We start from the raw sequence: 439281 nt of genomic DNA, 5'->3' as shown, positions 1-439281 counted from the left end.
AGTCGGCGATCCCGACAAGCCCAAGCTCGCCTTCTTCTTCGACGAGGCGCATCTGCTGTTCGACGATGCGCCTAAGGCACTGCTCGACAAGATCGAGCAGGTCGTCCGCCTGATCCGTTCCAAGGGCGTCGGCGTCTATTTCATCACCCAGAACCCGATCGACGTGCCCGATACGATCGCCGGCCAGCTGGGCAACCGCGTCCAGCACGCGCTGCGCGCCTTCACCCCGCGCGACCAGCAGGCAGTGAAGGCGGCGGCCACCACCTTCCGCGCCAATCCCGGTATCGACGTCACCACCGCGATCACCGAGCTCAAGGTGGGGGAGGCGCTGGTCTCGCTGCTGCAGGAGGACGGCGCGCCGAGCCCGGTCGAGCGCACGCTGATCCGCCCGCCGGCCTCGCGCGTCGGCCCGGTCACGCCGGAGGAACGCAAGGTACTGATCCAGACCGACGCGATCGGCACCCGGTACGACACCGTGGTCAACCGCGAATCCGCCGAGGAGCTGCTCGCCGCCAAATCGGCCGAGGCCGCGGCGGCCGCCGCCGAGGCCCAGGCCAAGGACGCGGCGGAGAAGGCCGCCGCCGCCCAGGCCAAGGAAGATGCGCGGGTCGCCAAGGAAACCGAGCGCCAGCGCCTCGCCGATCAGCGCGACGCCGATCGCCAGGCCCGGCTCGACGCCCAGGCCCAGCGCCAGGCCGAGCGCGAGGCGGCGAACAACCCCTGGAACCGCGCGATCAACTCGGCCACGCGCTCCGCGTCCTCGGCGGCGGGCCGGGCAGTGGCGAACGAAGTCTCCAAGGCGATCTTCGGCGGCTCGCGCGGCACGGGCGGCGGGATCGTCGGCGGCCTGGTGCGCGGCGTGCTCGGCGGGCTGTTCAAGGGCCGGTGAGAACGGAGCCCCTCTCCTTCCAGGAGCGGGCCCCGAAGGTCACTCCCCCGCCCCGTTGGCCAGAAACTCCCGCCACAGCATCACCAGCACCGCCATCACGGCGGGGCCGATGAACAGACCGAGCAGGCCGAGCGTCTCGACGCCGCCCAATATGCCGATCAGCACCCAGAGGAACGGCAGCTGGGTCGCGCCGCCGATCATCGCCGGGCGGATGAAATGATCGGCGACGAAGATGATCGCGGTGCCGATCGCCACCACGGCGATCGCGCCGCCCACCGAGCCCTGGAGCAGCAGGAGCAACGCCGCGACGGCGAACATCGCCGGCGCGCCGAACGGAATCATCGCGGCGATCGCCGTGGCGCCGCCGAGCAGCAGCGGGTGCGGCACCCCGGCGACCAGATAGACGATCGCCATCAGCGCGCCCACGCCCAGCCCCACCAGCACCAACCCGTCGATCGTGCCGCGCACCGAGCGGATCGCCTGCGCTCCCACGCGCTCGCCGGTGGGGCCGAAGAACCTGAGCACCGCGCGCCGGCCCTGGGCCAGCAGCGCATCGCGGTCGCGCAGCACGAAGAACAGGGTCAACAGCGTGAACCCGAACACCACCGCGCGATGGGCGACATTGGCGCCGATCATGCGCGAATGGATCAGCCACTCCCCGCCGCGGATCGCGCGGAGCTGCTGCGTGGCATCCTCGGGCCGGGCGAGATGCGTCTGCCACCAGTCGCGCACCGCTTCGCCGCCGATCGGCAAGCGCGCCACCCAGTCGGGCACCGGCACGCCCTGCGCCTGGGCCTGGGCGATCCAGCTCGAAATGTCGTGCGCCTCGCGCAGCGCCTGGGCGATGCCGAAGGCGAGCGGCACCAGCACCACCAGGGCCGCCAGCGCGGTGATGATGAGCGGAATGACGATGCGGTGGGTACCCTTCATCCAGACGCGCAGCTTCAGATGCAGCGGATCGACCGCGATGGTGAGCACCACCGCCCAGAGCAGGGCCGGCACGAAGCCGTGCGCGATCCAGAGGCCGATGAGGAGCAGCGCGCCGACAAGCGCGAGGCGGGCCGCACGCTGGGCGGTTTCGGTTCCGGCGTTCATGGGGGGAGCGTAGCAGGACGCGGGCGCACCTCAACTCCCCCTCTCTGGTCCCGTTCTCGTCATCCCCGTGCAGGCGGGGACCCAGGGGTGCGGAACGGCGCCCTTCGTGACTCCGGATCCCCGCTTGCGCGGGGATGACGGATATCGGGAGACCTCACGCCAGCCCCGCGGCCACCCCTTCCAGCCGATCGAGGAACATGCCCCAGCCATAGCGCGCGCCACCATAATTGGCGGCATTGGCGAAACCGGTCTGCTCCATGCGCAGCCGCGTGCCGCCCGCCACCGGCTCGATCGTCAGCGTCACTACCGATTCGAAGCGCGGCATCGCTTCCCCCTCGCCGCCGGTATCCCAGCTATAGCTGAGCCGCCGCCCCGGCTCGATCTCGCGCACCGCACAGTCGATCCGCCCGCTCCAGCCCGGCGCGCCCGGGCTCTGCAGCGTGAAGCGATGGCCGTCCTCCAGCGCGAAATCGTTGGGCAGCAGCCATTCCGCGATCAGGTGCGGCTGCGTGAGCGCGCGCCACAGCCGCTCGGGCGGATGGGGAAATTCGCGCTCCATCACCAGCGTGCGCGCCTCGGTCATTGGTCCATCCTCTTCAGCAGATCGTCGAGCCGGTCGAAGCTGCCGGCCCATAGCGTTTCGTGCAGCCGCATCCAGTCGAGCAGCGGCGCCAGCCCCTTGGGATCGGCCCGGTAATGCGTCTCGCGGCCCTGCGGCCGGTCGAGCACCAGCCCCGCGCCCTTCAGTATCGCGAGATGCTTGGAGACCGCCGGCTGCGAGATCCCCGCCCCGTCGGTCAACGCACGTACGGTCAGCTCGGACCGCGCGAGCCGCTCGAACAGCGCGCGGCGCGTGGGATCGCCCAATGCGCGGAACAGCGTATCGAAGGCACTCGGCTCCATGCGTTAATTCATAACCACTTGGTTATCACAATCAACCTCCGCGCAAAAAACGCTGTCCTACCGGGCGCGCAGATGCCACGCTCCGCCGATGACCAACGCATTCCTTATCAATCCGGCCGCCCCGTGCGCCTTGCCGCGGGGAAAGACCCCCGCGTGCGATGATGTCGCGACCTTTGCGACTTTCCGCGCGGAGATCTGACCCGATGGCCACCCAATCGCCTCGCCCGATGGCCGAGCTCACGCTGCGCGGCATCGTCCTCGGCGCGCTGATCACCATCCTGTTCACCGCCGCCAACGTCTATGCCGGCCTCAAGGTCGGCCTCACCTTCGCCACGTCGATCCCCGCCGCGGTCGTCTCGATGGCCATATTGAAGGCGTTCAAGAGCGGCACGATCCTCGAGAACAACATCGTCCAGACGATCGCGTCCGCCGCGGGCACCCTTGCGGCCATCGTGTTCGTGTTGCCCGGCCTGATCATGGTCGGCTGGTGGTCGGGCTTCCCCTATTGGACCACGGTGGCGGTGTGCATCACCGGCGGCGTGCTCGGCGTGATGTTCTCGGTGCCGCTGCGCCGCGCGCTCGTGACGGGCACCGACCTGCCCTATCCCGAGGGCGTCGCGGCCGCCGAAGTGCTCAAGGTCGGCTCGGCCTCGGGCGCCGGCGACCGGGAGAACGCCGCGGGCCTGCGCACGCTGATCGCCGGCACGATCTTCTCCGGGCTGTTCGCGCTGCTCGCCAAAATGAAGCTGGTGGCCGAGGAGGCGGGCAAGAATTTCGCGGTGGGCGGCACCGCCACCGGCTGGTCGACCAGCTGGTCGATGCTGCTGATCGGCGTCGGCCATCTCGTCGGCATCTCGGTCGGCGCGGCGATGTTCTTCGGCATGCTGATCTCCTGGACGGTGCTGGTGCCCTGGTTCGCCCATGGCGGCGATCTGGGAGCGGTCGACGCGCTGGTGAGTTCCACGTTCCGCGGCCAGGTCCGCTTCATCGGCGCGGGCACGATCGGCGTCGCGGCGATCTGGTCGCTGCTCAAGATCATCGGGCCGATCGTGGCGGGCCTGCGCTCCGCCCTCGCCGCCTCGCGCGCGCGCCAGGGCGGCCAGGTGCTCGACATCACCGAGCGCGACATGCCGATCGGCGTGGTGGCGCTGATCACGCTCGCGACGCTCCTTCCCATCGCCTGGCTGCTCTGGACCTTCTCGGCCGGCGGCCCGGTCCATGACCATCCGTTCGCGGTGATCGGCGGCTCGCTCGCCTATGTGCTGGTCGTCGGCGTGCTGATCGCGGCGATCTGCGGCTATATGGCCGGGCTGATCGGCGCGTCGAACTCGCCGGTCTCCGGCGTCGGCATCCTCGCGGTGCTCGGCGCCTCGCTGCTGCTGGTCGCGGTCTTCGGGCACGAGGCCGATCCGGCGCGCACCAACGCGCTGATCGCCTATGCGCTGTTCACCACCGCGATCATCTTCTCGATCGCAACCATCTCGAACGACAATCTCCAGGACCTCAAGACCGGCCAGCTCGTCGGCGCGACGCCGTGGAAGCAGCAGCTCGCGCTGATCCTGGGCGTGGTGTTCGGCAGCCTGGCGATCCCGCTGGTCCTCGACCTGCTCAAGAACACGCTCGGCTTTGTCGGCATGCCCGGCGCCGGGCCCAATGCGCTTTCGGCGCCCCAGGCCGCGCTGATCTCCTCGATCGCCAAGGGCGTGCTGGGCGGCGATATCGACTGGAACCTGATCGGGCTGGGCGCGCTGATCGGCGTCGGCGTGATCATCGTCGACGAAGTGCTGGGCAGGGCCGGCAGGATGCGCCTGCCGCCGCTGGCCGTCGGCATGGGCATCTATCTGCCGATGGGTCTCACCTTGCTGATCCCGGTCGGCGCAGTGATCGGGCATTTCTACGATCGCTGGGCCAAGCGCCAGGCCAATCCCGAGTTCGCCGAGCGGATGGGCGTGCTTGCCGCCACCGGCCTGATCGTGGGCGAGAGCCTGTTCGGCGTCGCATTCGCCGGCATTCTCGCCTGGGCGAACCGCAACGCGCCGATCCCGCCCAACGATGCGCCGCTGGCGGTGATGGGGGAAAGCTTCGAGAGCGTGGCGATGTGGATCGCGCCCTTGCTGTTCTTCGGGCTGATCGCCATCGCCTATGCGATGACGCGCAAGCTGGTGCGCGGCACGCCCGCCGGCGCCGGCCCGGAAAGCCCGGCAAAGGACGAGGCGAACTATCGGTGATGGGGGAAGGCGGCGGGGATCGCCCTGCCGCCGTTCACTTCATCTGATCAAGGATCGAGCGGATCGGCACGAAGGCGAAGGCGACCGAGCTGTCGGCCACGCCATAGGGGATGAACAGCTTGTCGCCATGCCTGATGGCGCCGCAGGTATAGACGACATTGGGCACATATCCCTCGCGGTCCTGGTCCGCCGCGGCGAGCAGCGGCTCGCTCGAGCGGGCGAGGACCCTGGACGGATCGTGCTTGTCGAGCAAAGCCGCGCCGATCGAATATTTGCGCATCGCGCCGACGCCGTGGGTGAGGATCAGCCAGCCCTGGTCGAGCTCGATCGGCGGGCCGCAATTGCCCATCTGGACGAGCTCCCAGGGGAATTTCGGCTTGATCAGCAGCTCGCCGCCGTCCCAGTTGGTGATGTCGTCCGAGGCGTGGAGGAAGATGTTCTCGCCGTCCTGCCGGCCCAGCATCATGTAGCGGCCGTTCACCGTGCGCGGGAACAGCGCCATGCCCTTGTTGCGGCTCGCGCTGCCCGACATCGGCACCAGGTCGAAGCTGCGCCAGTCGCGCGTCCGCAGCAGCTCGGACTGGATCACCGACCCGTTATAGGCGGTGTAGGTGCCGATCCATTCCTCCTGCCCGTCCTCATGGCGGAAATGGGTGATGCGCAGGTCTTCGAGGCCGTTGGACTGGGCTTTGGTGATCGGGAAGATCACCGTGCCCGAAAGCGTCGAATCGCGGTGGCGATAGACCGTCACCGGCCCTTCGGGGATATGCTCCTCGTCCTCCTCGCGGGCATCGGCGGCAGTGGCGAAGGGCGGTTCCGGCGCGAGTGTCAGGTCGTTCCGATCGGTGATGATGCCTTCGCGAAAGGCAACCGAGGAGATGTGCCCCTCGCCCACGGCGCGCAGGCTCATCAGGATGCGCAGCGATCCCGGCGGCATGCCGGTCTGATCGTAATGCGGCACGGCGCTGGGGTTCATCAGCGCAGCGGCGGCATAGCTGTATTCGTGGCAGAAATAGGCGCCGATCAGCTGGCGCTTCTCGTCGCCGATCTGGCTGCCGTCGAGCCCGAGCATCGCCTCGATCTCGTCATAGCGCGTCATGAACACGCGGCGCGTCTGCCAGTGGCGCGCCTCGAAATCCTTGAGCACGATCTCCAGCTGGCTGCGCGCCTCGCCGGGCGACATCGCCAGCACTTCGCTCACCAGCCGTTCGGTGCGGCTCGGCGCCGATCCGTTCGACGCCCAGGCAATGTGGAAGGGCCGCACCACGACGCGCGAAGGATCCGCACGCAGGCGCAGCGCATGATTGAAAAGTTCGAGCATTCGGCTCCCAGCCATTGTCCCCGCACCGATGCCCAGGCTGACGCTAGGCGACCGCGGCTCGCACCGGTGTTGCCACGTTTCCGGCTGCCTTTGAAAGAGCCGAAATCGCGCAATTGGCGAGCTGGAGCGCCAAAATGGACTCGGCGCCCTGGTTGCGGTTGAGCCCATGCGGCATCAATCCGTCGAAACATCCCCCGTCCTGGGCGCTGGCGAGCGGCAGCTCGAGGTCGTTCGCGCCAAGGTACCAGCGATAGGCACGCATCGCCTCCTCCACCCAGCGCTTGTCGCCCGTCGCCTCATGGGCGGCGACGCAGGCCTCCACCGTCGCCTGCGCCTCGAGCGGCTGCTGGTCGAACTGGAGCGGCGCGGCATAGGCGCGCCCGAAGCTCTCCGTGCCGACGGCGCGGAAGCGGCCCTCGGGCGAGGTCTGCCGGCCGACGATCCATTCGAGCGTCTCGAGCCCGACGCCGGTGAAGTCGCGCCGGCCCAGCGCCATGCCGGCGCGCAGCAGCGCTTCGGGCAGGCGGGCATTGTCATAGGCGAGCACGATCTCGAACCATTGCCATTCGGGGCGACGATTGCGGTCGAGCAGCGCGATCAGCTCTTCGCCGAACCGGGTGAGGATCTCGCGGCCGAGCGCATGGCCGGGATGCGCGCCGAGCATCGCGGCGCCCCCCAGCATCGCGAAGGCGCGCGCCCGCGGGCTGCCCAGCTCGAGCGCGATCGGAGCGGTGGCGTCGAACAGGGCCGAGGCCCAGTCGCGATGCTTCTGCGCCCGGGCGTCGCGCGCCGTAACGCCCAGCGCCCAGAGCGCGCGGCCGTTCGAATCCTCGGAGCCGGCATCCTCGCACCAGGTCCGGTCGAAATTCATGAAGTTGCGGAAGCGGCGCAGGTCCGGATTCCAGGCATATTGAACGAAGGCGGCATAGACGCTGGTCCATTTGTCGCGCAGGCCCTCGTCCATCGCCTCCACCCTGCTCATCAGGATGAGCGCTCGGGCATTGTCGTCGATGCAATAGCCATGGCGGCGATCGGGCACCGAATAGATCGAGTGCTGCAACATGCCGGTCGCGTCGCTCATCCGCTCGACCGCGGCGAGGTCGGGCTCGAGGGGCACCAGCGCCTTGGCCGGCCGGGCGAAGCGGCGCGGCCGGGCGGCGACGATGGCTGCCAGGGCATCCATCGCGGCTTCGGCGAGGCGCGGCCACAACATGGTGCGACCACGGGCATAGGCGCGCGCGGCCAGCGCCATCCGCGCCGGTTCGTCGGCGAGCAGGCGGACGATCTCGCGGGCAAGGGCGGCACTGTCCTGGAAGGGCACCAGCACGCCGTGACCGTCCGCCAGTATCTCGGCCGCGTGGATATAGGGGGTCGAGACCACCGGCTTGCCCACCGCCACCGCATAGGAAAGCGTGCCCGACGTGATCTGCGCGGGATTGGGATAGGGCGTCGCATAGACGTCCGCCGCCTGGAGATAGTCGAGCAGCGCGCCCTGCTCGACGAACCCGTCGACAAAGGCGACGTGCCCGGCCACGCCGAGATCGGCGGCCTGCGCCTTCAGCCGGTCGCGATAGGCTTCGCCCTCGCGCACGACGAGGTTCGGATGCGTCGCGCCCAGGATCACATAGAGCGCGTCGGGCCGTGCCGCGGCGATCGCCGGCATCGCCTCGATCATCGCCTCGATGCCCTTGCTCGGCGCCAGCAGGCCGAAGGTGAGGATCACTTCGCGCCCCTGCCAGCCGAAGCGCGGCTTGAAGTCCCGCGGATCGGCGAAGGGGCGATCGGGCACGCCATGCGGAATCGTCGCGATCTTCCTGTCGTCGGCGCCGTGCACGCGCTTGAGGATGTCGCGGCCCTTGTCCGCCATCACGATCACGCGCGCGGCGCGGCGCAGCAGCGCCTCCATCACGCGCCGCTGATCGGGGTCGGGATTCTCCAGCACCGTGTGCAGCGTCGCGATCACCGGGATCGACAGCCGGTCGAGCAGCGCGATCAGATAGTCGCCGGCGGGACCGCCATAGATGCCATATTCATGCTGGACCCACAGCGCCTGCGCGCCCGAAGCCTCGATCGCCCGGGCGGCACCGAGATAGGCGGCGCGGTCCTGCTCGGGGATCGCGGCAGTCACCGCATCGGGATAGTCATACCGCCCCGGATGATCGTCCATCGCATAGACGTCGACCTTCAGGTCCGGGAAACGCTGCTTGAGCGCGGCATGGGTGTCGGTCGTGTAGGTGGCGAGCCCGCATTTGCGCGGCAGGAAGTTACCGATCAGTGCGAGGTGCTGGATATTCGGGGCTTTCATGCGCCGATCTTTCCCTTCGCTATCGCAAACTCAATTGCGCGTAAGCCCCACGCTCGCCCTTCCAAACCAACTGTTTTCAATAAGGTTTCATCTTGCTGCGACGCAGCATGCTACGACCGTCCGGTCGCCTTGTAAATCTGGCGTTCAGCCGCGGCCGCGATAGCCGGAAACCCCCTGATCCGGTATCCAGACACCCTCCGGCGGCGCACCCGACTGCCAGAAGACGTCGATCGGTATGCCGCCGCGCGGGTACCAATAGCCGCCGATCCTGAGCCATTCCGGCTGCATCTCGTCGAACAGCCGCTGGCCGATGCCGACGGTGCAATCCTCGTGAAAGGCGCCATGGTTGCGGAAGGATCCGAGGAACAGCTTGAGCGACTTGGATTCGACGATCATGTCGCCCGGCACATAGTCGAGCACCAGATGCGCGAAATCCGGCTGGCCGGTGATCGGGCAGAGCGAAGTGAACTCGGGCGCCGCGAAGCGGATGAGATAGCGCGTGCCCTTGCGCGGATTGGGCACATAGTCGAGCTCGGCCTCCTCCGGCGTGGCGGGAAGGATCGAGGTTTTTCCGAGATGCTTGGCGTCCATCCCGGCCATGTAGGCGTTTGCGGAGCGCTTTGCATCCTTCTAGGACGCTTTCCATGGACGGGCTCGTTACGACCGAATGGCTGGCCGGCACCGATGGCGTGCTGGTGCTCGATGCAACCTATAGCTCGACGATCCCCGGATCGCCGCCGCGCGATCCCCGCGCCGAGTTCGAGGCCGAGCATATTGCCGGCGCGCGCTTCCTCGATCTCGACACGCTGGTGGACGAGACCAGCCCGCTCCCCTCGACCGTGCCGACCGTCGCCAGGATCGCCGAGCGGCTGCGCGCACTGGGAGCGGACACCGAAACGCCGATCATCCTCTACGACAATGGCCCGCACCATACTTCGTGCCGTGCCTGGTGGGTGCTGCGGCTCGCCGGCGTCGACGTGGCGCTGCTCGACGGCGGCATGGCCAAGTGGAAGGCGGAAGGCCGTGCCGTGGCGAGCGGCCCGCATCGGGCCCAGCCCGGCAATTTCCAGCCCCGGCCGCCCCGGGCCCAGATGCGCACGCTCGAGCAGATGAAGGCCGAGACCGGGCAGATCGCCGATGCCCGCTCGGCCGCGCGCTTCACCGGCGCGGAAGCCGATCCGCGCACCGAAGTCGCCGCGGGCCATATCCCGGGATCACGCAACGTCCCCTATCCGAAATTCTTCAACCCCGACGGCACCTGGAAGGCGCCCGATCATATCCGCGCGGTGTTCGAGGAGCACGGCATCGACCTCGCCCGCCCGCTGGTCACCACCTGCGGCTCGGGCATCACCGCCGCGATCCTGGCGTTCGGCGCGCACCTGCTCGACAACGAGGCCGCACTGTACGACGGCAGCTGGACGGAATGGGGTAGCCGGCCCGAGACCGCCAAGGCATTGGGACCGGCATGAGCGAGAAGCAGGACAAGACCAAGGTTGTCGCCGCCGGCCGGCGCAAGGAATGGACCCAGGGCATCGTCAACCCGCCGGTGTGGCGCGCCTCGACGATCCTCTATGACGATGTGGCGCATCTGCGCGCCAGCGGCGCCAGCGATACCCATCATCGCCTGTTCTACGGCCGGCGCGGCACGCCGACACAATGGTCGCTCGCCGATGCGCTGACCGAGCTCGAGCCGGGCGCCGAGGCGACTTTGCTCTACCCATCCGGCGTCGCCGCCATCGCCTCGACCCTGCTTGCCCTGCTCTCCCCCGGCGACCATCTGCTGCTTCCCGACAGCAGCTACGACCCGACGCGCAACTTCGCCAACGGCCTGCTGCGGCGGATGGGAGTCGAGACCAGCTATTATGATCCGCTGATCGGCGAAGGCATCGCGGCGCTGTGCCGCGCGAATACGAGGGTGATCTTCCTGGAGAGCCCCGGCAGCCTGACCTTCGAGGTGCAGGACGTGCCGGCGATCGTCGCGGCGGCCAGGGACCGCGGCATCGCGACGGTGCTCGACAATACCTGGGCGACTCCCCTGCTCTTCCCCGCGATCGCGCGCGGGATCGACTATACGATCCTCGCCGCGACCAAATATGTCGTCGGCCATTCCGACGTGATGCTGGGCTCGGTCACCGCGGCCCAGGGCAGATATGCGGCGCTGCGCGACGCCAGCTACCAGCTCGGCCAGACGGCCAGCCCCGACGACGCCTGGCTGGGCGCGCGCGGCCTGCGCACCATGGCGATCCGGCTGGAACAGCATGGCCGCGCGGCGCTGCGGATCGCCGAATGGCTGAAGACTCGCCCCGAAGTGGCGCGCGTGCTCCACCCGGCGCTGCCCGATTGCCCGGGGCACGCGCTCTTCCAGCGCGACTTCAAGGGCGCCTCGGGCCTGTTCTCCTTCGTCCTCGCCGGCGGCGGCGAGAAGGCGCGCGCCGCGCTGATCGACGGCCTCGAGCATTTCGGCATCGGCTATAGCTGGGGCGGCTATGAGAGCCTGGCGCTGCCGGTCGATCCCCAGCGCTTCCGCACCGCGACCGAGTGGAAGGCCGAGGGACCGGTCGTCCGCCTCCAGATCGGGCTCGAGGATCCGGACGACCTGATCGCCGATCTCGCGCAAGGGCTCGCGCGCTTCGCCGGGATGCGGGGATGATGCAGCGGTTCGGCGACTGGCTGGCGGGACACGACCTCCCTTCGCCGCCCGAACTGTCCGAAGCGGGCATCGCCGCCGCGCTCGCCATCGTCGCCCTGGCGCTGGGCTGGTTCGCCGGCCGCAGGATCGGCGGGCGCATCGCCGAATATTGGTCGCGCGACGCCGATCACGGCCCGCTGTTCAGCGGGCGCATCTGCGACGTGATCCGTCACGGCGTGGCCACGCTGCTGCTCGGCGTCATCCTCTCCGCCTGGCCCTGGCACCCGCTCGCCGCGCTGGGGCTGGGCTTCGCCACCGGGGCCGCCGCCGCCATGTTCACCGTCGCGGTGCTGCGGGGGCTCAACCTGCCGCGCTGGATCGCCTGGAGCGTGGCCGCCATCGCCTTCGCCACCATATTGAGCCACGCGATCGGCGGGTTCGCGGCGACGCAGGACACGCTCGACCGGGTCGGCGTGCAGATCGGCCAGCGGCGGCTCACCTTGCTCTCGCTGCTCAGCATCGCCGTCACCGTGCTGCTGCTCTTCGCGGGCGTGCGCCTGTTCAACCGGATGCTGACGCGGTGGATCGGCGGCGCGCGCGGCTTCGATCCCACCCAGAAGCTGCTCTTCCAGAAGCTGGCCGCGATCGCCGCGGTGATCGTCGCCTTCTTCGTCGGCATCGACTTGCTCGAGATCGACCTGACTGCCTTCACCGTCTTCTCGGGCGCGTTCGGGCTCGCCATCGGCTTCGGCCTGCAGAAGACGATCGGCAACCTGATCGCCGGGATCATCCTGCTGATGGATCGCTCGATCAAGCCGGGCGACGTGATCGTCGTGGGCGACAGCTTCGGCTGGGTGAACAAGATCGGCGTACGCGCGGTCAGCGTCGTCACCCGCGACGGCAAGGAGCATCTGATCCCGAACGAGATATTGATGACGCAGGAAGTCGAGAACTGGTCGTACACCGATCGCAACGTCCGCGTCCGCATCCCGGTGACCGTCGCCTATGACTGCGACCTCAAGCTCGCCCAGGCGCTGATGCTGCGCGCCGCGAAGGAGAGCCCGCGCGCGCTCGACGATCCGCCCACCAATGTGCGCCTCGCGGCGTTCGGCGAAAGCGGCGTGGAGCACGAGATCCTCACCTGGATAAGCGACCCCGAGAGCGGCGTCGGCAATGTGAAGAGCGACGTGCTCAACCGGCTCTGGGTGATGTTCAAGGAACATGGCATCGCACTGGCGCTGCCGCAGCGCGAGGTGCGGATCACGCGGGACGAGACCAGGCCGGGCTAGGACCAATCGACATCTACGAGACTGGCGGTCCCCGGCGGCTCCCCGGCGAAGGCCGGGGCCCAGTATCGGGATGCTATCGAGATGCGCGAACCCCTCGAACGATGTCGCAACTGGGCCCCGGCCTTCGCCGGGGAGCAAGAAGGACTGTCCGGCTCTCATCGCACGCCCAAATGTCGATCGGCCCTAGGCCATTGCCCTTTGCGGGGCGCGATCCCTATCTGGGCCCCGTGCCCGCCGCTTCCGTAACCGCCCGTATCGCCGATGGAGTCGGCTCGATCCTGCCGGGCGACTGGGACGCGTGCGCGGGAACGGGCAACCCGTTCGTCAGCCATGCCTTTCTTTCGATCCTCGAACGCTCGGGATCGGTGAGCCCGCGTGCCGGCTGGCAATCGCTGCCGATCGTGATCGAGGACGCGCAGGGCATCCCCGCGGCGATCGCCCCGGCCTATGCCAAGGGCCACAGCCAGGGCGAATATGTGTTCGACCATGCCTGGGCCGATGCCTGGGAGCAGGCGGGCGGGCAATATTATCCCAAGCTCCAGGTCGCCGTGCCCTTCACGCCCGTACCGGGGCCCCGGCTGCTGCTGCGCGACCACGCGCTGGCGCCTGGCCTGATCGCCGGGATCGAGGCGGTGACCGACCGGAACCGGCTCTCCTCGGCGCACGTCACCTTTCTCGAGCCGGACCAGCTGCCCCTGTTCGAGCAGGCCGGCTGGCTGATCCGCGCCGGCACCCAGTTCCACTGGGCGAACGAAGGCTATCGGAGCTTCGACGAGTTCCTGGGCGCCCTTGCCAGCCGCAAGCGCAAGGCCATCCGAAAGGAGCGCGCGGCGGCAGTGGCGGGCCTGACCATCCGCCATCTGTGCGGCGCCGAGATCACCGAGGCGCATTGGGACGCCTTCTGGGCCTTCTACCAGGACACGGGCAGCCGCAAATGGGGCCGCCCCTATCTCACGCGCGACTTCTTCTCGCTGCTCGGCGCCGAGATGGCGGACAAGGTGCTGCTGATCTTCGCCGAGCGGGATGGGCAGCCGATCGCCGGCGCGCTCAACCTGGTCGGCGCCGACGCGCTCTATGGCCGCTATTGGGGAGCGCTCGAGGAAGTGCCCTTCCTGCATTTCGAGCTCTGCTACTATCAGGCGATCGACGCCGCGATCGCACGCGGCCTGAACCGGGTGGAGGCCGGCGCGCAGGGCGAACACAAGCTTGCGCGCGGCTATGCGCCGGTGACCACCTGGTCGGCGCATTACCTCCCGGACCCGGGCTTCCGCCGCGCCGTCGCCGACTATCTCGAGCGCGAGCGCGAAGCGGTGGCGCAGGAGCAGGAATATCTCGGCGAGCTCACGCCCTTCCGCCGCGGCTGCTAGGCGCGGCGCGGATCTGGAATGGGGCGGCGGCCCATTTGCCGGCGGCCCGGGTGACGCGGCAGTCGCAGGCTAGTGCTTCGCCTTCCCGTGCCTCGCCTTGTGCGCCGGGCTGGGCGAAGGGGACGGCGTGGGCGTCGGCGCCGGAGATTCCTCCGGCTCCGGCACCGGGCTGGCCTCCGGATCCGGCAGGCTGCTGCCACCCTGATGCCCTTCGCGCAGGATGATGTCCCGCTCCCAGCGCGGCACCGGCAGCTCGCCCGGCTCGATCACCGGCGCGGGCACCGAATGGTCGATCTTGAACAGCGCGCTCGACCCGTCGCGCCAGAGCGGGATCAGCCCCTGTTCGAAGCGCGGGTTATAGGCGGGCGTCTCGATCATCCAGACATAGTCGAACGCGTCGCGCGGGAAGCGCGCCAGCGCCCAGGCCACCGGGCGCCAATATTCGCGCGGGCATTGCACGTCGGTGACGATCTGCGACGGATCATGGGCGAAGCGCCTGGCGGCGGCATAGCGCACGGTGAGCAGCTGCCCGCCCGCCATCGACCATTGGTCGTTGGTATAGGCGAGCTTGCGCTCGAGCGCGAGCGCGGGGACGTGCTGGAGGCGCGTCTGCTTCCATTCGTAGCGGCAGGTCTCGCCGACGAAGCTGATCAGCCGGGCGCCCTGGGGCAGATGCTCGAGCGCCTTGAGCTCGCGGTCATAGGTGCCGCTGTAGAGCAGGAAGCTCCAGGTCGTGGCGGCGATGCGCACGCAGAAGAAGCTCATGCCGAGCACCGCCACGGTGGCGGCACCGCGGATCGACAGGCCCGGCTTGGGCCGGATCGCAAGGATGCCGATCGCCAGCAGGAAGGGCACCAGCCGCATGTCGGCATAGGCCGATCCGAACACGACGCGCGGCAGGAAGACATAGACCAGCGTCAGGAAGATGCCCGACAGCGCCAGGTTGCGCGAATATTGGATGTTCGGATCGCGCACCGCCTTGAACAGCAGCAGGAACAGCACGCCCACCGAGGCCAGGTCGAACAGCTGCCAGCGATCGCGGAAGACCTGGGTGATCCACAGCATCTTCGCGCGCCAGTTGAACATGTCGAACGTCTGGCCGGTGACGTGCCCGCCCGAACGCCACAGCACCATCAGCAGCGCGGGCGGCGCCAGCACGATGCACTGGAGCCCGGCATGGAACCAGGGCAGGATCCAGCCGCCGACCAGGTCCTTGTGCCACGGCACGTGCGGGTTGCGGCGCAGATCGTGCTGGCGGATCAGCTCGGCCGAGAAGGCGAGGATGCCGAGCAGGCCCCAGCCATAAGTGTGACAGACCCAGATCAGCACCGAGATCGGCAGGAACACCATCGAGCGGAAGACGAACTTGCCCAGCCGCGCCAGCCGCAGCCACCAGCCGAACGCCAGCAGGGCGAACGCCATCGACAGCGCGAAATTGACGAAGCCGAAATGGAAGGGAAAGGCATAGGCGAGCGGCAGCGCGAACAGCGCGGTCGCCGGGATGCGGCCATGCACCTCGCGCGCGATCCACAACATGCCCGCGACGGTCATCGCCGGGATCGCGATGACGATCAGCTTCACCGCCAGTTCGAGCCCGAAGACATGGTGCAGCGGGATGACCAGCAGGTCGACGCCCAGATTGCCCATCAGGCTCCAGCGGAAGTCGTACCATTCCTTGAGGAAAGGATATTGGTCATAGGTGAACTGGACGCGGTAGCGCCCCATATGGCCGGGCAGATCGACCAGCGGCGGGATCTGGGGCCAGAGCAGCGGAATGATGGCTATTAAGGTGCAGAGCGCCACGAACCATCGTGTCTGCCACCATTGCAACGCGTCGCCCCTGTCCATCCGCGCCTTCTAGTGCGCAGGGGCGCCGCCCGACAAGCGGTTCCTGTCGATCTCGTACAGCCCGCTGGCGCCGTCCCGCCAGACGGGCGTCGTGCCGGCGAGCAGCCGCGCATCGAAGGGCGGCGGTGCGATCAGCCAGACATAGTCGAACGCGTCGCGCGGGAAGCCGCGCAGCGCCTGGTCGATGGTCATGCGGTCCTGCTTGTCCCTGCAGGGGCTGGCGAGGACGACTTCGGACGGATCGATCGCGAAAGTGCCCATCGCGGGCGCGTCGATGGTGAGCAGCGCCGAGCCGGCGAGCTCCCACTGGTCGTTGGAGAAGGCGGCACGGCGCGCCATCGCCAGGCCGGAGAGGTGATCGAGCCGGCCGAGCGCCCAGGGATCGACGCAATTGTCGCCGACGAACGCAACGATCCGCGCCCCGCGCGGCACATGGTCGAGCGCGGCGAGCTGCCGGTCATATTCGCGGCCATATTGCCAGAAGCTGATCGTGGTTCCCGCCGTCCGCGCCAGGAAGAACGCCAGGCCGGCCACCGCCAGCCAGCGCAGCTCGCGCGCGCCGATGCCCTTGTCGACGCGAATCGCGAGCAGCGCGAACAGGACGATGAACGGCGCCAGCCGCATATCGGCATAGGCGGAGCCGAACAGCTTGTAGGGGATCAGCACGAAGGCGCAGGCCAGCATCAGGCACGCGCCCACCAATGCCGCCGAATGGCCGAAGCGCGGGTTGCGCGCGCTTCGGTAGATCAATCCCCAGAGCAGCAGCACCGAGCAGAAGTCGAACGGCCACCAGCGGTCGCGCAGGAAGATCGCCAGCCACGAGACCTTGCGCAGGCTGAAGAAGCGCTCGGTGATCCCGCCGCCGCCGTCGGGCCGCCAGAGCAGCAGCGGCAGCAGCGGGGATGCGAGCGGCAGGCAGGCGATGGCGGCGCGCATCGCCGCATCGATCCATCCGCCGCCATCCCGACGCCGCAACCCGAGCTCGGCACCGAAGACCATCAGCCCCAGCATGCCCCAGCCCATGACGTGCGCGACCCAGATGCCGCATGCCAGCGGCAGGAACAGCGCCGCGCGCAGCCCGGTCCGGCCCAGCCGCCCGAGCCGCAGCCACAGGGCGAAGCCGTTGAGCGCGAGCGCCGCCGCCAGCGCGAAGTTCAGGAAGCCGAAATGGAAGGCGTAGTTGTAGACGAGCGGCAGCGCGAACAGCGCGAAGGGCGTGACCCGGCCATGGATCTCCCGCGCGATCCACAGGATGCCGGCAGCGGAAAGCGCGACCGTCGCGATCGTGACCAGCTTCACCGCCGGCTCGAGCCCGGTCAGCGGGGCAAGACCGGCGACCAGCAGATCGGCGCCGAGATTGCCGATCAGCCGCCATTGGAAATGATACCATCGGCCCAGCATGTCCGCATCGGTGCCCAGCATCACCCGGAACCGGCCGATATGCCCCGGCAGATCGGTGAGCGGCGGCACATCCGGCGCGAGCAGCGGCACGCACGACGCCAGGATCGCGGCGAACGCGAACCAGCGCGTCTCCCACCAGCGGGCCGCCGGCGGTTCCATCAGTGGCGCGACGCCAGCCTGTAGGTGCGCGGCGCATCCCCGCCATCGATCGGCACCAGCCAGTCGGGGACCGATCCGGCGCGCAGGCCGGCGGCCAAGCTGCGCGGATCCCGCGCTTCCCTGGCGAAGCGGTCGAGATCGTCGGGGCAGAAGGCGACATAGTCGATGCCCCATGCCCGCGCGATCGCTTCGGATTGCGCGGGCAGGCTCAGGAAGAAGTCGTACATGGCACGGTTTCCCCGATTGTTTCGGTGATAGGGCGCGGCGAGCACCGCGTGCGGCGTGGCGGCGAGCGCATAGGCGCCGAGGTCGAGTGGCGCGAGCAGGTGTCCGGGCGGCAACGCCGCGAGCCGGGCGAGGCTCTCCGGCGTGGTGCAGCTAGGCCCGGCGGCGGCGCGCGACGGAAAGATCGCGGTGGCGGCGATCGGGTAGAGGATGCCGGTCGCGGCGATCCAGGCGGCGACAAGCGCGAACGGGCCACGTGCCCGCGCGGTGCCGATCGTCACCGCCAGTGCCGGCGCGGCGAGCATCGCCCCGGCATAGGCCCCGCGCAACTGGAACAGCGTGATCGCCAGCGCAGTGAACTGGAGCGCGGCCACCACCCACCAGCCGGCCTCGCGCCGCCGCCGCGCGATCGCGAGGGACGCGATCAGCCCGGCCAGTGCGAGCCCGGCATAGGCGATGGCGTTGGCGGGCGGCGCGCCGAACAGCGGCTGCGCCTCGCCGACTTCGGCGAGCCAGAGGCGCGCGAGCAGCGGATCGACTTCGCCATAGGGATCGAGGCATTGCGGCGCGAGCAGCAGCACCGCCCCCGCCGCCGCCACGCCGGCGATCCCGGCGGCGCCCGCCCGCGCACGCGCGGTCCGCGGCCCCGCGACCGCGAACAGGGCCAGGCCCATCGGCGCGATCGCGGCACATTGCACCGCCCGCCACAGCAGCCCGGTGAAACCGTCACAGGCCGGCACGCTCCAGCCGCTCGTGCGGAACAGGATGCCCGCTCCGGCGAGCGCGATCGGCAGGACGAAGCCGAAACCGAGCAGCCGGTCGCGGCTGCCCGGCCTGTCCGCCACCCACAGCAGCACCAGCGCCGCACCGGCGACGCCCAGCAGCGGCAAGGTCTCGAGGCCGATGACGAGCGACGCCGTCACGGCGAGCGCCGCGACCGCGCCGGCCCGGAAGCTGCCCGTGCCGAGCAGTACGCGCACCAGCAACAGGATCAGGACGAGCTGCAATCCGTGATGGTCGATCCGCCCCGGCAGGAACAGGCTGGTCGCCGGATAGGCGAGCGCGGCGAGCAGGATCGCCGTCGCCGGCGGCGCGCCCAGGCGGCGCGCGACCGCGCCGGTCAACGCCAGCGCGGCGCAGAACAGCGAAGCCGGCCACAGGATCACCGCGGCCAGCGCCGCGCCATGGCCGCCGAGCCAGGGCGTGAGCGCCACGATCCATGCCGCGGGCACGAGGTCGGCCAGTCGCGACCAGTGCATCTCCAGCCCGGGCACCGGCCCGAGCCGATGCTGGGCAAGGTCGCCGAAGGACTGGCCGGCCAGCCAGTCGCGGATCTGCTGGAGCCGCACCATGTCGTCGGTATCGGGGAGCCGCAGCGCGGCCAGATCGTGCCAGTCGCGCAGCGTCCAGGCGCCGCACAGCACCACGGTCAGCAGCAGCGCGACGCCAGGGTCACGCCATGCATACCGGGGCCGGCTCGTCTCCATGCCACCGCAGCTAGGCCAGTTTGGTTAATTGCGCGTTAGGCGCCTGCCGCCGACGGATGCGTGCGGCACCCGCCGGATACCCGGCCGATCAGAGGCGATCGCGGCGCCCGAGCAAGCGGAGCCGCAGCGCGTTGAGCTTGATGAAGCCCGCGGCATCGCGCTGGTCGTATGCGCCCTGATCGTCCTCGAAGGTCACCACCTTCTCCGAATAGAGGCTGTACGGCGACTTGCGGCCGGTGACGATCACGCTGCCCTTGTAGAGCTTGAGGCGGACGGTACCGGTCACCTTCTCCTGGCTGTGATCGATCGCGGCCTGGAGCATCTCGCGCTCCGGCGCGAACCAGAAGCCGTTATAGATCAGCTCCGCATAGCGTGGCGCCAGCTCGTCCTTCAGGTGCGCCGCGCCGCGATCGAGCGTGATCTGCTCGATGCCGCGATGGGCGAGATGATAGATGGTGCCGCCCGGCGTCTCGTACATGCCGCGGCTCTTCATGCCGACGAAGCGGTTCTCGACCAGGTCGAGGCGGCCGATGCCGTGCTTGCGGCCCAGCTCGTTGAGCGCGGTGAGCAGCGTCGCCGGCGACATCGCCTGGCCGTTCAGCGCCACGCCGTCGCCCCGCTCGAAATCGATCGTGATCGTCTCGGGCGCGTCCGGCGCGTCTTCGGGGTTCACCGTGCGCGAATAGACATAGTCGGGCACTTCCTCCCACGGATCCTCGAGCACCTTGCCCTCGCTCGACGTGTGCAGAAGGTTCGCGTCGGTCGAGAAGGGCGATTCGCCGCGCTTGTCCTTGGCGACCGGGATCTGGTGCTTCTCGGCGAACTCGATCAGCCTGGTGCGGCTGGTCAGGTCCCATTCGCGCCAGGGGGCGATCACCTTGATGTCCGGGTTGAGCGCGTAATAGCCCAGTTCGAAGCGCACCTGGTCATTGCCCTTGCCGGTGGCACCATGGCTCACCGCGTCGGCATTCACCATCTTGGCGATCTCGATCTGGCGCTTGGCGATCAGCGGGCGCGCGATCGAGGTGCCAAGCAGATACAGGCCCTCATAGAGCGCGTTCGCGCGCATCATCGGGAAGACGAAGTCCTTGACGAACTCCTCGCGCAGATCGTCGATGAAGATGTGCTCGGGCTTCACGCCGGCCATCTCGGCCTTCTTGCGCGCCGGCTCGAGCTCCTCGCCCTGGCCGAGGTCGGCGGTGAAGGTGACCACCTCGCACTGATATTCCTGCTGGAGCCATTTCAGGATCACGCTCGTGTCCAGGCCGCCCGAATAGGCGAGCACGACGCGGTTGATCTTGTCCGACATGGGGCGACTCCAAAGGATGTGCGGGGAAACGGCGTGCGCCTTACGGGCGCGGGACCGCTTCCGCAAGTTCTGTAGCTGGGGCATGCTCCCCCGGCATCGACTCGGGAGGGGCAGATGGCCGAGCTCAAGACCAGGGCAACGGAGATTCAGGTCGCCGACTTCATCGCTGCGGTGCCCGATGCCACGCGCCGCGCGGATGCCGGGGCGGTCTGCACGATGATGACACGGCTGACCGGCGAGCCGCCGAAGATGTGGGGGCCATCGATCATCGGCTTCGGGCGCTATGCCTATCGCTATGACAGCGGCCGCACCGGCGAGATGTGCCGGATCGGCTTCAGCCCGCGCAAGGCCGAGCTGGTGCTCTACGTGCTCGACGGCAATGCCGATCAGAGCGAGGTCCTGGGCCGGCTGGGCAGGCACCGGACCGGCAAGGGCTGCCTGTACATCAAGCGGCTGGCCGATGTGGACGCGGACGTGCTCGAGGAGATCGTCCGCGCCAAGATCGCGCGGATGGACGCCGCCTACCCGGCCTGACCGGCCTGGCGCAGCGTCACCTTGTGCGGCTCGCGCAGGGTTCGCTCCTCCTCGACCATATAGTCGCGGGTGAGCGGCAATGCGTCGCGCGAGCGCGAGAACTGGAGCTGGTAGTTGACCAGCCCGCCATATTTGAAGCTCACATGGCACCCCGCCAGGTAGAAGCACCACATGCGGTAGAAGCGCTCGTCGTACAAGGCGACGATCGCGTCGCGCGCCGCGACGGTGCGCTCGTACCAGTGCCGGAGCGTCTCGGCATAATGGAGGCGCAGCACCTCCACGTCCGTCATGAAATAGCGCAGCCCCTCATAGCCCTTCGCGATCTCCGAGAGCGCCGGGATATAGCCGCCGGGGAAGATGTACTTCAGCGTGAAGGCATCGGTGACGCCCGGCCCGCCTGCCCTGCCGATGGTATGGAGCAGCATCACGCCCTCGGGCGTCAGCAGCTCGCGCACCTTGCGGAAGAAGGTGCGGTAGTGCGGCGTGCCGACATGCTCGAACATGCCGACCGAGACGATCCGGTCGAACTGGCCGGCGACGTGGCGATAGTCGATCAGCTCGAACTTCACCTTGTCCGCCACGCCGGCATCCGCCGCCCGTTGCCGCGCGACCTTGAGCTGCTCCTCCGACAGGGTGACGCCCAGCACCTCGGCGCCGGTCTTCTGGTGGATGTAGAGCGCCATGCCCCCCCAGCCGCAGCCGATGTCGAGCACCTTCATCCCCGGCTTCAGCGCCAGCTTGGCGACGATGTGCGCCTTCTTGTCGAGCTGGGCCTGTTCGAGGCCGATGCCCGGCGCGCTGAAATAGGCGCAGCTATATTGCCGGTCGGTATCGAGGAAGAGATCGTAGAGCTTGCCCGACAGGTCGTAGTGATGCGCGACGTTCCGCTTCGAACGGCGCTCCATGTTGATCCGGCCGAGCCGGAACATCACGGCGTCGACCGCCTTCTTGAACGCGCTGGGGAAGAGCACCGAATCATTGTCTTCCCAGCGATTGTTCGATGCGAACAGGATCAGCAGGTCGAGGATCTCGCCCTGCTCGACCTGAATGTCGCCGTCCATGAAGGCCTCGGCCGCGCCCAGCGAGGGATCGCGCAGGATGCGGCGCGTCGCGCCTGCTCCGAAACGGATCGTTACCGGCTTGAGCGCCGGATCGGCTTCGCCGAAGCTCTGCCGGGTGCCATCCGCGTGGATGACGGTGAGTTGTCCGCGCTTTATTGCGCGTGCGAAAAAACGATCGATCAACGCCATTAAGCCGTCACCACCACCCGATGTAACAGCCCCCCGGCAACCACATTAGGGAAGCGCGCGATTTCCGCAATATTTCCGCAGCTGCGAAATCAGATTCCGCCGTACCATTCATAGCCGGCGATATCCTCCCAGAAGCCGCCCTTGCCGCGGCCGATCCCGGCCAGGCTCGCCACCGCCTCGATCCGCATCACATATTTCGCGTGCTTGTAGCCAAGCTGGCGCTCGACCCGGAGGCGCAGCGGCGCGCCGTGCCCGATGCCGAGCGGCGCGTCGTTCATCGCCCAGGCCAGGATCGTCTGGGGGTGGAAGGCGTCCACCAGGTCGATCGATTCGTAATAGGGGATCCGCCGCTGACCGAACGCGTCGGCGCAGTGGAAGACGATATAGCGCGCGCCGTCGCGCAGGCCGGCGAGCCGGAGGATCGTCTCCAGCCGCGGCCCCTGCCATTTGCCGATCGCGCTCCAGCCCTCGACGCAATCGTGCCGGGTGATCTGCGCCCGCTGGGGAAGCGAACGCAGCTGGGCGAGACTGAGCGAGAGCGGCCGCGCGACGAGCCCGCCGACCTGCAATCGCCAGTCGGCGAAGCGATTGGCGGCAAGCGCGTTATATTCGGGCGTATTGGGATTGGCAGTGCCGTTGGTGCGGAAGCGCGGGCTGCGCTGCTCCGGGCGGAACTCGCGGGCGAGCGCGGCGCGGCCGTTGATCGATCGCTGGAGATAGCGGTGCGCTTCCTCGGCGCTCAGCAGCACCGGGCTGCCGCTCCACGCATCGCAGCCGGCGAGCAGGGTCGCCCCACCGGTGACGATCAGGCCGCGCCGGGTGATCATTCCCCCGGCTCCGCTTCGGGCGATCGCCACCAGCCGGTGATCATCGAGCGCACTTCGTTCACCGGGCCGGCCAGGATCACCAGGGTCAGGTGCACCAAGACGAAGCCGGTCAGCAGCGCCATCGCGATGAAATGGAGCGAGCGCGCCGATTGCCGCCCGCCGAACAGGTCCGCCAGCCAGGGCCACATGCCCGGCGCCAGCGCCAGGCCGGTGAAGATCAGCAGCGGCAGCAGCACGAACAGGACCAGGGCATAGCTCGCCTTCTGGAAGAGATTGTACGCGCGCGGGTCCTCCGGATCGTGGAAGCGCATCTCCCAATGCGCCCGGAGGTCCCCGGCGAGGTGCGCGGCGCTGAGCTCATCGCGGCGGAAGCGCAGGTCGCGCTGGAGGTGCCGGTTGGCCAGGCTCCAGAGCAGGTAGATCAGCAGCGAGAATGCCAGCACCAGCGCGAAGAACAGATGCCAGTGCCGGGCGCCGGCCAGGTCGTAGGTGGACGGCAGGGTCAGCCAGCCCGGCCAGCGCGGCAGGCTGAGCCAGGCATGGTCGAAATTCGCGCCGTAATTGCCCCAGTAGAGCCGCGGATGCGCATTGAAGATCATCAGCCCGCTCGGAATCATCACCAGCACGGCGAGCGCATTGACCCAATGCCAGATGCGCGTGATCAGCCGGTGGCGATAGACCTGCATGGCCCTATCCTAGCCGATCATCCATAGGCGCGCACGAAGAAGACGAGGGTGGTGCCGCCGGTGACGAGCAGGGTCCAGGCGCGCACCATCCGGTGCGAGAGCCGCTTGCCGATCCGCGCGCCCAGCCAGCCGCCCAGGATCCCGCCGGCGAGCATCGGCAGGCAGGCCCACCAGCGCACCATGCCGATCGCGATGAACACCAGCGCCGCCGCGAAATTGGCGACCGCGAGCATCAGCGTGCGGATCGAGAAGAGCGAGCGCGGGTCGGCACCGGCGAGCAGGCCATAGACCGCGGTGGTGATCAGCCCCACCCCGCCGCCGAAATAGCCGCCATAGATGCCGAGCAGGCTCTGCGCGGCGACGAGCGTGCGCCGCCCGATGGTCACCCGCGCATGCAGCCAGTCCGAGGCGCGGCGGCCGAACGCCATCACCACGAAGGCGAAGAGCAGCAGCCAGGGGATGATCATGTCGAATGCCCGGGTCGGGGTGAGCACGAGCAGCATGCTGCCGACCAGCCCGCCGGCAAAGGTGATCCCGGCAAGCGCCCGCACCGACAGGCCGCCCACCGGCGCCAGTTCGTCGCGATACTCCCATGCGCTCGCGCCTGCGCCCGGCAGCAGGGCGACGTTGGACGTGGCATTGGCGATGTTCGAGGGCAGGCCGAGCGCGATCAGCGCCGGCAGCGTCGCGAAGGTGCCCCCGCCCGCCAGCGCGTTCATCGCGCCCCCGAGCATGCCGGCGGCAGCGGGAAGGATCAGGGCGGCGGGATCGATCACTCCGCCTTCCTTCCGCGCCCGCCCCGCCTTGTCGAGGGCAATCTCGCGCGCGCCGGTCCGCGAGGGCAAGCTACCGGAACGGCGCGACCGCGATACCGGGCCTTAGCCCAGCGCCGCCAGCTTCTCCTCGGCCTCGCGGTCCATCTGGGCGCGGCTCTTCTTCTCGGCGGCAGTCTTGAGCTGGCCGCAGGCGGCGTCGATGTCGCGACCGCGCGGCGTGCGCACCGGGGCCGAGATGCCCGCTTCGAACACGATGTTGCTGAACGCCCGGATCCGCTCCGGCGTCGAGCATTCGTACGGCGCGCCCGGCCAGGGGTTGAACGGGATCAGGTTCACCTTGGCGGGCAGCTTGTACTTCTTGAGCAGGCGGACCAGTTCGCGGGCATCGGCGTCGCTGTCGTTCTTGTCCTTCAGCATCACATATTCGAAGGTGATGCGCCGGGCATTGTTGGCGCCCGGATAGTCGGCACAGGCCTGGAGCAGCTCCTCGATCCCGTACTTGCGGTTCAGGGGCACGATCTCGTCGCGCACGTCCTTGGTGATCGCGTGGAGCGATACCGCAAGATTCACTCCGATTTCCTCGCCCGCGCGCGCCATCATCGGCACCACGCCGCTGGTCGACAGGGTGATGCGGCGCTTGGAGAGCGCGAGCCCGTCGCCGTCCATCACGATCGCCAGCCCGTCGCGGACATTGTCGAAATTGTAGAGCGGCTCGCCCATGCCCATCATCACGATGTTGGTGAGCATGCGGCCCTCGGGCTGGCTCGGCCATTCGCCCAGCGCATCGCGGGCCAGCATCACCTGGCTGACGATCTCGCCCGCCGTAAGGTTGCGCACCAGCCGCATCGTGCCCGTGTGGCAGAAGCGGCAGTTGAGCGTGCAGCCCACCTGGCTGGATACGCAGAGCGTGCCGCGGTCCGCATCGGGGATGAAGACCATCTCATAGTCCTGGCCGTCCGCCGAGCGGAGCAGCCATTTGCGCGTGCCGTCGGTCGAGACCTGCGCCTCCACTATCTCGGGGCGGCCGATCACGAAGCGCTCGGCGAGCCAGGGATGCTGGGCCTTGGCGATGTCGGTCATCGCCGCGAAGTCGGTCGCGCCGCGATTGTAGATCCAGTGCCAGATCTGCTTGGCGCGCAGCTTGGCCTGTTTCGGCTCCAGCCCGGCATCGGCGAGCACCGCGCGAAGCTGTTCGCGCGAGAGGCCGATCAGGTCGACGCGGCCGTCCTCGCGCGCCACCGCGGGTCGGGGCACCGGCACGGGGTCGATATGCCCGGGAATGGGCATAGGCTCGATGTGCCCGTGAACGGGCGGGGGCGCGGCCGAGACTGTCTGCATGGCCGCGCACATAGTCGATCTCGCGCGATTATTCCAGTGACCCCAGCGCGTTGAGCGAGGCCCGCAGCGATTCGACCAGCCCGGTGTGCGGCTCCTCCCCCAGAAAGGCCACCAGCTCGCGATTGTCGAGACGCACGGGATGGTTCCAGAAGGGGCGCATCTCGATCAGCTCGCGCAGGGTGGAATTGAACGGTGCGGCGAGCGGCAGCAGCGCCCAGGGCAGGCGGGCATGCTTCACCTTGCCGCCCGCCGCCGCCGCGATCGCCGCGGGGAAGCTGCTGCCGTCCGGGTCCCAGTGACCGGCGAAATGGAAGCGGGCGAAGCGCGGCAGCTCCGCCTCGCGATCGAGCAGCCGGGCGAAGGCCTCGCCGACATCGGGCAGATAGGCCCAGGCATGCCCCACCCCGCGCCGCCCCGGATTGGTCACGCGCGTCACCGGCTTGCCCGGAGCGATCATCCCTTGCGAGAGCCAGCTGTTGCCCGGCCGCGGCCCATAATAGTCGCCGGCGCGCAGGATCAGCGCGCGCACCCCCGATTCGGCGATCCGCGCCTCCATCGCCCTGCGGATCGCGCCCTTGCGCGTGCCGGGCTCCTGCGGCGAATCGGGCCGGGCGACCGGGGTTCCGGCGGGGTCGTAATTGTAGATCGTGCCGGGCAGCGCGAGGCGGGCGTCATTGGCCCAGGCCGCCTCGATGCTGTTCTCCAGCATCGGCAGCACCCGCTTGTCCCATTCGCGATACCCCGGCGGATTCACCGCATGGACCAGCGCCGCCGCACCCTGGGCCGCGGCCAGCACGTCGCTGCGCACCATCGCGTCGCCCTCGCGCCAGTCGATCCGGGAATCCAGCCCGGGGCGGAGCCGGCGGACCAGCCCGCGCACCTGCCAGCCCCTCGCGAGCAGCGCCCGCGCCGTCTCGCCGCCTACGCCGCCCGTCGCCCCGAGCACCAATGCGATCCTGTCCATTCCAGCCTCCGTTGCTATCGATGTTCACGGGGTTGGACCAATCGAGCCTATAAGAAAATTGTCGAACCTTTTCATATCGTGTATAAGAATTTGATGAACTCCATCGACTGGGAGCAGCAGCGCGCCTTTCTGGCGGTGCTCGAGACCGGCAGCCTGTCGGGCGCGGCGCGGCGGCTCAACCTTGCGCAACCGACGGTCCGGACGCGGATCGAGGCGCTGGAGGCGGCGCTGGGCACGCCGCTGTTCACGCGTTCCCCCGGCGGCCTCACGCCCACGGAGAGGGGATCGGCGCTGCACGAGCATGCCCGCGCGATGGCGCTCGCTTCGGAGGCGTTCGTCCGCACCGCCTCGGCGGCGCCGGACGAGATCGCCGGCACGGTGCGCGTCACCGCCAGCGAAGTGATCGCGGTGGAGGCGTTGCCGCCGGTCCTCACCGCCCTTGCCCGCCGATATCCGCGCCTGGTGATCGAGCTGAGCCCGAGCAACCGCAACGAGGACGTGCTGCGCCGCGAGGCCGATGTCGCCGTCCGGATGGCGCCGCCCCGCCAGGAAGCGCTGGTCGCGCGGCGGATCGGCACGGTGCCGCTCGGCGTGCACGCGCATCCGGACTATCTTGCCGGCCGCCCGCATCCCGTCCACTTCGCCGATCTCGCCGGCCACCGGCTGATCGGGCCCCAGAGCGATTCGCCGACGCTGCGCGCGGTGCAGGCGGCGGGCTTCCCCGTGAAGCTTGGCGAACTGGGCTTCCGCAGCGACAGCGACCATGCCCAGCTCGCCGCCATCCGCGCGGGGCTGGGCATCGGCATCTGCCAGCTGCCGATCGGCACGCGCGACGGGCTGGTCAGGCTGCTGCCCGACTTCCGGCTCGACCTCGAGACCTGGGTGGTCTGCCACGAAGACCTGCGCGGCCTGGCCCGCGTGCGCACGGTGTTCGACGCGCTGGTTGCCGGGCTCCAGGCCTATCTCGGTTAGCCCCGGGAGAGCCACGACGCACCGCGTTCGGGTTGTCCTGTTGCATCCGCGCACCGCAGCGTTGCGTTCAAGGGGGTGAGTTGGTTGCTTTTTGGAGTGCAGTAATGAAGCTTATCGGAACGATCCTCGCCGGCGCGACGCTAGCCATCGCCCCGGCCGCGCTGGCCCAGACCGCGCCGCAGACCGCCGATCCGGCCGCCCCCGCGCAGACCGCGCCGGCACCAGCCGCGCCGCAGGCCGCCGGGCCGGTGACCGAGGCCGAAGTCGGCCAGTTCGCCACCGCGGCGATCGAGATCGACAAGATCCGCAAGGACACCGCCACGCCCGAGGCCGACAAGGGTGCCAAGATGGCGGCCGCCGCCACCGCCGCCGGCCTGACTGCCGAGCGCTTCAACGCCATCGGCCAGGCCATGCAGACGGACACGGCGCTCAACAAGCGCATCCAGGCAGCGGCCAGCGCCAAGCTCGCCGCCTCGGGCGGCGCGCCGGCGGCGAAGCAGCCGTAGGGATTGGCCGTCAGGACAAGGACGGAAGGCCGGGGTTCCACGCCCCGGCCTTTTCATTCTTCACCGGCATCTCCGCGTTTTCCAACGTTACCCCCGCCTGCGCGGGGATGACGGCGAGAAATGGGAATGGCGGAAATGGTGTCCGAGACCCGGAGCCCGCTCTATCGCCCCGCGCAGCCCAGCGCGGCGGCGTCGATCGCGGTCGCCGCACCCCGGAGGGCATAGCCGTCGGCGAAGGGGGCGCCGTTCGCGCCCATCGTCTCCACGCTCATGCTCCGTCCCGCGCGCATCGCCGCGACGATCGCGGCATCGGTGCGCGCATCCGGCGCCCAGGCATCCGCATCCCCCGCCTGCAGCTCGAAGCGCCGCTCGCCGATCGACAGCGTCACGCGCGCATCGGGCGCGCGCGCGCGGCTCAATCTTATGTGCAGCTGGTTGCGCACCCCGTCGCGCGGCCAGGTCGCCACGCTGGCAAAGGGTTGCGCATTGGCATGCTTCTCCACCGGCCGGGCGATCGCGAAGCAGCGCAGCGGCGAGGGATCGCGGAACGCCCCCCAGCCATCGAACGTGCCAAGCGGCGCGCGCGCCTGAAGCAGCAGCAGGAGCGCCAGCCCGCTCATGCCGGCGCCGCGCCGCGCCCGGTGCCGATGTGCACCACCGTCTCCACGCCATGCTCGATCCGCACGATCGAACCCTGGGGCAGGTCGGGCGCCACCGGCGCGGCGAACCTTGGCTGCACCGGCAACCCGGTCATCACGCCGCGCAGGACGCGGCTCGACATGCCGTGCATGATCACCAGCCGATCGCCCGGATCGTCGTCGGTGTCGGCGAGCCAGGACGAGACGCGCGCGGCGATGCCGTCATACCATTCGCCGCCCGGCGGCGGGCGCGTGTAGAGCCCATGTTCCAGATCGAGGAAGCCCGGCACCTCGGCCATCAGATCGGCATAATAGCGCCCGCTCCACTCGCCCATGCCGATCTCGACCAGCCGGTCGTCGCGGCGCGCCTGGTGCCAGTCGAGCTCGAGATGCTCGGCGATGACCGCCAGCGTCTGCAGCGCACGCCCCGCGCTCGACGACCAGAGGGTGAGCTTCGGCCGGGGCCCCAATATCTCGCGCAGCGCCGCGCCCATCGCATCCGCCTGGGCGAAGCCGGCCCGGGTCAGCGGGGTGTGCGGATGATCGCCCTGCATGCGCCGGGCAAGGTTGAACACGGTCTCGCCGTGGCGGGCGATGAAATCGCGGCCTTTGCGCTGGTTCGTCATCGGCCCCGCACAAGCATTGGCGGCAAGAGAAAGGCAAGTGCCCAATTTGCGCCCCCTTTCGTTCAGCGGGGAATCAGGTGCGCTATTCCAATAGGACACCAGCCCGCTCGCGGGCAGACGATAAGAGGGAGTGACCATTGCGGGGACATTGTCGCCGTTAAGGGCCAGGCGTGGCCGGCAATCGCAACTGTTGCGGATAAGCCACGCTTTTTTCTGTTTATCGGGGGTTCATGAAACGGCGTCCCTCGCGCCGGGTTGATCTCCCCGCCCGCACTGCGAAGCGCGGGTGCGTACCCAAGGAGTTCAGTTATGCGTACCAAGTTCATCGCCGCCGCCGCAGCGCTTCTCGCCGGCTCGGCCTTCGCCGCTCCCGCCTTCGCGCAGAGCACCGATTCGGGCTTTACCGGCCCGCGCGCCGAGGCCGTGGTCGGCTGGGATCACGTCAAGCCCTCGGGCAGCGGCGTCAAGGGCGCCGACGGCGTGCTCTATGGCGGCCAGATCGGCTATGACTTCCAGGCCGGCAACGCCGTGTTCGGCGTCGAAGGCGAAGCCACCGGCTCCACCGCCAAGCGCACGGACACCAGCGTGCTCGTCGCCGGCGACCGTGCGCGCATCAGCACCGGCCGCGACCTCTATGTCGGCGCCCGCGTCGGCTTCACCGTGGGCGGCAATGCGCTGATCTATGCCAAGGGCGGCTACACCAACGCCAAGTTCGACAGCCGCTACGTGTCGGGCACGACCAACATCCGCACCTCGGACAATGCCGATGGCTGGCGCCTGGGCGCGGGCGCCGAGGTGAAGCTGAACGACAAGGTCTATCTGAAGGGCGAGTATCGCTACTCGAAGTACAATAACGACGACGCGGGCATCGATGCCAAGCGCCACCAGGTGCTCGCCGGCGTCGGCGTGCGCTTCTAATACCCTTAACCGCGTATTTAAGGTGTGAACTATAGGGCCGGGGCGCTTGCTCCGGCCCTTTTTGCCGTTAAGGGTAAAGGTCGGAAAAGTCCCGGTACCGGGTTAGATTCGGGCGACACATGCCCCGGGGGTTCTTGATGAAGGCGACGATCGAACGCGCAACTCTGTTGAGGGGCTTGAGCCACGTCCAGTCCGTGGTCGAGCGGCGCAACACGATCCCCATCCTGTCCAACGTGCTGATCGAGGCACAGGGCAGCGGCGCGCTGCGCCTGATGGCGACCGACCTCGACCTGCAGATCGACGAGACGATCGCGGCCGCGGTGGACCAGCCCGGCGCGATCACCGTGCCGGCGCACACTTTGTTCGACATCGTCCGCAAGCTGCCCGAGGGCGCGCAGGTGGAACTGTCCGCGGCCGAGGGGCGGATCACCGTCAATGCCGGCCGCGCGCGCTTCACCCTGTCGACGCTGCCGCGCGACGATTTCCCGATGATCGCCGAGGGCGAGCTGCCGACGGTGTTCGAGCTGCCGGCCGAGACGCTGAAGCAGATCATCGACAAGACGCGCTTCGCGATCTCGACGGAAGAGACGCGCTATTATCTCAACGGCATCTATCTGCACGTCGTCGACGAAGCGACGCCGGTGCTGCGCGCCGCCGCGACCGACGGCCACCGCCTCGCCCGCGTCACCGTGGCGCGGCCGGACGGCGCCGATTCGATGCCGGGCGTGATCGTGCCGCGCAAATGCGTGGGCGAGCTGCGCAAGCTGCTCGACGAAGTGGACGGTTCGATCGGCGTGTCGCTCTCGGCATCGAAGATCCGCTTCGACCTGGGCCAGGCGATCCTCACTTCGAAGCTGATCGACGGCACCTTCCCCGATTACACTCGCGTCATCCCGACCGCGAACGACAAGCTGCTCAAGCTCGATCCGAGAAGCTTCATGGAAGGCGTCGACCGCGTCTCGACCATCGCGACCGAGAAGACCCGCGCAGTGAAGATGGCGCTGGAGCGCGACAAGGTGATCCTGTCGGTCACCAGCCCCGAAAATGGCGCGGCGGCCGAGGAAGTGCCGGGCGACTATGCCGCCCAGGGCTTCGAGATCGGCTTCAACAGCCGCTACCTGATGGACATCCTCAACCAGATCGAAGGCGATTCGGTGGAAGTCCATCTGGCCGACGCCGCGGCGCCGACGCTGATCCGCGAGAACGACAAGTCGCCGGCGCTCTATGTGCTGATGCCGATGCGCGTCTGATCGCGCAGCGGACACAAGGCAGGAATGCCGGCGCGGAACGGCTCTGCGCCGGCATTTTCGTATCGGGGGCGGACTGCTCCCCGGCGAAAGCCGGGGCCCTGTTGCAATGTCGTTCGAAAGGCTGATGCGCCTAGCCAACTTCGCCGGGGAACAGCATCCGGCGAACCCCGCGTCAGGCGAACATGCCCCGGCGCAGCGCCACGACGATCGACACGGCCAGATAGATCGCTCCCGAGATCGTCATCAGCGTCCACAGGCTGACATTGGCGACGAGGCCGAGCCTGGCGAGCGCGGCCCAGCCGAACAGCCCGAACTGGAGCAGCCAGAAGCTGGCGATCGACGCCTCGGCGAGTGCGGCGCGATTGAGCTCGTCACTGCCGCGCCGGATCCGGGCGCTCAGCCAGGTCTGGAGCGCGAGCAGCGCCGCGATGCCGATCGCGACGGGAATCGCCGCATCGCCGGTGAAACCGAAACGGACGGCGAGCGGCGGCACAAGCAGCAGCGCGGCGCCCAGGAGCAGGGCCGCACCGTTCATGCGCAGATAGCGCAGCACGCCGGCGTCGAGCGGGTCGCCCTCCTGATAGTTTTCGGCCATGCGGCGATAGAGCGCGCTGCTCGACGCGGCGATCAGGGCGAACAGGCCGAGGGACAGCAGCAGGACGGCGAGCGCGGTGGAGGCCATGTCCTCGACCGGCATCTCCGCCAGCCAGGCGATCAGGCCGCTCCGCCCGGCGGCAAGGGCGATGACGAATCCGATTGCGGCACCATAGGCGGCGTGGACCAGCCGGCGCCGAGGCTTGCGATCAGCCATGGGGGAGCTCGGGCGGGGTCCAGTCGTCGAGGAAAATGGCATCGATGGGCACTCCAAAGATCTTCGAAAGCCGCATCGCCAGCGGCAGGCTCGGGTCGTATTTGTCGGTCTCGACCGCATTGATCGTCTGGCGCGACACGCCGAGCAGCCCGGCCAGGTCGCCCTGGCTGAGATTCGCCTCCGCTCGCAGCACACGCAGTCGGTTCTTCATGCGGCTTGTCCAGAACTCTGTACCATATGACAAGAGCTCTTGTCATTCCGAGTCAGGATTGTCAAGAACTCTTGTCATGTATGGCCATATGGCTGCAGGTTGATTTTGCGATCCGACTCCTATATTGACACTATTGTCAGTAAGGGATTCGCTTCCATGGCCACGCAACCCGCGCCGCAGATCTTCAACCCCGGCATCCCGATGAAGCGGGAATGGGGCACCGCGTTCCGTGCACTCGGGCGGCTGCTCGCCAATGGCGACGATACCGAGCAGGTCTTCCGCATCATGCGCGCGCTGAACGGCGATGCGACGCAGAAGAGCTATCGCAAGCTGCTGACCATGCCCAATGGCGGGCGCATCGCCTTCCAGCATGTCGAGATGGCCGAGAAGCTGTCGGATCGTGCCTGGATCGATGGCTTCGCCGAAGGCACCGTCGGCGCCGCCTATCGCAACTTTCTCGACCGCACCGGCTATTCGGCCGACGGGCTCGTGGCCGTCAGCATGGCCGAGGGGGCGTTCCAGAATGCCGACATCCAGCATCCCTATGCCTGGATGGGCCGGCGCGAACGCGACATCCATGACCTGTGGCACGTTATCACCGGCTACCAGGCGGACGAGCATCTGGGCGAGGCCTGTCTGGTCGCCTTCTCCTATGCGCAGACCGGCGGGCTCGGCTGGGGCTTCATCGGACTGGGCGCGGCGCTGAAGAGCATCCGCATCACCCGCAGGCTCGATTTCTTCCGCGCGGTGGTCGAGGGCTATCGCCACGGCAAACGGGCCGAATGGCTGCACGGCGAGGATTACGAGACGCTGCTCGCCGAACCGCTCGACCAGGTCCGCCGCCGCCTGGGCATCGGCGACCCGGTCCGGTACCGGGCCGCGCAGGCCAGCCTCGAAGCGGCCGGCCTGAAGGGCATCTGATCCCCGCCTGCCCGCTCAGGGCAGGTTCTCGATCTTGCCGCCGCCGCCCGGCGGCGCCAGCCCATCCATCGCCCCGAAGACTTCCTCGGCCGAAGCGACCGGACCGGGCAGCTCGAAATGCTTCGGGTCGATCGCCGCGGTGTCGACCGAGCGGAGTTCGAACACGATCTTGCCCGGCACACCGGAATCGACCGGCTGGATACGGAGCAGCGTGCCCTTGGCGAGGAGCCCCCGCGCGGTGGTGCCGAACTGCGTCGATTCGGGGATGAAGCCGGCCATGAAATCGAGCGCGAGATCGGCGGCGCGGGCGACGATCCGTCCGATCGGCGCCAGTTGCGGATCGGCGCTCGTCACGATCTCGATATGGCGCTTGCGGTCCTTCCCCGGCCCCGCGAGCATGCGCATCAGCCAGACCGAGCCGGTGCGCCCGGCCACGGTGGCGGAGGCGGGCCCCGCCTCCAGGCCGAACTCGACCTTCTCCTTCGCCGCCTCCGCGGCCTTGGGCAGCATGGCCTTGAACAGCGCTGCCATCGCCTGGAGTTCGAACACCTTGGGGCCGGTCTTCCCGTACAGCACGACATAATCGGCGCCGTCGCGGCGGACGATCGCGAACTTGCCGGCCAGCTCGACGCGGGAATTCCCGCCTTCGTCCGCTTCGACGACCAGTTCCTTGCCGTCGACGCCGTAGCGCGCGGTCATATCGGCCAGCGCGGGCAAGGGCGCGAGCGCGAGCGGCACGGCCAGGAACAACATGGTGCGGAGCATCGTGCCTTCTTTCCCCGAGGATGTGGACGGGCGCGATCATCGGGCAAGTCCCGGCGCGCCGCAAGCCGGGCGCATGCGGGCAGGTGATCCCCGCCGCGCGATCGGCTATCGGCGGGAAATGGCCGCAACCCGCCTCGTCCTCACCGATTTCCGCAACCATGAAGATGCCGTGCTGGCGCCCGGCCCCGGCTTCGTGGTGCTGAGCGGCGAGAATGGCGCGGGCAAGACCAACGTGCTCGAGGCGCTGTCGCTGCTCGCCCCCGGCCGCGGCCTCAGGCGCGCGCCGCTCGCCGAAATGGCGCGCCAGGGCGGCAGCGGCGGCTTCGGCGTCGCCGCGCGGCTGGGCGAGACCGACATCGGCACCGGCACCCAGGCCGGTGCGCCCGAGCGGCGGCTGGTGCGGATCAACGGCGCCACCGCCGCGGCCACTTCGCTCGCCGAATGGGTGAGCGTGCTGTGGCTGACCCCGGCGATGGACCGGCTGTTCGTCGATGCCGCGGGCGAGCGGCGGCGCTTCCTCGACCGGCTGACCCTCGCCCTCGCCTCGGGCCATGCCCATCATGCGACGCGCTACGATGCGGCGATGCGCGAGCGCAACCGCCTGCTCGCCGACGATGCCGCGCCCGATGCCGACTGGCTCGCCGCGCTCGAGGCGCGCATGGCCGAACATGGCGCCGCCATCGACGCCGCCCGGCGCGAGGCCGTATCGGCGCTCGCGGAGCGGCTGGCGGCACAGCCCGAGGGGCCGTTCGCCCGCGCCGGCCTGGCGCTGGAAGGCTGGCGGGGCGATGCCGACACACTGGCCCGCGAACTCGCCGCCGGCCGCCGGCGGGATGCCGGTGCGGGACGCACGCTCGCCGGCCCGCACCGGGCGGACCTGCTCGTCACCCATCTCGGCAAGCGGCAGCCCGCGCATCTCTGCTCCACCGGCGAGCAGAAGGCGCTCCTTCTCGGCCTGGTCCTCGCCCATGCCGAACTGGTCGCCGAGCGTGCCGGGCGCGCGCCGATCCTGCTGCTCGACGAAGTCGCCGCCCATCTCGACCCCGGCCGCCGCGCCGCGCTGTTCGCCCGACTCGAAGGCCGCGGACAGGTGTGGATGACCGGCACCGAGCCGGGCCTGTTCGAAGCGGTGCCCGGCGGCGCCACGCGCTACCACGTCGCCGACGGAACGGTGCTCGCAGAATAGGACTGGACGCCGCGGCGATTCCTACGCACCCTTCCGCACGCAACGGGAGGGGGAAGAGATCATGCCCGCTTTGTTCATGCTCGGTGCCGTCGCGGCGGTACTCGCGCCCGCGCCGGGCGCATCCGGCGAGAAGCTGCGCGCCTGGCCGGCGATGCGCCACGAAGGCGCCACCTATGCCGTGGCGACCGACCGCAGGAACCGGATCATTTCCTGCCTGCCGCTCGATCCCGCCACCGACGCGGCCAGGACGAAGGCGGCCTGCGCCGCCATCGCGGCCCGGGGCGTGCCGGCGGCGATCACGCCGGCGCTGGCCAAGGGCCCGACCGACGAGTGGTTCCCGTCTTCCGACTATCCCGCCATGTCGATCCCGGAGCACAGCTCGGGCAGCGTGACCATCGTCTACGAGATCGACGAGCGCGGCGCGGCGACGCACTGCATGGTCCAGCACAGCAGCGGCATCGCCAGGCTCGATCTCGCCGCCTGCGCCGCGGTGCTGAAGCGCGCGCGCTTCACCCCGGCCAGCTACCAGGGCAAGCCGATGCACGCGGCCGCGATCGCCACCTTCGAATATGACAGCGAATAAGCGCGCCCAGGGGGGCCGCCGCGCCCCCTATTTTGCTTCCGTTTCGTGACGCCAATTCCTATATGCTGGGCATGGCAATCGACGACACCACTCCCGAAAATACCCCGAACCAGAACAGCTACGGCGCAGACTCGATCAAGGTCCTCAAGGGACTGGACGCAGTGCGCAAGCGCCCCGGCATGTATATCGGCGATACCGACGACGGCTCGGGCCTCCACCATATGGTGTTCGAGGTCTCGGACAATGCGATCGACGAGGCGCTGGCCGGGCATTGCGACAAGATCATCATCCAGCTGAACCCGGACGGCTCGGTCTCGGTCGAGGACAATGGCCGCGGCATTCCCACCGGCATCCACAGCGAGGAGGGCGTCTCGGCGGCCGAGGTCATCATGACCCAGCTCCATGCCGGCGGCAAGTTCGAGAACACCAGCGACGACAATGCCTATAAGGTGTCGGGCGGCCTGCACGGCGTGGGCGTCTCGGTGGTGAACGCGCTTTCCGAATGGCTCGACCTCAACATCTGGCGCGACGGCGAGGAGCATTACATGCGCTTCGCCTATGGCGACGCGACGGCGCCGCTGAAGGTGATCGGCACGGCGCCCGAGGGCAAGAAGGGCACGCGCGTGACCTTCCTCGCCTCCACCGAGAAGACTCCCGGCGACGGCGGCACTTTCAAGAACCAGATCGAGTATGACTTCGAGAAGCTCGAGCATCGCTATCGCGAGCTGGCGTTCCTGAACTCCGGCGTGCGCCTGTTCCTGCGCGATGCGCGGCACGAGGACGTGAAGGAAGTCGAACTCTATTACGAGGGCGGCATCGCGGCCTTTGTGAAGTGGCTCGATCGCAACAAGCAGCCGCTGATGCCCGATCCCGTGGCGATCGCCGGCACCCGCGACGACGTGACCATCGATGTCGCGCTGGAGTGGAACGACTCCTATTACGAGAACGTCCTCTGCTTCACCAACAACATCCCGCAGCGGGACGGCGGCACCCATCTGGCGGCGTTCCGCGCCGCGCTGACCCGAACCATCAACAACTATGCGGACAAATCGGGCGCGCTGAAGAAGGAGAAGGTGACGCTCACCGGCGACGACATGCGCGAGGGGCTCACCGCGATCGTCTCGGTCAAGCTGCCGGATCCGAAGTTCAGTTCGCAGACCAAGGACAAGCTGGTCTCGTCCGAAGTGCGCCAGCCGCTCGAGAGCCTGATGGCCGACAAGCTGGCCGAATATCTGGAGGAGAATCCCGCCAATGCCCGCATGATCATCCAGAAGGTGATCGACGCGGCGGCGGCGCGCGAGGCCGCCAAGAAGGCGCGCGAGCTGACCCGGCGCAAGGGCGTGATGGACATCGCCAGCCTGCCCGGCAAGCTGGCGGACTGCCAGGAGCGCGATCCGGCCAAGTCCGAGCTGTTCCTGGTCGAGGGTGACTCGGCCGGCGGCTCGGCCAAGCAGGGCCGCGACCGGCATTTCCAGGCGATCCTGCCGCTGCGCGGCAAGATCCTGAACGTCGAGCGTGCGCGCTTCGACCGGATGCTGTCGAGCCGCGAGATCGGCACGCTGATCCAGGCGATGGGCACCGGCATCGGCCGCGACGACTTCAACCTGGAGAAGCTGCGCTACCACAAGATCGTCATCATGACCGACGCGGACGTGGACGGCGCGCACATCCGCACGCTGCTGCTCACTTTCTTCTACCGGCAGATGCCCGAGATCATCCAGGCGGGGCATCTCTACATCGCCCAGCCGCCGCTCTACAAGGCGACCAAGGGCCGCTCCGAAGTGTATCTCAAGGATGATGCCGCGCTCGACCAGTATCTGGTCGAGGCCGGAGTCGGTGCGACGCGGCTGGAAACCAATGAAGGGCCGATCTTCGGCGACGAGCTGATCAAGCTGGTCGACCATGCCCGGCGCATGCGCACCCTGATGCGCTATGTGCCCCGGCGCTACGCGCCCGACATCGTCGAGGCGCTGGCGCTGGCCGGCGCCTTCGATCCCGAGGCGAGCCGCGAGCAGCGCGCCGAGCGGCTGGGCGCGGTGACCCGCCGACTCGACCAGACCGACGAGGATGCGCGCTGGTCGGCCCGCGTCACCGACGAGGGCGGCTTCCATTTCGAGCGGCTGTGGCGCGGCGTGACCGATCACCACATCATCGAGGCGGCGTTCCTCACTTCGGCCGAGGGGCGCAAGCTCCACGCGCTCGCTGCCGAGCAGGCGGCCAGCTATGGCGCGCTCGCCAAGCTGGTGCCGGCCAAGACCGCCATGACCGAAGAGGCCGCGCCGGCTTCCGAGGAAGGCGATGGCGAGGAACTGGTCGCCGCCGCCAAGGGCGAAACGCTGGTGGCGCGCCCGAGCGAGCTGCTCGATGCGATCCTGGCCTCGGGCCGCAAGGGCCTGTCGATCCAGCGCTACAAGGGCCTTGGCGAGATGAACGCCGAGCAGCTCTGGGAGACCACGCTCGATCCGGCCAATCGCTCGATGCTCGTCGTCCAGGTCGATCAGGCCGATGTGGCGGACGAGATCTTCACGCGCCTGATGGGCGACGTGGTCGAGCCGCGCCGCGAGTTCATCCAGGAGAACGCCCTGAGCGTCGCCAATCTCGACGTGTAGGTTGGGCCCCGATCGGCAAACACCGTCATCCCCGCCTGCGCGGGGATGACGAAGAAAAGCGGGGATGACGAAGAACAAGGGCCTGCCGGAGCAAATCGAAACGCGCCGGGCTCTTGCCCCAGCCGCGCATCGCCGACCGTAATGGACCCGAACGCGGGAAATCGCTCTTTACAAAAGCGGCATGATCGCGATCATTCGCGCGTGGCGTGACGGGAGTTCTGTCGATGCGCATCCTGGCGTTGTCGCTGCTATCTACGCTTTCCTGTGCATCGCCCGTCTTCGCGCAAACTTCCGAGCCGCTGGGGCTGGACTATCGCGCGGCGCAGGACAGGCTGCTCCAGCGCTCCGACGCGATCGAGGCCGCCGCCGCCAATCTGCGCGGCAAGGAAGCGCAGGAAGGCGCGACGCGCACGCTCGGCCGGCCGGACGTGGACGTCGAGGCACAGCTGCTCGAATATCAGAAGACGCTCTATCTGCCGCTCGGATCGCTGGCGCCGGTGGCGGAATTCTTCGGCATCCGCGATCCGCTGAAGTTCCGCCAGGAACGGACGAGCACCCGGCCGATCGTCACCGCCACCCTGCCCTTCTACACCGGCGGCCAGATCTCCGGGACCCGGGCCGGCGCCAGCGCGCAGGTGGCCCAAGCCAAGGCCGATCGCGACATCGCGGTGGACAATGCCCTCGTCCAGCTGGTGCAGGCCTATTACGGGCAGCAGCTCGCCGAGCGGGCGCTGGGCATCCGCCGCGACGTGCTCGACGGGCTCAACCGCCATGTCGCCGACGCGACGAAGCTCGAACAGGCGCGCTTCATCAGCCGCGCGCAGCGCCTGCAGGCGGAAGTGGCGCGCGACGATGCCGCCCGCGAATATGAGAAGGCGATATCGGACCTGGGCACCGCCAATGCCGCGCTCGCCGGCATGCTGCGCGCGCCGGCCGGCGTGCATCCGCTCAGCCCGCTCGGCGTCGATTCGCAGCCGCTGGAGCCGCTCGAGAACTTCAAGGCCGCCGCGCTCTATGCTCATCCCCAGCTGGCCCGGATGCAGGCGCTGGAGGACCAGGCGCGCGCCGGCGTGACGATCCAGCAGTCCAAGCTGCGGCCGACCATCTACGGCTTCGGCCAGTATAATTTCGACAGGCGCGACTCGCTGCTCACCGACCCCGACTGGTCGGTGGGCGTCGGCCTGAAATACAAGCTCATGTCGGGTGCCGGCCGCCGGCAGCAAGTGGATGCCGCGCGCGAGACGGTGGCGCAGGCCGAGGCCGGATTGCGCGAGGCGCGCACCCAGCTCGAAATCGGCGTGACCAAGGCCTGGGGCGAGACGGAGGCGGCGCGCAGGCGCTTCCTGCTGCTGGACAGCGCGCTCGCCTCGGCCACCGAGAATCTGCGGCTGCAGACGCTCTCCTTCCGCGAACAGCAGGTCACGTCGCTCGACGTGATCGACGCACAGCTCGGGCTGGGCCGCGCCCGCGTCCAGCGGGCTCAGGCCGCCAACGACTATGTCCAGGCGCTCGCCCAGCTGCTCAGCCTGAGCGGCCAGATGGCCCGGATGCCCGAGTATCTCGCCCGGGCCGACAAGGTGATCCCATGACCGATACCGTGATCGAGGACGAAGCCCCCGCACCCGCCCCCGCCCGGCGGCGACCGGTCGCGCTGATCGCGGGGCTGGTGGTGGCGGTGCTGCTCGCGCTCGGCCTGTGGCTGGCCTATCGCCCCGCGCCGGACCAGATCCAGGGCATGGTCGATGCGCGCGAGATGCGCATCACCAGCAAGGTCACCGCCCGCATCGCCGCCTTTCATGTCGAGGAGGGGCAGCCGGTCAAGGCCGGGCAATTGCTCTACACGCTCGACAGCCCGGAAGTCGCCGCCAAGTCCGAGCAGGCGGGCGGCGCGCTGGCGGCGGCGCAGGCGGTGGAGAGCAAGGCGGACGAAGGCGCCCGGCCGGAGGACATCCGCGCCGCCGAGGCGCAGTGGCGCCGGGCACAGGCGGCCGCCGAACTGGCCCGGACCACCTCCGCGCGTACGCAGCGGCTCTACGAGCAGGGCGTGATCGCCGGGCAGAAGGCGGACGAGGCGCGGACCAACGCAGTCGCTTCCGCCGAGCAGGCCAAGGCGGCGCGGGCGCAATATGATCTCGCGCTCGCGGGCGCGCGGCGGCAGGACAAGGCGGCGGCGACCGGCCAGGTGCAGCAGGCGCGCGGCGCCGTGGCGGAAGTGCAGGCGGCGGCCGACGAGACGCGCGTCACCGCGCCCGCCGATGGCGAGGTCGGCAAGCGGCTGGCCCAGCCCGGCGAGCTGGTGCCGCAGGGCTTCCCGGTGTTCGTGCTGACCGACACCGCGCATCCCTGGGTGACGCTCAACGTCCGCGAGGACCAGCTGCGCGGGCTGGCGCGGGGCAAGGAGATCGGCGGCACGATTCCCGCCCTCGCCAACCGGCGCGCGCGCTTCCGCGTGATCTACACCGCCCCGGCCGGCGACTTCGCGACCTGGCGCGCGACGCGGCAATCGACCGGGTTCGACATCAAGAGCTTCGAGGTGCGGGTGGTGCCGGTCGCACCGGTCGAGGGGCTGCGGCCGGGCATGACCGTGCTGTTCGACTGGCCGGCCTGACCGGCATGGCAAGCGCCTTCGGCAGCGCGCTGCGGCGGGAGGTGCGGTTCCTGGCCACCAGCTTCTGGGATCTCGCGCTGGTGTCGTGGGTGCCGCTGCTGCTGATGGCGGTGGTGGCGATCCAGCTTTCCGCCGGGGTGATGCGCGACTTGCCGATCGCCGTGGTCGACCAGGACGACAGCGCCGTCTCGCGCGAGCTGACGCGGCGGCTGGAGGCCGCGCCGGGGCTGCGCGTCGCGGCGCGGCCGGGGGACATGCGCGAAGCGGAACGGCTGGTGCGATCGAACCGCGCCTATGCCGTGGTGCTGATCCCGGCCGACAGCGAGCGCGCGGTGCTGCGCGGCGCCACTGCCAGCGTCACCACTTTCTACAATGCCAGCTATTCGACGGCATCGGGCGCCGCGCTGCGCGAAGTGGGCAATGTCGTGCAGGGCTATGCGGCAACGCTTGCCGCCACCCAGGCCGCCGCCGTCCTCGGCCCCGGCAGGGTCCGCCGCCCGCCGATCGCGGTGCAGAGCGCGGTGCTGTTCAACCCCCAGGGCAGCTACGAACTGCAGCTGGTCGCGCTGATCCATCCCGCGCTGCTCCACCTGGTCTTCATGGTCGCGATTGCCGGCGCGCTCGGCCGCGAGCTGCGCGACGGGACGATCGGCGCCTGGATCGGCGGCGAGCCCCCCTTGCGCGCCGCCGCCGCCGTGGCGGGCAAGCTCGCGCCCTATCTCGCGATCTTCACCGGCTGGGGGCTGCTGGCGATCGGCTATGTCGCCGGGCTGCGCGGCTGGCCGGTGGCGGGAAGCGCGGCGATGCTGCTCGCCGGCTATGTCGCCATGTACCTCGCCTATGTCGGCGTGACGCTGCTGGTCGTCGGGCTGACGCTGACGATGGGCAAGGCGCTGTCGGTCGCCGGGCTCTATGCTGGCGCGTCCTTCGCCTTTACCGGCGCGATCTTCCCGATCGAATCCGCCTCCGGCTTCGCACGGCTGTGGAGCGCGCTGCTGCCCTATTCGGCCTTCGCCAAGCTGCTGGCCGAGCAATGGATCATGGGCGCGCCCGCCGCCCAGTCGCTATGGCAGGTGCTGGCGATGCTCGCCTTCCTGCTGGTCGGCGGCGGCATCGGGCTGCCGCGCTACCTGGCGGCGGCGCGGCGCCCGGAATGCTGGGGCCGGCGATGATCGGCCGCGCCTTCCTCGCCACCTTCCGCGCGATCTTCGCCGACAGCTCGGCGCTGATGCTGCTGATCGGATCCTGCATCCTCTATGCCTTCTTCTATCCTTCCGCCTATTCGGGCGAAGTGCCGGTGCGAATGCCGATCGCGGTGGTCGACCTGGACCATAGCGGCACCAGCCGCGCGCTGGAGAACCGGCTCGGCGCGGTGCAGCAGGCGGAACTGGTCTCGCGCCCGCCCTCGCCCGCCGCCGCGCTGCGCCAGCTCCAGGAGCGGCGAGTGAGCGCCATCGTCGTGATCCCCGCAGGCTTCGAGCGGCGCATCCTCTCCGGCGGCCAGGGCGTGGTCGCGCTCTATGGCAATGGCGCCTATCTCCTGCGCACCTCGACTGCGCTCGCCGGCGTCGGCGCGGCGCTGGGCGCGGCAGGGCGCGACGCCGCGCTCGACCAGGCGATGGCGCAGGGCGCACCCGCCCCGCCCCCGCTCGCGATGATCCAGCGTCCGCTGTTCAATACCCGCGAAGGCTATGGCAGCACGATCTTCCCGGGCGTCGCCTTCCTGATCATCCAGCAGACCCTGCTTATCGGCCTTGCCATGCTCGCCGCGACGATGCGCGAGCAGCAGGGCAGGCAGGGCATTGCCCCGGCCGGCCTGCTCGGCATCGCGCTGGCCTTCTTCGTCATCGGTTGCGCGAACATCGCCTGGTTCACCGGCTTCGTCTTCTGGTTCCAGGACTATCCGCGCGCCCGGGCCGATCCGGCCGCGCTGCTCGTCTCCGCCGCGTTGTTCGTGGCGGCCACGGTGGCGGGGGCGCTGGCGCTCGGCAGCTTCTTCCGCACGCGCGAGCGGCCGATCCAGCTCTGGATCGTCACGTCCGTCCCGATATTCTTCCTTTCCGGCCTGTCCTGGCCGGCCGAGGCGACGCCGCATTGGCTGACACTCCTCGCGCGCCTGCTGCCGACGACGCCAGGCATCCGCCTGATGGTGGGCATCAACCAGATGGGCGCGACACTGGGCGAGCAATGGGCCGAACTCCTGAACCTTGCCCTGCTCACGCTGCTCTATGGCGGCATCGCGGCCTGGCGCTACCGCATCCGCAAGCCTGCCCGAATATCTGCTATTGAAAGTTAATCGCAATAATATTAGCGCAAGCCCGCGACATTCGAACGGGGGCCGTCATGCGATTTGCCAAACTCACGCTGCTGGGCGCGCTCGGCGCACTGGTGCTGGGCACTGCGGCCCAGGCGCACATGCCCTATCTGCTTCCCACCCTGTTCGACATCGGCAAGGGCGATCACGTCACCGTCACCGCGTCGTTCGGCGAGGACGCCTTCGTGCCGGAGATCGGCATGAAGGACGCGCCGTTCCATTTCATCCGGCCCGACGGCACGCGCGGCGAGGTCGGCACGCCGACCTATCTGCGCGACCTCACCATCTTCGAGGCCGACCTCTCCGCCGAGGGCACCTATCGCCTCACCACCGGCCAGCGCCTCGGCCGCAAGGGCAGGATGTACCAGGCGGGCGGCAAGTGGATCATCGCCGGCGAGGACGGCGCCCCGCCCGCCGGCGCACGCACCGTCGATGTGCAGAGCACCACCCTCGCCGAAGCCTATGTCACGCGCGGCGCGGCCAGTGCCGGCGCGTTGCGGCCGATCGGCACCGCGCTGGAGATCCAGCCGCGCACCCATCCGGCCGAGATCGCCGCGGGCAGCGACGCCAGGTTCCGGCTGTTGTTCGACGGCAAGCCGCTCGCCGATATCGAAGTCACGCTGTTCCGCGCCGCGGGCAATTACGACGGCAGGAAAATCGCCGCGACGGTCCGGTCGGACGCGCGGGGCGACTTCACGCTGCGCCCCGGCGAGGCCGGCATCTACCTGATCCTGGTCCGCCACCGCACGGCGGCGCCGGCCGGATCGGAAACGCCCTATCGCAGCTATACCTACACGCTGGCCTTCGACGCGGCCTGAGCGGCTCGTCGCCGCCCAACCACCATATGGCGCAGTATCGGCCCATCGGTGTGGATTTGTTCGGCGATCGGCGGCAGGCCCGCTCCCGGGCGACACGAGGGGCGTGCAATGGGGGCAAGGTCTGAGCGGGGAATGGCATTTGCCGTTGCGGCGATGCTGCTTTCGCCCTGCGCGATCTCCCATGCGAACGCCCCCGGCCTGGCGCCCGCCGCCGCGATCGCCACGGGCGAGGCCAGCTATTATGCCGACCGTTTCGCCGGCAAGCGCACCGCGAGCGGCGAAGCCTATGACCCCAGCGACTTCACCGCCGCGCACCGTAGCCTGCCCTTCGGCACGCGCGTACGCGTCACCAATGCCGCAAGCGGGCGCAGCGTGGTCGTGCGGATCAACGACCGCGGCCCCTGGGACAAGAGCCGGCTGATCGACATTTCCCGCGCGGCCGCAAGCGAGATCGGCCTTGTCCGGCGGGGGCGGGGCACCGTTTCGCTCGCCCTGGCGGAAGAAGAAGAAGCCGAAGCCGGCCAGGATTAACGGAATGCCCAGCGCAGCGTGCCGGCGATGCCACGCGTGCCCATGCGCAGCGCCGGCGTCGCCAGCCCGGCGCCGGAGAGCCCGTGCATCGTCCGCGCCCAGCCGGGCAGCAGGTCCACCGCCGCGCCGAAGGTGAGCGCCTGCACCGGCGCCACCGCCAGATTGGGCGCCGGCTGGTCGAGCACCATGCGCGCCACTTCCCGGGTGCGCGCATCGACGGCCAGTTCAGGCCGCATCGCGGCGATCAGCGCATTCGCCTCGGCCCGACTGCGCGGGATCGGATCGCCGCCCAGCGCCTCGGCGATGCGCGCGAAATCGGCGAAATAGCGGTCCTGATCGGCCAGGCCCATGCCCGGCTCGGCATAGCGGATCCAGGCATCGAGAAAGCTCACCGCCTCGGTCACGTGCACCCAGGCGAGCAGGCGCGGATCGTCGGCGGCATAGGGCGTGCCGTCGGGCAGCACGCCCTTCACGCGGGTGTGCACCTCGCGCACCTTGTCGATCGCCGCTTCGGCTTCTTCCGCCGAGCCATAGGTGGTCACCGCGATGAACCGCGCGGTACGCCGCAGCCGCCCCAGCATGTCGCCCCGGAAGCTCGAATGGTCCCATACCCCCGCCAGCACCGCCGGATGGAGCATCTGGAGCAGCAGCGCCGTCACCCCGCCCACCATCATCGTGGTAACGTCGCCGTGCACGCGCCACACCACCGATCGGGGGCCGAACAGGCTCTCCTCCGGCTTGCGCTGGACCGGCTTCTCGCCCCGGGCCTGGTCGTTGAACACCGCGCGCACCTGGCCGATCAGCGCGCCGCGCAGCCTGTTCGCAATGCCATCGGCGGGATTCATGGCCCCAAGCTAGGGACTAACCGTTTTCCCGCAACCGCCCGTTTTCGCCGGAGCGCCACGCTGATAGGATGTCATGACGTCATCGCATGGGTGAGTCTTGCTCCGATCGAAGCGCATCAAAACACTGTCCCTTGCCGCCGCAACGGGCCTGCTCGCCACCGCGGGTGCGGCCCAGATGCAGCCGATCCACGGCGGCACCGTGATGGCATCGGTCGAGCGGCTCAGGCCCGGCCAATATATCTGGGTGCCCGAGATCGCCCCGGCGGGCCCGATGCTGGTGGTGGTCAACATCGCCACCCAGCGGGTGGTCGCCTATCGCAACGGCGTGCCGATCGCCGTCTCCACCATCTCGACGGGCAAGGCCGGCCATCGTACGCCCACCGGCGTCTTCACCATCCTGCAAAAGGCGAAATGGCACCGTTCGAGCAAATATTCGAACGCGCCGATGCCCTTCATGCAGCGCCTCACCTGGTACGGCATCGCCCTCCATGCCGGGAACCTGCCCGGCTATCCGGCCTCGCATGGCTGCATCCGCCTGCCCCATGAATTCGCCCGGCTGCTGTTCGAGGAGACCGATCTCGGCATGACGGTGATCGTCACCAACCAGGCTCCGGCGCTGCGCATCGGCGCCGATCCGGTGGCGCCCGCGCTCCCCGCCGGCCCGGCGGTATGGCGGCCCGAGCTTTCGCGCGCCGGCCCGGTCTCGATCGTGGTGAGCGGTGCGGACCGGCGGATGGTGGTGCTGCGCGGCGGCGTCGAGATCGGCTCGGCCCCGGTGGCGTTCGACGGCGTGATCGACCGGGTCCAGGCCTATGTGCTGCAGGACGTGGTTGCCGGCGACTATCGGTGGCAAAGGCTGGCGCTGCCGGGCGAGGGCCGTGCCGCCGCCGGTCTCGCCGCGCCGGATACCGGCCGCTTCCAGGGCAGCGATCCCTTCCGCCGCGCGCTCGCCGGCGTGGTGGGGCCCGGCACCACCCTGGTGGTGATCCCCGATTCGCTCGGCCTGGGCAGCGATCTCGCGCGGCCCGCCGCCATCGCGCCGGAAGCGCTGATCGAGAATGATCCCGGCGTTGCCGGATGGCTGGAAGACGACGAAGTCACCACGCGCTGAGCCGGAAAGCGAAACTAAACGCGCGCCCAAGCGCTTTCGCATTGACCCCGTAACATTTCGCAGTGCAGCAACGCGCCCCATGGCTAGCCTCGCGATCGCAAACAATGAGGACGTTCGCTTCCTCGGTCGGCTCCTCGGCAACGTAATCCGTGCCTATGGCGGCGAGGAACTGTTCAAGCGCATCGAGTATATCCGCTCCACCTCGGTGGATCGCGCACGCGGCGTCGCGGGGGCGGGTGCGGTGGACCGCGGGCTCGACCGGCTGACGCTGGACGAGACGCTCGATTTCACCCGCGGCTTCATGCTCTTCTCGATGCTCGCCAACCTGGCCGAGGATCGCCAGGGCGTGGAGACCGAAAGCGATGCCGACATCGCCTCGGCGCTCCGGCGGCTGGAGGGCGAAGGCATCGGCCGCGACGCGGTGATGGCGCTGCTCGACCAGGCGCTGGTGGCTCCTGTGCTCACCGCGCACCCCACCGAAGTGCGCCGCAAGTCGATGATCGACCACAAGAACCGGATCGCCGAGCTGATGCTGCTGCGCGACCGCGGCGTGGCCGAGACCGAGGATGGCGACAAGGTCGAGGAAGCGATCCTCCGCCAGATCGCGCTGCTCTGGCAGACCCGGGTGCTGCGCCGCGAGAAGCTGGGCGTCGCCGACGAAGTGGAGACTGCGCTCTCCTATCTGCGCGACATCTTCCTGCCCGTCCTCCCCGCGCTCTATGCCCGGTGGGACCGGGCGCTGGGCGGCCGGGCGCCGTCCTTCCTGCGCCCGGGCAGCTGGATCGGCGGGGATCGCGACGGCAATCCGTTCGTGACCGCCGATTCGATGCAGTTCGCGCTCGCCCGCGCCGCCGAGGCGGTGCTCGGCTATTATCTCGACGCGGTCCATGCGCTGGGCGCCGAGCTTTCGATCTCGACCGAGCATGTCCAGGTCGGCGAAGCGCTGCTCAAGCTCGCCGAGGCCAGCCATGACGAGGCGAGGAGCCGCGCCGACGAGCCCTATCGCCGGGCGATCACCGGCATCTATGCCCGGCTCGCCGCCACCCATCAGAAGCTCACCGGCAAGGCCCCGCCTCGCCCCGCCGCGATCGCCGCCGAACCCTATGCCAATCCCGGCGCGTTCCGCGAGGAGCTGGTGACGATCGCCCATGCCCTGGCCGACGAGGGCAATGGACCCTTGGCGACGGGCGGCGCGCTCGGCCGGCTGATCCGCGCGGTGGAGACGTTCGGCTTCCACCTGGCCACGCTCGACATGCGCCAGAACAGCGCGGTGCACGAGCGCGTGGTCGCCGAGCTGCTCAGGGCGGGCGGCGTGGCCGAGGATTACGCGTCGCTTCCCGAAGAGAAGCGGGTCGAGATCCTCCGCAGGGAACTGGCCAGCGCCCGGCCGCTCACCAGCCCCTATGCCGAATATTCGGAGGAGACGGCGTCCGAGCTCGCCATCGTCCGCGCCGCGGCCCAGGCCCATGCCAGATACGGGCGCCAGTGCATCACCCATTACATCGTCTCGATGGCGCAATCGGTGTCGGATCTGCTCGAGGTGCACATCCTGCTCAAGGAAGCCGGGCTCTACCTCCCCGGGGACGAGCCGCAGGCGCACGTCATGGCGATCCCGCTGTTCGAGACGATCGGCGACCTAGAGGGCGCGCCGGCGATCATGGACGCCTGGCTGGGCCTGCCCGAAGTCGCGGCGATCGCGGCGAAGCGCGGGCATCAGGAAGTGATGATCGGCTATTCCGATTCCAACAAGGACGGCGGCTATCTCACCTCGACCTGGCAGCTCTCGCGCGGATCGACCGCGCTGAAGCCGGTGTTCGAGAAGGCAGGCCTGGGCATGCAGCTGTTCCATGGCCGCGGCGGCGCGGTGGGGCGCGGCGGCGGCTCGAGCTTCGCGGCCATCCTCGCCCAGCCCAAGGGCACCGTGCAGGGCCGCATCCGGGTGACCGAGCAGGGCGAGATCATCGCCGCGAAATACGGCACGCGCGAGAGCGCGCGCACCAATCTGGAGGCGATGGCCTCCGCCACGCTGCTCGCCAGCCTCGAGCCCGAGAAGCTGGGCAAGGCCGATGCGACACGCTTCGCCGCGGCGATGGACCAGCTCTCGGACAGCGCGTTCAGGGCCTATCGCGGGCTGGTCTACGAGACCCAGGGCTTTCGCACCTTTTTCCGACAGGCGACGCCGATCGCCGAGATCGCCGGCCTGAAGATCGGCTCGCGCCCGGCGAGCCGGAAACAGTCGGACGCGATCGAGGACCTGCGCGCCATCCCCTGGGTGTTCAGCTGGGCGCAGGCGCGGATCATGCTGCCGGGCTGGTACGGCGTCGGCCAGGCAATGGAGGCGTTCGCGGACAAGGGCCTGCTGCGCGAGATGGCGACGGCCTGGCCGCTCTTCGCCTCGACCCTGGCGAACATGGAGCAGGTGCTGGCCAAGTCCGACATGGAGATCGCCGCCCACTATGCCGCGCTCGTCGAGGACGCGGGCCTGCGCGATGCGATCTTCGGCCGGATCCGCGAGGGGTGGCAGAAGACGCATGACGGATTGCTCCAGGCGACGCGCCAGACGCGGCTGCTGGAGAAGCATCCTGGACTGGAGACGTCGATCCGCCTGCGCCTGCCCTATATCGAACCGCTCAACCTGCTGCAGATCGAGCTGCTCAAGCGCCACCGCGCCGGCGAGGACGATCCCCGGATCGGCGAGGGCATCCTGCTCTCGATCAACGCGATCGCGACGGCGCTGCGCAACAGCGGGTGATGCTTCAATCCTCCTCCAGGCAAGCTGGGGGAGGAATCAAGAGAGAAACGGCGCCGCCACTTCCGCCGGTACGCGGATGAGCCGCCCGCTCGCCCGGTCGAGGATCGCCCAGGTCGTCTTCGCCTCGACGCGGACCTTCCCGTCCGCGCCGGTGAACTTCATGTGCCGGTCGAACCGCGCGCCGCGCGGCGGCTCGGGAACCCAGGTGAGTGCCGTCACCGTCTCGCCCTCGGCCACATTGCCGCGATAATCGATCTCGTGCCGGGTCACGACCCAGATATAGGCTTGCGCGTGCTCGGGCGCGGCGACCGCATGCCAGTGCGCCACCGCCACGTCCTGGATCCACTTCACCCAGACCGCATTGTTGACATGGCCGAGCTCGTCAATGTCCCCGGGGCCGGCGGTGATGGTCGCGCTATAGGAAGCCATACCGCCCTTCTAGCTTAACCAGTTTCGGAAGCGCAGCCTTCATCGCTTGCGGATATTCCGGCGCGATGATCCCGCGCCGCCCCTCCCGGATCTTCCGCAGCCGCTGGGCCGCCCTGTTCTGGGCCGCGGGCGTGATCTTCACGGCCGTCACCTTCATCGGCTTCGGCGACAAGGAAAGCCATCAGGCCGCCGCCATGCTCGAAGACGCGACCGGCACGAACGTCAGCAACAGCGACCTGGCGGTGCTCGAGAATTTCGTCAACGGATGACCGTACAGGCGATCGGCGGCTGGCCCGGCGCCTCGAACGACATGGCGTCGCCCTTGCCTTCGAAGGTCGTGCTCCCGTCCGAATAGCGGATGCCGGAGGCCATGCGCTGCTGCGGCAACACGAACGTCCGCCCGTCGCGGGTTACGGTTGCGATGTCCTTGTCCGTATCGAAGCGGGCGGCGATGCGCACCCCGTCCATGCAGCGAAAGCGCACGGCCGAGCCGGCATCACCGGCGATCGGCGCCTTGTCCACCGGCGCGGGCGAGGCGTCGTCGGTGATGTTGGTGGTTTCCGCCTGCACGACGTTGCGGTCGACGGCGGGCTGCGGGCTGGAGCAGGCGCCGAGCACGAGCAGGGCGGTCAGGGTCAGGCGCATCGGGATTCCTCTTTCGTCCGGGAACGTAACGAATAGCCCGATGCGCCCGTTCCGCCAGCCTAGTCTTCGAGCGGCCGATTGCCGACGAAGCCGAGCCTGGTGATGCCTGCGCGCTTCACCGTGGCGAGAATCCCGTCGAACCGCTCGTAGCGCGCCTCCGGATCGGTCTGGAGGTGAAGGACCGCGCCCGATTTCTGCAGCGCCGCCAGCCGCTCGGGCAGCGCCGCGTCGGCGAGCGCCGCGCCGTTCCAGTGGAGCGCGCCCTGCCGGTCGATCGCCAGCACCGCGGGCGGCAGCGGCACCGGCGTCCCCCGCCCGGCGGGAAGATCGACCGGCACTTTGTGCGAGGCGATCGGAATGGCGATGATGATCACGACGAGCAGCACCAGCATCACGTCGATCAGCGGCGTGATGTTGATCGCACCGATCGGAGCGGTATCGGGAATGCGGCGAGCGCGGACGGCACGGGTCATGGCACCTCTCCTCGTTATGATGATGTAACATCACATAGCCGGGAGAGGATGGCAACGCGTTTCTCCCGCTCCCCGCCGACGGAGAGAGGGAAGTCGGCCGTCCCTCAGCAATTCTCGTATTTCCAGTTCCGCCGCTTCCCCTCGCGCATCCAGGCGACTGCCTCCGCGACGCGCTTGGCCTTGGTCTCCGGCCGCTTGGCCTCGGCGATCCATTCGCAATATTCGCGCCGGCAGCTCGGCGGGAAGGCGTTGAAGGCAGCGGCGGCCGCATCGTCATCCGCCAGCGCCTCGGCCAGTTCGGGGGGCACTTCCGCTTCGTCCTTGGGCGCGGCGCGCGGGCGGGCGGGCTTCGCTTGCGCCATCAGCGCCGCCGCCTCGCGGATCAGCCGCTCGACTTCCGCCGCCCCGGGCAAGTCATCCAGCGACTCGATGCGGCCGAACTGGCCCATCGCCTCGCCTTCCTTGCCGGTCTCATTGTCCTGCCGGTTCCAGAAGCCGAAGCTCGCATGCGCCTTGAACGCGGCCATGTTGGCGAAGGGCTTGCCGCCGAGCGTGAAGAAGGGATGCGACCATTTGATCGTCTCCTCCACTTTTGGCACGGCGGCATGGAAGCGCGCGCGGATCCAGTGCAGGATCGGCCGCGCGAACGCGGCCCGGCTCTCGATATAGGCGTCTATCCGGGGATCGCTGGCCATGGGGCGGCATGTTCCGCCGCCCCCGGCCGGACGTCAATAGCGGCGCTCAGGGCTCGAGCGCATCCCCGTCGGCATCGTCCAGGTCCTCGTCGCTCGCTAGGTCGTCCTCGTCGAACCCGTCCTGGATCTCGTCCTCGGAAATGGCGCGCGCCTTCTGGCCGCCCTCCTCGTCCTCCTCGCCGATCTCGTCGTCGACCATGCGCAGGTCGTCCGCGTCGCCATCGTCATCCGCGCCGAAATCGGGTGCCATGTCGGTCAGGACATTGCCGTCGCTCGGGCCGTCGTTGGTCGCCTCGAGGATCTCGGCACGCTGGCTCTCGTCATAGCCTTCCTCGTCGAACCCGTCATCGCCTGGGCCGCGCCCCGGAACCTGATAGCCACCCATCATCCGTCCTCGCATCACGCGCCCGCCACGGCGGCGGACCTTCGAAGTGCGAACGGCGATCGTGCCCGAGCGTTCCCTAGCTGGGGCGGAACATGCGTCCGCGCTCGGTCACCGCCACTACCACGAAAGCGATGAGGCCCATAAGCAGGAATCCGGTATAGAGCGGCACGGTGGTGCCGTCGAACGCCTGGCCGATCGCGGCGCCGATCAGCGCCGAGCCGAGCGTGGTGACGAAGCCCTGCAGGCTCGAGGCGGTGCCGGCGATCTCGCCCATCCGCTCCATCGCCATCGCCGAGAAATTGGACGTGGACAGGCCCACGCATCCCATCATCAGCGCCTGAAGCAGGGTGAAGCTCCAGATCGATTCGAATCCGCTCCACGCCACGGCGAGATGGATCGCGGCGAAGACGATCATGCCGGCGAGCGCCGTATGCGAGATGCGGCGCATGCCCATCTTCATCACCAGCCGCGAGTTGAGGAACGAGCCCAGCGCCATGGTCGAGGCGACGCAGGGGAAGACGACCGCCAACAGCCCGGGCGCGTGGAACACGTCCTCCATCACCTGCTGCACCGATCCGATGAAGCCGAACATGCCGCCCGACAGCAGCATGATGCCGATCGTATAGCCCACCGCCTGGCGATCGCGCAGCATCAGGCCGTAATCGGCGAACACGCGCGCCGGGTTGAGCGACAGCCGCCCCTCCTGCCCCAGCGTCTCGGGCATGCGCAGCCAGAACCACAGCACCACCAGGCACGCCAGCGCGGCGACGGCCCAGAAGATCAGCCGCCACGATCCGGCATAGAGGATCAGCTGCCCCAGGGTCGGCGCGACGATCGGCGCGGCCATGAAGACGATGAAAGCCAGGCTCATCACCCGCGCCATCGCCCGGCCGGCGAAACAGTCGCGCACCAGCGCCACCGAGACGACGCGCGCGCCCGCCGCCGACGCGCCCATCGCCGCGCGGGCGACCAGCAACAAGGTGAAGCTGCCCGAAAGCGCCGCCACCGCGCTGGTCACCACATAGGAAGTCAGCGCGATCGCCAGCACCGGCCGCCGCCCGTACCGGTCCGAGAGCGGGCCATAGGCGAGCTGCGCGAAGGCAAAGCCGATCAGGAAGGCAGTGACGACATATTGGCGATGATTGGGCGCGTCGACACCCAGGCTCGCGCCGATCGCGGGCAGCGCGGGCAGCATCGAATCGATGCCGAGCGCGGTGAGCGCCATCATCGCCGCGACGAGGCTGACGAACTCGCCGAACGCGAGCGGCGCCTTGTTCTGCGCTTCCGTTGTGAGGTGCGGCTCTTCCATGCCGGCGCAAATGGCGCATCGGGCGGCGCGCGTCACCCCCCCAAAGCCAATGCCATTGTTGCGCCGGCCATGCGCTTCGGCTAGTGTATTGTGTTTATGATACACCAATGGAGAGCGCCGATGCGTCGTCTGCCCCTTCTGCTGCTTCCCCTCGCGCTGGCCGCCTGCAACGGCGGCACGGGAACGCCGGTGACGATCGACGTGAAGTCGGACGATGGCGACAATGGCAGCTTCAGGATGGAAAACGGCACCGTCTCGATCAAGGGCGACGGCTTCCAGGGCAATTTCCGGGTGCCGCAGATCAAGATGAAGGCCGACGACGTCGATCTCGACGGCGTGAAGCTCTACCCGAAGTCCGAGATCGCCGGCTTCCACATCACCGGCGGCGACAAGCCCGGCAACGGCAAGGATGGGGGCAAGGATGGGAGCAAGGACGACGGCAAGGTGCGGATCGACTTCACCAGCCCCGCATCGCTCGCCGCCGTCCAGAACTGGTTCCGCGACGGCTTCACGAAGAAAGGCTTCACGTTCGCGCCCCGGGGCGACGGCTTTGCCGGCACCACTTCGGACGGCGGCACCTTCACGCTCGACCTGAGCGCGGACGGCGGCCAGAAGGTCAAGGGCCGCATGGAGATGACGGGCAGCTAGCCGCGTTCGAGACGCCACGCGATCCGCGCGCGCCCGGGCCCGGGCCATGCCGGCACACCCCTTGTCGCGTCGGCACCGGCGGGTCTAACTGGGCCCAAGGAGACTCATAGATGGCTACTGTTCTCGACGAGGTGCCCCTCGTCTCGATGGCCGAACAGGCGAACGATCCCGATGGATTCGCGCAGAAGTTCGGCCAGTCCTTCCGGCGCTTCGGCTTCGCGATGGTCGCCGATCACGGCGTGCCGCAGGATCTGATCGATCGCGCCTGGTCGATGACCAAGGCCTTTTTCGACCTGCCCGAGCAGGAAAAGCGCGCCTATTTCGTCGAAGGCGGCGGCGGCGCGCGCGGCTATACGCCGTTCAAGACGGAGATCGCCAAGGGCGCGCAGCATGTCGACCTGAAGGAATTCTGGCATGTCGGCCGCGAACTGGCCAAGGGCCATCGCTTCGAGAAGGACATGGCCGCGAACATCTGGCCGGACCGCCCCGAGGGCTTCAAGGAGACGTTCCTCGAGCTGTTCCAGGCGTTCGACGATGCCGGCGACCGGCTGCTCTCGGCGATCGCGCGCTATCTCGGCCTCCAGCCCGACTGGTTCGATCGTGCGGTGCGCGACGGCAATTCCGTCCTGCGCCTGCTCCACTATCCGCCCGTCGCCGCCGATGCGCCCGAAGTCCGCGCCGGCGCGCATGAGGACATCAACCTGATCACCCTGCTGCTCGGCGCCGAGGAAGCCGGGCTCGAGCTGCTCGACCGCGATGGCCGCTGGCTGCCGGTCAAGCCGCCCGAGGGCGCGATGGTGGTGAATGTCGGCGACATGCTGCAGCGCCTGACCAATCATTACCTGCCCTCGACCACCCATCGGGTGGTCAACCCGCCGGTCGAGCGCCGCGGCACCCCGCGCTACTCGATGCCCTTCTTCCTGCATCCGGCGCCGGACTTCCTGATCGAGACGCTGCCGTCGACGATCACCGAGGCGAATCCCAATCGCTATCCGGAGCCGATCACCGCGCACGACTATCTGTTCGAGCGCCTGGTCGAGATCGGGCTGATCAAGAAATAGGGCGGCGCAAAGAAATCCTCCGTCACCCCGAACTTGTTTCGGGGTCCAAGGTGCCGCTAGGGCCGAACGCGCGGCTCCGGCCGCGGGTTGGATGCTGAAGCGAGTTCAGCATGACGGAGGATTGAGCCGAATGACCGAACCGCTTCGTATCGCACTTGCAGGCCTGGGCACCGTCGGCGCGGGCGTGATCCGCCTGATCGACGCGAATGCGGAGCTGATCGCCCGCCGCGCCGGCCGGCCGATCGAAGTGGTCGCAGTCTCCGCGCGCGATCGCGCCAAGGATCGCGGCGTCGACATCACGCGCTTCGACTGGGTCGACGACACCGCCGAGCTGGCGCGCCATCCCAGGGCGGATGTGGTGGTCGAGCTGGTCGGCGGCTCCGATGGTCCCGCCCTCGCCCTCGCCCGCGCGGCGCTGAACGGCGGCAAGAGCTTCGTCACCGCCAACAAGGCAATGATCGCGCATCATGGGCTGGAACTCGCCGGTGCCGCGGAAGATGCCGGCCTGGCGCTCAAGTTCGAAGCCGCGGTGGCGGGCGGCGTGCCGGTGATCAAGGGGCTGCGCGAAGGCGCCGCCGCCAACGAGATCGCCCGCGTCTATGGCATCCTCAACGGCACCTGCAATTTCATCCTGTCCAAGATGGAGGCCGAGGGCCGCGACTTCGCCGAGATCCTCGCCGAGGCGCAGCGCCTCGGCTATGCCGAAGCGGACCCGAGCTTCGATATCGACGGCGTCGATGCCGCGCACAAGCTTTCGATCCTCGCCAGCCTCGCCTTCGGCACGCAGCCGGCGTTCGACCGGGTGGCGATCACCGGCGTGCGCCACATCCTTGCCGCGGACATCGCCGAAGCCGCCTCGCTCGGCTACCGCGTCCGCCTGCTCGGCATCGCCGATGCCGGTCCCGGCGGACTGTTCCAGCGCGTGCACCCGCATCTCGTGCCGCTCAGCCACCCGCTCGCCCATGTCACCGGCTCCACCAACGCCGTGGTCGCGGAAGGGAATTTCGTCGGCCGGCTGCTGTTCCAGGGCGCTGGCGCCGGCGACGGCCCGACGGCATCCGCCGTGGTCGCCGACCTGATCGACATCGCCCGCGGCGAATTCGGCCACCCCTATGCGATGCCCGCCGCCGCACTTGCCCGGCAGGGGGCCGCCGATGCCGGCGAGCGCACCAGCCGCGCCTATGTGCGCTTCACCGTGGCGGACAAGGTGGGCGTGCTCGCCGAGATCGCCGCGGCGATGCGCGACGCCGGCGTCTCGATCGAAAGCCTGATGCAGCGCGGCGCCAACCCCGATGGCAGCGTGCTCGTCGCCATCGTCACGCATGAAGGGCCGGAACGCGCGGTGTCCCAGGCGCTCGACCAGCTGCGCGGCTCGGCCAGCCTGATGGGCGAGCCGATGTGGATGCACATCCTGGCCGGCTAGAACCGACCAGGGTCCGTACTCAGTCGATGCTGCTCTTCAGCAGCTGCGTTCCCTTGTGCGGACATACCGGCGCGCCGGTGGTGCCGCACGCCATGCCCGTGCTGCGCACGGCATCGCGCTTGGCATCCGTCACTTCGCTGCTGGGGAGCGGCAGGCGGTAGCGCTTGTCCGGATCGGCCGGCACCGTGACGGCCAGGTTGCGCGGCCGCGGCGCGGCGCGGGCGGGGATATTGGTGACGCGCGTCACGCGCGCCCTGGCCTTGCGGCGATGCTGCGGCGGCTCGGCAGCGGGCAGGGCATTGGCGAGGGCGAAGGCGAGCAGCAGCATCCGGGTCTCCGAAGGAAAGGCACCGCGCTCAACGCGCGGCGCGCCGCCGGTTTCCCTCGGCCGGCATCCTTCAGGGCGCCAGTTCGCGGCGCACGGTGCGCACGCCGCGCGCGCTGACGCTCATCGTCACCCCGGCGAAGCCGCAGCGCACCAGGAACGCGCCCTCGCCGCATGGCGGGCGCCCGTCCGCTCCGTCGAACAGCCGGTTGAGCCGCCCCTGGTCGGTATCGGGTCCGTTATATGTCGTCGTCAGCGGGACCCGATATTTGTCCGCTTCCCGCCGCGAGCAGACCACGATCTCGCTCTCGTCGCGCGCCCGCCGGCATGCGGGGTTGGCCGACCAGCGCTGGCGGTGCGCCTCCATCACCTGGACCGGCGACGGGTCGTTGTTCTGGGCAAGCAGAAGCAAGGCGAGCATAAGCATTTGCACATCCTCCGCCCCCGGGGATTCGTCCGGTAGCGTAATGATGTGACCGAATTGCGGATACCTTGCGCTGACAACGTTAGCGGAATCGACAAGCGCCACCGCCCTGCCTAATCGCGCCTCCAAGTCCAATCACCGGGGTATCCCATTCCCATGCAGCAGACCGCCAGCCACGCCCTCGATCGCGTCCTCGTCCTCGAAATGGTGCGGGTGACCGAAGCGGCGGCGATCGCCGCCTCCACCCTGGTCGGCCGCGGCGACGAGAAGGCGGCCGACGCCGCTGCGGTCGAGGCGATGCGCGACGCGCTCAACAAGCTCTATCTCGACGGCACGGTGGTGATCGGCGAGGGCGAGCGCGACGAGGCGCCGATGCTCTATATCGGCGAGAAGGTGGGCGCGGCGCAGGGCAAGGGCCCGGCGATCGACATCGCGCTCGATCCGCTCGAGGGCACGACCATCTGCGCCAAGGCCGGCCCCAATGCGCTGGCGGTGCTCGCGGTGGCCGAGAAGGGCGGCCTGCTCAACGCGCCCGACGTCTATATGGACAAGATCGCGGTCGGCCCCGGCTATCCCGAGGGCGTTATCGACCTGAACAAGTCGCCGACCGAGAATGTGCATGCGATCGCCGCCGCCAAGGGCGTGCAGCCGCACGAGATCATCGCCTGCGTGCTCGATCGCCCGCGCCACGAGAAGCTGATCGCGGAGCTGCGCGACGTCGGCTGCGGCGTGGTGCTGATCGGCGATGGCGACGTGGCCGGCGTGATCGCCACCACCGATCCCGAGACGACGATCGACGTGTATATGGGCCAGGGCGGCGCCCCGGAGGGCGTGCTCGCCTGCGCGGCGCTGCGCTGCGTCGGCGGCCAGTTCAAGGGCCGGCTGATCTTCCGCAACGACGACGAGCGCCAGCGCGCGCGGAAATGGGGGATCGAGGATCTCGACAAGATCTACGACCTCACCGAGCTCGCCAAGGGCGACTGCATCTTCGCGGCGACGGGCGTGACCGACGGTTCGCTGCTCGAGGGCGTGAAGCGCTTCGCCACCAAGATGACCACCGAGAGCGTGGTGATGCGCGCCCATTCGGGCACGGTCCGCTGGGTGAAGGGCGAGCACCGGCTGTAATCCTCGTTCGCTTCGCAAGCGAGGATTTCGAGAGTTCACCCCGGCGCCGCCAGCCCGTGCGCCGTCGCGAAGGGCAGCCAGAGCGAGATGCGCGCGTCGTCCGGCAGCGGCACCGCGCGCGCCGGATCGTCCGGAAGCACGGCCAGCCAGTCATATTGCCAGGGTTCGAGCGGCAGGCAGGCGATCCGATACTGCGCGCGGACGACCGCGAGCAGCATCGGCTCCGGACGCGGGGGGATCGGCTCGCCCGTGGCCAGCATCTCGCCGAAGTCGAAGGGCAGCGCCAGCAGCCGGGCGCTGTCCGGCCGATACCAGCGCCGAGTCGCGGCCAGCGCGAGCAACTCGGCCAGCACCGGATCCATGCCCGGCCAGGCCGGGGCGTCGCGTTCGATTCCACGGGCGCGATGGACTTCGGCCTTGGTCCGCTCGATGCGCGCCAATGCGGCGGGAATGGCGCCGACATCCTGCGCTCCGCCCGCCGGCCGCGACGCCTCGAGCCACGCCGGGAAGCCGGCGCCGAAATCGTAGAGCGTATAGCTGCGCGAGGGCCGCGCGGCGACATAGCCCTGGGCGAACAGGCCGAAGACAGTCGGCCCGGCCAGCGCGGCGAGCAGGGGATATTCGCGCTCCAGGCACTCGATCAGCCGCTGGCGATAGCCGCGCGCATAGATCTGGACCCGCTCCTCGGCAGTCAGCCGGTTATCGCCATGGACATGCGCGCGCGCGCCGCGATCCGAGGCGGCGAGGATCGCCTCCTGCATCCAGTCCTGCAGCGCGGCGAGCTCAGGCGGCAAGCGACAGCCCCTCGCGCACCCGCCGCGCCTTGGCGAGCTCGGCGGCGACCACGTCGAATTCGGGGATGCCGGCATCCCATTCGACCATCGTGGCGACCGGCCCGCAGCGCTCCCAGACCCAGGCATAGAGCGGCCACACCGCATCGGGCACCGGCGCGTCGTGCGTGTCGATCAGGTGCGTGCCATGGTCGCTCGGCCCGGCGAGATGGACCTGCACGACATGCGCCGCCGGGATCCCCTCGAGATAGGCGATCGGATCCTGCGCATGGTTGAAGCTCGATACATGGACGTTGTTGACGTCGAGCAGCAGCCCGCAGCCGGTCGCCTCGCACAATCGGGCGAGGAACTCCGCCTCGGGCATCTGGCTGGCGCGGAACTCGAGATAGGTGCTGGGATTCTCGACGATCAGCGGCCGGCCCAGGAAATCCTGCACCTGGTGAACCCGGTCCGCGACATGCGCCAGCGCCGCTTCGGTGAGCGGCATCGGCAGCAGGTCGTGGCTGTTCACGCCCTGCACCCCGGTCCAGCACAGATGGTCCGAGATCCAGAGCGGCCGGAAGCGCTCGGCCAGCGCGCGCAGCTTGCCGAGATAGGCCATGTCGAGCGGCGCGGTGCTGCCGATCGAGAGCGACACGCCGTGGAGCACCACCGGCCGGTGCGCCGCGACATGCTCGAACACGCGCATGCCATAGCCGGCATTGTCGAGCAGATTCTCGGTGATCGCCTCGAACCAGTCGACGCCCCAGGATTCCGGGGGCGTCGACATCAGGTGCGGGAAATGCTCCTCGCGCAGACCCAGCCCGTCGCCGGGATTGGGCAGGCCGAGCCGGGGCAGCGTCATTGCCATCCTTCTCCTAGGTCGAAGGCGGATAGGCCAGGCGCAGATCGTTCGGCGCCTGCTGGACCAGGCCCGGCACCGGTTTGTCGGGATCGCCATTGACCTTGTAGGCGACGACCTTGGCAAAGGCCTGGAAGGCGATGTCCTCCACCTTGTCGCCTTCCTTGAAGTCGATCGTGGCGATCTTCTTCGAGGAAGGCGCGCCGCAGCCCGAGGGGGTAGGCGACGGCGAAGGCGACGGGGTGCCACACAGATTCTTGTCCGCCTTGGCCTGCGGGGCCCCGCAGCCCGAGGGCGACGGCGTCGGCTTGGGCGTGCCGCAGAGCACCGGCTTGGAGCTGCCGACCAGCGCCCAGACCTCCATCGTGCCCGCCTTGGGATAGAGCTGGAGCGCGGAGATCGGCACTGCGCAGCCGCCGAAGCCGCCGCAGATATTGTCGCTCGGCGCAGTGTACATCGGGCCGCTCGGCGTGGGTGTGGGAGAAGGCGTGGGCGTGCCGCACAGCCCGCCATAGGCACGCATGGTCACCGCCGAGCAGCCGCCGCCCTTCACCGTGGTGGGCGTGCCGCAGCCGCCCCCCGCGACCGGGTTGGCCTTGGGTGCGTTCGAGGTCTTGGAGGCGGCGGCGCCGCAGCCGCTGCTCGCCCCGCCGCAGCTGCCGCTGCCGCTGGTGAGCTGGACGAAGCCGCAGCCGCCCTGGCCCTTGCACAGGTTCGAGCCGCGGCAGGTGTGATAGATCGAAGTCTGGGCGCAGGCGTTGGTGCCCCATTTGCCCCCGACTTCCGCCACGTCGAGCCCCTGGCAGGCATGGTTGACGATGCGCGAATCCGGCTCGCCGACGCCGACCGAGAGGTCCGGCGTCCTCCCGAATACCGCCCAGGCGGTCGACATGCGGTCGCCCGATCCCGCCATCGACGGGAAGGGGAAGGACACGGTGGCGCCGGCCGGGTTCCAATAGCTGTCGAGCACGGTGGTGACGCCCTTGATCGCACCGCACACCGCCTGGCTCATCTTCTGGAAGCTGGCCACGCTGCCCGCGCCGTTCTTCAGGCTGTTGAGCGCATGGGCGATCTGCTCCGGCGTGGCCAGGCCGTAGGGATTGTCCTTCGGGTCATAGCCTTCGGTGGTCAGGTCCGCCGCGGTCCATTTGCCGATCCTGGGCGACTGATCCCAGGTCTCGAGCCCGCCGCTGCCGCGAATGTCCTCGATCTGGCGGAAACGGGTGTAATGGTCGATGCCGTCATTGTCGGCGCGCGCCGCGGCGTCGGACGAGGGGATCAGCTTGCCGGTCTGCGAATAGCTCGGATAGTCCGAGGCGAGCGCGTCGCGGTCCGGGCAGTAATGCGGGCTGACCGCGCCCTGGACGAGCTTGGCGGCATCGTCCTTCAGCCGCTGGCCCTTGTCGTCATAGCGCGCGCCCAGCGTGGCGCCTTCGCCCTGGTCGGTGATCGCGTTCATCATGTTCAGCGCCTGGCGGAGCGCGATCTCGGGATCGGTGAGCGCGATCGTGGTCTCGAAGCCCATGAACTCGCGCATCGGGTGGCCGGGGAAGCTGAAATTGTTGAACAGGTCGTTCTGCTGGCCCGAGGCGTCCATCACATGATCCCAGAGCCGCGACCCGTCCTCATAGGTGATCAGCAGATAGTCGCGATAGCATTGGTACATATAGCCGATCGAGCCGAACATGATGTGCGCGTCGAGCTCCGCCACGGTCGCGTACTTGAACGGGACCTTGGGGAAATATCGGTCCTGGTTGCGGACGATGTCCTTCTCGGCCGTCTCCTGCGGCTGCTCGATGGCGAGGAACAGCTTGATCCGCTCCTCGTCGAGCGGGCCGACATTGACCTTCACGTCCTTGAACCGGTTGGTGTCGGTCAGGTCGACGACGCCGGGGATCCTGGTCAGCTTCGGGCCGTAGCAGGTCCAGCCATGATCGCCGCTCTGCAGCGCGGTGGCGGTGAAGCTCGGCACGGCGCCGATCGACGTGGCGAGATTGGCCGCCATCTGGAGATGCAGCATCTCCTGGATGAACACCGAGAAGACGATGTTGAACGCCTTCTTGTTGCCCCAGCCCTTCTTGCCGGGCTTGTGCTCGAAGGTCGCGCTCGTCTTGGCGCCCGGCCATTGCCGCCCCTTGTAGAAGCTGTTCCCCTGGCTCGTGATGGGGTGCATGCCAGTGATCGAATAGAGCGAGGTCATGTAGAGCGGGATGGTGAACAGCTCGACATTGACCGCCGCCTGCGCGATCCAGCGCACCACCAGCGTGTCGGTCTCCAGGAATTTGAGAGGGCGCGCCGACAGCTCGCCGGCCTTGTGCGTCAGATGCATGGCAATTTCCCCCAAGCTTCGCACATATCTGCGATGACATTGGGTTCCACCAACGCAATTGGGACGTCAATCGACGAAAGAACCAATATAGTTGCATGCGATATTTGTCGTGGCTGACGGTCAATTTACGCTTTTCTTGAACCGCCTCCTCACCCTTGCCTCGCGCCGTGCCGCCGCTATTCCGCTGGACGGTCACAAGGGGGGCAGGACATGCATGCGCTCGTTGCGCCGGCGCTGTTGATCGCATCGCTGGCCGCGCTCGCCCGGTTCCAGCGCAGCGACGTCCGCAGCTTCCGGCGTTTCCGCGCGATCGAGGACACGCAGCGGCGCCAGCGCACCTTCCTGCGCTGGGCCCGCAACGCCTGCGCCATGTATCTGGGCGTGCCGCTGCTCGGGCTGGCGCTGCTCGGGCGGGTGGAGGCGCTGTGGCGCTTCCCCGGCGAGTTCGCCCCGCTGACCCCGGCAATGCCCGACTTTCGCATCGACAGCCCGCTGGTCCTCGGGCTCATGGTCGGGGCATTGCTCGGCGGGGGAGCGTTGGGCGCGCTGCTGCAGCGCCGGCGGCGCGAACCCGTCAAGCCCGTGCCCGGGCTGGACATCACCGCGATGCTGCCGCGCAACCGGGCCGAGTTGCTCCGCGTCGTGCCGCTGACCATCAATGCCGGGATCAGCGAGGAGATATTCTTCCGCCTCTATTTGCCGCTCCTGATCGTCCTGAGCGGCGGCGCCCCGGCATTCGCCTTCATCGCCTCGACGCTGATCTTCGGACTGCTCCACCGCTATCAGGGGTGGCTGGGCATGGCGGTGACGGCGCTGCTCGCCGCATTCTTCGCCGCGCTCTATCTGGGCACCGGCGGACTGGCGGCGCCGATCTTCGTGCACTTGCTGATCGACTTCAACGCGCTGGTTCTGCGCCCCGCCATCGCCCTCCGGTTTCGCCGCAGCGCCGATTGACACCGGCAACACACCGGTTACGCCCTCTCAATTCCGGTTCCGATGGAGGTGTGCATGCGGTTGGTCAGTCTCTTCGCCCTGGCGGTCGCCGCCGCGCCGGTCGCCGCGCTGCCCGCGCGCCAGGCCGCCCCGGCCGCCCCTGCCCAGGCCGAGGGTTCGCCCTTCGTGATGGAGGAGGCGATGATCCCGATGCGCGACGGAGTGAAGCTCCACACGGTGATCCTGCGGCCCCGCGACCAGAAGGGCCCGCTGCCGATCCTGTTCGGCCGCACGCCCTATGGCGCCTCGGCGCGTGCCCCGCAGAACGTGCCGGCCAACTGGGCGGCGCTGGCGCGCGACGGCTATATCTTCGTCTCGCAGGACATGCGCGGCCGCTTCCAGTCCGAAGGCGGCCCCTTCACCCTCTCCACCGAGATCAAGACCGGCAAGAACGCCGTCGACGAATCCACCGACGCCTATGATTCGGTCGACTGGCTGGTGAAGAACGTGAAGCCGAACAACGGCAAGGTCGGCATGTGGGGGGTCTCCTATCCCGGCTTCACCGCCGCGGTCGCGCTCGCCCGTCCGCATCCGGCGCTCAAGGCGGTGAGCCCGCAGGCCGCCTGGACCGACTATTGGAAGAATGACGACCTGCACCGCTGGGGCGCGATGCGGCTCACCTATGCCAGCGACTGGGTGAACAGCCTCCAGGCCGACAAGACCAATGCCGGCATCGACCTGTACGATCGCTACGACACCTATGAATGGTTCCTCAAGGCCGGCTCGCCGGCGGACATCGAGGAGAAGTATTTCAAGGGCCGGGTGCCGCGCTACCGCGAGATGATCGAGCATCCCGACTATGACGAATTCTGGAAGAAGCAAGTCTGGTCGGACACGCTGAAGCGCACCACCGTGCCGACGCTCAACGTCGCCGGCTATTGGGACCAGGAGGATCCCTGGGGCAGCTGGCAGATCTTCTACAAGCAGCGCGAGAACGATCCGGACAAGCTCTCGCTGATGGTCGCCGGTCCGTGGAACCATGGCAGCTGGCGCTCGCCGGGCAATGCGCTAGGCCGTATCCCCTTCGGCGTCGACAGCGGCACCCAGTTCATGGAGCAGGTCGAGGCGCCCTTCTTCGCCTATTGGCTGCACGGCAAGGGCACCAAGCCCGACTTTGCGCTGAAGAGCTTCCAGTCGGGCAGCTGGCAATGGAAGACCTATGCCCAATGGCCGCTCGCCAATGCGGCACGCCGGAGCCTGTTCCTCCATGCCGATGGCAGCGTCTCGTTCCAGGCACCGGCCGCAGGCGAAGGGTGCCGCGAATATATCTCCGATCCGGCCAATCCGGTGCCCTTCCGCCCGCGCCCGATGTCGGCCACCTATGCGACGCCGGACTGGCGCTGGTGGGAGACCGAGGATCAGCGCTTCGTCGAATATCGGCCGGACGTGCTGAGCTATGTCAGCGCCCCGCTCGACGGCGACCTGACGGTGACCGGCGCGATCACCGCCAGCCTGATGGCCGCGACCAGCGGGACCGACAGCGACTTCGTGGTCAAGCTGATCGACGTCTTCCCCGAGGACTATGAGAAGCCGCCGACGGCGCTCGGCGCCTATGCCAAGGGGCTGAGCGGCTATCAGCTGCCGATCGCGATGGAAGTCCGCCGCGGCCGCTATCTCCAGTCGTTCGAGAAGGCGACGCCGCTGGTCCCCAACCAGGTGACCGACTGGTCGATCCCGCTGCGCGACCACGACCATGTCTTCAAGAAGGGCCACCGGATCATGGTGCAGGTCCAGTCGAGCTGGTTCCCCATGATCGACCGCAACCCGCAGACCTTCGTGCCGAACATCTACAAGGCCAGGCCGGGCGATTACCAGAAGGCGACGCAGAAGGTGTGCGCCGGCTCGGCGATCATGCTGCCGGTGGTGGGGAGCTAGGCCCTCCGATCGATCCGGCCCGCTCCCCGGCAAGGGCCGGGGAGCGGCAAGAAGAGGGCAGCTATCCCTGCCCCTTCGCCGCCAGAATCTGCACCCATGGGTTCGGCCGCGCCTCGCCCACCCGGTGCAGCGTGTTGCGGTCGTGATGGTCGAAGCTGCCCTGGCCCTTCACCGCGAGCGTGGTGTGGATGTCGTAGCGCCAGCCGCCATCGTCATCGAAGACGATGTCGATCGTATAGGCATCGGTGCGGAAGGCATATTCGAGGAAGTCGGTCGAGCAGATGCCGTAATTGGTCTGCCCGCGCGTCGCCTCCACCCGGATCGCCTTGTCGCCGGGCGCGCCCTTGCCGGCGGCGAGCAGCACCTGGCCGCGCGGGATCGCCAGCGTCTGCAGGATCAGCCCGGTCGCCGGCTCCCACAGCCAATAGCCCACCTGGTCGTGGAAGGTGATGTCCTCTTCCGCGGTGGTGATGTGGATGTGGTAGCGCAGGCCGTAGAAGAGCTGCGGCCCGTTCGCCTGGGGGTCGATCGGCACGAACTCGATCCGCTCGATGAATTCGCGCTGCTCGGGCCCGTCGGCCTTGGGGTTGATGTCGATGCCCTTCCTGCCCTCCCAGCGGCCGGCCAGGCGCGCCAGGGGGCCGAGATTGGCCAGCGTGTGCGGATCGACGTCCTCGGGCTCGGTGAAGATATCGAGCGGGAAGGGATTCATCAGTTCTTGAGCCTGTAGCCGGTGCGGAAGATCGTCACGATAAGGCCAAGGCACAGCGCGAGGAAAGCCGCGACGAAGCCCAGGCTCCAGCGCACGTCGATATCGCCGACATCGCCGAAAAAGGCCCAGCGGAAGCCGCTGATCAGATAGGCGACCGGATTGAACAGGCTCACCGTGCGCCACGGCTCGGGCAGGAAGCTCAGCGGATAGAAGCTGCCGCCGAGGAAAGTGAGCGGCGTCAGGATCAGCGCGGGCACCAGGTTGAGCTGCTCGAAGCCCTTGGCCCAGATGCCGATGATGAAGCCGAACATGCTGAAGCTGATCGAGGTGAGCAGCAGGAAGGCCAGCATCGCCAGCGGATGATCGACCCGCAGCGGCACGAACAGGCCCGAGGTCAGCAGGATGATCAGCCCGATCACCACCGATTTGGTCGCCGCCGCGCCGACGAAGCCGATCACCAGCTCCACTGCCGAGATCGGCGCCGAGAGCAACTCGAACACCGTGCCGGTGAACTTGGGAAAATAGATGCCGATCGAGGCATTGGCGACGCTCTGGGTAAGCAGCGACAGCATGATCAGCCCCGGCACGATGAAGCTGCCATAGGGCACGCCTTCGATCGACGGGATCCGGCTCCCCATGCCGCTGCCGAACACGATGAAATAGAGCGAAGTGGTGATCACCGGCGTCGCGATCGACTGCCAGAGCGTGCGCAGCGTGCGCGCCATCTCGAACTTGTAGATCGCCCAGATGCCGTGGAAGTTTACGAAGTTCACGCCACACCCCCCTCGTTCGACGCTTCCCGATGCTCGACCAGCCCGACGAAAATGTCCTCAAGGCTCGACTTGGACGTGTCGAGATCCTTGAACGCGATGCCCATCTCGCCGAGCTTGCGCAGCAGCGAGGGGATGCCGGTGCGCTCCGCCTGGGCATCGAAGGTGTAGCGCAGGCGATGGCCCTCGTCCTCGAGGCTGAGGTGCCATTCCTCGAGCCCCGCCGGGATCGCGGCCATCGGCTCCACCAGCGACAGGTCGAGCTCGCGCTTGCCGAGCTTCTTCATCAGCGCGGCCTTGTCCTCGACCAGCAGCAGCCTGCCCTTGTCGATCACGCCCACCCGGTCGGCCATCTCCTCGGCCTCCTCGATATAGTGGGTGGTGAGGATGATCGTGGTGCCGCGCTCGCGCAGCTTGCCGATCATCTTCCACATGTCGCGCCGGAGCGACACGTCGACGCCCGCGGTGGGCTCGTCGAGGAACAGGATGTCGGGCTCGTGGGAAAGCGCCTTGGCGATCATCACCCGGCGCTTCATGCCGCCCGACAGCTCCATGATCTTGGCACCCCGCTTGTCCCAGAGCGACAGGTCCTTGAGCACCTGGTCGCAATAGGCCTGGTCCGGCGCCTTGCCGAACAGGCCGCGCGAGAAGCGCAGCGCCGATCCGACGGTGGAGAACATGTCGACCGCGATCTCCTGCGGGACCAGCCCGATCCTCGAGCGGGCGGCGCGCGGCTCATGGACCGCGTCGTGCCCGTCGACCAGGATGGTGCCGGTGCTCGGCGTCACGATGCCGCAGATGATGGAGATGAGCGTGGTCTTGCCCGCTCCATTGGGCCCGAGCAGCGCGAAGATCTCGCCGCGCCTGATCTCGAGATCGACATGATCGAGCGCCCTGTGGCCCGAGCCATAGGTCTTGCTCACGCCATTTATGGAAAGAATGGAAGTCATCGTGCCCCCGGCCGGGAAAGGACCCGCTAAGTAGGCGCGGCAACGCGGCGCGGCAACCGGTCGGTACAAAAATCGGGAAACTTGAGTCCTCCCCCAGCTTGCCGGGGGAGGATCTGGATCGTCACTTCTTCCGCGCCTCGGCCACGGCGGCGGCGAGCCCGTCATAGTCGCGCATGCCGTAGAGCAGCTTGCCGCCGATCACCCAGCTCGGCGTGCCGGTCATCGCCAGCTTCCGGCCGAACTTGTGGTTGGCGATGATCTCGTCCTCCACTGCCTTCGAGGCTATCGCCTGCTTCGCCTGCGCCAGGTCGAGCCCGGCTTTCTGCGCCGCAGCTTCGATGTTGCCCGCGCTCGGCCCGTCGGTCGCGAACAGCGCATCGTGGAAGGCGCGGAACCTGTCCTGCTCGGCCGCCGCCAGCGCCCAGCGCGCCGCGACGAGGCTGTCCGGCCCCAGCACCGGATATTCGCGATAGACGACCCGCACGTTCGGATCGCGCTTCAGCAGCTCCGCGATCGCGGGCAGGCTCGCGCGGCAATAGCCGCAGGCATAGTCCATGAACGCGACCAGGGTGACGTCGCCCTTCGGATTGCCCGCCCAGGCGCCGGCATAGGGCGACTGCAATCTGGGCAGCTCGCCCGGCAGCGCCTTGCTGGCCACGGCCTCCGCTTCGGCCTGGACCTTCTCGGCCCTGGCGCTCTGCTTCTGGTTGTAGCGCTCGACCGATTCGAGCAGCACTTCGGGATGGGCGAGCAGATAGTCGTGCACCACCCGCTCCACCGCGCCGCGCTGGCCCATGCCGGGGACCAGCGCCTGGATGCCCGCGAAGATGCCCGCGCCGAGCAGCGCGCACAGCATGAATGCGCCGGCCAGCGCCAGCGGCGACCGCAGAAGCCGTTCGATCATTGCCCCTATCGGTCCTTCTTCTTTTTCCTGATTTCGTCCCAGGCGGTCTGCGAGACCATGTTGATGTCCTGTGCGCGCACCCAGTCGGGCGAGCCTTGCGGGAGCCCGGCCATGGCGGCGCGCGAACTCATCAGCGCGGTACCGACATCCCCCATCAGATGCGCCCGCTCGGCCGTGGCGAGCGCGGTGCGCGGCTCGTCGCCCTTGCGGTCGTAGACGGTGCCCAGGTTCATCCAGGCAAAGGGATTGTCGTTGTCGCGCGCGACCGCCTGCTTGAGCACGCGCTCGGCCTCGGCAAGGTTCGCCTTGTCCTCGGTCGCGAGCAGCGCATGGCCGAACGTGCTGGCGATCAGCGGCTGGTTGCCGGAGAGCGCAGTCGCCTCGCGCAGCGGCTCCAGCGCTTCGGTCGGCTTGCCCGATTCGAGCAGGATCTGCCCTTCGAGCTCCAGGAAATAGGGGTCCTTGGGCGCCACCTTCACCAACGCCGTCGTCTCCGCCGCCGCCTGCTCGGGATAGCCCGATTTGTGATAGGCATAGGCGCGCGCATAATGCGCATAGACCGACTGGTCCCTCGGCGGATATTTGGCGAGCGTGTCCTTGGCCTCGTTGACATAGCCGCGCAGCTTGGCCTGGACGCGCTTGAAGCGAGTCTCGAGATCCCGGTCGAGCGGCTTCTGCCAGCTCGGCGCGTTCATCAGGTCCGCCTTGAGCGTCTCGACGCGATCCTGCGACATCGGGTGGGTCTGGGCGAACGGATCGACTTCGGGATTGGTGGTGTAATAGCCGTAGCGGTGCATCTGGGCCGTGAGCTTGTCGAAGAAGCTCAGCATGCCGCGGCCACTGATCCCGGCGCTGTTGAGGAACTTGGCGCCGGCCGCATCGGCCGAGCTTTCCTGGATGCGGCTGAAGGAAAGATATTTGCCGATCGCCGCACGCTGGCCGGCGGCGAGGACGCCCATCCCCGCCTCGCCGCTGCCCGCCGCCATCGCCGCCACGCCGAGCAGCAGGCTGAGGATCGAGATGCTGGTATAGCCGCCATCGCGCTGGAACACCGCATGGCCGCCGACGATATGGCCGATCTCGTGCGCGATCACGCCCTGCACTTCATTGGCGGTGTCGGCGGCGTCGAGCAGGCCCGAATGGACATAGACGATCTGCCCCCCCGCGACGAAGGCGTTGATCGAACTGTCGTTGATCAGCACCACCTTGGCATTGGCGGGCGAGAGGCCGGCCGCGACGAACAGCGGCCTGGCCATGTCGTTGAGCAGCGCCTCGGTCTCGGCATCGCGCAGGATCGACTGGGCGGCGGCGGGCTGGATCCAGAGCAGCAAGGCAGCCGAGAACAGGGCGAGGATGCGCTTCATGGCCGTCCGTATCCTCCGATTTCCGACTGCGATCAATGGCATTGGCCGTGCGTGCGCACCGATGAACCGCGCGTGAAGCCACGAAAAAGGGGCGCCGGCCCATCGGACCGGCGCCCCCTTTCCCTCGCGTCCTGGAATCAGGCGCCGAAGGTGCGCTGCCACCAGCCGCGACGCGGGGTGCCGTCCTCGTTGTCGCCTTCTTCGCCTTCACCGGCTTCGACCGGGGCGGTGTCCTGCGCGACCGGAACTTCGATCGCGGGCGCGGTTTCGACCTCGACCGCTTCCGCCTTCTTCCGGCGGGTGCGCTTCGGCTTGGCCGGCGCCTCTTCCGCCACCGGCTCGGGCGTCGGCGCGACCGGAGCTTCGACTGCAGGCGCGGCTTCGGCCTCGACCGCTTCCGCCTTCTTCCGGCGGGTGTGCTTCGGCTTGGCCGGGGCTTCCTCCGCTACCGGCTCGGGCGTCGGCGCGACCGGAGCTTCGACTGCAGGCGCGCCTTCGGCCTCGACCGCTTCCGCCTTCTTCCGGCGGGTGCGCTTCGGCTTGGCCGGAGCTTCCTCCGCAGCCGGTTCCGGCGCCGCCTCGGCCACTTCCGCGACGTCGCTCACCGGTGCCTCGGCCGCATCGTCACCGGCTTCCTCGCCATTCTCGACCCGATCGCCGCGGCGCCCGCCACGACGGCCGCGACGACGGCGCTTGCGGCCGTCGTGGCGCGCCTCGCCCTCGGCGACGGGCGCTTCCTCGCCGTCTTCGCCTTCGCCGGCGTCGCCAGCCTCGGCTTCGCCCTCGCCTTCGGTTTCACCCTCGGCGCCCTCGCCTTGCTCCTCGCGACGGCCACGGCCACGGCCACGGCGCCGGCGCCGGCGCTTGCCGCGCCCTTCGCCTTCGTCGCGCTCGCCGCGACGGTCGCCCTCGGCCTCCGCTTCGAGCTCTTCCTCTTCCTCGTCGAGCTCCTCGACGTAATCCTCGTCCTCCGGCTCCTCGACCAGCTTCTCGAACCTCGGGGCATGCGCCGGCGGCGGGCCCGAGGCCTCGACCGACATGCGCGCACCCTCGAGCTCGCCGTCCGACAGGATCTCGACGGTCACGCCGTAGCGATCCTCGATCTCGGCGATGTCGGCGCGCTTCTTGTTGAGCACGTAGAAGGCGGCTTCCTGGCTCGCGCGCAGCGTGATCAGCGAGCCGCGGCCGCGCGCGGCCTCGTCCTCGATCAGGCGCAGCGCGGACAAGCCCGCCGACGAAGCGGTGCGGACCAGGCCGGTGCCCTCGCAATGCGGGCACTGCACGGTCGACGCCTCGAGCACGCCGGTGCGCAGGCGCTGGCGGCTCATCTCCATCAGGCCGAACGCCGAGATGCGGCCGACCTGGATGCGGGCGCGATCGTTCTTCAGCGCCTCCTTCATCGCCTTCTCGACCTTGCGGACGTTCGACGAGTGATCCATGTCGATGAAGTCGATCACGACCAGGCCGGCCATGTCGCGCAGGCGCAGCTGGCGAGCGATCTCGTGCGCGGCCTCGAGGTTGGTCGCGGTCGCGGTCTGCTCGATATTGTGCTCGCGGGTGGAGCGGCCCGAGTTGATGTCGATCGAGACCAGCGCCTCGGTCGGGTTGATCACCAGATAGCCGCCGCTCTTCAGCTGGACGACGGGATTGTACATCGCCGAAAGCTGGTCCTCGACGCCGGCGCGCTGGAACAGCGGCACCGCATCGGCATATTGCTTCACCTTCTTGGCGTGGCTCGGCATCAGGAGCTTCATGAAGTCCTTGGCCTGGCGATAGCCGTCCTCGCCCTCGACGATCACTTCGTCGATGTCGCGATTATAGATGTCGCGGATCGCGCGCTTGAGCAGATCCGAATCGCCATAGACCAGCGCCGGCGCGGTCGACTTGAGCGTATTCTCGCGGATCCCGTCCCACAGCCGGGCGAGATAGTCGAAGTCGCGCTTGATCTCGACCTTGGTGCGCTGGAGGCCCGCGGTGCGGACGATGCAGCCCATGGTCGGCGGCAGCTTGAGGTCCGCCATGATGCCCTTGAGGCGCTTGCGGTCCGCCGCCGACGAGATCTTGCGCGAGATGCCGCCGCCATGCGCGGTGTTCGGCATCAGCACGCAGTAGCGGCCGGCGAGCGACAGATAGGTGGTGAGGGCAGCGCCCTTGTTGCCGCGCTCTTCCTTGACGACCTGGACCAGCAGCACCTGGCGGCGGCGGATCACGTCCTGGATCTTGTAGCGGCGGCGCAGGTTCATGCGGCGCTGGCGCAGCGCCTCCGCCGGGCTGTCCTCGCCGCCGCCCTTGCCGCGGCGCTTGCGCGAACGGCCGCCCTCGCGGGCTTCCTCGCCCGCCTCGGCATCGGCCTCGTCCTCGCCTTCCTCGTCGTCGTGCGGACGCTCGAGCACTTCCACGCCACCTTCGTCATGGTCGTGGTCGTGATCCTCGTCGCCATCCTCCTCGGCGCGCAGCGCGGCTTCCTCGGCGGCGTGCTCGGCCTCTTCGCGGAGCAGCGCTTCGCGATCCTCCTTGGGGATCTGGTAATAGTCGGGATGGATTTCGCTGAAGGCCAGGAAGCCGTGGCGATTGCCGCCATAGTCGACGAACGCCGCCTGGAGCGACGGTTCGACGCGTGTCACCTTGGCCAGATAGATATTGCCCTTGAGCTGCTTGCGCTCGGCGGACTCGAAATCAAACTCCTCGATTCGGCTTCCCTTGACGACCGCCACGCGGGTTTCCTCCCGGTGGCGTGCGTCGATCAGCATACGCATGGTCATTTATTGTTCTCCGGGCGCGCCGGCCCCAGCCCTCTGGATTGGTGTTGCGGAGGGCTCGCGCAGGCGCGCGATATGCAAAGCGGCCCTGGCCGGCGGATTCGCCGGCTGCGGTCTCGCGGGTTTCGAAAACTGCTGCTGCTCGAAGGGCACGCGCGAACCGGTGGTCCGCCGACTCCGCCGCCAACCCGCGGCCGGCCATCGGGGCCGGTCGGTGCGAGCGTTGCGGAAATTGCCTCATGCGAGCGTCAACCTGAACTGTCGCGGCAAGATGTGGCCGCGGGAAAGGGCCGGCGCAAGGGCCGGCCTGGGGTTGCCTAGCATTACCGCGGCGGCGCGGCAACCTTGGCGCCAACCGGCAAGCCCTTGCCGCCTTGCCGGCAATAATATGCCGAATCGCAAATTAACCGCATCGTTTCACGGCGATTTGAGACGCGCCGCCTAGTCCGGACTCGTCAGGGCAGACGCGTAGTCAGAGTATCTAATCATGGTTTTGGGCTGGACCCCCGGAGCCCGGGCGCGGCATAGCGTCAGGGTGCTGTTCCTGCTCGCCTTGCTCTCCGGCTGGTTGACCGGAGTTCCAAGCTGGGCGGGCGTCGTGCAGGAAGTGCGAGTCAAAGGTGACCGGGTGATCGTCAGGTTCGACGAGCCCGTCTCGCAGGCGAGCGCCTTCATGCTGGCCGGACCGCAGCGGATCGTTCTCGACGCCAGGGGCGCCGAGCCGGGCAATCGCGCCTATGCCGACGGGCCGGTGGCGGGCATCCGCCAGGGCTCGCAAGGCGCCGAGGGCGCGCGGATCGTGCTCGACCTCGCGCGACCGGCGATCGTGACCGAAGGCAGCTTCGGGCGCGACGGGCGCACGCTCACGCTGCAGCTGCGCACCGTGGACGACGCGCAGTTCGCCCGCGCCGCGGCCGAGCGCCGGATGCGCTTCCTGCCGCCCTTCTCCTATGTGCAGCCCGCCGGGCACAGCCGCTATAGCGAGACGATCGCCCTGCCCCGGCGCGCGCCGCCGGCCGCGCTGCCGCACGTCTATGGCGCGTCCGACCGCCCGCTGGTGGTGATCGACGCCGGCCATGGCGGGCACGATCCCGGCGCGATCGGCGCGAATGGCCTGCGCGAGAAGGACCTTACGCTCAAGACCGCGCTGGCGATCCGGGACGCGCTGATCGCCTCGGGCCGGGTGCGCGTGGCGCTCACCCGCGAGGACGATCGCTTCCTGGTGCTCCAGGAGCGCTACGGCCTGGCACGCAAGCTGAACGCGGACCTGTTCATCTCGGTGCACTGCGACAGCGCGGGCAATGCCGAAGCCTCGGGCGCGACGGTCTACACGCTCTCCGAGGTCGCCTCCGACAAGGAAGCGGCACGGCTGGCGGCACGCGAGAACAAGGCCGACATCATCGCCGGCGTCGACCTCGGCACGCAGAATCCGGACATCTCCTCGATCCTCATCGACCTCACCCAGCGCGAGACGATGAACGCTTCGGCGAGCTTCGCCCGGCTGCTCGGCCGCGAGGCCCAGCCGCTGATCCCGATCAAGGCCAACTACCACCGCATGGCCTCGCTCATGGTGCTCAAGGCGCCGGACATGCCCTCGGTGCTGTTCGAGACGGGCTATATCTCGAACGAGGGCGATGCCGCCTTCCTCGCATCGGACGAAGGGCGCAGGAAAGTGGCGCAGAGCGTGCGCAAGGCCGTGGAGATCCATTTCGCGACCCGCATGGCGTCGCGGACACTGGCCTCCCGTTGAACGCATCCCCTTCTTCTTCCTCCCCTCGGGGTTCATTATAGAGGGTGCGCGGGGAAGTGGTTCCGAAGGCGGCATAAAAGGGTTTCGGCGCGATTCACCCTTGCCGCCATCCCCGCCTGCACGGAGAGACCGGAGGACGGTGCGAAGCCGGCCGCCAGACTCCCCGCTTCCTTCCGCTCCCAATCCTGCTAAACCGCGAGCCGCATGTCCGACGGTTCCACCACTTCCAGCGTTAAGATGCGCATCAAGCGCGAGATCGGGGGCTTCAAGGGGCTGTTCGGCCGCGTGCGCCATCGCTGGTGGTTCCGAATCCTGGCGGTGCTCGCGCTGCTGGCCGGCCTGTTCGTGTTCCTCGTCTGGCTGTTCATCGCGCGCAACCTGCCCTCGGTCGACACGCTCAAGAACTACGAGCCGCCGCTCCCGACGAATGTCCGCTCGGTCGAGGGGCTGCCGATCCACAGCTATGCGCGCGAGCGCCGCGTGCAGCTGAGCTTCGCCGAATATCCCAAGCTCCTCGTCGAGGCGTATATGTCCGCCGAGGACAAGACCTTCTTCGAGCATCACGGCGTCGATTTCCCCGGCCTCGCCCGCGCCGCCTTCCAGGGGCTGATCAGCGGCTCCACGCCGCGCGGCACCTCCACGATCACCCAGCAGGTCGCCAAGAACCTGCTGGTCGGCAACGAGACGAGCTATCTGCGCAAGGCCAAGGAGGGCATCCTCGCCTGGCGCATGGAGGACACGCTCACCAAGCAGCAGATCATGGAGCTGTACCTCAACTCGATCGAGCTGGGGCGCAACGCCGGCGGCGTCGAGGCGGCGAGCCAGGCCTATTTCGGCAAGGAACTCGACAAGCTCACCTTGCCGCAGATGGCCTATCTGGCGATCCTGCCCAAGGGCCCGTCCAACTATGATCCCGAACGCCACACGCAGCGCGCGCTCGATCGCCGCAACTGGGTGCTCGGGCAGATGCTCGACAACGGCTTCATCGATCAGGCCCAGCACGACGCGGCGGTCGCGGCGCCGCTCGGCACCGTGCCGCGCCAGACGCCCCGGTTCGAGCGCCTCGGCGGCTATTTCGTCGAGGAAGTGCGCCGCCAGCTGATCGACAAGTTCGGCGAGACCGACGAGAGCGGGCCCTACAGCGTCTATTCGGGCGGCCTGTGGGTGCGCACCTCGCTCGATCCCAAGCTCCAGCAATATGCGCAGAAGGCGCTGCGCGACGGCCTGCTGCGCTATGATCGCGGCCGTGGCTGGTCGGGCCCGATCGGCCGTGCCGATGTCGGCAAGAGCTGGCTCCAGTCGTTCCTCAACACCAATATCGGCGTCGACTATGAGGATTGGCGCGCCGGCGTGCTGATCGATCGCACGGGCGACGTCTGGCAGATCGGCTTCGACGACGGCACCACCGGCACCTTGCCCAGATGGGCGGCGACCATGCCGGTGCGCGGGCAGGGCGGCCAGGCGTTCGATGCGCTCAAGCCCGGCGACATCGTCGCGGTGGCGCCGGAATCGGGCAGCCAATGGTCGCTCCGCTCGATCCCCAAGGTCTCGGGCGGCATGGTGGTCGAGGATCCGCGCACCGGCCGCATCCTCGCCATGCAGGGCGGCTTCGATTCGCGGCTCCAGGCATTCAATCGCGCCACCCAGGCCCAGCGCCAGCCGGGCTCGACGATCAAGCCGATCGTCTATGCCGCCGCGCTCGAACAGGGCATGACCCCGACCTCGATCGTGGTCGACGGCCCGTTCTGCGTCTGGCAGGGCGCCAATCTCGGCCAGAAATGCTTCCGCAACTTCGGCAATGCCCGCGGCGCCGGCCCCAAGACGCTGCGCTGGGGCATCGAGCAGTCGCGCAACCTGATGACGGTGCAGATCGCCAACCAGACCGGCATGGACCATGTCGTCGACCTGATGCAGCGCATCGGCGTCTCGCGGCAGAAATTCCCGCCCTATCTCAGCTATGCGCTGGGCGCGGGCGAGACGACCGTGCTGCGCATGGTCAATGCCTATTCGATCCTGGTGAACCATGGCCGCGCGCTCAATCCGTCGCTGATCGACTTCGTCCAGAACCGCAAGGGCGCGGTGGTATGGCCCGAGAACTGGCGCCCGTGCGAGGGCTGCAACGCGCCCGACTGGAAGGGCGGGGCGATGCCGCGCCCGGTGAACCGCGCCAAGCAGGTGATCGACGCGCTCTCCGCCTATCAGATGGTCCATATCGCCGAGGGCGTGGTCCAGCGCGGCACCGCCACCGTGCTGCGCGACCTGAACCGGCCGATGATGGGCAAGACCGGCACCACCTCGGGCCCGACCGACGTGTGGTTCGTCGGCGGCACCCCGCAGATGATCGGCGGCCTCTATATCGGCTATGACACGCCGACCAATCTGGGCGGCTATGCCCAGGGCGGCTCGATCGCGGCGCCGATCTTCAAGGAATTCGCCATCCCCGCCTTCGAAGGCATGGAGAAGGTTCCCTTCACTGCGCCGCAGGGCATCCGCATGGTCCGCATCGACCGCGCCTCGGGCAAGCCGGTGACCGGCGCCTGGCCGTCGAGCGACCCGCTCTCGGGCGTGATCTGGGAAGCCTTCAAGCCCGATACCGAGCAGCGCCGCGGCCGGCGCGGGCAGGACGAGACGCAGGAAACCAAGGCCGTCGAGAAGAAGGTCGCGCCGAAGAAGCAGGAAGGCGACAGCGACTTCTTGCAACGCGAGGGCGGAATCTACTAGCGCGCATTCTCATATAGGTCGTCATCCCCGCAACGGCGGGGATCCAGAGCCAAAAGCGACGCCGCTTGTTACCCTGGATCCCCGCCGTTGCGGGGGTGACAAAGTAGTTAGTTCGAAAGGTAAAACCCATGCGCGCCGAAGCGCAGGCTCATGTCGACAACATCAAGGAGTCGCTCGCGCTGCTCCGCCGCTTCCTCGATTGGGATCGCGCGCTGCGCCGCCTCGACGAGCTGAACGCGCGCGTGGAGGATCCGACTCTCTGGAACGACGCGAAAAAGGCCCAGGACGTGATGCGCGAGCGCCGCCGCCTCGACGAGGCGATCAGCGCCACGCGCGCGATCGAGACCGAGCTCAACGACACCGCCGAGCTGATCGAGATGGCCGAGGCCGAGGGCGACGAGGAAATGGCGAGCGAAGGCACCACCAGCCTCGCCGCGCTGGCCGAGCGCGCAGAGAAGGACAAGGTGATGGCCCTGCTCTCGGGCGAGGCCGATGCCAACGATACCTATATCGAGATCAACGCGGGCGCCGGCGGCACCGAGAGCAACGACTGGGCCGGCATGCTCCAGCGCATGTACACGCGCTGGGCCGATCGCCACGGCCTCAAGGTCGAGCTGATCGACTTCCACGCCGGCGAGCAGGCCGGCATCAAGTCCGCCACGCTGCTGGTCAAGGGCGAGAACGCCTATGGCTATGCCAAGACCGAGAGCGGCGTGCACCGCCTCGTCCGCATCAGCCCCTATGACAGCGCGGCGCGGCGCCACACCAGCTTCTCGAGCGTGTGGGTCTATCCGGTGATCGACGACAATATCGAAGTCGAGATCAACGAGAGCGAGCTGCGCATCGACACCTATCGCGCATCGGGCGCCGGCGGCCAGCACATCAACACCACCGATTCGGCGGTGCGCATCACGCACCTGCCGACGGGCATCGTGGTGCAGTGCCAGAACCAGCGCTCGCAGCACAAGAACAAGGCCGAGGCCTATAACCAGCTGCGCGCCCGCCTCTACGAGCGCGAACTGGCCGAGCGCGAGGCGGCGGCCAACGCGACCAACGCCACCAAGACCGATATCGGCTGGGGCCACCAGATCCGCAGCTACGTCCTCCAGCCCTATCAGCTGGTGAAGGACCTGCGCACCGGCGTGACGTCCACCGCGCCGTCGGACGTGCTCGACGGAGACCTCGACGCCTTCATGGCGGCTGCGCTATCGCAGCGCGTGACCGGCGAGACGGTCGAAGTGGAGGATGTCGATTGAGATCGGGCCTTGCCCTGCTCCTGGGATCGGCGCTGGCCGCGTGCAGCGGCGGGCCGGCGCTCGACAATCGAGAAGAGGGCGCGCCCGCGATCAACAGCGGCTTCCCCGCCGCCGACCGTCCGGTCGCCACCATCCTATCCCCGCGCTGGTCGACCGAGGAAGCGCGCGACCGGCTGAACGAAGCGGCGCAGGTGATGGACCTGGCCGGGATCAAGCGCGACATGACCGTGGCCGATATCGGCGCGGGCGAGGGCTATTACACCGTCCGCCTGGGCACGCGCGTCGGCAAGAAGGGCCGGGTCGTCGCGGAGGACATCGTGCCCGACACGATCCAGAAGCTCGCCGGCCGCGTGATCCGCGAGCGGCTCGACAATGTCAGCGTGCGCCTCGGCCTGCCCGCCGATCCGCGCCTGCCCGAGAACAGCTTCGACCGCGTCCTCATGGTCCATATGTACCATGAGATCGAGAGCCCCTATGAGTTCCTGTGGCGGCTGCGCCCCGCGCTCGCGCCCGACGGCCAGGTGGTGGTGGTCGACGCCAATCGCCCGACCCAGGATCACGGCACGCCGCCGGCACTGCTCAAATGCGAGTTCGCCGCGGTGGGCTACACGCTCGTCTCGATCCGGCCGATGCCCTCGGCCGGCGGCTATATCGCGATCTTCGAGGCGCAGGGCGACCGGCCCGAGCCGAGCGCGATCCGCGCCTGCAAAAGCGGCAAGACCGCGACGCCGGCCAGCATGTCCAGGGAATCAAAGGAACCCTAGGCTGCGGAAGCTGGTGGTGCCGCGGGCCGCGACCACCAGATGATCGAGCAACCGCACGCCCAGCGTGTCGAGCGCCCGGGCGAGCCGGTCCGTCGCCGCGCGATCGGCCGGGCTGGGCGTCGGATCGCCGCTCGGATGATTGTGCGCCATCACCACGGCAAAGGCATGGAAGGCGATCGCATCCGCCGCCACGTCGCGGATCGGCAGGTCGAGCCGGTCGCGATGCGCCGAGCGGACATGGCGCATGCCCAGCACCTGCTGGTGCCGGTCGAGATAGGCGAAGGCCAGCACCTCCACCGTCTCGTGCGCGAGCGGTGCGAACAGCGCGCCCGCGGCCCGGGCATCGGCCAGGCGCAGGGGCGGGTTCTCGGCACCGGACAGCATCGCGCGGCGCTGCCACTCGCCATCGGCGCGCCGAAGCGCGAGCCGGTCCGTTCCGGACGGGCGCCCCGGCCCGCCGAGGGGCGCGCTTCTCCACAATGGAGATATCTCGCCCGCTTGGCGCCGGCCCGGCGCGGCACTAGGTTGCGGATATGCAGCAATATCTCGACCTGATGGCGCGCGCGCTGAACGACGGCACCGAGCAGATGGACCGGACCGGAACGGGCACGCGCAGCGTGTTCGGCCATCAGATGCGCTTCGACCTGTCCCAGGGCTTCCCGCTGCTCACCACCAAGAAGCTGCACCTGCGCTCGATCCTCATCGAGCTGCTCTGGTTCCTGCGCGGCGACACCAATGTGAAGTGGCTGCAGGAGCGCAAGGTCAGCATCTGGGACGAATGGGCCGACGAAGCGGGCGAACTGGGCCCGGTCTACGGCAAGCAGTGGCGCGACTGGGAAGCGGCGGACGGCCGCCATATCGACCAGATCGCCGAACTGATCGAGACGCTGAAGACCAATCCCCATTCGCGCCGGATGGTCGTCTCCGCCTGGAACCCGGGCGAGCTCCATGCCATGGCGCTGGCGCCCTGCCACTGCCTGTTCCAGTGCCATGTCGCGAACGGCAGGCTGAGCCTCCAGCTCTACCAGCGCTCGGCCGACATCTTCCTCGGCGTGCCGTTCAACATCGCCAGCTACGCGCTGCTCACGCACCTGCTCGCCCAGCAGGCGGGGCTGGAAGTGGGCGACTTCGTCTGGACCGGGGGCGACTGCCACCTCTATTCGAACCATCTCGACCAGGCCCGCGAGCAGCTCTCGCGCACGCCGGGCGCGATCCCCCGGCTGGAAATCCTCCGCAAGGCACCGTCGATCGACGCCTATGAATATGAGGATTTCGCGATCCACGGCTACGCGGCCCAGCCGCACATCAAGGCGCCGGTGGCGGTGTGATCCGGCTCGCCGCCCTCGCCCTGCTGGCGATGGCGCCGGCGGCGGACCCGGTGACCGGCTATCAGGTCGCTCCCTCCCGGGCCGACCCCGCGGTCAAGGCGTTCGACGATCCGAGCTACGTCTTCGCCGCGGAGGGGCTGCCGGCCGATGCGCCGCTCGCAGTGTTCCTGCCCGGCACCAACGGCAAGCCTGCCTACAACGCCAACCTGATGCGCTTCGTCGCCGGGCTGGGCTATCGGGCGATCGCGCTCGGCTACGACAATGATCCGGCCGTGGTGCAGGTCTGCACCGCCGACCCAGATCCCGACTGCGCCAGCGACTTTCGCGAGATGCGGATCTTCGGCACCGGCAAGTCCAGGACGGTGTCCAATCCCCGGGCCGAGGCCATCGTGCCGCGCCTGGTCGCGCTGCTCCGCCTGCTCGACAAGGAGCAGCCGGCCAGGGGCTGGGGCCATTATCTCGACGGCGACAGCCCGAACTGGGAAGCGATCCTCCTCTCCGGCCAGTCGCAGGGCGCGGGCATGGCGGCGTGGATCGCCAAGCGCCACAAGGTCCGCCGCGTCGTGCTCTTCTCCAGCCCCTGGGAGACCAGCGGCCGCGAGCGCCGGCCCGCGCCCTGGATCTCCGGGGCCAGCGCCACGCCGATCGCGCGCTGGCAGGCGGCGTACAACAGCCGCGAGAACACCGTGCCGCTGATCCGGGCGGCCTATGCGGCGCTCGGCCTGCCGGCGGCGCAGGTGCATGTGCTGACGCTCGACCTGCCGCCGGGCTTCGGCGCGAACAGCCCCAACCCCTATCACGGCGCCGGCATCCGCGACCCGCGCTATGCCGAGGTCTGGCGCGCGATGTTCGGCAGGGGCAGCGACGCACCCGAGTGACGCCGCGACATCCCGGGCCCCGGCGAGGCCGCATCGGCGAAGGGTTCCCATAAGGGGCCGCATCTGCTTGTGTCGGCGGATGATCCCTGCCTCGCGTCCGTCCCCGACCCGTTCCGACCGCGCCGCGCCGGCCCCGCGATGCCGCTGATCTCCTTCCATCTCGCCCGGGCCGACAATGGCGTGATCGGCGTCGACGGCAGGCTGCCCTGGCATCTGCCGGCCGATCTCCGGCGCTTCAAGGCGCAGACCATGGGCAAGCCGATGATCATGGGGCGCAAGACCTTCGAAAGCTTCCCCGCGCCGCTGCCCGGCCGCCGCCACATCGTGCTCACGCGCGACGCCGCCTGGCGGGCCGAGGGCGCGGAGGTGGCGCACTCCCCGGCAGAGGCGCTGGCGCTGGCCGGGCCGGGCGAAGTCGCGGTGATCGGCGGCGCCGAGATATTCGCGCTGTTCGCGCCCGACCGGATCGAGCTCACGGAAATCCATGCCGCGCCGCCGGGGGACGCGATCGTCCCCGCTTTCGGGGTTGAATGGCGCGAAGTTGCGCGCGAGGATTTCGCCGAGGAAGCGGGGCGCCCTGCCTATAGCTTCGTGACGCTGGAGCGGGTGCGATGAAGAAGAAGATCCTCTGGGGCGTACTGATCCTGCTCCTGCTGGCCGTGGTCGGCTTTTTCGGCTTCGCGCCGGGCATCGTCGAAGGCAGCATGAACAAGGTGGTGCCGGTCAAGCTCGCCAAGCCGAGCGACGCGGTGAAGCAGCTCCACGCCTCGCTCCAGATCGCCGACATGCATGCCGACACGCTGATGTGGCGCCGCAGTCTGCTCGAGCGCTCGAACACCGGCCAGGTCGACTTGCCCCGGCTGATCGAGGGCAATGTCGCGCTCCAGGTCTTCTCCTCGGTCACCAAGACGCCCAAGCACCAGAATTACGACGCGAATTCGGGCGATACCGACAACATCACCCTGCTCACCATCGCCCAGCTCCAGCCGCCCAAGACCTGGACCTCGCTGCTCGAGCGCTCGCTCTTCCATGCCCGCAAGCTCGATCGGGCAGCGGCCGGCTCGAACGGCAAGCTGCGCGTGATCCATACGCCCGCGGAGCTCGACCAGCTGCTCGCCGATCGCGCCGCGGGCCGGAAGGTGGTGGGCGGCATGCTCTCGATCGAGGGGCTGCAGGACCTGGAGGGGCAGCTCGCCAATCTCGACAAGCTCCATGCCGCGGGCTTCCGCATGGCGGGCCTCGCGCATTTCTTCGACAACGACATCGCCGGATCGATGCACGGCGTCCACAAGGGCGGGCTCACGCCGCTCGGCCGCCAGGTGGTGGCGCGGATGGAGCAGCTCGGCATGATCGTCGACATCGCCCATTCGAGCCACGAATCGGTCGCCGAGATCCTGGCGATGGCGAAGCGCCCGGTCGTCTCCAGCCATGGCGGCGTCCAGGCGACCTGCAAGGTCAACCGCAACCTGACCGATGCGGAGATCCAGGGCGTGGCGCGCACCGGCGGCGTGGTCGGCATCGGCTATTGGGACGCGGCGGTGTGCGGCACCGAGCCGGCCAATGTCGTCCGCGCGATCCTGCACGTGCGCGACCTGGTGGGGATCGACCATGTCGGCCTCGGCTCGGATTTCGACGGCGCGGTGACCACCGGCTGGGATTCGTCCCAGCTGATCGCGATCACCGGGGCGCTGGTCGATGCCGGGCTCTCGCCCGAGGACATCCGCAAGGTGATGGGCGGCAACGTCCTGCGCGTGATCCGCGCGGGGATCGTGCCGGGACAGTAAGGCCTGAACGCGTTGACCGGCCTGTTCCCCGGCAAAGGCCGGGGCCCAGTCTCGGCACATGCAGTTAGGTCGCCGAGCCTCTCGAGCGATATGGCGACTGGGCCCCGGCCTTCGCCGGGGAACAGCTGAGCATGTTGGCAGACCAAGCCTCCCCCCCTATAGGCCGCCCGATGGAGCGGCTGGACGGCGGCTCGGCGGTGCCGCCCGGCTATCGGGGGGCGATCGTCGCGCTGGGCAATTTCGACGGGTTTCACCTGGGGCATCAGGCCGTGGTCGGCCGCGCGGTCGCGCGCGCGCGGGCCGAGGGGCGGCCGGCGCTCGTCGGCACCTTCGATCCCCATCCCCAGCGCTATTTCCGGCCGGACAGCCCCTGGTTCCGCCTCACCACCATGGACCAGCGCCAGCGCCTGCTCGCCGAAGCCGGGATCGACGCGATGCTGGTCTTCCCGTTCAACGCCGCGCTGGCGGCGCTCAGCGCGCGCGGCTTTGCCGAGGAGCGGCTGGTCGGGTTCATCGGCGCGGGCGGCGTGGTGACCGGCGGCGACTTCACCTTCGGCAAGGGGCGCGAAGGCGATGTGGCGACGCTCGCCGCGCTCGGCGCCGAGCTGGGCTTCTCCGCCGAAACGGTGGCGCCGGTCCGCCTCGACGGCGAGATCGTCTCCTCGAGCCGCATCCGCGCGCATCTGCGCGAGGGCCGGCCGGGCGACGCCGCGCGGCTGCTCACCCGCCCCTTCGCGATCGAGGGCACGGTCCAGCATGGCGACCAGGTCGGCCGTACGCTGGGCTTTCCTACCGCCAATCTCAGTCTCGCCAACTATCTGCGCCCGGCCTATGGCATCTATGCGGTGCGCGGGCGCCTGGCCGACGGGCGCGTGCTGGACGGCGTCGCCAGCCTGGGCATCCGCCCCAGTTTCGAGCCGCCGGTCGAACTGCTCGAGCCCTTCTTCTTCGATTTCTCGGGCGACCTTTATGGCCAGACGATCGAAGTGCAGCTGATCGACTATCTGCGCCCCGAGGCGAAGTTCGATTCGCTCGACGCGCTCAAGCGGCAGATGGCCGCCGATGCGGCCCGCGCGCGGGAGCTGCTGGCCCGATAGCCCTCCGATACCTCTCCCGAAACCGTTCGTCCGGCGCGGCATCAGAACATCTGCTTTGCATGCCGCGCGGCTTCCTCTAATTCCCGCGCACCCATGAGCGACCAAAAAGACTATCGCGAAACCGTCTTCCTGCCGAAGACCGAGTTCCCCATGAAGGCCGGACTGGCCCAGAAGGAGCCGGCCATCCTCGCGCATTGGGAGAAGATCGGCCTCTACCAGAAGCTGCGCGCCCAGCGTGCCGGCCGCACCCGCTTCATCCTGCACGACGGCCCGCCCTATGCGAATGGCGACATTCACATGGGCCATGCGATGAACAAGGTCCTGAAGGACATCGTCGTCCGCTCGCAGAGCCTGATGGGCAAGGACGCGCCCTATATCCCGGGCTGGGACTGCCACGGCCTGCCGATCGAGTGGAAGGTCGAGGAAGCGTACCGCGCCAAGAAGCTCAACAAGGACGAAGTCGACCCCGTCGCCTTCCGCGCCGAATGCCGCGCCTATGCCGAGAAATGGGTGGCCGTGCAGCGCGGCCAGTTCGAGCGGCTGGGCGTGATGGGCGACTGGGCCAACCCGTATCTCACGATGAACTATGAGAGCGAGGCGATCATCGCCGGCGAGCTGCTCAAGTTCGCCGAGAGCGGCCAGCTCTATCGCGGCGCCAAGCCGGTGATGTGGTCCCCGGTCGAGAAGACCGCGCTGGCCGAGGCCGAGATCGAATATGAGGACATCGTCTCGACGCAGATCGACGTGGCGTTCGAGATCGTCGAGGCGCCGAACGCGCCCGAGCTGGTCGGCGCGCATGCAGTGATCTGGACGACCACGCCGTGGACGATCCCCGTGAACCAGGCTTTGGCCTATGGGCCGGAGATTGAGTACGAGCTGATCGAGTGGAACGATCGGCGTTTCGTCATCGCTCTCGACCTGCAAGCAGTGACCATGAAGCGCTGGGGCTATGATCCGACTTCGGGTGAAGCCAAGTCGCTCGGCACTTTCCAGGGCAAGCAACTCGCCGGCGCCGTCGCCCGGCACCCGATGCACAAGCTCGGCGGCTTCTTCGCCAGGCCGCGTCCGTTCCTGCCCGGCGACTTCGTCACCACCGATGCCGGTACCGGCCTCGTCCATATGGCGCCCGATCACGGCGAGGACGATTTCCTGCTCTGCAAGGCGCATGGCATCGATCCGGTGTTCGCGGTCGATGCGGCGGGCATGTACCGGGCCGACTGGCTGTGGCTCGGCGGCCAGGGCAGCGTGATCAACAAGAAGTTCGTCGCCAGCGACGGCCCGATCTGCACCGATCTGCGCGAGGCCGGCGCGCTGCTCGCCGCCTCGGACGATTTCGCGCACAGCTATCCGCACAGCTGGCGCTCCAAGGCCAAGGTGATCTTCCGCTGCACCCCGCAATGGTTCATCCCGATGGACCGCCCCAGCACCGCCACGCACGACACCAGCTGGGACGAGGAATCGCGCGACGCCAGCGCCTCGAACGGCGCCACGCTGCGCGGCGTCGCGCTCGATGCGATCGCGAACACCCGCTGGGTGCCCGAGCGTGCGATCAACCGCATCCGCGCGATGGTGGAAGGGCGGCCGGACTGGGTGATCAGCCGCCAGCGCGCCTGGGGCGTGCCGATCGCGCTCTATGTCCATCGCCAGACCGGCGAGTATCTGCGCGATCCGGACGTGAACGCCCGCATCCTCGAGGCGTTCACCACCGGCGGGGCCGATGCCTGGTTCCAGGCGGACCACCAGGCGCTGCTCGGCCCGCGCTACGACCTCGCCCATTACGAGGTGATCACCGACATCCTCGACGTGTGGTTCGATTCGGGCTCGACGCACAGCTTCGTGATCGAGGCGCGCTACGGCGCCGGCACCCGCGCCAACCTCTATGTCGAGGGCTCGGACCAGCATCGCGGCTGGTTCCAGTCGTCGCTGCTCGAAAGCGCGGGCACGCGCGGCCGGGCGCCCTATGACGCGGTGCTGACCCATGGCTTCGCGCTCGACGGCCAGGGCAAGAAGATGTCCAAGAGCCTGGGCAACGTCGTCGATCCGCTCAAGATCATCGGCGAGAGCGGCGCCGACATCCTGCGCCTCTGGGTCGCCCAGACCGATTATTTCGAGGATGTCCGCATCGGCAAGGAAGTGCTGGCGGGCACCGGCGACACCTATCGCAAGGTCCGCAACACCTTCCGCTATCTGCTCGGCGCGCTCGACGGGTTCGGCGAAGGCGAGCGGATCGCGGTGGCCGAGATGCCCGAGCTGGAGCGCTACATCCTTGCGAAGCTCGCCGAGCTCGATGCCGAGCTGCGCAGTGCGGCCGACGCATTCGAGTTCAACCGCTACAGCCGCGCGCTCACGGATTTCATGAACGAGGACCTGTCGGCCTTCTTCTTCGATATCCGCAAGGACTGCCTCTATTGCGATGCGGAGGACTCGGCCAAGCGCCGCGCCTATCGCACCGTGCTCGACGTGCTGTTCCACGCGCTGGTCCGCTATGCCGCGCCGATCCTCGCCTTCACGGCCGAGGAAGTGTGGCAGGCGCGCTTCCCGGGCGAGGACGAATCGGTCCACCTGCTCGAATGGCCCGTGCTGCCCCAGGGCGCGACGGTACGGAGCGACTGGAACGCGATCCGGGCGCTGCGCCAGCAGGTGACCGAGGCGATCGAGCCCTATCGCCGCGAAAAGCAGGTCCGCTCCAGCCTGGAGGCGGAAGTGACGGTGCCCGATCTGCCGGCTTCGGCCGAGGATCTCGCCGAATTGTTCATCGTCTCGGCGGTGACGCAGGGCGAAACGGTCACGGTCGTGCCCACCCAGCGCCATAAATGCGGCCGGTGCTGGCGGCATCTCCCGGAAGTTGCGCAGGACGGCGCCTTGTGCGACCGCTGTGCCGGGGTGGTGGAATGAACGTGACTCGTGGAATCGGCTTCGCGGTGGCGGCCCTGGTTTTCGTCATCGATCAGGTGACGAAGCTGCTCGTCGTGCGCGCGCTGGGCGTCGACCTCAAGTTCGTCCAGACGCTGATCGGCCAGAAGCTGGGGCTCGACGGGCTCAACCATGTCCAGGAAGTGCTGCCGATCTTCGACCTGCGCTTCGTCGCCAATATCGGCGTGTCGCTCGGCCTGTTCGCCGCCAACAGCGATGCGACTCGCTGGCTGCTGGTCGCGCTCACCGGCGCGATCGCCGCGGGCGTGGTCTGGTGGATGTTCCGCGAGAGGAAACTGCCGGACATCTGCGCGCTCGGCATGGTGCTGGGCGGGGCGCTCGGCAACATCCTCGATCGCGCGCGCCTCGGCTTCGTCGTCGATTTCGCCGACCTGCATTTCGGGGCGTGGCGCCCGTTTTTGGTCTTCAACGTCGCCGATGCGGCGATTACCATCGGCGTGCTGATCCTGTTGATCCGCGCCCTTCTAGTGCGCGATAAGGCCGCAGGCGAGAGCCCGGCCGCTGTGGAGAATGAAGTCAATGCGTAAGACCGTTACCATCGTGAGCGCCATTGCGCTCGCGGCATCGCTCTCCGCCTGCGGCAAGCGCGGCTATGACCGTTCGCGCCCCGACGAGTTCGCCGTGGCCCGCCAGGCGCCGCTGGTGATCCCGCCCGATTTCTCGCTGGTGCCGCCGCAGCCGGGCGCCCCGCGTCCGCAGGAAGGCAACCCGGCCAACCAGGCGCTCGACGCGATGTTCGGCGGCTCGGCCGCGCGCAGCCCCGGCGAGCAGGCGATCATGGACCAGTCGGGCAGCACCAGCGCCGATCAGAGCGCGCGCTCGACTGCTGGCAGCCCCGGCACCACGGTGGTCGACAAGGGTTCGACCACGCGCGACATCGTCGCGGCGCCGGAGGGCGACGGCAAGGACGCCAAGGCCAGCACGCCGAAATAAGGCGTCCCGCCTTTCCCGAACGAAGAAAGCGCCGGCCCGCATCCCCATGCAGGCCGGCGCTTTCGCATGGCGGGGAGCAGCGTGCCGCTCCCCCTCCCCCCAATCTAGAAGGCGACGCTCACCGAGCCGAGGATACCGCCCTTGGCGGCGTCCTTGCCGCTCGGCGTGATGAAGTTGGTGTCGGTATCGACATAGGAGACGCCGAAGGTCAGCGACTTCCAGGTCGCCGTCGCTCCCAGCGACCAGTCGGTATATTCGTTGGTCGGGCCCGACAGCCAGCTCGGCCCCCAGGTGTGGCCGAGATGGGCGGTGAGGCCGATCGGCGTCTTGGGGATCGCGACCGACAGATCGCCGGCCAGGTAGAAATTGTCCTGCTTCCGGAGCAGGCCGCTCTGGCCCTGGTCGATCGCCAGCGCCTTCTGCTTCGGCGCATAATTGCCGGTGATCTTCGCGGTGGCCGGCCCGATCGCATAGCTGACCGAGGCATAGGGCTCCAGGAAGTCCGACGAGCTCCGGTCGCCCGCAAAGCCGGGGCGCGTGCCCGGATAGACATAATAGAGCGCGCCGACATCGACGGTGACGCCGCCGTCGAACGCGTGCTTGTAGCCGGCGATCAGGTCGAGCTCCTGATGCGCGGTGCCGTGGACGGTGACATAGTCGTCGATCGAGGAGCCCCAGACCGAGACGTAGAAGCCCGATTGATGGGCAACGGTGATGCCGCCCTGCACGGCGAAATTGCCGTCGGTCTGCGAGATGCCGCGGAACTTATAGTCGCTGACCACGCCGACGCTGCCGCTGATCGTCACGGCGGGCGGCGGATCGGTCTGGTCCTGGGCCCTTGCAGGGGCAGTTGCGGCCGCAGCCGCGAGCGCGACGAAGCTGATCATGGTGTAGCGCATGGAATACCCTTCCCGTTGTTCAAAAAAGGGTTCCCGCCTGCTGCTCCGGTACGGCGTCGACTTGAGGCTCGTCGGCCTGCGCTGCTTGCGAAGCACGACTTCCTTGCCGCACCACGCTGCACCGCACAACATTAATTGCTGTTCCGTCACGGGATCGTGACAAACTGTTGCTGGGTGGCAACAGCGCGATCCCCGCATACGAAAACGGCCCGCTCCCCGATGGGAACGAGCCGGAATCGAAGGCCCGGGAAAGCCGGATCAGCGGATCTGGACGACCGCGTCCACTTCCACGGCCACGCCCAGCGGCAGGGCGGGCACGCCCACGGCGCTGCGGGCATGGCGGCCGGCATCGCCGAACAGCGCCTGCATCAGTTCCGAGGCGCCGTTGGCAACCTTGGGCTGGTCGGTGAAGTCCGCGGCGGAATTGACGAACACGCCGAGCTTCACGATCCGCTCGACGCGCGACAGGTCGCCATCGAGATATTTCTTGATCTGCGCGACCAGCATCAGCGCACAGCGCTGCGCCGCCTCGGTCCCGAACGCCAGGTCGCGGTCCTCGCCCAGCCGGCCGGTCATCAGCACGCCGTCCTTGAAGGGAATCTGGCCCGAGACGTGGAGCAGGCCGTTCGCCTCCACCACGGGGACATAGGCGGCGACGGGCGCCGCGGCTTCGGGAAGGGCGAGGCCGAGCTCTTCGAGCTTGCGATCGACATGGGTGGTCATGGCCTTGCTCAACCACTCGCCGCGTCGGCGGTCAAGCCCGCGTCGAAGCGCGCCTCGATCCAGCCCAGCGCCTCGCGCCAGTCGTCGATCCGGGCATGGGCATGCGGCGCCTTCGCCACGCTCGGCGCCAGGCTGGGTTCGGCGACCATATGGAGGCGGAACACGCCCGGCGCATGCTTGGCCACCGATTCGTGGTGCACCGCCAGATCGTCGACGAACACGGTGACGCTCGGCCGATATTCCTCGATCAGCCGCACCACCGGCGAGCCCTTGCCGCCCTGGTTGCACTCCACCCGATGTTCGATCCCGTGATTCGTCAGCTGGGCGATCCGGTGCGCGCGGCAATGATCCTGCAGGTTGGTCAGCACGACGATGTCGGCGCGCGCGGCAAGCGCGGCCAGCGCCTCGCGGGCATGGGGCACCAGCGTCTGGCGATCCATCTCGGCGGGAAAGAAGCCATCGAGCAGGCCCCACATCTCCTCGCGCTCCACCACGGCCGAATCGGCGCGACGGCGCATCGAATTGGCGAAATCGCCGCCATTGGGGGTGAACTCGATATCGTGCGTCTCGCCCAGCCACACGCCGAAATGGCGCACCATGTGGAGCAGGACCTCGTCGCAATCGGTGATCAGCAGGGGCTTCATGATCTTTCCAGCGTCGCGCGGGCGGCGACCAGTTGTTCGGGGCTTATGTCGAGTGCCGCCGCGCAGGCGACAAGATCGGGCTCGTATGATTCGAGGAACGACAGAGTCGCGGCGAGCAGCATTGCCTCGCCGGCCCGCGCGCGCAGCTCGGCGGGATCGAGGCCGGTGAGGTCGAGCAGGCGCCGCGCCCGCGATTCCTCGCCCAGCGTCCAGACAAGTGCCTGCAGCGCCAGCGCTTCCGCATTTGTTTCCGCGCCTGCCATACCCTACATCACCCGAGAGTCGATCCGGGGGTAGCGCGTGGCAAAAAGGGTGCTCGTTGTCGAGGACAACGAACTCAATCTGAAGCTGTTCTGCGACCTGCTGCGCGCGCACCAGTTCGAAGCCGAGCCGGTGCGCGACGGGCGCGAGGCGGTGGGGCGCGCGCGCGACTTCGATCCGCAGCTGGTGGTGATGGACATCCAGATGCCGCACGTCACCGGGCTCGAGCTGATCCAGCACATGAAGCTGGACCCCAGGCTGCGGACCATCCCGATCATGGCGGTGACCGCCTATGCGGGCCGCGACGACGAGGAGCGGATCCGCGCGGCCGGGGCCAATGCCTATGTCTCCAAGCCGATCAGCCTGGTGCGCTTCATGGAGGAAGTGCGCGCGCTGATGCCGGCCGAATCGCCGGCTGCACCGCTCGAAGCCCCGGACACCGGCACAGAAGAAGCCCCGCAGCCTTGACGGCCCGGGGCTTTCTTGAAGATCGGCCCCGCATGCGCGGGGGCAGGGCAAGCCGGGCTCGCGCCCGCCTTACTTGATCTTGGCTTCCTTGAACTCGACGTGCTTGCGCACGACGGGATCGTACTTGCGGAACGAGAACTTCTCGGTCTGGGTACGCGGATTCTTCTTGGTGACGTAGAAGAAACCCGTGTCCGCCGTGCTGACGAGCTTGATCTTGACAGTGGTCGGCTTGGCCATGACCCAACAACCCTTGAAACTGCGAAAAGAAAAGAGCGGCACGCCAGAGCGCGCCGCTACCAGACGCGGGCAACTGTGCGATTCTCGGCCAAAAGTCAAGGCTGGGCGTGGCAGGGCGCGCATTCCCTTCCCGTCCTCTCCGCGCAGGCGGGGAGGACGATGGGATATGTCCTTCACGCAGGCTTAACCGAAGCGCCGCATGATGCCGGCCGAAAGGGAGGCGCATGGAAGCTCTGGTCCCGGCCTTCCTGCTGGCCGCCCTCACCCAGCTTTGCGACAAGCCGGCCATGCTGACCGCGATCCTCGCCGATCGCTATGGCCGGCCGCTCACCGTGGCGATCACGGCGGGCATCGCCCATGCCACCCTCAACCTCGCGGCCGCCCTTGGCGGATCGCTGATCGGGCCGATGATGACGCCCAATGCGCGCGCGCTGCTGCTCGCCATGGCGCTGATCTTCGGCGCGCTGGGAGCGGCCGGGTCGAATCGCGTGAAGGACCGGCTCGATGGCTGGAAGCTCGGCGCCTTCTTCACCCCTCTCCTTGGCGTGCTGATTCTTGCCTTCGGCGAAAGCACGCCCTTCTTCACGCTTGCGCTCTCCACCGGCGGCCAGCCCTGGTTCGCGGCGGCCGGCGCTTCGATCGGCACGTTCGGCGTGGCATTCGTCGCCGCGCTGCTCGGCGAGCGGACCTGGGCGGCCATGCCCTGGCGCTGGCTGCGCATCCTGAGCGGCATCGGCTTCCTGATCGCCGGCTGCTGGATCGGCGTGAACGCGCTGCGCCTCACCTGATCGATCTCTGAGATCGGAAGAATGCGCATGCGCCGGGCGGAGCCGATCCCATATCCCGTTCGTTGACCCTGCGAACCGAATCCCGGGAGGACGAACATGGCTGATACGAATGCGGCGCTCCGCACCCCTACCGATCTCAACCGCAACGACGCAAAGAGCGTGGCGGACGCGCTGAATTCCGCGCTGGCGGATTGCTTCGCGCTCTATCTCAAGACCAAGAACTTCCACTGGCACGTCTCGGGCCCGCATTTCCGCGACTATCACCTGCTGCTCGACGATCAGGCGGCGCAGATCTACGGCATCACCGATGCGATCGCGGAACGGGTGCGCAAGACCGGCAACGTCACGCTGCGCTCGATCGGCGACATCGCCCGCCGCCAGACGCTGACCGACAATGACGCCGACTATGTCGCGCCCGGCGACATGCTCGCCGAACTGCGCGAGGACAATCTCAAGCTGATCGAGAGCTTCCGTACGGTGAAGCAGGCGGCCGAGGATGCCGGCGACAATGCGACCAGCGGCATCGTCGACGAATGGACCGATCAGGCCGAGGAGCGCGCCTGGTTCCTGTTCGAGGCGTCGCGCAAGGGCTGAACCCGCGTCCGCGCGAATCGGATGAAGGGGGCCGGACGGCGAGTCCGGCCCCCTTCCACGTCACTTGACCTTGGCGAGGTCCGCGTCGAGCTTGGCCAGCATCTCGTCGGTGAGCTTGCCCTCCGAGAAGGGCTGGATCGCGCGGAAGCTCATCGCCTTGAACTGCTCATAGGCGGGATGCTTGTCGATATCGCCCAGGCCGTCGGCGACGAGCACGGCCTTGGCGCCTTCATTGGCGAACAGCGTTTCGATCGGCGTGTCCGCGCTGAACTTCGCCGCTGGGGCGGGCGCGGCGGCCGGCGCCGGAGCCGCGGCAGGCGCAGGCGCGTTCTGGGCAAGGGCGGCAACGGGTGCGCAGGCGAGCAGGGCGGCAGTGAGAACGAGCTTCATTGTCGGGAGACCCCTCCGGTGGTGGAGCGGCGAACCTAACCCGCTTTTCATGTCCGCACCATTGCCGGCGGCACAAGCGTGACCAACCAGATATCGGGTCGCGCGCCCAGGCGGAACGGCACGCCGCTGGTGCCGAGCCCGGCGGTGACGATCACCGTCCGCGCGCCTTCGCGCACCAGCCCGCAGCGATAGCGGGCGCCGTAGCGGCTGACCGCGGGCGCGATATTGCGGCCGAAGATCAGCACCTGCCCGCAATGGGTGTGCCCGGCGAGCAGGAGATGCGCGTCGGGGGGCAGATCGGGCGCGACGTCGGGCGAATGCGTGACCAGCACGATCGGCCGCCCCAGGGCCCGTGCCGCGCGCAGCGTCGCCGGGACATCCGCATGGTGGGAGAAATCGTCGCTGATGCCGCCCAGCGCGATCGGCCCGCGCAACGCGGCCTGGTTCTCCAGCACCGTCAAGCCGGCCTGGCGCAGCTGGTCGCGCACCGCCTGCGGACCGGTCCAATAATCGTGATTGCCGAGCACCGCCGCCACGCCGAGCGGCGCGCGCAGCTGTCGCAGCGGCCCCACCATCGGCGGCCCCAGCTTCGCCGCGCCCTGGGGGTCATGCCCGAAGATGAAGTCGCCCGCGATCACCACCAGGTCCGGCCGGAGTGCATTGACCTGCGCGACGATTCGCCCGAGCCGCGCCGGCCCCATCGCCGCGGTGCCGATATGGATGTCGCTCAGCAGCGCGATTCGCACCGGGCGCTCCAGCCCCGGCATCGCCACGTCGGCGCGACGGACCACCGGGTCGCTCGTCGCCTCGCGGAAACACCAGCCGAGAAGGGCGGCGAGCGGCAAGGCCAGGCCGGCGAGGATGAGGAGGAGCTTGCGCATGCGAACATCGTAACGGGAGCGCATCGGCCGCGCTATGCGTTGCGCCATCATGCGTGCCTTTGCCGACTTGCTCGATGGCCTGATCTACACGCGCTCGCGCAACGCGAAGCTCAAGCTGATCGGCGACTATCTGCGCGCCGCGCCCGATCCGGACCGCGGCTGGGCGATGGCGGCACTCACCGGCACGCTCGACCTGCCCGCGGTGAAGCCCGCCCTGATCCGTGCGATGGTGGAGGAACGCGTCGATCCGGTGCTCTATGCGATGAGTCGCGACTTCGTCGGCGATTCGGCCGAGACGATCGCGCTGCTCTGGCCCGAACCCGCGGCAGCGCCCGAGACCATGGCCCCGCTCACCGTCTCGCAGGTGGTCGCGACGCTCGGCGGCATCTCTCGGTCCGATGCGCCCGCGGCGCTCGCGGCGATGCTCGATCGCCTCGACGCCGATGCGCGCTTCGCCTTGCTCAAGCTCGCCACCGGTGCGCTGCGCGTCGGCATCTCGGCCCGGCTCGCCAAGACCGCCCTGGCCCGGGCCTTCGGGCTCGATGTCGAGGCGGTGGAGGAAGTGTGGCATGGCCTCGCCCCGCCCTATGCGCCGCTGTTCGACTGGGCCGAGGGCCGCGCCGCGCAGCCCAGCGCGCGCGACCTGCCGGTCTTCCGCCCCTTCATGCTCGCGCACCCGCTCGAGCAGGAGAGCGTCGATCTCGCGGATTATGCCGCCGAGTGGAAATGGGACGGGATCCGCGTCCAGCTCGTCCATGTCGCGGGCGAGACCCGGCTCTACAGCCGCGCGGGCGACGACATCACCCACAGCTTTCCCGAAGTCGCAGGGGCCTTCGCCACGCCCGGCGTGCTCGATGGCGAACTGCTGGTGAAGGGCGCGTTCCAGGGCGGCGAGGCGGCGAGCTTCAACACGCTCCAGCAGCGCCTCGGCCGCAAGCTGGTCAGTGCGAAAACCCTGGCCGACTATCCCGCATTCGTCCGCCTCTACGACATCCTCTTCGACGGCGCGGAGGATTTGCGCGACTTGCCCTGGTCGGCGCGCCGCGCCCGGCTCGAGCGCTTCGCCGCGCGGCTCGATCCCGAGCGGTTCGACCTCTCGGCGGTCATCGCGGCCGCGGACTTCGCCGCGCTGGAGGAGCTTCGCGCCGGCGCCCGCGACGCGTCGATCGAAGGCGTGATGCTCAAGCGGCGCAGCTCGCCCTATGTCGCCGGGCGCCGGGCGGGGCTCTGGTACAAGTGGAAGCGCGATCCGCTGGTCGCCGATTGCGTGCTGATGTACGCCCAGCGCGGCTCGGGCAAGCGCAGCAGCTTCTATTCCGACTATACGTTCGGCGCCTGGACGGCGGAGGGCGCGCTGCTGCCCGTGGGCAAGGCCTATTTCGGCTTCACCGACGAAGAGCTGAAATGGCTCGACCACCATGTCCGTACCCATACGGTGAATCGCTTCGGGCCGGTGCGCGAGACCGACAAGAGCCTCGTCCTCGAAGTCGCCTTCGATTCGATCCACGAATCGCGGCGCCACAAATCGGGCCTGGCGATGCGCTTCCCGCGAATCAGCCGCATCCGCACCGACAAGCCCGCCCGGGAAGCCGACACGATCGAGACGTTGCGCAAGCACCTCACCTGAGCCAAGATTCGCCCCATGGGGCCAGAGGATCGCGTACCGGCGCTGCCGCTCGTCGCCTGCGTGCTCGCAGGCCCGGTTCCCGCATCGCTGCTCGCTGCCTTTGCCGGCAGCGGCGGTGCCGATTCGCTGCTGCGGGTCTGGGCCACGCTGGCGCTGTTCGGCCTTTGCTATGCGCTGGTCGTCGGCACCCCTATCGCATTGCTTTTCCTGCGCGATCCCGCGTTGCCCTGGCGGCGCTGGATCGGCGCCGCCCTGCTCGCCGGGCTGATCACCACCGCGATCGTCCTGGGCTGGACGGCGCTGAGCAGCGCCCGGCATCTCGTCGCCGGGCAATGGGGCGCCTTCCAGGTGCTGATGCTCTGGCTGGTCGTTCCGCTGATAGTCTTTTCCGGAATCGTCTCGCGCATCCTGCTCGCGTTCTGGCTCCGGCACGTCCGCGACACCGCCTGGTGAAGCCCGAGCTGCTCGCCCCGGCGATGATGATCGCCTCGGGCTCGATCCATGCCGTGGTCAACGCGATCCTGAAGGGCGGCCGCGACAAGATGGCCGGCCGCGCGATCATCGACGGATCGAGCGCGCTGATCCTGCTGCCGGCGACGCTGCTCGTGCCGCTGCCGGCCGCCGCCTGGCCGTGGATCGCCGGCACCGCGCTGGTCCATTGCCTCTATCTCTATTCGCTGGTCCGCACGTTCGAGACGAGCGACTATTCGGCCGCCTATCCGATCCTGCGCGGCACCGCGCCGCTGGTCACCGCCGCGCTCTCGATCGGGCTGCTCGGCGAGCCGGCCGGAGCGCGCGAGCTGGCCGGCATCGCGCTGATCGGCGGGGCCATGTTCGTGATGGTGCTGGGCCGGCACATCGGCCGGGCCGGCCTGGGCTGGGCGCTGCTGACCGGGCTCACCATCGCCGGCTATACGGTGATCGACGCGCATGGCGTGCGTGCCGCGCCGACGCCGCACAGCTACATCGTCTGGATGTTCGTGCTGATGGGGATGAGCACGGTCACGATGTTCGCCCTGCTCTCCCGGGGCGCGATCTTCGCTGCGGCGGCGCGGCAATGGCGCCCGGGCGTGGCGGCGGGCGCGCTCTCGATCGTCACCTATGGCCTGGCGCTCTCGGCACTGGCGATCGGCCCCACCGCGCCGCTCGCCGCCCTGCGCGAAACCGGCATGGTCACCGCGCTGGTCATCGCCACCCTCTTCCTGGGCGAGAAGGTGACGGCCGGCCGGGCGCTGGGCGTCGCCGGAATCCTCGCCGGCGCGGTGCTGATCCTGCTCTAGCGCCGACCCGAAGCAGCGCCGGCGGGGGCCGCGACTATCCCCTGGGCACCGGATTGCCCGAGCCGTCCGCGCGCTCGATGATCACGCCGGTCACCGCGCCTTCGCCGGTGAAGCGCACCCGGGTGGCCGGGTCGAATTCGAACGCGAACAGGTCGCCGCCCAGCGGCACCATCGCCGATTTGACGCCGCCGTCGCGCTGCCAGGTGAGCGCGCCATTCTCCACGGCCACCGTGCGCGCGCCATAGCGCCCGGCATAGGCCGCGAGCGCCCGGGCGGGCGCCACCGGCGTCGCGCGCGCCGCATAGAGCGCGGCGGTCCATTCCAGCTCGGTCCTTTGCGGCCCCTGCGCCTTCTCGGCGAGCTTCTGCGCCGCATCCTGCTGGGCGCGGTCGAGCGCCCGGTCCGCCGGCACCGCGATCTTCGGCGGCACGCCCTTGCCTTCCCAGTTGCCGCCGCCCGGCAGCTCGGGATAGCCGATCGACACGCTCATCACGAAGCCGCCGGGCACCGCGAAATGCTCGTTGCGATAGGCCGCGCCCGCCGTCGTCTCGCCCACCAGCGTTCCGAAGCCGAGCCGCGCGACGTGCGAGACGAACTCTTCCGCGGCCGACGCCGCGCGATTGCTGGTCAGCACATAGAGCGGCAGGCGGAGCTGCCCGCCGGGCACCGCCTCGCTCGTCGAGCTGGTCGGCGCCGCGCTGCGCAGATGGAAGGTCACCAGCGGCGTGCCGGCCGGCACGAAATAGCTGGCGATGCGCTTCACCGCCTCGGGGCTTCCGCCGCCATTGCCGCGCAGGTCGAGGATCGCCGCGTCGCCTTCGCGCAGGAACGCCATCGCCGCATCGATCGCCGCCTTGCTCTCCGCCCCGGTCCAGCCGAATCCGTCATAGCGGATATAGCGGACATTGCCGGGCAGCAGCTTCATCTCGGTGATGCCATAGTTGCGCTGGCGCATCATCGTCTTGAAGAAGGGGGTGTCCTCGATCTCGTCATTCTGGCTGCCGCGGCCGGCGATCTCTGCCGACAGGCGCGGATCGAAGAACAGCGAGAGATGCTTGTCCTGCGCCACCGCGTAGAGATCCTCGTTCAGCCGGCGCGTGAATTCGCCCGGATCCGCGACGTCGTAGCGCCCGGCCTTCAGGCCCTTGGCAAGCGCGGCGTCGAGTGCGGCCCGCTTGCCCGCGACCACATAGTTCCCGGCGATCGCCTTGCGGATGCCCGTGACGATCTCTGCCTTGCTCGCCGCCGGTGCGGCCATCGGCGCGGGGCCTGGCATGGGGCCCGGCCCCTGCTGCGCCTGCGCGGCGGCGGCGAGGCCGGCGGAAAGCGCCAGCGCGGCAAGTGCGATCTTCATGAGTCTCTCCCCAACTGTGTTATCTGCATAACACTGCATGACCTGAAGCGCGGGCGCGTGGCGCGCAATTTCGGCTGTGTGCTTGCCAGAATCTGGCATAGTCGCCGGATGACCAACGACGCCATCGACCTGCGCATTCTCGCGCTGCTGCAGCAGGACGCGCTGATGACCGCCGACCTGCTGGCCGAGCGGCTGCCGCTCTCGCCCAGCGCGATCGCCCGGCGAATCCGCCGGATGCGCGCGGACGGCACGATCGCGGCCGATGTCGCCATCGTCTCGGAGGAAGTGGGGCCATTCCTGTCGGCACTGGTCCATGTCCAGTTCGACCGGCACTCGCTCGACGCGCTCCAGGCCTTTCAGCGCCGGGTCCTCGCCAGCCCGCACGTCCAGCTGATGCTCGAAGTGACCGGCAATTTCGATCTCGTCCTGCTCGTCTCGGCGCGCGACATGGATTCGTTCAACATGCTGGTCGATTCGCTGCTCGGCGGCGATCCGGTGGTGCGACGCTACGAGACGAGCTTCGTGAAGCGCCGGCGCAAGTTCACGCCGGCGCTACCGCTCCACGAACTGCTGGAGGGATAAGCCGATTCGCGATTCGCTTCGCGAAGGCGCGGAGATTGGTTCGCGCTGAGGACGCTCAGGCTGTCCCGCACTGCGCCGAGGGCGCTCCAGCCATCGTCATTGCCGATGCCGACACGGTGCATGCGCTTCCCGCACCTGCTCCCCTGCGTTCCCGGCACCCGTTGCGCGGACAAATTCTCCTTCTTCTCCGCGCGAATCAGAAAGCAAAAGGGCCGGACGTTTCCGCCCGGCCCCTTCGATCTGCTGGCCCGAAGGCGCGCCTCAGCTCGACGGCGTGAGGTTCACCGCGGCATATTTGCCGCGACGATCGACTTCGAGTTCGAACTCGAGTCGGTCGCCTTCATTGAGCGTCGGCATGCCCGCACGCTCGACGGCCGAGATGTGCACGAACGCGTCCGGCTGGCCGTCATCGCGCTGGATGAAGCCGAAGCCCTTCATCGCGTTGAAGAACTTGACCGTGCCGGTCGCCTTCTCGCCCGTCAGCTGGCGCTGCGGGCCACCGCGCTCGCCGCCGCCAAAGCCGCCACGATCGCCGCGATCCTCGCGGGGTGCGCGCTCTTCGACCGGCATCGGCTCGCCATCGATCTTCAGCTCGGTGGCCGAGATGCGGCCGCCGCGATCGACGAGCGTGAAGCCGAGCGGCTGGCCTTCGGCCAGGCCGGTGAGGCCCGCCTGCTCGACCGCCGAGATGTGCACGAAGACGTCTTCGCCGCCATCGTCACGGACGATGAAGCCGAAGCCCTTCTGGCCGTTGAAGAACTTAACGACGCCGGTGCCTTCGCCGATGACCTGCGGGGGCATGCGGTTGCCGCCGCCGAAGCCGCCGCCACCACCACCGAAGCCGCCACCGCCGCCGCCGCCGCGGAAACCACCGCCGCCACCGCCGCCGCCGAAGCCGCCACCGCCGCCGCGATAGCCACCGCCACCGCCGCCGCCGAATCGGTCACCGCCGCCGAAACCGCCACGATCCTCGAAACCGCCGCCGAAGCCGCCGCCACCAAAATCATCGCCGCCGAAGCCATCACGCTTGTCGCGGCCACGTCCGCCGCGATCCCCACGGCGCCCTCTATCGAAACTCATGCCCTGTTCGTCTTCCCGGTTCGCCCATAAATCAAATCAAAAGCCAAGCGCCGGACGAAAAACGCAGGTCTTCCAGCGCAAAATCTTGCGCCATGGAATCGGCATAGCCCAAAATCGGACAGCGAGCGAACGAAATTCGACTTGATCGGGGCGAACAATCGTTAACCGCGGCGCTTGCGCCACAATCGGGGGCACGGCAGAGGTAGGCGCATGGACGCGATCGCCGAATTGCTCGCCAGTCCGGCCGCCTGGGCCGCACTCCTCACGCTCATCGTGATGGAGGTGGTGCTCGGTATCGACAACCTCATCTTCATCTCGATTCTCTCGAACAAGCTGCCCGAGGCGCAGCGCCGGCGCGCCCGCCGAGTCGGCATCAGCCTGGCGCTGGCGATGCGGCTCGCGCTCCTGACCGCGATCAGCTGGATCATCAGCCTGAAGACCACGGTGTTCAGCCTCGGCATCCAGGGGCCGCCCGATGCGAACGGCATTCCCACCTTCGAGACCGATTTCTCGTGGAAGGACCTGATCCTGCTGGCCGGCGGCCTGTTCCTGATGTGGAAGGCGACGACCGAGATCCACCATTCGGTCGATGCCGACGCGCCGGGCGAGGGCGACCAGCTGCTCGACAAGAAGAAGGTCGCCTCGATCACCTTCACGGCCGCGATCGTCCAGATCCTGCTGCTAGACGTCGTCTTCTCGGTCGATTCGATCCTGACCGCCGTCGGCATGACCGAGCATGTGCAGATCATGTACGTCGCGGTGATCGTGGCCGTGGCCGTGATGCTGGCCGCCGCCGATCCGCTCGCCAATTTCATCAATCGCAACCCCAGCGTCGTCATGCTCGCCCTGGGCTTCCTGCTGATGATCGGCATGGTGCTGATCGGCGAGGCGTTCGGCGCCCATATCCCCAAGGGCTATATCTATACCGCCATGGCCTTTTCGGCCGCCGTCGAGGGGCTCAACATCTGGGCGCGGACCACGCGCGCGCGCAAGCGGGCGGCCGCGTCGGAAGCGCCGGCCATTGAGCCCGGCGGCGATCGGGTCTAGGCGGCGGCCATGACTGTGCATTTTCATGAAGAAGACATTCCCGAGGACCTGTTCGCACCGGGCGCCTCGATCGCCGTCGACACGGAGACGATGGGGCTGATCACGCCGCGCGACCGGCTGTGCGTCGTCCAGCTCTCCGACGGTTCGGGCGACGAGCATCTCGTCCGCTTCGGCTCGCGCTCGGCCTATGATTCGCCGAACCTGCGCATGCTGCTCGCCGATCCGGAGCGGCTGAAGCTCTATCATTACGCGCGCTTCGACCTCGCGGCGATCCGCTTCTATCTGGGCGTCATCGCCGGCCCGGTCTATTGCACCAAGACCGCCTCGCGCCTGGTCCGCACCTATACCGATCGCCACGGCCTCAAGGACCTGGCCCGCGAGCTGGTCGGCGTCGAGATCTCGAAGCAGCAGCAATCCTCCGATTGGGGCGGCCCCGAACTTTCCGAGGCGCAGCGGGAATACGCGGCGTCCGACGTGCGTTACCTGCACGCCATGAAGGAAGAACTCGACAAGCGCCTCGAGCGCGAAGGCCGCACCGACCTCGCCCAGGCATGTTTCGACTTCCTGCCCTGGCGCGCGGAGCTCGACCTGGCCGGCTGGCCCGAAACCGACATCTTCGCGCACATCTAGATGTCGGAAGTCGCCACCCGCCTCCAGTCGCAGAAGCGCAGCTGGGCGCATCCCGGCAGCGCGCACGATCGGCTGATCCGGCTCTCGCTGATCTTCCTGCCGGTGGGCATCGGCGTGCTCTCGGCCTTTCTCGTGCTCGCGCCGCTCCTCACCAAGGGCGATGTCAGCTTCGTGCTCGACAAGAACAAGGTCGACATGGCCACCGAGCGGCTCCGCCTCGAATCGGCGGTGTATCGCGGCGAGGACAGCAAGGGGCAGCCCTTCCAGCTCAACGCGGGCTCGGCGATCCAGAAGAGCTCGGCCGAGCCGATCGTGCAGCTGCGCGACCTCGCCGCCGAGATCCGGCTCCCCGAGGGGCCGGCCACGCTCAAGGCGGATCGCGGCCATTACGATCTCAACAAGGAACAGGTCTCGGTCGACGGCCCGGTCAAGTTCCAGACCGCCGACGGCTATGTCCTCGACACCGAGAATGCGACCGTCGACCTCAAGACCCGCAAGATGGAAAGCGGCGGCGCCGTGACCGGCAAGACGCCCACGGGCGTGTTCAGCGCGAACAAGATGACCGCCGACTTGGAAAACCGCACCATCTCCCTAGATGGCAATGCACGCTTGCGGATCGTCCCCAAGCGCGCGAATAGGCGCTAGACATGATCCGTGCGACCGCCCTGCTTCCGATCGGCTTCTCGCTGGCGCTCGCCGTGTCCGCTGCCCCCGCGGCCGCGCAGCAGCGCCACGACAGCAACGCGCCGATCGACTTCAATGCCCAGCACATGGAGCTGCAGGACAAGGCCAATCGCGTGCTGTTCAGCGGCAGCGTGCAGATCCGGCAGGCCGAGATGATGCTCGAGGCGGCACGCGTCACCGTCGCCTATACCGGCCAGATCACCGACGGCTCGCCCGAAGTCTCGCGGCTCGACGCGGCCGGCGGCGTCACCGTCACTCGGCCCGATCAGCGCGCGACCGGCCAGTTCGCGGTGTACGACGTCAACAAGCGGATCATCACCATGGTCGGCGGCGTCACGCTCAAGCAGGGGGCCAACACCGTCTCGGGCGGCCGCCTGGTGATCAACCTCGACACCGGCCGCGCGACGATCGACGGTTCGGGCGTAGGCGGCTCGACCGCCGTGCCGGGCACGCCCGGGGTGCAGAGCCGCGGTGGCCGCGTAACCGGCCGCTTCTCGGTGCCCAAGCGCGCGAACGCGCCGGCAGCCACGCCGACGCCGGCCCCGGCGCCCGCGGCAACGCCGGCTCCGAAACCGTAATCGCCCTTTTTCCACGGCACGCCGCGCGGCCCCTTCCCTTCCCGGCCCAGTTCATGCAGGAATCCTGCCAAACTGCCGGGGAATAACCCGCCAGTAACGCGAGCCCGTCCATGCAGGGACCGAGTATGACCGAAGTCGCCACTCTCGAAACCCCCGTCGCGGACCCAGCGCCGCTGCCCGACAAGGGGCTCGCGGTCGTCTCGATCGCCAAGTCCTACGACAAGCGCGTGGTGCTGACCGACGTATCGGTTTCGGTCGGCCGCGGCGAAGTGGTCGGCCTGCTCGGGCCCAATGGCGCGGGCAAGACCACCTGCTTCTATTCGGTGATGGGGCTGGTGAAGCCCGACAGCGGCCGCATCATGCTGGACGGCGAGGACATCACGCGCCTGCCCATGTATCGCCGCGCGATCCTGGGCCTGGGCTATCTCCCCCAGGAGACTTCGATCTTCCGCGGACTGACGGTGGAGGGCAACATCCTCGCCGTGCTTGAGCTGTCCGAGCCCGACAAGGACGCGCGCAAGCGCCGGCTCGACGAGCTGCTCGACGAATTCGGCCTCACGCGCCTGCGCGCCGCGCCGGCCATGGCGCTGTCGGGCGGCGAGCGCCGCCGCGCCGAGATCGCCCGCGCCCTGGCGGCGGACCCGACGATCATCCTGCTCGACGAGCCGTTCGCCGGCATCGACCCGATCTCGATCTCCGACATCCGCGACCTGATCATCCAGCTCAAGCAGCGCGGCATCGGCGTGCTGATCACCGATCACAATGTCCGCGAGACGCTCGACATCGTCGATCGCGGCTACATCATCTATGACGGCCGCGTGCTGTTCGCCGGGGCGCCCGCCGATCTCGTCAAGGACGAGAATGTCCGCCGCCTCTATCTCGGCGAGAGCTTCGAGCTGTGACCTGGCCTTCGGTCCCGGCCCGCTCCCCATGAGCCTCGCGCCCCGCCTCGATCTGCGCCAGTCGCAATCGCTGGTGATGACGCCGCAGCTCCAGCAGGCGATCAAGCTGCTGGCGCTCTCCAATCTCGAGATCGAGACCTTCATCGCCGAGGAGCTGGAGAAGAACCCGCTGCTCGAGAATGGCGGCACCGGCGGCGACGAGGAGCGCGGCGCGTCCGAACCGGCCGACGCCCCGGAGCCCGATTTCGAGTTCGAGGAGCGCGACGGCCCGGCGGACGCCAGCGAGCTGATCGCCGGCGGCGGCGAGGCTGCGGGCGAAGCCGCGCTCGACGTGGATTTCGCCGCCGAGACCTTCCACCACGACAGCGGCAGCGACACGATCGGCGCGGGCGGCGGGCTCGACGGCAGCCTGGGCCTGACCGGTGCCGGCAGCGGCGCCGCGCCCGAGGATGGGCCGGATTTCGACAATCTCGGCAGCGCCGACCTCAGCCTCGCCGATCACCTGACGGCACAGGCCGGCGCCAGCGTGGCCGGCCACGACCTGTTCATCGCCGCGCACCTGATCGATCAGATCGACGAGGCCGGCTATCTCACCGCGGCGCTGCTCGACATCGCCAACCGGCTGAACGTGCCGCTCGCCCGGGTGGAAGCGGTGCTCGCGACGATCCAGACCTTCGATCCCACCGGCGTGGGCGCGCGCAACCTTGCCGAGTGCCTCGCGCTGCAGGCGAAGGAGGCCGATCGCTACGATCCCTGCATGGCGCGGCTGATCGACAATCTCGATCTGGTCGCACGCGGCGACCTCGCGCGGCTCAGGCGCATCTGCGCCGTCGACGACGAGGACCTGGCGGACATGATCCGCGAGCTGCGGGGCTATGATCCCAAGCCCGGCTGCCGCTATGGCGGGGAGCCGACGCTCGCCGTGACGCCAGACATCTTCGTCGCCCGCCGCGGCGCCGGCTGGGCCGTGGAGATCAACGCCGCCACGCTGCCCAGGCTGCTCGTCAACCGCGCTTATTATGCCGAAGTCTCGGCGGGCCCGCAGGACAGGACCAGCAAGGCCTGGCTTTCGGACATGCTGGCCAGCGCCAACTGGCTGGTGAAGGCGCTCGACCAGCGCCAGCGCACGATCATCAAGGTCGCCAGCGAGATCGTGAAGCAGCAGGAAGCCTTCTTCCTGAAGGGCGTCGCGCATCTGAAGCCGATGACGCTGCGCCAGGTCGCCGAGGCGATCGAGATGCACGAATCGACCGTGAGCCGCGTCACTTCGAACAAATATCTCAGCTGCGCGCGCGGGCTGTTCGAGCTCAAATATTTCTTCACCTCGGCGATCCAGTCGGCGGACGGCGGCGACGCGGTCTCGGCCGAGGCGGTTAAGAACGCGATCCGCACGCTGATCCAGGCCGAGGACCCCCGCAAGATCCTGTCGGACGACACGCTGGTCGAGCTGCTCAACGCCAAGGGCTTCGACATCGCCCGGCGCACCGTCGCCAAATATCGCGAGGCGATGGGGATCGGCAGCTCGGTGCAGCGCCGCCGGCAAAAGGCGCTGGAGGGCGTGGGTTGATCCGTTTTCTCGCATTGCTGCTGGCCCTGCTCGCCCCGGCGATGGCGCAGGCCCGGGACGGCCTCGTGGTGATGAGCTTCAACGTGCGCCTGCCCTCGCCTTCGGACGGGGCGAATATCTGGGAGAATCGCCGCGATCTCTTCGTCGAGACGATCGCCGCCGCCGATCCCGACGTGATCGGCACGCAGGAGCTGTTCCGGATCCAGGGCGATTATCTCGTCGCCAAGCTGCCGCAGTACAGCTGGTTCGGGATCGACCGGCGCGGCGGCCATGCCGACGAGCATATGGGCGTCTTCTATCGCCGCGACCGGCTCAAGCTGATCGAGCAGGGCGATTTCTGGCTGTCGGACACGCCGGAGCAGGTCGCCAGCATCAGCTGGGGCAATCTCTATCCGCGCATGGTCACCTGGGGCCTGTTCGAGACGCGCTCGGGCAAGCGCTTCTACCTGCTCAACACCCATTTCCCCTATCGGGCGGAAGATGCCTCCGCACGAGAGAAATGCGCCGCGCTGCTCCGCAAGCGCATCGCCGCCCTGCCCCGGGGCGTGCCGGTGGTGCTGACCGGCGATTTCAATACCGGCCCCGATTCGGCGCCGCATGCCCTGCTGGGCGAAATCCTGGCCGATGCCCGGGACGCCGTGGCGAAGCCGCTGGGCCCGGAGGCGACCTTTCACGGCTTCAAGGGCGTGCCCGACCATCGGATCGACTGGATCCTGACGCGCGGCTTCAAGGCTCGCGGCTATCGGACGATCGATGCCCATCGCGGCGCGCTCTATCCGTCGGATCATTTTCCCGTGGTCGCGACGCTCGCCTGGCCGGGCGTCGAACGTCCTTAGGATTTTGGTAGGCCAGTGCGGGCTATCGCCCTTTCCATGTCTGCCGATTTCACTATCGACGTCGACCCCGCGCGCGATCTCGTCCGCATCCGAATGGGTGGCTTCTTCACTTCCGCGGACATCGACGCCTTTCTCGCGGAGCGCGCCATGGCGCATGCCCAGCTCACCTGCGGCCCCAACCGGCACCTTACGCTCAACGACCTGCGCGACATGAAGATCCAGGCGCAGGAAAGCGTCGAGATGTTCCGCGCGATGCTCGCCGATCCCGCCCATCGCTCGCGCCGGCTCGCCTTCGTGATCGGCCGGACGCTGGCGCGCACCCAGCTCCAGCGCGCGCTCGACCGGCGGATCGCGCGCTGCTTCGACGATCCCTGGGCGGCCGAGGCGTGGCTGTTCGCCGGCTCGGACCGCGCCGCCGCCTGAGCGGCCTGCGACACAGGATTTCGCCTGCCGTGCGCGCGCCCGCGCAAGCATGGTGCGCGATCGCCGGCGCCCCGCTGGCGCGACTCGCATGACCTTTCGCGGCGATTGCCCCGAGGAACGGACTAGGGAGCCAGTTTTCCGCCGCGATTCGGCCTCACGCGGCAGGATCAATCATCCTCATCCTCGAACCCGGCGAGATCGAGCGCGCGCGCCTTGATCTGGTGGAGGCGGCACCAGTGGACGAGCGCGTCCTCGCGGCCATGGGTCACCCACACTTCGCGCGGTTCCAGTTCCGCGATGGTGCGGGTCAGCTCGTCCCAGTCGGCATGGTCGGAGAGGATCAGCGGCAGCTCGACGTTGCGCTGCCGGGCGCGCTGGCGGATGCGCATCCAGCCCGATGCCATTGCAGTGATCGGATCGGGCAGGCGGCGCGACCAGCGATCGTTGAGCGCGCCCGGCGGGCACAGGACGACCCGCCCCCGCAGCTCGGCCTTCGGCACCCCGGTGGCGGGGCGCAGCTCGCCCAGGTCGATGCCCTGCTCGACATAGAGATCGCAGAGCCGCTGGAGCGCGCCGTGGAGATAGACCGGATCCTCGAACCCCATCACCCGCAGCTCGCGGATCACGCGCTGCGCCTTGCCCAGCGCATAGGCGCCGACCAGCACGCAGCGGTCCGGATTGGTGCGCAACGCCGCGAGCAGCTTGTCGAGCTCGTCATGCGTCTCGGGATGGCGGAACACGGGCAGGCCGAACGTGGCTTCGGTGACGAACACGTCGCAGGGCACCGGCTCGAAGGGCGCGCAGGTCGGATCCTCGCGGCGCTTATAGTCGCCCGAGACGACGATCCGTTCGCCGCGATGCTCGAGCACGATCTGGGCGGAGCCGAGGACATGGCCGGCGGGCACGAAGCGGATATCGATGCCGTGCAGCGTGATCCGCTCGCCATAATCCACGGGCCGGCCGTTCTGCGGCCCGTAGCGCGCTTCCATGATCGCCAGCGTCTGCGGCGTCGCCCACACCGCCTCGTGCCCGCCCCGGGCATGATCGGCATGGCCGTGCGTCACCAGCGCGCGCGCCACCGGCTGCGACGGATCGATCCACGCCTCCGCCGCCGGAATATAGATGCCCGCGGGATGCGGCTCGATCCAGCTGCCCAATGCCATCGTCCCCATATATGACTGGGCGGCGCGCAGGTTCCAATCGGACCGGAATCGGCCATCCTTCGCTTTGCACCGGGAAAGGAACGGGAAATGGATACCGCAGCACGCATTGCCCGGCTCGAGACGCAGCTTCGCCGCCAGCGCATCGCGCTGTTCGCCATGGCCGGGATCGGGGCCACCGGCCTCGTCATCGCCGCCACCGCGCCGGCCGGGGTGATCGAGGCGCGGGCAATCCGGGTGGTCGACGCCGCCGGCAAGCCGCGCATCCTGATCGGCGCGCCGCCGCCGGCCGAGGGGCGCGAACGCACCGACGGGCAGACCGCCTCGATCGTCGTGCTCGGCCCCGACGGCCGCGACCGGGTGATCCTCGGCGAGGAGCCCGACCCCCGCCTGGCGGGCAGGAGCTATCCGCGCGTGGCGGGCGCCTATGGCCTCGTCCTGCACGACGCCACCGGATCGGAACGGGGCGCGATGAGCTGGCTCGACAATGGCCGCGGCGTGATCGCGCTCGACCGGTCGGGCGGCGACGCAGTGGCGATGATCGTGAACGAGCAGAGCGGCTTTGCCGGCTTCACGGTCAACTACGCCAATCCGCTCGGCAAATATGCCGAGGGCGTGCGGCTGGGCACGCGCGGCGACACCGCATGGCTCGCGCTCGAGGATCGCGACGGCGGCCAGCGCGCGAAGCTGGCGGTGGCGGGAGACGCGCCGCCCGCGCTGGTCGTCCGGTCCAGGGGCGCGCCGCCGGCGCCCTGACCCGCCATCGCATGGACGCCTCCCTCCCCTCGATCCTGTCGGACTGGTTCGCCGCGCGCGGCTGGGCGCCGCGTCGGCACCAGCTGGAGATGCTCGCCGCCGGCCGCCGGGGCGAGCATGCGCTGCTCGTCGCGCCCACCGGCGCGGGCAAGACGCTGGCGGGCTTCCTTCCCAGCCTGGCCGAGCTGATCGAAGCGCCAGTCGATGGGCTGCACACGCTCTACATCTCGCCCCTGAAAGCGCTGGCGGTGGACGTGCAGCGCAACCTGCTCACGCCGATCGAGGAGATGGGCCTACCCATCCGGGTAGAGACGCGCACGGGCGACACGCCCTGGGATCGCAAGGTCCGCCAGCGCGCCCGGCCGCCCCAGATCCTGCTCACCACGCCCGAATCGCTCAGCCTGCTGCTTTCCTATGAGGACAGCCTGACGATGTTCTCCGGGCTGAAGACGATAGTCATCGACGAGGTCCATGCCTTTGCCACCGGCAAGCGCGGCGACCTCCTCGCCCTCGCCCTTGCCCGGCTCCAGCGCTTCGCCCCGGAGCTGCGCCGCGTCGCGCTCTCGGCAACCGTCGCGGATCCGGACGGCTATCGCGCCTGGCTCGCCCCGCATGGCGATATCGGCGGCGTCACGCTGGTCGAGGGCGAGAAGGGCGCCGAGCCGAACATCGCCATCCTCCTCCCCGAGGACAAGGTTCCCTGGGCGGGCCATTCGGGTGTCTATGCGATCCCGCAGGTGATGGCCGAGATCGAGACGCACCGGACGACCATCGTCTTCTGCAACACCCGGGGCCTTGCCGAGCTGGTCTTCCAGCAACTGTGGAAGGTGAACGAGCTGAAGCTGCCGATCGGCGTCCACCATGGCAGCCTCAGCCTCGAGGCGCGGCGGCGGGCCGAGCAGGCGATGGCCGACGGCAAGCTGCGCGCCCTGGTCGCCACCGCCAGCCTCGACCTGGGCGTCGACTGGGGCGATGTCGACTGCGTGATCCAGATGGGCGCGCCCAAGGGATCCTCGCGCCTGCTCCAGCGCATCGGCCGCGCCAATCACCGGCTGGACGAGCCGAGCGAAGCGGTGCTCGTCCCCGGCAATCGCTTCGAGTATCTGGAGGCCCGCGCGGCGCTGGACGCCGTCGAACAGGGCGCGCTCGACCCCGACGTCTTCCGCCCCGGCGCGCTCGACGTGCTGGCGCAGCACGTCATGGCCTGTGCCTGCGCGGCACCGTTCGATGCGCGTGAATTGCTGCAGGAGATCCGTGCAGCATTGCCCTATTCCGCCCTGCCCGACGAGACGTTCGGCAAGATACTGGGTTTCATCGCCGATGGCGGCTATGCGCTGCGCGCCTATGACAAGTTCAAGCGGCTGACACTCGGCAGGGACGGCCTCTGGCGCGTCACCACCCCGGCCTTTGTTGCGCAGCACCGGCTCAACGCCGGGATCATCGTCGAGGCGCCGATGCTCGAGGTGCGCTTCCGCAACGGCCGCCGCCTCGGCAAGGTCGAGGAGAATTTCGCCGCCGCCCTCTCTCCGGGCGACACGTTCTTCTTCGCCGGCCTGGCGCTGGAAGTCGAGCGAGTCGACACCACCGACCTGGTCGTCCGAGCCACTTCGAAGACCGCGCGCATCCCCTCGTACATGGGCGCCCGCCTCGCCATCACCGCGAACCTTGCCGATCGTGTCCGCCGCTTCCTCCACGATCGGGACCAGTGGCCGCGCTTTCCCGTCGACGTCCGCGAATGGCTGGAGATGCAGGCGCGCCGCTCCGCGATCCCGGCGCCCGGCCAGCTGCTCGTCGAGACCTTTCCGCATGAGGGCCGGCACCACATGGTGATCTACAGCTTCGAGGGCTGGAACGCGCACCAGTCGCTCGGCATGCTGGTCACGCGGCGGATGGAGGCACTGGGGCTGAAGCCGCTGGGCTTCGTCGCCAACGACTATGCGCTCGCGGTCTACGGCCTGGAGCGGATCGAGGACCCGCGCGCCCTTTTCTCGCCGGACATTCTCGAGCACGAGTTCGTCGAATGGGTGCAGGGTTCCGCGCTGCTCAAGCGCGCCTTTCGCGAAGTGGCGATCATCGGCGGGCTGGTCGAGCGCCAGCATCCCGGCAAGAAGAAGACCGGCCGCCAGGTCACCTTCTCGACCGACCTGATCTACGACGTGCTGCGCAGATATGAGCCCGACCATCTGCTGCTGCGCGCCGCCTGGGCCGATGCGCGTGCCCGCATGACCGATGTCGGTCGCCTCGGCCATCTCCTCGATACCGCCGCCGACACGATGCTGCACATCGACCTGCCCCGCGTCTCGCCCCTGGCCGTGCCGGTGCTCATCATGATCGGCCGCGAGAACGTCGCCCAGGGCGTCACCGAGGACGCGCTGCTGATGGAGGCGGAGGATATCGCGGCAGAGGCGATGCGCCTCGACTAGAGTCGTCTTCGGCAGGGCGGCACCGGCCCGCTCCCGATTCGGCGAAGCCGAGAACGACGCCAGACACAATGCGGACAGATTGCTGCGCAGCATGCGAAGGTGTATCTTCGTATCCATGAACAGGCTCGCCGCGCTTCTCCTGCTCCCGCTGGCCGCAACCGCCGGAGCGCATGACCGCCAGAATCCCCGCGAGGGCACGCCGCCCCCGCCCCAGGATCCCGCGCTGACCATGCCCACGCCCGAGAATGTCGAGGCGACGCTCCTGGCGCTGGGAGAGATCGACAAGCGGCTCACCGTTCCCGTCGCGGTGGGCAATAGCGGGCCCTACAACTTCATCATCGACACCGGGGCCGAGCGCACCGTCGTGTCGCGCGAGCTCGCCGGATCGCTGCGGCTGGGGGCCTCGGCGCCGGTGGTCATCACCTCGATGACCGGGCGCGACCGGGTCAACACCGTCGTCGTGCCTGGTCTCTCGATCAAGTCGATCGGCGAGCAGCATACGATCATCGCCCCCGCGCTCGAGGCCCGCAACCTCGGCGCGCTCGGCCTGCTCGGCATCGATACGCTGCGCAACCATCAGGTGACGATCGACTTCGAGAAGGGCATCATGGCCGTGCGCCCGAGCGTCAAGCGCAAGACCTTCGCGAAGCGCGATCCCGACGAGATCGTGGTCACCGCCAAGAACGTGTTCGGCCAGTTGATCGTGACCGACGCCTATTACGACAATACCCGGATCCAGGTGGTGCTCGACACCGGCAGCCAGGTGACGATGGGCAACAACGCGCTGCGCAAGCGCGTCGGCCGCGACGCGCCCAAGGCCCAGCCGATCACGCTCACCAGCGTCATCGGCAACCGCACCACCGCCGACTATACCGAAGTGCCCAACATCACGGTGGGCAAGGTGCGCTTCGGAGCCATGCCCGTGGCCTTCGCCGAGGTGGCGCCCTTCGAGCGCTTCGGCCTCACCCGGCGCCCGGCGCTGCTGCTGGGCATGGACGCGCTGCGCAGCTTCCGCCGCGTCGACATCGACTTTCCCAACCGCCAGGTCCGCTTCCTGATGCCGGTGGACCGCAGCCCCAAGGAACGCACCACCGGCTCGATGATTCCCGGCGTGAGCGGCAGCTCGCCCCTCACGCGCTATTGACGCCGCGCCGCTGACTCGGGCCCATTGACTTTGGCGGTGCGGGCGGGTTGGTCGCGCCGCATGACCAGCCTCTCGCGCGCCGCGCTCGCCTCGCTTCCCCCCGCTATCGCCCGGCCGGGGCACGACCCCGCCGCGATCCGGACCGGCGTGGTCCATTTCGGCCCCGGCGCCTTCCACCGCGCGCACCAGGCGGACGTGTTCGACCGAGTGCTCGACACCGATCCGCGCTGGGGCATCGCCGCGGTCTCGCTGCGCAGCGCGGGCACCGTCGACGCGCTCAAGATGCAGGACGGGCTCTACACGCTGGCGGTGATCGATCGCGAGCCGGGCACGCGCATCATCGCCGCGCATTCGGATGCGATCGGCCCGGGCGAAGGCGCGCGGCTGCGCACCCTGCTCGCCGATCCCGCAGTGCGGCTCGCCACCAGCACGGTGACGGAGAAGGGCTATTGCCTGGCCACCGACGGCAGCCTCGACTTCGCCCATCCCGACATCGTCCACGACCGTGCCCGCCCCGCCGAGCCGGCGAGCGTGATCGGCTGGATCGTGTCGGGCCTCGCCGATCGCCGCGCGGCGGGCGCGCCGCCCTTCGCGATGCTCTGCTGCGACAACATGACCGGCAATGGCGCGAAGCTGCGCGCGGCCTGTGTCGCGCTGGCCCGCGAATGGGATGCCGGGCTGGCCGACTGGATGGCGGGCGAAGTCGCCTTTCCCGATTCGATGGTCGATTCGATCACTCCGGCGAGCGACGCCGCCTTCCTCGCCAGGATCGCGGCCGAACTCGGTGTCGACGACCGGGCGGCGGTGCAGCGCGAGCGCTTCACCCAATGGGTGCTGCAGCGTTTCGACCTGGCCGACGGGCCGGACCTTGCCGCCGCGGGCGTGACGCTGACCAATGACGTACGCGGTTATGAGCAGGCCAAGCTGCGCATCCTCAACGGCGCGCATTCGAGCCTGGCCTATATCGGCCTGGCGCTCGGGCACGAGACCGTGTTCGAGGCCGTGCGCGATCCCGCGCTGGGCGGCTTTGCCAGCCGGCTGATGCACGAGGACATTGCGGGCGCGCTGAAGCCGGTCGAGGGGCTCGACGTGCCGGACTATGCCGACGCGGTACTGGCCCGCTTCCGCAACCCGGCGATCCGCCATTTGCTCAGCCAGATCGCCTGGGACGGTTCGCAGAAGCTGCCCTATCGGTTGCTCGACACGGTCCGCGACCGGCTGGCGGCAGGGCATGACGTGGCACGGCTGGCGGTGCCGGTGGCGGCGTGGATCGCCTTTCTGCGCCGCAAGGCCCAGGCGGGCGAGACGATCACCGATCCGCTGGCGGAAATGCTCGCCGGCGCCGCTTCGGGCGCCAACCCGGCGGCCGCGGTGCTGGCGCTGCGCCAGGTGTTCCCGGCACAGCTTGCCGAGGATGCACGCTTCCGCGATGCGGTGACGGCAGCGGTCGCGGCGTTCCTGGACGGGCGGGCGGCGGAGCTGCTCGCGCGCTAGTTCGCCGCAAGCCCGGCCTGGATCGTCTGCGGCGCCCCGTCGCGCAGGACATGGGTGCAGAGCTGGGCCTCGGGCGTGTCGTCCGCTTCGAGCGCGGCAACCGTCACCCAGCCCTCTTCGCGCAGCTTGGCGCCGATGCCGGCGGGCGTGCCGAAGGGAAGGAACAGCCGGCGTCGCGCACCCGCGCCGATGCCGGCGTCGAGAATGGGATCGGCATAGAGCGAGAAGCCAACGGCCGCTTCCTCCCGGCCATTGCCGTGCAGGATGGTGTAGGTGCCGCCCCGGCCGATCTCGCCGCGCACGCCCTTTGCGAACAGCGAGAAGCCGAGCCAGCTTTGATATTCGAAGCCGTGGCGTTCCGTGGGATCGAGGGTGAGCGCAGCCTGGCCCCGGATGCTCGCGGCGATCTCGGCAAGGCCGTCGAGCCGGGTGGCGAGCGCCTTGCCCGCATCGCTCGCGCGCAGGCGCTCGATCGCGGCATCGAAGGGCCCGGCGGCTTCGATCAGGGGCAGGTAGCGCGGCGCGATCGCTGCGACGCCGGCGGCGTCCTTGGCGTCGAGCCGGTCGCGCAGGGTTGCGAGCTGGGCAGGGGTGAGGCTGTCGCCCGCCAGGCAATCGACCAGATCGGGCAGCGTGAAATCGAGCGCGATGCCCTCGACGCCGGTCGCCCGGAGCGCTTCGATCGCGACGCGCACCACTTCGGTGGCGGCGGCAACGGTGTCGAGGCCGATCAGTTCGGCGCCGATCTGCCGGGTCGCGCGCAGCGGGTCGAGCTCCGAGGCGGCAAGCTTCATCACCGGGCCGGCATAGGAAAGGCGCACCGGGCGGGGATGGTGCCCCATCCGCGTCGCGGCGATGCGGCCGATCTGGGCGGTCAGGTCGGGCCGGATCGCCAGCGTTCGCTGCGAGACCGGATCGACGAAGCGCACCGCGTCGCGCAATCCGCCCGCGGCCTTGAGGCGCGCGCTCAGCTCGTCGGCGAACTCGGCGAGCGGCGGATCGACCTGTTCGTACCCATAGCCGCGGGCAACGCCGAGCACATGGGATTCGAGCCGCGTCGCCGCATCCGCCGCGGGGGGGAGGCGATCGTGAAAGCCTTCGGGTAACAGTCCGCTCATCCCGCTCCCCTAGACCAAAGCGCCATCCCGGCGAAAGCCGGGATGGCGCACCGTGCGCGTCAGAACGTCAGCGCCATCGCCGTCTTCACGCCGGGGAGCGCCCGGACCGTGGCCAGGAGCGCCTCGCCCACCACATCGTCGACCGAGAGCAGCAGCACCGCCTCGCCGCCCGCTTCCCGGCGGCCCAGGTGGAAGGTGCCGATATTGACTCCCGCCGCGCCCAGCGTGGTGCCGAGCCGGCCGATAAAGCCCGGCGCGTCCTCGTTGACGATGTAGAGCATGTTGCCGGCCAGATCGGCCTCGACCTTGATGCCGAACAGCTCGACCAGGCGCGGCGCGGCATTGCCGAACAGCGTGCCCGCTACCGAGCGATCGCCCTGCGCCGTGCCCACGGTGACGCGGACCAGCGTGTGATAATCGCCCTCACGGTCGTGCCGCACCTCGCGCACGTCGAGCCCGCGCTCCTTGGCCAGGAACGGCGCATTGACCATGTTCACCGTATCCGAATGGACACGCATCAGGCCGGCGAGCACGGCGCCGACGATCGGCTTCTGGTTGAGCTCGGCCGCCGCGCCTTCGCTCTCGATCGCGATGTTGCGCAGCTCGCCATGCGCAAGCTGGCCGACCAGCGAGCCGAGCTTCTCGGCCAGCGCCATATAGGGCTTGAGGCGCGGCGCCTCCTCGGCCGAGAGGCTGGGCATGTTGAGCGCGTTGGTAACTCCGCCCGAGACGAGGAAATCGGCCATCTGCTCGGCGACCTGGATCGCCACGTTCACCTGCGCCTCGGTGGTCGAGGCGCCGAGATGCGGCGTCGAGACGAAGTTGGGCGTGCCGAACAGCGGATGCTCCTTGGCCGGCTCCACCTGGAACACGTCGAGCGCCGCACCGGCGACATGGCCGCTCTCCAGCCCCTGCTTCAGCGCCGCCTCGTCGATCAGGCCGCCGCGCGCGCAATTGATGATGCGCACGCCGCGCTTGGTCTTGGCGAGATTCTCGGCCGAGAGGATGCCGCGCGTCTGATCGGTCAGCGGCGTGTGCAGCGTGATGAAGTCGGCGCGAAGCAGCAGGTCGTCGAGGCCCACCTTCTCCACGCCCATCTCGATCGCGCGGTCGGGCGTGAGGAAGGGATCGAAGGCGACGACCTTCATCTTCAGGCCCTGGGCGCGGTCGGCGACGATCGAGCCGATATTGCCCGCACCGATCAGGCCGAGCGTCTTGCCGGTGAGTTCGACCCCCATGAAGCGGTTCTTCTCCCACTTGCCGGCCTGGGTGGAGGCATCGGCCTCGGGCAGCTGGCGGGCGAGCGCGAACATCAGCGCGATGGCATGTTCGGCGGTTGTGATCGAATTGCCGAAGGGCGTGTTCATCACCACCACGCCGCGCGCCGAAGCGGCGGGGATGTCGACATTGTCGACGCCGATGCCGGCGCGGCCGACGACCTTGAGGTTGGCCGCGGCATCCAGGATCTCCGCGGTCACCTTGGTCGAGCTGCGGATGGCGAGGCCGTCATACTGGCCGATGATGGCCTTGAGCTCCTCGGGGGTCTTGCCGGTGATTTCGTCGACTTCGACGCCGCGCTCGCGGAAGATCTGCGCGGCCTTGGGGTCCATCTTGTCGCTGATCAGGACTTTGGGCATTTCGGTTCTCCACCCCCGTCCTCCCCGCACAGGCGGGGATCCGGGGTTATTGCGTGATTCGCTTGTGACTCTGGATCCCCGCCTTCGCGGGGGGATGGCGCCTAGGCGCTGCGTGCCTCGGCATAGGCCCAGTCGAGCCAGGGCCCGAGCGCGACGATGTCGGCAGTGTCGACGGTGGCGCCGCACCAGATGCGCAGGCCCGGCGGGGCGTCGCGATAGCCGGCGACGTCGTACGCCGCGCCTTCCTTCTCGAGCAGGCCGGCGAACTTCTTGATGAAGTCGGCATCGGCGCCCTCGACGGTGAGGCACACGCTGGTCTTCGAGCGGATGCCGGGCTCGGCCGCGAGATGGCCAAGCCAGCCCCGCTCCGCCACGATCGCGTCGAGCGCCGCGGCATTGGCGTCCGACCGGGCGATCAGCCCCTCGGCGCCGCCCAGGCCCTTGGCCCATTCGAGCGCGAAGATCGCATCCTCGACGGCGAGCATCGACGGCGTGTTGATCGTCTCGCCCTTGAATACGCCCTCGGCGAGCGCGCCCTTGGAAACGAGGCGGAAGACCTTGGGCAGCGGCCAGGCCGGCGTGTGGCTCTCGAGCCGCTCGACTGCACGGGGGCCGAGGATCAGCACGCCGTGCGCACCCTCGCCGCCCAGCACCTTCTGCCAGGAGAAGGTAGCGACGTCGATCCTGTCCCAGGGCAGGTCATAGGCGAACACGGCCGAGGTGGCGTCGGCGAAGCTCAGCCCTTCGCGGTCCGCGGCGATCCATTCGCCGTCCGGCACGCGCACGCCGGAAGTGGTGCCGTTCCAGGTGAACAGCACGTCGTCCGCCCAGTTCACCGCGCCAAGGTCCGGCAACCGGCCGTAATCGGCGCGGACGATCGTCGGCTCGAGCTTCAGCTGCTTGACCGCATCGGTGACCCAACCTTCACCGAAGCTTTCCCAGGCGAGCGTGGTGACTCCGCGCGCGCCGAGCATCGTCCACATCGCCATTTCGAAGGCGCCCGTGTCCGAGCCGGGGACGATGCCGATGCGGTGCGTCTCGGGCAGGCGGAGCAACTCGCGCATCAGGTCGATGCAATATTGCAGGCGGCTCTTGCCCAGCTTGGAGCGGTGCGAGCGGCCGAGCGACGCGGTTGCGAGCTTCTCGGGCGACCAGCCGGGAGGCTTGGCGCAGGGACCGGAGGAGAAATGGGGGCGTGCCGGCTTGGCGGCGGGCTTGGCAATGGACGCAATTCCGGCGTCGGCGGCAGTCGTATCAGTCATATAGACTCTCCTTGCAGAGAGCACGCGCGGCGTTGGGACCGCGTGGCCCGCCGACGGCCCTAGCGGCGCGCCCGCGAAAGTCAATTGCGCGAAAGGGCGGGCCCGCGAACATTTGTGGCGTTGACCATGACGCGTGCCGATGATGCTATGCGCGCATCATGCGCGTTTTTGCCCTGTTCCTGCCCCTGCTGCTTTCCGGCTGCCTGTTCGGCGGCGGCGGCGATCGGCCCGCTCCCGCACCGATTCGCGAGCGCCCCGGCGGCCCGGTCACGCTGAACGGTCCCACGCCGCGCGAGACGCAGCAATGTTTCGCCGACCTTTCGCGCGAGCAGGTGCGCTATTCCGCCCTGCCCGACCGCGACTTCGGCGGCGGCTGCATCGTCACCGGCGCGGTGCAGCTGCTCGACATCGGCGTGCCGGTGACCGGGCTCAAGTCGATGAAATGCGGGCTGGCGCGCAGCTTCACTGCCTGGGTGCGCTTCGCCGTCGCCCCGGCGGCGCGGCAGATACTGGGCAGCGACCTGGTCCGGGTCGAGACCTATGGCACCTATTCGTGCCGCGGCATCATCGGCAACGGCGCCGCATCGGCGCAGCGCATGTCCGAGCACGGGCTGGCCAACGCCGTCGATGTCTCGGGCTTCGTCCTGGCGGACGGGCGGCGCGTGACGATCGAGCGCGACTGGCGCAGCGGCGACCAGCAGGTCCGCGCCTTTCTCGAGACGATCCACGGATCGGCCTGCAAGCGCTTCGCCACGGTGCTGAGCCCCGACTATAATGCGGCGCATTACAACCATCTCCATCTCGACATGGGGCGGGGCCCGTTCTGCCGCTGATTGCAGCGCGCCCGCATTGGGCCTAAGCCGGGCGAAATGAGCGATACGAGAGTTCCGAGCCGCGTTTTCCGCCCTGCCCAGCAGGAAGTGCAGAACGCCAACACCGCCACCGGCACACCGCAGACCGAGCACCCCGCCTACCGCCTCGCCTTCCAGGACATGGACTTCCTGCTGCGCGAGGACCTGCGGCCGGTGCGCTTCCAGCTCGAATTGCTGAAGCCGCAGCTGCTGCTCGACGAGGCGCACATCAAGTCCACCTTCGTCGTCTACGGATCGGCCCGCATCCCCGAGCCGAGCAAGGCGAGCGCATTGCTCGCGCTGGCCGAGACCGAGCAGCAGAAGAAGATCGCCGAGCGGCTGGTCGAGAAGTCGAAATATTACGAGGTCGCGCGCGCGCTTGCCCAGCTCGCCTCCAACTTCCCGCTCGACGAGGCGGGGAACCGCCACTTCGTCGTCACCTCGGGCGGCGGCCCGTCGATCATGGAAGCGGCGAACCGCGGCGCGCGCGACGTGGGGGCGGACACGATCGGCCTCAACATCCTGCTGCCCCATGAGCAGGCCCCGAACCCCTATGTCACGCCGGGCCTGTCGATGCAGTTCCACTATTTCGCGCTCAGGAAGATGCACTTCCTGCTGCACGCGCGCGCGGTGGCGGTGTTCCCCGGCGGCTTCGGCACGTTCGACGAATCGTTCGAGCTGCTGACGCTGATCCAGACCGGCAAGATCGCGCCGATCCCGGTGCTGTTCTACGGCAAGGACTTCTGGAACCGCGTCGTCGATTTCGAGGCGCTGGTCGAGGAAGGGGTGATCTCGCCCAAGGATCTCGACCTGTTCCATTTCTGCGAGACCGCGGAGGAGGGCTGGCAGATCGTCCAGGACTTCTGGAAGGGCAAGGACCACACGGTGATCGCCCGCCCGCGGCCGGGAATCGACAAGCCGGAGTGATCGCTCCGCCCGCTCAGGGCGCGCTGAGGAGGATCACCACGCGGCGATTCTCCTGCCGCCCCTCGGCGGTGCGATTGTCCTCGATCGGATAGCGGTCGCCCAGCCCCTCGGTGCGGATGTTGCCGCGATCGAAGCCCGCGCCGACGAACACGCTGGCGACGGCCCGGGCGCGCTGGCCCGACAGGATCAGGTTGTGGCGGCGCGTGCCGGTGATGTCGGCATGGCCCTCGATCGTGGCGTGGCGGATATCGACCGCCTGCAGGTTGCTCGCGATGCGCGCGATCGCCACGGCCTGCTTCTCGTCGACGCGGCTCTCGTCGGAAGCGAAGAGCAGCCGATCGGCGACGCTGAGCTCCCAGCCGCGATCGGTCTGCACGAAGCCGGCGGCCCGCATCACTTCGAGCTGGGGAGCGGTCCACAGCGGCTTGGGGTGCATCGACGCCTGGCAACCGGCCAGCAACAGGGCCAACAGCGCGAGCGCGGGGCGATACGCAGCGAACTTCATTTCCTGCCTTCCTTTCGATGTTGGGGCCGCCCCTGCTTGGCAGTGAGCATCTCCAGGTCCGCATGATGGACCAGGGCGGCCAGGTCCTCGCCGTCGCGCGGATAGACGGCGGCACCCAGGGTCAGTCCCACCACGACCTGTTCGCCGCCGGGAAGCGCGATCGGCGCGGCCATCTGGAGCGCAATCCCCTCGCTGGCGCGCGCCACGGCCTCGGCTCCGCTCGGCGCGGCGAGCAGGATGGCGAACTCGTCGCCGCCGAGCCGCGCCGCGACGTCGCTGGCCCGCAGGCCCTTGCGCAGCCGGCGCCCGATCGCGACCAGCACCGCGTCTCCCGCCGCATGGCCATATTCGTCGTTGATCGCCTTGAAGCCGTCGCCATCGGCATAGAGCAGCGCGAAGCTGGTGCCCTCGCGCCGGGCGCGCTCCAGCACGGCCGAAAGCTCCTGTTCCAGCAATGCCCGGTTGGGCAGCCCGGTGAGCGGGTCGTGCGTCGCCTGGTGGCTGAGCGCGGCATTCTCGTCGCGCATGCGATGATGCCATTCCTCCAGCTCGGCGAGCAGGGCGTTGAAATCGTCGCGCAGCGTATCGATCTCGCGGATGCTCGCCCTGGGCGCACGGCGATCGAAGGCGCGCCCCACGCGCACCGCATGCGCGACGGCGGCCATGGCCTGGAGCGGCACCGCGATCTCCTCCTGCAGCCGCCGCGCGAGCAGCGACGTCGCGATCGCAGTGAGAAGGAGGCAGGCCAGGCCGCCGAGCAGCCCGGCACGGATATAGCCGGCGACGATCGCGGCATCCCCCTCGACGCGAACCTCCCCGATCACCCGGCCGCCCTGCGTGACCGGCGCGGCGACCGGCCGGGGAAAGAACAGCGACTTCGCCACCCATCCGATCGACGAACCGGCGGCCGGGGTCGACTTGATACGCGCGGCAAAGGGGCGCGCGGACGGGCCGAATACCGCGATCCCGGCCACGCCCGGGCTCTCCGCCAGCGGCTCGATGGCGAGCCTGGCCGCGTCGGGATCTTCGAACACCAGCGCCGGCGCGACGCTGTAGCTCGCCGTCTGGGCGATCAGCTCGAGATTCTGCCGGGCGTAGATGCCGAGCGCCGCGAAGCCGGTGAGCATCACCGTGAGACCGGCGATCGCCACGGCGACCAGAGTGACGCGGAAATGCACCCTCGAGAGCACCTGGCGCACGCTCGGCAATTGCGTAGGACCCGCCATCAGTTTCCCCCTCCCGCCAGGGTTGCCACGCGCTGCACGCGCGGATCGACGCGCAGGGTGCTGCGCGAGATCGCATCGATGTTGATCCGGAAGCTGAGCGACGCGGCGCTCACCGCGAGGCAGAACATCGCGCCGCCGCGGCACGCCGGATCCGATTCGGCGATCGACAATATCGCGCGGCCATGCGTCGCGCGGATCATGCCCAGGCTCTCGGCGGGCCGCATCGGCCCAAGATAGAGGAGGTCGCAGCCGTTCGGCGCCGCGCCGATGCCCAGGCGGCGCACCGTCGCCGGCCGCCCCGCCGTGCGCGCGGCCTCGCTCAGCCGGTCGGCATGGCGCGCCGCGCCGGAGACGCAGATGCGCAGCGTCGCCATCGGCTCGGGCCAGCGCGTGTAGCTCGCGATTCCGCCGACGGTACGGGCGACGGCCGAGTCCTCGGTGCCCGGCGCGAAACGCGTGTCGGACGCGGGGATCGGTGCCTCAGGAGATCCTGGAACTATCGCCGACAGGGCGAGAGCAAGCAACAAAACGACCCGATCCTTCCGGCCTTTACGGCGCAATAACCATAACGGTACCGAAAGCGTTCGCGGCAAGTCACGCGGAATCTGCGGAACGGGAGAGGGTTTTTACGAAAACCCATGCTTCGCACCCGGTTACCGCGCGTTACATCTGCCGCACCGCACCATTCAGGCAAGCGTGAGGTAGAGCTCGGCCTCGATCAGCCAGTCCTCGCCGGATCGACGCCATTTGGCGGTATAGGCGCCCGCCGCCTCGACCGCGCCGTTCCGCAACGACACGCCCTGCCAGTCCCCGTGCTCGAACGCGATCGGCGCCACCGGGGAAAGCGTGATCGCCTCCGGCGTGCGGGCATAGACCGTGCGATCCGGTGCGGCGAATTCCCGCTTCCAGGCGAGCAGCTGTGCCTTGCGGCCCGCGATCACTGCCGAATCGGTGCCCGCCACCAGCACGACGTCGGGCGCGAGGAGCGGCCCGATCGCGGCGAGATCGGCCTCCGCCAGCGCCCGGTTGAACGCGGCGCGGCGCATGCGGATGGCGAGTTCGGGCGCAAGGTGCGAAGCCATCGCCTTCCCTAGCCGGGCCGGGCCGAACGCGTCCAGCACCGGCGCCGAAACCCCGCACGCGATCCGGCCGGGAAAGAAAAAGGCGCCGCGGAATAATCCGCGACGCCCGTGCATTCGATCCTCGTGGCGCGCGCTCAGGCGCCCTTCTTCTCCGCCGGCGCCTTGGCGGGCGCACCCGCCGCCGGGGCCGGGGCCGCTTCGTTCGAGATGTTGCCGCCCGCGGCGTGATCGTCGGTCGCATTGCCCTCGGCCGGGGCGGCGCCGGCGGCCGGAGCGGCCGGCAGCGGCAGGTTCGAGCCCTGGGCGTTGAGATAGGCGATCACATTGGCGCGCTCCTGGCCGTCCGCGATGCCTGCGAAGGTCATCTTGGTGCCCGAGGCGAACTTGCGCGGATTGGAAAGCCACGCGTCCATCTTGTCGAAGTCCCAGCTGCCGCCCACCGCCTTGAGCGCATCGGAGAAGGCGAAGCCCGCCTTGCCCTGGGCAATGCCCTCGCCCATCGTGCCGTAGAGATTCGGGCCGATGCCATTGGCGCCACCCTGGTTGATCGTGTGGCAGGCCATGCACTTCTTGAACGAGGCCTCGCCCTTGGCGGCATCGGCTTTGCCCAGGCGCACCGCGATCGGCTCGACCACCGCCGCGCCGCTATCGCCGGCTTCCTCGACGCCCTCGATCACATAACCCATATGCTCGGGGCGCTCGCCATGGAACAGCATTCCCCCAGCGATCGAAAGCCCGAGCGCGGCAATGCCGCCCGCAAGTGCCCAGCCCGCGATCGTATTGAAGCGATTGTCCATGAAATGCCCCTGCGGAAAAATTGCGTTCCTTTAAAACCGGCACCGCAACTAAAGCAAGCGGGGCTTGCGAGTGCGAGGTTCGGCGGCTAGCGCCCGGCCGTTATGGAGAATTTCGCGAGCCCGGCGAGAAAGCTCGTCGCGGAGATGACCGAGGCAGCCGCCAAGACCCCCGTGCGGGCCGTCGCCTTTCAGGGCGCGCCCGGCGCCAATTCGCACATCGCGGTGCGCGAATGCTTCCCCGACGGGCTGCCGCTCCCCTGCTTCTCGTTCGAGGACGCGATCGACGCAGTGAAGGAGGGCCGCGCCGGCTGCGCGATGATCCCGATCGAGAATTCGCTGCACGGCCGCGTCGCCGACATCCATTTCCTGCTGCCCGAATCGGGCCTGTCGATCATCGGCGAGCATTTCCTGCCGATCCGCTATGCCCTGATGGGACTGGGCCCGGTCGAGGGCGTGCGCCAGGCAATGAGCCATCCCCAGGCGCTCGGCCAGTGCCGCCACTGGCTGAAGGCCCAGGGCATCCAGCCGCTCGCCTATCCCGACACCGCCGGTGCCGCCGCGATGGTGGCGGAGGCCGGCGATCCGGCGGTCGCCGCGCTGGCCCCTCCGGGCGCGGCCGCGCTCTACGACCTGCAGACGCTGGGTGCCGACATCGCCGATGCCGAGCACAACATGACGCGCTTCGTCATCCTTGCCCGCGAGCCGCTGGCTGCCGAAGGGGCCGGGGAAGCGGGGGCCCCGTTCATGACCACCTTCGTCTTCGAGGTGAAGAACGTCCCCGCCGCGCTCTACAAGGCGCTGGGCGGCTTCGCGACCAACGGCGTCAACATGACCAAGCTGGAAAGCTACCAGCGCGGCGGCAGCTTCGCGGCGACCGAATTCTATGCCGATATCGTCGGCAGGCCCGACGAGGCGCCGGTCGCCCGCGCGCTGGAGGAGCTGAAGTTCCACACCAAGTGGATGCGCCTGCTCGGCACCTATGCCCAGGCGCGCGAACGCGCCTAGCGAACACCGACGGCCACTGGATCGCCACCGGAACGCGTCTTGCGGCGCCATGGCGCGCGCTTGACTCATGAGATGATTTGTTGTGTATAGACAACATATCATCATCCGAGTCGCCAAATTGCCGCAGATCCACAACCGTATTGCCCTGTTCCGTGCCGAACGCGGTATGAGCCGGCGCGCGCTTGCCGAAGCCGTGGGGGTGAACCCCCAGACCATCGGCTATCTCGAGCGCGGCGATTACAGCCCCAGCCTCGAGCTCGGCATGAAGCTCGCCGCGGTGTTCGACGCGCCGGTCGAGCTGCTCTTCTCCTTCACTCCTTTCGAATCGGTCGCGTCGGCGCTGCGCCGCGCGGCCGAATGATCCCGGAGGCCGACATGTCCCGTTTCAACCAGCGCCTGTTCTCCCGGCTCGACGCCGCCGCCGACCGCACCGGCATCCCCGCGCTCGCCAGGGCCGAGGTGCGCCGGCGCCACCTGCGCTGGATACCGATCCTCGCGCTTGCCCTGGCCCTGGGCGGCTGGGCCTGGGGGCTGGCGCAGCCCGGCGGGACCTATCCGGGCTATGCCCTGATCTCGGCGGGGTTCGTGCTGGGCACCTTCCTGCCGATCTTCGGGCCGATCAAGCCCTGGGGCGGCCCCAGGCTGGTCGACGAGTTCGACCGGCAGGTACGCCAGCGCGCCTTCCTCGCCGGCTTCGCGACGGTGAGCTTCGCGACGTTCCTCGGCATCTGGCTGATGCTCGGCCTGACGCTGCTCGACCATTGGAGCCGCGAGGTGCTGATCGCGCAGCTCGCCAACTTCACCTATATGCTGTTCGTGCTCTACCTCACCGTGCCGACCCTGCATGCGAGCTGGGCGACGCGGCCGGTGGAGGAGGAGTAGGACGGGGCCTAGCCCCCGCCCTCCACCCAGGCCGTCAGCAGCGTATGGGCGATCGCATAGGGCGGCGGGCCCAGGAAGGGCGCGGCGGGATCGCGGGCGAGCGCCTGGCAAACCTCCTCCCGCGTGAACCAGCGTGCGTCCTCCAGCTCGTTGGCATCGACGCGGATATCGTCGTTCAGCGCCTCGCCGATACAGGCGACCATCAGCGATGCCGGGAAGGGCCAGGGCTGGCTGGCGACATAGCGGACTGCGCCCAGCCGGATTCCGGCTTCCTCGAACGTCTCGCGGCGCACCGCCTCCTCGATCGCCTCGCCCACTTCCAGGAAGCCGGCCAGCGCCGAATAGCGGCCCGGCGGCCAGCTCGGCTGGCGGCCGAGCAGCGCGCGGTCGCCCTGCTCGGCAAGCATGATCACCACCGGCTCGACGCGCGGGAAATGCTCGGCGCCGCACTCGGGGCAGTGCCGCGCCCACCCGGCATGGGTGATGCGGGTGGGCGCGCCGCAATTGGCGCAGAAGCGGTTGCGACCATGCCAGAAGACGAGTCCGCGCGCCGATGCATAGTTCGCGGCATCGGGCGCGGCGAAGCGATCGAGCAGCGCGAACATCGCCGGCGAGCGGCCCAGCGGCACCGGCATGCCGTCGGGCAGCGCCGAGACGAAGCGGGGCACGCCCTGGTCATGGCCGAGGAACAGCAGCTCGCCCTGCGCCTCCGCCAAGCCGGTCCAGGTCAGCCGGCCGTCCGCGTCGAGCACCGGATCGAGCGAATCCAGCACCAGCAGGCGCGCGCGCGGATCCGCCAGCGCGGCGGCGAGCAATTCCGGCTCATGGCGAACCCGGTCGGCACGATCGAGCGTGCCGCCGGTGAAGCCGGGCGCGCGCGTCACTTGGCGATGTCGGCGTAGATCGCCTTGGAGACTTCGCGCTTCAGCGGCGTGTCGCCGAACAGGTTGATCATCCCCACGCCGCGCACCTTGTGGACGGGATCGACCCAGGCGATCGTGCCGGCGGCACCGCCCCAGCCGAACGTGCCCTTGCCCGGGCCACCCGGGACGTCGCCGAGATAGACCGAGCCGCCGGCGCCGAAGCCCATCTGGGCGCCGGTGTCCTTTGCGGTCTCGTTGAGGATCGACGTGTCGGCGCCCGCCGGAAGCAGGTTCGACATCGCGACGGCCACCGTCTCGGGCTTGAGGATGCGGACGCCGTCCAGCTCGCCGCGGTTCAGCAGCATGTGGAGGAACCGGTCATAGTCGCGCGCGGACATGACCAGGCCGGCGCCGCCATAGGGGAATTCGGGCTTCTTCAGATAGATCGAGCTGGCGGCCGGGTCGGCGGGCACGCGGGTGGTGCCCATGAAGACATAGTTGCTGGCGAAATTGCCGACCTTGTCCGCCGGCACGGTCCAATAGCTCTGCTCCATCTTGAGCGGCTTGAAGATGCGCGTGTTGACAAACTGGTCGAACGGCATGCCGCTGGCGACCTCGATCACCCGGCCGAGGATGTCGAGGCTGATCGAATAGCTCCACTTGGCGCCGGGCTCGGCGATCAGCGGCAGCGAGGCGGTGCGGTTGGCGAACTCCTCGAGGCTGCCCGGGCGGAGCGCCGCCATCTGGACTTCCATCTGCTCGTTCACCTGGGCCGGGTTGATGCCGAGCCTGTTGTACTCGTCGAGCAAGGGCCCCTTGGTGATGATGTTGTAGCCCAGGCCCGCGGTGTGGGTGAGCAGGTTGCGCACCGTGATCGGCCTGGTCGCCGGGCGGGTGGTCAGGTCCTTGGCCGGATCGACCAGCACCTTCATGGTCTTGAACGCCGGGATGAAGTCGCCGATCGGCTGGTCCAGCTTGAGCTTGCCTTCCTCGATCAGGATCATCGCGGCGATGCCGGTGATCGGCTTGGTCATCGAATAGACCCGCCACAGGCTGTCGCGATCCGCCTTATGTGCGGTGGCCTCGTCGGCGACGCGGCCTTCGCTGACCACGGTGACGGAGCCGTCCGGACGGCCGGCGAGGATGACGATGCCGGGCACCTTGCCTTCGGCGACATAGCGCTTGGCGAGCGCAGTCTCGGCCGCGACATCCGGCGCGGCGGGCGGCTTGGGCGCGGTCTGCGCCAAGGCCGGCGACGCCAGCACTGCCAAGCCAAAGCCGAAACCGATCAATCCGCGCATAGCCGCCTCCTGAATGTCCGTGCCGCCTTGGCGAAGACGGTGGGCAATCCGGCCGATTCCAGATCGGCGATCGGCCACCATTCGCCGGCGACGGCGGCGCCTGCATGCGACGGGATCGTTGCAGCCGCAAGTCCGACGTCGAGGTTGAAATGGGTGAAGCCATGGCCGACCTGCTCGTCGAGCATGTGCCATTCGGCCGGGGCCGGCGCGCCGGCCAGCCCCGGCGGCGAATCGACCCAGGGCCCGGTGGGCAAGGCGCGCATGCCGCCGAGCAGCCCCTTGTCCGGACGGCGGACGAGCAGCACCTGCCCCTCCCGCTCGAGCCAGAACATCGTGCCGTGTCGGCGGGGCTTGGCGGGCTTGGCGGCCTTGACCGGGAAACGTTCGGGCGCGCCGCCCGCGAATCCGGCGCAATCCTCGCGCAGCGGACAGAGCAGGCAGCGCGGAGCGCGCGCGGTGCAGGTCCCGCTGCCCAGGTCCATCATCGCCTGGGCGAAATCGCCCGAGCGCAGATCGGGAGTGATCGAATCGGTGAGGGCGTAGATCCTGCCCCTGGCGCCGGGCAGCGCCTCCTCCACCGCGAACAGCCGCGCCACGACGCGCTCGACATTGGCGTCGACCACCACCGCGCGCCGGCCGAACGCGATCGCCGCGATCGCCGCAGCGGTGTAGCCGCCCACGCCGGGCAGTTCGCGCAGGCCCGATTCGCTGTCGGGAAAGCCGCCCCGCCGCGCCACTTCGCGGGCGCAGGCGAGCAGATTGCGGGCGCGCGCATAATAGCCGAGCCCGGCCCAGGCGGCCATCAGATCGGCATCCTCGGCCGCCGCCAGCGCCGCGACGCTCGGCCAGCGCGTGGTGAATTTGTCAAAATAGGGGATGACGCTGGCGACCTGGGTCTGCTGGAGCATCACTTCCGAGAGCCAGACGCGATAGGGATCGGGTGCATTGGCGCCGGGCCGCGCGCGCCAGGGCAGGTCGCGGGCGTTGCGGTCGTACCAGTGGAGCAGCGCGGAGGCGATTGCGCGAGGGGCGTTGTCGGGCACATGCCCCTATGGCATGGGTTGGCGGAAATGACGAAGCCCCCTCGCGCCACCACCCGCCAGCCGGCCCCCGCGCCGCAGCGCGCGCTCCGCGCCCGCCCGGTATCCGAGCTGCTCCCCGATGTCGGCCGCGCGACCTTCCGCAAGTTCGGCTTCGTCCAGCATTCGATCGTCAGCCGCTGGGTGGAGATCGTCGGCGAGCGCTATGCGCGCGTCTCGATGCCCGAATCGATCCGCTTCCCCCAGGGCAAGCGCGAACAGGGCGTGCTCCACCTCGTCGTCGCGGGTGCGCATGCCCCGACGATGCAGCACATCGCGCCCGAGATCGTCGAGCGGGTGAACCGCTTCTTCGGCTATGCGGCGGTGGCCCGGCTCGCGATTCGCCATGGCGAAGTGAAGCGGCCCGAAAAGGCGGCGCCGCCGCCCAGCCTCAAGCCGCTCAGCGAAGCGATGGGCGAGAGCCTGCGGGGCATCGGCGATCCCGAGCTGAAGGCCGTGCTCGAGGCGCTGGCCGCGGGCGTGGCGGCGAGCGACGACCGCCCCAAGATCGGCCGGATCGACTGATGCGGAACCGGTACCTGGTCGCCGGCGCGCTGGCGCTGGCGCTGGCGGGCGGCGCATCGGCGCAGCAGGCCCGGAAACCCGCGGCAAAGCCGGCCGCGGCGCCGGACTGGGTCGCCACCGTCGCCATCACCCCGCAGGGCGGCTTTCGCCAGGGCAATCCCGATGCGCCGGTGAAGCTGGTCGAATATGGCTCGCGCGGCTGCCCCACCTGCGGGCGATTCGCCGCCGAGGGCGTGCCGCCGCTGCGCCGTGACTTCATCGCGAGCGGCAAGGTCAGCTACGAATATCGCGACTTCCTGATCCATGGCGCGCCCGACCTCGCCATGGCGCTGCTCAACCAGTGCGTCGCGCCCGCGCGCTTCTTTCCGGTGCTCGATGCGATCTACGCCAATCAGCGCCAGTTCGAGGACAAGCTGGCCGCGCTGCTCAAGAGCCAGCCCCAGCAGGTGGCGGCCTGGCAGAAGCTGCCGCCGCCCCAGATGGCGACGCGCCTCGCCGAGGCGCTGGGCCTGATCGCCTTCATGAAGACCCAGGGCCTGCCCGAAGCCAGGGCCCGCCAGTGCCTCGCCGATCCCAAGCGGATCGAACGCATCGCCAAGACCAATGCCGACGCGGTGAATGTCCACCAGGTGCGGGCCACGCCCACTTTCATCGTCAACGGGCGCAAGGTAAGTGCCTATAGCTGGGAACGATTGCTGCCCGAGCTGTGGGCGAACGGCGCCTGACATCGCGATTTCTGGAGAAAGCAGACCTATGCGTATCAAATTGGCCCTGGCCCTGATCCCCGCGCTGTTCGCGCTCGCTTCCTGCGGCGGCGGTGGCACGGGCAACAGCTCGGCACCGGTGACTTCCTCGACGCCGATCGCCGCCGTCACCGCACCCGCCGGCAAGGCCTGGGTCGACACGATCGGCAAGACCAAGGACGGCGGCTATATCCAGGGCAACCCCAACGCGCCGATCAAGCTGGTCGAATATGGCTCGCGCAACTGCCCCTATTGCGGGCTGTTCGGCCGCACCGCGCCCGAGCCGCTGCGCAAGAACTACATCTCGACCGGCAAGGTCAGCTGGGAGTTCCGCGACTTCCTGATCCACGGCGCGCCCGACCTCGCCGCCGCGCTGCTCAACCAGTGCGTGCCCGACGAGAGCTTCTTCAGCATGCTCGACCAGTTCTTCGAGAATCAGGAGAGCTTCCTCACCCGCACCGAACAGCTGGTGAAGAACAACCCGCAGCTCGCCCAGCAGCTCCAGCAGCTGCCGCCGCCCCAGGCCGCGGTGGGCTTTGCCGAGCAGCTCGGCATGATCGACTTCATGAAGCAGCGCGGCGTGCCCGAGGCCAAGGCGCGCCAGTGCCTGGGCGACCAGAAGAAGATCGACGAGATCGCCAAGGTGAACGCCGATGCCGCCACCGTGCACGGCGTGAACGGCACGCCGAGCTTCTTCATCAACGGCAAGAAGGTCGATGCCGGCTCGTGGGAACAGCTCGAGCCGCTGCTCAAGGCGGCCGGGGCGCGCTGATCCCCATGACGCTGCGGGGGTAGGCGAGCGTGCAGATCAAGCGGCTGCGGCTGACGGGCTTCAAGAGCTTCGTCGACCCGGCTGACCTCCGCATCGAGCCGGGGCTGACGGGGATCGTCGGCCCCAATGGCTGCGGCAAGTCGAACCTGCTCGAAGCGCTGCGCTGGGTGATGGGCGAGACCAGCGCCAAGTCGATGCGCGGCGCCGGCATGGAGGACGTGATCTTCGCCGGCACCGCGACTCGCCCGTCGCGCGACTTCGCCGAAGTCTCGATCCTCGCCGACCAGGTAGGCGAGGACGACGAGATGGAAGTCGTCCGCCGCATCGAGCGCGGCGCCGGTTCCGCCTATCGGATCAACGGCCGCGACGTCCGCGCCAAGGACGTCGCCCTGCTCTTCGCCGATTCGGCGACGGGCGCGCATTCGCCCGCGCTGGTCAGCCAGGGCCGGATCGGCGCGATCATCCAGGCCAAGCCCGGCGAGCGCCGCGCGATGCTGGAAGAGGCGGCGGGCATCGCCGGCCTGCACGTCCGCCGCAAGGATGCCGAGCAGCGCCTGCGCGCGACCGAGGCCAATCTCGCCCGGCTCGACGAAGTGATCGGCGATCAGGAGACCCGCGCCGCCCAGCTCAAGCGCCAGGCGCGCCAGGCCGAGCGCTATCGCGAGCTTTCCGACCGGATCCGCGTCGCCGAGGCGCGGATGATCTTCGCGCGCTGGCGCGATGCGGCGGCGGCGGCGGATGCGGCCAAGCGGGAAGCGGCGGCGGCCGAGGCGCTGGTCGCCGAGCGGACCGGGGCGCATGATTCGGCGGTGGCGGTGCAGCAGGCGGCGGCCGAGAAGCTCGCCACGCTGCGCGCCGAGGCGCTGGCGCTGCGCGACCGGGCGAGCGAGGCCATGCACGGTCTCGCGACGCTGCGTGCGGACAGGGCCGCGGTCGAACGGCGGATTGCCGAGGTGCAGGATTCGGTGCGCCGGCTGGACGAGGATCGCGGCCGCGAAGGCGCGCTCGCCCGCGATGCGGCCGAGGCGCTGGCCCGGCTGGAGGAAGAGGGGAAGGCGCTCGACACGCGCATCGCCGAGACGACCGCGCGCATGCCCAATCTCGATGCCGCGCTGGCCGAGGCGGAACGGGCCGCGCGCGATGCCGAGGTGGCACTGGCCCAGGCGCTCGCCGCGCAGGCGAGCGAAGCCGCCGAGGCTCGCGTCGCCGAGGCCGCGCTGGCGGCGGCACGCACCCGGGCGGAACGCGCCGAACGCGATCGGGCGCGGATCGACGCCGAGCTGCGGGCGCTGCCCGACCCCGAGCCGCTGCAGGCGGAGAAGGCCCGCGCCGCCGAGGCCCGGGCACAGGCGCTCCGCCAGGCCGAAGGCGCACGCACCGGCCTGGCCCGCGCCGATGCCGAGGAACGCGCCGCGATCGAGGCGCGCAACCATGCCCAGGCGGCGCGCGCCACTGCCCATGCGGAGCTCGCCCAGCTCGACAGCGAAGCGGCCGCGCTGGCCAAGGCGACCCGGCCTTCGGACAAGGACCGGCTGCTCGACAAGCTGAAGGTCGACGCCGGCTATGAGCGCGCGCTCGCCGCGGCGCTGGGGGACGATCTCGAGGCCGGGCTCGATACCGGAGCCGAGCGCTATTGGGCCGGTGCCGCGCCGCAGCCCGGCGATCCGGCCGCGCCGCCGGGCACGGCGCCGCTGGGCGCGCACGTCCAGGCGCCGGCCGGGCTGTCGCGCCGCCTCGCCCAGGTGCTGGTGGCGGAAGCGGATGACGGCCAGCCGCTCGCGGTCGGCCAGCGGCTGGTGACGCTGGGCGGCATCCTGCGCCGCTGGGACGGCTATGTCGCCAGGTCCGGCGGGGCGGCGGCGGCCGAGCGGCTGGTGCGGGTCAACCGGCTCGCCGCCATCGAACGGGCGCGGCCGGCGGCGGTGCGCGCAGTCGAGGGCGCCGATGCCGAGCTGCGCCGGATCGAGGAGAATATCGCCGAGGCGCGCCGCGCCGCCGCCGACTGCCGCCGCGTGCTCGACCATGCGGAAAATGCCGGGCGCGAGGCCGGCCGGGCCGAGGACCGCGCCACCGCCCAACTCGAACGGCTCGATTCGCAACGCGCCGATCTCGACGCCCGCATCCGCCGCATCGCCGCCGAACAGGACGAAGCGGCGGCCGAGCTGACCCGTGCCGAGGCCGCCAAGGCCGCCCTGCCCGACGGCACCGAGACACGCGCCCGCGTCGCCGCGCTCTCCGCCGACGCCGAGGGCAAGCGCGCCGCCGCCGCTTCGGCCCGCGCCGAGCGCGGCACGCTGGAGCGCGAGATCGGCAGCGCGCGCGAACGCCACGCCGCCGCCGGTGCCGAAGCCAAGGGCTGGAAATCGCGTGCGGGCGAGGCCGCGCGGCGTGCCGCCGAAATGGACAAGCGGGCCGCCCAGCTCGCCGAGGAGAGCGCGGCGCTTGACGGACGGCCCGCCCAGCTCGACGCCCAGCTCGCCGAGGCCGAGGCCGCGGCCGGAAAGGCGCGCATCGAAAGCGCCGCAGCCCAGGCCGCCGAGCGCGAGGCGGAACTGGCGGTGCGCGAGACCGAAGGCGCGGTGCGCGGCGCCAACGAGATCCTCGCCCAAGCGCGCGAGGAACGCGCCGGCGCCGCGGCACGCGCCGAGAATCAGGAGGCGCGCCGCATCGAGATGGGCCGCATCTCCGGCGAACGCTTCGAATGCCCGCCGCCGCTGCTGCCCCAGAAGGCCGGGTTCGACGAAGCCATGGTGCGCACGCCCGAGGACGAATCGGCCGCGCACGAGCGCCTGAATGCCGAACGCGAGCGGATCGGCCCGGTCAACCTGGTCGCCGAGACCGAGCTGGCCGAACTGGAAGCCGCCTTCACCACCAACGCCGCCGAGCGCGACGAGCTGGCCCAGGCTGTGCACCGCCTGCGCGGTTCGATCGGCACGCTCAACCGCGAGGGGCGCCAGCGGCTGCTTTCGGCCTTCGAAGCGGTCGACCAGCATTTCCGCCGGCTGTTCACCACGCTGTTCAACGGCGGCCAGGCGCATCTGGAGCTGATCGATTCGGACGATCCGCTCGAAGCCGGCCTGGAGATCATGGCGCAGCCCCCGGGCAAGAAGCTCCAGTCGCTCACGCTGCTTTCGGGCGGCGAGCAGGCGCTGACCGCCGTCGCGCTGATCTTCGCCCTGTTCCTCACCAATCCCGCGCCGATCTGCGTGCTCGACGAAGTCGACGCGCCGCTCGACGATGCCAATATCGATCGCTTCTGCGACCTGCTCGAGAAAATGACCGAGGAGACCGCGACGCGCTATCTCATCGTCACCCATAATGCCGCGACCATGAGCCGCATGCATCGGCTGTTCGGCGTCACCATGGTGGAACGCGGCGTGAGCCGGCTGGTCTCGGTCGATCTCGGCGGGGCCGAGAGCCTGTTGGCGGCGGAATGAGCTTCCTGATCGAGACCGTGATCCAGGAATGCCTGGAGGCGACGGCTCGGCTCATTGCGAAGCGCTATGGAATGGCCGGCTGCCTGGTGGCGATCGTCGGCATCGCACTGCTCGTCGCCCTTCTCTGGTGGAACCTGTGATCGATACGCGCGTCGAACGGTTCGACGGGGCGGCCAACAGGAGGAAATGCATGCGATCGAGCCTTTGGATCGGCCTGGCCGTGGCGGCGCTCGCCGCCGGCCCCGCCTTCGCCCAGGACAAGCAGCAATCGACGGGCGATCGCGCCGGCGAGATCGCCGAGCAGCCCGCCAAGGATGTCGGCGTGGTCAAGACCAAGATCCCACCGGTGCTCCAGCGCGCCGCCGCCGCGCCCTACAGCCTGTCCGGCCTGTCCAAATGCACGCGCATCGCAGCCGCGTTCGACGAGCTCGGCGAAGCGCTGGGCCCCGATTTCGTCGGCGGGGTCGATCGCAAGAAGAGCCGCAAGGTCAAGGTCACGGGCGACACCGTGGCCGGGCTGATCGTGCCGTTCCGCGGCATCGTCCGCGAAGTCAGCGGCGCGGCATCGGCGCAGCGCGAGCTCAATTCCGCGGTCGACGCCGGCTTCGCGCGCCGCGGCTTCCTGCGCGGCGTCTATCAGACGCGCGGCTGCAAGCCGGCGCTGTAGCTTCCGTCATGCCAGCGAAGGCGGGCGGCCGCGAGCAAGGACCGCGGCACGCGCCTTGTCATCTCCGGCAACCATGCGCCCGGTTGCTTCCCCATCCCGAATTGCTCTGGATCACGGCCTTCGCGGGAATGACGATGACGCGTATGAAAGCTCAACCCAATTCCCTGGTGGTATCTTCGATGAACCTCGACGCCTTCCCCCGCATCCCCCTGTTCGACGCGCCGACTCCCATCCAGCGGCTGGAACGGATCGAGGCGGCGCTGGGGCTGCGGGGCGTGCGCCTGTTCGTGAAGCGCGACGACCTGATGGGCCTGGGCGGCGGCGGCAACAAGCTGCGCAAGCTCGAATTCCTGCTCGGCGCGGCGATCGACCAGGGCTGCGACACCTTCGTCACCACCGGCGCGCGGCAATCCAACCATGCGCGGCTGAGCGCGGCGGCGGCGGCGCGGATGGGCCTCGCCGCCGAGCTAATGCTGACGGACACCGTGCCGCGCGAGGACGACAGCTATCGCCACAACGGCAACCAGCTGCTCGACGGCCTGTTCGGCGCGAGGGTGCATCACCTGCCGCGCGGCGCCGATGCGCTGGCGGCGGCGCATGCCCGGGAGGCGGCGCTGCGGGCCGAGGGGCGCAAGGCCTATGTCGTCGGCGCGGGCGGGTCCTCGCCGGTCGGTGCGCTCGGCTATGCCTCCTGCGCAGAGGAGATCCGGGCGCAGGAAGTCGCGCTGGGGCTTTCGTTCGGGACGATCATCGTCGCCAATGGCAGCCATGGCACGCATGCCGGGCTCGCGGCGGGAATGGACGATCCGCGGCGCGTGCTTTCCTTCACCGTGCTCGCCGAGCCGGCGGAAGCCGAGCGGGGCACGCTGGCGCTGGCCAACGCGACGCGCAGCCTGCTGGCGCGCCCCATGCTGAACGCCGAGGATATCCGGATCGACGGCTCCCAGCGCGGCGAGGCCTATGGCATCCCGACCGAGGCGATGCTGGCCGCCGTCCGGCTGATGGCGCGGACGGAAGGGTTGCTGATCGACCCGGTCTATAGCGGCAAGGCGTTCGCGGGCGCGCTGGCGGGGCTGGCCGAGGGGCGCCTCACCGGCGACCTGCTGTTCGTGATGACCGGAGGCACGCCGGGGCTCTACGCGTATCAGCCGGCGTTCGCTTAGGGCAGGGACTCAAGTTCCTTCAACCGCCCTCCCCGCCTTCGCGCGGACGACGGGCGCACTTGACCCACTGGGCAGGCCCGGGCGCCGGGCGACGGCTATTGGCCCAATATCCGCCGGTACAGTTCGATGTAGCGATCCGCCATCGCCTCAACCGAGAAATGCGCCGCCACCCGCGCGCGGCAGGCGGCGCGGTTGATCGCCTCCACTTGCCCGAGCGCGGTGATGGCGGCGCCCACCGAATCGACCAGCACGCCGGTTTCGCCGTCGACGATCAGCTCGGCCATGCTCCCGCGATCGATCGCGATCACCGGGGTGCCGCAGGCCATGGCCTCGACCACCGACAGGCCGAAGGGTTCGTCGAAATTGATCAGGTGGAGCAGCACCTGGGCCTTGCCCAGCGCGCGCAGCCGCTCCGGCCCGCCGACCGGCCCGTGATAGACGATATGCCCGTCGAGAAAGGGCGCCACCTCGCGGTCGAAATAGCCCTGGTCCTGGATGATGCCGTAGAGGTTGAGCCGCCGCCCGGTGGCGCGCGCCACATGGATCGCCTCGGCCGCGCCCTTGTCGGGATGCATGCGGCCGAAGAACAGCAGGTCCTCGCCGCCATCCGCCTCGAACGGGAACTCGTCCAGGCGGATGCCGTGATGGATCGTCGCGGCATAGCGGAGCGCCGGATGCCGGTCGGCTTCGCTGATCGCGACATAGTGCACCCGATCCTCGAACGGCTTGTACATCGGCAGGATGCGCGGGCTGGAGAAGCCGTGGATCGTCGTCACCATCGGCGTGGCGACCAGTCGGGAAAAGGCATGGGCCGGGAAATCGGCCTGGTTGTGGATCAGGTCGAACCGGTCCGCCCGTTCGAACAGATGCGCGAGATGGGCATATTCCCATATCTTCGCATCGATCCCGGGATCCTCCTCGTAACCGGCGGGCACCACGCCATCGAGCCTGGCGGCGGTGATCGAATCCCGCGTGGCGAAGAGCGTCACGTCGATCCCGCGTGCCACCAGCGCCTCGGTGAGCAGGCTCGTCACCAGCTCCCATGGCCCATAATGCCGCGGCGGGGTGCGCCAGGCGATCGGGGCGAGCATCGCGACCTTCATCCCAGCACATAGCCTTCATTGGGGGAAAGCAGCGCGGGATCCGTGCCCCCGCGCGCCGCTGCGAGCACGGCGAACCCCTCCGCCCATTCGGGAATGGCGAAGCCCTGGGGCCGGTCGCCGAGATTGAGCACCACCAGCAGCCGGTCGTGCCCGAGCCGGCGTTCCCAGGCGAGCAGATCGCCCTTCGCCTCCACGGGACGATAGTCGCCGAGCGCCAGCGCGGGATGGGCATGGCGCAGGGCCAGCAGCTTCCGGGTCAGCCGCCACATCGATGCCGGATCGCTGCGCTGCGCGGCGACGTTGCGCACGCGCCAGTCGGGGTGGAGCGGCAGCCAGGGCGCGGCGGCGCTGAACCCGGCGTTCGGCGAATCGTCCCAGGCCATGGGCGTGCGCACCGGATCGCGGCCCAGGCCGATGCCGGGATCGTTCAGTTCGCGCGGGTCCCGGATCAGGTCGGGCGGGATCGCCACGTCCTCCATGCCGATCTCGTCGCCATAATAGAGCGTCGGCGTGCCGCGCAGCGTGAGGAGCAGCATCATCGCGACGCGCGCCTGCGCCGGGCCCACCCGGGTGGCGATGCGCGGGCGATCGTGATTGCCCAGCACCCAATTGGGCCATCCGCCCGCCGGCAGCGCGCCTTCATAGGCATCGATGATCGCCGCCAGGCCGCGCGCATTCCATTCCGCGCCGATCAGCTGGAAATTGAAGGGCAGGTGCACGCCCGGCCGTTCCGCGGTTCCGTAATAGCCCATGAGCCTGGGCACCGGCAGGTAGATCTCGCCGATCAGCACGCGGGCGCCATATTCGTCCGCGATCGCACGCATCTCGGCGGCGATGTCATGCACTTCGGGCTGATCGGCGGAATGGAGCTGGTGGACCCGGGTATAGTCGGGCTCGCCCGGCCGCCATGCGGCGTTCACCGGATTGTCGGGCAGGTCGGCGTGCTTGACCATGTGCCACAGCACGTCGATCCGGAACCCGTCGATCCCGCGCGCGAACCAGAAGCGCAGCACTTCCATCATCGCCGCGCGCACCGCCGGGTTGCGCCAGTTGAGGTCCGGCTGCTCCTTCAGGAAGGCGTGGTAGTAATATTGGCCGGTCGCCGCGTCCCATTCCCAGGCCGGGCCGCCGAAATCGCTGATCCAGTTGTTGGGCGGCGCGCCGCCGGGCCCGGGATCGCGCCAGATGTACCAGTCGCGCTTCGGATTGTCGCGGGAGGCGCGGCTCTCCTCGAACCAGGGATGCGCGCTGGAGCTGTGGTTGGGCACCAGGTCGAGCAGCACGCGGATGCCGCGTTCATGGGCCGCCGCCAGCAGCGCGTCGAAATCGTCGAGCGTGCCGAAACGCGGATCGACGTCGCGATAATCGGCGACGTCATAGCCGAAATCGGCCATCGGCGAGGGGAAGATCGGCGAGATCCAGATCGCATCGATGCCGAGCGCCTGCAGGTCGTCGAGCCGGCGCTCGATGCCCTTCAGGTCGCCGATCCCGTCGCCGTTCGAATCCTGGAAGGAACGCGGATAGACCTGATAGATGACGGCCGATTTCCACCATTCGCTCAACGGAAGCGCTCCTTTGCGATGCGGGTGATGCGGCAGGCGAGATCGGCCTCGCCGCTGGCCACGACATAATGGTCGCCGGCATCGGCGATGCCGGTGGTGAACACCACCGGGCTGGGCAGATAGCGCTGGTGGGCGATCGGATCGGTGAGCGCCGGATTCGCCTCGAGCAGCGGCGTCTCGTCTTCCAGCCGCAGGATCCGCGAGGGATCGTCCCGGTCGAGCAGCGCCCAGAAGCTGCGATAGACGCCGACCGCGCCGCGCTTCTCGACGCCGTGATAGATCAACATCCAGCCTGCCGGCGTGAGCACCGGCTGGCTGCCGCCGCCGATCCGCTGGGTGGCGCTGGTGCCCTTGCGCGCACGGATGCCGGGCGTGTCGAGCGGCTTCCAGTGCAGCCCGTCGGGCGACTGGGCCAGGTTGATCGACGGGCCGCCCAGCCAGGGGCTGTCCTCGGGATAGGCGAAATAGACTTCGCCGAGCGGGCGGGTGAGCGCCATGTACTTCCCGCCCGGCTTGCCCTCGAACAGGACCATGTCCTTGTTCTGGTGGTCGAGCACCACGCCGAGCAGCTTGTAGTCGAGCCCGTTCACCGAATGGTACATCGCGGTGCAGTGACGCTCGGCGGAGACGCCGCACACGGTCATCCACCAGCGGCCGCCGACCAGGCTGATCCGGGCGTCCTCCACCCCATAGTCCAGGAAGCTCGCGGAAGGCTGGATCGCCTTGTCGTAATGGACCTTCACGACCCGGGCGGCGTCTGGGCTCAGCTCGACGGGAAGCAGCCAGGAGAGCGAAGTGAGGCCGAGCAGGCGCGGGCTGCGGCCCTTCAAGGCGAACTGGCGCGGATCGTCCATGTCGATGCCGGCGAGCGGATGGCGATCGAGGACATAGCCGTCCGGCGTCCAGCGGATCGCCCGGGCATGGTCCCCGTCCACGGGATCGCGCAGCGCCTCGGCCACGCGGACCATCAGCAGGATATTGCCCCCGGGCAGCCGCGCGAAGCCGGGGTTGAAGGCACCGAGCACATGCGTCGCCTCGCCCACGCCGCGCCGCAAGGGCGAGCGGGTCAGGTCGACATCGTCGGGGCGGAAGATCAGGAAATCATCGTCCGCCACCACGTTCGTCCCCTCAACAGGTCGGTATCCGGCTTTCCCCGCCTTCGCGCTCGTACTTGCCGCCACGCCAGACGTATCGCTCGATGAAGGATCGGGTTCCCTCGAACTTCACGGTGAAGCCCTGGCCCTTGCGGATATCGGCGATCCTGCCCCGGATCGACTGGGGCTTGTCCTCCACCGCGCCGCCATCGTCATAGAGCGACGGGAAGGACGCGATCTCCGCCGGTCCTTCGGGGCGCAGCTCGACCAGGGTGGTGACGCTGCAGGTATAGCCCTGCCAGGTGCCGCCGCCCTCGACCTGGATCACCGGCCGGTCGAGGAACTTGTCGCTGACCGACCATTCGGCAAGGTCGCCGAAGCTGCCGCTCTCGGCCGCCTTGGGGAAGCTCTTGCGCAGCGTGAAGCCCGCGCCGTCGGCATCGAGATAATGGACGGCGATCGTGCCGGCATCGGCATGCGCGGCATCGCGGACATGGCCGTGGCTGACCAGCACCGGGCCGAAGCCGGTGTCGACCAGCTTGCTGTCGTCGAAGGTGACCGGCCCCTGCTTCACGCCGTCGGGCCAGGCCGCCTTCACCGCGGCGGCAAGGCGTGCGGCGGGATCCACCACAGGTTCCGGGCGCGTGCTGGGCGTCGGCGTGGGCGCAGCGGCGGGCTTCCGCGCCTCGTTGCCGCCGCATCCCGCCAGCACCAGCGCCGGCAGCAGCAGGGCGGCGGCCCGCCTCATTTCTCGTCCCGCAGCTGCTCGTGGTGGCGGATCACCTCGTCGATGATGAAGCGCAGGAACTTCTCCGAGAATTCCGGATCGAGGTCCGCGGTCTTGGCCAGTTCGCGCAGCCGGGCGATCTGGCGATCCTCGCGGCCCGGATCGGCCGGCGGCAGGCCGGACTCCGCCTTGTAGCGCCCCACCGCCTGCGTCACCTTGAAGCGCTCGGCGAGCAGGAACACGAGCGCGGCATCGATATTGTCGATGCTCTGGCGATAGCGATTGAGAGTCTCGTCGGCCATGGCCGGCCTTTTGCGCATAGCCGTAAGGTCACGCAAGCCTTGCCTTTGCCCGCCGCACCCGCCAGAGGCTTTGCCCATGAGCGCCACGATCCATCGCCTCGGCGGCGGCCCCGCCCCTTCGCTCGATCCGATGATGGCGCTGGTCGCCCCGGACATGAACCTCGTCAACGCAGTGATCCTCGATCGCATGCAGTCCGAGATTCCGCTGATCCCGGAGCTCGCCGGCCATCTGATCGCCGGCGGCGGCAAGCGGATGCGCCCGATGCTCACGCTGGCGAGCGCCAGGCTGCTCGGCTATTCGGGCACGCGGCACCACCGGCTCGCCGCCGCGGTGGAGTTCATCCACACCGCGACGCTGCTCCACGACGACGTGGTCGACGGTTCCGACCTGCGCCGCGGCCGCCGCACCGCCAACATCATCTGGGGCAATCCGGCGAGCGTGCTGGTCGGCGACTTCCTCTTCTCGCGCTCGTTCGAGCTGATGGTCGAGGACGGCAGCCTCAAGGTGCTCAAGATCCTCAGCAACGCCTCGGCCGTGATCGCCGAGGGCGAAGTCAACCAGCTCACCGCCGTGCGCCGGATCGACCTGGCCGAGGAACGCTATCTCGACATCATCGGTGCCAAGACCGCCGCCCTGTTCGCCGCCGCCTGCAAGATCGCCGCGGTGGTGGCCGAGCGTTCGGAAGCCGAGGAAGCGGCGCTCGACGCCTATGGCCGCAATCTCGGCATCGCCTTCCAGCTGGTGGACGACGCGATCGACTATGTCTCGGACGCGGGCACCATGGGCAAGGACGCGGGCGACGATTTCCGCGAAGGCAAGATGACCCTGCCGGTCATCCTCGCCTATGCCCGCGGCGACGCGGCGGCCCGCGCCTTCTGGAAGGACGCGATCGCCGGCCATCGCACGTCGGACGAGGATTTCGCCGAGGCGATCCGGCTGGTCCAGGCGAGCCGCTCGGTCGACGACACGCTGGCCCGCGCCCGGCACTACGGCCAGCGCGCGATCGACGCGCTGGGCGGGTTCGCGGCGGGCGCGGCCAGGGATGCGATGATCGAGGCAGTGGAGTTCGCGGTCGCCCGGGCCTATTGAGGCTCAATCGTCCTCGGGCTCCGCATCGTCGTCGTCATCGCCGGCAAGCGCGTCTTCCTCGTCGCCTTCGATCACGTCCTCGATCGCTTCCACGATCAGGTCGAGCTGCTCGAAGCTGGCGGTGAACTCCAGCGTTTCGCCGTCGTCGTCCTCCAGGTGCAGCGTATAGTCGCCGTCGCTGTCGGGGGTGATGCTGAACTGTGCCAGGGTCCTCGCCATGTCTTCGCTCCTCACGCTTCGCTTGCGCCAAACCCGCCTTCGGGGAATTGGTTGCGCGTGATGCGTGAGACATTGCCGATCCATTCCGTCCTGCCGGCCCTGCTCGGCGCCCTGCGCGCGGGCAGCAACGCCGTGCTGGTCGCCCCGCCGGGCGCGGGCAAGACGACGGCGGTGGCGCCGACGCTGCTCGGCGAGGGCTGGTGCACCGGCGAGGTGCTGCTGCTCTCCCCGCGCAGGCTGGCCGCGCGCGCAGCGGGCGAGCGGATGGCGGCGCTGGCGGGCGAGAGCGTCGGCCACACCTTCGGCTATGCCACGCGGATGGACAGCAGGCGTTCGGCGGCAACGCGCGTGACCGTGGTGACGGAAGGCATCTTCGTCAATCGCATCCAGGCCGACCCCGAGCTGGCGGGCGTTTCCGCCATATTGTTCGACGAAGTGCATGAGCGCAGCCTCGACAGCGATTTCGGGCTGGCACTGGCGCTCGATGCGCAGGCGGCGCTGCGGCCGGACCTGCGACTGGTCGCGATGTCGGCGACGCTCGACGGCGCGCGTTTCTCGAGCCTGATGGGCGATGCGCCCGTGGTGGAGAGCGAGGGCCGCAGCTGGCCGCTGGAACTGCGCCACCTGGGCCGCGCCGCCGATGCACGGATCGAGGAATCGGTGTCGGCCGCGATCCGCACGGCGCTGCGCGAAACCGATGGCGGCGTACTCGCCTTCCTGCCCGGCGTCGCCGAGATCGAGCGAACGGCGGATCGGATCGGCGACGTGCCCGGCGCCGTGGTCCACAAGCTGCACGGTTCGCTCGAGCCCGGCGCCCAGCGCGCCGCGATCGCGCCGGACCCCGAAGGCCGGCGCAAGATCGTGCTGGCCACCTCGATCGCCGAGACTTCGCTCACCCTCGACGGCATCCGCGTGGTGGTCGATTCGGGCCTTGCCCGGCGGCCGCGCTATGATCGCGCCGCCGGCATGACCCGGCTGGTCACGGAGCGTGCCAGCCAGGCCGCCGTCACCCAGCGGGCCGGCCGCGCCGCGCGCCAGGGCCCGGGCACCGCCTATCGGCTGTGGAAGGAAGCGGCGACCGCGGGCCTGCCGCGCTTCGATCCGCCCGAGATATTGGAAGCCGATCTCTCGGCGCTGGTGCTCGACTGCGCGCTCTGGGGCGTGCGCGATCCGCGCGACCTCAACTGGCTCGATCCGCCGCCCGAAGCCGCGGTGTCCGAAGCGCGCAAGCGGCTGGGGACGCTGGAAGCGCTCGACGAGGACGGTCGCCCGACGGCGCATGGCAAGGCGATCGCCGGGCTGCCGCTGCCGCCCCGGCTCGGCCATATGCTGGTTCGCGCCGCCGAGCGCGGCATGGCGCGCACCGCCGCCGAAATCGCGGTGCTGCTCGGCGAGCGCGGGCTGGGGGGCAATGATCCGGACCTCGACCTTCGCCTCCGCCGCTGGCGAAGCGAACGCGGCCCGCGCGCGGAGAATGGCCGGCGGCTGGCGCAGCGCTGGGCGAGGCTGGTCGGCGATGACGGCGCCGGCGACCCCGCCGCCTGCGTCGCGCTCGCCTTCCCCGATCGCATCGCCAGGCGCCGGGACGCCGGCGGCGAGACCTGGGCCTCGGCCGGCGGGCGCGGATTCAGGCTCGACCCGGCATCCTCGCTCGCCCGCACCGAATGGCTGGCGGTCGCCGAGACGCAGGGCATGGCCGCGGGCGCCCGCATCCTTTCCGCCGCGCCGATCGATCCGGCCGAAGTGGAAGCGCTGTTCGCCGATCGCATCGAAACCCGGCGCAGCGTGCGCTTCGACCCCGCCACCGGTCGGATCGAGGCGCTTCGCGAACGCCGGCTCGGCGCGATCCGCCTGTCCAGCGGGCCCGACACGGCCGCCGATACCGCCGAGATCGAGAAGGCGCTGCTCGAAGGCGTGCGCGAGCACGGCCTTGCGCTGCTGCCCTGGTCCGATACCGCCCGGGCGCTGCGCACCCGCGCCGCCTATGCCGGGAACGATTCGCTCTCCGACGCGCGCCTGCTTGCCGATCTCGACACCTGGCTGCCCGGCCTGCTCGCCGGCAAGCGCCGGCTCGACACGGTCGAGGGGCTCACCACCGCGCTGAACAACCTGCTCGGCTGGAACGGCCAGAAGGCGCTCGACCGGCTTGCCCCGGCACGCTTCGAAACGCCCGAGGGTTCGACCTATGCGATCGACTATGCGGCCGAGGGCGGCCCGACGGTCGAGGTACGGGTCCAGGCGCTCTACGGCCTCGACAGCCATCCGACACTGGGCGACGGCACGCCGCTCGTGCTCAGCCTCACGTCGCCCGCAGGCCGGCCGATCCAGACGACGCGCGACTTGCCCGGCTTCTGGAAGGGCAGCTGGGCGGCCGTGGCCAAGGAGATGCGCGGGCGCTACCCACGGCATCCCTGGCCCGAGGATCCCGCCGCCGCCTCCGCCACGTTGCGCACGAAAAAGGCAGATGCAAGGGCCGCCGGCCCGCGCTAAGGGGTGTGGCCATGACCAAGATCGCCCGCATCTACCAGAAGCCCAAGAACGCCATGCAGTCGGGTCGTGCGCGCACGACGATCTGGATCCTCGAGTTCGAGCCGGTCCGCCAGCAACAGGCCGATCCCCTCACCGGCTGGGCCGGCGGCGACGCCACCGCCACGCAGCTGCGCATGAGCTTCCCGACGCTGGAAGCCGCCACCGCCTATGCCGAGCGCGAAGGCCTTGCCTTCCATGTGGTCGCCGCGCCCGAGCGCAAGCTGAAGCTCCAGGCCTATGCGGACAATTTCCGCTGACGAAATAGCGGCGGCCCAGGTCGGCGCCGGGGCGACCGGCCTGGCCTAATCCCCCAGCAGCGCGCCCGACAGCAGCAGCAACAGCTTCACGTCGATCGCCAGCCCCTCGGCGCGCTTGGCGGCGACGAAGGCGGCGATCTCCGCGCGCGGCACCCGGTGGACGAGGATGTCCTCGTCCGCCAGCCCGCCGCCTTCACCGACCCTGGTCAGGCCCGTGGCGCGTACCAGCGTGAAGCTTTCGCTGACCAGGCCCGGCGAGGAATGATATTCGCCCAGATCCTCTATCGCGGCGCAGTCATAGCCGGTTTCCTCGATCAGCTCGCGGCGCGCGGCATCGAAGGGCGAATCGTCCTCGTGTCCGGCCTCGTCGCCGATCAGCCCGGCCGGCAGTTCGAGACAGCGCTTGCCGAGCGGCACGCGATACTGGTCGACGAGCAGGACATGGCCGTCCGCGTCGATCGCCACGATCGCCGCGGCGCGGATGCCCCGCGCGCGCGCGACATATTCCCACTTCCCCCGTCGCTTGGCCGTGATCCACTTGCCCTGCCACGCGACTTCCTCGGGCGCATCGCTCACAGTTCGATCACCCGGTCGGGGAGCTCGTTCACATCGTCCGCGCTGCGCGGGAAATGCTCGGCCAGGACCAGGCCGATCTGGCGCACCGCCTCGGCCATGCCCTCGCCCGCGCGATCCGCCTTGAGACCGCCGACCAGCGCCGCCATCGCCGCGCCCCAGACATCGGCGGTCACCTTCGAATGGATTCCCTCATCGGCCAGGATCACGGCGCGATGCTCGGCCAGGCTCAGATAGACGAGCACGCCGGTCGATCCGCGGGTGCGCTTCTCGGCCGCGGCGCGGAACAGCTCCAGTGCGCGGCGGTGGACGCGGCGGGTCTTGGTCGCGCCAGGGGTGAGGAACAGCCGCAGTGCATCGAACGCGAGCGCAACCCGCGCGACGAGGAACGTTGCCGCCATCAGCACCAGCGCGATGGTGAGATACCAGCGCGCGGGCACCACCTGCGCCCAGCTGTCGACGAAGCGGGTGTGCAGCCACTCCGCCGGCCAGGGCTGCCAGGCGAGCAGCGCGAGGACGAGGAGCATCGCCAGCACCGCCCAGTGCAGCGCCACGTCATGATAGGCATCGGAGCGCCCGGCGACGACCGTGACGATCTCGCCATTGGTGGTCAGCTCGGCCGTCGTGACGGCCGCGGTAACGGCCTCGCGGTCCTGATCGGTCAGTCGCATCTCACCAGCTCCCCGAGGCGCCGCCGCCCCCGAACGATCCGCCGCCGCCCGAGAAACCGCCGCCCCCGCCGCCGCCTCCCCAGCCGTCGCCGCCGCCACCGCCCCAGCCGCTGCCGCCGCGGCTCGCTTCGCGGCCGATCTCGCTGGCGATCGACCAGAGGATGATCGGCAGTGCGCCGCCGTCGCCGCGATAGGGCCGGTCCCAGGGCCCGCGCCGCCGGCGCCGGCCGAAGATGCCGAGCATGGGCAGGATCACGAAGACCAGGATGATGCCCCAGAAGACCAGGCCGACGGGAAAGCCGCCGCCGCCATGGCTCTTCTGGCGCGTCTGGGTGACCTGGGCCTGTTGCTGCTGCGCGCGCTGCTCGGCGGCTTCGAGCGGCAGCTTCATCTGCGCGCCGATCGCCTGTGCTCCCGCCACGATGCCGCCGGCCATGTCGCCGGCCTTGAACCTGGGGATGATCGTCTCGTTGATGATCTGGCTGGACAGGCCGTCGGTCATGATCGGCTCGAGCCCATAGCCGACTTCGATCCGCACCTTGCGCTCGTTCGGCGCGACGAGGAGGACGATGCCGTTGCTCACGCCCTTCTGCCCGATCCCCCAGGCGCGGCCGAGCTGATAGCCGTAGCTCTCGATGTCATAGCCCTGGAGATCGGGGACGGTCGCGACGACGAACTGGCGCGACGAGGCCTTCTCCACATCGTCCGAAAGCTGGGTGAGCTGGGCGACCTGCTCGGGCGAGAGCAGGTGCGCGTCGTCGACCACGCGGCCGGTCAGCTTGGGGAAATTGGGCTGCGCCTGGGCCGAGAGCGGCACCAGGACCAGCAGGAAGGCGAGCAGGCTACGCAACAATGTCATCGGGTGATCTCGCGAATGATGGCCTCGCTGCCGGCGGCGATGCCTTCGGGGTATTTGCCTTCCTTGAAGCGCGGCAGGATCTCGTTGCGGATGATCTCGCCCGCTTCCTCGTCGCGCAGCGCCTTTTCGAGACCATAGCCCACTTCGATCCGGACCTTGCGCTCGTTGGGTGCCACGATCAGCAGCACGCCGTCGTTGAAGCATTTGCGGCCGATGCCCCAGCTACGCCCGAGATTCAGGCCGTAATCGGCGATGTCATGGCCGCCCAGGCTCTTCACCGTCACCACCACGAACTGGTGCTTCGACTGTTTCTCGACGTCGACCAGCCGGTTCGAGAGCCTGCGCCGCTCGCTGACGGACAACAGGCCCGCCGCATCGACCACCCGGCCGCTGAGCACCGGGAAATCATATCCCTTCGGCGCCGTGCGCGACTGGGGCGGACCGGGCTTGCAGGCCTCTTCCGCGCGCGCCGCCGCCGCCGGAGCACCGGGTCCGGCGGCATTGGACTGCGCATCGAGCGCCGCGGGCTTGCAGGCCGCGAGCGCTCCGCAGAGGAGGAGCGCCCGCAGGATCAGTTGCTGTTCCCGAAGCTGACCTCGGGCATCTTCTCCGCACCTGCCTGCGCCTGGAACGGGACGATCGGCTTGGCACCGTAGAAGATCTTGGCGCCGATCGCGTCGGGGAAGGTGCGGATGCGGGTGTTATAGGCCTGCACCGCCGCGTTATAGTCGCGTACCGAGACGGTGATGCGATTGTTGCTGCCCTCGATCTGATCCATCAGCGTCTTGAACGTCTGCTGGCTCTGGAGCTGCGGATAGGCCTCGACGCTGGCGATCAGGCGGCCAAGCGAGCCGCTCAGCTGCTGCTGCGCCGCCTGGAAGGCCTGGACCTTGGCCGGATCGGTGAGATCGTTCGCCGAGACCTGTACCGAAGTCGCCTTGGCGCGCGCCTCGACCACGTCGGTCAGGATCTTGCCCTCGGACGCGGCGGCACCCTTCACCGTGTTGACCAGTGCGGGAATGGTATCGGCGCGGCGCTGATAGGCGGCCTGCACATCGGCCCATTTCGCCTTCGCATTCTCTTCCGCGGTGGGCACGCTGTTGAGCCCGCAGGCCGAGAGCAGGGCGGCGCCGGCAAGGGCGAGAACGGCACGAAACTTCATCACGTCATGATCCTCCGGATCTGGTTCGGAGTGTCTTATACCGTGGCCACACCGGGGTTCGAAAGCGAAATCGGACAGTCGGCATTTGCGAACGGTCCGCATCCGTGCATCATGCCATGGATGCCGCACCTCGGCGGCAGGAGACGGGAGCCGAAGGGATGTTCAAGGAATTCAAGGCGTTCGTTTCGCGCGGCAACGTGATCGACCTTGCGGTGGCGGTCATCATCGGCGCCGCCTTCAGCAAGATCGTCAGCTCGCTCACCGACGATCTGCTGATGCCGCTGATCGGCAAGATCTTTGGCGGGCTCGATTTCTCCAGCTATTTCATCGCGCTGGGCCCGATCCCCGCCAACCTGGCCGGATCGACCGACTATGCCGCGCTGAAAAAGGCCGGCGTGCCGCTGTTCGGCTATGGCGCGTTCGTCACCGCCGCGGTCAATTTCCTGATCGTCGCCTTCATCATCTTCCTGCTGGTGCGCGCGGTGAACCGCATGCTTCCCAAGCCGGAGGAAGCCGCGGCCGCCGAACCGGCCGACGTGACGCTGCTGCGCGAGATTCGCGACGAGCTGAAGAAGAAGAACGCGGCCTAGAGTCGCTTTCAGCTTCGCTGGGTCAGTGCCGCCTGCCCAAGACGACTTTAGGCGGCGGCAAGGTCTTCCGCGACGGCATCGGCCAGGCTGGTGCCGTCGAGGATACGCGCAGTCTCGTCGCGCACGCGCGCCATGGCGTGGCGGATCGCGCAGCTCGCCTCGTCCTTGCAGTCGTTGCACGGGCGATAGGCGGTGCGGCTGACGCAGGGCACCAGCGCCAGCGGCCCCTCGATCACCCGGATGATCTCGCCCAGCGAGATGAGGTGCGTCGGCCGCGCCAGGCGATAGCCGCCGGCCTTGCCGCGCGTGGAGCTGAGGAAGCCCGCCTCGCGCAGATCGGCGAGGATCAGCTCGAGGAACTTGCGCGGCACGTTCGCTTCGGCGGCGATGCGGTTCATCGGCGTAGGCGCGCCGGCAGCGGGCCGTCCGGCAAGGAAAAGCATCGCGCGCAGCGCATAGCGGGAACGCTGGGTCAACATGATGCAGCCTCCATGCCAATTGTTTGCGGCACTGTGAAGGCCTTAGGGAATGCAGCCTGACCTTTTCATTAATCGCCGAGCCCCTATATAGGGGCTGCCGGCTTCGGCCGGCTATGGGGATAAACGACGGCGTGCAATAGGCGCAGCGGACCCGGGGGCGGTACCCGGCGGCTCCACCACCAGCTACCTGCCAAGGCAGTTGATGACGGGGCCGAACTAGGATCGACGTGTGTTGAAAAGCGCTGACTATCTCTCGGCATGGGCCACCGCGACGGTCCGTTACACAAGTGCCAACGATAACGAAGCACTCGCTATTGCGGCGTAACCCCACGGCCTAACGGCCCAAGGTTACTCTAAAATGCGCGGTTGGACCGCACCGGGCAACAGAAGCGGAATCCAGCGGCCACCAGGGGGGCCGGGCAACAGAACCCCCTGGACCTTGCAAGAGGCCCGGAGCACCGCGCAGCGGAAGCTTCCATTGCATTGCCGCGGCAAGATATCGGCGCATTGCAAGAAATGCAGCCCCCGCCGCTTACAAATTCGCCGGACAGCACTATCGTTATCCCAAGGGACGGGGGATGACGATGACCATTTATTGCCAGGAATATACCGATGCGCTGCATCGGCTGCGCAGCCAGTACAACAATAACTATCCCATCATGGCGACCATTGCTCGCTTCGTCGTGGAGGAGATGCGGGCAATGCTCGCCGGCTATCATCGCCCATTGATGTTCGAGAGCCGGGTCAAGGAGCTTGACAGCCTGCGCGGCAAGTTCACTTCGATCTACGACAAGCGGTTTGCGACGCTGAAGGAGAAGCGCGGCAACCAGATGGAGGCCGACCTCGCGGCGGAGCGCCTGCACCGGCTGTTGGAACATCCCTTCCATCACATTCCCGACGCGATCGGTTGCCGGCTGATCTCGAGCTACAGCGCCGAAATTCACCTTGCCGGGGCAATCACCGAACGCCTGCGCATGGCGTTCCGATCGGCGACGAACGACTTGCGGGGCGCGGACGGCCAGGAAGTCAACTATGCCGGCCCCTCCGGCGGATGGACCGGGGTGCATCTGCGCGGACGGCTGACTTCGGATCAGGCGCAGCGACTGGCAAACGCGTATCACGAACTCGAACTCCGGGTCGAAGACCTGATGCGGTTCCCGTTCGAGATCCAGCTCCGCACCGTGACGGTGCATGCCTGGACGGTGATCAGTCACGAGCGGCTGTATCAAGTGGAAGGCCGCGAGGGCGCTACGGAGGAAATGGGCCGCCTGATCGGCGAGATCCTGCAAATCCAGAATGATTTCGATCGGCTGGCCGGGCATGCCGACCTGTGGCTCGACGACCTGATGGACAGGCTCTCCATCGACAACAGCGAGGGAGCGCCCCTTGCCCAGCACGAGATCGATCGCCTCTTCGGGATGCGATGCACGGACCAGGAGGCCCTGTCCGCCTATGCCATGTACCGATTCTTCGATCGAAACGCCTATGGCCCGACAAATGCCGTCAGCCCGCTGTGGATCCGGCACATCGTGCGCTGCCTCAGGATGAGCGACCATGCACTGATCGGCGACGTCGATCGCGCGCTATGTAGTTCGGACGCGATCGGCAAGGTTCGCGCCTATCGCAAGGAATGCGATGCCCTGGGCAAGACCAACATGTTCAAGGACGCGACCGACTGGCTCTCCAAATGCCTGATCTTTTCCAATCGGACATTCCAGGAGCATTACCCGTTCGGCAGTGAAACGCGGAAGAAGCTCGGCGAATTGGGCATTCGGCTTCCCGACGGCATCTCGCTCGACGCGCTGAAGCGGCTCTGACCCGGGCGGCCGGCGGCGGCGCCGCGCCGGAGGGACTCCGGCGCGGCCGATGCCCTCACGCCCCCTTCAGCGAAGCCATGTCGATGACGAAGCGATACTTCACGTCGCTCTTCGTCATGCGCGCATAGGCCGTCTCGATATCCTGCATCCGGATCCTCTCGATATCGGCGGTGATGCCGCGCTCGGCGCAGAAATCGAGCATCTCCTGGGTCTCGACCATGCCGCCGATCGGCGAGCCGGCGATCGCGCGGCGATTGAGCAGCAGGTTGAAGATGTCGGGGGAGGGATGCGGGTGCTCGGGCGCGCCGACCAGCGTCATCGTGCCGTCGCGGCGGAGCAGCACCAGGAACGCGTTGAGGTCGTGCGCCACGGCGACGGTGTTGAGGATGAAGTCGAAGCTGTTGGCGTGCGCCGCCATCGCCTCGGGATCGCGCGAGACCACGACTTCGTGCGCGCCCAGCTTCTTCGCATCCTCGATCTTGTCGGGCGAAGTGGTGAAGGCGACGACGTGCGCGCCCATCGCCGCGGCGAGCTTGATGCCCATATGGCCGAGGCCGCCGATGCCGACCACGCCGACCTTCTTGCCCGGCCCCGCATTCCAGTGCCGGAGCGGCGAATAGGTGGTGATGCCGGCGCACAGCAGCGGCGCGACTGCGGCCAGGTCCTTCTCGTCGTGGCGGATGCGCGCGACGAAGACGTCCTTGACGACGATATGGTCCGAATAGCCGCCGAACGTGTGGCCACCCAGCACCTTGTCCTCGCCATTATAGGTGCCGACAAAGCCGGTGGTCTCGCAGAACTGCTCCTCGCCGGCATGGCAGGACGGGCAATGGCCGCAACTGTCGACCATACAGCCCACGCCGACGAGATCGCCGACCGCGAAGCGAGTGACGTCGCCGCCGACCGCGGTCACCCGGCCGACGATCTCATGGCCGGGGACGGAGGGATAGAGCGTGCCGCCCCATTCGCCGCGCACGGTGTGGAGGTCCGAATGGCAGACGCCGCAATAGAGGATGTCGATCGAGACGTCGTCGGGCAGCAGGTCGCGGCGCGCGAAGCTGAAGGGCGCGAGCGGCGCGGTCGCCGACTGGGCGGCATAGGCCTTGGCTGGGCTGGGCATGATGGTCCTTGCTTGGTCTTGGGGGAAGGAAATGGGGTCAGAGCGTGTAGCCCGGCGGCTTGAACAGCAGCGCGGGCCGGGCGGCGATCTCGCGCCCATAGAATTGCGGCCATTCGTCCATCGGCACGTCCTCGATCGCGACGGAGATGCTCTCCGCCGGCGATCCGATCGCAGCCGTCACGGCATCGGCCAGCGCATCGGCCAGGCGCCGCTTCTCCGCATCGGAGCGCCCGGCGGCGAGGTGGAGCATGACGTGCGGCATCAGCGCTCCCTGGCCGGGCCGGCGAGATATTCGGCGTCGGCCACATGCTCCATCCATTCGACCATCTTGCCGTCCAGCGCTTCCTGGATGGCGATGTGCGTCATGGCGGTGGTGGGGCTGGCGCCGTGCCAGTGGCGATGGCCGGGCGGGCACCAGATCACGTCGCCGGGGCGGATCTCGACGATCGCTTCGCCCTCGCACTGTGTCCAGCCCAGCCCCGCAGTGACGATCAGCGTCTGGCCGAGCGGATGCATGTGCCAGGCGGTGCGCGCGCCGGGCTCGAAAGTGACGCTCGCCACCCCGTAGCGCGGCTCCGGCGCGATGGTGAGCGGGTCGATGCGCACCGACCCGGTGAACCATTCGGCGGGGCCCTTCTGCGAAGGCCGGGAGCCGCTGCGATTGAGCTTCATGATGCGCTTCTCCTGCGAAAGGGACTGGGCGCCCGCCGGCCCGGCCATGAGGGCGAGCGCGGCAAGCGCCAGTGCCGGCTTCACCGGCCGACGACTTGCATCAGCGGGGCCGGATAGCGCTCGCCCTCGATATCGATCTCGGCGAGCGCGGCGGCGATGCCGGCAAGATCCTCGGGCGTGAGCGTCACGGCGGCGGCGCCGAGATTCTCCTCGAGCCGGTGCAGCTTGGTGGTGCCCGGGATCGGCACGATCCAGGGCTTCTGGGCGAGGATCCAGGCAAGCGCGACCTGGGCGGGCGTCGCGCCCTTGCCCTCGGCGATGCGCTGGAGCAGGTCGACCAGTGCCTGGTTCTTCGCCATCGCCTCGGGCGTGAAGCGCGGCAGCTTGCTGCGGAAATCGCCTTCGCCGAACGCGGTGCCTGCGTGCATCGCACCGGTAAGGAAGCCGCGGCCGAGCGGGCTATAGGGCACCAGGCCGATGCCCAGTTCCTCGCAGACCGCGAAGATGCCGTTGGTCTCCACGCCGCGCGTCCACAGCGAATATTCGTTCTGGATCGCAGTGACGGGCTGCACGGCATGCGCACGGCGCACCGTTTCGGCGCCCGGCTCGGACAGGCCGAAATGCTTGACCTTCCCTTCCGCGATCAGGTCCTTCACTGCGCCGGCGACGTCCTCGATCGCCACATCGGGATCGACGCGGTGCTGGTAGAACAGGTCGATCCGCTCGATGCCGAGCCGCTGGAGCGAGGCATCGGCAACCGCGCGGATATGCTCGGGCCGGCTGTTCAGGCCCGCCCGCTGCACGCCGTCCACGATGTCGAAGCCGAACTTGGTGGCGATCGCCACCTGGTCGCGCACCGGGCGCAGCGCCTCGCCGACCAGCCCTTCGTTGGTGAAGGGGCCATAGACTTCGGCGGTATCGAAGAAAGTGACGCCGAGATCGACCGCGGCACGGAGCAGCGCGCTGCTTTCCGCCGCGCTCAGCTTGCTGCCATAGGCGAAGTCCAGCCCCATGCAGCCATAGCCGATCGCCGAGACTTCGAGGCCGTTGCCGAGAATGCGCTTCTGCATGTCCTGTCTTCCTGAGATGGGGTGGCCCCGTGCCCGACAGAGATAGGGCGGATCGCCCCGCCGATTAGGGGCTGCAATCTGAACGGGTTTATGAGAAATTCTCAGCAATGAACCGTCAGGACCTCGCCGATCTCGCTGCCTTTGTTGCGGTGGCGCGCGAGCGCAGCTTCACGCGCGCGGCGGCGCAGCTGGGGGTGACGCCATCGGCGCTCAGCCACTGCATGCGCGGGCTCGAGGAGCGGCTGGGCGTGCGGCTGCTCAACCGCACCACCCGCAGCGTCACCGCCACCGAGGCCGGCGAGCGGATGCTGCGCTCGGTCGCCTTCCATCTCGACGAGATCGAGACCCATGTCGCGGCGCTCAACGACCTGCGCGAGCGGCCCGCGGGCAATATCCGCATCACCGCCGACGAATTCTCGCTCCAGACCGTGCTCTGGCCCCGGCTGCGCGGCGTGCTCGCCCGCTATCCGGACATCCGGCTGGAGATCGAGACCGACTATCGGCTGGTCGACATCGTCGCCGAGAAGTTCGACGCGGGCGTGCGGCTGGGCGACATCATCGACAAGGACATGATCGCGGTGCCCATCAGCCCGGAGATGCGGATGCTGGTGGTGGCGACGCCCGGCTATTTCGCAAGGGCCGGCCGCCCGCGCACGCCGCAGGAACTGGCCGGCCATTGCTGCATCAACCTGCGCCTGCCCACGCTGCGCGGCCTCTATGCCTGGGAATTCGAACGGGGCGGGCGCGCCCAGCGCGTGCGGGTGGACGGGCAGCTGACCTTCAACAGCATCTTCCATATCCGCGAGGCGGCGCTGGACGGGTTCGGGCTTGCCTATCTGATGGAGAACCTCGTCCGCGAACATCTCGACAGCGGCGCGCTGGAGGCAGTGCTCGAAGACTGGTCGCCGCCCTTTTCCGGCTATCATCTCTATTATCCGAGCCGGCGCCAGCCGACCCCGGCCTTCGCCGCGATCGTCGAGGCGCTGCGCTACCGCGCCTAGCCCGGGGCCAGTGGATTTTCGGTGCAGTGGCATTGAAATGAAACAGGGGCCCGGTTTCCCGAGCCCCTGTTCAATTTTCGCCGGTCTGGCGGACGATCAGTCGTCGCCGCCGGTGAGGAACGCCGGCAGGCCGATATTCTCGCCGCCCTCGTCCTTCGATTCCGAGCGCTCGCGGCGCGGGCCACGATCGCCACGATCGCCGCGCGGACCGCGATCGCGGTCGCCGCCTTCGCGACGCGGACCACGATCGCCGCCGCGGCCGCCGTCACGACGGCGGTCGCCACGATCGCCGCGATCGCCACGCGGTTCGCGCGGCTCGCGGGCCGGACGCGTGTCCTCCAGCTCTTCGCCGGTCTCCTGGTCGACGACGCGCATCGACAGGCGGACCTTGCCGCGCGGATCGATCTCGAGGACCTTGACCTTGACTTCCTGGCCTTCGCTCAGTGCATCCGAGACCTTCTCGACGCGCTCGTTCTTGATCTCCGAGACGTGGACGAGGCCGTCCTTGCCGCCCATGAAGTTCACGAACGCGCCGAAATCGACGAGGTTGACCACCTTGCCGGTGTAGATCTTGCCGACCTCCGCTTCCTCGACGATGCCGAGGATCCAGTTCTTGGCGGCCTCGATCTGCGTCAGGTCCGACGACGAGATCTTGATCACGCCTTCGTCGTCGATGTCGACCTTGGCGCCGGTGGTGGCGACGATCTCGCGGATCACCTTGCCGCCCGTGCCGATGACGTCGCGGATCTTGGTCTTGTCGATCGTGATCGTCTCGATGCGCGGCGCGTGCGCCGACAGCTCCGAGCGAGTCTCGCCCAGCGCCTTGTTCATCTCGCCCAGGATATGGGCGCGGCCTTCCTTGGCCTGGTTGAGCGCAGCCTCGAAGATCTCCTTGGTGATGCCGGCGATCTTGATGTCCATCTGCATCGTGGTGATGCCTTCGGACGTGCCCGCCACCTTGAAGTCCATGTCGCCCAGGTGATCCTCGTCACCCAGGATGTCGCTCAGGATCGCATAGTCCTTGCCCTCGAGGATCAGGCCCATCGCGATGCCCGACACCGGGCGCTTGATCGGCACGCCGGCGTCCATCATCGCGAGGCTGCCGCCGCACACCGACGCCATCGACGACGAGCCGTTCGACTCGGTGATGTCGCTGGTCAGGCGGATCGTGTAGGGGAACTCGTCCTTCGACGGCAGCACCGGGTGCAGCGCGCGCCACGCCAGCTTGCCATGGCCGACTTCGCGGCGGCCCGGCGCGCCGAAGCGGCCCACTTCGCCGACCGAATAGGGCGGGAAGTTATAGTGCAGCATGAAATGCTGGTACGACAGGCCGTTGAGGCCGTCGATCATCTGCTCCGCATCCTTGGTGCCCAGGGTGGCGGTGGCGATGGTCTGGGTCTCGCCGCGGGTGAACAGCGCCGAGCCGTGCGCGCGCGGCAGGAAGTGCGTCTCCGCCACGATCGGGCGGATCTGCGTGGTGGTGCGGCCGTCGATGCGCTTGCCGTCCTTCAGGATGGCGGTGCGGACGATCTCCGCTTCCAGCTTCTTGGTCAGCTTGATGCCGGCCATGACTTCCTGGGGCGAAAGGCCGTCCTCGGTGAACTGCGCCTTGGCCTTGGCACGCGCCTCGTTCAGCGCGTTCGAGCGGGCCGACTTGTCGGTCAGCTTGTAGGCGGCGGCGATGTCCTTGCCGATCAGCTTCTTGATCTTGTCCTTGAGCTTGGCGTTGTCGTCCTGCGACGCCATTTCCCAGGGATCCTTGGCCGACTGCTCGGCGAGCTTGACGATCGCCTTGATCACTTCGCGGCAGGCGTCGTGCGCGAACAGCACGGCGCCGAGCATGATCTCTTCGGAAAGCTCCTTGGCTTCCGATTCGACCATCATCACCGCGTCATACGTGGCGGCGACGACCAGATCGAGCTCGCCGGCGGCAACCTGCTCGTCGGTCGGGTTCAGGATGTACGCGCCATCGACATAGCCGACGCGGGCGGCGCCGATCGGGCCCATGAACGGCACGCCCGAGATGGTGAGCGCGGCGGACGCGGCGACCATCGACAGGATGTCCGGCTCGTTCTCGCCGTCATAGCTCAGCACCTGAGCGATGGCGTTGATCTCGTTGTAGAAGCCTTCCGGGAACAGCGGGCGGATCGGGCGGTCGATGAGACGCGAGACCAGGGTCTCCTTCTCGGTGGCGCCGCGCTCGCGCTTGAAGAAGCCGCCCGGAATGCGCCCGGCGGCCGAGAATTTTTCCTGATAATGGACGGTGAGCGGGAAGAAGTCCTGGCCTTCCTTCACGCTCTTCGCGGCCGTGACGGCGCAGAGCACCACCGTCTCGCCGAGAGTCGCCATCACGGCGCCGTCGGCCTGGCGGGCAACCTTGCCCGTTTCGAGGGTCAGCGTCTTGCCGCCCCACTCGATCGATACAGTCTTCTTGTCGAACATTGGATTTCCTTCACTCCCGCTACCCGATGCAGCGGGGGCCTATGAGGTGAGCCATACGTGGCTCCAGGATCGGCCGGATTGCCGATCCCCGTCGTGCCTCCGATACGGAGGCGGTTCGGCACGGTAGCGTGCCCGAATGACAAAAAGGCGACCCGGGGGCCGCCTTTTCGGTTACTTGCGAAGCCCGAGCTTCGCGATGAGGTCGGTGTAGCGGCTCTCGTCCTTCTTCTTCAGATAGTCGAGCAGGCTACGGCGCTTGTTGACCAGCATGAGCAGGCCGCGGCGCGAGTGGTTGTCCTTGGCGTGCGTCTTGAAGTGCTCGGTCAGGTTCGAGATGCGCTCCGAGAGGATCGCGATCTGCACTTCGGGGCTGCCGGTGTCGGTGCCGCCGCGGGCGTGTTCCTTGATGAGCGCTTCCTTGCGCTCGGCAGTGATCGACATGGTGTTTCCTTCGACATCGCTTACAGATTGAAACCGCGGACCACCCGGACCTGGCCGGATAGAGCCTCCACCAGCGCGATCGGAATATCCTCCAGACACGCGAAATATTGGCCGTCTTCCTTGGCGATCCCGATCAGAACCTGCCCCTGTCGGAGCAGCCCTGCCTGATCGGGGGTGAGGGATAGAGCCGGGATGTCGTCCAGCCCCGCCCTCAGCGGCAGGAGGATTTGTTCAAGGGTGCGGCCCTTAGCGGCTTCGTCCAGTTTGTCCAGCGAAATCGCTTGATCCAGGGTGAAGGGCCCGGCCTTCACCCGGCGCAGCATCGTGACATGGCCGACGGTGCCGAGCGCATGCGCGATGTCGCGGGCGAGGCTGCGGATATAGGTGCCCTTCGAGACATGGGCGCGCAGGGTGATTTGATCCTCCCCGGAACGGGGAGGGGAACCAGCCGCAGGCTGGTGGAGGGGGAGCTCCACGAACGGGGTCCTTGATGGAACGCCCCCTCCCCCACCGGCTTCGCCGGCGGTCTTCCTCCCCGTTCCGGGGAGGATCTGAAGGGCATGGATCGTCACGTCCCGGCTCGCCAGCTTCACTTCCTCCCCCGCCCGGGCGAGATCATAGGCACGCTCGCCATCGACCTTAAGCGCCGAATAGGCGGGCGGCACCTGCTCGATCGGGCCGGTGAAGCGCGCCAGCACCGCTTCGACCTGCCCGCGCGTGGGGCGCACCTCCGACGTGGCGACGGGCTTGCCTTCGCGATCGAGCGTGTCGGTCTCGACGCCGAAGGTGACTTCGAAGTCGTACACCTTGTCGCTGTCGAGCATCCGCCCCGCCAGCTTGGTCGCCTCGCCCAGCGCGATCGGCAGCACGCCGGTCGCCAGCGGGTCGAGGGTGCCGCCATGGCCGACCTTGAACTTGCCGTACTTGCCGTCGCGCAGCGCGCGCTTGACCGCGCTCACGCCCTGGGTCGAGCCGAGGCCAAGCGGTTTGTCGAGGATGATCCAGCCATGCATCGGCAGCCCCTAGCCGAGGCAGGCCGCCGGAGCCAGCGTCAGGCGCCCTTGGCCTTCTTCGCCTTCGCGGGCGGCGGACCGCTATGGACGATGTCGGCGATCCTGCACCGCTCGCGCCCGGCGATGATCGTGTCGCCGCGATCGATCTGAAAGCCGCCGGCAAAGGTCTTGAAGCCCACGCCGATCGCCCAGGGCAGCTCGTTGCAGCGGCCGAAGAAGGTCACGTAATACCAGTTGCGCCGGACATCCTGGATATAGACGCCGTCGCCATCATCGGTGGAGTCGAACGTGCGGATGTCGTTGCGGGTCATGAACGGGATCGTCGCCGGCTCGCCCGACTTCGGCCCCGGCGTGGGGCCGGCCTGCTGCGCCGCTGCAGCCGAGGTGACGAACAGCGCCGGCAGCGCCAGCGCGAGGACGGTCTTGCGGAACATGGCGCGTCTCCTTTCGAAGGCCATGTGAAACACTCCTGCCCCCGCCATTAGCACAGTCAGGCTGTACGCTGCATGAAGTGGCGGCGGCACAGCGCGACATAGCGCTCGTTGCCGCCTACTTCGCGCTGCTCGCCCTGTCGCACGGCATTGCCTGCGCCATCGACGCGCAGATTCATCGTCGCCTTGCGCCCGCATTCGCACACCGACTTGATCTCGACGAGCGAGTCCGCGAGCGCGAGCAGCTCGGCCGAGCCGGGAAAGAGCCGGCCCTGGAAATCGGTGCGCAAGCCGTAGCAGAGCACCGGGATGCCCACTTCGTCGGCGAGATGGGCGAGCTGGCGGACCTGGGCGGGCGAGAGGAACTGCGCCTCGTCGACCAGGATGCAAGCGAGCGGCGATTCGTAATGCGCGTCCTCGGCGATGCGGCGCAGGTCGGTCGCTTCCTCGAACGGCGTGGCGACGGCGCGGATGCCGAGCCGCGAATCGATCACGCCCTTGCCGCCGCGATCATGGATGCCGGCCGTGAACAGCAAGGTGCGCATGCCGCGCTCGCGATAGTTGAAATCGGCCTGGAGCAGCGTGGTCGATTTTCCCGCATTCATCGAGGCATAGTAGAAATAGAGCTTGGCCATCCGGCTTCTTCGGAGCCTCAGGGCCGCGAGTAAAGCCCCCCACGCGGCTCGCGAAGCCCGCGCGCGTCGCGGTTCGGCTGGATCGACCGCGCTTCCACCCGCCCGGTCCGGGCATCGCCGATCATCCAGAGCGGCTGCCAGCTGCCCGGCCTGCTGGTATAGTCGGCGCTACAGGCATCGGGACGGCTGATCGTCACCAGCACGATGCTGTGGCCGCCGCGCGCCCAGCGCAAGCCATTGGGCAGGATCATGTCGCGCCTCAGGCAGGGATAGCGCAACGACGCGATCTTCGCCGCCGCGCGCCCCAGCGCCGGGCGCTCGATCACCTTGCCGCCCGCGATCTCGAAGACCCGCAGCACGTCCATGAACGAGCCGACATGGTGGTTGACGAAGAACCAGCGCGAATTGGGCGCCCAATGGACGCTGAACGGCATGTCGTCACTGATGCTGGAGAGCCGGGCGACCACGCGCCCCCGGGCATCCTGCACCTCGATCGGCGGCTGCTTGTCCCGATAGGCGCGCTGGACCACCGCGAAATGCCCGTCGGGCGACCTCGCCCGCCCGGCGCAGGTTGCGACAAACTGGTATCCGCTCGGGCCGCCGCCGCCCAGCTTGCAGTCGGTCTGGAGCGCGCCGACCTGCGCGCGGGCGGGCACCGTCCAGGCCGAGCAGAAGAGGAAGAAGAGCAGCAGCGCGCGCATCGCACGATACTGCACCGCGCGCGGGCGGAATCAATCCCCGCCGGGATGCGGCGCCGTGCGCCCGGCTCAGCCCTTGGCGGGGTCGTCGCCCAGGTCGCGCGCCACTTCGGGCGAGCGGAGCAGCTGGTCGATATGGCTGCCCTCGTCGAAGCTCTCGTCCGCCAGGAACTTGAGCCTGGCCGCGTATTTCATCTTCACCCGGTGCGCGACTTCGCGCTGGAGATAGGCGGTGTTGGTGCGGAGCGCCTTGATCACCACTTCCTCGTCCTTGCCGAGCAGCGGCTTCACGAACACCGTGGCATGGCGCAGATCGGGGGACATGCGGACTTCGGTGATCGAAACCATGTGGCTGGCCAGCGTGTCGTCATGCACGTCGCCGCGCTGCAGGATCTCGCTCAGCACGTGGCGCACCTGCTCGCCGACGCGCAGCAGGCGGACGGAACGTTCCTCGGTGGTGGTCTGCGTCTTCATTTCTCACCCCGGCGCGCCATCGCGCCTTCCATCGCACGGCCCGTGAAGGTGCCGCGGGCGACCATGTTGCCGCCTTCGTCGAACAACTCGGCCTCGGTGACCGCGATCGTCTTGCCCAGGCTCACCACCCTGCCCCTGCCGGTGAAGCGCCCGGGCCGCGCGGGCTTCAGGCACACCACATGGAAATCGATCGTCGGCGCATAGACCCGCCCGTCGCTCGCCGCGAACAGGCAGGGGCCCTGCGTGTCGTCGAGCATCGCCGCCAGGAATCCGCCCTGCACCGTTCCCGCCGGATTGAGGAACCGGTCGTCGATCGTGAAGCCGATCTCGATCGTCCTGGCTTCCGCGTCGAAGGCCCGCATCTCCCAGCCGAGCAGCCGTGCCGAGGAAGGCGACGGGAAATCGTCGAAGATCGAAGCCATATCTCCCTCTCCCCTTCAGCGGAGAGGGCGGGGAGAGGGGCAAGTGCGACGCACCCTCGACAACCCCCTCTCCCGGCCCTCTCCCCGCAAGCGGAGAGAGGGAGAGACTTACAGCGTGCGCTCGCGCATCTCGACTTCGAAGGTCTCGAGATAGTCGCCGGCCTTGATGTCGGTGAAGTTCTGGCTGAACGTCACGCCGCACTCCAGGCCCGCGCGCACTTCGGCGACATCGTCCTTGAAGCGACGCAGCGACGCGATCTCGCCCTGGTAGATGATGACGTCGTCCCGGGTGATACGCGCCTTGAGCGCCTTGCGGATCGCGCCCTCGGTAACCAGCAGACCGGCGGCCTTGCCGTGCTTGCCGGCCGAGAAGACTTCCTTGATCTCCGCGCGGCCGACGACGGTCTCGAACGCTTCCGGACCGAGCTGCCCGGCCATGCCCGCGCGGACTTCGTCGGTCAGGTCATAGATCACGTCATAATATTTGAACGCCACCTTGTTCCGCTCGGCGATCTCGCGCGCCTTGGCATTCGGGCGGACGTTGAAGCCGATGATCGGCGCCCCGGCAGCGGCCGCGAGCGTCACGTCGCTCTCGGTGATGCCGCCCACGCCCGAATGGAGCACGCGCGCCTTGATGTCGTCGGTGCTGATCTTGTTGATCGCCGCGACGATCGCCTCGACCGTGCCCTGGGTATCCGCCTTGACGACCAGCGGATATTCCATCGCCTGCTTTTCCTTGAGCGCCGAGAACATGCTCTCGAGGCTGGCCGGCGCCTGGGTGGTGCGCTTCTGCAGCGCGACGCCCGAGCGATATTCGGCGACTTCGCGGGCACGCGCCTCGTTCTCGACGACCTGGAGCGGATCGCCCGCCATCGGGACGCCGGAGAGGCCGAGCACTTCGACCGGAACGGCCGGACCGGCTTCCTTGACCTGCTGGCCCTTGTCGTTGATCAGCGCGCGGACCTTGCCGCTCTCGGCGCCGACGACGAACACGTCGCCCACCTTGAGCGTGCCACGGTTGACGAGGATCGTCGCGACCGGGCCGCGGCCCTTGTCGAGCTTCGCCTCGATCACCGTGCCTTCGGCCTCGCGGTCCGGGTTGGCCTTGAGGTCGAGCAGTTCGGCCTGGAGCTGGATCTTCTCGATCAGCGCGTCGAGGCCGATCTTCTTGAGCGCGGAGACTTCGACGTCCTGCGTCTCGCCGCCCATCTCTTCCACGATGACCTCATGCTCGAGCAGACGCTCGCGCACGCGCTGCGGGTTGGCGCTGTCGAGGTCGACCTTGTTGATCGCCACGATCATCGGCACCCCGGCCGCCTTGGTGTGGTTGATCGCCTCGATCGTCTGCGGCATCAGGCCGTCATTCGCCGCCACCACCAGCACGACGATGTCGGTGATGTCCGCACCGCGGGCACGCATCTGGGTGAACGCCTCGTGGCCCGGCGTGTCGAGGAAGGTGATCTTCGACTTGTCCTTCAGCGTGACCTGATAGGCGCCGATATGCTGGGTGATGCCGCCGGCCTCGCCCTTCACCACGTCGGTGCCGCGCAGGGCATCGAGTAGCGAGGTCTTGCCGTGATCGACGTGACCCATGATCGTCACCACCGGCGCGCGCGGCTGCAGCGTGTCCTCGGCATCGGCCTCGGCCACGTCCAGATCGACGTCGCTCTCGCTGACGCGCTGCAGGTTGTGGCCGAATTCGGTGACGAGCAGTTCGGCGGTATCCTGGTCGATCGTCTGGTTGACGGTGACCGGCATGCCCATCTTGAACAGCGCCTTCACCAGGTCGGCGCCCTTCTCGGCCATGCGGTTGGCGAGCTCCTGCACGGTGATCGCCTCGGGGACGACCACGTCGCGGACCTGCTTCTCGCGCGGCGCCGACGAACCCCCGTACGAGCGGCGATGCTCCTTCTCGCGGGCGCGCTTCAGCGCGGCGAGCGAGCGGGCACGCGCGCCATCCTCGCCGCCCAGGGCGCGATTGACGGTGAGCTTGCCCGACTGGCGGCGATCGTCGCCCTTGCGGTCACGCTGCTGCGGACGCGCAGGCTCGGGGCCGCGCCGCACCGGCGCGCCGCCCGTGGGCGCGGGACGCGATGCAGGCGCACCGCCACCGGCCGGACGCGCGGCCTGGGCCGGCGCCGGAGCGGCAGCCTCGGGCTTCGGCTCGGGCTTGGGCTGCGGCTTGGGGATCTCGGGGCGCTGCACCGGCGTGAACAGGCGCGGGGCCGGGCGGCTCGGATCGAGCTGCAGCGCGACCGGGGCCGGGGGCGGCGCGGGCGTCGGTGCGGGCTTGGGAGCCGGGGCCGGCGTCGGCGCAGCGACGGGCGCCGGAGCGGCCTCGGCGGCCTTCTCGACCGCGGGCTCGGGCTCGGCCGCCGGCGGCGCCTTGGCGGCTTCCGCCTCGACACGGGCCTTCTCTTCGATACGGCGGGCTTCCGCTTCGGCCGCTTCGGCGCGCTCGCGCTCCTCGCGGCGACGCGCTTCCTCGTTCGCCTGCATGCGCTGGTCTTCCGCCTCGCGCAGCAATCGGGCCTGGCGCTCCTGCGCCGTCTCGTTCGACGGGCGCGGCGCGGGCGCGACGGGGCGCGGCGGCGCGGGCGGCGCCGGCGGCTGGGCAGGCGCGGCGACGGGCTCGGGCGCGGCCTGCGCCTCGTCCTGCGGAGTGCCATGCGGCCCCAGGACCCGGCGGCGCTTCACTTCCACGACCACGGTGTTCGAGCGGCCATGGCTGAAGCTCTGCTTCACCTTGCCCGTCTCGACCGTGCGCTTCAGCCCCAGCGGTGCGCGCATGCCCAGTTTCGGCTTATCGTTATCGGTGTCGCTCATGCGCCTGCCTAAAGTCCTTCAGTCTGTCGTTCGTCTTCGGACGCTTCCGACGGAAGCGCCGATGCGCCTTGCGAAGCGGTTTCGCAAGGGCGAGGGGTGGAATCGAATCCGATAAAGCGCAGCCACCGATCGAGCGCTTCGCTCGTCCGCGCAGCCGCTTTGGCGTCGGTCAGGCCGGCATGTACCACATTTTCGCGGCCAAGCGCCAAGGACAATATGGTGCGCGGGATCGGCAATGTTAAGCCCTTGAGCCCGCTGCCTTCGCGATCGCTGCCCACGCGCCAGGCCTGGGCGAGCTTGCGCGCGCCGTCCTCGCCCGCGTCGCTCGCATGGAGCAGCAGGTGGAGCCGGCCGCCGCGCGCGGCTTCCTGGATGCGGTCGCCGCCGATCGCGACATGCCCGGCCTTGAACTCGAGGCCGAGGCGATCGAGCGCGTTGCGCTGCAGCTGCTCCTCGATCCGCGCGCCGATATCCTCGGGAATGCGCAGCTCGGCGCCCTTGAAGGCACGGGCGAGCGCGCCCTTGAGCTTCTTGCCCGAAGCGTCGAGCTCGGCGCGGGTCACGCCGATCCAGGCGCCGCGGCCCGGCGCCTTGGCGCGGACATCGGGCAGCACCTCGCCATCCGGCGAGAGCGCGAGTCGGATCAGCCCGTCGCGCGGAGCCTCCTCGCGGCTCAGCACGCAGGTGCGCATGGGATCATGCCCCTCCCGCGCGGCGGAAGGGGGGGTCGCCTTGGGCTTTAGCCGTGCCGTGTCATTGTGAGGGTTCCGCATGCGCGTCTCCCTTCACCGGCGCGTCGCGGTCCGCGATCAGCTGACCGCCCGCGCCGTAATTCTCCAAGCTGAGCTCGGTGATGTTGACCTGCACGGCACCCGCCGGCTTGCCCAGGCGCGCGACCATGGAGGCCGTGACATCGGCGACGATGCCGGCCTTTTGCGCGCGGGTGGCCGGGCCGGCCAGACGGATGTCGATGAATGGCATCAGGCCTCGCCCTCCGCCGGCGCGACTTCGGCCGCGTCCTCGTCGGCGAACCAGTGCGCACGCGCCGCCATGATGATCTCGTTGCCCTGCTCGTCGCTGAGCCCGTACTCGGCCAGGATCCCGCCCTTGTCCTGCTCGCGCTTCGGCGCGTCCTCGTTGCGGCGGCGCGGCTCGGCGCGCTTCTTCTGCACCAGCTCGTCGGTGGCGAGGTCCGCCAGGTCGTCGAGCGTCTTGATGCCCGCCTTGCCGAGCGTGACCAGCATCGCCTCGGTCATATAGGGCATGGTGGCGAGATCGTCCTCGACGCCCAGCGCTCGGCGCTCGGCGCGATTGGCTTCCTCGCGGCGCTCCAGCGCTTCCTGGGCGCGGCTCTGCAGCTCCTGGCCGAGCTCCTCGTCAAAGCCCTCGATCGACGCGATCTCGTCGAGCTCGACATAGGCGACTTCCTCGAGGCTCGAGAAACCTTCGGCGACCAGCAGCTGGGCCAGCGTCTCGTCGACGTCGAGCTCGTTCTGGAACATCTCGCTGTTCGCGACGAACTCGGCCTGGCGCTTCTCGCTGGCGTCGGTCTCGGTGAGGATGTCGATCGCCTTGGCGGTCAGCTGCGAGGCAAGGCGCACATTCTGGCCGCGGCGGCCGATGGCGAGGCTGAGCTGATCGTCGGGAACGACGACTTCGATACGGTCCTCTTCCTCGTCGATCACGACGCGGCTGACATTGGCCGGCTGCAGCGCGTTGACGACGAAGGTCGCGGTGTCGGGCGACCAGGGGATGATGTCGATCTTCTCGCCCTGCATCTCCTGCACGACGGCCTGGACGCGCGAGCCCTTCATACCGACGCAGGCGCCGACCGGGTCGATGCTCGAATCATGCGAGATCACGCCGATCTTGGCGCGCGAGCCCGGATCGCGGGCGGCGGCCTTGATCTCGATGATGCCGTCGTAGATCTCGGGCACTTCCTGCGCGAACAGCTTCTTCATGAACTCGGGGTGGGCCCGGCTCAGGAAGATCTGCGGGCCGCGGTTCTCGCGGCGGACGTTGAGGATGATCGAGCGGACGCGGTCGCCGACGCGGACCACTTCGCGCGGGATCTGCTGGTCGCGGCGGATCACGCCCTCGGCCCGGCCCAGGTCGACCACGACATGGCCGAACTCGACGCGCTTCACCACGCCGGTGATGATCTCGTTCTGGCGGTCCTTGAACTCTTCATACTGGCGCTCGCGCTCGGCGTCGCGGACCTTCTGGAAGATGATCTGCTTCGAGGCCTGGGCCTGGATGCGGCCGAACTCGATCGGGGGCAGCGGATCGACGATATAGTCGCCCACGGCCGCGCCCTTCTGGAGCTTCTGCGCCTGGTTGACGTCGACCTGCTTGAAATAGTCGTCGACCGCCTCGACCACTTCGACGACGCGCCACAGGCGCAGGTCGCCGGTGTTCGGGTCGAGCTTGGCGCGAATGTCGTTCTCCACGCCGTAGCGGTTCTTCGCGGCGCGCTGGATCGCGTCCTCCATCGCCTCGATGACGATGGCCTTGTCGATCAGCTTCTCCTTCGCGACCGAATCGGCAATGGCGAGCAGCTCGGCCTTGTTGGCGGAAATGGCGGTGGCCATCAGTCGTTTTCCTCTGCTTCGTATTCGTCTGCGCCTTCGGTGGAGAGCGGCGCGGTTGCGTTGATCAGTCGGTCGGTCATCAGCAGCTTGGCGTCGGCGATGCTGCCGAACGGAACGCTGACCACCTTGTACTTGCGGACGTCGATCGAGACGAGGTCGCCCTCGATGCCGATCAGGTCGCCCGTCAATTGCTTGCGACCGTCCTCGAGCGGCTCGGCCAGGTTCAGCCGCGCCTCGTGCGTCTTCCAGTCCGCATAGTCCTGGAGCCGGGTGAGCGGCCGGTCGATCCCCGGCGAGCTGACCTCGAGCCGATAGGCATGGTCGAACGGGTCCTTGCCCGCTTCCTCCAGCGCATCGAACACATCGGAGATGCGGCGCGACAGGTCGGCGCAATCGTCGATGGTGAGCTGGCGGGTGTCGGGACGCTCGGCCATCACCTGCAGCGTCGGATCGCTGGTGCCGCCGAACATCTTGACGCGCACCAGCGCGAGCCCGAGCGCCTTGGCTTCGGGTTCGATCAGCTTGGTGAGGTCGACAATATTCGCCACGCGGCACTCCGATGATGGTCAAGCAGCTTCGGCGCCGGAGCCCTGCGGGCCCCGACCTCGGCATGTTTGACGATGTCGAGAAAGCAGGTGCGATATACGCACTCGGCGCCGCGGCGGCAAGAGCAATCGGATTCGGGCCGGAGCGGGATCTTTCCGCGCCGCGGGCGAAGGGCCTTGCGCATCGCCAATGGCGACACGCCCCGGTCCCGCGAAAGCGCTTGCCCCCGGTTCCCGCCTTCCGCCTTCCGCCTTCCGCCTTCCGCCTTCCGCCTTCCGCCTTCCGCCTTCCTCACTTGGCAGGCGCCCGGGATACAAGCAGAATTGGCACCGGGAACGGCGCCCGGGGCCGCAGCGGACTCCGGCGCGTCGACGCCGCGACAACGGAAGAGAGGGATCGACCCGATGCAGAAAAGTCTCCGCCTGGCCTTGCCCGCGCTGGCATTGCTCGCCGCCTGCAATGCGGGCTCGGGGCTCTCGGCGCGACAGGCAAGCCGCTCGTCCGCGGACGACGGACCACCCTTCACCCTGACCCAGGTCACTGCGTTCGACGCGCCCTGGGCGATGGCCTTCCTGCCCGACGGACGGATGCTGGTGACGGAGAAGGCGGGCAGGATCCTGCTCGTCTCGGCGGACGGCAGGCAGCGGCAGGTGATCGCCAATGTCGACGTGGTCTTTCAGGGCCAGGGCGGGCTGCTCGACGTGATTCCCGCCCCCGATTTCGCGAAGAGCCACCGGGTCTACTACACCTATGCCGAGCCGCGGCCCCAGGGATCCAGCCTGGCGATGGCCCGCGCGACCCTTGTCGACGGCCCGGCGCCCACGCTCGTCGACCCGCAGGTGCTGTGGCGCGCAGGGTCGGACGGCAAGGGCGGCCAGTTCGGCGCGGTCATCGCCTTCGCGCCCGATGGCAAGTCGCTGTTCCTGACCTCGGGCGAGCGCCAGCGCTTCACCCCGGCACAGGATCCGAACCAGGCGCTCGGCAAGATCCTGCACCTGACGCTCGACGGCAAGCCGGCGCCCGGCAATCCCTGGGCCGGCAAGACCGGTACGGCGACGGTGGCCGTCACCGATCCGCCCCGGAACACCGAGCTCGCCAAGACCGCGCCGGCCCGCACCCAGGCAGTGGACGGCCCCAATCTGGTCCCCGCCGAGACCTGGACCCTCGGCCATCGCAATCCCTATGGGCTGGTGTTCGATGCGAGCGGCCGGCTCTGGGAGAACGAGATGGGCCCCAAGGGCGGCGACGAGGTCAACCTGATCCGCAAGGGCAGGAACTATGGCTGGCCCCTGGTTTCCGACGGCGACAATTACGACGGCACGCCGATACCCCGTCATGCGCCCGGCGACGGCTTCGAGGCGCCGGCGGCATATTGGAACCCGTCCATCTCGCCCGGCGGGATGATCTATTATTCGGGCGGCATGTTCCCGAAATGGAAGGGCTCGCTGCTGATCGGCGCGCTTTCGGGCCGCGGGCTGATCCGCGTCGCGCTCGACGGCGACAAGGCGAGCAAGGCCGACCGATGGGACCTGAACATGCGCATCCGCGACGTGGCGCAGGGCCCCGACGGCGCGGTATGGCTGCTCGAGGACGCCGGCAAGGCCAATGGGCGGCTGTTCAGGCTGACGCCCAAAGGATCCTAGCGCACGATCAGATAATTCATCCGCGCCGCGGCGATCGGCCGGTCCGGCTCGTCCTGCCAGGCGATCGCCTCGACATTGGCGACGCGCGTGCCCAGCCGGGTCACCGCGCCGCGGGCCCGGGTCGGCTTGTCGCGGCCGCCGCGCATATAGTCCACGGTCAGGTTGATCGGCTTGACCTGGGTCTGGTCGGAGCCGAGCGCTTGCCAGAGCGCACCCACCGCCGCCATTTCGAGCAGCCCGCCGATCGCGCCGCCGTGCAGGAAGCCGGGGCGGCCGAGCACGCCGTCGCCAAAGGGCATCACCAGCACCGGCGCTCGCTCGCCGGGTTCGACCGTGAGGCCGAGCAGTTCGGCATAGGGAGGCAGGATCACCGGTAGCGCTCCGTCGCCATGAACGTGCCGGCGACATGGGCGATCGGATCGTCCGGATCGCCGTCATGCGCCTGGCCGCGCACAAAGGCGATCGAACGCGTCAGCCGATAGCATTCGCCGCGGCCGACCACCGTGCGGCCCGGCGTCGCCGGGCGCAGATAGTCGATCCTGAGATCGAGCGTCGCCTGCGGCACGAAGGCGCCGGCCCGCAGCCAGACCGAAACCGCGGTCGCCATGTCCATCAGCGCCAGGATGGGCCCCGAAGCGAGCACGCCCGAGGCCGGATCGCCGATCATGTCCTCGCGATAGGGCAGCTCGAGCTCGGCCCAATCGGGGCCATGGGTGCGATAGCCGATGCCCAGCCGCGTGCCGTGGCTGGCATAGCGCAGCTCGAAGAAGCGCAACGGGTCGAAGGCGGAAGGGGCCGGTTGGCGCATGGCCGCCCCCTAGCGCGGCCGCGGAAAGCACGCAAATGGCGGCAATTACATCGTTGTAAGATGCACCATTCCCGTCCCGCCCTAGCGTGGCCCCATCGGGGAACCTTCGGAAGGGAGGGAGGCATGGGATTGCTGAAGATCGATCTGGGAGAGATCCCGGAGCTGGGCACCAGCGTGGCGCTGCATGGAACGCTGCGCACGGCCCTGAACGATGTCGACGATCTGTTCGAGCTGATCGTCGGCATCGCGATCCTGATCTACGAGATCGCGCCCGATTTCGCATGAACGGGATGGATGCCGGAACGCGCGCGGCGCTCGTCGCCGCGCGGGAGGCTGGGCGGGGTACGATCCGGAAATGGCGGCATGGCGATGCGCATCGCATGCTCGAAACGGTCTTCGCCGATTGCGCCGCGGAGGATGCCGAGGCGCTGACGCACCGCGCGACGCGGCTGTTCGGCGACGGCGGCTGGGCCGGGGCACTGCTCCAGCCGCTGATCGATGCGATCGCCGCCGACCCTTTGTTCGAGCCGCCGTTCAAGGCGAACCGCGACGGCCTCCGCATCGGCGCGGTCCTGTTCGATTGCCCCGCGGTGGCGATCTCCGCCTGCGTGACCAGCGCGGCGGCGATGCGCCGGCGGCCACCGCCGACCGCCTGCACCTTTTCCGGCCGGATCACCGTGACGCGCTTCGTCCGGGCGGGAGGCGCGACGTTGCGGCGCTGGCGGACCGCGCCTGCCGGGCCGGACTTCCGCGCCGCCGAAGCGCCCCCGTGCGAAGAGCGGGAATCGCTGCGGCTCGCCGATGGCGAGGTCCACGCGATCGACGGACGCTGCGAGGCACAGCTGCTTGCCGATGCCGGCAACGACGTGGTCACGCTGGTGGCGACGATCCGGGCCGGCGCCGCGCCGTTGATGCGCGAGCATGCGATCGGCGACGGCAAGCTGCTCCGGGTCGCGAGCGGCGACGACCAGGCCTCGCGCGCCGAGATGCTGCTCGCCTTTCTCCGCCTCGCCGGGCGGGCGGATGCGGGCCCGCAATTCGACGCGGCGACGCGCGATCCGGCCTTCCATCTGCGCTGGGCGGCGATGCGCGAATGGCTGGCGCTCGATGCGCACGCCGCCCTGCCCCGGCTCGAAGCGATGGCGGCAGGCGATCCGCATATCGAGATACGCGAGGCCGCCGAACGGACACTCGCAGCAGTGCGCCCGCGGCTGAGCACGGCATGCCGCGCCTGATCGATCCCGGCCAGGGCGGCGCGATCGAGCTGGTCGAGCTGGTCGAAACGCTCGACGCCTATCCCGTCGACGCGCGCGACGAGGATGCGTTCGCGAGCTGGGGGCCGCTGCTCGCGCGGCTGGGGCGCAACTCGGATTTCCTCGCCGACCTCGCGATCGCCGAGCTCAAGACACGCTGCGCCGCCCAGCATGCCGGCAATGGCTATGGCGCGCAGGTCTTCCTGCTTCGCCCGCCCAATGGCCGCTATGTGCTGCGCGCCAATTTCTGGCCGGCGCGTGCGGATTCGGCCACCCGCCGCAGCGGGCCGGCGGCCTTCTTCTACGACTTGCCGCACGACCATAATTTCCATTTCCTTACCTATGGCTATCTCGGCCCGGGCTATTGGAGCGACTATTACGAATATGATGCTGCGCCGCTCACGGGCCTGCCCGGCGAGCATGCAGGGCTTCGCTTCGTCGAGCGCGCGCGGCTCGAACCCGGCAGGCTGATGCTCTACCGGATGCGGCGCGACGTGCATGTCCAGCTGCCGCCGGACAGCATGTCGGTCTCGCTCAACATCCTCGCTGCCGATCCCGCCCAGCCCTGGCTCGACCAGTATCGCTTCGATATCGGGCGCGGCACCATCGCCGAGGGCCTGACGGTGACCGCCGCGGAGGCCCTGGTCGCCATCGCGGTGCATGTCGGCAACGGGCTGGACCTGGCCGAGCGCTTCGCCCTGCGCCATCCCTGCGCAAGGATGCGGGTGACTGCGCTCGACGCGCTCGTCTCGGCGCTGCCTGGCGAAGCGCCGATGCTGCTCTCCCGCGCGACGGACGATCCCGACCGCTTCGTCGCCGGCCATGCCCGGGCGAGACTAGCTCCGTAACGGACATGGTTGCCGCCGAAACGGTGTCATCGCCGCTAGCTTCGGTGCCGTGACCCTGCGTGTCGCCTGTACCGTCGAACTCCCTGACCTTGCCCGAGCCACTGCGGCGCGCGGACTGGGGCTCGTCCCCTATGCACCGGGGGTGGAGGCGGCGGCGGGCCTGTTCGCAGGCACGGGCGAGAGCGTGGCGCGGATCCGGGCACTGGGTTGGCAGGAGCCGCTCCTCCTGCTCCTGCCGATCGAGGGCAGCGTGGCGCAGGCGCTCGATGCCGGTGCCGACGATGCGATGCCCGCTTCCGCCACTGCCGAGGAAGTGGCGGCCCGCCTTGCCGCGCGGATCCGGCGGCGGCCCGAAATCGTGCTCGGCGAGCTTCGCATCGATCCCGTCGAGCGCCGGGTGACGCGCGCCGGCCGGCCGATATCGCTGCTGCCCCGCGAATATGCGCTGCTGCTTCACCTGGTCCGCCAGGGCGATCGACCGGCGGGGCGCTCCGAATTGCTGGCGGCGGTCTGGGGCCTCGACTTCGATCCCGGCACCAATGTCGTCGAGGTGCATGTCTCGCGGCTGCGCGCCAAGCTCGACCGGGGGTTCGCCATGCCGATGCTGCGCACCGACAAGGGACGCGGCTACCGGCTTTGCGTGGGCTGATTGCACGCTATTCTGTTCGCAAGGCAAAGGAGAGAAGGCATGGAAGAGCGCGTCAGGATCGAGATCGAGGACGGCGTCGCGGACATGCGGCTGGCCCGGCCCGACAAGCTCAACGCGCTCGATCCGGCGATGTTCGCCGGGATCATCGCCGCGATCGCCCGGCTGGAGGGCGAGGCCGGCATCCGCGCCGTCGTGCTCTCGGGCGAGGGGCGCGGCTTCTGCGCAGGCCTGGACATGGCCAGCATGGCGGCGGGGGGATCGGGAATCGATCTCGCCCGGCGCAGCCATGGCCTGGCCAATGATTTCCAACAGGTCGCCTGGGGCTGGCGCGCCCTGCCGGTGCCGGTGATCGCCGCCGTGCATGGCGTCGCTTTCGGCGGCGGCCTCCAGATCGCCAGCGGCGCCGACGTGCGGATCGCCGCGCCGGGCACGCGGCTTTCGGTGATGGAGATGAAATGGGGCATCGTGCCCGACATGGCCGGCTATGCGCTCTGGCGCGGCAATGTCCGCGACGACGTGCTGCGCGAACTCGCCTATACCGCCCGCGAATTCGACGCGGAGGAAGCAGTGGCGCTCGGCTTCGTCACGCGCATCGCCGAGGAGCCGCATGCAGAAGCGATGGCGCTCGCCCGGGCCATCGCCGGGCGCAACCCGCATGCGATCCGCGCCGCCAAGCGGCTCGCCAATCTCGAGGCCGGAGCCGCCGACATTCTGCTCGCCGAAAGCCGGGAACAGGCCGCATTGCTGCGCACGCCCAACCAGATCGAAGCAGTGATGGCCAATATGCAGAAGCGCCCGCCGGCGTTCAGCGATTGACTTCGATCGCCTCCACCCGGTCCGGATAAAAGGCCAGATGGTCGCGGATTTCGGCGACCGCCGCATGGGGCGCCTCATAGCTCCACACCGCATTCCCGGCCCCGCCGCGGATCGAGAAATAGCTGGCCTCGCCCTTGTACGGGCAATAGCTCGCATGGTCGGTCCGCTGGAGCGAAGCCATGTCGGCATCCGCGCGCGGGATGTAGAGGACCGGCGGGTAGTTCGCCTCACGGAGCTCCAGCGCGCGGCGGGTGTCGGCGATCACCCTGCCGGCGGCCCGCACCACCACATGCGCGTCCGACCGTGCGATCGCGATCGGATGATCGGGCCCGGGAATCCGTGTCGGCCTGCTCGCCATGGCGCACCTCCGCCGACGGATATGGGACGGCGCGGAGCCATTGCAATCGCGGCGAGGCAAGGCCATACCGCATCTTCGAAAACAGGAGGGTGCCGCAATGCGTGAAGCTGTGATCGTCTCGACCGCGCGAACGGGGATCGGCAAGGCGGGTCGCGGCTATTTCAACGACACCGAGGCGCCGGTGCTCGCCGCCCATGTGATGAACGCGGCGGTGGAACGCGCCGGCATCGATCCGGCGCGGATCGACGACGTCTTCTACGGCATGGGCAACCAATGGGGAACGCAGGGCGCGAACATGGCGCGGATGGCGCTGTTCGCCGCCGGACTGCCGCACAGCGTGCCCGCCTTCAGCCTCGACCGCAAATGCGGATCGGGCCTCACCGCCATTGCCCTGGCCGCGCGCTCGATCATGACCGACGAGATCGACGTCGCGCTGGCCGGCGGCATGGAATCGATCAGCCTGACGATGCGCGACGCGCCGCGCTATCCGAACAAGTCCGTCACCGACCGGGTGGCCGCCGCCTATATCCCGATGATCGAGACCGCCGAGATCGTCGCCGAGCGCTACGGCATCAGCCGCGCGGCGCAGGATGCCTTCGCCGCGGCGAGCCAGCAGCGCGCGGCGGCCGGTCTTGCAAGCGGCGCCTTTGCCGAGGAGATCGCGCCGATCACCGTGGCGAAGGCGCTCTTCGACAAGGAAGGCAACCGCACCGGCAGCGAGACCGTCACCGTTACCCAGGACGAAGGCATCCGTGCCGGCACCACCGCCGAAGTGCTCGCCACGCTGAAGCCGGTCTGGAAGGACGGCCGGTTCGTCGCGCAGGGCCGGCACGTCACCGCCGGCAATGCCAGCCAGCTTTCCGACGGCGCCGCCGCGCAGATCCTGATGGACCGCCAGACCGCCGAGGCCGAGGGCAAGGAGATATTGGGCATCTATCGCGGTTTCCAGGTCGCCGGCTGCGAGCCCGACGAGATGGGAATCGGCCCGGTCTTCGCAGTGCCCAAACTGCTCAAGCGCGCCGGCCTGCGGGTCGAGGATATCGGCCTGTGGGAAATCAACGAGGCATTCGCCAGCCAATGCCTCTATTGCCGCGACACGCTGGGGATCGATCCCGACCGGCTCAACGTCAATGGCGGCGCCATCGCGATCGGCCATCCGTTCGGGATGAGCGGATCGCGCCTCGTCGGCCATGCGCTGATCGAAGGGCGCAAGCGCGGCGTGCGCCATGTCGTCGTCTCGATGTGCACGGCCGGGGGCATGGGCGCGGCGGGGCTGTTCGAGCTGCCCTAGGTCGGGGCTCACATTTCTCCATTTCCGTTCGTCATGCCCGCACAGGCGGGGATGACGGTTATGGCACCACCCTTGTCTCAAGGGGATAGTCGCCCACGCACGGTTTGCGATCCCGGCTTCTCGCGCGGCGACATGCCCGGATCGGGGAGTTCCCCGCATTCTACCCGTCGAGCAAGCGCGGCCGGGCGGGCGGCCCGGCCGCACGAGCCAAGCAGGCGGAACCCATATCGCAAGGCCGGATGGCCGCGCCCTGCCTCAGCCGAGCCCCACCGCTTCCGCCGCCCGCTTCTCCGCCTCGGTATGCAGGTCCCAGAAACTGGCGACATGCGCGCCCGCCAGGCGCTTCTGCAGCACCGCAAGATGCGCGGCCCAGCCGCCGCCGAAGCTGCGCGCATCCTCGGGCCCGCGCAGGCGGTTGTGCGTGAGGACGAGGCGGGTGCGATCGGAAGCGAAGGCAAACAGCTCGATCGTCACCTCCCCTGCCTCGCCATTGTCCCAGGTGAAGGCGAGGAGATGCGGCGGCTCGATCTTGAGGATGGTCTCCGACCAGGCCTTGCCCTCATATTCGGCGTAGCGCTCGGGATTGGGCACATCGTCGTCGGACAGGTCCTGATGGTTGAAGGTCAGGCCAAGCTTGCCGCCCACCTGCGGTTCGGTGGGTCCGCCCATGAACCAGCGGGCGCGCAGCTCCGGATCGACCAGATATTGCCACACCGTCTCGATCGGCGCGGCCAGGTCGCGCTCGAAGCGGAGCATCTGCGGGGTGATCGTGTCGGCAGTCAGCGTGTCAGCCATTTTCCGTCTCCGTGATACGGCCCAGGCTTTCGAGGATCATCGTCCAGCCCTTGCGGGTCTGTTCCTCATAGCTTGCCCAGGCAGGGTCCATTTCATGGGTGAGCGTCAATGTGCAGCCCATCGGCGTGGGCGCGATGTCGATCGCGACGCGCGTCCACTCCCCCTCCTCCGCCGGATCGGCCGAGAAGAGGAAGACGAGGCGGCGCGGGCGGTCGATCGCCTCGAACCGGAGGCGGTGATGGGCATCGCCTCCGGCGCGCCGTTCGACGATCAGCCCCCGGCCGCCGATCCGGGCATCGATCTCGCAGCGGACCATCTCGCCCTCGGGCGTGGCGAAGAGGAAGCGCGCCGCCTGCCCGGGATCGAGCCAGGCGTCGAACACCCGCTCCGGGCTCGCGGCGAACGTGCGGGTGACGGTGAGGATCACCGGCGCGCTCATGCCAGATTGACCTGCCAGGAGACGCCGAACCGGTCGTTCGCCCAGCCGAACCGGCTGCTCCAGCCATAATCATCGGGCGGCATCAGCACGCCGCCCTCCGCGGACAAGGCCGCGAACAGCCGGTCGAACGCCGCGCGATCCTCCACGTCGAGGAAGAAGGACCAGGACGGCGTGAAATCGAAGCCATGGGCGATGAAGCTGTCATGGACCATCACCTTCTGCCCCGCGATCACCGCATGGGCGCGCAGGATCGTGCCTTCGGGCCCCGGCCCGTCGGGGCCGAAACGCTCGACCGATTCGATCCGGCTGCCGGGCACGGTCTCGAGATAGAAATCGAGCGCCGCCTGGCCCTTGCCGCCCTGGAACATCAGAAAGGGCGTGGCATGCGTCATTCGGGCTTCTCCCGCTGGTCCGCGGCGATGATCGCTTCGAGCGCATCGAGGCGGACGGTCCAGAACTTCTCCCATTGCTTCAGCCATTTATCGGCCTCGGCGAGCGGATCGGGCTTCAAGGCACACATATAGCTGCGTCCCACCTTGCGGCGGGCGACGAGGCCCGCCCCTTCGAGCACCTTCACATGCTTGGCCGCCCCGGCGAACGTCATCGAAAAAGGCTCGGCCAGCTCGCCGATCGATTTCTCGCCGAGCGAGAGATGCGCGAGCATGCCGCGCCGCGTGGGATCGGCAAGGGCGTGAAAGGTGGCGTCGAGTCGATATTCAACCATGTGGTTTAATATCTCATCGGCAGCAGGAATAGTCAACCGATCGGTTGAATATTTTCGACAGAGCTGCACCGCTTCCGCGGCGACACGGGCTTCGGGCGCGACAAGGGGCCCGGCGGTGTCGCGCATGCGCGGACCCCGTCAGCGACAATCCCGGATTTGAAGCGGAGTCTAGGCGTCTGTCGGCATGGGCGCGCGGGCAGCGCGGAGGCTGTCCCAGGCATAGAGTGCGCAACCCGCCCAGATCAGCGCGAAAGTGATCAGGTGGACGGTGCGCAGCGGCTCGCCCAGCGCGATCGCGACGAAGAACTGGATGGTCGGCGCGATATATTGGAGCAGCCCCAGCCTCGAGAGCGGCATCAGCCGCGCGGCGGCGGCGAACATCAGCAGCGGCGTCGCGGTGATCACGCCCGCGGCCAGGAGCAGCGCGTTCTGCCCGGCCGACACGCCGAAGCCGCTCGTCCCCTGTCCCGCGGTGTAGACCAGCCATGCGGCGGCGAAGGGGACCAGCAGGACCGTCTCGACGGTGAGCCCGCCCAGCGAATCGATCGCCACCACCTTGCGGACCAGCCCGTACAGGCCGAAGCTGAAGGCGAGCGCAAGCGAGATCAGGATCGCCCCGCCGCCGTCGAGCGCCATCACCAGCACGCCGGCACCGGCCACCGCGATCGCCGCCCCCTGCCAGCGCCGCAGCCGCTCGCCGAGCACGAGCATGCCGAGCGCGACATTGACCAGCGGATTGATGAAATAGCCCAGGCTCGCCTCCAGCACATGGCCGGTCTCGACCGACCAGATATAGACGAACCAGTTGATCGCGATCAGCGTGGCGCTGGCGCAGAGCAGCAACAGGGTGCGCCCGCGCGCCGCGCGCCAGATCGGGCCCGCCCGGCCGAGCGCGAAGACCAGCACGCCGAGGAACAGCACCGACCAGACGATGCGGTGCGCCAGGATCTGCAGCGCCGGCACGCTGGCCAGGGCGTGGAAATAGAGCGGCAGGAAGCCCCAGATGCCATAGGCGCCGATGGCGAGGGCGAGGCCCTTGTGCCCGGATGCGCGTCCGGTAGCGGTGGTGCTGGTCATGTGGGCTCCTTGCGCGGGCGGGCGCCGCGGCGCAAGCAAGGCCGGCTTGGGACCGCCAAAGCGATTGCACGGAAACGCTTCCCCGCTAGGCTGTCGTCGGGAACTGGGGGAAATCATGTCGGACAATTGGGATGAGGAAGGCCCGTACGGCCATCCGCTGATCGCGACTCTGGCCGGGGGCGCCGTGCTGGTGCTCGCGGCGTTGCTGGGGCCGCGCTTCGGCTCGCCGTTGCCGTTGCCGGCGCTGCTGATCGGCGGCGCTGCGGCGGGGCTGGTGCTATGGCTGATCGGCTTTCTGGCGACGACGCGCCACGCGAATCTGGGATGGAAGCTCGGCTCGCTGGCCTTGCTGATCGGCGCCGGCGCCGGCGCGGCGGCGATCGCGCACGGCCAGTTCCAGACCCAGTCGCGCGCCGATGCAAGCAGCTTCGCCGAGATCGAGCTGGCAGCGGACGGCACCCCGCTCCTGCCCGCCGGCGCCGCCGGCCGCGGGCCCGTCTCGCAGCTCTATGCCGATGCGCTGCAGGCCGATGTCGTCGCGCAGCGCGCCTTTGCCGATGCCTTGGCCAAGTTCGGCGCGGGCGCGCTCAACAGCCCCTATCTGCTTCAGCAGAACCCGCATGCGATCGGCGACTGCAAGGCGATCGAGCCGATCCGTGCGCTTGCCGGCGAGCAGAGCCTGGCGCGCATCGCGCGGCGCAAGGCGCTGGCCGAAGCGATCGGTAGCGCGAGCCTGCCCCGGGCGGCCAAGCTGGGCATCGCCAGGATCGCCGGCGACGCGGCGACGGATCCGCTGCTCGCCAACCAGCAGGCGATGCTCGACGCCACTGCCGAGCTCTGCGCGCTGCTCGCCCGCAGGAGCTGGTACAACGCCAATGGCTATTTCGGCTTCCGCAACGGCGCCGATGCCGCGGCCTTTGCCGCGCTGGGCGCCAGGCGCCGGGCGGTGGCGGAGGAAGCGGGCGCGATCGACCGGGATGCCCGCGCGCGCATCACCGCCGGCCGCGACCAGGTGCGCGACGCGCTCAGCCGCTCGATCTACGCCAGGGAATAGCGGGGTTCAGGCGGCGGGCCGCACCGGGTTCGCCGCCTCGCGCCCGACCACCGTGTTCCAGGGCAGCACGTCCCAGCCCGTCACCAGTCCGTTCGCGACATAGGGATCGGCCCGGGCAAAGGCCCGCGCGGCTGCCTCGCTGGAAAAGAGCAGCAGGGCGCTCTCGGGTGGATCGCCGACCGCGCCGCCCAGGATCAGCGCGCCCGTATCGGCGCTTTCCCAGGCCAGGGCCAGATGCGCGTCGCGGAAGCCGGCGCGGCGTTCGAGATAGTCGGGCGCGATGGCGTAGCGCAGGATCCAGTGCATCTCAGCCTCCGATGCGGAGCCACAGGGCCGTGGCGTCGTCCGATGCCTTGAACCGCGGAAAGCGCGCGCAGGCGGCATCCGCGCGCTCGATCGCCCGCAGTTCCTCCGCGATGGCGGCGAGGCCGCGGGCGCGGATCGCCTCCACCAGCGCGGTATCGTCATAGGCGGCATAGCTGTCGATCAACGCGGCATAGCCGTCGCTCATCAGGAAGACCTCGTCGCCGGGGGCGCAGGCGATGCCGGCGGTATCGACTTGCGCCATGTGCTCGGGATCCACGCTGAGCACGCGCATGCCGGGCCGGCCGCGCGTCGCGCGGAGATTGGCGAGGATCGGCGCCGAGCGCTTGGGGCTGCCCAGGCCATGCTCGGCCAGGCTGGCGGCACGCTCCGCCTCGGAATTGCGGATCTCCCGCTCGGGGCCGAGCCGCACGACCCCGCCGCCCGAGCGGAGAAAGCCGACGCAATCGCCCAGCCAGCCGATCTCGAGCCCCTCCGCGCCGAGCCGGACGGCGAGCGCCGAGGCAAGGGGATATTCCCAGCGATCCTCGGGATCGCGCGTGCGATCGCGTTCCCAGGCGGCCAGGATATGCGCGGCGACATCGGCATAGAGCGTGCCGATCGTCGCAGCGCCGGACCCGGTGAACGCCGCCTGCGCCACGCTCGCCAGCCAGGCCGCGCCGCCCTGGGCGCCGACCAGCCCCGGCGGACCGAGATCGGTGGCGCCGTCGATCACCCAGGCATGGGCGCGCGCGAAGCCCGCACGGTCGTCATTGGGAACGGAGACATCGCCGGCGAGGCTGATCGACTGGAGCAGATCGAAGTGCATGGCCCCGGTCTACACCGGCTTTGGGACGCTCCGCACCATGTAACGCGCATGCGGGCCATAACTGGAAAGCTTGGCCTGGAGGGCCGGGCTGCCCATCGGCGCGAAGCCCTGCGCCTGCCAGAAGGCGGCGGATTCGTTCACCGACACCAGCGCGATCGGCGCGTCGATCCCGGCGAACAGCAGGTCGAGCCCCGCCCGCGCATTGCCGCCGCCGCGCGCTTCGGGAAGCAGCGCCAGGTCGTGGAGATACCAGCTGTCCCGATTCGACGGCAGCGCCCCCAGCAGCGTGTCGAGCGGCGGGATCGCCTCCAGCGGCCAGGGATAGGCGATCAGATAGCCGGCCACCCGCCCCTCGCCCGCCAGCACGAAACAGGTGTCGGGCGCAAGCGCGAGCCGCTCGACGAAACAGGCGCGGCCTTCGGGATGGTCGGGAAAGGCGACACGGGCCACCGCGACGACACCGTCGAGATCGCCCGCCGTCATCGGCCGCCACTGAAGCAAGTTCTGCATTGCCATATCCTAGCGGCGGAGCACCCGGAAGAGCCAGAGCTCGATCAACGCGAAGGGGCCGAGCAGCGCCGCCACGCCGGCCCAGCCGGCCAGATCGAACCCGAATCGGCCGACGCCCCAGAGCAGCACGACCATCCCGAGGAACATCGAATAGACGCCGAGCCCGCGCCACAGCGGATGGATGTGATAGCCGACCCACCATGCCCAGCGCCCGAGAGTCCAGACGATCGCGGTGGCGGCGATGAGACGCAGGTCGGGCTCGTAACGGGCGAGCAGGAACAGGCCCGGCAGCAGCACCGCCAGCTGCTCGAGCGTGTTCTGGATATAGCGCTGGTTGACGACCAACCGCGGCGAATCGGCGCCGGCCAGCGGATCGATCGAGCGGTGGAACAGCCGCTCATGCGCGACCGCCTCGATGCCGGGCACGAGCGCGAGCAGCACCACCGCGCCCGAGCATTGGAGTGCGAACAGCATCGGCTGGGCCGCAATCGGCGGCAGGCCGTGGCGCAGCGCCAGCCACAAGCCGATCGCGACGGGGAGCGAGGCGGCGACGGCACCGGCGATGGTGGCCCGCCCCGCCATGCTCAGTCGGCGAACAGGAGGACAGGGGTTTCGAGCAGCTTCCGCACTGCCTGGACGAAGCTCGCCGCATCCCAGCCATCGACGACGCGGTGGTCGCAGCTGATCGACAGGTTCATCAGCTTGGCGCGGACGATCTCGTCGCCCTGGAAGATGGGACGCTCGACGATCTTGTTCGGCCCGATGATCGCCACTTCGGGCCGGTTGATCACCGGCGTGGTGGCGATGCCGCCGAGCGGGCCGAGCGACGTGACGGTGAGGGTGGAGCCCGACAGCTCCTCCGACTTGGCCTTGCCGGTGCGCGCCGCATCGGCCAGGCGGCCGATCTCGGCGGCGAGCTGCCAGACATTCTTGTCCTGCGCGTCGCGGATCACCGGCACCATCAGCCCGGCATCGGTCTGCGCCGCCATGCCGAGATGCACCCGGCCGTGGCGCGTGACCACGCCGGCCTCGTCGTCATAGCGCGCATTGATCATCGGGAAATCGGGCAGCGCCCGGCAGATCGCGACGATCAGGAACGGCAACATGGTCAGCTTGGGGCGCGCCCCGCGATTGTCGTTGAGGTCGCCGCGCATCGCCTCGAGCGCCGTGACGTCGATCTCGTCGACATAAGTGAAGTGCGGGATGGCGCGCTTCGAGGCGGCCATGTTCTCGGCGATGCGGCGGCGCATGCCGATGACCTTGATCGGCTGGTCGTCGCGGGCCCGCGACGCGTGCGGAGCGTGATAGCCCTGGGCGCTGCCATAGCGCAGATAGGCGTCGAGATCGGCGTGGCGGATGTGGTTGCCGTCCGCCTTCACCACGGCGAGATCGATGCCGAGATCCTTGGCGCGGGCACGGACCGCGGGCGAGGCGAGGACCTGCCTGTGGGCGGCGGGCTCGGGTGCCGCGACCGGTACGGGTTCCGGAGCGGACGCGGGCACGCGTGCCGGAGCGGCCTCCACGACCTCTTCCACGCGGGGCGCCTCTGCCTCGGCCTGCCGCTCGACCGGAGCTTCGGTAGCCACCGGCGCGGTCTCGGCGGCGTCGCCCTCGACTTCGATCACCATCAGCGCCGAGCCGATCGCCACCATCTCGCCGACTTCGCCGGCCAGCTCGACCACCACGCCGGAGACGGGCGATTCCATCTCGACCGTGGCCTTGTCGGTCATCATGTCGGCGACCTGCTGGTCCTCCGACACCTTGTCGCCGATCTTGACGTGCCAGGCGACGATCTCGGCCTCGGCAATGCCTTCGCCGATATCGGGCAGGCGGAAGGTGAAGCGTGCCATGCGGGTCAGTCCTTCAGGATCTTCTTGAGGGCAGTGCCGATGCGCACCGGCCCGGGGAAATAGGCCCATTCCAGGCTGTGCGGATAGGGCGTGTCGAAGCCGGTCACGCGTTCGATCGGGGCTTCGAGATGGTAGAAGCAGCGCTCCTGCACCTGGGCCGAAAGCTCGGCGCCGAAGCCCGAGGTGCGCGTCGCCTCGTGCACGATCAGGCAGCGGCCGGTCTTCTTCACCGATTCCTCGATCGTGTCGATGTCGAGCGGCACCAGCGTGCGCAGGTCGACGATCTCGGCATCGATGCCGAGTTCCTCGACCGTGTTGGCGACGACGTGCACCATCGTGCCGTAGCAGAGGATCGTCACTGCCTCGCCCGGGCGGACCACCGCGGCCTTGCCCAGCTCGACGCGATAATGGCCCTCGGGCACCTGGGCACCGGGATGATCGGCCCAGGTCTTGGCCGGACGATCATAATGGCCGTGGAACGGGCCGTTGTAGATGCGCTTGGGCTCGAGGAAGAGGACGGGATCATTGTCCTCGATCGCCGCGATCAGCAGACCCTTGGCGTCGTACGGCGTCGAGGGGATCACCGTCTTCATGCCCGAGACATGGGTGAAGATGCCCTCCGGCGACTGCGAATGGGTCTGGCCGCCGAAGATGCCGCCGCCATAGGGCGAGCGGATCGTGATCGGCGCAGTGAAGTCCGCCGCCGAGCGATAGCGCAGCCGCGCCGCTTCGGAGACGAGCTGGTCGAGCGCCGGATAGATGTAATCGGCGAACTGGATCTCGGGGACCGGGCGCAGGCCATAGGCGCCCATGCCGATCGCCACGCCCATGATGCCGATCTCGGTGATCGGCGTGTCGAAGGCGCGCGCCTTGCCATATTTGGCCTGGAGGCCGGCAGTGGCGCGGAAGACGCCGCCGAAATAGCCGACATCCTCGCCCATCACGATCACGTTCGGATCGCGCGCCATCATCACGTCCATGGCGGAGTTGATCGCCTGGATCATGTTCATCTGCGTCACGTCGCCCACGATCTCGTCGCTCACAGGCCGGCCGCCTTCTGCTCGTCCAGCATCTGCTGCTGCTGTTCCTTCAGGTGCCAGGGAATGGTCTCGAACACGCCTTCGAACATCGATTCGAAGGGCTGGTGCATGCCATGGCCGAGGATGCCGTTCTTCTCGGCTTCCTTCTGCGAGGCCTTGACCAGCTCGGCAAGCTCCAGGTCCTGCGCGGCGTGGCGCGCCTCGTCCCATTCGCCGATGGCGATGAGATGTTCCTTCAGCCGGCGGATCGGATCGCCGAGCGGCCAGGCATTGGGCTCGCCGGCCGAGCGATAGGCGGTGGGATCGTCGGAGGTCGAATGGCCCTCGGCGCGATACGTGAAATGCTCGATCAGCGTCGGGCCCTGGTTGGTCCGCGCGCGCTCGGCGGCCCATTCGGTGGCCGCGTACACCGCCAGCGCGTCATTGCCGTCGACGCGCAGGCCGGCAATGCCATAGCCGATCGCGCGCGCGGCGAAGGTGGTCGCCTCGGCCCCGGCGAAACCGGAGAAGCTCGATATCGCCCATTGGTTGTTGACGACGTTGAAGATAACCGGCGCCTTGTAGACCGTCGCGAAGGTCAGCGCCGAGTGGAAGTCGCCCTCCGCCGTCGAGCCTTCGCCGCACCAGGTGGCGGAGATGCGCGTATCGCCCTTGGCCGCGCTCGCCATCGCCCAGCCGACCGCCTGGGGATATTGGGTGGCGAGATTGCCCGAGATCGAGAAGAAGCCGAACTCCTTCGAGGAATACATGATCGGCAGCTGGCGCCCTTCGAGCGGATCGGCCCTGTTCGAATAGATCTGGTTCATCATCTGCACGATCGGATAGCCGCGCGTGATGAGGATCCCCTGCTGGCGATAGGAGGGGAAGCACATGTCGTCGCCGGCCAGCGCCATCGCCGCGCCGATCGAGACGGCCTCCTCGCCGGTGGACTTCATGTAGAAGCTGGTCTTGCCCTGGCGCTGGGCACGGAACATGCGCTCGTCGAAGGCGCGGGTGAGCGCCATCGAGCGGAGCATGCGGCGCTTGGCATCGGCATCGAGCCGCGGATCCCAGGGGCCGACCGCATTGCCCTCGTCATCGAGGACGCGGACCAGGCCGTACGCCAGCTCATGGAAACTGGAAGCCGCATCGGCGGTGTCGGGGCGGCGGGTGACGCCGGCGGGCGGCACCACGATGTCGCTGAAGTCCGCTTCGTCCCCCGGGCGGAATCGCGGCTCGGGCACGTGCAGCGCAAGCGGGGGCAGATTGGCGCGATCGCGCTCGCTCGACATGGGCTCTCCGGACATAGGCTCCCGTCGCCAAACGCGCGGGAATCACGTTTCGCGCCATTGTTATAAAATTTCAAAGCCCGGCGCAAGTAGGTCAGGGGTGCTGACCTGAAATGCCGCCCGAAATGCTGGGAATTCGCGTCGAAGCGAGGGTCAGGGCATCGGGTCGCCGCGCTTCCCATCGGGTACGATATCCGCCGCATTCAGCATGGCCGCCACCAACGCGCGAGTCTGTACGTCGAGGGTGCATTCGTGGCGGGTGACGACATGATCGCCGGCGGCGTCGAGCAGCTCGAATACCAGTTGGGTGCCGTCCATGCAGATCGCCATCCCCTCGTCGCGCGGGGCGTCGGCGAACTCCTGGCCGCCCCCATTGTCGGGCAGGCGCGCGGTGAAGCGAGCGGCGGCGAGCGCATCCGTCACCCGCGCGAAGCGATCGGCATCGAGCGCGCGCGTCTTGCGGCGGATGGCCACGCCCGGGCCATAGCCGCCCCTGCCGTTGGTAAGCGTGTAGTGGATCAGCGCCCGGCCATCGGCCCGCTGATCAATACGGATCACATAGGGCTGGGAGAAACTGGGCAGCACCAGCATGCGGAAGCGGCTGCGATAACCGTCCAGTGCATGCGGCGCCCACAGCACCGGCTCTCCCATCGAGGCGAGATGCTTGCCGAACCAGCCTTCGAGGAACCCGTCTTTGTTCGGCGCGAAATCCGGCGGAAGATAGTGGGTTTTGGGCACTGGCGCGTCCTGCGCCCAGGCAATACCGGGCGCGAGGAGCATCAGGGCGATGGCGAGCGCAGCCTTCATGCGACCGGGAACCCGCGCCGCCTGAACAGCGCCGACACGTCCGGATCCCTTCCCCGGAACGCGCGATAGGCGAGCTTGCGGTCGGTCTCGTTGCCGGTGGAAAGCAAAGTCGCGCGGAAACGGTCGGCCGTGGCCTTGTCCCAGACATTGCCCGCCTCCTGGAACGCCGCCCAGGTGTCCGCGTCCATCGTCTCGGACCAGAGATAGGAATAATAGCCGGCCGAATAGGCGTCGGACGAGAAGAGGTGGCCGAACTGCGGCATGCGGTGGCGCAGCACGATCTCCTTCGGCATGCCGAGTGCCGCCAGCGCTTCCTTCTCGAACGCGGCGATGTCGGTCACCGGCACTTCGCGGTCGTGCAGCTGCATGTCGAGGATCGCGCAGGCGAGATATTCGACCGTGTCGAAGCCCTGGTTGAAAGTCGACGACTTCTCGATCTTGTCGACCAGCGCCTGCGGCATCGGCGCGCCGGTCTTGTAGTGCTTCGCGTATTTATCCAGCACGTCGCGGGTGAGCAGCCAGTTCTCGTTCACCTGGCTGGGATATTCGACGAAGTCGCGCGGCGTGCCGGCCAGCCCCGGATAGGTGACGTTCTGGAGCAGGCTGTGGATCGCATGGCCGAATTCGTGGAACAGCGTCGTCGCATCGTCGAGGCTGATCAGCGTCGGCTCGCCGGCGCCGCCCTTGACGAAATTATTGTTGTTCGAAGCCAGCGTGTTGCGCACGCCGCCGAACTTCTGCTGGCCGCGATAGCGCGTCGCCCAGGCGCCCGAGCGCTTGCCCGACCGGGCATAGCCGTCGAAATAGAAGATGCCGATGTTCTTGCCAGTGCGCGTATCGGTCACTTCGAAGGTCCGCACGGCGGGATCGAAGACCGGCACGTCCTTCACTTCCCGGAAGCCGAGATCGTAGAGCCGGCCGGCAGCGTAGAAGGCGCCCTGGAGGATGTTGCCGAGCTCGAGATACGGCTTCACCTCGCTCTCATCCAGGTCGTACTTCGCCTTGCGGACCTTCTCGGCATAGAAGCGATAGTCCCAGGGCTCGATGGCGATCTTCGCCCCTTCCCGATCGGCGAGCGCCTGCATGTCGGCGACTTCCTGCGTGACGCGGGCGCGGGCGGCGGGCCATACCGCCATCATCAGCTTCATCGCATTGGCCGGGGTCTCGGCCATGGTGTCGTCCATGCGGTAATAGGCATGGTTCCTGAAACCGAGCAGCCTGGCGCGCTGCTGGCGGAGCTTCAGTATCTCGGCGATGCCCGCCTTGTTGTCGTTCGCATTGCCATTGTCGCCGCGCGAGACGAAGGCGCGCCACACCTTCTCGCGCAGCCCCCGGTCGGTCGAATAGGTGAGGAAGGGCGCGACCGAGGAGCGGGTGTTGACCACCGCCCATTTGCCGGCCAGCCCGCGATCGGCGGCGGCGCTGGCGAGCGAGGCCTTGAAGCTGTCCGGCAGCCCGGCGAGCTGGGCTTCGGAATCGAGGACGATCCAGGTCTCCTCGTCCGCCAGCAGATGGCGGCTGAAATCGGAAAAGGCCGAGGCGAGCGCCTGGTTGAGCCGGCTGACCTCGGCGCGATCGGCATCGGAAAGGGCGGCGCCGCGGCGGACGAAGCCGCGATAGCTGCGCTCGAGCAGGCGCAGCTGCTGCGCATCGAGCTTCTGGCCGGCGCGCGTCTCGTACGCGCCCTTTACCCGCGCGAAGAGCAAAGGATCGAGGAACAGCTCGTCATTCGCCCTGGTGAGCCTGGGGCTCCATTCGCGATCGATCGCCTGGACCTGCTTGTCGGCCAGGTTGCTCTCATAGACGCCCCAGGCCGATTCGACACGGTCCATCGTGTCGCCCGCCTTCTGCATCGGCTCGATCACGCTGTGGAAGGTGGGGGCGGTGCGCGCGTCGCGGATCGCATGAATCTCCCGGCGCTGTTCGGCGATCGCCGCTTCGAAGGCGGCAGGAAACATCTCCACCTTGAACTTGTCCCAGGGAGGCACGCCGCCATAGCCGCCCGGCCAGGGCTTGAGCAGAGGCGCGGCGTCCACGATGTCGGCGGCTTTGGCCATCAGGCTCCCCATGAAAGGCGTTGCGAGCAAGGCGCTGGTGCCGAGAAGCGCCTGGCGGCGGCTGAGGTTGCGGATCAAGTTCCGAAGGCTCCCTGGAATCGGTGAATCGAACCGAGCTTAGGGAGGTGCCGCGGAATGGCAATTGACTCGTCGGCAATAAGGAACAGAATAGGAACATCCTGTTCTCCGAGTCGTGCGCCCTATGGCCGATCCTGCCGTCCTGAAGCAATTGCGCGACACGCTGCGCGGTCTCGAGACCGGTGGATTCCGCCGGCGGCCTTCGCTGCCCTTCGGCATCGAGGCAATCGATTCGCGCCTCGCCGATGGCGGCTTCAGGCTCGACGCCCTGCACGAAGTGGCGGCGGGCACGAGCGACATGGCCGATGATTGCGCGGCCACCCTGTTCCTCGCCGGAATCGCGGCGCGCGCCTGGGGCCCGGTGCTCTGGGTGGTGCGGCGGCGCGACCTGTTCGCGCCCGGCCTCGCCCAGTCGGGGCTCGATCCCAAGCGCCTGATCTATGCCGAGGCGAAGGACGATGCCGAACTGCTGGCGATCATGGAGGAAGGGCTGCGCCACCGCGGACTGGGCGCGGTGATCGGCGAGGCCAGGCGCGCGGACATGACCGCGACGCGCCGGCTCCAGCTGGCGGCCGAAGGCGGGCGGACGATCGCGCTGCTGCTGAAGCGCGCCGCGCGCGAGGGGAGCGACCCGATCGGCATGCCTTCGGCGGCGGTGACGCGCTGGCGCGTGACCTGCGCCCCTTCGGCGCCGCTGCCGGTGGCGGGCGTCGGGCGGCCGCGCTGGCGGCTGGAGCTGGCGCGGCAAAAGGGGGGCGAGGGTTTCGAGACGATAGTGGAGGCATGCGATGCAACGGGTCGCTGCGCTCTTCCTTCCCCTGTGGCCGATCGAAAGGCTGTGGCGGGCGGAACGGCGCGCCGGCGCGCGGCCTGACGCGCGCGCGCTCCCCGCTCCGCAAGCCCCGCTCCGCAAGCCCGCGCAGCACGAGGGGCATTGGCGGCCGGGCGCCAGATGGGCGCAGGTGGATGAACCTCAACTCCTCCCCGGAACGGGGAGGGGAACCACCGCCTCAGGCGGTGGTGGAGGGGGTTCTCCTCAAATGCTGTCGCCGGTGGAAGCCCCCCTCCACCAAGCCGCTTCGCGCCTTGGTCCCCCTCCCCGTTCCGGGGAGGAATTAAAGCCCCTCGTCACTTCCCTCCGCAACGGCAGCCGTATCGAGATCGCCGCCGCCTGCCCCGCCGCCCAGGCGCTGGGGCTGAGGCCCGGCATGGCAGTCACCCAGGCACGTGCGCAGGTGCCGGGGCTCGACATCCGCCCGGCCGATCCGGAGGGCGATCTCGCATCGCTCGGGAGCCTGGCGATCCTTGCCGCGCGGCGCTGGTCGCCGGTGGTGGCGGTGTCCGGAACGGAGGGACTGATGCTCGACCTTTCCGGCACCGCGCATCTGTTCGGCGGCGAGGAAGGGATGGCGCGGCGCATCGTGACGCTGCTCGCGCGCGCCGGCTTCGCCGCCCGCATCGCCATCGCCGACACCCCCGGCGCCGCCTGGGCGCTCGCGCGGTTCCAGGGCAACTGCATCTGCCCGCCCGGCGAGCAGGCCCGCGCGCTCGACGACCTCCCCACCCCGGCGCTGCGCATCGACGCGGCGGCAGTGGAACTGCTCAGGCGCCTGGGCGTCGACCGGATCGGCCAGCTCGCCGCCCTGCCCCGCGCGCCGCTCGTCCGCCGCTTCGGCGCCGCTACGGTGCTGCGGCTCGACCAGGCGCTGGGCCGCGTCGCCGAACCGCTCGCCCCAGTGATCCCGCCCGAGGCGATCGCCGTCCGCCAGCGCTTCGCCGAGCCGATCGCCACCGCCGAGGCGATCGAGCATTGGCTGGGCGTGCTCACGCCGCGCCTCGCCGCCGCGCTCGAGGCCGAGGGGCTGGGCGTGCAGGCGCTCGAGTGCATCGCCGAACGCGTCGACGGCGTGCCGCAGCGCATCCGCATCGGCCTTGCCCGCCCCAATCGCAACGGCGCCCATCTGCTCCGCCTGCTCAAGCGCCGAATCCAGGATGTCGAGCCGGGTTACGGCATCGATGCGATTACCCTCCATGTCCGCCGCGCCGCCATGCTCGGGCCCGAGCCGGCGATCGAGCGGCTGGACGAGGAAGCCGCGCCCGACCTCGCCACGCTGGTGGACACGCTGGCGACGCGGATCGGCCCGGCGGCCATGTGGCGGATGCGGCCGGTGGAAAGCGACGTGCCCGAGCGATCCCTAATGCGCGCGCCGGTGCTCGATCCGCCCGCGCGCGGAGCGCTGCGCGCGAAGCTCGACGATGTCCGCCAGCTCGATCGCAACCCGCCCTTGCCGCCCTGGCACCCGGGCTGGCCGCGCCCGGCGCGGCTGCTCGCCCGGCCCGAGCGACTCGATCACGTCATGGCCGAGCTGCCCGACCATGCCCCGCGCCGCTTCACCTGGCGCGGGCGCGCCCATCAGGTGATCCATGCCGACGGGCCCGAGCGCATCCAGGGCGAATGGTGGAAGCGCGATGCCGAGCGGATGAGCGTGCGCGACTATTTCCGCGTCGAGGACGAGACGGGCCGCCGCTACTGGCTGTTCCGCTCGGGCGATGGCGAGCGCGCGGTGACCGGCAATCTCAGCTGGTATCTCCACGGGGTGTTCGGATGACCTATTCCGAACTCCAGGTGACCACGCATTTCTCGTTCCTGCGCGGCGCCTCCTCGCCCGAGGACCTGTTCCGCACGGGCGCGCTGCTCGGCCTGCCCGCGCTCGGCATCGTCGATCGCAATTCGGTGGGCGGGGTGGTGCGGTCGCTGGTCGCGGCAGAGCAGTTCAGCGATCTCGGCGTGCCGATCCGGATGATCGCCGGCTGCCGGCTCGACCTGGCCGATGGCAGTTCGGTGCTGGTCTGGCCCGAAGACAGTGCCGCCTGGTCGCGGCTCACCCGGCTGCTCACCCTCGGCAAGTCGCGGGCGGACGCGCAGAAGGGCGAGAAGGGGCAATGCTTCCTCCATTGGGAGGACCTGGCCGAGGCGGCGCAGGGGATGGTCGGCGCGCTGGTGCCCGGCCTCGCCGATCGCGGCGACCCCCAGGCCCTCCGATGGATTGCGGACCTGTTCGGGGAGCGCGGCCATGTCTGCCTCACGCAGCATCGCCGCCCGGGCGACGCGATGCGGCTGCACGAACTGAACCTCGCCGCCCGCCGCTTCGGCCTCACGCCGCTCGCCACCGGCGACGTGCTCTACGACACGCCCGACCGGCGCATGCTGCAGGACGTGGTCACGGCGATCCGCGAGAAATGCACGATCGACGAACTCGGCTTCCGCCGCGAACGCAGCGCCGACCGGCACTTGAAGTCGCCGGAGGAAATGGCGCGCCGCTTCCGCGACTATCCGCAGGCGCTCGCCGCCTCCGAGGCGATCGCCGAGCGCTGCACCTTCACCCTTCGCGACCTCAGGCACCAATATCCCGAGGAAGAGGTCATCCATGGCCGTAGCGCGCAGGAGGCGCTCGCCGCGCTCGCCTGGAGCGGGCTCAGGCAGAAATTCGCCGGCAAGCCCTCGCAGGCGCACCGGGACCTGCTCGCCCATGAACTCGGCCTGGTCGAGCAGATGGGCTACGCGCCCTATTTCCTCACGGTCAATTCGATCGTCCAGTTCGCGCTGAGCCAGCAGATCCTCTGCCAGGGGCGGGGAAGCGCTGCCAATTCGGTGATCTGCTTCGCGCTGGGCATCACGTCGATCGATCCGATCGAACACCAGCTGCTGTTCGAACGCTTCATCTCGACCGAGCGCAAGGAGCCGCCCGACATCGACGTCGATTTCGAGCATGAGCGGCGCGAGGAAGTGATCCAGTGGATCTACGACACCTATGGCCGCGATCATGCCGCGCTCACCGCGGTGGTGATCCGCTTCCGCGCGCGCAGCGCCTTGCGCGAGGTCGGCAAGGCGATGGGCCTGCCCGAGGACATGACCGCGGCGCTCTCCTCCCAGGTCTGGGGCTGGTCGAACGACGTCGACGACCGCCATGCCGATACGCTCAACCTCGACCGCAACGATCCGCGGCTGGCGCTGACCCTGGAGCTCGCGCGCCAGCTGGTCGACACGCCGCGCCACCTCTCCCAGCATCCCGGCGGCTTCGTGCTCACCCGCGACCGGCTGCACGACCTGATCCCGGTGGAACCCGCCGCGATGATCGATCGCCATGTCGTCGAATGGGAGAAGCTCGATATCGAGGAACTGGGCTTCATGAAGGTCGACATCCTCGGCCTCGGCATGCTCGGCTGCATGCGCCGCGCCTTCGACCTGCTGGCCGCGCACAAGCGCATCCATCTCACCCTCGCCGCGCCGCTGATGCAGGGCGAGGACGCGCCGACCTTCGAGATGATCCGGCAGGCGGATACGCTGGGCGTGTTCCAGATCGAGAGCCGCGCGCAGATGTCGATGCTGCCGCGGATGAAGCCCGTGAATTTCTACGACATCGCGATCCAGGTCGCGATCGTCCGGCCCGGGCCGATCCAGGGCAACATGGTCCACCCCTATCTGAAGCGCCGGCAGAATCCGGAGCTGGTCGACTATCCCTCGCCCAGGCTGAAGGCGGTGCTGAAGAAGACGCTGGGCGTGCCGCTGTTCCAGGAACAGGCGATGCAGGTGGCGATCGTCGGCGCCGGCTTCACCGCCAGCGAGGCGGACCGGCTGCGCCGCGCGATGGCGACGTTCAAGTCGAGCGGCGATATCGGCGAGTTCGGCCCCAAGCTGATCGAGGGCATGCGCAGGAACGGGATCAGCGAGACCTTCGCCGCGCAGATGGTCGAGCAGATCAAGGGCTTCAGCAATTACGGCTTTCCCGAGAGCCACGCCGCCAGCTTCGCCAAGATCGCCTATGCCTCGAGCTGGATGAAATGCCATCACCCGGACGTGTTCTGCACGGCATTGCTCAACGCGCAGCCGATGGGCTTCTATGCGCCCGCCCAGCTGATCCGCGATGCGCGCACGCATGGGGTGGAAGCGCGCGCCGTCTGTATCAACGACAGCGACTGGGACACGCGGATGGTGCCCGAGGGATCGAACCCGCGTGCACGGGATTCGCGCTTCTGCGGCACCGAAGCGGACTGGGCGGGCCTGCAGCCGATCCGGCTCGGCATGCGGATCGTGCAGGGGCTGTCCCAGGAAGACGCCGAGGCCATATTGAAGGCGCGCGCACAGGCCCCCTTCGCTTCGATCGAGGACGTCTGGCGCCGTGCCCGCGTGAAACCCGCCGCGCTCGAACGGCTGGCGCGCGCCGATGCCTTCCGGGCGCTCGGCCTGGACCGGCGCCAGGCGCTCTGGGCGATCCGGGGATTGGGACAGGCGCCGCTCGACCTGTTCGCCGCCGCCGATGCCCGCATGGATGCGAGCATGGCCGAGATCATCGAGCCGCAGGTGGCGCTGCTGCCGCTCACCGAGGGGCGCGAAGTGGTGGAGGATTATCGCGCCACCCAGCTGTCGCTGCGCGCCCACCCCCTCTCCTTCCTGCGCGCGCGGCTCGCGGCCCGGCGGATCGCACGCTGCGCGGACCTGCTGGACATGAAGGACGGGCAGCGGGTGGAGGTCGCCGGCCTGATCCTCGTCCGCCAGCGGCCGGGCAGCGCCAAGGGCGTGGTGTTCGTCACGCTGGAGGACGAGACCGGCATCGCCAATGCCGTGCTCTGGGCAGACCGGTTCGAAGCCGATCGCCGCACCGTGATGTCGGCGACGATGCTGGCGATCGCCGGCCGGGTGCAGCGCGAAGGCATCGTCATCCATCTCGTCGCCGAACGGATCACCGACCTCACGCCATGGCTGCGCGAAGTCGGCGAACTCGACCTGCCTCGCGCGACCATGCCCGGCGACGGGGCGACGCATGGCGGCGAGATCGACCCGCGCGACCGGCCCGCGCCCCGCCAGCGCCCCGCCGACAGCGGGCCGCCGCGCCGCAGCCTCAAGGCGCCGGACCTGATTCCAGTGCGCTCGCGGGACTTTCACTGATGCCGATCCACGGACACCGCCTGTTCTACGCGCTGCGCCCGGCACCGCTGGCCCGCAACCTGATCGGCGTCCAGCGCGACCGGCTCGGGCTGGCCGATGCCCTGGTAGGGAATGACCGGCTGCACATGACCCTCGGCATCACCGAGGATTTCGACCACCGCCCCTATGCCGAGGCCAAGCAGCTGATCGCGATCGGCGCGCAGGTCGCGGCGGCGCCGGTGCCGGTCATGCTCGACCGCGTCTCGGCGGGCGGCGACTCGATCGCATTGCGGCCCGCCCGCAAGATCGACGCGCTCGCCGAGCTGGGCCGCCAGCTGCAGCGCGGCCTGGCCGCCGCCACGCTGCTCCGCCGGGGCTGGGAGTTCCACCCGCACGTCACCTTGCTCTATCGCAAGGGCCGCCCCTTCACGCAGCGGATCGAGCCGATCGGCTGGGATGCGACCGATTTCGTGCTGATCCACTCGATCCTGGGCGCGCACCAGCATATCGAGCTGGGCCGCTGGCCGCTGATCGACCGGCAGGGATCGTTCGGCTTCTAGAAGCCCAGGCCCAGCTGCGGCATGTCGCGGGTGACGATGCCGTCCTGCACCTCGACGCCCTCGAGGGCGAGCATGTGCGCCTTGGACAGCGACCCGCCAGGCGCGGAGAAGCCGCCGATGCGCCCGTTCGCGGCCGTCACGCGGTGGCAGGGAATGATCAACGGCACCGGATTGGCCGCCATTGCCTGGCCGACGTCGCGCGCGAATTCCGGCCCCGCGTCGAGCGCCCTGGCGATCGCGCCATAGGTCGCCGTCTCGCCCCAGCCGAGCTGGCGCACATGGGCATAGACGCGGTCGAAAAAGGGCTCCTGCCGCCCGAGATCGACGGCCACGCCCGCAAAGTCGACGCGCTCCCCGGCGAAATAGCGCCGCGCATCATCGATCACAGCCTGCACCTGCGGCGGCGGCGGCACTGCCTTCGCATCCGGCAGGCGGCGCAGCAGCGAACGCTCCGCCTCCCGCGCCGTGCCCGGGGGCAGTCGGAAGCTGCGGATGCCCCTGGCGTTCCAGCCGATCGCGGCGAAACCCGCGGCGGTCTCGAACACCGAATAGCCGTTCTCCATCGTCATGACACGGAGATCGGGAGGCCGGGCCGGGTTCGCAACCTATCCCCCGACGGTCTGCTCGATCACGCCGAAGATCGGGTGGTGCCGGTCGTCCTCGGCCCAGATGCGCACCGTGTCGCCGGCCTTGAGGAAGGGCGTGACCGGTGCGCCGCCGCGGATCGTCTCGATCGTCCGGATCTCGGCGATGCACGAATAGCCGACGCCGCCTTCGCCCACCGGCGTGCCGGGCCCGCCATCCGCGCCGCGGTTCGAAACCGTGCCCGAGCCGATGATCGTGCCGGCGCCGAGCTTGCGCGTCTTCGCGGCATGGGCGACCAGGGTGCCGAAGTCGAAGGTCATGTCCACCCCGGCCTCGGCCCGGCCGAAGGGCTTGCCGTTCACATCGACCATCAGCCTGCGATGGAGCTTGCCGTCCTGCCACCAGTCCCCCAGCGAATCGGGCGTGGCGAAGACCGGCGAGAAGGCGCTGGCCGGCTTGGACTGGAAGAAGCCGAAGCCCTTGGCGAGCTCGCCGGGGATCAGGTTGCGCAGCGAAACGTCATTGGTGAGGCCGACCAGCCGGATCGCGGCGAGCGCCTCTTCGCGGCTCGCGCCCAGCGGCACGTCGCCGGTGACGACCACCACTTCGCCTTCCAGGTCGCAGCCCCAGGCTTCGTCGGCGAGCGGGATCGGGTCGCGCGGGCCGAGGAACCCGTCGCTGCCGCCCTGATACATCAGCGGATCGTGCCAGAAGCTCTCGGGCATCTCCGCCCCGCGCGCCTGCCGCACCAGCGCGACATGGTTCACATAGGCCGAGCCATCGGCCCATTGATAGGCGCGCGGCAGCGGCGCGGCGGCAAGCCGTTCGTGGAAACGCTCGCGCGGGATCACTTCATGGTCGAGATCGGTGGCGAGGTTCCGCAGATCGGCCTCGACCCGGTCCCAATTGTCGAGCGCCGCCTGCAGCGTCGGCGCAATCATGTCGGCACTGGCATACCAGGCCAGGTCGTTCGATACGACTACCAGCTTGCCGTCACGGCCGTTCTTCAGGCTTGCGAGCTTCATCGGTCTCTCCTTTGCTCCATCCATAGCCGCCCGCGCGGGCAAGTCGAGTTGACTCGGTCGGTTGACTCGCGCGCCGGGCCCCCGCATCGGTTGGGGCCATGGACGCCGCCCCGCGCTTTCTGGATCACGAAGGCGAGATGGCGGAACGAATCCGCACGTTCGACTGGGCGAACCACCCGCTCGGGCCGCCCGAAACCTGGCCCGACGCGCTCGGCTTCGCCCTCGACCTGGCACTCGCCTCGACCTTTCCCACCGCCATCTACTGGGGCGAGGATCTCCACCTCCTCTACAATGATGCCTGGGCGCCGATCCCGGCGGAGCGCCATCCCGGCGCGCTGGGCCGCCCGGCGCGCGAAGTGTGGCGCGACATCTGGGACGTGGTGGGCCCGCAGATGGCAAGCGTGACTGCCACGGGGCGGGGCTTCGCGATCTACGACCAGTTCCTGGCGATGGAACGCGCCGGCCGCAGCCAGGAGACCTGGTGGAACTACAGCTTCACGCCGATTCGCGACGGCGCGGGCCGGGTATGCGGGCTGATCAACCAGGGCAACGAGACGACGCGCTCCGTGCTGGCCGAGCGGGCGCGCCTGGCGGAAGCGGCGCGTCTGCGCGACCTGTTCGAGCAGGCGCCCGGCGCGATTGCGCTGCTCCACGGCCCGGAGCATCGCTTCGAATTCGCCAATTCGGAATATCTCGTGCTGGTCGGCGGGCGTCCGGTGCTCGGCAGGACGGTGGCCGAGGCGCTGCCCGAGCTGGTCGACCAGGGTTTCGTCGCCCTGCTCGACACCGTCCATGCCAGCGGCGAGCCCTTCCGCGCGGACGGCGTGCCGGTGCAGCTCCAGCGCAGCGCCGATGCGCCGCCCGAGACGCGCTTCCTCGATTTCGTCTATCAGCCGGTCAAGGACGAGCGCGGCAACACCACCGATATCTTCGTCGCCGCCAACGACGTGAGCGAGCGCGCGGCGGCGGAAGAGGCGCTGCGCCGGAGCGAGGAGCAGCTGCAACTCGCCCTCAACGCCTCGCTCGGCGTCGGCACCTGGGTATGGGACGTGCCTGCCGACCTGGTCGCGGCGGATGCCCGCTTCCTGCGCCTCTACGGCGTCGACGAGGGGCTGGCCGGCACGGGCACGCCGATCGCGCAGTTCTTCGTCAACGTGCATCCCGGCGACCGCGCCCGGCTGGAGGCGGGCATCGCCCGCACGCTTGGCGAGCGCGTGCCGTTCAACGAGGAATATCGGCTGATCCAGCCCGACGGCACGCTGCGCTGGGTGAGCGCCCAGGGCCGCGCGACCTTCGACGACGAAGGCCGCCCGCTACGCTTCCCCGGCGTCGCCTTCGACATCACCGAGCGCAAGCTGGCCGAGGAAGCCGCGCGCGACGCCGCAGAGGAATTGCGCGAGGCGAACGAAGCCCAGGCGTTTCTCGGCGCGCTGGCCGATCATCAGCGGGCGCTCGATTCGGCCGACGCGGTGATGCGTTTCACTGCGGCGGCGCTGGGCGAGCAGCTGGGGCTCGACCGGGTGGGTTTCCACCGCGTGCAGGGCGACGAAGTGCGCTTCGGCCCGCATTGGAGCAATGACGTGCTGGCTCCCCTGGAAGACACGCTGGCGATCGACGCGCTGGGAGACAATGCCCGCGCCTATCGCATCGGGCGCACCGTGGTGCTCCACGACGTCGCGCGCGAGGCGCCGGGGCTGGCGCACATCGCCGGCGCGGGCGTGGGCGTGCCGCTGCTGCGCGGCGGGCAATGGGTGGCGGTGATGTCGATCAACACCGCCGCCCCGCGCCGCTGGTCGGCCGAGGAAGTCGCCTTTGTCGAAGCGGTGGCGGAAACGGCCTGGGACGCGGTGGAACGCATCGAGGCAGTGGCGGCGCTGCGGGAAAGCGAAACCAAGTTCCGCGCCATCGCCAATTCGATCGACCAGATGGTCTGGTCGTCGCTGCCCGACGGCTATCACGATTATTACAACGACCGCTGGTACGAATATACCGGCGTGCCCCCGGGCAGCACCGATGGCGAGGCGTGGAAGAACATGTTCCACCCCGACGACCGCGAACGCACCTGGGCCGAGTGGCACCACAGCCTGGAAACGGGCGAGCGCTATCGGATCGAATATCGGCTGCGCCATCGCTCGGGCCGGTATCGCTGGGTGTTGGGCAGCGCCCAGCCGGTACGGGACGAGCGGGGCCGGATCACCCGCTGGTTCGGCACCTGCACCGATATCCAGGACATCGTCGATGCGCGCGAAGTGCTCGCCCGTTCGCGCGAGGCGCTCGAGGCGGCCGTGCGCGAGCGCACCGAGCAGCTGATGGCGGCAGAGGCGCGGCTGCGCCAGGCCCAGAAGATGGAAGCGGTCGGCCAGCTCACCGGCGGCATCGCGCACGACTTCAACAACATGCTCGCCGTGGTGATCGGCGCGCTCGACCTGCTCGAGCGGCGGCTGAAGCAGGGCAATCGCGACATCGGCAAATACATCACCGCCGCGCGCGACGGCGCCACTCGCGCCGCCGGCCTCACCCAGCGGCTGCTCGCCTTTTCGCGCCAGCAGCCGCTCGCTCCGGTGGCGATCGACACCAATGCGATGGTGGAGAGCATGATCGAACTGCTCGTCCGCACCCTGGGCGACGACGTGACGGTGGAGACCGTGCTACCCCCCGGCATCGCGCCGCTGCTGGCCGATCCCAACCAGCTCGAGAATGTGATCCTCAATCTCTCGGTCAATGCGCGCGACGCGATGCCGGGCGGCGGCAGGCTGGTGCTCACCACCGCCAATGCGCGGTTCGACGCGGCCGAGGCGGCGGGGCTGGAGCTGCAGCCGGGCAGCTATGTCGAGATCGCCGTGGCCGACAGCGGCACCGGCATGACGCCCGAAGTCGCCGCGCGCGCCTTTGACCCCTTCTTCACCACCAAGGGCGTCGGCAAGGGTACCGGCCTCGGGCTCAGCCAGGTGTTCGGCTTCGTCCGCCAGTCGGGTGGCGCGGTGCGGATCGAGACCGCGCCGGGCCGGGGCACCACCGTGCATCTCTATCTGCCCGTCCACCAGGGCGAAGCACCGGCGGCGCGGTCCGAGCGGTCCGCGTCGGTGCCCGCCGGCGGGCGGCCCGGTGAAGTGGTGCTCGTCGTCGAGGACGAGGAACGGGTGCGCAACTATTCGATCGAGGCGCTGCGCGAGCTCGGCTATCAGGTGCTCGGCGCGCGCGACGGCCCCGAGGCGCTGCGGCTGATCGACCGGGTGCCGCACGTCTCGCTGCTGTTCAGCGACGTGGTGATGCCCGAGCTGACCGGCCATGAGCTGGCCGCCCGCGCCCGCACGAAGCTGCCCGGGCTCCGGGTGCTGCTGACCAGCGGCTATGCCCCGGAAACGGCGCGCGTGGCGGGCGAGACGATCCTCGCCAAGCCCTTCGATCTCGATCGCCTCGCCACCGCCGTTCGCGCCGCGCTGGACGCATAGGGTCTTGACCGAATCGCCGGCGCGGGCCATGCGCGCCGCGGCTCCGGCGCCCCGCGCCCCGGCCTCCGTACCGCCCAGCCGCCGAGTCCTGTCGAAGGGCGGCTTCGGGCCCGCCCCGGCAGGCGGAGACGTGTATCCATGGCAAATGTAGCGGTTATCGGCGCCCAATGGGGCGACGAAGGCAAGGGCAAGATCGTCGACTGGCTCGCCGAGCGCGCCGACATGGTCGTGCGCTTCCAGGGCGGCCACAATGCCGGCCACACGCTGGTGGTCGGCGAGAATGTCTACAAGCTCTCGCTGCTCCCCTCGGGCATCGTGCGCGGCACCCCTTCGGTGATCGGCAACGGCGTGGTGCTCGATCCCTGGGCGCTGCGCGACGAAGTGGAGCGGATCCGCGCCCAGGGCGTGGACGTGACGCCGGACACGCTGATGGTCGCCGACAATTGCCCGCTGATCCTGCCCTTCCACCGCGACCTGGACGGGCTGCGCGAGGATGCGAGCGGCGCGGGCAAGATCGGCACCACCCGGCGCGGCATCGGTCCCGCCTATGAGGACAAGGTCGGCCGCCGCGCCATCCGCGTCTGCGACCTCGCCCATCTCGACGATCTCGGCCCCCAGCTCGATCGCCTGACCGCGCATCACGACGCACTCCGCGCCGGCTTCGGCGAGCCGCCGATCGACCGCGCGGCGCTGGTCGAGCAGTTGCGCGAGATCGCCGGCTTCGTCCTGCCCTTTGCCCAGCCGGTATGGCGCGCGCTCAATGCCGCCCGCGAGCGCGGCCGCCGCATCCTGTTCGAAGGCGCGCAGGGCGTGCTGCTCGACATCGATCACGGCACCTATCCGTTCGTCACGTCGTCGAACACGGTGGCGGGCACCGCCGCTTCGGGCTCGGGCATGGGCCCGGGCGCGGTCGGCTTCGTGCTGGGGATCGCCAAGGCCTATACCACCCGCGTCGGCTCGGGCCCCTTCCCCGCCGAGCAGGACAATGACGTGGGCGAGCGGCTGGGCACGCGCGGCCGCGAGTTCGGCACCGTCACCGGACGCAAGCGCCGCTGCGGCTGGCTCGACGCGGTGCTGCTGCGCCAGTCGGCCGCCGTCTCCGGCATCACCGGCATCGCGCTGACCAAGCTCGACGTGCTCGACGGCTTCGACGAGATCAAGGTCTGTGTCGGCTATCGGCTGCGCGGCGAGGCGATCGACTATTATCCCTCGAACGCCGCCGATCAGGCCGCGGTCGAGCCGGTGTGGGAGACGATGCCGGGCTGGCAGGAAACCACCGCGGGCGCGCGCAGCTGGGCCGAACTGCCGGCGGCCGCGATCAAATATATCCGCCGCGTGGAGGAGCTGATCCGCTGCCCGGTGGCCCTGGTCTCGACCAGCCCCGAGCGCGAGGACACCATCCTGGTCCGCGATCCCTTCGCGGACTGATCCGGCCGGGCCCGCGATCGACGCGCGGACCGCCGAGGCAATGCGCTACCCGTCCGGCCAGAGCGGGTAGCGCATCCCCTGCGTCAGGAGCCCTTAATGGGGCTTCTTCTTGTCCTTCTTGCCGCGCTTGTCCGAATCTTCGGACATCGCCGGATCCTGGCTGGGGGAAGCCGGATCGGGCGCGGGCGTGGCCGTGGCGGCATCCGGCGCGGGCGCCGGGGGATTGGCGCTCGGATCGGGTGCCGGCGCAGGAGCGGGGTGCTCCGTCGGCGAGGTCGCGGACGGATCGGTGGGGGAAGTGGTCTGGGCGAAGGCCGCGGGGGCAGCCAGCAGCGCCGCGGCGCCGATCAGGGTCTTGAGCAACATAACGGGGCAATCCTCCTTCGGTTTTTGCCGAAGACCCTTCGAGCCGCCGCGCATGTCCGGATTGTTTCCCGATGTTACGGCCAGCCCCGGCCCGCGCACGGCTGGGCAGCGAGCCGAGCCGGACGAGGGACGGGCCGAAGACGCGAGGATTGCCGGGAGGGGAGGATCGCGCCCCGCCCCGGGCTGCGGAGCGCTCAGCCCGTCTGCGCGCGGTGGAGCAGCTTCTGGTCCGCGAGGACGAGTGCGACCATCGCCTCGACCACCGGCACGCCGCGGATGCCGACACAGGGATCGTGGCGCCCCTTGGTCATGATCTCGGTCGCCTCGCCTTCGCGCGTCACGGTCTCGACCGGCGTCAGGATCGAGCTGGTCGGCTTGAACGCCACGCGCACGCGCACCGGCTGGCCGGTCGAGATGCCGCCCGCGATGCCGCCTGCATGGTTGGCGAGGAAGACGGGCCTGCCGTCATTGCCCGGGCGCATCGCATCGGCATTCCGTTCGCCGGTGAGCGCGGCGGCCGCGAAGCCGTCGCCGATCTCGACGCCCTTCACGGCGTTGATCGACATGCAGGCGGCGGCCAGCTCGCTGTCGAGCTTGGCGTAGAGCGGCGCCCCCCAGCCGGCGGGCACGCCGCTCGCCTCGCAGGCGATCACCGCGCCGAGCGAGGAGCCTGCCTTGCGCGCGCCGTCGACCAGCGCCTCCCAGCGCTTGGCGGCTTCGGCGTCGGGGCAGAAGAACGGGTTGTTGCCGATCTCGGCCGCATCGAAATTGGCGGGGTCGATCGCGTCGCCGCCGATCGCCTCGACCCAGGCGAGGATCGTGACTTCGGGAATCACCAGCCGCGCCACCGCGCCCGCCGCCACCCGGGCCGCCGTCTCGCGCGCCGAGCTGCGCCCGCCGCCGCGATAGTCGCGAAAGCCGTATTTGGCGTCATAGGCATAATCGGCATGGCCGGGGCGATAGGCCTTGGCGACTTCCGAATAGTCCTTGGAGCGCTGGTCGACATTGTCGATGTGGAGCGCGATCGGCGTGCCGGTCGTGCGCCCCTCGAACACGCCCGAGAGGATGCGGGCCTGGTCCGGCTCCTGGCGCTGGGTGGTGAAGCGCGACTGGCCGGGGCGGCGCTTGTCGAGGAAAGGCTGGATATCACCCTCGGACAGGGCCAGCCCCGGCGGGCAGCCGTCCACGACCGCGCCCAGCGCCGGGCCGTGGCTCTCGCCCCAGGTGGTGAAGCGGAAGACGCGTCCGAAGGTGTTGAAGCTCACTATTCCCCGCCCAGCTGTGCGAACGCCGGTGCGTGCGTCGCGGCGCCGCGCACCCCGCACGGCATGGCGCCGCCCTGCAGCGGCAGCGCCATCAGATAGTCGCCGGCATAGGGCGAGGCAAATCCGCGCGCCCATTCCGCCGCGAAGCCGAATCGGCCATAATATGCCGGATCGCCGAGCACGAAGGCGAGCATCGCGCCCGCATCGGCAAGCTGGGCGATCCCGGCCTGCACCAGCGCCTCGCCCACGCCCTGCCTGCGCCAGGCCGCCCCGACGGCCAGCGGCGCGAGCGCCACCGCCGCGATCGGCTTGCCGGCGATGGCAACGTCCATCCGGCTGAACGCGATCATGCCGGCCAGCGCGCCGGTCTCCTCGTCGTCCGCCACCAGGGTCAGCACCATGTCGCCGTCGATGCACAGCCGCTGGACCAGCCTGGCCTCGTCCTCCGCCGGAAAGGCCCGGCGGAGCAGGGCGTCGATCGCGGCGACGTCCCCGCCCGTCGCAGGGCGAATGGCGATGCTCACGAAAGCGCGATGTCCGGTGCGTCCTCGGCCTTCATGCCGATCACGTTATAGCCCGCATCGACATGGTGGATCTCGCCGGTGACGCCGGCCGCCAGGTCCGAGAGCATGTAGAGCCCGGCGCCGCCGACATCCTCGATCGTCACGGTGCGGCGGAGCGGCGAGTTCAGCTCGTTCCACTTCAGGATATAGTTGAAGTCGCCGATCCCGCGCGCAGCGAGGGTCTGGATCGGGCCGGCCGAGATCGCGTTCACGCGGATATTCTCCGGCCCCATGTCGACCGCGAGATATTTCACGCTGGTCTCCAGCGCGGCCTTGGCGACGCCCATCACGTTATAGTGCGGGATCACCTTCTCAGCACCGTAATAGGTGAGCGTGAGGATCGAGCCGCCGTCCGGCATCATCTCGCGCGCGCGCTTGGCCACCGCGACCAGCGAATAGGCCGAGATGTTCATCGTCATCAGGAAATTGTCGAGCGTGGTGTCGTAGAACTTCCCGCGCAGCTGCGACTTGTCCGAGAAGCCGATCGCGTGGACGACGAAGTCGATCGTCGGCCATTTCGCTTTGAGCGTGGCGAACGCCGTGTCGAGCGCGTCCATGTCCGACACGTCGCAATCGATCAGCGTATCCGAGCCCAGCTGCTCGGCCAGCGGCTTCACGCGCTTCAGCAGCGCATCGCCCTGATAGCTGAACGCCAGCTCGGCACCCTGTTCGCTGAGCTTCTTCGCGATGCCCCAGGCGAGGCTCTTGTCATTGGCGAGGCCCATGATCAGCCCGCGCTTGCCCTGCATCAATCCGGTCACGACGGCGTATTCTCCCTTTCTCTGGGTTCCTCTAGACCGTTCTCGGGCGTTTCCGCCAGAGCCGCGTTCAACTCCGCGCCGACGACGAGCCCCAGTCCGACGAGAAAGAAGAAGATCAGCGCGATCATCACGCCGGCCAGGCTGCCATAGGTGAGGTCGTAATTGCCGAGCGTGCCGAGGATCTTCGGCAGCAGGGCAGTGACCAGCAGCCACCAGGCCGCGGTGAACAGCGCGCCCGGCCATTTGGGGCATCTGCTCTTCCGGTAGCGGCCGGGGGTGAGCGAGTAGAACAGGATGTAGAGCGCACCGAACAGCGCGATGGCGGGCGCGATCTTGCTCAGCGAGACGATGCGCTGCGCCTCGGATGCCCAGGGGAAGATGGTGTAGAGGAACTGCTCGACGGCGGTCAGGATCACCTGGAAGCTGAACGCCGCCATGGTGATGATCACCGAGGCGATGATCATCCCGATCGCCCCCAGCCGATATTGCCAGAAGGGCGTGCCCGAGCGGACGCCATAGGCCTGGCGCAAGATGCCGCGGATGGTCTCGATGAAGCCGGCCACGGTCCACAGGCCGACGATCGCGCCGAACCAGAGCAGGTTGCCGGTCCGCGCCATCAGCACGTCGGACACCGGCTTGCGCAGCAGCTCGGCCACATCGGGCGGCACGGTGCGCAGGAACGCATCGAGCGTGTGGATGCCCTCGGAGCTGCGGCCGATCAGCTGCGCGATCGCGGCGGCGACGATGAAGAAGGGGAAGAGCGTGACCAGGCTGAGATAGGCCAGGTTGCCGGCATAGGTGAATCCGTCCTGGAACGTGCCGACCAGCACCCGCTTGACCACATGCCAGAATCGGGGGCCCAGTCCGATGCGGGCGAGCAAGGCGAGGATGCGGGATCCAAGCCCCGGCCCCGCTTTCGCGTCACCCGAATCTTCCCCTGTTGTCACAAGGTGTTAGACGCCCATGCGGCCACGCGGGTTCCCCTTGTCGTGCCAGCCCCTGGCAAACTCGATCAGCGCATCGTCGTCCACCGGCAGCTCGACCATCAGCGTGACGAGCAGGTCGCCCCGCCCGCCAGCGGACCCTGCGGCCTTCTTGTGGAAGCCGCGGCCCTTGAGGCGCAGCGTCTTGCCCGAGGAGGAGCCCTTGGGCACCTTGAGCATCACCGCGCCATCGGGCGTCGGCACGCGCACCTCGGCGCCGAGCACGGCCTCGGACAGGGTCACCGGCAGGTCGAGCCGGATATCGTCGCCGTCGCGCTGGAAGAAGCGGTGCGGCTGGATCTCGATCGTCACGATCGCGTCGCCCGCACCGCCCGGCCCTTCCTCGCCCTTGCCGGCAAGGCGCATCTGGGTGCCGGATTCGAGCCCGGCGGGAAGCTTCAGGTCGATCGTCTTGCCGTCGCGCAGCGTGATGCGCTGTGCCGCCAGCCTGGCCGCATCCTCGAAGCTCACCGCCAGGCGATAGGCGATGTTCGCGCCCTTGGGCGCGGCGCGGCGGCCGAAATCGCCAAAGCCCCCGGAGAAGCCGCCGCCGCCACGCCGCGCCCCCATCCCGCCGAACAGCCCCTCGAAGATATCGCCGAAGCCGCCCGCCTCGCCGCCGCCGCCGAAATCCGCGCGGAAGCCGCCCTGGCCGCCGCTGCCCATGCCCGAGCCGAAGCCGCCGAACGGATTAACGGGATTGCCGTCGCCATCGATCTCGCCGCGATCGAAGCGGGCGCGCTTGTCCTTGTCGGTCAGCAGGTCATAGGCCTGGGTGACCTGGCTGAACTTCTCCGCCGCCTTGGGATTGTCCTTGTTGCGGTCCGGATGCAGCTCCTTGGCGAGCTTGCGATAGGCCTTCTTGATATCGGCCTCGCTCGCGCCACGCGCCACGTTCAGGACGGAATACGGATCAGCTGCCATCAAAACCCCTTCGAACGCGCCGTATTTCGGCGTGTCCGCCCGCTAACGCAAGGGCCGGGGAACAAACTCCCCTCCCGGAATACAGGCTATGCCGCCGTCTCCTCCAGCGGCTCGACATCGACCGAGACGTGCATGTCCTGCGCGCCCGATCCCAGGACGATGCCGTCGATCGGCGCGATCTCGGCATAGTCGCGGCCGATCGCGACCACGACATGGTCCTCGGCCATCCAGATGCCGTTGGTGGGATCGACGCCGACCCAGCCCAGCTCGGGCCCGGCCCAGACCAGCACCCAGGCATGCGTCGCATCCGCGCCCACCAGCCGCGGCCGGCCGGGCGGCGGCAGGGTGCGGAGATATCCGGAGACATAGGCGGCGGGCAGGCCGGCGGCACGCAGGCCAGAGATCATGATCTGCGCGAAATCCTGGCAGACGCCCCGCCGCTTGTCGAAGGCGGCGCGCGGCGGCGTGTCGACCAGCGTGGCGCTGGGATCGAAGTCGAAACTGCGCTGGATCCGCACGGCAAGCGCATGGGCGGCATCGAGCACGCCGCGATCGGGCGCCAGATCGGGTGCGCACCATTCCGCGATCGCCGCGTCGAGCGGGATCTGCGGCGAGGGGAAGAGATAGGCGGCCGGGCCCGCCGGCGAAACGTCGCGACTGGCCCGCGCCAGCCCGGCGATATCGGCGAGCGTGCGGTCGCCCGGCGACGGCACCGGGATCGGCCGGTCGACCCGGATGCGCGCGCTGCTCTCGATCGTCAGCCTGTTGGTGGGCGCCTCGAGCACCAGCCGCACGACATTGGCGAGCCCCGCCTCGGCCCGCGCCGGGAAGATGCGCCCGCCCGGCTCGACCGACAGGGCATGGTCGAGCACGTGCTGGCCGGACCACAGGATCGGCTTCAATCGCAGGTTGCAGCGCGCGAACGCCGCCGGCTGGGCATAGTCGAACCGCGTCACATGGCGGATGCGATAGAGCATCAGGCTAGGACCAGCCCGGCCGCGCGCAGCGGCTCCGCCCCCTGCAGGAAATAGCGCCGCGCGACTGCATCGGAGAGATGGGCGAGGCGCAGCTCCAGCCCCGCGAGCATCGCATCGTCGATCCGCGTGGCATGGGCGGTCACCAGGATCGCCGCCAGTTCGCGCGCCTGCTCCTGCTGCGGCTCGGCCAGCCCGTCGTCGGAGAGCACCGGCAGCGCGTCCAGATGGCCCGAGATCGCCGCCACCTGATGGGCGATGCCGCGCGGGTTGCCCGGATCGAGCGCGACCAGGTCCAGCACCGGCACGCGGGCGATGCCGGTCAGATAGCGCTGGCGATAGCTGATCTGGCTGTCCGCCAGATCGAGGAGCGTGCCGAGATCGTCGCCGGTCGCGCCCGCCCGGCCGAACGCCCGCAGGAAGCGGAGCGTCGCCAGCGCCCGCTCGATCCGCCGGCCCATGTCGTGGAACCGCCAGGCATCGGTGCGCGCCGGAAAGGGCGCGTCGAGCAGCCGCACCATGTCCGCCGCCAGCCGGTCGCGCGAGACGCCGCCGATCATGCGTGCCTGCGCGTTGATCGCGGCGACGCTGTACCATCCCTCGCCATCCTCGAGCGCGGCGCGGGCAAGCTCGGTCAGGTCGGCGCGGCGGAGCGCCTTGGGCGCCGGCGCGGCATTGCCGGCGACCAGGATGTCGGCGAGCCGGCGCACGGTGTCTGCCGCAAGTGCGGCGCCGGTGTCCGCGCTGATCGAATTGCCGAGCAGCACCCGGATCACGCCCAGCTGCGCCTCGCCGCGTTCCAGATAGCGGCCGAGCCAGAACATGTTGTCGGCGACGCGGCTGGGCAGCGTGCCCGGGTTGCGCCGCAGCCGGGTGGAATCGCCCGCGGGCAGCAGCGAGACCGGCTCGACCGGATCCGCGCCATGGACGCAGACGTCCGCCGACCACATGCCCTCGCCCATCACCGCGGCACGGGCATCGGCATGTTCCCCGATCCGCGCGAATCCGCCGGGGAGCACCGTCCAGGCGCCGTCCGCTCCACGCGCCGCGAACACCCGCAGCGTGAAGGGGCGCGCGGCGAGCCGGCCCTCCGCCACCACCGGCATGGTCGAGAGGTGGGCGACTTCCTGGCCGACATAATCCTGCGGCCGGCGCGCCATGTCGGCGCGCAGGGCAGCGCGCGCCTCGCCCTGGAGCGCCGAGCCGAGCACCGGCCTGCCTTCGGGCAGGCCGAGCGGCGCGACGCCGAAGGCCGGCGCGACGAGCAGGGTGTCGAGCGCCGCCTCGACATGGTCGCGCGCCGCATCCTGGCCGCACCACCAGGTGGCGATGCCGGGCAGCTTCAGCGCCTCGCCGGTCAGCAACTCGGCAAGTTGCGGGAGGAAGGCGGCAAAGGCGGGCGCCTCGAGCAGGCCCGCGCCGGGCGCATTGGCGATCACGACATTGCCCGCGGCCATCGCGTCGACCAGCCCGGGCACGCCGACGGTCGAATGGCTATCGAGCGCCAGCGGATCGAGCAGCCGCGGATCGAGCCGGCGCCACAGCGCATCGACGCGCTTCAGCCCGGCGATGGTGCGGACATAGAGCCGGTCGTCGAGCACCGCGAGATCGCCGCCCTCGACCAGCAGCCAGCCGAGATAGCGGGCGAGATGCGCCTGCTCGGCATAGCTCGGGTCGAGCCGGCCGGGGGTGAGCAGCGCGATGCGCGGCTCGGCGCGCCGGCAGCGCATGGCCAGCCCGTCGCGAAAGGCGGCGAAGAAGGGCGCGTGCCGGGCGATGTTCAGCCGGAGCTGGAGCCCGTCCAGCACCTGCGCCATCGCCAGCCGGTTCTCGAGCGCATAGCCGGCGCCGGCCGGCGCGCGCAGATGGTCGGCGAGCACGCGCCATGCGCCGTCCGGGCCGCGACCCAGGTCGATCGCCACTGCCTGGAGGTGGCAGCCGCCCGGCGGCACGAGACGCGCGAGCGGGCGCAGGAAGAACGGGCTGCCGGTGACGAGCGCGGCGGGCACATGCCCGTCGGCGACCAGCCGGGCCTCGCCATAGAGATCGGCGAGCACGCGCTCCATCACTTCGGCGCGCTGGACGACGCCCGCGGCGATGCCCCGCCATTCGGCCTCGGGGATCAGCAGCGGGACGGGAGAGAGCGGCCAGGGGCGCTCCTCACCTTCGCCGGCGACGCGGAAGCCGGTGCCGATGTCCTCGGCATGGCGGCGCGCCCGCTCGCGCGCGCCTTCCAGATTGTCGCCCGAGAGCCCGGCCAGCTCCTCGAACGCGGCGCGCCAGGCGGCATCGTCGCGGGCATGGGCGCAGAGCATGTCGTCCGCCGTGCCAGAGGCGCAATAGTCCGCGATCCATCGATCGGCGATCCTTCGCGCGTCGAACAGAGGTGCGGCGCTGCTCGCCAAGCTTCGTCCCCAGCTATCCCGGGGGACCTAGTGCGGGAATCCCCGCTGCGTGGCAACATGGGATGCGCCGCGCGGAGCCCCGCCCCGACGCGCGCACCCCCTGCCCCCTCTCAGCGCACGAAAGTGAGCGTCGAGATGTGCATCACGCTCGCCACGTCCTGCCCGCCCAGCTTCGCCGGCGCATTCTCGACGTGCGAGGCGCCGACCAGATAGCGGCCCCTGCCGAGCCGGGGCACGGTGATCCGCCCCTGGGCATCGGTGGCGAAATGCTTCTGCCAGCGATCCGGCGTGACGATCGCGAGCTTGGCATGGGCGAGCGGCTTGCCGCGGAAGAGCAGCGTGAACGTGTCGCCGTTCGCCGCCACGGGCACCAGCTCGAGATCGAGCTTGTGGCCGGTCTCGGCGCGGCCGGCACGGGCATAGAAGATCGCGCCCTGCTTCGCCTCGCCGGCCTGCCAGGGGGCGAACACCGCATCGTCGCGCACCCGCAGGTCGCCGCTGCCGGAAACCGCCGCCTCGATATGGTTGGCGCGGCGCGTCAGCGTGCCGGTGGCGCCGATCAGCTGCGGCTGCTGGAGATGGTGCCATTCGGGGTCGCCGTCGGCGGGCACCGCCTCGGCCGGCTCGCCCAGATAGATGCGCGCCGGGCCCGTGCCGTCGCGCTCGATCCAGACCTCGTGCGCCGCCGCGGGGATGGCCGCCAGCACGGCGATGGCAGCAAGGAACAGCGTCTTCATTTCGTCTCTCCCGTCCGGATTGCCTAGAAGCGGTAATTGGCGCTCACGGTGAAATTGCGCGGCGCGCCGTAGCGATACTGGCTGAAGAAGCCGACCTGGCTGTAATAGGTCTTGTCGAGCAGGTTCTCGACATTGGCCTGCAGCTGGAGCCGCTCGGTCACCGCGAAGCGCGCCATCAGGTTGACCAGCGCATAGCCGTCCTGCCGGAAGTCGAACGGCGCCAGCGTCACCGGGTTGGTGCTCGGCGTATAGGCCTGGCTGCGATAGTTGACGCCGCCGCCGAAAGTGAGGCGGTCCACCGTATAGGTAGTGAACAGCTTGAGCAGCCGGCGCGGCTGATCGGTGTTGGCGGGCACGTCGTTGCGGTCCTCGGCCTTGAACTGGCTATAGCCGAAATTGACGTTCCAGCCGGGCAGCGGCCGGCCGGTGACCTCCACTTCGAAGCCCTGGCTGGTGACGCCCTGGGCCGCCACATAGGTCTGTTGCGGCAGCCCGCCATTGGGCGGCGTGACGACGATGTCGTTCTGCGCGACATTGTCCTGCTCGATGCGGAACAGCGCGAGCGAGGTCTGCAGCGCCTCGCCGAAAAAGGCGCTCTTCAGGCCGATCTCATAGGCCTTGCCGTTCAGCGGCGCGAGCAGGTTGAAGTTGCGGTCGCGGGCGTTCTGCGGCTGGAAGATCCGCGTGTAGCTCGCATAGAGCCGGTGATTCGGCGCGATGTCGTACAGCGCGCCGACATAGGGAATGAACTCGTTGCTGTTGCCATAGTCGGTGGCCACGCCGAACTGGACGCCGGTGATGTTCCAGCTTGCCAGGCGCCCGCCGCCGATGATCTTCAGCTGGTCCGAGACGTTCAGCCGCACTGCGCCATAATAGCCTTCCTGCGTGATCTTGGTCTTCTCGCCCACCGCCGGCGTGGTCGAGAAGCCGGGATAGGGATAGGTGCTGCCGCCGAACCGCTCGAAATCGGTGCCCGGCGGGAAAGCGAGCGCGGCGAAGGTCGCGGTGTCGCGGTCCTGCGTGCTGCGCAGCGCCCCCAGCACCACCTCGTGGTCGCGCCCGAACAGATTGACCAGGCCCTTGATCTGCCCGTCGAAGCTGTTCTGGATATTGTTGCCCTGGTCCTTGTAGGGGAAGGCGAACTGGATCCGGCCGGTCGCCTTGTCGACCAGGCCCGACAGATAGAGCAGCTCGGTCTGCTGCGCGTTCTTCACGCGGTTGTAGTTGGCGACGATGCTCCAGCGGTCGCTGAATTCGTGGCGGATCGTGGCGAAGATGTTCTGGTTGGTGGTGTCCCAGCGCGTCCAGGGCGCCGCCGGCGTCTTGTCGCGCGGCCAGTCGGTCAGGCTGCCGTCGCTGTAGAAGGTCGGCAGTGCGCCCCAGGTCGCGCCGTCGGGCCTGGCTTCCTGGTGGCTGATGCCGATGCGCAGCAGCGTATTATCGGTCACATCGGCGTCGATCACGCCGTAGAGCACGAACTTCTTGTTGCGGTAGAGGTCGATATAGGAATCGCCCTGCTCGTAGCGGCCGACCGCGCGGACGCGGACGCGCCCGTCGGCGGTGATCGCCCCGCCCACATCCCCCGAGACGCGCCAGGTGTTCCAGCTGCCATAGCTGGCGTTGACATAGCCGCCCCAGTCGCGCGCATCGGCATGTTTGCGGACCAGATTGACCGAGGCGGAGGGATCGCCCGCGCCGCTCAGCAGGCCGGTCGCGCCGCGCACGATCTCCACCCGCTCGAAGATCGACACGTCGATATTGGTCTCGCCCGCGCTGCCGGCCAGCGTCCAGTTGGTGGGCACGCCGTCCAGCTGCGTGTTCCGAATCTCGAAGCCGCGCGCATAGAAGCTGTTCCGCACGTCGTCGACTTCGTTCACGGTCACGCCCACGCCGTTCTGGATCACGTCGGCGATGCTGATCAGATTCTGGTCGAGGATGCGCTGCGCGGTGACGATGCTCACCGATTGCGGCGTCTCGCGCACGGTCAGGCCCAGGCCGGTCGCGGTATCGATCTTGTCGGGCAGCGTGTAGCGGCCGCTGACGACGATCTCGCCATCCTCGACCGGTTTCGGGGCATCTTCCGTCTGGGCGAAGGCCGGATTGGCCAGCGCGGCCAGCGCCGCGCCCAGCCAGAGGGAAAGCTTCAGGTTCAAGTCGACGACCCCTTTCCAGATCAACGCGCATGCCGTTCCGCGCGCCCTGCCGGGCCATTAGTGATATTAAGAATCGTTTGCAACTAACAACGGACGCCTTCCGCGGGCGGCGATCGGCCTTGCAGTTTGCCCGGCGAGCGGACACCAATCCGGACAAAGCACCAAGGAGGGGGACCGGGTGACCGACAGCGCTGACAGGACGATAGGCGAAGCGATCGCGACGGCGCGGGCAGACGCGCCCGACAGGACGGCCACCGGGAAAGCGCATTTCGAAGTGCTGGACGGCCTGCGCGGAACCGCCGCGCTGATCGTGGTGCTCTTCCACATCCAGGGCATCACCGTGAAATGGGACGGCGCCCGGGTGGCGCTCCACCATGCGCCGCTCGCCGTGGACTTCTTCTTCGCGCTGTCGGGATTCGTGATCGGCTATGCCTATGACGATCGCTGGGGGGAAATGCGCACAACGGGGTTCCTCGCGCTGCGCCTGATCCGGCTGCACCCGCTCGTCATCCTCGGCGCGCTGCTCGGGCTGGCCAGCTATCTGCTCGATCCCTTTGCCGGCCAGGCCCAGGCGGTTCCGCTGCGCGCGGTGCTCGGTGCCTTCGCCCTGTGCCTGTTCGCCTTGCCCAGCTGGTCGCTGCCCAATCGCTGGACCGACACCCATCCGCTGAACGGACCCATCTGGACGCTGTTCCAGGAATATATCGGCAACCTCGCCTATGCCCTGGTGCTGCGCCGCCTGTCGGCGACGGCGCTGGCGGCACTGGCGCTGCTGAGCGGCGCGGTGCTGGTGGTCAGCGCAGGAATGCTGGGCTCGCTCGACCAGGGCTCCTATTGGGAGACTTTCTGGATGGCGCCGGTGCGCCTGTGCTTCCCGTTCGTCACCGGCCTGTGGCTGTACCGGGTGCGCGAGCGCCTGCCGAACATGCGCATCGGCTGGCTGCCGCTGTCGCTGGCCATGCTCGCCGCCACCGCCTTCCCGACGCTGCCGGCGGTGGGCGGCGTGAAGCTCAACGGACTCTATGAGGCGGCGTGCGTGGTGCTGCTGTTCCCCGCGATCATCGTTGCCGGCCGCCATTCCGAGCCTGGGCGCGGCATGCTGTGGCTGTGCAAGGCGAGCGGACGCATCTCCTATCCGATCTACATCACCCACTTCCCCTTCCTCTATGTCTGGATGAATTTCGTCGCGAACGGCCGCGCTTCGCAGGCCGGGTTGGTCGCGATCGGCGTCGCGCTGGTGCCGTTCCTGCTGCTGGTCGCCTGGGCGGCCCATGCCTGGTGGGACCTGCCGATCCGCACGCGGCTGCGCGGCTGGCTGGGCCGGGATCAGATTTCGGGCAGTGTCTGATCCGCCAGCCCCCAGCCCGCGAGCGCCCGCCCGGTCGCGCGCTCGATCAGCGCGGCCCGGTCGCGAAGGGTGAAGTGTCCGGGGCCGTCGATGTCGCGCAGCTCGCTCCAGCCGACCGGCGCGGCCACCGGCGCGCCTTCGCGGGCGCGGACGACATAGGGCAGCACCGCCGTGCTGCCGCGCTGGTTGCGCAGATAGTCGATGAAGATCCTGCCCTTGCGGTGGACCTTCTTGAGGTTGGCGGTGAAACGGTCCGGCTCGGCTTCTGCGAGCGCGCGGGCAAAGCGCTCGCAAAAGCTCTTCGCCTCGGGCCATTCTGCCTTCGGCGCCAGCGGCACCACCACATGCACGCCCTTGCCGCCCGACAGCATCGGCCAGCTGGTCAGCCCCAGCTCGGCGAGGCGTTCCTTCAGGTCGGCCGCGGCCTTCCTGACATCGGCCCAGTCGAGCCCCTCGTCGGGATCGAGGTCGAACACCAGCCGGTCGGGCTTCTCGATATCGGCGACCAGGCTGCCCCAGCCATGGAATTCGATCGTCCCCATCTGGACGCAGGCCATGATCCCATCGGCATCGTCGACATGGAGATAGGGCTCGATCGAGCCGTCCTTCTCGCGCACGTCGACGTGATGGACATGCTCGCCGAAGCTGCCGGCGTCGTGCTTCTGGAAGAAACAGGCCCGCCCCCGGCCCTGGGGGCAGCGGACTAGGCTGACCGGCCGGCCGGCGAGCCAGGGCAGCAGGATCGGAGCGACGGCGAGATAATAATCGGCCAGGTCGCCCTTGGTCAGGCCGTCGCCGGGGAAGATCACGCGCTCGCGGCTGCTGATCGCCACGCGCGATTCGAGCGGTGCCGGCGCCGCGACCGGCTTCTCCGCCACGACCTGCCTCGCCGGCTTGTCCTCGCGCAGGCCGAGGAAGCTGGCGTGGCGGACGACATTGTCGGCAGTGAATTCGCCGAACGCGATCTCGGCGACCAGTTCGGGCTTCACCCAATGCGCGCCGCGCCCCTCTGCCCGGGGCACTTCGGCAGCAGGATCCTGCACCGCGATCCGGTCGAGACGTTCGCGCAGATCCCGGAGCGCCGCCATCCCGAACCCGGTGCCGACCTTGCCGGCATAGGCCAGCCCGTCCGGCCCGTTCGCTCCGAGCAGCAGCGAGCGGAAGCCGCGTCCCCTGGCGGAGGACGGCAGCCAGCCCAGGATCACGAATTCCTGGCGGCGAAGGCATTTGGTCTTGCGCCAGGCCTTGGTCCGCGCGCCGCGATAGGGCGCGTCGGCCTGCTTGGAGACCACGCCTTCATAGCCTTCGCGGCACATCGCCTCGAACAGCTTCTCGCCGCTGCCCAGCACATGCTCGGAGAAGCGGATGCGCGGATCGGCGCCCTCCAGCAGCGCCCGCAGCCGTTCCTTGCGGGCGAGCTGGGGGCGCTTGGCCAGATCCTCGCCGTCCGCTTCGAGCAGGTCGAAGGCGAACATCGTTAGCCCCTCGCCGCCGCCGCGCGACAACACTTCCTGCAACGTCGAGAAATCGGGCCTGCCGCCCTTGAACGCGACGATCTCGCCGTCGATCAGCGCCGGGCCCGGGAGGCTGGCGGCCGCTTCGGCGATGCCGGGGAAGCGATCGGTCCAGTCGAGCCCCGTACGGGTGTAGATTCTGGGACCCTTGTCGCCGAGACTGAGCAAGGCGCGATAGCCGTCATATTTGACCTCGTGCAGCCACTGGTTGCCCGCGGGCACGCTGTCGACCAGCGTGGCGAGCTGGGGCTTGCGGAACTTGGGGTTCCCGCCGCCCGCCTTCTTCTTCGCCGGGCTCGACGGTTTCGCCCCGTCCGCGATCTCCTGCATCGTGCGCCCGGTCTTCACGCTGGTCAGCCCGGTCTCGACCAGCGCGTCGGTGGCGCCCGCGAACCGGTCGTCGAGCTTGCGGAGCAGCCAGTTCTCGGCCTTCTCCCTGCCGCGCGGCTTCAGCCGGATCAGCAGCCATTCGCCCTTCATCCGCTGGCCGTCGAGCGTGAAGTGAAGGTGCCCCTTCGCCAGGTCCTTCCCGCTCTTTCCGTCGACGGGCGCCCAGGTCCCGTCGTCCCACAGCATCACCGTGCCGCCGCCATATTCGCCCTCGGGAATCGTCCCCTCGAAATCGGCATAGGCGAGCGGATGGTCCTCGGTGCGCACCGCGAGGCGCTTCTCGGCGGGATCGAGACTCGGTCCGCGCGTCACCGCCCAGCTCTTGAGCACCCCGTCCATCTCCAGCCGGAAATCCCAGTGGAGACGCGTGGCGTCGTGCTTCTGGACGACGAAACGATGCCCGCCGGCCCGGGCCGGCTTGCCCGCGGGCTCGGCCGTCTTCGCGAAGTCGCGCCTGGCGTTGTATCGGTCGAGCGGATCCCGGGCCATCAGGCGCGCTTCCTGGCCGGCGCCTTCTTCGCCGCCCGGCGCGGCTTCGCCTCCGGCTTCTCGAGCGATTTCTTAAGCGCCGCCATCAGGTCGACCACGTTCGCGCCGCGTCCGGCACCGGCATCCTCCTTCTCCTCGACGATCTTCCTACCGTGCGCCTTCTTCTTCCGCTCGATCAGGTCCCTGAGCGCATCGACATAGCGGTCGTGGAACGTCCTGGGGTCGAACTTCGCCACTTTCTTCCCGATCAGGCTCTCCGCCAGCCCGAGCAGCTCGGGATCGGGCGCATCGTCCGGAATGTCGCGGAAATAGCCCTGCGCCTTGTTCACCTCATCGGCATAGCGCAGCGTCTCCAGCACCATGCCGCGCCCGCACGGCTTCAGGCTCACCAGATATTCGCGCCCGCGCATCGCCAGCTGACCCAGCCCCACCTTGCGGGTGCGCCTGAGCGCCTCGCGCAGCACGATGAACGCTTCCTCGGCCAGATCGTCCGCAGGCACCACGAAATAGGGCCGCTCGAAATAGAGCACGTCGATCTCGTCCATGTCGACGAACCGGGTGAGCTCGAGCGTCCGCTTCGATTCGAGCTTCACCGCATCGATCTCGTCCTGGGCGAGCAGGACATATTCGCCCTTTGCGACCTCGAACCCCTTCACGATCTCCTCGGGCTCCACCGGCCCAACGCCCGGCGCCACCTTCTCGTAGCGGATCCGCTTGCCGCTCGGCGCGTGGATCTGGTGGAAGGCGATCTGCGCGCCCGATCGGGTCGCGGCGTAGATCTCGACCGGGATCGAGACCAGCGCCAGCCTGATCTGTCCCTGCCAATAGGCACGCGCCGCCATCCTCGCCTCCTCGTTGCGAAGCCGATTCAATGTGCCAGCAAGGGAGTCGTTCCTCGACACCCGTTCGGGGGACGATTAGAGCCCCCTGCATGAGCACCGATCCGTTCGAACTGTTCGACAGCTGGTACCGCGAAGCGCGCGAGAGCGAGCCCAACGACTCGAATGCGATGGTGCTGGCGACGGTGAACGCGGACGGCCAGCCCTCGGCCCGGATGGTGCTGCTCAAGGGGCATGGCCCCGAAGGCTTCGTCTTCTACACCAACCGCGAGAGCCGCAAGGCGCAGGACCTGGACGAGGGCGCGAACGTCGCGCTGCTATTTCACTGGAAGTCGCTCCGCCGCCAGATCCGCATCGAAGGCAGGGTGGGCTTCGCCACCGATGCAGAGAGCGACGCCTATTTCGCCACCCGCGCCCGCGATTCGCAGCTCGGCGCCTGGGCCTCGGACCAGTCGCGCCCGCTCGATACGCGCGAGACCTTCGAGACCCGCTTCGAGGAAGTGAAGGCCCGCTTCGAAGGCCGGGACGTGCCGCGCCCGCCGCACTGGGGCGGCTACCGCGTCACGCCGCACCGGATCGAATTCTGGCAGGACCGCGCCCACCGCCTGCACGAGCGCCGGCTGTTCGTTCGCGCCGGCCAGGGCTGGTCCGAAGGCCTGCTCTACCCGTGAGCGGCCGGCCATGACCAACCTCGCCCGCCGCGCCGCCATCGCCAGCGTGTGCAGTGCGATCCTGCTCGGCGCGCTCAAGGCCTGGGCCGCGGTCGAGACGGGCTCGGTGGCCGTCCTTGCCAGCCTCGCCGATTCGGTGCTCGACCTGTTCGCCTCGCTGGTCACGCTGGGCGGCGTCCACTGGGCCTCGCAGCCCGCCGACGAAGAGCACCGCTTCGGGCACGGCAAGGCCGAGGCGCTGGCCGCGCTGTTCCAGGTGGTGGTGATCGCGATCTCCGCGCTCGCCATCCTGATGCGCGCGATCACGCGGCTGCAGGGCGGCGACGTCTCCGCCTCGCCCGAATCGGGCATCGCGGTGAGCATGATCGCGATCGTCGTCACGCTCGCGCTCACCCGCTACCAGCAGCATGTCATCAACCGGACCGGATCGGTCGCCATCGGGGCCGACCGGATCCATTATACGTCCGACCTGCTGCTCAACGGCGCGGTGATCGTCGCGCTGGTGCTCGATGCCTGGGGCATGGTCGGCGCCGATCCGGTGTTCGGCATCGCCATCGCCTTCTGGCTGCTGTTCGGCGCCTGGCGCGCCAGCGAGGCGGCGATCGACCAGCTGATGGACAAGGAATGGCCGGAGGAGAAGCGCCGTGCCTTTGTCGAAGTCGCCGCGCGCCACCCCGCGCTCAAGAGCCTGCACGACCTGCGCACCCGCAGCAGCGGCGCCGCCGACTTCGTCCAGTTCCACATATCGATGAACCCGGCGATGACGATCCAGCAGGCGCATGACGTGGTCGAAGCGCTGGAGAAGGAGCTGGGCGCGGCCTTTCCGGGCACCGAGATCCTGATCCATGTCGATCCCGAAGGCCATTGCGACGCCCCCGAGAACCCGATGATCGAAGCCAATTTGCTGAAGGATAGCTGAGTGAACCTGCCTTTCGCCCAGATCGACGCCTTTGCCGACCGCCCCTTCACCGGCAATCCCGCCGCGGTCATGCCGCTGCGCGAATGGCTGGCGGATGCGGTGCTCCAGCAGATCGCGGAGGAGAACAACCTCTCCGAGACCGCCTTCCTCCTGCCCGATGCCAGCGGCGCGGCCGATTTCGAGCTGCGCTGGTTCACGCCCGCCGTCGAAGTCGCGCTCTGCGGCCATGCGACGCTGGCGAGCGGGCATTTCGTCCTTTCCGCCGAGCCGGCCCGCGATCGCGTCACCTTCCGCACCCGCAGGGCCGGCATTCTCGAAGTGCGCCGCGACGAAGCCGCCGGCGGCTCCGGCTATGCGATGGCCCTGCCCGCCTATCCGCCCGAGCCCGCCGAGGTGCCCGGCCTGCTCGCCGCGCTCGGCGTCGGGCTGGCCGAGACGCTGCGCCATCCCAACGGCTATGACCTGACCGTGCTGGAAAGCGCCGAGGCGGTACTGGCGCTGCGCCCCGATTTCCCGGCGCTCGCCGCGATCGGCGACACGCTCAACATCGTGACGGCACCGGGCACCGACACCGACGTGATCAGCCGCGTCTTCGCGCCGGCCGCGGGCATCGACGAGGATCCGGTCACCGGATCGGCGCATTCGGTGCTCGCGCCCTATTGGGCGAAGCGCCTCGGCCGCGACACGTTCAGCGCCTTCCAGGCCTCGAAGCGCGGCGGCCATCTCGCCTGCGGGCTGGCCGGGGACCGGGTGATCCTGGGCGGCAAATGCGCGACGGTGATCATGGGAGAATTCGCGCTTTAGGGTGAGAACCCAAGCAAGTATTTGATCCTTCGTCGCCCTCCCGGGGCTCAAGGCTGGGATGACGGCCATGGAGGCTATCGGCGTCAGTCCACCGCCCGATGCGCGTAGCTGAGGATCCGCGCTACCCGCCAGCCGTCCGGCGCCTTCTTCCACAGCTGGACGAAATGCGCGCGGCCCACCAGCTTCTCCGGCCCGTCGCCGTGCCGCTCGTAGAAGAAATGGTCGCCTTCCTCGATCGCGCCATAGCCCGGCACCGGGTCGACGCGCAGCGACGCGGGCAGCAATGCCCGGCGGCTGCGCCAGGCGCCGGGCGCCTTCCGGGCCTCGCATTGCTTGGCATAGAGCGCCACGAACGCCGCGCCGCTGGTCGCCACCACGCCGTCCTTGTCGTGATACATCTCGAAATCGGGCGTCACCAGCGATGTCAGCCGGGCGGGGTCGCAACGCTCGAAGAACGTGTCGAACAGCGCGGCATCGGCGGCCTTCACTTCGGCGAGCAGCGCGGAATCCGGGGAAGCGGGCGCGGACTGGGAAACGAGCAGCACGAGTGCGGCGGCCAGGAACATGCATTTCTCCCTTGTGTATCACCCATATAACACACAACATCCCGTCTGCGCAAAGCGCCGGCGCCGGGGAGCAGCCGGCGGGATTGGCGTGCGGATCGTTTCGGAGTCATCATCGCGGCCCGGGCGAATCATCGTCCCTCTGCGGAGGAGAAATGCGATGTGGAAATTTGGCTTGGCAGCTCTGGCGCTTGCATGCGCCATGCCGGCGGCGGCGCAGGTGGCGCCCTATCCCGCCGAATTCAGCACGCGGGAAATCGCGACCAACGGCACCACCCTCCATGTCCGCGTCGGCGGCAGCGGACCGGCAGTGCTGCTGCTGCACGGCTATGGCGAGACCGGCGACATGTGGGAGCCGCTGGCCGCACGACTGGTGCGCAACCGCCGGGTGATCGTCCCCGATCTGCGCGGCCTGGGCCTCTCGGCCAAGCCCGCGGGCGGCTATGACAAGAAGACCCAGGCGGAGGATGTGGCGGGCGTGCTCGCCGCACTCGGCGTCGACCGGGTGGACGTGGTGGCGCACGATATCGGCAACATGGTCGGCTATGCCTTCGTCGCCCGCTATCCGGCGCGCGTCCCGCATTTCGTGCTGATGGACGCGCCGATCCCCGGCATCGGCCCCTGGGAGGAGATCCTCAAGAACCCGCTGCTCTGGCATTTCCGTTTCGGCGGACCGGACATGGAGCGCCTCGTCGCCGGGCGCGAGCGCATCTATCTGGATCGCTTCTGGAACGAATTCTCGGCCGATCCGGCAAGGTTCGACGAGGCTTCGCGCGTCCATTATGCCGCGCTCTACGCGCTGCCGGGCGCAATGCATGCCGGGTTCAGCCAGTTCGCCGCGTTCGACCAGGACGCGATCGACGACCGGGCGCTGCTCGCCCGCGGCAAGCTGACCATGCCGGTGCTGGCGATCGGCGGGGAGAAGTCGTTCGGGCCGACCATGGCGACGGTGGCGCGCGCCGCGGCGGCGAACGTGACCCAGGTGGTGATACCGGCATCGGGCCATTGGCTGATGGAGGAACAGCCCGAAGCCACTTCGGACGCGATCGTGGCGTTCCTGAAATAGGCTGGCGCCTGTCCCCTGGAAGGCCTGTCCCTTGGAAGGATTGTCCGGCAACCGTCCTCCCCGCGCAGGCGGGGACCCGGGGTTTCCTTGCCGTATCGCCCGTGACTCCGAATCCCCGCCTGCGCGGGGATGACGAAGAAGGGGTAATTATTCCAACGAGATGCGCCTCAAATGGGGCGGGGCGCCGCGCGGCTCAGGCCGGAAGCAGCTCGGCCCGCTCCGTCTCGGCGATCCAGCCGCCGCCCAGCACGCGATCGCCCGCGTAGAGCACGGCGGCCTGGCCGGGCGCGACGCCATATTCGGGGGCCTCGAACACGACTCGGCCGCCCTCCAGCCGTGCCGGCACCGGCTTGGCGAGGCTGCGCACCTTGGCGGTGAGCGGCCCGGCATGATCGCCGCCCAGCCAGTTGATCCCCTCGATCCGCGCCGCGCGCACCGCCAGCGCCCGCTTGGGGCCGACGACGACCTGACGGGTCTCGGGATCGAGGCGCAGGACATAATAGGGTTCGGGCGCGCCGCCGATCTCGAGCCCGCGGCGCTGGCCGACGGTGAAATGGATCAGCCCCCGGTGCCGCCCCAGCAGCTTGCCGGCTTCGTCGACGATATCGCCGCCCGCCTCCGCCTCCGGACGCAGCTTCTTCACCAGGCTGGCATAGTCGCCATCGGGAACGAAGCAGATGTCCTGGCTGTCGGGCTTGGCGGCGACGCCCAGGCCCAGTTCGGCGGCGAGTTCGCGCACCTGCGGCTTGGGCATGCCGCCCAGCGGAAAGCGCAGGAAATCGAGCTGCGCCGCCGTGGTCGCGAACAGGAAATAGCTCTGGTCGCGCGCCGGATCGTGCGCGCGGTGCAGCTCGGCGCCCTGCGGCCCCATGACGCGGCGGACATAATGGCCGGTGGCGAGGCAATCGGCGCCAAGGTCGCGGGCGAGCGCGAACAGATCGGTGAACTTGGGCCCCATATTGCACTTCACGCAGGGAATCGGGGTGCGGCCGGCAAGATATTCGTCGGCGAAATCGTCGATCACGTCGGTCTTGAAGCGCGAGGCGTGGTCGAAGACATAGTGCGCGATCCCCAGCCGATCGCACACCGCCCGCGCGTCGCGGATGTCGCGGCCGGCGCAGCAGGAGCCGGCGCGGCCCACCGCCTCGCCATGGTCGTAGAGCTGGAGCGTCACGCCGATCGTCTCGGCGCCGGTGGCCGCGGCGAGCGCGGCGACGACGGAGGAATCGACGCCGCCGGACATGGCGACGACGATGCGCCTGGCCTTGAGCGGCGCTTCGAGCTGGAAGTCTCCTGCGATCATGATCGCGCGCATTTAGGCGTTCGCGGGGCGGCGCGCCACCCCGGTGGGATTCCGGTAACGCTGGTTAAGCGCGCGTTTTCACCTGCTTTACGGACCCTTCAAGACTTTGGGCTAGAACGCCTCATCCGAAATCGACCTGTCGGATGGGTAAGAGAGCGTGGACCTGAGTTTCGCCAGACTGGAACGCGATGTGGCCATTACGGCCATGCCGACCGAACTGGCGGTATTGCTGGTCGGCGTGGCGGCGCGCCAGGCGGCGAGCCCCACGGCACGCGCGCAGGCCCGGCTGGCGCTGATCGCGCCGGTCGAGCAGCTGCTCGCACCCGCGCACGGGGCGTTTCACCGCCTTGCGGCGCGTGCGCTCGCCCGGCGGCAGGAAGAATGAAGATCGAATTTACCGAGGCGATTTAGCCGATGTTCAAAAGCAGCGAATATCGGTCGTTCGTAGAGTTTGCGTAGCGGGGGCCCCCCGCCCCGAAAGGCGAGTAGATGATTGAGAATCAAAAGATCCGTCCGGCGAAAGTGATTGGCCCGCTCGGCGAGCCGCTTACGCTCGAGACGCTTCCCCCGCCCGAGACGACCCGCTGGGTCGTGCGCCGCAAGGCAGAGGTGGTGGCGGCCGTGAACGGCGGCCTGCTCAGCGTCGACGAGGTTTGCGAACGCTATGGCCTCACCGTCGAGGAATTCGCGGGCTGGCAGCGCGCGATCGACCGCTCGGGCATGCCCGGCCTGCGGGTGACCCGCATCCAGCACTATCGCTCGCTCTACGAGCGCCAGCAGAAATACTGAGCACCTCCCTCAAGGCGCAATATCGGCCCGTTCCCGGCTTGCCGGGACGGGCCGTTTTCTTTCCGGGGCTCGCGGAAAAGTTCCGGACCGGCCGAAAATTTCGGTACGGAACCAACATGACCGTCCACTCATTTTTGTTTCGTCGCCCGATCATCGGGCCGAAACAACGGAGGGACTTATGGTGGGTCTTATCGTTTGGCTGGTCATCGGCGGCGTCGTCGGCTGGCTCGCCAGCATCGTGATGCGGACCGATGCCCAGCAGGGCATCTTTCTGAACGTGATCGTCGGGATCGTCGGCGCCTTTATCGGCGGCTGGCTGTTCGGCGGCGGCGGCATCAACGGCGCCATCACGCCGACGACGTTCCTGGTGTCGCTGGTCGGCGCGATCGTCCTGCTCGCGCTGGTCAACCTGGTCCGCCGCGGCTCGCTACGCTGAACTCCGGCGACCGCAGGCAAAAGGGGCCGCCCCGCGAGGGACGGCCCCTTTTCATGTCCGGTTACTTGAGCAGGAAGCGCACGGTGACGGTGACGTTGAGCTCGCGCTCGCCCGCCGCCACTTCGGTCTTGTCCGCCATCGGCGCCGCGGCGGCGCGCATCATCATCACGGGCATCGGCGGATTGGGCAGCGCCCCGCCCTCCGAGATCGCCAGGATGCGGTCGACCTTGAGCCCCGCCGCCCGGGCATAGAGCTCGGCCCGCGCCCGCGCCTTCGTCACTGCGTCCACCCGCGCCTCGTCGAGCGCGCCCTCGGGCTTGTCGACCGTCAGCTCGGGACCCGAGATGTTGTTGGCGCCCTCGCGCACCAGCGTGTCGAGGATCGTGCCGCTCCTGGCCACGTCGCGGAAGCGGACCGAGACCTGGTTCGAGGCCTGGTAGCCGGTGATCACCGGCGGCTCGTTCTGCGCATAGCGATATTGCGGCGCGAGGCCGATCGTCGCGGTCTGGATGTCGCGCTCGGCGACGCCGGCCTTGCGCAGCGCGGCCAGCACCCTGGTCATCTGCGCGCTGTTCTGCTGCATCGCCTCGGCAGCGGTCGCCGCCTGGGTGACGACACCCGCCTGGATCACCGCCAGATCGGGCACCCTGGTGCTGATCCCGGTGGCGCTCACGTCGAGCACCGTGCCGTCGAGCAGCACGGGGCGCATTTCCTGCTGCGCGGCAGCCGGCAGCGCCGCAGCCGTGAGCAGCGCGGCGGAAGTGGCAAGAACAGTCCGAATCATTCGATACGCTCCAAAAACGATTTGTCCCGCGCCCGGCTTGCCGCACGCGGGACAAATGGAAGCTGAACGGAAAAAGGCCCTCAGACCCGGCGGACCATCACCAGCCGGTACAGCGCCAGCAGCACCACCGAGCCGGCAGTCGCCGCGGCATAGGCCTGCCAGGTGCTGTCGCGCACGTCGAGGCCGAGCATCGGCGTCAGGTAAAAAGCCAGCAGCGCGCCGGCGATACCGATCAGGATCGTGACGATCACGCCGCCGGGGTCCTTGCCCGGCATGATCAGCTTGCCAAGCGCTCCGGCAACGAGGCCGATGAGCAGCCACCCAATAATCCCATGAGGCATTGAATCCCTCCTCGATTCGGTCCGTCTCCCCCGGACCGCGCGCGAACGTCGCGCCGTAACGCCGCCAATGCAACCGTTTCTTGTCGGAAATGGTTCGGGAAACATTCCGGATACTTGCGAAAAAAGACCGAAACGGGCATTTGCCCGCGCCAAGCGAAACGGCTCTTGTGGCCGGTGCCTTATTCATCTAATACAGTGCGATCTCATTGGGGGGCAGCGGCCATTCGGCCGGATCGGAATGTCGCACATTAATTACGAGGCAGGGATGTTCGGACGACGGGAGCGGCTGGAATATAGTGGCGAGGAAGCGCCGAAGTCGCGGCGCTGGCTGTGGATCACGCTGGCCCTGGTGGTGGTGATCGGCATCGCCGCCTATTTCATGATGGGCAAGCAGGACGGCGCCGCCACCAAGGCGGCCGCGGGCAAGGGCGGTGCGCAACAGGCCAACCAGTCCCAGATCCCCACCGTCACCATCGCCATTCCCGGCCGCCAGTCGGTCCAGACGGTGATCAGCGGCACCGGCAGCCTCGCCGCCAAGCGCGAGATGCCGGTGGGCGTGGTCGGCGAAGGCGGCCTCGTCACGCGCGTGCTCGTCGAGCCGGGCACCTGGGTCGCCAAGGGCCAGGTCCTCGCCACCGTCGATCGCTCGGTCCAGGTGCAGACCGCCGATTCGCTCGCCGCCTCCGTGCGCGTCTCGGAAGCCGATGCCAAGCTTGCCCAGGCGAACCTCGATCGCGCGAAGGGCCTCGTCTCGAACGGCTTCGTCTCCAAGGCCGATATCGACCGGCTGACCGCCGCGCGCGACCAGGCCTCCGCCCGCGTCCGCGTCTCCCGCGCCCAGCTCGCCGAGACCCAGGCGCGCAACCACCGGCTCGACATCCGCGCGCCGGAAGCCGGCCTGGTGCTCACGCGCCAGGTCGAGCCGGGCCAGATCGTCAGCGGCGGCTCGGGCGTGCTCTTCCGCATGGCGATGGGCGGCCAGATGGAGCTGCGCGCGCAGCTTGCCGAGGCGGATCTCCTGCGCACCCATGTCGGCTCGACCGCGCAGGTCACGCCGACCGGCAGCACCCAGGTGTTCAGCGGCACGGTGTGGCAGGTCTCGCCGGTGATCGACCCGAGCACCCGCCAGGGCATCGCCCGCATCCAGCTCAGCTATGATCCGGCGCTGCGCCCGGGCGGATTCGCCAGCACGCAGATCATCACCGGCGCGAAGGATGCGGTGATCCTGCCCCAGTCCGCGATCCAGACCGACGCGCAGGGCAATTACGTCTATACGCTCGATGCCAAGGATCAGGCCGTCCGCACGCCGGTCGTCACCGGCGAGGTGACCGATGCGGGCGTCTCGATCGCCCAGGGCCTGGCCGGCAGCGAGCGCGTGGTGCTCACGGCGGGCGCGTTCCTGAATCCGGGGCAGAAGGTCATCCCCCAGCTCCTCAAGAAGCAGTAAGGGACGTAGGTCATGAGCTTCCGGAACATCTCCGCCTGGGCGATCCGGAACCCGGTTCCGCCGATCGTCCTCTTCCTGTTCCTCACGGTGGCTGGCCTCGTCAGCTTCAACCGGATGGACGTGAACAACAATCCGGACATCGACTTCCCGATCGTCTGGATCTCGATCAGCCAGCCGGGCGCCGCGCCGAGCGAGCTCGAGACGCAGATCACCCAGCAGGTGGAAAGCGCCGTGCGCAGCCTGCAGGGCATCGACGAGATCAACTCGACGGTGACCGAGGGCAATTCGCAGACCGTCGTACAGCTGGCGATCGGCACGCCGATCGATCGCGCGGTGGAGGATGTACGCAGCGCGATCCAGCAGGTTCGCGGCAACTTGCCCGACGGCATCCTGGAGCCGCAGATCGGCCGCGTCGATTCGGCCAGCGACAACGACATCGCCAGCTTCACCGCGATCGCGCCCGACATGACGGTCGAGCAGCTGAGCTGGTACATCGACAATACGGTCGCCAAGAGCCTGCTCTCGATCGAGGGCATGTCGGCGGTGAACCGCAATGGCGGCGTCAACCGCGAGATCCGCGTCCAGCTCGATCCGGCCAGGCTCCAGTCCTATGGCCTCACCGCCAGCCAGGTGAACCAGCAGCTGCGCCAGGTGAACATGAACGCGGCGGGCGGGCGCGCCGAGATTTCCGGCTATGAGCAGTCGGTCCGCGTGCTCGGCAACGCCAAGGACGCCTATTCGCTGGGCCAGACCCAGATCGCGCTCGGCGGCGGCCGCACCGTACGCCTCGCCGATATCGCCAGCGTGACCGACAGCTATGCCGAGCTGCGCAGCGCGGCCCGGTTCAACGGCCATGCCGTGATCTCGTTCGACATCCAGCGCGCCAAGGGCGCCTCGGACGTGACGATCTATCACGAGGCCCAGAAGAAGCTGAAGCAGCTCGAGAAGAACAACGACAAGGTTCATTTCGAGCTGCTGGCCAATTGGAGCAAATACGCCGAGCAGCAATATGATTCGGCGATGGAAGCGATGATCGAGGGCGCCGTGCTCGCCGTCATCGTGGTGCTGATCTTCCTGCGCGACTGGCGCGCCACCGTCATCTCAGCGCTCGCCATCCCGCTCTCGTCGATCCCGGCCTTCTGGTTCATGGACCTGCTGGGCTTCACGCTGAACCAGATGACCCTGCTGGCGCTTTCGCTGGTGGCGGGCGTGCTGGTCGACGACGCGATCGTGGAGATCGAGAACATCGTCCGGCACATGCGCATGGGCAAATCGGCCTATCAGGCATCGATCGACGCGGCCGACGAGATCGGCATCGCGGTGCTCGCCACCACCATGTCGATCGTCGCGGTGTTCCTCCCCGTCGGCCTGATGCCGGGCATCTCGGGCCAGTTCTTCAAGAATTTCGGCCTCACGGTCGTCGCCTCGGTGCTGATGAGCCTTGCCGTGGCACGCCTCGTAACGCCGATGATCGCCGCCTATTTCCTCAAGGCCAAGGGCCATGCGTCGCACGGCGAAGGCCTGATCATGGACGCCTATGTGAAGCTGCTGCGCTGGACGCTGCGGCATCGCTGGTCGGCGATCCTCGGCTTCTTCCTGTCGCTGGTCATGACCGTGGCCTTCTTCTTCATCCTGCCGATGACCTTCCAGCCGACGCAGGACGAGGACCAGGTGAGCGTCAATGTCGAGATGGTGCCGGGCACCACGCTGGAGCAGACCGATCGCGTCGTCCGCCAGGTCGCCGAGCGGCTGCGCACCGAGCCGAACGTGGAGAATCTCTACGAGCGCGCCGGTGTCGGCAACGGCCGAGTGCTGGTCATCTTCAAGGAGAAGCGCACCGAGACGAGCGACCAGTTCACGCGCCGCCTCGCGCCCGACCTGCTCAAGATCCCCGATGCGCGAGTGGGCTTCCGCGCCCAGGGCGGCTGGGGATCGAGCGGCCGCGCGCTGACCATCACGCTGGGCGGCGAGGATCCCGCGCTGCTCACCAAGACCGCGCTCACGCTGGTCGCGCAGATGTCGAAGATGCCCGAACTCGTGGCGCCGCGCATCGCGGGCGACCTCAACCGGCCGGAAATCGTGATCAAGCCGCGGCTCGACCTGGCGGCGAATCTCGGCGTCACCACGGCGGCGCTCTCGAGCGCGATCCGCATCGCGACGCTGGGCGACATCGACCAGAACAGCGCGAAATTCTCGCTGACGGATCGCCAGATCCCGATCCGCGTGGCGCTGCAGGAAAATGCCCGCGCCAAGCTCGACACGATCAAGAACCTGCCGGTGCAGACGCAGAATGGCGGCTCGGTCCAGCTCGGCACGGTGGCCGACATCGCCTTCGGCACCGGCCCGACCAAGATCGAGCGGCTGAACCTGCAGCGGCGTGTCGTCGTCGGCGCCGACCTGGCGACCGATCCCAAGACGGGCAAGGCCGTGGTCTCGGGCGTCGCGCAGCAGAAGATCCACGAACTGCCGATCATGAAGAACCTGCCGATCGGCGTGGCGGAGATGACCGTGGGCCAGGCCAAGTGGCAGGGCGAGATGGTGAAGAACTTCGTCATCGCGCTGATGTCGGGCGTGTTCCTGGTCTTCGCGGTGCTGGTGCTGCTCTATCGTCGCTTCATGTCGCCGCTGGTGAACATGGGCTCGCTGCTCAACGCGCCGCTGGGCGGGCTGATCGCGCTGTGGATCGCCGGCCAGCCGATCTCGATGCCGGTGCTGATCGGCGCGCTGATGCTGTTCGGCATCGTCGCCAAGAACTCGATCCTGCTCGTCGACTTCGCGCTGGAGGAGATGGCCAAGGGCGTCGACAAGTTCACCGCGATCGTCGACGCCGGGCACAAGCGTGCCCAACCGATCGTGATGACCACGGTGGCGATGGTCGCCGGCATGATCCCGACTGCGATCTCCCTCAGCGGCGACAGCTCGTGGCGCGCGCCGATGGGCATCACCGTGATCGGCGGCCTGATCCTGTCGACGGTGCTCACGCTGGTGATGGTGCCCGCGCTGTTCAGCCTCGCGGTCGGGCTCGAGCAATGGCTCGGACCGCGGCTGTCGCGCCGCCTGCTCACCTTCAAGCCGGGCGACGATGGCAGCCGCGTCATCGGCCATGGCCATGGCGGCGGGACGATCGAACACAAGCCGGGGGACGATTCGCCGCAGCCCGCGGAGTGAACTTGATCCCGTCTGATGTATTGGGGAGTGCGTGACCATGTTGCGCGCTCCCCTTTCGTCTGAGCCTGCCCCTGCCGGCCTTCGCCGGATGCGGCTGGTCGCGACCGGCCTGCTGGTGGCGATGGCCGTCCTCTTCCTGCTCACGCGCGCCTTCGATCATCTCCATCCGGCGATCGGCTATGTCCGCGCCTTTGCCGAGGCGGCGATGGTCGGCGGACTGGCCGACTGGTTCGCAGTGACGGCGCTGTTTCGCCACCCGCTCCGCCTGCCGATTCCCCACACCGCGATCATCCCGCGCAACAAGGACCGGATCGCAAGCACCCTCGCCCAGTTCCTGCGCGACAATTTCCTCACGCCCAAGGTGGTGGCCCGGCGGATGCAGCGGCTCGACGTGGCGGGCGCGGCCGGGCGCTGGCTCGCCAATCCGGTGCACGCCGATGGCCGGATCGGGCGCAGCGCCGGGCGCCTGGCCGCCGATTTCCTCGAATCGCTCGACCAGGAGCGGTTGGGCGGCATGGCCAAGGGCGCGATCGCCGCCCGGCTGCGCGCCATCGACGTGGCGCCCCTGTTCGGCCAGGCGCTGGGCGCCGCCATCGCCAATGGCCGGCATTTGCCGCTGCTCGACGGCATGATCCGCTGGGCGGCCAAGGTGCTCGACGCCAACGAGCATATGATCCGCGAGATGGTCCATAGCCGCGCCGGCGCGGTCATGCGCTGGACCGGGCTCGACGAGACGCTGGCCAACAAGATCATCGAGGGGCTCGACAAGCTGCTCGGCGAAATGGCCGAGGATCCGGGCCATCCGCTCCGCGCCAAGGCCGAGGAAGGGCTGGAGCGGCTCGCACATGACCTGCAGCACAAGCCCGAGCTGCGCGACAAGGTGGAGGCGTTCAAGCTCGAGATGCTCGAGAACCAGGCCTTCCAGCGCTGGATCGACGGGCTGTGGGAGACGAGCCGCGCCGCGCTGCTCCGCCTCGCCCGCGATCCCGGCAAGGCGCTTGGCGGCCGGATGGGCGAGACGCTGCGCCAGTTCGGCGTCACGCTGCAGCAGGACCGCAAGCTCGCCGAGACGATCAACCGCTTCGCCCGCCGCAGCGCGGTCGGCGCGGCGGCCGACTATGGCGACGGCATCGTCCGCCTCGTCTCCGACACGATCAAGGGCTGGGACGCGCGGACGATCACCGGCCGGCTGGAGAATGCCGTCGGCCGCGACCTCCAATATATCCGGATCAACGGCACCCTGGTGGGCGGCCTGGTCGGCGTCCTCATCCACACGATCGACGCGCTTCTATGAGTGCCGCGCCCTTGCCCGGCATGCCCCGAATCCGGTCCGGCCGGAGCCCGGCTGCGGGACTATCGCCAGTCGAGCAGCGGCCAGCCCCTTTCCGCGGCGAGCCTGCGCAGCGGCCCATGCGCGTTGACGGCGAACCCCTCATCCGCCCAGCCGAGCAGGGGGGCATCCGAGACATGGTCCGAATAGGCGCGGACATGCGCGCCGCCCCGCGCGATTCCCTGTGCCGCCATCCAGCCTTCGATCCGGCGGAGCTTTGCGGGCCCGTAACAGTTATCCCCTTCGATCAGGGAGAGAATCCGGCCTTGCCCATCGCGCTTCGCCTCGGTTGCGATCACGTCGTCAAAGCCCAGCAGGCGCCCGATCGCCGCGGCATAATAGCCGTGCGAGGCCGTCGCCATGACGAGGCGATAGCCCGCCGCACGATCCGCCGCGATCTGGGCACGTGCGCCCTGCAACACGCCATGCGCCGCCTCGTGCGCCGCGAACGCCTGCGCCACCCGGGCCATTTCGTCGGCGGACAATGCGCCACCGAGCAACAGCCGCTGCGAGAATTGCTTGAGGCCGGCGCGATCGGTCAGCTTGAGCAGATAGCCGATCCCGGCCACCCCCACCGCCGGGAACAGCGCCAGCCGCCAGGGTGCGCGGGACCGGGCCGCCATGGCCAGGAAGCGCGTCCAGGTCGGCGCCGCGGTGATGGTCTTGTCCATGTCGTAGATTGCGAGAAACTGCATTGAAGCATCTACGAGCGGCAACGCTTGCCGATCCAGTCCGAATCGCGGAAAGGTGCCGGCGATGAGCGTCCTGGCCGACTTCGAACGGGTTGATTCCGACAGCGGCGGGGCGGTGCTCCGCTTCACCGGCAATTTGTCGCTCGCCAGCCTGGGCGACCTTCCCGACCGGCTCGACCGCGTCGACGGACAGGTCGCGCGGATCGACCTGTCCCAGGTCGCGCGGATCGACACGGTCGGCGCCTGGGTCATCCATCGCTTCGCACGCGACAGGGAAGCGGCGGTCGAGGGCCTCCAGCCGGCCAGCCGGCATCTGTTCGACCAGGTCGTCGCCGCCGAGCATCCGATCGAGCTGCCGCCCAAGCCGGAGAGTCCCTTCGTCCATCTGCTCGCCGAGATCGGCGACGCGGTGTTCACCGCGATGCATACGCTCTACGGCCTGCTCGGCTTCATGGGCGCCACCGTGATCGCCTTCTGGAACGTCGCGACGCACCCGCGCCGCTTCCGCTTCCATGCGACGGTCCATCGCTTCGAAGTGGTCGGCGTCTCGGCGCTCGGCATCATCGGGCTGATGAGCTTCCTGATCGGCGTGGTGATCGCGCAGCAGGGCGCGGTGCAGCTCCGCCAGTTCGGCGCCGAGGTCTATACGATCAACCTGGTCGGCCGCATCACCTTGCGCGAGCTGGGCGTGCTGATGACCGCGATCATGGTGGCCGGGCGCTCGGGCTCGGCCTTCGCCGCCCAGATCGGCACGATGAAGCTGACCGAGGAGATCGACGCGATGCGTACGATCGGCGTCTCGCCCATGGAGGCGCTGGTGGTACCGCGCACGATCGCGGTGGTGACGATGCTGCCGCTGCTCGGCTTCTATTCGGCATTGATCGGAATCATCGGCGGCGGATTGCTCTGCTGGGTGCAGCTCGGCATTCCGCCGATCACCTTCGTCCAGCGCATCCGCGAAGTCGTGCCGCTCGACGATCTGTGGGTCGGGCTGATCAAGGCGCCGGTGTTCGGCGCGATCATCGCCATCGCCGGCTGCTTCCAGGGGATGCAGGTGGAGGGCGATGCCGAGCAGGTCGGCCGGCGCACCACCACCGCAGTGGTCCAGGCGATCTTCCTGGTCATCGTGCTCGACGCCTTCTTCGCCGTGTTCTTCAGCCAGATCGGGTGGATATGAGCGCCCCCGCCCCTTCCGCCTCGCGGGACGACATCGTCATCCGTGTCCGCAACCTGAAGACCGGATTCGGCGATCAGATCGTCCATGACGGGCTCGATCTCGACGTGCGGCGCGGCGAGATCCTGGGCGTGGTCGGCGGCTCGGGCACCGGCAAATCGGTGCTGATGCGCTCGATCATCGGGTTGCAGACGCCGATCGAGGGCGAGATCGAAGTGTTCGGCGAGAATACCATCGGCCGCGAGGAGACCGAGGCGACCGCGATCCGCCGGCGCTGGGGCATCCTGTTCCAGGGCGGCGCGCTGTTCTCCACCCTCACCGTGTCGGAGAATGTCCAGGTCCCGCTCAAGGAATATTACCCGCAGCTCGACCAGGCGCTGCTCGAGGAGATCGGCGCCTACAAGGTAGTGATGACCGGCCTGCCGCCCGAAGCCGCGCCCAAATATCCCGCCGAGCTTTCGGGCGGCATGAAGAAGCGTGCCGGCCTGGCCCGCGCGCTCGCGCTCGATCCCGAGCTGTTGTTCCTCGACGAACCCACCGCCGGGCTCGACCCGATCGGCGCCGCGGCGTTCGACGAGCTCACCGCCTCGCTCCAGAAGACGCTGGGGCTCACCGTGTTCCTGATCACGCACGATCTCGACACGCTCTACGCCATCTGCGACCGGGTCGCGGTGCTGGCGGACAGGAAAGTGATCGCAGTCGGGACGATTCCCGAACTGCTCGCCTTGGATCACCCATGGATCCAGGAATATTTCAACGGACCGCGCGGGCGCGCGGCAGTCGCCGGCAGCAAGGCGCATCGGGCTGAGGACAGGGGCTGATGGAAACTCGATCGAATCACGTGCTCGTCGGCGCCGTCGTGCTGATCCTGCTCGCGGTGCTCGCCCTGTTCATCGTCTGGCTCGCCCGGCTGAGCGGCGGCAACGAGCGCGAGTACGACATCTTCTTCCGCCAGTCGGTCGACGGGCTCAATCCGGGCTCGGCAGTGTCGTTTTCCGGTGTGCCTTCGGGCCAGGTGAAGTCGATCGAATTCTGGAAGCCCGATCCCCAGCTGGTGCGGGTGCGCGTCGCGGTGCGCAACGAAGTGCCGATCCTCGAAGGCACCACTGCGACGATCCAGAGCAGCTTCACCGGCCCCAGCACCGTGCAGCTCGAAGGGGCGGTAAAGGGCGCGCCGCCGATCAAATGCCCGCACGAACGCCCCGAGGCGGCATGCCCGCTCGGCGTGCCGGTGATCCCGACCAAGCCCGGCGGCCTCGGCGCGATCTTCTCCTCGGCGCCCAAGCTGCTCGAGCGGCTGACCACGCTGACCGAGCGGCTGACCGAGCTGATGAGCGACAAGAACCAGGCCTCGATCGCCGGCATCCTGGCGAACACCAACCGGCTGACCGACGCGCTCGCCGATCGCGGGCCCGAGATCGCCGCGACGCTGGCCGAGACTCGCGTCGCGATCCAGAAGTTCGGCACCGCCACCGAGCAGATCGGCGAGCTGGCCAAGACGACCAACGGCGTGGTGGCCGACGACGTCAAGCCGACCATCGCCAATCTCAACCAGACGATCGCCTCGGCCAAGAAGAGCATGGACACGCTCGAGGCGATGCTGGGCGACGCCCGGCCGGGCGTGCAGGCCTTCTCGAAGAAGACCGTGCCCGAGATCGGCCAGCTGATCCAGGATCTGCGCCAGATGGCGCAGTCGCTGTCCTCGGTCGCCGACAAGATCGACCAGGGCGGCGCGTCCAGCCTGGTCGGCAGCCCGAAGCTCCCTGACTACAAGCCCAACAAGTGAGGCCCGCGATGAAGAAGCTCGCCCTGCTCCTGCTGGCCGCCCCGTTCGCCGCCACGCTCTCCGGCTGCGTCTCCTTTGGCGGCAAGCCGCCCAAGGTGCCGTTCCTCACGCTCGAGGCCGCCGAGCAGATCAAGCCTGGCGACGTGCAGACGCCCGCCTCGGGCACCACGGTGACCGTGCTGTTCCCGACGGTGCCGCACGAGCTGGCGACGACGCGCGTGCCGGTCCATTCGGGCGAGAATGCCGTCGCCTATGTGAAGGACGCGCAATGGGTGGAAGCGCCGCCGCGCCTGTTCGCGCGGCTGGTCGGCGATACCATCTCGGCGCGCACCGGGCGGCCGGTGCTGAGCTATCGCCAGTCGCAGATCGATCCCGGCGCCGTGCTCTCGGGCGAGTTGCGCCGGTTCGGCGTGGATGCCGACAGCAACGAGGCGGTCGTCCAGTTCGACGCGCTGCTGGTGCGGGGCGACGACGCCACCAAGTTCCAGAAGCGCCGCTTCGAGGCGCGCGCCCCGCTCGCCGAGGTGAAGCCCGATCTGGTCGCCGCGGCGCTCAACCAGGCGGCGAACCAAGTCGCCGCCCAGGTCGCCGACTGGGTGGGGAAATAGGAACTAGCCCGTCATTCGCGCGGACGCCGGGATGACGGCCTTGCCGGTCTATGGCGCCCGGCGCACCGCCGGCAATGCGTTGCACAGGTCGACGCCGCCCATCGGCACGGTGAAGAAGGCGCCGTCCCGATTCTCGCGCGCCTTGATCCAGGCGGCAAAGCGGGGATTGTCGGTCGCACGATACTGGAAGTGCGGGCGCTCGTCCGCGGGCAGCTGGCTGGCGAGGCGCACCGAGAGGATCGGCGTCGGCGTCTGGTCCTTGGCATAGACGCCGAGCTGGGCGGTGCCGCGCGGCAGGCTGGAGAGCCATTGCATGCCCTCCACGATGCGCCCGACGATCGCGATGTTGCGGTCGAGCGGGCGCGGGGCATGGCCGATCACCGTGTACAGTTCGGCACCGCTGCCGGTGGAAGGCGCCAGGTCGCGCGCGACGCCGACCATCGAATAGCAATGGGCGAGCGCGCTGGTCGCGCCGTAATTGGCGAGCGGCCAGCCATCGGCGCTGAGGCCGGTCTTCGCGGCATAGCTGTCGGGCTTGGCGAAGGCGAAGCTCCGCACGGCATCGAATCCGGGCCATTCATATTCGGCGGGCGGATTCTCGATCACGCCGGGCGGAAGCGTGGTCTTGTCGTCGCCGCCGCCCCATTGCGTCACGTAATTGTCCTGTACGCGATAGACGCTGGTGCCGTCCCACCAATGCGCCTCGGCGAGCTTGCGGATGTTGGCGACATGCGCGGGGGCGTAGCGCGGAGCGAGGCGGATGAAGACCTGATGGCCGCCCTGCAGCGTCATCACCAGCATCTCGTTGTCGGGAATCGCCTTCCAGTCCGCGGGCGCGGGATCGGCCGGCGAAGGGGCGGCGGTCTGGGCGATGGCGGGAAGGGCGGCGAACGCGGCGAGCGCTAGGATCGGCTTCAGCATGGCGCGAAGAGTGCCACGGCACCACCTGCTTGCCTAGGGGCCCGCCAATCGCTAGGGCACGCAACTTCCGGGACATGCGGAGCGGTGGCCGAGTGGTCGAAGGCGCTCGCCTGGAAAGTGAGTATACGGCAAAACCGTATCGAGGGTTCGAATCCCTCCCGCTCCGCCAGTTTTGTTCCAGGGCCTCGCATAGGCTCGGCCGCCCGTTCGCGCTTGCGAATCCTGACGGGTTCCAACTGTTTCCGCTGCGCTCCGCCGAGACTCTTTGATCCCATCAAGGGCATTTCCAGGGACCGCTCCCGCAATCCGGTCCGCGACCCCGTTGCGGACGAATGGATCGGATCCTGGCCGTGCAGAGCGCCGTCGGCGCACAAGGGAGGCCGCGAATGCAGGTGCCTTCTGCCCTTCCTCGGGCGACTGCGTTCATCGTCCCACATGCGGCGCAAAGTCGATCCGCGCCCGCTCGCCGATGAGCCCGCCCGTGACGCGCCCCTCGACCAGCTCGTAACCCATCAGCGCGAATACGCGGCTGCCCAGGAAGATCGGCCGGGCATTGCCGTACCAGTCCACGCAGGACGCCTTGCATGCATCGTCGCGCGCGCGCTCGGCATTGGCGACCAGTTCTCCCGCCGGGGAGAATCGACGCGCATCGCGCCGGAGAAAGGCGATCGCCGATCCCGACCCCAGGAAGCGCGCCGCCGGGGAATTGCCGAGATCGCGGGTGACCGGCAGGCCCAGCATGCCCGATGCGCCATCGCGACTATCGTCGTCCGGTCGGAAGAAAAAGGCCTGGCTGCGGCGCTCGCCCTCATGGGCCGCCGGCAGGAAATAGGTGTCTCCAAGCCGCACCGGACCAGCCAGCTCGATCGCGCTGAAGCCAAGCCGCTCCTTCATGTCGTTGCCGATGGCGACGGCGTCGGCCCCGATGATGTCGATCCGGTCGACGCCGTGCGGCAACGGGATCCGCACGATCGCCCCGCCGTTCAACGGCACCGCATAGACGGGCTTCGCGCCGCTATGCTCGTTGAAATCGCCCGCGCTGTAGAGGAGGTGCTTGCCGACGAAGCGATTGTGGAAGTTCCAGCTGTCCTTCTCGACCGGCAGCGCGCGATAGGCGGAGGCGGGAACGATGCGCGAACCGTCGCCAAAGCCCGGGATCGGGAGCGTCAGCAGCGCCGTGGCGCCTTCGGTCCGCTCGGACCGCCACATCGCATCGCCGGCGCTGTCGGCGCGCACGACGACATTGAGGCGCTTCGCCGTGCGGTCCTCGGAGAAGGAGAACTGGTCGACCGGCCCGCCCCAGGCCTGGGCGGCGCTCGGCGCCGAGCCATCGAGCGGCAGCCGGTAGACGAACGAACCGGACCGGGCGCCCTTGGCACGGACTCCATCCGTCCAGACATAGACCGCTTCCCCGGAGACATAGAAGGTGCGCGAGGAAGAACCCAGCACCGCGGTGGCGCTGCAGGTCATGCGCGGCGCGGCCAGGTCGCACTGGGTGACGCTGTGCAGCGTCGACATGTCGGCACTCGGCGCGCGGCGCAGCGGCTCGGGCACGTAGAGCCGGGTCGCGGGCATGGTGCGGCTGAATGGCGCATCCCGCTTGCCGGACCAGCGCTGCAGACCCGGCAGCGCCTCGAACGGCTTGCGCGCATCGATATGGAGCGGCGTGTAGAAGATCAGCTTCGCGCCGATGAGACGCGAGGCATAGTTGCTCGCCGAATAATAGTCGTTCGAGCGCAAGTGATAGCTGTCCTCGTAGCGCAGCTTGCCCGTCGGCGAGATCCGGAAGCGATTGATCTCGGTGCCGCCGCGCTCATAGCTGTAGCCCACCACGATCACCCGGTCGTCATGCACCAGCATCTCGTCATACCAGGCATCGCCGGACGTGCCCGGCGGAAAGGCATCGACATGATCGACGGGGGTCATGCCGTTCCCGGCAAGCGAGACCGTGAACAGCCGCCCGCGCCGCAGGATGACGAGGTGGTCGCCGGCGACCTTGACGATACCTCCCTCGTCGACATCGGCTTCCTGGGTGTTGGTGATGCCGGGCGCCTTCATGCCGGTCACCACCACTGCATCGGCTGCTTCGGCAGGCGCAGCCACCGGCGCCGGCACCGGCATGTCGTACATCGCTAGCGAAGGTGGCGGAGCGACACGTTGCCTGGCGGCTATCCGGCGCATGAACGCGGCCAGTTCCTTGTCGCCCGCAAAGGCCCGCATCGCGCTAGTGTCCTGTCTGGCAGGTGCGGCGGGAGCGGTGCAGCCGCCGAGCAAGGCCGACATGACAAGTGCCAACGCAAATCCCCGCATACAGCCTCTCCCTGACGAGTATGTAATGTTATTATGTCACATATTTCGCAGCGATCAACTGCTTGCGAAACGGCCTGGGCCTTTCGCTGCGCGCTTCGAGAGAGGGCGCCGCACCGGGCCGCTCGTCGAGCCCCGTCTGTCGTTCATCGGCTGCGGCGGCGCTTGATAGAAGCGGGCCCCCGGTTGATCGAACGGCGCGACGCTTCACCGGCCCCATCGAATATCCTTCAGCCATCGCCCTTCTCGGGAATGGGCGATTGAACGGAACAGCATGGGAATGGTCTGATGCGTATCATATATTCGGGACTATTGTCTCTCGCCCTCCTGGGCTCCTCCGGTTTCGCCGGTGCTGCCGCCGCCGACACCGACATGCGCGGAACCGGCAAGATCCTGGTCTCCACCCACGATCTCGACCTTGCGACCGATACCGGCGTCAGGACGGCGCGAGCGCGGGTACGCCGGGCAGCGGAGCGTGTTTGCAGCGACTATCCGCGCATCGGCATATTGCCATCGACCGAGAGCGCGCGCTGCCGCACCGCCGCGGTGCACGAAGCGGACGTCAGGATCGCGACATTGGCTTCCCGCGCGCATGAAGATCGTCTCGCATCGGCCGGCATGGACAGCTGCACGCGATGACGGCTCCGCGGCGCGGCCACGCGCTCCGGCGCCCTCAAAGGCTCTGGCAGGCTCACCGGCCGGCCAGGGCCTTCACCGCTGCCAGATAGGAGCGGCCTACCCGGACCTCGGCCCCATCGGCCAGCATCGCGTACCAGATACCGAGCCCGTCATGGCGCAGCCTGGCGATGAAATCCCGCCGGACGATCGTCGAGCGGTGAACGCGAATGAACCTAGCCGGGTCGAGCCGGCGCTCGAGGTCGCCGAGTGTCCGGTGCAGCAGGAAGCTGCGCGACCCGACCTGCAACGACATATAGTCGCGCATCGCATCGATCCGTTCGACATCCATTGCCGCGATGCGCACCATCTCCGAGCGATGGGGAACCCAGAATTCCTCGATCCGATCGGACTGGGCGATGGACTGGCGCTCCGGGCCGGCCATCCGCCGGCGCGCGCGCGCAACTGCCCGCACCAGCCCCTCGGACGTCACGGGCTTCAGAAGATAGTCGACGGCGGCAACATCGAATGCCGCCAGGGCAAAGCCGTCAAACGCCGTGCAGAAGACGATGGCCGGCGGCCGCTCCCCGGCGCAGAGCGCCTTCGCCACATCCATGCCGTCGACTTCCGGCATGGCGATGTCGAGAAGCACAAGGTCGGGCGACAGCGATCTTGCCAGCCGCAGCGCGACCTCTCCATCGGATGCGGTCCCGGCCAGCGAGAGATTGGGGACGTGCGAGCAAAGCATGACCAGCCGCTCGATCGCGAGCGGCTCGTCGTCCACGATCAGCGTTCGCAGGGTCGGCTCAATGTTCATCGAAGGTCAGCGGCATTGCGAGATCGACGCGGAATCCATCGGAATCGAACGGGCGCACGCGGCAATAGCCCATGGCGCCGAACCGCGCTGCGATGCGATCGGCGACGTTGCGCAAGCCCAATCCGGTCCCTCCCTCGGGGCCCTTGCCGGCGGCGCCCGGCTCGCCATCGTCCTGCACCGTCAGAAGCAGGAGGCCCTGCTGCGCGCTCGCACGGATGCCGATCGTAACGGGGCGGCGCGATCGCGATACGCCATATTTCACGGCGTTCTCGATCAGCGGCTGCAGGATCAGCCCGGGGACGAGGGCATCGCGCAGATTGTCCGGCAGATCGATGGCGAGACGCAGCCGGTCGGGAAATCTGACCTGCTCGATCTCGAGATACAGGCGCTGGAGCCGGATCTCCTCGGTCAGCAGCACATCCTCGCTCGGGTCTCCGACCAGGCTGGCCCGGAAGAAGCTCGAGAGATTGATGATCATCCGTTCGGCGGCGGGACGCCTCCCGGCCATGACCAGGGTAGACAAGGAATTGAGCGTGTTGAACAGGAAGTGCGGGTTGACCTGATATCGCAGCGCCCGCAGCTCGGCGGCTTGCGCCGCGGCGCGGAACGCAGCGTTCTTGCGCTCCAACGCGCCGACTTCCGCGGCATAGCGAAGCGCCAGATACAGCGCTGCCCAGCCGACGAAGAAGAAATAGCTGTTCACGGCGCTGTCCGCGATCATCTTGACCACTGCCATATCGGCGTCGTCGGCATTCGTTCCCCCGACCTGCACCATCATCCGGCCGGACCGTTGCGCGCCGGAAGGCGGGCTGCCCGTACCGGTCGCGGTTGTTGCCCAGGGGGATCTCAGGACGTCGAACACTACCCAGCTGACGGAAGAAAAGGCGAGCGCCGCCGGCGCCGCCAGCAGGCCCGCCGCGATCATGCCGCGCCGCAGCGAGCTCGTCGGAATCCTGCGCAATATCAGGTAGAGCAGGCAGGTGAGTCCCATGCTGAAGAGCATGATCGCCAGACGCCTGGCCAGAATGTCGAGCTGGCCGGCCTGCCCGATGACCGCCGAACGCACCGTGACGATGGCGCAATAGAACAACCAGAAACCGGCGATCGACAACAAGGCCACCCGTGGCGAGAGATCTGGTTCGTCGTACGGGTCCGCTGCAGGTTCCTCGGGCATGATGGATCATAGCGCCGGGGCGGCAACCGTAGAAGCCGGTGCCGTGTCGCTGATCGAAGGCTGTCGGACGTTCATCGAAACCCGAGGGCGCCGGGCGCTCCGGCAGGCTCTCTTCGGGATGGAACCAGATGAAAGGACTCGCCGTGATTCTTCCCCTCGGCCGGCGGCCGCATGCTCTGCTGGCAACCGCAGCGCTCATGGCCATATTCGCTCCCTGTGCCGTCGTGGCGCAGATTTCATGGCAGGCCATCCTTGCGGATGCGGGCCGACCCGATACGGACAGGACTCGCGATCCGGACCGCAAGCCGGCCGAAATGCTCGCCTTCGCCAAGGTGCGGGGAGGCGAGACGATCGTCGATTTCCTGCCGGGAAAGGGTTATTTCACAAGGCTGTTCAGCCTAGCCGCCGGCTCGGGCGGGGCGGTCTATGCCGTCACCCCCCAGATATTGCTCGACAGGGCCAAGGGCCGTCCGCTCCCGCCACCCGTGTCGGGCGAGCCGGGCCGCGGCAATGTCCATGAGATCGTCGCCAATGACCGGCCGTTCGATCTACCCAGGAAGGCCGATCTGGTATGGACGTCGCAGAATTATCACGATGTCCATATCTGGCTGGGCGCCGCGGGAACATCGATGCTGAACAAGCAGGTCTTCGACGCGCTCAAGCCCGGCGGCCTCTACGTCATTCTCGATCACGCCGGCGCGCCGGGCCTCGATGATGCCGGGATGGCCAAGATGCATCGGATCGACGAGGCGCTGGTCAAGAGCGAAGTGACCAGGGCGGGGTTCGTCCTCGATGGCGAATCCAGCGCCCTGCGGAATCCGGCGGATCCCCACTCCGCGAACGTCTTCGATCCCTCGATACGCGGCAAGACCGATCAGTTCGTCCTGCGTTTCCGCAAGCCGGGCTAACAGGGATAGCTCCGCACGCCGGACCGTCGCCGCCGTGCCTTCCCGGAGCCGGGAAGCCCCTGCGGCGCGGCCGGCATGCTCATGGCGATAATCTGGCGTCCGCGCACATCCGCTGCCTAGACATCGGCGCCCCAGACACTGCCCCACAGGAGCGTGGCGAAAGCTGCCAGCCCGGTGGCCGCGAGCAGAATCCCGGCGCCGGCATGGGATCTTATCGCAAACCGGCCGACGAGCATGGTGATCGAAGCCATGCCGACCGGAATGCCAAGGAGGTAAAATAGGTCGGGATGGAACGCGCCGTTCCGCCACCAGGCGAAGATGGCCAGCGCGAACAGCAGCGTCCAGAACAGGCCGGCGAGAAGGAGAAAGGCGCGATGCATTCCAACCTGATGCCAGCGGCATCGGGGGCCCGCAATGGCAGGCGAAAGCGGACTTTCCGGGCAGAGGCCGGCCCATCGAGGCGGTGCCTCTATCCGAGCACGTCGGTCAGAAGCCGTTTCCAGTTTTCGCCCATGATCTTGTCGACCTCGCGCGGGCGAAAGCCGGCCTGCCCGAGCGCCTGCGAAATCCGAGCCATGCGGTCGATCCGGTTCAGCTCCGGGATGACGACGTGCTCGGGCGTCCATTCGAACCCCGGTACGCCCTGGCGCCGCAGGGCGCGCCACCAGTCGAGATATTCCTGCACGCCCTTGCCGTTGTCGTTGCCGAGCTTGATCAGATTGGGCTGGCCGGCCATCGGAAAGTCATTGGCGACGCCGACCGCTTCCAGGCCGCCCACTTTCACGACATGGCGGATCTGGGCCACATAGTCGGCGACCGTGGGCGGATTCCGGCGGGTCAGCCAGAAGCTCATCATGAAGATCCCCATCACGCCGCCGCGCCCGGCGATCGCGCGGATCGCTTCGTCGGGAGCGCAGCGCGGATGATCGACGATCGCCCGCGCCGCGCCATGGCTCAGCGCTATCGGCGTCTTCGACCGCGTCGCCGCCTCGATCATGGTCGGGACCGAGCCGTGCGACACGTCCGGCAATATCCGCAGCCTGTTCATCTCGGCCAGTCCTTCGATGCCGAGCGGCGTCAGGCCGGTCTGCCGCGTCTCCAGCGCGCCGCCTGCGAACAGGGTGTTGTTGTGGTGGGTGAATTGCAGGACCCGCAGGCCCTTCTCGTGGAAATGGGCGATCCGCGAGAGATCGCGCTCGATCATCTCGGTCGACTGGAACTGCAGGAACACCGCGCAGCCGGGCCGGGCCCCGATCTCGCTGCCCTTGCTGGCAAGATAGGCGAACGGCGTGCGCCGCAATCGCTCGACGGCCTTGTCGATCGCCGGATCATTGGCCGCGAAGTTGCGGCTGTAGCGCGGAATGCCATCCGCATCGCGCGTGGCGATCAGATCGGAAACATCGGCGATCATCCCGCCCAGGCCGGCGGCGGCGATCTGGCCCAGATCCTCGGGAAGGAAGCTCAGCGAATCGAAGAACAGCCTGTTCCGTTCCGCCCGGCGCGCCAGCGCGGGTGCTCCCAGCGTGGCCGCCAGCGCGCCCGCAACCGATCGTCTCGTCCACATCGCGCTTCCTCCCAGGCTCCTCGTCGATTTCATAGCCGCGTGCGCCCGGCACGCCAGCCCCTTGCGCGGACGCGCCGCGACGGCGGGCACGTCACTGCCGATAGCGGCTCGGCGGCGCCCCCAGCACGCGCTTGAACATGGTCGAGAAATTGGCGGGGCTTTCATAGCCGAGATCCAGCGCGACCGCGGTGACCGGTTCTCCGGCGGCAAGCCGCGGCAGCGCGACCGAGAGACAGGCCTGCTGGCGCCATTCGGTGAAGCTCATGCCCGTCTCGCGGCGAAAGAGCCGAGTGAAACGGCGGCGGTTCATCGCAAGCGCATCCGCCCATTCGTCGATCGTGGCGCTCGCACGCGGCGCTTCGAGAAAGGCATGGCACCGCGCCGCCAGAGCGACCTGGCGCGGGAACGGCACCAGGATGGGGATGATCGGTGCCCGGTCGATCTCCGCCACGAGCAATTGCATCACCAGCCCGTCGCGCCCCGCTTCGTCATATTCGACCGGCACTTCCGCGGCGCAGACCAGCAGCTGGCGCAGCAGCGGCGAGACCGCCACCACCCGGCACGCTCCGCCAAGCGCCGGGCAGGCGCCCGCCTCGATCAGCACGCTGCGGGTCTGGACGGCGCCGACCATGCGCACCGCATGGGGGGTTCCGGCTGGGATCCACACCGCGCGCTCGGGCGGGGCCACCCATGCGCCTTCGGGGGTGCTGACCGCGACGACGCCGCTCGCCGCATAGAGGAACTGGGCCCGGCCATGCCGGTGCTCGGCAAGTTCGAACGAGGGCGGATAATCATTGCCGATGCCGACCACGGGGCGCGGCACGTCCTCATAATCGTCGGGTGCACGATAGGTTGACTGTCCCGTTATCAAAATAATTTATCCCATCTAGCGAAGCGGGACGCCTTCTGGACGGCTAGTGCCGCGCCGACAAGGAGCGAATGATGAGCGACACCCGTGCAGCGACGATGGACGCCCCGCAGGCAGAGATGAACGGAACGGTGTTCGGCGTGATCGTCGCGATCAGCTTCTGCCACTTGCTGAACGACATGATGCAGTCGCTGCTTCCGGCGATCTATCCCAACCTCAAGACCGATCTGGGGCTGAGCTTCGGCCAGATCGGCCTGGTCACGCTCGCCTATCAGATCACCGCGTCGATCCTGCAGCCGCTGATCGGGCTGTACGCGGACAAGCGCCCCACGCCGCTCGCGCTCCCCGGCGGCACGCTCTTCTCGCTGGCGGGGCTGGCGATCCTGTCGATCGCGCACAGCTACGGCATGGTCCTGGCGGGCGCGGCGCTGCTCGGCATCGGTTCCTCGGTCTTCCATCCCGAATCTTCCCGTGTGGCGCGCATGGCGGCAGGCCAGCGCCACGGCCTTTCCCAGTCCCTGTTCCAGGTCGGCGGCAATGCCGGCCAGGCGCTGGGCCCGCTCGCCGCGGCACTGGTGGTGGTGCGCTGGGGCCAGTCGAGCCTCGCCTTCTTCGCGCTGCTGGCACTGCTTTCGGGCGCCGTCCTGTGGAACGTCGCCGCCTGGTATCGCCATCATGGGCTGGCGCGGCTGCATGCGGGGCGCCGCGCATCCGCTGCCGAGCTGCTTCCCAAGGGGCATGCGGCACGCGGCATCCTCATCCTGCTCGCGCTGATCTTCTCCAAATATGTCTATCTCGCCAGCCTCACGAGCTACTTCACCTTCTACCTGATCCATCGTTTCCAGGTGTCGGTGCAGAGCGCCCAGCTCTATCTGTTCGCCTTCCTGGCGGCAGTGGCGGTCGGCACGATCGCGGGCGGACCGCTGGGGGACAGGTTCGGACGCAAATATGTGATCTGGTTCTCGATCCTCGGCGCCCTGCCCTTCACGCTGCTGCTGCCCTATGTCAGCCTGTTCTGGACCGGCGTGCTGGTGCTTCCGATCGGCCTGATCCTGGCTTCCGCCTTCCCGGCGATCGTGGTCTTCGCGCAGGAGCTGGTGCCGGGCAAGGTCGGCATGATCTCGGGCCTGTTCTTCGGCTTCTCCTTCGGCATGGGCGGCCTCGGCGCCGCAGCGCTGGGATGGCTCGCCGACACCACCAGCATCGAGACGGTGTATCAGATCTGCGCCTTCCTGCCGGCGATCGGCCTCCTCACCGCGCTGCTTCCGAATATCGAGCGGGAAGGCGATCCGGCGCCACGCTGATCGCGTCCGGCGATCCGGAAGGGCCCGAAGGAACCGCCGGCTTCAGAACCAGAAGCGGACGCCTGCCACCAGGCCGAGCGCGGACGGCTTCTCGCCATCGGCCCGGGCATAGGCGGCGGTGCGCCCCGCCTTCGCCTCCCAGGAAAGCCCGACATAGGGGGCGAAGCGCCGCGCGATCTCGTAGCGCAGCCGCAAGCCGAGTTCCGCACTGGTCAGCCCGGAGCCGATGCGCTGTGCCGGCATGTCCTGGGCCGAGAGGTTGAACTCGGCGCGCGGCTGGAGGATCAGCCGCTGGGTGATGCGCTGGTCGTAATAGCCGCCCAGCCGGCCGAGAAGCTCGCCCCTGGTCGACAGGAACGCCGCTCCTTCGACTTCGAACATATAGGGCGCCAGTCCCTCGAAGCCGAGCGTGGCATAGGTCCGCGCCGGGCCCGGCCGGAAATCGTGCCGCACGCCGGCCTGCAGGTTGAAATAGGGATCGACGGCGCGGCTGTAGAGCAGCTGGACCTCGGCGCTCTCGATGCCGCCGCGCACCAGGCCCTCGCCCTCGCTCTTCACCGTCAGGCGATTGACGTCGCCGCCGAACCAGCCCTCGCCTTCCCAGCGATAGGCGCTCCCCCCCGAGCGCGGCTGGAACTCGGCAAGGTTGAACAGGACCGAACCGAGGGGCCGGCCGCCCATCTCGCGCATCGAGACCTTGCGCGACCGTTCCATCTCGGCCGCCGGGAAGAACCGGTCGGCATAATGGTCGGTCGGCGGCGCCGGGGCCGGCGCATCGCCGGCCTCGAGCGCCGTGCCGGCCGCCTGCATCGCGGGCATCGTCCCGTGATCCATTCCGCCATGGTCCGTCGGCCCGCCGTCCGCGGGCTTGTCCGGATCGGGCTTCGCCTCCTGTTGCGGCGCGGCCGACTTCGGCTTCGCGGGGGCCTTCGGCATCGGCATGCCATGCATGGAATGGTCCTGCGCGGCCGCCGGCGCGCCCATCGCGAGCGCGGTGCCGGCGGCGAGGATCGCGACGCGCCGGATCATGCCGGCCCTCCCTTCGGCCGGACGCTCACGGTCCGCATCATCCCCGCCATCATGTGGTAGAGCAGGTGGCAGTGGAACGCCCAGTCGCCCACGGCGTCGGCGGTGAAGTCCCAGGTCACCTTGCCGCCGGGCTGCACGATCACCGTATGCTTGCGCGGCGCATGGTCGCCATGGCCGGTGACCAGCTCGAAGAAATGCCCGTGAAGGTGGATGGGGTGGCCCATCATCGTGTCGTTGATCAAGTTGACCCGCACCCGCTCGCCCTCGACGAACGGGAAGGGCTCCATCGTGTCCGACATCTTCACGCCGTCGAACGCCCACATGAAGCGTTCCATGTTGCCGGTGAGATGGATGTCGAGGCTGCGCGACGGCGCGCGGACATCGGGGTTCCGATCGAGCGCCATCAGATCCTTGTAGACCAGCACGCGGTGGCCGACATCCTCCAGCCCCTGGCCGGGCTCTCCGGTGCGGTCCATCGGCATCGGCGAGAGGGTCTGGACGCCGGGCGTCTTCCGCACCTCGGGCGCATAGGAGAAGTCGCGCATCCGCATGGCGCCCATGTCCATGCCGGCCATGTCGGCGCCCGGTGCGCCGCCCGTCGCCGAAGGATCCACCCGCGAATGGTCCATCCCCACCATTCCCGGCGGCGCGGCGGCAGCACCGCCGAGCCTGGCCGAGGCATTCCGCTCGGCGCTGGGATCGACGCCCCGCGGGGCGGGCATCGCGCCGTGCGACATCCCCTGCATGCCGCCGGACGCATCGCCGCCGCCATGATCCATCGACGACATGTCCATGCCCATGTCCTTCATCGTCGCGAGCGGACGCGGGCGCAGCGGCGGCACCGCGGCCACCATGCCGGGCCGGGGCGCCAGCGTGGCGCGCGCCATGCCCGAGCGATCGATGGCCTCGCCGACCAGCGTGAACGCCTTGTCCTCCATCGGCGTGACGATCGCGTCATAGGTCTCGGCGACGCCGATCTGGAACTCGTCGACCTCGACCGGCACGACATGCTGGCCATCGGCCTGGACGATGGTGAACCGCAGCCCGGGAATGCGCACGTTGAAGCTCGTCATCGCCGCGGCATTGACGAAACGCAGCCGCACCCGCTCGCCCGGCTTGAACAGCGCGGTCCAGTTGTCGAACGGCCCATGCCCGTTGACGAGATAGGTATAGGCGGCGCCGGTCACGTCGGAGATGTCCGCCGGGTCCATCCGCATCTTGCCCCATTCGGCGCGATCCCTGCCCTTCTGATCGCGGCCGGCCAGCAGCCCCGCCAGCGTCTGGCGCTGATAATTGTAATAGCCCGGCATCGCCTTCAGGTTGCGGAATATCGCCTCGGGGCTGGACCGGCTGTGATCGGACAGCAGGATCACATGCTCGCGATCGTAGCGAACGGGATCGGGGCCGGCGGGATCGATGATCAGCGGGCCGTACAGGCCCAGCTGCTCCTGTCCGCCGGAATGGCTGTGATACCAATAGGTGCCGTTCTGCCGGATCGGGAAATCGTATCGGAAGGTCGAGCGCGGCGTGATTCCAGGGAAGGAAACGCCGGGCACGCCGTCGAACTCGGCCGGCACGATCAGGCCGTGCCAGTGGATCGAGCTGTCCTCGTCGAGCGCGTTCTCGACGTGCAGGCGGACATGCTGCCCCTCGCGCAGGCGGATGAGCGGCGCCGGCACCGTGCCGTTGACGCCGATCGCCCGATAGTGCCGTCCATCGATCGCCATGCGCTGGCGGGCGATCCTGAGCCTGATGTCCTCGCCGGAAACGGTCGGCAGGTCGGGCGTCAGGCCGGGCGAGACGCTCTGGGCCCAGGCCGGCATCCATGCGGCAAGCGCCAGCCCGCCGGCACCAAGCCCGGCCCCGCGCAACAGCGTCCGCCGGTCGATCGTCTTCGTCATCATCGCCCCTGTGCTGGGAGTTGTGCTTTCCATCCGATACGCGGCAGCGGCGGCCACCCCTCACGGATCCGCCGGATCAACGCGCCAGCGCTTCGCCCAGCCTGATGCGGGCACGGCGGAGGCGCATCTCGACCGCCTTTACGGTGGTCTGCAGCACCGAAGCGGTTTCGGCCTGGCTCATGCCCTCGATCGCGTGCAGGACAAGCGGCTCGCGGAGCGACGCGGGAAGATCGGCGATCGCGCGGCGAAGGCGCGCGAGCGCCTGGCGGTCGCCCGCCATCCTTTCCTGATCGGGCCGATCGTCCGGCACCGCCATGGCCATGTCGTCGATATCGCGGGCGAAGGTGAAGAACCGGCGGACAGTCCGGCGTCGTCCCCAGTCGCGACATTTGTTGAGGGCGATAGCCGCCAGCCAGCTGCGCATCGGCCGCGCCGGATCGTAGCGGCGCAGTGCCCGATGCGCCGAGAGGAATGTCTCCTGGGTCAGGTCCAGCGCCTCGTCGGCATCGGAGACATTGCCGAGGATCAGCCGATAGACAGGGCTGCGATGGCGGCGCACGATCTCTGCATAGGCAGCGTCGGTTCCCGCCACGGCCAGCGTGGCGAGGTCGCCATCGGACAGGGAACCATAGTCGGACCTCACCGCGCGTCGGCGGTGAGCGCATGAACCACTGCGCGATCGAATACGGCCTGCTGATCGGGCCGCAGGATTTCCCGCATCGCGAAGATGTGCGCCAGCGTTTCCTTCTGCAGCTCACCCATCGCGCGATGCGAGGCATCGACGGCCGCGGTCACGCGCGGGCCGATGCCATGCTCGGCTTCGATCGCTTCGGCCAGCCGGGCATTGTCCGATTTCATTTCGAGCTCCAGCGCCTGGCGGCGGACCGCGAAACTCTGTTCGAGCGCTTCGATCCGCGCCTTCTGCCCGTCGTCCAGCTTCAGCTGGTGGTGCAGCACCGCATGGAGTTCCGAGCCCTGATGCCCCTGTACCGGGATCAGCGCACGGCCCACCCAGACCCCGGCGACGGCAGCCAGAAACGCGATGGCGGCGACGATGGCCGCAAGCCTGGCCTGCCTCATCGCTCGGCCAGGAGCAGCGTCGACGGCGCCAGCGAAGCGGCCCCGCCAAAGGGCGCCGCCGCGGAAGCGGGCGACGTGCCGGGCCCGGCAGCCGCCGCGCCCAGCGCAACGGCACCGATGCCGGCGATTGCGGCCATGCGGATCCCCGTACGCGCTTCGCGCCTTGCCCTCAGGCCCGCCAGCACTGCATCCTCCATCCCGTCGAGCCCGGGATGATCCGTGGCCGCCAGCCTGCGCAGCGCTGCGTCGATCTCGGTTTCCATTGTCCGCTCCACTTCCCTTCGTTCCAATACGCAGCCGAGCGCATGCGCCCTCGCCCATTCTAGAGCCGTTGCCGGTGCCGGCACAGGGGCGACGCGCGACCGGCGGCCGCGACATGGGACGCCCCGGGATGAGGGATCGATCCCCGCCCCGCGTATCGATCGTGCCGGCAGCTGGCCGGCTCATGGAGTTTCGACAATGCGCCTTGGAATCCTCACTGCCGCCGCGTTCGTGATGGCGACGCCCGCGCTGGCCCATCCGAAGCTGATGTCCGCCACTCCCGCGCCCGATTCGATCGCCGCCGCGCCGGCCAGGCTGCAGCTGGTCTTCTCGGAAGCGCTCGTCGACAAGTTCTCGGGCGTCGACCTGGTGATGACGGACATGCCCGGCATGAAGATGTCCGCGCCAATGAAGATGCAGCTCACCACCGCCCTCTCGCCGGACGGCAAGACCATGATCGTGTCTCTGGCGAAGCCATTGCCCCGCGGCGCCTACAAGCTCGACTGGCATGCCGTCTCCAACGACACGCACCGGGTGCAGGGCAGCTACACGTTCAAGGTGAAGTGAGCATGGACGCGCTCGACGTCGCCATCAGGCTCGCGCTCTATCTCGACCTGGCGGCGGCGTTCGGCGTGCCCTTCTTCGCGTTGTGCGTCGCCGGCACGCGCGCGGCGCTGCCCCTGCGCGGCATCATGATCGCGACCGGGCTCGTCGGAATCGGATTGTCGGCATTCGGCCTGGTGGTGACCGCAGCGGCCATGGCAGGCATGCCGGTCGGGCAAGTGGATGCCGGGACGATATCGACGATCCTGACCGACATGCCGTTGGGCAAGGCCTGGGCGGCGCGCATCGCCGGGCTGGTGCTCCTCGTCCTTTCGGCGTTCCTGGCCGCGGGAAGGCCCGGCGCCGCACTCGCGGCGGCATCCACCGGCGGCGGCACCGCGCTCGGCACCCTGGCCTGGTCGGGGCACGGCGCCATGGACGAAGGCGCGATCGGCTGGCTCCACCTGGGCGCCGACATCGCCCACCTCGTTGCCGCCGGTGCCTGGGTCGGCGCGCTCCTTTATCTGCTGCTGGTGGCACGGCCGGCAGCGCGCATGGATGCCGACCATCTCCGCGCCACCCACCGTGCGCTGGACGGCTTCTCCCATATCGGCACCCTGGTGGTGGCGGCCATCGTCGCCAGCGGACTGGTGAACATGCTGCTGCTCGTCGGCCCCTCCAACATGGCGGCGCTGCCCGGCACGCTCTACGGGCAGTTGCTTCTCTTCAAGCTGGCGCTGTTCGCGGCGATGCTCGGCTTGGCGGCGGCGAACCGATATCGGCTCGCGCCGGCGCTGCGCGCCCACATCGAGGCGGACGACCATCGCGGCGCCGTCGTCGCGCTGCGGATCAGCCTGGCCCTGGAGGCCGCCTGCGCGGCGACCGTGCTGGCGCTCGTCGCATGGCTCGGCACCTTGCAACCGATCGTCGCAACGGCATGAGCGGGCCGGTTGCCGATCTCCAGCCCCTCCCCGGGACCGCCCACCGCCTATTTCCGGGCGGGCAGGCGCGCATAACATTCCCCGCCGATCGAAGGGCGCCCGCTCGCACGGGCGAATAAGGCATTCCGCAAGCCGCTGACCGGCCGCGCCTCAAGCCGCCCAGGCGGATACGTCCTCCTGACAGCCGATCAGCGCGAGCCCATGGGCGATCGACGTGAGCTCGCCGCCGGCCGCGATCCTTTCCCCGCCGAAACGCGCCTCGAACAGCCTGCGGACGCGGGGCGTGAGCGACGTGCCGCCCGTCAGGAACACGCGGTCGATCGCCTGGGCATCCATGCCGGCAAGCGCCAGCGCCCGATCCACCGCCGCCTCGATCCGGGCCATGTCGGGTGCGATCCACGCTTCGAATTCGCCACGGGTGACATCGGCTTCGATCGCCAGGTCGCCGCCCTCGAAATGGAAATGCGCGGCTTCCTCGGCGGAGAGCGCCCGCTTGAGCGCGCCGACCGCATGATAGAGCTGATAGCCCAGCTCGCCCTCGATCACCGCGATCATCCGCCCGATCGCCTGCGGATCGAGCGCCGCGCGCCGGAGTTTCTCCAGCTCGGCGAGCGTCTTGCGGTTGCGCATCAGCGCCAGGCGCGACCAGTCCGAGAAATCGGCGAACCAGCCCGCCGGAATGTCCAGCACCTTGTCGAACGAGCGATAGCTTCCGCCCTTGCCGAGCAGCGGCAGGATCAGATGCTCGACGATGCGCTGGTCGAACCGGTCGCCGGCGATGCCGACGCCGGCATGGGCGAGCGGGGAGCAGCGCCGCACCGCGCCCGGCGCCTCGATCCGCACCACCGAGAAATCGCTGGTGCCGCCGCCGAAATCCGCCACCAGCACGGTCGCCGGCTCGGCGATCCGCGTTGCATAGCTGAACGCCGCGCCCAGCGGCTCATAGACATAATGGACCTCGGCACCGAACCCGGCGAACATCGCGTCGTAGCGCTGCCGGGCGAGCGCCGGATCCGGCCGGCTGCCGGCATATTCGACGGGGCGGCCGACCACCACGCGCCGCGCGCCGCCGGCCAGCGCCCCTTCGGCCCGCGCCGCCATCAGCGCCAGGAAAGTGCGGCCCAGCTCCTCGAAGCGCAGCCGCCGTTCGAAGACGATGGCATGCTCGAAGCTCGCGCTCGCCGCGACCGACTTGAACGACTGGAGGAAGCGGCTGCCCTCGGGAAAGTCGAGATATTCGGCGATCGCCCAGGGGCCGGCCGCGACGCCCAGCCCGCCGCGCTCCGCCTCGTCCTGCCAGAAGCAGAGCGCCGAGCGGAAGACGGGATCGCCGCTTTCGGGCCCTGCCAGCCGCACCAGCTCCGACCCTCCATCGCCCGCCAGCGCCGCGACGGAATTGGTGGTGCCGAAATCGAAGCCGAGGGCGGGAAGCGCAGTCATGGTCCGGGCGCCTCTATCGCCCTGCATCGATCCTGCACAACCTCTCCTTGGCCCGCTGTGCTCCGGCTGGACGGTGCGGGCGCATCGACGCTCCCGAACCTGGGAGACCCGCATGGCCCGCACCGCACGCTTCACTTTCCTGCGCAAGGTCGCCGCCGCGATCGCGATCATCGCCGCGATGGATCGGCTGTTCTTCGACGGCGCGGCGGGATCGTGGATCGGCGGCTTCGCCCTTGCCTGGATCGGCGCGCTGCTCGCCACTCGCCCGGCGCTTCGGCGGCGGCCGAGCCTGGTGGCGCTGGCGATCGCGGCGGGGTTCGCGATCGTGCTGGCGCAGGATCCCGGCGGCCTTGGATGGGTGCTGTTCTGGAGCGCGCTTTCGATCGCTGCGCTGATGCCGCGCATCGGCAGGTTCGACGATGCCTGGCGCTGGAGCCTGCGCCTGGCCGCGCACGGGCTGAGCGGGCCGCTCGCCCCCGTGCTCGACCTGATCCGCCTCGCTCGCCTGCCTCAGCGCCGCGCCGGGCATGGCCCGGCGGGGCTCGCCGTCCTGCTCGCCCTGCCGCTGGCGATGACCGCGCTGTTCGTCGCGCTGTTCGCCAGCGCCAACCCGATCATCGCCCAGGCGTTCACCCGGGTCCGCCTGCCCGGTTTCGCCGAGCTGCTGTTCTGGGCCATGCTGCTGGCGCTGGTCTGGCCGAGCCTGCGCCCCACCCGCTGGGCCACGCGCGCCGCGGCCCTCCTGCCGCGCCCGGAGATCGCCCTGCCCGGCATCCCGGCCCCCTCGCTGCTGCTTTCGCTCCTGCTGTTCAACCTGGTGTTCGCGATCCAGAACGGGCTCGACCTCGCCTTTCTGTGGAGCGGCGCGCCCCTGCCCGGGGGCGTGACGCTTGCCGACTATGCCCATCGCGGCGCCTATCCGCTGATCGCCACCGCCCTGCTTGCCGGGCTGTTCGTGCTGGTGGCGCTGAAGCCCGGCTCGGCCAGCGCCGCCAATCCGGCGATCCGCCGGCTGGTGGTGCTGTGGGTGGCGCAGAACCTGTTCCTCGTCGCGTCCTCGATCCTGCGCACGCTCGACTATGTCGCCGCCTATTCGCTCACCGGCTTCCGCATCGCCGCGCTCGCCTGGATGGGGCTGGTGGCGATCGGGCTCGCATTGATCTGCTGGCGGATGCTCCGGGGCAGGAGCGCCGCCTGGCTGATCAACGCCAATGCGCTGATGGCGGCCCTGGTGCTGAGCGCGGCAAGCATCGTCGACCTCGAGGCGAGCGCCGCCGCCTGGAATGTGCGCCATGCCCGCGAAACGGGCGGGCGCGGAGTGGAGCTGGACCTCTGCTATCTCGCGCAAACCGGCCCCTCCTCGCTCCTCGCCCTGGTCGCGCTCGAGCGCCGGCCGCTGCCGCCCGCGTTCCGCGACCGGGTGCGCCATGTCCGCGGACTGGTCATGGCCGACCTCGCGCGGCGCCAAGCGGGCTGGCGGAGCTGGACCTGGCGCGGACGATATCGGCTGGAGACGGCGCGGCGCCTGCTCGGGCCCAATCCGCCCATCGCGGCTCCGGCGTCGCCAGGCACGGAACGGGATTGCGGCGGGACGATCCGGCCCATCGCCGCCGAGCAGCCCGCTCCAATGGCGGGCCCGGCCACCGCGCCGACCGGCGACGCCATCGCCAATGCCGTCGCCAACGCCACTCCGCCGTTGACCGGAGCACCCTCGCGATGATCCAATGCCCCATGCCCCGCACCATCCTCGTCGCCGATGACGATCCGCACATCCGGCAATTGCTCGTCTTCGCGCTCGCCAAGGCGGGGCTGGAGACGATCGAGGCGGCGGATGGCGAGGAAACGCTGCGGATCGCGGAGAGCCGCCAGCCCGACCTGATCGTGCTGGACATCAACATGCCGCGCATGGACGGGCTGGAAGTCTGCCGCAGACTGCGCGCAGAGGGCGGCCTGCCCATCCTGTTCCTCTCCTCGCGCGACGACGAGATCGACCGGATCCTCGGCATCGAGCTGGGCGCCGACGACTATGTCACCAAGCCCTTCTCGCCGCGCGAAGTGGTGGCCCGGGTGATGGCGGTGCTCCGCCGCACCGCCGCGCACCCGCCCGCCGTCGATCGTGCCGCCGGAGCGATCCGTCACGGCCGGCTCGCGCTCGACCCCGAGAGTTGGGACGCCAGCTGGGCGGGCGCCCCCGTGCCGCTCACCGTCACCGAGTTCGGCATATTGCGCACGCTGGCGGCCATGCCCTCCAAGGTGTTCAGCCGCGACGCGCTGATCGATCGGCTGCGCGGCCCGGGCTTCGCGCTCACCGACCGGACGATCGACAGCCATGTCCGCAACTTGCGCGCGAAGTTCGCCCAGGCCGGCGCGCAGGACCTGATCGAGACGCGGCCTGGCATCGGATATCGCATCGGCCCGTGTTCCGGAGCCTGATCGAAGCGCTCAAGGCGCCGGTGCGGCGCCACTGGCCGCGGCTGCGGCTGCGCACGATCCTGCTCGCCACCTTGATGTTCGTCGCCGCCCTGCCCGGCATCGGCGCCCTGTTCCTGCGCGTCTATGAGAATACGTTGGTGCGCCAGACCGAGGCGGAGCTGATCGCCCAGGGCACCGCGCTCGCCGCCGTCGCCAGCGCCGAATGGCCGAACTCGGCCGGGCCCGAGCTGGTGCGCGAGCCGCACCGCACCTCGAGCGGGATCGCGGGCGGGCCACTCTCTACCATCGACCTCGGCACCAGGCCGCTGCCGGAGCGCCCGGAGCCGGCCGCGCTGCCGGGAAGCGCGGCCCCCGATGCCCTGGCCGCCGCCGGCCGGCTCGCCCCGCTGGTCAACGCCACCGGAGACGCGACGCTCGCCTCGATCCTGCTGCTCGCCCCCGACGGCCGCATCCTGATCGGCAGGAACACCGGCAAGAGCCTGGCCGGCCTGGCCGAACTCGCGGCGGCAGCCGGCGGACGGCCCGAGACCGTGCTGCGCCGCCGCGGCGACTATCATCCCGAATATGCCTTTGAATGGCTGAGCCGCGCATCGGGCCTGCGCATCCATCATGCCCGCCCGGTGCTGGTGAACGGCAAGGTCGTCGCGGTGCTGCTGCTCTCGCGCTCGCCGCGCGCGCTGTTCCGCGGGCTCTATGAGGATCGCGGCAAGATATTGTTCGGCATCGGCGCGATCTTCGCCACGCTCGTCGTGCTGAGCGGCCTGCTCTCGCGCGGCATCGCCCGGCCGATCGAGATGCTGAGCCAGGCGACTCGCGACGTGGCGCGCGGCGGCGGCATCGTGCCCGACGTGCCGCGCACTGCCGCGATCGAGATCCAGGCGCTATATGCCGACTTCGCCACCATGGCCGGCGCGATCGACCGGCGCTCCCGCTATCTGCGCGACTTCGCCCATGCGGTGAGCCACGAGTTCAAGACGCCCCTGGCCGGCATCCGCGGCGTGATCGAGATTCTCGAGGATCACCATGCGGAAATGAACGAGACCGACCGCCGCCGCTTCCTCGCCAATGCCGGCGCCGATGCCGACCGGCTCGCCCAGCTCGTCACCCGGCTGCTCGAACTGGCCCGCGCCGACATGGCCGAAGCCGAGACCGGCGCATCGGCCGACATCGCGCTGGCGCTGCACCGGATCGCCGATGCCTGGGCGGATCGCGGGCTGGTCGTCACGATCGACCTGCCCGACGCGCTGCCCGGCGCGGCCTTGCCCGGGCCGATGCTGGAAGCGATCGTCGGCAGCCTGGTCGAAAACAGCCGCCAGGCCGGTGCCGATCGCGTGCGGATCGCCGCGACGGAAACGGGAAGCGAGATCCTGCTGGCCGTCGCCGACAACGGCCCCGGCATCCCGGACGCCGATCGCGCCCGCATCTTCGAGCCCTTCTTCACCAGCCGCCGCGCCGCCGGCGGCACCGGGTTGGGCCTGCCGATCGCCCGTTCGCTGCTCGCCTCGCATGGCGGCACGATCGCGCTGGCGGCGGCGGAGCGCGGGACCCGCTTCGAGATCCGCGTGCCGGCCGCCTAGCGATTCGGGCTGGCCGCGGCTGCGCTCAGCTCCAGCCCCCGCCCAGTGCCTTGTAGAGCGCAGTCGCCGCCTGCGCCTTGGCCGCGCGCGCCTGCTGGTCGCGCTGCTGCGCGGAGAGGAGGGACTGGCGCGCGCGCTCGAACGTCAGGCGATCGTCCTCGCCGCGGTCCGCGCGCTTCCGGGCAAGCGCGAAGGCACCCTGCTCGCGTTCGAGCGATGCGGCGGCCTCGTCCGCGGCGGTGCGGGCGTTGAGGAAGCGGTTGATCGCAGCCTCGCTGTCCGAAAGCGCACCAAGCACTGCCTTCTCATAGCGGGCCGCCGCCTGATCGGCGCGCGCATCGGCGGCACGGATCTGGGCGCGGATCGCGCCGCCCTGGAAGATCGGCCAGGAGAAGCTGGGCCCGATCTGGAGGCGCGTGGAATCGCCGGAGAAGAGATCGCCGGGCTTGCGCGCCTGCTGGCCGATGCTGCCGAGCAGGCTGAAGCGCGGGAAGAGATCGGCGGTCGCGACGCCGATATCGGCTGTGGCTGCGGCCAGGTCGCGCTCGGCGCGGCGCACATCGGGGCGGCGCTCGAGCAGTTCCGAGCGGAGCCCGACCAGGATCGCGTCGGGGCTCGCCGGCAGCGCGGCGGGCGCCTGCAGCTCGGGCACCAACTGTTCGGGCGCCACGCCCGCGAGCGTGGCGATGCGATAGGCCGCGGCCCCGGCCTGCGCCCTGGCATTGGGCACCGCCGCCGCGCTTGCCCTAGCGGCGGCGTCGGCACGATCGAGATCGAGGCGCGACGCCTCGCCCGCATCGAAGCGCAGGCGGGTAAGGCGGGCCAGCTCGGCATTGGAAAGCGCCTGCTGCTCGGCGGTGGCGGTATCGGCCTGGGCGGCGCGCAGGTCCATATAGCTGCGCACCACTTCGGCGATCAGCGTCAGCATCACGTCGCGCCGGGCGAATTCCGCGCTCTGCTCGCGTGCCGCCGCGCCCTGCATCTGGCGGGTGCGGCGCCCCCAGAGATCGATTTCCCAGCTCGCGTCGAAGCCCAGGTCGAAGAGCGGGAAGTCGCGCGAGAAGCCGGGAAAGGGGATGCTCCCGATCGGCAGCTGGCCGTTGTTGCTCAGCACATTCTCGGTTCCGGAGCCGGTGGCGGTCACGCTGGGCAGCCGCCCGCCCGCGATCGCCTCGCGATTGGCCCGCGCCTCGGCGAGCCGGCCCTGCGCTTCCTTGAGATCGGGGCTGGAGGCCACCGCCCGCCGCACCAGCGCGGAGAGCTGCGGATCGCCGAACCGGTCCCACCATGTCAGATCGACCTGGCCCGGCGCGCCGGCCTCCAGCCATTCGGGCGCCGCCCTGGTCTCGGGCGCATGATAGTCCGGCCCGACCGTGCAGGCCGAAGCCAGCAGCAGGGGCGGCAGGAACAGGGGAAGCGAGCGGATCATCGGGATCACTCCATGCGCGCGCGGAAGAGCCAGGCCGAGGCAGAGAGCGTGACGCAGGCGATCAGCGCGAGCGGCCAGAGCTGATGGAACACGGCCGCCGCCGGCATCGCCTTGAGGAACAGCCCCTGGACGATGACGAGGAAATAGCGGGCGGGATCGAGATAGGTGATGGTCTGCAGCCAGTCGGGCATGTTGTCGATCGGGCTGGCATAGCCCGAAAGCAGGATCAGCGGCGTGGTGACGAGGAACACGCCGAGAAAGGCCTGCTGCTGCGTCTGCGAAGCCGCGGAGACGAGCATGCCCATGCCGATCAGCGCGAGCAGATACATGCCGAGCGACAGCCAGAAGAGCAGCAGCGATCCGGTGAAGGGCACGCCGAAGACCAGCGGCGCCACCACCAGATAGACGCTGCCGTTGATCATGCCGATCACGAAGGGCGGCACCATCTTGCCGATCAATATCTCATGGACGCGCAGCGGCGAGACCATCAGCTGGTCGAACGTCCCCAGCTCGCGCTCGCGCGCCACCGATTGCGAAGTGATGGCGAGGCCTGCCACCGACGTGATGATCGCGACCAGCGAAGGCAGCGTGAACCAGATATAGTCGAGTGCCGGATTGTACCAGTTGGTCACCACGCTGCCGCCCGCCGCGCCGCGGACCTGCGCGGGCGCGAGTTCGGCACCCATGGTGCCGGCGATGTTGGTGACATAGCCGGCCACGATCTGCGCCGCGTTGGAGCGGCGGCCGTCGAGCACCAGGCCGATGGTGGCGCTCTCGCCGCGCGCCAGCTTGCGGTCGAAATCCTCGTCGATCACCAGGGCGGCGATCACCTTCTGGTTGTCGATCGCCGACTTGAGCGCGGCCGGGGTCGCCAGCCGCTCGATCCGGCGGAAATTGGGGCTGCCGGCGATGCGCTGGACCAGCTCGACCGAATGCGCGCCCGAACTGCGGTCGAGGATGCCGATATCGACATTCTTCACGTCGAGCGTGGTCGCATAGGTGAAGATGAAGAGCTGCATCAGCGGCGGCACGAACAGCACCAGCCGCGCCTGCGGATCGCGCAGCACCGCCCACATCTCCTTGACGATCATGGCCAGCAAGCGCCGCATCAGTCGAGGCTCCGGCGCGTGACGCGAAAGGACAATGTGAAGAAGACCATGCCGAAGACGAGCATGATGCCGATATTGGGGAGGATCAGCCCCCATTGGTCGCCGGCGAGGAACACCGTCTCGAGGCTGGGGATCAGGTAGCGCGCGGGGACGATATAGGTCAGCGCCTGGATCGGCCAGGGCATCGAGCCGATCTCGAAGATGAAGCCCGAGAGCAGGAAGGTGGGCAGGAAGGCGGAAAGCAACGCCACCTGGCTCGCCACGAACTGGTTCTTGGTCGCGGCCGAGATGAACAGGCCCAGGCCCAGCGCCGGCATCAGAAAGGCCGAGGAGATGGCGTAGAGCGCGAAGATCGAGCCCCGGAACGGCACGCCGAATATCCATATCCCGATCACCGCGCAGAGCGTCATCGAGGCCTGGGCCAGGAAGAAATAGGGGATGACCTTGCTGGCGATGAACTCCGCCATCGAGATCGGCGTGGCCATCATCGCTTCCATCGTCCCCCGCTCCCATTCGCGCGCGACGACGAGCGCGGTGAGCAGGGTGCCGACCATCGTCATCACATTGGCGATCGATCCGGGGACGAGGAAGAACTTGCTCTTGAGCTCGGGGTTGTACCAGTAGCGCGCCGAGATGGTGACCGGCGCTTCGCGGGCGCCGGGATCGCGCTCCAGCCCCTCGGCGGCGGCCCAGGTCGCGCGGACGCCCTCGCCATAGGCCGCGGCGAAATTGGCGGTATTGGGCTGGGAGCCGTCGGTGACGATCTGGATCGGCGGCACCTTGCCGCGCTTCACGCCCTGGCCGAAATCCTGCGGGATGACGATCAGCGCGCGCAGCTCGCCGTCGATCAGCTTGTCGCGCACCTCGGCCACGCTGCGCGCCTCGGTCACCTGGAAATAGCGCGAGCTGCGATAGGCCTGGGCAAGGCGCAGGGCAGGAGCGCTGCCGTCCTGGATCACCAGCCCCACCCGGGTGCGCGTGCTGTCGAGCGAGACCGCATAGCCGAACAGGAAGAGCAGGATCATCGGCAGCACGAAGGCGATGAGGAAGGTCGAGGGATCGCGCAGGATCTGCGCGCCTTCCTTGCGGACCAGCGCCGCCAGGCGCCTGAGGTCGAAGCGGAAACTCATGCGGCTTCCTTCTCCTCCCGCTTGCGGTCGAACGCCTCGATCAGGGCGATGAAGGCGTCCTCCATCGTCGGATCCTCCACCCCGGTGCGGCGGGCGGCCTCGGCCTTCAGCTCGTCGGGCGTGCCGGTGGCGATCTGTTCGGCGCGGTAGATCAGCGTCGCGCGGTCGCAATATTCGGCTTCGTCCATGAAGTGGGTGGTGACCAGCACGGTCACCCCCTTCTCGACCAGCCCGTTGATGTGCATCCAGAATTCGCGGCGCGTGACCGGATCGACGCCCGAAGTCGGTTCGTCGAGGAACAGCACCGGCGGCTCGTGCATCACCGCGCAGGCCAAGGCGAGGCGCTGCTTGAAGCCCAGGGGCAGCGTGCCGGCGTTGACGTCGAGCTTGTCCTGCAGCTCGAAGATCTCGATCATCGCCGCGATCGCGCGGCGCGCCTTGTCGCGCGGCAGGTCATAGGCCCCTGCGAAGAAGTCGAGATTCTGGCGAACCGAGAGATCGCCGTAGAGGGAGAATTTCTGGGCCATATAGCCCAGCTGGGCACGGGCATCGGCGCGGCTGTGGCGCAGCGACCTGCCCGCGACCGCGCCGGTCCCCGATGTCGGCGAAAGCAGCCCGCAGAGCATCTTGAAGGTCGTCGACTTGCCCGCTCCGTTCGGACCGAGAAGCCCGAATATCTGGCCTCTCGGGATGCGGAAGTTCATGTCCCTGGCTGCGGTGAACTCGCCGAAGACCTTGGTGAGGCCATTCGCCTCGATCGCATCGACATCGGTTTCGGGGATGGTGCGATAGCGTTCCGCCAGTGCGGAGGTGCCCTTGGGGCCGCCGCCCAGCCGCTCGATGAACCCGTCCTCGAAGCGCGGAGCGGCCACGTGGACTTCGGTGCCCGGGCCGGCCGCGAAGGCGCCGGCATCGGGCACCGGCCTGCCGTCGCGGAGCAGCAGGCGCACCGAGCGGCCCTGGATCGTGCCGTCGATCACATCGTCGCGGTCGAGCGCCTGGGTGAGGAAGGCCCGGCGGCGCTCCTTGAAACCCGTGACGCGGATCACTCGGTCCTTGACCCGGCCGGTCAGCTCCGCCGGCGGCCCGTCGAACAGCAACTGCCCCTCGTTGAGCAGATAGACGGTGTCGCACTTCTCCGCCTCGTCGAGATAGGCGGTCGACCAGAGCACGCCGATGCCCTGCCCGGTCAGATCCCCCACCATGCTCCAGAGTTCGCGGCGGCTGATCGGATCGACACCGACGCCGGGCTCGTCGAGCAGCAGCACCCTGGGCGTCTTCACCAGCGCGCAGGCAAGGCCCAGCTTCTGCTTCATGCCGCCCGAGAGCTTGCCCGCGAGCCGGTCCTGGAAGCGGGCCAGATCGGTGAACGCCAGCAGCCGGTCGAAGCTCGCCTGCTGCGCGTCGCGCGGCAGGCCGCGCACTTCGGCGTAGAGCCTGAGGTTCTCGATGACCGACAGGTCTTCGTAGAGTCCGAAGCGCTGGGGCATGTAGCCGAGATCGTCTAGCCTTTCCCCGGGCTTGCCGCCGAGCATCTCCACAGTCCCCGAACTTGGCGCCATCAGCCCGGCGAGGATGCGGATCAACGTGGTCTTGCCCGCCCCGTCCGGCCCGACCAGCCCGGTGATCCGCCCCGGCGCGATCGCCATCGCGACGCCGTCGAGCGCGCGATTGTCGCCGAAGCATTTCACCAGGTCGGCGGTGCGGGCGAGGGGTTCGGTCATCGGGCGCCCGCCCGATCCTTCGGCGATGTCGCTTGCGGCACGCCCCCTCCGCCACCGGCTGCGCCGGCGGTTCCCTTCCCCCTCCGGGGGAGGATTCGAGGAAGGACCGCCACCCCCCTCAATCCTTGTGCTTCGGACGTGCGCCCGGGACCGAAACGCTGACCGGCTGGCCCTGACGCAGCGCATCGTCCGGATCGTCGACGATGATGCGCAGCTGATAGACGAGATCGGTGCGCAGATTCTCGGTCTCGACCGTCTTCGGCGTGAACTCGGCGCGCGGCGAGATGTAACCGATCGTGCCGTGATAGTCTTTCGGGTTGCCGTCGGCGGTGACCGTCACCTTCATCCCCGGGCCGATCCGGCTGAGATCGCTCTCCGCGACATAGGCGCGCACGCGCAGCGGCCGCAGGATCGCCAGCGTCAGCACCGTCTCGCCGGGCTGGACGATCGCACCCGGCTCGCGCGCACGCGTCACGATCGTGCCATCCGTCGAGGCGAGCAGCCGGGCATCGCCGAGATCAGTGGCAGCGCCCTGGCGCGCGGCAAGGGCGGAACGGACGTCGGCGGCCGCCGCGGCGACGTCTTCCTTGCGGCTCCCGGCGTTCATCAGCGAGAGCGCCTGGCGGGCCTGGGCGAGATCGGCGCGCGCCTTGTCGCGCGTCGCCACCGTCTGCTCCCACACGTCCCGGCTGATCGCGCCGGGCTCGACCAGCGGCTGGCGCCGGGCATAGTCGCGCTCGGCATCCCGGGCGACCGCGGCGGCGGCATCGACACGGGCGCGGGCCTGGGCGATGTCCTGCGCGCGATTGCCGTTGCGGAGCTTGGCGAGCTGCGCCTCGGCCTGCGACACCTGCGCGTCCGCCTGGGCGATACGGCTGTCGAGCGTGGCGGCATCGAGCGTGGCGAGCAGCTGGCCCTGCTTCACATGCGCACCTTCCTCCACTCCGATCGCGGCGATGCGGCCGCTCACCCGGAAGCCGAGATCGACTTCGCGAATGTCGACATTGCCGTTCAGCCTGAGCGCGCCGTCGTCCCGCGCCTTGAACAGGCCGAAGCCGCTGGTGGCGATCGCGGCGATCACCAGCACGACGATGACGACGAGGATCGCGATGCGGCGGCGGTTCATGCGGCATTCTCCGACAGGATGCAGAGGGCATTGGCGCGCAGCCGCGCGCGAAGGAGCGCCCGGGTGCGCTCGTCGATCGTCTCGACCGAGAGGATGCGGGTGACGGCTGCACGGCAGACGCGCAGCACCAGCGTCTGGCCGAACAGCATGATCCCCATGGCCAGCACCTCGCGCTCGCCAAGATCGGTACGGATACGGGCAAGGAGCGCGACGAAGACCCCGACGACCTCCTGCATCACGCCGGTATAGATCCGGTCGAATGCCTCGGTAGGGGCCTGTTGCTCGCGCGTGATGAACAGCGACCAGGCTTCGGATTCGGGGCGGATCATCATCAGCGCGAAGCCGTCGAGCAAGGCGAGCAGTGCCTCGGTCGCCTGTTCGCGCGTGCCGGCGCGCGCGGTTTCGCGGGCGACTTCGAGCGCGGGGCCCTGGATCTCGCGGACGCAGGCGGCGATGTGATCGGCGGCGGCCAGGTACAGCCCCTGCTTGCCGCCGAAATGATAGGTGATCGAGGACATCGCCGTGCCCGAGGCGCGCGCGATCTCCCGCGTGCTCGCACCTTCGAAGCCGTGGCGGCCGAACTGGTCGATCGCCGTTTCGATCAGCGTCTGGCTGGTCATCGCACACTCTGTTCGTTCGAACGAACAATACTGCACGACGATGCAGGGAGCAAGCCCCGCCGCATGATGCGCAGCGGCGCCGGGGGTTCAGCGGCTTGGGATCCGATCAGGAACGATCGCGATCGTGGTCGCCTCGATGCGGATGATCCCTGTGATGATGGTCGCCATCATAGCCCGGGCGGCCATCGCCGTGGCAACCGGCCAGGGCCATCGCGGCCAGCGCCAACGCGCCGGCCATGCATAGGGTGCGCATGTGCTTTCTCCTTCAGGCCGTGACAACGCGCGGCTTCCGAGAATTCCCCCAGCAGCTCGCGGGGGAGGCCCGGATCAGGCCAGCAGCTTCGCGGCCTCCGCCAGATCCTCCACGAACGCCGCGAATTCGTCCTCCGCCTTTGCCCGGTCGGGCAGGCGGAGGAGATAGCCGGGGTGGATCGTCACCCAGCCTAGCCCGCCTTCGGGCAGCGCGATCGGCCGGCCGCGCATCGCCGCTATCGTCCCTGCCTTGCCGAGCAGCTGGCGAGCGGCGGTCGCACCCAGCGCGACGGTCATCTCGGGCTTCACCAGCGATCGTTCCTGCTCGTACCACCAGCGACAGGCCTGGATCTCGCCGGCATCGGGCCTGGCATGGATACGGCGCTTGCCGCGACGCTCGAACTTGAAGTGCTTGACCGCATTGGTGAGATACACCGTGTCGCGATCGATCCCGGCCGCAGCCATGGCGTGATCGAGCACGGCCCCGGCAGGGCCGACGAACGGGCGGCCGGCCAGATCCTCCTGATCGCCGGGCTGTTCCCCGACGAGCATCATCCGGGCATCGGCCGGGCCTTCGCCGAACACGGTCCGCGTGGCATGCCGGTGCAGGTCGCAGCGGGTGCAGTGCGCCGCCTCGTCGCGCAGCGCCTGCCATGCCGCCTCGGCATTGCCGCCCGGCCCGGCACCTGCCGTCGCCACCATCGCCGTCTCCCGCTGGCGCGCGGTTGCGACCAGCTCCCGTACCAACGCGGTTTCGGGCATGTTTCTCCAGTATCTGCGCGGCATTTCCCGGAGCATCGCACCGGTCTTGAGCCGGGCCGGATTGAAGATCGCGGCGTAATAGGTCTTCCAGATATCCTCGACCGGATCTTCCCCGGGGGCGTCCGCCCTGGCGGCGCCGGGGCCTTCGCGGAGCGTCTCGCCGTCCCAATGGAGCGAGAGTGCGGGCGTGAGGATAGACCAGCGCATGTTCGCGAAGCGCTCGACGAAGAAGCGGGCATTGGCGCGGACGATGTGATGGGCCGGCTCGAACCAGGCGACATAGCGGGTGTTCGGCTCGCCGGTGCCGGGGAAAGGCAGGGCGTCCCCCACTTCGCGGAAGCGGACAAAGGCGCGCATCTTGTGGATGTCGCGGCGGACTTCGCGCGCCATCGCCTCGATCCGGCGGACGCGCGGATCGGCCGGGTCGGCGATGCGGCGGGGATCGCCGGCGAGCAGCGCATAGAGCAGGGCGAAGCGCTCGCGGTCGCGGTGCAGGATCGCCGACCGGGCGAGATCGACGAACGCGCGCGGGACCTTGAGGGCGCCGGGCGCGGCCGGCGGCAGCGCGGTTTCGCCGGCGAACAGGTCCGTCGGGGCCTTGCCGATCTGCCAGAGGATTTCCGATGCGGGGACGCCGGCCCGGGCAAGCCCGCGCGCGGCGTCGCGCCAGCCTTCGAAATCGTCTTCGCCTGCCAGGGTAACGACGCGCACTTTGCCCTCCGGTTGGAGGGCTCTAACGCCCCGGCGCGGATTTCGGCATCGATTCGATCCACTGGCGGACCAGCGCGACGCCTTCCTTGTGGACGGTAGCCCGGCCGAGTTCGGGCATGGCGATGCCGGGATCGGTCGATTCCATCCGGTAGAGCAGGATCGAAGCGTCGGGCACACCGGGAACGATGTCGAAGTCGCGCGTGCCTGCCCCGCGGCCGGCGGCAGTGGGGCGCTTGAACAGCCCGCGCTGCTCGGGATCGGTGCGGGCGAGGTCGAGGAACAGGCCCGAATTGGAGGCGGCGCCCCGCGGATTGTGGCAATGCGCGCAGTTGATCTCGAGCCAGGCGCGGGCGCGCGCATCGAGCGGCGCGGCCTGGTCGTCCCAGCGGGCGACGCGGGGCGCGTCGGGCGGAAGCCGGTCGAGCATGCCGGCGGCCAGCATCTTCTCGAGCTGCCCGCCATGGTTGAGATAGCGCGCCTTGATGCCGATCGGCGTGACCCGGCCGGCAAGGCCGTGGCAATCCTTGCACTGGTTCTGGTTGGGCACGGCATAGGAGATGGCGTGCCGCTCGCCCGAGGGATCGACGAAGGCGACGGGGATGCGCGTGCCGGCGCGCCGGATATCGGCATCGCTGCCCTCGGCGTTCCAGACATAGGGAATCGGCACCCAGCCGCCGGCCCGGTGGAGCAGCACGCGGGTCTCCAGCGGCTTGAACCGGCCGTCCACCGTATAGCCGAAGGTCTTGACCAGCGCCGCGCCGACGGGGAGGTCGAGCGGCCCGTCGGGATCATATTTCGCCCGGGCGCCGGCGGGCAGGTAGATATAGCGCTCCTTGGCCGCATAGTCCGAGAAGAGCGGAGTATCGAGGTCGTAGCGGAACAGGCCCTGGGCAGGCATGCGCGCCGCGAGATCGGTGAAGAAGCCGAATTCGGAAAGACGCGCGGGATAGCCCTCGCCGGCGATCGCCGCATCGTTCACGCCGCCCGGCCGGCCGATCAGCGCGGCGGCGAACAGGGCAACCGCGCCGAGCAGCGCCTTCATTTGGCGGCCGCCTCCATCGCGGCCGGCAGCTTGAACGTCCGCCAGGGCGACGGGGCCGCGTTGTCGAGCTTGATCAGCTGCGGCTTGGCAGTCTCGATACCGGCGCCGAGCGCGAGGCCGAGGGCCAGCACCGGCCCGTCATCGCCGACAAGGCGCACCTTGTCGCCGCCGGTGCCGTCCCAGAAGACCGGCGGAAGCGTGCCGCCCAAGGCCGCCGCAAGCTCCTTGCCGCCGGGCATGGCCGGCGCAAAGCCCGTGCGGCCATGCTTGTTGCCGGCGAGGCGGATGTTGCGGGGATAGGGATCATAGCCCTTGTCCTCGAAGGGCTGGCGATAGGCGACGACCATGATGTTGGCGGTGCCGTTGCCGCTGAGTTCATTGCCGGTGACGCTGACGTCGTTCTCGGCCATGACCAGCACGCCGGTGCCGGTGGGGACGGTGGCGACGGTATTCCCCGGGGGGGCGAAATTGGGCGTATCGTTGTCGACCACCCTGTTGCCCTTGACCAGGACATAGCCCGCCCCGCGCTTCGGCAGCGCCGGCAGGTCGAACACCAGGATGCCGCCGGTATTGTGCGCGGCGAGATTGCCGGTGACTTCGGCAAGGCCGCTATTCTCGATCTCGATCCCGGCGACATTGTACATCGCCGTGGAATTGCGCACGACGATCCGGTTGGACTGGCCGACATAGATGCCCGCGTCCGAAGCGCCCTTCACGGTGACGCCGTCGATCAGCACGTCCTCGCTCTCGACCGGATAGACGCCATAGGCGCCGTTGGTCGCCTTGGGCCCGCCGGTCCATTCGACGCGGACATTCTTGTAGACGATCCGGTCGGCCCCCTTGGACTTGATGCCGTCGCCCTTCGAATCCTCCACCGCGAAGTCGCGCAGCACCACATCGTCCGACGTGACGAGCAGCCCCTCGCCCGCGCCCAGCTGGCCCTTGAAGCTGAGCACCGTCCGCTCGGTGCCGGCGCCGCGCACCGTGACGCCGTTCACGTCGAGGCTGAGCCCGTCGGTCAGCTCGAAGCGGCCCGCGCCGATGCGGACGGTGTCGCCCGGCCTGGCGTCGAGCAGCGCGGACTGGAGCCGCTCCTGGGCATTGGGCCCGGCCTCGACGACGATGTCGCGGGCCAGGGCCGGAGTGGCGGCGAGCAGCACCGCGGCGAGCGCGCAGAATCGAAGCATCCCTCTCTCCCTCTTGCGTATTTTTGAAGATGATACGCCGATCGGGAGAAATTGACAGGCCTGTCAGTTAGGGCCGTGGCAGACGAACTCGATCAATCGCCCGTCGGGGTCGCGAAGATATCCGGCATAATAGTTGGGATGGATATGCGGGGCGAGCGCGGGCGCGCGGTCGAGGACATGGCCGGCGTCTCGGCCGGCGGCATAGATTCGGTCGACCGTGGCGCGATCGGGAGCCGCGAAGGCGAAGTGGAGATCCGACGCCACTTCGCCCTCGACCAGGAACAGGTCGAGCACGGTCTCGTTGCCGAAGCCCTTGGCCGGACCATCGACCTTCTGGGTATAGCCGAGCGGCGCCAGGGCGTCGGCATAGAAGGCCAGGCTCTCGGCCAGGCGGGTGGTGCGGATCTCGATATGGTCGATCATGGAACTCTCCTTCGCACCGGGAGATAGGGGCGCGCCCGCGCGGCTTTTCCGCGAAGAAGGGAGTCAAATCGGCAGATTTCGGCGCATTTGCGCGCTAGGGTGCGGCGAATGGCCCGATCCGATCTCGACCGCTTCGACCGCAGGCTCCTCGCCCTGGTCCAGCGCGACGCGGCGCAGACCGCCGATGCGCTGGCCGGGCAGGTCGGGCTTTCGGCATCGGCGGTGCAGCGGCGCCTCAAGCGGCTGCGCGAGACGGGCGTGATCCTGAGCGAGATCGCCGTGATCGATCCGCTCAAGGCGGGAAAGCCCAATTTCTTCCTGGCGGCACTCGAGATCGAGCGCGAACGGCCCGAACTGATCGCCCGGCTGCGCCAATGGCTCGGCGCGGAGGAGCAGATCCAGCAGGTCTATTACGTTACCGGCACTGCCGATTTCGTGCTGGTCGTCGTCGCGCCCGATGTCGGCGCCTATGACGCGCTGATGAGCCGGCTGATGGCGGACAATCCGAACGTACGCCGCTTCACCACCAATGTCGCGCTGGGCGTGGGCAAGCGCGGGTTGTTCGTGCCGATCGCCGACTAGGCCCTTCGCGCGCACCGCCAGGCCGGCAGCCCGCTCATGCCGCGAACAGTTCGAGCTGTTCCCGCTTCGGCGCGACCAGCGCATGCAGGTCGGCCCGATCGGCCAGCGCGACCGGGCGCCAGTCCTCGGCGATCAGGAAGGGGCGGACCCTGGCGATCGACGCCGTCAGCCGGGCGATATCGGCCAGGCGCAGCCGGCGCCAGCGGCGCGCGGCGAGGATCGCGTCGATCGCCTTGACGCCGAGCCCCGGCACGCGGAGCAGCGCCCCGCGGGGCGCGCGGTTGACGTCGACGGGGAAATGCGCGCGGAACCGCAAGGCCCAGGCGAGCTTGGGATCGATGTCGAGCGGGAGCATGCCGGTGACGGGATCGGCCGCCTCGGCCACTTCGCGCGGCGCATAGCCGTAGAATCGCATCAGCCAGTCGGACTGGTAGAGCCGGTGCTCACGCATCAGCGGCGGGGGACGGAGCGGCAATATGGCGCTGGCATCGGGAATCGGGCTGAACGCCGAATAATAGACGCGGCGCAGCCGGAACCGGTCATAGAGCCCGGCGGCGCGCGCGATGATGTCCCCATCGGTGGCGGCATCGGCGCCGACGATCATCTGGGTCGACTGGCCGGCAGGCGCGAATTTCGGCGCGGCCCTGTAGCGCCTGCCCGCATCGGCGCCATCGTCGATCGCGGCGCGGACGTCCCGCATCGCGTCTTCGATGCGGGGTGCCGACTTCTCGGGCGCCAGCCGGGCCAGCCCCGCCACGGTCGGCAGCTCGACATTGATCGAGACGCGATCGGCATGCAGCCCGGCCTGGCGCACCAGCTCGGGATCGGCATCGGGAATCGCCTTCAGATGGATATAGCCGCGAAAGTCGTGGACCTCGCGCAGGAGCCGCGCGACGCGGACGATCTGCTCCATCGTATAGTCGCTCGAACGGATGATGCCCGAGGATAGGAACAGCCCCTCGATATAGTTGCGCCGGTAGAAGCCGAGCGTGAGGTCGACGACTTCCTCGGGCGTGAAGCGCGCGCGGCGGACGTTCGAACTCTTGCGGTTGATGCAATAATGGCAGTCGAAGATGCAGCTGTTGGTCAGCAGGATCTTGAGCAGCGAGATGCAGCGCCCGTCCGGCGCATAGGCATGGCAGATGCCCATGCCCTCGGTCGAGCCGAGCCCCTTGCCGCCCGCCGAATTGCGCCGGGTCGTGCCCGAAGAGGCGCAGCTGGCGTCGTATTTGGCGGCATCCGCCAGGATTGCGAGCTTCGCGCGGAGATCGAGCTGCGACATATGTTCGCTTTATGTTCCAAATATTGCGGTGTCCAGCAGGTTGTGGGAGGAGATCGGCACCTCCCCGACCCGGCGGGGAAGGATTGAAGGGACAGCGATGCGATTGAGGATCGACCGGCATTTTCGCGCGCTGCTGGTCGCGCTGGCGATCACCTGCCTGCTCGGCTTCGGCTTCAAGCAGCATTGCATGCCGGGTGGCTGGACCGATTCGGAACAGTATCTCACCGGCTGCTACAGCGATGCGGTGCCCTTCTGGACGGCGCGCGGCGTGGACAAGGGCAAGATCCCCTATCTCCAGACCCCGATCGAATATCCGGTGCTGACCGGGGCGGCGATCTGGATCGAGGGCGCCGCGACGCATCTGATCTTCGGGCGCCACGCCAACGACGCCAAGTTCCTCGGCGTGGTGACGGCAGGGAACATCGCCCTCGCCTTCCTGATCCTCTGGATGTTCCGCCGCGCCGGGATGGACCGACGGCGGCTCTGGTGGTGGGCGGCCGCGCCGCCGCTGATCCTCTATGTCGGGCATAACTGGGACATGATTGCCGTCACGCTGGCGGTGTGGGCGATGCTGCTGGCGCGCGAGAACCGGCTGATCGGCGCGGGCGCCGCGGCGGGGCTGGGCGTGGCCGCCAAGCTGTTCCCGATCGTGATGCTGCCCCTGTTCGTCCTCTCGGCATTCTTCGAGCGGGGCCGCGGCTGGCTCCACCGCGTCGTGCGCACCGGCTGGGTGAAGCTCGCCGCGATCGGCGCCTGGCTGGCGGTGAACCTGCCGATCGCCTTGCTCGCGCCGGCGAACTGGAGCGAATTCTACCGTTTCTCGCAAGCGCGCGGCGGCACGATGGCCGGGACCTGGGACGTGCTGGGCAATCTCGGCATCCTGCAGCTCGACATAGCGGGCAAGAATCTCTGCGCCGCGCTCGCCTTTGCGATCGGCGGCGCAGCCATTATCGGCCTGGGCTGGCGGCGCCACCATGCGCGGCTATGGCTGCTGTCCACGCCGCTGCTCGCCTGGTTCATGCTGACCAACAAGGTCTATTCGCCCCAGTTCGACTTGTGGCTATGGCCGATGCTGGTGATGACCGCGCCGCGCCTATGGCCAGTCGCGCTGTTCGCGGTGACCGGGATCTTCGCCTATTTCGCCGAATTCTGGTTCTTCGCCGGGATGGATGGCGCCTGGCCGGCGGCGAGCACGATCGACATCGCCTGCGCCGCTGCCGCACGCGCCATGGTGATGCTGTGGATCATCGCCGATTGCGTGCTCCGCCAGCCGCCGGAATGGGTGGGGCGCTGGCCGATCGGGGCTTGCCCCCCGCCGGACTCGCCGCCCCCGCGCGAGCGGGCCTAGCGGCCTGCCTCAAGGCAGCGGCAGATTCTCTTCGGCCTTCTTGCGGGCCCGGGCATCGGCGCGGGCGATGGTCGCCTGCCGGACGAAGCAGCCGGTGCCGCCGCCGGCGCCGGTGGTCGAGCAGCTGCCGGTGCCGAAATTGCCCGAAGTGAGCGCGTCCTGCGAACGCACCGCCCAGCTCTCGGTCTTCTGCGGCGGACCGGCTTCCTCGCGCAGGTTCGAGGGGATGCGATAGCGCTCGCGCTCGTCGAGGCGCTTGCAGACCACGATCTCCTCGCCGTTCGAGTTGGTCGGGCACTTGTCCTTGCCATAGATCACCAGCACGCCGTTCTGCGGCGCGTTCTGGGCATGCGCGGCAGCGGGCAGCAGCATCGGAATGGCGGCGAGGGCGCCTGCGATCATGATCCTGTTCAACATCGGCTTACTCCTGCTGTGTGCCGTGCCTGGTCCAAAACGGCTGAATGGGGCCTTTATATCCGTTTCGATATCGCAATGGCAGCGCGGCAGCCGGCACGGATCAATCCGGACAGCAGCGGATAGGCCGGAGCGTGCTCCGCGCCGTGCGCGAGCGCGGTATCCCGGTGCTCGAGCTCCTCGTCGCGGAACTTCGCCACGGCCTCGGCGAGTTCGGGATCGCCGGTGCCGATCTCTTCGAGCTGCTGCTGGTAATGCAAGTCGATCTCGGTCTCGATCGCGGCGGTGCAGGCCATCGCCGCCTCGGGGCCCATCGCCGCCGTAGCCGCGCCCAGCGCGAAGCCGGCGATGTTCCAGAAGGGCTGGAGCGCAGTCGGGCGCACTCCGCGGCGTGCGATCATCGCATCGAAGAAGGCACGGTGGCGTTCTTCCTGGCTGGCCATGCCGGCGATCATCCGCGCCATCGGCGTGCGATCGCCCATCACGGCGAGCTGGCCGGCATAGATGCGCGTCGCCCCATATTCGCCCGCCTGGTCGACGCGAACCATCGAGGACATCCCCTCGCGCCGATCGCCGGGCTTCCAGCTCATGCCCGGGTGCCCCTGCGGGCGGCGAGCAGAAAGATCAGGATCGCCCCGCCGAGCGAGAGGATCGCGTTGAAGCCGGCCAGGCTGATCCCGAACAACGTCCATTGCGGCACGTCGCAGCGGATCAGCGGCCGGCGCAGCGCGTCGTTCAGCATGTCCATCGGATTGTCGCCATGCACCTGGGCGGTGCACGCCGTGATGCCTTCCCACCATTTATACTCGACGCCGGCATGGAAGACGCCGATGCCGCCGCTGATCGCCACGGCCGTGCCGGCGAGCAGGACCAGCCCGAGCTGGGCACGGCGATCCTTCACCAGGAAGGAAGCCAGCGCGATCAGCACCGCGGCATAATGCGGCCAGCGCTGCCACCAGCACATCTCGCACGGCACCAGCCCGAACAATTCGGAGAGATGCGCGCCGCCCACCAGCGCGAGGGGAAGGAGGAGCGCGATCCAGCGCGCGATGCGGAGGCCGTCGTTGCGCATGGCTTATTTGCTCCGTGTCGCGGCAACCTGGGTCTTGGGCCCGAGGCGGGAAATGGTCTGCAGCGCATAATGCAGCTGGAAGTCGTCGATCCCTTCCTTCTTCAGCTGGTCCGCCGTCTTGGCGAAGCGCGGATCGGCGCGCTGATCGTCCTCGAGCACCGAATCGTCGACCTTGTCGTTGTTGATCAGGTGGGCGCGCAGGTCCGCCTCGCGGATCGAGGGCCGGGTCTTGTAGTCGGGATCGGTGAGCTGGGGCACCAGCAGGTCGGGCTTGATGCCGCCTTCCTGCACCGAGCGCCCCGAAGGCGTGTAGTAGCGCGCCGTGGTGAGGCGCAGCGCCGCGCGCGGACCCATCGGCAGGATCGACTGGACCGAGCCCTTGCCGAAGCTGCGCACGCCCATCACGAGCGCGCGGTGATGGTCCTGCAGCGCGCCCGCGACGATTTCCGAGGCGGAGGCGGTGCCCGCATCAATCAGCACGACCACCGGCAGGCCCTTGGCGAGGTCGCCCGGAACCGAGACGATGCCCGGCTCGCTCACATCGGCATACCAGCGCTCGATATCGGTCTTCTCCCGGCCGCGCTGCGAGACGATCTCGCCATGCGACAGGAATATGTCGGACACTTCGATCGCCTGGCTGAGCAATCCGCCGCCATTCTCGCGCAGATCGACGACATAGCCGAGCGGCTTGTGGCCCAGCTTCTTGTCGATCTCCTGGATCGCCTTGATCGTGTCCGCCCCGGTCTGGGCAGTGAAGGTGTTGATGTTGATGATGCCGACGCCGTCCTTGACGTCCCACTTCACCGGCCGCTGCACGATGATCTCGCGCTTCATGGTGAAGGTGAGCGGCTTGTCGGCGCCCGGACGGATCACGGTGAGCGTGACGCTGGTGCCCGGCTTGCCGCGCATCTTCTCGATCGCCTCGTCCAGGCTGCCGCCGACGATGAACTTGCCGTCGATATGCGTGATGAAGTCGCCCGATTTCATGCCGGCGCGCGCGGCCGGCGTGTCCTCGGTCGGCGCCACCACCTTCACCGCCCCGTCCTCCTGGGTGACGGTGAGGCCGAGGCCGCCGTAATTGCCGTCGGTCTGGATCTTCAGATTGTCGAAATCGAGCCCGTCGGCATAGCTGCTGTGCGGATCGAGCGCGGCGAGCATGCCCTGGATCGCGCCCTTCATCAGCGTCGCGTCGTCGACCTTCTCGACATAGTTCGCCTTCACCTGGCTGTAGACTTCCATGAAGGTATCGAGCTCCTTGAAGCTCGAAGTGTCCACGCCGGCCATGGCGCCGGAAGCAACGGGAACGAGCGCCAGCGCGCCGACCGCGGCGGTGACCTGAAGGAACGAACGAAGCATAATTACTTTCCGGAAACGCGTTCGGGGATCAATCTAGGACGGGATCGCGGCAAATGCACGGCACAATCAGCCGAGCAGGCGCGCAAGGTCCATGGGCTCGCCGCGCCGGCGGAGCTCGACGGTGATGCGCGGCGCGTCGCCGCCCGGAGCGCGGCCGATGCGCGCGCCCTGCGCCACATGCTCGCCGACGCGGACGCTGGTGCCGCCCAGCCCGGTGACCGAGCTGGTCCAGCCATTGCCATGGTCGATGATCACCACCCCGCCATAGTCGCGGAACGGGCCGGCGAAGAGGATGCGGCCGGGCGCGGGGGCGACGGCGTCGCTGCCGGCCGCGCAGGCAAGCGTGACTCCGCGGGCGCGCACTCCGGTGGAGGACAGCTCGCCCATGCCGGTGACGACCGCGCCGGCGACCGGCAGGATATAGGGAGGGCCCGCCTTGCGCGAGGGCGCGGCGACGGCGCTGCCGGGGCGCGGCAGCGGGCCGGGAAGCATTGCGAGATCGGCCTGGATTCCTGCGGCCTGGCCCGCCGTCTCCATCTGGTCGGCGATCTCGCGGGCGCGCTCGCCCAGCGCGATGGCGCGGTCCGATTCGACCAGGGCGCTCGAGGCGAGCTGGGCGGAGCGGGCGCGGTGATCCGCCTCGAGCCGGACCAGGGCGATCCGCTCGTCCTCGATCCGGCGCCGCGCGTCGCGGAAGCTCGCGACCGCGGCGAGCGCATCGGCCCGCAGCGCCCGGACGCGGCCGAGCTCCGCGCGCACGTCGCGGGTGCGGGCCTCGACCACGGGCATCACCGTGCCGAGCACGGCGCGGACATGGACCATGTCGCTGGTCGATCCGGGCTGGACCAGGCCGAGCACCGCCGGGCGGCGGGCCATCGACTGGAGCGCGGCGATCAGGCGCAGGATCGGCCCCTGGCGCTCGGCGACGCGCGTGCGCTGCGCGGCGAGCTGGCGATCGACGATGCCGATGCGCGCGCGCGCCGCGGCGATATCGGCCTCGGCCACCTTGATCCGCTCGGCGGCGGCGGCTTCCTGCGCCCGGGCGCGGGCGGCCTGGTCGCGCTCGGAGGCAGCCTGGCGCTCGAGCTGCGCGCTGCGCGCCTGCGCCGCCCGGCTCTGGGCGTTGGCCTCGCGCAGGCGCCCCTGCTGCTCGCCGAGGCTCGGCGCCTGCGCCGCGGCGAAGCTGCCGGCGGCGAGAATCGCCAGCAGGCTGGCGCCGAGGATCAGCGGGCGGAGCACGGGCTCAGCCTTCGCGATGATAGGGGTGGTTGGCAAGGATGGAAGTGGCGCGCCACAGCTGCTCGGCGAGCATCGCCCGCGCCAGCATGTGCGGCCAGGTGGCGCGGCCGAAGCTGAGCAGCAGATCGGCCTGGGCGCGATCGGCATCCTCGAACCCGTCCGCCGCGCCGATCAGGAAGCGCGCCTCGCGCACCCCGTCGTCGCGCCAGGCGCCCAGCCGCTCGGCGAGCACGCGCGAGGGCAGGTTCTCGCCGGTCTCGTCGAGCAGGACGATCCGGGTGCTGCCCGAAAGCTCGGGAACCTTGCCGCCCGTATCGGGCAGCTCGGTCACCCGGGTCGGCCACTGGATGCGCCGGAGATAGCGATCGACCAGCTCCGCCTCCGGGCTGCGGCCGATCTTCCCGCGCGCGACGATATGGAGCTGCATCGCCCGTGCCGCCCCCTTTCTAGCGGATCACGCCTGGCCGGCTTCGCCGAACGACCACATCCGCTCGAGATTGTAGAAGCTGCGCACTTCGGGGCGGAACAGGTGGACGATCACGTCGCCCGCGTCGATCAGCACCCAATCGGCGGTGGGCAGGCCCTCCACCCGCGGGGTGCGGCCGAACTCGGCCTTGATCTTGTCGGCAAGCTTCACCGCCATCGACGCGACCTGGCGCGTCGAACGGCCGGATGCCACGACCATATAGTCGGCGATGCTGCTCTTGCCGGCGAGCGGGATCGAGACCGTCTCGACCGCCTGATCGTCGTCGAGCGACGTCATCACGAGCTGGTGCAGCGCCTCGGTGCCACCAGCGGCATCGGACGAACGCAGAACATTGGACGATATGGCCAAGGGGCCTCCTAGGGTTGCAACTTGTCTGTGCGAACTTGTTGTGGAGACGACGCGGTAGCTTCTCCCATCAAAGTTACACTTTGACGGGCACCCGCATAACGCCGGTGCCAGGCGGGATCGGCGGCCCGAAGGCTCGTCGCCGAAGTCGGATCGGGGCGGAAGCGCAACAGCACGAGGGCCGGCAATCTCCAACGCGTCCAGTTCTTCGCCTGGCCTGCGGGCCGCACAGCGCGCCGCAGCCAACCCATTGCAGGACTTGCATGGGCCTCGCGATCATACCCCGGACGGGCGATCACCGCAATCGGAACCTGTTCGGCAATATCGCGCCAGCGCTCCCATTTGTGGAACTGGGCCAGATTGTCCGCCCCCATCAGCCAGATGAAGCGATGGCGCGGGAAGAGCCGCGGCAATTTGCGGATCGTGTCCGCGGTGTAGCGGGTCTTGATCCGCTTCTCGATGCCCGACACGCGGATCGGCGCATGCCGCGCCATGCGCTGGGCCGACGCCATCCGCGCCTTGAACGGCGCCATGCCGGCCTTGTCCTTCAGCGGGTTGCCCGGCGAGACGAGCCACCACACCTCGTCGAGCCCAAGCGCCCGGATGGCGTGGAGCGAGAGCTTGCGATGCCCGAGATGCGCCGGATTGAACGAGCCGCCCAGCAGGCCGATGCGCTTCATTCGGGGAAACGCCTCACCACTTCGATGGGGCCTGTGATCGCCGCGTTGAACGCGTCCATCCGTGCTGCCGGGATCCAATATTCCCGGTGCGCGCGCCCGCCGGCGTCCTCGACCCGATAGTCGGCGAGGAAGGCATGCAGCACCTCGAAGCGAGTCACGAAACCCGTGCCGCTCTCCGGCACGTTCCAGTCGCGCGCGATCTTCACCGCATAGTCTTCGCTGGTAACCGGATAGAAGATCGGCTGCCCGGGAAGGCGCGGTGGGAAGGCGGCCATGCCGGTCGCCTCGATCAACGCAAGCTCCGCGGGGCCGACCGGACGCCAGAGCGTCACGGTGTCGCTCACGGCCGTGCCTGCCCCGTGCCGCGCACCACCCATTTGTACGTCGTCAGCCCTTCGAGCGCCACCGGGCCGCGGGCATGGAGGCGACCGGTGGAGATGCCGATCTCGGCGCCCAGGCCGAACTCGCCGCCATCGGCGAACTGGGTGGAGGCGTTCCACATCACGATCGCGCTGTCGACCTGCGCCAGGAACCGCTCCGCTATGGCCTGGTCGGCCGTGACGATCGCATCGGTATGATGCGAGCCGTGCGCGGCGATATGGGCCATTGCCGAATCCACCCCGTCGACCAGCTTCACCGACAGGATCGAATCGAGATATTCGGTGTCCCAATCCTCCGCATCGGCGGCCACCGCACGCGGCTCGATCGCCCGGATTTCGGCATCGCCGCGCAGCTCGCAGCCGGCATCGGCCAGCGCGGCCAGCACGGGCTTCGGATCGGCGAAGGCGCGGTCGATCAGCAGCGTCTCGGTGGCGCCGCAGATGCCGGTGCGCCGCATCTTGGCATTGCGCGCCAGGTCGCGCGCCATCGCGGGATCCGCGGCGCCGTCGATATAGGTATGGTTGAGCCCGTCGAGATGGGCGAGCACGGGAACGCGCGCCTCCGCCTGCACGCGGGCGACGAGGCTCTTGCCGCCGCGGGGTACGATCATGTCGATCGCCCCGTCGGCGACGAGCATCGCGCCGACGGCGGCGCGATCGGTGACGGGGACCAGCTGCACCGCATCCTCGGGCATGCCGCCCGCCGCCAGGCCGCGGGCGAGCGCCGCATGGATGGCGCGGTTCGAGCGGATCGCTTCGGAGCCGCCGCGCAGGATCGCGGCATTGCCCGCCATGGCGCAGAGCGCGCCGGCATCGGCGGTGACGTTGGGCCGGCTCTCATAGATGATGCCGATCACTCCGATCGGCACGCGAACGCGCGTCAGCACCAGGCCATTGGGCCGCTCGATCCGGTCGATCACGTCGCCGACCGGGTCGGCGAGCGCGGCCACGGCCTCGACGCCGCCGGCCATGGCCTCGATCCGCCCGGCATCGAGCTTCAGGCGATCGAGCAATGCGCCCGACAGGCCATTGGCCTCGGCGGCGGCCATGTCCTCGGCATTGGCGGCCTGGATCGCCTGCGTATCGGCCCGGATCGCAGCGGCGGCGGCGCGCAGCGCGGCGGCCTTGGCCGGGGCCGGCATGGCGGCGAGCTGCACGGCGGCGCGGCGGGCGCGCTGCGCCATCTGGGCGATCAGGGCTGCGGTGTCGGTCATGCTGCGCTTGCGCCTAGCACGTGCAAGATCAAGCTGATAGGTCCGGCGCCATGTCGGGGGGAATCGAAGCAGCCGGGGAACTGGCGACGGGGGCGTTGCTCGGCCGCGCGGTCGAGCCGCGGGCGGGCGAAGGGCATGGCGCGGCGGGCGGCGACGGGCATGGCCTGTGCCTCAATTGCGGCACGGCGCTGATCGGATCGCATTGTCATAATTGCGGCCAGGCCGGGCATGTCCATCGTTCGCTCTCGGCGATCGGGCACGACATCCTGCACGGCGTCTTCCATTTCGAGGGCAAGTTGTGGCGCACCTTGCCGATGCTCGCCTGGCGGCCCGGCGAGCTGACCCGGCGCTACATCGCCGGCGAGCGCGCGCGCTTCGTATCGCCGATGGCGATCTTCCTCTTCTCGGTCTTCGCGATGTTCGCGGTCTTCTCCTGGGTAGGGATTTCGGCGCCGACCGAGCTCAATGCCGGCAACATGAAGCCCTTCGCCGCGATCGACTATGCCCGCAAGGATACGCAGGCCAAGCTCGACAAGGCGCAGCGAAAGCTCGCCGCGGCCACCGACGAGGAGGACAAGGCAGAGTATCGCGAGCGCATTGCCGATGCCCAGCAGGGGCTGGCCGGGCTCGACAAGGCGGCACAGTCGCTGGGCGGCGGCCATCTCGACGGGGCGGCCGCGCAAGCCCATACCGGCTGGCACGCGCTCGATCACGGCATCGAGAAGTGGCAGAAGAACCCGGCGCTGATGATGTACAAGCTCCAGTCGGCCAGTTACAAATTCTCCTGGCTGCTGATCCCGCTCTCGGTGCCGTTCCTATGGGCGCTGTTCTTCTGGAAGCGGCAATACAAGCTCTACGATCATGCGGTGTTCGTCACTTATTCGATCACTTTCATGTCGCTCTTCTACATCCTGGTGGCGATCGTCGCCGCGGCCGGGCTGGGCGGCGGCTGGCTGGCGGTGGCGGCGCTCGCGCTTCCTTTCGTCCATGTGACGCGCCAGCTCCAGCAGGCCTATCAGCTGGGCTGGTTCTCCGCGTTCATGCGCGCCTGGGTGCTGACCTTCTTCATCACCTGGATCCTGGCGATCTTCGTGCTGATCCTGGTGGCGCTGGGGCTGTTCGGCTGAGCGCTCAGGCGGGGCAGGGATAGCGACGCTGCATGATGGCGTAGAAGGCAGTCTTCACGCTGATGCCGCGTCGGGCCGGCGGGATCTTCTGGAATTCGGCGAGCAGCTCCGGCCCGCCCATCTTGACCTGCCCCTTGGGTGGCGGGCAGCTGTGCGGCCTGCGCCCGGACGCCTGCTGCGCGGCCAGCTCGGCGCGCCAGCCGGTAGCCACCTGCTCCATCTCCTCGCGCAGCAGCCTATAGTCGGGCGAGAAGGCGGCGAGCATCCCCTTCGCCTTGAGCGAATCGGCCTTGGCGAGGAACTCGGCGACCGTCATCGGCACCGTGCCCGCCGCAAGGAGCAGGAAGAGAACCGGATGCAGCATGTGAAAAAACCCTCCCCCGATCGCGCGTGGGAGGGCTTTTCACAGCCGATGATGGCGGAACTCAGGCGCCTTGCGGCGTCGGCTGCCCGAACGGGCCCTTGGACTTGGTGATCTTCGGGATCGACGTGCCTGCCACCGATACCGGGCGCGTCGTGGTGCCCGGATCCGGCCGGCCCAGATCCTCGCCGGCGATCAGCCGCTTGATCTCCTCGCCGGTCAGCGTCTCATATTCGAGCAGCGCCTGGGCAATCGTGTGGAGCTGGTCGATATGGTCGGTCAGCAGCTGGCGCGCGCGCTCGAGGCCACGCTCGACGAAACGCTTCACTTCGCTGTCGATCAATCGCGCGGTCTCGTCCGACATCGGCTTGGCGCGGGAGATCGCATAGCCATAGGATTCGTCGCTCTCCGAGAAGTCGAGCGGGCCGACATTGTCCGACAGGCCCCATTTCGTCACCATCGCGCGGGCGAGACGCGTCGCCTGCATGATGTCGTTCGAGGCACCCGACGAGACCTTGTCATAGCCGAAGATCAGCTCCTCGGCGATGCGGCCGCCGAACGCGACGGCGATATCGGCATGCATCTTGTCGCGGTGATAGCTGTACGAATCCCGCTCCGGCAGCGGCTGGACCATGCCGAGCGCGAAGCCGCGCGGGATGATCGTCGCCTTGTGGATCGGATCGGCGGTCGGCTCGTGCGCGAAGACCAGGGCGTGGCCGGCCTCATGATAGGCGGTCATCCGCTTCTCGTCGTCGGTCATCACCATCGAGCGGCGTTCGGCGCCCATCAGCACCTTGTCGCGCGCATCGTCGAACTCCTGCGCCGCGACCAGCCGCTTGCCGCGGCGGGCAGCGAGCAGCGCGGCTTCGTTGACGAGGTTGGCGAGATCGGCGCCCGAGAAGCCCGGGGTGCCGCGCGCGATCACCCGCGGCTCGACGTCGGGCGCCAGCGGCACCTTCTTCATATGGACCTGGAGGATCTTCACCCGGCCCTCGATGTCCGGACGCGGCACCTGGACCTGGCGGTCGAAGCGGCCCGGACGGAGCAACGCGGGATCGAGCACATCGGGGCGGTTCGTCGCCGCGATGATGATTATTCCTTCGTTCGCCTCGAAGCCGTCCATTTCCACGAGCAGCTGGTTGAGCGTCTGCTCGCGCTCGTCATTCTGGTTGCCGAGGCCGGCGCCGCGCGAACGGCCGACGGCGTCGATCTCGTCGATGAAGACGATGCACGGGGCCGATTTCTTGGCCTGCTCGAACATGTCACGGACGCGGCTCGCGCCGACGCCGACGAACATCTCGACGAAGTCCGAACCCGAAATCGTGAAGAAGGGCACGCCCGCCTCGCCGGCGATGGCGCGGGCGAGCAGCGTCTTGCCGGTGCCGGGCGAGCCGACCAGCAGCGCGCCCTTGGGGATCTTGCCGCCCAGGCGGGCGAACTTGGTCGGGTCCTTGAGGAACTCGACGATCTCCTGCAGCTCCTCGCGCGCCTCGTCGATGCCCGCCACGTCGTCGAAGGTGACCTTGCCTTCCTTCTGCGTCAGCAGGCGCGCGCGCGACTTGCCGAAGCCCATCGCGCCCGAGCCGGAGCCCTTCTGCATCTGGCGGATCACGAAGAAGGCGATGCCGAGCATCAGCAGGAACGGCAACGACTGGTAGAGGAGGTAGATCCAGATGTTCGGACCTTCCTCGGCGCGGGCCGAGACCTTCACGTTCTTCGCGAGCAGCGTCCCGATCATCGAAGGATCCTCGGGCGCGTTCGTGCGGAACTTGCCGCCGTTCGACAGCTCGCCGCTGACCACGCCGGTGGCACGCGAGATGTTCACCGACTTCACTTCGCCATTGTTCACCTTGGCCATGAAATCGGAATAGGCCACGGCATCGCCCGGCGCGGTGGCGTTGCGATTGTCGAAGATCGTCACGAACAGGGCGAGCGCCGCCAGGATGCCCACCCAGATCAACAGGCTCTTCATCCAGGGGTTGCTGCCCCCATTGTCGGGGCCCTGCTGCTTGTCGTTGTCGCTCATGCGGATTCGGTACCTTTCCGCTGCCCAAGATAGGCACGGCCAAGTTAATGGCAATGGAACAGCGTCGATCAGTGTGATCGACGCGGTGGCGCCAGCGCGAAATGCCAGATAACGGCCCTCGCCTTCCCGATCACTTCCGCAATCGTACCGGTGCCTCCGGCGTCGAGCGCGGCGAGCAGCGGATCGAGCCCGGTCTCCCGCCAATCGGGGCCGAGGCCGTGCGCGGCGCGGACGGTCGCCACCGCCCGCTCGACGAGGCGGCGGCGAAGTTCCCGGGGCAGGCCGCCGGGGTCGAGCGAAACCGCGCCGCCTTCGGCCACCGCGCGCGCGCGCCATTCGCGATCGACGACCCAGGCCAGCGCATCCTCGGCATCGCGCAGGTTGCGCGCGGCGGCGGCAAGCCGATCGGCGGGCAATTCCCCCGCCTCGGCCAGCAAGGCGCGGATGCGGGCGCGATCGAAACGCGGATCGGCGTTGGAAGGATCGCGCGCCGGCACGATCCCCGCATCCGCGACGAGCGCCTCCAATTCTTCCCGCGTCCAATGGAGCAGCGGACGGATCAGCGTGACGCCGCCGAGCGGCCGCGCCGCCGCCATCGCGGCAAGCCCGCCCACTCCCGCGCCGCGCCGGGCCCGCATCAGGAAGGTCTCGGCGACATCGTCCTGCTGGTGCGCCGTCGCGAGCCAGGCGGACCGGCCCGCCGCCCAATCGGCGAGCAGCGCATAGCGCAGCGCCCGCGCGGCCTGCTGGAGATTGCCCGCGACGGGCACGCTTCCGGCGAGCGTCTCGTGCGGCACCTCGATCCGATCGCATAGCCGCCGGACGAGCGCCGCTTCGTCCGCCGCTTCGGGGCGCAGGCCGTGATCGACGGTCGCCGCGATCACCGCGCCCGGAAAGGCCGCATGGGCCAGCAGGAGCAGCGCCAGGCTATCCGGCCCGCCCGAGACGGCAACGGCCAGATGGCGCCCCTCGCCCGGAGCGCCGCCGGTCAGCGCCTCGCAATCCCGGCGGAAGCGCTCGACCCTTTCCCGGTCGAGCGTCGGCCGGTCACTTGCACTTCTGGCTTGCACGGCCCTCCGCCATGCCGGTCTTCATCTCGGCCGAGAGCTTGTCGCCATATAATTGGTCGAGCTCGGTATAGACCTTGCAGACCTCCGTGGCGGGCTTCTTCAGCTTGATGAGCGCCTGGGCCAGATAATAGAGGCTGTCGGGCGCGCGCTCGCCCTTGGGGTTCTTCTTGTAATTCTCGTAGAAGGCCACCGCCGCCAGGCTGGGCGCGCCGCTATCGAGATAGGCGCGGCCGAGCAGGTTCTGCGAATAGCTGGCGCGGCGATGCGTCGGATATTTGGTCGCCACCGCCTCGAGCTCGCGGCGCGCCTCCGGATAGAGCTTCGCCTGCCACAGGCGGAAGCCATAGGTATAGCCGTCCTCGGCCGGATCGCCCGTATTGGGCTTCTCGATCGCCGCCACCTGCTGGGCGCGCGTGCCGGTGGGCTTGGGCGTGGCCGGCGTGGCGGTGCCCGCGGCCGGAGGCGGTGTGGCCGGGCGGGTGCCGGTCGCCGGCGGACGGATCGCCGCGCCGGCGGTATCGCCCGGCACCGTCATATCCTCGCCGCCCAGCGCGGCATTGGCGGTCGCCCGGTCCTCGACCCCCTTGATACGCGCATCGGTGCCGCGCTTATAGGCAGCGAAGACGTCCTCGAGCTGGCGCAGGCGATACTGGCCCTGCTCGACCTGGCCGGTGAGCGTGCGCAGCTGCTCCTCGATCGCGGTGACGCGCTGGGTCAAGTCGATCAGCGGCGTGCCCGACGGCGTGCCGGGCACGCTGGTGCTGGTCTCGGGCGTGATCTGCGGCTCCACCGTCTGGCCGGCGCCGCCCGGGAACACCTTGCGCTGTACGGCGCGCATCTCGCGCTCGAGCCGGTCGACGCGTCCGGAGAGCGCGGAATCCTGGGCCTGGGCGGTGCCGGCGCCGAAGACGACGGCCATTGCAGTGGCGGCAAGAAGAAAACGCATCGATCACACCCCCCGGTGCAGGTCAGACATGGAGAACTCGTCCGCTATAGCCGGGAGGCCGCACGCCTCGCCAGTCCTTACGGCGCGCTGTTGCCAGTGCTCGTCGCAGCCGGTTCGACCGGCGTCGGCGCCGGAGTCGCGACGGAGAGGCGCGCGGCCGGACGCTCGCGGCGCGCGGCCGGCCCCCCGGCGGCCGGCGCGGCCGGCGTCGGCGAGGCACCCGGCTGGCCGCGGGCGCGCAGCGCATCGGCGCTCACCTCGACATCCACCGTCGTGCCGGCGCGGCCGAGCGGATCGACGTTGGAGCCGTTGAGCGTCACCTGGATCTTCTCGGGGCCGCCGGTGCGGATGCGCGGATGATCGGCATCGGCCGGCACGTCGTAGCGCTCGCCGGGGGCGAGCTCCTTCTCGACGAGCTTGGTACCCTTGGCATCGGTGACGCGGATCCAGACGGTATCGAGCGCGACCAGCGAGACCTGGCCGCCGCCGGCCGCCACGGGCGTGGCGACGTTGGCGATGCTGGCATTGTCGGCCAGGTTCGCCTGCGGCTCCTCGGTCGCCAGCGTCTCGGGTGCGGGCGCGCTGCCGCGGAACAGGTCGGTGCCGTAATAGAGCACCCCGCCCACCACCAGCAGCAGCGCCAGGACGACGCCGAAGATGACGATCCCGCGGGGTGGCACCCGCGCCGGATCGCTGGTCTCATAGGCGGGAACCGGCGCGGCGCGCTCGGGATTGCGGTGGAGCTCGGTGCGCAGCTCGCGCGCGATCATCACTTCGTCGGCGCCGACCGCGCGGGCATAGGCCTTGGCGAAGCCCAGCGCATAGGTGATCGACGGAAGCCCGGCGTAATTGCCCTTCTCGATCGCCTCGAGATGGCGCTGCGGAATGCGGGTACGCGCGGCGATCTCGGGAAGGTCGAGGCCCTGGGCCTCGCGCGCGGCACGCAGCTTCTCGCCCACGCTGGCGGGAAACAGGGTCGGGTCTTCGGCGGCTTCGCCTTCCATCCATACTCTCCGGGCGGAAGGGTTGCGCCCGTTGCTCCCGCCGACGGCTGAAGCTGTCGTTCACCAAGCCCCGCCTGTCAACGCCGGCCAGGGTGATTTTGCCGGCAGATCAGGCCAGTTCGACGGAATGTTCGCTCGCCCATGCCTCCAGCTGGTCGCGCAGCGAGCTGCCCGGATCGGCCAGCATCCGGGCCATCGCCGCCATCAGCGCGCCCCGATCGATCGACCGGACCATCGCCTTGATCGGCCCCACCGCGGCGGGCGTGATCGACAGGCGATCGATGCCGAGCCCGAGCAGCGCCAGCGCCTCCAGCGGCCGGCCGCCCATCTCGCCGCACACGCCCACCGGCACGCCGCCCGCCCGGCACTGGTCCGCCACGCGCTTGAGGAAGCGCAGGATCGACGGGCTCAGCCAATCATAGCGCAACGCCAGCTTTGGATGCGCGCGATCGGCGGCGAACAGGAACTGGGTGAGGTCGTTGGTGCCGATCGACAGGAAGTCGAGCCGCGGCAGCAGCAGGTCGAGCACCTCCGCCAGCGCCGGCACCTCGAGCATCGCGCCATAGCGGATCTCGGTCGGCATCTTGCGCCCGCGCGCGGCGAGCCAGCTGCGCTGCGCCTCGAACAGCTCGCGCGCCGCATCGAACTCCCAGGGTTCCGAGACCATCGGGAACATGATGTTGAGCGTGCGGCCGGCACCCGCCTCGATCAGCGCGCGCGCCTGCGCCTTCATCAGCCCGTCGCGATCGAGCGCGAGGCGCAAGGCCCGCCAGCCCATCGCGGGATTCTCTTCCTCGCCATCCTCGTCATGGTTGAGATAGGGCAGCGCCTTGTCACCGCCGATATCGACGGTGCGGAAGGTGACGGACCGGTCCCCCGCCGCGTCGAGCACGTCCTTGTAGAGGCGGCGCTGCATCTCGCGCTGGGGCAGGGTGGCCGAGACGAGGAACTGGAATTCGGTGCGGAACAGGCCGATGCCGTCGGCACCGGTAAGGTCGAGCGCGGCCATGTCGTCGCGCAGGCCGGCATTGACCATCACCGTCACGCGGTGGCCATCGGTCGTCACGGGAGCGACGCCGCGCATCCGGGCGAAGGCGGCGCGGCGCTTCTGGCTGAGCTCGAGCTTGGCCTCGAACGCCTCCTGCATCGCCTGGGTGGGGCGGACGAACAGGCTCTCCTCGCTCGTGTCGAGCAGCAGCATGTCGCCCTCGGCGATCATCTGGCGGATGTTGCGGACGCGCCCCAGCACCGGCACGCCCATGGCGCGCGCGACGATGGTGACGTGCGCGGTGAGCGAGCCTTCCTCCAGCACCACGCCCTTCAGGCGCCGGCGATCATATTCGAGCAGCTCGGCCGGGCCGAGATTCTTCGCGATCAGGATCGAATCCTGGCGCAGCCCCATCTGCGCCGCAGTGCCGAGCTGGCCCGAGACGATGCGGAGCAGCCGGTTGGACAGATCCTCCAGATCGTGCATCCGGTCGCGCAGCAGCGGATCGTCGATCTCGCGCATGCGCTGGCGCGTGCGCTGCTGGACGCGCTCGATCGCCGCCTCGGCGGTAAGGCCCGAATCGATCGCCTCGTTGATCCGGCGCGACCAGCCTTCGTCATAGGCGAACATCTTGTAGGTCGCGAGGATCTCGTCCTGTTCGCCGCCGCCGCCGAATTCGGCCTGGCTCGCCATCCGGTCGATCTGCTCGCGCATCTTGTCGAACGCGGCATAGACGCGGTGGCGCTCCGCCTCGGTATCCTCGGCGACGGTATGCTCGATCACGATGCGCGGCTGGTGGAAGACCGCGACGCCGGCGGCCATGCCGTCGACCAGCTTGAAGCCATGGCCCAGCTCGGGGGCGGTCGACTGGAGCCGGGTGGAGCCGCCGCCGCTCGCCAAATCGATCAGATCGGCATTGGCGATCAGTTCGGAAAGCACCATCGCCACGGTCTGCAGCGCCTCGATCTCCTCGCTCTCGTAGCGGCGCGATTCCGCATGCTGCACGGCAAGCACCCCCACGGCCCGCTCGCGCCGGATGATCGGCACGCCGGCGAAGCTGTGGAACGCCTCTTCGCCCGTCTCGGGACGATAGGCGAAGGCGGGATGCAGCTCGGCCTCGTCGAGGTTCAGCGTCTCCACATTCTGGGCGATCGTGCCGACCAGGCCCTCGCCCAGCGCGAGCTTGGTGACATGGACCGCCTCCTGCGCCAGGCCGCGCGTCGCGAACAGCTCCAGCAACCCCTCGCGCAGCAGATAGATGGAGCAGACCTCGCTCGACAGCGCCTCGCCGATGATGTTGACCACCGAATTGAGCTTCGATTGCGCCGGGTTGCGCGACGCCATCACGTCGTGGAGGCGCGTCAGTATCTCACGGGCCGAGGCGGCTGCGGAAACGGGCATGGATGCGCGCTAACAGATTGTGTTCGCGTGCGCCATGCACCGGCGAAACAAGTGCGGCGGGCGCCGCGCCCGATCGGCCGCGGGAGCCGCAAAATCGCCGAAGGCCCGCGCATCGCGGGCGCTTGCGGGCTCATATACTGTATGTTACATAGTATGCGTCATACACGATATGAGGCACAGGACGATGCCGGTCGAGGAAGACCTGTTCGAGAAACTGCGCATCGAGCTGCGGCGCGGATCGCTGGTGCTGGCGGTGCTCGGGGCACTGCGCGAGGAGCGTTACGGCTACACGCTGCGCACCAGCCTGGAAGCGGCGGGGCTGCCGATCGACGAAGGCGCGCTCTATCCCCTGCTGCGCCGGCTGGAGGCGCAGGGGCTGCTCACCAGCGAATGGCGCGAGGAAGCCAGGCGCAACAAGCGCTTCTACCGCCTGACGCCGGATGGCCTGCACGTGCTCGGCCAGCTGCTCGCCGAATGGAACGCGATCTCGGAATCGATCCTGCGCCTCACCGAGGGAGAAAAGTGATGGACCTCATCGAACGCTATCTCGGCGCGGTGCGCTGGAACCTGCCCTCGGCCAAGGCCGACGACATCGTCGCCGAGCTGGCGGACCTGATCGCCGCCCGCATCGAGGATCGCGAGGAGGCGCTCGGCCGCCCGCTCGACAAGGGCGAGGTCAGCCAGATCCTCAGGGAATTCGGCCATCCGCTCACGGTCTCCGGCCAGTATCACGACCAGCAGGTGCTGATCGGCGCGGAACTGTTTCCCTTCTACTGGTTCGTGTTGCGAATCATGCTGGCCCTCTTCGGAGTCATCGAGGTCGTGAAGATCGCCGGCCGGGTCGCGGTGGGCAGCCAGCCCTTCTTCCAGGCCCTTTCCCACGGGCTCGGCGACGCCACGAATACGCTGCTCACCATGGGCGCGTTGATCACGCTGATCTTCGCGGTGATCGAGCGAACCGCCTGGCTCGACACCTATCTCGCCCGCTGGAAGCCCGAAGAACTCGAGGAACTGCCCCACCTCGGCAAGCTCCGCCTTGAGCTGCCGCCGCGCAAGCGCTGGGAGCCGGCGTTCGAGATCGCCTTCGGCATCGGCTTCCTCATCTGGTGGGCGGGCGGCTTCACCATCCCCTTCTTCCCGCACGACGACGGAACGGTGATCACCGCCGCGCCGGTCTGGGCCACGCTCTACTGGCCGGTGGTGGTACTGGTCTGGGCGCGGATCCTGCTGAGCCTGATCGGCTTCCTCCGGTCGGCCTGGAAGCCGCTGCGCGCCGCGCTGATCCTGGGTAGCACCGCGGGCACGCTCGCCATCGCCGCGGCGCTGCGCGCGGCGGGGCAAATCGTGATCGTCGCCGGCACCGATGCAGACAAGGTCGCGAAGATCCAGCAGAGCCTCGACAAGAGCCTCGAGATCGCCGTCGTGGTGGTCGTGGCGATCTCCGCCTGGCAATGCGTGAAGGAGCTGTACCAGCTCTACAAGGAGCGCCGCTAGGGCCGGGGCTCGCGGTTGCGGAAGGCGACGGGGATCGCCACCCGGCCACGGGCAACGACCTGGCCGCCGAGCATCGGCGGGTTCACGCGGAAATCGGTCGCCGCCTCCCGCGCCGCCTTGCCGAAGCCATAGCCTTCCGGCGTCTCGCGCAGCACCTCGCAATCGGCGAGCCGGCGCGAAGGCAGAACATGGCAGGCGAGGAGCGCGCCGCCGCTGACGCCTTCATAGCGGGGGCGCGGCGGGTTGTGCTTGCCCAGCAGCCGCTGGCTGGGCATCTCGGCCCAACTTGCCGGGAACAGCCTGCCCTCCCCGCTCTCGGCCATGGGCGACGGCGTCGGCGTCGGCGAAGACGGCCGCTCCGCCGGCACGGCAACGGGTGGCGATGCCCCTTCGGCAAGCGTCAGGCCGCGCGCTTCTCCAGCGCATGGGCCGCCTCGGCCATCAGCGTCGCGATGATGTCCGCGACCGGCTCTTCCTTCGTCACCATGCCGACCGACTGACCCGCCATCACGCTGCCATGCTCGACATCGCCGTCGATCACCGCGCGGCGCAGCGCCCCGGCCCAGTAATGCTCGATCTGGAGCTGCGCCTCGGCCATCGCGACCTTGCCCTCGTCGAGCAGCTGCGCGACTTCGCGCTGCTTGGCGGTGAACAATTCGCCGCCGGCATTCTTGAGCGCCCGCACCGGGATCACGGGCAGGCGCGGATCGATCTGCACGCTGGCGGTGGCATCGCGCGCCGAGGCGCGGATGAAGGCCTTCTTGAAGTTTGCATGCGCGATGCTCTCGGTCGCGCAGACGAAGCGCGTGCCCAGCTGGACGCCCGCCGCGCCCATGTCGAGATAGCCGGCGATCGCCTCGCCCCGGCCGATGCCGCCCGCGACGAACACGGGCACCTGCTCGGCCACTTCGGGCAGGATCTCCTGCGCGAGCACGCTGGTCGAGACCGGGCCGATATGGCCGCCGGCCTCCATGCCCTCGACCACCAGCGCGTCGACGCCCGAGCGGATCAGCTTCTTGGCCAGGCTGAGCGCGGGGGCGAAACAGATCAGCCTGGCGCCGTTCGCCTTGATCGCATCGAGCGAACCCGCCGGCGGCAGCCCGCCCGCGAGGACGACATGGCCGACGCCATGCCGGTTGCAGACCTCGATCAGCTCGAACAGCTGCGGGTGCATGGTGATCAGGTTGACGCCGAAGGGCTTCGCGGTGCGCGCCTTGGTCCCGGCGATCTCCGCATCGAGCAGCTCGGGCGTCATCGCGCCGCAGGCGATCACGCCGAAGCCGCCGGCATTGGAGATGGCGGCGACGAGGTTGCGCTCGGACACCCAGGACATGGCGCCGCCCAGGATGGCGACTTCGGAACCCAGGAACGCGCAGCCGCGCGCCATGCGGCGGCCCAGGCGCTCGGCGCCGATGGAAGATATGTTGGTCATCCCCCCGCCTAGCCTTGCGGAGCGCCACCCGGCAAGGGTCAGGGTTCGCGGACGGTCCGGCGATAGTCGATGCGGATCATCACCCATTCGCCGACCATCAGCTTCTTGCCCACCCGCGGGGCGCGGACGAGGAACTGGAACGCAGCCTGGCGAACCGATCCGGCGAAGCCCGTGCCGCGCGTCTCTTCCAGCTCATAGCAATCGTCGACCCGGTTGCGCGCCACGGTGCGGCAGGCGACCAGGCCATAGCCGGGGAAGCGCGCGCGATTCTCGTTGACATAGGGATTGAGCTCCGCGTTGGTCGGCTCGCGCACCCATTCGGCGACATAGAGCGTCTCGCCGTTCCGGCCCTTGCGGCCGGCGGTCGGCGTGTCGCCCGCCCCGCCCCCGCCGCCCGAATCGGCGGTTTCGCTCTCCGCGCCATCCGCCGTGGAGGCGTGGCTGGGCACCTTGGCGATGTCGCCCTGCTGATAATCGTTGCGGCTCAGCTTGAGGAAGGTCGGCGGCCCCACCGGCACCGGCGTCTCGATCGGCACGGGCACCGGCGGCGGCGGCTGGGTCTGGGCCTGGGCACGCTGGGCCTTCGCGGCCTTCTTCTGCTGCTGCCTTTCGGCTGGCTTCTTGTCGGGGCTGTCCTCGCCCTTCGACGCCTCGATCCCGAACACGGTGGTGCGCCCGCCATCCTTGCGGCCCGGCACCGGCGGCACGAAGAAGAGCAGGAGCAGCACCAGCAACAGCTCGATGGCAAGCGCGAGCAGCAACGCGGCGCTCCGCCTGCGGAGCAGTCCCGAATCGGCGAAGGGACGGGAGGGCCACCGCATCACGCCTTCGCCCCAACCATTGCGCCACGGCGGCAGCGCGACCGAAACATGGCAGCATCGCGCCGCATGTTACGACATGTTGCGGCGGTGGCGGAAAAGCGGATCAGGCCGCTTCGTCGGTCGCGTCGAGGCCATAGGCGGTATGGAGGATGCGCACCGCCAGCTCGGTCTCGTCCTCGTTGATCAGGACGCTGACCTTGATCTCCGACGTGGTGATCGCCTGGATGTTGATTCCGCGCTCGCCGAGCGTCTTGAACATGGTCGCGGCCACGCCCGCATGGCTGCGCATGCCGACGCCCACCACCGAGATCTTGGCGACGCGGGTGTCCTGCAGCAGATCGGTGAAGCCGATCGAGCCCTTGGCCTGGTTGAGCGCTTCGATCGAGCGCGCCAGATCGGCCGCCGGCACGGTGAAGGTCACGTCGGTCGCGCTTGCCGAACCCGTGCTCTGGTGCGCGATGTTCTGGATGATCATGTCGACGTTGATATTGGCCTCGGCCAGCGGATTGAAGATCGTCGCCACCGCGCCGGGCTTGTCCGGCACCGCGGTGAGGGTGATCTTCGCTTCGTTCTTGTCGTGCGCGATGCCGGTGATGAGCTGGCTTTCCACGTCCTGAATCTCCTCTTCGCCCACGATCATCGTTCCGGGCAGCGTGTCCGCCATCGGCGCATCGTCGCCGGTGAACGACGACAGCACCTGCACGCGGACCTGTTCCTTCATCGCCAGGCCCACCGAGCGCGTCTGGAGCACCTTGGCCCCGACGCTGGCGAGCTCCAGCATCTCCTCGTATGTCACCTTCTTGAGCTTGCGGGCCCGGGGGACGATGCGCGGATCGGTGGTGTAGACACCGTCCACGTCGGTATAGATGTCGCAGCGATCGGCCTTCACCGCCGCCGCCACCGCCACCGCCGAAGTGTCCGACCCGCCGCGCCCGAGCGTGGTGACGCGGTTGCTGCCGTCATTGGCGATGCCCTGGAAGCCGGGGATCACCGCGACCTCGCCGCGCGACCAGCCCGCTTCGAGTCCGGCGGAATCGATCGAGCGGATGCGCGCCTTGGCATGCGCGGCATCGGTGTGGATCGCCACTTGCGAACCGAGCCAGGAACGCGCGGGCACGCCGATCGCCTGGAGCGCGACCGCGAGCAGGCCGGAAGTGATCTGCTCGCCGCTCGACACGACCACGTCATATTCGCGCGGATCGTAGAGCGAGCTCGCCTCGCGGCAGAAATTGACCAGCCGGTCCGTCTCGCCGGCCATGGCCGAGACGACCACCGCCACCTGGTTGCCGGCTTCCCATTCGCGCTTGACCCGCGCCGCGACGCTCCGGATGCGCTCGATGCCAGCCATCGAAGTGCCGCCGAACTTCATCACGATACGCGCCATGGAAAAGAGCCTGTCTGCTTTGCGGGCCTGGGTCCCTGCTCTCGCGGGGATGACGATGATGGGGCGCCCTGATAGGAGCGGCGCATGGCAAGCGCAACCAAAGCTACGATTGACCCGCGTGAAGCTGAGCATTTCGGCAAGCTCGCCGCGGACTGGTGGAATCCGAAGGGCTCCTCGGCGATGCTGCACCGGCTCAATCCGGCGCGGCTGGGCTATGTCCGCGCCGCGGTCGATGCGCATTGGGGCGGCGATTCCGCCCGCTTCACGCCGCTGGCGGGCAAGGCCGCGATCGATGTCGGCTGCGGCGCCGGTCTGCTCGCCGAACCGCTCGCCCGACTGGGCGCGGCGGTGACCGGAATCGACGCCGCGCCGGAGAATATCGGCGCCGCCCGCGCGCACGCCGCCGCCACGGGGCTCGCCATCGAATATGTCGCCGGCGGGATCGAGGACCTGCCCGGGCGGACCTTCGACCTCGTCACTTCGATGGAAGTGATCGAGCACGTCACCGATCCGGCAGCGTTCGTCGCCGCGCTGGCGGGCGCGCTGGCCGAGGGCGGGCTGATGATCCTCTCCACCCCCAACCGCACGCTCGCCTCGCACCTGGCGATGATCACCCTGGCCGAGGGCATGGGCGCGATCCCGCCGGGGACGCACGACTGGCGCAAGTTCCTCCGCCCCGAGGAGCTGGAGGAACTGCTGGCCGCCGCCGGGCTGAAGGTGATCGACCGCACCGGCCTGGGCTTCTCGCCGGCGCGCGGCTTCGTGACCGGCACCGGCGAGGCGCTGAACTATCTGGTCACGGTGGTACGCGCCTAGTCCTTGTCCGACGCCAGCACATGGGCGACCACGGCATTGGCATGCCCATGGCCCATGCCGTGCTCGTCCTTCAGCATGGCGACCAGTTCCATGTGCTTCGCCGGCAGCGCCTTGCGCACCAGTGCCTGCCATTCGCCGATGGGCCGCCCATATTTCTTCTCGATGGACGGGAAATAGGAAGCCGGTCCTTTGATGGGTTCGTCAGCCACGCGTTCGCTCTCCGGATATCTATCGTCGGGACGAACTGGCCCATGCATGGCCGCGACGCAACCGCGGCCTTCCCTTCCACACGCGGCTCAGGGCTTCTGGCCGAAGTCCAGCACCGCCATCGCGCCGATGTCGAGCGTCTGCCTAGCGGTGTTGATGTGCAGCGCCGCGGCAAGCTCGCCCTTGGCATAGTCGCGATCGGCATGGCCGGCGACCTTGTAGAGCTTCCACTCGGGCCCGACCGTGACGCCCTCGCCGAACAGCCTGGTATAGGGTGCCGCGGCAAGCTGGAGCTGGGCCGAGGCGATCGTCGCGGTGGCGGCGCCTTCGGCCGGCTTCGCCACCCGCGCGTAGAAGGCGATGAGCAGCTTGTCGCCCTTCTTCGCTCCCGCCTGGAGCGGCGCGTTCACTCCGACGCTCCAGACATTGCCGCCCCCTGGCGTCTCGATCCGGATCGCCTTGCCGAACTGGACCTTGGCATCCTTGATCGACGCCGGCTTGGCCCCGCCCGGCAGGCCATAGACCTGGAAGCTGTCCGGATCGGCGTTGTTGAGTATTTCGGGCTCCGGCGCCGCGTCCTGCGCGGCGAGCGGTGCGGATGCGAGCCCCGCCGGAATCGACAAGGCCATGGCGGCGAGCGCCAGTCGCTTGGTCATATTTGCCTCCCCTCGTTATTTTGCGGCGAGGCTATGCCTGTGTCCGGAACGTTTCAACGAAAAATGTTAACGCTACCGATCAGAAGAGCCGGCCGCCATCGGGCACCGGCATGGAGGGATGGAACAGCACCACCTTGCCGGCCGCGTCGGGAAAGCCGAGCGTCAGCACCTCGGACATGAACTTGCCGATCTGGCGCGGCGGGAAGTTGACCACTGCGGCAACCTGGCGCCCGGGCAGTTCCTCCAGCGCGTAATGCTCGGTGATCTGCGCCGAGGAGCGCTTGCGGCCGATCGTGGGGCCGAAATCGATGAGCAGCTTGTAGGCCGGCTTGCGCGCTTCCGGAAAAGGCAGCGCCTCGACGATCGTGCCGACGCGGATGTCGACGGCAAGGAACTGGTCGAAGCCGATCGTCTCGGCGGCCGGGGCGGCGGGATCATGGGAGAGATGCATGTTCGGATCTCAGGTGTCGAGGGAGACATCGTCCCATGGGACCATGGGATTCTGGACGAGCCAGTTCAGCGCCTGATGGCGCTCCATCGCGATGTCGGGATTGAGCCAGGGGGGAACCGGCTGGCCACCGACCTGCCGGTCGACCAGCGCCCAGCGGTAGCGATAGACGCGGTCGGCCTGATCGAGGATCTCCCCGATCGGCCGGAGACGGACATCGGCCAGATAGGCCTTGCGATCCTGCTTCAGGATGGCGCGCACCGGCTCGGGATCGCACTCCCGTTCAGGGCGCTCCAGCATGGCCGCCTTGCCCACTGCCCAGAGCAACGTGCATGCCGCCTCGTTCCGCCAGGAGAAGGCGACGCGGTCTGCCTCACTCGGAGCGGGATCGGCGAGGAAACGGGCTTCATCCGGACTGAAGGCGGCGGCCAGATCGTAGCGCGTGACGAAACCGCGCCACTCCCGCTCGGGCGCGCCACCGCCCTTCATCGACACCGCAAGCAGCGCCAGCGCCCGAATCGCGACCTCCTCGGCGGCGGGGCGGCGTGCCTCCGCCTCCGATTCGATCACCGGCAGGCCGGCATTGACCGGCACGCCCTCCGTCACGAGCCGGGCGTTGGAGCGCGCACGCCGCGCCAGGGCATCGGCGGCCACGTCCTGGACCGGCAAGGCGAAGGCGAGTGCGGTGGCGAGAAGGTGCAGCACAAGCCCCGCCTAGCGCGGCTGCGACGCGGCGGCCAGCACCGGCATCAACGGCTCGCTCCGTCATAGCGCTGCACGTTGAGGGCATCGAGGTCGATCCCGTCGGCGCAGCGCAGGTTGATCTCCACCATCGGTCCGTTCGGCCCCTGGCCCTCGGCAAAGGGCGCGACGCCGCAGTTCCGGCAGAAGTGATGATCGATGACGTGATGGTTGAAGCGATAGGTCGCCACCGCCTCGCGCGGGGTGTGAAGGGTGAACCGCTCCGGCGTGGTGAAGTGGTGGAGCGGCGCCTTGCGGCGGCAGATCGAGCAATTGCACTGCATCGCCTGGCCGGGCGGATCCTCCGCGACCGTATAGGCGATCGCGCCGCAATGGCAGCTTCCGGTGAACGGCATCGGCTCTCCTCCTCTTGCCATGGACAATGTGCAGGCTGGCCCATTGCCATTGTTCTTATTTTGTTCCAATCTGCCGTCATGCAATCGGGCTTCGGATTCTGCGGGCACGACGACATCCAGCGCTGGCAGCGCGCGCTGGAGCCTATCCGCGCTTCGGCCGGACCGCTACCCCGGCGCTCGCCGATCGGGGCGCTGGTCAAGTCGATGATCAGCGGGCGGACCAGGGACGCGGTGTCGCTGGCCGCCTATGACCGGCTCGTCGCCGCGTTCGCCACGCCGGCGCGCGTGCTCGCCGCGGGGCCGGGCGAAGTGCTGCGCTGCATCGGCGCGGTCACCCATGCCGAGGACAAGGCGCGCTATGTGACTCGCGCGCTCGGGCGGATCGCGGCGGAGCGCCGGGGGTTCGACCTCGGCTTTCTCGGCGACCTTCCGCTCGACGACGCGCTGGCCTGGCTCGAGCGGCTGCCGGGGGTCGGCCGCAAGGTCGCCGCCGCCACGCTCAATGCCAGCACGCTCGACCGCCCGGTGCTGATCGTCGACAGCCATGTGCTGCGCGTGCTCCAGCGCACCGGTTTCGTCCGCCGCGGCGCCGAGGGCCGCGCCGCGAGCGAGGCCGTGACCCGGGCGATGCCCGAATGGCAGGGCCGCGACTTTCTCGACTTCCATATCGGCACCAAGAAGCTCGGCCAGACGCTGTGCCGGTTCGATGCCGCCGACTGCGCGCATTGTCCGTTGCGGACCGATTGCCGCGCGCGGAGCGATTGACAGGACCGCACGGCTTTCGGACAGGAGGCCATGGCCGAGGTGAAACTCCATCCGAGCTGGCTCGAACCGCTGCAGGGCGAGTTCGCCGATCCGTACATGGCGGCGCTGCGCCAGTTCCTCGTCGCCGAAAAGGCGGCGGGCAAGCGCATCTTCCCGGCGGGCAGCGAATGGTTCCGCGCGCTCGACCTGACGCCGCTCGGGGACGTTCGCGTCGTCATCCTCGGCCAGGATCCCTATCATGGCGAGGGCCAGGCGCACGGGCTGTGCTTCTCGGTGCGGCCGGGCGTGCGCACCCCGCCCAGCCTGGTCAACATCTACAAGGAGATGGAGGCCGATCTGGGCATCGCGCCGGCGCGGCACGGCTTCCTCGAACATTGGGCGAATCAGGGCGTGCTCCTCCTCAACGCGGTGCTCACCGTGCAGATGGGCATGGCCGCATCGCATCAGGGGCGCGGCTGGGAGCGGTTCACCGATGCGGTGATCCGCCTCGTCAACGCCCGGGCCGAGCCGGTGGTCTTCCTGCTCTGGGGCAGCCATGCCCAGAAAAAGGCGGCGTTCGTCGATTCGATCGATCGCGGCGGCCGTCATCTGGTGCTCAAGGCGCCGCATCCATCCCCCCTTTCCGCCCATTCGGGCTTTTTCGGCAGCCGGCACTTTTCGAAGGCCAATGAATTCCTGAAGAGCCGGGGCATGAAACCGATCGACTGGGCATTGCCGCCGCTTCGGGACTGAATTTCGCACATACGACCGGATGACTTGGTCCCGCGCTTGACTTACGCTGATCGCCGAGGAGACTTTGCATGCGTCGTACCCTGACTGCCCTGATCGCGCTTTCCCTTTCTGCCTGTAGCGGCGGGGGCGGCGGATCGGTCTCGGGCGGCGGCGGATCGACCGGCAGCGTAACTCCGACGCCGACCACGCCCACGCCGACCGCCGCGGGCTGCACGCTGCGGGAGCGCCAGGACTGGGCCGCCGCGCAGCTCAACGAATGGTATCTCTTCCCCGAGACGCTGCCCGCCAGCCTCGACCCCACGCCCTATGCCAGCGTCGGCGCCTATGTCGACGCGCTCACCGCCACTGCGCGGGCCCAGGGGCGCGACCGCTATTTCACCTACGTCACCTCGATCGCCGAGGAGAATGCCTATTATAATTCGGGCTCGAGCGCGGGCTTCGGCTTCCGCCTCTATCTCGACGGCAACCGGCTCTACTCCGCCGAGACGTTCGAGGGCACCAGCGCGCTCACCGCCGGGATCGACCGCGGCACCGAGATTCAGGCGATCGGCACCAGCGCCGCCAACCTGCGCAACGTGAGCGACATCCTCGCCGGCGGCGGCACCGCCGCGCTGACCGACGCGCTCGGCCCCAACACCGCCGGCACCAGCCGCACCATGCGCGTGAACGACGCCGCCGGCGGCACCCGCGTGGTGACCATCGCGAAGACCGACTATGCGCTCGCTCCGGTCTCCTCGCGCTATGGCGCCAAGATCATCGACGATGGCGGCCACCGCGTCGGCTATGTCAACCTGCGCACCTTCATCAACACCGCCGATTCGCCGCTGCGCGCCGCCTTCGCCCAGTTCCGCGCCGCCGGCGTGACCGAAGTGATCGTCGATGTGCGCTACAATGGCGGCGGGCTCGTCTCGATCGCCGAACTGATGGGCAACCTGATGGGCGCGAACCGGGCGACTTCGGACGTGTTCGACTATATGACCTTCCGTCCGAGCAAGTCGGCGGAGAACAGCACCGCCTATTTCGCTCCCCAGACCCAGTCGATCGCGCCGACCCGGGTCGCCTTTATCGGCACGTCCAGCACCGCATCGGCCAGCGAGCTCATCGTCGCCGGCATGCTGCCCTATCTCGGCACCAACCTCGCGCTGGTCGGCACCAACACCTATGGCAAGCCGGTGGGCCAGATCGCCATCGACAAGACCGCCTGCGACGACCGGTTCCGCATCATCGCCTTCGCCTTGCAGAATCGCGATCACCAGGGCGCCTATTTCACCGGGCTTGCCGGTACGGTGCGGGCAAGCTGCCGCGCATCGGACGACATCGCCTATCCCATGGGCGATCCGCGCGAAGCGTCGACTCGCGCCGCACTCGACTTCATCCAGGGCAAGAGCTGCACCCCGATCAGCGCCGTGACCGCCACCGCCGCCGCGAGGAGCGCCACCGAGACGGGCAGCGCGGCGGCCCATGAACTGCTCGCGCCTGCCCAGCCGAGCGTGCCGCAGCGCGACGTGCCGGGCATGTTCTGATCCGTTTTTGCGGCACGCGGCATAGGCGCGGGGCCCCGGGGTTGCTATCTTCCCCTCCCGACGATGGAGGAAGCAATGAAGTCGCTGTTCGGCCGCCTGTTCGGCAAGCGTGCCGCGCCGCAGCCGGAGGCCGCGCTGGCACCCCCGGCAACGCCGCTGGCCGAGAAGACCGAATGGGTGCGCGACCAGATCCGCCGCGACGTGGCGAGCGGCTTCTATGACGAGGACGCGATCCTGACCAACGCGTCCGACGCCTTTGCCGACGACCTGTCTCCCGACGAACTGCGCCCGCTCGCGCAGAAGCTGCTTCGCCAGGCGCTGGCCGAGCAGCGCGCCGTCGAGCGGCTCTGGCCCGACGAGACCGATTGCGACCGGCTCGACGCCGCCTTCGCCGCGCTGGAGGAGAGCGGCGTGATCGCCCGCCAGAACTTCAGCTGCTGCGGCAATTGCGGCGCGACCGAGATCTGGGACGAGGTGCGCGGGGCAGAGGATGCCGGGGGGCCGGCACGCGGCTATGCCTTCTACCATATGCAGGACACCGAAAGCGCCGTGGACGGCGGCGGGCTGTATCTCAACTATGGTGCCTGCGACGAGGGCGAGGATGCGGCGCTGGCGGTCGCGCGCGCGATCGTCGCCGAGCTCGAGGCGCATGGACTGGAGACTCGCTGGGACGGCAGCTGGGACCAGCGCATCGGCGTGGCGCTCGACTGGAAGCGCCGCCGGGGCATCTGAGCGGCCGATCCGGCACAGGCGCCGTCCGGATGGCGCCGGGGCACCCACCGGGATCGCGGGATTGTCAGACCTGGGGCGGCGGAAGCGCCCTTTGGGTTCGCCTGGCGCGCACGATCGGCGGAATCGCGAGCAGGATCGCCGCGACTATCCCCCCGGCCGCGAGCAGCCCGAGCGGGGTGGCGCGCGCCTCCGCCTCCATCACGAAGCGATCGCCGACGCGGAGCGTGGTGCGGGCGGTCTGCGGCGCGAGCAGGGGGTGCGATTCATTGTCCATGCGCGGGGGCTCCTTTCGGACGGACACGCTAGCATCGATGGACCGCCGCCGTCTTCAGCGTGGAGCGAATGCGATCAGGTCCCAGCGATTGCCGTAGAGATCCTCGAACACCGCGACCTTGCCATAGGGCTGCTCGGCCGGCGGCCGGACGAAGCGAACCCCGGCCGCGGCGAAGGCGGCATGGTCGCGCTCGAAATCGTCGGTGGCGAGGAACAGGAAGACCCGGCCCGCGGCCTGGTTGCCGATCGCGGCCTCCTGTTCCGGCGAGGCGGCGCGAGCGAGCAGGATGGTGGTGGCCCCTTCCGGCGCGCCGGGCGGGCGGATCGTGACCCAGCGCTTGTCCTGCTCGGGCTGGTAGCTGTCCTCGACCAGCGTGAAGCCCAGCGTGCCGACATAGAAGGCGAGCGCCTCGTCATAGTCGCGGACGATGAGGGCGATATGCGCGAGTTGGGACACCTTGCCTCCGGATCATATCAGGTGGCGGCCGTTTGGACGCACCCGCCGAAGAGGCTGTTACCCAAAATGGACTATTCTTCCAGGGTATTTGATTGCCTGAACCCGAATACGGTGATTATCTATCGCCTCCATGCGTCGAGTCGTTGACGAATTGCAACGAAACTCCGCGTGATAACTCGGGTCCGCCAATAATATTCTTCGACAGTTCGCGGGTCGCATGACGCAAATTCTTCTACTGGGGAGAATCGATCATGCTACGCATTGAAGTGGATATGTTCTCGGGCCGGCCCAATCCGGTCTGGATGATCACGGAGGAAGAGGCAGCCAGGAAGCTGCTCGGTGCCGCCCGTGAAATGCGCGCGGCGGTGACCAAGACCGGCGCGGGATATAACGGGCTCGGCTTCCGCGAGGTTCGCGTCGAGAATATCCTCGACGACGTCCGGGCGCCGCGCGGGCTCCCGCAGAAATTCGCGGTGGGGCCGACGGGAAAGGAGAATCTCGATGCCGCGGGCGAGCTTGCGCGCCTGCTCATCGAGACCATGCCGCTCCGCTCCGAGGTCCGGCTGGTCGAGCACGCCGTGACGCCGCTCGACGAGAAGCTGCGCGAGACTGCGCTGGAATGGATGCAGGTGACGGCGCGCCTGATGCGGAAACCGCCGGGACCCCCGCCTCCGCCCCCGCCTCCGAGCAACCCGCTCATCACCACCATTCCCGACAGCAAGTGCAGCCAGTGCCAATATGAGGTCAGCCAGTATAATCCCGCCTTCTGGAACAATCCGGCGACCCAGCCCTACAATAACTGCTACAATTACGCGCGGAACTGGCGCACCAACACCTTTGCCCAGCCGGGCCGGGCGCATGGCGCGGGAACGTCCATCATGGCCTGCAACACGGTGACGGCGGCTGCGATGGCGGATGGCCTCAAGAAGCGGTGCAACTGTCTGCCGCAAAGCGAATATCCCCGCCGCCTGATGGCGCTGGTGATCGCGCCGGGCTATGACTATCACTGGTATCGCCATCAGCGCGGCGGCTTCTGGGGTCACAAGCCAGGCAGCACGGCAGCACGCAACTATGACAGCAACGGCGTGCTGATCACCGATCCGCAGACCTGCGCGCGAGGGCCGTACACCAATTTCTGCGACTTCTTCTATGCAGGCAAATCGGTGGTGATCAACTGAACCAGGTGATGCGCGTCGAGCTCGATGTCTTCAGTGGCCGGCCCAATCCGGTCTGGCAGCTCGACGCGCAAGCCGCCGCCGCCCTGGTCGCGCTGCACGATGTCCTTGCAGCAGGCACGGCCTGGGAAGCGCCCCCGGCGCTCGGCTATCGCGGATTCCTCTATACGATCCGATCGGATGGCTGCCGCGCCCATCACGGCGCAGTGCGGACGGCGCAGACGATCCTTGCCGACCCCGGTTACAGCATCGAACGCTTCCTCATCGCCCGGCTGCCGCACGACTGGATCGGCCTGGTGCCCATGATCGAAGGCACGTTGCGGCCGCGGGAATGACGGGGGATATGCGCGCCCGATCCAGGTCGGGGCCGCATATTCGTTTCCGCCATCCCCGCGCAGGCGGGATCACGCCGGAAAATCAGAGACTTGTCCGGGTTCTCAACCTAGCGCTTCACCGCGACGATCTTGATCTCCGTCAGCCCCTTGTCGGGCAGCAGGCGGTCGACGTCGATCGCGGTCCAGGCGGGATAGGGCGCATGGACATAGCGATGCTTGACTCGCTTCATCGCCGCGATCTGGGGCAGGATGTCGGTATGGAAGCTGGTGATGTCCACCACATCGTCCCAGCTCGCTCCGGCACGCTTCAACGTCGCCTCGATCCTGCGGAACGCGCGGTCGAACGCGGCATCGAGATCGGTCTCGCCCGGCGCGAGCCCCACGACCACGCCCGAAAGATAGATGGTGTTGCCGGCCACCACCGCCTCGGCATAGCCCCAATCCTCCTGCGCGGCCCTGGCGCCGGAATTCTCCGGCATGATCACGGTCATCGCGCCGCGCTGGGCCTGCGCGGCGGCAGGCAGGCAGGCCAGCACCGTCGCGACCAGCCCCATGGCGCGGCGCCCTCCCCCCCGCTTCGCCGCGCCGCCGATGTTCCGCTTCGTGCCCCGTGCCATTGTCTGCCTCCACCCTGTATCGCCGCTGCCTCGCTCTCGCGGCCCGGCCGGGCGGCAGCCTGCACCGGCGCCCGCTCCGACGCCAGCGCGCCGTCGCCGGGGCGGGCGATCACCAGATCTCGACCACGGCCTCGAACGGCGCACCACCGCCGCGGCTATGATCGGCACGGAAGCGCAGGCGCACGGGCACGATGCTCTCGCCGCGATATTCGGGCAGGACCTCCAGACTGTCGATCAGGTCCTGCTCGGCGAAGCGGCCGAGCATGCCGATGAAGTGCCGGCGCGCCGCCTCCGCCGCGGGCGAAAGATAGCCGATATCGTCCGGACCGCCCGGGAAGGGGCGGATCGCAACCAGTTGCCCCTCGCGTACGAGCCGGCGCGCCATCGCATCGGTGGTCACCGCGGAGAAATCCGGGGTGCGCGCGATCCGCTCCTGCGCCACGGCGGCGGGGGCGAGCCCGCCGAAGAGGAGCAATGCTCCAGCCCATCGTTTCCCGCCGCGCGCCATGCCCTCTCCCCGATGCGAATGCCCGGGGGAATAGCGCCCAATGCATCGGGAATGGACGCAGGCTCATCCGTTCCGGAGATGATTCCGCCGGGGCGGGGATCGGATCAGGCGCGGGTGAAGTCCATCGTCCAGTTGGTCTCCCAGCTTGCCCCGCCGTCCGGCGACAGGGCCTGCTCCCAGCGCGGGGCATCGCCGTCGGTCCCCAGCCAGAGGAACCGCAGGCGCACGGAGCGGCCGTCCAGCAGGTCGTCCGCGTAGAAGCTGCCCACGCCATGCTCGAACCGGCCGATCACCGGCACGTCGAGCCTGTGGGGGGCGCGGCCGTCGAGCCACCAGATCGCCCAGCTGGCGCTCGCCGGATCATAGGAGCGCAGCGCCACGGCACGATAGCTCCCACCGGGCAGATGGAGCAGATTGTCCTCGACATTGCCGTTGCCGCCGAGCAGCGGGCGCTGCTCGCTGGTGCCGGCGAATTCCTCCCACTCGGAGCAACCCGCCAGCCGGGCCTTGAGCCGGCGATGCCGGACGTTCCAGCGCCCCTGCTGGAAATCGAAATCGCGGCAAGGCTCGACGGGATCGGACATGCGTGGCTCCAGCTTGGAAGAGCCCGGAAGTTCCCAATATGTTCCGATCGAGTCAAGGCCCCGCGGCGTATCCCCGAGATAGGTCTCCAGCCTGTTGCGGAGCCAACCGGTCCAGGGGCCACGGATCGGGCGCGAAGGCGGCGGGCGCCATCAGCCCGACAGGGAGATCGCCGCGCGTGGCGCAGCGCCACTTGCCGAGCGGCTGCTCGGCAGGCGGCGGCCTGCGCCGACCGAACCGGCCCGTTTGCGCTGCCTCAATCGTGCTCGCGGTCGCCCTGGCCCATGTAAAGCTCGCGGCCGGTCTCGTGGTAGAGCTGCGACATCGCGGCCATGCCCGCTTCGGCGTCCTCGGCCGCAAGGAAACCCTGGACCGGGGCATTCTGCTTCGCGGCAAAGTCGCGCACTTCCTGGGTGATCTTCATCGAGCAGAATTTGGGGCCGCACATCGAGCAGAAATGGGCGGTCTTGGCGCCTTCGGCCGGCAGCGTCTGATCGTGATACCGTTCGGCCGTGTCGGGATCGAGCGACAGGTTGAACTGGTCGCGCCAGCGGAACTCGAAGCGGGCGCGGCTCAGCGCATCGTCGCGGACCTTGGCGGCCGGATGGCCCTTGGCAAGGTCGGCGGCATGGGCGGCGAGCTTGTAGGTGACGACGCCGACCTTGACGTCGTCGCGGTCCGGCAGGCCCAGATGCTCCTTGGGCGTGACGTAGCAGAGCATCGCGGTGCCGTACCAGCCGATCATCGCGGCGCCGATGCCGCTGGTGATATGGTCGTAACCGGGCGCGATGTCGGTGGTGAGCGGCCCGAGCGTGTAGAAGGGCGCCTCGCCGCAGCTCTCCAGCTGCTTGTCCATATTCTCCTTGATCTTGTGCATCGGCACATGGCCGGGGCCCTCGATCATCACCTGCACGTCCTGCGCCCAGGCGCGCTTCGTCAGCTCGCCCAGCGTGTAGAGCTCGGCGAATTGCGCCTCGTCGTTCGCATCGGCGATGCTGCCGGGGCGCAGGCCGTCGCCGAGCGAATAGGCGATGTCATACGCCTTCATGATCTCGGTGATCTCGTCGAACTTCTCGTAGAGGAAGCTCTCCTTGTGGTGCGCCAGGCACCATTTCGCCATGATCGAGCCGCCGCGGCTGACGATGCCGGTGACGCGCTTCGCGGTGAGCGGCACATAGGGCAGGCGGACGCCGGCATGGATGGTGAAATAGTCGACGCCCTGCTCGGCCTGCTCGATCAGCGTGTCGCGGAAGATCTCCCAGGTGAGGTCCTCGGCGATGCCGCCGACCTTCTCCAGCGCCTGGTAGATCGGCACGGTGCCGACCGGCACCGGCGCGTTGCGCAGGATCCATTCGCGCGTGTCGTGGATGTTGCGTCCGGTCGACAGGTCCATGATCGTGTCGGCGCCCCAGCGGATCGCCCAGACCATCTTGTCGACTTCCTGCGCCACGTTCGAGGCGACGGCGGAGTTGCCGATATTGGCGTTGATCTTGACCAGGAAGTTGCGGCCGATCGCCATCGGCTCCGATTCCGGGTGGTTGATGTTGTTGGGGATGATCGCGCGGCCACGGGCGACCTCGTCGCGGACGAACTCGGGGGTCACGTAATCGGGGATCGCGGCGCCCCAGCTCTGGCCGTCGCGGGCATATTCCTTGAGTCGCTCGCGGCCGAGATTCTCGCGCTCGGCGACATATTCCATCTCGGGCGTGACGATGCCGCGCCGGGCATAGTGCATCTGCGAGACGTTCATGCCCGGCTTGGCCCGCAGCACCTGCTTGCGGACGTTCGGGAAGGGCTGGACGCCGCCCGAGCGATCGGGGCCGAGCTGGCCGTTGTCCTCGGGGCGGACCTCGCGCTGCGGCACTTCCACGACGTCGCCGCGCGCGCGGATCCAGTCGCGGCGGAGCTCGGGCAGGCCGGCCATGATATCGATACGGGCGTCGGGATCGGTATAGGGACCCGAGGTGTCGTAGACGCGGACCGGCGGCTCGCCCGAACTCGGCTCGAGATGGATCTCGCGCATCGCGACCTTCAGCGGGCCGACATGGATCTTCTTCGAGCCGCGGATCGCGCCGGTGGTGACGGCGAGTTCGGTCTTGGCGGGGATGTCGGCCATTCGTCTTCTCCATGGCGGGAGAGGACGGTCTTCGGGTAAAGGCCGCTCCCTCCCTACGCCGGTCTCAACCGGATCAGGTTCAGCGGGTCGAAGGCTGCAGCCTTCCTCTCAAGCGCGCATCAGCGCTCCCCCGGGGATGGCCGGACTCTTAGGCGCTCGGGCGCGCCAGGTCCAGCGGCTCAGAAACTATAGGCGAGACCGGCCGCGCCCAGCCACTGGCCGCGCGCTCCGGCGGTGCGGACGATCGGCGAATCGCCGAAATCGCCGATCAGCCTGCGATAGGTGCCGCCCGCGAAGAGCTGGAGGCCGTGCGTCAGGTCGCCGTTGAGCGACACCGCGCCGCCCAGGCCCGCGGTCCAGTCCTTCCAGCCGCCCCTGGGGTTCCACACGGCCAGGCCGCTGGCGGCCGAGCCGGCCGGGGTCACGCCGAAATAGGTGGTGGCATAGCCCTTCTCCACCCGTGTCGCAGAGAGGAACAGCCCGACCATCGCCTTGCGGCTGAGCGGGGTCATGTAGGTGATCGACGGGTTGAACACGCCCGCCCTGGACACGCCGGCCACGTCATGGCGATAGGAAGCGCGAAAGGCGATCCGGTCGTAATCGCTGGTGAACACCCCGGTCTTGGCGACGCCGACAAAACCGCCGACCTCGATCGCCGCGTCGAGCTTGCCCAGCGCCCGGATCCGCGGATCCGCGATGGCCCCGATGCTGGTGCGATTGAAATTGACGTTGACCGTGGGACCGGCCTGGAAATCGAGGCCGCTGGCCGAGCGATCGGGGATCAGGTCGATGCTCAGCCGGGTGCCCGCGAGTTCGAAGCCGAACCCCGAAAGCTTGCCGATGGCGAACGGCACGGGCGCGAAGCGATAGTCGTTCGAGCCTTCGTAATCGGGCAGCACCGCCGCGCCGACGCCGATCATCGCGAAATCGCCCTTCGCGCGCGGGGCGGGCGGCGCCTCGTCCTGCGCGGCGGCGGGGACGGCGACGAGACACAGCGCCGCGAAGGGCGCGACAGAGTGGATACGCATGAACTGGGTTTCCCGAATGTTGCAGCTGCGAAACGCAGCCTGCGCAAACCCGGTTCCTGCGATCGGCAGCGAATCAGGACCGGTTGGGGCCTTCGGGCGGCACGAAGCCGCCGAGCCCGGCATCGGTGCCGCACAGCCGGTCCCAATGGCGGAAATAGAGGCCGAAATTGCAGTGATAGCGCTCATGGTGGCGCTGGTGATGGCTGGCGGTGATCAGCCAGGCACCGAGCGGCCCGCGCCAGACCCAGCGCGGCCAGACCTCCCAGCCCATATGGTTGGTGACGCCCATCACCGTCATGATCGCCAGCACCAGCCCCAATGCGCCGACATGGATGGGGATCAGGAAGACGAGGCCGGGAATCACCACCGCGCCAGTGATCGCCTCGAACGGATGGAAACTCATCGCCGCCCAGGCGGTGGGCGGGCGACTGGCGTGATGGACGATATGCATGCGGCGGAAGAGCGCCGGCCGGTGCATCCAGCGGTGCGTCCAGTAGAACCAGGCATCGTGCGCGAGCAGATAGAGCAGCACCGCGACGGGGAGATACCAGAGCGGGAAGGCATGGACATCGGCATAGATCCGCGTCCAGCCGCGATGGGCCCAGCCCCAGGCGACGATGCCGGCCGGCACGCCATAGATCGCCGCGGAGGCGAGGCTCCAGCCGATCTCGCGGCGGATCTGGCGATCGAGCCCGCGATACAGGCCGGGATGCCGCAGCCGGGTCGCCAGCGCGAAGCCCCCGCTCGCCAGCAGATAGCGGACGCCGACGATCGCCGTCATCGCAAGCGCGGAGAGGAAGATGGCAAGCGTCACCACGCCGCCATAGCCGATCCCGCACGGCGCCGCATCCGGCGACGCCCGCGCGCCGGCCCGCGGGATCGAACCGGCCTCGCAACAAATTCTGCCCGTTTTTTGGGCACCCTTTCGCATCTGCACAAAAATCTACCGCAGCGTAACATTTGATTGCGCGGGAATCGCACGGAATCGCGCGATTCTTGCCTCTGGCACGCCCCTTGCTCCTGCATCCCCCGGGATAACCGCCAACTAGGGGGCGACATGAAACTCATCATCGCCATCATAAAACCGTTCAAGCTGGACGAGGTCCGCGAGGCGCTCACGGGCGTGGGAGTCGCGGGCATGACCGTGTCGGAGGTCAAGGGGTTCGGCCGCCAGAAGGGCCAGACCGAAATCTACCGCGGCGCGGAATACAGCACCAACATGGTGCCCAAGATCAAGATCGAGGTCGTGGTGGGCGCCGACCTGGCCGACCGCGCCGTCGAAGCGATCCAGGCCGCCGCCAGCACCGGCGCGATCGGCGATGGCAAGATTTTCGTCCTCGATGTCGGCCAGGCCGTGCGCATCCGCACGGGCGAGACCGACGAGACGGCGTTGTGAAGATGGGGGTCCAGATGAAACTAGCGATGAAGATTGCCGCGGGAGCGGGGCTCGGCGCCCTGTTCGCCGCCCCATTTTTCTTTGGGCCGGCGCTGGCACAGGCGCCTGCCGCCGCGCCGGTCGTGCCGACCGACGCGATGGTCAACAAGGGCGACGTCAGCTGGATGCTGGTCTCCGCCGCGCTGGTGCTGATGATGTCGGTGCCGGGCCTGGCGCTCTTCTATGGCGGCCTGGTGCGCACCAAGAACATGCTCTCGGTACTGATGCAGGTGCTCACCATCGTCTGCGTCGCCGGGCTGCTCTGGGTCACCATCGGCTATTCGATGGCCTTCACCAATGGCGGCGCGCTCAACCTGTTCGTCGGCGGCTTCTCCAAGGCGCTGATGAAGGGCGTCGACGCCAACACCTTCGCCGCGACCTTCTCGAACGGCGTCTATCTGCCCGAGACGACCTTCGTCGTCTTCCAGATGACCTTCGCGATGATCACGCCCGCGCTGATCGTCGGCGCCTTTGCCGAGCGGGTGAAGTTCACGCCGCTGATCCTCTTCGTCGTCGCCTGGTCGATCCTGGTCTATTATCCGATGGCGCACATGGTCTGGTACTGGCCGGGCCCGGACTTCACCGCCGGCCTGCCCGACGACCATGGCTATCTGTGGGGCAAGGGCGCGCTCGACTTTGCGGGCGGCACCGTGGTGCACATCAATGCGGGCATCGCCGGCCTGGTCGGCTGCCTCGTGATCGGCAAGCGCGCGGGCTACAAGAGCGAGCCGATGCCGCCGCATTCGCTGACCATGACGATGATCGGCGCCTCGCTGCTCTGGGTGGGCTGGTTCGGCTTCAACGCCGGCTCCAACCTCGAGGCCAACAAGTTCGCCTCGCTCGCCTTCATCAACACCATGGTCGCCACCGCCGCGGCGGGCGCGATGTGGGCGATCATCGAGCAGGTGGTGCACGGCAAGCCGTCGCTGCTGGGCGCCGCGTCGGGCGTGGTCGCCGGCCTGGTCGCCATCACCCCGGCGGCGGGCTTCGCCGCACCGATGACGTCGGTGGTGCTCGGCGCGGTCGCCTCGGTCGGCTGTTTCTTCTTCGTCACCACGGTGAAGAACGCGCTGAAATATGACGACACGCTCGACGTGTTCGGCGTGCACTGCATCGGCGGCATCATCGGCGCGATCGGCACCGGCGTGGTCGCCGATCCGGCGCTGGGCGGCCAGGGCTTCATGGACTTCACCGTGATCCCGGCAGTGGCCGGCAAGTACGACATGGCCAGCCAGCTCTGGGTGCAGACCCAGGGCGTGCTGACCACGCTGGCTCTTTCGGGCGGCGTGTCGCTGGTGCTGTTCCTGCTGCTCAAGTTCACGATCGGCATCCGCCCGAGCAAGGAAGTCGAGGTCGAGGGCCTGGACATCAATGCCCATGGCGAGCGCGCCTACAACTACTGACGAGATCGGGCGCCGCGCGCATCTCTCCTGCGCGCGGCGCCCAACCGAGGTTCCTCCTGCGGACGACTTGGGCCGGTGGTCTCGACCATCGGCCCTTTTTTACCGGCTGTTTCGCGGCAATTCGATCCTGGCGGTGAACGAACCGATCGGCGTCGAGAGGACAAGCAACATGCAGAGCGTGGCCAGCACTGCCATGGGATAGTTGCGACGGCGCACATCGCGGATCGCCTGTCCTGCGCAGAAGACGGCCATGAGGAGCACAGTCCAGAAGAGCCGCTCCGACGGCTCCATCAGCCCAGATCCTCCTCGATGAACCGGGCGCAGCGCTCGCCGATCACGATGGTCGGCGCGTTGGTGTTGCCGCCGATCAGGCGCGGCATGATCGAGGCATCGGCGATGTAGAGCCCCTCCACCCCGCGCAGCTTGAGCCGCGGCGTCACCACCGCGCCTTCGTCCGAGCCCATGCGGGCGGTGCCGACGGGGTGGTAGATCGTGTCCGCCCGCGCGCGGATCAGCCGCTCGAGCGCGGCATCGTCGGCCAGGTCGATCGGATAGCGGTCGCGGCCCTTATACTGGGCCAGCTGCGGCGCCTCGAGGATGCGGTACATCATCCGCACGCCCTGCTTGAGCCGTTCCAGGTCGCGCGGGTCGCCGAGGAAATCGGGATCGATCAGCGGCGCCACGCGCGGGTCGAGCGATTGGAGGCGAACGGTGCCGCGGCTCTCGGGCCGCAGCACGCAGGCATGGCAGCTGAAGCCGTGCCCCTGCACCGGCGTACGGCCATGATCCTCGACGATCGCGATCAGGAAATGGAGCTGGATGTCGGGCCGCGCCAGCGCCGGATCGCTGCGGAGAAAGGCGCCGGCCTCGGCATAGGGGCTCGTCATGCCGCCCTTGCGCGTGAGCATCCAGCGCGCCATCGATCCCAGCGACTTCAACGTGCCCATGCCCGAGCGGCCGAGGAAATAGCTGCCCGGCGTCTCGAACGCGGCGACATAGTCGAGATGGTCCTGGAGATTGCCGCCCACCGCCGGCCGGTCGATCCGCACCGACAGACCCATCTCGCGCAGATGCTCGCCCGGGCCGATGCCGGAGAGCATCAGCAGCTGCGGCGTCTGGAAGGCGCCGGCGGCGAGCACCACCGCCCGGCGCGCCCGGATCTCGCGCGCCACGCCGTCGCGCTGATAGGCGACGCCCCAGACCCGGCCGTCCTCGAACAGCACGCGCTCCACGCTGGCCTCGGTGATGATCTCGAGGCTCTCGCGACGCTCGAGATAGGCGCGCGCGGCGGTCCAGCGCTCGCCGCTGCGCTGCGTCACCTGATAGAGGCCGGCGCCCGACTGGTGCGCGCCGTTGAAATCGTCGTTGCGCGGGATCTGCAGCGCGCCCGCGGCCTCGACGAACGCCTCGCTGCCGCCATGGGCATAGAGCTGGTCGCTCACCCAGAGCGGGCCGCTGTCGCCGTGGAAGGCATCGGCGCCGCGGACATTGCGTTCGGAGCGGCGGAACCAGGGAAGCATCTCGTCCCAGCCCCAGCCGGGGCAGCCGAGATCGCGCCACTCGTCATAGTCCCTGGCATGGCCGCGGACATAGAGCATCGCGTTGATCGCGCTCGACCCGCCCAGCCCCTTGCCCCGGGGCTGATAGCCGCGCCGGCCGTTCAGCCCGCGCTGCGGCACCGTCTCGAACGCCCAGTTGGTCGCCGGCCCCTGGAACGGCAGCATGCCGGGCATGCGCGTCTTGATGCCGGTGTTGCGGCCACCGGCCTCCAGCACCGCGACGCTGTACTTGCCGCCTTCGCTCAGGCGGCCTGCGACGGCGCTCCCGCCCGATCCTCCACCGATGACGACGATGTCGGCTGCTTCCACGCGATCCCCCGCTGCTCTCGCGCCTCCCAGCGCGCCTTGATGGTCTCGGATGTATCGCGGCTGCCGTCATGGCTCCAGCCCGGCGGCGCGATCATGTACAGGATTCGGGACTTCAGGTCCGGCGCGGCCCACACGTCCTTCGCGATGCCCACCCATTCGTGGAAGGCGGCCCAGAACAGGTTGAAGCTGCCAAGATCCTTGACGATGCCGTAGCGCGGGCGCTCGTCGTCGCGCTCCGCCTCGAACGTGCCGAGCAGCCTGTCCCAGACGATGAAGACGCCGGCATAGTTCCTGTCGAGATAGCGCGGATTGGTGGCGTGATGCACGCGGTGGTGCGACGGGGTGTTCATCACCGCCTCGAACCAGCGCGGCATCCGGCCGATCGTCTCGGTATGGATCCAGAACTGGTAGATCAGGTTCAGCCCGGCGCAGAAGAAGATCATCAGCGGATGGAAGCCGATCAGGAACAGCGGCAGGCGGAACAGGAAGCTCAGGCTGACAAAGCCGGTCCAGGTCTGCCGCAGCGCGGTCGACAGATTATAGTGCTGGCTGGAATGGTGGATGACGTGGCTCGCCCAGAACCAGCGGACGCGGTGCCCGGTGCGGTGCGCGAAATAATAAGCGAGATCGTCGAGCACGAAGGCGACCGGGAACCAATACCAGGCGAAGCCGATGGTGAAGAAGCGGAACTGGTAGACCCACATCGAAATGGCGAAGACCAGCCCGGCGGTGAGCGCGCTGGATACCGTGCTGCCGAAGCCGAGCAACAGCGAGGTGAGCGTGTCGCGGGGGCAATAGCGCTGCCGGTCGCGCGTCCGGGCGATCAGCATCTCGACGACGATCAGCGCCACGAAACCGGGGATGGCATAGTTCACCGGATCGAAGAGCAGGGGCATCTCGGGCATCGGCCTTGCTTACCGCAATGTCAGTAGCGAGTCACGCCGCGCTGCGGCATCGGCGCGCGCATCGGATCATAGCGCCGTCACGCCCTTGAGCACCACCGTGCCGAAGCGCGCATCGCCGCTGTCGATCGCAAGGCCCCCGGATGCCGGCGCGCTGACGAACGGCGCCCGCAGGTGCCGCGCCGCGATGCGCGCGCCATGGACCTTGAGCAGCGCCGCATCGGCCGCGCCGCCGTGCACCAGCGCGGCCCTGCCGTCGCTGCCGAGCGCCACCGCGCCGCCCTCGAAGCCGGAGATCATCGCTTCGGCGGCCGCGCGCGCTTCCTCGGCGCTGCCGATGCGCGCGCCGCCGAGCCCGAGCAGCCGGGCAAGCAGCGCGAGCACCAGCACGGCGACGATCGAGCCGCCGAAGATGGCGAGCTTGCTCACGCCCGGCCGGAAAGCTGGTCCAGCAACGGGCGGATGCCCGATATGTCATAGCCGGCCTGGGCTGCCTTGGCGGTGATCTCGGCCGGATCGCCGCCGCGCGCCGCCTCGGCCAGCGCCCAGAGGTTGCACGAGCGCGTGCCCGAGCGGCAATAGGCGAGCACCGGCCCCTTGGCCTCCGCCAACGCCACGGCCATCGCCTCGACCTGGGCGGAGGAGAAGCCGGCATGGGTGACCGGAATCGCGGCATAGCCGAGCCCGGCCGCCTCGGCGGCGGCGCGGATCGCCTCGCCCTCGGGCTGGCCCATCTCCTCTTCGTCGGGGCGATTGTTGATCACATAGGAAAAGCCCTGTTCGGCGAGGAGGGCGATGTCCTCGGGCGCGATCTGGGGGGCGACCGAGATGCTGTCGTCGACGCGGCGCGGGCTGGTCATTGATTCTCCACTTTCCGGGTTTCCGTGATCGGCTGGTTGGCGGCCCAGGCGGCGATCCGGCGCTCGGCCGCGGTGATGCCCTTGAGCACCTCCTCGGTGGCGGGATTCTGGCAGCCCATGTCATAGGTCAGGCTGGCATCGTCCCAGCGGACCGTTCCGTAAAATTGATCGGTGATGCGGTCGCCGCAGTCGAGCTCGCTCTCTGCCTGCGCCTCGCCCAGGGCGAGCAGCCCGCGGATCTCGGCGAAGCCGGCGCTGCCGGCGGAGAAGCGCCGCGTCACCAGCCGCTCGGGCTTGTACGCATCGGGCTCGGCCAGGGTGTAGGTGCCCTTGCCCGCCCCGTCGATCGTCCAGCGCGAGACCAGGTGGCCCCAGCTGTTGCGGTCCATCGCGATGATCGAAGGCACGGGCATGGTCGGGACCCGCGCGCGCTGCGGCGCGCAGGCGGCGAGCAGGACCAGGGTGGCGAGCAGGATCGTCCTCATGCAGCCTCGCGGATCACTTGCAGAAAGGCGTCACCATAAGCATCGAGCTTGCGCGCGCCAACGCCCGATATGTTGCCCATCGCGGCGATACTGTCGGGCTTGAGCATGGCCATGTCGCGCAGCACCGAATCGTGAAAGATCACATAGGGCGGCAGGCCGGTCTCCTGGGCGATCTCGCGGCGCTTGGCCCGCAGCGCCTCGAACAGCGGATTGCCGACGGGATTGGGGGCGCCCGACTTGCTGCCGCGCCGCCGGCGCTCGCGCTTGGGCGGAAGCACCAGCGCCACCGTGGCGCCACCCTTGAGAATCGAACGCGCCTCCGGCCCGAATTCGAGCCCGCCATGATCGTTGGCGCGCAGCGCGTCGCGCAGCAGCAGGGCGCGGGCGACCGGCTTGATCAGCGCCGCCTCCTCGCCATCGACGATGCCGAAGACGGAGAGAGTCTCGTGCCCGTTCGTCAGGCTGCGCTCGCTCGACTGGCCCAGCAGGATGCTCTCGATATAGCCGGTGCCGAACATCATGCCGGTGCGGAACACCGCCGAGAGGAATTTCTGCGCCGTCACCGTGGCGTCGATCGCGGCGGGCGGGCTCAGGCAATTGTCGCAATTGCCGCACTGCTCCGCCGGCTCCTCGCCGAAATGGCGGAGCAGGATGCGGCGCCGGCAGGTCGCGGTCTCGACCAGCGCGCCAAGCGCCGTCAGCCGGGCGCGCTCGCCGGGCTGGCGCTGGGGCTCGACTTCGCCGATTCGCTGGCGCGCACGGGCGAAATCGTCGGCGCCCCAGAAGAGGTGCGCCACTGCCGGATCGCCGTCGCGGCCCGCGCGGCCCGTCTCCTGATAATAGGCCTCGATCGACTTGGGCAGGCCGGCATGGGCGACGAAGCGCACGTCCGGCTTGTCGATCCCCATGCCGAAGGCGACGGTGGCGACGATCACCATCTCCTCCGACGCGACGAACGCCGCCTGGTTGCGGCGGCGGACCGCGGGATCGAGCCCGGCATGATAGGGCAGCACCGGCCGGCCGGTCTCGGCGGCGAGCTTCTCGGCCAGCTTCTCCACGCCGGCGCGGGTCTGGGCATAGACGATGCCGGGGCCGGGCGTCTCGGCGATCAGGTCGATCACCTGGCGGGTCGTGTTCTCGCGCGGGGTGATCGCGTAGCGGATATTGGGCCGGTCGAAGCCGGCGACGATCAGCCCCTCCTGCGGCAGCCCGAGCTGCTCGAGGATGTCGGCGCGGGTATGCGCGTCCGCGGTGGCGGTGAGCGCGAGGCGCGGCACGTCGGGAAAGCGATCGAGCAGCGGGCGGAGCAGGCGATAATCCGGGCGGAAATCATGCCCCCATTCGGAGACGCAATGCGCCTCGTCGATCGCGAACAGCGACAGCTTCGCCTGCCCCAGCAGGTTGCGAAAGCCTTCGCCCGAGGCGCGCTCGGGCGCGACATAGAGCAAGTCGAGCTGGCCCGCGCGGAAGCGCTCGATCGTCTCGGCGCGATTCTCGTCCACCGAAGTGAGCGTGGCGGCGCGGATGCCGACCGCCTCGGCGGCGCGCAGCTGGTCGTGCATCAGCGCGATCAGCGGCGATACGACGACGCAGGTGCCCTCGAGCATCACCGCGGGCAGCTGATAGGTGAGCGACTTGCCCGCCCCGGTAGGCATCACCGCAAGGGTGCGCCGGCCGGCCAGGACACGATCCACCACATCCGCCTGGACGCCGCGAAAACTGTCGAAGCCGAAGACGCGGCGGAGGGTTTCGATCGCGGGAGCCATCGCGCCCGGTTAGCGGGGGACGACCGGCGAAGTCGAGGCTATTTGCAGGGAACGCCGTCCTCGGGCTTCCAGTCGACCAGTTCGAAGGCGCTGACCTCGATGGCGGCAATCGCATAGGGCCAATGCTCGATCCCGGGCTTGCCGGGCATCACCAGGCACACATCGGTCGGCCCGTTGCCGCCCTTCGCCCAGATCCGCGCGCGATAGAGCAGCGCCTGCCGATAGCCGTTGTGAACGATCAGCAGCGCATGGCCGGCGCCCGGCACCTGCAGGAAACGGAAGCGGAGCTTGCCGGGATCCGGCACCGGCATGGGCGGGAGGCCGGCATCGTTCGGCAGCGGCGCCGCCTCGGGCACAGGCGCCTTGGGCGGCGTCAGGCCCGCGAACTCGCGGCCGACCGCGACCTCGAACGGCGTCGGCGTGGCGGGTGCCCGCCGGACCTCGCCGGGCGCCCGCCCGTCGAACGAAAAGGCGGCTTCCTCGCCGGGCGCGAGCTTCACCGCCTGGGCCTGCGCGGTCGCCGGCAGCAGCAATGCGGCGATGAACGCCCCCGAAGCCCGTGTTCGCATGTCCATCGCCTCCCCGTCGCCCGGCGACTATCCGCGACGCGGCGCGACACGGCAAGCGCGGCCCGGCGCCGCGAACGCATACCGCCCACAGCTTTTCGGCGAACCGAGCTTCCCCCCGCCACCGCCATCGGCCAAAGCGTCCGGCGATGACGGTGCGCGTGGACATGGGGATGGACGGCAAGGGTGATGCCGTCGCCATGGATCTCGAGGAGCTGCTGGCGACGCGATTGCTCGTCCAGGGCAATTCGGGGTCGGGCAAGTCGCACCTGCTGCGCCGGCTGCTCGAGCGGAGCGCCGGCCATGTCCAGCAAGTGGTGATCGACCCCGAGGGCGACTTCGTCACGCTCGGCGACAAATACGGCCATATCGCCATCGAGGCGGCCGACTATTCGGAACGCGAGATCGCGCGCTTCGCCACGCGGATTCGGGAGCACAGGGCTTCGGTGGTGCTCAGCCTGGAGGGGCTGGAAGCCGAGGGGCAGATGAAATGCGCCGCCGCTTTCCTGAATGCGCTGTTCGATGCGCCGCGCGACCATTGGTATCCGGCGCTGGTGGTGGTGGACGAGGCCCAGCTGTTCGCGCCTTCGGGAGGCGGCGAAGTGGCAGAGGAGGTGCGCCGCGCCTCGCTCTCGGCGATGACCAACCTGATGTGCCGCGGGCGCAAGCGCGGCCTGGCGGGCGTGATCGCCACCCAGCGCCTTGCCAAGCTGGCCAAGAACGTGGCGGCCGAGGCTTCCAATTTCCTGATGGGCCGCACCTTCCTCGACATCGACATGGCGCGCGCCGCCGATCTGCTCGGCATGGAGCGCCGCCAGGCCGAGGCGATCCGCGATCTCGCGCGCGGCCATTTCCTCGCGCTCGGCCCCGCCGTGTCGCGCCGGCCGATCTCGGTGCAGATCGGCGCGGTGGAGACCAGCGCGCGCAGCGGCAGCCCCAAGCTGACTCCGCTGCCCGAGGCACCCTCGGCGGAACTTAAGGACCTGCTGCTCGCCCCCGCCGAGCCCGAATGGACGCCCCCTGCCCCGCCGGCGCCGGTGCAGGCGCCCCAGCTCGCCTCGGACCGGCTGCTCGAAGCGCTTGCCCGTTCGGCGCCCGCGCGCGAGGAAATCCCCGACGTCGATCCCGAGGAAGCCGCCGCCAAGATCGCCGACGTGCTGCGCGACATCGTCACCGATACGGAGAGCGCCTATCGCTCGCCTTCCGTGCTCTATCAGGATTTCCTGGTGCGCTGCCGGATGGTCGGCCTTGCCCGGCCGCCGCTCGATCTTTCCGCCTTCGTCCGCCGGCTCTCGGCTGCGCGCGCCGGCATCCATGGCGATCCGGACGCGGATTGGGCCCAGGCGCTGGACGCGGCACGCGCCTTGCCCGACGACATGCTGGGCCCGTTCCTGCTCGTCGCCCGCGCGGCACGCGAAGGGGCACCCTGTCCGAGCGACACCGAGATCGCCGCCACCTATGGCACCAGCTCGCTCGGCCGCGTGCGCCGGCTGCTGCAATATATCGAGAGCCGCGAGCTGTTCGTGACCCGCACGGACCTTTCGGGCAAGCGCTCGATCACGATACCGCGGCTCGGCTGGACCACCCAGCCGGCGGAGATCGGCGGCTAGAGCCTGCGCAGCCAGGCCTCGGTGGCGTCGACATGCGTCACCGGCAGCATATGGCCGCCATCGAGATATTCGACGTTGCCGTTCCGCACGGCGCCGGCGGTCCTGCCGCCATGCAGCTCGGGATCGAGCAGCGCATCCTGCCGGCCGTAGAGGATCGAAACCGGCACCGCGATCTCGCCATAGCGCGGCGCCTGGGCCTGCATCGCGGCGGGCCCCATCTCGATCTCGTAACAGCCCATCTGGAAGCTGCGCGGCCGGATGGCGAGCGCGCCGCCGGCCCGAATCGCGAAATCCCCGGGGACCGGATCGGGCGCGAACACCGCGGCCGTCTTCGCCTTGCCGGTGCGCATCGAGAGCGGCACCGCGATCGTCCAGGCGATCAGCGGGCGAAGCAAGGCCGGCACCTGCAGCCCGGCGAGTGGCGCCGGCGGCACATCGATCGGCTGCGTATAGGGCGCGATCAACCCGAGGCCGCGCACCGCATCGGGGTGCCGCAGCGCCAGCGCCAGGCTCACCGCGCCGCCCATCGAATGGCCCACGAGGAGGGGCTTCTCCAGCCCCAGCGCCCGGATCGCGGCAGCGACGGCATCGGCCTGGCCCGGAATGTCGAGCCGCGACCCGGTGAGCGTGGAATAGCCCCAGCCGGGGCGGTCCATCACGATCACGCGGCGGTCCGCGGCCAGCCGGCCGGCCAGCGCATAGGTGAAGACGCGCAGCTGGCTCATGATGCCGTGGATCATCACGATGGCGGGTGCATCGGCAGGGCCCGTCTCGACATAATGGATCCGCGCGCCCGGCACCTCGACGTGCCTGCCGTCCATCGGCACCCAGCGCTCGACGCCGCGCGAGACATAGGCCGACCAGAGGACGAGCGCGCCGACCACCACTGCCAGCGCCACCAGGAACCAGAGCATCATCCCTCCTATTCGGCGGGGACTTCCTCTCCGCCCTCGGCCGCGCGCTCCTGCGCCTGCCGCGCCCACATCTCGGCATAGAGACCGTTCTTGCGCAAGAGCCGGGCGTGCGTGCCCTGCTCGGCGACGCGGCCGGCCTCCAGCACGATGATCCGGTCGGCATGCACCACCGTCGAGAGCCGATGGGCAATGACGATGGTCGTGCGGCCATGCTCGATCGCCTCCAGCGTCGCCTGGATGTCCGCCTCGGTCCGGCTGTCGAGCGCGCTCGTGGCTTCGTCGAGGATCAGGATCGGCGGATCCTTGACCAGCGTCCGCGCGATGGCGACGCGCTGCTTCTCGCCGCCCGAAAGCTTGAGCCCGCGCTCGCCGACCCGGGTATCGAAACCCGCGGGCAGCGACTGGATGAAGCCGGCGATCGCCGCCCCCCGCGCCGCCGCCGCGATCTCGTCGTCGCTCGCGCCTTCGCGGCCATAGGCGATGTTGTAGCCGATCGTGTCGTTGAAGAGCACCGTGTCCTGCGGGACGATGCCGATGCTGCCGCGCAGCGATGCCTGGGTCACGTCGCGTATGTCCCAATCGTCGATGGTGATGCGGCCGCCGGTGACGTCGTAGAAGCGGTACATCAGCCGCGCCAGCGTCGACTTGCCCGCACCCGAGGGGCCGACCACCGCGACGGTGGCGCCGGCCGGAATGTCGAGATCGATGCCCTTCAATATCTCGCGGTCGGGGTCATAGCCGAAATGCACGTCCTCGAAACGGACATGGCCGCGAGTGACGACGAGCGTCGCGGCGTTCGGCGCATCGCGAACCTCGGCATGCGCGTCGAGCAGGTCGAACATGCTCCCCATGTCGATCACCCCCTGGCGGATGGTGCGATAGACCCAGCCGAGCATGTCGAGCGGGCGGAACAGCTGCGACAGCAGCGTCGAGACCAGCACCACGTCGCCCGCGGTGAACTTGCCGCTGCTCCAGCCGAACACCACCAGCGCCATGCCCGCGCCGAGCATGAAGTTGGTGATCAGCGCCTGGCCGATGTTGAGCCAGGCAAGGCTGTTCTCGCTGGTGGTCGCCGCGCGGGCATAGGCAGTGACGGCATTCTCGTAGCGCCGCGCCTCGCGTGCCTCGGCGTTGAAATATTTCACCGTCTCGAAATTGAGCAGCGAATCGACCGCGTGCGCGACGGCACCGGTATCGAGGTCGTTCATCTTCTCGCGCAGCTTGGAGCGCCAGTCGGTTACCCAGCGCGTGAAGGCGATGTAGAGCACCACCATCGCCAGGGTGCCGGCAACCAGCCAGGCCCCGTAGCGCGTCCAGAAGATGCCCAGGACGAGCGCGAGCTCGAGAATCGTCGGGGCAATGTTGAACAGCAGGAAATAGAGCATCGTATCGATGCTCTTGGTGCCGCGTTCGACCACCTTGGTGATCGCGCCGGTGCGGCGCTCGAGATGGAAGCGCAGCGAAAGCTGGTGGAGGTGGCGGAACACATCGGCCGCCAGGCGGCGGGTGGCGTCCTGCCCTACCTTCTCGAACACGGCGTTGCGCAGATTGTCGAAGAGGACGGTGCCGAAGCGCGCAGCGGCATAGCCGGCGACCAGCGCCACGACGAGCCACACCGCATCGCGCGACCCGCCCGCCATCCGATCGATCGCGCCCTGCAGCGCGAAGGGCGCGCCATAGACCTGGACCAGCTTGGACAGGACCACCAGGCCGAGCGCGACGACGATGCGCACGCGCAACCCCGGCGCATCCTTGGGCCACAGATAGGGGAGGAAACGCCGCAGCGTCGCGAGCATCGGGCGCTCGCCGGCGGGTGCATCGGGATTGGAAGCCATCGCCGCCAAATCTGGGACGCTCGGCGCCGGGATGCAACGGTTGGCTATGGGCCCGGGACAGGGAAGCGTGATGGACCGGCCCGCGGGGAGTCGCCGGCGGGGCCCGGCCCGGCCTGGCGGGGGCGCGTCCAGAGCGCTGGATCGCGCGGGGTCGCAGGATGGAAATTCCGCCGGCGCAGCGCCTGCCACCAGGCCCGGGCGATCCAGCCGATCTTCTCGAAGCCGGAGGTGGCGGCGCGGCGATCCCATGCATGCTCGCCGCGCTCGGCGACCTTCTTCGCGATATCGCCATAGATGCCGGCGGCAGCGAGCACCGCCCAGGCCGAGCGAAAGCCGAGCGCCGGCGTGCCGCCCCGGGCGCTCTCGGCATGATCCGCCGCGCTCCGCGTGAGCCGGCCGGCGAGAATGGCAAGGCGCGGGCGAAAGCGCGGCTGCAGGTGCTGCCCGGGCGGGATGTCCATTTCGGTCAGCCAGTCCCGGGGCAGATAGCAGCGCCCCATCCGGTCGTCCGCCTCGACATCGCGCGCGATATTGGCGAGCTGGAAGGCGATGCCGAGGTCGCAGGCGCGGTCGAGCGTCGCTTCATCCTCCGGCGAGACGCCCATGAGCACCGCCATCAGGCAGCCGACAGCGCCGGCGACGTGATAGGCATAACGATACAGGTCGTCCTCGTGCCGCGGCATCCACCCCGCCGCATCGAGCGCGAAGCCCTCGACCACATCCCGGACAAATCGGTGCGGCAGGTTCGCCTCGGCAGCGACGATGCGCAGCGCATCGAAGGCGGGATCGCCCACCCGCTCCCCCGCGAGCGCCGCGTCGGTCAGCAGCCGGATGCGCGCCAGGCCGGCCCGGGCATCCGCCGCTCGCGCCTCGCCGCCATGATCCTGCCCGTCGGCAAGGTCGTCGCAGGCGCGGCACCAGGCATAGAGCAGCCAGGCCCGCTCGCGCGTCTCGCGCTCGAACAACCGACTGGCGGCGGTGAAGCTCCTCGAGCCCCGCGCAATCGCTTCCTGCGCGGTCGCGACGATCGCGGCACGCGCAGGAAGCGGGGATCTCACAGATCGCCGCGCCGCATCTGGACGATCGTCTCGACGGGCTTGGCCCCGACCATCTTGTCGAGCAGCCCCTCGAGCGTGCTGTCGACGATCAGCATGTTCTGGTGCTGCGGGCGGACGAAGCCGACGCTGCCCATATGCTGCCAGAACTCGACGAGCTTGTCATAATAGCCGGCGATGTTGAGCAGGCCCACGGGATCGGTGTGATAGCCGAGCTGGGCCCAGCTGAGCGCTTCCCACAGCTCGTCCATCGTGCCCGTGCCGCCCGGCAAGTTGATGAAACCGTCGGCGATGTCGGTGAAGCGCGCCTTGCGCTCGTGCATGGTGGCGACGACGTGGAGCTCGGTGCAGCCGCGATGCGCGACTTCGGCATTGACCAGCAGCTCGGGGATCACGCCGATCACTTCGCCGCCGGCCTCCAGCGCCGCATCGGCGACCGCGCCCATCAGGCCGAGCCGGCCGCCGCCATAGACGATGCCGATATCGCGCTGTGCCAGCGTGCGGCCGACATGGCGCGCGGCCTCGATATAGACGGGGTCGGCCGGCGTGGCCGAACCGCAATACACTGCGACGCGCTTCATTTGATCTTCCCGATAGCCATGATCCGACCCGCCTTCGGCCAGAATGCGCGCCGGGGCAAGCCGCTCACTTGCCGTCCCCCAGCATCAACGCCGCGGTCGCCTTCGCGCTGCCGACCACGCCGGGAATGCCGGCGCCGGGATGCGTGCCGGCGCCGACGAAGAACAGGTTGTGGATCGCATCGTCGCGATTGTGGGTGCGGAACCAGGCGCTCTGGGTGAGGATCGGCTCGAGGCTGAAGGCCGAACCCAGATGCGCGCCGAGATCGTCGCGGAAGTCCGGCGGCGCATAGCTGAACTTCGTCACGATCCGATCCTTGAGATCCGGGATCAGTCGCCGCTGGATCTCGGCGAGGATGCGTTCCTCCAGGATCGGAGCGATTTCGCTCCAGTCCGCCGGGAACTTGCCGAGATGCGGCACCGGGACCAGCGCATAGAAGGTCGCATGGCCGGCGGGCGCCATCATGGGATCGCTCGCGCTCGGGTGATGGAGATAGAGCGAGAAATCCTCGCTCAGCACGCCGTGATCGAAGATGTCGGCGAGCAGGCCCTGATAGCGGGGGCCGAACAGCACCGAATGGTGCGCGATATCGGGAAAGGTCCCGCGCACGCCGAAATGCACGAGGAACAGCGACGGCGAGAAGCGCTTGCGCACCAGCGCCTGCGCCGCGCGCTGGCTGGAGCGCGAGCCCTTCAGCAGGTCGCGATAGCTGTGGACCACGTCCGCATTGCAGGCGAGCGCATCGACCTGCAGCTCGCGGCCGCTCGCCGTGCGCACCCCGGTCACGAGATCGCCCAGGGTGTCGATGCCGGTCACCGGATCGCCAAGCCGCAGCGTGCCGCCCAGCCGCTGGAAATGGCGGACCATCCCGGCGACGAGCCGGTTGGTGCCTCCCTCCGCCCACCAGACCCCGCTCTGGCGCTCGAGCTGGTGGATCAGCGCATAGATCGCGCTCGCCGTCATCGGATTTCCGCCGACCAGCAGCGTGTGGAAGGAAAAGGCCTGGCGCAGCTTCTCGTTGCGGATGAAGCTCGCCACCTTGGCATAGACGGAACGCCATGCGCCGTACTTGGCGAGCGCAGGCGCGGCGCGGACCATCGACATGACGTCCTGGAACGCGACATGGCCGAGCCTCACATAGCCTTCCTCGTACACGCCGGCGGCATATTCGAGGAAGCGGCCATAGCCGGCGACGTCCTGCGGCTCCAGCCGCGCGATCTCGGCGGCGAGCTGGTGATCGTCGTTCGAATAGTCGAAGCGCGTGCCATCGGGCCAGGACAGGCGATAGAAGGGCGTGACCGGCTTCAACTTCACGTCGGCGGCCATGTCGTGCCCGGAAAGCTGCCAGAGCTCGCGCAGCGCCTCGGGAGCAGTGATCACGGTGGGTCCGGCGTCGAAGGTGAAGCCGTCCCTTTCCCAGAAATAGGCGCGCCCGCCCGGCTTGTCGCGCGCCTCCAGCACCACCGTCTCGACGCCCGCCGACTGCAACCGGATCGCAAGCGCCAGCCCGCCGATCCCCGCGCCGACCACCACGGCCCGCTTCACCGGAACGACTCCCGGATCGCCGAGACCGCGCGGCCGACCGGCACCGGCGGCTTGCCGGAGACCAGGCGCAGGCGATCGAACAGGGTGGAATGCCCCGCATAGAAACGCCCGATCAGCTGTGGATCGAGCCGGTAGAAGCGCTGGAGGATGCGGTAGCGCTCCGCAGGTTCGGCGGCCTTGAACAACATGGCGGCGAGCATGCGGTAGAAATGGCGGCGGCGCCATGTCGATCGGGCGAAATCGTGCAGCAGCCGATGCAGCGCCGCACCGCCCAGATCGCTCGCCGCGGCGACGAGCGTGGCGGTACGCACTGCATCCGGCAGCGCATAGCTGGTGAGCGGATGGAACAGGCCCGCCCGCCCGCCCGCCTTGGCGACCTTGTTGCCGCCCGCCTGCCAATAGGCTTCGAAGTCGCCCCCCATCACGACGGGCAGCGCCCCGCTCTCCTCGCGCACGACATGGTCGACCTGCCAGCCCTGCGCATCGGCATAGGCGGCGATCCGCGCGCCGAGCAGCGCGGCGTCGAAATCCGGCGTATCGCTGTAATAGGTGTCCTCGACGAACGCACAGGTGGGGCTGAACGGCAGCGCATAGACGAAGCGATAGCCGTCGAGCTGCTCGACCGTGGCGTCCATCAGCTTCGGCCGCGCCAGGCCGTGCGCCTCGGCCAGCGCCAGCTCGCGGCCGTGGAATTTCTGCCACCCGCAGTGCAGCGCCGCGAGATCGGCGGGGCCGCGGCAATCGATCACGCCTTTCGCCTCGATCCGGTCGCCGTCGGAAAGGACGACCGCGGTGGGGCTGGCGGCAAGCACCTTGCGCCGGGTCATCACCGCATGCGCGGGCAGCTCGGCGCGGACGACCTGGTCGAGCCGGCGCGATTCGATCGAATAATAGCCGGTGCGCAGGGTCCGCGAGATCGCCGGAAAGGCGACGTCGTAGCTCGTCCAGCCATGGCCGATCAGTGGCGCGGTGAGCCAGCGATCGGCCGGCGCGACATCGGTAGCGAAGAAGGACCAGAGATGATTGCCGCCGATCCGCCCCCCGCCCTCGACGATGCGCACATCGCAATCCGGGCGCTTGCGGCGCAGCGCGAGCGCGATCAGCCCGCCGGCAAGACCCCCGCCGACAATCGCCACGTCGCAGTTGATCGTTGCGGGCATGACACAGGCCTAACCCAGCGATTCGCGCGATTCCAACAAAAATGCCCCTTCCGCGCGTGCGGAAGGGGCAGGTGTGGCGGGAGCGACCGCGATGCGGCCACGCCCGGAGCCCGGGAGAGGAGTCAGGCGGCCTCGAGCAGGGGCCATTCGGCAGCCATCGCGCGCGCCACCGCCGGACGGGCGCGGATGCGTTCGCGATAGGCGGCCAGGACCGGCCATTCGGCGATCGGCACCTTCGAATATTCGCACCAGTTGAGCACCGCGAGCAGATAGGCGTCGGCGACGGTGAAGCGATCGTCGAGATACTCCCGGCCCTCGAGATGCTTCGACAGCACGGCGAAGGGCCGGGCATGGCGGGCCCGGGCGGCATCCTGCTCGGCCGCGCCATAACCCTTGCCGAGGATCGGCATGAACACCGCCTTGTGCAATTCGGTGCTGACGAAGTTCAGCCAGGCGAGCATCCGGTAATGCGCGTCGGAAAAGCCGGTGAAGCTGAGCGAACCCTCCGGCGCCAGCTCGGCGATATAGGTCAGGACCGCCGGTCCCTCGGTGAGGACGAAGCCGGTGCCGGTCTCGATCGCGGGGACATAGCCCATTGGCGATATCTCGGTGAAATCGCGTCCGTCGGGCAGGCGCAGATCCCGGGGCACCTGAACATATTCGGCATCGAGCCCGGCTTCCTCGAGCGCGATGCGCGCGGCGAGCGAGCAGGCGAAAGGCGTGAAATAGAGCTTCATGACGAGTCTCCCTTGATTTTTGTACGATCCCGCACAAAAATCGGGGCGTCAAGGAATTTAATGCGAAACGATACAAAAATAGCGCCGCGCGGGCGGGGACGACCGCGCAAGTTCGACCGGGAGGCGGCGTTGCGCGCCGCGCTCCAGCGCTTCCGTACGCTCGGCTATGCCAATACCTCGCTCGACGAGCTGGCCGCGGCGACGGGCGTGAACCGGCCGAGCCTCTATGCGACGTTCGGAGACAAGAAGGCGCTGTACCTTGCCGGCCTCGCGCGCACGCACGCCATCATCGATTCGACCTTCGCCGCGCTCCACGATGTTCGCTATCCGCCGGAGAAGATGCTCAAGGCGCTGTTCCTCGGCGCGATCGAGGGCTTTCTGACCGGCGAGTACGGCCCTTCGGGCTGCATCGCGGTGAACACCGCGGCGGCCGAGGCAGTGGCCGATGCCGATATCCGCGCGGCGCTGGCCGACTTCATGCAATTGCAGGACGGGTGGATCGAGAAGCTGATGGAACAGGCTGGCAGCGCCGATCCGCGCGGCGACGCGCAGATCGCTTCCTCGGTGATCCATTCGCTGAGCACCCGCGCCCGCGCCGGCACCCCGCGCGCCGAACTGATCGCCATCGCGAAGAAAGCAACCGCGCTGCTCCTTGCCTGAACAAATACTTCGCGGGCATTTCGGCGACGATGCCAAATAGCTTTGTTATCAAGCTTCAATCCAGCGACTTGCACTGCATGTCCATTTCGGCGGCGAACCCGTTTGACTTCTAGTCGAACTAGCGCAGCATTGCCCGACCACGACTCATGGGGAGAATGGAACATGCAGCGTATAGCCTGGCCTTGCCTGGCCGTCATTGCGACACTCGCCACCGGCCAAGCGGCATCGAATGCCGCCGCGGCGAACGTCTCGGGCACATCGACGAAGGTCGCGGCCGCACCGGTCAATGCTTGCGAGAAGGTCAAGACGACCGGCTGGAAAGCGTGGCTCGACAAGATGCCCGGACCGCACAAGACTCCGACGCTTCATGTGGCCGGACAGGCAACCACTTCGACGGGCGGCTGGAAACTGATGCTCAACCGGGGCGCGACCACCAAGAACCTGCCGCCGACCCAGTATTTCGACTTCGTCGCATTTGCGCCGACCGGACCGGCTCCGCAGGTCGTGACGACGGCGGAAGTGAAGGCCGAGATCAAGAACGCGCTGCCGAAATACAAGGAGGTCGTGATCCTCTGCGGCAAGAAGGCGATCGCGACGGTCCCCGTCAAGATCGTGACCTGAACTAAACGGCGTCGAGGATCGCGCGCGCCCGCGCCAGGTCCTCGTCGTCCACCATCACGCGCACCGGGATCAGCAGGTACGAGCCATCGGCGATGCTGGTCCCGGCGTCGAACACGAAGCTGGGGATCTCCTCGTCCTCCAGCCGCCCCTGGACGATGAAAGCCTCCTGCCTGTCGTAGCGGCCGAGTTCGACCAGGGCCATGATTCCCTCCATGTTGACGCGCAAGAGTCATGCGCATAATTTCTGCGCATGAAACCGGATTCCCTTTCTTCGGGCAAGCGCAAAGCAGTGAATCTCTCGCTCGATACCGGCGTGGTCGCGGCGGCGCGAGAGGCTGGGCTGAACCTGTCGCAGATTTGCGAGGCGGCATTGCGGGATGCCAGCAAGAAGGAACGGATCCGGCGATGGCAGGAAGAAAGCAAGGAAGCCATCGACGCCAACAACGCCTGGGTTGCGGAGCATGGCCTGCCCCTTGCCAAATACCGCATGTTCTGATGGCGAAATTCGACGTCTATCGTTCGATCGATGGATCGATGCTGCTCGACTGTCAGAGCGACCTGCTGCGCCATCTCAACACGCGTTTCGTCGCGCCGCTGGTCCGCCCCGACGACGCCGTCCAAGTCGATCGCAGGCTGACGCCGTTGCTCGACGTTGCGGGAAGCGAAATGCTGATGCTCACCCATTTCGCTTCCGCGATTCCCGTCGGCGCGCTCGGCCATTGCATCGCATCGGTCGCCGATCAGGAGTTTTCCGTGGCAAGCGCCCTCGACATGCTGATCTCGGGCTTCTGAATCCTCATCGCTGGACCGCGCGCGGGCGGCGGGGGACGCCCGGCACGCATTCGAGATGGGCGCGGTCCCAATGGCCGAGATCGGCGACGGCATCATAGCTCGCCTGGAGGAAGTCCAGCAGCAGAGCCTTGGGATCGTCCGCCGCGCGCACCGCGTCATAGTCGAGCAGCCATTCGCCGAGACCGGTGTCGTAATAAGCGGGTGCCGGGAGCTTCGCCTCCCCATAGCCGGCGGGCGCGGGATAGCCATAGGCGTAGAAGGCCGGCTTCGGGAACGCATCGCTGCCGGGCCAGAAGCCGGCGCTCGCTTCCTCATGGCTATAGGCTTCGCAAGTCACGGCATCGGGAAGCCCCGGAATGCCCCCGGGATGCAACGGCGCCGTCCGCCCGGAGAAGCGAGTCACCGCAAGATCGAAGCTGCCCCAGAAGAAATGCACCGGGCTCGCCTTGCCGAGAAAGCCGGTGCGGAATTGCTGGAAGCCGCGATCGATCCACAGCAGCGCGCGGTGGAAATCGCGCACCGCCTCGCCGTCCCAGGGCCGGTGCGCCCCGTCCTGCGCGAACGGGACGGCTTCCGGTATCTCGCTCGGCACCCCGTTGAACGTCACCGGCGTGCCGAGCGCGGCAAGCGCGCCGGTCAGCGCCGCGTGGAAATCGGCGATGCTGCCCGGGCCGAGCGGCAGGCCGGCCTCGCTCCCGCCATCGGTGGCGAGCAGCAGCTCGCCGGCCTGCAGATCGAGATCGAGCTGGAGCGTCGCCTCCGGACAGGGAATCGGGCCGGTGGTGAGGCCTCGCGCCGTCGGATAGAGCGCGACGTGCCAGCCATGGTTGAGCCAGGGCGTCCGCGCGAGACGGATCTTGCCGATCATCTGGGTGATCAGGTGCAGATGCTGCGCGGTCTCGCGCCAGCCGGACCAGTCGAGTCGGGGCAACGCCTGGGTCATGCCCCCGATCCTATCCGATCGGGCCGGCGAACAACAGCTTCCACCCGGCCACCACCGACCAATGGACCAGGACGCACGGCCAGATGCTCCCGGTCGCCCGATAGAGACGGACCAGCAAGCTACCGAGCACCGCCACGATGGCCAGGAAACCGGGTGCCAGGAAGATCGCCGACCAGGGCGGGCCGAAAATGAGCGCCTGAAGCGGATGCCAGAGGATGAACGCGCCGACCGCGATTGCCCATTGCCACGGCGCGAAGGGGCGATCGGGCGGCGGAACGAGCAGCGCGCGGAACGCCAGCTCCTCGCCCAGCGCCGGCACCAGCATCAGGCCGAAGAACAATGCCAGCCATTGCGGGCCGAACGCCATCGGATCGAACCGCGCGAACCCGGCCGCGAAGGCGAGCAGCGCGACAAGGGGCAAGCCCCAGAGGAGTTCGAACCCGACCCGCCGCCAGCCGCGCGCGTCCGGCCAGGTGCCGAGCGCCGCGCGGAGACGGCGCCCGACCCGGCTCACGCCGCGGTGCCGCCCACCGTCAACCCCTCGACCAGCAGGGTCGGCTGGCCGACGCCGGCCGGCACGCTCTGCCCGCCCTTGCCGCACATGCCGACGCCTTCGTCGAGCGCGAAGTCGTTGCCGATGCCGGTGACGCGGGTGAGCACCGACGGGCCGTCGCCGATCAGCGTCGCGCCCTTGATCGGGGCACCCAGCTTGCCGTCCTCGATCTTGTACGCCTCGGTGCAGGAGAAGACGAACTTGCCCGAGACGATGTCGACCTGCCCGCCGCCGAAGGACTTGGCGTAGATGCCCTTCTTCACGCGGCTCAGGAGCTCGGCGGGATCGTCCTGGCCACCCTTCATGAAGGTATTGGTCATGCGCGGCATCGGCGCATGCTGGAAGGATTCGCGGCGACCATTGCCGGTGGGATCGACGCCCATCAGCCGCGCATTGAGCCGGTCCTGCATATAGCCCTTGAGGATGCCGTCCTCGATCAGGACGGTCTCGCGCGTGGGCGTGCCTTCATCGTCGATCGACAGCGATCCGCGGCGGTCCGTGATCGAACCGTCATCGACCACGGTGACGCCCGGCGCCGCGACCCGCTCGCCGATCCGGCCCGAAAAGGCCGAAGTGCCCTTGCGGTTGAAATCGCCCTCGAGCCCATGGCCCACCGCTTCGTGGAGCAGCACGCCGGGCCAGCCCGGACCGCACAGCACGGTCATGTCGCCCGCAGGGGCATCCACTGCATCGAGATTGACGAGTGCCTGGGCCAGCGCCTCGTCGATCGCGCGGTTCCACGTCTCCGGCCGGAAGAGATTGTCGTAGAGGGTCCGGCCGCCCAGGCCGAAGCTGCCGGTCTCGCGGCGGCCGTTCTGCTCGACCACGATCGACACGTTGAGGCGGACCAGCGGGCGGACATCAGTGGCGACGAAGCCGTCCGGCCGGACGATCTCGACCACGCTCCACGAGCCGGTGAGCCCGACCGAGACCTGCGCCACGCGCGGATCGCGGGCGCGCGCGGCGGCGTCGATCGACTGGCACAGGTTCACCTTATCGGCGAAGGGTACCAGGTCGAGCGGATCGGCATGGGTATAGAGGTGGCGGTTGTTCCCCTGGGGCGGCGGCGCCTTGCCGCGTTTCGCCGGATCGATCAGCGCCATCGTCTCGGCCGCGCGGCGAATCGCCGCGGGCGAGATCTCGTTGGCATGGGCGAACGCCGTCGTCTCGCCCGATACGGCGCGCAGGCCGAAGCCCGATTGCGTGTCGAACGAAGCGGTCTTCAGCCGGCCGTCGTCGAAGCCGAACGCCTCGGTCTTGCGATACTGGAGATAGAGCTCGCCATCCTCCGCGCTGCGAAGCGCCTCGGCAGTGAGCTTCGCCGCGGCCTCGGGATCGAAGCCGTCGCGATAGAGGAAGTTGCGTGGATCGCTGTACATGCCCCAGATATAGGCGCGCCGCCGACGGACGCCATATGGCTTTGCGACGGTATCTGCCACGATTCCCAGCTCCGGATGCGCATGCCCAGGCTCGACTTCCAGATTCCCCCGCCACGCCAGGCTATCCAGCTCGGCGCGATCCTGTGGATCGGCATCGCGGCGATATTGCTGCCGAGCCTGGCCGCCGCCGACCAGCTCCGCGGCGCCGAATGGGTGGCGCAGACCGGCGTGATGCTCTCCGGCGCGGCGCTGACCGTGACCGTCTATCTCGGCCTCTCCGCCAGCAACGGGAAGCCGCTCTGGCTGGGTGCGGCGATCGGCCTGACCGCGCTGGCGGGCGCGGCGGTGATCCAGACCGCGAGCGATTTCGGCATCCAGGCGTTCGTCCACCGCCTGCTCCCCACCCGCCTTTCCACGCATTCGCCCGAAGAGACGCTGATCGTCCGGATCATCTATTTCCTGATCTATGCCTGTGCCGGCGCCGTCTTCGTGGTGACCGGCGTGCTCCAGCGAATCCGCAGCCGCGAGCGCGAACTTGCCCGCGCCGAGATCGCGCGGCTCCGCGCCGAACTCACGCTGTTGCGGCTCCAGCTCAACCCGCACTTCCTGTACAATTCGCTCAACGCCTTTTCGGGGCTGATCGCGCTCGGCCGGGCGGACGAGGCCAGCCGGCTGGCGGAAGGCCTGGCCGAGTTCCTCCACGCGGCGATGGACCTGGACGGCTCCGAAGTGCCGCTGGCGCGCGAACTGGAGCTGATCGAATGCTATCTCGATCTGGAACGGGCGCGCTTCGGCGAACGGCTGACGGTGGCGACCGATGCCCCGGGTGCGCTGGGCACCGCGCTGGTTCCGGGCTTCCTGCTCCAGCCCCTGGTGGAGAATGCGATCAAGCACGGCGTCGAGGCGAGCCCCGGCGCGGCCAGCCTTCGCATCGCGGCGGCCCGGGCAGGCACCCAGCTGGTGCTGACGGTGGAGAACCGATCGGCGGCCCCGGCCACGGCGCCGTCTCGGCCCGGCCGGGGCATCGGCCTGGCCAATACGCGGGCGCGGCTGGAGATGCTGTTCGCCGGCGAGGCGTCACTGGAAACCGGTGCCGTCGCGGGCGGATTCCGGGCGGCGGTGCGGCTGCCGCTGAAGCTGGCGGGAGGCTAGATGCTCGCGCCGGCCGGATGATCGGGCAGCCGGCTCTGGTCGGCGCCGTCGGCCGGGCCGCCGATCAGCACGAAGCGGCGATCGCAATAACCGCAATCGACATAGCCATGCTCGTCGATCTGCAGGAACACGCGCGGATGGCCCAGGGCAGCGGGCAAGCCGGGGCCGGTGCCGTCACAGGCGACGCGGGCGGAAGCGGTGCGGATGGTCTCGGGCAGGGGCGCGGTCATGAATCTGCCGATAGCAAGCGCGGTCGCGTCTCGCAACGCGTGCGCGAGATTCCGTGCCGCTTGCCTATCGGCGCCGTGTGTCAGTATCCTGCCACGCCATGACGAACCGGTTCGACATCGTGCCGCCCACCCCGAAACAGGCGGCCCAGCTCACGGCCGTGATGTGGGGGGCGGTATGTTCGGTGATCATGCCGGGCCAGTTTCTCGCGGGTCAGGTGGCGGGCCTGGGCGAGCTGATGGCCCTGATCTGGGGAACGACCAGCTCGATCCTGCTGACCGTGCTGCCGTATGCGATGCTGCGATGGGCGGTCGGCAAGCGGCTGGTGCTCGTGATTCCGCTGGGAGTGGCGGGGCTGTTCCTTACCGCCACGCTACAGACCGCGGCGGATTATGGCGGGCAGTTCGCGATTCACGAATTCCTGCCGACGCGCATTCCCGATCATTCCAGCCAGGCGCTGCTCGTCGTCAACATGATCTACATGATGATCGACGCCTGCAACCTGTCGCTGTTCGTCATCACCGGAACCATTCGCGAGATCCGGCTGCGCGAGCGCGAACTGGCCGAGGCCAGGGTGGTGCAGCTGGAGACCGAGCTCACGATGCTGCGGCTCCAGCTCAACCCCCATTTCCTGTGCAATTCGCTCAACGTCGTCTCCAGCCTGATCGTGACCGGGCGCACCAGCGAGGCGAACCAGATGACCGAGGGGCTCGCCAACTTCCTCCAGGCGTCGATGGACATCGAGACCCAGAGCCTGCCGCTTGCCGAGGAGCTGGAAACGGTGGAGCGCTATCTCGAGATCGAAGGCGCCCGCTTCGGCGAGCGGCTGGAAATCATCATGGACGTTGCCGCCGGGCTCGGTGCCGCGCCGGTGCCGAGCTTCCTGCTCCAGCCCCTGGTGGAGAATGCGATCAAGCACGGGGTCGAGACGGTGTCGGGCAAGAGCGAAATCGCGATACGCGCCCGCCGCGAGGACGACATGCTCGTGCTGACGGTGGAGAATCGCTGGGAGGGAGAGAACGCCCCCCAGGACCGGCGCGACGGCCATGGCATCGGCCTGGCCAACACGCGCACGCGGCTCGAGATGGTCTATGCCGATGCCGCCTCGCTCGAAGGGGGGCCGATCGACCAGGGCTATCGGGCGACGATCCGGCTGCCCATTCCCCCGGCCGTCGGGCTGCGCGACGCCGCCTGACGCCGCCGGGCCTTTGCCCGGCCGCCGCAACGCGATATGCGCGGGCGCATGACTCAGGCTGCCATCGCGATCCAGGATCTCTCCAAGACCTATCAGGGCGGCAAGCGCGCGCTCGACGGGGTGACGTTCGACGTGCCGCGCGGGCAGATCTTCGGGCTGCTCGGCCCGAACGGCGCGGGCAAGTCGACGCTGATCAACATCCTGGCGGGGCTGGTCAACAAGACCGGCGGCAAGGTCTCGATCTGGGGTTTCGACATCGACGCGCATCCGCGCAACGCCAAGGCCAGCATCGGCATCGTCAACCAGGAGATCATCTTCGATCCCTTCTTCACGCCCAAGGAGACGCTGGAGATCCAGGCCGGGCTCTACGGCGTGGCCAGGGACCGGTTCGATGCGATGGAGCTGCTGCGCGCGGTCCATCTGGAGGACAAGGCCGATGCCTATTCGCGCACGCTGTCGGGCGGCATGAAGCGCCGGCTGATGGTGGCCAAGGCGATGGTGCATTCGCCGCCGGTGCTGGTGCTCGACGAGCCGACCGCGGGCGTGGACGTCGAGCTGCGCCAGCAGCTCTGGGCCTATGTCCGCCAGCTCAACCAGCGCGGAGTGACGGTGGTGCTGACCACCCATTATCTCGAGGAAGCCGAGCAATTGTGCGACCGGATCGCGATCATCAACCATGGCAGGCTGATCGCCAACAAGCCGACGCGCGAACTGGTGGGGATGGCGCAGGAGAAGGTGGTCGAGGTGACCGTCGACCGCGACGTGGCGACGCCGCCGGCCAATCCCTGCTTCCAGAAGGTGGAGATGAAGGGCGCGCGCACGCTGGTCATCACCTATCGCAAGGACCAGGCCAATGCCGGCGAGGTGCTGGGCGCGGTGCAGGGCGCCGGCCTGGGCATCGTCGACGTCTCGACGCGCGAGGCGGACCTGGAGGACGTGTTCCTCAACCTCACCCGGGCGGCGAACGGCTAGGGCGGAACCGGCTCAGCGCAGACGATGCCGGGCGAAGAAAGCCCATATCGCGTCATTGTCCGCCGCCCAGACATGCCCGGCGCCGCGGGTGATCCGGCCGGTCACCTCGGCGCCGGCGCGGCAGTCCGAATAGCGGATTTCGTAGAGCTTGGCGTCGATGTCGCGCTGCACCGGCCCCGCCCGGCACAAGTCGAGATCGGCCCAGCGGGCGAGCGCCGTCGCCATGGTATATTGCCAATAGCCCGCGCCGCCGCCCTGGATCGGGTTGGTCCTGTCCGCATCGCCGGCAAAGGCGATCACCGGCAGCGGCCGGTCCGGCCGGCAGGTGGCGGGATCGGGCAGGCGCGGATCGCTCGCCAGCGGGTTGCCGGCGCGCAGGCCGACCACCGGCGCGATCGCGGCGAAGCGATCGGCGGCGACGCAGCCGAGCCAGCTGCTCATCCGCCCGCCGCCCGAAAGGCCCGTGGCATAGACGCGCGTCCGGTCGACGCAGCGATTGGCCGCCAGCCAATCGATCACGCCCTTCAGAAAGGCGACGTCGTCGGCGTCCTCCGCAGTGGGGGTCCTGCCGGTGACGGTGGGGACGCCCGGTATGTTCCACACAAAGCCCATCTGCACCGGGATGCCGGCATCGGGCGCGACGACGATGAAGCCGTGACGATCGGCGGCCGCAGCGAGCTTCGAATTCTCCAATATCGCCTTCCCGGAACCACCGCTGCCGTGGAGCAGCAGGACGAGGGGCGCCGGGCGCGTGCGCGCGAAGCCTTCGGGCAGATGCAGCATCGCGGACCGCCCCGTCGCGCCCACCGCCACGCGCACCGTCTCGCCGGGCGCGCCCAGCGTGCAGCCGGCGGCGGCGGCGGGAGCGGCCCAGAGCGCCGCCAGCGCGGCGATCGCGAAACCCAGGCTTTGGCGGCGCATATCTCTCTCCCGTTGCCAGCACCCCTGCCTAGCGCCTAGTCCGGGCGGGAACCAGCGGAAGAGACATCCAGCGAAGACATGGCGCACGATCCCCATAGCAGCGACATCCTCGTCATCGGATCGGGCGCGGCGGGGCTCACCGCCGCGCTCAACCTCGCCCAGCGCTTCAAGGTGACCGTGCTCGCCAAGGGCGGCTTCGCGGAAGGATCGACTGCCTGGGCGCAGGGCGGCATCGCCGCGGTGCTCGAGCCGGGCGACACGTTCGAGAGCCATATCGAGGACACCATGATCGCCGGCGCCGGACTCAACGACCGCGCGACGGTGGAGATGGTGGTGGAGAACGCCCCCGCCGCGATCGCCCGGCTGGCGGAGATCGGCGTGCCCTTCAACACCGAGGGCGGCACGCTCCACCTCACTCGCGAGGGGGGGCACAGCCATCGCCGCATCGTCCATGTCGACGACGCGACCGGCCTGGCGGTGCAGACCGCGCTGCTCAAGGCGGCCCAGGCCAATCCCAACATCACCCTGGTGCCCGACATGGTGGTGATCGACCTCGCCACCAGCCGGCATGAGGAACGCTATTCGGGCGCAGGCAACGTCTGGGGCGTCTATGCCTTCAACCGGCGGACCAACCGCGTCGAGCTGTTCACCGCGCGCGCCACCGTGCTGGCGACCGGCGGCGCGGGGCGCACCTATCTCTTCTCCACCGCGCCGCGCGGCGCGACCGGCGACGGCATCGCCATGGCGTGGCGCGCGGGCTGCCGCATCTCGAACATGGAGATGATGCAGTTCCATCCCACCTGCCTCTACAATCTCGAGGTCAAGAACTTCCTGATCACCGAGGCGGTGCGCGGCGAAGGCGGCCGGCTGCTGCTGCCGCCGGATGCGGGCGACGAGGCGGGCCGCCGCTTCATGCCCGAGCTCGACCCCCGGGCCGAGCTGGCGCCGCGCGACATCGTGGCGCGCGCGATCGACCATGAGATCAAGCGGCTCGGCCTCGACTATGTCCATCTCGACATCAGCCATATGGGCGCGGAATTCGTGAAGCAGCACTTCCCGACCATCCATGCCCGGCTGCTCGACCTCGACATCGACATGACGCGCGAGCCGATCCCCGTGGTCCCCGCCCAGCACTATACTTGCGGCGGCGTGGTGATCGATCGCGACGGGCGCACCGACCTGCCCAATCTCTACGCCGCCGGGGAAGTCAGCCAGTCCGGGCTGCACGGCGCCAATCGCCTGGCATCCAACTCGCTGCTCGAATGCTTCGTGTTCGGCGAGGCGGTGGCCCGCCACATCACCGCGCATTGGGGCGAGCTCGCCCCGCCCCCCGCCATCCGCCCCTGGGACGAGAGCCGGGTCACCGATTCCGACGAGGAAGTGGTGATCAAGCAGAACTGGACCGAGATCCGCCGTTTCATGTGGAACTATGTCGGCATCGTGCGCACCACCAAGCGGCTCGAGCGGGCGGCGCACCGGATCAAGATGCTGCGCGAGGAAGTGGCGGACTATTACGGCCATTTCCGCGTGACGCCCGACCTGATCGAGCTGCGCAACCTGCTCGAGAGCGCCGACCTGATCGTCCGCTCCGCGCTCCACCGCAAGGAAAGCCGCGGGCTCCATTACACGCTCGACTATCCCGAGACGCTGCCGGTGGCGGTCGACACGGTGCTGGTGCCCTGAGCGGCGGACGGATCTTCTGGGGCGCGATCGCCCTGGCGGCCGCGCTGCGCATCGCCGCCTCGATTCCCTTCATGGTCGGCTGGTTCGACGAGATCTGGCAATATCTGGAGCCGGCCTGGCACCTGGTGGCCGGCCCCTGGGTGCAGACCTGGGACTATCGCGCGGGCCTGCGCAGCTGGCTGATCCCCGAGCTGCTCGCCGTGCCGATGGGACTGGGGCACGCGCTTTCGCCCGATACCATGCTCCACCTGCTGCTGGTGCGGCTGGCGCTGGCGGCGCTGTCGCTGGTGATCGTGGGCGCGGCGGTGTCGCTCGGGCTCCGGCTCTCGCGATTGCACGGGATCGTGGCGGGATTCGTCGCGGCGACCTGGTTCGAGCTGGTCTATTTCGCCCCGCGCGCGCTCTCCGAGCCGATCGGTCTCGCGCTGCTGATGGGCGCGATCTGGCTGCTGCTCGCGCGGGCGCGGCCGGGGCCGCGGCAATTCGCGGCCGCCGGGCTGCTGATGGGGCTCTGCTTCGTCGCGCGCATCCAATATGGCCCCGCCCTGCTCACCCTGGCGATCCTCGCCGCGCGGCGGGACTGGCGCGGCGCCTGGCTGCCGATGATCGCGGGCGGCTGCGCGGCGCTGGCGATCGACGCCGCCGCCAACCTCGCCATGGGCGCCACGCCGTTCCGCTGGATGATCGAGGCGGCGCGGATCAACCTGATCGAAGGGCGCGCCCGCGCCTATGGCGAGATGCCCCTTATCGGCTATTTCTCGCTGATCGCCTGGTATTGGTATCTGGCGACGGCACCGATCCTGCTGCTCGCCTGGATCGGGGCGAAGCGCTATCCGGCGCTGCTCTGGGTGGCGCTGGTGCATCTCGGTTTCCATTCGCTGATCGGGCACAAGGAATATCGCTTCGTGCTGGCGAGCACCGCGCTGCTGGTGATCCTGGCCGCGATCGGCAGCGCCGAACTGCTCCGCCGGCTGCCGCGCCGTCGGCTGGCGCTGGCAACCGCGGGAACGCTCGCCCTGTGGGGCATGGCTTCGGCGGCGCTGGCGGCCGGGCATTTCCGCCCCAACTGGTCGCTCGAGGCCGATCTCGCCGCCGCGCTCGAACGCGCGGGCCGGCCGCCGGGAACCTGCGGCCTGGCGCTCTATCGCCCGCGCGACACCGTTGCGGGCGCCTATGCGCTCTATCGCCGCGATACGCCGATCTATGTGCTTGGAACGCCTGAGGAAGCCATGCGCCATGCCGGGGCCTTCGACACGGTGGTGGCGCCGCGCGCCCATGCCGCGGAGCTGCCGAAGCAATATCGGCTCGAGGCCTGCGCCGCGCCCGGCCGCACCGACGCGCCAGGCTGCGTCCTGCGCCGCGCCGGCGGCTGCATCCCCGATCCCGCCGCGACCGGGATCGACGCGTGGCTTCGCGCCAGCGGCAACTGAGCTCCGGTCTTTCCCCGGGTTCCGCCGAAAAATCGCGGCGCGTTTTCGCTGCGTTCACGCTTCACCGCTACAAGGCTGGTATTCGTCGCAACCCGGCGTGGCGCGGACTTTCCCGCGAAACACATCCGCCGCATGGTCGCAGACGGGCAAGGGGTCGTGTTAAGTGTTTAAGTTCGAGGACTTCTCGACGTTTCAGCGTGCAGTGACGATCGCGGGCCTCGGCCCGGCGATGCTGGTAGGCTGTACCGTGCATGGCGATCCGTCGCTCGCCACCTATCTGCCCGCCGCTTATGGCGTGAGCCTCGCCTTCCCATGGGGTGATGCCAAGGCGAAGGCTTCGGCATGGAAGCCCACCGCCCCGGCGCCGCGCGCGCTCGACCAGGCGATCCGCGGCATCACCAACAATTTCGAAGGCCTTGTCGGCGTCGCGGTGACCAGCATCGACGATGGCTGGATCGTCGCTTCCAATGGCGAACGGCCGATGCCGCAGCAGAGCGTGTCCAAGCTCTGGGTGGCGATGACGGTGCTCGACCAGGTCGACCAGGGCAGGATCCGCCTCGAGGACCCGATCACGATCACCAGGGCCGATTTCACTTTGTTCCACCAGCCGGTCGCCGCGCTGGTGAAGGGCGATGCCGGCTATACCGCCAGCGTCGGCGAGATCATCCGCCGCGCGATGCAGATGAGCGACAACACCTGCAACGACAAGCTGCTGCGGCTGGTCGGCGGGCCCGACGCCGTCCGCACCTTCCTCGCGCGCAAGGGCATCACCGGCGTGCGCTTCGGCCCCGGCGAGAAACTGCTCCAGGCCGGCACCGCGGGCCTCGCCTGGAAGCCCGAATATTCGATGGGCAACAGCTTCGCGATCGCCCGCTCGCGCCTCTCGCCCGCCGTGCGCCTCGCGGCATTCGAATCCTATGTGAAGGATCCGCCCGACGGCGCCGCCGCCGCGGGCATCTCGGTGGCGCTTGCCCGGCTGAAGCGCGGCGAGCTGCTGTCGCCGACCGCGACCGCCTGGCTGCTCCAGACCATGGACGGCGCCAAGACCGGCCGCGCCCGCGTGCATGGCGCGGTGCCGCCGGGATGGACCTATGGCCACAAGACCGGCACCGGCCAGGACCTGGGTGCGCGCACCGCAGGCTTCAACGATGTCGGCATCCTCACGGCACCGGACGGCAAATCCTATGCGCTGGCGATCATGATCGGCGACACGCACCGCCCGGTGCGCGAACGCCAGATGCTGATGCAGCAGGTGGCGCAGGCAATCGTGACCTATCGCAACTAGTTCGCGCGCAGGGGGCGGAATGCCCGGTCGCCCGATGCGCGGCGGCTACCGCCCGGCCATGCCCCGCGACGCCGGCCAAATCCGTCCGGGACGGCGGGACGGGCCCGAAATCCTCCGCCACCGCGCAAACTGGAGCAAAGCGGGCTTTGTTCGGCGCACGGGCTCGGCTATCCCGGCGCGGCGATGCCCCATCTCTATCTCGTCGACGGCTCCGGCTATATCTTCCGCGCCTATCATCGGCTGCCACCGCTCACCAACAAGCATGGCGAGCCGGTGGGCGCCGTCTATGGCTATACGACCATGCTGTGGAAGCTGGTCGACGAACTGAACAAGGCCGACGGCCCGACCCATATGGCGGTGGTGCTCGACAAGAGCGAGCACACCTTCCGCAACGAGCTGTACGACCAGTACAAGGCGCACCGCCCGCCCGCGCCCGAGGACCTGGTGCCCCAGTTCCCGATGATTCGCGACGCGACGCGCGCCTTCTCGCTGCCCTGCATCGAGGAAGCGGGCTGGGAAGCCGACGACCTGATCGCCAGCTATACCAAGGCGGCGCTGGCCCAGGGCTGGAGCGTGACCATCGTCAGCTCCGACAAGGACCTGATGCAGCTGATGACGGACCCGTCCGTCGACATGCTCGACACGATGAACAACCGGCGGCTGGGGCCCAAGGATACCGAAGAGAAGTTCGGCGTGCTCCCCGAGAAGCTGGGCGAAGTGCTGGCGCTGATGGGCGACAGCGTCGACAATGTTCCCGGCGTGAAGGGCGTCGGCCCCAAGACCGCCGCCAAGCTGATCCAGGAATTCGGCACGCTCGAGGACGTGCTGGAGGCGGCGCCTTCGATGAAGCCGTCGAAGATGCGCGACAATCTGATCGAGCATGCCGAGATGGCCCGGCTTTCGCACAAGCTGGTCCAGCTGGCGAGCGACGTGCCGCTGCCCGAGCCGCTGGAAGCGTTCGAGCTCAAGGGCATCCCGGACGCGCCGCTGCGCGCGTTCCTCGAGCATCACGGCTTCCGCACGCTGCTCAACCGGCTGTCGGCGGTGGCGGATGCGCCGGTCGAGACGCACGAGACGCCGGGCCTGGAGGAAGATCCGCCCTGCGATCACGACGGCTATGAGACCGTGGTGGACGAAGCCGCGCTCGACCGGTGGATCGCCCAGGCGCAGCACCAGGGCTGGGTGGCGGTCGACACCGAGACCACCGGGGTCGACGCCACGCGCGCGGAGCTGGTCGGCGTCTCGCTGGCGCTGGCGCCGAACAAGGCCTGCTACATTCCCATCGCCCATGGCGGCACCGACATGTTCGCCGAGAAGCCGGTGCAGATCGATCGCGCCGCGGCGATCGCGAAGCTGAAGCCGCTGCTCGAGGATCCCGCCGTCCTCAAGATCGGCCACAACCTCAAATACGACCTGATCGTCCTCGGCCGCTGCGGCATCGAAGTCGCCCCTTATGACGACACGATCGTGATGAGCTTCGATCTCGATGCCGGCCTGCACGGGCACGGCATGGACGAACTGGCCGCCACTCACCTCTCGCACAGCTGCATCGCCTACAAGGACGTGGTCGGCACGGGCAAGAACCAGCTCGGCTTCGGCCAGGTCGATCTCAAGGCCGCCACCCGCTACGCCGCCGAAGATGCGGACATGACGCTGCGGCTGTGGCGCCGCTTCAAGCCGCGGCTCGCCTATGAGGGCTCGACCCGAGTCTACGAGATGGTCGACCGGCCGCTGGTCGGCGTGATCGCGGGCATGGAGCGCGCAGGCATCAAGGTGGATGCGCAGGTGCTCCACCGGCTCTCGACCGACTTCTCGCACCAGATCGCCGCGCTGGAGGAAGAGATCCACGGGCTGGCCGGCTTCAAGTTCACCATCGGCAGCCCCAAGCAGCTGGGCGACGTGCTGTTCGACAAGATGGGGATCAAGGGCGGGCGCAAGGGCAAGTCCGGCGTCTATTCCACCGACGTGAACGAACTGGAGCGCATCGCGGCCGACAAGGATTCGCCCGGCCGCGAGATGGTGCTGAAGGTGCTCGACTGGCGCCAGCTCACCAAGCTCAAATCCACCTATACCGATGCGCTCCAGGCCCAGATCAACCCGGCGACGGGGCGCGTGCACACCAGCTACAGCCTGACCGGCGCACAGACCGGGCGGCTCTCCTCGACCGATCCCAACCTCCAGAACATCCCGATCCGCACCGAGACCGGCAGACAAATCCGGGACGCGTTCGTGGCGGAACCCGGCAATGTGATTCTTTCGGCCGACTATTCGCAGATCGAACTGCGCCTGGCCGCGCACATCGCCGACGTGCCTGCCCTGCGCGAGGCGTTCGAGCAGGGCGAGGACATTCACAACCGCACCGCGATGGAGCTGTTCGGCGAAGTGAACCGCGACACGCGCGGTCGCGCCAAGACGATCAACTTCGCGATCCTCTACGGCATCTCGCGCTGGGGCCTGGCCGGCCGCCTCGACGTGACGCCGGACGAGGCACAGGCGATGATCAACCGCTATTTCGAGCGCTTCCCCGGCATCAACCGCTACATCGCCGATACGCTGAACCTGGCCAAGGAGCGCGGCTACACCACGACGCTGTTCGGCCGGAAGACGCATTTCCCCCGCCTCAAGTCGGCAAATCCGAACGAGCGCGCCGGCAGCGAGCGCGCCGCGATCAACGCGCCGATCCAGGGCACCAGCGCAGACATCATCAAGCGGGCGATGGCGCGGATGGGCCCGGCGTTGCTCGAAGCGGGCCTGCCGAACGTGAAGATGCTGCTCCAGGTGCATGACGAGCTGGTGTTCGAGCTGCCCGAGGGCGATGTGGAGGCCGCCAGGCCGGTCATCCAGCGCGTGATGGCGACCGCTGCCGAGCCCGCGGTGAAGCTCAGCGTGCCGCTGGGCGTCGAGATCGGCGTGGGCCCGAGCTGGGGCGCGGCGCATTGAGCGAGACCGTGACGGCGCTGTCGGGGGGCGAAGACATCAACGCGCTCGCCCGGGGCGGGCGGACCAACATCCTCGGCTTCGTCCTGCGCCTCGCCGCGCGCCTGCCGTTCCTGTTCATCGCCGGCCGCGCCTATGGCCCGGACATTGTCGGTCGCTATGCGATCGCAGTCCTGGTGATCGAGGTTGCGGCGCTGCTGGCCACGCTGGGCCTCAAGCGCGGGCTTGCCCAGGCGCTGGCCGATACCGATCGGCCGCATGCGCATGTCGTGTGGGATGCGATGGTGGTGGCGCTGATCGCCTCGCTGATCGCCAGCGGCGTGCTGATCCTCTTTCCCCAGGCGATGTTTCCCAACAGCCAGGTGACCGGGCTCGAGCCGCTGATCGCGCTGGTGGTGCTGTGCCCGGCGCTTTCCGACGTCGCGCTCTCGGCCTGCGCCTATCGCCACAATATCGGCGCGGCGGTGACCGCGCGGGCGATCATCGAGCCCTGGACGATCAGCATCGCCGCCTGGGCCTTTTCCTATGTCTCGGCGCGCGACGGGCTGATCTTCGCCTATGCGCTGTCGATGGTCGCGGCCCTCGCCGCTTCGATCCTGCCCTTCGTCAGGGAATATGGCCTGCCGCATGGCTGGCGGCCGCGGCCCAGCTCGATCTGGTGGCTCGCACGCGCCAACGCGCCGCTTGCCGGCGCCGATGCGATCGAATGGGCGACGCGCAATGTCGACCGCTTCATTCTCGCGCTGCTGTTCAGCCCGGCCGTGGTGGGCATCTACTATATGGCGCAGCAGGTGGCGTCGGTGCCGCAGCGGCTCAAATCCAGCTTCGATCCGATCCTGGGGCCGGTCGTCACCAAGGCGCTGGCCGAGGACGACAGGGCCGCCGTCGCCAAGCAGGTGCGCCAGGTCGGCTTCTGGGTGACGAGCGCGCAGGCGGCGCTGGCGGTGATGTTCTCGCTCCCGGCCGAGGGCGTGATGGGCCTGATCGGCAAGGAGTTCGTGATCGGCGCCGGCGCGCTGTGCATCCTGCTCGTCGCCGAAGTGCTCGCCTCGACCGGCGCGGTCTGCGAGACCGGCCTGGTCTATATCGCCCGCCACAAGAATCTGGCGGTCTCGGTATGCGTGCTGCTGCTGCAGATCGCGCTGAGCTTCGTGTTCGTCTTCGTCGCACGGGCGCAGGGCTGGCCCGAACCGGTCCAGGCGGCCGGGCCGGCGCTGGCGCTGGCCGTGTCGCTGACCATCGGATCCGCGGTGAAGGCCGCCCTGCTCTATCGCCTCACCGGCGCGCCGGTCGTCTCGATCCGCCCGAGCTTCTTTGCCGCGATCGCGATCGCCAGCCTGGTCGGCGGCGCATTCGCCAGCCTGCCCAAGCACTATGAATGGGCCGAGCTCAGCATCGGCATGCCGGCGATCCTGGTCACCTATCTGTTCGTGATCATCAAGTTCGGCTTCGGCCCGGAGGACCGGGCATTGTTCCGCAAGATGCCGGCGGCCGGCGAAGCGACGCTGCCGACGGAAGGGAAGCTCTAGCTCCCCTCCCTTCCCCAGCTAGTGCCGGAAATGCCGCATGCCGGTGAAGACCATCGCGAGGCCGGCCGCATCGGCCGCCGCGATCACGTCGTCGTCGCGGATCGAGCCGCCGGGCTGGATCACCGCCGTCGCCCCGGCCTCCACCGCGGCGAGCAGACCGTCGGCAAAGGGGAAGAAGGCATCGGAGGCGACCGCGGAGCCGATCGTGCGCGGCTGCGCCCAGCCGGCCTTGTCGGCGGCGTCCTTCGCCTTCCAGGCGGCGATGCGCGCGCTCTCCAGCCGGTTCATCTGGCCGGCGCCGATGCCGGCGGTGCTGCCGTCCCTGGCATAGACGATCGCGTTCGACTTGACGTGCTTGGCCACCGTCCAGGCGAACAGGCAGTCCGCCAGCTCCTGCTCGGTCGGCGCGCGCTTCGTCACCACTTTCAGGTCCTCGCGCGCGACGATGCCGTTGTCGCGGCTCTGGACCAGCCAGCCGCCCGCGAAGGATTTGGCCGTGAGGCCGCCGCGCGCCGGATCGGGCAGGCCCTCGGTCAGCAACAGGCGCAGATTCTTCTTCGCCTCGAACAGCGCGAGCGCCTCTTCATCGGCCCCGGGGGCGACCACGACTTCGGTGAAGATCGACGTGATCTGCTCGGCGGTGGCGCGGTCGAGCGGACGATTCACGGCAATGATGCCGCCGAACGCCGAGACGGTGTCGCAGGCAAAGGCCGCGGCATAGGCATCCGCAAGCGTCGCCGCGCTCGCCACGCCGCAGGGATTGGCGTGCTTGACGATCACGACGGTCGGCGGGCCGTCGCGGAACTCGCTGACCAGCTCGAGGGCGGCATCCGCGTCGTTGTAATTGTTGTAGCTCAGCTCCTTGCCCTGGACCTGACGCGCCTGGCCGATGCCCTGCACATGCGGGCCGCCATGGATGTAGAAGGCTGCCTTCTGGTGCGGATTCTCGCCATAGCGCAGCTCCTGGCCGCGCTTGAGGGCAAGGTGCATCGTGTCGGGGAATTGCTCGCCCTGATCGACCACGCCGAACCAGCTGGCGATCATCGCGTCATAGGCGGCGGTGGCGGCATAGGCCTTGGCGGCGAACTTGCGCCGCTGGGCCAGCGTGGTCGTGCCGTCCGCCACCAGCGCATAGTCGGCCGGATCGGTGAGGATCGCGACACTCTCGTGGTTCTTCGCCGCGGAGCGCACCATCGAGGGACCGCCGATGTCGATATTCTCGATGATCGTGTCGCGGTTCGCGCCGCGCGCCACCGTCTCGGCAAAGGGATAGAGATTGACCACGACGAGATCGATCGGGGCGATCTCGTGCTCGGCCATCGACGTCTCATGGTCCTCGTTGCCGCGAATCGCGAGCAGGCCGCCATGCACCTTGGGATGCAGCGTCTTCACGCGTCCGTCCATCATCTCGGGAAAGCCCGTGAGGTCGGAGATGTCGCGAACCGCGAGCCCGGCATTGCGGAGCGCGGTGGCGGTGCCCCCGGTCGAGACGAGCTCGACTCCCTGCGCCGCCAGCGCCTGTGCGAGTTCGACGATCCCGGTCTTGTCGGAGACCGAGAGGAGTGCGCGCCTGATTTTCACCTGATCCATGCGGCAAGCCCCTCTACGGATCGGGGCGCCGGGCGCAACCCCTAGCGTCGTTTTCGGCTTCGCTGAATCGGGAGCGGGCCGGTGCCGCCCTACCGAAAACGACTAGTCTTCGAGTTCGACGCGCAGGCAGGGCTGGAACGCGTCGCTTTCCTCGTCGTGACGGAACCACACTTCGGTCACCCGATAGTAGCTGAAGGCGCCGTCGACTTCGATCGACAGGCTTTCGCCGGCCCGCGGCAGAAACCCGAACTCACCGACGAACAACGGCTCGCGCGCGTCCTCCTCATCGAACACTTCGACCTGCGCCATCCCGCTTCCTCCCCCGAATCAGCGGGGGAGCCCTATCACTTCGCGCGGTGGAACAGCCAGCTGACGTTTGCACCGCCCGCGAGCGATTCGCCGGTGATCACCAGCTGCTTCGTCGGCACCGGCTTGCCCGTGCCGTCGATCCAGAGCGAGTCTTCGAAGGCAAGCGCGCCGCCCTTGCAGCGGAATTGCCACAGATGCCCGCTCGGCAGGCGCAGGATCGCCGCCTGGCCGTCGGCCGTGGGCGAGATCTCGACCTGGGGCGCCAGGTGGAAGCGAATCGCGAACGGCGTGTTCGTCTTGCGTTTCCGCTTGTCGGCGGGAAGCAGCATGTCCTCGCCGCGCACGTCGCGCCCATCGCCGCCCAGCGCGATCAGCCGGCGATGGACGAAGCCCAGGCGGCGGACATAGCCGTCATGGCTCGCCTCGATCCGGCTGCCATTCTCGCTTTCGGTGCGCGCCAGCTCGACTTCCACAACGCCGCGGCCCAGCGAGCCGTCCGGGTGGATCGCCGTCGAATTGCTGTCGGCCAGCACAAGGGTGGAATGCGCGGCGGTGGTGCGCAGGCCCTCGCTCAGCGCGGCGGGAAGCGCGGCATTGGCCATGTTCGAGCCGCCGCAATTGACGACGATCCGGTGCGGCCCGTCCGAAAGCTCGAAGGCGAGCGTCGAGGCGCAGCCGCCCGCGGCCAGCCGGGCGAGCGGCGGCGGTGCCGCATCGACGATCAGCACCGTGCCGCCGGCGTTCAGCCGCTGATAGCCCCATTCGCGGGCCTGTTTGAGCGGGCGGGTGCGCACGCCCGTCGCCTCCACCGCCTGCTCGATCAGCGCGCCGGGCACGGGGGCGCTGCCCTGCCAGCTGCCCAGGCCCTTGTCGCCATGGCAGACGCCGAGCAGCGCGGTGACCATCCTGCCCAGCGCCGAGGCGACGAAAGCGGGCGGCTCGAGCCGGCGCGCCTCATAGGCGTTGGCCAGGATCGTCAGCAGCTGCACCGCATCGAGCTGGCCCCAGGGCGAGCGGCCGACGGTGCCGCCATCGTCGAACATCGACTGTTCGAGCGCGCGGCGCAGCCCGGTCTCGCCGAAGGAACGGCGCGGATCGCCGCCCGGGATCATCAGCCCGGCAGCCAGCACGCCGCACCAGGCGGCGATGCGCGGCGTGCCGAGCGGGACCCGATCGGCGGCGCGATCGAGATGGCGCGCGCCCTTGGCCAGCGCGTGGAGCACCGAGGAGCGATAGACCAGGTCGTTGGCCGAAAGGATCAGCGGCGCATGGGCAGTCCAGGCGAGGATGCGCCGGCCGACCAGGTCGGCGCGCCAGGCGGGATCGGAGACCTTGTCGCCATGCACGGCGAGCCATCGCTGCATCAGCGCCTCGGCGATCGGCGCCGCGGTGACGCGGGTGGTGACGCTGGAGAGATCGCGCAGCCAGCCGAAGCCGTGGAGATACGCGCCCATCGCCACCGACCAGTCGGGCCGGGTGAAGTCGAGCCCGGCGATCGAACGCTCTTCCCCCCGGAAACGCACCACGCCGTCGAGCAGCGCGTTGCCCCGTTCCACATCGCCGAAGAACGGGTCCTCGCCCACCGCGATCAGTTTCAGGGGATGCCGGCCCTTCAGGCGCATATTGTGGAGCGGCGTACGCCAGGCGAGGCGCTGGAAGCGCTCGGAGATGCGCTCGGCAAGGCTGAGCCCGCGTTCCCCGCCCGTGCGGATGAGCCGCTTGCCCTGCTCGACTCCGTCGGCTCCGGAGTCGATCCTCTCATCGCTCACCCGCCTCGCAGGGCGGCGATGTTCGCCGCGTATCGACTGGGGCCGCCGGTGAAGGTGGCGGTGCCGGCGACCAGCGCATCGGCACCCGCGGCGATGGCGCGCGGGGCCGTCTCGCGGTCGATCCCGCCATCCACCTCCAGGTCGATCGCGCGGCCGCTGGCATCGATCCGCCTGCGCAGCTCGGCGATCTTGCCCAGCTGGCTCTCGATGAACTTCTGCCCGCCGAAGCCGGGGTTCACGCTCATCACCAGGATGAGGTCGATCATGTCCATGACATAGTCGACGGCGTCCACCGGCGTGGAAGGATTGAGCACCACGCCGGCGCGCTTGCCCAGGCCCTTGATCGTCTGGAGCGTGCGGTGGAGATGCGGGCCCGATTCCGGATGGACCGAGATGCAATCGGCACCGGCATCGGCAAAGGCCTGGAGCAGCGGATCCACCGGGGCGATCATCAGGTGCACGTCGAACGGCTTGGCCGTGTGCGGGCGCAACGCCTTGATCACGCCCGGGCCGATCGTGATGTTGGGCACGAAATGCCCGTCCATCACGTCGACATGGATCCAGTCGGCTCCCGCCGCGTCGATGGCGCGGATTTCCTCGCCCAGCTTGGCGAAATCGGCGGAGAGGATCGAAGGTGCGATGCGGACGGCCATGACGAATCCTTAGGCACCCCGCGATTCGCGCGCAACCTCAGCCGTTGCGGACGAGCCTCGCGATGAAGAAACCGTCCAACCCGCCGGCATCGGCAAGCGTTCCGGGGAGCAGGCGAAGGCTGCCGTCGTCGCGGGGCACCACGCCATGGGGAAGCGCCTCGGCCCGGACCGGCGCGATCGCATAGTCGGAACGCGCCTCGAGGAACGCGGCGAGCTGCGCCTCGCCCTCCTCGGGCTCGAGCGAGCAGGTCGAGAAGACGAGCGTGCCGCCGGGCTTCACCCAATCCGCGGCGCGGGCGAGGAGCCTGCCCTGCAGCTCGGCCATTTCCCGGATCAGGCTCGGACGGACGCGATGGAGCACGTCGGGATGACGGCGGAAGATGCCGGTGGCGCTGCACGGCGCATCGAGCAGGACCGCATCGGCGGGCGCCGCGGGCGCCCAGCCGAGCAGGTCTGCGGCGATCACTTCGGCGCCGAGGCCGGTGCGCTCCAGATTTTCGTGAAGTCGCGCCAGACGACTTTCGGAAATGTCGACCGCGGTCACCCGCCAACCGGCGGCGGCGAGCTGGAGCGTCTTGCCCCCCGGGGCGGCGCAGAGGTCGAGCGCGGTGCCGTTGCCCTTGCCGATCAGCCGGGCGGGGAGCGAGGCGGCGAGATCCTGTACCCACCATTCGCCCTCGGCATAGCCGGGGAGCATTGCCACCGCGCCTTTCTCGTCGAGGCGGAGATGGCCGGCGATCAGGCTGGTGCCGGGCAGGTCGGGCACGATCGCAGGGTCGCGCAGGGTCAGGTCGAGCGGCGGCGGAACCGCGATGGCGCGCTCGGCATCCTCGATCGCCTGGTCGCCCCAGGCGGCGTGCCAGCGCAGCGCCACCGCATCGGGCAGGGTCGGCGGCTCGGGCAGAGTCGCACCCTGGCGGACCAGCGCACCGAACACGCCGTGCACCAGCTTGCGCGGTCCGCCATCGACGAGCGGCAGCACGGTGGCGATCGCGGCATGGCCCGGCGTGCCGAGCGCCAGCGCCTGGACGAGCGCGATGCGCAGCGCGAAACGTGCCTTGGCATCGTCGGGAAGACGCTGCTTCGTCGCCGAATCGATCAGCGCGTCGAGATCGGGGAGCCGGCGCAGCACCTCCGCGGCGATGGCATGGGCAAGGCCGCGATCATTGGGCGCAAGGCCCTGCGCCGCCGAGTCGAGCGCCTGCTCCAGCGCCAGCCCGCGCCGGAGCACCGCATCGAGCAGCCTGAGCGCGGCCCGGCGCGTGGGAACGCCGGGAGCGTCGGGCGCCTGACGGGGAGAAGAACGGGGAGAATGGCGGCGCGGCGGCTTCACTTGACCTCGGCGTTGGGAAGGACGATCTGCTGCCTATGGCCCAGCGCCCCGCAAATGTGAAACCGCCCGCGTATCTGACGCCGAGTCCGCCGGTGCCGAAGCCCGAGCCGGCAAGGGAGACCCGGGACCCGCTCGGCCAGGATCCCACCCGCTATGGCGACTGGGAGCTGAAGGGCATCGCCGTCGATTTCTAGTCGCCCAGCGCGGCGAGCAGCTTGCGCACGGTGTTCCAGTTGCGCCCGGTATTGCCCTGGGCCAGCCTGGCCTTCTGCATCGCGGGAACCAGGGTCGAACGGCCCTGGCCCTCGGGGAAGTCGGTGAACAGTTCGCGGCCCACCACCACCATGCGCTCGGGGCCGTCATGGCTTTCCGCCAGCCGGCCGATCGCCGCCCGGTCCGGCGGCGCGCGGTGGAAGGTGACGAGGAGATAGCTGGGCCGCGCCTTCGCTTCCTCGGGGAAGGGATTGGCCTCGACCAGCTTCTCGAGATCGGTCCGGTTGCGCACGAACACTTCGGACTTGAGGCCGGTGGCGCGCTCCAGCGCGGCGTGGAGATCGCGCTCGATGGCCTCGGGCGCCGCGTCGCCGGCCTCGAACACGACATTTCCCGAGGCGAGGATCGTCTTCACCCCGGTGAAGCCCATCCCCTCGACCACGGCCTTGAGCTCCGCCGACTTGAGCTGGCGCTTGCCCAGGTTGATTCCCCGGAGCATCGCCGCCCACTTCACTGCAGCTCCTCCCGCAAGGGCCGGCTGAGCAGCTCCTCGATCACCCGGGCGACGGGCGCGCCCTCCAGCAGGTCGTTGACCGCGCGCGTGACGGGCATGTCGATCCCCGCGTCCCGCGCGGCTTCGCGCAGGACGGGCGCGGTGAAGGCGCCTTCGGCCACGGTCTTGCGGTCGGCCATCAGCGCGGCGGCCTGCTTCCCCTGGCCGAGACCGAGACCGAGGGAAAAGTTGCGCGAATTGGTGGAGGAGCAGGTGAGAACGAGATCGCCCAGCCCGGACAGGCCGGTGAGCGTCTCCGCCTGGGCGCCGCGGGCAAGGCCGAAGCGCGTCATCTCGGCAAAGCCCCGGGCGATCAGCGCGGCGCGGGCATTGAGGCCCAGGCCGGCGCCCTCCACCACGCCGCAGGCGATGGCGAGGACGTTCTTGACCGCCCCGCCGATCTCCGCGCCCACCAGATCTCCCGAACCATAGGTGCGGAAGGCAGGCCCCGCCAGCCGCTCGGCGAGGCGGGTGCGCAGCCCCTCGTCCTCGCAGGCCAGGGTAACGGCAGTGGGTTTGCCGGCCGCGACTTCGTGGGCGAAGGTGGGGCCGGAGAGCACCGCGAGCGGTGCCCGCGGGGCGACCTGATGGGCTACTTCGCCGACCAGCAGCTTGGTGCCGGCCTCGATCCCCTTGGCGCAGAGGACCAGCGGCGTGTCGCCGACCGGCGTCTCGGACAGGACGGCGCGGACATGCTGGGCCGGGGCCACCACCAGCAACGCCTGCATGTCCGCAAGGTCGCCAAGTTCGCGCGTGGCGCGGATGCTCGGGCTGAGAGGCACTTGCGGAAGGAACAGATCGTTGCGGTGGCGGAGGTTCACACTCTCCACCACCTGTGCCTCGCGCGCCCAGAGCAGCACCTCCTCGCTGCCGCCCCGCGCCGCGACCTGGGCCAGGGCCGTCCCCCAGGCGCCGCCACCGATCACGCCTATCCTCATGCCTTCACTCCCGCGCCGCGAACCTTCTCCGCATCCGGATCGAGCGGCCAGCGCGCCCGCGCCGGCGTGTCGAGCGGATCGCTGAACCCCGCCAGGAACCGTTCGGCTCCCGCCCAGCCGATCATCGCCGCATTGTCGGTGCAGAGCCAGAGCGGCGGCGCGACGAAGCGCATGCCGGCTTCCGCGGCCAGTCGTTCCAGGGCGCCGCGCACCGCCTTGTTCGCCGCGACGCCGCCCGCCACCACCAGCGCAGTTGCCTCCACCTTCGCCAGCGCCCGGCGCGTGCGATCGACCAGGCAATCGACCACCGCCTGCTGGAAGGACGCCGCGATATCCTCGACATCATAGCGGCCGACCTTGCGCGCCACGTCGCTCTTCAGGCCGGCGAAGGAGAAATGCGGTTCCGCCGAGCCGAGCAGCGGGCGCGGCAGCGGCACTGCCCCGGGATCGCCGCGCGCCGCCGCTTCCTCCACCGCCGGGCCGCCGGGAAAGCCGAGTCCCAGCATCTTGGCGGTCTTGTCGAACGCCTCGCCCGCGGCGTCGTCGATCGTGGTGGCGAGGCGCCGGTAGCGGCCCACCCCCTCGACGAGCAGCAACTGGCAATGGCCCCCCGAGACGAGCAGCAGCAGATAGGGAAATTCCAGATCGGGATCGGTGAGCCGCGGCGACAGGCCATGTCCCTCGAGATGGTTGACCGCGATCAGCGGCTTGCCGCCCGCCAGCGCCAGCGCCTTGCCGGCGACGAGGCCGACCATGACTCCGCCGATCAGCCCGGGGCCGGCGGTCGCCGCGACCGCGTCGACATCGGCGAGCGTGACGCCGGCTTCCGCAAAGGCGCCCTCGATCAACGGGCCCAGCGCCTCGACATGCGCGCGCGCCGCGATCTCGGGCACGACGCCGCCATAGGGGCGATGCGCCGCTTCCTGCCGCGCCAGCTTGTGCGCCAGCACCCGCCGGTCGGTGGTGACCAGTGCGGCGGCGGTTTCGTCGCAACTCGATTCGAGGCCGAGGATCAGGGCCATGTCGTTCGTTTCATACTCCGTTGTCTGCGCATCTAGGGTGTCGGGCGGCGATTGTCGAAGTTCGGGCGGCTTTTGGTTCACGCGGAGGCGCGGAGAAGAAATGGGGAGACGGAGCCGCGGCGCGGCCGGTTGCCCCATCTCCGCGTGCTCCGCGCCTCCGCGTCCGCTTCGACAAGCGGCGACCAAGCCGGTAAGGCGGCGGACATGGCCGTTTTCAAACTGGGTACCCGGGGTTCGCCGCTCGCGCTGACACAGGCGGAGATGGTGCGCGACGCGCTCGCCGCCGCGCACAAGCGGCCCGCAAGCGACTTCGAGATCGTCGTGATCCGCACCACCGGCGACAAGGTGCAGGACCGTCCGCTCGCCGAGATCGGCGGCAAGGCGCTGTGGACCAAGGAGCTCGACCGGGCCCTGCTCGCCGGCGAGATCGACGCTTCGGTCCATTCGATGAAGGACGTCGAGACGCTGCGCCCCGATATGATCGCCATCGCCGCGATGCTGCCCCGCGCCGATGTGCGCGACCGGCTGGTCGGTGCCCCGTCGATCGCGGCGATCCCGCAGGGCGGCGTGCTGGGCACCAGTTCGCCGCGCCGGGCCGCGCAGATCCGGCGGCTGCGGCCCGATCTTTCGGTCACGCTGTTCCGCGGCAATGTCGACACGCGGCTGGCCCGGCTGGCGCAGGGCGAGGCCGATGCGACCTTGCTCGCCGCGGCCGGACTCGACCGGCTCCGGCGCCATGACGTCGGCACGCCGATCCCCACCAACATCCTCCTCCCCGCGCCGGCCCAGGGAGCAGTGGGCGTCGAGATTCGCGCCGACGATGCCCATGCCCGCGAGATGCTGCGGGCGATAGACCATGTGGAGACGCATGCCTGCATCGCCGCCGAGCGCGCGCTGCTGGCGGCGCTCAAGGCCGGCTGCCACTCGCCCGTCGCCGCGCTGGCGACGATCGCGGGCGGCATCCTGACGCTCGAGGCCGAGCTGCTCTCGGAAGACGGCGCCGCCCATGTCCATGGCGCGATCGAGGGGGCACCGCTCGACCATGCCCTGCCCGCCGCGCTTGCCCGCGACCTGCTGGCACGGGCGCCGGCAGCGGTGCGCCGATTGTTCGAGGGGTGAGCCGCCCGATCGCCGTGCTCCGGCCCGAGCCCGGCAACGGCGCGACCGCCGCGGCGATCGAGGCGGCGGGGCGGACGGCGATCCGCCTGCCCCTGTTCGCCGCCGGGCCGGTCCCCTGGCGCGCGCCCGATCCCGCGGCGTTCGACGCGCTGCTGCTGACCAGCGCCAATGCCCTGCGCCATGGCGGGCCGCAGCTGGGCGCGCTACGGGGCCTGCCCGTGCACGCGGTGGGCAGCGCGACCGCCGAGGCGGCGCGGCACGCGGGCTTCGCCATCGCTTCTGCCGGCAGGGAGGACGGGGCCGCCCTCTTGGCCGCGGCCGCAGCCGCCGGGGTGCGGCGCGCGCTGCTGCTGGGCGGACGCACGCGGATGCTTGAAGCCGGCGGCATCATCGCCCGGGCGATCACCGTCTATGCCAGCGAGCCGCTGGCGATCGCGCCCGAACAGGCGGCGCGGCTGCACGGGGCGATCGCGCTCGTCCAGTCCGCCCGGGCCGGAGCCCGGCTCGCCGAACTGGTGGCGCCCGAGCACCGCGCGACCATCGGCATCGCCGCGATCAGCGCCCGCGCGGCCGCCGCGGCCGGCCCGGGCTGGCGCCGCGTCGAGATCGCCGCGGACGTGCAGGTGGACACGCTGATCGCACTCGCCCTGCAGCTCGCCGATTGACCGGGCAGGGCCACACGGCGAATAAGGGCCCATGAGCGACGAGACCTTCGCGCCCGCGGCGCCGCGCGTGCCCTGGTGGCGCAGCGCCAGCCTGATCGGCACGATCGCCTTCGCCGGCGGAATAGGCGTGACCATCGGTGCCGTGGGACTGGCCGGCGGCCTTTCGCCGCGCGCGCCCGCACCGGCGCCCCTGCCGTCTCCCAATGCCAGCGCCCAGCCGGCAATCCCGGCGCTGCCGCCGGGCACCGACCTTGCCACGCTCAGCGCCCGCGAGACGCAGCTGGCGGGCAAGCTCGACCAGATCGAGCTGCGGCTGCGCGACGCCGATGGCAGCGCCCGCAACGCCGCTTCCTATGCGACGCGGGCCGAGCGGATGATGATCGTCCTCGCGACGCGCCGCGCGCTCGAGCGCGGCCAGCCGCTGGGGCCGCTCGAGGGCCAGCTCAAGCAGCGTTTCGGCGAGCATGACGGCGACGCGGTCGCCGCGATCCTGCGCGCCGCCGCCCAGCCGGTGACGCTGGAGGACCTGCGGCTGGCGCTCGACACGCTGGGGCCGCGCCTCGCCAACGATCCGAGCGACAGCCTGTGGAACCGGGTGCGCCGGATGCTCGGCAACCTGGTGGTGCTGCGCCAGGCCGACACGCCGAGCCCGCTGCCCGCCGAGCGGCTGCGCCGCGCCCGGCGCGCGCTCGACCGCGGCGATGTCGAGGCGGCGCTCGCCGAAGTCGCCCATATGCCCGGCGTCGCGGTTGCCGAGAGCTGGACCAGCGCCGCCCGGCGCTATGTCGCCGCCCGCACCGGGCTCGCCGAGATCGAGCGCGCCGCGATGGACGTGCCGTCGCCGGCCGCCAGGCAGGCGGGATAGCCGCACCGCATACCCCATGCCGCCATCCCGACGCGCGCCCGGAACCGGAGCCGTTAAGCGGGACGGCGGAGCAACGCCCGGCTTCTCTCTTTGCCGGGCCGACGAGAGAAGGACGAGGAAATGGCAGAGATGGGCCGGTTCGACTGGTCGGACCCCTTCGGGCTCGATGCGCAGCTGACCGACGAGGAGCGGATGGTCCGCGATGCCGCCCGCGACTATGCGCAGGGCGAGCTGCTGCCGCGCGTCACCAGCGCCTATCTGGAGGAGCGGTTCGACCGCGAGATCATGGCCGAGATGGGCGCGCTGGGCCTGCTGGGCGCGACCATCCCCGAAGCCTATGGCGGTGCCGGGCTGGGCTATGTCTCCTACGGGCTGGTCGCGCGCGAAGTGGAGCGCGTCGATTCAGGCTATCGCTCGGCGATGTCGGTGCAGAGCTCGCTCGTGATGCACCCGATCAACGCCTATGGCACCGAGGCGCAGAAGCGGAAATATCTCCCCAGGCTCGCCACCGGCGAATGGGTGGGCTGTTTCGGCCTGACCGAGCCCGATGCCGGCTCCGATCCCGGCGGCATGCGCACCCGCGCGGCGAAGATCGACGGCGGCTATCGCCTGACCGGCTCCAAGATGTGGATCACCAATTCGCCGATCGCCGACGTGTTCGTCGTCTGGGCGAAGAGCGAGGCGCATGGCGGCGGCATCAAGGGCTTCGTGCTGGAAAAGGGCATGAAGGGGCTGTCGGCGCCCAAGATCGAGGGCAAGCTCTCGCTGCGCGCCAGCATCACCGGCGAGATCGTGATGGACGGGGTGGAAGTGAGCGAGGACGCGCTGCTGCCCGAGGTGCAGGGACTGAAGGGGCCGTTCGGCTGCCTCAACCGCGCGCGCTACGGCATCGCCTGGGGCAGCATGGGCGCGGCCGAGGCCTGTTTCCACGCCGCCCGGCAATATACGCTCGACCGCGCCCAGTTCGGCAAGCCGCTGGCGGCAAACCAGCTGGTGCAGCTCAAGCTCGCCAACATGGAGACCGAGATCGCGCTCGGGCTGCAGGCGGCGCTGCGCGCGGGCCGGATGTTCGACGAGGGCATGCTCGCTCCGGAAGCGATCAGCATCATCAAGCGCAACAATTGCGGCAAGGCGCTCGACATCGCCCGCATCGCCCGCGACATGCATGGCGGCAACGGCATCTCGGCCGAATTCCATGTGATGCGCCACGCGATCAACCTCGAGACCGTCAACACCTATGAGGGCACCCATGACGTCCATGGCCTGATCCTCGGCCGCGCGATCACCGGGATCGCGGCGTTCTGATGGCGCCCGAGCGGCAGCCCATGCTGGAAGGCGCGCTGGTGGTGCTGCGCCCCAGCACCCCGGCGGACTGGGACGCGCTGTACGCCGTCGCTTCCGATCCGCTCGTCTGGGAAGTGCATCCGGCGCATGACCGCTGGCAGGAGCCGGTGTTCCGCGCCTATTTCGACGCCGGCATCGCCAGCGGCGGGGCGCTGACGATCCTCGACAAGGCGACCGGCACGGTGATCGGCGCGTCGCGCTTCGACAATTGGGACGAAGCGGCCGACGAGATCGAGATCGGCTGGACCTATCTGGCCCGCGCCTATTGGGGCGGCGTCTATAATCGCGAGATCAAGCGGCTGATGCTCGATCACATCCACCGGTTCGTGCGCACCGCGGTGTTCACCGTGGGCGCGGGGAATATGCGTTCCCGCAGGGCGATGGAGAAGATCGGCGGCGTGGCGCGGCCAGGCACGGTCGACCGGATGATGGCGGGCGAGATGAAGCCGCACCTCATCTACGAGATCCATCGTCCATGAAGCCGCTGGCGGGAATCAGAGTCGTCGAGCTGGCGCGGATCCTCGCCGGGCCCTGGTGCGGGCAGCTGCTCGCCGATCTGGGCGCCGAGGTGGTGAAGGTCGAGCGGCCGGGCGAAGGCGACGACACCCGGCATTGGGGGCCGCCCTTCCTCCACGATGCCGAGGGCGAAAATCGCGACGCCGCCTATTTCCACGCCTGCAACCGCGGCAAGGAGAGCCGGGCGATCGACATCGCCACGCCCGAGGGGCAGGCGGCGGTGCATGCGCTGGTGGCGGACGCCGATGTGGTGATCGAGAACTACAAGGTCGGCGGGCTGGTGAAATACGGGCTCGACGCGGCTTCGCTGCGAGCGCGCCATCCGCGGCTGATCGTCTGCTCGATCACCGGCTTCGGCCAGACCGGCCCCTATGCGCCGCGCGCGGGCTATGATTTCATCATCCAGGGCATGGGCGGCTTCATGTCGCTGACCGGCGAGCCCGACGGCCCACCGGAAAAGGCGGGCATCGCCTATGCCGACATCTTCACCGGCGTCTATTCGGCGGTGGCGATCCTGGCGGCGCTGCGCCGGCGCGACGTGACCGGCGCGGGCGCGCATATCGACATGGCGCTGCTCGACACCCAGGTGGGCGTGCTCGCCAACCAGGCGCTGGGCTGGATGGCATCGGGCAAGGTGCCCCACCGGATGGGCAACGGACACGCCAATCTGGTGCCCTATCAGGCGTTCCAGGCGCGGGACGGCGAACTGATCATCGCGGTGGGCAATGATTCGCAGTTCCGCAAGCTGTGCGGGGTGCTGGGGCTCGACTATTGCGCCGATCCGCGCTTCGCGACCAATCCGCAGCGGGTGGTCAACCGCGCGGCGCTGATCCCGCTGCTGGAAGCGGCGATCCGGCAATGGGCCAAGGCCGATCTCTACGAGGCGCTGGAGGCCGAAGGCGTGCCGGCCGGGCCGATCAACAGCGTCGACGAAGTGTTCGCCGATCCGCAGGTGGTGGCGCGGGGCATGAAGATCGCGCGCGACGGCCTGCCCGGCATCGCCACGCCGATCATGATCGACGGCGAGCGCATGGCCGCCGACCGAGCCAGCCCCAGGCGGCCCTGACGCCGGCAAGCGCGGCAAGGAAGAAGGGCGGCCCCTTTCGGGACCGCCCTCTTTCGTCTCGGCTCTGGGCGAAGATCAGAAATTGAGCTTCGCGCCCACGGTGAAGCGGCGACCATAGATGTTGTCGCCGGCCTGGACCGGATTGTAGAGATACGCGCCATAGGTGACCGGATCGACGCCCGGCAGGCGATCGAACAGGTTGAGCACGTTCGCATAGATGGTGAACTTGTCCGCGATCTTGGCGGTCGCGTTCAGATCGAACGTGAAGTAGCTCTTCACCCGGCAGCCCGTGTACGCGGGCGACGGCGCCAGGCCGCAATCCTCATACGCATTGCCCTGGTCCATCGCCGACAGGTTGTAGCCCGACGTGTAGTTGGCGGTGCCGGTGAGCGAGTAGTTGCCGATCGCGAAGCTGTTCATCCAGCTGCCCCGCCAGCGGAAGGTGCCGGTGCCCGCCGTCAGGTTGAAGTTGCCGAGCGTGTCGACATAGGTCTGGCGCGTGCCGTCGGGCAGCGTGGTGCTGAGCTCGAGCATGAGCGTCGCGTCGAGATTGCTCGTCCAGGTCACGTCGCCGAAGCGGAAGCGCCCGTTCGCCGCGAAGTCGATGCCTTCCGCCTTTTGGGTGTTGGCGTTGACATAGTGCGACTGGACATAGGCCACGCGCGGCAGCGCCCCCGGATGGGCTGGATCCGCCGCGTCGGGGATGATCGTGTAGCCGGCCGGGATCGGATTGCCGGCATAATAGGCCTGGAGCGCCACTCCCGAGGAAAGCGACGTGATCGCGTCGGTCTTCTTGATGTTGAAATAGTCGACGCTCAGCGAGACGTTGCGGATCGGCTGGAAGACGGCGCCCAGCGTGATGCTGCGCGACTTCTCCGGCTTCAGGTCGGGCGAGGCGAGCGTGGTCTGGCCATAGCTCGCCGTCCGCAGATATTGCGGGCAGGCGGTGCTGAAGGTCGCGACCGAGCAGCCATATTGCGCCAGATACGCATCGTTGAACAGGCCGGCCGAGTTGGTGACGTACCCCGTGGTCGGCAGCGCGTTCGCCTCGCCGAAGCTGGGGATGCGGAAACCGCGCGACCAGTTGCCGCGCAGCGTCAGCATCTCGAAGGGCTTGATCTTCGCGCCGACCTTCGGCGAGAAATTGCTCTGGCCGGTCGAATAATGGTCGTAGCGGCCCGACGCGTTGAGCTCGAGGAACTCGAACACCGGCACGCTCAGCTCGCCGAACGCCGAGGTGACCGTGCGGTGCCCCTCGGTGCCGAACGCGTTGATCGTGAAGTAACGCTGGGTCGGCCCGTTGATGTCGCTGTTCGCCGAGGGCGAATCGACCGCTTCGTAGAAGAGCGAGCCGCCCACCGCGAGCTGGACCGGGCCGCCCGGAAGCTGGAACAGCGCCTTGCTCACGCTCGCCTGGACCTGGTAGAGATCCGACGACGCATCGGTGTTGAGCGTCGGTGCCAGATAGCTCTGTATCGCAGCGCTGTTGGCCGAGGGATTGACGAAATTGTACGTGCCGTCGGCGATCACGTCGAGCAGGTGCTGGATATAGATATAGCCGTCGGACGTACGGCGCAGATCCGTGTGCATCGCCGTCGCATCGATCTTGTAGTTCCAGTCGTCGCCGAAGCTGCCCTTGATGCCCGCGGCGGCGCGATACACGCGGCTGCGGCTCTCGTCATAGCGCGTGATGTTGGGCATGCCGCCGATCAGCAGCGCCGTCTGGCCCGAAGCCGCGAACGGGTTGTTCGGGTTGAGCGTGCCGTTGGCCGCGGTGCAGTTCACGCGCGCGGCGCAGACATAGACCGGAAGCGTCAGCGCGCCCGAACCCGGCGCGAAGCTCGGGCCACTGCCGCGCGTCGAATAGGGCGGATAATAGATGCCCGCCGGCGCATTGGCGTAGATCGACGACGGCAGCCCCGAATATTGGCTGCGCGACTGCTGGAAGTTGAGCTCCAGATAAGCCTCGGTCGATTCGCCGAACGTCTTGGCGACATGTGCGGTGAAGCCGAAGCGATCGATCTCCGGCGCGACCACGCCGTAGCGGTTGGTCATGTCCTGCTGGCACATCGACGTGGGCACCAGGCCGCTGGCCGTCTGCTGGGCCGCCGTGGTCTGGATCAGCGTGCCATTGGCGCAACCGCTCCCGAGCAGCTGGTAGCGGCCGCCCGAGCCCGGCGCGACATAGAGGTTCGAGCCGGCGGCGGTGGTCCCGAAATTGTCGCCGTTGATCAGGTTGTTCGGCCCGCCGATCGCGGTCTGGTCGTCCGAGTTGAACGGACGGCGCAGGTCGCGGGTGCTGACCGCATCGGCGTGATAGTAGAAGCCGCTGATATAGGCGTTGAACCCGTCGCGATCGAGGTCGCCGGTGCCGGCGGTGACCGAGAAACGCTGGGTCGCCGCGATGCCGTCCTGCGAGACGCCGGCCTCGGCCCGGGCCGAGAGGCCGGTGAAGCTGCGCTTGGTGATGATGTTCACCACGCCCGCGATCGCATCGGCGCCGTAGCTCGACGAAGCGCCGTCCTTCAGCACTTCGACGCGGTCGACGATGTCGTCCGGAATGGTGTTGAGATCGACGAAGTTGCGAGTCGCGTCGTCGGCGAGCGGATAATAGGCCGCACGCAGGCCATCGAACAGCACCAGCGTAGAGTTGGTCGTCAGGCCGCGCAGCGAGATGCCCGACGCGCCGCCGGCGAACGCGCCATTGGCCGAGAAGCTGTTGGTGAGCGTGGGACCGTTATTCGCGGCAAGGCGCTGCAGGCCGTCCTGGACGGTGCTGATGCCGCGCTGATCAAGCGATTCGGCCGTGACGGTGGTCACCGGCGACGTCGTGACTCGAGTCGCGAACAGCGAGCCGGTGACGACGATCTCGGCGTCGTCGGCCGCCGGTGCGGCCTGGCTCTGGCTGGGCGTGGAGGCGGTGGTGGGAGGCGTGGAGGTGGGGGCGGTGTCCTGCGCGAAGGCGGGGACGACGAAAAGGCTGGTAGCCAGGGACAGCGCCGGGAGCGCGGTCCCCGCACGGAGCGTGCGAGCGAAATTACGCGTGAACATGATACCCTTTTCCTACCTGCCCCGCGCAAATGTCGCGCAGGGTGTGAGCCGACGCATGCCTGAACAACATGCGTTCGCACCGGGATGAGAGCGACGGATTCACGCGTAAAGCGCCGAAGAAACGGGCCGATCTTTTGCCTCAGGTCTGTATCCCGAAAGGCACGCATCTTTACTGATATGTGTCTGCCATTTTGCAAGACTGCAAAGTTATTACGAAACCTCTCAGATTACGGCCAGTTCGGAGGATCTTGCGGCCGGACCGGTGGATTCGTGGTCAGCCACGCTAGCCGAGTCGGCGGATCAGTTCCCGCGCCGCGGCGGGCGCCCGCACCTTGCCGCCATGGATGAAGAACAGGAAGGTTTCGCGCGGTGCCGCGGGCGGGTCCCGTTCCTCGACATAGGGCAGGCCTTCGGGCCGGCCGCCCGAAGCCCAGGTCCTGGCCGCCGCGGTCCAGCGCGGAAGCTCGGCTTCGGGATAGCAGAAGGGATTGTCGTCCTCTCCCGCCTCCAGCCGGGCATAGACGAAGTCGCCGGTGACGTCGGCAATCGCGGGATATTGCGGCGAATCGGCATAGACGATCGCGACGCCGGCCTTGCGGCACAGCGCGACGAATTCGGGAACCGCGAAGCTCTCGTGGCGGACCTGCACGGCGTGGCGCAGCGTGACGCCCTCGTGCGTGCGCGGCAGCAGATCGAGAAAGGCGCCGAAATCGGCGGCGTCGAATTTCTTGGTGGCCATGAACTGCCACATCAGCGGCCCCAGCCGATCCCCCAGCGCGACCACGCCCTGGCCGACGAACTTCGCCACCGACTCGCCGGCATCGGCCAGCACCTTGCGATTGGTGCAGAAGCGCGAGCCCTTCACCGCGAAGACGAAGCCGTCGGGCACCGTCTTCGCCCAGCCCTCGAACGTCGCGGGCTTGAAGCTGGAATAATAGGTGCCGTTGATCTCGATCGCGGTCAGCTGGCGCGAGGCATATTCCAGCTCCTTCTTCTGGCTGAGCCCTTCCGGATAGAAGGTCCCGCGCCAGGGCTCGAAGGTCCAGCCGCCGATGCCGACTCGAATGGGTGCGTTGCTCATGCGCCCGACCCTAGCCGCTCCGCGCCGCACCGCCAGCCCGAAGGCTGCGGCCAAACCCGGTCAGCGCACCCGCGACCAGGTCTGCGACTTGCAGATGATCCCGAACAGCACGCAGCCCCTGCCGACCATCTTGTCGCCGTCCTGGAACTGGAGCGTGCCCGAGAAGGTCTGGCGAAGATCCGGCACGAAGACCTTGCCGCTCCACTTGCCGGGGCCGGTGGGCTTGAGATCGCGGAACAGATGCGTGCCGACCAGCTGCTCGGTGCCGCCGCTCCGCGCGTCGGCGATCGCCTCCTGGTTCGCCCAGGTGACCGTCCCGCAGATCGCGCCGCCGCATTGATCGATGCGGACATGGACGCTGTTGTCGGGATTGCGCCACACGCTGGCGATCGGCACGTCCGACGAAGCGCCCGCCGACGCAGGGGCGGCGAACACCGAAGAAAATGCGAGCGCGGGCAGAATCACCCGGAAGAACCTACCGAACATGGCGGCGCTTGTCAGGGTCGAAACCTGTACCCGCGCTGAAGTGAACGCCGGTGGGCAAGCGCGAACCTGCTTCATCGACGATGACCGAGGCGGTCCGGGTTTCCTGAAGATGCCGGAGATCCGGCAGGAAACGCTGGAGCGGGCGAAGGGATTCGAACCCTCGACCCCGACCTTGGCAAGGTCGTGCTCTACCCCTGAGCTACGCCCGCTCTGGCGTTCTGGCCCGGGCGATTGAGCGCACCGGGCGGGTGAGGCGCGGCCACTAGCACCGGCTTTGGGGGTCGGCAACCCCATGCACGCAACTTTTTTAGAGGCTTGGCGCATGACGCGCGAAAGCCCACATATCGCCGCGAAACCATAAAGCACTTTTCAGGAGCACCTGCCTTGGCCACGCTTGGACTCACCCCCGCGGAAAAGGATGCCGTCGACGCGTTCCGCCGCGACGTCGTCGAGCCCTCGATGACCAGCCTGGTCATCATCGATTTCTGGGCGGAATGGTGCGGCCCCTGCAAGGCGCTGGCACCCGTCCTCGAAAAGGTCGCGGCCGATTATGCCGGCAAGGGCGTCGTCCTCGCCAAGGTCGATGTCGATGCGAATCAGTTCATCGCCAACCAGTTCCAGGTCCGCTCGATCCCGACCGTCTATGCGATGTTCCAGGGCCAGCTGGTCGCCGACCTCAGCTCGGCACGCACCGAATCGCAGCTGCGCACGATGCTCGACCAGATCCTGCGCCAGCTTCCCGTGCAGAGCGCCGACGCACAGGCGGAAGCCGAGCTGGAGCCGTTGATCGCGATGGGCGAGCAGGTGCTGGCCGAAGGCGATGCCGAACGCGCGCTCGCGATCTTCGAGCAGATCGCCGAAATGGCGCCCGAGCATGGCGCGATCGCCGCCGCCCGCGCCCGCGCCCTGCTCGCACTGGGCCGGACCGACGAGGCCGAGGCCGTACTCGCGGCGCTGCCCGAAGATGCCAGGGGCGCCGAGATCGAGCAGGCGCGCGCCGCGATCGCGCTGGCGAAGGAAGCCCGGCCGGTCGAGGACCTGAGCGGCCTCGCCGCGCAGGCGGCGACCGGCGACATGGAGGCGCGCTACGAACTCGCCGGCGGCCAGATGGCGACGGGCGACCGCGAGGCGGCGGCCGCGACGCTGCTCGGCATGATCCGCGACGATCGCGAATGGAACGAAGGCGCGGCGCGCCAGCGGCTGCTCAAGCTGTTCGAGGCGGCCGGGCTGGAGGATCCCTGGGTCGCGGCGCAGCGCCGCAAGCTGTCGGCGATCCTGTTCGGATGATTCCCGGCGGGACGCTCTCGCGCCTCTCGATATTCCCGCTGGGCGGCGCGCTGCTCTTCCCGCGCATGCATCTGCCGCTCCACATCTTCGAGCCGCGCTACCGGGCGATGGTCTCCGATGCGCTGGCACGCGACCGGCGGATCGGAATGATCCAGCCGCGCGGCCCGGGCGACTCGCCGTCCCTGTTCGAGATCGGCTGCGTCGGCCGCATCGCCGAAGTGGAGGCGCTCGACGACGGGCGCTTCGACATCGTGCTCGAGGGGCTGGCCCGTTTCGCCGTGGTGCGCGAGCTCGACGTCACGACGCCGTTCCGCCAGGTCGAGGCTGCGCTGGAGCAGGCGGGCGATGTCGAAGTGCTCGCCATGGCGGAGCGCGCCGCCCTCGAGATCGAATCGCGGCGATTCGCCGACGGGCTCGGCTATGCGGTCGACTGGGAGGCGGTGAGCCGGCTGGACGACGAATCGCTGGTCAACGGCATCGCCCAGATCGCACCGTTCGACGTCGCTTCGAAACAGGCGCTGCTCGAGGCCGATTCGCTGGCCGAGCGATCGGAGCTGATCGTCCAGCTGATGCAGTTCTTCGGTCGCCACGATGGCGACGAGGGGACGCTGCAATGAGCGGTGCCGAAACGCCGCTCAGCGGACGCTGGATCGGCATCTACAACTATCCTGACGATAGTCCCCCGGTGCCGTTTGACGCGGTCCTGTTCGAGAGCGGCGGCCGCATCTCTGGCACGATCGAGGAAGTCGATGAATATCTTGGCGATGAGCATCTCACCGCCACCGTGGACGGCAGCCGCGACGGCGAGGCGGTGCGCTTCGCCAAATTCTACGACAATGGCGACGAGGATTTCGACACGGTGCTGTATGACGGGACGGTCAAGGCCGAGGGCACCGAGATCCACGGCCGTTGGGAGATTCCCGGCATCTGGTCGGGCAGCTTCATCATGACCCGCGAGATCGGCGCCGAAACGGCGATCGCCGTCGAGCGCGGCGAAACGGTCCGCTAAGCCGTCATCCCCTGCAGCAGCTTCGGCACGTCGCCGCTCTCGCCCCGCGCCTCGGCCATGAACCAGTGCTTGAGCGGCGGCAACCGGTCGACCGCCGAAAGGCCGAAGCGACGGACCGCGCTCGCGGTCTTGCCGGGGATGCCGAACAGGCGAGTGAGCCCATCGGTCGCGGCGGCGACCATGAAGGTGTCGAGGCCGCGCCAGCGCTGATAGCGCGCGAGCAGCTGTGGGTCGCCCATGTCGAGGCCCAGCCTCTTGCCGTCCACCAGCACCTCGACCAGCGTGGCAACGTCGCGAAAGCCGACGTTCACGCCCTGCCCGGCGATCGGATGGATGCCGTGCGCCGCATCGCCGACCAGCGCGAGCCGGTCGGCGGTGATCCAGGCGGCATGGTGGAAGCCGAGCGGATGGCTGAAGCGCGCAGTGAGCGGCCCGAGCTTGCCCAGGAACCCGCCCATGCGCTTCTCCGCCTCGGCCAGATAGGCGCGCTCGGAAATTTTCATCATGCCGGCGGCATCGCGGGCATTGACCGTCCACACCACGGCCGAGCGATGGCCATGCGCGTCGTCGAGCAGCGGCAGGATCGCGAACGGGCCGGTCGGATAGAAGATCTCGAAGGCGATGTTCTCATGGCTGCGCGCATGGCCGAGCGTGGCGACCATCGCGGCATGGTCGTAGCTCCAGCGCGCCGTGTTGAGCCCGGCGGCCTCGCGCGTCGGCGAGTTGCGGCCCTCGGCGCCCACCAGCAGCTGGGCATGGACGATGGTGCCGTCGCTCAGCTGGGCGGATACGCCGAACTCGCCGCGTTCCACGCGGAGCGCGCGAGTCTGCATCCGCACATCCGCCAGCGGGGCGGCGACCGCGGCTTCGTAGAGCGCGGTACGCAGCACCCGGTTCTCGAACATGTGGCCGAGCGCCCCTTCGCCCTCGCCGGGCGCGAAATCGAGCTTGCCGGGATCGAGCCCGTCCGAGACGCGGATGCCCGCGATCGGGCAGCCCTTGCCCGCCAGGCGCGTCGCCACGCCGATCGCTTCGAACATGCGCATCGGCGCGCTGGCGATCGCCGAGGCGCGCCCGTCGTGCCGGGCGGCGAGGATCTGCGCCGGATCGGCGGGATCGACCACGATCGAGGAAATGCCGTGCGCATCGAGCGCGGCGGCCAGCGCCGAGCCGACCAGCCCGCCGCCGAGGATGAGGACATCTGCGCGATCCATGGGCGTGCCGTAGCGCGGGACGACGCCCCCGTCATCCCCGCCGATGCGACAGGCGGAAACGGCGGAACGTGCGGGGAACGCTTGACGCCGGAGTCCGCTCGGGCGATTAACCGCGTCGCACCCCTGAAAATCCGGAGGCTGGGCATGGCGTCCCGGGCACAAGCGCCGCTTTGGCGCGAAACCATGAAGGCCGGCGCGCGCCGCAGCGGCGCGGTGATCGGCGGAGCCGTCCTGTTCCTGGGCGTGCTCGCGCTCGGCGTGGCGCTGGGCAGCTATCAGCCGACCGATCCGTCGATGAACACTGCCGCGGCGGGCCCCGCACGCAACTGGATGGGTGAACCCGGCGCATGGATCGCCGACCTGCTCTATGCGCTGCTCGGCCCCGCAGTGTGGCTGTTCCTGCCGATCGGACTGATCGTCGCCTATCGCCTGCTCAAGGATCGCCCCGTCGGCAACTGGGGGCCGATGTCCCGCGGCGTCGCCATCGGCGTGGTCTTCATGGCGACCGCGCTCGCCTTCTTTTCCAGCGACGCGGTGCTGTCGCTGACCGGCGGCTGGGGCGGCGTGGTCGGACTCGGCATCGCCGGCCTGTTCAACTGGCTGATCGGCTTCGCCGGCGATCCGGCGATCGGCTGGTGGGCGGGGCGCGGCCTTGGCCTGGTCTGCGGGCTGATCGGCCTGTTCGTCTGGTGGCGCAGCCTCGATTTCTCGCTGCCCGAGCGCGTGAGCCTGCCGAGCATCCCGAACCTCAAGGGGCCGGGCAAGGCGCCCCTTCTCGGCGCGCCGGAGAAGGAGCCGCAGGCCGCGCCCGAGCCAAAGATCCGCGAGGGCCGCGAGCCGCGCAAGACGGTGGTGCCCGACAACCGCCCCGGCCCGGTAATCGCCGACCGCAACCTCACCCCCTCGCCCGCACGGACCAAGCCGCCGACCCAGACCAGCCTCGACTTCAAGGACAGCTATCAGCTGCCCGGAATCGACCTGCTCAAGCCGCCGCCGGTCAACAAGAATGCCGGGATCGACAAGGCGGCGCTGGAGCGCAACGCACGGCTGCTCGAGAGCGTGCTCGACGATTTCAACGTCAAGGGCCAGATCGTCGAGGTGCGGCCGGGGCCGGTCGTGACCATGTACGAGCTCGAGCCGGCCGCGGGCATCAAGGCCAGCCGGGTGATCCAGCTTGCCGACGACGTCGCGCGCAACATGTCCGCCACTTCGGCGCGCATCGCCACCATCCCCGGGCGCAGCGTGATCGGCATCGAGCTGCCCAATGCGGCGCGCGAATCGGTCAACCTGCACGAACTGGTCGCCAGCCAGGCCTTCGAGGACCAGGGCGCGACGCTGCCGCTGGTGCTCGGCAAGAACATCGCGGGCGATCCGGTGATCGCCGACCTGGCGCCGATGCCGCACCTGCTCGTCGCCGGCACCACCGGCTCGGGCAAGTCGGTGGGGCTCAACTGCATGATCCTCTCGCTGCTCTACCGGCTCACGCCCGAGCAGTGCCGGATGATCATGATCGATCCCAAGATGCTCGAGCTGAGCATGTACAAGGACATCCCGCACCTGCTCGCCGACGTGGTGACCGAGCCGGCCAAGGCGGTGCGCGCGCTCAAATGGGCGGTCGAGCAGATGGAGGACCGCTACCGGATGATGGCGCATGCCAATGTCCGCAGCCTCGCCTCGTTCAACGACAAGGTGCGCCAGGCGAAGGCCAAGGGCCAGAAGCTCGGCCGCAAGGTGCAGGTGGGCTACGACCCCGACACCGGCAAGCCGATCTACGAGGAAGAGGCGCTCGACCTCCAACCGCTGCCGCAGATCGTGGTGATCGTCGACGAGCTGGCCGACCTGATGATGACCGCGGGCAAGGAAGTGGAGTTCCTGATCCAGCGGCTGGCGCAGAAGGCGCGCGCGGCGGGCATCCACCTGATCATGGCGACGCAGCGCCCCTCGGTCGACGTCATCACCGGCGTGATCAAGGCGAACCTGCCGACCCGCCTCTCCTTCTACGTCGCCAGCAAGATCGATTCGCGCACCATCCTGGGCGAGCAGGGCGCCGAGCAGCTGCTCGGCAAGGGCGACATGCTCTACATGCCCGGCGGCAAGCAGATCGTCCGCGTCCACGGCCCCTTCGTCAGCGACGACGAGGTGCAGGCGGTGGCCGATCACTGGCGCACCCAGGGTACGCCCGAATATATCTCCGCCGTCACCGAGGAGCCCGAGGATGGCGGGTTCAGCCTCGACGGCGCGCCGGAGGGCGACGATTCGCCGGAGGACCAGCTCTATCGCCGCGCGATCCAGCTGGTGGCGGAGAGCCAGAAGGCCTCGACCTCGTGGCTGCAACGCCAGCTCCGCGTCGGCTACAACAGCGCCGCCCGGCTGATCGAGCGCATGGAGAAGGACGAGCTCGTCTCGCGCCCCGACCATGTCGGCCGGCGGGAAGTGCTGATGGATACCGACGGCCGACAGCTCTAGGGGGATCGAATATCGCGCCTGGCGGGTTCAGGGGACATTCAAGCCCAAACCTGCAGGCCATTCCGCCGCAATTTCGGAGAATCGACACGTGTTTGCACGGCCCCTCGCCTTCAGCCTCGCCCTTGCAGCGCCGGCCCTGGTCTCGGCCGCACCTGCGCCGGCCGATACGCTCGCCCAGGTGCAGCAGCATCTCGAAGCCGTGAACTCGATGACCGCCGGCTTCGCCCAGACCGACCGCAACGGCCGCACGCTCACCGGCACGATGACGCTGAAGCGCCCCGGCAAGATCCGCTTCCAGTATCAGAAGGGCGTGCCCCAGCTGATCGTCGCCGACGGGCGCAGCCTCTATTTCATCGACTATCAGGTGCGCCAGGTCGAGCGCTGGCCGATCGGCAACTCGCCGCTTGCCGTGCTGCTCAACCCCAAGAAGGACATCGCCAGGTTCGCCAAGGTGATCCCCACCGCGAGCGACCAGCTCGTCTCGGTGGAAGTGCATGATTCGGATCACCCCGAATATGGCCGGATCACCCTGATCTTCCAGAAGAACGCCTCCGCGCCGGCCGGGCTGATGCTCCAGGGCTGGGTGGCACTCGATTCGCAGAACAACCGCACGACGATCCGCCTGTCGGACCAGGTGTTCAACACGAACGTGAGCGACGGAACGTTCCGCTGGAACGATCCCCGCCGCCAGGGCCCGCGCTGAAGCTGAACATCGTTCATGCTGGCGACAGGTTGCCAAGCCTAGAACCTGTCTTGCGGATGTGAGGGCGTACCCGGGATTTTCCCCCTGTTGCTCGGGATCTTCACTTCCCGCCTGCGTGACGAACGCTAGGTCGGCCCTCGCTCCATTGCCCCCGGAGCGGGGGCCTTTCCTTTCCTGCTTCAGGCCTCGGCGGCCTTTCCGCCGATGCTGCGCATCGCCGGAACGCTGGGCTGCTCCGCCCGCTCCCCGCCCGGCCTCCCATAATATGCCGGCGTTGGAAGGCCGGGTGGGGGAGCGGACTGGTGCGGAGGCGAAACACCTCCTAAATCCCGCCCGATGAAGATCGCTTCCTGGAACATCAACTCCGTCCGCTTCCGCATCGAGATCGTCGAGCAGTTCCTGCGCGAGGAGGCACCCGACATCCTCTGCCTCCAGGAAACCAAGGTGATCGACGGGGACTTCCCCGAGGCGCCGTTCCGCGCCCTGGGCTATGGCCATGTCATCAAGCATGGCCAGCGCATGCACCACGGCGTGGCGATCATTGCCAGGGTGCCGGTGGTGGAGGACGACCGGTTCGACTGGCAGGCCAATGGCGAGGCGCGCCATGTCGGCGTGCGCCTGCCGAACGGGGTGCGGCTCGAGAATGTCTATGTGCCCGCCGGCGGCGACGTGCCCGATCGCGAGGTGAACCCGAAATTCGGCCAGAAGCTCGATTTCCTCGAACGCATGATCGCCTGGTCCGAGGGGCTGGGCGTGCCCTCGATCCTGACCGGCGACTTCAACGTCGCGCCGCTGGAAAGCGACGTGTGGAGCCACAAGCAGCTCCTCGACGTGGTCAGCCATACGCCGATCGAAGTGGAGACTCTTGGCCGGCTGCAGGCGGCGAACGACTGGGTCGATCTCGGCCGCCATTTCATCCCCGCGCCGGCGCGCTACTATAGCTGGTGGAGCTACCGGGCGAAGGACTGGGCGGCGTCGGACCGCGGCCGCCGCCTCGATCACATGTGGGCGAGCCGCGACGTCGCCGCGAAGGCCGTGTCGCACAAGGTATGCGAGCCCTGTCGCTCCTGGCTCAAGCCCTCCGACCATGTGCCCATCGTGACCGAGTTCGACTTTTGAGCGCGCACGCAGCCGCCCGCGCCGTCGATGCGCTGCGCCGAGGCTGGCCCGTGGCGATCGGTGGCCTTGCGTTGCTCGCGGTGGAAACTGCCGATGCGCGCCGCCTCGCGGCATTCGACGAGGGCGGCCAGGCCGACCTGCTGCTCTCCGCCGGACGTGCGGCAACGCTGAAGCTCGCCAACCAGCGCGACGCGGCGACCCCCGATGCGCCGGTGCTGGTCCAACGCGCGCCCTGGCTCGACTTCGACATGGCGACTGCGCTCGCCGATCCGCAGTTCGATCTCGCCACGCCCCTGAAGGGCCCCTTCCGCGCGATTCCGCTGGCGGAACCTGCGCTGGCCGCCGCAGCGCTGCGGCTGGCGCGCGTCGCGGGGCTGCTGCCGGCCTTTTTCGTGCGCCCGGCGGCCGGCGAGGAAGCGATCGCTCCCGCGGACATCGATGCGCATGAAGACGCCGACCGCCTCCGCATCGTCGCCCGCGCACGGCTGCCGGTTGCCGATGCCGAGGATAGCGAGATCGTCGCCTTCCGCACCGACGAGATGCCCGGCGAGCATGTCGCGCTGCTGATCGGGGAACCGAACGGCCAGCCGCCGCTCGTCCGCCTGCACAGCGAATGCCTGACCGGGGACGTGCTGGGCAGCCTGAAATGCGATTGCGGGCCGCAGCTCCAGGCAGCGATCCGCGAGATCCGGCAGAGCGGCTGGGGCATATTGCTCTATCTGCGCCAGGAGGGGCGCGGGATCGGGCTGATCAACAAGCTGCGCGCCTATGCGCTGCAGGACCAGGGTTTCGACACGGTCGATGCCAATATGCGGCTGGGCTTCGCGATCGACGCACGCAACTTCGCCACCGCGGCGAAGATGCTGTCGCTGCTCGGCCAGCACCAGGTACGGCTGCTGACCAACAATCCCGACAAGGTGGCGGCGCTGGAAGCAGCGGGAATCCGGGTGGCCGAGCGCGTGCCGCACTTCCTGCCGCCCAATCCGCACAATGCGCGCTATCTCGCCACCAAGCGCGACCGGACGGGGCACCAGTTCTGAGGTATTTCCTCGATACCGAATTCAACGGCTTCGGCGGGCCGCTGATCTCGCTGGCGCTGGCGCCCGAGGATGGCAGCACGCCTTTCTACGAAGCGCTGCCCTGCCCCGATCCGACGCCCTGGGTGGCCGAGCATATCCTGCCGGTACTCGATACGGCGCCGATATCGCGGGCGGCAATGGGGCAGGCCTTCGCCGCCTATCTGGGCGCCGATCCCGATCCGCTGCTCGTCGCCGACTGGCCGGAGGACATCGCCCATGCCGCGCAGCTGCTGATCGCGGCGCCGGGCCGTCGCCATCCGATCGACCGCATCCGCTTCGAGCTGTGCGACGCCTTCGGCTTCGACAGCGCGGCATCGAGCAGCAGGCCGCACAATGCGCTGGCCGACGCCATTGCGTTGCGGGACTATCTGCTCGCCCGGGGAGCCCGGGACTTCTAGCGCGGGGCGCAGCGGAAAGGGCGCGGGACCCTTGCCGCTCAGCCCAGGAGGCGCGCCACCTCGTCGAAATCATGCGCGATCCGCTTCACGCCCAGCGCGCGGAGCCGCTCGGCATGGTCAGGTCCGCAGTGCGAGCCGGCACACAGGCCGATGACGTCGGCGCCCGAGGCGACCGCGCCCGTAACGCCGACCGGCGAGTCCTCCAGGATCACGCAGCGCTGGATCGGCACGCCGAGCGCGGCAGCGGCGTGGAGATAGAGATCGGGCGCCGGCTTGCCGCGGGCGACATGCTCATGGCCGCTATAGATATGGTCGCCGAACGCGGCACGGATGCCGAGATGCGCGAGGTGCCGGCTTATCCACCGGGTCGAGCTCGACGATGCGATCGCGCGGGGCAACCCGGCGGGCAGCGCCTCGACGAAACGAATCGCACCCGCGACGGCGGGCAGGCCCTCCGCCAGCACGCGCGCGTCCTCCTCGGAACGCGCCGTGTGGAAATCCTCGGGGATCGCGCGCCCGATCCAGCGCTCGATCGCGCCGAGGAAATCCGTGCCCGACAGCCCCATGAAGTTGGCCATCGAATCCTCGGGCGTGGTCGGATGGCCGATGCTGGTCAGATAGGCCGCGACCTGCCGGTTGCCGGCCGCTTCGCTCTCGAGCAGCACACCGTCGAAATCGAACAATATGGCATCATAGTTCATGCGCGCGCTCCGAACAGGGCAGTGCCGACGCGGACATGCGTCGCGCCGATCGTCACTGCCGTCTCGAAATCGCCCGACATGCCCATGGAGAGCCCGCCAAGGCCGTGATCGCGGGCGATGCTGGCGAGCAGGGCGAAATAGGGGGCGGGCTCGAGATCGAAGGGCGGCACGCACATCAGACCCTGGACGGGCAGATCGGCGGCGCGCGCCTCGCCGAGCAGGGCCGGCAGATCGGCCACGGCACAGCCGCCCTTCTGCGCCTCGTCGCCGATATTGACCTGCAGGAAGCAGGCGGGACGCTTGCCGGCCTTGTCCATCGCCCTGGCCAGCGCATGCACCAGCGACGGGCGGTCGACCGAGTGGATCGCATCGAACAGGGCAATGGCGTCCTCGGCCTTGTTCGACTGGAGCTGGCCGACCAGGTGGAGCGCCACGTCCGGCGCCGCCTCGCGCAATGCCGGCCACTTGCCCTCGGCCTCCTGCACGCGATTCTCGCCGAACGCGCGCTGGCCGGCGCGGAGGAGCGGGCCGATCGCATCGGCATCGTGGGTCTTGGAGATGGCGATCAGCGTGACCGCGTCGGCTTCGCGCCCGGCGATCCTGGCGGCGCGCGCGATTCGGGCGCGCACATCGGCAAGGCGCTGGCTGGCTTCGTCTATCGGCATGGCTCGCGCTATAGGCAGGGCGATGCGCCGCCGCCACCCCCTCCCGCGCCTCTGGCTGATGACCGACGAACGCATGGGCGATGCCCTGTGGGATGCGCTGGAGCGGCTGCCGCGCGGCGGCGGGGTGGTGTTCCGGCACTATGGGCTGGCACCGGCCGAGCGCCGGGCGCTGTTCGCGAAGGTGCTGAAGGTGGCGCGCCGGCGGCGATTGGTGCTGATCCGCGCCGGTGCGCAGCCGATGCGCGGCGAATCGGGCGCGCATGGCGCATATGGGCCGGGCCTGCGCACCGCGCCGGCACATAGTCGCCGCGAGGCGATCGCCGCGCTACGGGCGGGCGCCCACGCCCTGTTCGTCTCGCCTGCCTTCCCCACCCGCTCCCATCCGGGCGCGCGGGCGCTGGGACGGGTGCGCTTCGGCCGGTTGGTACAGGGGCTCGGCGTGCCGGTGATCGCATTGGGCGGGATGGACCCGCGCATGGCGGCGAGCCTCAGGCCGTTCGGGACATATGGCTGGGCGGCGATCGATGCCTGGACCGGGGCGAAGGGCTAGGTTGCAGCCCGTGCAAGCGGGAATCCAGGGCCAGGAGGTCGGTTGCGAAGCGCGCCTTGCCGTCTCCGGCAACCTCTTGCCCGGTGCCACCCCGGACCTTGGCCATGGCCGGGACAATGCAGCGCGCCCGGAATGGCGGAAACGTCGGTCGAGGTCAGATGCCGGGCGGGGCGGACGCGCCGTCAGAAGCGGAAAGCGGTGCCCACATAGACGGCCTGGCTGTCGCGCCGGCTCTCGTTGAGCTTGGGCAGGCGATCTTCCTCGCTGCGATAGCGCACGCCAGCGGTCACATCCAGGTTGCGAGTCAGCGAATAGCTGCCGCCGAGATCGATGGAATAGCTCGGCTTGTCGCCGATCAGCACCGGCGTGTTGGCCAGCGGACGATCCGCCGAGGCACTCAGGCGGCCGCTCAGGCGCTTGCCGGTATAGCTGACGCCGATATCGGCGCGCTCGCGGCTGCCGGGCTGGTCGACCAGCTCGACGCGCGTGACGTCGCCCGAGACGGCCAGGCGCTTCCAGCCGACCGAGACGCCGAGATTGTACGATATCGGCGCCAGATTGACCGGAGCCGCTACCGCGGCGGCAACGTCATGCGCCACGTCGCGACTGCGCACCGCGCGGCTCGAGCTGGCGCGAACCGCGACCGTGACGCCGCGGCTGCTACCGCGCGCTTCGGCCGGGGTGAATCGGAAGCTGCCCTCGGGCAGGCCCGAACGGGCAAGCACCGCTGCAAGCTTGGGATCGGCGGCCGCGGGCGTGAAAATGCCGATGCCACCTCGGGCCGGCACGGCGGCGCGCTTGGCAGGGGCGACACGATCGACCCTGCTGGTCTGCGCCTGAATCGCCGGCGCGAGCAGGAGCCCGGCAGCGCAGAGCGCCCCCAGTGCAATTCCCGTCCTCGTCCGTCCGACTCGCATCGTCATGAATCCCTAGATGATGTCGCCTACCATGATTCGGAACCATGGTTCCACCGGTGGCACAAATTTCGTGACGGTGTTGCACCAGACCCACAGAATCTGCTTGCGATCCCTTTAACCAGCAGTGTTTCAAACGTGCGAATCGGAGCATGGCTTCCCGCCTTGCTCCCGCCACATGCGCCACTATAGATGCTCACCGACTTTTCTCGCCTGCTAGGAATGTGACGATGAACCGCCTGTTGCGCACCGCGATCCTGGGGTCGCTCGCTCTCTCGATCACCGCGTGCGGCGGTCACACCAAGCGTCCCGAGGCGGATCTCGCGGCCTCGAAGGTGACGACGATCGGCGTCAACTCCTATCTGTGGCGCGCCAGCCTCGACACGCTGAGCTTCATGCCGCTGCTCCAGACGGATTCGAACGGCGGCGTGATCGTGACCGACTGGTACGTGAACCCGAACGTGCAGACCGAGCGGATGAAGGTGACGGTGACGATCCTCGACCAGGATCTGCGCGCCGATGCGCTGCGCGTCGCCGCGCTGCGCGAAGTGAACCGGGGCGGCGCCTGGGTCGCCGCGCCGGTCCAGGCCGCGACGGTGCAGAAGCTCGAGGACATCATCCTCACCCGCGCCCGCGATCTGCGCCGCGCCGCCGTGGCCACCAACTGATCCCCTAGTGACGGTTCCAGCCTGCTCTCCCGTCCGGCGAAGCAGGCCGGCACCGCGAGAAGACAGCAGGAACTGATTTGTCTCGCTTCAACCCGTTGAAGGCGGACGCCGCATGGCAGAAGGTGTGGGAAGAGAACCGCACCTTCGCCGCGCGTGACGATTCGCCCAAGCCCAAGAGCTTCGTCCTCGAGATGTTCCCCTATCCTTCGGGGCGCATCCATATGGGCCATGTCCGCAACTATACGATGGGCGACGTGCTCGCGCGCTTCCGGCGGATGCAGGGCATGGAAGTGCTCCACCCGATGGGCTGGGACGCGTTCGGCATGCCGGCCGAGAATGCGGCGATGGAGAAGAAGGTCCATCCCGGCAACTGGACCCGCGCCAATATCGCGACGATGAAGGCGCAGCTGAAGCGGCTGGGCTTCGCGCTCGACTGGACTCGCGAACTCGCCACCTGCGAGCCCGATTATTATGGCCATGAGCAGGCCATCTTCCTCGATTTCTTCGAGAATGGCCTGGTCTATCGCAAGGAATCGGCTGTCAACTGGGACCCGGTCGACATGACCGTGCTTGCCAACGAGCAGGTGATCGACGGGCGCGGCTGGCGCTCGGGCGCGCTGGTCGAGCGCAGGAAGCTCAGCCAGTGGTTCCTCAGGATCACGCAGTTCGCCGAGGATCTGCTGGAGGGCGTGCAGGCGCTCGAGCATTGGCCCGACAAGGTCAAGCTGATGCAGGAGAACTGGATCGGCAAGTCCGAGGGCCTCCAGTTCGACTGGACGCTTTCGGACGGCGAGATATTGCCGGTATACACCACGCGACCCGATACGATCTTCGGGGCGAGCTTCATCGCGGTGGCGGCAGACCATCCGATCGCCCGGAAACTGGCCGCTTCGGACGATAATGTCCGGGCATTCGTCGAACTGTGCAAACAGGGCGGCACTACCGCAGCCGAGCTGGAGACACAGGAGAAGCTGGGCTTCGATACCGGCCTCACCGCCACGCATCCCTTTGATTCGGCTTGGCAAGTTCCGGTCTACATCGCCAATTTCGTGCTGATGGACTATGGCACCGGCGCCGTATTCGGCGTGCCGGCGCACGACCAGCGCGACTTCGAGTTCGCCACCAAATACCAGCTTCCGATCCGCCGCGTCGTCTCCGAAGGCGACAAGACCGATCCCGAATTCCGCGACGCCGAGGCCTATACCGGCCCGGGCACGCTGGTGAACTCGCACTTCCTCGACGGCATGGACGTCGCCGATGCCAAGCGCACGGTGATCCGGCGCGCGGAGGAAGGCGGCTGGGGCAAGGGCCAGACGGTGTGGCGCCTGCGCGACTGGGGCGTCAGCCGCCAGCGTTATTGGGGCACGCCGATCCCGATCATCCATTGCGAGCGCTGCGGCGTCGTTCCCGCCCCGCGCGAATCGCTGCCGATCGCCCTGCCCGAGGACGTCAGCTTCGACATCCCCGGCAACCCGCTCGACCGGCACCCGACCTGGAAGCATGTCGACTGCCCGAAATGCGGCGCCCCCGCGCGGCGCGAGACCGACACGCTCGATACCTTCGTCGATTCCTCCTGGTATTTCATCCGCTTCGCCAGCCAGCCCGCCGACAGGCCGTTCGACAAGGCCGTGGCCGAGCAATGGTTGCCCGTGGGCCAGTATATCGGCGGCGTCGAGCATGCGATCCTGCACCTGCTCTATGCCCGCTTCTTCACCCGGGCGCTGCGCCATATCGGCAAGCTCGACGTGACCGAGCCGTTCGCCGGCCTGTTCACCCAGGGCATGGTGACGCACGCCAGCTACTATCAGATGGAAGAACATGACGGGCTGGAGCGGAAGGCCTATTTCGAGCCTTCCCAGATCTCGCGGCGCGGCGACGGCACTGCCTTCCTGACCGAAACCGGCGAGGACGTGATCGTCGGCCGCATCGAGAAGATGTCGAAGTCGAAGAAGAACACCGTCGACCCGACCGAGATCGTCGACCAATATGGCGCCGACGCCACGCGCTGGTTCATGCTTTCCGACAGCCCGCCCGAACGCGACCTCGAATGGAGCGAGAGCGGCATCGAAGGCGCCTGGCGCTTCGTCAATCGCCTGTGGCGGCTGTTCGAGAATCTCTCGGAGGCCGAAGCCGGCACCGGCCGCGATGTCGATCTCGACAAGCGCCTGCACCGCACCATCGCCGGCGTGGCCGAGGATGTGGAATCGCTGGCATTCAACAAGTCGGTCGCCAAGCTCTACGAGCTGGTCGGCGCGATCGAGAAGGCCCAGCCCTCGGCGTCGAGGACGGACGCGATCCGCACCCTGGCCCGCATCGTCGCGCCGATGGTGCCGCATATCGCCGAGGAAGCCTGGGCCGCCATGGGCAATCCGGGCCTGATCGCCGACGCCGAATGGCCCGCCGTGGATCCTGCCCTGCTCGTCGACGACGAAGTGACGATTGCCGTGCAGGTGAATGGCAAGCTGCGCGATACGCTGCTAATGCCGAAGAGCGCGGCCAAGGATGTGGTCGAAGCCGCGGCACTTGCCAGCGACAAGATCGTTCGATCGCTCGAAGGCAAGCAACCCAGGAAGGTGATCGTGGTGCCCGATCGTCTGGTGAACATCGTCGCATGAAGCGGGTAGCCCTACTCGTCGCCGCGACGCTCGCCCTGTCCGGCTGCGGCCTCCGCCCGCTCTATGGCGGCGGGCCCGACGGCCCGGTGCGCTCCACGCTCTCCGCGGTGGAAGTCGCGCCGATCAAGGGCCAGTCGGGCTGGCTGGTCGCCAATGCGCTCAAGGACCGGCTCGATCACAATGACGGCGCGGCGCGCTATCGGCTGGAAGTCACGCTCGACGACCAGATTGCCGGCCTGGGCGTGCGGCGCGACGATTCGGTGGCGCGCGAACGGCGGACGCTGCGGGCGCGCTACCAGCTCATCGATCTCTCGAACGGCAATGTCGTGCTCGACGCCACTGCCGGCTCCGACGCCGGCATCGACGTGGTCGGCAGCGAATATGCCACGATCGCGGCCGAGAAGAGCGCGCTCGAGCGGCTTTCGGGCATCGTCGCCGACCAGATCGTCGCACGCGTCGCCCGCTTTGCGCAGAACGCGCCCGGGACGGGCAGCCAGTGAAGGCCAACGCGACGCAGATTCGCGCCGCGATCGAGAAGCTCAGCCCCGATACGCGGCTCTATCTGTTCCACGGCCCCGACGAGGCCGGCGCCGCCGATCTCGCCGCGAAGCTCGGCAAGGTGCTGGGACCGGAAGCCGAACGCATCGACCTGGACATGAAGGCGCTGCGCGAGCAGCCCGGCCGGCTCGCCGACGAGGCGGCATCCCTCTCGCTGTTCGGCGGCACCCGCTATGTCCGCGTGCTGGGCGTCGAGGAAGGCGCGGCGGAAGCGATCGGGCTGCTGCTGAACGCCGAGCGCGCCGGCAATCCGGTGGTAGCGATCGGCCCGGGCCTGAAGGCAAGCGGCAAGCTGGTGAAGTCGGTGATCGCCGCGCAGAATGCCTATGCCCATGCCTGTTATGTGCCCGAAGGCATCGACGCCACGCGCCTCGCGGCCAATGTCGCGCGCGAACATGGCCTTCGGCTCACCGGCGACGTGCCGCAGCGGCTCGCGACCGCCACTGCGGGCGACCGGGCGATCCTTGCGCGCGAGATCGAGAAGCTGGCGCTCTATCTCGACGCAGCGCCCGACCGGCCCAGGGACGCCGATGGCGCGGCGCTCGACGCGATCGGCGCCGATCTGGGCGATTCGGACCTGAGCGATGCGATCACGGCCGTGGTGGATGGGCGTCTCGGCGATATCGGCACCGAGCTCGCCCGGCTGGGCGAAGGCATCGGCGTGCCGCTGATGCGCCAGCTCGCCCGGCGGCTGCAATCCATGGCCGAGATGCGGATCGACCTGGATCGCGGTGGCGACATGGACGAAGTGCTTGAGAAACACCGTGTTTTCTTCCGCGAGAAAGCGGCGACCGGCCGCGCGCTGCGCCGCTGGAACGGCACCCAGCTCGCGCGCGCGATCGATCGGGTGCGCGAGGCCGAGCGGGCGATGATGCATTCGGGCAGCGCCGGCGAAGTGCTGGCGGATGCCGAGGCCGTGACGATCACCCGCCAGGCTGCACGGGCCAAGGGCTGAGGCCTTGCGACTCGTCTTCCTCTAGCCGGCAAGCTGACGATCGGCCGGGCGCTGGCGGCGCGCACGGGGCTGGCGCTGTTTCACAACCATCTCGTCGTCGATGCCGTCGCTTCGGTCTTTCCGTTCGGCAGCGACGCCTTTGTGCGCCTGCGCGAGCGGTTCTGGCTGGAAGTGATCGCGGAAGCCGCATGCCAGGGCCGGTCGCTGATCTTTACCTTTGCCCCCGAACCGAGTGTGGCGGAAGATTTTCCCGAGCGAGTCCAGTCACTTGTCGAGAGTCATGGCGGCCAGACCCTGTTCGTGGCGCTGACGCTCGATCGCGTGGAACAGGAGCACCGGCTGGTGGCCGAAGATCGGGCCGTGTTCGGCAAGCTGCGCTCGCCGGAGCTGCTGCGGGCCCTGCACGGAGAATTCGAGCGATGCATGGCGGCGATGCCCGCCCCTGCCCTAGCGATCGATACGGGCAGCACCTCGCCCGAGCAGGCGGCCGAGCACATCGCACACCTGCTGTAGCGCGTCGTCCCGGTTCTCCGCCGGGGGGACGGCCAGGTCTCAGATCCGCTCGCCGCTCAGCCGCTGACAGACCATGTCGAGCTGATCGAGCGTCGAATAGGAGAGCGTCAGCGTGCCGCCTTTCGGGCCATGGGCGATGCGGACATTGAGGCCGAGCACGTCGCCCAGCTGATGCTCGAGCGCAGTGATATCGGCATCGCGGATCTTGGGATCGGCCTTGCGCCGCGATCCCGGCTTGGCCTGGCGCGCCAGCTTCTCGGTCTCGCGCACCGACAGGCCCTTGGTGGCGACTTCGCGGGCAAGCCGCTCCGCCTCGGGCGCGCCGATCAGGGCGCGGGCATGGCCCATGTCGATATCGCCGACCACCACCATCTGGCGCACGCCCTCGGGCAAGTCGAGCAAGCGGAGCAGATTGGCGACATGGCTGCGCGACTTGTGGACGAGCTTGCCGAGCGCTTCCTGGCTGTGCCCGAACTCGCGGATCAGCCGGGCATAGGCCTCCGCCTCTTCGATCGCATTGAGGTCCTGGCGCTGGATATTCTCGACCAGCGCGATTTCCATCGTCTCCGCATCGTCGAAATCGCGGACGATGACGGGGACTTCGTGCAGCCGGGCGCGCTGCGCCGCGCGCCAGCGCCGCTCGCCGGCGACGATCTGGTAATTATGCCCGGTAGGGCGGACGACGATCGGCTGGATCAGCCCGCGCTGCTTGAGCGATTGGGCCAGTTCCTCCAGCGCGTCTTCGTCGAAATGGCGGCGCGGCTGGTCCGGGTGCGGCACCAGCGAGCTGACCGGCAGCATCCGCAGGCCCGAAGCGGCATCGGGCGTGCCCGAGACCGGCGCTTCGGGAACGGCATCCCCCAGCAGGGACGAGAGCCCGCGGCCAAGGCCGGGGCGAGGCTTGCGGTTGGCGTCGGTCATGCGGCTTTCTTGAGCTTGGGCAGGCGGTCGATCACTTCGCGGGCGAGCGCGATATAGGCTTCCGAGCCGGGGCAACGATGATCGTAGATCAGCGCCGGCAGGCCATGGCTGGGCGCTTCGGACAGGCGGACGTTGCGCGGGATCACCGTGTCGAACACGACGCGGCCGAGCACGGCACGGACATCGTCCGAAACCTGATCGGTCAGGCGGTTGCGGCGATCATACATGGTCAGCACCACGCCCAGGATCGACAGGCCGGGATTGAAGCGGCTGCGGATGCGCTCGACCGTGGTGAGCAGCTGGCTGAGCCCTTCGAGCGCGAAGAACTCGCATTGGAGCGGCACCAGCAAGGCATGTGCGGCGACCATCGCATTGATCGTCAGCAGGCCCAGCGAGGGTGGGCAATCGATCAGGATCACGTCCCAGCGATTGGCATGGTGACGCGCGATCGCCGCATCGAGGCGATGGGTGCGGGCCTCGAACTCGATCAGCTCGATTTCGGCACCCGACAGGTCCTGCGTCGCCGGGACGATGTCGAGCCCCGGCACCTTGGTAGGCGTGGCGACGTCCTCGAGGTTCACATCGCTGACGAGCAGGTCATAGCTCGAATGCTCGCGCTCGGCACGGGTGATGCCAAGGCCGGTCGAGGCATTGCCCTGCGGATCGAAGTCGATCAGCAGCACGCGCTGCCCGGTCGCGGCGAGCGCAGTGCCGACATTGATCGCCGTAGTGGTTTTTCCCACCCCGCCCTTCTGGTTGGCGATTGCGATGCAGATCATCTGGGGCGTACCTTTCGCGCGACCACGATACCCGATTCCGGCTGCGTGATGCTGGGTTCCACGTGAAACGCACCCTGCCATTTCGCACGCGCCGCTTCCACCTCCGATTGCGCGCTTCGCCCTTTTGGCAGCAACCAGATTGTGGATGAGTCCGTGCAATGGGCCGCGGTGCGGAACAGATCGGGCAACGCGGCGACGGCGCGGGCGGAAACGATCGCGGCCTTGCGCTCCGGCACATAGGCTTCGACCTTGCAATGGGCGACATTGGCCCGATCGGCGATGCCCAGCGCCTGGATGGCATCGCGGAGGAACTCGACGCGGCGGATGCGCGGTTCCACCATCACTACCGGGCGATCGATCAACAGCGCGACGATCAGGCCGGGCATGCCGGCGCCGGTGCCGATATCGAGCCAGACGCCTGCCTCTGCTTCGGCTGCGAGCGGGATGAGCTGCGCCGAATCGACGAAGTGCCGCGCCCAGAGCGTCTCGAAGGACGCTGCGGAGATCAGGTTCTGCCGAGTCGATTCCTCGCGCAGAATCCCCCCGAAGCGCTCCAGCAGCGTTCCACGTGGAACACCGAAGCGATTCAGGATCCAGTCTCGAGCTTCGTTCTCGGTCATGCAGCGCGCCGCTTCGCGTGGAGGAGGATGGCGGAAAGCGCCGCCGGCGTAATACCGCGAATGCGGGCGGCGGCGCCAATCGTCTCCGGCCGCGAGGCGCTGAGCTTCTCGACCATCTCGTTGGAGAGGCCGGCAATGGCGGTGAAATCCATGGCCGCCGGCAGCTTCACGGCATCATTGGCGCGTAGCTGAGCCACTTCGGCCTCCTGGCGCTCGAGATAGGGCGCATAGCGGGCATCCTCGACATACTCGGCGAGCAGGTCGGGATCGGCCTCCGGGTGGATGTCCAGATGCTGGAGCTCGATACCGGGGAAGCGCAGCCATTCGCGCGCCGGGCGACGCGCGCCGTCCTGCGCGACCGTGGCACCCCGGGCCGCCAGCGCGCTGGCAGTGCGCTCCACCGCGAAGGCCGCATCCAGTCCAGCCCTGCCCCGCTCGCGAGCGTGGAGCCAGGCAAGCCGCTCGGGCCCAAGCGCGCCCAGCCCGGCGGCAATCGGGCCGAGGCGCGACCCGGCATTGTCGGCCCGCAGGCGCAAGCGGAACTCGGCGCGGGCAGTGAGCATGCGATAGGGCTCGGTGACGCCCTGCAGCACAAGGTCGTCCACCATGACCCCAAGATAGGAAGTCGCGCGATCGAGGATCAGCGGCGCGAGCCCGCGGGCATGGGCGGCGGCGTTGAGCCCGGCGACCAAGCCCTGCCCCGCTGCTTCCTCATAGCCAGTGGTGCCGTTGATCTGGCCGGCGCACCACAAGCCGGGGATCGCCGGCAAGGCCAGGGTCGCATCCAGCGCGCGTGGATCGATATGGTCGTACTCCACGGCATAGCCGGGAGTCACGATCGCAGTATGCTCCAGCCCCGGGATCGAATTGACCATCGCCCTCTGCACATCGACCGGCAGCGAAGTCGACATGCCGTTCGGATAGATCAAATGGGTATCCAGACCTTCCGGCTCGAGGAAGATCTGGTGGCCGTCGCGATCGCCGAAGCGATGGATCTTGTCCTCGATCGAGGGGCAATAGCGCGGACCCTGTGCGTCGATCGCGCCGGTGAACAGCGGCGAACGATCGAGCCCGGCACGGATCGCGTCATGCGTGGCATGGGTGGTGCGCGTGACGCCGCAATGGAGCTGGGGCAGCATGCGGCGCGGCGTGAGCGGCGACATGGTCCAGGGATCGGCATCCGAAGGCTGCTCCTCGATCCGCGCCCAGTCCACGGTGCGGCCATCGAGACGGGGGGGCGTGCCGGTCTTGAGCCGGGCCATGGGGAGGTTCAGCCCGCGCAGCTGCTCGGCAAGCCGGATTGCGGAACCCTCGCCTACCCGGCCGCCAGTCTCGCGCTCCTCGCCGCGGAAGATACGCCCGCCAAGGAAAGTGCCGGTGGCGAGCACCACGGCGCGACAGGAAAGCAGCCTACCATCCGCCAGGCGGATTCCGGCAACGGCACCCCCGTCCAGCTCGAGCGCCTCCGCCTCTCCCGCGACGAGCATGAGATCAGGCTGCCCGGCGAGCATCTTCTGGATCGCCGCGGCGTAGCGCCGCCGGTCGGCCTGGACGCGCGGGCCCTGTACGGCAGTGCCCTTGGACCGGTTGAGCATGCGATAATGGATGCCGGCGGCGTCGGTGGCGCGAGCCATCAACCCGTCGAACGCATCGACTTCGCGAACCAGATGCCCCTTGCCCAATCCGCCGATCGCCGGGTTGCACGACATCGCTCCCAGCTTCGTCAGGTCGAAGCTGAGCAATGCCGTGCGCGCGCCGCGGCGGGCCGAAGCGGCAGCCGCTTCGGTGCCGGCGTGCCCGCCGCCAATGACGATGACATCGAAATCCATTGGCCGCGCGCTACAGAAAGCGCACGGCCGCGTCAAAAGCGTTCCACGTGGAACAGCCTATTTGCCGATGCAGAATCGCGCGAACAGCGCGTCCAGCATCGCCTCCACCCCTGCCCGCCCGGTGATGGCATCGAACGCGCGCATCGCGCTGCGCAGCTGCTCCGCGATCAGGAGCAGATCCTCCTCCCGCTGGGCGGCCCGCAACGCGCTGGCAGCATTCCGGGAAAGCGCACGCTGACGAGCGTTGAGCGCCATCTGGTCGGTCGGCGGGAGCATATCGGCGGCAAGCTGCGCCATCGCACTCCACAGCGCATCCAGCCCCTCGCCCGTAAGCGACGACAGCGACAGCCGATCCGCCGCCGCCATACGCCCCGGCAGGTCCGCGCGCGGATTGAGCCAGAGGCAGTGCGCATGTTCCGGTGGCGGTTCGTCCCCCAGCCAGAGCAGGATATCCGCCTCGGCTTGCGCTGCCTGGGCCCGCGCAATGCCGATCGCTTCGATCTCGTCGCCGGGCAGTGCCGCCAATCCTGCCGTATCGATAAGCAGCCAGGCGGTCCCGCCCCGCACCACCGGCGCCTCGATCCGATCGCGGGTCGTGCCCGAGATCGGCGAGACGATCGCCGCGTCGCGCCCGATCATCCTATTGAGTAGTGAGGACTTGCCGGCATTGGGTGGCCCCGCGAGCACGACGCGGATCCCGTCGCGCAATCGCTCGACCGGCGGGCGATCCGCCACTGCCTCGATATCCTCCGCCAGCGCCGCGGCACCGGATCGGAGCGCCGGAAGCAGTGCGGCATCGGCGACATCGTCCTCATCGCTGTGATCGAGCTCGGCCTCGACGCGCGCAGCAAGCATCAACAGCCGGTCGGTCCAGCCCTCGACTGCCCGGCGAACCGCCCCTTCCGCCGATCGGATCGCGGACCGGCGCTGCGCTTCGGTCTCGGCCATCAGCAGGTCGCCCAGCCCTTCGGCTTCGCTCAGGTCGATCCGGCCGTGCAACAGCGCCCGCCGGGTGAATTCACCCGGCTCGGCCGGTCGGAGCCCGGATCGGCCAGCCAGCGCCGCCTCGACTGCGCGGACCACCGCGCGGCCGCCATGGAGATGGAGTTCGGCAAGATCCTCCCCCGTCGCGCTGCGCGGACCCGGGAAGCAGAGGATGAGCGCGCGATCGAGCAAGCTGCCATCGGCGGGATCGTGCAGGGCCCGCACCGCAGCGCGGCGCGGCGCAGGCAGATCTCCGGCGAAATCGCGCACCATATCGAAAGCGCACGGCCCGCTCACGCGCAGCACGGCAATCGCGGCGGGAAGCGCGCCGCTCGAGACCGCGTAGATCGTGTCCATTATTTCTCGGTCTTGCTCCCGGCATCGAACATCGCGCGCCAGAAGCCCATGCCGGCCTCGCTCATCGGCGCCCAACTCTGCAGCATCGCGCGAAACGCTTCGGGACTGCCTTGCTTGTCGATCGCATCCACCATCATCGCCACATAGCGTTCATGCACCGGGGCGAGGTCCGGCAACCCCATTGCGCGACGCGCCTCTTCGGGGGTGCAATCCACCTCGACATTGATCTTCATGGCCGTCTCCGTTGCGCGGGCAGCACCGCGGCTGCTAGTTCGAGCCCATCTATGCGCGCGACCATGCCGTCATCGCAACGCCCATCGGCCGGAACCGAGCCGATGAAGGCCGGCGACCCGGCCAATTGCGGACCGAAGATCAGATCCTGGCCGTTCGATCTCGAGCGGCACCACGCCGGAAGGACATTGCCATGAGCGAGACGATCAGCATCGACACGATCGACGGGAGCGGCAGCTTCCAGGCCTATGTCGCGCATCCTGAGGGTAGGCCACGCGCCGCGATCATCGTGATCCAGGAGATTTTCGGCGTGAACCCGGGCATTCGCCGGAAGTGCGACGATTGGGCGGCCAAGGGCTATCTGAGCCTCGCGCCGGACCTGTTCTGGCGATTGGAGCCCGGCATCCAGCTCGATCCCGACGTGCCGGAACAGTTCCAGCAGGCACTGGGCCTGATGGGCAAGTTCAACCAGGACGCCGGCATTCGCGACATCGAGGCGACGATCAAGCGCGCCCGGGCGCTGCTCGGCGATGGCGGCAAGGTCGGCGTGGTGGGATTCTGCTTGGGCGGCCGCCTGGCGTTCATGACCGCGACCCGGACGGACAGCGATGCAAGCGTCGGCTATTATGGCGTGGGGATCGACAATCTGCTCGGCGAGAAGCACGGCATCGCCCATCCGGTCCTGCTCCACATTCCGCAGGCCGATCATTTCGTCGATCCCCAGATTCAGGCGGCGATGCATGCGGGACTGGACGACCACCCCAAGGTCACCCTGTTCGACTATCCCGGCGAGGACCATGGCTTCGCCGATACCTTCGGCAAGCGCCGCTCAGACGAATCCGCGAAACTGGCCGATGGGCGGACGGCCGAGTTCTTTGCGAGGAATCTATCGTAAGAAACTGAGATTCATGTGCTGAGGCGAGCCATTTGCGAGTGCCTCAGCACACCGACATCGGGTCAGCGACATAGGCTTTCACGAAGTCGGTGAAGCTGTCGGCGACCCAGCGCTCGCCCGCGGCGATAACGGCGATCCGGCCATAGTCTTCGCCCTCTTCGCAGCAGATGATCCAGGCCCAGAACCAGATCATGTAATCCGCGAAGAACAGACAACGCTCCGCCTTGGCCGCGACGGCCGGGTTGTCGAGCGCATGCGCATATTCTTCGGGGATGTTCCGGATTCTGGTGGGTGGCCACCAAATGGCGTCCCCGTCATCCCAATGATCTTCCTTCGGCGCCACGTACAACAGATAGGCGCGAAAGTCTGCGGGCAGCACGATACCATAGCGGCGCTCGAGGCCCAGCACCGCCGTCTCCGCATCCGCATGGGGTGCCGGATGGTCGCCGCCATGCGCCCAGAAGCCTGCAAGCATCGCGTGCGCAGCGATCAGGGGATCGGCTTCAAATGCGAGAGGCCGTTTCAGCGATGGGCGCTTGGCCGGCCTCCCTATCCCGAACCGAAAGACAACGATCCAAGACACCACTGCCATGACCGCCAGCAACGATGTCCAGGGCCATTGCAAGGACATCCGGCCCGTTCCTCAGAAGAAGCTGGCGATCCCCGGCGTGCCGTGCGTGCCCACCCAGCCTTCATAGATCATCCGGAAGGCGACAAAGACGATCACGATGAGGCCGAGATAGGCGATCCACGGATAGCGGTTGATCAGCTTGGCGATCAGGTTCGCGGCGATGCCCATCAGCGCGACCGAGAGCAGCAGGCCGACGACCAGGATACCCGGATGCTCGCGTGCGGCACCGGCCACGGCGAGGACGTTGTCGAGGCTCATCGAGACATCGGCCACGGCAACCGCCCAGGCCGCGGCGGCGAAGCTCCTGGCCGGCTTCAGGCCCGATTCGACTTCATCGGCATGCGGGCCGCCCTCGCGGATCTCGCGCCAGAACTTCCAGCTTACCCAGAGCAGCAACAGCCCGCCCGCGAAGATCAGCCCGACGATCCCCATCAGCCAGCTGACGATCAGCGCGAAGAGGATACGCAGCAGGAGCGCCGCGCCGATGCCGATCAGGATCACCTTCTTGCGCTGGTCCGCCGGCAGGCCCGCGGCGAGCGCGCCGACGACGATCGCATTGTCGCCCGCCAGCACCAGGTCGATCATCAGCACCGAGCCGAAGGCGGCGAGCGCGGACGGATCGCCGAGATTCGAGAAGTCGGCGACGATGTGGTTCCAGATATCGAGCGGAGAACCCATACCGGCCGTGGCGGCGCTGAGAAGCAAGTCGAGCATCGCTAAGCCCTAGCGCGACGCCGGCAAAAGAAAAGGCCGGGCATCGCGCCCGGCCTTTCCCAATCCCGCCATGCCCCCTCCCTGGAAAGGAGGGGTCCGGACGATCACTGGTTCATGCTGTCGAAGAAGTCCTCGTTGGTCTTCGAATCCTTCATCTTGTCGAGCAGGAATTCCATCGCATCGACGGTGCCCATCTGCATGAGGATGCGGCGCAGCACCCACATCTTGGTGAGCTTGGACTTGTCGACCAGCAGCTCCTCCTTGCGGGTGCCCGACTTGCCGACGTCGAGCGCCGGGAAGATGCGCTTGTCGGCCACCTTGCGGTCGAGGACGATTTCCGAGTTGCCGGTGCCCTTGAACTCTTCGAAGATCACTTCGTCCATGCGGCTGCCGGTGTCGATCAGCGCCGTGGCGATGATCGAGAGCGAACCGCCTTCCTCGATGTTGCGCGCGGCACCGAAGAAACGCTTCGGGCGCTGCAGGGCGTTCGCGTCGACGCCGCCGGTGAGCACCTTGCCCGACGACGGCACCACCGTGTTGTAGGCGCGGCCGAGGCGCGTGATCGAATCGAGCAGGATCACCACGTCCTTCTTGTGCTCGACCAGGCGCTTGGCCTTCTCGATCACCATCTCGGAGACCTGGACGTGGCGCTGCGCCGGCTCGTCGAAGGTCGAGGAAATCACTTCGCCCTTCACGCTGCGCTGCATGTCGGTCACTTCCTCGGGGCGCTCGTCGATGAGCAGCACGATGAGGAAGACCTCGGGGTGATTGTCGGTGATCGCCTTGGCGATGTTCTGGAGCAGCACGGTCTTGCCGACGCGCGGCGGCGCCACGATCAGCGCGCGCTGGCCCTTGCCCTGCGGCGCGACGATGTCGATCACGCGCGCCGACTTGTCCTTGATCGTCGGATCGAGGCTGTCGAGCGTCAGCTTCTGCTCGGGATAGAGCGGCGTGAGGTTGTCGAAGTTGACGCGGTGGCGGACCGCATCGGGATCGTCGAAATTGACCGAGACCAGGCGCGTGAGCGCGAAATAGCGTTCGCCGTCCTTGGGCGCGCGAATCTCGCCTTCCACCGTATCGCCGGTGCGCAGGCCGAACTTGCGGACCTGGTTGGGCGAGACATAGATGTCGTCGGGGCCGGCGAGATAATTCGCCTCGGGGCTGCGCAGGAAGCCGAAGCCGTCGGGCAGCACTTCAATCGTGCCCTCGCCCATGATCTGGTCGCCCTGCTCGGCCTGTGCCTTGAGGATCGCGAAGAGCAGATCCTGCTTGCGCAAAGTCGAAGCGCTCTCGACGCCGAGCTCTTCGGCCATCGAGACCAGTTCGGCGGGGGCTTTCTTCTTGAGGTCCTTGAGATGCATTGGGAGTCCGGGTGCCTGGATTGCCTGGGAGGGAGCGTCGGTCGGCGGTACGGTCGCGCGCGAATAACGATGCTTGGAGGAGGGATGGCCCGGTGACCCGGACCACAACGCCGAATTAGGTATGGCCCAAGGCCAAGTCAACCGGTCTCGGCGGCCTGCATCACGCTTTTGCGGCAAGCCTCATCTTGCGGGAGACGGAAGCCTGGCGCAATTATGTTACGTTGGCCGTCAGAAGGGCTTCACGACCGCCAGGATGACGATCGCGATCACTGCCAGCGCGGGCAATTCGCCCAGCATGCGCAGCCGCCGCGCGGGGATCGGTCCGCGACCATTGGCGAGTTTGCGCGAATAGCTGACCGCCCAGCCGTGAAATCCGGAAAGAAGCAATACGATCAATAGCTTGGCATGCAGCCAACCCAGGCCGGCGCCACCTTCGAACAATCCGAGATTGGCAGCAAGGGCGAGTCCGAGCAGCCAGACGATCACGATCGAGGGCGTGAGGATCATCCGGCGGAGCAGCGTCTCGCGCTTCGTCCAGGCCGCGGCTTCCGGCGTGCCGAGCGCCTCCTGGTGATGGACGAGATAGCGCGGCAGCAGGAACAGGCCGGCCATCCAGAAGATCACGAAGATGATGTGGAACGCCTTGACCCAGAGATAGGCCCCGCCCAGGAATCCCGTCATGCTCGCCTCCGCTCGCGGGCTGCCATCAACCCCTCCTGATCCGCGCCAGCAGCCGCTCGACATGCGCGATCGGCGTGTCCTGCTGGATGCCGTGGCCGAGATTGAACACATGCGGGCGGCTTGGAAAGGCCGAAAGGATCCGCTCGACCGCGCGATCGAGCGTCTCGCCCCCGGCGATCAGCGCCAGCGGATCGAGATTGCCCTGCACGGGGAGATCGTCGGGCAGCACGCCGTCGGCCCAGGCCGGATCGACCGTCTCGTCGAGCCCGATCGCATCGACACCGGTCTCGCGGGCATAGGCGGGGAGCTTGCCGCCGGCGCCCTTGGGGAAGCCGATCACCGGCGCCCGGCCCTTCACCGCCGCCGCGATGCGGGCGGTGGGAGCGATCACCCAGCGTTCGAACTGCTCGGGCGAGAGGCTGCCGGCCCAGCTGTCGAACAGCTGCACCGCTTCAACGCCGGCATCGATCTGGGCGTTCAGATAGTCGATCGTGCAGTCGGCGATGCGATCGACCAGCGCCTGCATGAGTCCGGGATCCGCATAGGCCAGCCGACGTGCCTCCGCCTGCTCGCGGCTGCCCTGCCCTGCGATCATATAGGTGGCGACGGTCCAGGGACTGCCTGCGAAGCCCAGGAAGGTCACGCGCGGGTCGAGGGTAGTCCGTACCTGCCGGACGGTCTCGTACACCGGCTGCAGGGCCTCAGGACGCGATTCAAGGGCATCCAGGACGTCGCGCGACGTCACGGTCGGTGCCAGCCGCGGCCCCTCGCCGGTTTCGAACCAGAGTTTCTGGCCCAGCGCCATCGGCACCATCAATATGTCGGAGAACAGGATCGCGCCGTCCATGCCGAAGCGGCGGATCGGCTGGAGCGTGATCTCGGCGGCGGCCTGCGGATCGAGCGCCAGTTCGAGGAATCCGCCCTTCTCGGCCCGGAGCGCGCGATATTCGGGCAGATAGCGGCCCGCCTGGCGCATCAGCCATATGGGCGGCACTTCCTGTCGAACGCCCTTCAGCGTCTCGAGCAACGGCTTGGTTCGGGGGACGATCAGGGCCTCGGTCCTAAAACTATTAAAAGAGAATCTAGGAATTGTTGGAGTCTGTTGGCGCGTGGAAACCGGGGCTTATGCATTCGTCCGCGACTTGCCAACAGATTGACTCCGGCGGGCCCTCGGGAGTCTCCGGATTCGCCGGCGCCGTCCCCGTTTTCAACAGGCTGTGGATCGGAATCACAAGCTGGGGACGGGCATGTGGACGAATCACCAGCCGGAGTCGTCAAACTGACCCGATTGGTTCGTGCGCCCGGTTGCGCTAGTGGCTGTGCGGCATGTTCTCCACAGATTCACTCACGGCCTGATGCGTCTCCATCTCCACCTCCTTTCCGATTCCACCGGCGAGACGCTGGAGAACATCGCCAAGGCGGCGCTGGCCCAATATGACGATGTGGAGACGCTGCGGCATTTCTGGCCGATGGTGCGTAGCGAAGCGCATCTCGAGCGGATCCTGCAGGAAATCGCCCAGAATCCGGGGCTGGTGCTCTACACGCTGGTGAATCCCGAGATCCGCCGCACGCTGGAGAGTCGCTGCCGGGCGATGGGATTGCCGGCGATCGCGCCGCTCGATCCGGTCAACCATGCGCTCTCCAACCTGCTCGGCCAAGAAGCCAAGGCGCGCCCGGGGCGGCAACATACCCTGGATGCCGCCTATTTCGCGCGCGTCGACGCGATCCAGTTCACCATCGCGCACGATGACGGGCTGCTCGCCGAGGATTGGGAGGAAGCCGACATCCTGCTGGCCGGCGTCTCGCGCTCGTCCAAGACGCCGACGTCGATCTACCTGGCGAACCGGGGCTACAAGACCGCCAACATCCCGATCGTGGTCGAATCGCCGCCGCCGCCGGAGCTGTTCGACCTCAAGCATCCGCTGATCGTCGGCCTTACCACGAGTGCCGACCGGCTGATCCAGATTCGCCGCAACCGGCTGCTCTCGCTGAACCAGGCGACCGAGACCAGCTATGTCGAGCAGGACGCGGTGACGCGCGAAGTCGCCTATGCGCGGCGGATGTTCGCCGACAATGGCTGGCCGGTGATCGACGTGACGCGCCGCTCGATCGAGGAGACTGCCGCGGCGATCATCCAGCTGTGCAACGAACGGACGCTCGAAAAGGGAAGATCATGAAGCTGGTGCTCGCCTCGCAAAGCGCTTCGCGCCGCGCCATGCTCAACGATGCCGGCGTGCCGCATGAAGCCGTGACGGCACAGGTCGACGAAGCCTCGGCCAAGGAGTCGCTGGTCGCCGGCGGCATTTCCCCGCGCGACCTGGCCGATGCGCTGGCCGAGCTGAAGGCGCTCAAGGTCTCCGGCCTCGTGCCGGGCGCGCTGGTGCTGGGCGGCGATTCGCTGGTCGCGCTCGACGACGGCTCGCTGCTCGACAAGCCCGAAAGCCGCGAGCAGGCGGCGGATCATCTGCGCCGCATGTCGGGCCGGACGCACGACATCTACAGCGCCGCGGTGATCGCCGAGGGTGGCCGGGCAGTGTGGCGCCATGTCGATCGCGCGCGGCTGCACGTCCGCCCGCTCTCCGAGACGTTCATCGCGGAATATCTCGACATGGAATGGCCCGCCATCGCCGGTTGCGTCGGCTGTTTCCGGATCGAGGGCCCCGGCGTCCAGCTGTTCAGCCGGACCGAGGGCAGCCACTTCACCATCCTCGGCATGCCGCTGCTGCCGATCCTCGACTATCTGCGCATCCGAGGAATATTGACGTCATGACAGCCTATGCCGAAGTGATCGGCGACCCCATCGCCCAGTCCAAGTCGCCGCTGATCCACGGTTTCTGGCTGGGACAGCTCGGCATCGCGGCCGAATATCGCCGCGCCCATGTGAAGCCCGAGGAACTGGCCGGCTATTTCGAATCGCGCAGGGCGGATCCCGACTGGCGCGGCTGCAACATCACCCTGCCCCACAAACAGGCCGCGCTCGAATTCGTCGAGGATCGCGGCGGCATCCGCCAGTCGATCGGCGCGATCAACACGGTGGTGCGGGCCGAGGACGGCGCGCTGATCGGCACCAACACCGATGCCGGCGGCTTCTACGCACCGATCGCCGGCCTCGATCTCGAGGGCAGGCATGCGGTGGTGATCGGCGCGGGCGGCGCGGCGCGGGCGATCCTGTTCGCACTGTCCAAGGTCGGCATCGGCCGAGTGACCTTGCTCAACCGCAACGTGCTCAAGGGCGCGGCCCTGCTCTCCGGGTTCGGGATCAAGGGCGAGGCGCTTCCCCTTTTGGCCAAGCTGCCGCCGGCCGCGCTGCTGGTGAATGCCAGCGCGCTCGGCATGGTCGGCCAGCCGCCGCTCGAAATCGACCTGTCGCCGCTGCCCGAGGACGCGGTGGTCTATGACGCAGTCTATGCCCCGCTTGAGACCGATCTCCTTGCCCAGGCGCGCGACCGCGATCTCGACACGGTGGACGGGCTCGAGATGCTGGTCGGCCAGGCCGCGCTCGCCTTCGAGCTGTTCTTTGGTGCCGAGCCCCCGCGCGACCGCGATGCGGAACTGCGCGCGCTTCTGCTGACGTCATGATCACCCGCCCCGCGATCATCCTGGGCCTCACCGGGTCGATCGGCATGGGCAAGTCGACGGTAGCGGCGATGTTCGCGGAAGACGGCGTGCCGGTGTTCGATGCCGATGCCGAGGTCCATCGGCTCCAGGGGCCGGGAGGTGCCGCGCTCGCCGCGATCGAGGCGGCATTCCCGGGCACCACCGGCGATCTCGGGGTGGACCGCGCGCTGTTGCGCGAAGCGGTGACTGCCGACCCCGGCGCGTTTGCCCGGCTCGAGGCGATCCTCCATCCCGCGGTGGCGGAGATGCGCGAGGCCTTTCTCCAGGCGAATCGCGATGCGCCGCTGGTCGTGCTCGACGTGCCCTTGTTGTTCGAGGCGGGCGGCTGGCGCCATGTCGACAGGATTGCCGTGGTCTCCGCGCCGGCCGAGGTGCAGCGCGAACGCGTGCTCGCCCGCCCGGGCATGACCGCGGCGCGATTCGAGGCGATCCTCGCCCGTCAGCTGCCCGACTCGGAAAAGCGCGCGCGCGCGGATTTCGTGATCCCCACCGGCGTGCCGATCGGGGAGACGCGCGCGGTGGTCCGTGATGTCATCGCTTGCCTAGCGGGCCGCGTGGGAGGATAAGGTTCCCATGCGTGAAATCGTGTTCGACACCGAAACCACCGGGCTCAGCTTCTCGGGTGGCGACCGGCTGGTCGAGATCGGATGCGTCGAGCTGCTCAACCGCGTGATGACCGGCCGCACCTTCCACGCCTATATCAATCCCCAGCGCCCGATGCCGATCGAGGCGTTCAACGTCCACGGCCTGTCGGACGTGTTCCTCTCGGACAAGCCGTTGTTCGAGGACGTGGTCGAGGACATGCTGGAGTTCATCGGCGACAGCCCGATGATCGCGCACAACGCCAATTTCGACTTCGGCTTCATCAATGGCGAGCTGACCCGCAGCGGCCGACCGATCGTCGACCTGGGCCGCATGGTCGACACGCTGGCGATCGCGCGCGTCAGGCATCCGGGCGCCAAGCACACGCTCGATGCGCTGTGTACCCGCTACGGCATCGATCTCACCCAGCGCACGCTGCACGGCGCGCTGATCGACGCTTCGCTGCTCGCGCAGGTCTATGTCGAGCTTACCGGCGGGCGGCAGATCACGCTGGGCCTGGCGGTGGACGCGCCGGTGGCGCGCGAGACGATGGTCGAGGCGCCGGCGCGCGGACATGCGCGCCCGGCACGCCAATTTAGCGCCAGCGCGGCGGAACTCGAACGCCACGCGGCCTTTCTCTCTAAGATGGAGGACCCGCTCTGGGGCGTCGCCCCGGCCAGTTGACTCCCGGCATTTGCCGGCGGTTGATCGGTTCGGACCCGCACCAGCCGGGGTCCTCGGTACAAAGTGGAGGTGAACAATGGACATCCGGGTTTCTGGGCATCAGGTCGAGACCGGCGACGCGCTCAAGGCGCAGGTCAACGAACGGCTCCAGGGGATTGCGGGCAAGTATTTCTCGCGCGCGATCTCGTCCCAGGCGACCTTCGGCAAGGGGCCGCACGACAACGGGTTCACCTGTGACATCGTGATGCACGTCACCCAGGGCCTTGTCCTCAAGGCGACGAACAAGGGCATGGAGGCCCATGGCGCGTTCGACGGCGCAGCCGACCGGATCGACAAGCAGCTGCGCCGCTACACCCGCCGGCTGAAGGACCGCCAGAACGGCGTGGTCAATGCGTTCGCCGAGAACGGCGCCTATGACAACAATGCCGGCTACACCCTTTTCCAGGAGACGGTGGACGAGGACGAGCCGGTCGATGCGCCGCTGATCATCGCGGAGACTCGGGTCGACGTGCCCGATGCCACGGTTTCGGATGCGGTCATGATGCTCGATCTGCGGAACACCAATGCGCTGCTTTTCCGAAATAGCGCGACAGGTGCCCATAACATGGTCTATCGGCGCGGCGACGGGACCATCGGATGGGTGGAACCCAATCGTGCCGCCTGAGTATTAAAGGCAGGCCCCGGGGGGCGGACCTCAACTGGAATATCGATGACGACCATCACTGAATTGCTCGTGCCGGAGGCAGTGCTCTCCGGCGTGAGTGTTGCCAGCAAGAAGGCGCTGTTCGCGGCGCTGGGTGCCACCGCAGCCGAGGCTTATGGTCTCGACGCGCGTGCCGTTTCCGAAACCCTTTCCGAGCGCGAGAAGCTGGGCTCGACCGGCTTCGGCGCCGGCATCGCCATTCCGCACGGCAAGCTGGACGCGATCCGCCGCGTCTGCGGCGTGTTCGTGCGGCTGGACAAGCCGGTCGATTTCGGCGCGGTGGACGAACTGCCCGTCGACCTCGTCTTCATGCTGCTCTCGCCGGTGGGCGCGGGTGCCGAGCATCTGAAGGCCCTGGCTTGCGTCTCGCGCTGTCTGCGCGACAAGGCGATCGCCGCCAAGCTGCGCGGCGCCGGATCGCGCGATGCACTCTATGCGCTGCTCGCGGGCGTGGAGGCGCGTGACGCAGCCTGAGGAGCCCGTCGGGGCGACGGCGCATTTCCGCGCGCTCGAATCGCTCTATGCCGCGGCACCGATCAACCGGCTGTTCGAGTCCGTGCTCGAAATCCCGGAAGGTGGCGTCGCGCGCATCCGCTTCACCATCGACGAGCGCTATTTCCATGCGGCCGGCGCGGCGCATGGCACGAGCTATTTCAAGATGCTCGACGATGCCGCCTTCTATGCGGTGAACAGCCTGGTCACCGATCGCTTCGTGCTGACGACGCAGTTCAACCTGTTGTTCACCAAGCCGCTCGGCCCCGGGCCGGTGGTGGCGGAAGGGCGCTGGGTGAGCGGGCAGCGGCGCGTGTTCGTCGGCGAGGCCCGGCTGATCGACGCGACCGGCGAGGAAGCGGCGCGCGGCACCGGCACCTTCATGCGTTCGCGCATCCCGCTCGCCTCGCTTCCCGGATATCGCCAGGGCTGATGGCGCGGATCGCCACCGGCATGCTGGTCAATGCGCTGATCCGCCGTGCCGAAGGGGCCGGCGGCGGTGCGATGGTACTGGCCAGGGGCGATGCGACTGCCGGCGCGATACTGCTCCTGCTGGTCGAGCGGGGCGCCAATCCGCGCTTCGTCGAGCGTGGGCTGGGCCCCGACGGAAACCCCGCGCTGATCGCCTCGGGCCCACACCAATTCGCCGACGAGGGCGAGGTTACGGCCTATTGGCGGCGGCGCCGCGCGCGCGATTCCGACCTCTGGGTAGTGGAACTGGACATCGCGGATGCGGAACGCTTCGCCGCTGAAACGATCGCGATGAATTGACATGTAGGACGCGGCCGGCGAAAGGCGGCCCCTACTATCAATCGCGTTGTGCCTGCCGGGGTGTGAAGTCGGTCGGTTACGCAGTCGGGGGGGAAGCCCGGCGGTCCAATACAGAAAACGGGCCGGCCGCGCACCAACCGCACAGCAACGAAGCCTAATGAAGTTCATCCATCGCGCCGCGGGTTTCGCGGCCGTGACTTTTTGCGCTGGCGCACTTGCGAATGCCGCCACGCTCGACATGACCGCGGACGCGCAAGATGCGCCGGTTCAACTGGTCAACGTCCAGAACCTCCAGCAGGTTCCCGCGCCGGCCCCGCAGGCCGCGCCGACTCCGATCCAGGAAAAGACCGAGATCGTCCAGCCGATCCCCAATGCGGATCCGGACGACGAAGATTTCAATTCGCTCACCGAAGCCGTGGCCGCGCAGGATGCGCCCGCGTCGCTCGACAGCGAGCTCAACTGCCTCGCCGTGAGCGTCTATTACGAGGCGAAGAGCGAGCCGCTCGCCGGCCAGCTCGCCGTGGCGGACGTGATCCTCAACCGCACCGAATCGGGTCGCTTCCCGCGCTCGGTCTGCGGCGTGGTGACCCAGCGCGGCCAGTTTTCCTTCGTCCGCGGCGGCAAGCTGCCCACCCCGCCGGCCAACGGCCAGTGGAAGAAGGCGCTCGCCGTGGCCCAGGTCGCGATGAAGGACCAGTGGGATTCGCCCGTGCCCGAAGCGCTCTACTTCCATGCCCGCTATGTGAAGCCGAGCTGGAAGCGTGCGCGCGTGGGCGCCGTCGGCAACCATGTCTTCTATCGTTGATGGCGGATTGGCGGCGCCGGCCCGGTGCCGAAATCCAAGATAGGCGAGTCGCGGGCTTCCCTGCGTTCGCGTAATGTTCTAGACGGTCGGGGATGACTTCCCCGGCCGTTTCGATTCCGGAAGACCCGCTGCCCGATGGGCCCTTGATCGCCGCCGATGTCGCGCGCGGCGTCACTCGGCTGCTGCTCCGCCACGATTGCGTCGCGCTCGCCGAGGTGCCGCTGGAGGGCGGCCGCCGCGCCGATCTGATGGCGATCGATTCGCGCGGCAACATCGTCATCGTCGAGATCAAGGTATCGCGTGCCGATCTGCTCGGCGACGGCAAATGGACCGATTATCTCGCGCATTGCGATCGCTTCTTCTGGGCGGTGCCCGAGGGGTTCGACCTCAGGCCCTTCGAGCAGGAGGGTTTCCTGCCCGCGCGCGCGGGACTGATCGTCGCCGATCGCTACGATGCGGCGGTGATGCGCGAGGCGGCGACATTCCCCCTGCCCGCGCCGACACGGCGGAAATGCACGCTGGCCTTTGCCCGGCGCGCGGCGCGCCGGGTCATCCAGATCCTCGATCCCGACGCGGAAGCGGCGTTCTAGAGCTTCGGGCCGGCCGGAGCCGCGCTGCCCGACTTGCCGCCCTTGGGCGCTTCGGCGAGCAGCTTGGCGATCTGCGGATATCGGGTCTCGTCGCGGGCATAGTCGCGCGCCGACTTGCCGGTGACATTGTCGGTCCGGTCCGGATTGGCGCCGGCGGCGAGGAGCTGGCGGGCGACGTCGATGTCATGAACCTGGACGGCGCGGATCAACGGCGTCTCGCCGCTGGTGTTGGCCGTGTTCACATTGGCGCCGTACTTGAGCAGAATCTGCACGCCGTCGCCCCAGCCACGCTCGGCGGCGATGATCAGCGGGGTATTGCCGCGATTGTCCTGCAGGTTCGGATTGATGTCGTCCTGTTGGAGCAGCACGCGCAGATAAGTGGAATCGCTGCGCCGCACCACGATGTGGAGCGCGCCCTCGCCGGTCGAACGATCCTTGGTGTTGACGATGCGGAGCGACTTGTTCTCCAGATACTTGTTCACCTTCGTGCCGTCCGTCTCGCGGATGGCGTTGAGGAAATTGTAGCTGTCGGAGAATTGCTGGGCCGATGCGGGCGCGGCGGCGAGCATCAGCAGGGCGGCGCCGGCGGCGCCCAATACGCGAACGTTCATGTCTTGCCCAAACCCCATAGCGGCAGTGCTTGCAAGCCCCGGACTATCAGATCATGGCTGACGATACCATGAGCAGGATATTTCAGGCCCTTGCGCCTTTGCTACTGATCGTCTCGGGCTGCAGCGCCGCTCCGGGCGAACCGCCGCTCGCCGGCGCCCGCATCGGCGGCCCCTTCACGCTGACCGATCCGGACGGCAAGCCGGTGCGCGACAGCGATTTCGCCGGCAAATATCGCATCGTCTATTTCGGCTATACCTGGTGTCCCGACATCTGTCCGAACGACATGCTCAAGATCGGCCAGGCGATGAAGACGCTCGACAAGCAGGCGCCGGCCAAGGCCAAGGCGATCGTGCCGATCTTCATCACCGTCGATCCCGAGCGCGACACGCCCAAGGTGGTCGGCGCGTTCGTGCGCAACTTCGACGATCGCATCGTCGGCCTCACCGGCAGCCCGGCGGCGATCGCGGCGGTGGAGAAGCAATATGCGGTCTATGCGAAGAAGGAACCGGCCGGCCCGAACGGCGCCTATCTGGTAGGGCACAGCCAGATTGCCTATCTGATGGACAAGGACGGCAAGCCGATCACGTCGCTGCCGATCGAGAAGGATGCTGCGGCCGTGGTGGAGCAGCTCGACCATTGGGTGAGATGACCGGGAAATTCTGGGAAGACCTGCCGCTGGAAAAGCTCGACCGGGCGCAATGGGAAGCCCTTTGCGACGGCTGCGGCAAATGCTGCATCCACAAGCTCGAGGACGAGGAGACCGGCGAGCTGATGGCGACCAATGTCGCCTGCCGCCTGCTCGACCGGCGGATGGGGCGCTGCTCCGACTATAAGCACCGCCATGCCTATGTCCCCGAATGCGTGCGGCTGACCGCGCGCAACGTCCGCGACATCGAATGGCTGCCCTCCACCTGCGCCTATCGCCTGCGCGGCGAAGGCAAGCCCCTGCCCGATTGGCATTATCTGGTGAGCGGCGATCCCGAATCGGTCCATGCGGCCGGCCAGTCGACGCGCGGCTGGACGGTGAGCGAGGACGACGTCGTCGATTTCGAGCACCATCTGGTGGACCGCGAGCTTTGAGCGAACCGGAGATCGAGGTGGTCCGTCACGCCCGGGCGCGGCGGATGCGGCTCTCGGTCGATCCGCGGTCCGGCCGCGTGAAGCTGACGCTGCCGCCGCGCGCCTCGCTCAAGAAGGGCATGGACTGGGCGCGCGAGCAGCAGGGCTGGATCGCGGCGCAGCAGGCGAAGATGCCCGAGGCGCGGCCGTTCGCGCCGGGCGCGCGAATCCCGATCGGCGATGCCGAGGTGGAGATCGTCTGGCCGGCGACCGGCGCCGGGCGCACGCCGCGTCTGGCCGGCGACCGGCTGTTCTGCGGCGGCCCGCGCGAGGGGCTGGAGCGGCGCATCGAGCGCTGGCTCCGCCAGGCGGCACTCGACCTGTTGAGCGAGGAGACGGCGGAATATGCCGAGCGCGCGGGCGTTACGGTCACCAAGGTCTCGATCGGCGATCCGCGCGGGCGCTGGGGGAGCTGCGCTTCCTCGGGCCAGATCCGTTACAGCTGGCGGCTGCTGCTGGCGCCGAGCCATGTGCGGCGATCGACCGTGGCGCATGAAGTGGCGCACCGGCTCCACATGAATCATTCGCCGGCGTTCCACCGCGTGGTGGCGGAGCTGTACGAAGGCGATCCGGAGCGGGCACGGGCCTGGCTCAAGCGCAACGGCGCGGCGCTGCACTGGTACGGCCGGTAAGGCTTCCCCTTCCCCAGGGCGCCTATTGCGGCTCCCCGCGCGGCGCGTCGCCCCGCGGCGGCGAGGCCGGCTGGCGAGGTACGTCGCGCGGCGTATCGCGCTGGTCGCGCTGGGCCGGGGCGGGGGCCTTGCGGCCGGTCATCCGGTCGATCCAGTCCTGGTCGAGCTGCTCGTCCTGGCCGTGCGGGGGCTGGACCTGCTCGGTGCCGTCCCCGCGCGGCTGCTGATCCTCGGGCAGCGGGTTGCCGTCCGGGTCGACGAACAGGCCGTTGTCCGGCTCGGCATAGGCGGCATTCTCTTCGTCGAGCTGGTACTCCGGCAACGTCACCTGGGTGTCGAACTGCTCGACCGGGCGCTTGGCGACTGCCTTGACCATGAAGTCGTGAAAGGCGCGGGCCGGCGCGGTACCGCCCTGCAGGCCGGGGACCACCTTGGCGTCGTCGCGGCCCATCCACACGCCGGTGGTGAGGCCCGAGGAGAAGCCGACGAACCAGCCGTCCTTGTTCGACGTGGTCGTGCCGGTCTTGCCTGCCACCGGGCGGCCGATCTGCGCGGCGCGGCCGGTGCCGGTGGCGACCGCGGTCTGCATCAGGTCGGTCATCTGCGCGGCGACATAGGGCGCGACCAGGACATGGCTGGTATCCACCTCATGCTGGTAGATCACCGCGCCGTTCGCGGTCACTCGGGTGATGCCATAGGGTGTCACCGCCACGCCCTTGTTCGCCACCGAGGCGAAGGCGCGGGTCATGTCGATCAGGCGGACGTCGGAAGTGCCGAGCACCATCGCCGGATGGGTATCCACGGGCGTGGTGATGCCGAAGCGGCGCGCCATGTTGGCGATCGCGCCGAAGCCCACTTCCTGGCCGAGCTTCGCCGCGATCGTGTTGACCGAATAGGCGAAGGCAGTGCGGATGTTCATCTCGCCGCGGAACGCGCCCGAGCTGTTGCGCGGGCTCCAGCCGTTGATCGTCACCGGCTCGTCGACCACCATGTCGTCGGGCTTGTGGCCGGCCTCCAGCGCGGTGAGATAGACGAAGAGCTTGAACGCGGAGCCCGGCTGCCGGGTCGCCTGGGTCGCGCGATTGTAGATGGACGCGACATAGTCCTTGCCGCCCACCATCGCGCGCACCGCGCCGTCGCGATCGAGGCTGACCAGCGCGCCCTGCGCATTCTTGGGCGCGTTGGCACGGACCGCGTCGTCGGCGGCGCGTTGCATCGAGAGGTCGAGCGTGGTCCAGACCTCCAGCGGCGCCTCGGTCTCGTCGATCAGCACTTCCAGCTGGGGCAGCGCCCAGTCGGTGAAATAGCGCACGCTGTTCTGCTGGGGCTCGGGGGCGAGCGCCACGGTGCGCGGATCGGTGGCCTTGGCCTGGCTCTGCGTGATCTTGCCGGTCTCGGCCATCAGGTCGAGCACGACGCTGGCGCGGCCGATCGCCGCCTCGGCATCGGCGGTGGGCGAATAATGCGAAGGCGCCTTGACCAGGCCGGCGATCACCGCCGCTTCGGCCAGGCTGAGATTGGTGGCGGGGTGACCGAAGAATTTCCGGCTCGCCGCGTCGATGCCATAGGCGCCGCCGCCGAAATAGACCTTGTTGAGATAGAGTTCGAGGATCTCGTCCTTCGTGAACTTCCGTTCCATCGCCAGCGCGATCACGCCTTCGCGCACCTTGCGGCCGAGATCGTACTTGTTCGACAGGAAGATGGTGCGCGCCACCTGCTGGGTGATCGTCGAGCCGCCCTGCAGGCGCCGGCCCTCGTCGTGCAGCTGCTTGGCGCGCCAGAAGATGCGCGCGACGCCGACGGGATCGACGCCCCAATGCGATTCGAAGCGGCGATCCTCGGTGGCGATGATCGCATCCTTCATCACCTGCGGGATCTTGTCGGACTTGATCCATTCGCCATAGCTCGGCCCGAGCGACACCAGCACGGTGCCGTCAGCCGCGTGGACGCGGATCATCTGGCCGTTGGGCGAGGATTTGAGTTCGTCGAAGCTCGGCAGCGTCGACTTGGTCGAATAGACTGCGATCAGCAGCGCGATGAAGCCGAGCAGCGCCAGGCTACCCCCGCTCACCAGCATCCAGAAAGCGATTCGCTTCCAAAAGGAGAGGTCACGCCATTTGGGCGTGCGGATCACGGTGGGCAAATTCTTCGATGGCATCGGGGGAGTGCGATTAAGCCCTATTCGGCCCGCTCACAAGGATCAGGCGCCGCTCGGTTCGCTGGTAGCGACATTCTGGTTGCCGCCACGTGAACGGAAATCGAGGCCGACCGAGTTTATGCAGTAGCGCAGGCCCGTCGGCGGCGGCCCGTCGGGGAAGACATGGCCCTGATGCCCGTCGCAGCGCGCGCAGCGCAGCTCGACGCGGCGCATGCCATGGCTGGTGTCGGCATGTTCGGTGACATTCTCCGAATCGATCGGCCGGGTGAAGCTGGGCCAGCCCGAGCCCGAATCGAACTTGTCGGCGCTGTCGAACAGTTCGAGCTTGCAGCCGGCGCACAGATAGAGGCCATCGGCCTTGTTGTCGGTGTAGTGGCCGGAAAAGGCCCGCTCGGTGCCCGCCTCGCGCAGCACGTGAAACTGTTCCGGAGTGAGGCGTTTGCGCCACTCGGACTCGGAGAGGTTCAGATGCTCCATGGCGCAAAGCATGTGTCCGGCGCCGGGGGCCGCGTCAATCCGGGTTGGCGCGGAAGCGGGCCAAACCGGCCCTGGCCCTGAGCCGGCGCTTCAACGTCTCCGCGGGCGGCGCCCACAGAAAGCCGAAGCTGACCGCGCCATGCTTGGATTCGACCGCATGGTGCAGCCGGTGCGCCTGGACGATTCGCTTCATGTAGCGGGATCGCGGGACGTAGCGATGACGGACCCGCTGATGGACGATCACGTCGTGGAAGCCGAAATAGATCGCGCCATAGCCGGCTATCCCGGCCCCGATCCAGGCAAGGCCCGGCCACCAGCCCGCGTGCACCCCGCCGTACAGGAGCAGGATCGAGGGCATGGCGAAGATCACGGCATAGAGGTCGTTCCATTCGAACCGGCCCTTGCGGGGCCGGTGGTGGCTGGCGTGGAGGAACCAGCCCGGCCCGTGCATCACCCAGCGGTGCATCGTCCAGGCAAAGCCCTCCATCGCGGCGATGGTGGCGAGGAACAGGACAAGGCCGAGCCAGAGGGACATGGCGGGTAGATAGGCGTTCCGGGCCGATACGTCAGCCGGAAGACGCGAGTCGCCCGGCCAGCTCCCTATCCTGTCGTCCCGGAACATGTCCGGGGTGGCCATGGGCGGGGCTTCATCGCCATATTGCAATTACGTCGCAATCGCGTTTACGCCGAAAAGATTTGGATTCGCGCGCGCGCCGTGCTTAAGGCTCGCGCAAACCCCTTCCCGCCACAAATGACGAGGGCGCGCTCCCCATGAACATCCACGAATATCAGGCCAAGGAACTGCTCGCGAAGTTCGGTGCGCCGATCGCCGCCGGCTATGCCGCGTTCACCGTCGAGCAGGCGGTCGAGGCGATGAACAGGCTGCCCGGGCCGCTCTATGTCGTGAAGGCGCAGATCCATGCCGGCGGCCGCGGCAAGGGCAAGTTCAAGGAGCTCCCGCCCGAGGCCAAGGGCGGCGTCCGCCTCGCCCGCAGCGAGGCCGAGGTCCGCGAAGCCGCGCACGAGATGCTCGGCAACACGCTGGTGACGATCCAGACCGGCGAGCACGGCAAGCAGGTCAACCGCCTCTACATCACCGACGGCGCCGACATCGCCAAGGAATTCTACCTGGCGCTCCTCGTCGATCGCGTCACCGGCCGCATCGCCTTCGTCGTCTCGACCGAGGGCGGCATGGACATCGAGGAAGTCGCGCATTCGACTCCCGAGAAGATCCACACCTTCGACGTCGATCCGGCGACCGGCTTCATGCCGCATCACGGCCGCGCCGTCGCCGCCGCGCTGGGCCTGACCGGCGACCAGGGCAAGCAGGCGGCCAAGGTTGCCGCCTCGCTCTTCGCCGCCTTCCAGGGCACCGACGCCGCGCAGATCGAAGTCAATCCGCTGGCGCTGACCGAGCAGGGCAACCTGCTCGTCCTCGACGCCAAGGTCGGCTTCGATTCGAACGCGATGTTCCGCCACAAGGACCTGGCCGAGCTGCGCGACGAGAGCGAAGAGGATCCGATGGAGCTCGAGGCGTCGAAATACGACCTCGCCTATATCAAGCTCGATGGCGATATCGGCTGCATGGTCAACGGCGCCGGCCTGGCGATGGCGACGATGGACATCATCAAGCTCAACGGCATGTTCCCGGCCAACTTCCTCGATGTCGGCGGCGGCGCCAACAAGGAGAAGGTCACCGCGGCGTTCAAGATCATCCTGAGCGATCCGGCGGTGAAGGGCATCCTGGTCAACATCTTCGGCGGCATCATGCGCTGCGACATCATCGCCGAGGGCATCGTCGCCGCGGCGAAGGAAGTGAACCTCTCGGTGCCGCTGGTCGTCCGCCTCGAGGGCACCAACGTGCAGCAGGGCAAGGACATCCTCGCCAATTCGGGCCTGGCCATCGTTCCCGCGAACGATCTGGGCGACGCGGCGAAGAAGATCGTCGCCGAAGTCCAGAAGGTCGCCGCCTGACGCCGATCGGCAAGCGGGCCGCGGATGCGGCCCGCTCGTCGGTCTACTTGACGCCTTTCTCGCTGATGCTCTTCTTGAGCAATTGCGGCGCCGCCGGCGCGACGGCCTTGATCGTGGTCGGCGTCATCGACAAGCGCGACGGCATGGTCCGAGTCGTCGCTTCTTCCGATGGGCAAGCGCCTTCGGGCTCGGCGCTCCGCTTGGTCGGATTGACCCCGCCCTTCACCACGATCCCGCCGATCGGCGTGCCCGGCGCGCAGCGTGCGTAGCTGGACGACGCGGCGCCCGGCAGCCCGGTGAGCGTCCCCGCCTTGGGCTTGGCCTGCTCCTTGGCCGCGGCAACCGGCGCATCCTGCGCAAAGGCTGGTGCCGTAGCGGCGGTCACCGCCAGCATCGCCCAGAGCGCCACATGATATTTCCCCATATTCCCTCTCCTTCCTGCACGAAATTGCAGGTTCCTTCCTGAATTCGCGGTGAACTCGTCGCGCTGCCGTAACAAGGCGATATGGGCGGCATTTTCGATGATCGGGTATGCTGGAAGCGCTTTGGGGCTGGACTTGAATCGATTCTCGGGCATTAGCGATCGGTGTTGCCGATCTTCCAGCGATGGAGAGGATTTCGATGAAAGTGCTGGTTCCGGTCAAGCGGGTGCTTGACTACAACGTGAAGCCGCGGGTGAAGGCGGACGGGACGGGGGTCGACCTCGCCAACGTCAAGATGAGCATGAACCCGTTCGACGAGATCGCGATCGAGGAAGCCGTGCGCCTGAAGGAAAAGGGTGCGGCGACCGAAGTGGTGGTGGTCACCATCGGCGTCGCCAAGGCGGAGTCGGACGTGCTGCTCACTGCGCGCGCCATGGGCGCCGACCGTGCGATCCTGATCCAGACCGACGACGAGGTCGAACCGCTGGCGGTGGCCAAGCTGCTCGCCAAGGTCGCCGAGGAAGAGCAGCCCGGGCTGATCATCCTGGGCAAGCAGGCGATCGACGACGATTCGAACCAGACCGGCCAGATGCTGGGCGCGCTGCTCGGCTGGCCCCAGGGCACCTTCGCCTCGAAGGTCGAGCTGGGCGGCCAGGGCGTGCAGGTCACCCGCGAAGTCGATGGCGGCCTCGAGACCGTCGACCTCAAGCTGCCGGCGATCGTCACCACCGATCTGCGCCTCAACGAGCCGCGCTATGCGACGCTGCCGAACATCATGAAGGCCAAGTCCAAGCCGGTCGCGAAGAAGACCGTCGCGGATTACGGCGTCGACGTCGCGCCGCGCCTCAAGACGCTCAAGGTCGTCGAGCCGGCCAAGCGCTCGGCCGGCGTCAAGGTGGGCTCGGTCGACGAGCTGGTCGAGAAGCTCAAGGCGCTGGGAGTGGCGAAATGAAGACGCTGGTTTGGGTCGAGCACGACAATCAGAACCTCAAGGACGCCACCCTTGCCGTGGTGACCGCCGCGGCGAAGCTGGGCGAAGTCCATCTCCTCGTCGCCGGCAAGGGCGTCGACGGCGTGGCCAAGCAGGCGGCGGCGATCGAGGGCGTGGGCAAGGTCCATGTCGCCGATGACGCCGCCTACGAGCATTTCCTCGCCGAGAATGTCGCGCCGCTGATCGTGTCGCTGATGGGCTCGCACGACGCGGTGCTGTTCCCGGCGACCACCACCGGCAAGAACATCGCGCCGCGCGTGGCCGCCGCGCTCGACGTGATGCAGATCTCGGACATCCTCTCGGTAGAGGGTGCGGACACCTTCACCCGGCCGATCTATGCCGGCAATGCGATCGCCACCGTCCAGACCAGCGACAAGAAGCTGGTGATCACCGTGCGCGGCACGGCCTTCGCCAAGGCCGCGGCCACCGGCGGCAGCGGCACGATCGAGACGGTGAGCGGCGAGGGCGACAAGGGCCTCTCCACCTTCGCCGGCGCAGAGATCGCCAAGTCCGAGCGTCCGGAGCTGACCAGCGCCAAGGTGATCGTCTCGGGCGGCCGCGCGCTCGGCTCGTCGGAGCAGTTCCACGCGCAGATCGATCCGCTGGCGGACAAGCTCGGCGCCGCCGTCGGCGCTTCGCGCGCCGCCGTGGACGCGGGCTATGCCCCGAACGACTATCAGGTCGGCCAGACCGGCAAGATCGTCGCGCCCGAAGTCTATGTCGCGATCGGCATCTCGGGTGCGATCCAGCACCTGGCGGGCATGAAGGACTCCAAGACGATCATCGCGATCAACAAGGACGAGGACGCGCCGATCTTCCAGGTGGCGGACATCGGCCTGGTCGGCGACCTGTTCAAGATCGTGCCGGAGCTGACCGAGAAGCTCTGAGGCCTGGTGCTTTCGCTGAACGAAGATGGGGCGGCGCACCTTGCCGGTGCGGCCGCCCCTTTTCTGGGTGCGCTGTCGGCGCTTGCCGCGAGCCAGCCTGTCGAGCGCGCAGGAATCCGGCTGCATCGCGTGCCGGGCTTGGCCGAATTGCTTGGTCCCGCCGCGCTGGGCGGGCTGGTTGCCGGCATGCGGCCGGTCCGCGCGATCCTGTTCGACAAGAGCCCGGGCGCCAACTGGTCGCTCGGCTGGCATCAGGATCGGACGATCGCGGTGCGCGCGCGATGCGAGGTGCCGGGATTCGGCCCCTGGTCGGTCAAGCAGGGGCTGCTCCACGTGGAACCGCCCTTCGCGCTGATCGAGGCGATGCGGACGATGCGGATCCATCTCGATCCGGTGCCGCAGGACAATGCGCCGCTGCTGATCGCGCCCGGCTCGCATCGGCTGGGCCGTATTCCGGAGAGCGAGCTCGCGGCAGTGGTCGAACGCTGCGGCACCGCGTGCTGCCTCGCCGATACGGGCGATGTCTGGCTGTACGCCACGCCGATCGTCCATGCCTCCGCCGCGAGCAGCGGCGCGGGGCGCCGGCGGGTGCTGCAAGTGGATTTCGCGGGAGAGGCGCTGCCACCGGGGCTGGAATGGCTCGGCGTGTAGCGGGCGTTGCGAACGCGCGAGGATCGCGGCATCCCCAGGCGATGTTCGACTGGTCCGATCTGCTGCTCCTGCTTCCCAACCGGGTTGTCCTGGCGCTGCTCGTCTTCACCTGCCTGTTGATCGCCCTGATCGTCGCCTGGCGGCATTTCCACTGACCGGCCGGCCTCAATCCGCCCCCATCGGCCGTGGCGGTGTAACCTCGGGCAGCGCCAGCGGCGGCACCGTGGCCAGCTTTGCGGCGATTCCCAGCGCCACCAACGTCAGCGCCCCGCAATAGAGCGTCACGCCGGTCCAGCCCCAGCCGGTCCAGGCGATGCCGCCCGCCGAGCCCAGCAGGCTCGATCCCATATAGTAGAAGAACAGGTAGAAGGCCGCCGCCTGCCCCCGGCTCGCCCGCGCCCGCCGGCCCACCCAGCTCGAGGCGATCGAGTGGGCGCCGAAAAAGCCGATGGTGACGATGCCGATCCCGGCCACCACCAGGGCGAGCCGCGCAGATGCGGTCAGCGCCGTGCCGATCAGCAGCATCGCGGTGGGGATCCAGAAGATCAGCCGCCGCCCGCGCCGCTCGGCCAGGTGCCCGAACCAGGTCGAGCTCCCGGAGCCGAGCAGGTAGAGCAGGAAGATCGCACCGATCGCGGCATGGCCCAGGGCGAAAGGCGGCGCGACCAGGCGGAAGCCGACATAATTGTAGATGGTGACGAACACCCCCATCAGGAGGAACGCCTCGGCATAGAGCAGGGGCATCGCCCGGTCCCGGAACAGGTCGCGTCCCGCCGCCAGCACCGCACCCGGATGCATCGGCTGCGGCACGAAGCGGCGCGAGGGCGGCGCGAGGCGGCGAAAGCCCTCGGCCATCGCCAGCCCGATCAGCCCGACGCCGATCAGGCCCCAGCGCCAGTCGACCAGCTCGGTGAGCAGGCTCACCCCCAGCCGCCCGGCCATGCCGCCGATCGCGCTGCCGGCGATGTAGAGGCCCATCGCCGGCCCCACCGAATGGGGCTCGATCTCCTCGCTGACATAGGCCATCGCCACCGCCGGCATGCCGGCGAGCGCGATGCCCGTGAGCAGGCGCAATGCCAGCAGCGCGTTCCAGCCCGGCGCCAGTCCGGTCAGGGTGGTGAGCAATCCCGCGCCGAACATCGCGAACACCATCAGCGGCCGCCGGCCAAGCTTGTCGGAGAGCATGCCGGCGACGACGATCGCCACCGCAAGCGGGCCGGTGGCGAGCGAGACGGCCAGGCTCGCCGCCTCCGCGCTGAGGCGGAACTCGTCGGCGAACAGCGGCAGCAGCGGCTGGGCCGAATAGAGGAGCGAGAAGGTCGAGAAGCCCGCGAACAGCATCGCGAGCGTCAGCCGCCGATAGCCCGGCGTGCCGCGTGCATATCCGCCATGCGGCGCCCTGTCCGGCTCGGCGGGATCGGGCCCGGTCATTCGACCGGCTTGATGCTCTCGACCAGGGTGTTCGCGCGCCCGGGCGGGGCCGAGTTCACTGTTTCGCGCGCGTCGCATTTCGGATCGGGCGCAAGCGCGTACCAATGGATCCGCGTGCGCTGGCGCAGCGTGCGGAACAGCTTGCCCGTGGCGGGCACGGTCATCTGCGCGTCGAAGCGCCCGTCCGTGGACATGATCGCGCGCCATTCCAGCGGCTCGGCGCGCAGCGTGGCCTTCTTCGCGTCGAGATAGTCGTTCTGGATCATCGCCGGTTCCAGCTGCACCACCAGGTCGCGGCCGCCCATGATGTTGGTGAAACCGACATTGGAGAATTCCTCGACGGACCAGCTGCCGTCCTTGGCCGCTTCGCCCCAGCCGACGCGCAAGGGACTGCCGCGGCGCACCGCCGCGATCAGCGCCGCGCGGCTTCCGGCGACATCCTCGCCCTGGGGTCCGTTGGCGAAGAGCAGGCGCCAGTCCGAAGCGCAGGCGTCCGGCGCGGCGAGCGATAGGAGGGCGGCAGCGAGCATGGCGCCAGGATAGGCGATCGCCGGGGCGCCGGAAAGGGCGGCGGCCAGGCGGCGCAACCCGGGATGCGCGCACCGGGGGTTGACGCTGCAGTGCAGCATACGCACTTGAGGCGCATGCACGCCCCCGCTCCTCGCACCCACAATGTCGGCCTCGTCCATTTCGCGCTGGCGATGGGCGGCTTCGCGATCGGCACCACCGAATTCGCGACGATGAGCCTGGTACCCTATATGGCGGAAGGGCTGAAGATCGACGTGCCCAGCGCCGGCCATGTCATCAGCGCCTATGCGCTCGGGGTGGTCGTGGGGGCGCCGCTGATCGCGGTGGCGGCGGCCAAGCTGTCGCGCCGGCTGACGCTGCTCCTGCTGATGACCGGCTTCGCGCTGTTCAACACGCTGAGCGCGCTTGCGCCGGACTATCGCTGGCTGCTGCTGTTCCGCTTCCTTTCGGGGCTGCCGCATGGCGCCTATTTCGGCATGGCCGCCCTGGTTGCCGCTTCGCTGGTGCCGGTCAACAAGCGGTCCCAGGCGGTCGGGCGGGTGATGCTGGGGCTCACCGTGGCGACGATCCTGGGCGTGCCGCTCGCCAACTGGCTGGGCCAGGCCGTGGGCTGGCGCTGGGGCTTCGTGGTGGTCGGCGCGCTGGCACTTGCGACCGTGGCGCTGGTCGCGGCCCTTGCCCCCCGCGATCCGCCGCAAAGGGGGGCGAGCCCGCTCAAGGAGCTGGGCGCGCTCGCCAACGGCCAGGTGTGGCTCACGCTCGGCATCAGCGCGATCGGCTTTGGCGGGATGTTCTGCGTCTACACCTATGTCGCCTCGACCATGCTGGAAGTGACCGGCGCCGCGCCCGGCATGATCCCGGTGGTCCTCGCCATATTCGGCATCGGCGCGACTGCCGGCAGCATCGTCGTGCCGAAGTTCGCCGATCGCGCGCTGATGCCGACGGCGGCGGCGCTGCTGCTGGGCAGCGCGGTGGCGCTCGCGCTCTATCCCCTTGCCGCCGGCCAGCTGTGGAGCCTGGCGCTCGACATCGCCGCGATCGGATTCCTGGGTGCGCTCGGCGCGGTATTGCAGACCCGGCTGATGGACGTGGCGGGCGAGGCGCAGGGGCTCGCCGCCTCGCTCAACCATTCGGCGTTCAACTTCGCCAACGCGCTCGGCCCCTGGCTGGGCGGGCTGGCCATCGCGGCCGGCTATGGCTGGACGTCGACCGGCTGGGTGGGGGCGCTGCTGTCGCTCGGCGGATTCGCGGTGCTGGTGGTGGCGGTGCTCGCCGAGCGCAGGACGAGATAGCCGGCGATCGCCGACAGGAGCGAGCCGGCCAGCACGCCGATCTTCACCTGGTCGATCAGCTCGGGACGGTCGGGAAATGCCAGGCCGCCGATGAACAGGCTCATGGTGAAGCCGATGCCGGCGAGCAGCGACACGCCATAGATTTGGCGCCAGCCGCCCGGGCGCGTCGCGAAGCCGGTCCGTACCGCGATCCAGATGCTGCCGAAGATGCCCAGCTGCTTGCCGAGGAACAGGCCGAGCGCGATGCCCAGCGGCAGCGGCGCGAGCAGCACCGCGGGCGAGACGCCGGCCAGGGAGACGCCGCTATTGGCGAAGCCGAACAGCGGCACGATCAGATAGGCCGACCAGGGATGCAGCGCATGCTCGAGCCGGTGGAGCGGCGAAGCGGCGTCGTCGGGATGGCCGGGCGACTTGACGATCGGGATCGTCATCGCGGCCGCCACGCCGGCGACGGTCGCATGGATGCCGGACAGGAACACCAGATACCAGAGCAGCAGGGCGAGCAGCAGGTAGATCCACAACCGCCGCACGCCGCTGCGGTTGAGCACGTACATGGTGGCGAGCACGATCGCCGCGCCGGCCAGTGCCAGGGTGCTGATATGCGCGGTATAGGCAAGCGCGATGATCACCACCGCGCCCATGTCGTCGACGATGGCCACGGTGGTGAGGAACAGCTTGAGCGATGCCGGCGCGCGGCTGCCCAGGATCGCGAGCACGCCGATCGCGAAGGCGATGTCGGTCGCGGCCGGAATCGCCCAGCCATTGGCCAGGCCGGGCGTGCCCCCGGCGATGGCAAGATAGACGATCGCCGGGCCGATCATGCCGGCGGCCGCGGCCACCACCGGCAGGCGGCGGCGCTCCCAGCTGGCGAGCCGGCCGTCGACGAACTCGCGCTTGATCTCCAGCCCGACGAGCAGGAAGAACACCGCCATCAGTCCGTCATTGATCCACAGATGCACCGTCATCGGCCCGTGCACGGCGGAGAGCGTGGGGCCGATCTCGCGGTGGAGCGTGTGGAAATAGGTTTCCGCGATGCCGGGAACATTGGCGGCGATCATCGCGAGGATGGCGGCGGCGATCAGGATGATGCCGCCCGAGGCCTCGCTCCTCAGAAAGTCGCGCAGCGCCGATTCGGCCCGGGTGGGAGCCTTGGCGAGCGTCTCGGCGGTTTCCTCGATCCTGGTCATGCGCGGCCCGTCGCCTCCCTGTCTGCCTGGCGCCGCCGTTCTATGGGGTGGATGTCGCACTGCAAAGCCCGTAGCCTTTGGGGATGGACCGGCCCTCCCCTTCGCATGCGCACGTCATGCCCTGGCGCTGGTGGCGCCGCGTGGTCGTGGGCTCGGTCGAGCATGGCGCGGTGCTCGCGCGGGTGCAGGCCGATTCCGGATTCAGCGGGCGCTATGCCTTCCTCGTCGTCGTTTCGGGGCTGATCGCGATCCTCGGGCTGTTGCTGCCATCCTCCGCCGTGCTGATCGGCGCGATGCTGATCTCGCCGCTGATGATGCCGATCATCGGCCTCGGCTTCGGCATCGCCACCTTCGACCTGGCCGAGATCCGCCGCGCCGCCCTTGCCCTGGCGGCCGGCGCGGCGATCGCGGTGGTGCTGTGCGCCGGCTTCGTCGCACTCTCGCCGGTCCAGACGGTGACGAGCGAGATCGCGGCGCGGACCAAGCCCAATCTGTTCGACCTGCTCGTTGCCCTGCTCTCGGCGGTGGCGGGCGGCTATGCGCTGATCCGCGGGCGCGGCGAGACGGTGGTGGGCGTGGCGATCGCCATTGCGCTCATGCCGCCGCTCGCAGTGGTGGGTTTCGGCGTCGCGACGCTGAACGGCACCGTGGCCGGCGGTGCGCTGCTGCTGTTCCTGACCAACCTCGTCACCATCGCGCTCACCGCGGCGGTCATGGCCCGGCTCTACGGGTTCGGCGGCCATCTCTCGCCGTCCCAGACCCGGCTGCAGGGCTTGCTGATCATCGTCGGGCTGGTGGCGCTGGCGGTGCCGCTGGCCATCGCGCTGCGGCAGATCGCCTGGGAAGCGGTGGCCCAGCGCCAGGTGCGCGAGGCGATTCGCGCCAGCTTCCCGCGCGAGGCGCGGATCAGCCAGCTCGACATCGATTTCGCAGGGCGGCCCGAGCGGATCCGCGCGGTGGTGTTCACCCCCGCGCTGCGCCCGGACGGCGATGCCCGTGCCGGCGCGGCGATCCGGGCGGCGCTCGGTCATGCGGTGGACGTGCACGTCGACCAGGTCCGCGTCGGCGGCGAGAGCGGCGCGAGCGAATCGGCGCAGATCGCGGCGGCCCAGTCGCGCGAGCGCGAACGGTCCGAAGCGGATCTGCTGCGCGACCGGCTGGCGTTGGTGGCGGGCGACGAGAACGGCATCCTGCTCGACGGAGCGGCGCGGCGCGCCGAAGTGCGTGCGGCCCCGCTGCCCGGCGCCTCGCTCGCCAGCTACCGCGCGCTCGAGCAGCGCGTCGCCGCCACCGTGCCGGACTGGCAGGTGACGCTGCTCCCGCCCGCCGCGCCGCTGCCGCCGGTCGGCTTCGAGGGCGATGCGCCCGATGCCGAGGGCCTTGCCGCGCTCGACACCGCGATCTGGGGCGCGCGGCGCCTGCATCTGCCGATCGGCGTGTCGGGCCGGCATGCCGATATGGTGATCGCGCGGCTGGAGGCGGCCGGCGTTTCCGCCACCCGCCTGCCCGGCACCGGCGCGCCGGCGGCGCTCGCCTGGCAGGCGCCGGCGCGCTGAGCGCTCAGGCCCGGGCCAGCGCCTCGGCGATCAGCTTGCGGCTGTTCTCGATCCCGTAGAGCGCGATGAAGCTGCCCATGCGCGGCCCCTGCTCGCTGCCCAGCAAGGTCTCGTAGAGCGCCTTGAACCAGTCGCGCAGGTTCGCGAACGCATCGGTCTTGCCGATCTCGTAGACGATGTTCTGGATGTCCTCGGCCGAGGCATGCTCCGGCAGCGCCGCGAGCTGTTCGTCGAGCTGGCGCAATGCCCCCGCCTCGGCTTCGCTCGGCACCCGGCGCTGGAGCGTCGGCTCGACGAAGTCGCGGGCGTAGCGGATCGCATAGCCCACCATCCGGTCGAGCTCGGGATGCGATTCGGGCGAGAGCTCCGGCGAATAGCGGCGCAGGAATCCCCAGATCGTCTCGCGATTGCCCACGCCAGGCAGGCTGACCAGGTTGAGCAACAGCCCGAAGGTCACCGGCAGCGTCTCGGCCGGCACCTGGCCGTTGTGGATGTGGTGCACCGGGTTGCCGAGCTGCTGGGCGATCTCCTGCGTGGGATAATTGGCGCGGAACTGCCAATATTCCTCGATTGCGCGCGGGATCAGCCCCAAGTGCAGCGACTTGGCCTTTTTCGGCTCGCGATAGATGTAGAAGGCCAGGCTCTCGTCCGGACCATAGGTCAGCCATTCCTCGATCGAGAGGCCGTTGCCCTTGGTCTTGGAGATCTTCTCGCCCTTGGCGTCGAGGAACAGCTCGTAGATCAGCCCCTCGGGCCGCTTGCCGCCCAGCACCTGGGCGATCCTGCCGCTCTGCACGCCGCTGTCGATCAGGTCCTTGCCGTACATCTCGTAATCGACGCCGAGCGCGGCCCAGCGCATGCCCCAGTCGGGCTTCCACTGGAGCTTGGCCGTGCCGCCGAAGATCGACTGCTCGATCGTCTCCCCCCCGTCGACGAAGCGGATGATCCCCGCTTCGGCATCGACCACTTCCACCGGCACCTGAAGAACCACGCCGCTCTTCGGGCTCACCGGCAGCACCGGCGAATAGGTCGCCTGGCGCTCGGCGCGCAGCGTCGGCAGCATCACGTCCATGATCGCCCGATAGTTGCGCAGCACCGCGCGCAGCGTCTCGTCGAAACGGCCGCTCGCGTAATAGTCGGTCGAGGAGGCGAATTCATATTCGAAGCCGAACCGGTCGAGAAACTCGCGCAGCATCGCATTGTTGTGCGCGGCGAAGCTCTCATATTTCTCGAAGGGATCGGGGACGCGCGACAGCGGCTTGCCGAGATTCGCGGCAAGCAGCGCCTGGTTCGGCACATTGTCCGGGACCTTGCGGAGGCCGTCCATGTCGTCGCTGAACGTGACGAGCCGCGTCGGCAGCCCGGTCATCTCCTCATAGGCATGGCGCACCATGGTGGTGCGCAGCACTTCCTGGAAGGTGCCGATATGCGGCAGGCCCGACGGGCCGTAGCCGGTCTCGAACAGCATCGGCGATCCGTCGGGCTTGCCCTCCGGATAGCGTTTCACCAGCTTGCGCGCCTCTTCATAGGGCCAGGCCTTGGAGTCGAGCGCGGCGGCGCGCAGGGCGTTCGTATCGGTCATAACCGCGCGCCTCTAGCCGAGACGGGCGCGCGGGGCCAGCGCCGCGGCGAACCCGGTCTCCCGCGCCGGGCGGGAGGCCGGCGCCGGGATCAGGCGAACACCTTGTCCTGCGGGCACAATATGCCCGACGAGATGGTCAGGTGCGTCCAGCGATAGTCGAGATAGGCGCCCGAATAATGGTCGTCATTGTTGAAATCGACATCGCCATGATAGCGGCCCGTCGGAATGATCTCGTTGGTGCCCGTCTTCACGATCATGAATTCGTACATCAGGTCCCAGAGCATCCAGACGCGCGTGCCCGAGGCGGGCGGATCGACGTTGAACTGGATGGTGGAGGTCTGCTTGTCGTTGATCGTCACCGAATGCGAGAGCGTGGCGCTCACCCCCGCGCTGACGCCGCCGCCGGAAAAGCCCATCTGCACCGTCAGCGACTCGGTGTCGGTCGTCGAGATGCCATGCTCATAGGCCCAGCTCTTCTGCAGGTGCGTGCCGGGATAGAGATGGGTGAAGGTGCCGGGCACCAGCTTCCAGAATTTGCGCAGCACCAGCTGGTGCGGCTCCGGCGCATTGTTGTCCCACCAGTTGTTGAGGCGCGGCCAGCCCGAATCGCGCGGCTCGTCCCACACATTGTCCTGGTAGTTGGCGTTGTCGGCATCGGCATAGATGACGAGCGGCTTGGTGATGCGCGCCATCTCGATCGGATCGGTCTGGGCCGGCGGCGACCAGTCGGTGCTGTCGATGTTCGGAAAGGCAGGAAGGGTATCGGACATGATGAGACTCCCCATGGAAAATGGATTGGCGGATCTGTTTCTTTTCTGGGGCCGCCCGGCGCGAAGACCGTGGGCGGAATGCGACGGGCGGGGCGATAGCCGATCGCCGCCGGCCCGACTCAGTCCCATATGGAACTGATCGCGACGAAAATTCGCGGCCGTTTCGTCGGCACGATCCGCCGCGTCGATCCGAAGGGCGCGCTGGCCGCGGCACGCGCCATGTTCACCGAGCCGCCCGGGCGGTGCCGGGCAAAGTGAAATGATTTGGGCCGCCGCCCTTCACTTTGCGCCCCGGCTGAGGCTAGGAAGATCGGGAACGAAAGGCGTACATGCTCCCCTATCCCGCTCTCTACGCCAGCCATGGCGGCGTCTGGCTCGCCACGCCCGAGGGCGAATGCCGCGCGATGAGCCGGGGCGAGGCGATCCGGCTCGCGGCGGACACGCCGGTGATCCTGCTCAACGCGCCGCTGGTCGGGCAGCGGCTCGGCTATGCGGAGCTTTCCGGCCTCGACCTGCTCGAGCTGTTCGCCTTTCTCCGCCCCGCCCGCTTCATGGTGCCGACGCCCAAGGGGCTCGCCCGCGCCACCGGGCTCGAAGCGCCCGCGAGCGATGCGGATGTCGCACCGTTCCTGCGCCGGGCGGCCCAGGCCCTGCTCGCGATCGCCGAGGGGGACTGGCCCGAGCGCGAGGGCGCATGGCATGCGGCGCAGTCGCTGTTCCGGCTGCGCTGGCCCTGGGCGCCCATCGTTTCGCAGGCGGTCGCCAAGCCGGTCCAGGCCGAGCGCTGGCTCTTCTCGAAGCTGCCCGAATGGAACGAGCAGCCGCCGCGCGTGCCGCCGCGCACGGTGACGTTGAACGATGCGGATATCGCCGATCGCCTTGCCCGGCTCACCGGCAGCGCCGCCGAACGCCGCCAGGGCCAGCGCGACTATGCCGCCGCCGCGGCAGGTGCCTTTGCCCCGCGCGACATGCGCGAATCGCCCAATCTGGTCCTGGCCGAGGCGGGCACCGGCATCGGCAAGACGCTCGGCTATCTCGCGCCCGCCTCGCTCTGGGCCGAGCAGGCCGGGGGCGCAGTGTGGGTGTCGACCTTCACCAAGGCGCTGCAGCGGCAATTGGGGCATGAGGGCGAACGGCTCGTCCCCGATCCCGCGCTACGCAGGAAGAAGATCGTCACGCGCAAGGGGCGCGAGAACTATGCCTGCCTGCTCAACCTGGAGGACGCGCTGCAGGGCGGGTTTGCCGGCCGCGCGGCGATCCTGGCGCAGCTGGTAGCGCGCTGGGCCGCCTATACCGCGGATGGCGACATGATCGGCGGCGACCTGCCCGGCTGGCTCCCCACCCTGTTCCGCCGCAACGGCTCGACCGCGCTCACCGATCGGCGCGGCGAGTGCATCTATGCCGGCTGCCCGCATTATCGGAAGTGCTTCATCGAGCGTGCCGCCCGCGCCTCGGCGGATGCGGATATCGTCATCGCCAACCATGCGCTGGTGATGGTCAACGCGGCACGCGGCCGCGAGACGGCGAATCGCCCCACCCGCTATGTGTTCGACGAGGGGCATCACCTGTTCGATGCGGCCGATGCGATGTTCGCCGCCGCGCTCACCGGGCAGGAAGCGATCGAGATCCGCCGCTGGGTGACGGGTCCCGAATCGGGTTCGAGGGGCCGCCGCCGGGGCTTGGCGGCGCGCCTCTCGGACGTCGCCAGCTATGACGAGGAGGGCGGCCGGGCGATCGCCGAAGCCGTGGATGCCGCCCGTGCGCTGCCGAGCGACGGCTGGCTCCAGCGCCTGAACGAAGGCGAGCCCTTCGGCCCGGTCGAGCATCTCCTCGCCGCGGTGCGCGGGCTGGTCTATGCCCGCGACGTCAACGGCGCCGCCGATGCCGGCTATGGGCTGGAGACCGAACTGGCCGAGCCCGACGCCGCCCTGGTCGAGGCCGCCGGTCCCGCCGGCGCGGCGCTCGACGCGCTGCTCCGCCCGCTCGTCCATCTCGGCCGCCGGCTCGAAGCAGTGCTGACCGAGGCGCCCGACTGGATGGACGGCGCCGCTCGCGCCCGGATCGAAGGCGCCGTCGCGTCGCTCGGCTGGCGCGCCGATACCGTGGGCGCCTGGCTCGCGCTGATCGCGCGGATCGGCGGCCCGGCCGATCCGGCGTTCGTCGACTGGCTCGCGGTCGATCGAGTCGAGGGGCGCGAATATGATGTCGGGCTCCATCGCCACTGGCTCGATCCTTCCAAGCCCTTTGCCGAAACCGTGCTCAAACAGGCGCATGGTGCGCTGATCACGTCGGCGACCTTGCGGGCCGGCGGCGACTGGGAGGTGGCGGAGGCGCGATCGGGTGCCGTCCATCTGATGCGCCCCGCCCAGCGCTTCGAGGCGGCGAGCCCGTTCAACTATGCCGAACAGGCCGAAGTGCTGATCGTCACCGACGTGAAGCGCGGCGACATGCCCGGGCTCGCCAATGCCTATGCCCGGCTGGCGGTCGCGGCCGAGGGCGGCACGCTCGGGCTGTTCACGGCGATCCGGCGGCTGCGCGCCGTCCATGCGCGAATCGCCGACCGGCTGGCGCGCGAGGGGCTGCCGCTGCTTGCCCAGCATGTCGATCCGATCGACACCGGCACGCTGGTCGACATCTTCCGCGACGATCCGCGCGCCTCGCTGCTCGGCACCGATGCGCTGCGGGACGGGGTGGACGTGCCGGGCGATTCGCTGCGGCTGGTGGTGATGGAGGGCATTCCCTGGCCCAAGCCGACCGTGCTCCATGCCGCGCGCCGGCTGGCCGGGGGCGGCACCGCCTATGACGACCGGATCGTCCGGGCGCGACTCGCCCAGGCATTCGGCCGGCTGATTCGCCGCGCCGACGATCGCGGCACCTTCGTGCTGCTCTCCGCCGCCAGCCCCACGCGCCTGCTCGACGCCTTTCCGGCGGGTACGCGGGTGACGCGCGTCACGCTCGATCAGGCAGTAGAGCGCGTGCGGCTTTCCTTGGCCGCCAAGCTGGGGCAAGAGGCCCCCGCGAACGCCTGACCGGGGATTCCATGAAGACGCTCACGCTGCTGCGCCACGCCAAGTCGGGATGGGACGATCCGGTCGCGCGCGATTTCGATCGGCCGCTCAACCCCAAGGGGCAGCGCGCCGCCGCGATGATGGGGCGCCACCTCAAGGCCGAGGGGCTGGAGTTCGATCACGTCCTCGCTTCGCCCGCTGCGCGCGTGGTCGAGACGCTGGCCCAGGTCGCCACCGGCTATGGTTGCGAGCTGGCGCCCCATTGGGACCAGCGGCTCTACCTCGCTTCGGCTGCCACGCTGCTCGATCTGGTGCACGAGCTGCCCGATGGAGCCGGCCGGGTGCTGTTCTCGGGGCACAATCCCGGGCTGGAGGAGCTGGTGCTGCTGCTGGCGGGGGCGAATGCGCTGCGCGCCTCGGTCGAGATGAAGTTCCCCACGGCGAGCCTGGCGGAGATGCGTTTCGATGTGGCGCGCTGGGCCGATGTGAAGCCGGGCAAGGGCGAGCTGGTACGCTTCACGCGTCCCCGCGATCTCGATCCCACGCTGGGGCCGGACTATCGCTAGGTCGGGGACTCATTCAGCGAACCCCCTCATCCCGCGCAGACGGGGATGACACAGGAAATCAGATAGTGGTTCGCGTCCTGAGCCGGGGCCGTGCCGACCGGGCTCAGCTATCCTCGTCCAGCGCCCGGGCGAGCGAATCGCGGACGGTCTTCAGCCCTTGCTTGTCTCCGCCGCCCACGCCCGGGCTGGTTCCCGCCGCGGCACGCGCGGCGCGGCTGCCCTTCTCGGCCGCGAGCAGCTTCTGCACGCCGCGGATGGTGTAGCCATGGTTGGAGAGCAGGTCGTGGATCCGCCGCACCAGCGCCACGTCCTCGGCGCGATAATAGCGCCGGTTGCCCGCCCGGGTGAGCGGGCGCAGCTGGGGGAAGCGGGTTTCCCAATATCGCAGGATGTGCTGGGGGCGCCCGATCTCCTGGGCGAGCTCCCCTATCGTCCTTAGCGCGCCAGCAGCCTTTTCGGCCCCCGGCATTCCGGCTTCCCTCAGCCGGCCGAGACGATGCGGTCACGCATCATCTGGCTTGCTCGGAAGGTCAGCACCCGGCGGGGCGCGATCGGCACTTCGACGCCGGTCTTGGGATTGCGGCCCACGCGCTCGCCCTTGTCGCGCAGGATGAAGCTGCCGAAGCCGGAGATCTTGACGTTCTCGCCCTTGGCCAGCGCCTCGCACATGTGACTCAGGATCTGCTCGACCAGCCGCGCGGCGTCGGCGCGCGAGAGGCCCACCTCGCGATGCAGCGATTCGGCAAGATCGGCCCTGGTCAGCGTGCCCGCAGCCATCATGCGGCAACTCCCCCTTGCGTTCTACTGTGTCGAGTCGGTCGTATCAGATTGTTTCGACACAGCAAACGGGAACATTGAGGCTCCGGAACGATTATCTTCGTTTTTTCGCAGCTATCAGAAACGCACCACTGCGGCGCCCCAGGTGAAGCCGCCGCCCATCGCCTCCAGCACCAGCAGGTCTCCCCGGCGGATGCGGCCGTCGCGCACCGCGGTGTCGAGCGCGAGCGGCACCGAAGCGGCGGAGGTGTTGGCATGCTGGTCGACGGTGACGATCACCTTCTCGGCCGCAAGGTCGAGCTTGCGGGCCGTCGCGTCGAGGATGCGGGCATTGGCCTGGTGCGGCACCACCCAGTCGACGTCGCCGGGCTGGAGTCCGGCGGCGGCGAGCGATTCCTGCATCACCGAAGCGAGGTTGACCACGGCATGGCGGAACACCTCGCGGCCCTTCATGCGCAGCTTGCCGACGGTCTGGGTGGTCGAGGGGCCGCCATCGACGTAGAGCAGCTCGTTGTAGCGGCCGTCCGCGTGCAACTTGGTCGAGAGAATCCCGCGCTCGCCCGCATCGGCCGAATCCTGCGCTTCGAGCACGATCGCGCCGGCACCGTCGCCGAACAGCACGCAGGTCGCGCGGTCCTCCCAGTCGAGGATGCGGCTGAACGTCTCCGCGCCGATCACCAGCGCTCGCTTATGGACGCCGGCGCGCAGCATCGAATCGGCGACCTGCACGGCATAGAGGAAGCCCGAGCAGACCGCGGCGACGTCGAACGCCACGCAATCGTGGATGCCGAGCGCGGCCTGGACCTTGGTGGCGGTGGCCGGGAAGGTCTGGTCGGGCGTCGCGGTGGCGAGCACGATCAGGTCGATATCCGCGGCGGCGATGCCGGCATTGGCCAGCGCGGCCTTGCTCGCCTCGGCCGCCAGCGTGCCGGTGGTCTCGTCGGGCCCCGCGATGTGCCGGAAGCGGATGCCCGTGCGCTCGACGATCCATTCGTCGCTCGTATCCACTTCCTGGGCGAGTTCGGCGTTGGAAACGCGGCGGGGCGGCAGGGCGGAACCAGTGCCGATGATGACGGAACGCAGGGTCATCTTGAAGTGTCTACGCCGCCTTTGCTTCGAAGTTCCCGAGGTCCTCGGCGATGCGGCGATTGAGATCGTCGCGCAGCATCTTGGCCGCGAAGCCGATCGCGGTGTCGACACCGAGTTCGTTGGCGCTGCCATGGCTCTTCACGACGATGCCGTTGAGGCCGAGGAAGACGGCGCCATTATGGTTGTTGGGATCGAGATGCGTGCGCAACAGCTCGGTCGCCGGCCTGGAGATCAGGAAGCCGATCTTCGAGCGAGTCGAGCTGGAGAAGGCGCGCTTGAGCAGGTCCGCCACGAAGCGCGCGGTGCCCTCCACCGTCTTCAGCGCGATATTGCCCGAGAAGCCGTCGCACACGATCACGTCGACATCGCCGCGCGAGAGCTTGTTGCCCTCGATGAAGCCGCGGAAATCGAGGCGCAGATGCTCGGCGGCGCGCAGTTCGGCCGCGGCTTCGCGGATCGAGTCGGTGCCCTTCATCTCTTCGGTGCCGATGTTGAGCAGCGCGACGCGGGGATTCTCCAGGTCGAGCGCGGTGCGCGCATAAGCGGCGCCCATCACCGCGAACTGGACGAGGTTGCGCGCATCGACTTCGGTGTTGGCGCCGAGATCGAGCATCACCGTGTCGTTCTCGCCCAGCGTCGGCATCAGGGCGGCGAGCGCGGGGCGATCGATTCCGGGCATGGTCCGCAGCGACAGCTTGGCCATCGCCATCAGCGCGCCGGTATTGCCCGAGGAGACGGCGGCGCCGGCCTGCCCCTTCTTCACCAGGTCGATGGCGATCCCCATCGACGTGGTCTTGGCGCGCCGAATCGCCGCGCTCGGCTTCTCTTCCGAGGCGACGACGTCCGGTGCATGGACGATTTCGGAGGCGGCCGTCAGGTTCGGATGGTTCTTCAGACCCTCGCGGATCTGCCCCTCGTCTCCGACGAGGATGAACTCCATGCCTTCGAACCGGCGGCGCGCGCGGGCGACACCGGCGAGCATGACCGCAATTCCCTCGTCACCGCCCATCGCATCGACGGCGATTCGAGAGGAATTCGTCATACCCGCATGCCCCCGCGCGATTCGGCCCAATCGTTGCCGATCAGTCTTCGGCCGAAACGATCTCGCGGCCGTTATAGTGGCCGCACGAACCGCACAGCACGTGCGGACGCTTCAGCTCGCCACAGTTCGGGCACTCCTGGAACGCCTGAGGCGTCAGAGCGTCGTGAGCGCGACGCATGCCACGCCGCGACGGCGTAGTCTTTCTCTTGGGAACGGCCATTTCGGCACCTTCTAACGAAACCAAAGTCAAAATCGCGATACGCCCGCATGGCCCAGCGGGCAAGCGACGGAAGATCCGGCGCTCGCCGGACCAGCGGACGGTCACGAAAGCGAGTGCGCGCGTATAGCGATTCTTGCAGGGGAAGCAAGGGAGTGTAGGAGGAAGCCTCTGGAGGGGACTCTTCTATATGCTCATTCTTCCCGTGACGCTCTGCACCGCCGGCGCCGCCGCCGTGGTCAATTTCTGGCTGGCCTTGCGAATCGCCCGGCTCCGCATGTCCGAAAAGATCTTCGTCGGCGATGGCGGCGACGATCGGCTGGTCCGCCGCATGCGCGCGCAACTGAACTTCGTCGAATATGTCCCGCTGATTCTCGTGCTGCTCGCGCTGGTCGAGCTGGCGACGGGGACGAGCATCTGGCTGTGGGGGGCCGGCGCGGCGCTGATCCTCGGCCGCATCCTCCACGCCTTCGGCATGGACGGCTGGGGCCTGGGCCGCCGCATCGGCATTGCGCTGACCATGCTGACGATGCTCGGCCTCGCCGCCTATGGCATCTATATCGGCAGCCAATATCGCGAGGCGCCGGCCACGGTCTTCAAGGTCGGACCGCGAAGCTAGGCCTTTGCCAGCACCGAATCGGCCACGAAGGGATTGCTCTTCCGCTCGTGGCCGAAATTGCTGAGCGGCCCGTGCCCCGGCACGAACACCGTCGCGTCGCCGAGCGGCCAGAGCCGGCCGGTGATCGCGTCGATCAGGTCCTGGTGGTTGCCCATCGGGAAATCGGTGCGGCCGATCGAACCCTGGAACAGCACGTCGCCGACACAGGCGAATTGCGATTCGGGATGATGGAACACGACATGGCCGGGCGTGTGGCCGGGGCAGTGATAGACGTCGAGGGTCAGCTTGCCCACGGTCACCTGGTCGCCATTCGCCAGCCAGCGATCGGGCTCGAACACGGTGCCGCGGATGCCGTAGGTGCGCCCGTCCTCGTCGAGCCGGGCGATCCAGAACCGGTCCGCCTCGTGCGGCCCTTCCAGCGGCACGCCCAGTTCCTTGGCGAACTCGCCCGCGGCGCCGCAATGATCGATATGGCCGTGCGTCACCAGGATCTTCTCGATGGTCACGCCCTGCTGCTTCGCGGCGGCGCGCAGCTTGTCCAGGTCGCCGCCCGGATCGACGAATGCGCCGCGCATCGTTTCGGTGCACCACAGGAGCGTGCAGTTCTGCTGGAGCGGCGTGACCGGGATCACCGCGGCGCGCATCGGGGGATTCGACATGCCGCGGAGATAGGCGTGGCCGCCTCCCGCGGCAACACGGGCTTGCCGTGGCAGCCGCGGGGCTGCATGCGGGAGCCGGCATGACCCTGCCCGACACTCCCTTCGTGCTGCTCGACGATGCCCGTCCGGGCGGCGCGGGCGCGCGCCTCTATCATGGCGTGCGGGAGATCGTGCGGGCGGCTGCGCCCGGCGACGTGGTGGCTGCGCTGGACGGGCTGCGCGATGGCGCGGGCCATGTCGCAGGGGTGTTGAACTATGAGGCCGCCTCCGGCCTCGAGCCGCGGGCAGCGACGCGAGACCTGCCGGCCCTGTGCCTGTGGTTCGGCAGATTCGCCGAGCGGGTACGGGTGGATCCTGCCGCGCTGCTCCCGGATCCGGCCGGCGCCTGGGCCGGCGCACCGGTCCCGGCCATCACCCGCGCCGACTATCAGGGGCAGTTTGCCCGCGTCGCCGATTATATAGGCGCCGGCGACATCTATCAGGCGAACCTCACCTTCCGTGCGGCGGTGCCCTTTGCCGGGCATCCCGCGGCGCTCTACGCGCTGCTGCGTTCGCGCGCGCGCGCGGGCTATGGTGCCCTGATCTTCACCGGGGAGCGCTGGATCCTCTCCTTCTCGCCCGAACTCTTCTTCACGTTCGACCGCATCGGGCTCGCCGTGAAGCCGATGAAGGGCACCGCCCGCCGCGGCGCCACTCCGGCCGAGGACGATGCCCTCGCCGCGCAACTCGCCGCCGATCCCAAGCAGCGCGCCGAGAATCTGATGATCGTCGACCTGATGCGCAACGATCTTGCCCGTATCGCGCGGCCGGGCACGGTGCGCGTGCCGGCGCTGTTCGCGGTCGAGCGCTATCCCACCGTCCACCAGATGGTCTCGACCGTCACTGCCGAGCCGGCACCGGGCGTCGCGGCGGTCGATGCGCTTGCCGCCCTGTTCCCCTGCGGTTCCGTCACCGGCGCGCCCAAGCTGCGGGCGATGGAAGTGATCGCCGAAGTCGAGCGGGATGCCCGCGGCGTCTATACCGGCGCGATCGGCGCGATCGAGCCGGACGGCTCCGCCCTGTTCAACGTCGCGATCCGCACGCTGACGATCGAAACGGGTGCGGAGCGCGCGCTGCTCGGGTTAGGATCGGGCGTGGTTGCCGATTCGAACGCTGCCGAGGAATGGGACGAGTGCCTGGCCAAGGGCGCCTTCGTCACGTCCGGCGAGGTGCCGTTCGACCTGATCGAGACGATGCGCTTCGATCCGCTCGCCGGCCTGCCCCTGCTCGAGCGGCATCTCGCGCGGATGAAGGCAAGCGCCAGGACGTTCGGCTTCGAGTTCGATCGCCACGCGGCGCGCAACGAACTGCAGGCTGCCACTTTCCGGCTGCGCGCGCCCGCGCGCGTGCGCCTGCTGCTCGCGCCTTCGGGCGCCATCGCCATCGGCATCGCGCCCCTGCCCGAAGCGCCGGCCGGCCCAGTACCGGTCGCGATCGCCCCCCGGAAAGTCGCGCCGGACGACTTCCGCCTGGCGCACAAGACCAGCCGCCGGGCTTTCCATGACGAAGCACGCCGCGCTTCGGGCGCCTGGGAAGTGCTGTTCACCGATGCGGTCGGCTATCTGACCGAAGGCAGTTTCACGTCGATCTTCGTCGAGCGCGACGGCATGCTCGTCACGCCGCCCCGTTCCCGCGGCCTGCTCCCCGGCGTGCTGCGCGCCGAGCTGATCGAGACCGGCCGCGCGGTGGAAGGCGATCTGACGCCGGCCGATCTGGCGGGCGGCTTCTACATCGGCAATGCGCTGCGCGGACTGGTTTCAGCGGTAACGGTTGCGGAGGCCGCGAGCCCGGTCCTATAGGCGCGCCGTCTCCCTTATCGGAAAAGGCGCCTTTCATGCAGACCTCGGCCGCGCTCAATCGCATCCAGCCCTCCGCCACCCTCGCGATGACGAGCCGGGTGTTCGAGCTGAAGCGCCAGGGAATCGACGTGATCGGCCTGGGCGCCGGCGAGCCCGATTTCGACACGCCCGATTTCGTCAAGGAAGCGGCGATCGAGGCGATCCGCGCCGGCAAGACCAAATACACCAATGTCGACGGCACGCCCGAGCTGAAGCAGGCGATCATCGCCAAGTACGGCCGCGACAACGGCCTCGCCTATGCCGAGAACCAGATCAGCGTGAATTCGGGCGGCAAGCACACCTTGTTCAACGCCTTCTGCGCGACGATCGACCCGGGCGACGAAGTGGTGATCCCGGCGCCCTATTGGGTCAGCTATCCCGACGTGGTCGAGTTCGCCGGCGGCACGCCGGTGTTCATCGCGGCGGGCGCTTCCGAGGGCTACAAGATCAAGCCCGCGCAGCTCGAGGCGGCGATCACCGCGAAGACCAAGTGGGTGGTGCTGAACTCGCCGTCCAACCCGACCGGCGCCGCCTATAGCGCAGCCGAGCTCAAGGCGCTGGGCGAAGTGCTCGAGCGGCACCCGCACGTGCTGATCTATGCCGACGACATGTACGAGCACATCCTGTACGACGGCTTCGAATTCGCCACGATCGCCCAGGTCTGCCCCGCGCTCTACGATCGCACGCTCACGGCCAACGGCGTGTCCAAGGCCTATGCGATGACCGGCTGGCGCATCGGCTATGCGGGTGGCCCGGCCTGGCTGATCAAGGCGATGGGCAAGCTCCAGTCGCAGTCGACTTCGAACCCGTCGAGCATCAGCCAGGCGGCCTCGGTCGCGGCGCTGAACGGCGACCAGAGCTTCCTCAAGGAGCGCGTCGCCGCCTTCCAGGGCCGCCGCGATCTCGTCGTGTCGATGCTCAACCAGATCAACGGCATGCACTGCCCGCGTCCGGAAGGCGCCTTCTACGTCTATCCCGAGTTCGGCCAGCTGATCGGCAAGACCACGCCCAAGGGCCAGGTGATCGCCACCGACGAGGAAATGGTCGGCTATCTGCTCGACGAGGCGCGGGTGGCCGCGGTACATGGCGGCGCGTTCGGTTTCTCGCCGGCGCTGCGGATCAGCTATGCGACGTCGGAAGCCTTGCTCACCGAAGCGTGCGGCCGGATCCAGGAAGCCTGCGCGGCCTTGCGCTGAGAGCGAACAAGCCCGACATTGCGGCCATGCTCAAATGGTCGCTCTCCGTTGCCGCGCTTCTCGGAGCCGCACTGTTCCTTGCGCCCGGCGCGCTTTCGGGCGCCGGGGTGGTCGAGCGCGCGGTGCCCGTTCCCGTCCCCGCGCTCGACGTGAAGCCGAGCAAGGGCGAGCAGGTCGCGGTGCTCGCCGGCGGGTGCTTCTGGGGGATGGAGGCCGTCTTCCAGTCGGTGAAGGGCGTGCATTCGGTGACCTCGGGCTATGCGGGCGGCACCGCCGGCACCGCCACCTATGCCCAGGTCTCGACCGAAAAGACCGGCCATGCCGAAGCGGTGCGGATCGCCTATGATCCGCGGAAGGTCAGCTACGGCACGCTGCTGCGCATCTATTTCTCGGTGGCGCACGATCCGACGCAGTTGAATCGCCAGGGCCCGGACCGCGGCCCCTCCTATCGCTCCGCGATCTTCCCGCAGGACGAGGAGCAGCGCCGGGTGGCGGCCGCCTATATCGAGCAGCTGACCCGGGCAAAGGCCTTTCCCCGTCCGATCGTGACCAGGCTGGAGACCGGCAGCTTCTATCCGGCCGAGGCCTATCACCAGGACTTCTTCTGGCGGAACCCCACCCATCCCTATATCGTGCGGTGGGACAAGCCCAAGGTCGCGGCGTTCCGCAACGCCTATCCGCTGCTGGTGAACTAGCAGCCGTCCCGCGCTCGCGTCAGATCAGCCCCAGCCCCGCCAGCTCGCCCATCAGCGCGGGCGGCAGTTCGTCCAGCCCCGCCCCGGCTTCGCCGAGATCGGGGGGTGCGTCCTTCGCCTCGAGATAGCGCCAGCCCTGATGCGCGCGCTTGGGGCGCGCGGCGACCAGGATCAGGCGCGGCTCCATCAGGATCGCGGTGCGCCCGCCCTCGGCCTCGCCGAATCCGACGATCGGCGTGCGCCCGACCAGCTGGTGCTTGAGGATCCAGAAGAGCGACCCCTCCCCGCCGATCTCCTCGTGGCGCTTGGGGAGATAGCGGGTGGCAAGGCCCCAGGTGCCGCCGCGCGCGGCGAGGCGCTGGGCGAGATAGTCTACGGAGTCGCAGCCAAAGGCGACCTTGGTCAGATGAAGTGGCACGCGATCAATCTGGTGCGCGCGGGCGCCGCAATCAACCGACCAGGCCGCTGGCGGTGGCGAGGCCGAGAAAGGCCAGGAAGCCCATCGAATCGGTCGTCATGGTCACGAAGATCGAGCTGGCGACGGCGGGGTCGGCCTTCAGCCGGTCGAGCGTGAGCGGCACGATCACGCCGGCCAGTCCCGCGATCACGATATTGGTGAGCATGGCGGCCGCGATCACGCCGCCCAGCGCGGCATGGTGGAAGAACAGCCCCACCGCGGTGCCGATCACGCAGGCGACGGTCAGGCCGTTGAGGACCGCGATCGAGATCTCGCGCCGGATCGCGCGCAACGTGTTGGACTGGGTGAGCTGGTTGGTGGCGAGCGCACGCACCGTCACCGCCATGGTCTGGGTGCCGGCATTGCCGCCCACGCCGGCGACGATCGGCATCAGCGCGGCCAGCGCGACCATCTTCTGGATCGTGCCTTCGAACAGGCTGATGATCGTCGCCGCCACCAGCGCGGTGAGCAGGTTGGTGAGCAGCCAGCGCACGCGGCCCTTGTAGCTGTCGACCACCGGCTCGTTGATGTCGCCTTCGCCGGCGCCCGACAGGCGGAGAATGTCCTCGCCCGCCTCTTCGGAGATGATGTGGACCACGTCGTCCACCGTGATCATGCCGACCAGGCGCCCGCTGGGATCGATCACCGCTGCCGAGATCAGCGCGTATTTCTGGAAGCGCAGCGCCACTTCCTCCTGGTCCATGTCGACCGGGATCAGCGTCTGCTCGCGTTTCATCACGTCGCCCATCGAGACGACGCGCGGCGTGCGCAGCACCCAGGAAAGCTGGCAGGTGCCGACCGGCTTGTGCGCCGGATCGACCACGAAGATCTCCCAGAAATCGGTGGTGAGATCCTCGTTCTTGCGCAGATAGTCGAGCACGTCGCCGACGGTCCAATGCTCGGGCACCGCGATCAGCTCGCGCTGCATCAGGCGGCCGGCGGACTCCTCGGGATAGGAGAGCGCTTCCTCGATCGCGGCGCGGTCGTCCGGGTCGAGCGCGCGCAGCACCTCGCGCTGGTCCTCGACATCCATGTCCTCGATGATCGCGACGGCGTCGTCGGTATCGAGTTCGGCGGCGATGTCCGCCACCTGGGTGGCGGTGAGCGATTCGACCAGGGCCTCGCGCACCCAGTCGTTCATTTCGGCAAGCACGTCGCCGTCGATCAGGTCGGCGATCGCGGCGACGAGCGCCGCGCGTTCCTCGGTGGGCGCGAGCTCGACCAGGTCGGCGATGTCGGCGGGATGAAGCGGTTCGGCCAGCGTGTGCGCGCGGGCGGAATCGCCGGCATGGACGGCATCGAGCACCGCATGGACGAACTCGGGCCGCAGCCGGTCGTCCTCGTCGAGCTGGGGCTCGGGCGCGCTGCTATCCATTTGAAGTTCGGTCTCGCTCAAGGTTCGACCTCCCTTGTCGGCCCCCTTTCGCCGCTGCCATTGCCGGGCGCGATTTGCAAGTCGCCGGAAGCCCGCCTAGGCAGGGCGCAAATCGTTCTCAGGAGTCCATTCGTGTCCGAACCCACCAAGCTCGTCATGACCCTCGATACCGGCGACGTGCACATTCAGCTGCGCCCCGATCTCGCCCCCCAGCATGTCGAGCGCATCGCCACTCTCGCCGATGAGGGCTTCTATGACGGGGTGATCTTCCACCGCGTGATCGACGGCTTCATGGCCCAGGGCGGCGACCCCACCGGCACCGGCACGAGCGGCTCGAAGCTGCCCAACCTGCCGGCCGAGTTCAGCCGCGAGCCGCATGTCCGCGGCGTCTGCTCGATGGCGCGCACCATGGACCCGAACAGCGCCAACTCGCAGTTCTTCATCTGTCTCGACGATGCCACTTTCCTCGACGGCCAGTACACCGTCTGGGGCGTGGTGACCGAAGGCATGGAGCATGTCGACGCGCTTCCCAAGGGCGAGCCGCCGCGCAATCCGGGCAAGATCGTCAAGGCGCACACCGAGGCCTGATTTCCCTTCAGCCCCTCCTCTTTCGGGGAGGGGCCGAGCCTTGCCTATTCCACCCGGTCGGCGTGGAGCACTTCGATCAGCCAGTCGTGGAACAGCTTCACCGGCCGCGTGGTCAGCGCGCGCGGCCGGCAGACGAACCAGTAGCTGTAGTCGCTGTCCACGGTCAGGTCGAAGAGCTGGACGAGCCGGTCGTCGCGCGCCGCCTCGAAATGCGATTCGAGCATGAAGGCGACACCCAGCCCCTGCGCCGCCGCTTCGAGCATCAATGTGCCCGAATCGAAATGGTCGATCGCCGCGGGCTCGATCTCCAGGTGCGACAGCCCCGCCGCGGCGCGCCAGGCGGTGAACGTGTCCGCCATGTCGCGGTGCACCAGCGCGGTCAGCTTCGAAAGCTGCTCGGGCCGGGTGATGGGATCGGGCCCTTCCACCAGCGCGCGCGCGCCGATCACATAGACGCGGTTCCGGTCGAGCCGCTTGGCGTAGAGCGTCGGATCGATGTCGCGCGCCACCACGATCGCGGCGTCGAGCCCGTCGCCGAGCCGCGCCACGGCGTGCGCGCCGGTATCGACGTCGAGATGCAGCTCGGGATGCTCGCGCTTCAGGTCGCCCATGTGCGGCATCAGCCGCTGCGTCGCGAAAAGCGGCAGGATGCCCAGGCGCAGACGCAGCAGCTCGGTGCCGCTGGTCATCGTCTCCACCGCGTCGGCCATGGTGTCGAGCGCCGGCGCGATCATGCCGAGCAGCCGCTCGCCATCGTCGTTGAGGCGCAGCGCCTGGTGCCGGCGCTCGAACAGCGGCTTGCCGATGAAGCGCTCGAGCGCCTGGACGCGACGGCTCAGCGCGGGCGAGGAGAGCGCCAGCTCCTCCGCGGCGGCCTTGATCGAGCCGAGCCGCGCCACCTGCACGAAAGCCTCGATTGCCGTAAGCGGGGGTAGTCGTCGCATTTCGCTCTCTTTTTGTTGCGCTGCGTCACGATCCTTGGCGTGTGATTCGCGTGCCGCCAATGGCATCCGTCACTCGAACGCGACTATCGTTGTACACACGCGCGATTGCAAGCCGTGCACGCGTTAATGTTTCTTTTCGCACTTGCACAAAAACCGACCGCATTGCACAAAGCACCTGCCTTTCAGGCATCCTCTCCTAAAACTTTCCCGGCCGGTCCTCGTGATCGGCCTTTTTTTTGTGCAGTCGATCCCCCACGTTCCGCGTCTCACACGCCTGGGGAGAACGATAGGATGGCGGACGAAGAAGGGCAGCCCGCCAGGCTGCAGGTTGCCAATGCCCGGCCCGAGGACAGTGGCCGGGGCCTCGCGCATCTGCCGCGCGCGCTGATGGCGCGGCTCGGCCTTGCCGAAGGCGATGTGATCGAGATCGTCGGCAAGCGCGCCACTCCCGCGCTCGCCGTGCTGCCCTATGCCGAGGACGAGGGCCTCGAGATCCTGCGCATCGACGGGCTCCAGCGTGCCAATGCGGGCGCCAGCTCCGGCGATTTCGTCGAAGTGCGCAAGGCCGTGTCCAAGCCGGCGACGCGGGTGGTGTTCGCGCCCGCCCAGCAGAATCTGCGCCTCCAGGGCAGCGGCGAGGCGCTGAAGCGCGTCTTCTTCCAGCGCCCGCTGGCCCAGGGCGATGTCGTCGCCACCGCCGGCCAGCAGCGTGCCGACATCCCGCCCCAGGTCGCTCAGTTCCTCCGCGCACCGGCCTATGCGCTGCAGGAGATCCGGCTCACCGTCGTCGCGGCGAGCCCCAAGGGCATCGTCCATATCGACGAGAATACCGAGGTCGAGCTGCGCCCCGAATATGAGGAGGCCGCGGGCGATGGCCGGCGCGCCGATGTCACTTATGACGATATCGGCGGCATGGCCGGCACGATCGACCAGCTGCGCGAGATGGTCGAACTGCCGCTGCGCTATCCCGAGCTGTTCCAGCGTCTGGGCGTCGATCCGCCCAAGGGCGTGCTGCTGCACGGCCCGCCCGGCACCGGCAAGACGCGCCTCGCCCGTGCCGTCGCGAACGAATCGGACGCGCAATTCTTCCTGATCAACGGCCCGGAGATCATGGGTTCTGCCTATGGCGAATCCGAGAGCCGGCTGCGTCAGGTCTTCGAGGACGCGGCCAAGGCGGCCCCGTCGATCGTCTTCATCGACGAGATCGATTCGATCGCCCCCAAGCGCGGCCAGGTATCGGGCGAGGCGGAGAAGCGCCTGGTCGCCCAGCTGCTCACGTTGATGGACGGGCTCGAATCGCGCGCCAACATCGTGGTCATCGCCGCGACCAACCGGCCCGACGCGATCGACGAAGCCCTGCGCAGGCCGGGCCGGTTCGACCGCGAGATCATCGTCGGCGTGCCCGACGAGCGCGGCCGCCGCGAAATCCTGGGCATCCACACGCGCGGCATGCCGCTCGGCGACAAGGTCGATCTCGGCGAGCTGGCGCGCACCACCTATGGTTTCGTCGGCGCCGACCTCTCCGCGCTCGCCCGCGAGGCGGCGATCGAGGCGGTGCGCCGGATCATGCCCAAGCTCAACCTGGCGGAAGGCACGATTCCGCACGAGGTGCTCGATACGCTGTCGGTCACGCGCGAGGATTTCCTCGAGGCGCTGAAGCGCGTCCAGCCCTCGGCGATGCGCGAAGTGATGGTCGAGGCGCCGCGCGTCCGCTGGGAGGATGTCGGCGGGCTCGACGATGCGCAGATGCGGCTGAGGGAAGGCGTGGAGCTGCCGCTCAAGGATCCCGACGCCTTCCGCCGCCTCGGCATCCGCCCGGCCAAGGGTTTCCTGCTCTATGGCCCGCCCGGCACCGGCAAGACCTTGCTCGCCAAGGCGGTGGCACGCGAGGCGGAGGCGAATTTCATCGCCACCAAGTCGAGCGACCTGCTGTCGAAATGGTATGGCGAGAGCGAGCAGCAGATCGCCCGGCTGTTCGCCCGCGCGCGCCAGGTCGCGCCTTGCGTGGTCTTCATCGATGAGCTCGATTCGCTGGTTCCCGCGCGCGGCGGCGGCCTGGGCGAGCCCCAGGCGACCGAGCGCGTGGTCAACACGATCCTCTCCGAGATGGACGGGCTCGAGGAACTGCAATCGGTGGTGGTGATCGGCGCGACCAACCGGCCGAACCTGATCGACCCGGCGCTGCTCCGCCCGGGGCGGTTCGACGAACTGGTCTATGTCGGCGTGCCCGATGCTGCCGGGCGCGAGCGGATCCTGGAGATCCAGACGGAGAAGATGCCGCTCGCCGCGGATGTCGACCTGCGATCGATCGCGGGGCAGACCGAGCGCTATACCGGCGCCGATCTGGAGGACGTGGTTCGCCGGGCCGGCCTGATCGCGCTCCGCCAGTCGCTCGACACCCGCGAAGTGACGATGGCGCATTTCGACGAGGCGCTCGCCGATTCGCGCGCCACGGTCACGCCGGAGATGGAGGAGGAGTATCAGGCGATGTCGGGCCGGCTGAAGCAGCAGGCCTCGGCGATCCAGCCGATCGGCTTCATTGCCCCCGGCATGCTGCGCGGGCACGGGCCGAAGGGCGCGGATTGACCTCCTGCTCCCCTCCTTTCCAGGGAGGGGAGCAGGGTCATGCCGCTCGTCGCGTCGCCACCCAGGCATAGACCAGCAGGCATGCCAGCCATCCCGCCGCGGTCAGATAGGGCAGCGGCCGCCACAGTTCGTACAGGCCCACGCCGATCGACGGCCCGAGCACGAATGCCGCGCCGTTCACGGAGGTCACCTTGCCCGCCACCGATCCCTGCGATTCCGGGCCCACGCCCAGCGAGGCGCCGGCAGTGAAGCCCGGCCGGGCAAAGCCCATGCCGAGCGCGATCAGCGCATAGCCCAGCGCGATGCCGTACAGCGTCGTCGCCGTGCCCGTCGCGACGCAGCCAAGCGCTCCCAGCGTCGCCCCCGTCAGCACCAGCGCGCGCGGGCGCAGGTCGAGCATCGGGATCAGCCCCCATTGCGCGAGCAGCGACGCGCCCGCGCCCAGCATCAGCACCAGCCCGGTCGGCTGCAGCGCCTCGGTCGGGGGCAGATGCATCCGGTCGATGATCAGGAAGCCGATCGCCTGGCCGGTCATCGCCTGGGCATGGCCGATGATCAGCCCCGCGACGATCCAGGGCCGGATGCGCGGATCGAAATAGCGGATGTTCTCGCTGGTCTCGGCTGCGGTGGCGGCGGTCACCGTGGCGCCGGTCCCCTGCCCGCCGATCGAGGGATAGGAAGTGGCGGCGCCATGGGCGTCGCCCTCGTCCTTGGGCAGCCCGCGCGCAGCGGCGATCCAGATCACCACGCCTACCGCGCTGGCGGCGAAGGCCGGCCCGGCGAGCCCGATCATCGGCCCCTCCGGCCAGAGCCGCCCCATCACCAGATAGGGCGCGATCGCCGGGCCCAGGATCGTGCCCAGCCCGAATGCCGAGGCGAGCAGGGTGAGCGCGCCGGTCCGCTCCTCGCGGCTGGTGCGGCCGGCGACGATCGCCTGCACCGCGGGCGGCGCCGCCGATCCGAAGGTGCCGTAGATCACCCGCCCCGCGACAAAGGCGATGAAGGTGGCCACCGGGCCGAGCAGGCCGTTGATCCCCATGGCCAGGCACAGCCCGCACAGGCCCAGCGACACGGTGAAGCCGCCCACGCCCACCAATACCATCGCGCGCCGGCCATGCCGGTCGGACCGGTTGGCCCAGATGGGCGCGGCGACCACCCAGAGCAGCGCGGAGACCGAGAAGACGGCGGCGACGGCGCTGTCCGGCGCATGCAGCGAGCGGCCGAGCGCGGGCAGCACCGATTGCAGCGCGGTATTGCCGGCCGCTATCGCCAGCATCACGGTGAAGAGCAGCGCGAAGGTCCGGTCGAAGCGCCGGAACTTCATTTCCGCTCCCAGCTGTAGCTCCGCCCGATCGTGGCGACGTGGAGCATGTACCAGCCATACCAGCGTCCGCGCCCCGCCTCGCGCGTCTCGGCATGTTCGGGATGCTTGCGCCACGCGATCGCGCTGGCCTCGTCGGCCCAATAGCTGATGGTGATTGCCTGGCCGTCCGCGTTGCCGACATGGTCGACGCCGCGATAGCCGGGCTGCTCGGCGGCGAGCGCGTCCATCGCCGCGGCGGCTATCGCATAGCCCTCGGCGTCTTCCCCCGTGCGCGCGGAGATGAACAGGACGGCGGTCTGCCCGGTGCGATCCTCTGCCATGGGCGATGGGATTAGGCCCGTTGTTTCGCTTCGTCACCCCATCACATCGCCACCTCCGCTTTCGCGGGGAGGGCGGTTGGGGCATGGGGCAGGGCGATGATCACCGATTGGCATTTCTACGCGCTTGCCGTGCCGGCGGTGATCCTGCTCGGCCTGAGCAAGGGCGGGTTCGCCGGCATGGGCGCGTTGTCGCTGCCGCTCCTCGCCTTCGCGGTCGACCCGGTGCGCGCCGCGGCGATCACCCTGCCGATCCTGATCGCGCAGGACGTGGTGGGCGTCTGGGCGTTTCGCCGCACGGTCGACTGGTGGCTGCTCGGCTGGATGCTGCCCGGCTCGATGCTCGGCATCGCGCTCGGCTATGGATTCGCGGCGAGCGTCTCCTCGGCTGCGGTGATGGGGATGGTCGGGGCGATCTCGATCCTGTTCGGTGCCTATCGGCTCTGGGCCGCCAGCCATGCCGCGCCGCGCGACCCCGCGCGCTGGCCCGACTGGATCGGATCGCTGTTCGGCATCGCCTCGGGCTTCACCAGCCAGATCGCCCATGCCGGCCAGCCGCCCTTCCAGCTCTGGGTGCTGCCTCGCAACCTGCCGCGCGACCTGCTGGTCGGCACCACCGCGCTCTTCTTCGCCGCGACCAACTGGATCAAGGTGCCGGCCTATTGGGCGCTAGGCCAGTTCACGTCCGCCAACGTCATGACGTCGGCCGCGTTGCTGCCGCTCGCATTGGTTTCCACCGTCGCCGGCGTCCGGCTGGTGCGCAGGGTCGATGCGGCGCGCTTCTACACCGCGATCCATGTGCTGATGATCCTGGTCGGCATCGCCCTTGTCGCCGAGGCGGCATTCTAGGCTTTCGCCGAGGCGGCACTTTGGGCCTTCAAAGCGGGATTTCGGGTGTTCCGGTCGGTCGCGATGACCGGCGCCGCGCTCCTTGCCGGGGCCTGGATCAATCGAACAGGCTGGAGACCGAACTCTCGTCGGCGATGCGCTTGATCGCCTCGGCGAGCAAAGGCGCGATCGTCAGGTGACGGATCTTGCTGCTTTCGGCGATCACGGCGTGGTTGCCGATCGAATCGGTGATCACCAGCTCGGCCAGCGCCGATCCGTCGACGCGGGCCACGGCGCCGCCCGAGAGCACGCCGTGCGTGCAATAGGCGACCACGTCCTCGGCGCCCGAGGCCTTGAGCGCGGCGGCGGCGTTGCACAGCGTACCCGCCGAATCGACGATGTCGTCGATCAGGATGCAGAAGCGCCCCTCGACATTGCCGATGATGTTCATCACTTCGGATTCGCCCGGGCGCTCGCGGCGCTTGTCGACGATGGCGAGCGGGGCGTTGTCGAGCCGCTTGGCCAGCGCGCGGGCGCGGACCACGCCGCCCACGTCGGGCGAGACGACCATCCACTGCCTGCCCGGGAAGCGGCTGTGGATGTCGGCGCTCATCACCGGGGCGGCGAAGAGATTGTCGGTCGGAATGTCGAAGAAGCCCTGGATCTGCCCGGCGTGCAAGTCGACCGAGAGCACGCGGTCGGCGCCTGCGGTCGTGACCAGGTTGGCGACCAGCTTGGCCGAGATCGGCGTGCGCGGGCCGGGCTTCCGGTCCTGGCGGGCATAGCCGAAATAGGGGAGCACCGCGGTGATGCGCCGGGCCGATGCGCGCTTCAGCGCATCGATCATGATCAGCATTTCCATCAGGTTGTCGTTCGCCGGGAACGAGGTGGACTGCATCACGAACACGTCCTCGCCGCGGACATTCTCGAGGATCTCGACGAAGATCTCCTCATCGGCGAAGCGGCGGACGTTCGCCTGGGTCAGCGGGATCTCGAGATACTCGGCGATCGCCTTGGCGAGCGGCAGGTTCGAATTGCCGGCCATCAATTTCATGTGCGCCACTCCCCAGGCTTGCTACGCTGGAGGCGCATTAGAGGCCAAAGGGCGGGGTTGAAAAGAGCAGATGGCAATTGCGCATGCAGAACCCGCGACGACTGTGGCTTATGTGCTCGACGCCGATGCCCAGATAGCGGCGGCGCGTGCCAATCTCCGGCGCTATCTCCGCTCGCGCCGCGCGTGGATCCGGATGGGGATCGGCCTGCTCCTCATGCTCGCCATCGGCGCGGTGCTCGGCGTGGCGCTCGGCGACGATCCGCTGTGGTGGATGCTGGTCTTCGCGGCCGAGATGATCGTGCTGCTCCCGTTGATCTACGGGCTCCTCTACCTGTTGCTGCCGCGCCGGATCCGGCGGCTGGTGTCCCAGAGCGCGATCTGGCAGCGTCCGGTCGAGGCCACCTGGTCCGCCGCTGGCATGTCGGCCCGTTCGGCGCATGGCGAAACCGAGCTCGCCTGGGGCGACTATCATGGCTGGCACGCCGCGCGTTCGGGCTTCCTCTTCTATTTCAACGACCAGCAATATCAGGTGGTCCCGGCCTCCGCCCTGGCTGCGGGGCAGGCGGAGGCGCTGCGCGCGATCCTGGAAGCGTCGGGCCTGCGCCGGCTCTGAGCCGGTTTGCGCGCGCCGCGCCTGCCCGGTAGAGCGCCGCAATGACCGTCATCACTCGTTTCGCGCCGAGCCCCACGGGCACGCTCCATGTCGGCAATATCCGAACCGCGCTGCACAACTGGATGTTCGCGCGAGGCCAGGGCGGTCGCTTCCTGCTGCGCGTCGACGACACCGATGGCGAGCGCTCGGAGGAGCGCTTCGTCGAGGCGATCCGCGCCGATCTCGCCTGGCTGGGGCTGGTGCCGGACGGGGAAGAGCGCCAGTCCGCCCGCTTCGACCGCTACGAGGCGCGCTTCGCGGAACTGAAGGCCGCCGGGCGAGTCTATCCGGCATATGAGTCCGCGCAGGAGCTCGATCTCAAGCGCAAGGTGCTGCTCGGCCGCGGCCTGCCTCCGGTCTATGACCGGGCCGCGCTGGCGCTGGCCGATGCCGACAAGGCGAAATTCGAAGCGGAGGGCATCCGCCCGCACTGGCGCTTCAGGCTCGATCATGACGCCATGATCGAATGGGACGACCTGGTCCGCGGGCCCCAGCGCTTCGATCCGAAGACGATGAGCGACCCGGTGGTCCGTCGCGCCGACGGCTCCTGGCTCTATCTCCTCCCCTCGGTGATCGACGATGTCGACATGGACGTCTCCCATGTCGTGCGCGGCGAGGACCATGTCTCGAACACCGCGACTCAGCTCCAGATGTTCGCGGCGCTCGGGGCCGCCGCGCCGCGGTTCGCGCACGAGGCGCTGCTCACCGGTGCCGAAGGCAAGCTCTCCAAGCGCCTGGGCTCGCTCGGCATCGCCCATTTCCGCGAACTAGGCATCGAACCCCAGGCGCTGATCGCCCTGCTCGCGCGGCTCGGCACCAGCGACCCCGTCGAGCCGCTCGTCGACGTTGCGCCCCTGGTCGCCAGCTTCGACTTCGCGCGCTTCGGCCGCGCGCCCGCGCGCTTCGACGAGGAGGAACTGGCCCAGCTCAATGCCCGCATCGTCCACCAGCTCGGCTTCGACGCGGTGCGGGACCGGCTGCCGGCGGGGATGGGCCCAGCCGGCTGGGAAGCGATCCGCCCCAATCTGTCGACCGTCGCCGAGGCGGCGGACTGGTGGCAGGTGGTCGAGGGCCCGGTCGCCGCGGCCATCCCCGAGGAGGACCGCGCCTTCCTTGCCCTGGCCGCCGGCATCGCCGAGGGCATCGACTGGTCCGATCCCTGGCCGGCGCTCACCGGCGCGCTGAAGCAGGCTACCGGCCGCAAGGGCCGCGCCCTGTTCCTGCCCCTGCGACTCGCCCTCACCGGCCGCGAGCATGGGCCGGACATGGCCGCCCTGCTCCCGCTGATCGGCAAGGAAAATGCCCTGGCGCGCCTGGGGAGCGCATGATCGACAAAGCATTTGCGCCGGGCATGTAATGATGTATCATCGCCTTTGCCGGCCTGGACCGGCGTTGGAGATGGAGTGCAACGCCATGTATGCCGAACATCGCTACCAGCCCCAGCAATCGCGCGCCGTCAGCATCGGGGCGTCGCTGCTCATCAGCGGGGCGATCATCACCGGGATGATCTATTCGGCGCCGAACGTCGTCCGAATCTTCGTCGACCCGACCATACGGACCTACAACGTCCCCGAGACGGTTCCGCCGCCGCCGATCGATCCGCCCAAGGAACAGCCCAGGATCAAGGCGGAAACGCGGACCCAGCCGCCGATCACCGCGCCCGATCCGATCCTGAAGACGGACAGCGACGTGACGCTGAAGACCACGCCGGACATCCCGCCGGTGCAGCCGGACATCGCCAAGCCGGCCGAGGTCGGCCGGCCGGTCACGGTCGATCCGCCCAAGCCGGTGCCGGCCCTGGTCGGGGCGAGGCGCGACCCGCGCTATGCCGATGCCTTCCAGCCCAACTACCCCGCCTCGGAACTGCGCGCCCAGCGCGACGGGCGCGTCTCGGTGCGGGTGCTGGTGGGCCCCGATGGCCGGGTGAAGGCAGT

The 439281-nt window shown here is 68.7% G+C and carries 451 protein-coding genes, 2 tRNA genes, 1 other RNA gene and 1 riboswitch (2 of these 455 only partly in view); of the genes, 200 read left to right on the top strand and 254 right to left on the bottom strand.

Annotation, left to right across the window (positions count from 1 at the left end; all coding sequences use genetic code 11):
• Positions 1-889, top strand: the 3' portion of a protein-coding gene (locus BGP17_RS15365; RefSeq protein ID WP_286712579.1) for a helicase HerA-like domain-containing protein. The gene continues 779 nt to the left of window position 1, outside the view; only the last 889 of its 1668 coding nucleotides appear in the window; its start codon lies beyond the left edge, outside the window; it ends in the stop codon at positions 887-889.
• A 39-nt stretch (positions 890-928) separates the two neighbouring features.
• Here BGP17_RS15365 and BGP17_RS15360 read toward each other — a convergent pair whose 3' ends face one another.
• From BGP17_RS15360 to BGP17_RS15350, 3 genes are all read right to left on the bottom strand, one after another.
• Positions 929-1984: an AI-2E family transporter gene (locus BGP17_RS15360; RefSeq protein WP_286712578.1), complete on the bottom strand. Its 1056-nt coding sequence runs from the start codon at positions 1982-1984 to the stop codon at positions 929-931.
• A gap of 154 nt (positions 1985-2138) precedes the next feature.
• A complete protein-coding gene (locus tag BGP17_RS15355; protein ID WP_167299700.1) occupies positions 2139-2567 on the bottom strand; it encodes an SRPBCC family protein in 429 nt (142 codons plus the stop codon).
• Positions 2564-2887 (bottom strand): ArsR/SmtB family transcription factor, encoded by a 324-nt coding sequence (locus BGP17_RS15350; protein ID WP_167299701.1) that lies wholly within the window; start codon positions 2885-2887, stop codon positions 2564-2566. The genes BGP17_RS15355 and BGP17_RS15350 overlap by 4 nt, the downstream gene beginning before the upstream one ends.
• A 227-nt stretch (positions 2888-3114) precedes the next feature.
• Here BGP17_RS15350 and BGP17_RS15345 point away from each other — a divergent pair, with 227 nt between their 5' ends.
• Complete coding sequence (locus BGP17_RS15345; protein ID WP_167300477.1) at positions 3115-5115, top strand: OPT family oligopeptide transporter; 2001 nt, start codon at positions 3115-3117, stop codon at positions 5113-5115.
• A 34-nt stretch (positions 5116-5149) separates the two neighbouring features.
• Here the strand turns inward: BGP17_RS15345 and BGP17_RS15340 are convergent, their stop codons facing one another.
• From BGP17_RS15340 to queF, 3 genes are all read right to left on the bottom strand, one after another.
• The gene (locus BGP17_RS15340) at positions 5150-6436 is read right to left on the bottom strand and encodes a glycoside hydrolase family 130 protein (RefSeq protein WP_167299702.1); all 1287 of its coding nucleotides are present in this window, start codon (positions 6434-6436) and stop codon (positions 5150-5152) included.
• Between the two features lie 43 nt (positions 6437-6479).
• Positions 6480-8741: a glycosyltransferase family 4 protein gene (locus BGP17_RS15335; RefSeq protein ID WP_286712577.1), complete on the bottom strand. Its 2262-nt coding sequence runs from the start codon at positions 8739-8741 to the stop codon at positions 6480-6482.
• A 144-nt stretch (positions 8742-8885) separates the two neighbouring features.
• Complete coding sequence (queF, locus tag BGP17_RS15330; RefSeq protein WP_167300478.1) at positions 8886-9332, bottom strand: preQ(1) synthase; 447 nt, start codon at positions 9330-9332, stop codon at positions 8886-8888.
• Positions 9333-9385: 53 nt separating this feature from the next.
• Between queF and BGP17_RS15325 the strand changes: the two genes are divergently transcribed.
• The 4 genes from BGP17_RS15325 to BGP17_RS15310 all read left to right on the top strand — a co-directional run bounded on the left by BGP17_RS15325 (position 9386) and on the right by BGP17_RS15310 (position 14026).
• Positions 9386-10210 (top strand): sulfurtransferase, encoded by an 825-nt coding sequence (locus BGP17_RS15325; RefSeq protein WP_286712576.1) that lies wholly within the window; start codon positions 9386-9388, stop codon positions 10208-10210.
• Positions 10207-11391, top strand: a complete 1185-nt coding sequence (gene metC / locus BGP17_RS15320) for a cystathionine beta-lyase (RefSeq protein ID WP_286712575.1) — start codon at positions 10207-10209, stop codon at positions 11389-11391. The genes BGP17_RS15325 and metC overlap by 4 nt, the downstream gene beginning before the upstream one ends.
• Positions 11388-12659 (top strand): mechanosensitive ion channel family protein, encoded by a 1272-nt coding sequence (locus BGP17_RS15315; protein ID WP_286712574.1) that lies wholly within the window; start codon positions 11388-11390, stop codon positions 12657-12659. Before metC ends, BGP17_RS15315 begins: the two co-directional genes overlap by 4 nt.
• Before the next feature lie 227 nt (positions 12660-12886).
• Positions 12887-14026, top strand: a complete 1140-nt coding sequence (locus BGP17_RS15310; RefSeq protein WP_286712573.1) for a GNAT family N-acetyltransferase — start codon at positions 12887-12889, stop codon at positions 14024-14026.
• 69 nt (positions 14027-14095) lie between these two features.
• Here the strand turns inward: BGP17_RS15310 and BGP17_RS15305 are convergent, their stop codons facing one another.
• From BGP17_RS15305 to BGP17_RS15290, 4 genes are all read right to left on the bottom strand, one after another.
• Positions 14096-15874, bottom strand: a complete 1779-nt coding sequence (locus tag BGP17_RS15305) for a hypothetical protein (RefSeq protein WP_286712572.1) — start codon at positions 15872-15874, stop codon at positions 14096-14098.
• A 9-nt stretch (positions 15875-15883) separates the two neighbouring features.
• On the bottom strand, positions 15884-17434 hold the full coding sequence (locus BGP17_RS15300) for a hypothetical protein (protein ID WP_286712571.1): 1551 nt from the start codon (positions 17432-17434) through the stop codon (positions 15884-15886).
• Positions 17434-19146, bottom strand: coding sequence for a hypothetical protein (locus BGP17_RS15295; protein ID WP_286712570.1), 1713 nt, complete (start codon positions 19144-19146; stop codon positions 17434-17436). The genes BGP17_RS15300 and BGP17_RS15295 overlap by 1 nt, the downstream gene beginning before the upstream one ends.
• Before the next feature lie 88 nt (positions 19147-19234).
• Positions 19235-20455: an argininosuccinate synthase gene (locus tag BGP17_RS15290; RefSeq protein WP_167299709.1), complete on the bottom strand. Its 1221-nt coding sequence runs from the start codon at positions 20453-20455 to the stop codon at positions 19235-19237.
• Between the two features lie 114 nt (positions 20456-20569).
• On the opposite strand from BGP17_RS15290, the gene BGP17_RS15285 reads away from it, so the two are divergent.
• Positions 20570-20989 carry a DUF1801 domain-containing protein gene (locus BGP17_RS15285; protein ID WP_286712569.1) on the top strand — a complete coding sequence of 140 codons (420 nt, stop codon included), beginning with the start codon at positions 20570-20572 and terminating at the stop codon, positions 20987-20989.
• Here the strand turns inward: BGP17_RS15285 and BGP17_RS15280 are convergent.
• The 6 genes from BGP17_RS15280 to BGP17_RS15255 form a co-directional block, all read right to left on the bottom strand.
• Positions 20977-22239, bottom strand: coding sequence for an SAM-dependent methyltransferase (locus BGP17_RS15280; protein ID WP_167299711.1), 1263 nt, complete (start codon positions 22237-22239; stop codon positions 20977-20979). The two genes, BGP17_RS15285 and BGP17_RS15280, sit on opposite strands and share 13 nt — an antisense overlap.
• Positions 22240-22328: 89 nt before the next feature.
• Positions 22329-23066, bottom strand: coding sequence for a molybdopterin-binding protein (locus tag BGP17_RS15275; RefSeq protein ID WP_286712568.1), 738 nt, complete (start codon positions 23064-23066; stop codon positions 22329-22331).
• Entirely contained in the window at positions 23063-23752 is a 690-nt protein-coding gene (locus BGP17_RS15270; RefSeq protein ID WP_286712567.1) for a cytochrome b/b6 domain-containing protein, read from the bottom strand. The genes BGP17_RS15275 and BGP17_RS15270 overlap by 4 nt, the downstream gene beginning before the upstream one ends.
• Before the next feature lie 17 nt (positions 23753-23769).
• Positions 23770-24528: a sulfite exporter TauE/SafE family protein gene (locus BGP17_RS15265; RefSeq protein ID WP_286712566.1), complete on the bottom strand. Its 759-nt coding sequence runs from the start codon at positions 24526-24528 to the stop codon at positions 23770-23772.
• 102 nt (positions 24529-24630) lie between these two features.
• Positions 24631-25815, bottom strand: coding sequence for a dual-specificity RNA methyltransferase RlmN (gene rlmN, locus BGP17_RS15260; protein WP_243857290.1), 1185 nt, complete (start codon positions 25813-25815; stop codon positions 24631-24633).
• 79 nt (positions 25816-25894) lie between these two features.
• Positions 25895-26830 carry an NAD-dependent epimerase/dehydratase family protein gene (locus tag BGP17_RS15255; protein WP_286712564.1) on the bottom strand — a complete coding sequence of 312 codons (936 nt, stop codon included), beginning with the start codon at positions 26828-26830 and terminating at the stop codon, positions 25895-25897.
• Positions 26831-26923: 93 nt separating this feature from the next.
• Here BGP17_RS15255 and BGP17_RS15250 point away from each other — a divergent pair, with 93 nt between their 5' ends.
• Together BGP17_RS15250 and BGP17_RS15245 are read left to right on the top strand one after the other, a co-directional pair.
• A complete protein-coding gene (locus BGP17_RS15250) occupies positions 26924-27802 on the top strand; it encodes a LysR family transcriptional regulator (RefSeq protein ID WP_286712563.1) in 879 nt (292 codons plus the stop codon).
• Between the two features lie 104 nt (positions 27803-27906).
• Positions 27907-28308, top strand: a complete 402-nt coding sequence (locus tag BGP17_RS15245; protein WP_286712562.1) for a DUF4168 domain-containing protein — start codon at positions 27907-27909, stop codon at positions 28306-28308.
• 161 nt (positions 28309-28469) lie between these two features.
• Here the strand turns inward: BGP17_RS15245 and BGP17_RS15240 are convergent, their stop codons facing one another.
• Positions 28470-28928, bottom strand: a complete 459-nt coding sequence (locus tag BGP17_RS15240; protein ID WP_286712561.1) for a hypothetical protein — start codon at positions 28926-28928, stop codon at positions 28470-28472.
• The gene (locus tag BGP17_RS15235) at positions 28925-29572 is read right to left on the bottom strand and encodes a histidine phosphatase family protein (protein WP_167299719.1); all 648 of its coding nucleotides are present in this window, start codon (positions 29570-29572) and stop codon (positions 28925-28927) included. The genes BGP17_RS15240 and BGP17_RS15235 overlap by 4 nt, the downstream gene beginning before the upstream one ends.
• Before the next feature lie 309 nt (positions 29573-29881).
• On the opposite strand from BGP17_RS15235, the gene BGP17_RS15230 reads away from it, so the two are divergent.
• Together BGP17_RS15230 and dnaN are read left to right on the top strand one after the other, a co-directional pair.
• Positions 29882-30490 (top strand): outer membrane protein, encoded by a 609-nt coding sequence (locus BGP17_RS15230; protein ID WP_167299720.1) that lies wholly within the window; start codon positions 29882-29884, stop codon positions 30488-30490.
• Positions 30491-30627: 137 nt separating this feature from the next.
• Positions 30628-31740, top strand: a complete 1113-nt coding sequence (gene dnaN, locus BGP17_RS15225; protein ID WP_167299721.1) for a DNA polymerase III subunit beta — start codon at positions 30628-30630, stop codon at positions 31738-31740.
• A gap of 172 nt (positions 31741-31912) precedes the next feature.
• Here the strand turns inward: dnaN and BGP17_RS15220 are convergent, their stop codons facing one another.
• On the bottom strand, positions 31913-32551 hold the full coding sequence (locus tag BGP17_RS15220; RefSeq protein ID WP_286712560.1) for a hypothetical protein: 639 nt from the start codon (positions 32549-32551) through the stop codon (positions 31913-31915).
• Positions 32544-32762: a helix-turn-helix transcriptional regulator gene (locus BGP17_RS15215; protein ID WP_167299723.1), complete on the bottom strand. Its 219-nt coding sequence runs from the start codon at positions 32760-32762 to the stop codon at positions 32544-32546. The genes BGP17_RS15220 and BGP17_RS15215 overlap by 8 nt, the downstream gene beginning before the upstream one ends.
• 156 nt (positions 32763-32918) lie before the next feature.
• On the opposite strand from BGP17_RS15215, the gene BGP17_RS15210 reads away from it, so the two are divergent.
• Positions 32919-33683 carry a Coq4 family protein gene (locus BGP17_RS15210; protein WP_167299724.1) on the top strand — a complete coding sequence of 255 codons (765 nt, stop codon included), beginning with the start codon at positions 32919-32921 and terminating at the stop codon, positions 33681-33683.
• A gap of 15 nt (positions 33684-33698) precedes the next feature.
• Here the strand turns inward: BGP17_RS15210 and BGP17_RS15205 are convergent, their stop codons facing one another.
• Positions 33699-34448: a hypothetical protein gene (locus BGP17_RS15205; protein WP_286712559.1), complete on the bottom strand. Its 750-nt coding sequence runs from the start codon at positions 34446-34448 to the stop codon at positions 33699-33701.
• Positions 34449-34566: 118 nt separating this feature from the next.
• Here BGP17_RS15205 and recF point away from each other — a divergent pair, with 118 nt between their 5' ends.
• The 9 genes from recF (at position 34567) to BGP17_RS15160 (ending at position 45097) form a co-directional block, all read left to right on the top strand.
• Positions 34567-35634 (top strand): DNA replication/repair protein RecF, encoded by a 1068-nt coding sequence (gene recF, locus BGP17_RS15200; RefSeq protein WP_286712558.1) that lies wholly within the window; start codon positions 34567-34569, stop codon positions 35632-35634.
• Between the two features lie 61 nt (positions 35635-35695).
• The gene (locus tag BGP17_RS15195) at positions 35696-36217 is read left to right on the top strand and encodes an energy transducer TonB (RefSeq protein WP_286712557.1); all 522 of its coding nucleotides are present in this window, start codon (positions 35696-35698) and stop codon (positions 36215-36217) included.
• Between the two features lie 62 nt (positions 36218-36279).
• On the top strand, positions 36280-38826 hold the full coding sequence (gene gyrB, locus BGP17_RS15190) for a DNA topoisomerase (ATP-hydrolyzing) subunit B (RefSeq protein ID WP_286712556.1): 2547 nt from the start codon (positions 36280-36282) through the stop codon (positions 38824-38826).
• Between the two features lie 206 nt (positions 38827-39032).
• The gene (locus BGP17_RS15185; protein WP_286712555.1) at positions 39033-40415 is read left to right on the top strand and encodes a TolC family protein; all 1383 of its coding nucleotides are present in this window, start codon (positions 39033-39035) and stop codon (positions 40413-40415) included.
• On the top strand, positions 40412-41434 hold the full coding sequence (locus BGP17_RS15180; protein WP_286712554.1) for an HlyD family secretion protein: 1023 nt from the start codon (positions 40412-40414) through the stop codon (positions 41432-41434). Before BGP17_RS15185 ends, BGP17_RS15180 begins: the two co-directional genes overlap by 4 nt.
• 5 nt (positions 41435-41439) lie before the next feature.
• Positions 41440-42606 carry an ABC transporter permease gene (locus tag BGP17_RS15175; RefSeq protein WP_286712553.1) on the top strand — a complete coding sequence of 389 codons (1167 nt, stop codon included), beginning with the start codon at positions 41440-41442 and terminating at the stop codon, positions 42604-42606.
• Entirely contained in the window at positions 42603-43730 is a 1128-nt protein-coding gene (locus tag BGP17_RS15170) for an ABC transporter permease (protein WP_167299760.1), read from the top strand. Before BGP17_RS15175 ends, BGP17_RS15170 begins: the two co-directional genes overlap by 4 nt.
• A 47-nt stretch (positions 43731-43777) precedes the next feature.
• Complete coding sequence (locus tag BGP17_RS15165) at positions 43778-44566, top strand: DUF4198 domain-containing protein (RefSeq protein WP_286712552.1); 789 nt, start codon at positions 43778-43780, stop codon at positions 44564-44566.
• Between the two features lie 132 nt (positions 44567-44698).
• On the top strand, positions 44699-45097 hold the full coding sequence (locus tag BGP17_RS15160) for a septal ring lytic transglycosylase RlpA family protein (protein ID WP_286712551.1): 399 nt from the start codon (positions 44699-44701) through the stop codon (positions 45095-45097).
• Here BGP17_RS15160 and BGP17_RS15155 read toward each other — a convergent pair.
• Positions 45094-45942, bottom strand: coding sequence for an oxygenase MpaB family protein (locus BGP17_RS15155; RefSeq protein WP_286712550.1), 849 nt, complete (start codon positions 45940-45942; stop codon positions 45094-45096). The two genes, BGP17_RS15160 and BGP17_RS15155, sit on opposite strands and share 4 nt — an antisense overlap.
• A gap of 97 nt (positions 45943-46039) precedes the next feature.
• Here BGP17_RS15155 and BGP17_RS15150 point away from each other — a divergent pair, with 97 nt between their 5' ends.
• A complete protein-coding gene (locus BGP17_RS15150; protein ID WP_286712549.1) occupies positions 46040-47053 on the top strand; it encodes a L,D-transpeptidase in 1014 nt (337 codons plus the stop codon).
• 79 nt (positions 47054-47132) lie between these two features.
• The gene (gene ppc, locus BGP17_RS15145) at positions 47133-49805 is read left to right on the top strand and encodes a phosphoenolpyruvate carboxylase (RefSeq protein WP_286712548.1); all 2673 of its coding nucleotides are present in this window, start codon (positions 47133-47135) and stop codon (positions 49803-49805) included.
• Positions 49806-49841: 36 nt separating this feature from the next.
• Here ppc and BGP17_RS15140 read toward each other — a convergent pair whose 3' ends face one another.
• Entirely contained in the window at positions 49842-50234 is a 393-nt protein-coding gene (locus tag BGP17_RS15140) for an acyl-CoA thioesterase (RefSeq protein ID WP_286712547.1), read from the bottom strand.
• A 65-nt stretch (positions 50235-50299) separates the two neighbouring features.
• Between BGP17_RS15140 and BGP17_RS15135 the strand changes: the two genes are divergently transcribed.
• Positions 50300-50503 (top strand): hypothetical protein, encoded by a 204-nt coding sequence (locus BGP17_RS15135; protein WP_208413564.1) that lies wholly within the window; start codon positions 50300-50302, stop codon positions 50501-50503.
• Here the strand turns inward: BGP17_RS15135 and BGP17_RS15130 are convergent.
• The 5 genes from BGP17_RS15130 to BGP17_RS15110 form a co-directional block, all read right to left on the bottom strand.
• Positions 50493-50879, bottom strand: a complete 387-nt coding sequence (locus tag BGP17_RS15130; protein WP_167299766.1) for an MliC family protein — start codon at positions 50877-50879, stop codon at positions 50493-50495. The genes BGP17_RS15135 and BGP17_RS15130 overlap by 11 nt on opposite strands.
• A gap of 59 nt (positions 50880-50938) precedes the next feature.
• A complete protein-coding gene (locus BGP17_RS15125) occupies positions 50939-51352 on the bottom strand; it encodes an ExbD/TolR family protein (RefSeq protein WP_286712546.1) in 414 nt (137 codons plus the stop codon).
• A gap of 104 nt (positions 51353-51456) precedes the next feature.
• Positions 51457-52047 (bottom strand): YdeI/OmpD-associated family protein, encoded by a 591-nt coding sequence (locus BGP17_RS15120; RefSeq protein WP_286712545.1) that lies wholly within the window; start codon positions 52045-52047, stop codon positions 51457-51459.
• A 46-nt stretch (positions 52048-52093) separates the two neighbouring features.
• Complete coding sequence (locus BGP17_RS15115) at positions 52094-52432, bottom strand: DNA primase (protein WP_286712544.1); 339 nt, start codon at positions 52430-52432, stop codon at positions 52094-52096.
• Positions 52433-52508: 76 nt separating this feature from the next.
• Positions 52509-53741, bottom strand: coding sequence for a multidrug effflux MFS transporter (locus tag BGP17_RS15110; protein ID WP_167299769.1), 1233 nt, complete (start codon positions 53739-53741; stop codon positions 52509-52511).
• A gap of 120 nt (positions 53742-53861) precedes the next feature.
• On the opposite strand from BGP17_RS15110, the gene BGP17_RS15105 reads away from it, so the two are divergent.
• The 3 genes from BGP17_RS15105 to BGP17_RS15095 all read left to right on the top strand — a co-directional run bounded on the left by BGP17_RS15105 (position 53862) and on the right by BGP17_RS15095 (position 56873).
• Positions 53862-54389, top strand: coding sequence for a hypothetical protein (locus tag BGP17_RS15105; RefSeq protein WP_286712543.1), 528 nt, complete (start codon positions 53862-53864; stop codon positions 54387-54389).
• 110 nt (positions 54390-54499) lie between these two features.
• The gene (locus tag BGP17_RS15100; RefSeq protein ID WP_286712542.1) at positions 54500-55450 is read left to right on the top strand and encodes an isopenicillin N synthase family dioxygenase; all 951 of its coding nucleotides are present in this window, start codon (positions 54500-54502) and stop codon (positions 55448-55450) included.
• A 130-nt stretch (positions 55451-55580) separates the two neighbouring features.
• Complete coding sequence (locus tag BGP17_RS15095; protein WP_167299772.1) at positions 55581-56873, top strand: homoserine dehydrogenase; 1293 nt, start codon at positions 55581-55583, stop codon at positions 56871-56873.
• 19 nt (positions 56874-56892) lie between these two features.
• Here BGP17_RS15095 and BGP17_RS15090 read toward each other — a convergent pair whose 3' ends face one another.
• Positions 56893-57201 carry a hypothetical protein gene (locus BGP17_RS15090; RefSeq protein ID WP_167299773.1) on the bottom strand — a complete coding sequence of 103 codons (309 nt, stop codon included), beginning with the start codon at positions 57199-57201 and terminating at the stop codon, positions 56893-56895.
• Between the two features lie 70 nt (positions 57202-57271).
• On the bottom strand, positions 57272-57625 hold the full coding sequence (locus tag BGP17_RS15085) for a hypothetical protein (protein ID WP_167299774.1): 354 nt from the start codon (positions 57623-57625) through the stop codon (positions 57272-57274).
• Between the two features lie 153 nt (positions 57626-57778).
• On the opposite strand from BGP17_RS15085, the gene glpX reads away from it, so the two are divergent.
• Positions 57779-58747: a class II fructose-bisphosphatase gene (glpX, locus tag BGP17_RS15080; protein WP_167299775.1), complete on the top strand. Its 969-nt coding sequence runs from the start codon at positions 57779-57781 to the stop codon at positions 58745-58747.
• Positions 58748-58782: 35 nt separating this feature from the next.
• Here the strand turns inward: glpX and BGP17_RS15075 are convergent, their stop codons facing one another.
• The 3 genes from BGP17_RS15075 to BGP17_RS15065 are packed head-to-tail and all read right to left on the bottom strand — an operon-like array spanning position 58783 to position 62708.
• The gene (locus tag BGP17_RS15075; protein ID WP_286712541.1) at positions 58783-59541 is read right to left on the bottom strand and encodes an HvfC/BufC N-terminal domain-containing protein; all 759 of its coding nucleotides are present in this window, start codon (positions 59539-59541) and stop codon (positions 58783-58785) included.
• Entirely contained in the window at positions 59531-60382 is an 852-nt protein-coding gene (bufB, locus tag BGP17_RS15070; protein ID WP_167299777.1) for an MNIO family bufferin maturase, read from the bottom strand. Before bufB ends, BGP17_RS15075 begins: the two co-directional genes overlap by 11 nt.
• A 13-nt stretch (positions 60383-60395) precedes the next feature.
• Positions 60396-62708 (bottom strand): ferritin-like domain-containing protein, encoded by a 2313-nt coding sequence (locus tag BGP17_RS15065; protein ID WP_286712540.1) that lies wholly within the window; start codon positions 62706-62708, stop codon positions 60396-60398.
• Between the two features lie 210 nt (positions 62709-62918).
• Between BGP17_RS15065 and BGP17_RS15060 the strand changes: the two genes are divergently transcribed.
• Together BGP17_RS15060 and BGP17_RS15055 are read left to right on the top strand one after the other, a co-directional pair.
• Entirely contained in the window at positions 62919-63662 is a 744-nt protein-coding gene (locus BGP17_RS15060) for a CPBP family intramembrane glutamic endopeptidase (RefSeq protein ID WP_286712539.1), read from the top strand.
• Positions 63663-63716: 54 nt separating this feature from the next.
• A complete protein-coding gene (locus BGP17_RS15055; protein ID WP_286712538.1) occupies positions 63717-65576 on the top strand; it encodes a CocE/NonD family hydrolase in 1860 nt (619 codons plus the stop codon).
• 61 nt (positions 65577-65637) lie between these two features.
• Here the strand turns inward: BGP17_RS15055 and BGP17_RS15050 are convergent, their stop codons facing one another.
• The 6 genes from BGP17_RS15050 to BGP17_RS15025 all read right to left on the bottom strand — a co-directional run bounded on the left by BGP17_RS15050 (position 65638) and on the right by BGP17_RS15025 (position 73038).
• On the bottom strand, positions 65638-66288 hold the full coding sequence (locus tag BGP17_RS15050) for an FABP family protein (protein ID WP_167299781.1): 651 nt from the start codon (positions 66286-66288) through the stop codon (positions 65638-65640).
• Complete coding sequence (locus tag BGP17_RS15045) at positions 66288-67061, bottom strand: ABC transporter permease (protein WP_167299782.1); 774 nt, start codon at positions 67059-67061, stop codon at positions 66288-66290. Before BGP17_RS15045 ends, BGP17_RS15050 begins: the two co-directional genes overlap by 1 nt.
• A complete protein-coding gene (locus BGP17_RS15040; RefSeq protein ID WP_167299783.1) occupies positions 67058-68008 on the bottom strand; it encodes an ABC transporter ATP-binding protein in 951 nt (316 codons plus the stop codon). The genes BGP17_RS15045 and BGP17_RS15040 overlap by 4 nt, the downstream gene beginning before the upstream one ends.
• 121 nt (positions 68009-68129) lie before the next feature.
• Positions 68130-68912 (bottom strand): DsbA family protein, encoded by a 783-nt coding sequence (locus BGP17_RS15035; protein ID WP_167299784.1) that lies wholly within the window; start codon positions 68910-68912, stop codon positions 68130-68132.
• 5 nt (positions 68913-68917) lie between these two features.
• On the bottom strand, positions 68918-70276 hold the full coding sequence (locus BGP17_RS15030; RefSeq protein WP_286712537.1) for a M48 family metalloprotease: 1359 nt from the start codon (positions 70274-70276) through the stop codon (positions 68918-68920).
• 137 nt (positions 70277-70413) lie between these two features.
• Positions 70414-73038 carry an Rne/Rng family ribonuclease gene (locus BGP17_RS15025; protein WP_286712536.1) on the bottom strand — a complete coding sequence of 875 codons (2625 nt, stop codon included), beginning with the start codon at positions 73036-73038 and terminating at the stop codon, positions 70414-70416.
• 484 nt (positions 73039-73522) lie between these two features.
• On the opposite strand from BGP17_RS15025, the gene BGP17_RS15020 reads away from it, so the two are divergent.
• The 4 genes from BGP17_RS15020 to BGP17_RS15005 all read left to right on the top strand — a co-directional run bounded on the left by BGP17_RS15020 (position 73523) and on the right by BGP17_RS15005 (position 79526).
• Positions 73523-74785: an N-acetylmuramoyl-L-alanine amidase gene (locus BGP17_RS15020; protein WP_286712535.1), complete on the top strand. Its 1263-nt coding sequence runs from the start codon at positions 73523-73525 to the stop codon at positions 74783-74785.
• Positions 74786-74989: 204 nt separating this feature from the next.
• On the top strand, positions 74990-77506 hold the full coding sequence (locus tag BGP17_RS15015; protein ID WP_167299788.1) for a penicillin-binding protein 1A: 2517 nt from the start codon (positions 74990-74992) through the stop codon (positions 77504-77506).
• Between the two features lie 128 nt (positions 77507-77634).
• Positions 77635-78762: a peptide chain release factor 2 gene (gene prfB, locus BGP17_RS15010; protein ID WP_286712534.1), complete on the top strand. Its 1128-nt coding sequence runs from the start codon at positions 77635-77637 to the stop codon at positions 78760-78762.
• Positions 78759-79526, top strand: coding sequence for a class I SAM-dependent methyltransferase (locus tag BGP17_RS15005; protein WP_167299790.1), 768 nt, complete (start codon positions 78759-78761; stop codon positions 79524-79526). The genes prfB and BGP17_RS15005 overlap by 4 nt, the downstream gene beginning before the upstream one ends.
• Here the strand turns inward: BGP17_RS15005 and BGP17_RS15000 are convergent.
• Positions 79512-80006, bottom strand: a complete 495-nt coding sequence (locus BGP17_RS15000) for a JAB domain-containing protein (protein WP_286712533.1) — start codon at positions 80004-80006, stop codon at positions 79512-79514. The two genes, BGP17_RS15005 and BGP17_RS15000, sit on opposite strands and share 15 nt — an antisense overlap.
• A gap of 53 nt (positions 80007-80059) precedes the next feature.
• Here BGP17_RS15000 and BGP17_RS14995 point away from each other — a divergent pair, with 53 nt between their 5' ends.
• From BGP17_RS14995 to BGP17_RS14960, 8 genes are all read left to right on the top strand, one after another.
• Positions 80060-80854 (top strand): thymidylate synthase, encoded by a 795-nt coding sequence (locus tag BGP17_RS14995; protein WP_286712532.1) that lies wholly within the window; start codon positions 80060-80062, stop codon positions 80852-80854.
• The gene (locus tag BGP17_RS14990; protein WP_286712531.1) at positions 80851-81732 is read left to right on the top strand and encodes a BPSS1187 family protein; all 882 of its coding nucleotides are present in this window, start codon (positions 80851-80853) and stop codon (positions 81730-81732) included. Before BGP17_RS14995 ends, BGP17_RS14990 begins: the two co-directional genes overlap by 4 nt.
• Positions 81733-81876: 144 nt before the next feature.
• Complete coding sequence (locus BGP17_RS14985) at positions 81877-82347, top strand: dihydrofolate reductase (protein ID WP_167300486.1); 471 nt, start codon at positions 81877-81879, stop codon at positions 82345-82347.
• Complete coding sequence (locus BGP17_RS14980) at positions 82344-83516, top strand: dipeptidase (RefSeq protein WP_167299793.1); 1173 nt, start codon at positions 82344-82346, stop codon at positions 83514-83516. Before BGP17_RS14985 ends, BGP17_RS14980 begins: the two co-directional genes overlap by 4 nt.
• A 170-nt stretch (positions 83517-83686) precedes the next feature.
• Entirely contained in the window at positions 83687-84613 is a 927-nt protein-coding gene (locus BGP17_RS14975; protein WP_167299794.1) for a bifunctional riboflavin kinase/FAD synthetase, read from the top strand.
• Between the two features lie 93 nt (positions 84614-84706).
• A complete protein-coding gene (gene ileS / locus BGP17_RS14970; protein WP_286712530.1) occupies positions 84707-87508 on the top strand; it encodes an isoleucine--tRNA ligase in 2802 nt (933 codons plus the stop codon).
• The gene (gene lspA, locus BGP17_RS14965) at positions 87505-88074 is read left to right on the top strand and encodes a signal peptidase II (protein ID WP_286712529.1); all 570 of its coding nucleotides are present in this window, start codon (positions 87505-87507) and stop codon (positions 88072-88074) included. Before ileS ends, lspA begins: the two co-directional genes overlap by 4 nt.
• Positions 88067-88480: a DUF3035 domain-containing protein gene (locus BGP17_RS14960; protein ID WP_086128054.1), complete on the top strand. Its 414-nt coding sequence runs from the start codon at positions 88067-88069 to the stop codon at positions 88478-88480. Before lspA ends, BGP17_RS14960 begins: the two co-directional genes overlap by 8 nt.
• Before the next feature lie 104 nt (positions 88481-88584).
• Here BGP17_RS14960 and BGP17_RS14955 read toward each other — a convergent pair whose 3' ends face one another.
• The 4 genes from BGP17_RS14955 to BGP17_RS14940 form a co-directional block, all read right to left on the bottom strand.
• Positions 88585-89379, bottom strand: coding sequence for a TorF family putative porin (locus BGP17_RS14955; protein ID WP_167299796.1), 795 nt, complete (start codon positions 89377-89379; stop codon positions 88585-88587).
• 258 nt (positions 89380-89637) lie between these two features.
• Positions 89638-90102 carry a RidA family protein gene (locus BGP17_RS14950; RefSeq protein WP_167300487.1) on the bottom strand — a complete coding sequence of 155 codons (465 nt, stop codon included), beginning with the start codon at positions 90100-90102 and terminating at the stop codon, positions 89638-89640.
• 8 nt (positions 90103-90110) lie between these two features.
• Positions 90111-90746 carry an HAD family hydrolase gene (locus BGP17_RS14945; protein ID WP_167299797.1) on the bottom strand — a complete coding sequence of 212 codons (636 nt, stop codon included), beginning with the start codon at positions 90744-90746 and terminating at the stop codon, positions 90111-90113.
• Positions 90743-91009, bottom strand: a complete 267-nt coding sequence (locus BGP17_RS14940) for a DUF3572 family protein (RefSeq protein WP_167299798.1) — start codon at positions 91007-91009, stop codon at positions 90743-90745. Before BGP17_RS14940 ends, BGP17_RS14945 begins: the two co-directional genes overlap by 4 nt.
• Before the next feature lie 37 nt (positions 91010-91046).
• Between BGP17_RS14940 and BGP17_RS14935 the strand changes: the two genes are divergently transcribed.
• Positions 91047-91475 (top strand): response regulator, encoded by a 429-nt coding sequence (locus BGP17_RS14935; RefSeq protein WP_286712528.1) that lies wholly within the window; start codon positions 91047-91049, stop codon positions 91473-91475.
• 69 nt (positions 91476-91544) lie between these two features.
• Here BGP17_RS14935 and rpmG read toward each other — a convergent pair whose 3' ends face one another.
• Positions 91545-91712 (bottom strand): 50S ribosomal protein L33, encoded by a 168-nt coding sequence (gene rpmG / locus BGP17_RS14930; RefSeq protein WP_025560997.1) that lies wholly within the window; start codon positions 91710-91712, stop codon positions 91545-91547.
• 224 nt (positions 91713-91936) lie between these two features.
• On the opposite strand from rpmG, the gene BGP17_RS14925 reads away from it, so the two are divergent.
• Both BGP17_RS14925 and BGP17_RS14920 read left to right on the top strand, forming a co-directional pair.
• Positions 91937-92500: a TMEM165/GDT1 family protein gene (locus tag BGP17_RS14925; protein ID WP_167299800.1), complete on the top strand. Its 564-nt coding sequence runs from the start codon at positions 91937-91939 to the stop codon at positions 92498-92500.
• Positions 92501-92596: 96 nt separating this feature from the next.
• The gene (locus tag BGP17_RS14920; RefSeq protein ID WP_086128047.1) at positions 92597-93094 is read left to right on the top strand and encodes a Dps family protein; all 498 of its coding nucleotides are present in this window, start codon (positions 92597-92599) and stop codon (positions 93092-93094) included.
• Positions 93095-93154: 60 nt separating this feature from the next.
• Here BGP17_RS14920 and BGP17_RS14915 read toward each other — a convergent pair whose 3' ends face one another.
• Together BGP17_RS14915 and BGP17_RS14910 are read right to left on the bottom strand one after the other, a co-directional pair.
• Positions 93155-93484 carry a hypothetical protein gene (locus BGP17_RS14915; RefSeq protein WP_286712527.1) on the bottom strand — a complete coding sequence of 110 codons (330 nt, stop codon included), beginning with the start codon at positions 93482-93484 and terminating at the stop codon, positions 93155-93157.
• Positions 93485-93531: 47 nt separating this feature from the next.
• Positions 93532-94365, bottom strand: coding sequence for a metallophosphoesterase (locus BGP17_RS14910; RefSeq protein ID WP_286712526.1), 834 nt, complete (start codon positions 94363-94365; stop codon positions 93532-93534).
• 49 nt (positions 94366-94414) lie between these two features.
• Between BGP17_RS14910 and BGP17_RS14905 the strand changes: the two genes are divergently transcribed.
• Genes BGP17_RS14905 through BGP17_RS14895 form a run of 3 tightly spaced genes read left to right on the top strand, consistent with a single transcriptional unit; the run spans position 94415 to position 97272 of the window.
• Complete coding sequence (locus tag BGP17_RS14905; protein ID WP_286712525.1) at positions 94415-95992, top strand: cisplatin damage response ATP-dependent DNA ligase; 1578 nt, start codon at positions 94415-94417, stop codon at positions 95990-95992.
• A 15-nt stretch (positions 95993-96007) separates the two neighbouring features.
• The gene (locus BGP17_RS14900; RefSeq protein ID WP_167299803.1) at positions 96008-96445 is read left to right on the top strand and encodes a hypothetical protein; all 438 of its coding nucleotides are present in this window, start codon (positions 96008-96010) and stop codon (positions 96443-96445) included.
• A complete protein-coding gene (locus BGP17_RS14895; protein ID WP_286712524.1) occupies positions 96442-97272 on the top strand; it encodes an EamA family transporter in 831 nt (276 codons plus the stop codon). Before BGP17_RS14900 ends, BGP17_RS14895 begins: the two co-directional genes overlap by 4 nt.
• Positions 97273-97306: 34 nt before the next feature.
• On the opposite strand, the gene BGP17_RS14890 is transcribed toward BGP17_RS14895, so the two are convergent.
• Positions 97307-98626, bottom strand: coding sequence for a S41 family peptidase (locus tag BGP17_RS14890; protein ID WP_286712523.1), 1320 nt, complete (start codon positions 98624-98626; stop codon positions 97307-97309).
• A gap of 108 nt (positions 98627-98734) precedes the next feature.
• Here BGP17_RS14890 and BGP17_RS14885 point away from each other — a divergent pair, with 108 nt between their 5' ends.
• Entirely contained in the window at positions 98735-99208 is a 474-nt protein-coding gene (locus BGP17_RS14885) for an Lrp/AsnC family transcriptional regulator (RefSeq protein ID WP_167299805.1), read from the top strand.
• Between the two features lie 261 nt (positions 99209-99469).
• On the opposite strand, the gene BGP17_RS14880 is transcribed toward BGP17_RS14885, so the two are convergent.
• On the bottom strand, positions 99470-100288 hold the full coding sequence (locus BGP17_RS14880; protein ID WP_286712522.1) for a cold-shock protein: 819 nt from the start codon (positions 100286-100288) through the stop codon (positions 99470-99472).
• A 210-nt stretch (positions 100289-100498) separates the two neighbouring features.
• On the opposite strand from BGP17_RS14880, the gene BGP17_RS14875 reads away from it, so the two are divergent.
• From BGP17_RS14875 to BGP17_RS14840, 8 genes are all read left to right on the top strand, one after another.
• Positions 100499-101335: a TerC family protein gene (locus tag BGP17_RS14875; RefSeq protein ID WP_286712521.1), complete on the top strand. Its 837-nt coding sequence runs from the start codon at positions 100499-100501 to the stop codon at positions 101333-101335.
• A 9-nt stretch (positions 101336-101344) separates the two neighbouring features.
• Positions 101345-101965 (top strand): ribonuclease D, encoded by a 621-nt coding sequence (locus tag BGP17_RS14870; protein WP_167299808.1) that lies wholly within the window; start codon positions 101345-101347, stop codon positions 101963-101965.
• The gene (lptC, locus tag BGP17_RS14865; RefSeq protein ID WP_167299809.1) at positions 101966-102610 is read left to right on the top strand and encodes an LPS export ABC transporter periplasmic protein LptC; all 645 of its coding nucleotides are present in this window, start codon (positions 101966-101968) and stop codon (positions 102608-102610) included.
• 2 nt (positions 102611-102612) lie between these two features.
• Positions 102613-103227, top strand: a complete 615-nt coding sequence (locus tag BGP17_RS14860; protein ID WP_286712520.1) for an LptA/OstA family protein — start codon at positions 102613-102615, stop codon at positions 103225-103227.
• Between the two features lie 125 nt (positions 103228-103352).
• Positions 103353-104129 carry an LPS export ABC transporter ATP-binding protein gene (lptB, locus tag BGP17_RS14855; protein ID WP_167299811.1) on the top strand — a complete coding sequence of 259 codons (777 nt, stop codon included), beginning with the start codon at positions 103353-103355 and terminating at the stop codon, positions 104127-104129.
• A 28-nt stretch (positions 104130-104157) separates the two neighbouring features.
• The gene (gene rpoN / locus BGP17_RS14850; protein ID WP_167299812.1) at positions 104158-105696 is read left to right on the top strand and encodes an RNA polymerase factor sigma-54; all 1539 of its coding nucleotides are present in this window, start codon (positions 104158-104160) and stop codon (positions 105694-105696) included.
• A complete protein-coding gene (locus BGP17_RS14845) occupies positions 105693-106532 on the top strand; it encodes an endonuclease/exonuclease/phosphatase family protein (protein WP_286712519.1) in 840 nt (279 codons plus the stop codon). The genes rpoN and BGP17_RS14845 overlap by 4 nt, the downstream gene beginning before the upstream one ends.
• Before the next feature lie 36 nt (positions 106533-106568).
• The gene (locus BGP17_RS14840) at positions 106569-106955 is read left to right on the top strand and encodes a hypothetical protein (RefSeq protein ID WP_286712518.1); all 387 of its coding nucleotides are present in this window, start codon (positions 106569-106571) and stop codon (positions 106953-106955) included.
• A gap of 167 nt (positions 106956-107122) precedes the next feature.
• On the opposite strand, the gene BGP17_RS14835 is transcribed toward BGP17_RS14840, so the two are convergent.
• Positions 107123-108118, bottom strand: a complete 996-nt coding sequence (locus BGP17_RS14835) for a ligase-associated DNA damage response exonuclease (RefSeq protein ID WP_286712517.1) — start codon at positions 108116-108118, stop codon at positions 107123-107125.
• Between the two features lie 87 nt (positions 108119-108205).
• On the opposite strand from BGP17_RS14835, the gene BGP17_RS14830 reads away from it, so the two are divergent.
• The 4 genes from BGP17_RS14830 (at position 108206) to BGP17_RS14815 (ending at position 113932) form a co-directional block, all read left to right on the top strand.
• Positions 108206-108871 carry a hypothetical protein gene (locus tag BGP17_RS14830; RefSeq protein WP_286712516.1) on the top strand — a complete coding sequence of 222 codons (666 nt, stop codon included), beginning with the start codon at positions 108206-108208 and terminating at the stop codon, positions 108869-108871.
• A gap of 11 nt (positions 108872-108882) precedes the next feature.
• Entirely contained in the window at positions 108883-111294 is a 2412-nt protein-coding gene (locus BGP17_RS14825; protein WP_286712515.1) for a ligase-associated DNA damage response DEXH box helicase, read from the top strand.
• Positions 111295-111409: 115 nt separating this feature from the next.
• Complete coding sequence (locus BGP17_RS14820) at positions 111410-112438, top strand: retroviral-like aspartic protease family protein (RefSeq protein WP_243857296.1); 1029 nt, start codon at positions 111410-111412, stop codon at positions 112436-112438.
• A 60-nt stretch (positions 112439-112498) separates the two neighbouring features.
• The gene (locus BGP17_RS14815) at positions 112499-113932 is read left to right on the top strand and encodes a mannitol dehydrogenase family protein (protein WP_286712514.1); all 1434 of its coding nucleotides are present in this window, start codon (positions 112499-112501) and stop codon (positions 113930-113932) included.
• Here BGP17_RS14815 and BGP17_RS14810 read toward each other — a convergent pair.
• From BGP17_RS14810 to BGP17_RS14800, 3 genes are all read right to left on the bottom strand, one after another.
• Positions 113929-115050, bottom strand: a complete 1122-nt coding sequence (locus BGP17_RS14810; RefSeq protein WP_286712513.1) for an ATP phosphoribosyltransferase regulatory subunit — start codon at positions 115048-115050, stop codon at positions 113929-113931. The two genes, BGP17_RS14815 and BGP17_RS14810, sit on opposite strands and share 4 nt — an antisense overlap.
• A 59-nt stretch (positions 115051-115109) precedes the next feature.
• Positions 115110-116687: a phosphoglycerate dehydrogenase gene (gene serA, locus BGP17_RS14805; RefSeq protein ID WP_167299819.1), complete on the bottom strand. Its 1578-nt coding sequence runs from the start codon at positions 116685-116687 to the stop codon at positions 115110-115112.
• A 101-nt stretch (positions 116688-116788) separates the two neighbouring features.
• Entirely contained in the window at positions 116789-117949 is a 1161-nt protein-coding gene (locus tag BGP17_RS14800; protein ID WP_286712512.1) for a phosphoserine transaminase, read from the bottom strand.
• A gap of 158 nt (positions 117950-118107) precedes the next feature.
• Here BGP17_RS14800 and BGP17_RS14795 point away from each other — a divergent pair, with 158 nt between their 5' ends.
• Positions 118108-118782 (top strand): extensin family protein, encoded by a 675-nt coding sequence (locus BGP17_RS14795; protein WP_286712511.1) that lies wholly within the window; start codon positions 118108-118110, stop codon positions 118780-118782.
• Positions 118783-118818: 36 nt separating this feature from the next.
• Positions 118819-119727: an LOG family protein gene (locus BGP17_RS14790; protein WP_167299822.1), complete on the top strand. Its 909-nt coding sequence runs from the start codon at positions 118819-118821 to the stop codon at positions 119725-119727.
• A gap of 13 nt (positions 119728-119740) precedes the next feature.
• On the opposite strand, the gene yfiB is transcribed toward BGP17_RS14790, so the two are convergent.
• The 5 genes from yfiB to BGP17_RS14765 form a co-directional block, all read right to left on the bottom strand.
• On the bottom strand, positions 119741-120232 hold the full coding sequence (yfiB, locus tag BGP17_RS14785; protein WP_286712510.1) for an outer membrane lipoprotein YfiB: 492 nt from the start codon (positions 120230-120232) through the stop codon (positions 119741-119743).
• Positions 120229-121458, bottom strand: coding sequence for a diguanylate cyclase DgcN/YfiN (dgcN, locus tag BGP17_RS14780; RefSeq protein ID WP_167299824.1), 1230 nt, complete (start codon positions 121456-121458; stop codon positions 120229-120231). Before dgcN ends, yfiB begins: the two co-directional genes overlap by 4 nt.
• A complete protein-coding gene (gene yfiR, locus BGP17_RS14775; RefSeq protein ID WP_286712509.1) occupies positions 121458-121982 on the bottom strand; it encodes a regulatory sequestration protein YfiR in 525 nt (174 codons plus the stop codon). The genes dgcN and yfiR overlap by 1 nt, the downstream gene beginning before the upstream one ends.
• A 162-nt stretch (positions 121983-122144) precedes the next feature.
• Positions 122145-122540, bottom strand: a complete 396-nt coding sequence (locus tag BGP17_RS14770) for a nuclear transport factor 2 family protein (protein WP_286712508.1) — start codon at positions 122538-122540, stop codon at positions 122145-122147.
• A gap of 134 nt (positions 122541-122674) precedes the next feature.
• Positions 122675-123337 (bottom strand): c-type cytochrome, encoded by a 663-nt coding sequence (locus BGP17_RS14765; RefSeq protein ID WP_167299827.1) that lies wholly within the window; start codon positions 123335-123337, stop codon positions 122675-122677.
• Positions 123338-123439: 102 nt separating this feature from the next.
• Here BGP17_RS14765 and BGP17_RS14760 point away from each other — a divergent pair, with 102 nt between their 5' ends.
• The 3 genes from BGP17_RS14760 (at position 123440) to BGP17_RS14750 (ending at position 125224) form a co-directional block, all read left to right on the top strand.
• On the top strand, positions 123440-124342 hold the full coding sequence (locus BGP17_RS14760; RefSeq protein WP_286712507.1) for a prephenate dehydratase: 903 nt from the start codon (positions 123440-123442) through the stop codon (positions 124340-124342).
• A 118-nt stretch (positions 124343-124460) separates the two neighbouring features.
• Positions 124461-124703, top strand: coding sequence for a helix-turn-helix transcriptional regulator (locus BGP17_RS14755; protein WP_256924005.1), 243 nt, complete (start codon positions 124461-124463; stop codon positions 124701-124703).
• 14 nt (positions 124704-124717) lie between these two features.
• Complete coding sequence (locus tag BGP17_RS14750) at positions 124718-125224, top strand: hypothetical protein (protein ID WP_167299829.1); 507 nt, start codon at positions 124718-124720, stop codon at positions 125222-125224.
• A gap of 8 nt (positions 125225-125232) precedes the next feature.
• On the opposite strand, the gene nudC is transcribed toward BGP17_RS14750, so the two are convergent.
• The 3 genes from nudC to BGP17_RS14735 are packed head-to-tail and all read right to left on the bottom strand — an operon-like array spanning position 125233 to position 128431.
• On the bottom strand, positions 125233-126108 hold the full coding sequence (nudC, locus tag BGP17_RS14745) for an NAD(+) diphosphatase (protein WP_286712506.1): 876 nt from the start codon (positions 126106-126108) through the stop codon (positions 125233-125235).
• On the bottom strand, positions 126105-127388 hold the full coding sequence (locus tag BGP17_RS14740; protein ID WP_286712505.1) for a serine hydrolase domain-containing protein: 1284 nt from the start codon (positions 127386-127388) through the stop codon (positions 126105-126107). Before BGP17_RS14740 ends, nudC begins: the two co-directional genes overlap by 4 nt.
• Positions 127376-128431, bottom strand: coding sequence for an A/G-specific adenine glycosylase (locus tag BGP17_RS14735; RefSeq protein WP_286712504.1), 1056 nt, complete (start codon positions 128429-128431; stop codon positions 127376-127378). Before BGP17_RS14735 ends, BGP17_RS14740 begins: the two co-directional genes overlap by 13 nt.
• Before the next feature lie 27 nt (positions 128432-128458).
• Here BGP17_RS14735 and BGP17_RS14730 point away from each other — a divergent pair, with 27 nt between their 5' ends.
• The 7 genes from BGP17_RS14730 (at position 128459) to BGP17_RS14700 (ending at position 135774) form a co-directional block, all read left to right on the top strand.
• Complete coding sequence (locus BGP17_RS14730) at positions 128459-128992, top strand: DUF721 domain-containing protein (RefSeq protein ID WP_167299833.1); 534 nt, start codon at positions 128459-128461, stop codon at positions 128990-128992.
• A complete protein-coding gene (locus tag BGP17_RS14725; protein ID WP_286712503.1) occupies positions 128992-129717 on the top strand; it encodes a DsbA family protein in 726 nt (241 codons plus the stop codon). The genes BGP17_RS14730 and BGP17_RS14725 overlap by 1 nt, the downstream gene beginning before the upstream one ends.
• Before the next feature lie 28 nt (positions 129718-129745).
• Positions 129746-130507 carry a DsbA family protein gene (locus tag BGP17_RS14720; RefSeq protein WP_167299835.1) on the top strand — a complete coding sequence of 254 codons (762 nt, stop codon included), beginning with the start codon at positions 129746-129748 and terminating at the stop codon, positions 130505-130507.
• A gap of 29 nt (positions 130508-130536) precedes the next feature.
• Positions 130537-133944, top strand: coding sequence for a chromosome segregation SMC family protein (locus BGP17_RS14715; RefSeq protein WP_286712502.1), 3408 nt, complete (start codon positions 130537-130539; stop codon positions 133942-133944).
• A complete protein-coding gene (locus BGP17_RS14710; protein ID WP_286712501.1) occupies positions 133941-134084 on the top strand; it encodes a hypothetical protein in 144 nt (47 codons plus the stop codon). The genes BGP17_RS14715 and BGP17_RS14710 overlap by 4 nt, the downstream gene beginning before the upstream one ends.
• A gap of 50 nt (positions 134085-134134) precedes the next feature.
• Positions 134135-134611: a hypothetical protein gene (locus BGP17_RS14705; protein ID WP_243857297.1), complete on the top strand. Its 477-nt coding sequence runs from the start codon at positions 134135-134137 to the stop codon at positions 134609-134611.
• 134 nt (positions 134612-134745) lie between these two features.
• Positions 134746-135774 carry a D-cysteine desulfhydrase family protein gene (locus BGP17_RS14700; RefSeq protein ID WP_286712500.1) on the top strand — a complete coding sequence of 343 codons (1029 nt, stop codon included), beginning with the start codon at positions 134746-134748 and terminating at the stop codon, positions 135772-135774.
• 95 nt (positions 135775-135869) lie between these two features.
• On the opposite strand, the gene BGP17_RS14695 is transcribed toward BGP17_RS14700, so the two are convergent.
• From BGP17_RS14695 to BGP17_RS14675, 5 genes are read right to left on the bottom strand one after another with little or no spacing between them, the layout of a single operon-like run.
• Positions 135870-136877, bottom strand: a complete 1008-nt coding sequence (locus BGP17_RS14695) for a glycosyltransferase family 4 protein (RefSeq protein ID WP_286712499.1) — start codon at positions 136875-136877, stop codon at positions 135870-135872.
• Positions 136874-138439 carry an alpha-amylase family glycosyl hydrolase gene (locus BGP17_RS14690; protein ID WP_286712498.1) on the bottom strand — a complete coding sequence of 522 codons (1566 nt, stop codon included), beginning with the start codon at positions 138437-138439 and terminating at the stop codon, positions 136874-136876. The genes BGP17_RS14695 and BGP17_RS14690 overlap by 4 nt, the downstream gene beginning before the upstream one ends.
• Positions 138436-139557 carry a glycoside hydrolase family 130 protein gene (locus BGP17_RS14685; protein WP_167299842.1) on the bottom strand — a complete coding sequence of 374 codons (1122 nt, stop codon included), beginning with the start codon at positions 139555-139557 and terminating at the stop codon, positions 138436-138438. The genes BGP17_RS14690 and BGP17_RS14685 overlap by 4 nt, the downstream gene beginning before the upstream one ends.
• Before the next feature lie 10 nt (positions 139558-139567).
• A complete protein-coding gene (locus BGP17_RS14680; protein ID WP_286712497.1) occupies positions 139568-140281 on the bottom strand; it encodes a hypothetical protein in 714 nt (237 codons plus the stop codon).
• Positions 140278-140562 carry a chorismate mutase gene (locus tag BGP17_RS14675; RefSeq protein WP_167299844.1) on the bottom strand — a complete coding sequence of 95 codons (285 nt, stop codon included), beginning with the start codon at positions 140560-140562 and terminating at the stop codon, positions 140278-140280. Before BGP17_RS14675 ends, BGP17_RS14680 begins: the two co-directional genes overlap by 4 nt.
• A 76-nt stretch (positions 140563-140638) precedes the next feature.
• Here BGP17_RS14675 and BGP17_RS14670 point away from each other — a divergent pair, with 76 nt between their 5' ends.
• A complete protein-coding gene (locus BGP17_RS14670) occupies positions 140639-141652 on the top strand; it encodes a polyprenyl synthetase family protein (RefSeq protein WP_167299845.1) in 1014 nt (337 codons plus the stop codon).
• Between the two features lie 3 nt (positions 141653-141655).
• Here BGP17_RS14670 and BGP17_RS14665 read toward each other — a convergent pair whose 3' ends face one another.
• Positions 141656-141871 (bottom strand): hypothetical protein, encoded by a 216-nt coding sequence (locus BGP17_RS14665; protein WP_167299846.1) that lies wholly within the window; start codon positions 141869-141871, stop codon positions 141656-141658.
• Positions 141872-141931: 60 nt separating this feature from the next.
• Between BGP17_RS14665 and hrpB the strand changes: the two genes are divergently transcribed.
• Both hrpB and BGP17_RS14655 read left to right on the top strand, forming a co-directional pair.
• Positions 141932-144361: an ATP-dependent helicase HrpB gene (gene hrpB, locus BGP17_RS14660; protein ID WP_286712496.1), complete on the top strand. Its 2430-nt coding sequence runs from the start codon at positions 141932-141934 to the stop codon at positions 144359-144361.
• A gap of 11 nt (positions 144362-144372) precedes the next feature.
• A complete protein-coding gene (locus BGP17_RS14655) occupies positions 144373-144657 on the top strand; it encodes an NADH dehydrogenase ubiquinone Fe-S protein 4 (protein WP_167299848.1) in 285 nt (94 codons plus the stop codon).
• Positions 144658-144702: 45 nt separating this feature from the next.
• Here the strand turns inward: BGP17_RS14655 and BGP17_RS14650 are convergent, their stop codons facing one another.
• The 5 genes from BGP17_RS14650 to BGP17_RS14630 form a co-directional block, all read right to left on the bottom strand.
• Positions 144703-145233, bottom strand: coding sequence for an NUDIX hydrolase (locus tag BGP17_RS14650; RefSeq protein ID WP_167299849.1), 531 nt, complete (start codon positions 145231-145233; stop codon positions 144703-144705).
• A complete protein-coding gene (locus tag BGP17_RS14645; protein WP_286712495.1) occupies positions 145230-145901 on the bottom strand; it encodes a TPM domain-containing protein in 672 nt (223 codons plus the stop codon). Before BGP17_RS14645 ends, BGP17_RS14650 begins: the two co-directional genes overlap by 4 nt.
• A gap of 1 nt (position 145902) precedes the next feature.
• Positions 145903-146760, bottom strand: a complete 858-nt coding sequence (locus BGP17_RS14640; RefSeq protein WP_286712494.1) for a TPM domain-containing protein — start codon at positions 146758-146760, stop codon at positions 145903-145905.
• Positions 146757-147158 carry a TPM domain-containing protein gene (locus BGP17_RS14635; RefSeq protein ID WP_167299852.1) on the bottom strand — a complete coding sequence of 134 codons (402 nt, stop codon included), beginning with the start codon at positions 147156-147158 and terminating at the stop codon, positions 146757-146759. Before BGP17_RS14635 ends, BGP17_RS14640 begins: the two co-directional genes overlap by 4 nt.
• 173 nt (positions 147159-147331) lie before the next feature.
• Positions 147332-147922, bottom strand: coding sequence for a LemA family protein (locus tag BGP17_RS14630; protein WP_167299853.1), 591 nt, complete (start codon positions 147920-147922; stop codon positions 147332-147334).
• Positions 147923-148080: 158 nt separating this feature from the next.
• Here BGP17_RS14630 and mscL point away from each other — a divergent pair, with 158 nt between their 5' ends.
• On the top strand, positions 148081-148512 hold the full coding sequence (mscL, locus tag BGP17_RS14625; protein WP_167299854.1) for a large conductance mechanosensitive channel protein MscL: 432 nt from the start codon (positions 148081-148083) through the stop codon (positions 148510-148512).
• Between the two features lie 47 nt (positions 148513-148559).
• Here the strand turns inward: mscL and BGP17_RS14620 are convergent, their stop codons facing one another.
• Positions 148560-148991, bottom strand: coding sequence for an RrF2 family transcriptional regulator (locus BGP17_RS14620; protein WP_167299855.1), 432 nt, complete (start codon positions 148989-148991; stop codon positions 148560-148562).
• A 58-nt stretch (positions 148992-149049) separates the two neighbouring features.
• On the opposite strand from BGP17_RS14620, the gene ssrA reads away from it, so the two are divergent.
• Together ssrA and BGP17_RS14610 are read left to right on the top strand one after the other, a co-directional pair.
• Positions 149050-149389: a transfer-messenger RNA gene (gene ssrA / locus BGP17_RS14615) on the top strand.
• 180 nt (positions 149390-149569) lie between these two features.
• Positions 149570-150808: a nucleotidyltransferase family protein gene (locus BGP17_RS14610; protein ID WP_286712493.1), complete on the top strand. Its 1239-nt coding sequence runs from the start codon at positions 149570-149572 to the stop codon at positions 150806-150808.
• A gap of 55 nt (positions 150809-150863) precedes the next feature.
• On the opposite strand, the gene BGP17_RS14605 is transcribed toward BGP17_RS14610, so the two are convergent.
• From BGP17_RS14605 to BGP17_RS14590, 4 genes are read right to left on the bottom strand one after another with little or no spacing between them, the layout of a single operon-like run.
• Positions 150864-151928 carry an NAD(P)-dependent alcohol dehydrogenase gene (locus tag BGP17_RS14605; protein WP_167299857.1) on the bottom strand — a complete coding sequence of 355 codons (1065 nt, stop codon included), beginning with the start codon at positions 151926-151928 and terminating at the stop codon, positions 150864-150866.
• A gap of 37 nt (positions 151929-151965) precedes the next feature.
• A complete protein-coding gene (locus BGP17_RS14600) occupies positions 151966-152190 on the bottom strand; it encodes a tautomerase family protein (protein WP_286712492.1) in 225 nt (74 codons plus the stop codon).
• On the bottom strand, positions 152190-152684 hold the full coding sequence (locus BGP17_RS14595) for a (R)-mandelonitrile lyase (RefSeq protein WP_353681877.1): 495 nt from the start codon (positions 152682-152684) through the stop codon (positions 152190-152192). The genes BGP17_RS14600 and BGP17_RS14595 overlap by 1 nt, the downstream gene beginning before the upstream one ends.
• A complete protein-coding gene (locus BGP17_RS14590) occupies positions 152681-153670 on the bottom strand; it encodes an aldo/keto reductase (protein WP_286712491.1) in 990 nt (329 codons plus the stop codon). Before BGP17_RS14590 ends, BGP17_RS14595 begins: the two co-directional genes overlap by 4 nt.
• 107 nt (positions 153671-153777) lie before the next feature.
• Here BGP17_RS14590 and BGP17_RS14585 point away from each other — a divergent pair, with 107 nt between their 5' ends.
• The gene (locus BGP17_RS14585) at positions 153778-154671 is read left to right on the top strand and encodes a LysR family transcriptional regulator (protein WP_167299860.1); all 894 of its coding nucleotides are present in this window, start codon (positions 153778-153780) and stop codon (positions 154669-154671) included.
• A 96-nt stretch (positions 154672-154767) separates the two neighbouring features.
• On the opposite strand, the gene pnp is transcribed toward BGP17_RS14585, so the two are convergent.
• From pnp to rimP, 13 genes are all read right to left on the bottom strand, one after another.
• On the bottom strand, positions 154768-157113 hold the full coding sequence (gene pnp, locus BGP17_RS14580) for a polyribonucleotide nucleotidyltransferase (protein ID WP_286712490.1): 2346 nt from the start codon (positions 157111-157113) through the stop codon (positions 154768-154770).
• Positions 157114-157284: 171 nt separating this feature from the next.
• Positions 157285-157554 carry a 30S ribosomal protein S15 gene (rpsO, locus tag BGP17_RS14575; protein WP_086127986.1) on the bottom strand — a complete coding sequence of 90 codons (270 nt, stop codon included), beginning with the start codon at positions 157552-157554 and terminating at the stop codon, positions 157285-157287.
• 20 nt (positions 157555-157574) lie between these two features.
• Positions 157575-158567: a tRNA pseudouridine(55) synthase TruB gene (truB, locus tag BGP17_RS14570; RefSeq protein WP_286712489.1), complete on the bottom strand. Its 993-nt coding sequence runs from the start codon at positions 158565-158567 to the stop codon at positions 157575-157577.
• A 38-nt stretch (positions 158568-158605) separates the two neighbouring features.
• Complete coding sequence (locus BGP17_RS14565; protein ID WP_286712488.1) at positions 158606-159001, bottom strand: DUF6491 family protein; 396 nt, start codon at positions 158999-159001, stop codon at positions 158606-158608.
• Positions 159002-159057: 56 nt separating this feature from the next.
• Positions 159058-159633, bottom strand: coding sequence for a thymidine kinase (locus tag BGP17_RS14560; RefSeq protein WP_167299864.1), 576 nt, complete (start codon positions 159631-159633; stop codon positions 159058-159060).
• 17 nt (positions 159634-159650) lie between these two features.
• The gene (locus tag BGP17_RS14555; RefSeq protein WP_286712487.1) at positions 159651-160349 is read right to left on the bottom strand and encodes a hypothetical protein; all 699 of its coding nucleotides are present in this window, start codon (positions 160347-160349) and stop codon (positions 159651-159653) included.
• 51 nt (positions 160350-160400) lie between these two features.
• Positions 160401-160805: a 30S ribosome-binding factor RbfA gene (rbfA, locus tag BGP17_RS14550; RefSeq protein ID WP_167299866.1), complete on the bottom strand. Its 405-nt coding sequence runs from the start codon at positions 160803-160805 to the stop codon at positions 160401-160403.
• Positions 160802-161227 carry a PaaI family thioesterase gene (locus BGP17_RS14545; protein ID WP_167299867.1) on the bottom strand — a complete coding sequence of 142 codons (426 nt, stop codon included), beginning with the start codon at positions 161225-161227 and terminating at the stop codon, positions 160802-160804. The genes rbfA and BGP17_RS14545 overlap by 4 nt, the downstream gene beginning before the upstream one ends.
• Positions 161228-161335: 108 nt before the next feature.
• Positions 161336-164053, bottom strand: coding sequence for a translation initiation factor IF-2 (infB, locus tag BGP17_RS14540; RefSeq protein ID WP_286712486.1), 2718 nt, complete (start codon positions 164051-164053; stop codon positions 161336-161338).
• Positions 164054-164061: 8 nt separating this feature from the next.
• Positions 164062-164826, bottom strand: coding sequence for a DUF448 domain-containing protein (locus BGP17_RS14535; RefSeq protein ID WP_167299869.1), 765 nt, complete (start codon positions 164824-164826; stop codon positions 164062-164064).
• The gene (locus tag BGP17_RS14530; RefSeq protein WP_286712485.1) at positions 164807-165034 is read right to left on the bottom strand and encodes a tautomerase family protein; all 228 of its coding nucleotides are present in this window, start codon (positions 165032-165034) and stop codon (positions 164807-164809) included. The genes BGP17_RS14535 and BGP17_RS14530 overlap by 20 nt, the downstream gene beginning before the upstream one ends.
• Positions 165034-166644: a transcription termination factor NusA gene (gene nusA, locus BGP17_RS14525; RefSeq protein WP_167299871.1), complete on the bottom strand. Its 1611-nt coding sequence runs from the start codon at positions 166642-166644 to the stop codon at positions 165034-165036. Before nusA ends, BGP17_RS14530 begins: the two co-directional genes overlap by 1 nt.
• A complete protein-coding gene (gene rimP / locus BGP17_RS14520; protein WP_286712484.1) occupies positions 166644-167192 on the bottom strand; it encodes a ribosome maturation protein RimP in 549 nt (182 codons plus the stop codon). The genes nusA and rimP overlap by 1 nt, the downstream gene beginning before the upstream one ends.
• Before the next feature lie 402 nt (positions 167193-167594).
• Between rimP and BGP17_RS14515 the strand changes: the two genes are divergently transcribed.
• Positions 167595-168833 carry a PQQ-dependent sugar dehydrogenase gene (locus tag BGP17_RS14515; protein WP_286712483.1) on the top strand — a complete coding sequence of 413 codons (1239 nt, stop codon included), beginning with the start codon at positions 167595-167597 and terminating at the stop codon, positions 168831-168833.
• On the opposite strand, the gene BGP17_RS14510 is transcribed toward BGP17_RS14515, so the two are convergent.
• Positions 168830-169201 carry a PaaI family thioesterase gene (locus BGP17_RS14510; RefSeq protein ID WP_167300493.1) on the bottom strand — a complete coding sequence of 124 codons (372 nt, stop codon included), beginning with the start codon at positions 169199-169201 and terminating at the stop codon, positions 168830-168832. The genes BGP17_RS14515 and BGP17_RS14510 overlap by 4 nt on opposite strands.
• On the bottom strand, positions 169201-169641 hold the full coding sequence (locus BGP17_RS14505) for a PaaI family thioesterase (protein ID WP_167299874.1): 441 nt from the start codon (positions 169639-169641) through the stop codon (positions 169201-169203). Before BGP17_RS14505 ends, BGP17_RS14510 begins: the two co-directional genes overlap by 1 nt.
• 123 nt (positions 169642-169764) lie before the next feature.
• Between BGP17_RS14505 and BGP17_RS14500 the strand changes: the two genes are divergently transcribed.
• The 5 genes from BGP17_RS14500 to BGP17_RS14480 are packed head-to-tail and all read left to right on the top strand — an operon-like array spanning position 169765 to position 173207.
• Positions 169765-169926, top strand: a complete 162-nt coding sequence (locus tag BGP17_RS14500; RefSeq protein ID WP_167299875.1) for a hypothetical protein — start codon at positions 169765-169767, stop codon at positions 169924-169926.
• Positions 169923-170876 (top strand): hypothetical protein, encoded by a 954-nt coding sequence (locus BGP17_RS14495; RefSeq protein WP_286712482.1) that lies wholly within the window; start codon positions 169923-169925, stop codon positions 170874-170876. The genes BGP17_RS14500 and BGP17_RS14495 overlap by 4 nt, the downstream gene beginning before the upstream one ends.
• Positions 170864-171742, top strand: a complete 879-nt coding sequence (locus BGP17_RS14490) for a transposase (protein ID WP_286712481.1) — start codon at positions 170864-170866, stop codon at positions 171740-171742. The genes BGP17_RS14495 and BGP17_RS14490 overlap by 13 nt, the downstream gene beginning before the upstream one ends.
• Positions 171743-171791: 49 nt before the next feature.
• Entirely contained in the window at positions 171792-172391 is a 600-nt protein-coding gene (locus BGP17_RS14485; RefSeq protein WP_286712480.1) for a winged helix-turn-helix domain-containing protein, read from the top strand.
• Between the two features lie 39 nt (positions 172392-172430).
• Positions 172431-173207, top strand: a complete 777-nt coding sequence (locus BGP17_RS14480) for a crotonase/enoyl-CoA hydratase family protein (protein WP_286712479.1) — start codon at positions 172431-172433, stop codon at positions 173205-173207.
• On the opposite strand, the gene BGP17_RS14475 is transcribed toward BGP17_RS14480, so the two are convergent.
• Positions 173197-173565, bottom strand: a complete 369-nt coding sequence (locus tag BGP17_RS14475) for a DUF427 domain-containing protein (RefSeq protein WP_286712478.1) — start codon at positions 173563-173565, stop codon at positions 173197-173199. The genes BGP17_RS14480 and BGP17_RS14475 overlap by 11 nt on opposite strands.
• 97 nt (positions 173566-173662) lie before the next feature.
• On the opposite strand from BGP17_RS14475, the gene BGP17_RS14470 reads away from it, so the two are divergent.
• Positions 173663-174856, top strand: coding sequence for an acetyl-CoA C-acyltransferase (locus BGP17_RS14470; RefSeq protein WP_167299879.1), 1194 nt, complete (start codon positions 173663-173665; stop codon positions 174854-174856).
• 255 nt (positions 174857-175111) lie between these two features.
• Here BGP17_RS14470 and BGP17_RS14465 read toward each other — a convergent pair whose 3' ends face one another.
• From BGP17_RS14465 to rarD, 5 genes are all read right to left on the bottom strand, one after another.
• Positions 175112-175651, bottom strand: a complete 540-nt coding sequence (locus tag BGP17_RS14465) for an SRPBCC family protein (RefSeq protein ID WP_208413567.1) — start codon at positions 175649-175651, stop codon at positions 175112-175114.
• The gene (locus tag BGP17_RS14460; RefSeq protein WP_286712477.1) at positions 175644-176090 is read right to left on the bottom strand and encodes an SRPBCC family protein; all 447 of its coding nucleotides are present in this window, start codon (positions 176088-176090) and stop codon (positions 175644-175646) included. The genes BGP17_RS14465 and BGP17_RS14460 overlap by 8 nt, the downstream gene beginning before the upstream one ends.
• On the bottom strand, positions 176087-176482 hold the full coding sequence (locus tag BGP17_RS14455) for a VOC family protein (RefSeq protein WP_286712476.1): 396 nt from the start codon (positions 176480-176482) through the stop codon (positions 176087-176089). Before BGP17_RS14455 ends, BGP17_RS14460 begins: the two co-directional genes overlap by 4 nt.
• Positions 176479-176814: an ArsR/SmtB family transcription factor gene (locus BGP17_RS14450; protein ID WP_167299882.1), complete on the bottom strand. Its 336-nt coding sequence runs from the start codon at positions 176812-176814 to the stop codon at positions 176479-176481. Before BGP17_RS14450 ends, BGP17_RS14455 begins: the two co-directional genes overlap by 4 nt.
• A gap of 168 nt (positions 176815-176982) precedes the next feature.
• Complete coding sequence (gene rarD / locus BGP17_RS14445; protein ID WP_286712475.1) at positions 176983-177891, bottom strand: EamA family transporter RarD; 909 nt, start codon at positions 177889-177891, stop codon at positions 176983-176985.
• A 115-nt stretch (positions 177892-178006) separates the two neighbouring features.
• Here rarD and BGP17_RS14440 point away from each other — a divergent pair, with 115 nt between their 5' ends.
• Entirely contained in the window at positions 178007-178945 is a 939-nt protein-coding gene (locus BGP17_RS14440) for a hypothetical protein (protein WP_286712474.1), read from the top strand.
• A gap of 6 nt (positions 178946-178951) precedes the next feature.
• Here BGP17_RS14440 and BGP17_RS14435 read toward each other — a convergent pair whose 3' ends face one another.
• The 9 genes from BGP17_RS14435 to BGP17_RS14395 all read right to left on the bottom strand — a co-directional run bounded on the left by BGP17_RS14435 (position 178952) and on the right by BGP17_RS14395 (position 187687).
• Positions 178952-179251, bottom strand: a complete 300-nt coding sequence (locus BGP17_RS14435) for a YciI-like protein (RefSeq protein WP_286712473.1) — start codon at positions 179249-179251, stop codon at positions 178952-178954.
• Between the two features lies 1 nt (position 179252).
• Positions 179253-180077 (bottom strand): protein phosphatase 2C domain-containing protein, encoded by an 825-nt coding sequence (locus BGP17_RS14430; RefSeq protein WP_167299886.1) that lies wholly within the window; start codon positions 180075-180077, stop codon positions 179253-179255.
• Between the two features lie 9 nt (positions 180078-180086).
• Positions 180087-180587 carry a GNAT family N-acetyltransferase gene (locus tag BGP17_RS14425; RefSeq protein ID WP_286712472.1) on the bottom strand — a complete coding sequence of 167 codons (501 nt, stop codon included), beginning with the start codon at positions 180585-180587 and terminating at the stop codon, positions 180087-180089.
• Between the two features lie 9 nt (positions 180588-180596).
• Entirely contained in the window at positions 180597-181169 is a 573-nt protein-coding gene (locus BGP17_RS14420) for an MAPEG family protein (RefSeq protein ID WP_286712471.1), read from the bottom strand.
• A 2-nt stretch (positions 181170-181171) separates the two neighbouring features.
• Positions 181172-182437, bottom strand: coding sequence for a dihydrolipoamide acetyltransferase family protein (locus tag BGP17_RS14415; protein ID WP_286712470.1), 1266 nt, complete (start codon positions 182435-182437; stop codon positions 181172-181174).
• Between the two features lie 5 nt (positions 182438-182442).
• Positions 182443-183447 carry an alpha-ketoacid dehydrogenase subunit beta gene (locus tag BGP17_RS14410; RefSeq protein ID WP_167300497.1) on the bottom strand — a complete coding sequence of 335 codons (1005 nt, stop codon included), beginning with the start codon at positions 183445-183447 and terminating at the stop codon, positions 182443-182445.
• A 29-nt stretch (positions 183448-183476) separates the two neighbouring features.
• A complete protein-coding gene (locus BGP17_RS14405; RefSeq protein ID WP_167299889.1) occupies positions 183477-184748 on the bottom strand; it encodes a 3-methyl-2-oxobutanoate dehydrogenase (2-methylpropanoyl-transferring) subunit alpha in 1272 nt (423 codons plus the stop codon).
• A 150-nt stretch (positions 184749-184898) separates the two neighbouring features.
• Entirely contained in the window at positions 184899-185552 is a 654-nt protein-coding gene (locus BGP17_RS14400; RefSeq protein WP_286712469.1) for a hypothetical protein, read from the bottom strand.
• Positions 185549-187687, bottom strand: a complete 2139-nt coding sequence (locus BGP17_RS14395) for a M3 family metallopeptidase (RefSeq protein WP_286712468.1) — start codon at positions 187685-187687, stop codon at positions 185549-185551. Before BGP17_RS14395 ends, BGP17_RS14400 begins: the two co-directional genes overlap by 4 nt.
• 124 nt (positions 187688-187811) lie before the next feature.
• Between BGP17_RS14395 and BGP17_RS14390 the strand changes: the two genes are divergently transcribed.
• The 4 genes from BGP17_RS14390 to BGP17_RS14375 all read left to right on the top strand — a co-directional run bounded on the left by BGP17_RS14390 (position 187812) and on the right by BGP17_RS14375 (position 194173).
• Positions 187812-188561 (top strand): ImuA family protein, encoded by a 750-nt coding sequence (locus BGP17_RS14390; protein ID WP_167299891.1) that lies wholly within the window; start codon positions 187812-187814, stop codon positions 188559-188561.
• 280 nt (positions 188562-188841) lie between these two features.
• Positions 188842-190296, top strand: a complete 1455-nt coding sequence (locus BGP17_RS14385; RefSeq protein WP_353681880.1) for a DUF6504 family protein — start codon at positions 188842-188844, stop codon at positions 190294-190296.
• On the top strand, positions 190293-193634 hold the full coding sequence (locus tag BGP17_RS14380; protein WP_286712466.1) for an error-prone DNA polymerase: 3342 nt from the start codon (positions 190293-190295) through the stop codon (positions 193632-193634). The genes BGP17_RS14385 and BGP17_RS14380 overlap by 4 nt, the downstream gene beginning before the upstream one ends.
• Positions 193634-194173, top strand: coding sequence for a 2'-5' RNA ligase family protein (locus BGP17_RS14375; RefSeq protein WP_167299894.1), 540 nt, complete (start codon positions 193634-193636; stop codon positions 194171-194173). Before BGP17_RS14380 ends, BGP17_RS14375 begins: the two co-directional genes overlap by 1 nt.
• Here BGP17_RS14375 and BGP17_RS14370 read toward each other — a convergent pair.
• Positions 194170-194742: a methylated-DNA--[protein]-cysteine S-methyltransferase gene (locus BGP17_RS14370; protein ID WP_286712465.1), complete on the bottom strand. Its 573-nt coding sequence runs from the start codon at positions 194740-194742 to the stop codon at positions 194170-194172. The genes BGP17_RS14375 and BGP17_RS14370 overlap by 4 nt on opposite strands.
• A 36-nt stretch (positions 194743-194778) precedes the next feature.
• Complete coding sequence (locus tag BGP17_RS14365) at positions 194779-195783, bottom strand: fumarylacetoacetate hydrolase family protein (RefSeq protein WP_167299896.1); 1005 nt, start codon at positions 195781-195783, stop codon at positions 194779-194781.
• Between the two features lie 137 nt (positions 195784-195920).
• On the opposite strand from BGP17_RS14365, the gene BGP17_RS14360 reads away from it, so the two are divergent.
• Positions 195921-199235 (top strand): PAS domain-containing protein, encoded by a 3315-nt coding sequence (locus tag BGP17_RS14360; RefSeq protein WP_286712464.1) that lies wholly within the window; start codon positions 195921-195923, stop codon positions 199233-199235.
• Positions 199236-199373: 138 nt separating this feature from the next.
• Positions 199374-200663: an adenylosuccinate synthase gene (locus tag BGP17_RS14355; protein WP_167299898.1), complete on the top strand. Its 1290-nt coding sequence runs from the start codon at positions 199374-199376 to the stop codon at positions 200661-200663.
• 93 nt (positions 200664-200756) lie between these two features.
• Here the strand turns inward: BGP17_RS14355 and BGP17_RS14350 are convergent, their stop codons facing one another.
• From BGP17_RS14350 to BGP17_RS14305, 10 genes are all read right to left on the bottom strand, one after another.
• Entirely contained in the window at positions 200757-201029 is a 273-nt protein-coding gene (locus BGP17_RS14350; RefSeq protein ID WP_167299460.1) for a hypothetical protein, read from the bottom strand.
• A gap of 194 nt (positions 201030-201223) precedes the next feature.
• Entirely contained in the window at positions 201224-202294 is a 1071-nt protein-coding gene (gene aroC, locus BGP17_RS14345) for a chorismate synthase (RefSeq protein ID WP_286712463.1), read from the bottom strand.
• Positions 202294-202818 carry a GNAT family N-acetyltransferase gene (locus BGP17_RS14340; RefSeq protein WP_167299900.1) on the bottom strand — a complete coding sequence of 175 codons (525 nt, stop codon included), beginning with the start codon at positions 202816-202818 and terminating at the stop codon, positions 202294-202296. Before BGP17_RS14340 ends, aroC begins: the two co-directional genes overlap by 1 nt.
• Positions 202815-203618, bottom strand: a complete 804-nt coding sequence (fabI, locus tag BGP17_RS14335) for an enoyl-ACP reductase FabI (RefSeq protein ID WP_167299901.1) — start codon at positions 203616-203618, stop codon at positions 202815-202817. The genes BGP17_RS14340 and fabI overlap by 4 nt, the downstream gene beginning before the upstream one ends.
• Positions 203615-204460 (bottom strand): YihY/virulence factor BrkB family protein, encoded by an 846-nt coding sequence (locus BGP17_RS14330; protein ID WP_167300499.1) that lies wholly within the window; start codon positions 204458-204460, stop codon positions 203615-203617. The genes fabI and BGP17_RS14330 overlap by 4 nt, the downstream gene beginning before the upstream one ends.
• 111 nt (positions 204461-204571) lie before the next feature.
• Positions 204572-205525 carry a DnaJ C-terminal domain-containing protein gene (locus BGP17_RS14325; RefSeq protein ID WP_286712462.1) on the bottom strand — a complete coding sequence of 318 codons (954 nt, stop codon included), beginning with the start codon at positions 205523-205525 and terminating at the stop codon, positions 204572-204574.
• Between the two features lie 86 nt (positions 205526-205611).
• The gene (locus tag BGP17_RS14320; RefSeq protein WP_286712461.1) at positions 205612-206502 is read right to left on the bottom strand and encodes a transglutaminase family protein; all 891 of its coding nucleotides are present in this window, start codon (positions 206500-206502) and stop codon (positions 205612-205614) included.
• Positions 206502-208904 carry a circularly permuted type 2 ATP-grasp protein gene (locus tag BGP17_RS14315; RefSeq protein ID WP_286712460.1) on the bottom strand — a complete coding sequence of 801 codons (2403 nt, stop codon included), beginning with the start codon at positions 208902-208904 and terminating at the stop codon, positions 206502-206504. Before BGP17_RS14315 ends, BGP17_RS14320 begins: the two co-directional genes overlap by 1 nt.
• 110 nt (positions 208905-209014) lie before the next feature.
• On the bottom strand, positions 209015-209641 hold the full coding sequence (locus BGP17_RS14310; RefSeq protein WP_286712459.1) for a DUF4198 domain-containing protein: 627 nt from the start codon (positions 209639-209641) through the stop codon (positions 209015-209017).
• Positions 209642-209664: 23 nt separating this feature from the next.
• Positions 209665-211794 (bottom strand): TonB-dependent siderophore receptor, encoded by a 2130-nt coding sequence (locus tag BGP17_RS14305; RefSeq protein WP_286712458.1) that lies wholly within the window; start codon positions 211792-211794, stop codon positions 209665-209667.
• Positions 211795-211972: 178 nt separating this feature from the next.
• Here BGP17_RS14305 and BGP17_RS14300 point away from each other — a divergent pair, with 178 nt between their 5' ends.
• A complete protein-coding gene (locus BGP17_RS14300) occupies positions 211973-213142 on the top strand; it encodes an acyltransferase family protein (protein ID WP_286712457.1) in 1170 nt (389 codons plus the stop codon).
• Here BGP17_RS14300 and ligD read toward each other — a convergent pair.
• A complete protein-coding gene (ligD, locus tag BGP17_RS14295; protein WP_286712456.1) occupies positions 213121-215535 on the bottom strand; it encodes a DNA ligase D in 2415 nt (804 codons plus the stop codon). The genes BGP17_RS14300 and ligD overlap by 22 nt on opposite strands.
• Positions 215535-216377, bottom strand: coding sequence for a non-homologous end joining protein Ku (gene ku, locus BGP17_RS14290; protein ID WP_167299908.1), 843 nt, complete (start codon positions 216375-216377; stop codon positions 215535-215537). Before ku ends, ligD begins: the two co-directional genes overlap by 1 nt.
• Positions 216378-216406: 29 nt before the next feature.
• On the opposite strand from ku, the gene pdxH reads away from it, so the two are divergent.
• Genes pdxH through BGP17_RS14275 form a run of 3 tightly spaced genes read left to right on the top strand, consistent with a single transcriptional unit; the run spans position 216407 to position 218768 of the window.
• Positions 216407-217045, top strand: coding sequence for a pyridoxamine 5'-phosphate oxidase (gene pdxH, locus BGP17_RS14285; protein ID WP_286712455.1), 639 nt, complete (start codon positions 216407-216409; stop codon positions 217043-217045).
• A gap of 10 nt (positions 217046-217055) precedes the next feature.
• A complete protein-coding gene (locus BGP17_RS14280; RefSeq protein WP_167299910.1) occupies positions 217056-217964 on the top strand; it encodes a cation diffusion facilitator family transporter in 909 nt (302 codons plus the stop codon).
• Positions 217965-218768 carry a PhzF family phenazine biosynthesis protein gene (locus BGP17_RS14275; protein ID WP_167299911.1) on the top strand — a complete coding sequence of 268 codons (804 nt, stop codon included), beginning with the start codon at positions 217965-217967 and terminating at the stop codon, positions 218766-218768.
• A gap of 83 nt (positions 218769-218851) precedes the next feature.
• On the opposite strand, the gene BGP17_RS14270 is transcribed toward BGP17_RS14275, so the two are convergent.
• Positions 218852-219334 carry a nuclear transport factor 2 family protein gene (locus tag BGP17_RS14270; RefSeq protein ID WP_286712454.1) on the bottom strand — a complete coding sequence of 161 codons (483 nt, stop codon included), beginning with the start codon at positions 219332-219334 and terminating at the stop codon, positions 218852-218854.
• Between the two features lie 172 nt (positions 219335-219506).
• Here BGP17_RS14270 and BGP17_RS14265 point away from each other — a divergent pair, with 172 nt between their 5' ends.
• A complete protein-coding gene (locus tag BGP17_RS14265) occupies positions 219507-220397 on the top strand; it encodes an alpha/beta fold hydrolase (protein ID WP_243857300.1) in 891 nt (296 codons plus the stop codon).
• A 193-nt stretch (positions 220398-220590) separates the two neighbouring features.
• Here BGP17_RS14265 and mnmA read toward each other — a convergent pair whose 3' ends face one another.
• Complete coding sequence (mnmA, locus tag BGP17_RS14260) at positions 220591-221700, bottom strand: tRNA 2-thiouridine(34) synthase MnmA (RefSeq protein ID WP_286712453.1); 1110 nt, start codon at positions 221698-221700, stop codon at positions 220591-220593.
• Positions 221701-221890: 190 nt separating this feature from the next.
• Between mnmA and BGP17_RS14255 the strand changes: the two genes are divergently transcribed.
• The 3 genes from BGP17_RS14255 (at position 221891) to BGP17_RS14245 (ending at position 222925) form a co-directional block, all read left to right on the top strand.
• Complete coding sequence (locus BGP17_RS14255; RefSeq protein ID WP_306298540.1) at positions 221891-222085, top strand: hypothetical protein; 195 nt, start codon at positions 221891-221893, stop codon at positions 222083-222085.
• A gap of 104 nt (positions 222086-222189) precedes the next feature.
• On the top strand, positions 222190-222489 hold the full coding sequence (gene sciP, locus BGP17_RS14250) for a CtrA inhibitor SciP (protein ID WP_086127932.1): 300 nt from the start codon (positions 222190-222192) through the stop codon (positions 222487-222489).
• A gap of 181 nt (positions 222490-222670) precedes the next feature.
• The gene (locus tag BGP17_RS14245; protein WP_086128432.1) at positions 222671-222925 is read left to right on the top strand and encodes a GlsB/YeaQ/YmgE family stress response membrane protein; all 255 of its coding nucleotides are present in this window, start codon (positions 222671-222673) and stop codon (positions 222923-222925) included.
• A gap of 61 nt (positions 222926-222986) precedes the next feature.
• On the opposite strand, the gene BGP17_RS14240 is transcribed toward BGP17_RS14245, so the two are convergent.
• A complete protein-coding gene (locus BGP17_RS14240) occupies positions 222987-223709 on the bottom strand; it encodes an SIMPL domain-containing protein (RefSeq protein WP_167299914.1) in 723 nt (240 codons plus the stop codon).
• Positions 223710-223789: 80 nt separating this feature from the next.
• Complete coding sequence (locus BGP17_RS14235) at positions 223790-224050, bottom strand: GlsB/YeaQ/YmgE family stress response membrane protein (protein ID WP_086127930.1); 261 nt, start codon at positions 224048-224050, stop codon at positions 223790-223792.
• Positions 224051-224297: 247 nt separating this feature from the next.
• On the opposite strand from BGP17_RS14235, the gene BGP17_RS14230 reads away from it, so the two are divergent.
• From BGP17_RS14230 to BGP17_RS14220, 3 genes are all read left to right on the top strand, one after another.
• Positions 224298-225497: an efflux RND transporter periplasmic adaptor subunit gene (locus tag BGP17_RS14230; protein WP_380926316.1), complete on the top strand. Its 1200-nt coding sequence runs from the start codon at positions 224298-224300 to the stop codon at positions 225495-225497.
• A gap of 12 nt (positions 225498-225509) precedes the next feature.
• The gene (locus BGP17_RS14225) at positions 225510-228665 is read left to right on the top strand and encodes an efflux RND transporter permease subunit (RefSeq protein WP_167299916.1); all 3156 of its coding nucleotides are present in this window, start codon (positions 225510-225512) and stop codon (positions 228663-228665) included.
• Between the two features lie 88 nt (positions 228666-228753).
• On the top strand, positions 228754-229959 hold the full coding sequence (locus BGP17_RS14220) for a DUF445 domain-containing protein (protein WP_167300502.1): 1206 nt from the start codon (positions 228754-228756) through the stop codon (positions 229957-229959).
• 59 nt (positions 229960-230018) lie between these two features.
• On the opposite strand, the gene BGP17_RS14215 is transcribed toward BGP17_RS14220, so the two are convergent.
• Positions 230019-230690, bottom strand: a complete 672-nt coding sequence (locus BGP17_RS14215) for an HAD family hydrolase (RefSeq protein WP_286712452.1) — start codon at positions 230688-230690, stop codon at positions 230019-230021.
• Positions 230691-230751: 61 nt separating this feature from the next.
• Here BGP17_RS14215 and BGP17_RS14210 point away from each other — a divergent pair, with 61 nt between their 5' ends.
• Genes BGP17_RS14210 through BGP17_RS14195 form a run of 4 tightly spaced genes read left to right on the top strand, consistent with a single transcriptional unit; the run spans position 230752 to position 234255 of the window.
• Positions 230752-231864 carry an ABC transporter permease gene (locus BGP17_RS14210; protein ID WP_167299918.1) on the top strand — a complete coding sequence of 371 codons (1113 nt, stop codon included), beginning with the start codon at positions 230752-230754 and terminating at the stop codon, positions 231862-231864.
• Entirely contained in the window at positions 231861-232682 is an 822-nt protein-coding gene (locus tag BGP17_RS14205) for an ABC transporter ATP-binding protein (protein ID WP_167299919.1), read from the top strand. Before BGP17_RS14210 ends, BGP17_RS14205 begins: the two co-directional genes overlap by 4 nt.
• Complete coding sequence (locus BGP17_RS14200; protein WP_086127924.1) at positions 232682-233647, top strand: MlaD family protein; 966 nt, start codon at positions 232682-232684, stop codon at positions 233645-233647. Before BGP17_RS14205 ends, BGP17_RS14200 begins: the two co-directional genes overlap by 1 nt.
• Positions 233648-233655: 8 nt before the next feature.
• Positions 233656-234255, top strand: a complete 600-nt coding sequence (locus BGP17_RS14195) for an ABC-type transport auxiliary lipoprotein family protein (RefSeq protein ID WP_167299920.1) — start codon at positions 233656-233658, stop codon at positions 234253-234255.
• Positions 234256-234303: 48 nt separating this feature from the next.
• Here the strand turns inward: BGP17_RS14195 and BGP17_RS14190 are convergent, their stop codons facing one another.
• On the bottom strand, positions 234304-235176 hold the full coding sequence (locus BGP17_RS14190) for a peptidylprolyl isomerase (RefSeq protein WP_167299921.1): 873 nt from the start codon (positions 235174-235176) through the stop codon (positions 234304-234306).
• A gap of 78 nt (positions 235177-235254) precedes the next feature.
• On the opposite strand from BGP17_RS14190, the gene BGP17_RS14185 reads away from it, so the two are divergent.
• A tRNA-Ser gene (locus BGP17_RS14185) sits at positions 235255-235345 on the top strand.
• A 254-nt stretch (positions 235346-235599) separates the two neighbouring features.
• Here BGP17_RS14185 and BGP17_RS14180 read toward each other — a convergent pair.
• A complete protein-coding gene (locus tag BGP17_RS14180) occupies positions 235600-237396 on the bottom strand; it encodes a beta-propeller domain-containing protein (protein ID WP_286712451.1) in 1797 nt (598 codons plus the stop codon).
• A gap of 375 nt (positions 237397-237771) precedes the next feature.
• On the opposite strand from BGP17_RS14180, the gene BGP17_RS14175 reads away from it, so the two are divergent.
• Entirely contained in the window at positions 237772-238122 is a 351-nt protein-coding gene (locus tag BGP17_RS14175; RefSeq protein ID WP_286712450.1) for a UrcA family protein, read from the top strand.
• 52 nt (positions 238123-238174) lie between these two features.
• On the opposite strand, the gene BGP17_RS14170 is transcribed toward BGP17_RS14175, so the two are convergent.
• Entirely contained in the window at positions 238175-238915 is a 741-nt protein-coding gene (locus BGP17_RS14170; protein WP_286712449.1) for a LytR/AlgR family response regulator transcription factor, read from the bottom strand.
• The gene (locus BGP17_RS14165) at positions 238905-240089 is read right to left on the bottom strand and encodes a sensor histidine kinase (protein ID WP_286712448.1); all 1185 of its coding nucleotides are present in this window, start codon (positions 240087-240089) and stop codon (positions 238905-238907) included. The genes BGP17_RS14170 and BGP17_RS14165 overlap by 11 nt, the downstream gene beginning before the upstream one ends.
• Positions 240090-240286: 197 nt before the next feature.
• Between BGP17_RS14165 and BGP17_RS14160 the strand changes: the two genes are divergently transcribed.
• Positions 240287-240997, top strand: a complete 711-nt coding sequence (locus BGP17_RS14160; protein WP_286712447.1) for a class I SAM-dependent methyltransferase — start codon at positions 240287-240289, stop codon at positions 240995-240997.
• Between the two features lie 116 nt (positions 240998-241113).
• Here the strand turns inward: BGP17_RS14160 and BGP17_RS14155 are convergent, their stop codons facing one another.
• From BGP17_RS14155 to BGP17_RS14145, 3 genes are all read right to left on the bottom strand, one after another.
• Positions 241114-241377 (bottom strand): hypothetical protein, encoded by a 264-nt coding sequence (locus BGP17_RS14155; RefSeq protein WP_286712446.1) that lies wholly within the window; start codon positions 241375-241377, stop codon positions 241114-241116.
• Between the two features lie 89 nt (positions 241378-241466).
• Positions 241467-242561 carry a membrane dipeptidase gene (locus tag BGP17_RS14150; protein WP_286712445.1) on the bottom strand — a complete coding sequence of 365 codons (1095 nt, stop codon included), beginning with the start codon at positions 242559-242561 and terminating at the stop codon, positions 241467-241469.
• 91 nt (positions 242562-242652) lie between these two features.
• Positions 242653-243384 carry an AraC family transcriptional regulator gene (locus BGP17_RS14145; RefSeq protein ID WP_286712444.1) on the bottom strand — a complete coding sequence of 244 codons (732 nt, stop codon included), beginning with the start codon at positions 243382-243384 and terminating at the stop codon, positions 242653-242655.
• 119 nt (positions 243385-243503) lie between these two features.
• Between BGP17_RS14145 and BGP17_RS14140 the strand changes: the two genes are divergently transcribed.
• Positions 243504-244733 carry an MFS transporter gene (locus BGP17_RS14140; protein ID WP_167299929.1) on the top strand — a complete coding sequence of 410 codons (1230 nt, stop codon included), beginning with the start codon at positions 243504-243506 and terminating at the stop codon, positions 244731-244733.
• A gap of 42 nt (positions 244734-244775) precedes the next feature.
• Here BGP17_RS14140 and BGP17_RS14135 read toward each other — a convergent pair whose 3' ends face one another.
• From BGP17_RS14135 to BGP17_RS14115, 5 genes are all read right to left on the bottom strand, one after another.
• Positions 244776-245762, bottom strand: coding sequence for a copper resistance protein B (locus BGP17_RS14135; protein ID WP_286712443.1), 987 nt, complete (start codon positions 245760-245762; stop codon positions 244776-244778).
• Positions 245759-247663 (bottom strand): copper resistance system multicopper oxidase, encoded by a 1905-nt coding sequence (locus BGP17_RS14130; RefSeq protein WP_286712442.1) that lies wholly within the window; start codon positions 247661-247663, stop codon positions 245759-245761. Before BGP17_RS14130 ends, BGP17_RS14135 begins: the two co-directional genes overlap by 4 nt.
• A 76-nt stretch (positions 247664-247739) precedes the next feature.
• Positions 247740-248306 carry an RNA polymerase sigma factor gene (locus tag BGP17_RS14125; protein ID WP_286712441.1) on the bottom strand — a complete coding sequence of 189 codons (567 nt, stop codon included), beginning with the start codon at positions 248304-248306 and terminating at the stop codon, positions 247740-247742.
• Entirely contained in the window at positions 248303-248743 is a 441-nt protein-coding gene (locus BGP17_RS14120; protein WP_167299933.1) for a periplasmic heavy metal sensor, read from the bottom strand. Before BGP17_RS14120 ends, BGP17_RS14125 begins: the two co-directional genes overlap by 4 nt.
• The gene (locus BGP17_RS14115; protein ID WP_167299934.1) at positions 248740-249006 is read right to left on the bottom strand and encodes a hypothetical protein; all 267 of its coding nucleotides are present in this window, start codon (positions 249004-249006) and stop codon (positions 248740-248742) included. The genes BGP17_RS14120 and BGP17_RS14115 overlap by 4 nt, the downstream gene beginning before the upstream one ends.
• A gap of 196 nt (positions 249007-249202) precedes the next feature.
• Here BGP17_RS14115 and copC point away from each other — a divergent pair, with 196 nt between their 5' ends.
• On the top strand, positions 249203-249571 hold the full coding sequence (copC, locus tag BGP17_RS14110; protein WP_167299935.1) for a copper homeostasis periplasmic binding protein CopC: 369 nt from the start codon (positions 249203-249205) through the stop codon (positions 249569-249571).
• Between the two features lie 2 nt (positions 249572-249573).
• Positions 249574-250488, top strand: coding sequence for a copper homeostasis membrane protein CopD (gene copD / locus BGP17_RS14105; RefSeq protein WP_286712440.1), 915 nt, complete (start codon positions 249574-249576; stop codon positions 250486-250488).
• A gap of 150 nt (positions 250489-250638) precedes the next feature.
• On the opposite strand, the gene BGP17_RS14100 is transcribed toward copD, so the two are convergent.
• On the bottom strand, positions 250639-251928 hold the full coding sequence (locus BGP17_RS14100) for an Hsp70 family protein (RefSeq protein ID WP_286712439.1): 1290 nt from the start codon (positions 251926-251928) through the stop codon (positions 250639-250641).
• A gap of 112 nt (positions 251929-252040) precedes the next feature.
• Between BGP17_RS14100 and BGP17_RS14095 the strand changes: the two genes are divergently transcribed.
• From BGP17_RS14095 to BGP17_RS14085, 3 genes are read left to right on the top strand one after another with little or no spacing between them, the layout of a single operon-like run.
• Positions 252041-253648, top strand: a complete 1608-nt coding sequence (locus BGP17_RS14095; RefSeq protein ID WP_286712438.1) for a DUF4153 domain-containing protein — start codon at positions 252041-252043, stop codon at positions 253646-253648.
• Between the two features lie 11 nt (positions 253649-253659).
• Entirely contained in the window at positions 253660-254361 is a 702-nt protein-coding gene (locus BGP17_RS14090) for a response regulator transcription factor (protein WP_167299939.1), read from the top strand.
• Complete coding sequence (locus BGP17_RS14085; protein ID WP_286712437.1) at positions 254346-255938, top strand: sensor histidine kinase; 1593 nt, start codon at positions 254346-254348, stop codon at positions 255936-255938. The genes BGP17_RS14090 and BGP17_RS14085 overlap by 16 nt, the downstream gene beginning before the upstream one ends.
• Positions 255939-255963: 25 nt before the next feature.
• On the opposite strand, the gene BGP17_RS14080 is transcribed toward BGP17_RS14085, so the two are convergent.
• From BGP17_RS14080 to BGP17_RS14030, 11 genes are all read right to left on the bottom strand, one after another.
• The gene (locus BGP17_RS14080; protein WP_286712436.1) at positions 255964-257367 is read right to left on the bottom strand and encodes an efflux transporter outer membrane subunit; all 1404 of its coding nucleotides are present in this window, start codon (positions 257365-257367) and stop codon (positions 255964-255966) included.
• Between the two features lie 5 nt (positions 257368-257372).
• Complete coding sequence (locus tag BGP17_RS14075; RefSeq protein WP_286712435.1) at positions 257373-258476, bottom strand: ABC transporter permease; 1104 nt, start codon at positions 258474-258476, stop codon at positions 257373-257375.
• Positions 258476-259606 carry an ABC transporter permease gene (locus BGP17_RS14070; RefSeq protein ID WP_286712434.1) on the bottom strand — a complete coding sequence of 377 codons (1131 nt, stop codon included), beginning with the start codon at positions 259604-259606 and terminating at the stop codon, positions 258476-258478. Before BGP17_RS14070 ends, BGP17_RS14075 begins: the two co-directional genes overlap by 1 nt.
• Positions 259603-261330 carry an ATP-binding cassette domain-containing protein gene (locus BGP17_RS14065; RefSeq protein WP_286712433.1) on the bottom strand — a complete coding sequence of 576 codons (1728 nt, stop codon included), beginning with the start codon at positions 261328-261330 and terminating at the stop codon, positions 259603-259605. The genes BGP17_RS14070 and BGP17_RS14065 overlap by 4 nt, the downstream gene beginning before the upstream one ends.
• 118 nt (positions 261331-261448) lie before the next feature.
• Positions 261449-262456, bottom strand: coding sequence for an HlyD family secretion protein (locus BGP17_RS14060; protein ID WP_286712432.1), 1008 nt, complete (start codon positions 262454-262456; stop codon positions 261449-261451).
• Positions 262453-263076 carry a CerR family C-terminal domain-containing protein gene (locus BGP17_RS14055; protein WP_286712431.1) on the bottom strand — a complete coding sequence of 208 codons (624 nt, stop codon included), beginning with the start codon at positions 263074-263076 and terminating at the stop codon, positions 262453-262455. Before BGP17_RS14055 ends, BGP17_RS14060 begins: the two co-directional genes overlap by 4 nt.
• 106 nt (positions 263077-263182) lie before the next feature.
• The gene (locus BGP17_RS14050) at positions 263183-263329 is read right to left on the bottom strand and encodes a hypothetical protein (RefSeq protein WP_208413574.1); all 147 of its coding nucleotides are present in this window, start codon (positions 263327-263329) and stop codon (positions 263183-263185) included.
• Between the two features lie 74 nt (positions 263330-263403).
• Positions 263404-264801 carry a UdgX family uracil-DNA binding protein gene (locus BGP17_RS14045; protein ID WP_286712430.1) on the bottom strand — a complete coding sequence of 466 codons (1398 nt, stop codon included), beginning with the start codon at positions 264799-264801 and terminating at the stop codon, positions 263404-263406.
• Positions 264802-264823: 22 nt separating this feature from the next.
• Positions 264824-265843 carry an SO2930 family diheme c-type cytochrome gene (locus tag BGP17_RS14040; protein WP_286712429.1) on the bottom strand — a complete coding sequence of 340 codons (1020 nt, stop codon included), beginning with the start codon at positions 265841-265843 and terminating at the stop codon, positions 264824-264826.
• Positions 265840-267030, bottom strand: coding sequence for a parallel beta-helix domain-containing protein (locus tag BGP17_RS14035; RefSeq protein ID WP_167299948.1), 1191 nt, complete (start codon positions 267028-267030; stop codon positions 265840-265842). Before BGP17_RS14035 ends, BGP17_RS14040 begins: the two co-directional genes overlap by 4 nt.
• A 63-nt stretch (positions 267031-267093) precedes the next feature.
• Positions 267094-267453, bottom strand: coding sequence for a VOC family protein (locus tag BGP17_RS14030; protein ID WP_286712428.1), 360 nt, complete (start codon positions 267451-267453; stop codon positions 267094-267096).
• Between the two features lie 108 nt (positions 267454-267561).
• Here BGP17_RS14030 and BGP17_RS14025 point away from each other — a divergent pair, with 108 nt between their 5' ends.
• Positions 267562-268035, top strand: coding sequence for an Lrp/AsnC family transcriptional regulator (locus BGP17_RS14025; protein WP_286712427.1), 474 nt, complete (start codon positions 267562-267564; stop codon positions 268033-268035).
• A gap of 34 nt (positions 268036-268069) precedes the next feature.
• Here BGP17_RS14025 and BGP17_RS14020 read toward each other — a convergent pair whose 3' ends face one another.
• Positions 268070-269317 (bottom strand): putative DNA modification/repair radical SAM protein, encoded by a 1248-nt coding sequence (locus tag BGP17_RS14020; RefSeq protein ID WP_286712426.1) that lies wholly within the window; start codon positions 269315-269317, stop codon positions 268070-268072.
• Positions 269318-269414: 97 nt separating this feature from the next.
• Here BGP17_RS14020 and BGP17_RS14015 point away from each other — a divergent pair, with 97 nt between their 5' ends.
• Positions 269415-270665, top strand: coding sequence for a glycosyltransferase family protein (locus tag BGP17_RS14015; RefSeq protein WP_286712425.1), 1251 nt, complete (start codon positions 269415-269417; stop codon positions 270663-270665).
• A gap of 9 nt (positions 270666-270674) precedes the next feature.
• On the opposite strand, the gene BGP17_RS14010 is transcribed toward BGP17_RS14015, so the two are convergent.
• The 10 genes from BGP17_RS14010 to BGP17_RS13965 form a co-directional block, all read right to left on the bottom strand.
• On the bottom strand, positions 270675-271082 hold the full coding sequence (locus BGP17_RS14010; RefSeq protein WP_286712424.1) for a hypothetical protein: 408 nt from the start codon (positions 271080-271082) through the stop codon (positions 270675-270677).
• A gap of 53 nt (positions 271083-271135) precedes the next feature.
• Positions 271136-271669 (bottom strand): demethoxyubiquinone hydroxylase family protein, encoded by a 534-nt coding sequence (locus tag BGP17_RS14005; RefSeq protein ID WP_167299952.1) that lies wholly within the window; start codon positions 271667-271669, stop codon positions 271136-271138.
• Positions 271666-272151 (bottom strand): disulfide bond formation protein B, encoded by a 486-nt coding sequence (locus BGP17_RS14000; RefSeq protein WP_167299953.1) that lies wholly within the window; start codon positions 272149-272151, stop codon positions 271666-271668. Before BGP17_RS14000 ends, BGP17_RS14005 begins: the two co-directional genes overlap by 4 nt.
• Before the next feature lie 3 nt (positions 272152-272154).
• Positions 272155-273507: a S41 family peptidase gene (locus BGP17_RS13995; protein ID WP_286712423.1), complete on the bottom strand. Its 1353-nt coding sequence runs from the start codon at positions 273505-273507 to the stop codon at positions 272155-272157.
• Positions 273508-273573: 66 nt separating this feature from the next.
• Positions 273574-274746: a murein hydrolase activator EnvC family protein gene (locus tag BGP17_RS13990; protein ID WP_286712422.1), complete on the bottom strand. Its 1173-nt coding sequence runs from the start codon at positions 274744-274746 to the stop codon at positions 273574-273576.
• A 4-nt stretch (positions 274747-274750) separates the two neighbouring features.
• The gene (locus BGP17_RS13985) at positions 274751-275173 is read right to left on the bottom strand and encodes a 23S rRNA (pseudouridine(1915)-N(3))-methyltransferase RlmH (RefSeq protein WP_167299956.1); all 423 of its coding nucleotides are present in this window, start codon (positions 275171-275173) and stop codon (positions 274751-274753) included.
• A 27-nt stretch (positions 275174-275200) separates the two neighbouring features.
• A complete protein-coding gene (gene rsfS, locus BGP17_RS13980) occupies positions 275201-275581 on the bottom strand; it encodes a ribosome silencing factor (protein ID WP_502688450.1) in 381 nt (126 codons plus the stop codon).
• An 8-nt stretch (positions 275582-275589) separates the two neighbouring features.
• Entirely contained in the window at positions 275590-276258 is a 669-nt protein-coding gene (locus tag BGP17_RS13975) for a nicotinate-nucleotide adenylyltransferase (RefSeq protein ID WP_167299957.1), read from the bottom strand.
• The gene (locus BGP17_RS13970) at positions 276255-276602 is read right to left on the bottom strand and encodes a hypothetical protein (protein WP_286712421.1); all 348 of its coding nucleotides are present in this window, start codon (positions 276600-276602) and stop codon (positions 276255-276257) included. Before BGP17_RS13970 ends, BGP17_RS13975 begins: the two co-directional genes overlap by 4 nt.
• Positions 276599-277852 (bottom strand): glutamate-5-semialdehyde dehydrogenase, encoded by a 1254-nt coding sequence (locus tag BGP17_RS13965; RefSeq protein ID WP_286712420.1) that lies wholly within the window; start codon positions 277850-277852, stop codon positions 276599-276601. Before BGP17_RS13965 ends, BGP17_RS13970 begins: the two co-directional genes overlap by 4 nt.
• Positions 277853-277902: 50 nt before the next feature.
• Here BGP17_RS13965 and BGP17_RS13960 point away from each other — a divergent pair, with 50 nt between their 5' ends.
• Positions 277903-278979 carry a DUF3667 domain-containing protein gene (locus BGP17_RS13960; RefSeq protein ID WP_286712419.1) on the top strand — a complete coding sequence of 359 codons (1077 nt, stop codon included), beginning with the start codon at positions 277903-277905 and terminating at the stop codon, positions 278977-278979.
• 4 nt (positions 278980-278983) lie between these two features.
• On the opposite strand, the gene BGP17_RS13955 is transcribed toward BGP17_RS13960, so the two are convergent.
• From BGP17_RS13955 to ptsP, 6 genes are all read right to left on the bottom strand, one after another.
• A complete protein-coding gene (locus tag BGP17_RS13955) occupies positions 278984-279343 on the bottom strand; it encodes a hypothetical protein (RefSeq protein WP_167299961.1) in 360 nt (119 codons plus the stop codon).
• A gap of 61 nt (positions 279344-279404) precedes the next feature.
• Positions 279405-281366 (bottom strand): ATP-dependent zinc metalloprotease FtsH, encoded by a 1962-nt coding sequence (gene ftsH / locus BGP17_RS13950; RefSeq protein ID WP_167299962.1) that lies wholly within the window; start codon positions 281364-281366, stop codon positions 279405-279407.
• Positions 281367-281434: 68 nt separating this feature from the next.
• Entirely contained in the window at positions 281435-282436 is a 1002-nt protein-coding gene (tilS, locus tag BGP17_RS13945) for a tRNA lysidine(34) synthetase TilS (protein WP_286712418.1), read from the bottom strand.
• Positions 282414-283382, bottom strand: a complete 969-nt coding sequence (locus tag BGP17_RS13940; protein WP_286712417.1) for a tol-pal system YbgF family protein — start codon at positions 283380-283382, stop codon at positions 282414-282416. The genes tilS and BGP17_RS13940 overlap by 23 nt, the downstream gene beginning before the upstream one ends.
• 77 nt (positions 283383-283459) lie before the next feature.
• Positions 283460-284386, bottom strand: a complete 927-nt coding sequence (locus tag BGP17_RS13935) for a helix-turn-helix domain-containing protein (protein WP_167299965.1) — start codon at positions 284384-284386, stop codon at positions 283460-283462.
• Between the two features lie 109 nt (positions 284387-284495).
• On the bottom strand, positions 284496-286775 hold the full coding sequence (gene ptsP, locus BGP17_RS13930) for a phosphoenolpyruvate--protein phosphotransferase (RefSeq protein WP_167299966.1): 2280 nt from the start codon (positions 286773-286775) through the stop codon (positions 284496-284498).
• Positions 286776-286959: 184 nt separating this feature from the next.
• Here ptsP and BGP17_RS13925 point away from each other — a divergent pair, with 184 nt between their 5' ends.
• Positions 286960-287301: a PadR family transcriptional regulator gene (locus BGP17_RS13925; RefSeq protein WP_286712416.1), complete on the top strand. Its 342-nt coding sequence runs from the start codon at positions 286960-286962 to the stop codon at positions 287299-287301.
• Positions 287301-288269 carry a hypothetical protein gene (locus BGP17_RS13920; protein ID WP_286712415.1) on the top strand — a complete coding sequence of 323 codons (969 nt, stop codon included), beginning with the start codon at positions 287301-287303 and terminating at the stop codon, positions 288267-288269. The genes BGP17_RS13925 and BGP17_RS13920 overlap by 1 nt, the downstream gene beginning before the upstream one ends.
• Here the strand turns inward: BGP17_RS13920 and BGP17_RS13915 are convergent.
• The 4 genes from BGP17_RS13915 to BGP17_RS13900 all read right to left on the bottom strand — a co-directional run bounded on the left by BGP17_RS13915 (position 288266) and on the right by BGP17_RS13900 (position 291906).
• On the bottom strand, positions 288266-288592 hold the full coding sequence (locus BGP17_RS13915; RefSeq protein ID WP_286712414.1) for an energy transducer TonB family protein: 327 nt from the start codon (positions 288590-288592) through the stop codon (positions 288266-288268). The genes BGP17_RS13920 and BGP17_RS13915 overlap by 4 nt on opposite strands.
• A 77-nt stretch (positions 288593-288669) precedes the next feature.
• A complete protein-coding gene (locus BGP17_RS13910; protein ID WP_208413576.1) occupies positions 288670-289701 on the bottom strand; it encodes an NAD(P)H-dependent flavin oxidoreductase in 1032 nt (343 codons plus the stop codon).
• Positions 289702-289739: 38 nt separating this feature from the next.
• A complete protein-coding gene (locus tag BGP17_RS13905) occupies positions 289740-290522 on the bottom strand; it encodes a hypothetical protein (RefSeq protein ID WP_286712413.1) in 783 nt (260 codons plus the stop codon).
• Positions 290523-290625: 103 nt separating this feature from the next.
• Positions 290626-291906 (bottom strand): aspartate kinase, encoded by a 1281-nt coding sequence (locus BGP17_RS13900; RefSeq protein WP_086127871.1) that lies wholly within the window; start codon positions 291904-291906, stop codon positions 290626-290628.
• 84 nt (positions 291907-291990) lie between these two features.
• Between BGP17_RS13900 and ubiG the strand changes: the two genes are divergently transcribed.
• Positions 291991-292722, top strand: a complete 732-nt coding sequence (gene ubiG, locus BGP17_RS13895; protein WP_286712412.1) for a bifunctional 2-polyprenyl-6-hydroxyphenol methylase/3-demethylubiquinol 3-O-methyltransferase UbiG — start codon at positions 291991-291993, stop codon at positions 292720-292722.
• Here the strand turns inward: ubiG and BGP17_RS13890 are convergent.
• From BGP17_RS13890 to BGP17_RS13870, 5 genes are all read right to left on the bottom strand, one after another.
• Positions 292719-292931, bottom strand: a complete 213-nt coding sequence (locus BGP17_RS13890) for a DUF4287 domain-containing protein (protein ID WP_286712411.1) — start codon at positions 292929-292931, stop codon at positions 292719-292721. The genes ubiG and BGP17_RS13890 overlap by 4 nt on opposite strands.
• Positions 292932-293018: 87 nt before the next feature.
• Complete coding sequence (locus BGP17_RS13885) at positions 293019-293585, bottom strand: hypothetical protein (RefSeq protein WP_286712410.1); 567 nt, start codon at positions 293583-293585, stop codon at positions 293019-293021.
• Positions 293586-293664: 79 nt separating this feature from the next.
• Entirely contained in the window at positions 293665-294036 is a 372-nt protein-coding gene (locus BGP17_RS13880) for a tRNA-binding protein (RefSeq protein WP_286712409.1), read from the bottom strand.
• Positions 294037-294045: 9 nt separating this feature from the next.
• On the bottom strand, positions 294046-294738 hold the full coding sequence (locus BGP17_RS13875; protein ID WP_286712408.1) for a DUF4272 domain-containing protein: 693 nt from the start codon (positions 294736-294738) through the stop codon (positions 294046-294048).
• Positions 294739-294782: 44 nt separating this feature from the next.
• Positions 294783-295130 (bottom strand): GFA family protein, encoded by a 348-nt coding sequence (locus tag BGP17_RS13870; RefSeq protein WP_167299974.1) that lies wholly within the window; start codon positions 295128-295130, stop codon positions 294783-294785.
• 78 nt (positions 295131-295208) lie between these two features.
• On the opposite strand from BGP17_RS13870, the gene BGP17_RS13865 reads away from it, so the two are divergent.
• From BGP17_RS13865 to BGP17_RS13850, 4 genes are all read left to right on the top strand, one after another.
• Positions 295209-295895: an endonuclease III domain-containing protein gene (locus tag BGP17_RS13865; RefSeq protein ID WP_286712407.1), complete on the top strand. Its 687-nt coding sequence runs from the start codon at positions 295209-295211 to the stop codon at positions 295893-295895.
• Between the two features lie 30 nt (positions 295896-295925).
• Positions 295926-296627: a uracil-DNA glycosylase gene (ung, locus tag BGP17_RS13860; protein ID WP_286712406.1), complete on the top strand. Its 702-nt coding sequence runs from the start codon at positions 295926-295928 to the stop codon at positions 296625-296627.
• A 68-nt stretch (positions 296628-296695) separates the two neighbouring features.
• Positions 296696-298150: a S41 family peptidase gene (locus BGP17_RS13855; protein ID WP_167299977.1), complete on the top strand. Its 1455-nt coding sequence runs from the start codon at positions 296696-296698 to the stop codon at positions 298148-298150.
• Between the two features lie 75 nt (positions 298151-298225).
• Positions 298226-298882 (top strand): DUF6891 domain-containing protein, encoded by a 657-nt coding sequence (locus tag BGP17_RS13850; RefSeq protein WP_286712405.1) that lies wholly within the window; start codon positions 298226-298228, stop codon positions 298880-298882.
• Between the two features lie 64 nt (positions 298883-298946).
• On the opposite strand, the gene BGP17_RS13845 is transcribed toward BGP17_RS13850, so the two are convergent.
• Together BGP17_RS13845 and BGP17_RS13840 are read right to left on the bottom strand one after the other, a co-directional pair.
• The gene (locus tag BGP17_RS13845) at positions 298947-299156 is read right to left on the bottom strand and encodes a hypothetical protein (RefSeq protein WP_167299461.1); all 210 of its coding nucleotides are present in this window, start codon (positions 299154-299156) and stop codon (positions 298947-298949) included.
• 54 nt (positions 299157-299210) lie between these two features.
• Positions 299211-299612, bottom strand: coding sequence for a VOC family protein (locus BGP17_RS13840; RefSeq protein ID WP_167299979.1), 402 nt, complete (start codon positions 299610-299612; stop codon positions 299211-299213).
• Between the two features lie 251 nt (positions 299613-299863).
• On the opposite strand from BGP17_RS13840, the gene BGP17_RS13835 reads away from it, so the two are divergent.
• Positions 299864-300790 carry a hypothetical protein gene (locus BGP17_RS13835; protein ID WP_167299980.1) on the top strand — a complete coding sequence of 309 codons (927 nt, stop codon included), beginning with the start codon at positions 299864-299866 and terminating at the stop codon, positions 300788-300790.
• Positions 300791-300798: 8 nt separating this feature from the next.
• Positions 300799-301122, top strand: a complete 324-nt coding sequence (locus BGP17_RS13830; protein WP_286712404.1) for a hypothetical protein — start codon at positions 300799-300801, stop codon at positions 301120-301122.
• A 107-nt stretch (positions 301123-301229) separates the two neighbouring features.
• On the opposite strand, the gene BGP17_RS13825 is transcribed toward BGP17_RS13830, so the two are convergent.
• The 6 genes from BGP17_RS13825 to BGP17_RS13800 form a co-directional block, all read right to left on the bottom strand.
• Positions 301230-301739: a Rid family hydrolase gene (locus tag BGP17_RS13825; protein WP_286712403.1), complete on the bottom strand. Its 510-nt coding sequence runs from the start codon at positions 301737-301739 to the stop codon at positions 301230-301232.
• Between the two features lie 109 nt (positions 301740-301848).
• Positions 301849-302214: a hypothetical protein gene (locus tag BGP17_RS13820; RefSeq protein ID WP_167299983.1), complete on the bottom strand. Its 366-nt coding sequence runs from the start codon at positions 302212-302214 to the stop codon at positions 301849-301851.
• 137 nt (positions 302215-302351) lie between these two features.
• The gene (locus BGP17_RS13815; protein ID WP_286712402.1) at positions 302352-302831 is read right to left on the bottom strand and encodes a DUF1579 domain-containing protein; all 480 of its coding nucleotides are present in this window, start codon (positions 302829-302831) and stop codon (positions 302352-302354) included.
• A 254-nt stretch (positions 302832-303085) separates the two neighbouring features.
• Complete coding sequence (thiC, locus tag BGP17_RS13810) at positions 303086-304945, bottom strand: phosphomethylpyrimidine synthase ThiC (RefSeq protein ID WP_286712401.1); 1860 nt, start codon at positions 304943-304945, stop codon at positions 303086-303088.
• Positions 304946-304978: 33 nt separating this feature from the next.
• Positions 304979-305088: riboswitch (TPP riboswitch) on the bottom strand.
• Between the two features lie 36 nt (positions 305089-305124).
• Complete coding sequence (locus BGP17_RS13805; RefSeq protein WP_286712400.1) at positions 305125-305973, bottom strand: MipA/OmpV family protein; 849 nt, start codon at positions 305971-305973, stop codon at positions 305125-305127.
• Positions 305974-306046: 73 nt separating this feature from the next.
• Positions 306047-306787 carry a sterol desaturase family protein gene (locus BGP17_RS13800; RefSeq protein WP_286712399.1) on the bottom strand — a complete coding sequence of 247 codons (741 nt, stop codon included), beginning with the start codon at positions 306785-306787 and terminating at the stop codon, positions 306047-306049.
• 243 nt (positions 306788-307030) lie between these two features.
• On the opposite strand from BGP17_RS13800, the gene BGP17_RS13795 reads away from it, so the two are divergent.
• Positions 307031-307369, top strand: a complete 339-nt coding sequence (locus BGP17_RS13795; RefSeq protein ID WP_086127851.1) for a P-II family nitrogen regulator — start codon at positions 307031-307033, stop codon at positions 307367-307369.
• A gap of 26 nt (positions 307370-307395) precedes the next feature.
• Entirely contained in the window at positions 307396-308811 is a 1416-nt protein-coding gene (locus tag BGP17_RS13790) for an ammonium transporter (protein ID WP_380925664.1), read from the top strand.
• A gap of 99 nt (positions 308812-308910) precedes the next feature.
• Here the strand turns inward: BGP17_RS13790 and BGP17_RS13785 are convergent, their stop codons facing one another.
• The 8 genes from BGP17_RS13785 to BGP17_RS13750 all read right to left on the bottom strand — a co-directional run bounded on the left by BGP17_RS13785 (position 308911) and on the right by BGP17_RS13750 (position 315261).
• A complete protein-coding gene (locus BGP17_RS13785; RefSeq protein WP_167299989.1) occupies positions 308911-309102 on the bottom strand; it encodes a hypothetical protein in 192 nt (63 codons plus the stop codon).
• Positions 309102-310679, bottom strand: coding sequence for a GMC family oxidoreductase (locus BGP17_RS13780; protein WP_167299990.1), 1578 nt, complete (start codon positions 310677-310679; stop codon positions 309102-309104). Before BGP17_RS13780 ends, BGP17_RS13785 begins: the two co-directional genes overlap by 1 nt.
• On the bottom strand, positions 310613-311584 hold the full coding sequence (locus BGP17_RS13775) for a sterol desaturase family protein (protein WP_167299991.1): 972 nt from the start codon (positions 311582-311584) through the stop codon (positions 310613-310615). Before BGP17_RS13775 ends, BGP17_RS13780 begins: the two co-directional genes overlap by 67 nt.
• A gap of 66 nt (positions 311585-311650) precedes the next feature.
• A complete protein-coding gene (locus BGP17_RS13770) occupies positions 311651-312010 on the bottom strand; it encodes a hypothetical protein (RefSeq protein WP_286712397.1) in 360 nt (119 codons plus the stop codon).
• The gene (locus BGP17_RS13765) at positions 312007-312441 is read right to left on the bottom strand and encodes a protein tyrosine phosphatase family protein (RefSeq protein WP_286712396.1); all 435 of its coding nucleotides are present in this window, start codon (positions 312439-312441) and stop codon (positions 312007-312009) included. Before BGP17_RS13765 ends, BGP17_RS13770 begins: the two co-directional genes overlap by 4 nt.
• Positions 312438-312926 (bottom strand): hypothetical protein, encoded by a 489-nt coding sequence (locus tag BGP17_RS13760; protein WP_286712395.1) that lies wholly within the window; start codon positions 312924-312926, stop codon positions 312438-312440. Before BGP17_RS13760 ends, BGP17_RS13765 begins: the two co-directional genes overlap by 4 nt.
• On the bottom strand, positions 312923-314692 hold the full coding sequence (gene recQ / locus BGP17_RS13755; RefSeq protein WP_286712394.1) for a DNA helicase RecQ: 1770 nt from the start codon (positions 314690-314692) through the stop codon (positions 312923-312925). Before recQ ends, BGP17_RS13760 begins: the two co-directional genes overlap by 4 nt.
• A 38-nt stretch (positions 314693-314730) precedes the next feature.
• Complete coding sequence (locus tag BGP17_RS13750) at positions 314731-315261, bottom strand: hypothetical protein (RefSeq protein ID WP_286712393.1); 531 nt, start codon at positions 315259-315261, stop codon at positions 314731-314733.
• 146 nt (positions 315262-315407) lie between these two features.
• On the opposite strand from BGP17_RS13750, the gene BGP17_RS13745 reads away from it, so the two are divergent.
• Positions 315408-316868 carry a helicase HerA domain-containing protein gene (locus tag BGP17_RS13745; protein ID WP_286712392.1) on the top strand — a complete coding sequence of 487 codons (1461 nt, stop codon included), beginning with the start codon at positions 315408-315410 and terminating at the stop codon, positions 316866-316868.
• Here BGP17_RS13745 and BGP17_RS13740 read toward each other — a convergent pair.
• The 7 genes from BGP17_RS13740 to BGP17_RS13710 form a co-directional block, all read right to left on the bottom strand.
• Positions 316865-317785 carry an alpha/beta fold hydrolase gene (locus BGP17_RS13740; RefSeq protein ID WP_286712391.1) on the bottom strand — a complete coding sequence of 307 codons (921 nt, stop codon included), beginning with the start codon at positions 317783-317785 and terminating at the stop codon, positions 316865-316867. The two genes, BGP17_RS13745 and BGP17_RS13740, sit on opposite strands and share 4 nt — an antisense overlap.
• A 5-nt stretch (positions 317786-317790) precedes the next feature.
• Positions 317791-319617, bottom strand: coding sequence for an ABCB family ABC transporter ATP-binding protein/permease (locus BGP17_RS13735; RefSeq protein ID WP_243857307.1), 1827 nt, complete (start codon positions 319615-319617; stop codon positions 317791-317793).
• Positions 319618-319661: 44 nt separating this feature from the next.
• Complete coding sequence (locus tag BGP17_RS13730; protein ID WP_286712390.1) at positions 319662-320675, bottom strand: phytoene/squalene synthase family protein; 1014 nt, start codon at positions 320673-320675, stop codon at positions 319662-319664.
• Entirely contained in the window at positions 320672-321253 is a 582-nt protein-coding gene (locus tag BGP17_RS13725; RefSeq protein ID WP_167299999.1) for an LOG family protein, read from the bottom strand. Before BGP17_RS13725 ends, BGP17_RS13730 begins: the two co-directional genes overlap by 4 nt.
• Before the next feature lie 64 nt (positions 321254-321317).
• On the bottom strand, positions 321318-322796 hold the full coding sequence (locus BGP17_RS13720) for a phytoene desaturase (protein ID WP_286712389.1): 1479 nt from the start codon (positions 322794-322796) through the stop codon (positions 321318-321320).
• The gene (gene crtY, locus BGP17_RS13715) at positions 322793-323956 is read right to left on the bottom strand and encodes a lycopene beta-cyclase CrtY (protein ID WP_243857308.1); all 1164 of its coding nucleotides are present in this window, start codon (positions 323954-323956) and stop codon (positions 322793-322795) included. Before crtY ends, BGP17_RS13720 begins: the two co-directional genes overlap by 4 nt.
• A 122-nt stretch (positions 323957-324078) precedes the next feature.
• Positions 324079-324693 carry a glutathione binding-like protein gene (locus BGP17_RS13710; RefSeq protein WP_167300001.1) on the bottom strand — a complete coding sequence of 205 codons (615 nt, stop codon included), beginning with the start codon at positions 324691-324693 and terminating at the stop codon, positions 324079-324081.
• 60 nt (positions 324694-324753) lie between these two features.
• Between BGP17_RS13710 and BGP17_RS13705 the strand changes: the two genes are divergently transcribed.
• Both BGP17_RS13705 and BGP17_RS13700 read left to right on the top strand, forming a co-directional pair.
• Positions 324754-325353, top strand: a complete 600-nt coding sequence (locus BGP17_RS13705; RefSeq protein ID WP_286712388.1) for a TetR/AcrR family transcriptional regulator — start codon at positions 324754-324756, stop codon at positions 325351-325353.
• 129 nt (positions 325354-325482) lie between these two features.
• Positions 325483-325974 (top strand): hypothetical protein, encoded by a 492-nt coding sequence (locus BGP17_RS13700; RefSeq protein ID WP_286712387.1) that lies wholly within the window; start codon positions 325483-325485, stop codon positions 325972-325974.
• A 1-nt stretch (position 325975) separates the two neighbouring features.
• Here the strand turns inward: BGP17_RS13700 and BGP17_RS13695 are convergent, their stop codons facing one another.
• Complete coding sequence (locus BGP17_RS13695) at positions 325976-326176, bottom strand: putative signal transducing protein (protein WP_167300004.1); 201 nt, start codon at positions 326174-326176, stop codon at positions 325976-325978.
• Positions 326177-326224: 48 nt separating this feature from the next.
• On the opposite strand from BGP17_RS13695, the gene BGP17_RS13690 reads away from it, so the two are divergent.
• Entirely contained in the window at positions 326225-326470 is a 246-nt protein-coding gene (locus tag BGP17_RS13690) for a type II toxin-antitoxin system CcdA family antitoxin (RefSeq protein WP_167300005.1), read from the top strand.
• Positions 326470-326766 (top strand): CcdB family protein, encoded by a 297-nt coding sequence (locus tag BGP17_RS13685; RefSeq protein ID WP_286712386.1) that lies wholly within the window; start codon positions 326470-326472, stop codon positions 326764-326766. The genes BGP17_RS13690 and BGP17_RS13685 overlap by 1 nt, the downstream gene beginning before the upstream one ends.
• A 4-nt stretch (positions 326767-326770) precedes the next feature.
• Here BGP17_RS13685 and BGP17_RS13680 read toward each other — a convergent pair whose 3' ends face one another.
• Genes BGP17_RS13680 through tldD form a run of 3 tightly spaced genes read right to left on the bottom strand, consistent with a single transcriptional unit; the run spans position 326771 to position 329641 of the window.
• Entirely contained in the window at positions 326771-327709 is a 939-nt protein-coding gene (locus BGP17_RS13680; RefSeq protein WP_286712385.1) for a DUF5996 family protein, read from the bottom strand.
• A gap of 10 nt (positions 327710-327719) precedes the next feature.
• Positions 327720-328223 (bottom strand): CPBP family glutamic-type intramembrane protease, encoded by a 504-nt coding sequence (locus BGP17_RS13675; protein ID WP_286712384.1) that lies wholly within the window; start codon positions 328221-328223, stop codon positions 327720-327722.
• Complete coding sequence (tldD, locus tag BGP17_RS13670) at positions 328220-329641, bottom strand: metalloprotease TldD (RefSeq protein WP_167300510.1); 1422 nt, start codon at positions 329639-329641, stop codon at positions 328220-328222. Before tldD ends, BGP17_RS13675 begins: the two co-directional genes overlap by 4 nt.
• Before the next feature lie 81 nt (positions 329642-329722).
• Here tldD and BGP17_RS13665 point away from each other — a divergent pair, with 81 nt between their 5' ends.
• Positions 329723-330793, top strand: a complete 1071-nt coding sequence (locus BGP17_RS13665; RefSeq protein ID WP_286712383.1) for a sensor histidine kinase — start codon at positions 329723-329725, stop codon at positions 330791-330793.
• Here the strand turns inward: BGP17_RS13665 and BGP17_RS13660 are convergent.
• Positions 330790-331023 carry a zinc-finger domain-containing protein gene (locus tag BGP17_RS13660; RefSeq protein ID WP_086127833.1) on the bottom strand — a complete coding sequence of 78 codons (234 nt, stop codon included), beginning with the start codon at positions 331021-331023 and terminating at the stop codon, positions 330790-330792. The genes BGP17_RS13665 and BGP17_RS13660 overlap by 4 nt on opposite strands.
• Before the next feature lie 98 nt (positions 331024-331121).
• Here BGP17_RS13660 and BGP17_RS13655 point away from each other — a divergent pair, with 98 nt between their 5' ends.
• Together BGP17_RS13655 and BGP17_RS13650 are read left to right on the top strand one after the other, a co-directional pair.
• The gene (locus BGP17_RS13655; protein ID WP_286712382.1) at positions 331122-332216 is read left to right on the top strand and encodes a sensor histidine kinase; all 1095 of its coding nucleotides are present in this window, start codon (positions 331122-331124) and stop codon (positions 332214-332216) included.
• 48 nt (positions 332217-332264) lie between these two features.
• Positions 332265-333188, top strand: coding sequence for an ABC transporter ATP-binding protein (locus tag BGP17_RS13650; protein ID WP_286712381.1), 924 nt, complete (start codon positions 332265-332267; stop codon positions 333186-333188).
• A 12-nt stretch (positions 333189-333200) separates the two neighbouring features.
• Here the strand turns inward: BGP17_RS13650 and BGP17_RS13645 are convergent, their stop codons facing one another.
• Positions 333201-334109, bottom strand: coding sequence for a CE1 family esterase (locus BGP17_RS13645; RefSeq protein WP_286712380.1), 909 nt, complete (start codon positions 334107-334109; stop codon positions 333201-333203).
• A 78-nt stretch (positions 334110-334187) separates the two neighbouring features.
• On the opposite strand from BGP17_RS13645, the gene nadB reads away from it, so the two are divergent.
• From nadB to BGP17_RS13620, 5 genes are all read left to right on the top strand, one after another.
• Positions 334188-335792, top strand: coding sequence for an L-aspartate oxidase (nadB, locus tag BGP17_RS13640; protein WP_167300014.1), 1605 nt, complete (start codon positions 334188-334190; stop codon positions 335790-335792).
• Positions 335789-337222 (top strand): glycosyltransferase family protein, encoded by a 1434-nt coding sequence (locus tag BGP17_RS13635; protein ID WP_286712779.1) that lies wholly within the window; start codon positions 335789-335791, stop codon positions 337220-337222. Before nadB ends, BGP17_RS13635 begins: the two co-directional genes overlap by 4 nt.
• Before the next feature lie 163 nt (positions 337223-337385).
• Complete coding sequence (locus BGP17_RS13630; protein WP_286712379.1) at positions 337386-338507, top strand: serine hydrolase; 1122 nt, start codon at positions 337386-337388, stop codon at positions 338505-338507.
• 183 nt (positions 338508-338690) lie between these two features.
• Positions 338691-341447, top strand: coding sequence for a DNA polymerase I (gene polA / locus BGP17_RS13625; RefSeq protein WP_286712378.1), 2757 nt, complete (start codon positions 338691-338693; stop codon positions 341445-341447).
• Positions 341444-342973: a lipopolysaccharide biosynthesis protein gene (locus BGP17_RS13620; RefSeq protein WP_243857309.1), complete on the top strand. Its 1530-nt coding sequence runs from the start codon at positions 341444-341446 to the stop codon at positions 342971-342973. Before polA ends, BGP17_RS13620 begins: the two co-directional genes overlap by 4 nt.
• Positions 342974-342991: 18 nt before the next feature.
• On the opposite strand, the gene purH is transcribed toward BGP17_RS13620, so the two are convergent.
• From purH to BGP17_RS13595, 5 genes are all read right to left on the bottom strand, one after another.
• Positions 342992-344563: a bifunctional phosphoribosylaminoimidazolecarboxamide formyltransferase/IMP cyclohydrolase gene (gene purH / locus BGP17_RS13615; RefSeq protein WP_167300017.1), complete on the bottom strand. Its 1572-nt coding sequence runs from the start codon at positions 344561-344563 to the stop codon at positions 342992-342994.
• Between the two features lie 102 nt (positions 344564-344665).
• Complete coding sequence (locus tag BGP17_RS13610; RefSeq protein WP_167300018.1) at positions 344666-344872, bottom strand: hypothetical protein; 207 nt, start codon at positions 344870-344872, stop codon at positions 344666-344668.
• 35 nt (positions 344873-344907) lie between these two features.
• Positions 344908-346641: a heparinase II/III family protein gene (locus tag BGP17_RS13605; protein ID WP_286712377.1), complete on the bottom strand. Its 1734-nt coding sequence runs from the start codon at positions 346639-346641 to the stop codon at positions 344908-344910.
• Positions 346638-347294 (bottom strand): ribulose-phosphate 3-epimerase, encoded by a 657-nt coding sequence (gene rpe, locus BGP17_RS13600; protein ID WP_086127823.1) that lies wholly within the window; start codon positions 347292-347294, stop codon positions 346638-346640. Before rpe ends, BGP17_RS13605 begins: the two co-directional genes overlap by 4 nt.
• Positions 347295-347331: 37 nt before the next feature.
• Entirely contained in the window at positions 347332-348627 is a 1296-nt protein-coding gene (locus BGP17_RS13595; protein WP_286712376.1) for an RsmB/NOP family class I SAM-dependent RNA methyltransferase, read from the bottom strand.
• Positions 348628-348662: 35 nt separating this feature from the next.
• Between BGP17_RS13595 and BGP17_RS13590 the strand changes: the two genes are divergently transcribed.
• The gene (locus BGP17_RS13590) at positions 348663-348821 is read left to right on the top strand and encodes a DUF1674 domain-containing protein (RefSeq protein ID WP_286712375.1); all 159 of its coding nucleotides are present in this window, start codon (positions 348663-348665) and stop codon (positions 348819-348821) included.
• Here BGP17_RS13590 and BGP17_RS13585 read toward each other — a convergent pair.
• From BGP17_RS13585 to tsaD, 3 genes are read right to left on the bottom strand one after another with little or no spacing between them, the layout of a single operon-like run.
• Positions 348818-349354 carry a DUF1697 domain-containing protein gene (locus tag BGP17_RS13585; protein ID WP_286712374.1) on the bottom strand — a complete coding sequence of 179 codons (537 nt, stop codon included), beginning with the start codon at positions 349352-349354 and terminating at the stop codon, positions 348818-348820. The two genes, BGP17_RS13590 and BGP17_RS13585, sit on opposite strands and share 4 nt — an antisense overlap.
• Complete coding sequence (locus BGP17_RS13580) at positions 349351-350331, bottom strand: NAD(P)H-dependent glycerol-3-phosphate dehydrogenase (RefSeq protein ID WP_167300023.1); 981 nt, start codon at positions 350329-350331, stop codon at positions 349351-349353. Before BGP17_RS13580 ends, BGP17_RS13585 begins: the two co-directional genes overlap by 4 nt.
• Complete coding sequence (tsaD, locus tag BGP17_RS13575; RefSeq protein WP_286712373.1) at positions 350328-351353, bottom strand: tRNA (adenosine(37)-N6)-threonylcarbamoyltransferase complex transferase subunit TsaD; 1026 nt, start codon at positions 351351-351353, stop codon at positions 350328-350330. Before tsaD ends, BGP17_RS13580 begins: the two co-directional genes overlap by 4 nt.
• Positions 351354-351557: 204 nt before the next feature.
• On the opposite strand from tsaD, the gene hemC reads away from it, so the two are divergent.
• From hemC to BGP17_RS13545, 6 genes are all read left to right on the top strand, one after another.
• On the top strand, positions 351558-352472 hold the full coding sequence (gene hemC / locus BGP17_RS13570) for a hydroxymethylbilane synthase (RefSeq protein ID WP_286712372.1): 915 nt from the start codon (positions 351558-351560) through the stop codon (positions 352470-352472).
• The gene (locus BGP17_RS13565; protein ID WP_286712371.1) at positions 352469-353137 is read left to right on the top strand and encodes a uroporphyrinogen-III synthase; all 669 of its coding nucleotides are present in this window, start codon (positions 352469-352471) and stop codon (positions 353135-353137) included. The genes hemC and BGP17_RS13565 overlap by 4 nt, the downstream gene beginning before the upstream one ends.
• A gap of 31 nt (positions 353138-353168) precedes the next feature.
• Complete coding sequence (locus BGP17_RS13560) at positions 353169-354002, top strand: hypothetical protein (RefSeq protein WP_167300027.1); 834 nt, start codon at positions 353169-353171, stop codon at positions 354000-354002.
• A gap of 120 nt (positions 354003-354122) precedes the next feature.
• Positions 354123-355307: an acyl-CoA dehydrogenase gene (locus tag BGP17_RS13555; protein WP_286712370.1), complete on the top strand. Its 1185-nt coding sequence runs from the start codon at positions 354123-354125 to the stop codon at positions 355305-355307.
• Complete coding sequence (locus BGP17_RS13550; RefSeq protein ID WP_286712369.1) at positions 355307-355825, top strand: GNAT family N-acetyltransferase; 519 nt, start codon at positions 355307-355309, stop codon at positions 355823-355825. Before BGP17_RS13555 ends, BGP17_RS13550 begins: the two co-directional genes overlap by 1 nt.
• Positions 355822-356928, top strand: a complete 1107-nt coding sequence (locus tag BGP17_RS13545) for a CaiB/BaiF CoA transferase family protein (RefSeq protein ID WP_167300030.1) — start codon at positions 355822-355824, stop codon at positions 356926-356928. Before BGP17_RS13550 ends, BGP17_RS13545 begins: the two co-directional genes overlap by 4 nt.
• A gap of 75 nt (positions 356929-357003) precedes the next feature.
• Here the strand turns inward: BGP17_RS13545 and BGP17_RS13540 are convergent, their stop codons facing one another.
• The 4 genes from BGP17_RS13540 to BGP17_RS13525 all read right to left on the bottom strand — a co-directional run bounded on the left by BGP17_RS13540 (position 357004) and on the right by BGP17_RS13525 (position 361755).
• Positions 357004-359979, bottom strand: a complete 2976-nt coding sequence (locus BGP17_RS13540) for a TonB-dependent receptor domain-containing protein (RefSeq protein ID WP_286712368.1) — start codon at positions 359977-359979, stop codon at positions 357004-357006.
• Positions 359980-360262: 283 nt separating this feature from the next.
• A complete protein-coding gene (locus BGP17_RS13535) occupies positions 360263-361060 on the bottom strand; it encodes a DUF72 domain-containing protein (protein ID WP_286712367.1) in 798 nt (265 codons plus the stop codon).
• Between the two features lie 60 nt (positions 361061-361120).
• Positions 361121-361546 (bottom strand): DUF2147 domain-containing protein, encoded by a 426-nt coding sequence (locus BGP17_RS13530; RefSeq protein WP_167300033.1) that lies wholly within the window; start codon positions 361544-361546, stop codon positions 361121-361123.
• A gap of 134 nt (positions 361547-361680) precedes the next feature.
• Positions 361681-361755: transfer RNA gene (locus tag BGP17_RS13525), tRNA-Gly, on the bottom strand.
• A gap of 175 nt (positions 361756-361930) precedes the next feature.
• Between BGP17_RS13525 and BGP17_RS13520 the strand changes: the two genes are divergently transcribed.
• From BGP17_RS13520 to BGP17_RS13510, 3 genes are read left to right on the top strand one after another with little or no spacing between them, the layout of a single operon-like run.
• A complete protein-coding gene (locus tag BGP17_RS13520) occupies positions 361931-362833 on the top strand; it encodes a tetratricopeptide repeat protein (RefSeq protein WP_286712366.1) in 903 nt (300 codons plus the stop codon).
• The gene (locus tag BGP17_RS13515) at positions 362830-363450 is read left to right on the top strand and encodes an LON peptidase substrate-binding domain-containing protein (protein ID WP_286712365.1); all 621 of its coding nucleotides are present in this window, start codon (positions 362830-362832) and stop codon (positions 363448-363450) included. The genes BGP17_RS13520 and BGP17_RS13515 overlap by 4 nt, the downstream gene beginning before the upstream one ends.
• Positions 363447-363842 carry a hypothetical protein gene (locus BGP17_RS13510; protein ID WP_286712364.1) on the top strand — a complete coding sequence of 132 codons (396 nt, stop codon included), beginning with the start codon at positions 363447-363449 and terminating at the stop codon, positions 363840-363842. The genes BGP17_RS13515 and BGP17_RS13510 overlap by 4 nt, the downstream gene beginning before the upstream one ends.
• Here BGP17_RS13510 and BGP17_RS13505 read toward each other — a convergent pair.
• The gene (locus BGP17_RS13505) at positions 363839-365056 is read right to left on the bottom strand and encodes an FAD-dependent monooxygenase (protein ID WP_167300037.1); all 1218 of its coding nucleotides are present in this window, start codon (positions 365054-365056) and stop codon (positions 363839-363841) included. The two genes, BGP17_RS13510 and BGP17_RS13505, sit on opposite strands and share 4 nt — an antisense overlap.
• A gap of 144 nt (positions 365057-365200) precedes the next feature.
• Between BGP17_RS13505 and BGP17_RS13500 the strand changes: the two genes are divergently transcribed.
• The 5 genes from BGP17_RS13500 to BGP17_RS13480 all read left to right on the top strand — a co-directional run bounded on the left by BGP17_RS13500 (position 365201) and on the right by BGP17_RS13480 (position 370821).
• The gene (locus BGP17_RS13500; protein ID WP_286712363.1) at positions 365201-367522 is read left to right on the top strand and encodes a DNA translocase FtsK; all 2322 of its coding nucleotides are present in this window, start codon (positions 365201-365203) and stop codon (positions 367520-367522) included.
• An 88-nt stretch (positions 367523-367610) separates the two neighbouring features.
• Positions 367611-368225 carry a LolA family protein gene (locus BGP17_RS13495; protein WP_286712362.1) on the top strand — a complete coding sequence of 205 codons (615 nt, stop codon included), beginning with the start codon at positions 367611-367613 and terminating at the stop codon, positions 368223-368225.
• Between the two features lie 336 nt (positions 368226-368561).
• Positions 368562-369344 carry an exodeoxyribonuclease III gene (locus tag BGP17_RS13490; RefSeq protein WP_286712361.1) on the top strand — a complete coding sequence of 261 codons (783 nt, stop codon included), beginning with the start codon at positions 368562-368564 and terminating at the stop codon, positions 369342-369344.
• The gene (gene ribA / locus BGP17_RS13485; protein WP_243857310.1) at positions 369341-370384 is read left to right on the top strand and encodes a GTP cyclohydrolase II; all 1044 of its coding nucleotides are present in this window, start codon (positions 369341-369343) and stop codon (positions 370382-370384) included. Before BGP17_RS13490 ends, ribA begins: the two co-directional genes overlap by 4 nt.
• 122 nt (positions 370385-370506) lie before the next feature.
• Positions 370507-370821 (top strand): hypothetical protein, encoded by a 315-nt coding sequence (locus BGP17_RS13480; RefSeq protein ID WP_353681876.1) that lies wholly within the window; start codon positions 370507-370509, stop codon positions 370819-370821.
• A gap of 38 nt (positions 370822-370859) precedes the next feature.
• Here the strand turns inward: BGP17_RS13480 and BGP17_RS13475 are convergent, their stop codons facing one another.
• Both BGP17_RS13475 and BGP17_RS13470 read right to left on the bottom strand, forming a co-directional pair.
• Positions 370860-371522 carry an HAD family hydrolase gene (locus tag BGP17_RS13475; RefSeq protein ID WP_167300042.1) on the bottom strand — a complete coding sequence of 221 codons (663 nt, stop codon included), beginning with the start codon at positions 371520-371522 and terminating at the stop codon, positions 370860-370862.
• The gene (locus tag BGP17_RS13470) at positions 371519-372187 is read right to left on the bottom strand and encodes a YggS family pyridoxal phosphate-dependent enzyme (protein ID WP_286712360.1); all 669 of its coding nucleotides are present in this window, start codon (positions 372185-372187) and stop codon (positions 371519-371521) included. The genes BGP17_RS13475 and BGP17_RS13470 overlap by 4 nt, the downstream gene beginning before the upstream one ends.
• A 22-nt stretch (positions 372188-372209) precedes the next feature.
• On the opposite strand from BGP17_RS13470, the gene BGP17_RS13465 reads away from it, so the two are divergent.
• On the top strand, positions 372210-372737 hold the full coding sequence (locus tag BGP17_RS13465) for a thiamine phosphate synthase (protein WP_286712359.1): 528 nt from the start codon (positions 372210-372212) through the stop codon (positions 372735-372737).
• Positions 372738-372919: 182 nt separating this feature from the next.
• Here the strand turns inward: BGP17_RS13465 and BGP17_RS13460 are convergent, their stop codons facing one another.
• The gene (locus BGP17_RS13460) at positions 372920-373654 is read right to left on the bottom strand and encodes a hypothetical protein (protein WP_286712358.1); all 735 of its coding nucleotides are present in this window, start codon (positions 373652-373654) and stop codon (positions 372920-372922) included.
• Positions 373655-373881: 227 nt separating this feature from the next.
• Here BGP17_RS13460 and BGP17_RS13455 point away from each other — a divergent pair, with 227 nt between their 5' ends.
• The 5 genes from BGP17_RS13455 (at position 373882) to BGP17_RS13435 (ending at position 378960) form a co-directional block, all read left to right on the top strand.
• Positions 373882-374319 (top strand): DUF3576 domain-containing protein, encoded by a 438-nt coding sequence (locus tag BGP17_RS13455; protein ID WP_086127797.1) that lies wholly within the window; start codon positions 373882-373884, stop codon positions 374317-374319.
• Between the two features lie 77 nt (positions 374320-374396).
• Entirely contained in the window at positions 374397-376934 is a 2538-nt protein-coding gene (leuS, locus tag BGP17_RS13450) for a leucine--tRNA ligase (protein ID WP_286712357.1), read from the top strand.
• Entirely contained in the window at positions 376931-377434 is a 504-nt protein-coding gene (lptE, locus tag BGP17_RS13445) for an LPS assembly lipoprotein LptE (RefSeq protein ID WP_286712356.1), read from the top strand. Before leuS ends, lptE begins: the two co-directional genes overlap by 4 nt.
• Positions 377431-378447, top strand: coding sequence for a DNA polymerase III subunit delta (holA, locus tag BGP17_RS13440; RefSeq protein ID WP_286712355.1), 1017 nt, complete (start codon positions 377431-377433; stop codon positions 378445-378447). Before lptE ends, holA begins: the two co-directional genes overlap by 4 nt.
• Positions 378448-378588: 141 nt before the next feature.
• Entirely contained in the window at positions 378589-378960 is a 372-nt protein-coding gene (locus BGP17_RS13435) for a hypothetical protein (RefSeq protein WP_286712354.1), read from the top strand.
• A 39-nt stretch (positions 378961-378999) separates the two neighbouring features.
• On the opposite strand, the gene BGP17_RS13430 is transcribed toward BGP17_RS13435, so the two are convergent.
• From BGP17_RS13430 to BGP17_RS13405, 6 genes are read right to left on the bottom strand one after another with little or no spacing between them, the layout of a single operon-like run.
• Positions 379000-379881 carry a ParB/RepB/Spo0J family partition protein gene (locus BGP17_RS13430; protein ID WP_286712353.1) on the bottom strand — a complete coding sequence of 294 codons (882 nt, stop codon included), beginning with the start codon at positions 379879-379881 and terminating at the stop codon, positions 379000-379002.
• Positions 379878-380660 (bottom strand): ParA family protein, encoded by a 783-nt coding sequence (locus tag BGP17_RS13425; RefSeq protein WP_167300051.1) that lies wholly within the window; start codon positions 380658-380660, stop codon positions 379878-379880. Before BGP17_RS13425 ends, BGP17_RS13430 begins: the two co-directional genes overlap by 4 nt.
• Positions 380657-381280, bottom strand: a complete 624-nt coding sequence (locus BGP17_RS13420) for a 16S rRNA (guanine(527)-N(7))-methyltransferase RsmG (RefSeq protein ID WP_286712352.1) — start codon at positions 381278-381280, stop codon at positions 380657-380659. Before BGP17_RS13420 ends, BGP17_RS13425 begins: the two co-directional genes overlap by 4 nt.
• Positions 381277-383109 carry a tRNA uridine-5-carboxymethylaminomethyl(34) synthesis enzyme MnmG gene (mnmG, locus tag BGP17_RS13415; protein WP_286712351.1) on the bottom strand — a complete coding sequence of 611 codons (1833 nt, stop codon included), beginning with the start codon at positions 383107-383109 and terminating at the stop codon, positions 381277-381279. Before mnmG ends, BGP17_RS13420 begins: the two co-directional genes overlap by 4 nt.
• A 57-nt stretch (positions 383110-383166) precedes the next feature.
• Entirely contained in the window at positions 383167-384450 is a 1284-nt protein-coding gene (gene mnmE, locus BGP17_RS13410; protein WP_286712350.1) for a tRNA uridine-5-carboxymethylaminomethyl(34) synthesis GTPase MnmE, read from the bottom strand.
• Entirely contained in the window at positions 384450-384683 is a 234-nt protein-coding gene (locus tag BGP17_RS13405; RefSeq protein WP_086127787.1) for a DUF6489 family protein, read from the bottom strand. Before BGP17_RS13405 ends, mnmE begins: the two co-directional genes overlap by 1 nt.
• A gap of 191 nt (positions 384684-384874) precedes the next feature.
• On the opposite strand from BGP17_RS13405, the gene BGP17_RS13400 reads away from it, so the two are divergent.
• Complete coding sequence (locus BGP17_RS13400) at positions 384875-385576, top strand: dienelactone hydrolase family protein (RefSeq protein WP_167300054.1); 702 nt, start codon at positions 384875-384877, stop codon at positions 385574-385576.
• 43 nt (positions 385577-385619) lie between these two features.
• Here the strand turns inward: BGP17_RS13400 and BGP17_RS13395 are convergent, their stop codons facing one another.
• The 5 genes from BGP17_RS13395 to hemE all read right to left on the bottom strand — a co-directional run bounded on the left by BGP17_RS13395 (position 385620) and on the right by hemE (position 390053).
• Positions 385620-386207, bottom strand: coding sequence for an SMI1/KNR4 family protein (locus BGP17_RS13395; RefSeq protein ID WP_286712349.1), 588 nt, complete (start codon positions 386205-386207; stop codon positions 385620-385622).
• A gap of 12 nt (positions 386208-386219) precedes the next feature.
• Positions 386220-386921 carry a TerC family protein gene (locus tag BGP17_RS13390; protein ID WP_167300056.1) on the bottom strand — a complete coding sequence of 234 codons (702 nt, stop codon included), beginning with the start codon at positions 386919-386921 and terminating at the stop codon, positions 386220-386222.
• A gap of 104 nt (positions 386922-387025) precedes the next feature.
• Complete coding sequence (rho, locus tag BGP17_RS13385) at positions 387026-388282, bottom strand: transcription termination factor Rho (RefSeq protein ID WP_137862830.1); 1257 nt, start codon at positions 388280-388282, stop codon at positions 387026-387028.
• A 228-nt stretch (positions 388283-388510) separates the two neighbouring features.
• Positions 388511-388963 (bottom strand): CopD family protein, encoded by a 453-nt coding sequence (locus tag BGP17_RS13380; RefSeq protein WP_286712348.1) that lies wholly within the window; start codon positions 388961-388963, stop codon positions 388511-388513.
• Positions 388964-388988: 25 nt separating this feature from the next.
• On the bottom strand, positions 388989-390053 hold the full coding sequence (gene hemE / locus BGP17_RS13375) for a uroporphyrinogen decarboxylase (protein WP_380926318.1): 1065 nt from the start codon (positions 390051-390053) through the stop codon (positions 388989-388991).
• Between the two features lie 265 nt (positions 390054-390318).
• Here hemE and BGP17_RS13370 point away from each other — a divergent pair, with 265 nt between their 5' ends.
• The 11 genes from BGP17_RS13370 to BGP17_RS13320 all read left to right on the top strand — a co-directional run bounded on the left by BGP17_RS13370 (position 390319) and on the right by BGP17_RS13320 (position 397208).
• A complete protein-coding gene (locus tag BGP17_RS13370; RefSeq protein ID WP_208413581.1) occupies positions 390319-391140 on the top strand; it encodes a pyruvate, water dikinase regulatory protein in 822 nt (273 codons plus the stop codon).
• The gene (locus BGP17_RS13365; protein ID WP_286712347.1) at positions 391137-391733 is read left to right on the top strand and encodes a Maf family protein; all 597 of its coding nucleotides are present in this window, start codon (positions 391137-391139) and stop codon (positions 391731-391733) included. The genes BGP17_RS13370 and BGP17_RS13365 overlap by 4 nt, the downstream gene beginning before the upstream one ends.
• Complete coding sequence (gene aroE, locus BGP17_RS13360) at positions 391730-392542, top strand: shikimate dehydrogenase (protein WP_286712346.1); 813 nt, start codon at positions 391730-391732, stop codon at positions 392540-392542. Before BGP17_RS13365 ends, aroE begins: the two co-directional genes overlap by 4 nt.
• On the top strand, positions 392539-393147 hold the full coding sequence (gene coaE / locus BGP17_RS13355) for a dephospho-CoA kinase (RefSeq protein WP_286712345.1): 609 nt from the start codon (positions 392539-392541) through the stop codon (positions 393145-393147). Before aroE ends, coaE begins: the two co-directional genes overlap by 4 nt.
• 7 nt (positions 393148-393154) lie before the next feature.
• Positions 393155-393847, top strand: a complete 693-nt coding sequence (gene dnaQ, locus BGP17_RS13350; RefSeq protein ID WP_167300061.1) for a DNA polymerase III subunit epsilon — start codon at positions 393155-393157, stop codon at positions 393845-393847.
• 76 nt (positions 393848-393923) lie between these two features.
• Positions 393924-394511: a ribosome hibernation-promoting factor, HPF/YfiA family gene (gene hpf / locus BGP17_RS13345; protein WP_167300062.1), complete on the top strand. Its 588-nt coding sequence runs from the start codon at positions 393924-393926 to the stop codon at positions 394509-394511.
• A gap of 45 nt (positions 394512-394556) precedes the next feature.
• Entirely contained in the window at positions 394557-395024 is a 468-nt protein-coding gene (locus BGP17_RS13340; RefSeq protein ID WP_167300063.1) for a PTS sugar transporter subunit IIA, read from the top strand.
• On the top strand, positions 394984-395475 hold the full coding sequence (locus tag BGP17_RS13335; protein ID WP_167300064.1) for a PaaI family thioesterase: 492 nt from the start codon (positions 394984-394986) through the stop codon (positions 395473-395475). Before BGP17_RS13340 ends, BGP17_RS13335 begins: the two co-directional genes overlap by 41 nt.
• A complete protein-coding gene (locus BGP17_RS13330) occupies positions 395475-395813 on the top strand; it encodes a DUF1491 family protein (protein ID WP_167300065.1) in 339 nt (112 codons plus the stop codon). Before BGP17_RS13335 ends, BGP17_RS13330 begins: the two co-directional genes overlap by 1 nt.
• A gap of 157 nt (positions 395814-395970) precedes the next feature.
• Positions 395971-396618 carry a cell wall hydrolase gene (locus tag BGP17_RS13325; protein WP_167300066.1) on the top strand — a complete coding sequence of 216 codons (648 nt, stop codon included), beginning with the start codon at positions 395971-395973 and terminating at the stop codon, positions 396616-396618.
• A 92-nt stretch (positions 396619-396710) separates the two neighbouring features.
• Positions 396711-397208 (top strand): MmcB family DNA repair protein, encoded by a 498-nt coding sequence (locus BGP17_RS13320; protein ID WP_167300067.1) that lies wholly within the window; start codon positions 396711-396713, stop codon positions 397206-397208.
• Here BGP17_RS13320 and BGP17_RS13315 read toward each other — a convergent pair.
• Positions 397205-397819, bottom strand: a complete 615-nt coding sequence (locus tag BGP17_RS13315) for an ankyrin repeat domain-containing protein (RefSeq protein ID WP_167300068.1) — start codon at positions 397817-397819, stop codon at positions 397205-397207. The genes BGP17_RS13320 and BGP17_RS13315 overlap by 4 nt on opposite strands.
• 53 nt (positions 397820-397872) lie before the next feature.
• Between BGP17_RS13315 and BGP17_RS13310 the strand changes: the two genes are divergently transcribed.
• Genes BGP17_RS13310 through BGP17_RS13300 form a run of 3 tightly spaced genes read left to right on the top strand, consistent with a single transcriptional unit; the run spans position 397873 to position 399571 of the window.
• Positions 397873-398469, top strand: a complete 597-nt coding sequence (locus BGP17_RS13310; protein WP_167300069.1) for an SCO family protein — start codon at positions 397873-397875, stop codon at positions 398467-398469.
• On the top strand, positions 398466-398900 hold the full coding sequence (locus BGP17_RS13305) for a YcgN family cysteine cluster protein (RefSeq protein WP_208413652.1): 435 nt from the start codon (positions 398466-398468) through the stop codon (positions 398898-398900). The genes BGP17_RS13310 and BGP17_RS13305 overlap by 4 nt, the downstream gene beginning before the upstream one ends.
• The gene (locus BGP17_RS13300; protein ID WP_286712344.1) at positions 398897-399571 is read left to right on the top strand and encodes a M48 family metallopeptidase; all 675 of its coding nucleotides are present in this window, start codon (positions 398897-398899) and stop codon (positions 399569-399571) included. The genes BGP17_RS13305 and BGP17_RS13300 overlap by 4 nt, the downstream gene beginning before the upstream one ends.
• A 22-nt stretch (positions 399572-399593) precedes the next feature.
• On the opposite strand, the gene BGP17_RS13295 is transcribed toward BGP17_RS13300, so the two are convergent.
• From BGP17_RS13295 to BGP17_RS13285, 3 genes are all read right to left on the bottom strand, one after another.
• Positions 399594-401648 carry a transglycosylase domain-containing protein gene (locus BGP17_RS13295; protein ID WP_167300519.1) on the bottom strand — a complete coding sequence of 685 codons (2055 nt, stop codon included), beginning with the start codon at positions 401646-401648 and terminating at the stop codon, positions 399594-399596.
• A gap of 123 nt (positions 401649-401771) precedes the next feature.
• Complete coding sequence (gene msrB / locus BGP17_RS13290) at positions 401772-402206, bottom strand: peptide-methionine (R)-S-oxide reductase MsrB (RefSeq protein WP_167300071.1); 435 nt, start codon at positions 402204-402206, stop codon at positions 401772-401774.
• Positions 402207-402240: 34 nt separating this feature from the next.
• Positions 402241-402741, bottom strand: a complete 501-nt coding sequence (locus BGP17_RS13285) for a sterol desaturase family protein (protein ID WP_286712343.1) — start codon at positions 402739-402741, stop codon at positions 402241-402243.
• Positions 402742-402977: 236 nt separating this feature from the next.
• Here BGP17_RS13285 and sucC point away from each other — a divergent pair, with 236 nt between their 5' ends.
• Positions 402978-404180, top strand: a complete 1203-nt coding sequence (gene sucC / locus BGP17_RS13280) for an ADP-forming succinate--CoA ligase subunit beta (RefSeq protein WP_167300072.1) — start codon at positions 402978-402980, stop codon at positions 404178-404180.
• Between the two features lie 43 nt (positions 404181-404223).
• On the opposite strand, the gene BGP17_RS13275 is transcribed toward sucC, so the two are convergent.
• Positions 404224-404604: a hypothetical protein gene (locus tag BGP17_RS13275; RefSeq protein ID WP_286712342.1), complete on the bottom strand. Its 381-nt coding sequence runs from the start codon at positions 404602-404604 to the stop codon at positions 404224-404226.
• Between the two features lie 197 nt (positions 404605-404801).
• Here BGP17_RS13275 and BGP17_RS13270 point away from each other — a divergent pair, with 197 nt between their 5' ends.
• Genes BGP17_RS13270 through BGP17_RS13260 form a run of 3 tightly spaced genes read left to right on the top strand, consistent with a single transcriptional unit; the run spans position 404802 to position 407131 of the window.
• On the top strand, positions 404802-405554 hold the full coding sequence (locus tag BGP17_RS13270; protein WP_086128412.1) for an electron transfer flavoprotein subunit beta/FixA family protein: 753 nt from the start codon (positions 404802-404804) through the stop codon (positions 405552-405554).
• Positions 405551-406480, top strand: coding sequence for an electron transfer flavoprotein subunit alpha/FixB family protein (locus BGP17_RS13265; RefSeq protein ID WP_286712341.1), 930 nt, complete (start codon positions 405551-405553; stop codon positions 406478-406480). The genes BGP17_RS13270 and BGP17_RS13265 overlap by 4 nt, the downstream gene beginning before the upstream one ends.
• 6 nt (positions 406481-406486) lie before the next feature.
• The gene (locus BGP17_RS13260; protein WP_286712340.1) at positions 406487-407131 is read left to right on the top strand and encodes a phytanoyl-CoA dioxygenase family protein; all 645 of its coding nucleotides are present in this window, start codon (positions 406487-406489) and stop codon (positions 407129-407131) included.
• Positions 407132-407296: 165 nt separating this feature from the next.
• Here the strand turns inward: BGP17_RS13260 and BGP17_RS13255 are convergent, their stop codons facing one another.
• Positions 407297-408562, bottom strand: a complete 1266-nt coding sequence (locus BGP17_RS13255; protein ID WP_286712339.1) for an MFS transporter — start codon at positions 408560-408562, stop codon at positions 407297-407299.
• Positions 408559-409092 carry a hypothetical protein gene (locus tag BGP17_RS13250; protein WP_286712338.1) on the bottom strand — a complete coding sequence of 178 codons (534 nt, stop codon included), beginning with the start codon at positions 409090-409092 and terminating at the stop codon, positions 408559-408561. Before BGP17_RS13250 ends, BGP17_RS13255 begins: the two co-directional genes overlap by 4 nt.
• A 114-nt stretch (positions 409093-409206) precedes the next feature.
• Here BGP17_RS13250 and BGP17_RS13245 point away from each other — a divergent pair, with 114 nt between their 5' ends.
• Positions 409207-410382, top strand: a complete 1176-nt coding sequence (locus tag BGP17_RS13245; protein ID WP_286712337.1) for an MFS transporter — start codon at positions 409207-409209, stop codon at positions 410380-410382.
• On the opposite strand, the gene nhaA is transcribed toward BGP17_RS13245, so the two are convergent.
• On the bottom strand, positions 410283-411569 hold the full coding sequence (nhaA, locus tag BGP17_RS13240) for a Na+/H+ antiporter NhaA (RefSeq protein ID WP_286712336.1): 1287 nt from the start codon (positions 411567-411569) through the stop codon (positions 410283-410285). The two genes, BGP17_RS13245 and nhaA, sit on opposite strands and share 100 nt — an antisense overlap.
• A gap of 83 nt (positions 411570-411652) precedes the next feature.
• On the opposite strand from nhaA, the gene BGP17_RS13235 reads away from it, so the two are divergent.
• Positions 411653-413125 (top strand): DUF389 domain-containing protein, encoded by a 1473-nt coding sequence (locus tag BGP17_RS13235; RefSeq protein ID WP_286712335.1) that lies wholly within the window; start codon positions 411653-411655, stop codon positions 413123-413125.
• A gap of 4 nt (positions 413126-413129) precedes the next feature.
• Here the strand turns inward: BGP17_RS13235 and BGP17_RS13230 are convergent, their stop codons facing one another.
• Positions 413130-414707: a lysine--tRNA ligase gene (locus BGP17_RS13230; RefSeq protein ID WP_286712334.1), complete on the bottom strand. Its 1578-nt coding sequence runs from the start codon at positions 414705-414707 to the stop codon at positions 413130-413132.
• Between the two features lie 89 nt (positions 414708-414796).
• On the bottom strand, positions 414797-415477 hold the full coding sequence (locus tag BGP17_RS13225; RefSeq protein ID WP_286712333.1) for a hypothetical protein: 681 nt from the start codon (positions 415475-415477) through the stop codon (positions 414797-414799).
• 129 nt (positions 415478-415606) lie between these two features.
• Between BGP17_RS13225 and BGP17_RS13220 the strand changes: the two genes are divergently transcribed.
• The 3 genes from BGP17_RS13220 to BGP17_RS13210 all read left to right on the top strand — a co-directional run bounded on the left by BGP17_RS13220 (position 415607) and on the right by BGP17_RS13210 (position 419051).
• Entirely contained in the window at positions 415607-415735 is a 129-nt protein-coding gene (locus BGP17_RS13220) for a hypothetical protein (protein ID WP_286712332.1), read from the top strand.
• Positions 415736-415806: 71 nt separating this feature from the next.
• The gene (locus BGP17_RS13215; RefSeq protein WP_286712331.1) at positions 415807-418506 is read left to right on the top strand and encodes an ATP-dependent DNA helicase; all 2700 of its coding nucleotides are present in this window, start codon (positions 415807-415809) and stop codon (positions 418504-418506) included.
• An 11-nt stretch (positions 418507-418517) separates the two neighbouring features.
• The gene (locus BGP17_RS13210) at positions 418518-419051 is read left to right on the top strand and encodes a SixA phosphatase family protein (RefSeq protein WP_167300083.1); all 534 of its coding nucleotides are present in this window, start codon (positions 418518-418520) and stop codon (positions 419049-419051) included.
• 103 nt (positions 419052-419154) lie between these two features.
• On the opposite strand, the gene BGP17_RS13205 is transcribed toward BGP17_RS13210, so the two are convergent.
• The 5 genes from BGP17_RS13205 to rpmF form a co-directional block, all read right to left on the bottom strand.
• The gene (locus tag BGP17_RS13205) at positions 419155-419520 is read right to left on the bottom strand and encodes a MerR family transcriptional regulator (protein WP_167300084.1); all 366 of its coding nucleotides are present in this window, start codon (positions 419518-419520) and stop codon (positions 419155-419157) included.
• 11 nt (positions 419521-419531) lie between these two features.
• Positions 419532-419831: an integration host factor subunit alpha gene (locus BGP17_RS13200; protein WP_086127751.1), complete on the bottom strand. Its 300-nt coding sequence runs from the start codon at positions 419829-419831 to the stop codon at positions 419532-419534.
• Between the two features lie 114 nt (positions 419832-419945).
• Entirely contained in the window at positions 419946-420917 is a 972-nt protein-coding gene (locus BGP17_RS13195) for a beta-ketoacyl-ACP synthase III (RefSeq protein ID WP_167300085.1), read from the bottom strand.
• A 10-nt stretch (positions 420918-420927) separates the two neighbouring features.
• Entirely contained in the window at positions 420928-421959 is a 1032-nt protein-coding gene (gene plsX, locus BGP17_RS13190; RefSeq protein ID WP_167300086.1) for a phosphate acyltransferase PlsX, read from the bottom strand.
• A 40-nt stretch (positions 421960-421999) separates the two neighbouring features.
• Positions 422000-422179 (bottom strand): 50S ribosomal protein L32, encoded by a 180-nt coding sequence (gene rpmF / locus BGP17_RS13185; protein ID WP_086127748.1) that lies wholly within the window; start codon positions 422177-422179, stop codon positions 422000-422002.
• A 187-nt stretch (positions 422180-422366) separates the two neighbouring features.
• Between rpmF and BGP17_RS13180 the strand changes: the two genes are divergently transcribed.
• Positions 422367-422795 (top strand): MAPEG family protein, encoded by a 429-nt coding sequence (locus BGP17_RS13180; RefSeq protein WP_167300087.1) that lies wholly within the window; start codon positions 422367-422369, stop codon positions 422793-422795.
• Here BGP17_RS13180 and BGP17_RS13175 read toward each other — a convergent pair.
• A complete protein-coding gene (locus BGP17_RS13175) occupies positions 422792-423454 on the bottom strand; it encodes an MBL fold metallo-hydrolase (RefSeq protein WP_167300088.1) in 663 nt (220 codons plus the stop codon). The two genes, BGP17_RS13180 and BGP17_RS13175, sit on opposite strands and share 4 nt — an antisense overlap.
• An 80-nt stretch (positions 423455-423534) precedes the next feature.
• Here BGP17_RS13175 and pabB point away from each other — a divergent pair, with 80 nt between their 5' ends.
• From pabB to msrA, 3 genes are read left to right on the top strand one after another with little or no spacing between them, the layout of a single operon-like run.
• Positions 423535-425292: an aminodeoxychorismate synthase component I gene (pabB, locus tag BGP17_RS13170; RefSeq protein WP_286712330.1), complete on the top strand. Its 1758-nt coding sequence runs from the start codon at positions 423535-423537 to the stop codon at positions 425290-425292.
• 35 nt (positions 425293-425327) lie between these two features.
• Positions 425328-426527 (top strand): pyridoxal phosphate-dependent aminotransferase, encoded by a 1200-nt coding sequence (locus BGP17_RS13165; protein ID WP_286712329.1) that lies wholly within the window; start codon positions 425328-425330, stop codon positions 426525-426527.
• Positions 426528-426553: 26 nt separating this feature from the next.
• Positions 426554-427222 (top strand): peptide-methionine (S)-S-oxide reductase MsrA, encoded by a 669-nt coding sequence (gene msrA / locus BGP17_RS13160; protein ID WP_167300091.1) that lies wholly within the window; start codon positions 426554-426556, stop codon positions 427220-427222.
• A gap of 19 nt (positions 427223-427241) precedes the next feature.
• On the opposite strand, the gene BGP17_RS13155 is transcribed toward msrA, so the two are convergent.
• Together BGP17_RS13155 and mgtE are read right to left on the bottom strand one after the other, a co-directional pair.
• Positions 427242-427640, bottom strand: a complete 399-nt coding sequence (locus BGP17_RS13155) for a DUF1489 family protein (protein WP_167300092.1) — start codon at positions 427638-427640, stop codon at positions 427242-427244.
• Positions 427641-427671: 31 nt separating this feature from the next.
• Entirely contained in the window at positions 427672-429075 is a 1404-nt protein-coding gene (mgtE, locus tag BGP17_RS13150) for a magnesium transporter (protein WP_167300093.1), read from the bottom strand.
• 135 nt (positions 429076-429210) lie between these two features.
• Here mgtE and BGP17_RS13145 point away from each other — a divergent pair, with 135 nt between their 5' ends.
• Positions 429211-429642, top strand: a complete 432-nt coding sequence (locus tag BGP17_RS13145; RefSeq protein WP_208413657.1) for a peptidylprolyl isomerase — start codon at positions 429211-429213, stop codon at positions 429640-429642.
• 44 nt (positions 429643-429686) lie between these two features.
• Here the strand turns inward: BGP17_RS13145 and BGP17_RS13140 are convergent, their stop codons facing one another.
• Positions 429687-430586, bottom strand: a complete 900-nt coding sequence (locus BGP17_RS13140; protein ID WP_086127741.1) for a LysR substrate-binding domain-containing protein — start codon at positions 430584-430586, stop codon at positions 429687-429689.
• A gap of 291 nt (positions 430587-430877) precedes the next feature.
• On the opposite strand from BGP17_RS13140, the gene BGP17_RS13135 reads away from it, so the two are divergent.
• The gene (locus tag BGP17_RS13135) at positions 430878-433172 is read left to right on the top strand and encodes a CDC48 family AAA ATPase (protein ID WP_167300095.1); all 2295 of its coding nucleotides are present in this window, start codon (positions 430878-430880) and stop codon (positions 433170-433172) included.
• 37 nt (positions 433173-433209) lie between these two features.
• Here BGP17_RS13135 and BGP17_RS13130 read toward each other — a convergent pair whose 3' ends face one another.
• Positions 433210-434496 (bottom strand): MFS transporter, encoded by a 1287-nt coding sequence (locus BGP17_RS13130; RefSeq protein ID WP_286712328.1) that lies wholly within the window; start codon positions 434494-434496, stop codon positions 433210-433212.
• Complete coding sequence (locus BGP17_RS13125; protein ID WP_286712327.1) at positions 434493-434816, bottom strand: antibiotic biosynthesis monooxygenase family protein; 324 nt, start codon at positions 434814-434816, stop codon at positions 434493-434495. The genes BGP17_RS13130 and BGP17_RS13125 overlap by 4 nt, the downstream gene beginning before the upstream one ends.
• Before the next feature lie 96 nt (positions 434817-434912).
• Here BGP17_RS13125 and BGP17_RS13120 point away from each other — a divergent pair, with 96 nt between their 5' ends.
• Entirely contained in the window at positions 434913-435662 is a 750-nt protein-coding gene (locus BGP17_RS13120) for a sulfite exporter TauE/SafE family protein (RefSeq protein WP_286712326.1), read from the top strand.
• Positions 435663-435759: 97 nt separating this feature from the next.
• Here BGP17_RS13120 and BGP17_RS13115 read toward each other — a convergent pair whose 3' ends face one another.
• The gene (locus tag BGP17_RS13115; protein WP_167300098.1) at positions 435760-436695 is read right to left on the bottom strand and encodes a ribose-phosphate pyrophosphokinase; all 936 of its coding nucleotides are present in this window, start codon (positions 436693-436695) and stop codon (positions 435760-435762) included.
• Positions 436696-436798: 103 nt separating this feature from the next.
• Between BGP17_RS13115 and BGP17_RS13110 the strand changes: the two genes are divergently transcribed.
• From BGP17_RS13110 to BGP17_RS13100, 3 genes are all read left to right on the top strand, one after another.
• The gene (locus BGP17_RS13110; protein ID WP_286712325.1) at positions 436799-437308 is read left to right on the top strand and encodes a YcxB family protein; all 510 of its coding nucleotides are present in this window, start codon (positions 436799-436801) and stop codon (positions 437306-437308) included.
• 41 nt (positions 437309-437349) lie between these two features.
• Positions 437350-438675: a glutamate--tRNA ligase gene (gene gltX / locus BGP17_RS13105; RefSeq protein ID WP_286712324.1), complete on the top strand. Its 1326-nt coding sequence runs from the start codon at positions 437350-437352 to the stop codon at positions 438673-438675.
• A gap of 85 nt (positions 438676-438760) precedes the next feature.
• Positions 438761-439281: the 5' portion of an energy transducer TonB gene (locus tag BGP17_RS13100; protein WP_286712323.1), read on the top strand. It continues 151 nt past the right edge of the window; only the first 521 of its 672 coding nucleotides appear in the window; it begins with the start codon at positions 438761-438763; its stop codon lies beyond the right edge, outside the window.

The sequence above is a fragment of the Sphingomonas sp. 67-41 genome, assembly GCF_001899725.1.
GTDB classification, from domain to species: domain Bacteria; phylum Pseudomonadota; class Alphaproteobacteria; order Sphingomonadales; family Sphingomonadaceae; genus Sphingomonas; species Sphingomonas leidyi.
This window is presented reverse-complemented; position numbering and strand designations above follow the sequence as displayed.

What these genes read in the sequence shown, in the direction of transcription:
- BGP17_RS15360 (WP_286712578.1), bottom strand. Translation starts at nt 1,984, where the DNA reads ATGAACGCCGGAACCGAAACCGCCCAGCGTGCGGCCCGCCTCGCGCTT.
- BGP17_RS15355 (WP_167299700.1), bottom strand. Translation starts at nt 2,567, where the DNA reads ATGACCGAGGCGCGCACGCTGGTGATGGAGCGCGAATTTCCCCATCCG.
- BGP17_RS15350 (WP_167299701.1), bottom strand. Translation starts at nt 2,887, where the DNA reads ATGGAGCCGAGTGCCTTCGATACGCTGTTCCGCGCATTGGGCGATCCC.
- BGP17_RS15345 (WP_167300477.1), top strand. Translation starts at nt 3,115, where the DNA reads ATGGCCGAGCTCACGCTGCGCGGCATCGTCCTCGGCGCGCTGATCACC.
- BGP17_RS15340 (WP_167299702.1), bottom strand. Translation starts at nt 6,436, where the DNA reads ATGCTCGAACTTTTCAATCATGCGCTGCGCCTGCGTGCGGATCCTTCG.
- BGP17_RS15335 (WP_286712577.1), bottom strand. Translation starts at nt 8,741, where the DNA reads ATGAAAGCCCCGAATATCCAGCACCTCGCACTGATCGGTAACTTCCTG.
- queF (WP_167300478.1), bottom strand. Translation starts at nt 9,332, where the DNA reads ATGGACGCCAAGCATCTCGGAAAAACCTCGATCCTTCCCGCCACGCCG.
- BGP17_RS15325 (WP_286712576.1), top strand. Translation starts at nt 9,386, where the DNA reads ATGGACGGGCTCGTTACGACCGAATGGCTGGCCGGCACCGATGGCGTG.
- metC (WP_286712575.1), top strand. Translation starts at nt 10,207, where the DNA reads ATGAGCGAGAAGCAGGACAAGACCAAGGTTGTCGCCGCCGGCCGGCGC.
- BGP17_RS15315 (WP_286712574.1), top strand. Translation starts at nt 11,388, where the DNA reads ATGATGCAGCGGTTCGGCGACTGGCTGGCGGGACACGACCTCCCTTCG.
- BGP17_RS15305 (WP_286712572.1), bottom strand. Translation starts at nt 15,874, where the DNA reads ATGGACAGGGGCGACGCGTTGCAATGGTGGCAGACACGATGGTTCGTG.
- BGP17_RS15300 (WP_286712571.1), bottom strand. Translation starts at nt 17,434, where the DNA reads ATGGAACCGCCGGCGGCCCGCTGGTGGGAGACGCGCTGGTTCGCGTTC.
- BGP17_RS15295 (WP_286712570.1), bottom strand. Translation starts at nt 19,146, where the DNA reads ATGGAGACGAGCCGGCCCCGGTATGCATGGCGTGACCCTGGCGTCGCG.
- BGP17_RS15290 (WP_167299709.1), bottom strand. Translation starts at nt 20,455, where the DNA reads ATGTCGGACAAGATCAACCGCGTCGTGCTCGCCTATTCGGGCGGCCTG.
- BGP17_RS15285 (WP_286712569.1), top strand. Translation starts at nt 20,570, where the DNA reads ATGGCCGAGCTCAAGACCAGGGCAACGGAGATTCAGGTCGCCGACTTC.
- BGP17_RS15280 (WP_167299711.1), bottom strand. Translation starts at nt 22,239, where the DNA reads ATGGCGTTGATCGATCGTTTTTTCGCACGCGCAATAAAGCGCGGACAA.
- BGP17_RS15275 (WP_286712568.1), bottom strand. Translation starts at nt 23,066, where the DNA reads ATGATCACCCGGCGCGGCCTGATCGTCACCGGTGGGGCGACCCTGCTC.
- BGP17_RS15270 (WP_286712567.1), bottom strand. Translation starts at nt 23,752, where the DNA reads ATGCAGGTCTATCGCCACCGGCTGATCACGCGCATCTGGCATTGGGTC.
- rlmN (WP_243857290.1), bottom strand. Translation starts at nt 25,815, where the DNA reads ATGCCCATTCCCGGGCATATCGACCCCGTGCCGGTGCCCCGACCCGCG.
- BGP17_RS15255 (WP_286712564.1), bottom strand. Translation starts at nt 26,830, where the DNA reads ATGGACAGGATCGCATTGGTGCTCGGGGCGACGGGCGGCGTAGGCGGC.
- BGP17_RS15250 (WP_286712563.1), top strand. Translation starts at nt 26,924, where the DNA reads ATGAACTCCATCGACTGGGAGCAGCAGCGCGCCTTTCTGGCGGTGCTC.
- BGP17_RS15245 (WP_286712562.1), top strand. Translation starts at nt 27,907, where the DNA reads ATGAAGCTTATCGGAACGATCCTCGCCGGCGCGACGCTAGCCATCGCC.
- BGP17_RS15240 (WP_286712561.1), bottom strand. Translation starts at nt 28,928, where the DNA reads ATGAGCGGGCTGGCGCTCCTGCTGCTGCTTCAGGCGCGCGCGCCGCTT.
- BGP17_RS15235 (WP_167299719.1), bottom strand. Translation starts at nt 29,572, where the DNA reads ATGACGAACCAGCGCAAAGGCCGCGATTTCATCGCCCGCCACGGCGAG.
- BGP17_RS15230 (WP_167299720.1), top strand. Translation starts at nt 29,882, where the DNA reads ATGCGTACCAAGTTCATCGCCGCCGCCGCAGCGCTTCTCGCCGGCTCG.
- dnaN (WP_167299721.1), top strand. Translation starts at nt 30,628, where the DNA reads ATGAAGGCGACGATCGAACGCGCAACTCTGTTGAGGGGCTTGAGCCAC.
- BGP17_RS15220 (WP_286712560.1), bottom strand. Translation starts at nt 32,551, where the DNA reads ATGGCTGATCGCAAGCCTCGGCGCCGGCTGGTCCACGCCGCCTATGGT.
- BGP17_RS15215 (WP_167299723.1), bottom strand. Translation starts at nt 32,762, where the DNA reads ATGAAGAACCGACTGCGTGTGCTGCGAGCGGAGGCGAATCTCAGCCAG.
- BGP17_RS15210 (WP_167299724.1), top strand. Translation starts at nt 32,919, where the DNA reads ATGGCCACGCAACCCGCGCCGCAGATCTTCAACCCCGGCATCCCGATG.
- BGP17_RS15205 (WP_286712559.1), bottom strand. Translation starts at nt 34,448, where the DNA reads ATGCTCCGCACCATGTTGTTCCTGGCCGTGCCGCTCGCGCTCGCGCCC.
- recF (WP_286712558.1), top strand. Translation starts at nt 34,567, where the DNA reads ATGGCCGCAACCCGCCTCGTCCTCACCGATTTCCGCAACCATGAAGAT.
- BGP17_RS15195 (WP_286712557.1), top strand. Translation starts at nt 35,696, where the DNA reads ATGCCCGCTTTGTTCATGCTCGGTGCCGTCGCGGCGGTACTCGCGCCC.
- gyrB (WP_286712556.1), top strand. Translation starts at nt 36,280, where the DNA reads ATGCTGGGCATGGCAATCGACGACACCACTCCCGAAAATACCCCGAAC.
- BGP17_RS15180 (WP_286712554.1), top strand. Translation starts at nt 40,412, where the DNA reads ATGACCGATACCGTGATCGAGGACGAAGCCCCCGCACCCGCCCCCGCC.
- BGP17_RS15175 (WP_286712553.1), top strand. Translation starts at nt 41,440, where the DNA reads ATGGCAAGCGCCTTCGGCAGCGCGCTGCGGCGGGAGGTGCGGTTCCTG.
- BGP17_RS15170 (WP_167299760.1), top strand. Translation starts at nt 42,603, where the DNA reads ATGATCGGCCGCGCCTTCCTCGCCACCTTCCGCGCGATCTTCGCCGAC.
- BGP17_RS15165 (WP_286712552.1), top strand. Translation starts at nt 43,778, where the DNA reads ATGCGATTTGCCAAACTCACGCTGCTGGGCGCGCTCGGCGCACTGGTG.
- BGP17_RS15160 (WP_286712551.1), top strand. Translation starts at nt 44,699, where the DNA reads ATGGCATTTGCCGTTGCGGCGATGCTGCTTTCGCCCTGCGCGATCTCC.
- BGP17_RS15155 (WP_286712550.1), bottom strand. Translation starts at nt 45,942, where the DNA reads ATGAATCCCGCCGATGGCATTGCGAACAGGCTGCGCGGCGCGCTGATC.
- ppc (WP_286712548.1), top strand. Translation starts at nt 47,133, where the DNA reads ATGGCTAGCCTCGCGATCGCAAACAATGAGGACGTTCGCTTCCTCGGT.
- BGP17_RS15140 (WP_286712547.1), bottom strand. Translation starts at nt 50,234, where the DNA reads ATGGCTTCCTATAGCGCGACCATCACCGCCGGCCCCGGGGACATTGAC.
- BGP17_RS15135 (WP_208413564.1), top strand. Translation starts at nt 50,300, where the DNA reads ATGATCCCGCGCCGCCCCTCCCGGATCTTCCGCAGCCGCTGGGCCGCC.
- BGP17_RS15130 (WP_167299766.1), bottom strand. Translation starts at nt 50,879, where the DNA reads ATGCGCCTGACCCTGACCGCCCTGCTCGTGCTCGGCGCCTGCTCCAGC.
- BGP17_RS15125 (WP_286712546.1), bottom strand. Translation starts at nt 51,352, where the DNA reads ATGACCCGTGCCGTCCGCGCTCGCCGCATTCCCGATACCGCTCCGATC.
- BGP17_RS15120 (WP_286712545.1), bottom strand. Translation starts at nt 52,047, where the DNA reads ATGGCCAGCGATCCCCGGATAGACGCCTATATCGAGAGCCGGGCCGCG.
- BGP17_RS15115 (WP_286712544.1), bottom strand. Translation starts at nt 52,432, where the DNA reads ATGGGTGGCTATCAGGTTCCGGGGCGCGGCCCAGGCGATGACGGGTTC.
- BGP17_RS15110 (WP_167299769.1), bottom strand. Translation starts at nt 53,741, where the DNA reads ATGGAAGAGCCGCACCTCACAACGGAAGCGCAGAACAAGGCGCCGCTC.
- BGP17_RS15105 (WP_286712543.1), top strand. Translation starts at nt 53,862, where the DNA reads ATGCGTCGTCTGCCCCTTCTGCTGCTTCCCCTCGCGCTGGCCGCCTGC.
- BGP17_RS15100 (WP_286712542.1), top strand. Translation starts at nt 54,500, where the DNA reads ATGGCTACTGTTCTCGACGAGGTGCCCCTCGTCTCGATGGCCGAACAG.
- BGP17_RS15095 (WP_167299772.1), top strand. Translation starts at nt 55,581, where the DNA reads ATGACCGAACCGCTTCGTATCGCACTTGCAGGCCTGGGCACCGTCGGC.
- BGP17_RS15090 (WP_167299773.1), bottom strand. Translation starts at nt 57,201, where the DNA reads ATGCTGCTGCTCGCCTTCGCCCTCGCCAATGCCCTGCCCGCTGCCGAG.
- BGP17_RS15085 (WP_167299774.1), bottom strand. Translation starts at nt 57,625, where the DNA reads ATGCTTATGCTCGCCTTGCTTCTGCTTGCCCAGAACAACGACCCGTCG.
- glpX (WP_167299775.1), top strand. Translation starts at nt 57,779, where the DNA reads ATGCAGCAGACCGCCAGCCACGCCCTCGATCGCGTCCTCGTCCTCGAA.
- bufB (WP_167299777.1), bottom strand. Translation starts at nt 60,382, where the DNA reads ATGACGCTGCCCCGGCTCGGCCTGCCCAATCCCGGCGACGGGCTGGGT.
- BGP17_RS15065 (WP_286712540.1), bottom strand. Translation starts at nt 62,708, where the DNA reads ATGCATCTGACGCACAAGGCCGGCGAGCTGTCGGCGCGCCCTCTCAAA.
- BGP17_RS15060 (WP_286712539.1), top strand. Translation starts at nt 62,919, where the DNA reads ATGCATGCGCTCGTTGCGCCGGCGCTGTTGATCGCATCGCTGGCCGCG.
- BGP17_RS15055 (WP_286712538.1), top strand. Translation starts at nt 63,717, where the DNA reads ATGCGGTTGGTCAGTCTCTTCGCCCTGGCGGTCGCCGCCGCGCCGGTC.
- BGP17_RS15050 (WP_167299781.1), bottom strand. Translation starts at nt 66,288, where the DNA reads ATGAATCCCTTCCCGCTCGATATCTTCACCGAGCCCGAGGACGTCGAT.
- BGP17_RS15040 (WP_167299783.1), bottom strand. Translation starts at nt 68,008, where the DNA reads ATGACTTCCATTCTTTCCATAAATGGCGTGAGCAAGACCTATGGCTCG.
- BGP17_RS15035 (WP_167299784.1), bottom strand. Translation starts at nt 68,912, where the DNA reads ATGATCGAACGGCTTCTGCGGTCGCCGCTGGCGCTGGCCGGCGCATTC.
- BGP17_RS15030 (WP_286712537.1), bottom strand. Translation starts at nt 70,276, where the DNA reads ATGAAGCGCATCCTCGCCCTGTTCTCGGCTGCCTTGCTGCTCTGGATC.
- BGP17_RS15025 (WP_286712536.1), bottom strand. Translation starts at nt 73,038, where the DNA reads ATGACCATGCGTATGCTGATCGACGCACGCCACCGGGAGGAAACCCGC.
- BGP17_RS15020 (WP_286712535.1), top strand. Translation starts at nt 73,523, where the DNA reads ATGGTTTTGGGCTGGACCCCCGGAGCCCGGGCGCGGCATAGCGTCAGG.
- BGP17_RS15015 (WP_167299788.1), top strand. Translation starts at nt 74,990, where the DNA reads ATGTCCGACGGTTCCACCACTTCCAGCGTTAAGATGCGCATCAAGCGC.
- prfB (WP_286712534.1), top strand. Translation starts at nt 77,635, where the DNA reads ATGCGCGCCGAAGCGCAGGCTCATGTCGACAACATCAAGGAGTCGCTC.
- BGP17_RS14995 (WP_286712532.1), top strand. Translation starts at nt 80,060, where the DNA reads ATGCAGCAATATCTCGACCTGATGGCGCGCGCGCTGAACGACGGCACC.
- BGP17_RS14980 (WP_167299793.1), top strand. Translation starts at nt 82,344, where the DNA reads ATGAAGAAGAAGATCCTCTGGGGCGTACTGATCCTGCTCCTGCTGGCC.
- BGP17_RS14975 (WP_167299794.1), top strand. Translation starts at nt 83,687, where the DNA reads ATGGAGCGGCTGGACGGCGGCTCGGCGGTGCCGCCCGGCTATCGGGGG.
- ileS (WP_286712530.1), top strand. Translation starts at nt 84,707, where the DNA reads ATGAGCGACCAAAAAGACTATCGCGAAACCGTCTTCCTGCCGAAGACC.
- lspA (WP_286712529.1), top strand. Translation starts at nt 87,505, where the DNA reads ATGAACGTGACTCGTGGAATCGGCTTCGCGGTGGCGGCCCTGGTTTTC.
- BGP17_RS14960 (WP_086128054.1), top strand. Translation starts at nt 88,067, where the DNA reads ATGCGTAAGACCGTTACCATCGTGAGCGCCATTGCGCTCGCGGCATCG.
- BGP17_RS14955 (WP_167299796.1), bottom strand. Translation starts at nt 89,379, where the DNA reads ATGCGCTACACCATGATCAGCTTCGTCGCGCTCGCGGCTGCGGCCGCA.
- BGP17_RS14950 (WP_167300487.1), bottom strand. Translation starts at nt 90,102, where the DNA reads ATGACCACCCATGTCGATCGCAAGCTCGAAGAGCTCGGCCTCGCCCTT.
- BGP17_RS14945 (WP_167299797.1), bottom strand. Translation starts at nt 90,746, where the DNA reads ATGAAGCCCCTGCTGATCACCGATTGCGACGAGGTCCTGCTCCACATG.
- BGP17_RS14940 (WP_167299798.1), bottom strand. Translation starts at nt 91,009, where the DNA reads ATGGCAGGCGCGGAAACAAATGCGGAAGCGCTGGCGCTGCAGGCACTT.
- rpmG (WP_025560997.1), bottom strand. Translation starts at nt 91,712, where the DNA reads ATGGCCAAGCCGACCACTGTCAAGATCAAGCTCGTCAGCACGGCGGAC.
- BGP17_RS14925 (WP_167299800.1), top strand. Translation starts at nt 91,937, where the DNA reads ATGGAAGCTCTGGTCCCGGCCTTCCTGCTGGCCGCCCTCACCCAGCTT.
- BGP17_RS14920 (WP_086128047.1), top strand. Translation starts at nt 92,597, where the DNA reads ATGGCTGATACGAATGCGGCGCTCCGCACCCCTACCGATCTCAACCGC.
- BGP17_RS14915 (WP_286712527.1), bottom strand. Translation starts at nt 93,484, where the DNA reads ATGAAGCTCGTTCTCACTGCCGCCCTGCTCGCCTGCGCACCCGTTGCC.
- BGP17_RS14910 (WP_286712526.1), bottom strand. Translation starts at nt 94,365, where the DNA reads ATGCGCAAGCTCCTCCTCATCCTCGCCGGCCTGGCCTTGCCGCTCGCC.
- BGP17_RS14905 (WP_286712525.1), top strand. Translation starts at nt 94,415, where the DNA reads ATGCGTGCCTTTGCCGACTTGCTCGATGGCCTGATCTACACGCGCTCG.
- BGP17_RS14900 (WP_167299803.1), top strand. Translation starts at nt 96,008, where the DNA reads ATGGGGCCAGAGGATCGCGTACCGGCGCTGCCGCTCGTCGCCTGCGTG.
- BGP17_RS14890 (WP_286712523.1), bottom strand. Translation starts at nt 98,626, where the DNA reads ATGAAGATCGCACTTGCCGCGCTGGCGCTTTCCGCCGGCCTCGCCGCC.
- BGP17_RS14885 (WP_167299805.1), top strand. Translation starts at nt 98,735, where the DNA reads ATGACCAACGACGCCATCGACCTGCGCATTCTCGCGCTGCTGCAGCAG.
- BGP17_RS14880 (WP_286712522.1), bottom strand. Translation starts at nt 100,288, where the DNA reads ATGAGTTTCGATAGAGGGCGCCGTGGGGATCGCGGCGGACGTGGCCGC.
- BGP17_RS14875 (WP_286712521.1), top strand. Translation starts at nt 100,499, where the DNA reads ATGGACGCGATCGCCGAATTGCTCGCCAGTCCGGCCGCCTGGGCCGCA.
- BGP17_RS14870 (WP_167299808.1), top strand. Translation starts at nt 101,345, where the DNA reads ATGACTGTGCATTTTCATGAAGAAGACATTCCCGAGGACCTGTTCGCA.
- lptC (WP_167299809.1), top strand. Translation starts at nt 101,966, where the DNA reads ATGTCGGAAGTCGCCACCCGCCTCCAGTCGCAGAAGCGCAGCTGGGCG.
- BGP17_RS14860 (WP_286712520.1), top strand. Translation starts at nt 102,613, where the DNA reads ATGATCCGTGCGACCGCCCTGCTTCCGATCGGCTTCTCGCTGGCGCTC.
- lptB (WP_167299811.1), top strand. Translation starts at nt 103,353, where the DNA reads ATGACCGAAGTCGCCACTCTCGAAACCCCCGTCGCGGACCCAGCGCCG.
- rpoN (WP_167299812.1), top strand. Translation starts at nt 104,158, where the DNA reads ATGAGCCTCGCGCCCCGCCTCGATCTGCGCCAGTCGCAATCGCTGGTG.
- BGP17_RS14840 (WP_286712518.1), top strand. Translation starts at nt 106,569, where the DNA reads ATGTCTGCCGATTTCACTATCGACGTCGACCCCGCGCGCGATCTCGTC.
- BGP17_RS14835 (WP_286712517.1), bottom strand. Translation starts at nt 108,118, where the DNA reads ATGGCATTGGGCAGCTGGATCGAGCCGCATCCCGCGGGCATCTATATT.
- BGP17_RS14830 (WP_286712516.1), top strand. Translation starts at nt 108,206, where the DNA reads ATGGATACCGCAGCACGCATTGCCCGGCTCGAGACGCAGCTTCGCCGC.
- BGP17_RS14825 (WP_286712515.1), top strand. Translation starts at nt 108,883, where the DNA reads ATGGACGCCTCCCTCCCCTCGATCCTGTCGGACTGGTTCGCCGCGCGC.
- BGP17_RS14820 (WP_243857296.1), top strand. Translation starts at nt 111,410, where the DNA reads ATGAACAGGCTCGCCGCGCTTCTCCTGCTCCCGCTGGCCGCAACCGCC.
- BGP17_RS14815 (WP_286712514.1), top strand. Translation starts at nt 112,499, where the DNA reads ATGACCAGCCTCTCGCGCGCCGCGCTCGCCTCGCTTCCCCCCGCTATC.
- BGP17_RS14810 (WP_286712513.1), bottom strand. Translation starts at nt 115,050, where the DNA reads ATGAGCGGACTGTTACCCGAAGGCTTTCACGATCGCCTCCCCCCCGCG.
- serA (WP_167299819.1), bottom strand. Translation starts at nt 116,687, where the DNA reads ATGCCCAAAGTCCTGATCAGCGACAAGATGGACCCCAAGGCCGCGCAG.
- BGP17_RS14800 (WP_286712512.1), bottom strand. Translation starts at nt 117,949, where the DNA reads ATGACTGATACGACTGCCGCCGACGCCGGAATTGCGTCCATTGCCAAG.
- BGP17_RS14795 (WP_286712511.1), top strand. Translation starts at nt 118,108, where the DNA reads ATGCGCGTTTTTGCCCTGTTCCTGCCCCTGCTGCTTTCCGGCTGCCTG.
- BGP17_RS14790 (WP_167299822.1), top strand. Translation starts at nt 118,819, where the DNA reads ATGAGCGATACGAGAGTTCCGAGCCGCGTTTTCCGCCCTGCCCAGCAG.
- yfiB (WP_286712510.1), bottom strand. Translation starts at nt 120,232, where the DNA reads ATGAAGTTCGCTGCGTATCGCCCCGCGCTCGCGCTGTTGGCCCTGTTG.
- dgcN (WP_167299824.1), bottom strand. Translation starts at nt 121,458, where the DNA reads ATGGCGGGTCCTACGCAATTGCCGAGCGTGCGCCAGGTGCTCTCGAGG.
- BGP17_RS14770 (WP_286712508.1), bottom strand. Translation starts at nt 122,540, where the DNA reads ATGGCTTCGCACCTTGCGCCCGAACTCGCCATCCGCATGCGCCGCGCC.
- BGP17_RS14765 (WP_167299827.1), bottom strand. Translation starts at nt 123,337, where the DNA reads ATGGACAATCGCTTCAATACGATCGCGGGCTGGGCACTTGCGGGCGGC.
- BGP17_RS14760 (WP_286712507.1), top strand. Translation starts at nt 123,440, where the DNA reads ATGGAGAATTTCGCGAGCCCGGCGAGAAAGCTCGTCGCGGAGATGACC.
- BGP17_RS14750 (WP_167299829.1), top strand. Translation starts at nt 124,718, where the DNA reads ATGTCCCGTTTCAACCAGCGCCTGTTCTCCCGGCTCGACGCCGCCGCC.
- BGP17_RS14740 (WP_286712505.1), bottom strand. Translation starts at nt 127,388, where the DNA reads ATGCGCGGATTGATCGGTTTCGGCTTTGGCTTGGCAGTGCTGGCGTCG.
- BGP17_RS14730 (WP_167299833.1), top strand. Translation starts at nt 128,459, where the DNA reads ATGACGAAGCCCCCTCGCGCCACCACCCGCCAGCCGGCCCCCGCGCCG.
- BGP17_RS14725 (WP_286712503.1), top strand. Translation starts at nt 128,992, where the DNA reads ATGCGGAACCGGTACCTGGTCGCCGGCGCGCTGGCGCTGGCGCTGGCG.
- BGP17_RS14720 (WP_167299835.1), top strand. Translation starts at nt 129,746, where the DNA reads ATGCGTATCAAATTGGCCCTGGCCCTGATCCCCGCGCTGTTCGCGCTC.
- BGP17_RS14710 (WP_286712501.1), top strand. Translation starts at nt 133,941, where the DNA reads ATGAGCTTCCTGATCGAGACCGTGATCCAGGAATGCCTGGAGGCGACG.
- BGP17_RS14705 (WP_243857297.1), top strand. Translation starts at nt 134,135, where the DNA reads ATGCGATCGAGCCTTTGGATCGGCCTGGCCGTGGCGGCGCTCGCCGCC.
- BGP17_RS14700 (WP_286712500.1), top strand. Translation starts at nt 134,746, where the DNA reads ATGACGCGTATGAAAGCTCAACCCAATTCCCTGGTGGTATCTTCGATG.
- BGP17_RS14695 (WP_286712499.1), bottom strand. Translation starts at nt 136,877, where the DNA reads ATGAAGGTCGCGATGCTCGCCCCGATCGCCTGGCGCACCCCGCCGCGG.
- BGP17_RS14680 (WP_286712497.1), bottom strand. Translation starts at nt 140,281, where the DNA reads ATGAGGCGGGCCGCCGCCCTGCTGCTGCCGGCGCTGGTGCTGGCGGGA.
- BGP17_RS14675 (WP_167299844.1), bottom strand. Translation starts at nt 140,562, where the DNA reads ATGGCCGACGAGACTCTCAATCGCTATCGCCAGAGCATCGACAATATC.
- BGP17_RS14670 (WP_167299845.1), top strand. Translation starts at nt 140,639, where the DNA reads ATGAGCGCCACGATCCATCGCCTCGGCGGCGGCCCCGCCCCTTCGCTC.
- BGP17_RS14665 (WP_167299846.1), bottom strand. Translation starts at nt 141,871, where the DNA reads ATGGCGAGGACCCTGGCACAGTTCAGCATCACCCCCGACAGCGACGGC.
- hrpB (WP_286712496.1), top strand. Translation starts at nt 141,932, where the DNA reads ATGCGTGAGACATTGCCGATCCATTCCGTCCTGCCGGCCCTGCTCGGC.
- BGP17_RS14655 (WP_167299848.1), top strand. Translation starts at nt 144,373, where the DNA reads ATGACCAAGATCGCCCGCATCTACCAGAAGCCCAAGAACGCCATGCAG.
- BGP17_RS14645 (WP_286712495.1), bottom strand. Translation starts at nt 145,901, where the DNA reads ATGCGACTGACCGATCAGGACCGCGAGGCCGTTACCGCGGCCGTCACG.
- BGP17_RS14640 (WP_286712494.1), bottom strand. Translation starts at nt 146,760, where the DNA reads ATGACATTGTTGCGTAGCCTGCTCGCCTTCCTGCTGGTCCTGGTGCCG.
- BGP17_RS14630 (WP_167299853.1), bottom strand. Translation starts at nt 147,922, where the DNA reads ATGAAGTTTCGTGCCGTTCTCGCCCTTGCCGGCGCCGCCCTGCTCTCG.
- mscL (WP_167299854.1), top strand. Translation starts at nt 148,081, where the DNA reads ATGTTCAAGGAATTCAAGGCGTTCGTTTCGCGCGGCAACGTGATCGAC.
- BGP17_RS14620 (WP_167299855.1), bottom strand. Translation starts at nt 148,991, where the DNA reads ATGTTGACCCAGCGTTCCCGCTATGCGCTGCGCGCGATGCTTTTCCTT.
- BGP17_RS14610 (WP_286712493.1), top strand. Translation starts at nt 149,570, where the DNA reads ATGACGATGACCATTTATTGCCAGGAATATACCGATGCGCTGCATCGG.
- BGP17_RS14605 (WP_167299857.1), bottom strand. Translation starts at nt 151,928, where the DNA reads ATGCCCAGCCCAGCCAAGGCCTATGCCGCCCAGTCGGCGACCGCGCCG.
- BGP17_RS14600 (WP_286712492.1), bottom strand. Translation starts at nt 152,190, where the DNA reads ATGCCGCACGTCATGCTCCACCTCGCCGCCGGGCGCTCCGATGCGGAG.
- BGP17_RS14590 (WP_286712491.1), bottom strand. Translation starts at nt 153,670, where the DNA reads ATGCAGAAGCGCATTCTCGGCAACGGCCTCGAAGTCTCGGCGATCGGC.
- BGP17_RS14585 (WP_167299860.1), top strand. Translation starts at nt 153,778, where the DNA reads ATGAACCGTCAGGACCTCGCCGATCTCGCTGCCTTTGTTGCGGTGGCG.
- pnp (WP_286712490.1), bottom strand. Translation starts at nt 157,113, where the DNA reads ATGTTCGACAAGAAGACTGTATCGATCGAGTGGGGCGGCAAGACGCTG.
- rpsO (WP_086127986.1), bottom strand. Translation starts at nt 157,554, where the DNA reads ATGTCGATCACTGCCGAGCGCAAGGAAGCGCTCATCAAGGAACACGCC.
- truB (WP_286712489.1), bottom strand. Translation starts at nt 158,567, where the DNA reads ATGCATGGCTGGATCATCCTCGACAAACCGCTTGGCCTCGGCTCGACC.
- BGP17_RS14565 (WP_286712488.1), bottom strand. Translation starts at nt 159,001, where the DNA reads ATGTTCCGCAAGACCGTCCTCGCGCTGGCGCTGCCGGCGCTGTTCGTC.
- BGP17_RS14560 (WP_167299864.1), bottom strand. Translation starts at nt 159,633, where the DNA reads ATGGCCAAGCTCTATTTCTACTATGCCTCGATGAATGCGGGAAAATCG.
- rbfA (WP_167299866.1), bottom strand. Translation starts at nt 160,805, where the DNA reads ATGAAGACGCAGACCACCACCGAGGAACGTTCCGTCCGCCTGCTGCGC.
- BGP17_RS14545 (WP_167299867.1), bottom strand. Translation starts at nt 161,227, where the DNA reads ATGGCTTCGATCTTCGACGATTTCCCGTCGCCTTCCTCGGCACGGCTG.
- infB (WP_286712486.1), bottom strand. Translation starts at nt 164,053, where the DNA reads ATGAGCGACACCGATAACGATAAGCCGAAACTGGGCATGCGCGCACCG.
- BGP17_RS14535 (WP_167299869.1), bottom strand. Translation starts at nt 164,826, where the DNA reads ATGCGGAACCCTCACAATGACACGGCACGGCTAAAGCCCAAGGCGACC.
- BGP17_RS14530 (WP_286712485.1), bottom strand. Translation starts at nt 165,034, where the DNA reads ATGCCATTCATCGACATCCGTCTGGCCGGCCCGGCCACCCGCGCGCAA.
- nusA (WP_167299871.1), bottom strand. Translation starts at nt 166,644, where the DNA reads ATGGCCACCGCCATTTCCGCCAACAAGGCCGAGCTGCTCGCCATTGCC.
- BGP17_RS14515 (WP_286712483.1), top strand. Translation starts at nt 167,595, where the DNA reads ATGCAGAAAAGTCTCCGCCTGGCCTTGCCCGCGCTGGCATTGCTCGCC.
- BGP17_RS14505 (WP_167299874.1), bottom strand. Translation starts at nt 169,641, where the DNA reads ATGCGCCAACCGGCCCCTTCCGCCTTCGACCCGTTGCGCTTCTTCGAG.
- BGP17_RS14500 (WP_167299875.1), top strand. Translation starts at nt 169,765, where the DNA reads ATGGGATTGCTGAAGATCGATCTGGGAGAGATCCCGGAGCTGGGCACC.
- BGP17_RS14495 (WP_286712482.1), top strand. Translation starts at nt 169,923, where the DNA reads ATGAACGGGATGGATGCCGGAACGCGCGCGGCGCTCGTCGCCGCGCGG.
- BGP17_RS14490 (WP_286712481.1), top strand. Translation starts at nt 170,864, where the DNA reads ATGCCGCGCCTGATCGATCCCGGCCAGGGCGGCGCGATCGAGCTGGTC.
- BGP17_RS14480 (WP_286712479.1), top strand. Translation starts at nt 172,431, where the DNA reads ATGGAAGAGCGCGTCAGGATCGAGATCGAGGACGGCGTCGCGGACATG.
- BGP17_RS14475 (WP_286712478.1), bottom strand. Translation starts at nt 173,565, where the DNA reads ATGGCGAGCAGGCCGACACGGATTCCCGGGCCCGATCATCCGATCGCG.
- BGP17_RS14470 (WP_167299879.1), top strand. Translation starts at nt 173,663, where the DNA reads ATGCGTGAAGCTGTGATCGTCTCGACCGCGCGAACGGGGATCGGCAAG.
- BGP17_RS14465 (WP_208413567.1), bottom strand. Translation starts at nt 175,651, where the DNA reads ATGGCTGACACGCTGACTGCCGACACGATCACCCCGCAGATGCTCCGC.
- BGP17_RS14460 (WP_286712477.1), bottom strand. Translation starts at nt 176,090, where the DNA reads ATGAGCGCGCCGGTGATCCTCACCGTCACCCGCACGTTCGCCGCGAGC.
- BGP17_RS14455 (WP_286712476.1), bottom strand. Translation starts at nt 176,482, where the DNA reads ATGACGCATGCCACGCCCTTTCTGATGTTCCAGGGCGGCAAGGGCCAG.
- BGP17_RS14450 (WP_167299882.1), bottom strand. Translation starts at nt 176,814, where the DNA reads ATGGTTGAATATCGACTCGACGCCACCTTTCACGCCCTTGCCGATCCC.
- rarD (WP_286712475.1), bottom strand. Translation starts at nt 177,891, where the DNA reads ATGACCAGCACCACCGCTACCGGACGCGCATCCGGGCACAAGGGCCTC.
- BGP17_RS14440 (WP_286712474.1), top strand. Translation starts at nt 178,007, where the DNA reads ATGTCGGACAATTGGGATGAGGAAGGCCCGTACGGCCATCCGCTGATC.
- BGP17_RS14435 (WP_286712473.1), bottom strand. Translation starts at nt 179,251, where the DNA reads ATGCACTGGATCCTGCGCTACGCCATCGCGCCCGACTATCTCGAACGC.
- BGP17_RS14430 (WP_167299886.1), bottom strand. Translation starts at nt 180,077, where the DNA reads ATGCACTTCGATCTGCTCCAGTCGATCAGCCTCGCCGGCGATGTCTCC.
- BGP17_RS14425 (WP_286712472.1), bottom strand. Translation starts at nt 180,587, where the DNA reads ATGCAGAACTTGCTTCAGTGGCGGCCGATGACGGCGGGCGATCTCGAC.
- BGP17_RS14420 (WP_286712471.1), bottom strand. Translation starts at nt 181,169, where the DNA reads ATGGCGGGGCGGGCCACCATCGCCGGTGCCGTCGCCGCCTCGCTCCCC.
- BGP17_RS14415 (WP_286712470.1), bottom strand. Translation starts at nt 182,437, where the DNA reads ATGGCACGCTTCACCTTCCGCCTGCCCGATATCGGCGAAGGCATTGCC.
- BGP17_RS14410 (WP_167300497.1), bottom strand. Translation starts at nt 183,447, where the DNA reads ATGAACATGATCCAGGCGATCAACTCCGCCATGGACGTGATGATGGCG.
- BGP17_RS14405 (WP_167299889.1), bottom strand. Translation starts at nt 184,748, where the DNA reads ATGTCGAGCGAGCGCGATCGCGCCAATCTGCCCCCGCTTGCGCTGCAC.
- BGP17_RS14400 (WP_286712469.1), bottom strand. Translation starts at nt 185,552, where the DNA reads ATGAAGGCTGCGCTCGCCATCGCCCTGATGCTCCTCGCGCCCGGTATT.
- BGP17_RS14390 (WP_167299891.1), top strand. Translation starts at nt 187,812, where the DNA reads ATGGCCGATCCTGCCGTCCTGAAGCAATTGCGCGACACGCTGCGCGGT.
- BGP17_RS14380 (WP_286712466.1), top strand. Translation starts at nt 190,293, where the DNA reads ATGACCTATTCCGAACTCCAGGTGACCACGCATTTCTCGTTCCTGCGC.
- BGP17_RS14375 (WP_167299894.1), top strand. Translation starts at nt 193,634, where the DNA reads ATGCCGATCCACGGACACCGCCTGTTCTACGCGCTGCGCCCGGCACCG.
- BGP17_RS14370 (WP_286712465.1), bottom strand. Translation starts at nt 194,742, where the DNA reads ATGACGATGGAGAACGGCTATTCGGTGTTCGAGACCGCCGCGGGTTTC.
- BGP17_RS14365 (WP_167299896.1), bottom strand. Translation starts at nt 195,783, where the DNA reads ATGAAGCTCGCAAGCCTGAAGAACGGCCGTGACGGCAAGCTGGTAGTC.
- BGP17_RS14360 (WP_286712464.1), top strand. Translation starts at nt 195,921, where the DNA reads ATGGCGGAACGAATCCGCACGTTCGACTGGGCGAACCACCCGCTCGGG.
- BGP17_RS14355 (WP_167299898.1), top strand. Translation starts at nt 199,374, where the DNA reads ATGGCAAATGTAGCGGTTATCGGCGCCCAATGGGGCGACGAAGGCAAG.
- BGP17_RS14350 (WP_167299460.1), bottom strand. Translation starts at nt 201,029, where the DNA reads ATGTTGCTCAAGACCCTGATCGGCGCCGCGGCGCTGCTGGCTGCCCCC.
- BGP17_RS14325 (WP_286712462.1), bottom strand. Translation starts at nt 205,525, where the DNA reads ATGGCAGCTGATCCGTATTCCGTCCTGAACGTGGCGCGTGGCGCGAGC.
- BGP17_RS14320 (WP_286712461.1), bottom strand. Translation starts at nt 206,502, where the DNA reads ATGCTCTATCGCATCCGCCATGTGACGCGGTTCGACTATGCCCAGCCG.
- BGP17_RS14310 (WP_286712459.1), bottom strand. Translation starts at nt 209,641, where the DNA reads ATGAAGACGCTGTTCCTTGCTGCCATCGCCGTGCTGGCGGCCATCCCC.
- ligD (WP_286712456.1), bottom strand. Translation starts at nt 215,535, where the DNA reads ATGGCCCGGGATCCGCTCGACCGATACAACGCCAGGCGCGACTTCGCG.
- ku (WP_167299908.1), bottom strand. Translation starts at nt 216,377, where the DNA reads ATGGCGGCGCGTGCCTATTGGCAGGGACAGATCAGGCTGGCGCTGGTC.
- pdxH (WP_286712455.1), top strand. Translation starts at nt 216,407, where the DNA reads ATGTGCCAGCAAGGGAGTCGTTCCTCGACACCCGTTCGGGGGACGATT.
- BGP17_RS14280 (WP_167299910.1), top strand. Translation starts at nt 217,056, where the DNA reads ATGACCAACCTCGCCCGCCGCGCCGCCATCGCCAGCGTGTGCAGTGCG.
- BGP17_RS14270 (WP_286712454.1), bottom strand. Translation starts at nt 219,334, where the DNA reads ATGTTCCTGGCCGCCGCACTCGTGCTGCTCGTTTCCCAGTCCGCGCCC.
- mnmA (WP_286712453.1), bottom strand. Translation starts at nt 221,700, where the DNA reads ATGATCGCAGGAGACTTCCAGCTCGAAGCGCCGCTCAAGGCCAGGCGC.
- sciP (WP_086127932.1), top strand. Translation starts at nt 222,190, where the DNA reads ATGATTGAGAATCAAAAGATCCGTCCGGCGAAAGTGATTGGCCCGCTC.
- BGP17_RS14240 (WP_167299914.1), bottom strand. Translation starts at nt 223,709, where the DNA reads ATGATTCGGACTGTTCTTGCCACTTCCGCCGCGCTGCTCACGGCTGCG.
- BGP17_RS14235 (WP_086127930.1), bottom strand. Translation starts at nt 224,050, where the DNA reads ATGCCTCATGGGATTATTGGGTGGCTGCTCATCGGCCTCGTTGCCGGA.
- BGP17_RS14225 (WP_167299916.1), top strand. Translation starts at nt 225,510, where the DNA reads ATGAGCTTCCGGAACATCTCCGCCTGGGCGATCCGGAACCCGGTTCCG.
- BGP17_RS14220 (WP_167300502.1), top strand. Translation starts at nt 228,754, where the DNA reads ATGCGGCTGGTCGCGACCGGCCTGCTGGTGGCGATGGCCGTCCTCTTC.
- BGP17_RS14215 (WP_286712452.1), bottom strand. Translation starts at nt 230,690, where the DNA reads ATGCAGTTTCTCGCAATCTACGACATGGACAAGACCATCACCGCGGCG.
- BGP17_RS14210 (WP_167299918.1), top strand. Translation starts at nt 230,752, where the DNA reads ATGAGCGTCCTGGCCGACTTCGAACGGGTTGATTCCGACAGCGGCGGG.
- BGP17_RS14205 (WP_167299919.1), top strand. Translation starts at nt 231,861, where the DNA reads ATGAGCGCCCCCGCCCCTTCCGCCTCGCGGGACGACATCGTCATCCGT.
- BGP17_RS14200 (WP_086127924.1), top strand. Translation starts at nt 232,682, where the DNA reads ATGGAAACTCGATCGAATCACGTGCTCGTCGGCGCCGTCGTGCTGATC.
- BGP17_RS14195 (WP_167299920.1), top strand. Translation starts at nt 233,656, where the DNA reads ATGAAGAAGCTCGCCCTGCTCCTGCTGGCCGCCCCGTTCGCCGCCACG.
- BGP17_RS14190 (WP_167299921.1), bottom strand. Translation starts at nt 235,176, where the DNA reads ATGCTGAAGCCGATCCTAGCGCTCGCCGCGTTCGCCGCCCTTCCCGCC.
- BGP17_RS14180 (WP_286712451.1), bottom strand. Translation starts at nt 237,396, where the DNA reads ATGCGGGCCTTTGCGGGCGACAAGGAACTGGCCGCGTTCATGCGCCGG.
- BGP17_RS14175 (WP_286712450.1), top strand. Translation starts at nt 237,772, where the DNA reads ATGCGTATCATATATTCGGGACTATTGTCTCTCGCCCTCCTGGGCTCC.
- BGP17_RS14170 (WP_286712449.1), bottom strand. Translation starts at nt 238,915, where the DNA reads ATGAACATTGAGCCGACCCTGCGAACGCTGATCGTGGACGACGAGCCG.
- BGP17_RS14165 (WP_286712448.1), bottom strand. Translation starts at nt 240,089, where the DNA reads ATGCCCGAGGAACCTGCAGCGGACCCGTACGACGAACCAGATCTCTCG.
- BGP17_RS14160 (WP_286712447.1), top strand. Translation starts at nt 240,287, where the DNA reads ATGGCCATATTCGCTCCCTGTGCCGTCGTGGCGCAGATTTCATGGCAG.
- BGP17_RS14155 (WP_286712446.1), bottom strand. Translation starts at nt 241,377, where the DNA reads ATGCATCGCGCCTTTCTCCTTCTCGCCGGCCTGTTCTGGACGCTGCTG.
- BGP17_RS14150 (WP_286712445.1), bottom strand. Translation starts at nt 242,561, where the DNA reads ATGTGGACGAGACGATCGGTTGCGGGCGCGCTGGCGGCCACGCTGGGA.
- BGP17_RS14140 (WP_167299929.1), top strand. Translation starts at nt 243,504, where the DNA reads ATGAGCGACACCCGTGCAGCGACGATGGACGCCCCGCAGGCAGAGATG.
- BGP17_RS14135 (WP_286712443.1), bottom strand. Translation starts at nt 245,762, where the DNA reads ATGATCCGGCGCGTCGCGATCCTCGCCGCCGGCACCGCGCTCGCGATG.
- BGP17_RS14130 (WP_286712442.1), bottom strand. Translation starts at nt 247,663, where the DNA reads ATGACGAAGACGATCGACCGGCGGACGCTGTTGCGCGGGGCCGGGCTT.
- BGP17_RS14120 (WP_167299933.1), bottom strand. Translation starts at nt 248,743, where the DNA reads ATGAGGCAGGCCAGGCTTGCGGCCATCGTCGCCGCCATCGCGTTTCTG.
- BGP17_RS14115 (WP_167299934.1), bottom strand. Translation starts at nt 249,006, where the DNA reads ATGGAAACCGAGATCGACGCAGCGCTGCGCAGGCTGGCGGCCACGGAT.
- copC (WP_167299935.1), top strand. Translation starts at nt 249,203, where the DNA reads ATGCGCCTTGGAATCCTCACTGCCGCCGCGTTCGTGATGGCGACGCCC.
- copD (WP_286712440.1), top strand. Translation starts at nt 249,574, where the DNA reads ATGGACGCGCTCGACGTCGCCATCAGGCTCGCGCTCTATCTCGACCTG.
- BGP17_RS14100 (WP_286712439.1), bottom strand. Translation starts at nt 251,928, where the DNA reads ATGACTGCGCTTCCCGCCCTCGGCTTCGATTTCGGCACCACCAATTCC.
- BGP17_RS14095 (WP_286712438.1), top strand. Translation starts at nt 252,041, where the DNA reads ATGGCCCGCACCGCACGCTTCACTTTCCTGCGCAAGGTCGCCGCCGCG.
- BGP17_RS14090 (WP_167299939.1), top strand. Translation starts at nt 253,660, where the DNA reads ATGCCCCGCACCATCCTCGTCGCCGATGACGATCCGCACATCCGGCAA.
- BGP17_RS14080 (WP_286712436.1), bottom strand. Translation starts at nt 257,367, where the DNA reads ATGATCCGCTCGCTTCCCCTGTTCCTGCCGCCCCTGCTGCTGGCTTCG.
- BGP17_RS14075 (WP_286712435.1), bottom strand. Translation starts at nt 258,476, where the DNA reads ATGCGGCGCTTGCTGGCCATGATCGTCAAGGAGATGTGGGCGGTGCTG.
- BGP17_RS14070 (WP_286712434.1), bottom strand. Translation starts at nt 259,606, where the DNA reads ATGAGTTTCCGCTTCGACCTCAGGCGCCTGGCGGCGCTGGTCCGCAAG.
- BGP17_RS14065 (WP_286712433.1), bottom strand. Translation starts at nt 261,330, where the DNA reads ATGACCGAACCCCTCGCCCGCACCGCCGACCTGGTGAAATGCTTCGGC.
- BGP17_RS14060 (WP_286712432.1), bottom strand. Translation starts at nt 262,456, where the DNA reads ATGAACCGCCGCCGCATCGCGATCCTCGTCGTCATCGTCGTGCTGGTG.
- BGP17_RS14055 (WP_286712431.1), bottom strand. Translation starts at nt 263,076, where the DNA reads ATGACCAGCCAGACGCTGATCGAAACGGCGATCGACCAGTTCGGCCGC.
- BGP17_RS14050 (WP_208413574.1), bottom strand. Translation starts at nt 263,329, where the DNA reads ATGCGCACCCTATGCATGGCCGGCGCGTTGGCGCTGGCCGCGATGGCC.
- BGP17_RS14040 (WP_286712429.1), bottom strand. Translation starts at nt 265,843, where the DNA reads ATGAAGGCGCTGCTCGGCGCGGTTGCCCTGTTCGCCGCCGCGCTGATC.
- BGP17_RS14035 (WP_167299948.1), bottom strand. Translation starts at nt 267,030, where the DNA reads ATGCTTCGATTCTGCGCGCTCGCCGCGGTGCTGCTCGCCGCCACTCCG.
- BGP17_RS14030 (WP_286712428.1), bottom strand. Translation starts at nt 267,453, where the DNA reads ATGATCGACCATATCGAGATCCGCACCACCCGCCTGGCCGAGAGCCTG.
- BGP17_RS14025 (WP_286712427.1), top strand. Translation starts at nt 267,562, where the DNA reads ATGGCCCGATCCGATCTCGACCGCTTCGACCGCAGGCTCCTCGCCCTG.
- BGP17_RS14020 (WP_286712426.1), bottom strand. Translation starts at nt 269,317, where the DNA reads ATGTCGCAGCTCGATCTCCGCGCGAAGCTCGCAATCCTGGCGGATGCC.
- BGP17_RS14015 (WP_286712425.1), top strand. Translation starts at nt 269,415, where the DNA reads ATGCGATTGAGGATCGACCGGCATTTTCGCGCGCTGCTGGTCGCGCTG.
- BGP17_RS14010 (WP_286712424.1), bottom strand. Translation starts at nt 271,082, where the DNA reads ATGTTGAACAGGATCATGATCGCAGGCGCCCTCGCCGCCATTCCGATG.
- BGP17_RS14005 (WP_167299952.1), bottom strand. Translation starts at nt 271,669, where the DNA reads ATGAGCTGGAAGCCCGGCGATCGGCGCGAGGGGATGTCCTCGATGGTT.
- BGP17_RS14000 (WP_167299953.1), bottom strand. Translation starts at nt 272,151, where the DNA reads ATGCGCAACGACGGCCTCCGCATCGCGCGCTGGATCGCGCTCCTCCTT.
- BGP17_RS13995 (WP_286712423.1), bottom strand. Translation starts at nt 273,507, where the DNA reads ATGCTTCGTTCGTTCCTTCAGGTCACCGCCGCGGTCGGCGCGCTGGCG.
- BGP17_RS13985 (WP_167299956.1), bottom strand. Translation starts at nt 275,173, where the DNA reads ATGCAGCTCCATATCGTCGCGCGCGGGAAGATCGGCCGCAGCCCGGAG.
- BGP17_RS13975 (WP_167299957.1), bottom strand. Translation starts at nt 276,258, where the DNA reads ATGAAGCGCATCGGCCTGCTGGGCGGCTCGTTCAATCCGGCGCATCTC.
- BGP17_RS13965 (WP_286712420.1), bottom strand. Translation starts at nt 277,852, where the DNA reads ATGACCGACACCGCAGCCCTGATCGCCCAGATGGCGCAGCGCGCCCGC.
- BGP17_RS13960 (WP_286712419.1), top strand. Translation starts at nt 277,903, where the DNA reads ATGTCGGGGGGAATCGAAGCAGCCGGGGAACTGGCGACGGGGGCGTTG.
- BGP17_RS13955 (WP_167299961.1), bottom strand. Translation starts at nt 279,343, where the DNA reads ATGCTGCATCCGGTTCTCTTCCTGCTCCTTGCGGCGGGCACGGTGCCG.
- ftsH (WP_167299962.1), bottom strand. Translation starts at nt 281,366, where the DNA reads ATGAGCGACAACGACAAGCAGCAGGGCCCCGACAATGGGGGCAGCAAC.
- BGP17_RS13940 (WP_286712417.1), bottom strand. Translation starts at nt 283,382, where the DNA reads ATGCGTTTTCTTCTTGCCGCCACTGCAATGGCCGTCGTCTTCGGCGCC.
- BGP17_RS13935 (WP_167299965.1), bottom strand. Translation starts at nt 284,386, where the DNA reads ATGGAAGGCGAAGCCGCCGAAGACCCGACCCTGTTTCCCGCCAGCGTG.
- ptsP (WP_167299966.1), bottom strand. Translation starts at nt 286,775, where the DNA reads ATGCCCGTTTCCGCAGCCGCCTCGGCCCGTGAGATACTGACGCGCCTC.
- BGP17_RS13925 (WP_286712416.1), top strand. Translation starts at nt 286,960, where the DNA reads ATGCCGGTCGAGGAAGACCTGTTCGAGAAACTGCGCATCGAGCTGCGG.
- BGP17_RS13920 (WP_286712415.1), top strand. Translation starts at nt 287,301, where the DNA reads ATGGACCTCATCGAACGCTATCTCGGCGCGGTGCGCTGGAACCTGCCC.
- BGP17_RS13915 (WP_286712414.1), bottom strand. Translation starts at nt 288,592, where the DNA reads ATGGCCGAGAGCGGGGAGGGCAGGCTGTTCCCGGCAAGTTGGGCCGAG.
- BGP17_RS13910 (WP_208413576.1), bottom strand. Translation starts at nt 289,701, where the DNA reads ATGACCAACATATCTTCCATCGGCGCCGAGCGCCTGGGCCGCCGCATG.
- BGP17_RS13905 (WP_286712413.1), bottom strand. Translation starts at nt 290,522, where the DNA reads ATGCGGTGGCCCTCCCGTCCCTTCGCCGATTCGGGACTGCTCCGCAGG.
- BGP17_RS13900 (WP_086127871.1), bottom strand. Translation starts at nt 291,906, where the DNA reads ATGGCGCGTATCGTGATGAAGTTCGGCGGCACTTCGATGGCTGGCATC.
- ubiG (WP_286712412.1), top strand. Translation starts at nt 291,991, where the DNA reads ATGGCAAGCGCAACCAAAGCTACGATTGACCCGCGTGAAGCTGAGCAT.
- BGP17_RS13885 (WP_286712410.1), bottom strand. Translation starts at nt 293,585, where the DNA reads ATGACCAAGCGACTGGCGCTCGCCGCCATGGCCTTGTCGATTCCGGCG.
- BGP17_RS13880 (WP_286712409.1), bottom strand. Translation starts at nt 294,036, where the DNA reads ATGCATCTCTCCCATGATCCCGCCGCCCCGGCCGCCGAGACGATCGGC.
- BGP17_RS13870 (WP_167299974.1), bottom strand. Translation starts at nt 295,130, where the DNA reads ATGCCGTTCACCGGAAGCTGCCATTGCGGCGCGATCGCCTATACGGTC.
- BGP17_RS13865 (WP_286712407.1), top strand. Translation starts at nt 295,209, where the DNA reads ATGCAATCGGGCTTCGGATTCTGCGGGCACGACGACATCCAGCGCTGG.
- ung (WP_286712406.1), top strand. Translation starts at nt 295,926, where the DNA reads ATGGCCGAGGTGAAACTCCATCCGAGCTGGCTCGAACCGCTGCAGGGC.
- BGP17_RS13855 (WP_167299977.1), top strand. Translation starts at nt 296,696, where the DNA reads ATGCGTCGTACCCTGACTGCCCTGATCGCGCTTTCCCTTTCTGCCTGT.
- BGP17_RS13850 (WP_286712405.1), top strand. Translation starts at nt 298,226, where the DNA reads ATGAAGTCGCTGTTCGGCCGCCTGTTCGGCAAGCGTGCCGCGCCGCAG.
- BGP17_RS13845 (WP_167299461.1), bottom strand. Translation starts at nt 299,156, where the DNA reads ATGGACAATGAATCGCACCCCCTGCTCGCGCCGCAGACCGCCCGCACC.
- BGP17_RS13835 (WP_167299980.1), top strand. Translation starts at nt 299,864, where the DNA reads ATGCTACGCATTGAAGTGGATATGTTCTCGGGCCGGCCCAATCCGGTC.
- BGP17_RS13830 (WP_286712404.1), top strand. Translation starts at nt 300,799, where the DNA reads ATGCGCGTCGAGCTCGATGTCTTCAGTGGCCGGCCCAATCCGGTCTGG.
- BGP17_RS13825 (WP_286712403.1), bottom strand. Translation starts at nt 301,739, where the DNA reads ATGGCACGGGGCACGAAGCGGAACATCGGCGGCGCGGCGAAGCGGGGG.
- BGP17_RS13815 (WP_286712402.1), bottom strand. Translation starts at nt 302,831, where the DNA reads ATGTCCGATCCCGTCGAGCCTTGCCGCGATTTCGATTTCCAGCAGGGG.
- thiC (WP_286712401.1), bottom strand. Translation starts at nt 304,945, where the DNA reads ATGGCCGACATCCCCGCCAAGACCGAACTCGCCGTCACCACCGGCGCG.
- BGP17_RS13805 (WP_286712400.1), bottom strand. Translation starts at nt 305,973, where the DNA reads ATGCGTATCCACTCTGTCGCGCCCTTCGCGGCGCTGTGTCTCGTCGCC.
- BGP17_RS13795 (WP_086127851.1), top strand. Translation starts at nt 307,031, where the DNA reads ATGAAACTCATCATCGCCATCATAAAACCGTTCAAGCTGGACGAGGTC.
- BGP17_RS13790 (WP_380925664.1), top strand. Translation starts at nt 307,396, where the DNA reads ATGAAGATTGCCGCGGGAGCGGGGCTCGGCGCCCTGTTCGCCGCCCCA.
- BGP17_RS13785 (WP_167299989.1), bottom strand. Translation starts at nt 309,102, where the DNA reads ATGGAGCCGTCGGAGCGGCTCTTCTGGACTGTGCTCCTCATGGCCGTC.
- BGP17_RS13775 (WP_167299991.1), bottom strand. Translation starts at nt 311,584, where the DNA reads ATGCCCGAGATGCCCCTGCTCTTCGATCCGGTGAACTATGCCATCCCC.
- BGP17_RS13765 (WP_286712396.1), bottom strand. Translation starts at nt 312,441, where the DNA reads ATGACCAGCCCGCGCCGCGTCGACGACAGCATCTCGGTCGCCCCCCAG.
- BGP17_RS13760 (WP_286712395.1), bottom strand. Translation starts at nt 312,926, where the DNA reads ATGAGGACGATCCTGCTCGCCACCCTGGTCCTGCTCGCCGCCTGCGCG.
- recQ (WP_286712394.1), bottom strand. Translation starts at nt 314,692, where the DNA reads ATGGCTCCCGCGATCGAAACCCTCCGCCGCGTCTTCGGCTTCGACAGT.
- BGP17_RS13750 (WP_286712393.1), bottom strand. Translation starts at nt 315,261, where the DNA reads ATGCGAACACGGGCTTCGGGGGCGTTCATCGCCGCATTGCTGCTGCCG.
- BGP17_RS13745 (WP_286712392.1), top strand. Translation starts at nt 315,408, where the DNA reads ATGACGGTGCGCGTGGACATGGGGATGGACGGCAAGGGTGATGCCGTC.
- BGP17_RS13740 (WP_286712391.1), bottom strand. Translation starts at nt 317,785, where the DNA reads ATGATGCTCTGGTTCCTGGTGGCGCTGGCAGTGGTGGTCGGCGCGCTC.
- BGP17_RS13735 (WP_243857307.1), bottom strand. Translation starts at nt 319,617, where the DNA reads ATGGCTTCCAATCCCGATGCACCCGCCGGCGAGCGCCCGATGCTCGCG.
- BGP17_RS13725 (WP_167299999.1), bottom strand. Translation starts at nt 321,253, where the DNA reads ATGAAGCGCGTCGCAGTGTATTGCGGTTCGGCCACGCCGGCCGACCCC.
- crtY (WP_243857308.1), bottom strand. Translation starts at nt 323,956, where the DNA reads ATGCCCGCAACGATCAACTGCGACGTGGCGATTGTCGGCGGGGGTCTT.
- BGP17_RS13710 (WP_167300001.1), bottom strand. Translation starts at nt 324,693, where the DNA reads ATGAAGCTCTATTTCACGCCTTTCGCCTGCTCGCTCGCCGCGCGCATC.
- BGP17_RS13705 (WP_286712388.1), top strand. Translation starts at nt 324,754, where the DNA reads ATGCGAAACGATACAAAAATAGCGCCGCGCGGGCGGGGACGACCGCGC.
- BGP17_RS13695 (WP_167300004.1), bottom strand. Translation starts at nt 326,176, where the DNA reads ATGGCCCTGGTCGAACTCGGCCGCTACGACAGGCAGGAGGCTTTCATC.
- BGP17_RS13690 (WP_167300005.1), top strand. Translation starts at nt 326,225, where the DNA reads ATGAAACCGGATTCCCTTTCTTCGGGCAAGCGCAAAGCAGTGAATCTC.
- BGP17_RS13685 (WP_286712386.1), top strand. Translation starts at nt 326,470, where the DNA reads ATGGCGAAATTCGACGTCTATCGTTCGATCGATGGATCGATGCTGCTC.
- BGP17_RS13680 (WP_286712385.1), bottom strand. Translation starts at nt 327,709, where the DNA reads ATGACCCAGGCGTTGCCCCGACTCGACTGGTCCGGCTGGCGCGAGACC.
- tldD (WP_167300510.1), bottom strand. Translation starts at nt 329,641, where the DNA reads ATGTACAGCGATCCACGCAACTTCCTCTATCGCGACGGCTTCGATCCC.
- BGP17_RS13665 (WP_286712383.1), top strand. Translation starts at nt 329,723, where the DNA reads ATGCCCAGGCTCGACTTCCAGATTCCCCCGCCACGCCAGGCTATCCAG.
- BGP17_RS13660 (WP_086127833.1), bottom strand. Translation starts at nt 331,023, where the DNA reads ATGACCGCGCCCCTGCCCGAGACCATCCGCACCGCTTCCGCCCGCGTC.
- BGP17_RS13655 (WP_286712382.1), top strand. Translation starts at nt 331,122, where the DNA reads ATGACGAACCGGTTCGACATCGTGCCGCCCACCCCGAAACAGGCGGCC.
- BGP17_RS13650 (WP_286712381.1), top strand. Translation starts at nt 332,265, where the DNA reads ATGACTCAGGCTGCCATCGCGATCCAGGATCTCTCCAAGACCTATCAG.
- BGP17_RS13645 (WP_286712380.1), bottom strand. Translation starts at nt 334,109, where the DNA reads ATGCGCCGCCAAAGCCTGGGTTTCGCGATCGCCGCGCTGGCGGCGCTC.
- nadB (WP_167300014.1), top strand. Translation starts at nt 334,188, where the DNA reads ATGGCGCACGATCCCCATAGCAGCGACATCCTCGTCATCGGATCGGGC.
- polA (WP_286712378.1), top strand. Translation starts at nt 338,691, where the DNA reads ATGCCCCATCTCTATCTCGTCGACGGCTCCGGCTATATCTTCCGCGCC.
- purH (WP_167300017.1), bottom strand. Translation starts at nt 344,563, where the DNA reads ATGGATCAGGTGAAAATCAGGCGCGCACTCCTCTCGGTCTCCGACAAG.
- BGP17_RS13610 (WP_167300018.1), bottom strand. Translation starts at nt 344,872, where the DNA reads ATGGCGCAGGTCGAAGTGTTCGATGAGGAGGACGCGCGCGAGCCGTTG.
- rpe (WP_086127823.1), bottom strand. Translation starts at nt 347,294, where the DNA reads ATGGCCGTCCGCATCGCACCTTCGATCCTCTCCGCCGATTTCGCCAAG.
- BGP17_RS13590 (WP_286712375.1), top strand. Translation starts at nt 348,663, where the DNA reads ATGGCCCAGCGCCCCGCAAATGTGAAACCGCCCGCGTATCTGACGCCG.
- BGP17_RS13580 (WP_167300023.1), bottom strand. Translation starts at nt 350,331, where the DNA reads ATGAGGATAGGCGTGATCGGTGGCGGCGCCTGGGGGACGGCCCTGGCC.
- tsaD (WP_286712373.1), bottom strand. Translation starts at nt 351,353, where the DNA reads ATGGCCCTGATCCTCGGCCTCGAATCGAGTTGCGACGAAACCGCCGCC.
- hemC (WP_286712372.1), top strand. Translation starts at nt 351,558, where the DNA reads ATGGCCGTTTTCAAACTGGGTACCCGGGGTTCGCCGCTCGCGCTGACA.
- BGP17_RS13560 (WP_167300027.1), top strand. Translation starts at nt 353,169, where the DNA reads ATGAGCGACGAGACCTTCGCGCCCGCGGCGCCGCGCGTGCCCTGGTGG.
- BGP17_RS13555 (WP_286712370.1), top strand. Translation starts at nt 354,123, where the DNA reads ATGGCAGAGATGGGCCGGTTCGACTGGTCGGACCCCTTCGGGCTCGAT.
- BGP17_RS13550 (WP_286712369.1), top strand. Translation starts at nt 355,307, where the DNA reads ATGGCGCCCGAGCGGCAGCCCATGCTGGAAGGCGCGCTGGTGGTGCTG.
- BGP17_RS13545 (WP_167300030.1), top strand. Translation starts at nt 355,822, where the DNA reads ATGAAGCCGCTGGCGGGAATCAGAGTCGTCGAGCTGGCGCGGATCCTC.
- BGP17_RS13540 (WP_286712368.1), bottom strand. Translation starts at nt 359,979, where the DNA reads ATGTTCACGCGTAATTTCGCTCGCACGCTCCGTGCGGGGACCGCGCTC.
- BGP17_RS13535 (WP_286712367.1), bottom strand. Translation starts at nt 361,060, where the DNA reads ATGAGCAACGCACCCATTCGAGTCGGCATCGGCGGCTGGACCTTCGAG.
- BGP17_RS13530 (WP_167300033.1), bottom strand. Translation starts at nt 361,546, where the DNA reads ATGTTCGGTAGGTTCTTCCGGGTGATTCTGCCCGCGCTCGCATTTTCT.
- BGP17_RS13515 (WP_286712365.1), top strand. Translation starts at nt 362,830, where the DNA reads ATGATTCCCGGCGGGACGCTCTCGCGCCTCTCGATATTCCCGCTGGGC.
- BGP17_RS13510 (WP_286712364.1), top strand. Translation starts at nt 363,447, where the DNA reads ATGAGCGGTGCCGAAACGCCGCTCAGCGGACGCTGGATCGGCATCTAC.
- BGP17_RS13505 (WP_167300037.1), bottom strand. Translation starts at nt 365,056, where the DNA reads ATGGATCGCGCAGATGTCCTCATCCTCGGCGGCGGGCTGGTCGGCTCG.
- BGP17_RS13500 (WP_286712363.1), top strand. Translation starts at nt 365,201, where the DNA reads ATGGCGTCCCGGGCACAAGCGCCGCTTTGGCGCGAAACCATGAAGGCC.
- BGP17_RS13490 (WP_286712361.1), top strand. Translation starts at nt 368,562, where the DNA reads ATGAAGATCGCTTCCTGGAACATCAACTCCGTCCGCTTCCGCATCGAG.
- BGP17_RS13475 (WP_167300042.1), bottom strand. Translation starts at nt 371,522, where the DNA reads ATGAACTATGATGCCATATTGTTCGATTTCGACGGTGTGCTGCTCGAG.
- BGP17_RS13470 (WP_286712360.1), bottom strand. Translation starts at nt 372,187, where the DNA reads ATGCCGATAGACGAAGCCAGCCAGCGCCTTGCCGATGTGCGCGCCCGA.
- BGP17_RS13465 (WP_286712359.1), top strand. Translation starts at nt 372,210, where the DNA reads ATGCGCCGCCGCCACCCCCTCCCGCGCCTCTGGCTGATGACCGACGAA.
- BGP17_RS13460 (WP_286712358.1), bottom strand. Translation starts at nt 373,654, where the DNA reads ATGCGAGTCGGACGGACGAGGACGGGAATTGCACTGGGGGCGCTCTGC.
- BGP17_RS13455 (WP_086127797.1), top strand. Translation starts at nt 373,882, where the DNA reads ATGAACCGCCTGTTGCGCACCGCGATCCTGGGGTCGCTCGCTCTCTCG.
- lptE (WP_286712356.1), top strand. Translation starts at nt 376,931, where the DNA reads ATGAAGCGGGTAGCCCTACTCGTCGCCGCGACGCTCGCCCTGTCCGGC.
- BGP17_RS13430 (WP_286712353.1), bottom strand. Translation starts at nt 379,881, where the DNA reads ATGACCGACGCCAACCGCAAGCCTCGCCCCGGCCTTGGCCGCGGGCTC.
- BGP17_RS13425 (WP_167300051.1), bottom strand. Translation starts at nt 380,660, where the DNA reads ATGATCTGCATCGCAATCGCCAACCAGAAGGGCGGGGTGGGAAAAACC.
- BGP17_RS13420 (WP_286712352.1), bottom strand. Translation starts at nt 381,280, where the DNA reads ATGACCGAGAACGAAGCTCGAGACTGGATCCTGAATCGCTTCGGTGTT.
- mnmG (WP_286712351.1), bottom strand. Translation starts at nt 383,109, where the DNA reads ATGGATTTCGATGTCATCGTCATTGGCGGCGGGCACGCCGGCACCGAA.
- mnmE (WP_286712350.1), bottom strand. Translation starts at nt 384,450, where the DNA reads ATGGACACGATCTACGCGGTCTCGAGCGGCGCGCTTCCCGCCGCGATT.
- BGP17_RS13405 (WP_086127787.1), bottom strand. Translation starts at nt 384,683, where the DNA reads ATGAAGATCAATGTCGAGGTGGATTGCACCCCCGAAGAGGCGCGTCGC.
- BGP17_RS13400 (WP_167300054.1), top strand. Translation starts at nt 384,875, where the DNA reads ATGAGCGAGACGATCAGCATCGACACGATCGACGGGAGCGGCAGCTTC.
- BGP17_RS13395 (WP_286712349.1), bottom strand. Translation starts at nt 386,207, where the DNA reads ATGTCCTTGCAATGGCCCTGGACATCGTTGCTGGCGGTCATGGCAGTG.
- BGP17_RS13390 (WP_167300056.1), bottom strand. Translation starts at nt 386,921, where the DNA reads ATGCTCGACTTGCTTCTCAGCGCCGCCACGGCCGGTATGGGTTCTCCG.
- rho (WP_137862830.1), bottom strand. Translation starts at nt 388,282, where the DNA reads ATGCATCTCAAGGACCTCAAGAAGAAAGCCCCCGCCGAACTGGTCTCG.
- BGP17_RS13380 (WP_286712348.1), bottom strand. Translation starts at nt 388,963, where the DNA reads ATGACGGGATTCCTGGGCGGGGCCTATCTCTGGGTCAAGGCGTTCCAC.
- BGP17_RS13370 (WP_208413581.1), top strand. Translation starts at nt 390,319, where the DNA reads ATGCGTCTCCATCTCCACCTCCTTTCCGATTCCACCGGCGAGACGCTG.
- BGP17_RS13365 (WP_286712347.1), top strand. Translation starts at nt 391,137, where the DNA reads ATGAAGCTGGTGCTCGCCTCGCAAAGCGCTTCGCGCCGCGCCATGCTC.
- aroE (WP_286712346.1), top strand. Translation starts at nt 391,730, where the DNA reads ATGACAGCCTATGCCGAAGTGATCGGCGACCCCATCGCCCAGTCCAAG.
- coaE (WP_286712345.1), top strand. Translation starts at nt 392,539, where the DNA reads ATGATCACCCGCCCCGCGATCATCCTGGGCCTCACCGGGTCGATCGGC.
- dnaQ (WP_167300061.1), top strand. Translation starts at nt 393,155, where the DNA reads ATGCGTGAAATCGTGTTCGACACCGAAACCACCGGGCTCAGCTTCTCG.
- hpf (WP_167300062.1), top strand. Translation starts at nt 393,924, where the DNA reads ATGGACATCCGGGTTTCTGGGCATCAGGTCGAGACCGGCGACGCGCTC.
- BGP17_RS13340 (WP_167300063.1), top strand. Translation starts at nt 394,557, where the DNA reads ATGACGACCATCACTGAATTGCTCGTGCCGGAGGCAGTGCTCTCCGGC.
- BGP17_RS13335 (WP_167300064.1), top strand. Translation starts at nt 394,984, where the DNA reads ATGCGCTGCTCGCGGGCGTGGAGGCGCGTGACGCAGCCTGAGGAGCCC.
- BGP17_RS13330 (WP_167300065.1), top strand. Translation starts at nt 395,475, where the DNA reads ATGGCGCGGATCGCCACCGGCATGCTGGTCAATGCGCTGATCCGCCGT.
- BGP17_RS13325 (WP_167300066.1), top strand. Translation starts at nt 395,971, where the DNA reads ATGAAGTTCATCCATCGCGCCGCGGGTTTCGCGGCCGTGACTTTTTGC.
- BGP17_RS13320 (WP_167300067.1), top strand. Translation starts at nt 396,711, where the DNA reads ATGACTTCCCCGGCCGTTTCGATTCCGGAAGACCCGCTGCCCGATGGG.
- BGP17_RS13315 (WP_167300068.1), bottom strand. Translation starts at nt 397,819, where the DNA reads ATGAACGTTCGCGTATTGGGCGCCGCCGGCGCCGCCCTGCTGATGCTC.
- BGP17_RS13310 (WP_167300069.1), top strand. Translation starts at nt 397,873, where the DNA reads ATGGCTGACGATACCATGAGCAGGATATTTCAGGCCCTTGCGCCTTTG.
- BGP17_RS13305 (WP_208413652.1), top strand. Translation starts at nt 398,466, where the DNA reads ATGACCGGGAAATTCTGGGAAGACCTGCCGCTGGAAAAGCTCGACCGG.
- BGP17_RS13295 (WP_167300519.1), bottom strand. Translation starts at nt 401,648, where the DNA reads ATGCTGGTGAGCGGGGGTAGCCTGGCGCTGCTCGGCTTCATCGCGCTG.
- msrB (WP_167300071.1), bottom strand. Translation starts at nt 402,206, where the DNA reads ATGGAGCATCTGAACCTCTCCGAGTCCGAGTGGCGCAAACGCCTCACT.
- BGP17_RS13285 (WP_286712343.1), bottom strand. Translation starts at nt 402,741, where the DNA reads ATGTCCCTCTGGCTCGGCCTTGTCCTGTTCCTCGCCACCATCGCCGCG.
- sucC (WP_167300072.1), top strand. Translation starts at nt 402,978, where the DNA reads ATGAACATCCACGAATATCAGGCCAAGGAACTGCTCGCGAAGTTCGGT.
- BGP17_RS13275 (WP_286712342.1), bottom strand. Translation starts at nt 404,604, where the DNA reads ATGGGGAAATATCATGTGGCGCTCTGGGCGATGCTGGCGGTGACCGCC.
- BGP17_RS13270 (WP_086128412.1), top strand. Translation starts at nt 404,802, where the DNA reads ATGAAAGTGCTGGTTCCGGTCAAGCGGGTGCTTGACTACAACGTGAAG.
- BGP17_RS13265 (WP_286712341.1), top strand. Translation starts at nt 405,551, where the DNA reads ATGAAGACGCTGGTTTGGGTCGAGCACGACAATCAGAACCTCAAGGAC.
- BGP17_RS13255 (WP_286712339.1), bottom strand. Translation starts at nt 408,562, where the DNA reads ATGACCGGGCCCGATCCCGCCGAGCCGGACAGGGCGCCGCATGGCGGA.
- BGP17_RS13250 (WP_286712338.1), bottom strand. Translation starts at nt 409,092, where the DNA reads ATGCTCGCTGCCGCCCTCCTATCGCTCGCCGCGCCGGACGCCTGCGCT.
- BGP17_RS13245 (WP_286712337.1), top strand. Translation starts at nt 409,207, where the DNA reads ATGCACGCCCCCGCTCCTCGCACCCACAATGTCGGCCTCGTCCATTTC.
- nhaA (WP_286712336.1), bottom strand. Translation starts at nt 411,569, where the DNA reads ATGACCAGGATCGAGGAAACCGCCGAGACGCTCGCCAAGGCTCCCACC.
- BGP17_RS13235 (WP_286712335.1), top strand. Translation starts at nt 411,653, where the DNA reads ATGGACCGGCCCTCCCCTTCGCATGCGCACGTCATGCCCTGGCGCTGG.
- BGP17_RS13230 (WP_286712334.1), bottom strand. Translation starts at nt 414,707, where the DNA reads ATGACCGATACGAACGCCCTGCGCGCCGCCGCGCTCGACTCCAAGGCC.
- BGP17_RS13225 (WP_286712333.1), bottom strand. Translation starts at nt 415,477, where the DNA reads ATGTCCGATACCCTTCCTGCCTTTCCGAACATCGACAGCACCGACTGG.
- BGP17_RS13220 (WP_286712332.1), top strand. Translation starts at nt 415,607, where the DNA reads ATGGAACTGATCGCGACGAAAATTCGCGGCCGTTTCGTCGGCACGATC.
- BGP17_RS13215 (WP_286712331.1), top strand. Translation starts at nt 415,807, where the DNA reads ATGCTCCCCTATCCCGCTCTCTACGCCAGCCATGGCGGCGTCTGGCTC.
- BGP17_RS13210 (WP_167300083.1), top strand. Translation starts at nt 418,518, where the DNA reads ATGAAGACGCTCACGCTGCTGCGCCACGCCAAGTCGGGATGGGACGAT.
- BGP17_RS13205 (WP_167300084.1), bottom strand. Translation starts at nt 419,520, where the DNA reads ATGCCGGGGGCCGAAAAGGCTGCTGGCGCGCTAAGGACGATAGGGGAG.
- BGP17_RS13200 (WP_086127751.1), bottom strand. Translation starts at nt 419,831, where the DNA reads ATGATGGCTGCGGGCACGCTGACCAGGGCCGATCTTGCCGAATCGCTG.
- BGP17_RS13195 (WP_167300085.1), bottom strand. Translation starts at nt 420,917, where the DNA reads ATGACCCTGCGTTCCGTCATCATCGGCACTGGTTCCGCCCTGCCGCCC.
- plsX (WP_167300086.1), bottom strand. Translation starts at nt 421,959, where the DNA reads ATGACGAATTCCTCTCGAATCGCCGTCGATGCGATGGGCGGTGACGAG.
- rpmF (WP_086127748.1), bottom strand. Translation starts at nt 422,179, where the DNA reads ATGGCCGTTCCCAAGAGAAAGACTACGCCGTCGCGGCGTGGCATGCGT.
- BGP17_RS13180 (WP_167300087.1), top strand. Translation starts at nt 422,367, where the DNA reads ATGCTCATTCTTCCCGTGACGCTCTGCACCGCCGGCGCCGCCGCCGTG.
- BGP17_RS13175 (WP_167300088.1), bottom strand. Translation starts at nt 423,454, where the DNA reads ATGTCGAATCCCCCGATGCGCGCCGCGGTGATCCCGGTCACGCCGCTC.
- pabB (WP_286712330.1), top strand. Translation starts at nt 423,535, where the DNA reads ATGACCCTGCCCGACACTCCCTTCGTGCTGCTCGACGATGCCCGTCCG.
- BGP17_RS13165 (WP_286712329.1), top strand. Translation starts at nt 425,328, where the DNA reads ATGCAGACCTCGGCCGCGCTCAATCGCATCCAGCCCTCCGCCACCCTC.
- msrA (WP_167300091.1), top strand. Translation starts at nt 426,554, where the DNA reads ATGCTCAAATGGTCGCTCTCCGTTGCCGCGCTTCTCGGAGCCGCACTG.
- BGP17_RS13145 (WP_208413657.1), top strand. Translation starts at nt 429,211, where the DNA reads ATGACCCTCGATACCGGCGACGTGCACATTCAGCTGCGCCCCGATCTC.
- BGP17_RS13140 (WP_086127741.1), bottom strand. Translation starts at nt 430,586, where the DNA reads ATGCGACGACTACCCCCGCTTACGGCAATCGAGGCTTTCGTGCAGGTG.
- BGP17_RS13135 (WP_167300095.1), top strand. Translation starts at nt 430,878, where the DNA reads ATGGCGGACGAAGAAGGGCAGCCCGCCAGGCTGCAGGTTGCCAATGCC.
- BGP17_RS13130 (WP_286712328.1), bottom strand. Translation starts at nt 434,496, where the DNA reads ATGAAGTTCCGGCGCTTCGACCGGACCTTCGCGCTGCTCTTCACCGTG.
- BGP17_RS13125 (WP_286712327.1), bottom strand. Translation starts at nt 434,816, where the DNA reads ATGGCAGAGGATCGCACCGGGCAGACCGCCGTCCTGTTCATCTCCGCG.
- BGP17_RS13120 (WP_286712326.1), top strand. Translation starts at nt 434,913, where the DNA reads ATGATCACCGATTGGCATTTCTACGCGCTTGCCGTGCCGGCGGTGATC.
- BGP17_RS13115 (WP_167300098.1), bottom strand. Translation starts at nt 436,695, where the DNA reads ATGAAATTGATGGCCGGCAATTCGAACCTGCCGCTCGCCAAGGCGATC.
- gltX (WP_286712324.1), top strand. Translation starts at nt 437,350, where the DNA reads ATGACCGTCATCACTCGTTTCGCGCCGAGCCCCACGGGCACGCTCCAT.